Annotated in this window: 425 protein-coding genes, 4 tRNA genes, 3 pseudogenes and 1 riboswitch (1 of these 433 cut by a window edge); of the genes and pseudogenes, 162 read left to right on the top strand and 270 right to left on the bottom strand. The window is 71.4% G+C overall.

The window, feature by feature from the left end; genetic code table 11:
- Together ACQEUX_RS31475 and upp are read right to left on the bottom strand one after the other, a co-directional pair.
- On the bottom strand, positions 1–586 hold the 5' portion of the coding sequence (locus tag ACQEUX_RS31475; protein ID WP_433056230.1) for a GOLPH3/VPS74 family protein. 92 nt of this gene lie to the left of the window's left edge; 586 of the gene's 678 nt are visible here — the first part of the coding sequence; the start codon lies at positions 584–586; the stop codon falls past the left edge of the window.
- A 74-nt stretch (positions 587–660) separates the two neighbouring features.
- Entirely contained in the window at positions 661–1,293 is a 633-nt protein-coding gene (gene upp, locus ACQEUX_RS31470; RefSeq protein ID WP_433056228.1) for a uracil phosphoribosyltransferase, read from the bottom strand.
- Between the two features lie 135 nt (positions 1,294–1,428).
- Between upp and deoC the strand changes: the two genes are divergently transcribed.
- The 10 genes from deoC to ACQEUX_RS31420 all read left to right on the top strand — a co-directional run bounded on the left by deoC (position 1,429) and on the right by ACQEUX_RS31420 (position 13,069).
- Positions 1,429–2,457 carry a deoxyribose-phosphate aldolase gene (gene deoC / locus ACQEUX_RS31465; protein WP_433056226.1) on the top strand — a complete coding sequence of 343 codons (1,029 nt, stop codon included), beginning with the start codon at positions 1,429–1,431 and terminating at the stop codon, positions 2,455–2,457.
- Positions 2,458–2,463: 6 nt separating this feature from the next.
- The gene (locus tag ACQEUX_RS31460) at positions 2,464–3,921 is read left to right on the top strand and encodes an aldehyde dehydrogenase family protein (RefSeq protein WP_433056224.1); all 1,458 of its coding nucleotides are present in this window, start codon (positions 2,464–2,466) and stop codon (positions 3,919–3,921) included.
- A complete protein-coding gene (locus tag ACQEUX_RS31455) occupies positions 3,914–4,738 on the top strand; it encodes an aldehyde dehydrogenase family protein (protein WP_433056222.1) in 825 nt (274 codons plus the stop codon). The genes ACQEUX_RS31460 and ACQEUX_RS31455 overlap by 8 nt, the downstream gene beginning before the upstream one ends.
- Positions 4,739–4,977: 239 nt before the next feature.
- Positions 4,978–5,448, top strand: a complete 471-nt coding sequence (locus ACQEUX_RS31450) for a BlaI/MecI/CopY family transcriptional regulator (protein ID WP_433056220.1) — start codon at positions 4,978–4,980, stop codon at positions 5,446–5,448.
- A gap of 11 nt (positions 5,449–5,459) precedes the next feature.
- Positions 5,460–6,365, top strand: a complete 906-nt coding sequence (locus tag ACQEUX_RS31445) for a M56 family metallopeptidase (protein ID WP_433056218.1) — start codon at positions 5,460–5,462, stop codon at positions 6,363–6,365.
- Positions 6,366–6,581: 216 nt separating this feature from the next.
- Positions 6,582–7,832 (top strand): cytochrome ubiquinol oxidase subunit I, encoded by a 1,251-nt coding sequence (locus ACQEUX_RS31440; RefSeq protein WP_433056216.1) that lies wholly within the window; start codon positions 6,582–6,584, stop codon positions 7,830–7,832.
- An 11-nt stretch (positions 7,833–7,843) separates the two neighbouring features.
- Positions 7,844–8,851, top strand: a complete 1,008-nt coding sequence (locus ACQEUX_RS31435) for a cytochrome d ubiquinol oxidase subunit II (protein WP_433056214.1) — start codon at positions 7,844–7,846, stop codon at positions 8,849–8,851.
- Positions 8,848–10,524, top strand: coding sequence for a thiol reductant ABC exporter subunit CydD (gene cydD / locus ACQEUX_RS31430; protein WP_433056212.1), 1,677 nt, complete (start codon positions 8,848–8,850; stop codon positions 10,522–10,524). Before ACQEUX_RS31435 ends, cydD begins: the two co-directional genes overlap by 4 nt.
- The gene (gene cydC / locus ACQEUX_RS31425) at positions 10,521–12,326 is read left to right on the top strand and encodes a thiol reductant ABC exporter subunit CydC (RefSeq protein WP_433056210.1); all 1,806 of its coding nucleotides are present in this window, start codon (positions 10,521–10,523) and stop codon (positions 12,324–12,326) included. The genes cydD and cydC overlap by 4 nt, the downstream gene beginning before the upstream one ends.
- Positions 12,327–12,394: 68 nt before the next feature.
- Positions 12,395–13,069, top strand: a complete 675-nt coding sequence (locus ACQEUX_RS31420) for a permease prefix domain 1-containing protein (RefSeq protein WP_433056208.1) — start codon at positions 12,395–12,397, stop codon at positions 13,067–13,069.
- Between the two features lie 21 nt (positions 13,070–13,090).
- Here the strand turns inward: ACQEUX_RS31420 and ACQEUX_RS31415 are convergent, their stop codons facing one another.
- The gene (locus tag ACQEUX_RS31415) at positions 13,091–13,432 is read right to left on the bottom strand and encodes a PadR family transcriptional regulator (protein ID WP_433056206.1); all 342 of its coding nucleotides are present in this window, start codon (positions 13,430–13,432) and stop codon (positions 13,091–13,093) included.
- Positions 13,433–13,592: 160 nt separating this feature from the next.
- Here ACQEUX_RS31415 and ACQEUX_RS31410 point away from each other — a divergent pair, with 160 nt between their 5' ends.
- Positions 13,593–14,555, top strand: a complete 963-nt coding sequence (locus ACQEUX_RS31410) for a DNA primase (protein ID WP_433056204.1) — start codon at positions 13,593–13,595, stop codon at positions 14,553–14,555.
- A gap of 39 nt (positions 14,556–14,594) precedes the next feature.
- A complete protein-coding gene (locus ACQEUX_RS31405) occupies positions 14,595–17,012 on the top strand; it encodes a transposase (protein ID WP_433057275.1) in 2,418 nt (805 codons plus the stop codon).
- A gap of 230 nt (positions 17,013–17,242) precedes the next feature.
- On the opposite strand, the gene ACQEUX_RS31400 is transcribed toward ACQEUX_RS31405, so the two are convergent.
- From ACQEUX_RS31400 to ACQEUX_RS31385, 4 genes are all read right to left on the bottom strand, one after another.
- Positions 17,243–17,836, bottom strand: coding sequence for a GTP-binding protein (locus ACQEUX_RS31400; RefSeq protein WP_007455465.1), 594 nt, complete (start codon positions 17,834–17,836; stop codon positions 17,243–17,245).
- A gap of 1 nt (position 17,837) precedes the next feature.
- Positions 17,838–18,215 (bottom strand): DUF742 domain-containing protein, encoded by a 378-nt coding sequence (locus ACQEUX_RS31395; RefSeq protein WP_030329021.1) that lies wholly within the window; start codon positions 18,213–18,215, stop codon positions 17,838–17,840.
- Between the two features lie 98 nt (positions 18,216–18,313).
- A complete protein-coding gene (locus ACQEUX_RS31390; protein ID WP_030329023.1) occupies positions 18,314–18,718 on the bottom strand; it encodes a roadblock/LC7 domain-containing protein in 405 nt (134 codons plus the stop codon).
- Positions 18,715–22,302, bottom strand: a complete 3,588-nt coding sequence (locus ACQEUX_RS31385) for a nitrate- and nitrite sensing domain-containing protein (protein WP_433056201.1) — start codon at positions 22,300–22,302, stop codon at positions 18,715–18,717. Before ACQEUX_RS31385 ends, ACQEUX_RS31390 begins: the two co-directional genes overlap by 4 nt.
- A gap of 502 nt (positions 22,303–22,804) precedes the next feature.
- Here ACQEUX_RS31385 and ACQEUX_RS31380 point away from each other — a divergent pair.
- Positions 22,805–23,098, top strand: coding sequence for a hypothetical protein (locus ACQEUX_RS31380; protein WP_433056200.1), 294 nt, complete (start codon positions 22,805–22,807; stop codon positions 23,096–23,098).
- A gap of 11 nt (positions 23,099–23,109) precedes the next feature.
- Here ACQEUX_RS31380 and ACQEUX_RS31375 read toward each other — a convergent pair whose 3' ends face one another.
- From ACQEUX_RS31375 to ACQEUX_RS31365, 3 genes are all read right to left on the bottom strand, one after another.
- Positions 23,110–24,168: an IS110 family transposase gene (locus ACQEUX_RS31375; RefSeq protein ID WP_433046162.1), complete on the bottom strand. Its 1,059-nt coding sequence runs from the start codon at positions 24,166–24,168 to the stop codon at positions 23,110–23,112.
- Positions 24,169–24,419: 251 nt separating this feature from the next.
- The gene (locus tag ACQEUX_RS31370) at positions 24,420–25,493 is read right to left on the bottom strand and encodes an adenosine deaminase (RefSeq protein WP_433056198.1); all 1,074 of its coding nucleotides are present in this window, start codon (positions 25,491–25,493) and stop codon (positions 24,420–24,422) included.
- Positions 25,494–25,545: 52 nt separating this feature from the next.
- Positions 25,546–25,962 (bottom strand): PPOX class F420-dependent oxidoreductase, encoded by a 417-nt coding sequence (locus ACQEUX_RS31365; RefSeq protein WP_433056196.1) that lies wholly within the window; start codon positions 25,960–25,962, stop codon positions 25,546–25,548.
- 58 nt (positions 25,963–26,020) lie between these two features.
- Here ACQEUX_RS31365 and ACQEUX_RS31360 point away from each other — a divergent pair, with 58 nt between their 5' ends.
- Together ACQEUX_RS31360 and ACQEUX_RS31355 are read left to right on the top strand one after the other, a co-directional pair.
- A complete protein-coding gene (locus tag ACQEUX_RS31360; protein ID WP_433056194.1) occupies positions 26,021–26,509 on the top strand; it encodes a MarR family winged helix-turn-helix transcriptional regulator in 489 nt (162 codons plus the stop codon).
- 1 nt (position 26,510) lies between these two features.
- On the top strand, positions 26,511–27,395 hold the full coding sequence (locus ACQEUX_RS31355; RefSeq protein WP_433056191.1) for a putative RNA methyltransferase: 885 nt from the start codon (positions 26,511–26,513) through the stop codon (positions 27,393–27,395).
- Between the two features lie 2 nt (positions 27,396–27,397).
- On the opposite strand, the gene ACQEUX_RS31350 is transcribed toward ACQEUX_RS31355, so the two are convergent.
- The 9 genes from ACQEUX_RS31350 to ACQEUX_RS31310 all read right to left on the bottom strand — a co-directional run bounded on the left by ACQEUX_RS31350 (position 27,398) and on the right by ACQEUX_RS31310 (position 37,737).
- Positions 27,398–28,078, bottom strand: coding sequence for a DUF4272 domain-containing protein (locus tag ACQEUX_RS31350; protein WP_433056189.1), 681 nt, complete (start codon positions 28,076–28,078; stop codon positions 27,398–27,400).
- Positions 28,079–28,188: 110 nt separating this feature from the next.
- Entirely contained in the window at positions 28,189–29,472 is a 1,284-nt protein-coding gene (locus ACQEUX_RS31345) for a thymidine phosphorylase (protein ID WP_433056188.1), read from the bottom strand.
- Positions 29,473–29,618: 146 nt separating this feature from the next.
- On the bottom strand, positions 29,619–30,323 hold the full coding sequence (locus ACQEUX_RS31340; RefSeq protein WP_433056186.1) for a cytidine deaminase: 705 nt from the start codon (positions 30,321–30,323) through the stop codon (positions 29,619–29,621).
- 173 nt (positions 30,324–30,496) lie between these two features.
- Positions 30,497–31,777, bottom strand: coding sequence for an ABC transporter permease (locus tag ACQEUX_RS31335; protein ID WP_433056184.1), 1,281 nt, complete (start codon positions 31,775–31,777; stop codon positions 30,497–30,499).
- 3 nt (positions 31,778–31,780) lie between these two features.
- Complete coding sequence (locus ACQEUX_RS31330) at positions 31,781–33,148, bottom strand: ABC transporter permease (RefSeq protein WP_433056182.1); 1,368 nt, start codon at positions 33,146–33,148, stop codon at positions 31,781–31,783.
- Complete coding sequence (locus ACQEUX_RS31325) at positions 33,145–34,692, bottom strand: ABC transporter ATP-binding protein (RefSeq protein WP_433057273.1); 1,548 nt, start codon at positions 34,690–34,692, stop codon at positions 33,145–33,147. Before ACQEUX_RS31325 ends, ACQEUX_RS31330 begins: the two co-directional genes overlap by 4 nt.
- Positions 34,693–34,941: 249 nt before the next feature.
- Complete coding sequence (locus ACQEUX_RS31320; protein ID WP_433057271.1) at positions 34,942–36,009, bottom strand: BMP family lipoprotein; 1,068 nt, start codon at positions 36,007–36,009, stop codon at positions 34,942–34,944.
- 276 nt (positions 36,010–36,285) lie between these two features.
- Positions 36,286–36,627, bottom strand: coding sequence for a hypothetical protein (locus ACQEUX_RS31315; protein ID WP_433056180.1), 342 nt, complete (start codon positions 36,625–36,627; stop codon positions 36,286–36,288).
- 102 nt (positions 36,628–36,729) lie between these two features.
- Entirely contained in the window at positions 36,730–37,737 is a 1,008-nt protein-coding gene (locus tag ACQEUX_RS31310) for a hypothetical protein (RefSeq protein WP_433056178.1), read from the bottom strand.
- Between the two features lie 96 nt (positions 37,738–37,833).
- Between ACQEUX_RS31310 and ACQEUX_RS31305 the strand changes: the two genes are divergently transcribed.
- Complete coding sequence (locus tag ACQEUX_RS31305) at positions 37,834–38,439, top strand: TetR/AcrR family transcriptional regulator (RefSeq protein ID WP_433056176.1); 606 nt, start codon at positions 37,834–37,836, stop codon at positions 38,437–38,439.
- A gap of 49 nt (positions 38,440–38,488) precedes the next feature.
- Here the strand turns inward: ACQEUX_RS31305 and ACQEUX_RS31300 are convergent, their stop codons facing one another.
- The 4 genes from ACQEUX_RS31300 to ACQEUX_RS31285 are packed head-to-tail and all read right to left on the bottom strand — an operon-like array spanning position 38,489 to position 44,101.
- Positions 38,489–40,294 carry an alpha-amylase family glycosyl hydrolase gene (locus ACQEUX_RS31300; protein WP_433056174.1) on the bottom strand — a complete coding sequence of 602 codons (1,806 nt, stop codon included), beginning with the start codon at positions 40,292–40,294 and terminating at the stop codon, positions 38,489–38,491.
- A 38-nt stretch (positions 40,295–40,332) separates the two neighbouring features.
- Entirely contained in the window at positions 40,333–41,220 is an 888-nt protein-coding gene (locus ACQEUX_RS31295) for a sugar ABC transporter permease (protein ID WP_433056172.1), read from the bottom strand.
- A complete protein-coding gene (locus ACQEUX_RS31290) occupies positions 41,217–42,854 on the bottom strand; it encodes an ABC transporter permease subunit (protein WP_433056170.1) in 1,638 nt (545 codons plus the stop codon). Before ACQEUX_RS31290 ends, ACQEUX_RS31295 begins: the two co-directional genes overlap by 4 nt.
- Entirely contained in the window at positions 42,854–44,101 is a 1,248-nt protein-coding gene (locus tag ACQEUX_RS31285) for a sugar ABC transporter substrate-binding protein (protein WP_433056168.1), read from the bottom strand. Before ACQEUX_RS31285 ends, ACQEUX_RS31290 begins: the two co-directional genes overlap by 1 nt.
- 199 nt (positions 44,102–44,300) lie before the next feature.
- Here ACQEUX_RS31285 and ACQEUX_RS31280 point away from each other — a divergent pair, with 199 nt between their 5' ends.
- The 3 genes from ACQEUX_RS31280 (at position 44,301) to ACQEUX_RS31270 (ending at position 47,612) form a co-directional block, all read left to right on the top strand.
- Positions 44,301–45,347: a LacI family DNA-binding transcriptional regulator gene (locus ACQEUX_RS31280; protein WP_433056166.1), complete on the top strand. Its 1,047-nt coding sequence runs from the start codon at positions 44,301–44,303 to the stop codon at positions 45,345–45,347.
- A 73-nt stretch (positions 45,348–45,420) separates the two neighbouring features.
- A complete protein-coding gene (locus ACQEUX_RS31275; RefSeq protein WP_433056164.1) occupies positions 45,421–47,058 on the top strand; it encodes a glycoside hydrolase family 13 protein in 1,638 nt (545 codons plus the stop codon).
- 194 nt (positions 47,059–47,252) lie between these two features.
- Positions 47,253–47,612: a VOC family protein gene (locus ACQEUX_RS31270; RefSeq protein ID WP_433056162.1), complete on the top strand. Its 360-nt coding sequence runs from the start codon at positions 47,253–47,255 to the stop codon at positions 47,610–47,612.
- A gap of 47 nt (positions 47,613–47,659) precedes the next feature.
- Here the strand turns inward: ACQEUX_RS31270 and ACQEUX_RS31265 are convergent, their stop codons facing one another.
- The 6 genes and pseudogenes from ACQEUX_RS31265 to ACQEUX_RS31240 all read right to left on the bottom strand — a co-directional run.
- Entirely contained in the window at positions 47,660–48,097 is a 438-nt protein-coding gene (locus ACQEUX_RS31265) for a hypothetical protein (RefSeq protein ID WP_433056160.1), read from the bottom strand.
- Positions 48,098–48,178: 81 nt separating this feature from the next.
- On the bottom strand, positions 48,179–48,565 hold the full coding sequence (locus ACQEUX_RS31260; RefSeq protein WP_433056158.1) for a GntR family transcriptional regulator: 387 nt from the start codon (positions 48,563–48,565) through the stop codon (positions 48,179–48,181).
- Positions 48,565–49,488: a YihY/virulence factor BrkB family protein gene (locus ACQEUX_RS31255; protein WP_433056156.1), complete on the bottom strand. Its 924-nt coding sequence runs from the start codon at positions 49,486–49,488 to the stop codon at positions 48,565–48,567. Before ACQEUX_RS31255 ends, ACQEUX_RS31260 begins: the two co-directional genes overlap by 1 nt.
- A gap of 79 nt (positions 49,489–49,567) precedes the next feature.
- Positions 49,568–50,137, bottom strand: coding sequence for a 2'-5' RNA ligase family protein (locus ACQEUX_RS31250; RefSeq protein ID WP_433056154.1), 570 nt, complete (start codon positions 50,135–50,137; stop codon positions 49,568–49,570).
- A 25-nt stretch (positions 50,138–50,162) separates the two neighbouring features.
- Positions 50,163–51,188: a tryptophan--tRNA ligase gene (gene trpS / locus ACQEUX_RS31245; RefSeq protein ID WP_433056152.1), complete on the bottom strand. Its 1,026-nt coding sequence runs from the start codon at positions 51,186–51,188 to the stop codon at positions 50,163–50,165.
- A gap of 186 nt (positions 51,189–51,374) precedes the next feature.
- A pseudogene (locus ACQEUX_RS31240) lies at positions 51,375–52,394 on the bottom strand (hemolysin family protein); the annotation flags it as partial.
- 195 nt (positions 52,395–52,589) lie between these two features.
- On the opposite strand from ACQEUX_RS31240, the gene galE reads away from it, so the two are divergent.
- On the top strand, positions 52,590–53,573 hold the full coding sequence (gene galE / locus ACQEUX_RS31235) for a UDP-glucose 4-epimerase GalE (protein WP_433056150.1): 984 nt from the start codon (positions 52,590–52,592) through the stop codon (positions 53,571–53,573).
- A gap of 232 nt (positions 53,574–53,805) precedes the next feature.
- Positions 53,806–54,975, top strand: a complete 1,170-nt coding sequence (galK, locus tag ACQEUX_RS31230) for a galactokinase (protein ID WP_433056147.1) — start codon at positions 53,806–53,808, stop codon at positions 54,973–54,975.
- Positions 54,976–55,088: 113 nt separating this feature from the next.
- On the opposite strand, the gene ACQEUX_RS31225 is transcribed toward galK, so the two are convergent.
- The 9 genes from ACQEUX_RS31225 to ACQEUX_RS31185 form a co-directional block, all read right to left on the bottom strand.
- Entirely contained in the window at positions 55,089–56,384 is a 1,296-nt protein-coding gene (locus ACQEUX_RS31225) for a sulfate adenylyltransferase subunit 1 (protein ID WP_433056144.1), read from the bottom strand.
- Positions 56,384–57,295 (bottom strand): sulfate adenylyltransferase subunit CysD, encoded by a 912-nt coding sequence (gene cysD / locus ACQEUX_RS31220; RefSeq protein WP_433056141.1) that lies wholly within the window; start codon positions 57,293–57,295, stop codon positions 56,384–56,386. Before cysD ends, ACQEUX_RS31225 begins: the two co-directional genes overlap by 1 nt.
- Positions 57,296–57,370: 75 nt before the next feature.
- Entirely contained in the window at positions 57,371–58,201 is an 831-nt protein-coding gene (locus tag ACQEUX_RS31215; protein ID WP_433056138.1) for an inositol monophosphatase family protein, read from the bottom strand.
- A 137-nt stretch (positions 58,202–58,338) separates the two neighbouring features.
- Entirely contained in the window at positions 58,339–58,929 is a 591-nt protein-coding gene (gene pth / locus ACQEUX_RS31210) for an aminoacyl-tRNA hydrolase (protein ID WP_433056135.1), read from the bottom strand.
- Positions 58,930–59,023: 94 nt separating this feature from the next.
- Complete coding sequence (locus ACQEUX_RS31205; RefSeq protein ID WP_433056132.1) at positions 59,024–59,713, bottom strand: 50S ribosomal protein L25/general stress protein Ctc; 690 nt, start codon at positions 59,711–59,713, stop codon at positions 59,024–59,026.
- Between the two features lie 344 nt (positions 59,714–60,057).
- Complete coding sequence (locus ACQEUX_RS31200) at positions 60,058–61,038, bottom strand: ribose-phosphate diphosphokinase (RefSeq protein ID WP_433056129.1); 981 nt, start codon at positions 61,036–61,038, stop codon at positions 60,058–60,060.
- A gap of 57 nt (positions 61,039–61,095) precedes the next feature.
- Positions 61,096–62,631: a bifunctional UDP-N-acetylglucosamine diphosphorylase/glucosamine-1-phosphate N-acetyltransferase GlmU gene (gene glmU / locus ACQEUX_RS31195; protein ID WP_433057269.1), complete on the bottom strand. Its 1,536-nt coding sequence runs from the start codon at positions 62,629–62,631 to the stop codon at positions 61,096–61,098.
- Between the two features lie 107 nt (positions 62,632–62,738).
- Positions 62,739–62,810: transfer RNA gene (locus ACQEUX_RS31190), tRNA-Gln, on the bottom strand.
- Between the two features lie 157 nt (positions 62,811–62,967).
- On the bottom strand, positions 62,968–63,726 hold the full coding sequence (locus ACQEUX_RS31185) for an SDR family NAD(P)-dependent oxidoreductase (protein ID WP_433056126.1): 759 nt from the start codon (positions 63,724–63,726) through the stop codon (positions 62,968–62,970).
- A gap of 514 nt (positions 63,727–64,240) precedes the next feature.
- Here ACQEUX_RS31185 and ACQEUX_RS31180 point away from each other — a divergent pair.
- Positions 64,241–65,206 carry an acyl-CoA desaturase gene (locus ACQEUX_RS31180; RefSeq protein WP_433056123.1) on the top strand — a complete coding sequence of 322 codons (966 nt, stop codon included), beginning with the start codon at positions 64,241–64,243 and terminating at the stop codon, positions 65,204–65,206.
- A 224-nt stretch (positions 65,207–65,430) separates the two neighbouring features.
- Complete coding sequence (locus tag ACQEUX_RS31175) at positions 65,431–66,129, top strand: TetR/AcrR family transcriptional regulator (RefSeq protein WP_433057267.1); 699 nt, start codon at positions 65,431–65,433, stop codon at positions 66,127–66,129.
- Positions 66,130–66,135: 6 nt separating this feature from the next.
- Here the strand turns inward: ACQEUX_RS31175 and ACQEUX_RS31170 are convergent, their stop codons facing one another.
- The 7 genes from ACQEUX_RS31170 to ACQEUX_RS31140 form a co-directional block, all read right to left on the bottom strand.
- Positions 66,136–66,612: a DUF4383 domain-containing protein gene (locus ACQEUX_RS31170; protein ID WP_433056120.1), complete on the bottom strand. Its 477-nt coding sequence runs from the start codon at positions 66,610–66,612 to the stop codon at positions 66,136–66,138.
- A 204-nt stretch (positions 66,613–66,816) separates the two neighbouring features.
- Complete coding sequence (locus ACQEUX_RS31165; RefSeq protein ID WP_433056117.1) at positions 66,817–67,272, bottom strand: DUF4383 domain-containing protein; 456 nt, start codon at positions 67,270–67,272, stop codon at positions 66,817–66,819.
- A 101-nt stretch (positions 67,273–67,373) separates the two neighbouring features.
- Entirely contained in the window at positions 67,374–69,179 is a 1,806-nt protein-coding gene (locus tag ACQEUX_RS31160) for an ABC-F family ATP-binding cassette domain-containing protein (RefSeq protein ID WP_433056114.1), read from the bottom strand.
- Between the two features lie 192 nt (positions 69,180–69,371).
- Positions 69,372–70,322, bottom strand: coding sequence for a 4-(cytidine 5'-diphospho)-2-C-methyl-D-erythritol kinase (locus ACQEUX_RS31155; protein WP_433056111.1), 951 nt, complete (start codon positions 70,320–70,322; stop codon positions 69,372–69,374).
- Positions 70,319–70,486: a hypothetical protein gene (locus tag ACQEUX_RS31150; RefSeq protein ID WP_433056108.1), complete on the bottom strand. Its 168-nt coding sequence runs from the start codon at positions 70,484–70,486 to the stop codon at positions 70,319–70,321. Before ACQEUX_RS31150 ends, ACQEUX_RS31155 begins: the two co-directional genes overlap by 4 nt.
- A gap of 9 nt (positions 70,487–70,495) precedes the next feature.
- The gene (gene rsmA, locus ACQEUX_RS31145) at positions 70,496–71,365 is read right to left on the bottom strand and encodes a 16S rRNA (adenine(1518)-N(6)/adenine(1519)-N(6))-dimethyltransferase RsmA (RefSeq protein ID WP_433056105.1); all 870 of its coding nucleotides are present in this window, start codon (positions 71,363–71,365) and stop codon (positions 70,496–70,498) included.
- A 46-nt stretch (positions 71,366–71,411) separates the two neighbouring features.
- Entirely contained in the window at positions 71,412–72,311 is a 900-nt protein-coding gene (locus ACQEUX_RS31140) for a TatD family hydrolase (RefSeq protein WP_433057265.1), read from the bottom strand.
- Positions 72,312–72,544: 233 nt separating this feature from the next.
- Here ACQEUX_RS31140 and ACQEUX_RS31135 point away from each other — a divergent pair, with 233 nt between their 5' ends.
- On the top strand, positions 72,545–73,792 hold the full coding sequence (locus tag ACQEUX_RS31135; RefSeq protein ID WP_433056102.1) for a hypothetical protein: 1,248 nt from the start codon (positions 72,545–72,547) through the stop codon (positions 73,790–73,792).
- 43 nt (positions 73,793–73,835) lie between these two features.
- On the opposite strand, the gene metG is transcribed toward ACQEUX_RS31135, so the two are convergent.
- A complete protein-coding gene (metG, locus tag ACQEUX_RS31130) occupies positions 73,836–75,638 on the bottom strand; it encodes a methionine--tRNA ligase (protein WP_433056099.1) in 1,803 nt (600 codons plus the stop codon).
- 158 nt (positions 75,639–75,796) lie between these two features.
- Between metG and ACQEUX_RS31125 the strand changes: the two genes are divergently transcribed.
- On the top strand, positions 75,797–76,966 hold the full coding sequence (locus tag ACQEUX_RS31125) for a hypothetical protein (protein ID WP_433056096.1): 1,170 nt from the start codon (positions 75,797–75,799) through the stop codon (positions 76,964–76,966).
- 26 nt (positions 76,967–76,992) lie between these two features.
- Here ACQEUX_RS31125 and rsmI read toward each other — a convergent pair whose 3' ends face one another.
- Positions 76,993–77,832: a 16S rRNA (cytidine(1402)-2'-O)-methyltransferase gene (gene rsmI / locus ACQEUX_RS31120; RefSeq protein WP_433057263.1), complete on the bottom strand. Its 840-nt coding sequence runs from the start codon at positions 77,830–77,832 to the stop codon at positions 76,993–76,995.
- A 141-nt stretch (positions 77,833–77,973) separates the two neighbouring features.
- Here rsmI and ACQEUX_RS31115 point away from each other — a divergent pair, with 141 nt between their 5' ends.
- The 3 genes from ACQEUX_RS31115 (at position 77,974) to ACQEUX_RS31105 (ending at position 82,063) form a co-directional block, all read left to right on the top strand.
- On the top strand, positions 77,974–79,635 hold the full coding sequence (locus tag ACQEUX_RS31115) for a dolichyl-phosphate-mannose--protein mannosyltransferase (protein ID WP_433056093.1): 1,662 nt from the start codon (positions 77,974–77,976) through the stop codon (positions 79,633–79,635).
- Positions 79,636–80,000: 365 nt separating this feature from the next.
- Positions 80,001–81,284 (top strand): VWA domain-containing protein, encoded by a 1,284-nt coding sequence (locus ACQEUX_RS31110; RefSeq protein WP_433056090.1) that lies wholly within the window; start codon positions 80,001–80,003, stop codon positions 81,282–81,284.
- Complete coding sequence (locus tag ACQEUX_RS31105; RefSeq protein WP_433056087.1) at positions 81,284–82,063, top strand: peptidase; 780 nt, start codon at positions 81,284–81,286, stop codon at positions 82,061–82,063. The genes ACQEUX_RS31110 and ACQEUX_RS31105 overlap by 1 nt, the downstream gene beginning before the upstream one ends.
- A gap of 52 nt (positions 82,064–82,115) precedes the next feature.
- On the opposite strand, the gene ACQEUX_RS31100 is transcribed toward ACQEUX_RS31105, so the two are convergent.
- On the bottom strand, positions 82,116–82,385 hold the full coding sequence (locus ACQEUX_RS31100) for a hypothetical protein (protein ID WP_433056084.1): 270 nt from the start codon (positions 82,383–82,385) through the stop codon (positions 82,116–82,118).
- Positions 82,386–82,586: 201 nt separating this feature from the next.
- Between ACQEUX_RS31100 and ACQEUX_RS31095 the strand changes: the two genes are divergently transcribed.
- Complete coding sequence (locus tag ACQEUX_RS31095) at positions 82,587–83,243, top strand: 4'-phosphopantetheinyl transferase family protein (RefSeq protein ID WP_433056081.1); 657 nt, start codon at positions 82,587–82,589, stop codon at positions 83,241–83,243.
- 202 nt (positions 83,244–83,445) lie between these two features.
- Entirely contained in the window at positions 83,446–84,264 is an 819-nt protein-coding gene (locus ACQEUX_RS31090; protein WP_433056078.1) for a hypothetical protein, read from the top strand.
- Between the two features lie 64 nt (positions 84,265–84,328).
- Here the strand turns inward: ACQEUX_RS31090 and ACQEUX_RS31085 are convergent, their stop codons facing one another.
- Both ACQEUX_RS31085 and ACQEUX_RS31080 read right to left on the bottom strand, forming a co-directional pair.
- On the bottom strand, positions 84,329–85,342 hold the full coding sequence (locus tag ACQEUX_RS31085) for a hypothetical protein (protein WP_433056075.1): 1,014 nt from the start codon (positions 85,340–85,342) through the stop codon (positions 84,329–84,331).
- 109 nt (positions 85,343–85,451) lie between these two features.
- Positions 85,452–86,537: a Gfo/Idh/MocA family protein gene (locus ACQEUX_RS31080; protein ID WP_433056072.1), complete on the bottom strand. Its 1,086-nt coding sequence runs from the start codon at positions 86,535–86,537 to the stop codon at positions 85,452–85,454.
- Between the two features lie 75 nt (positions 86,538–86,612).
- Here ACQEUX_RS31080 and ACQEUX_RS31075 point away from each other — a divergent pair, with 75 nt between their 5' ends.
- The 3 genes from ACQEUX_RS31075 to ACQEUX_RS31065 all read left to right on the top strand — a co-directional run bounded on the left by ACQEUX_RS31075 (position 86,613) and on the right by ACQEUX_RS31065 (position 89,239).
- Positions 86,613–87,359, top strand: coding sequence for a hypothetical protein (locus tag ACQEUX_RS31075; protein WP_433056069.1), 747 nt, complete (start codon positions 86,613–86,615; stop codon positions 87,357–87,359).
- 107 nt (positions 87,360–87,466) lie between these two features.
- Entirely contained in the window at positions 87,467–88,279 is an 813-nt protein-coding gene (locus ACQEUX_RS31070; RefSeq protein WP_433056066.1) for a hypothetical protein, read from the top strand.
- Between the two features lie 327 nt (positions 88,280–88,606).
- Complete coding sequence (locus ACQEUX_RS31065) at positions 88,607–89,239, top strand: hypothetical protein (RefSeq protein WP_433056063.1); 633 nt, start codon at positions 88,607–88,609, stop codon at positions 89,237–89,239.
- A 174-nt stretch (positions 89,240–89,413) separates the two neighbouring features.
- Here the strand turns inward: ACQEUX_RS31065 and ACQEUX_RS31060 are convergent.
- From ACQEUX_RS31060 to ACQEUX_RS31035, 6 genes are all read right to left on the bottom strand, one after another.
- A tRNA-Ala gene (locus tag ACQEUX_RS31060) sits at positions 89,414–89,487 on the bottom strand.
- A 289-nt stretch (positions 89,488–89,776) separates the two neighbouring features.
- Complete coding sequence (sepX, locus tag ACQEUX_RS31055) at positions 89,777–90,559, bottom strand: divisome protein SepX/GlpR (RefSeq protein ID WP_433056060.1); 783 nt, start codon at positions 90,557–90,559, stop codon at positions 89,777–89,779.
- A gap of 177 nt (positions 90,560–90,736) precedes the next feature.
- Positions 90,737–91,387, bottom strand: coding sequence for a GNAT family N-acetyltransferase (locus tag ACQEUX_RS31050; RefSeq protein ID WP_433056057.1), 651 nt, complete (start codon positions 91,385–91,387; stop codon positions 90,737–90,739).
- Positions 91,388–91,505: 118 nt separating this feature from the next.
- Positions 91,506–92,819: a molybdopterin molybdotransferase MoeA gene (locus tag ACQEUX_RS31045; RefSeq protein WP_279515071.1), complete on the bottom strand. Its 1,314-nt coding sequence runs from the start codon at positions 92,817–92,819 to the stop codon at positions 91,506–91,508.
- The gene (locus ACQEUX_RS31040) at positions 92,816–93,778 is read right to left on the bottom strand and encodes a UTP--glucose-1-phosphate uridylyltransferase (protein WP_433056054.1); all 963 of its coding nucleotides are present in this window, start codon (positions 93,776–93,778) and stop codon (positions 92,816–92,818) included. The genes ACQEUX_RS31045 and ACQEUX_RS31040 overlap by 4 nt, the downstream gene beginning before the upstream one ends.
- 9 nt (positions 93,779–93,787) lie before the next feature.
- A complete protein-coding gene (locus ACQEUX_RS31035) occupies positions 93,788–96,118 on the bottom strand; it encodes a diguanylate cyclase (RefSeq protein ID WP_433056051.1) in 2,331 nt (776 codons plus the stop codon).
- Between the two features lie 85 nt (positions 96,119–96,203).
- On the opposite strand from ACQEUX_RS31035, the gene ACQEUX_RS31030 reads away from it, so the two are divergent.
- Together ACQEUX_RS31030 and ACQEUX_RS31025 are read left to right on the top strand one after the other, a co-directional pair.
- Entirely contained in the window at positions 96,204–96,881 is a 678-nt protein-coding gene (locus ACQEUX_RS31030) for a 5-formyltetrahydrofolate cyclo-ligase (RefSeq protein WP_433056047.1), read from the top strand.
- Positions 96,878–97,084: pseudogene (locus ACQEUX_RS31025) on the top strand (FmdB family zinc ribbon protein); the annotation flags it as partial. The gene ACQEUX_RS31030 and the pseudogene ACQEUX_RS31025, both read left to right, overlap by 4 nt.
- Positions 97,085–97,098: 14 nt before the next feature.
- Here the strand turns inward: ACQEUX_RS31025 and ACQEUX_RS31020 are convergent.
- Positions 97,099–97,455, bottom strand: a complete 357-nt coding sequence (locus ACQEUX_RS31020) for a hypothetical protein (RefSeq protein WP_433057329.1) — start codon at positions 97,453–97,455, stop codon at positions 97,099–97,101.
- Between the two features lie 161 nt (positions 97,456–97,616).
- On the opposite strand from ACQEUX_RS31020, the gene ACQEUX_RS31015 reads away from it, so the two are divergent.
- Positions 97,617–98,228, top strand: a complete 612-nt coding sequence (locus ACQEUX_RS31015; RefSeq protein ID WP_433056044.1) for a flagellar biosynthesis protein FlgA — start codon at positions 97,617–97,619, stop codon at positions 98,226–98,228.
- Between the two features lie 118 nt (positions 98,229–98,346).
- On the opposite strand, the gene ACQEUX_RS31010 is transcribed toward ACQEUX_RS31015, so the two are convergent.
- Positions 98,347–98,529 (bottom strand): hypothetical protein, encoded by a 183-nt coding sequence (locus ACQEUX_RS31010; RefSeq protein ID WP_433056041.1) that lies wholly within the window; start codon positions 98,527–98,529, stop codon positions 98,347–98,349.
- A gap of 104 nt (positions 98,530–98,633) precedes the next feature.
- On the opposite strand from ACQEUX_RS31010, the gene ACQEUX_RS31005 reads away from it, so the two are divergent.
- Complete coding sequence (locus ACQEUX_RS31005) at positions 98,634–98,966, top strand: hypothetical protein (RefSeq protein ID WP_433056038.1); 333 nt, start codon at positions 98,634–98,636, stop codon at positions 98,964–98,966.
- Positions 98,967–98,986: 20 nt separating this feature from the next.
- Here the strand turns inward: ACQEUX_RS31005 and ACQEUX_RS31000 are convergent, their stop codons facing one another.
- The gene (locus ACQEUX_RS31000; protein ID WP_433057261.1) at positions 98,987–99,469 is read right to left on the bottom strand and encodes a DUF2231 domain-containing protein; all 483 of its coding nucleotides are present in this window, start codon (positions 99,467–99,469) and stop codon (positions 98,987–98,989) included.
- A 204-nt stretch (positions 99,470–99,673) separates the two neighbouring features.
- Between ACQEUX_RS31000 and ACQEUX_RS30995 the strand changes: the two genes are divergently transcribed.
- Together ACQEUX_RS30995 and ACQEUX_RS30990 are read left to right on the top strand one after the other, a co-directional pair.
- Positions 99,674–100,102 (top strand): Fur family transcriptional regulator, encoded by a 429-nt coding sequence (locus tag ACQEUX_RS30995; RefSeq protein ID WP_433056035.1) that lies wholly within the window; start codon positions 99,674–99,676, stop codon positions 100,100–100,102.
- Between the two features lie 49 nt (positions 100,103–100,151).
- The gene (locus ACQEUX_RS30990; protein ID WP_433056032.1) at positions 100,152–101,015 is read left to right on the top strand and encodes an oxygenase MpaB family protein; all 864 of its coding nucleotides are present in this window, start codon (positions 100,152–100,154) and stop codon (positions 101,013–101,015) included.
- A 22-nt stretch (positions 101,016–101,037) separates the two neighbouring features.
- Here ACQEUX_RS30990 and ACQEUX_RS30985 read toward each other — a convergent pair whose 3' ends face one another.
- The 11 genes from ACQEUX_RS30985 to ACQEUX_RS30935 form a co-directional block, all read right to left on the bottom strand.
- Complete coding sequence (locus tag ACQEUX_RS30985; protein WP_433057259.1) at positions 101,038–101,865, bottom strand: RecB family exonuclease; 828 nt, start codon at positions 101,863–101,865, stop codon at positions 101,038–101,040.
- A gap of 137 nt (positions 101,866–102,002) precedes the next feature.
- Positions 102,003–102,617, bottom strand: coding sequence for a MarC family protein (locus ACQEUX_RS30980; RefSeq protein WP_433056029.1), 615 nt, complete (start codon positions 102,615–102,617; stop codon positions 102,003–102,005).
- Between the two features lie 40 nt (positions 102,618–102,657).
- Entirely contained in the window at positions 102,658–103,530 is an 873-nt protein-coding gene (locus tag ACQEUX_RS30975; protein ID WP_433056026.1) for a PHP domain-containing protein, read from the bottom strand.
- A 62-nt stretch (positions 103,531–103,592) separates the two neighbouring features.
- Complete coding sequence (locus tag ACQEUX_RS30970; RefSeq protein ID WP_433056023.1) at positions 103,593–104,855, bottom strand: hypothetical protein; 1,263 nt, start codon at positions 104,853–104,855, stop codon at positions 103,593–103,595.
- Positions 104,852–105,601: a SigE family RNA polymerase sigma factor gene (locus ACQEUX_RS30965; RefSeq protein WP_433056020.1), complete on the bottom strand. Its 750-nt coding sequence runs from the start codon at positions 105,599–105,601 to the stop codon at positions 104,852–104,854. Before ACQEUX_RS30965 ends, ACQEUX_RS30970 begins: the two co-directional genes overlap by 4 nt.
- Before the next feature lie 103 nt (positions 105,602–105,704).
- Positions 105,705–106,580 (bottom strand): PH domain-containing protein, encoded by an 876-nt coding sequence (locus tag ACQEUX_RS30960; protein ID WP_433056017.1) that lies wholly within the window; start codon positions 106,578–106,580, stop codon positions 105,705–105,707.
- A gap of 6 nt (positions 106,581–106,586) precedes the next feature.
- Positions 106,587–106,745 (bottom strand): hypothetical protein, encoded by a 159-nt coding sequence (locus ACQEUX_RS30955; RefSeq protein ID WP_007455302.1) that lies wholly within the window; start codon positions 106,743–106,745, stop codon positions 106,587–106,589.
- A gap of 116 nt (positions 106,746–106,861) precedes the next feature.
- Entirely contained in the window at positions 106,862–107,539 is a 678-nt protein-coding gene (locus ACQEUX_RS30950) for a DUF6758 family protein (RefSeq protein ID WP_433056013.1), read from the bottom strand.
- Positions 107,540–107,619: 80 nt separating this feature from the next.
- Positions 107,620–108,243 (bottom strand): TrmH family RNA methyltransferase, encoded by a 624-nt coding sequence (locus ACQEUX_RS30945; RefSeq protein ID WP_433056010.1) that lies wholly within the window; start codon positions 108,241–108,243, stop codon positions 107,620–107,622.
- Between the two features lie 52 nt (positions 108,244–108,295).
- Positions 108,296–108,832, bottom strand: a complete 537-nt coding sequence (locus ACQEUX_RS30940) for a hypothetical protein (protein WP_433056007.1) — start codon at positions 108,830–108,832, stop codon at positions 108,296–108,298.
- Between the two features lie 92 nt (positions 108,833–108,924).
- Complete coding sequence (locus ACQEUX_RS30935; RefSeq protein WP_433056004.1) at positions 108,925–109,440, bottom strand: MaoC family dehydratase; 516 nt, start codon at positions 109,438–109,440, stop codon at positions 108,925–108,927.
- 548 nt (positions 109,441–109,988) lie between these two features.
- Here ACQEUX_RS30935 and trxA point away from each other — a divergent pair.
- The 3 genes from trxA to ACQEUX_RS30920 all read left to right on the top strand — a co-directional run bounded on the left by trxA (position 109,989) and on the right by ACQEUX_RS30920 (position 111,899).
- Complete coding sequence (gene trxA / locus ACQEUX_RS30930) at positions 109,989–110,351, top strand: thioredoxin (RefSeq protein WP_030329190.1); 363 nt, start codon at positions 109,989–109,991, stop codon at positions 110,349–110,351.
- Between the two features lie 154 nt (positions 110,352–110,505).
- On the top strand, positions 110,506–110,946 hold the full coding sequence (locus ACQEUX_RS30925; protein WP_433056000.1) for a hypothetical protein: 441 nt from the start codon (positions 110,506–110,508) through the stop codon (positions 110,944–110,946).
- On the top strand, positions 110,943–111,899 hold the full coding sequence (locus ACQEUX_RS30920) for an MFS transporter permease (protein WP_433055997.1): 957 nt from the start codon (positions 110,943–110,945) through the stop codon (positions 111,897–111,899). The genes ACQEUX_RS30925 and ACQEUX_RS30920 overlap by 4 nt, the downstream gene beginning before the upstream one ends.
- On the opposite strand, the gene ACQEUX_RS30915 is transcribed toward ACQEUX_RS30920, so the two are convergent.
- Positions 111,863–112,282 carry a thiol-disulfide oxidoreductase DCC family protein gene (locus ACQEUX_RS30915; protein ID WP_433055994.1) on the bottom strand — a complete coding sequence of 140 codons (420 nt, stop codon included), beginning with the start codon at positions 112,280–112,282 and terminating at the stop codon, positions 111,863–111,865. The genes ACQEUX_RS30920 and ACQEUX_RS30915 overlap by 37 nt on opposite strands.
- A gap of 93 nt (positions 112,283–112,375) precedes the next feature.
- Here ACQEUX_RS30915 and ACQEUX_RS30910 point away from each other — a divergent pair, with 93 nt between their 5' ends.
- Entirely contained in the window at positions 112,376–113,422 is a 1,047-nt protein-coding gene (locus ACQEUX_RS30910; RefSeq protein WP_433055991.1) for an Rv2578c family radical SAM protein, read from the top strand.
- Positions 113,423–113,447: 25 nt separating this feature from the next.
- Positions 113,448–113,855 (top strand): CoA-binding protein, encoded by a 408-nt coding sequence (locus tag ACQEUX_RS30905; protein ID WP_433055988.1) that lies wholly within the window; start codon positions 113,448–113,450, stop codon positions 113,853–113,855.
- 119 nt (positions 113,856–113,974) lie between these two features.
- Here the strand turns inward: ACQEUX_RS30905 and ACQEUX_RS30900 are convergent, their stop codons facing one another.
- Positions 113,975–115,171: an acyl-CoA dehydrogenase family protein gene (locus ACQEUX_RS30900; protein ID WP_433055985.1), complete on the bottom strand. Its 1,197-nt coding sequence runs from the start codon at positions 115,169–115,171 to the stop codon at positions 113,975–113,977.
- 177 nt (positions 115,172–115,348) lie between these two features.
- Between ACQEUX_RS30900 and ACQEUX_RS30895 the strand changes: the two genes are divergently transcribed.
- Complete coding sequence (locus ACQEUX_RS30895; protein WP_433055982.1) at positions 115,349–115,888, top strand: DUF4190 domain-containing protein; 540 nt, start codon at positions 115,349–115,351, stop codon at positions 115,886–115,888.
- A 37-nt stretch (positions 115,889–115,925) separates the two neighbouring features.
- Here the strand turns inward: ACQEUX_RS30895 and ACQEUX_RS30890 are convergent, their stop codons facing one another.
- Positions 115,926–116,762 carry an SDR family NAD(P)-dependent oxidoreductase gene (locus tag ACQEUX_RS30890; protein WP_433057257.1) on the bottom strand — a complete coding sequence of 279 codons (837 nt, stop codon included), beginning with the start codon at positions 116,760–116,762 and terminating at the stop codon, positions 115,926–115,928.
- 185 nt (positions 116,763–116,947) lie between these two features.
- On the opposite strand from ACQEUX_RS30890, the gene ACQEUX_RS30885 reads away from it, so the two are divergent.
- On the top strand, positions 116,948–117,487 hold the full coding sequence (locus tag ACQEUX_RS30885; RefSeq protein ID WP_433055979.1) for a DUF4190 domain-containing protein: 540 nt from the start codon (positions 116,948–116,950) through the stop codon (positions 117,485–117,487).
- A gap of 45 nt (positions 117,488–117,532) precedes the next feature.
- Here ACQEUX_RS30885 and ACQEUX_RS30880 read toward each other — a convergent pair whose 3' ends face one another.
- Positions 117,533–118,486, bottom strand: coding sequence for an HpcH/HpaI aldolase/citrate lyase family protein (locus tag ACQEUX_RS30880; RefSeq protein WP_433055976.1), 954 nt, complete (start codon positions 118,484–118,486; stop codon positions 117,533–117,535).
- 128 nt (positions 118,487–118,614) lie between these two features.
- Between ACQEUX_RS30880 and ACQEUX_RS30875 the strand changes: the two genes are divergently transcribed.
- Entirely contained in the window at positions 118,615–119,439 is an 825-nt protein-coding gene (locus tag ACQEUX_RS30875) for an SDR family NAD(P)-dependent oxidoreductase (protein ID WP_433057255.1), read from the top strand.
- Positions 119,440–119,449: 10 nt separating this feature from the next.
- Positions 119,450–119,725 (top strand): hypothetical protein, encoded by a 276-nt coding sequence (locus ACQEUX_RS30870; protein WP_433055973.1) that lies wholly within the window; start codon positions 119,450–119,452, stop codon positions 119,723–119,725.
- Here ACQEUX_RS30870 and ACQEUX_RS30865 read toward each other — a convergent pair.
- From ACQEUX_RS30865 to ACQEUX_RS30855, 3 genes are all read right to left on the bottom strand, one after another.
- Positions 119,722–121,122, bottom strand: coding sequence for a hypothetical protein (locus ACQEUX_RS30865; RefSeq protein WP_433055970.1), 1,401 nt, complete (start codon positions 121,120–121,122; stop codon positions 119,722–119,724). The two genes, ACQEUX_RS30870 and ACQEUX_RS30865, sit on opposite strands and share 4 nt — an antisense overlap.
- On the bottom strand, positions 121,119–121,643 hold the full coding sequence (locus tag ACQEUX_RS30860; protein ID WP_433055967.1) for a SigE family RNA polymerase sigma factor: 525 nt from the start codon (positions 121,641–121,643) through the stop codon (positions 121,119–121,121). The genes ACQEUX_RS30865 and ACQEUX_RS30860 overlap by 4 nt, the downstream gene beginning before the upstream one ends.
- A gap of 94 nt (positions 121,644–121,737) precedes the next feature.
- Positions 121,738–122,682: a DMT family transporter gene (locus ACQEUX_RS30855; protein WP_433055964.1), complete on the bottom strand. Its 945-nt coding sequence runs from the start codon at positions 122,680–122,682 to the stop codon at positions 121,738–121,740.
- A 104-nt stretch (positions 122,683–122,786) separates the two neighbouring features.
- Here ACQEUX_RS30855 and ACQEUX_RS30850 point away from each other — a divergent pair, with 104 nt between their 5' ends.
- On the top strand, positions 122,787–123,506 hold the full coding sequence (locus ACQEUX_RS30850; protein WP_433055961.1) for an HAD family hydrolase: 720 nt from the start codon (positions 122,787–122,789) through the stop codon (positions 123,504–123,506).
- A 16-nt stretch (positions 123,507–123,522) separates the two neighbouring features.
- Here ACQEUX_RS30850 and ACQEUX_RS30845 read toward each other — a convergent pair whose 3' ends face one another.
- Entirely contained in the window at positions 123,523–124,053 is a 531-nt protein-coding gene (locus ACQEUX_RS30845; protein ID WP_433055958.1) for a hypothetical protein, read from the bottom strand.
- 16 nt (positions 124,054–124,069) lie between these two features.
- Positions 124,070–124,939, bottom strand: a complete 870-nt coding sequence (locus tag ACQEUX_RS30840) for a PhzF family phenazine biosynthesis protein (RefSeq protein WP_433055955.1) — start codon at positions 124,937–124,939, stop codon at positions 124,070–124,072.
- A 33-nt stretch (positions 124,940–124,972) separates the two neighbouring features.
- On the opposite strand from ACQEUX_RS30840, the gene ACQEUX_RS30835 reads away from it, so the two are divergent.
- The 3 genes from ACQEUX_RS30835 to ACQEUX_RS30825 all read left to right on the top strand — a co-directional run bounded on the left by ACQEUX_RS30835 (position 124,973) and on the right by ACQEUX_RS30825 (position 128,126).
- Positions 124,973–126,259: a magnesium transporter MgtE N-terminal domain-containing protein gene (locus ACQEUX_RS30835; RefSeq protein WP_433055952.1), complete on the top strand. Its 1,287-nt coding sequence runs from the start codon at positions 124,973–124,975 to the stop codon at positions 126,257–126,259.
- Positions 126,252–126,902 (top strand): DUF1003 domain-containing protein, encoded by a 651-nt coding sequence (locus tag ACQEUX_RS30830; protein ID WP_433055949.1) that lies wholly within the window; start codon positions 126,252–126,254, stop codon positions 126,900–126,902. The genes ACQEUX_RS30835 and ACQEUX_RS30830 overlap by 8 nt, the downstream gene beginning before the upstream one ends.
- A gap of 75 nt (positions 126,903–126,977) precedes the next feature.
- Positions 126,978–128,126, top strand: coding sequence for an Mrp/NBP35 family ATP-binding protein (locus tag ACQEUX_RS30825; RefSeq protein ID WP_433055946.1), 1,149 nt, complete (start codon positions 126,978–126,980; stop codon positions 128,124–128,126).
- A gap of 241 nt (positions 128,127–128,367) precedes the next feature.
- On the opposite strand, the gene ACQEUX_RS30820 is transcribed toward ACQEUX_RS30825, so the two are convergent.
- Positions 128,368–128,790, bottom strand: coding sequence for a preprotein translocase subunit TatB (locus ACQEUX_RS30820; protein ID WP_433055943.1), 423 nt, complete (start codon positions 128,788–128,790; stop codon positions 128,368–128,370).
- Between the two features lie 76 nt (positions 128,791–128,866).
- On the bottom strand, positions 128,867–130,339 hold the full coding sequence (locus ACQEUX_RS30815; protein WP_433055940.1) for a trypsin-like peptidase domain-containing protein: 1,473 nt from the start codon (positions 130,337–130,339) through the stop codon (positions 128,867–128,869).
- A gap of 314 nt (positions 130,340–130,653) precedes the next feature.
- Here ACQEUX_RS30815 and ACQEUX_RS30810 point away from each other — a divergent pair, with 314 nt between their 5' ends.
- Positions 130,654–131,223 carry an O-methyltransferase gene (locus tag ACQEUX_RS30810; RefSeq protein ID WP_433057253.1) on the top strand — a complete coding sequence of 190 codons (570 nt, stop codon included), beginning with the start codon at positions 130,654–130,656 and terminating at the stop codon, positions 131,221–131,223.
- Positions 131,224–131,230: 7 nt separating this feature from the next.
- On the opposite strand, the gene ACQEUX_RS30805 is transcribed toward ACQEUX_RS30810, so the two are convergent.
- The gene (locus ACQEUX_RS30805; protein ID WP_433055937.1) at positions 131,231–132,706 is read right to left on the bottom strand and encodes a leucyl aminopeptidase family protein; all 1,476 of its coding nucleotides are present in this window, start codon (positions 132,704–132,706) and stop codon (positions 131,231–131,233) included.
- Between the two features lie 147 nt (positions 132,707–132,853).
- A complete protein-coding gene (locus tag ACQEUX_RS30800; RefSeq protein ID WP_007455245.1) occupies positions 132,854–133,021 on the bottom strand; it encodes a DUF3117 domain-containing protein in 168 nt (55 codons plus the stop codon).
- Positions 133,022–133,211: 190 nt separating this feature from the next.
- Here ACQEUX_RS30800 and ACQEUX_RS30795 point away from each other — a divergent pair, with 190 nt between their 5' ends.
- Both ACQEUX_RS30795 and ACQEUX_RS30790 read left to right on the top strand, forming a co-directional pair.
- Positions 133,212–134,030, top strand: coding sequence for a PaaX family transcriptional regulator (locus ACQEUX_RS30795; protein ID WP_433055934.1), 819 nt, complete (start codon positions 133,212–133,214; stop codon positions 134,028–134,030).
- Positions 134,031–134,034: 4 nt separating this feature from the next.
- Entirely contained in the window at positions 134,035–134,826 is a 792-nt protein-coding gene (locus ACQEUX_RS30790; protein ID WP_433055931.1) for an enoyl-CoA hydratase-related protein, read from the top strand.
- Between the two features lie 9 nt (positions 134,827–134,835).
- Here ACQEUX_RS30790 and ACQEUX_RS30785 read toward each other — a convergent pair whose 3' ends face one another.
- Together ACQEUX_RS30785 and ACQEUX_RS30780 are read right to left on the bottom strand one after the other, a co-directional pair.
- Positions 134,836–135,459, bottom strand: a complete 624-nt coding sequence (locus ACQEUX_RS30785; protein ID WP_433055928.1) for a hypothetical protein — start codon at positions 135,457–135,459, stop codon at positions 134,836–134,838.
- A gap of 13 nt (positions 135,460–135,472) precedes the next feature.
- The gene (locus ACQEUX_RS30780; RefSeq protein WP_433055925.1) at positions 135,473–136,054 is read right to left on the bottom strand and encodes a DNA-3-methyladenine glycosylase I; all 582 of its coding nucleotides are present in this window, start codon (positions 136,052–136,054) and stop codon (positions 135,473–135,475) included.
- Positions 136,055–136,191: 137 nt separating this feature from the next.
- On the opposite strand from ACQEUX_RS30780, the gene ACQEUX_RS30775 reads away from it, so the two are divergent.
- On the top strand, positions 136,192–137,085 hold the full coding sequence (locus ACQEUX_RS30775) for a sterol desaturase family protein (RefSeq protein WP_433055923.1): 894 nt from the start codon (positions 136,192–136,194) through the stop codon (positions 137,083–137,085).
- Here the strand turns inward: ACQEUX_RS30775 and ACQEUX_RS30770 are convergent.
- Both ACQEUX_RS30770 and ACQEUX_RS30765 read right to left on the bottom strand, forming a co-directional pair.
- A complete protein-coding gene (locus ACQEUX_RS30770) occupies positions 137,030–137,527 on the bottom strand; it encodes an SRPBCC family protein (RefSeq protein ID WP_433055920.1) in 498 nt (165 codons plus the stop codon). The genes ACQEUX_RS30775 and ACQEUX_RS30770 overlap by 56 nt on opposite strands.
- Complete coding sequence (locus tag ACQEUX_RS30765; protein ID WP_433055917.1) at positions 137,524–138,156, bottom strand: DivIVA domain-containing protein; 633 nt, start codon at positions 138,154–138,156, stop codon at positions 137,524–137,526. Before ACQEUX_RS30765 ends, ACQEUX_RS30770 begins: the two co-directional genes overlap by 4 nt.
- Before the next feature lie 154 nt (positions 138,157–138,310).
- Here ACQEUX_RS30765 and folP point away from each other — a divergent pair, with 154 nt between their 5' ends.
- Together folP and ACQEUX_RS30755 are read left to right on the top strand one after the other, a co-directional pair.
- The gene (folP, locus tag ACQEUX_RS30760) at positions 138,311–139,180 is read left to right on the top strand and encodes a dihydropteroate synthase (RefSeq protein ID WP_433055914.1); all 870 of its coding nucleotides are present in this window, start codon (positions 138,311–138,313) and stop codon (positions 139,178–139,180) included.
- Between the two features lie 251 nt (positions 139,181–139,431).
- Positions 139,432–140,490 carry an IS110 family transposase gene (locus ACQEUX_RS30755; protein ID WP_433046162.1) on the top strand — a complete coding sequence of 353 codons (1,059 nt, stop codon included), beginning with the start codon at positions 139,432–139,434 and terminating at the stop codon, positions 140,488–140,490.
- Between the two features lie 73 nt (positions 140,491–140,563).
- Here ACQEUX_RS30755 and ndhC read toward each other — a convergent pair whose 3' ends face one another.
- A complete protein-coding gene (gene ndhC, locus ACQEUX_RS30750; RefSeq protein ID WP_433055911.1) occupies positions 140,564–140,941 on the bottom strand; it encodes an NADH-quinone oxidoreductase subunit A in 378 nt (125 codons plus the stop codon).
- A gap of 129 nt (positions 140,942–141,070) precedes the next feature.
- Between ndhC and ACQEUX_RS30745 the strand changes: the two genes are divergently transcribed.
- From ACQEUX_RS30745 to ACQEUX_RS30735, 3 genes are all read left to right on the top strand, one after another.
- Positions 141,071–142,525, top strand: a complete 1,455-nt coding sequence (locus ACQEUX_RS30745) for a hypothetical protein (RefSeq protein WP_433055909.1) — start codon at positions 141,071–141,073, stop codon at positions 142,523–142,525.
- A 372-nt stretch (positions 142,526–142,897) separates the two neighbouring features.
- Complete coding sequence (locus ACQEUX_RS30740) at positions 142,898–144,745, top strand: 2-oxoacid:acceptor oxidoreductase subunit alpha (protein ID WP_433055906.1); 1,848 nt, start codon at positions 142,898–142,900, stop codon at positions 144,743–144,745.
- Positions 144,738–145,772 (top strand): 2-oxoacid:ferredoxin oxidoreductase subunit beta, encoded by a 1,035-nt coding sequence (locus ACQEUX_RS30735; protein ID WP_433055903.1) that lies wholly within the window; start codon positions 144,738–144,740, stop codon positions 145,770–145,772. Before ACQEUX_RS30740 ends, ACQEUX_RS30735 begins: the two co-directional genes overlap by 8 nt.
- 69 nt (positions 145,773–145,841) lie before the next feature.
- Here ACQEUX_RS30735 and ACQEUX_RS30730 read toward each other — a convergent pair whose 3' ends face one another.
- Entirely contained in the window at positions 145,842–146,486 is a 645-nt protein-coding gene (locus ACQEUX_RS30730) for an FMN-dependent NADH-azoreductase (protein ID WP_433055900.1), read from the bottom strand.
- Positions 146,487–146,568: 82 nt separating this feature from the next.
- Here ACQEUX_RS30730 and ACQEUX_RS30725 point away from each other — a divergent pair, with 82 nt between their 5' ends.
- Complete coding sequence (locus tag ACQEUX_RS30725; protein ID WP_433055897.1) at positions 146,569–147,048, top strand: MarR family winged helix-turn-helix transcriptional regulator; 480 nt, start codon at positions 146,569–146,571, stop codon at positions 147,046–147,048.
- A gap of 36 nt (positions 147,049–147,084) precedes the next feature.
- On the opposite strand, the gene ACQEUX_RS30720 is transcribed toward ACQEUX_RS30725, so the two are convergent.
- Positions 147,085–148,098, bottom strand: coding sequence for a potassium channel family protein (locus ACQEUX_RS30720; protein WP_433055894.1), 1,014 nt, complete (start codon positions 148,096–148,098; stop codon positions 147,085–147,087).
- A gap of 264 nt (positions 148,099–148,362) precedes the next feature.
- On the opposite strand from ACQEUX_RS30720, the gene ACQEUX_RS30715 reads away from it, so the two are divergent.
- The 3 genes from ACQEUX_RS30715 (at position 148,363) to ACQEUX_RS30705 (ending at position 150,879) form a co-directional block, all read left to right on the top strand.
- Positions 148,363–148,848: a helix-turn-helix domain-containing protein gene (locus ACQEUX_RS30715; protein ID WP_433055891.1), complete on the top strand. Its 486-nt coding sequence runs from the start codon at positions 148,363–148,365 to the stop codon at positions 148,846–148,848.
- A 137-nt stretch (positions 148,849–148,985) separates the two neighbouring features.
- Positions 148,986–149,585 (top strand): ClpP family protease, encoded by a 600-nt coding sequence (locus tag ACQEUX_RS30710; protein WP_433055888.1) that lies wholly within the window; start codon positions 148,986–148,988, stop codon positions 149,583–149,585.
- 223 nt (positions 149,586–149,808) lie between these two features.
- On the top strand, positions 149,809–150,879 hold the full coding sequence (locus ACQEUX_RS30705) for a hypothetical protein (protein WP_433055885.1): 1,071 nt from the start codon (positions 149,809–149,811) through the stop codon (positions 150,877–150,879).
- 140 nt (positions 150,880–151,019) lie between these two features.
- Here ACQEUX_RS30705 and ACQEUX_RS30700 read toward each other — a convergent pair.
- The 6 genes from ACQEUX_RS30700 to ACQEUX_RS30675 all read right to left on the bottom strand — a co-directional run bounded on the left by ACQEUX_RS30700 (position 151,020) and on the right by ACQEUX_RS30675 (position 154,501).
- Positions 151,020–151,092 (bottom strand) — tRNA-Arg (locus tag ACQEUX_RS30700).
- A gap of 243 nt (positions 151,093–151,335) precedes the next feature.
- Entirely contained in the window at positions 151,336–151,746 is a 411-nt protein-coding gene (locus tag ACQEUX_RS30695) for an ester cyclase (RefSeq protein ID WP_433055882.1), read from the bottom strand.
- 87 nt (positions 151,747–151,833) lie between these two features.
- Positions 151,834–152,676 (bottom strand): oxidoreductase, encoded by an 843-nt coding sequence (locus ACQEUX_RS30690; protein WP_433055879.1) that lies wholly within the window; start codon positions 152,674–152,676, stop codon positions 151,834–151,836.
- A gap of 244 nt (positions 152,677–152,920) precedes the next feature.
- A complete protein-coding gene (locus ACQEUX_RS30685) occupies positions 152,921–153,595 on the bottom strand; it encodes a DUF6766 family protein (RefSeq protein ID WP_433055876.1) in 675 nt (224 codons plus the stop codon).
- An 83-nt stretch (positions 153,596–153,678) separates the two neighbouring features.
- On the bottom strand, positions 153,679–154,083 hold the full coding sequence (locus ACQEUX_RS30680; protein ID WP_433055873.1) for a hypothetical protein: 405 nt from the start codon (positions 154,081–154,083) through the stop codon (positions 153,679–153,681).
- A gap of 43 nt (positions 154,084–154,126) precedes the next feature.
- A complete protein-coding gene (locus tag ACQEUX_RS30675) occupies positions 154,127–154,501 on the bottom strand; it encodes an STAS domain-containing protein (protein ID WP_433055870.1) in 375 nt (124 codons plus the stop codon).
- A gap of 391 nt (positions 154,502–154,892) precedes the next feature.
- On the opposite strand from ACQEUX_RS30675, the gene ACQEUX_RS30670 reads away from it, so the two are divergent.
- On the top strand, positions 154,893–155,609 hold the full coding sequence (locus tag ACQEUX_RS30670; RefSeq protein WP_433055867.1) for a GAF and ANTAR domain-containing protein: 717 nt from the start codon (positions 154,893–154,895) through the stop codon (positions 155,607–155,609).
- A 67-nt stretch (positions 155,610–155,676) separates the two neighbouring features.
- Here the strand turns inward: ACQEUX_RS30670 and ACQEUX_RS30665 are convergent, their stop codons facing one another.
- The 7 genes from ACQEUX_RS30665 to ACQEUX_RS30635 all read right to left on the bottom strand — a co-directional run bounded on the left by ACQEUX_RS30665 (position 155,677) and on the right by ACQEUX_RS30635 (position 164,808).
- The gene (locus ACQEUX_RS30665) at positions 155,677–156,951 is read right to left on the bottom strand and encodes a cellulose binding domain-containing protein (RefSeq protein WP_433055864.1); all 1,275 of its coding nucleotides are present in this window, start codon (positions 156,949–156,951) and stop codon (positions 155,677–155,679) included.
- Positions 156,952–157,244: 293 nt separating this feature from the next.
- Entirely contained in the window at positions 157,245–158,387 is a 1,143-nt protein-coding gene (locus ACQEUX_RS30660; RefSeq protein ID WP_433055861.1) for an alanine racemase, read from the bottom strand.
- A complete protein-coding gene (locus tag ACQEUX_RS30655) occupies positions 158,384–159,982 on the bottom strand; it encodes an IucA/IucC family protein (RefSeq protein ID WP_433055858.1) in 1,599 nt (532 codons plus the stop codon). The genes ACQEUX_RS30660 and ACQEUX_RS30655 overlap by 4 nt, the downstream gene beginning before the upstream one ends.
- On the bottom strand, positions 159,979–161,604 hold the full coding sequence (locus ACQEUX_RS30650; protein ID WP_433055855.1) for an IucA/IucC family protein: 1,626 nt from the start codon (positions 161,602–161,604) through the stop codon (positions 159,979–159,981). Before ACQEUX_RS30650 ends, ACQEUX_RS30655 begins: the two co-directional genes overlap by 4 nt.
- Positions 161,601–162,770, bottom strand: a complete 1,170-nt coding sequence (locus ACQEUX_RS30645) for an ATP-grasp domain-containing protein (protein ID WP_433055852.1) — start codon at positions 162,768–162,770, stop codon at positions 161,601–161,603. The genes ACQEUX_RS30650 and ACQEUX_RS30645 overlap by 4 nt, the downstream gene beginning before the upstream one ends.
- A gap of 71 nt (positions 162,771–162,841) precedes the next feature.
- The gene (locus tag ACQEUX_RS30640) at positions 162,842–164,101 is read right to left on the bottom strand and encodes an MFS transporter (protein WP_433055849.1); all 1,260 of its coding nucleotides are present in this window, start codon (positions 164,099–164,101) and stop codon (positions 162,842–162,844) included.
- The gene (locus ACQEUX_RS30635) at positions 164,098–164,808 is read right to left on the bottom strand and encodes a siderophore-interacting protein (protein WP_433055846.1); all 711 of its coding nucleotides are present in this window, start codon (positions 164,806–164,808) and stop codon (positions 164,098–164,100) included. Before ACQEUX_RS30635 ends, ACQEUX_RS30640 begins: the two co-directional genes overlap by 4 nt.
- A gap of 80 nt (positions 164,809–164,888) precedes the next feature.
- Here ACQEUX_RS30635 and ACQEUX_RS30630 point away from each other — a divergent pair, with 80 nt between their 5' ends.
- A complete protein-coding gene (locus ACQEUX_RS30630; protein WP_433055843.1) occupies positions 164,889–165,449 on the top strand; it encodes a GNAT family N-acetyltransferase in 561 nt (186 codons plus the stop codon).
- Here the strand turns inward: ACQEUX_RS30630 and ACQEUX_RS30625 are convergent.
- Positions 165,406–166,101 (bottom strand): DUF305 domain-containing protein, encoded by a 696-nt coding sequence (locus ACQEUX_RS30625; RefSeq protein WP_433055840.1) that lies wholly within the window; start codon positions 166,099–166,101, stop codon positions 165,406–165,408. The genes ACQEUX_RS30630 and ACQEUX_RS30625 overlap by 44 nt on opposite strands.
- Before the next feature lie 14 nt (positions 166,102–166,115).
- Positions 166,116–168,005, bottom strand: coding sequence for a sigma-70 family RNA polymerase sigma factor (locus ACQEUX_RS30620; RefSeq protein WP_433055837.1), 1,890 nt, complete (start codon positions 168,003–168,005; stop codon positions 166,116–166,118).
- A gap of 315 nt (positions 168,006–168,320) precedes the next feature.
- On the opposite strand from ACQEUX_RS30620, the gene ACQEUX_RS30615 reads away from it, so the two are divergent.
- Together ACQEUX_RS30615 and ACQEUX_RS30610 are read left to right on the top strand one after the other, a co-directional pair.
- A complete protein-coding gene (locus tag ACQEUX_RS30615; RefSeq protein WP_433055834.1) occupies positions 168,321–168,506 on the top strand; it encodes a hypothetical protein in 186 nt (61 codons plus the stop codon).
- A gap of 243 nt (positions 168,507–168,749) precedes the next feature.
- Positions 168,750–169,553, top strand: a complete 804-nt coding sequence (locus ACQEUX_RS30610; RefSeq protein ID WP_433055831.1) for an RNA polymerase sigma factor SigF — start codon at positions 168,750–168,752, stop codon at positions 169,551–169,553.
- 17 nt (positions 169,554–169,570) lie between these two features.
- Here ACQEUX_RS30610 and ACQEUX_RS30605 read toward each other — a convergent pair whose 3' ends face one another.
- The 8 genes from ACQEUX_RS30605 to ACQEUX_RS30570 all read right to left on the bottom strand — a co-directional run bounded on the left by ACQEUX_RS30605 (position 169,571) and on the right by ACQEUX_RS30570 (position 177,403).
- A complete protein-coding gene (locus ACQEUX_RS30605; RefSeq protein WP_433055828.1) occupies positions 169,571–170,785 on the bottom strand; it encodes a PP2C family protein-serine/threonine phosphatase in 1,215 nt (404 codons plus the stop codon).
- A 63-nt stretch (positions 170,786–170,848) separates the two neighbouring features.
- Positions 170,849–172,381 carry a glycoside hydrolase family 130 protein gene (locus tag ACQEUX_RS30600; protein WP_433055825.1) on the bottom strand — a complete coding sequence of 511 codons (1,533 nt, stop codon included), beginning with the start codon at positions 172,379–172,381 and terminating at the stop codon, positions 170,849–170,851.
- Positions 172,378–173,430 (bottom strand): glycosyltransferase, encoded by a 1,053-nt coding sequence (locus ACQEUX_RS30595; RefSeq protein ID WP_433055822.1) that lies wholly within the window; start codon positions 173,428–173,430, stop codon positions 172,378–172,380. Before ACQEUX_RS30595 ends, ACQEUX_RS30600 begins: the two co-directional genes overlap by 4 nt.
- On the bottom strand, positions 173,427–174,563 hold the full coding sequence (locus ACQEUX_RS30590; RefSeq protein ID WP_433055819.1) for a glycosyltransferase: 1,137 nt from the start codon (positions 174,561–174,563) through the stop codon (positions 173,427–173,429). The genes ACQEUX_RS30595 and ACQEUX_RS30590 overlap by 4 nt, the downstream gene beginning before the upstream one ends.
- Positions 174,564–174,679: 116 nt before the next feature.
- Positions 174,680–175,684, bottom strand: a complete 1,005-nt coding sequence (locus ACQEUX_RS30585) for a glycosyltransferase family 4 protein (protein WP_433055816.1) — start codon at positions 175,682–175,684, stop codon at positions 174,680–174,682.
- Positions 175,681–175,854: a hypothetical protein gene (locus ACQEUX_RS30580; RefSeq protein WP_167517360.1), complete on the bottom strand. Its 174-nt coding sequence runs from the start codon at positions 175,852–175,854 to the stop codon at positions 175,681–175,683. The genes ACQEUX_RS30585 and ACQEUX_RS30580 overlap by 4 nt, the downstream gene beginning before the upstream one ends.
- Positions 175,855–176,252: 398 nt before the next feature.
- Positions 176,253–176,585 carry a nuclear transport factor 2 family protein gene (locus tag ACQEUX_RS30575; protein ID WP_433055811.1) on the bottom strand — a complete coding sequence of 111 codons (333 nt, stop codon included), beginning with the start codon at positions 176,583–176,585 and terminating at the stop codon, positions 176,253–176,255.
- 38 nt (positions 176,586–176,623) lie between these two features.
- Positions 176,624–177,403 (bottom strand): SDR family oxidoreductase, encoded by a 780-nt coding sequence (locus tag ACQEUX_RS30570; RefSeq protein WP_433055809.1) that lies wholly within the window; start codon positions 177,401–177,403, stop codon positions 176,624–176,626.
- A gap of 115 nt (positions 177,404–177,518) precedes the next feature.
- Here ACQEUX_RS30570 and ACQEUX_RS30565 point away from each other — a divergent pair, with 115 nt between their 5' ends.
- Positions 177,519–178,028 (top strand): winged helix-turn-helix transcriptional regulator, encoded by a 510-nt coding sequence (locus ACQEUX_RS30565; RefSeq protein WP_433055806.1) that lies wholly within the window; start codon positions 177,519–177,521, stop codon positions 178,026–178,028.
- A 13-nt stretch (positions 178,029–178,041) separates the two neighbouring features.
- Here the strand turns inward: ACQEUX_RS30565 and ACQEUX_RS30560 are convergent, their stop codons facing one another.
- Positions 178,042–178,923 carry a helix-turn-helix domain-containing protein gene (locus ACQEUX_RS30560; protein WP_433055803.1) on the bottom strand — a complete coding sequence of 294 codons (882 nt, stop codon included), beginning with the start codon at positions 178,921–178,923 and terminating at the stop codon, positions 178,042–178,044.
- A gap of 164 nt (positions 178,924–179,087) precedes the next feature.
- On the opposite strand from ACQEUX_RS30560, the gene ACQEUX_RS30555 reads away from it, so the two are divergent.
- Positions 179,088–179,954, top strand: a complete 867-nt coding sequence (locus tag ACQEUX_RS30555; protein WP_433055800.1) for an oxidoreductase — start codon at positions 179,088–179,090, stop codon at positions 179,952–179,954.
- Between the two features lie 8 nt (positions 179,955–179,962).
- On the opposite strand, the gene ACQEUX_RS30550 is transcribed toward ACQEUX_RS30555, so the two are convergent.
- Positions 179,963–181,510, bottom strand: coding sequence for an MFS transporter (locus ACQEUX_RS30550; RefSeq protein WP_433055797.1), 1,548 nt, complete (start codon positions 181,508–181,510; stop codon positions 179,963–179,965).
- Positions 181,511–181,615: 105 nt separating this feature from the next.
- Here ACQEUX_RS30550 and ACQEUX_RS30545 point away from each other — a divergent pair, with 105 nt between their 5' ends.
- From ACQEUX_RS30545 to ACQEUX_RS30530, 4 genes are all read left to right on the top strand, one after another.
- On the top strand, positions 181,616–182,095 hold the full coding sequence (locus ACQEUX_RS30545) for a winged helix-turn-helix transcriptional regulator (RefSeq protein ID WP_433055794.1): 480 nt from the start codon (positions 181,616–181,618) through the stop codon (positions 182,093–182,095).
- Positions 182,096–182,265: 170 nt separating this feature from the next.
- The gene (locus ACQEUX_RS30540; protein ID WP_433055791.1) at positions 182,266–183,369 is read left to right on the top strand and encodes a DUF222 domain-containing protein; all 1,104 of its coding nucleotides are present in this window, start codon (positions 182,266–182,268) and stop codon (positions 183,367–183,369) included.
- 210 nt (positions 183,370–183,579) lie between these two features.
- Positions 183,580–186,594 (top strand): S8 family serine peptidase, encoded by a 3,015-nt coding sequence (locus ACQEUX_RS30535; protein ID WP_433055788.1) that lies wholly within the window; start codon positions 183,580–183,582, stop codon positions 186,592–186,594.
- 98 nt (positions 186,595–186,692) lie between these two features.
- On the top strand, positions 186,693–189,119 hold the full coding sequence (locus ACQEUX_RS30530) for an ATP-binding protein (protein ID WP_433055785.1): 2,427 nt from the start codon (positions 186,693–186,695) through the stop codon (positions 189,117–189,119).
- Between the two features lie 50 nt (positions 189,120–189,169).
- Here ACQEUX_RS30530 and ACQEUX_RS30525 read toward each other — a convergent pair whose 3' ends face one another.
- From ACQEUX_RS30525 to ACQEUX_RS30505, 5 genes are read right to left on the bottom strand one after another with little or no spacing between them, the layout of a single operon-like run.
- A complete protein-coding gene (locus ACQEUX_RS30525; RefSeq protein ID WP_433055782.1) occupies positions 189,170–191,374 on the bottom strand; it encodes a glycoside hydrolase family 27 protein in 2,205 nt (734 codons plus the stop codon).
- Between the two features lie 47 nt (positions 191,375–191,421).
- Positions 191,422–193,509, bottom strand: a complete 2,088-nt coding sequence (locus ACQEUX_RS30520) for an alpha-galactosidase (protein ID WP_433055779.1) — start codon at positions 193,507–193,509, stop codon at positions 191,422–191,424.
- The gene (locus ACQEUX_RS30515; RefSeq protein ID WP_433055776.1) at positions 193,506–194,327 is read right to left on the bottom strand and encodes a carbohydrate ABC transporter permease; all 822 of its coding nucleotides are present in this window, start codon (positions 194,325–194,327) and stop codon (positions 193,506–193,508) included. The genes ACQEUX_RS30520 and ACQEUX_RS30515 overlap by 4 nt, the downstream gene beginning before the upstream one ends.
- Positions 194,327–195,247 (bottom strand): carbohydrate ABC transporter permease, encoded by a 921-nt coding sequence (locus ACQEUX_RS30510; RefSeq protein WP_433055773.1) that lies wholly within the window; start codon positions 195,245–195,247, stop codon positions 194,327–194,329. Before ACQEUX_RS30510 ends, ACQEUX_RS30515 begins: the two co-directional genes overlap by 1 nt.
- A gap of 1 nt (position 195,248) precedes the next feature.
- Positions 195,249–196,544 (bottom strand): ABC transporter substrate-binding protein, encoded by a 1,296-nt coding sequence (locus tag ACQEUX_RS30505; RefSeq protein WP_433055770.1) that lies wholly within the window; start codon positions 196,542–196,544, stop codon positions 195,249–195,251.
- A 159-nt stretch (positions 196,545–196,703) separates the two neighbouring features.
- Here ACQEUX_RS30505 and ACQEUX_RS30500 point away from each other — a divergent pair, with 159 nt between their 5' ends.
- From ACQEUX_RS30500 to ACQEUX_RS30460, 9 genes are all read left to right on the top strand, one after another.
- Positions 196,704–197,450 (top strand): SDR family NAD(P)-dependent oxidoreductase, encoded by a 747-nt coding sequence (locus tag ACQEUX_RS30500; RefSeq protein WP_433055767.1) that lies wholly within the window; start codon positions 196,704–196,706, stop codon positions 197,448–197,450.
- 35 nt (positions 197,451–197,485) lie between these two features.
- Positions 197,486–198,196, top strand: a complete 711-nt coding sequence (locus tag ACQEUX_RS30495) for a FadR/GntR family transcriptional regulator (RefSeq protein ID WP_433055764.1) — start codon at positions 197,486–197,488, stop codon at positions 198,194–198,196.
- Positions 198,193–199,338: a galactonate dehydratase gene (gene dgoD / locus ACQEUX_RS30490; RefSeq protein WP_433055761.1), complete on the top strand. Its 1,146-nt coding sequence runs from the start codon at positions 198,193–198,195 to the stop codon at positions 199,336–199,338. Before ACQEUX_RS30495 ends, dgoD begins: the two co-directional genes overlap by 4 nt.
- Complete coding sequence (locus tag ACQEUX_RS30485; RefSeq protein WP_433055758.1) at positions 199,332–200,171, top strand: hypothetical protein; 840 nt, start codon at positions 199,332–199,334, stop codon at positions 200,169–200,171. The genes dgoD and ACQEUX_RS30485 overlap by 7 nt, the downstream gene beginning before the upstream one ends.
- An 11-nt stretch (positions 200,172–200,182) precedes the next feature.
- Positions 200,183–200,803, top strand: coding sequence for a bifunctional 4-hydroxy-2-oxoglutarate aldolase/2-dehydro-3-deoxy-phosphogluconate aldolase (locus ACQEUX_RS30480; RefSeq protein WP_433055755.1), 621 nt, complete (start codon positions 200,183–200,185; stop codon positions 200,801–200,803).
- Positions 200,800–201,741 (top strand): sugar kinase, encoded by a 942-nt coding sequence (locus ACQEUX_RS30475; RefSeq protein WP_433055752.1) that lies wholly within the window; start codon positions 200,800–200,802, stop codon positions 201,739–201,741. The genes ACQEUX_RS30480 and ACQEUX_RS30475 overlap by 4 nt, the downstream gene beginning before the upstream one ends.
- A 48-nt stretch (positions 201,742–201,789) precedes the next feature.
- A complete protein-coding gene (locus ACQEUX_RS30470; RefSeq protein ID WP_433055749.1) occupies positions 201,790–202,674 on the top strand; it encodes an SMP-30/gluconolactonase/LRE family protein in 885 nt (294 codons plus the stop codon).
- A 101-nt stretch (positions 202,675–202,775) separates the two neighbouring features.
- Positions 202,776–203,879, top strand: a complete 1,104-nt coding sequence (locus tag ACQEUX_RS30465; protein WP_433055746.1) for an L-dopachrome tautomerase-related protein — start codon at positions 202,776–202,778, stop codon at positions 203,877–203,879.
- Positions 203,880–203,920: 41 nt separating this feature from the next.
- Positions 203,921–204,448, top strand: coding sequence for a DUF421 domain-containing protein (locus ACQEUX_RS30460; protein ID WP_433055743.1), 528 nt, complete (start codon positions 203,921–203,923; stop codon positions 204,446–204,448).
- A 34-nt stretch (positions 204,449–204,482) separates the two neighbouring features.
- On the opposite strand, the gene ACQEUX_RS30455 is transcribed toward ACQEUX_RS30460, so the two are convergent.
- On the bottom strand, positions 204,483–205,238 hold the full coding sequence (locus ACQEUX_RS30455) for a dienelactone hydrolase family protein (protein WP_433055740.1): 756 nt from the start codon (positions 205,236–205,238) through the stop codon (positions 204,483–204,485).
- Positions 205,239–205,390: 152 nt separating this feature from the next.
- Here ACQEUX_RS30455 and ACQEUX_RS30450 point away from each other — a divergent pair, with 152 nt between their 5' ends.
- The 4 genes from ACQEUX_RS30450 to ACQEUX_RS30435 all read left to right on the top strand — a co-directional run bounded on the left by ACQEUX_RS30450 (position 205,391) and on the right by ACQEUX_RS30435 (position 207,846).
- Positions 205,391–206,353, top strand: a complete 963-nt coding sequence (locus tag ACQEUX_RS30450; protein WP_433055737.1) for an SDR family oxidoreductase — start codon at positions 205,391–205,393, stop codon at positions 206,351–206,353.
- Between the two features lie 103 nt (positions 206,354–206,456).
- Positions 206,457–206,867 (top strand): hypothetical protein, encoded by a 411-nt coding sequence (locus ACQEUX_RS30445; RefSeq protein ID WP_433055734.1) that lies wholly within the window; start codon positions 206,457–206,459, stop codon positions 206,865–206,867.
- Positions 206,864–207,367 (top strand): universal stress protein, encoded by a 504-nt coding sequence (locus tag ACQEUX_RS30440; RefSeq protein ID WP_433055731.1) that lies wholly within the window; start codon positions 206,864–206,866, stop codon positions 207,365–207,367. Before ACQEUX_RS30445 ends, ACQEUX_RS30440 begins: the two co-directional genes overlap by 4 nt.
- The gene (locus ACQEUX_RS30435; protein WP_433055728.1) at positions 207,364–207,846 is read left to right on the top strand and encodes an SAV_915 family protein; all 483 of its coding nucleotides are present in this window, start codon (positions 207,364–207,366) and stop codon (positions 207,844–207,846) included. Before ACQEUX_RS30440 ends, ACQEUX_RS30435 begins: the two co-directional genes overlap by 4 nt.
- Here ACQEUX_RS30435 and ACQEUX_RS30430 read toward each other — a convergent pair.
- From ACQEUX_RS30430 to ACQEUX_RS30395, 8 genes are all read right to left on the bottom strand, one after another.
- Entirely contained in the window at positions 207,747–209,747 is a 2,001-nt protein-coding gene (locus ACQEUX_RS30430) for an FAD-dependent oxidoreductase (RefSeq protein WP_433055725.1), read from the bottom strand. The genes ACQEUX_RS30435 and ACQEUX_RS30430 overlap by 100 nt on opposite strands.
- Positions 209,748–209,847: 100 nt before the next feature.
- Complete coding sequence (locus tag ACQEUX_RS30425; RefSeq protein WP_433055722.1) at positions 209,848–210,528, bottom strand: response regulator; 681 nt, start codon at positions 210,526–210,528, stop codon at positions 209,848–209,850.
- A complete protein-coding gene (locus ACQEUX_RS30420) occupies positions 210,525–213,077 on the bottom strand; it encodes a DUF4118 domain-containing protein (protein WP_433055719.1) in 2,553 nt (850 codons plus the stop codon). Before ACQEUX_RS30420 ends, ACQEUX_RS30425 begins: the two co-directional genes overlap by 4 nt.
- Positions 213,078–213,149: 72 nt before the next feature.
- Entirely contained in the window at positions 213,150–214,031 is an 882-nt protein-coding gene (locus tag ACQEUX_RS30415; protein ID WP_433055716.1) for a potassium-transporting ATPase subunit C, read from the bottom strand.
- The gene (gene kdpB, locus ACQEUX_RS30410) at positions 214,031–216,226 is read right to left on the bottom strand and encodes a potassium-transporting ATPase subunit KdpB (protein ID WP_433055713.1); all 2,196 of its coding nucleotides are present in this window, start codon (positions 216,224–216,226) and stop codon (positions 214,031–214,033) included. The genes ACQEUX_RS30415 and kdpB overlap by 1 nt, the downstream gene beginning before the upstream one ends.
- A 20-nt stretch (positions 216,227–216,246) precedes the next feature.
- The gene (gene kdpA / locus ACQEUX_RS30405) at positions 216,247–217,902 is read right to left on the bottom strand and encodes a potassium-transporting ATPase subunit KdpA (protein WP_433055710.1); all 1,656 of its coding nucleotides are present in this window, start codon (positions 217,900–217,902) and stop codon (positions 216,247–216,249) included.
- Positions 217,902–217,991: a K(+)-transporting ATPase subunit F gene (kdpF, locus tag ACQEUX_RS30400; protein WP_036390805.1), complete on the bottom strand. Its 90-nt coding sequence runs from the start codon at positions 217,989–217,991 to the stop codon at positions 217,902–217,904. Before kdpF ends, kdpA begins: the two co-directional genes overlap by 1 nt.
- A gap of 328 nt (positions 217,992–218,319) precedes the next feature.
- Entirely contained in the window at positions 218,320–219,360 is a 1,041-nt protein-coding gene (locus tag ACQEUX_RS30395) for a TRM11 family SAM-dependent methyltransferase (RefSeq protein WP_433055706.1), read from the bottom strand.
- A gap of 72 nt (positions 219,361–219,432) precedes the next feature.
- Between ACQEUX_RS30395 and ACQEUX_RS30390 the strand changes: the two genes are divergently transcribed.
- Positions 219,433–220,242, top strand: coding sequence for a zf-HC2 domain-containing protein (locus ACQEUX_RS30390; protein ID WP_433055703.1), 810 nt, complete (start codon positions 219,433–219,435; stop codon positions 220,240–220,242).
- A 22-nt stretch (positions 220,243–220,264) separates the two neighbouring features.
- On the opposite strand, the gene ACQEUX_RS30385 is transcribed toward ACQEUX_RS30390, so the two are convergent.
- The 5 genes from ACQEUX_RS30385 to ACQEUX_RS30365 form a co-directional block, all read right to left on the bottom strand.
- The gene (locus ACQEUX_RS30385; RefSeq protein WP_433055700.1) at positions 220,265–220,645 is read right to left on the bottom strand and encodes a hypothetical protein; all 381 of its coding nucleotides are present in this window, start codon (positions 220,643–220,645) and stop codon (positions 220,265–220,267) included.
- Positions 220,646–220,703: 58 nt separating this feature from the next.
- Positions 220,704–221,339 carry a CGNR zinc finger domain-containing protein gene (locus ACQEUX_RS30380; RefSeq protein ID WP_433055697.1) on the bottom strand — a complete coding sequence of 212 codons (636 nt, stop codon included), beginning with the start codon at positions 221,337–221,339 and terminating at the stop codon, positions 220,704–220,706.
- A gap of 7 nt (positions 221,340–221,346) precedes the next feature.
- Positions 221,347–222,195: an MBL fold metallo-hydrolase gene (locus ACQEUX_RS30375; protein ID WP_433055694.1), complete on the bottom strand. Its 849-nt coding sequence runs from the start codon at positions 222,193–222,195 to the stop codon at positions 221,347–221,349.
- Positions 222,196–222,280: 85 nt separating this feature from the next.
- The gene (locus ACQEUX_RS30370; RefSeq protein ID WP_433055691.1) at positions 222,281–222,967 is read right to left on the bottom strand and encodes a TetR/AcrR family transcriptional regulator; all 687 of its coding nucleotides are present in this window, start codon (positions 222,965–222,967) and stop codon (positions 222,281–222,283) included.
- 204 nt (positions 222,968–223,171) lie between these two features.
- Positions 223,172–223,471 carry a hypothetical protein gene (locus ACQEUX_RS30365; RefSeq protein WP_433055688.1) on the bottom strand — a complete coding sequence of 100 codons (300 nt, stop codon included), beginning with the start codon at positions 223,469–223,471 and terminating at the stop codon, positions 223,172–223,174.
- Between the two features lie 184 nt (positions 223,472–223,655).
- Here ACQEUX_RS30365 and ACQEUX_RS30360 point away from each other — a divergent pair, with 184 nt between their 5' ends.
- Together ACQEUX_RS30360 and ACQEUX_RS30355 are read left to right on the top strand one after the other, a co-directional pair.
- On the top strand, positions 223,656–224,822 hold the full coding sequence (locus ACQEUX_RS30360) for an acyl-CoA dehydrogenase family protein (RefSeq protein WP_433055685.1): 1,167 nt from the start codon (positions 223,656–223,658) through the stop codon (positions 224,820–224,822).
- Positions 224,823–224,897: 75 nt separating this feature from the next.
- The gene (locus tag ACQEUX_RS30355) at positions 224,898–226,049 is read left to right on the top strand and encodes a CaiB/BaiF CoA transferase family protein (RefSeq protein WP_433055682.1); all 1,152 of its coding nucleotides are present in this window, start codon (positions 224,898–224,900) and stop codon (positions 226,047–226,049) included.
- Positions 226,050–226,070: 21 nt separating this feature from the next.
- Here ACQEUX_RS30355 and ACQEUX_RS30350 read toward each other — a convergent pair whose 3' ends face one another.
- The gene (locus tag ACQEUX_RS30350; protein ID WP_433055679.1) at positions 226,071–226,886 is read right to left on the bottom strand and encodes a cytochrome c oxidase assembly protein; all 816 of its coding nucleotides are present in this window, start codon (positions 226,884–226,886) and stop codon (positions 226,071–226,073) included.
- Positions 226,887–226,924: 38 nt separating this feature from the next.
- A complete protein-coding gene (locus ACQEUX_RS30345) occupies positions 226,925–227,416 on the bottom strand; it encodes a DUF2243 domain-containing protein (RefSeq protein ID WP_433055676.1) in 492 nt (163 codons plus the stop codon).
- A gap of 194 nt (positions 227,417–227,610) precedes the next feature.
- Between ACQEUX_RS30345 and ACQEUX_RS30340 the strand changes: the two genes are divergently transcribed.
- From ACQEUX_RS30340 to ACQEUX_RS30325, 4 genes are all read left to right on the top strand, one after another.
- Positions 227,611–228,861 (top strand): DUF2786 domain-containing protein, encoded by a 1,251-nt coding sequence (locus tag ACQEUX_RS30340; protein ID WP_433055673.1) that lies wholly within the window; start codon positions 227,611–227,613, stop codon positions 228,859–228,861.
- Between the two features lie 149 nt (positions 228,862–229,010).
- A complete protein-coding gene (locus tag ACQEUX_RS30335) occupies positions 229,011–229,367 on the top strand; it encodes a YciI family protein (RefSeq protein ID WP_433057251.1) in 357 nt (118 codons plus the stop codon).
- Positions 229,364–230,611 carry an RNA polymerase sigma factor gene (locus ACQEUX_RS30330; protein ID WP_433055670.1) on the top strand — a complete coding sequence of 416 codons (1,248 nt, stop codon included), beginning with the start codon at positions 229,364–229,366 and terminating at the stop codon, positions 230,609–230,611. The genes ACQEUX_RS30335 and ACQEUX_RS30330 overlap by 4 nt, the downstream gene beginning before the upstream one ends.
- An 87-nt stretch (positions 230,612–230,698) precedes the next feature.
- Complete coding sequence (locus ACQEUX_RS30325) at positions 230,699–231,334, top strand: class I SAM-dependent methyltransferase (protein ID WP_433055667.1); 636 nt, start codon at positions 230,699–230,701, stop codon at positions 231,332–231,334.
- Positions 231,335–231,416: 82 nt separating this feature from the next.
- Here ACQEUX_RS30325 and ACQEUX_RS30320 read toward each other — a convergent pair whose 3' ends face one another.
- The 7 genes from ACQEUX_RS30320 to ACQEUX_RS30290 all read right to left on the bottom strand — a co-directional run bounded on the left by ACQEUX_RS30320 (position 231,417) and on the right by ACQEUX_RS30290 (position 237,512).
- On the bottom strand, positions 231,417–232,880 hold the full coding sequence (locus ACQEUX_RS30320; protein WP_433055664.1) for an alpha/beta hydrolase: 1,464 nt from the start codon (positions 232,878–232,880) through the stop codon (positions 231,417–231,419).
- 123 nt (positions 232,881–233,003) lie between these two features.
- Positions 233,004–233,273, bottom strand: coding sequence for a hypothetical protein (locus ACQEUX_RS30315; protein WP_433055661.1), 270 nt, complete (start codon positions 233,271–233,273; stop codon positions 233,004–233,006).
- Positions 233,270–233,617: an ArsR/SmtB family transcription factor gene (locus ACQEUX_RS30310; RefSeq protein WP_433055658.1), complete on the bottom strand. Its 348-nt coding sequence runs from the start codon at positions 233,615–233,617 to the stop codon at positions 233,270–233,272. Before ACQEUX_RS30310 ends, ACQEUX_RS30315 begins: the two co-directional genes overlap by 4 nt.
- 163 nt (positions 233,618–233,780) lie before the next feature.
- Positions 233,781–233,954 carry a CsbD family protein gene (locus ACQEUX_RS30305; protein ID WP_393102214.1) on the bottom strand — a complete coding sequence of 58 codons (174 nt, stop codon included), beginning with the start codon at positions 233,952–233,954 and terminating at the stop codon, positions 233,781–233,783.
- Positions 233,955–234,028: 74 nt separating this feature from the next.
- Positions 234,029–236,290: a heavy metal translocating P-type ATPase gene (locus ACQEUX_RS30300; protein ID WP_433055654.1), complete on the bottom strand. Its 2,262-nt coding sequence runs from the start codon at positions 236,288–236,290 to the stop codon at positions 234,029–234,031.
- 12 nt (positions 236,291–236,302) lie between these two features.
- Positions 236,303–237,289, bottom strand: coding sequence for a hypothetical protein (locus tag ACQEUX_RS30295; protein ID WP_433055651.1), 987 nt, complete (start codon positions 237,287–237,289; stop codon positions 236,303–236,305).
- Positions 237,290–237,302: 13 nt separating this feature from the next.
- Positions 237,303–237,512 (bottom strand): heavy-metal-associated domain-containing protein, encoded by a 210-nt coding sequence (locus ACQEUX_RS30290; protein WP_433055648.1) that lies wholly within the window; start codon positions 237,510–237,512, stop codon positions 237,303–237,305.
- Between the two features lie 154 nt (positions 237,513–237,666).
- On the opposite strand from ACQEUX_RS30290, the gene ACQEUX_RS30285 reads away from it, so the two are divergent.
- Positions 237,667–237,963 (top strand): metal-sensitive transcriptional regulator, encoded by a 297-nt coding sequence (locus ACQEUX_RS30285; protein ID WP_433055645.1) that lies wholly within the window; start codon positions 237,667–237,669, stop codon positions 237,961–237,963.
- 6 nt (positions 237,964–237,969) lie between these two features.
- On the opposite strand, the gene ACQEUX_RS30280 is transcribed toward ACQEUX_RS30285, so the two are convergent.
- The gene (locus ACQEUX_RS30280; RefSeq protein ID WP_433057249.1) at positions 237,970–239,994 is read right to left on the bottom strand and encodes a heavy metal translocating P-type ATPase; all 2,025 of its coding nucleotides are present in this window, start codon (positions 239,992–239,994) and stop codon (positions 237,970–237,972) included.
- Between the two features lie 353 nt (positions 239,995–240,347).
- Here ACQEUX_RS30280 and ACQEUX_RS30275 point away from each other — a divergent pair, with 353 nt between their 5' ends.
- Together ACQEUX_RS30275 and ACQEUX_RS30270 are read left to right on the top strand one after the other, a co-directional pair.
- Entirely contained in the window at positions 240,348–241,718 is a 1,371-nt protein-coding gene (locus ACQEUX_RS30275) for a YibE/F family protein (protein WP_433055642.1), read from the top strand.
- Between the two features lie 166 nt (positions 241,719–241,884).
- Positions 241,885–242,015: riboswitch (cyclic di-AMP (ydaO/yuaA leader) on the top strand.
- 4 nt (positions 242,016–242,019) lie between these two features.
- Positions 242,020–243,039, top strand: a complete 1,020-nt coding sequence (locus ACQEUX_RS30270) for a coiled-coil domain-containing protein (RefSeq protein ID WP_433055639.1) — start codon at positions 242,020–242,022, stop codon at positions 243,037–243,039.
- Positions 243,040–243,096: 57 nt separating this feature from the next.
- Here ACQEUX_RS30270 and ACQEUX_RS30265 read toward each other — a convergent pair whose 3' ends face one another.
- Positions 243,097–243,804: a carbonic anhydrase gene (locus ACQEUX_RS30265; RefSeq protein WP_433055636.1), complete on the bottom strand. Its 708-nt coding sequence runs from the start codon at positions 243,802–243,804 to the stop codon at positions 243,097–243,099.
- Between the two features lie 226 nt (positions 243,805–244,030).
- Between ACQEUX_RS30265 and ACQEUX_RS30260 the strand changes: the two genes are divergently transcribed.
- Entirely contained in the window at positions 244,031–244,369 is a 339-nt protein-coding gene (locus tag ACQEUX_RS30260; RefSeq protein WP_433055633.1) for a helix-turn-helix transcriptional regulator, read from the top strand.
- A gap of 50 nt (positions 244,370–244,419) precedes the next feature.
- A complete protein-coding gene (mycP, locus tag ACQEUX_RS30255; RefSeq protein WP_433055630.1) occupies positions 244,420–245,661 on the top strand; it encodes a type VII secretion-associated serine protease mycosin in 1,242 nt (413 codons plus the stop codon).
- Between the two features lie 98 nt (positions 245,662–245,759).
- On the opposite strand, the gene ACQEUX_RS30250 is transcribed toward mycP (ACQEUX_RS30255), so the two are convergent.
- The 3 genes from ACQEUX_RS30250 to eccCa all read right to left on the bottom strand — a co-directional run bounded on the left by ACQEUX_RS30250 (position 245,760) and on the right by eccCa (position 250,563).
- Positions 245,760–246,059 carry a WXG100 family type VII secretion target gene (locus ACQEUX_RS30250; RefSeq protein ID WP_433055627.1) on the bottom strand — a complete coding sequence of 100 codons (300 nt, stop codon included), beginning with the start codon at positions 246,057–246,059 and terminating at the stop codon, positions 245,760–245,762.
- A gap of 25 nt (positions 246,060–246,084) precedes the next feature.
- Complete coding sequence (locus tag ACQEUX_RS30245; protein ID WP_110564615.1) at positions 246,085–246,393, bottom strand: WXG100 family type VII secretion target; 309 nt, start codon at positions 246,391–246,393, stop codon at positions 246,085–246,087.
- Positions 246,394–246,597: 204 nt separating this feature from the next.
- The gene (eccCa, locus tag ACQEUX_RS30240; protein WP_433055624.1) at positions 246,598–250,563 is read right to left on the bottom strand and encodes a type VII secretion protein EccCa; all 3,966 of its coding nucleotides are present in this window, start codon (positions 250,561–250,563) and stop codon (positions 246,598–246,600) included.
- Between the two features lie 166 nt (positions 250,564–250,729).
- On the opposite strand from eccCa, the gene eccD reads away from it, so the two are divergent.
- Positions 250,730–252,127 carry a type VII secretion integral membrane protein EccD gene (gene eccD, locus ACQEUX_RS30235; protein ID WP_433055621.1) on the top strand — a complete coding sequence of 466 codons (1,398 nt, stop codon included), beginning with the start codon at positions 250,730–250,732 and terminating at the stop codon, positions 252,125–252,127.
- Between the two features lie 18 nt (positions 252,128–252,145).
- On the opposite strand, the gene ACQEUX_RS30230 is transcribed toward eccD, so the two are convergent.
- Positions 252,146–253,333 carry a type VII secretion protein EccE gene (locus ACQEUX_RS30230; protein WP_433055618.1) on the bottom strand — a complete coding sequence of 396 codons (1,188 nt, stop codon included), beginning with the start codon at positions 253,331–253,333 and terminating at the stop codon, positions 252,146–252,148.
- A 161-nt stretch (positions 253,334–253,494) separates the two neighbouring features.
- Here ACQEUX_RS30230 and eccB point away from each other — a divergent pair, with 161 nt between their 5' ends.
- From eccB to ACQEUX_RS30190, 8 genes are all read left to right on the top strand, one after another.
- Positions 253,495–255,123: a type VII secretion protein EccB gene (gene eccB, locus ACQEUX_RS30225; protein WP_433055615.1), complete on the top strand. Its 1,629-nt coding sequence runs from the start codon at positions 253,495–253,497 to the stop codon at positions 255,121–255,123.
- An 88-nt stretch (positions 255,124–255,211) separates the two neighbouring features.
- Complete coding sequence (locus tag ACQEUX_RS30220) at positions 255,212–255,580, top strand: hypothetical protein (RefSeq protein ID WP_433055612.1); 369 nt, start codon at positions 255,212–255,214, stop codon at positions 255,578–255,580.
- Complete coding sequence (locus tag ACQEUX_RS30215) at positions 255,573–256,862, top strand: WXG100 family type VII secretion target (RefSeq protein WP_433055609.1); 1,290 nt, start codon at positions 255,573–255,575, stop codon at positions 256,860–256,862. The genes ACQEUX_RS30220 and ACQEUX_RS30215 overlap by 8 nt, the downstream gene beginning before the upstream one ends.
- A 239-nt stretch (positions 256,863–257,101) precedes the next feature.
- The gene (locus ACQEUX_RS30210) at positions 257,102–257,422 is read left to right on the top strand and encodes a hypothetical protein (protein WP_433055606.1); all 321 of its coding nucleotides are present in this window, start codon (positions 257,102–257,104) and stop codon (positions 257,420–257,422) included.
- 158 nt (positions 257,423–257,580) lie between these two features.
- Positions 257,581–258,378 (top strand): hypothetical protein, encoded by a 798-nt coding sequence (locus ACQEUX_RS30205; protein WP_433055602.1) that lies wholly within the window; start codon positions 257,581–257,583, stop codon positions 258,376–258,378.
- A gap of 33 nt (positions 258,379–258,411) precedes the next feature.
- Positions 258,412–258,753, top strand: a complete 342-nt coding sequence (locus ACQEUX_RS30200) for a hypothetical protein (protein ID WP_433055599.1) — start codon at positions 258,412–258,414, stop codon at positions 258,751–258,753.
- A 32-nt stretch (positions 258,754–258,785) separates the two neighbouring features.
- Positions 258,786–259,193 (top strand): pyridoxamine 5'-phosphate oxidase family protein, encoded by a 408-nt coding sequence (locus ACQEUX_RS30195; RefSeq protein ID WP_433055596.1) that lies wholly within the window; start codon positions 258,786–258,788, stop codon positions 259,191–259,193.
- Between the two features lie 322 nt (positions 259,194–259,515).
- Positions 259,516–260,160 (top strand): C39 family peptidase, encoded by a 645-nt coding sequence (locus ACQEUX_RS30190; RefSeq protein WP_433055593.1) that lies wholly within the window; start codon positions 259,516–259,518, stop codon positions 260,158–260,160.
- A gap of 10 nt (positions 260,161–260,170) precedes the next feature.
- Here ACQEUX_RS30190 and ACQEUX_RS30185 read toward each other — a convergent pair whose 3' ends face one another.
- Together ACQEUX_RS30185 and ACQEUX_RS30180 are read right to left on the bottom strand one after the other, a co-directional pair.
- Positions 260,171–261,493 carry an FUSC family protein gene (locus ACQEUX_RS30185; RefSeq protein ID WP_433055590.1) on the bottom strand — a complete coding sequence of 441 codons (1,323 nt, stop codon included), beginning with the start codon at positions 261,491–261,493 and terminating at the stop codon, positions 260,171–260,173.
- 340 nt (positions 261,494–261,833) lie between these two features.
- A complete protein-coding gene (locus ACQEUX_RS30180; RefSeq protein ID WP_393394344.1) occupies positions 261,834–262,004 on the bottom strand; it encodes an antitoxin in 171 nt (56 codons plus the stop codon).
- Positions 262,005–262,162: 158 nt separating this feature from the next.
- Here ACQEUX_RS30180 and ACQEUX_RS30175 point away from each other — a divergent pair, with 158 nt between their 5' ends.
- Positions 262,163–263,266 carry an AI-2E family transporter gene (locus ACQEUX_RS30175; RefSeq protein ID WP_433055587.1) on the top strand — a complete coding sequence of 368 codons (1,104 nt, stop codon included), beginning with the start codon at positions 262,163–262,165 and terminating at the stop codon, positions 263,264–263,266.
- Here the strand turns inward: ACQEUX_RS30175 and ACQEUX_RS30170 are convergent, their stop codons facing one another.
- Positions 263,267–263,920 carry a dienelactone hydrolase family protein gene (locus ACQEUX_RS30170; protein WP_433055584.1) on the bottom strand — a complete coding sequence of 218 codons (654 nt, stop codon included), beginning with the start codon at positions 263,918–263,920 and terminating at the stop codon, positions 263,267–263,269.
- Between the two features lie 168 nt (positions 263,921–264,088).
- Between ACQEUX_RS30170 and ACQEUX_RS30165 the strand changes: the two genes are divergently transcribed.
- Positions 264,089–264,268, top strand: a complete 180-nt coding sequence (locus tag ACQEUX_RS30165) for a hypothetical protein (RefSeq protein WP_433055581.1) — start codon at positions 264,089–264,091, stop codon at positions 264,266–264,268.
- Positions 264,269–264,315: 47 nt separating this feature from the next.
- Here the strand turns inward: ACQEUX_RS30165 and ACQEUX_RS30160 are convergent, their stop codons facing one another.
- From ACQEUX_RS30160 to ACQEUX_RS30115, 10 genes are all read right to left on the bottom strand, one after another.
- Positions 264,316–266,688 carry a glycoside hydrolase family 65 protein gene (locus ACQEUX_RS30160; RefSeq protein ID WP_433055578.1) on the bottom strand — a complete coding sequence of 791 codons (2,373 nt, stop codon included), beginning with the start codon at positions 266,686–266,688 and terminating at the stop codon, positions 264,316–264,318.
- On the bottom strand, positions 266,685–267,482 hold the full coding sequence (locus tag ACQEUX_RS30155) for a beta-phosphoglucomutase family hydrolase (RefSeq protein ID WP_433055575.1): 798 nt from the start codon (positions 267,480–267,482) through the stop codon (positions 266,685–266,687). Before ACQEUX_RS30155 ends, ACQEUX_RS30160 begins: the two co-directional genes overlap by 4 nt.
- 59 nt (positions 267,483–267,541) lie before the next feature.
- Positions 267,542–268,006: a DUF4442 domain-containing protein gene (locus ACQEUX_RS30150; protein ID WP_433055572.1), complete on the bottom strand. Its 465-nt coding sequence runs from the start codon at positions 268,004–268,006 to the stop codon at positions 267,542–267,544.
- A 64-nt stretch (positions 268,007–268,070) separates the two neighbouring features.
- A complete protein-coding gene (locus ACQEUX_RS30145) occupies positions 268,071–269,057 on the bottom strand; it encodes a hypothetical protein (protein ID WP_433055569.1) in 987 nt (328 codons plus the stop codon).
- Positions 269,058–269,150: 93 nt separating this feature from the next.
- Positions 269,151–270,449 carry an ABC transporter ATP-binding protein gene (locus ACQEUX_RS30140; protein ID WP_433055566.1) on the bottom strand — a complete coding sequence of 433 codons (1,299 nt, stop codon included), beginning with the start codon at positions 270,447–270,449 and terminating at the stop codon, positions 269,151–269,153.
- Positions 270,450–270,583: 134 nt separating this feature from the next.
- Positions 270,584–272,794, bottom strand: a complete 2,211-nt coding sequence (locus ACQEUX_RS30135; RefSeq protein ID WP_433055563.1) for a bifunctional glycosyltransferase/CDP-glycerol:glycerophosphate glycerophosphotransferase — start codon at positions 272,792–272,794, stop codon at positions 270,584–270,586.
- A gap of 15 nt (positions 272,795–272,809) precedes the next feature.
- Positions 272,810–274,870 carry a DUF5941 domain-containing protein gene (locus ACQEUX_RS30130; RefSeq protein WP_433055560.1) on the bottom strand — a complete coding sequence of 687 codons (2,061 nt, stop codon included), beginning with the start codon at positions 274,868–274,870 and terminating at the stop codon, positions 272,810–272,812.
- On the bottom strand, positions 274,867–275,613 hold the full coding sequence (locus tag ACQEUX_RS30125) for an ABC transporter ATP-binding protein (protein WP_433055557.1): 747 nt from the start codon (positions 275,611–275,613) through the stop codon (positions 274,867–274,869). The genes ACQEUX_RS30130 and ACQEUX_RS30125 overlap by 4 nt, the downstream gene beginning before the upstream one ends.
- Before the next feature lies 1 nt (position 275,614).
- Complete coding sequence (locus tag ACQEUX_RS30120) at positions 275,615–276,442, bottom strand: ABC transporter permease (RefSeq protein WP_433055554.1); 828 nt, start codon at positions 276,440–276,442, stop codon at positions 275,615–275,617.
- A gap of 71 nt (positions 276,443–276,513) precedes the next feature.
- Positions 276,514–277,884 carry an L-serine ammonia-lyase gene (locus ACQEUX_RS30115; protein WP_433055551.1) on the bottom strand — a complete coding sequence of 457 codons (1,371 nt, stop codon included), beginning with the start codon at positions 277,882–277,884 and terminating at the stop codon, positions 276,514–276,516.
- A 346-nt stretch (positions 277,885–278,230) separates the two neighbouring features.
- Between ACQEUX_RS30115 and ACQEUX_RS30110 the strand changes: the two genes are divergently transcribed.
- A complete protein-coding gene (locus tag ACQEUX_RS30110) occupies positions 278,231–278,440 on the top strand; it encodes a PspC domain-containing protein (protein WP_433055548.1) in 210 nt (69 codons plus the stop codon).
- A gap of 246 nt (positions 278,441–278,686) precedes the next feature.
- Here the strand turns inward: ACQEUX_RS30110 and ACQEUX_RS30105 are convergent, their stop codons facing one another.
- From ACQEUX_RS30105 to pdxH, 7 genes are all read right to left on the bottom strand, one after another.
- Positions 278,687–279,475, bottom strand: a complete 789-nt coding sequence (locus ACQEUX_RS30105) for a DUF4230 domain-containing protein (protein WP_433055545.1) — start codon at positions 279,473–279,475, stop codon at positions 278,687–278,689.
- 99 nt (positions 279,476–279,574) lie between these two features.
- Positions 279,575–280,738, bottom strand: a complete 1,164-nt coding sequence (locus tag ACQEUX_RS30100) for an acyl-CoA dehydrogenase family protein (protein ID WP_433055542.1) — start codon at positions 280,736–280,738, stop codon at positions 279,575–279,577.
- Positions 280,739–280,782: 44 nt separating this feature from the next.
- Complete coding sequence (locus ACQEUX_RS30095) at positions 280,783–281,088, bottom strand: type II toxin-antitoxin system VapB family antitoxin (RefSeq protein ID WP_433055540.1); 306 nt, start codon at positions 281,086–281,088, stop codon at positions 280,783–280,785.
- A gap of 187 nt (positions 281,089–281,275) precedes the next feature.
- On the bottom strand, positions 281,276–281,878 hold the full coding sequence (locus tag ACQEUX_RS30090) for a nitroreductase family protein (RefSeq protein WP_433055537.1): 603 nt from the start codon (positions 281,876–281,878) through the stop codon (positions 281,276–281,278).
- Positions 281,878–282,807, bottom strand: a complete 930-nt coding sequence (locus ACQEUX_RS30085) for an aldose 1-epimerase family protein (protein WP_433055534.1) — start codon at positions 282,805–282,807, stop codon at positions 281,878–281,880. The genes ACQEUX_RS30090 and ACQEUX_RS30085 overlap by 1 nt, the downstream gene beginning before the upstream one ends.
- 18 nt (positions 282,808–282,825) lie before the next feature.
- Positions 282,826–284,124: an MFS transporter gene (locus ACQEUX_RS30080; protein WP_433055531.1), complete on the bottom strand. Its 1,299-nt coding sequence runs from the start codon at positions 284,122–284,124 to the stop codon at positions 282,826–282,828.
- Entirely contained in the window at positions 284,121–284,750 is a 630-nt protein-coding gene (gene pdxH / locus ACQEUX_RS30075; RefSeq protein ID WP_433057247.1) for a pyridoxamine 5'-phosphate oxidase, read from the bottom strand. Before pdxH ends, ACQEUX_RS30080 begins: the two co-directional genes overlap by 4 nt.
- Before the next feature lie 279 nt (positions 284,751–285,029).
- On the opposite strand from pdxH, the gene ACQEUX_RS30070 reads away from it, so the two are divergent.
- The 3 genes from ACQEUX_RS30070 (at position 285,030) to sepH (ending at position 288,722) form a co-directional block, all read left to right on the top strand.
- On the top strand, positions 285,030–286,136 hold the full coding sequence (locus tag ACQEUX_RS30070; protein WP_354816413.1) for a citrate synthase 2: 1,107 nt from the start codon (positions 285,030–285,032) through the stop codon (positions 286,134–286,136).
- Positions 286,137–286,332: 196 nt separating this feature from the next.
- Positions 286,333–287,460 (top strand): phosphoserine transaminase, encoded by a 1,128-nt coding sequence (gene serC / locus ACQEUX_RS30065; RefSeq protein WP_433055527.1) that lies wholly within the window; start codon positions 286,333–286,335, stop codon positions 287,458–287,460.
- 185 nt (positions 287,461–287,645) lie between these two features.
- Positions 287,646–288,722: a septation protein SepH gene (gene sepH / locus ACQEUX_RS30060; RefSeq protein WP_433055524.1), complete on the top strand. Its 1,077-nt coding sequence runs from the start codon at positions 287,646–287,648 to the stop codon at positions 288,720–288,722.
- Positions 288,723–288,778: 56 nt separating this feature from the next.
- Here the strand turns inward: sepH and ACQEUX_RS30055 are convergent, their stop codons facing one another.
- Positions 288,779–289,618 carry an alpha/beta fold hydrolase gene (locus tag ACQEUX_RS30055; RefSeq protein ID WP_433055521.1) on the bottom strand — a complete coding sequence of 280 codons (840 nt, stop codon included), beginning with the start codon at positions 289,616–289,618 and terminating at the stop codon, positions 288,779–288,781.
- A gap of 15 nt (positions 289,619–289,633) precedes the next feature.
- A complete protein-coding gene (locus tag ACQEUX_RS30050; RefSeq protein WP_433055518.1) occupies positions 289,634–290,299 on the bottom strand; it encodes a DUF4097 family beta strand repeat-containing protein in 666 nt (221 codons plus the stop codon).
- A gap of 237 nt (positions 290,300–290,536) precedes the next feature.
- Between ACQEUX_RS30050 and ACQEUX_RS30045 the strand changes: the two genes are divergently transcribed.
- Positions 290,537–291,289 (top strand): helix-turn-helix domain-containing protein, encoded by a 753-nt coding sequence (locus ACQEUX_RS30045; RefSeq protein WP_433055515.1) that lies wholly within the window; start codon positions 290,537–290,539, stop codon positions 291,287–291,289.
- Between the two features lie 35 nt (positions 291,290–291,324).
- On the opposite strand, the gene thpR is transcribed toward ACQEUX_RS30045, so the two are convergent.
- The 5 genes from thpR to ACQEUX_RS30020 form a co-directional block, all read right to left on the bottom strand.
- Positions 291,325–291,906 (bottom strand): RNA 2',3'-cyclic phosphodiesterase, encoded by a 582-nt coding sequence (thpR, locus tag ACQEUX_RS30040; protein ID WP_433055512.1) that lies wholly within the window; start codon positions 291,904–291,906, stop codon positions 291,325–291,327.
- Positions 291,907–291,918: 12 nt separating this feature from the next.
- The gene (locus ACQEUX_RS30035) at positions 291,919–292,428 is read right to left on the bottom strand and encodes a hypothetical protein (protein ID WP_433055509.1); all 510 of its coding nucleotides are present in this window, start codon (positions 292,426–292,428) and stop codon (positions 291,919–291,921) included.
- Positions 292,429–292,527: 99 nt separating this feature from the next.
- Positions 292,528–293,811, bottom strand: a complete 1,284-nt coding sequence (locus tag ACQEUX_RS30030; protein WP_433055506.1) for an MFS transporter — start codon at positions 293,809–293,811, stop codon at positions 292,528–292,530.
- Between the two features lie 71 nt (positions 293,812–293,882).
- On the bottom strand, positions 293,883–294,332 hold the full coding sequence (locus ACQEUX_RS30025) for a MarR family winged helix-turn-helix transcriptional regulator (RefSeq protein WP_433055503.1): 450 nt from the start codon (positions 294,330–294,332) through the stop codon (positions 293,883–293,885).
- Positions 294,333–294,447: 115 nt separating this feature from the next.
- Positions 294,448–295,926, bottom strand: a complete 1,479-nt coding sequence (locus ACQEUX_RS30020) for an NCS2 family permease (protein WP_433057245.1) — start codon at positions 295,924–295,926, stop codon at positions 294,448–294,450.
- 88 nt (positions 295,927–296,014) lie between these two features.
- Here ACQEUX_RS30020 and ACQEUX_RS30015 point away from each other — a divergent pair, with 88 nt between their 5' ends.
- Positions 296,015–296,260 carry a DUF2530 domain-containing protein gene (locus ACQEUX_RS30015; RefSeq protein WP_433055500.1) on the top strand — a complete coding sequence of 82 codons (246 nt, stop codon included), beginning with the start codon at positions 296,015–296,017 and terminating at the stop codon, positions 296,258–296,260.
- A 24-nt stretch (positions 296,261–296,284) separates the two neighbouring features.
- On the opposite strand, the gene ACQEUX_RS30010 is transcribed toward ACQEUX_RS30015, so the two are convergent.
- Entirely contained in the window at positions 296,285–297,214 is a 930-nt protein-coding gene (locus ACQEUX_RS30010; RefSeq protein ID WP_433055497.1) for a DUF3027 domain-containing protein, read from the bottom strand.
- Between ACQEUX_RS30010 and ACQEUX_RS30005 the strand changes: the two genes are divergently transcribed.
- Together ACQEUX_RS30005 and ACQEUX_RS30000 are read left to right on the top strand one after the other, a co-directional pair.
- Positions 297,213–298,814: an MFS transporter gene (locus tag ACQEUX_RS30005; protein WP_433055494.1), complete on the top strand. Its 1,602-nt coding sequence runs from the start codon at positions 297,213–297,215 to the stop codon at positions 298,812–298,814. The two genes, ACQEUX_RS30010 and ACQEUX_RS30005, sit on opposite strands and share 2 nt — an antisense overlap.
- Positions 298,811–299,461, top strand: a complete 651-nt coding sequence (locus tag ACQEUX_RS30000; protein WP_433055491.1) for a futalosine hydrolase — start codon at positions 298,811–298,813, stop codon at positions 299,459–299,461. The genes ACQEUX_RS30005 and ACQEUX_RS30000 overlap by 4 nt, the downstream gene beginning before the upstream one ends.
- Here ACQEUX_RS30000 and ACQEUX_RS29995 read toward each other — a convergent pair whose 3' ends face one another.
- Together ACQEUX_RS29995 and ACQEUX_RS29990 are read right to left on the bottom strand one after the other, a co-directional pair.
- Positions 299,462–299,725 (bottom strand): GNAT family N-acetyltransferase, encoded by a 264-nt coding sequence (locus ACQEUX_RS29995; RefSeq protein ID WP_433055488.1) that lies wholly within the window; start codon positions 299,723–299,725, stop codon positions 299,462–299,464. It abuts the gene before it with no gap.
- 22 nt (positions 299,726–299,747) lie between these two features.
- Positions 299,748–300,290, bottom strand: a complete 543-nt coding sequence (locus ACQEUX_RS29990; protein ID WP_433057243.1) for a helix-turn-helix transcriptional regulator — start codon at positions 300,288–300,290, stop codon at positions 299,748–299,750.
- A gap of 426 nt (positions 300,291–300,716) precedes the next feature.
- On the opposite strand from ACQEUX_RS29990, the gene ACQEUX_RS29985 reads away from it, so the two are divergent.
- On the top strand, positions 300,717–301,565 hold the full coding sequence (locus ACQEUX_RS29985) for a 1,4-dihydroxy-6-naphthoate synthase (protein ID WP_433055485.1): 849 nt from the start codon (positions 300,717–300,719) through the stop codon (positions 301,563–301,565).
- On the opposite strand, the gene ACQEUX_RS29980 is transcribed toward ACQEUX_RS29985, so the two are convergent.
- Positions 301,526–301,912: a cold-shock protein gene (locus ACQEUX_RS29980; RefSeq protein WP_088986676.1), complete on the bottom strand. Its 387-nt coding sequence runs from the start codon at positions 301,910–301,912 to the stop codon at positions 301,526–301,528. The two genes, ACQEUX_RS29985 and ACQEUX_RS29980, sit on opposite strands and share 40 nt — an antisense overlap.
- Before the next feature lie 27 nt (positions 301,913–301,939).
- Positions 301,940–302,563, bottom strand: a complete 624-nt coding sequence (locus ACQEUX_RS29975; RefSeq protein WP_433055481.1) for an HAD family hydrolase — start codon at positions 302,561–302,563, stop codon at positions 301,940–301,942.
- An 84-nt stretch (positions 302,564–302,647) separates the two neighbouring features.
- Between ACQEUX_RS29975 and ACQEUX_RS29970 the strand changes: the two genes are divergently transcribed.
- The gene (locus ACQEUX_RS29970) at positions 302,648–305,134 is read left to right on the top strand and encodes a helicase-associated domain-containing protein (RefSeq protein WP_433055479.1); all 2,487 of its coding nucleotides are present in this window, start codon (positions 302,648–302,650) and stop codon (positions 305,132–305,134) included.
- A gap of 28 nt (positions 305,135–305,162) precedes the next feature.
- Here the strand turns inward: ACQEUX_RS29970 and ACQEUX_RS29965 are convergent, their stop codons facing one another.
- Both ACQEUX_RS29965 and ACQEUX_RS29960 read right to left on the bottom strand, forming a co-directional pair.
- Complete coding sequence (locus ACQEUX_RS29965; protein ID WP_433055476.1) at positions 305,163–305,399, bottom strand: hypothetical protein; 237 nt, start codon at positions 305,397–305,399, stop codon at positions 305,163–305,165.
- 97 nt (positions 305,400–305,496) lie between these two features.
- Positions 305,497–306,375 (bottom strand): L,D-transpeptidase family protein, encoded by an 879-nt coding sequence (locus tag ACQEUX_RS29960; protein WP_433055473.1) that lies wholly within the window; start codon positions 306,373–306,375, stop codon positions 305,497–305,499.
- A 173-nt stretch (positions 306,376–306,548) separates the two neighbouring features.
- Between ACQEUX_RS29960 and ACQEUX_RS29955 the strand changes: the two genes are divergently transcribed.
- Entirely contained in the window at positions 306,549–308,228 is a 1,680-nt protein-coding gene (locus tag ACQEUX_RS29955; protein WP_433055470.1) for a DNA repair helicase XPB, read from the top strand.
- A gap of 259 nt (positions 308,229–308,487) precedes the next feature.
- Positions 308,488–309,096, top strand: a complete 609-nt coding sequence (locus ACQEUX_RS29950; RefSeq protein WP_433055467.1) for a hypothetical protein — start codon at positions 308,488–308,490, stop codon at positions 309,094–309,096.
- A gap of 59 nt (positions 309,097–309,155) precedes the next feature.
- On the opposite strand, the gene ACQEUX_RS29945 is transcribed toward ACQEUX_RS29950, so the two are convergent.
- Positions 309,156–309,362: a GntR family transcriptional regulator gene (locus tag ACQEUX_RS29945; protein WP_433057241.1), complete on the bottom strand. Its 207-nt coding sequence runs from the start codon at positions 309,360–309,362 to the stop codon at positions 309,156–309,158.
- Between the two features lie 1,030 nt (positions 309,363–310,392).
- Between ACQEUX_RS29945 and ACQEUX_RS29940 the strand changes: the two genes are divergently transcribed.
- Complete coding sequence (locus tag ACQEUX_RS29940; protein ID WP_433055464.1) at positions 310,393–314,484, top strand: hypothetical protein; 4,092 nt, start codon at positions 310,393–310,395, stop codon at positions 314,482–314,484.
- A 109-nt stretch (positions 314,485–314,593) separates the two neighbouring features.
- On the opposite strand, the gene ACQEUX_RS29935 is transcribed toward ACQEUX_RS29940, so the two are convergent.
- The 5 genes from ACQEUX_RS29935 to ACQEUX_RS29915 all read right to left on the bottom strand — a co-directional run bounded on the left by ACQEUX_RS29935 (position 314,594) and on the right by ACQEUX_RS29915 (position 323,484).
- Entirely contained in the window at positions 314,594–315,277 is a 684-nt protein-coding gene (locus ACQEUX_RS29935) for a hypothetical protein (RefSeq protein ID WP_433055461.1), read from the bottom strand.
- Positions 315,278–315,598: 321 nt separating this feature from the next.
- Positions 315,599–320,584 (bottom strand): carbohydrate-binding protein, encoded by a 4,986-nt coding sequence (locus ACQEUX_RS29930; protein WP_433055458.1) that lies wholly within the window; start codon positions 320,582–320,584, stop codon positions 315,599–315,601.
- 114 nt (positions 320,585–320,698) lie between these two features.
- On the bottom strand, positions 320,699–321,418 hold the full coding sequence (locus ACQEUX_RS29925) for a hypothetical protein (RefSeq protein WP_433055455.1): 720 nt from the start codon (positions 321,416–321,418) through the stop codon (positions 320,699–320,701).
- A gap of 200 nt (positions 321,419–321,618) precedes the next feature.
- Positions 321,619–322,572, bottom strand: coding sequence for a zinc metalloprotease (locus tag ACQEUX_RS29920; protein ID WP_433055452.1), 954 nt, complete (start codon positions 322,570–322,572; stop codon positions 321,619–321,621).
- A 159-nt stretch (positions 322,573–322,731) separates the two neighbouring features.
- A complete protein-coding gene (locus ACQEUX_RS29915; protein ID WP_433055450.1) occupies positions 322,732–323,484 on the bottom strand; it encodes a TIGR03089 family protein in 753 nt (250 codons plus the stop codon).
- A 187-nt stretch (positions 323,485–323,671) separates the two neighbouring features.
- Here ACQEUX_RS29915 and ACQEUX_RS29910 point away from each other — a divergent pair, with 187 nt between their 5' ends.
- A complete protein-coding gene (locus ACQEUX_RS29910; RefSeq protein WP_433055447.1) occupies positions 323,672–325,972 on the top strand; it encodes an esterase-like activity of phytase family protein in 2,301 nt (766 codons plus the stop codon).
- A gap of 96 nt (positions 325,973–326,068) precedes the next feature.
- Here ACQEUX_RS29910 and ACQEUX_RS29905 read toward each other — a convergent pair whose 3' ends face one another.
- The 4 genes from ACQEUX_RS29905 to ligD (ACQEUX_RS29890) are packed head-to-tail and all read right to left on the bottom strand — an operon-like array spanning position 326,069 to position 329,384.
- A complete protein-coding gene (locus ACQEUX_RS29905) occupies positions 326,069–326,953 on the bottom strand; it encodes a hypothetical protein (protein WP_433055444.1) in 885 nt (294 codons plus the stop codon).
- A 6-nt stretch (positions 326,954–326,959) separates the two neighbouring features.
- Positions 326,960–327,478 carry a SigE family RNA polymerase sigma factor gene (locus ACQEUX_RS29900; RefSeq protein WP_433055441.1) on the bottom strand — a complete coding sequence of 173 codons (519 nt, stop codon included), beginning with the start codon at positions 327,476–327,478 and terminating at the stop codon, positions 326,960–326,962.
- Positions 327,479–327,538: 60 nt separating this feature from the next.
- Positions 327,539–328,453 carry a non-homologous end-joining DNA ligase gene (ligD, locus tag ACQEUX_RS29895; RefSeq protein ID WP_433055438.1) on the bottom strand — a complete coding sequence of 305 codons (915 nt, stop codon included), beginning with the start codon at positions 328,451–328,453 and terminating at the stop codon, positions 327,539–327,541.
- Positions 328,443–329,384, bottom strand: a complete 942-nt coding sequence (gene ligD / locus ACQEUX_RS29890) for a non-homologous end-joining DNA ligase (RefSeq protein WP_433055435.1) — start codon at positions 329,382–329,384, stop codon at positions 328,443–328,445. The genes ligD (ACQEUX_RS29895) and ligD (ACQEUX_RS29890) overlap by 11 nt, the downstream gene beginning before the upstream one ends.
- Positions 329,385–329,469: 85 nt before the next feature.
- Here ligD (ACQEUX_RS29890) and ACQEUX_RS29885 point away from each other — a divergent pair, with 85 nt between their 5' ends.
- The 6 genes from ACQEUX_RS29885 to ACQEUX_RS29860 all read left to right on the top strand — a co-directional run bounded on the left by ACQEUX_RS29885 (position 329,470) and on the right by ACQEUX_RS29860 (position 334,823).
- The gene (locus ACQEUX_RS29885) at positions 329,470–330,486 is read left to right on the top strand and encodes a Ku protein (protein WP_433055431.1); all 1,017 of its coding nucleotides are present in this window, start codon (positions 329,470–329,472) and stop codon (positions 330,484–330,486) included.
- A gap of 73 nt (positions 330,487–330,559) precedes the next feature.
- The gene (locus ACQEUX_RS29880) at positions 330,560–331,198 is read left to right on the top strand and encodes a DUF4241 domain-containing protein (RefSeq protein WP_433055428.1); all 639 of its coding nucleotides are present in this window, start codon (positions 330,560–330,562) and stop codon (positions 331,196–331,198) included.
- A 112-nt stretch (positions 331,199–331,310) separates the two neighbouring features.
- Positions 331,311–332,033: an FKBP-type peptidyl-prolyl cis-trans isomerase gene (locus ACQEUX_RS29875; RefSeq protein WP_433055425.1), complete on the top strand. Its 723-nt coding sequence runs from the start codon at positions 331,311–331,313 to the stop codon at positions 332,031–332,033.
- 189 nt (positions 332,034–332,222) lie between these two features.
- Entirely contained in the window at positions 332,223–333,050 is an 828-nt protein-coding gene (locus ACQEUX_RS29870) for an SCO6745 family protein (RefSeq protein WP_433057239.1), read from the top strand.
- 32 nt (positions 333,051–333,082) lie between these two features.
- A complete protein-coding gene (locus ACQEUX_RS29865) occupies positions 333,083–333,736 on the top strand; it encodes an HAD family hydrolase (RefSeq protein ID WP_433055422.1) in 654 nt (217 codons plus the stop codon).
- A 76-nt stretch (positions 333,737–333,812) separates the two neighbouring features.
- Positions 333,813–334,823, top strand: a complete 1,011-nt coding sequence (locus ACQEUX_RS29860) for an NADPH:quinone reductase (protein WP_433055419.1) — start codon at positions 333,813–333,815, stop codon at positions 334,821–334,823.
- A 188-nt stretch (positions 334,824–335,011) separates the two neighbouring features.
- Here the strand turns inward: ACQEUX_RS29860 and ACQEUX_RS29855 are convergent, their stop codons facing one another.
- On the bottom strand, positions 335,012–336,646 hold the full coding sequence (locus ACQEUX_RS29855; RefSeq protein ID WP_433057237.1) for a fatty acid--CoA ligase: 1,635 nt from the start codon (positions 336,644–336,646) through the stop codon (positions 335,012–335,014).
- Between the two features lie 71 nt (positions 336,647–336,717).
- Between ACQEUX_RS29855 and ACQEUX_RS29850 the strand changes: the two genes are divergently transcribed.
- Positions 336,718–337,209 (top strand): NUDIX domain-containing protein, encoded by a 492-nt coding sequence (locus ACQEUX_RS29850; RefSeq protein WP_433055416.1) that lies wholly within the window; start codon positions 336,718–336,720, stop codon positions 337,207–337,209.
- Positions 337,210–337,244: 35 nt separating this feature from the next.
- Here the strand turns inward: ACQEUX_RS29850 and ACQEUX_RS29845 are convergent, their stop codons facing one another.
- On the bottom strand, positions 337,245–338,279 hold the full coding sequence (locus ACQEUX_RS29845; RefSeq protein ID WP_433055413.1) for an aldo/keto reductase: 1,035 nt from the start codon (positions 338,277–338,279) through the stop codon (positions 337,245–337,247).
- Between the two features lie 129 nt (positions 338,280–338,408).
- Here ACQEUX_RS29845 and ACQEUX_RS29840 point away from each other — a divergent pair, with 129 nt between their 5' ends.
- Entirely contained in the window at positions 338,409–339,041 is a 633-nt protein-coding gene (locus ACQEUX_RS29840; protein ID WP_433055410.1) for a TetR/AcrR family transcriptional regulator, read from the top strand.
- A gap of 310 nt (positions 339,042–339,351) precedes the next feature.
- Here the strand turns inward: ACQEUX_RS29840 and ACQEUX_RS29835 are convergent, their stop codons facing one another.
- Both ACQEUX_RS29835 and ACQEUX_RS29830 read right to left on the bottom strand, forming a co-directional pair.
- Entirely contained in the window at positions 339,352–341,028 is a 1,677-nt protein-coding gene (locus ACQEUX_RS29835) for an MDR family MFS transporter (protein WP_433055407.1), read from the bottom strand.
- Between the two features lie 180 nt (positions 341,029–341,208).
- Positions 341,209–341,748, bottom strand: a complete 540-nt coding sequence (locus ACQEUX_RS29830) for a type 1 glutamine amidotransferase domain-containing protein (protein WP_433055404.1) — start codon at positions 341,746–341,748, stop codon at positions 341,209–341,211.
- A gap of 167 nt (positions 341,749–341,915) precedes the next feature.
- Between ACQEUX_RS29830 and rfaE2 the strand changes: the two genes are divergently transcribed.
- A complete protein-coding gene (gene rfaE2 / locus ACQEUX_RS29825; RefSeq protein ID WP_433055401.1) occupies positions 341,916–343,775 on the top strand; it encodes a D-glycero-beta-D-manno-heptose 1-phosphate adenylyltransferase in 1,860 nt (619 codons plus the stop codon).
- A complete protein-coding gene (locus tag ACQEUX_RS29820) occupies positions 343,772–344,650 on the top strand; it encodes a glycosyltransferase (protein ID WP_433055398.1) in 879 nt (292 codons plus the stop codon). The genes rfaE2 and ACQEUX_RS29820 overlap by 4 nt, the downstream gene beginning before the upstream one ends.
- A 6-nt stretch (positions 344,651–344,656) precedes the next feature.
- Here the strand turns inward: ACQEUX_RS29820 and ACQEUX_RS29815 are convergent, their stop codons facing one another.
- From ACQEUX_RS29815 to ACQEUX_RS29805, 3 genes are read right to left on the bottom strand one after another with little or no spacing between them, the layout of a single operon-like run.
- A complete protein-coding gene (locus ACQEUX_RS29815) occupies positions 344,657–345,766 on the bottom strand; it encodes a glycosyltransferase family 9 protein (RefSeq protein WP_433055395.1) in 1,110 nt (369 codons plus the stop codon).
- Positions 345,767–345,772: 6 nt separating this feature from the next.
- Positions 345,773–346,327, bottom strand: a complete 555-nt coding sequence (locus ACQEUX_RS29810) for an Hsp20/alpha crystallin family protein (RefSeq protein WP_433055392.1) — start codon at positions 346,325–346,327, stop codon at positions 345,773–345,775.
- Positions 346,327–346,830: a DUF2231 domain-containing protein gene (locus ACQEUX_RS29805; RefSeq protein WP_433055389.1), complete on the bottom strand. Its 504-nt coding sequence runs from the start codon at positions 346,828–346,830 to the stop codon at positions 346,327–346,329. Before ACQEUX_RS29805 ends, ACQEUX_RS29810 begins: the two co-directional genes overlap by 1 nt.
- A 165-nt stretch (positions 346,831–346,995) precedes the next feature.
- Between ACQEUX_RS29805 and ACQEUX_RS29800 the strand changes: the two genes are divergently transcribed.
- A complete protein-coding gene (locus tag ACQEUX_RS29800) occupies positions 346,996–347,613 on the top strand; it encodes a pyridoxamine 5'-phosphate oxidase family protein (RefSeq protein WP_433055386.1) in 618 nt (205 codons plus the stop codon).
- A gap of 34 nt (positions 347,614–347,647) precedes the next feature.
- Here the strand turns inward: ACQEUX_RS29800 and ACQEUX_RS29795 are convergent, their stop codons facing one another.
- The 4 genes from ACQEUX_RS29795 to ACQEUX_RS29780 form a co-directional block, all read right to left on the bottom strand.
- Positions 347,648–349,870 carry a TIR domain-containing protein gene (locus ACQEUX_RS29795; protein ID WP_433055383.1) on the bottom strand — a complete coding sequence of 741 codons (2,223 nt, stop codon included), beginning with the start codon at positions 349,868–349,870 and terminating at the stop codon, positions 347,648–347,650.
- A complete protein-coding gene (locus ACQEUX_RS29790) occupies positions 349,857–350,450 on the bottom strand; it encodes an HD domain-containing protein (RefSeq protein ID WP_433055380.1) in 594 nt (197 codons plus the stop codon). The genes ACQEUX_RS29795 and ACQEUX_RS29790 overlap by 14 nt, the downstream gene beginning before the upstream one ends.
- 52 nt (positions 350,451–350,502) lie before the next feature.
- On the bottom strand, positions 350,503–352,158 hold the full coding sequence (locus ACQEUX_RS29785; protein WP_433055377.1) for a B12-binding domain-containing radical SAM protein: 1,656 nt from the start codon (positions 352,156–352,158) through the stop codon (positions 350,503–350,505).
- Between the two features lie 627 nt (positions 352,159–352,785).
- Positions 352,786–352,859 (bottom strand) — tRNA-Thr (locus ACQEUX_RS29780).
- A 114-nt stretch (positions 352,860–352,973) separates the two neighbouring features.
- Between ACQEUX_RS29780 and ACQEUX_RS29775 the strand changes: the two genes are divergently transcribed.
- On the top strand, positions 352,974–354,758 hold the full coding sequence (locus ACQEUX_RS29775) for a metallophosphoesterase family protein (RefSeq protein WP_433055374.1): 1,785 nt from the start codon (positions 352,974–352,976) through the stop codon (positions 354,756–354,758).
- 177 nt (positions 354,759–354,935) lie between these two features.
- Positions 354,936–355,748 carry a lysostaphin resistance A-like protein gene (locus ACQEUX_RS29770; protein ID WP_433055371.1) on the top strand — a complete coding sequence of 271 codons (813 nt, stop codon included), beginning with the start codon at positions 354,936–354,938 and terminating at the stop codon, positions 355,746–355,748.
- 53 nt (positions 355,749–355,801) lie between these two features.
- Here ACQEUX_RS29770 and ACQEUX_RS29765 read toward each other — a convergent pair whose 3' ends face one another.
- The 6 genes from ACQEUX_RS29765 to tmk all read right to left on the bottom strand — a co-directional run bounded on the left by ACQEUX_RS29765 (position 355,802) and on the right by tmk (position 361,774).
- Positions 355,802–356,641 carry a PSP1 domain-containing protein gene (locus tag ACQEUX_RS29765; protein ID WP_433055368.1) on the bottom strand — a complete coding sequence of 280 codons (840 nt, stop codon included), beginning with the start codon at positions 356,639–356,641 and terminating at the stop codon, positions 355,802–355,804.
- A 331-nt stretch (positions 356,642–356,972) separates the two neighbouring features.
- Positions 356,973–357,653: a hypothetical protein gene (locus ACQEUX_RS29760; protein ID WP_433055365.1), complete on the bottom strand. Its 681-nt coding sequence runs from the start codon at positions 357,651–357,653 to the stop codon at positions 356,973–356,975.
- Positions 357,653–357,958: a hypothetical protein gene (locus tag ACQEUX_RS29755; protein ID WP_433055362.1), complete on the bottom strand. Its 306-nt coding sequence runs from the start codon at positions 357,956–357,958 to the stop codon at positions 357,653–357,655. The genes ACQEUX_RS29760 and ACQEUX_RS29755 overlap by 1 nt, the downstream gene beginning before the upstream one ends.
- Before the next feature lies 1 nt (position 357,959).
- Positions 357,960–358,289, bottom strand: a complete 330-nt coding sequence (locus ACQEUX_RS29750; protein WP_363782862.1) for a YbaB/EbfC family nucleoid-associated protein — start codon at positions 358,287–358,289, stop codon at positions 357,960–357,962.
- 144 nt (positions 358,290–358,433) lie between these two features.
- Positions 358,434–359,711, bottom strand: coding sequence for a DNA polymerase III subunit delta' (locus tag ACQEUX_RS29745; RefSeq protein WP_433055358.1), 1,278 nt, complete (start codon positions 359,709–359,711; stop codon positions 358,434–358,436).
- On the bottom strand, positions 359,711–361,774 hold the full coding sequence (gene tmk / locus ACQEUX_RS29740) for a dTMP kinase (RefSeq protein WP_433057235.1): 2,064 nt from the start codon (positions 361,772–361,774) through the stop codon (positions 359,711–359,713). The genes ACQEUX_RS29745 and tmk overlap by 1 nt, the downstream gene beginning before the upstream one ends.
- Positions 361,775–362,118: 344 nt before the next feature.
- Between tmk and ACQEUX_RS29735 the strand changes: the two genes are divergently transcribed.
- Positions 362,119–363,327, top strand: coding sequence for an amino acid deaminase/aldolase (locus ACQEUX_RS29735; RefSeq protein ID WP_433055355.1), 1,209 nt, complete (start codon positions 362,119–362,121; stop codon positions 363,325–363,327).
- A gap of 20 nt (positions 363,328–363,347) precedes the next feature.
- Here the strand turns inward: ACQEUX_RS29735 and ACQEUX_RS29730 are convergent, their stop codons facing one another.
- On the bottom strand, positions 363,348–363,953 hold the full coding sequence (locus tag ACQEUX_RS29730) for a TetR family transcriptional regulator (protein ID WP_433057233.1): 606 nt from the start codon (positions 363,951–363,953) through the stop codon (positions 363,348–363,350).
- A gap of 226 nt (positions 363,954–364,179) precedes the next feature.
- On the opposite strand from ACQEUX_RS29730, the gene ACQEUX_RS29725 reads away from it, so the two are divergent.
- The gene (locus tag ACQEUX_RS29725; protein ID WP_433055352.1) at positions 364,180–365,496 is read left to right on the top strand and encodes a D-arabinono-1,4-lactone oxidase; all 1,317 of its coding nucleotides are present in this window, start codon (positions 364,180–364,182) and stop codon (positions 365,494–365,496) included.
- On the opposite strand, the gene ACQEUX_RS29720 is transcribed toward ACQEUX_RS29725, so the two are convergent.
- The 10 genes from ACQEUX_RS29720 to ACQEUX_RS29675 form a co-directional block, all read right to left on the bottom strand.
- Positions 365,459–366,616, bottom strand: coding sequence for a GDSL-type esterase/lipase family protein (locus tag ACQEUX_RS29720; RefSeq protein WP_433055349.1), 1,158 nt, complete (start codon positions 366,614–366,616; stop codon positions 365,459–365,461). The two genes, ACQEUX_RS29725 and ACQEUX_RS29720, sit on opposite strands and share 38 nt — an antisense overlap.
- A 16-nt stretch (positions 366,617–366,632) precedes the next feature.
- The gene (locus ACQEUX_RS29715; RefSeq protein WP_433057231.1) at positions 366,633–367,613 is read right to left on the bottom strand and encodes an NADPH:quinone reductase; all 981 of its coding nucleotides are present in this window, start codon (positions 367,611–367,613) and stop codon (positions 366,633–366,635) included.
- Positions 367,613–367,912 carry an antibiotic biosynthesis monooxygenase gene (locus tag ACQEUX_RS29710; RefSeq protein ID WP_433055346.1) on the bottom strand — a complete coding sequence of 100 codons (300 nt, stop codon included), beginning with the start codon at positions 367,910–367,912 and terminating at the stop codon, positions 367,613–367,615. The genes ACQEUX_RS29715 and ACQEUX_RS29710 overlap by 1 nt, the downstream gene beginning before the upstream one ends.
- Positions 367,909–368,541, bottom strand: a complete 633-nt coding sequence (locus ACQEUX_RS29705) for a TetR/AcrR family transcriptional regulator (RefSeq protein ID WP_433055343.1) — start codon at positions 368,539–368,541, stop codon at positions 367,909–367,911. Before ACQEUX_RS29705 ends, ACQEUX_RS29710 begins: the two co-directional genes overlap by 4 nt.
- Positions 368,542–368,710: 169 nt before the next feature.
- Positions 368,711–371,539, bottom strand: a complete 2,829-nt coding sequence (gene topA, locus ACQEUX_RS29700; RefSeq protein ID WP_433055340.1) for a type I DNA topoisomerase — start codon at positions 371,537–371,539, stop codon at positions 368,711–368,713.
- Positions 371,540–371,975: 436 nt separating this feature from the next.
- The gene (locus tag ACQEUX_RS29695; protein ID WP_433055337.1) at positions 371,976–372,725 is read right to left on the bottom strand and encodes a hypothetical protein; all 750 of its coding nucleotides are present in this window, start codon (positions 372,723–372,725) and stop codon (positions 371,976–371,978) included.
- Positions 372,716–373,258 (bottom strand): hypothetical protein, encoded by a 543-nt coding sequence (locus ACQEUX_RS29690; protein ID WP_433055334.1) that lies wholly within the window; start codon positions 373,256–373,258, stop codon positions 372,716–372,718. Before ACQEUX_RS29690 ends, ACQEUX_RS29695 begins: the two co-directional genes overlap by 10 nt.
- 102 nt (positions 373,259–373,360) lie before the next feature.
- On the bottom strand, positions 373,361–375,721 hold the full coding sequence (locus tag ACQEUX_RS29685) for a sodium-translocating pyrophosphatase (protein WP_433055331.1): 2,361 nt from the start codon (positions 375,719–375,721) through the stop codon (positions 373,361–373,363).
- 312 nt (positions 375,722–376,033) lie between these two features.
- Positions 376,034–376,471, bottom strand: coding sequence for an ATP-binding protein (locus tag ACQEUX_RS29680; RefSeq protein WP_030334228.1), 438 nt, complete (start codon positions 376,469–376,471; stop codon positions 376,034–376,036).
- The gene (locus ACQEUX_RS29675) at positions 376,468–376,824 is read right to left on the bottom strand and encodes an STAS domain-containing protein (protein ID WP_347663550.1); all 357 of its coding nucleotides are present in this window, start codon (positions 376,822–376,824) and stop codon (positions 376,468–376,470) included. Before ACQEUX_RS29675 ends, ACQEUX_RS29680 begins: the two co-directional genes overlap by 4 nt.
- Positions 376,825–377,012: 188 nt before the next feature.
- On the opposite strand from ACQEUX_RS29675, the gene ACQEUX_RS29670 reads away from it, so the two are divergent.
- The 3 genes from ACQEUX_RS29670 to ACQEUX_RS29660 all read left to right on the top strand — a co-directional run bounded on the left by ACQEUX_RS29670 (position 377,013) and on the right by ACQEUX_RS29660 (position 380,347).
- Positions 377,013–379,394 (top strand): DEAD/DEAH box helicase, encoded by a 2,382-nt coding sequence (locus tag ACQEUX_RS29670; RefSeq protein ID WP_433057229.1) that lies wholly within the window; start codon positions 377,013–377,015, stop codon positions 379,392–379,394.
- Between the two features lie 102 nt (positions 379,395–379,496).
- The gene (locus ACQEUX_RS29665; protein WP_433055327.1) at positions 379,497–379,700 is read left to right on the top strand and encodes a hypothetical protein; all 204 of its coding nucleotides are present in this window, start codon (positions 379,497–379,499) and stop codon (positions 379,698–379,700) included.
- 68 nt (positions 379,701–379,768) lie between these two features.
- Positions 379,769–380,347 (top strand): hypothetical protein, encoded by a 579-nt coding sequence (locus ACQEUX_RS29660; RefSeq protein ID WP_433055324.1) that lies wholly within the window; start codon positions 379,769–379,771, stop codon positions 380,345–380,347.
- 226 nt (positions 380,348–380,573) lie between these two features.
- On the opposite strand, the gene ACQEUX_RS29655 is transcribed toward ACQEUX_RS29660, so the two are convergent.
- The 9 genes from ACQEUX_RS29655 to ACQEUX_RS29615 all read right to left on the bottom strand — a co-directional run bounded on the left by ACQEUX_RS29655 (position 380,574) and on the right by ACQEUX_RS29615 (position 387,634).
- The gene (locus ACQEUX_RS29655; protein ID WP_433055322.1) at positions 380,574–380,993 is read right to left on the bottom strand and encodes an Rv3654c family TadE-like protein; all 420 of its coding nucleotides are present in this window, start codon (positions 380,991–380,993) and stop codon (positions 380,574–380,576) included.
- Entirely contained in the window at positions 380,993–381,388 is a 396-nt protein-coding gene (locus tag ACQEUX_RS29650; protein WP_433057227.1) for a TadE family type IV pilus minor pilin, read from the bottom strand. Before ACQEUX_RS29650 ends, ACQEUX_RS29655 begins: the two co-directional genes overlap by 1 nt.
- A gap of 47 nt (positions 381,389–381,435) precedes the next feature.
- Entirely contained in the window at positions 381,436–381,603 is a 168-nt protein-coding gene (locus ACQEUX_RS29645; RefSeq protein ID WP_081883916.1) for a DUF4244 domain-containing protein, read from the bottom strand.
- A 22-nt stretch (positions 381,604–381,625) separates the two neighbouring features.
- Positions 381,626–382,231 carry a type II secretion system F family protein gene (locus ACQEUX_RS29640; protein ID WP_433055320.1) on the bottom strand — a complete coding sequence of 202 codons (606 nt, stop codon included), beginning with the start codon at positions 382,229–382,231 and terminating at the stop codon, positions 381,626–381,628.
- Positions 382,231–383,571: a hypothetical protein gene (locus tag ACQEUX_RS29635; RefSeq protein ID WP_433055318.1), complete on the bottom strand. Its 1,341-nt coding sequence runs from the start codon at positions 383,569–383,571 to the stop codon at positions 382,231–382,233. The genes ACQEUX_RS29640 and ACQEUX_RS29635 overlap by 1 nt, the downstream gene beginning before the upstream one ends.
- Positions 383,544–384,755, bottom strand: coding sequence for a TadA family conjugal transfer-associated ATPase (locus tag ACQEUX_RS29630; protein WP_433055316.1), 1,212 nt, complete (start codon positions 384,753–384,755; stop codon positions 383,544–383,546). The genes ACQEUX_RS29635 and ACQEUX_RS29630 overlap by 28 nt, the downstream gene beginning before the upstream one ends.
- Positions 384,752–385,855, bottom strand: coding sequence for a septum site-determining protein Ssd (ssd, locus tag ACQEUX_RS29625; RefSeq protein WP_433055314.1), 1,104 nt, complete (start codon positions 385,853–385,855; stop codon positions 384,752–384,754). Before ssd ends, ACQEUX_RS29630 begins: the two co-directional genes overlap by 4 nt.
- Before the next feature lie 217 nt (positions 385,856–386,072).
- A complete protein-coding gene (locus ACQEUX_RS29620; RefSeq protein ID WP_433055312.1) occupies positions 386,073–387,083 on the bottom strand; it encodes a CU044_5270 family protein in 1,011 nt (336 codons plus the stop codon).
- Complete coding sequence (locus tag ACQEUX_RS29615) at positions 387,083–387,634, bottom strand: RNA polymerase sigma factor (protein ID WP_433055310.1); 552 nt, start codon at positions 387,632–387,634, stop codon at positions 387,083–387,085. The genes ACQEUX_RS29620 and ACQEUX_RS29615 overlap by 1 nt, the downstream gene beginning before the upstream one ends.
- A 442-nt stretch (positions 387,635–388,076) precedes the next feature.
- Between ACQEUX_RS29615 and ACQEUX_RS29610 the strand changes: the two genes are divergently transcribed.
- Positions 388,077–389,375, top strand: coding sequence for an MFS transporter (locus ACQEUX_RS29610; protein ID WP_433055308.1), 1,299 nt, complete (start codon positions 388,077–388,079; stop codon positions 389,373–389,375).
- Positions 389,376–389,779: 404 nt separating this feature from the next.
- Complete coding sequence (locus ACQEUX_RS29605; RefSeq protein ID WP_433055306.1) at positions 389,780–390,583, top strand: HAD family hydrolase; 804 nt, start codon at positions 389,780–389,782, stop codon at positions 390,581–390,583.
- An 11-nt stretch (positions 390,584–390,594) separates the two neighbouring features.
- Here ACQEUX_RS29605 and ACQEUX_RS29600 read toward each other — a convergent pair whose 3' ends face one another.
- Positions 390,595–391,341: an oxidoreductase gene (locus tag ACQEUX_RS29600; RefSeq protein ID WP_433055304.1), complete on the bottom strand. Its 747-nt coding sequence runs from the start codon at positions 391,339–391,341 to the stop codon at positions 390,595–390,597.
- Between the two features lie 301 nt (positions 391,342–391,642).
- Between ACQEUX_RS29600 and acs the strand changes: the two genes are divergently transcribed.
- From acs to ACQEUX_RS29570, 6 genes are all read left to right on the top strand, one after another.
- Positions 391,643–393,607: an acetate--CoA ligase gene (gene acs, locus ACQEUX_RS29595; RefSeq protein ID WP_433055302.1), complete on the top strand. Its 1,965-nt coding sequence runs from the start codon at positions 391,643–391,645 to the stop codon at positions 393,605–393,607.
- 257 nt (positions 393,608–393,864) lie between these two features.
- Positions 393,865–396,660 carry an immune inhibitor A domain-containing protein gene (locus ACQEUX_RS29590; RefSeq protein ID WP_433055300.1) on the top strand — a complete coding sequence of 932 codons (2,796 nt, stop codon included), beginning with the start codon at positions 393,865–393,867 and terminating at the stop codon, positions 396,658–396,660.
- Positions 396,661–397,031: 371 nt separating this feature from the next.
- Positions 397,032–399,338, top strand: coding sequence for an immune inhibitor A domain-containing protein (locus ACQEUX_RS29585; protein WP_433055298.1), 2,307 nt, complete (start codon positions 397,032–397,034; stop codon positions 399,336–399,338).
- A 321-nt stretch (positions 399,339–399,659) separates the two neighbouring features.
- Positions 399,660–402,053 carry an immune inhibitor A domain-containing protein gene (locus ACQEUX_RS29580; protein ID WP_433057225.1) on the top strand — a complete coding sequence of 798 codons (2,394 nt, stop codon included), beginning with the start codon at positions 399,660–399,662 and terminating at the stop codon, positions 402,051–402,053.
- 131 nt (positions 402,054–402,184) lie between these two features.
- On the top strand, positions 402,185–402,673 hold the full coding sequence (locus ACQEUX_RS29575; RefSeq protein WP_433055296.1) for a hypothetical protein: 489 nt from the start codon (positions 402,185–402,187) through the stop codon (positions 402,671–402,673).
- A gap of 75 nt (positions 402,674–402,748) precedes the next feature.
- Positions 402,749–403,681: an alpha/beta fold hydrolase gene (locus tag ACQEUX_RS29570; protein ID WP_433055294.1), complete on the top strand. Its 933-nt coding sequence runs from the start codon at positions 402,749–402,751 to the stop codon at positions 403,679–403,681.
- 4 nt (positions 403,682–403,685) lie between these two features.
- Here ACQEUX_RS29570 and ACQEUX_RS29565 read toward each other — a convergent pair whose 3' ends face one another.
- Positions 403,686–404,051, bottom strand: coding sequence for a hypothetical protein (locus ACQEUX_RS29565; protein ID WP_433055292.1), 366 nt, complete (start codon positions 404,049–404,051; stop codon positions 403,686–403,688).
- Complete coding sequence (locus tag ACQEUX_RS29560; protein WP_433055290.1) at positions 404,048–406,801, bottom strand: SseB family protein; 2,754 nt, start codon at positions 406,799–406,801, stop codon at positions 404,048–404,050. Before ACQEUX_RS29560 ends, ACQEUX_RS29565 begins: the two co-directional genes overlap by 4 nt.
- A gap of 152 nt (positions 406,802–406,953) precedes the next feature.
- On the opposite strand from ACQEUX_RS29560, the gene mycP (ACQEUX_RS29555) reads away from it, so the two are divergent.
- Positions 406,954–408,177, top strand: coding sequence for a type VII secretion-associated serine protease mycosin (gene mycP, locus ACQEUX_RS29555; RefSeq protein ID WP_433055288.1), 1,224 nt, complete (start codon positions 406,954–406,956; stop codon positions 408,175–408,177).
- A gap of 85 nt (positions 408,178–408,262) precedes the next feature.
- On the opposite strand, the gene ACQEUX_RS29550 is transcribed toward mycP (ACQEUX_RS29555), so the two are convergent.
- Together ACQEUX_RS29550 and ACQEUX_RS29545 are read right to left on the bottom strand one after the other, a co-directional pair.
- Positions 408,263–408,556, bottom strand: coding sequence for a WXG100 family type VII secretion target (locus ACQEUX_RS29550; RefSeq protein ID WP_433055286.1), 294 nt, complete (start codon positions 408,554–408,556; stop codon positions 408,263–408,265).
- A gap of 22 nt (positions 408,557–408,578) precedes the next feature.
- On the bottom strand, positions 408,579–408,899 hold the full coding sequence (locus tag ACQEUX_RS29545) for a WXG100 family type VII secretion target (protein WP_238645909.1): 321 nt from the start codon (positions 408,897–408,899) through the stop codon (positions 408,579–408,581).
- A gap of 291 nt (positions 408,900–409,190) precedes the next feature.
- Here ACQEUX_RS29545 and eccE point away from each other — a divergent pair, with 291 nt between their 5' ends.
- The 4 genes from eccE to rarD all read left to right on the top strand — a co-directional run bounded on the left by eccE (position 409,191) and on the right by rarD (position 413,211).
- On the top strand, positions 409,191–411,119 hold the full coding sequence (gene eccE, locus ACQEUX_RS29540) for a type VII secretion protein EccE (protein WP_433055284.1): 1,929 nt from the start codon (positions 409,191–409,193) through the stop codon (positions 411,117–411,119).
- A gap of 61 nt (positions 411,120–411,180) precedes the next feature.
- Positions 411,181–411,567, top strand: a complete 387-nt coding sequence (locus tag ACQEUX_RS29535; protein ID WP_433055282.1) for a phage holin family protein — start codon at positions 411,181–411,183, stop codon at positions 411,565–411,567.
- Positions 411,568–411,688: 121 nt separating this feature from the next.
- A complete protein-coding gene (locus ACQEUX_RS29530) occupies positions 411,689–412,186 on the top strand; it encodes a GNAT family N-acetyltransferase (RefSeq protein WP_433055280.1) in 498 nt (165 codons plus the stop codon).
- Positions 412,183–413,211 (top strand): EamA family transporter RarD, encoded by a 1,029-nt coding sequence (rarD, locus tag ACQEUX_RS29525; protein ID WP_433055278.1) that lies wholly within the window; start codon positions 412,183–412,185, stop codon positions 413,209–413,211. Before ACQEUX_RS29530 ends, rarD begins: the two co-directional genes overlap by 4 nt.
- On the opposite strand, the gene ACQEUX_RS29520 is transcribed toward rarD, so the two are convergent.
- On the bottom strand, positions 413,196–413,915 hold the full coding sequence (locus ACQEUX_RS29520) for an anti-sigma factor family protein (protein WP_433055276.1): 720 nt from the start codon (positions 413,913–413,915) through the stop codon (positions 413,196–413,198). The genes rarD and ACQEUX_RS29520 overlap by 16 nt on opposite strands.
- Entirely contained in the window at positions 413,912–414,427 is a 516-nt protein-coding gene (locus ACQEUX_RS29515; RefSeq protein ID WP_433057223.1) for a sigma-70 family RNA polymerase sigma factor, read from the bottom strand. Before ACQEUX_RS29515 ends, ACQEUX_RS29520 begins: the two co-directional genes overlap by 4 nt.
- Positions 414,428–414,666: 239 nt before the next feature.
- On the opposite strand from ACQEUX_RS29515, the gene ACQEUX_RS29510 reads away from it, so the two are divergent.
- Positions 414,667–416,793 (top strand): PhoX family protein, encoded by a 2,127-nt coding sequence (locus ACQEUX_RS29510; protein WP_433055274.1) that lies wholly within the window; start codon positions 414,667–414,669, stop codon positions 416,791–416,793.
- A 112-nt stretch (positions 416,794–416,905) separates the two neighbouring features.
- Here the strand turns inward: ACQEUX_RS29510 and ACQEUX_RS29505 are convergent, their stop codons facing one another.
- Positions 416,906–417,688 carry an IclR family transcriptional regulator gene (locus ACQEUX_RS29505; protein WP_433055272.1) on the bottom strand — a complete coding sequence of 261 codons (783 nt, stop codon included), beginning with the start codon at positions 417,686–417,688 and terminating at the stop codon, positions 416,906–416,908.
- Positions 417,689–417,842: 154 nt separating this feature from the next.
- Between ACQEUX_RS29505 and ACQEUX_RS29500 the strand changes: the two genes are divergently transcribed.
- Entirely contained in the window at positions 417,843–419,072 is a 1,230-nt protein-coding gene (locus ACQEUX_RS29500; protein ID WP_433055269.1) for an MFS transporter, read from the top strand.
- Here ACQEUX_RS29500 and ACQEUX_RS29495 read toward each other — a convergent pair.
- The 25 genes and pseudogenes from ACQEUX_RS29495 to paaA form a co-directional block, all read right to left on the bottom strand.
- Positions 419,048–420,133 (bottom strand): polyprenyl synthetase family protein, encoded by a 1,086-nt coding sequence (locus ACQEUX_RS29495; RefSeq protein WP_433055266.1) that lies wholly within the window; start codon positions 420,131–420,133, stop codon positions 419,048–419,050. The two genes, ACQEUX_RS29500 and ACQEUX_RS29495, sit on opposite strands and share 25 nt — an antisense overlap.
- A gap of 90 nt (positions 420,134–420,223) precedes the next feature.
- Positions 420,224–421,777, bottom strand: a complete 1,554-nt coding sequence (gene nuoN, locus ACQEUX_RS29490) for an NADH-quinone oxidoreductase subunit NuoN (RefSeq protein ID WP_433055263.1) — start codon at positions 421,775–421,777, stop codon at positions 420,224–420,226.
- Positions 421,774–423,309: an NADH-quinone oxidoreductase subunit M gene (locus ACQEUX_RS29485; protein ID WP_433055260.1), complete on the bottom strand. Its 1,536-nt coding sequence runs from the start codon at positions 423,307–423,309 to the stop codon at positions 421,774–421,776. The genes nuoN and ACQEUX_RS29485 overlap by 4 nt, the downstream gene beginning before the upstream one ends.
- A gap of 64 nt (positions 423,310–423,373) precedes the next feature.
- Complete coding sequence (nuoL, locus tag ACQEUX_RS29480) at positions 423,374–425,302, bottom strand: NADH-quinone oxidoreductase subunit L (protein ID WP_433055257.1); 1,929 nt, start codon at positions 425,300–425,302, stop codon at positions 423,374–423,376.
- A gap of 11 nt (positions 425,303–425,313) precedes the next feature.
- Positions 425,314–425,613, bottom strand: coding sequence for an NADH-quinone oxidoreductase subunit NuoK (nuoK, locus tag ACQEUX_RS29475; protein WP_030486270.1), 300 nt, complete (start codon positions 425,611–425,613; stop codon positions 425,314–425,316).
- A gap of 57 nt (positions 425,614–425,670) precedes the next feature.
- Positions 425,671–426,441 carry an NADH-quinone oxidoreductase subunit J gene (locus tag ACQEUX_RS29470; protein WP_433055254.1) on the bottom strand — a complete coding sequence of 257 codons (771 nt, stop codon included), beginning with the start codon at positions 426,439–426,441 and terminating at the stop codon, positions 425,671–425,673.
- The gene (gene nuoI, locus ACQEUX_RS29465; RefSeq protein WP_203121624.1) at positions 426,438–427,079 is read right to left on the bottom strand and encodes an NADH-quinone oxidoreductase subunit NuoI; all 642 of its coding nucleotides are present in this window, start codon (positions 427,077–427,079) and stop codon (positions 426,438–426,440) included. The genes ACQEUX_RS29470 and nuoI overlap by 4 nt, the downstream gene beginning before the upstream one ends.
- 1 nt (position 427,080) lies before the next feature.
- The gene (nuoH, locus tag ACQEUX_RS29460; protein WP_433055250.1) at positions 427,081–428,433 is read right to left on the bottom strand and encodes an NADH-quinone oxidoreductase subunit NuoH; all 1,353 of its coding nucleotides are present in this window, start codon (positions 428,431–428,433) and stop codon (positions 427,081–427,083) included.
- A complete protein-coding gene (locus ACQEUX_RS29455) occupies positions 428,430–430,937 on the bottom strand; it encodes an NADH-quinone oxidoreductase subunit G (protein WP_433055247.1) in 2,508 nt (835 codons plus the stop codon). Before ACQEUX_RS29455 ends, nuoH begins: the two co-directional genes overlap by 4 nt.
- On the bottom strand, positions 430,937–432,253 hold the full coding sequence (gene nuoF, locus ACQEUX_RS29450; RefSeq protein ID WP_433055244.1) for an NADH-quinone oxidoreductase subunit NuoF: 1,317 nt from the start codon (positions 432,251–432,253) through the stop codon (positions 430,937–430,939). Before nuoF ends, ACQEUX_RS29455 begins: the two co-directional genes overlap by 1 nt.
- Positions 432,250–433,428, bottom strand: coding sequence for an NADH-quinone oxidoreductase subunit NuoE (gene nuoE / locus ACQEUX_RS29445; RefSeq protein ID WP_433055241.1), 1,179 nt, complete (start codon positions 433,426–433,428; stop codon positions 432,250–432,252). Before nuoE ends, nuoF begins: the two co-directional genes overlap by 4 nt.
- A gap of 52 nt (positions 433,429–433,480) precedes the next feature.
- Positions 433,481–434,806 (bottom strand): NADH-quinone oxidoreductase subunit D, encoded by a 1,326-nt coding sequence (locus tag ACQEUX_RS29440; RefSeq protein WP_433055238.1) that lies wholly within the window; start codon positions 434,804–434,806, stop codon positions 433,481–433,483.
- On the bottom strand, positions 434,803–435,540 hold the full coding sequence (locus tag ACQEUX_RS29435; RefSeq protein ID WP_433055235.1) for an NADH-quinone oxidoreductase subunit C: 738 nt from the start codon (positions 435,538–435,540) through the stop codon (positions 434,803–434,805). The genes ACQEUX_RS29440 and ACQEUX_RS29435 overlap by 4 nt, the downstream gene beginning before the upstream one ends.
- Positions 435,537–436,214: a NuoB/complex I 20 kDa subunit family protein gene (locus ACQEUX_RS29430; protein WP_433055232.1), complete on the bottom strand. Its 678-nt coding sequence runs from the start codon at positions 436,212–436,214 to the stop codon at positions 435,537–435,539. The genes ACQEUX_RS29435 and ACQEUX_RS29430 overlap by 4 nt, the downstream gene beginning before the upstream one ends.
- Positions 436,215–436,228: 14 nt before the next feature.
- Complete coding sequence (locus ACQEUX_RS29425) at positions 436,229–436,594, bottom strand: NADH-quinone oxidoreductase subunit A (protein WP_007454588.1); 366 nt, start codon at positions 436,592–436,594, stop codon at positions 436,229–436,231.
- Positions 436,595–436,729: 135 nt separating this feature from the next.
- On the bottom strand, positions 436,730–438,007 hold the full coding sequence (locus ACQEUX_RS29420) for a geranylgeranyl reductase family protein (protein WP_433055227.1): 1,278 nt from the start codon (positions 438,005–438,007) through the stop codon (positions 436,730–436,732).
- A 139-nt stretch (positions 438,008–438,146) separates the two neighbouring features.
- Entirely contained in the window at positions 438,147–438,371 is a 225-nt protein-coding gene (locus ACQEUX_RS29415; protein ID WP_354992696.1) for a hypothetical protein, read from the bottom strand.
- Positions 438,372–438,460: 89 nt separating this feature from the next.
- The gene (locus tag ACQEUX_RS29410) at positions 438,461–439,171 is read right to left on the bottom strand and encodes a demethylmenaquinone methyltransferase (RefSeq protein ID WP_433055224.1); all 711 of its coding nucleotides are present in this window, start codon (positions 439,169–439,171) and stop codon (positions 438,461–438,463) included.
- Between the two features lie 795 nt (positions 439,172–439,966).
- Positions 439,967–441,034, bottom strand: a pseudogene (locus tag ACQEUX_RS29405) (cell wall anchor protein); the annotation flags it as partial.
- 425 nt (positions 441,035–441,459) lie between these two features.
- On the bottom strand, positions 441,460–442,650 hold the full coding sequence (mqnC, locus tag ACQEUX_RS29400) for a cyclic dehypoxanthinyl futalosine synthase (protein WP_433055221.1): 1,191 nt from the start codon (positions 442,648–442,650) through the stop codon (positions 441,460–441,462).
- A 121-nt stretch (positions 442,651–442,771) separates the two neighbouring features.
- Complete coding sequence (gene paaE / locus ACQEUX_RS29395; protein WP_433055217.1) at positions 442,772–443,908, bottom strand: 1,2-phenylacetyl-CoA epoxidase subunit PaaE; 1,137 nt, start codon at positions 443,906–443,908, stop codon at positions 442,772–442,774.
- A complete protein-coding gene (gene paaD / locus ACQEUX_RS29390) occupies positions 443,905–444,381 on the bottom strand; it encodes a 1,2-phenylacetyl-CoA epoxidase subunit PaaD (protein WP_433055214.1) in 477 nt (158 codons plus the stop codon). The genes paaE and paaD overlap by 4 nt, the downstream gene beginning before the upstream one ends.
- On the bottom strand, positions 444,375–445,100 hold the full coding sequence (paaC, locus tag ACQEUX_RS29385; protein WP_433055211.1) for a 1,2-phenylacetyl-CoA epoxidase subunit PaaC: 726 nt from the start codon (positions 445,098–445,100) through the stop codon (positions 444,375–444,377). Before paaC ends, paaD begins: the two co-directional genes overlap by 7 nt.
- Positions 445,097–445,384 (bottom strand): 1,2-phenylacetyl-CoA epoxidase subunit PaaB, encoded by a 288-nt coding sequence (gene paaB, locus ACQEUX_RS29380; RefSeq protein WP_354816097.1) that lies wholly within the window; start codon positions 445,382–445,384, stop codon positions 445,097–445,099. The genes paaC and paaB overlap by 4 nt, the downstream gene beginning before the upstream one ends.
- On the bottom strand, positions 445,381–446,460 hold the full coding sequence (gene paaA, locus ACQEUX_RS29375) for a 1,2-phenylacetyl-CoA epoxidase subunit PaaA (RefSeq protein WP_433055207.1): 1,080 nt from the start codon (positions 446,458–446,460) through the stop codon (positions 445,381–445,383). Before paaA ends, paaB begins: the two co-directional genes overlap by 4 nt.
- A gap of 372 nt (positions 446,461–446,832) precedes the next feature.
- Between paaA and ACQEUX_RS29370 the strand changes: the two genes are divergently transcribed.
- Together ACQEUX_RS29370 and ACQEUX_RS29365 are read left to right on the top strand one after the other, a co-directional pair.
- On the top strand, positions 446,833–447,822 hold the full coding sequence (locus tag ACQEUX_RS29370) for a hypothetical protein (RefSeq protein WP_433055204.1): 990 nt from the start codon (positions 446,833–446,835) through the stop codon (positions 447,820–447,822).
- Positions 447,822–448,784, top strand: a complete 963-nt coding sequence (locus ACQEUX_RS29365) for a hypothetical protein (protein ID WP_433055201.1) — start codon at positions 447,822–447,824, stop codon at positions 448,782–448,784. The genes ACQEUX_RS29370 and ACQEUX_RS29365 overlap by 1 nt, the downstream gene beginning before the upstream one ends.
- A 61-nt stretch (positions 448,785–448,845) precedes the next feature.
- Here the strand turns inward: ACQEUX_RS29365 and ACQEUX_RS29360 are convergent, their stop codons facing one another.
- From ACQEUX_RS29360 to ACQEUX_RS29350, 3 genes are read right to left on the bottom strand one after another with little or no spacing between them, the layout of a single operon-like run.
- Positions 448,846–449,697: a menaquinone biosynthetic enzyme MqnA/MqnD family protein gene (locus ACQEUX_RS29360; RefSeq protein WP_433055198.1), complete on the bottom strand. Its 852-nt coding sequence runs from the start codon at positions 449,695–449,697 to the stop codon at positions 448,846–448,848.
- Positions 449,649–450,560 carry an MFS transporter gene (locus tag ACQEUX_RS29355; protein ID WP_433055195.1) on the bottom strand — a complete coding sequence of 304 codons (912 nt, stop codon included), beginning with the start codon at positions 450,558–450,560 and terminating at the stop codon, positions 449,649–449,651. Before ACQEUX_RS29355 ends, ACQEUX_RS29360 begins: the two co-directional genes overlap by 49 nt.
- A 3-nt stretch (positions 450,561–450,563) precedes the next feature.
- A complete protein-coding gene (locus tag ACQEUX_RS29350; RefSeq protein ID WP_433055192.1) occupies positions 450,564–450,896 on the bottom strand; it encodes a hypothetical protein in 333 nt (110 codons plus the stop codon).
- Between ACQEUX_RS29350 and ACQEUX_RS29345 the strand changes: the two genes are divergently transcribed.
- Both ACQEUX_RS29345 and ACQEUX_RS29340 read left to right on the top strand, forming a co-directional pair.
- Entirely contained in the window at positions 450,815–451,858 is a 1,044-nt protein-coding gene (locus tag ACQEUX_RS29345) for a DUF222 domain-containing protein (protein ID WP_433057221.1), read from the top strand. The genes ACQEUX_RS29350 and ACQEUX_RS29345 overlap by 82 nt on opposite strands.
- 536 nt (positions 451,859–452,394) lie before the next feature.
- On the top strand, positions 452,395–454,671 hold the full coding sequence (locus ACQEUX_RS29340) for a HelD family protein (protein WP_433055189.1): 2,277 nt from the start codon (positions 452,395–452,397) through the stop codon (positions 454,669–454,671).
- A 3-nt stretch (positions 454,672–454,674) separates the two neighbouring features.
- Here ACQEUX_RS29340 and ACQEUX_RS29335 read toward each other — a convergent pair whose 3' ends face one another.
- From ACQEUX_RS29335 to ACQEUX_RS29320, 4 genes are read right to left on the bottom strand one after another with little or no spacing between them, the layout of a single operon-like run.
- Entirely contained in the window at positions 454,675–455,289 is a 615-nt protein-coding gene (locus ACQEUX_RS29335; RefSeq protein ID WP_433055186.1) for a hypothetical protein, read from the bottom strand.
- A gap of 4 nt (positions 455,290–455,293) precedes the next feature.
- The gene (locus tag ACQEUX_RS29330) at positions 455,294–455,632 is read right to left on the bottom strand and encodes a YbaB/EbfC family nucleoid-associated protein (protein ID WP_433055183.1); all 339 of its coding nucleotides are present in this window, start codon (positions 455,630–455,632) and stop codon (positions 455,294–455,296) included.
- 11 nt (positions 455,633–455,643) lie between these two features.
- Positions 455,644–456,570 (bottom strand): WXG100 family type VII secretion target, encoded by a 927-nt coding sequence (locus ACQEUX_RS29325; RefSeq protein WP_433055180.1) that lies wholly within the window; start codon positions 456,568–456,570, stop codon positions 455,644–455,646.
- Entirely contained in the window at positions 456,567–456,962 is a 396-nt protein-coding gene (locus ACQEUX_RS29320) for a WXG100 family type VII secretion target (RefSeq protein ID WP_433055177.1), read from the bottom strand. The genes ACQEUX_RS29325 and ACQEUX_RS29320 overlap by 4 nt, the downstream gene beginning before the upstream one ends.
- Between the last annotated feature and the right edge of the window lie 53 nt (positions 456,963–457,015).

Here is a 457,015-nt window from a genome sequence, read left to right as displayed (position 1 = left end):
TCACCTCGCCGGAGAAGCCCGCGCCGGTGGCGATCTCCTCCAGCCTGCGGCGCGCGTCGGCGGCGGTATCACCGCTCACTCCGAGCGCGGACTCCATCCGCAGCACCACGACCAGGGTGGCCAGCGCGGCGGTCCGCTCGTCGGGGGCCGCTGCGCCGGTCAGGGCCTCGGCCAGCCGCTGCCGGGTGTCCGCCTCGATGGAGGTGTCCACCACCGGGTAACGGTGCACGTGGATGAAGCCCAGCTCGGTCTCGTCGATGTCGCGGACCACGCCCTGGCTGCACAGGTCACCGAGGATCCGGTCGCGCAGGCCGTGCCGCAGGCGCTGCACCCAGGAGGCCGGGGTGTGCGGGGTGTCGGCCGCGATCCGGCCGAGCACCTCGTCGGCGACCGGCTCGCCGGTAGGCGTCGGGTCGACCACCGTCAGGGACCCGTCGGCGTACGCGATCCGGCCGGCCAGGGCCAGCTCGACCAGCACCGCGGCGGCCATGCCGAGGTCCAGGCTGATCCGCGGCATGGTCGCCTTGCCGGTCGTGTCGTCGTAGGCGAGGAGCAGCAACTCCTCGGCGAGCGCAACACCAGTCATGGCCGGAAACGGTAGCGGGTCCGCGCACCACCGCGCACGGACCCGCCGGACCCGGCACCGACCGGGTAACGCCCTCAGAACCGGGGCATGCCACCGAACTGGCGGTCACCGGCGTCGCCGAGCCCGGGAACGATGAACATGCGCTCGTTGAGCCCCTCGTCGATCGAGGCCGTGACCAGGCGCAACGGCAGGCCGGAGCGTTCCAGCCGCTCGATGCCGACGGGCGCGGCGAGCACGCAGAGGACGGTGATGTCGGTGCAGCCGCGGTCGGCCAGCAGCCGGCAGCAGTGCTCCAGCGAGCCGCCGGTGGCCAGCATCGGGTCCAGCACCAGCACCGGCAGGCCGGCCAGGTCGCGGGGCAGCGACTCCATGTACGCGCGCGGCTCGTAGGTCACCTCGTCGCGGGCCAGGCCCACGAAGCCCATCGAGGACTCGGGCAGCAGGCCGAGCGCGGCGTCCGCCATGCCGAGGCCGGCCCGCAGCACCGGCACCAGCAGCGGCGGATTGGCCAGCCGGGTGCCCTCGGTGCCGGTGACCGGCGTCTGCACCGGGTACCGCTCGACGGGGAAGGAGCGCGCCGCCTCGTACACCAGCATGGTGGTCAGTTCGTGCAACGCGGCCCGGAACGTCGAGGAATCGGTGCGCGCGTCCCGCATGGCGGTCAGTCGGGACTGGGCCAGCGGGTGGTCAATGACGTGTACGTCCACGATCGCTCAACCTACCGGTCTGTACGGCGCGGCGGTGCGGGTGCGGTCGGACCAGCGACGCCGCTCACGTCGACGTGACCGACCAGCCCATCGTGAGCAAGATCACTCGACCCTTCGGTGCGTAGACTTCGGGGCATGACGGCGACAACGACGTCGGCCCGGTCGGAGCTCTCCGAGCTGGGACGATCCGAGACCGCTCTGCGGACCTTCCTGCACGGCCTGCCCGGCGTGGACCAGGTCGGCGCGGAGCAGCGGGCGGCACAGCTCGGCACCCGCTCCATCAAGACCACTGCCAAGGCCCAGGCGATCGACCTGGCGATCCGGATGGTCGACCTGACCACCCTGGAGGGGGCCGACACCCCGGGCAAGGTGCGCGCGCTGGCCGCGAAGGCGCTGCGCCCGGACCCGGCCGACCCGTCCTGCCCGCACGTCGGCGCGGTCTGCGTCTACCCGGCGATGGTCCCGTACGTCGCCGAGGTGCTGCGGGGAAGCGGTGCCGGGTCCGGGCGGCCATCCGGCGAACCGGGACATGCGGGCGGCGCCGTGCCGGCCGGACCTGGCATTGTCCACCTGGCCAGCGTGGCGACGGCGTTCCCGTCGGGTCAGGCCCCCTTGGAGATCAAGCTCGCCGACACCCGGGCCGCCGTCGCGGCCGGCGCCGACGAGATCGACATGGTGATCAACCGGGGTGCGTTCCTGGCCGGGCGGTACAAGGAGGTCTACGACGAGATCGTGGCCACCAAGGACGCCTGCGGGGACGCACACCTCAAGGTGATCCTGGAGACCGGCGAGCTGGCCACCTACGACAACGTGCGGCGGGCCTCCTGGCTGGCCATGCTGGCCGGGGGCGACTTCATCAAGACCTCGACCGGCAAGGTCCCGGTCGCGGCGACGCTGCCGGTGACCCTGGTGATGCTGGAGGCGGTCCGTGACTTCCGGGCCGCGACCGGGCGGCAGGTCGGCGTGAAGCCGGCCGGTGGCATCAAGACCACCAAGGACGCGATCAAGTACCTGGTGATGGTCAACGAGACCGTCGGCACGGACTGGCTCGACCCGGACTGGTTCCGCTTCGGCGCGTCCAGCCTGCTCAACGACCTGCTGATGCAGCGCACCAAGCTGACGACCGGCACCTACTCCGGTCCCGACTACTTCACCCTGGACTGATAGCCGATGTTCGAATACGCCCCCGCCCCCGAGTCCCGCTCGGTGGTGGACCTCAAGCCCTCGTACGGGCTGTTCATCGACGGCGCGTTCGTCGATCCGACCGACGGCGGCAGCTTCAAGTCGATCAACCCTGCCTCCGAGGAGGTGCTGGCCGAGATCGCCGAGGCCGGCACGCAGGACGTGGAGCGCGCGGTACGCGCAGCCCGGAAGGCGTACGACAAGGTCTGGGGTCCGATGCCGGGCCGGGACCGGGCGAAGTACCTGTACCGGATCGCGCGGCTCATCCAGGAGCGTTCCCGCGAGCTGGCCGTCCTGGAATCACTGGACAACGGCAAGCCGATCAAGGAGTCCCGCGACGTCGACCTGCCGCTGGTCGCCGCGCACTTCTTCTACTACGCCGGCTGGGCCGACAAGCTGGAGTACGCGGGGTTCGGCCGGAGGCCGACGAGCCAGCACGGCGGTGCGAACCCGCAACCCCTTGGGGTTGCTGCGCAGGTCATCCCGTGGAACTTCCCGCTGCTCATGCTGGCCTGGAAGATCGCCCCGGCCCTCGCGGCCGGCAACACGGTGGTGCTGAAGCCCGCCGAGACCACCCCGCTGACCGCGCTGCTGTTCGCCGAGATCTGCCAGCAGGCCGAGCTGCCGGCCGGCGTGGTCAACATCGTCACCGGCGCCGGTGACACCGGCCGTGCGCTGGTCGAGCACACCGGCGTGGACAAGGTCGCGTTCACCGGCTCCACCGAGGTCGGCCGCGCCATCGCCCGTTCCGTCGCCGGCACCCGGAAGAAGCTCACCCTTGAGCTGGGCGGCAAGGCCGCCAACATCGTCTTCGACGACGCGCCCATCGACCAGGCCGTCGAGGGGATCGTCAACGGCATCTTCTTCAACCAGGGGCACGTCTGCTGCGCCGGCTCCCGCCTGCTGGTCCAGGAGAACGTGGCCGACCGGGTGTTGGAGTCGCTGAAGCGGCGGATGGCCCAACTCCGGCTCGGTGACCCTCTGGACAAGAACACCGACATCGGCGCGATCAACTCGGCCGCCCAGTTGGAGCGGATCCGCGAGCTGTCCGACGCCGGCTCGGCCGAGGGCGCCGAGCGTTGGTCGCCCCCGTGCGAGCTGCCCGACCGCGGTTTCTGGTTCGCGCCGACCATCTTCACCGGCGTCACCCAGGCCCACCGGATCGCCCGCGAGGAGATCTTCGGACCGGTGCTGTCGGTGCTCACCTTCCGCACCCCGGCTGAGGCCGTCGAGAAGGCCAACAACACGCCGTACGGGCTGTCGGCGGGGATCTGGACCGACAAGGGTTCCCGGATCCTGTGGATGGCCGACCGGCTGCGCGCCGGGGTCGTCTGGGCCAACACGTTCAACAAGTTCGACCCCACCTCGCCGTTCGGCGGATACAAGGAGTCGGGCTACGGTCGCGAGGGCGGCCGGCACGGGCTGGAGGGGTACCTCAATGTCTGAGCGGGTCGCGGTACGCAAGACGTACAAGCTCTTCATCGGCGGGAAGTTCCCGCGCAGCGAGTCGGGACGGTCGTATCTCGTGCAGTCCTCGAATGTGTCACTGGCCTCCCGCAAGGACGCCCGGGACGCGGTGGTCGCCGCCCGCGCAGCCGTCAAGGGCTGGGCCGGCGCGACCGCGTACAACCGGGGTCAGATCCTCTACCGGGCCGCCGAGATGCTGGAGGGCCGCCGCGACCAGTTCGTCGCCCTGGGCGTACCCGGCGACGAGGTGGACGCCGCGGTGGACCGCTGGGTCTGGTACGCCGGCTGGGCCGACAAGCTCGCCCAGGTGTACGGCGGTGCCAACCCGGTCGCCGGCCCGTACTTCAACATCTCCGCGCCGGAGCCGACCGGCGTGGTCGCGGTGGTCGCCCCGGAGCGCCCGGCGCTGCTCGGCCTGGTCAGCGTGATCGCCCCGGCGATCGTCACCGGCAACACGGTGGTGGTGGCGGCCTCCCCGACCGAGCCTCTGGCGGCGGTGACGCTGGCCGAGGTGCTGGCCACCTCCGACCTGCCCGGTGGGGTGGTCAACATCCTCACCGGCGCGATCACCGAGACGGCGCCGACGTTGGCGGCGCACATGGACGTCAACGCGATCGACCTCAGCGGGGTGACCGACGCCGGCCTGGCGGCCGACCTGGAGGTGAAGGCGGCGGAGAACCTGAAGCGGGTGCTCCGGCCGGCCTCGGCCGACCACGACTGGTTTGCCGACCCCGGCGTGACCCGGATGACGACCCTGCTGGAGACGAAGACGGTCTGGCATCCCAAGGGGGTGTGATGCTGTCCGCGGCCTTGGGGTTTTCCGGGGAGCCCCGCCCGCTCCGGGCGGTCAGGCTTGACCCCTGCGCGGGCGGGGCTCCCCGGAAAACCTGACGTGGGCCGGGTTCGCTCTGGTGTTCGATCTTGCTGGCCGGTGCCCCTTGATGGGTCACCGGCCAGCGGTGCCTCATGATCGTTGGCGGTCGGGCCGAGTGGTCTCCGGGACGGGGGATCTACTACCGGGGGTAGGATTCGAGGGTGACTCGGTTAGGCGATCTTGAGCGTGCGGTGATGGACGTGTTGTGGGACGTGGTCCCCGGCACGTCGGACGGTGTGACTGTGCGCGAGGTGGCCGACGCGCTCGATGGCCGCGAGCTGGCGTACACCACGGTGATGACCGTGCTGGACCGGCTCGCCGGCAAGAGCATGGTGCAGCGCGAGCGGGAGGGCCGCGCCTGGCGGTACCGGCCGGCCGCCAGCCGCGAGGCGCACATCGCCCAGCTCATGCTCGATGCCCTCGACCTGGGAGGCAGCCGGGACGCCGCACTCGTGCGGTTCGCCCGGTCGGTGACCGGCACCGAGGCCGACGTGCTCCGGGCCGCCCTGGGGAGCGAGGCCGGCCTGACCGGGCCGGCTTCCACCGGCGGCGACACGGACGGGGCAGAGCTGACCGACCGGGTGGACGGGCCGACGGGTCGGCGACCTGCCGGCGAGGCAGCGGAGCGGTAGGGCGCCGCGCCATGGCCTACGCCGTGCACTTCGCCGCCACCATGCTGGCCTGCTATCTGACCGCTCAGGTGCTGGCTCGCTCCACCTGGACGTGGCGCAGCCCTCGGGTGGCGATCATCTGCTGGCAGGCCGTGGGGTTGGCGCTGGGCCTCTCCGCGATGGGCCTGCCGATGGCACTCGGGTTGAGCGCGTACGACCTGCCCACCGGGAGCGCACTGCTCGCCCTGGCCAACGACCTCGGCCACGGCGCCCTGCCGGTCGGGGTGGGCACGTTCCACCTGGCTGGCGTCGGGGTGGGCTTCGGCATCGGCGCGGTGCTGGTCACCACGACCGTGCGCAGCATCCACGGCACCGTCCGCGCGCAGCGCCGACACCGGGACCTGCTCTCCCTGGTCGCCCGGGACGACCCGGCCGCGCCCGGCGCCCTGGTGCTGGATCATCCGAGCGCCGCCGCGTACTGCCTTCCGGGGGTGAAGCCGCAGGTGGTGGTGAGCGCCGGCACGCTCAGCCTGCTGGATCGGGCCGAGCTGGCGGCGGTGCTCAGCCACGAGCGCGCCCACGCCCACGAGCGTCACGACCTGGTGTTGCTGCCGTTCACCGCGCTGTGCCGCGCGTTGCCGTGGTTCGGCTGGGTTCGCGACGCCCACGAGCGGGTCGCCCTGCTGGTCGAGATGCGCGCCGACGACAAGGCCCGTGAGCTGCACGCCGAGGCGCCACTGGCCGGAGCGCTGCGCCGGTTCGCCGCCGCCGGTCACCGGATCACCCCGGCCGGCGCGCTGGGCGTGGGCGACCGGGACCTTGACGTACGGGTGCAGCGCCTGATGGTCAGCGACCGCCCGCCTCGGGTGCTCGGTGCCACCGCACTGGCGATCGCGACCACGCTGGTCGCCCTCCCGATCACCCTCTTCCTGAGCTGACGGCACCGCTCCACCCGCGCGGTACGCGCCCACGCGTCCGACTCCACGATGGGCCCACCAGGCCACTGCATCCAGGATCGAGTACGACCCTTCCGACCCACACCTACTACGTTGTGTCGTAGACTTCTTTACGACACAACGTAGTAGTCGGACGTGTAGCCAAGCTACGTGTAGGGTGACTACGACAAGGGAGCCGACAAGTACGGAGAGCCGGCCATGGACACCCTGCTCCTCGCCCGCCTGCAGTTCGCCACCACCACCTCGATCCACTTTCTGTTCGTGGTCGTCACGCTCGGGCTGGTGACCCTGCTGGTCGGGATGCAGACCGCCTGGGTGCTCACCGGCAACCCGAAGTGGGAGCGGCTCACCCGCTACTGGGGCCAGCTCTACGTGATCAATTACGTCCTCGGCATCGCCACCGGCATCGTGATGGAGTTCCAGTTCGGGCTGAACTGGAGTGGCCTGTCGCGATACGTCGGCAACGTGTTCGGCGCGCCGCTGGCCATCGAGACGCTGGTGGCGTTCTTCCTGGAGTCCACGTTCGTCGGGATGTGGATCTTCGGCTGGCACCGGCTCCGGCCGGGCGTCCACCTCGCGCTGCTCTGGGGTGTGGCGCTCACCGCGTACGCCTCGGCGTTCTGGATCATGGTGGCCAACTCCTGGCTACAGCATCCGGTCGGGTACGAGGTACGCGACGGAATCGCCCACCTCACCGACTTCGGCGCGCTGCTCACCAATCCCAGCCTCGGCATGGCGCTCGGGCACGTGGTCTCGGCCGCGCTGCTGGTCGGCGGGATGCTGATGGCGGCGGTCAGCGCCTGGCACCTGATCCGGCGTACCCCCGACTTCGCGCTCTTCCGCACCTCGCTGCGGATCGGCGTGGTCACCTCGGCGCTGGCGATCACCCTGGTGCAGGGCTTCGGCTTCGCCCAGTTCGGCCCGGTCGGCGCGGTGCAGCCGACCAAGTTCGGCCAGGGGCCGGATTCGCAGGCACTGATCGCCGAGTGGACGGCCCGGTTCGGGCCGGGCGACTACACCCCGCCCGTGCTGGCCAACGTCGGGTTGGGGTTCATGATCCTGATCGGCCTCACCCTCGGCTTCGTCTGGTTCCTGCTTCCCCTGCTCTTCCGGGACTGGATCATCCGGCTGCGCTTCCCGCTCTGGCTGATCCTGCTCGCCCTGCCGCTGCCGTTCATCGCGGTGATCCTCGGCTGGATCGCCCGAGAGGTCGGCCGCCAGCCCTGGGTGGCGTACGGGCTGCTCCCCACCGAGCAGGCGGTCTCCCCGGTCGGCGCGCCGGTGATGCTCGCCTCGCTGATCGGCTTCAGCCTGCTACTGGGCACCCTCGCCGTCACCAACTGGGTGCTGCTCGCCCGGCACGCGGCACGTGGCGCGGCCGACCCGGCACTCGGCCGTCCGCCGACAACGCCAAGCGAGCCGGCCCAGCCCGAGCCCGCCCTCAACTGAGGAGAAAGACAGTGGACCTCGCCTGGTACGCCCTGCTCGGCCTCTTCTTCGCCGGCTACCTGGTGCTCGCCGGTTACGACTACGGCACCGGGCTGCTGCTCGCCCGGGGCGGCGGCCCGACCGAGCGACGGGAGGCACTCACCGCGCTCGGCCCGTTCTTCCTCGGCAACGAGGTCTGGCTGGTGGCCGCCATGGGCATTCTCTTCGGCGCGTTCCCGGTGCTGGAGGGCGAACTGCTCTCCGGCTGCTATCCGGCCGTCGCCGGCGCCCTGGTCGGGGTCATCCTGGTCACCGTCGGGGTGCAACTGCGCAGCCGGCGCACCGACGAGCGGATCCGCGCGCGGTGGGACCGCGTCGTGGTGATCGGCAGCGCCCTCGCCGCACTGGGCTGGGGTGCGCTGCTCGCCGCACTGCTGCAGGGCGTGCCCCGCCAGGCCGACGGGCACGTCGCGGGGGTGTCGCACCTCGCCACCCCGTTCGCGGCCGCCGCCGGGCTGGCCATGGTCGCCCTGGTCGCGGTGCACGGCGCGACCTTCCTCACCCTGCGACTGTCGGCCGACGCCGCCGCCGTGGTCGGCCGCACGGCCCGCCGACTGGTGCCGGTGGCGCTCACCGCGGTCGCCCTGGCCACCGTCGTGGGCCTGCTCTCCGCCCGGGTGCGCGACGCCGTCCAGCGGCCGGCGGTGGCCGTACTCCTGCCGGTGCTCCTCGCGGCGGCGCTGCTGGCGGCCCGAGCGGCGCTGGCGCGGCGGCGGCCGGGGTGGGCTCTGGTCGCCACCGGCGCGGCCCTGGCGCTGCCGGTGCTGCTGGTCGGCACGGCCCTCTGGCCCTACGTGCTGGTGTCCACGACCGACCCGGGCGCTTCACTGACGGTGGCCGACGCCGCCGCCAGCGCACCGACGCTGCGGCTGCTCGGCTGGGTGGCGCTGCCGCTACTTCCGGCCCTACTAGGCTTCCAGGCGATGTGTTGGTGGGTTTTCCGAGGACGGACCGACGGCAGGGCACCGGTGTACTGGTGAGCCGCCGTCCGTTCGATCCACGTCTGCTGCGCCGGGTCCCCGAGGCCCGGCGCGATCTTGCCGTGCTCGCGCTTCTGGGCGTGCTCGCCGCCGGGTTGATCGTGGCGCAGGCCACCACGCTCGCGGCGGTGCTGGCCGCCGCCGTCGACGGTCGGCTGGATCGACGGGCGCTCGCCGGCTTCGTGGTCGCGGTCGCTGCCCGCTCGGCGCTGGTCTGGGCGCAGGGCACGGTCTCCGCGCGGGTCGCCGCCACGGTCAAGGCCACACTGCGGGCCGACCTGCTCGGCGCGGTGGGCCGGCACGGGCCGGGCTGGGTTGCCGGGCAGCGGGCCGGCCAGCTCGCCACCCTGGCCGGGCGCGGGCTGGACGCGCTGGACGCGTACTTCACCGGGTACCTGCCGCAGCTGGTGCTCAGTGTGACGGTGCCCCTGGCGGTGCTGGCCCGGGTCGTCTTCGCCGACTGGAGTTCGGCGTTGATCATCGCGCTGACCCTGCCGCTCATCCCGGTCTTCGGCGCGCTGCTCGGCTGGCAGGCGCAGGCCGCCACCGAGCGGCAGTGGCGACGGCTCTCGCTGCTCGGCGGGCACTTCCTGGACATGGTCGCCGGGCTGCCCACGCTGCGCGCGTTCGGGCGAGCCCGGGCACAGACCGACGTGGTGCGCCGGATGGCCGACGGACACCGCGTCGCCACCATGAAGACGTTGCGGATCGCGTTCCTCTCCGCGCTGGTGCTGGAACTGGTCGCCACCCTCTCGGTGGCGCTGGTCGCGGTGCCGGTCGGCATCCGGTTGCTCGGCGGCGGGCTGGCCCTGCAGACCGCGCTGCTGGTACTGCTGCTCACCCCCGAGGCGTACCTGCCGTTGCGGGCCGCCGGCAGCCGCTTCCACGCCAGCATGGAGGGGCTCGCCGCGCTGGACGAGGCACTGACCATCTCGGCCGTGCCCGTCGCACCCCGGGTCGCCGAGGGCGCCGCCGCCCCGGCCGCGCGGAGCGAGATCCGGTTCGAGGGGGTGACCGTGGCGTACGAGCGGACCACCGCTCTGCGCGACGTGACCCTGACCATCCGGCCCGGCGAACGGATCGCCATCATCGGGCCCAGCGGCGCCGGCAAGAGCACACTGCTCGGCCTGCTGCTCGGCTTCGTGACGCCGACCAGCGGCCGGATCACCGTGGACGGGGTCGACCTCGCCACCGCCGACCCGGACGCCTGGCGCCGGCAGCTCGCCTGGGTGCCACAGCGGGCGCACCTCTTCGCCGCCTCGCTGGCCGACAACATCCGGCTCGGCGCACCGGACACCCCGCCCGACGCGCTCGCCGCCGCGGTGCACGACGCCGCCCTGGACGACGTGGTGGCCGGCCTGCCGGACGGCCTGGACACCCTGCTCGGCGAACGCGGGCACGGGTTGTCCAGCGGCCAGCGGCAGCGGGTGGCACTGGCCCGGGCATTTCTGCGGGCCGCGCCGCTGGTGCTGCTCGACGAACCCACCGCCCGACTGGACAGTGCGGCGGAGGCGGTGGTGCTCGACGCCACCCGCCGGCTGATCGCCGGGCGGACCGCGCTGCTGGTCGCGCACCGGCCGGCGCTGCTGGCCGACGCCGACCGGATCCTGCGGATCGAGGACGGCCGGCTCACCGAGCTGACGCCCGAGCCGACCGGAAAGGTGGCCCGATGAGCACGGCACGCGGGCCGGGCCCGGTGGACGCGGCGCCGGTCGGCGACGCCGCACCGGCCGGGCGGGTCGCCGCCGAGCGGTCGGTGCTGCGGCTGGCCCGGCCGTACCTGGGCCGCCTGGTCGGTGCCGGGGTGCTCGCCGCCGCCACCGAGTTCGCCGGTCTCGCCCTGATGGCCACCGCCACCTGGCTGCTGATGAGCGCCGCCGGCCGGCCTCCGCTGGACCGGCTCACCGTGGCGATCGTCGCGGTCCGGGCGCTGGCTATCAGCCGGGGCGTGTTCCGCTACACCGAACGGCTCGCCGGGCACGACGCGGTGCTCCGCATGATCACCGACGTGCGGGCCCGGGTCTTCGCCACCCTCGCGGCCCGCCGCAGCCCCGCGCACCGCTCGGGCGACGTGCTGAGCCGGCTGGTCTCCGACGTCGAGGCGGTTCAGGACCTGCTGCTGCGGGTGCTGGTCCCGGGCTCGGCGGCGGCCCTGGTCGGTGTGCTGGCGGTCGCCGTGGCGGCGCTGATCTCACCGCCGGCCGCCGGTGCGCTCGCTGTCGGTCTGCTGGTCGCCGGGGTGGCGCTGCCCGCACTGGCCACCGCGGTCACTCGCCGCAGCGCGGCCGAGGTGGCCCCGCTGCGCGGCGCACTGGCGACCGACGCGATCGACCTCACCCACGGCGCCGCCGACCTGGCCGCGTTCGGGGCGACCGACGTCGCGCTACGCGCCGCCGAGCAGCGGGCCCGCCGGCTGGCCCGACTGGAACGTCGGCTGGCCGCCACCGGGTTCGCGGTGGACGCGGCCGGAGTCCTGACCGCCGGGTTGACCGCTGCGGCGGTGGTGCTGGCCGCACTGGCCGCCGACGTGTCGGGGGTGCTGGTGGGCGTCCTGGCCGTCGGCGCACTGGCCGCCGTCGAGGTGACACTGGCGCTGGTCACGGCAGCCCGGCAGTGGACACAACTGCGACCCGGCCTGGCCCGGGTGGCAGCCCTGCTCGATGCCGACACGCCGACTCCCCCGCCCACGGACACGGTGCCGGACCTGGTCGGCCCACACGAACTGCGCTTCGTCGACGTCACCGTGCGGTACCGCACCGGCGCGGCCCCCGCCCTGGACGGCGTCAGCCTGGACCTGCCGGCCGGGCGGAGGATCGCCGTGGTCGGCCCGAGCGGCGCCGGCAAGAGCACCCTGGCCGCCGTGCTGACCGGCACCGTCCGGCCCGTGTCCGGTCGGGTCACCCTGGACGGTCAGGACCTGTCGGCGTACGCCGAGGAGGCGCTGCCCGGTGCGGTCGGCGGGCTGCTGGCCGAGGCGTACGTCTTCCACGCCACCGTGCGGGAGAACCTGCTGCTCGGGCGCGCCGGGGCAGGCGAGGAGGAGCTGACCGAGGCCACCGCCGCCGCGGGCCTGCTGGAGTGGGTACGCGCCCAGCCGGCGGGCTGGGACACGCTGGTCGGCGAGGAGGGCGGACAACTCTCCGGCGGCCAGCGACAGCGGCTCGCGCTCGCCCGGGCCCTGCTCGCCGCGCCGCCGGTGCTGGTGCTCGACGAGCCCACCGAAGGGCTGGACCCGACCGCCGCGGACGCGGTGCTCGCGTCCGCGCTCGCCGCCACCCCGGCCGGGCACTCGGTGCTGCTGATCAGCCACCGGCTCAGCGGGCTGGCCGAGCTGGACGAGATCGTCGTCCTCGACGGCGGCCGGGTGATCCAGCGCGGTCGGCACGCCGAGCTGGTCGCCGCCCCGGGCTGGTACCGCGACCAGTGGCTGCTGCAGGCGGCGGCCGAACGCGGTTACCTGGCGCTCGCCCCCTGACCGGGACTCCGGGACGGGCCAGGGTTCTCCCGGACGTCGACAGGCTTGACTCGTGGCAGGGTGGTGCCATGCCACGCTGCGAGGACGTGTTGGTCGACGAGCACCTGCGGGAGTTGGCCGCCCGGTTGCACGGGCCGGCGCGACTCAAGTCCGACCTGCTGACCGAAGCCCGGCACGGGCTGCTGGACGCCGTCGAGGCGTACCGCGAGAGCGGTGTGCCACCCACCGAGGCGCAGCGCCGGGCGGTGGTCGAATTCGGCTCACCGGCGGAGCTGCTCCCGTCCTGGCAGGCCGAGCTGGCGACCGGCGCCCTGCGCGGCCTCTCCCTGCGGATGCTGGTCATCGCCGCGGTGGGGGTGGTCGCCGGCGACCTGACCTGGCAGGGGGCGAGCTGGAGCGACGGCTCCCGCCCGCCGGGCCTCTACCTGCTGCTCTCCACCTCGGTCGAATGGATCTGGTGGGGTTCGCTGCTGCTCGCGGTGGCCGGTCTGCTGGTGGTCGAGGCGAGCGTCCGTTCGCCATGGCCGGGCCTGGCCGTGGCGCAACGCGCGGTGGGCACCGGCCTGAGCGGCATGCTGGTCCTCGGCATGCTGACCGGTTGCGCCCTCTTCACCTGGTCGTTCAATCTCTGGGAGGCCGCGCTGCGCTGGCCGCCGATGATCATCGGCGCGGTGCTGGCGGGCGGCGCCTACTTCTCGCTGACCCGCGCGGCGCGCGGCTGGCTGCTGGCCACCGCCCGCTGACCCGCTCCGCCCGTTGGAGGATCAGGCCGGGGTGACCGGTGGGCTGCCGGGGTCGAGGAACCGGCCGACGGTCAGCTGGAACTCGCGCCAACCGGCACGCTCCCCGGCCAGCGCTGCCCGACCGGAATCGGTGAGCTGGTACGTCCGCCGTTCCCGCCCGTTGACCGTGCTCCAGGTGCTCGCCACGTGCCCGGCGCGTTCCAGGCGACGCAACGCCGGATAGATGGTGCCGGTGGGCAGGTCGAGGCTGCCGTCGCTACGCGCGCGCAGCGCCTCGATGATGGCGTAGCCGTGCAGCGCGCCCTGTTCGAGCACCGCGAGCAGCAGGGCGTCGAGATGGCCGTGCAGCGCCTGGGCCTTCATAAGTAGCTACGCTACTTGTCAAAGGGCCGGCTCGCCACCGACGGCCACCAGCAGGTCGGACCCGTGCGCCAACCGGCCAGCGGGGTGCGGGCATCGGTCGCCCAGGGCCGCCGACTAGGGTATGTGCCCAGAGTCACTCGCCGGTCAGAGACCCCGGCGGGTGGGCAACCCGAAGCACACGGAGGTCAGCGTGGCCCGCCAGTCGCCCCAACGGCCCGACGCCGACGAGCCCGAGCTCGACGACACCACCGGCGCGGCCGAGCCAGATGAGGCCGAGGAGACCGACCGCGCGTCGGGTCCGGTCGACCGTTCGCTCTGGGACGAGCTGCGCATCGACCCGGTGGAGATCGCCCTGCCCGCCGGCACCGGCTTCACGCTGCGGGCGTACCGGCCGGCCAGCTCGCTGACCCCGACCGACGTGACCGAGCGCGACCAGGACGACCCGTTCCTCGCCCGCCGTCAGGCGGTCGAGGAGGAGGACGACGAGACGGTCGTCATCCTCGACGAGGAGCTGGCCGAGGAGTTCGCCGACAGCGACGAGGACGCGTCGACGCGCCGTCGCCGCGACGCCACCGCCGACGCGGACGACGAGGCCGACGACGAGGCCGACGAGGACGTCACGGACGAGGCCGACGACGAGGAGGTGCCGGTCTTCCTCAGCAACCGGGGCAAGCTGCTGCTGTTCAAGACTCCCGAGTCGTTGGTCACTTTCATCCGATCCGGTGCGCCCAACGATCTGTCCCAACTGGACAGCTGGAATGAATTGTCCGAACGGGTGGAGCCGGCTGATATCGCCCCACTCGACGAGGACACCTACGAGCTCGACCTGGTCGTGGAGAACCTGCGCGGCGGGCACGACACCTGGGATTCGACCCTGCTGATCGAGGCTGGCGAGATCGCTCGTGACCTCTCGTACGCATTGCGGCTGCCTGCGGTATTGGACATGCTCTCCGCCGGCTCCAGCCTCGACGACCTGGACGAGGCGCTGCGTGCCACCGCCAACGGCGGGATCGGCGCGTTCATGGGTCGGCGGCGGCTGAAGAAGATCGGAGCGCAGACCGCGAGTTTGGGTTGGCGCACCATTGTCGGCAAGATCTCTGCGGTGGTGGACTGGCGCGACTGACCCGTACCGGGGAGCATCAGTTGCTGGCAGAGGAAAGACCTGTCCCGGGAGGAGGACGACGCCGTGGCGCTCGTGCGCGTTTACTGCGGTCTGGCCTCGGCGGATCCAGCTGACCGACCGGCCTCCGCCGGCTCGACGCTGACGTCCGCTGTGGTCGACGACGCAGGCCGTCTGCTGCATGTCTGCGAGATCAGCGACGACGCCGCTGGCTACGCCCAGCTCGTCGCGCTGCTCGTGGAGCGGTCGGGCGGGCCGAGCGGTGCGGCCATCGCCGCCGACAGCGACGACCACACGGTCACATCGCTGCTGAGCGCGGCGGGTCGACCCCTGGCGATCGCCGACGACGACTCGGTGGACGACTTCGCCGAGCGGTTCGCCGATGACGACTCGCTGGAGGAGATGCAGTCACCCCCGGTCGAACGACGGGCTGTCGGCCTGGCCCGCGCGTTGCAGGCGGGTGCGCTCTCCGCGGTCACCCTGCCGGCACCCCGGGACCTCGCCGGTTACAAGCAGGTGCTCGCCGCGCACGCCGCCCTGGCCAGCGGTCGGCACTCCGCCGCCGTGGCGCTGCGCGAGGTTCTGCGTGAGCTCTACCCGGCGGCCCTGCGCGCCTACCCGGACCCGGCCGAGCCGGTCTCTCTGGCGGTGCTGGACGCGCTGCCCGAGCCGGGCATGCTCGGCGGCACCGTCGCCCGGGGCCGCGAGGTGTCGGTCGCGGCCGATGCCATCGCCGCGCACCTCGCCGCCGACGGCGTCGCCGACGCCGAGGAGATCAACGAAGCGGTCACCGCCCTACGGGTCGCCATCTCCGAGACGCCGCGTCGCGCCGCGGTGAACCGTGCGCTCACGTCCGCGGTGGCCGAGACGGTCCGTCAGGCCGTCGCCTCCGTACGGGCCTGCGACGCGGGGTGTGAGGCGCTGGTCAGCGCGCTCAGCTCACGGGTCAGCACGCCTGCCCAGGCACCCGGCCGCCGTGCCGCTGCCCGCCGTGGTGAGTCCGTCGGCGAGTTGACCGGTCTGGCCGGCACCAGCGCCGGGTTGCGGTCGGTCCGGCCCACCCCGGCCGCCACCGACCTGTCATCCGCCCTCGGGCGGCGCAGCCGCCCTGAGCCGACTCCCGGTAACCCGCCGCTGGCGTCGCCCCGCCCGCTCGGGCCGCCACCGGTCGCCCCGGCTCCCATCACGCCGCCGCCGGTCGCACCCGCGCCGATGACCCCGGCAGCGATGGCTGGTCCGCCAGCGTCCACGGTGCCCGGGCGCACCGAGCCGGCCCCCAGCCGAATCGACGGTCCGACCAACCGGCCGGTCTCCTCGCCGCCGCCCCCGCCACCCGGGATCACCCCGATCGCACCGGCCCAGCGCGGCACGGTGCCTCCGGCCGAGGCCGGTGAGCCGTTCCGGCCGACGCTGACCACCGCCGCGATCAACAGCGCGCGGGCCGAGCGGCAGCGCACGGTCATCCCGCCCCGCCCCAAGACCAACGGCGAGCCCCGGCCGAGCCACCTGCAACGCCCGGTCGACGAGCCGCCCACGGGCGGGTTCAGCGCCACCGATCTCAGCATCCCGGTGCCGACCCCCCGCCCCGGCAGCCAGGAGTCGGCACCGCCCGGCTCCCGAGCCAACTGGCCGCTGGTCAACAACCCGGAGGACCCGGCCGACAGCTCGGCGAACAACCCGGTCGCCTACTCCTACGGCGGCAGCCGTGGCATCGACGCCCCGACCGATCCGGGTCGGGCCGACGGCCGCGTCACCCCGCCCTGGCTGGCGGACGACCTGCCGCAGGAACCCCCCATGCTGCGGCTGGTGGAGCCGCCGCCACTGGCTGACCGGGCGCTGCGAGAGGGGCTCAACCCGCCCACGGACCCGCACCTGGAGACGCCGCCGCTGCGGTTGGTCGACCGGGAGCAGGCCGCCCGCAGTGGCCGCCCGGCCGCTCGCATCGACCGCGCGGCCGAGCACCGGCCGCCGCCACCCGTCGAGCACCGGCCGCCTCCGGTCGAGCACCGCCCACCACCGGTCGCCGACGAGGGCGACGGCGACCTGCTGATCTTCGCGCAGGCCAAGTCGGCCTGGTTCGTCGGGCAGCCCGAGGAGTCCGACCTGGACTGGTCGACCACGGCCGACACCGGCTGGCAGGCCGCCGAGCAGGCCGCGCGCCCCGCGGTAGGTGCCGAGACCAACGCCGGGCTGCCGAAGCGCGTGCCACAGGCCAACCTGGTCCCTGGCTCACCGTTGCGTGAGGAGCGTCCATTGCGCATAGTGCGCGATGCGGCAAGCCTCGCGGAGAACACCACCGGCTACTTCCGCGGCTGGCGTCGAGGACAGGAGATCGGCGGTTTCGCGGTGGGTGGTCGACCCGGTCGCGAGGCAGCCGGTGGCTGGGACTTCAGCCGCGACCACGGGGACCGCGACGACGACCGGGAGTACGAGTACCGCTCCGCCGGCTACCAGTCCTGACCGTCACCCTCTTCCATACGCTTCGCGCCCCCAGTCAGCTGACTGGGGGCGCGAACGCGTGTGCACGAAGACGCGAGACGCCGCCTCACAAGGATCATGGAAGGAGTAGGGCCCCTGCGGGGGCCGACAGCTTCCACGACCTCAGAAAGGCGGCGTGGTGACAAACCGACGTCGGAACGACGAGCCCGCCCGGTGGCGGCCGAAGCCACCACCGGGCGTGGAGCGCCCGATCAGGCCGGGGCGACGGCGCGCGTACGGCGCATGGTGAGCACGTACTCGACCAGCGAGATCAGCACGTGCTTCGTCGACTCCCGGTTACGGGCGTCGCAGGCCACCACCGGCACGTCGCTCGAGATCGCCAAGGCGTCCCGGACGTCCTGCGGGTCGTGGTACTGCATCCCGTCGAAGCAGTTGATCGCCACCAGGTACGGCAGGCGTCGGTGCTCGAAGAAATCGATCGCCGCGAAGCAGTCGGCCAGCCGGCGAGTGTCCACCAGCACGACCGCACCGATGGCACCCCGAACCAGTTCGTCCCACATGAACCAGAAACGGGTCTGACCCGGCGTACCGAACAGGTACAGGATCAGGTCACGGTCGATCGAGATCCGGCCGAAGTCCATGGCCACCGTGGTCGTCGTCTTACCCGGCACCTGCCGGGTGTCGTCGACGCCCACGCCGGCGGAGGTCATGATGGCCTCGGTGGTCAGCGGCGTGATCTCCGAGACCGAGCCGACCAGCGTCGTCTTACCGACGCCGAATCCACCGGCGATAACGATCTTCGCCGACGTCACGCGCCCGCTCGGGTTCGGCGGGCGGTGCGACATGTCAGAGCCTGCGAAGTCCACTCAGCACCCTCTCCAGCAGTTCAGTGCCCACCGCGTCGTCGGAGTCGTCCAAAATGGTCGGCTCGTGGACCGCGACCAGGCCGTCCGTCGCCATGTCGGCGATGAGCACCCGGGCCACACCGAGCGGGAGCTGCATCCGCGCCGCGATCTCCGCGAGCGATTGCACGCGTCCGTCACACAGCGCGGCGATGTACTGGTGTTCGCGGCCCTGGCCGCCGTTGCCATTGGCAGCGGCCCGGCCGCGCACCGTCGTCTCGACGAGCGCCTCCAGCGCGATGTCGAGCCGGGGACGGGTACGACCACGGGTCACGGCGTATGGACGGACCAACGCTCCGGTCGGTTCGTCACGATCGGCCATCTCGCCGCTCACCTCCTTCGTACCCGCTACCGGCTCCCACCGGTGAAGCCCGTCGTTGTCGTCGTTGCAGTTGTGCCGACCTCACGATCGGCGCGGCGTCAGCCCAGCATGCCCGCAGCCGCACGCGGCTGCGGGGTCAGCGCGTCGCCCACCCGGTCGACCAGCAGCGCCATCTCGTAGCCGACCTGGCCGACATCCGAGCTGCGGGCTGCCAGCACGGCGAAGGACGAGCCGTCCGAGATGGACATCAGGAACAGGAAGCCATTGTCCATCTCCACGACGGTCTGCAACACCGCGCCGCCCTCGAAGCAGCGAGCTGCCCCCTGGGTCAGGCTGACCAGACCCGACGAGATCGCGGCGAGCTGGTCTGCCCGGTCCCGCGGTAGATCCCGTGACGACGCGAGAAGCAGGCCGTCCGCCGAGACGGCGACCGCATGCGCGACACCGGGCACCCGGTCGGCGAAGTTGGCCAGCAGCCAACCAAGATCCTGCGTAGTTGTCATCCTTCTTGCTCCTTCTGCCCGCTCCCGGCCACCGGGCCTGAGCCAGACTGCGAGGATTGCCCTCCCGGAGTTGCCTCCGGGCTGGTCGGGTTGTCCGAGGTGCTACGCCCTCGCTGCACGCCCCGGTGGTAGGCGGAGAGCAGGCCACGGACCGCCTCCGGGGAACGCCGCTGGACCGAGGTGGTGGGCTTTTCTACCGCACCCGGCACCAGCTGCGCCATCGGCTTGCGCTTCGGCAGACCGGTCGTGGTGGTCTCGCTGACCGGCACCGCGCCAGCCGCCGCCGAAGCAGCACGCCAGCCGTCGTCGGCAGCGGTCTGCCAGCCGTTGGTCTGCGGTTGGGGCCGGCGGTTCGGCAGGCTCTCCGCGAGGCCGGGGCGAGCGCCCTCGTTCGCTGTGGAGCCGTTGTCCCGCGGCGCTCCTCCGGCCGTCGGAGTGTCTGCCATCGGTTTGTTACCTGTCGTCCCGGGTGGTGTCTTGTGGACTGCCCGACCGGTGGCCTCGACCGTGGCGAACTGCTGGGTCGCGGTGTCGCCGTTCGTTGCCGGCTGGGCACCGGCCGCGCCCTCCTCCGAACCCGGGCGGCGGGTGCGGAACCACGCCGACTCGAGCTCCCGGAAGATCGGCAGCTCCATCGTCTCGTCCGCGTACCGCTGGCGGTTCTGCGCCTGCGGCTGCTGCGGCGCCGGCCGACTCTGCGGGGCCGGGGCCGGGGCGGGAGCTGGCGGCTGGGCTACGGCGGCCGGCTGCTCGCCGGGTCGCGGCACCCGCGGCAGCTCCGTCGTCATGTCCAGAGCGGCGGCGAGCCGCTCCGGCACCGGCGGGGTCGCCGCTTCCCGGTCGCCACCCGGCACCGGCGGCCAGGCCGGGGGTGCGGGGGCGCTGGGGGCCTGCGCGGGCGGGGCCGATCGGGGGGCGAACCCACTGAACGACTGGCCGGAGGCGGGCGGCGCCGAGTACGGCTGCCCCGAATATGGCTGCCCGGACGCGGGCGAGGCCGACACCGGCGACGCGGACACCGGCGGACCGGCGTACGGCTGCCCGGAGGCCGGGGCGGCGGACACCGGCGAACCGCCGTACGGCGCACCCGAGTAGGGATGCCCGGAGTACGGCTGGCCGGAGGCGGGCGAGGCGGAGACCGGCGCGCCGGAGTAGGGCTGCGCGGAGACCGGCGGCGCAGAATACGGAGGCGCCTCCGGGCTGCTCGGCAACTGCCGGGGAATGGACGGCTGCTGGCCGGCACTCGTGGTGTCGTCCCCGGCGCGGCGCTGCGGCAGCGGGTCGATCGGCTGGCCGTTGGCCGGCCGCGGGGTGAACCCGTCGCCGCCGTTGACGCCGTTCGTCCCGGCCGCGCCGGTCAGGTCGGACCAGGCCGGCATCGAACGGTACCCACCGTTGTTGGCGGGGGTGCCGGCACCGTTGCGCGACGCGGGTTCGAACGGGCGACCGCCGAGGGTGACCTGGTTGCCGGACTCACTCGGGCGAGGACCGTTGCCCAGCGCGGGCAGCGCGCCGAAGGTCGGGGCGGGCCCGCCGTGCTGGGGGCCACCGGCCGCGGGCAGGGCCGGGGGCTGCTGCACCCGGCCGGAGAGCGCCCGGGGCACCAGCACCGAGGTGGGCAGGGTCACGTCGGCGACCGTGCCACGGTCGGCACCGGGGCGCAGCTCGACCCGGACACCGTGCCGGGACGCCAGCCGGGCGACCACGACCAGGCCCATCATCCGGGACACGGCCACGTCAACCTGCGGCGGCGTCGCGAGCCGCTCGTTGAGGTCGTGTAGCTGTTCGGCGCTGATGCCGATGCCGCGGTCCTCGACGTAGAGCGAGGAGCGGTCACCGACCCGGCGGGCCTCGACCATCACCTGCGAGTCGGGCGGGGAGAACGCGGTGGCGTTGTCGAACAGCTCGGCGACGAGGTGCACCAGGTCGTTGACCGCGTGCGCGGCGACCTCGATGTCGCGGTCGATGACACCGAACTCGATCCGGGTGTAGTGCTCGACCTCGGACTGCGCGGCGCGCAGCACGTCGATGAGCGCGGCCGGCTCACGCTGTACGCGGGTGGAGTCGGCACCGGCGAGCACCAGCAGGTTTTCGTCGTTGCGGCGCATCCGGGTGGCCAGGTGGTCGAGCTGGAACAGCTCGGCCAGCCGGTCCGGGTCCTCCTCGCCGCGCTCCAGCCGGTCGAGGTGCCCGATGAGGCGGTCGACCAGGATCTGCGAACGGCGGGCCAGGTTGACGAACATGGTCGCGACGGAGGCGCGCAGTGCCGCCTGCTCGGCGGCCGTACGGACGGCTTCCAGGTGGACGGCGTTGAACGCCTCGGTCACCTGGCCGAACTCGTCCTTGCTGCGGACCGGCAGCGGCTCGGCGATCTGGTTGGCCAGCTGCACCGGGGAGAGCTGCCCGACGACCTGCGGGTCACGCAGCCGTGCCACGGCCTGAGGCAGACCGTACTGGGCGACGGAGAGTGCGCCCTGCCGCAGCTCACGGAGTGAGCGGGCCATCGAGCGGGCGACCAGGTACGCGAAGAGGATGGCCAGCAGCAGCATGCTGAGCAGCAGGCCGGTCTCCAGGAACACCTGACGCTGAACGTCCGAGCGGAGGTTGTCGGCCTCGGCGACCACTTCGCGATCGAGCTTGGTCTCGACGGTGCGGATCAGCTTGGCGTTGGCCGTCATGGCCGACTCCCACTGGTCCGGGCCGAACGGCGCGTTACGCATGTCGCCGGTGGTGTTGCCGTCGATCCAGCCGGTGTAGTTCTGTGCCTCTCGACGGTCACCGCCCGCAACCGTCTGGTCGTGGAACTTCGCGTCGTCCGGGGTGGCGACCGCCTTGAAGCTCTGCAACGCCTGCTGCTGGCCGGTGCCACTGGCGATGTAGTCGGTGCGCAGCGCCGGAGTCAGGCGCTTGCCGCCCTTGACGCCCAGCGCGCGGTGCACGACGACACGGCGTACGGCGAGGAACTCCTTCTCCCGGGCGACCGCCGCGGCGGCGCGCATCCGGTCGCTCAGGTCGTTGTCACCGGCGAGCTGCGTGGCCGAGTCGCGGATGGCGAGCAGGTCACTGATCAGGCCCTCGTACGCCTGGACGGTCTCGGTGAGCGCGAGCTTGCCGTTGAACACCTGGCTGCGGATGCCCGGCAGGTCCTTCAGGTTCTGGTCGATGCCGTCGAGCAGACCTTCCAGGCTGCTCGGCAGGTCCTCGATCTCGGCCCGCTGCTGCCGGTAGGGGCCCGTCTCCTGGTCCACCCGGGAGTTCACCCGGTTGTAGGCCTCCTGGTACTGAGCCGTCGGCTGCGTCCCGTCCGCACCCAGCAGCAGCACGGCGGCGGTCCGCTCGTCCTGCAGTGTGTCGACCAGGTTGCCCGAATAGCTCGACAGGTTGGCCAGGTCGCCGGCTCGGTTGGCATTGTTGAGCGTCTCCACGTGGTCGACAAGACCACTGGTGCCCACCACAACCGTGGCGATGGTCGGCACGATCATGATGAGACCGAGCTTGGACCAGATCGGCATGTCCCGGAGCCGGCTGGCCGGCCGGCGCAGCCGCGACAGGAAGGAGCCCGCCGTCTTTGGCCGTTTGCTCACGTCACCGCCCTCGCGATTACAGCTTCAACGCGTTGCCCCGGGCAACGCCCAGCGACCGACCCGGCGGGTCGGACCCCCGAGATTCCATCACGCCCGTCGACAAGAAGAAAGCCCAGGTTGTCACCTACCGAAGGTGTGATGAGATGTTGATGCGATTTGATAGCAGTCCGTCTGGCCGGAGTAACTGAAGGTAATGGAACATCCGCACCGCGTTGTCCTGCTCGCGGGCCCCTCTGGGTCCGGAAAGTCGTACATAGCGCAGCAAACCGGGTTGCCGGTGCTCTGCTTGGACGACTTCTACAAAGACGGTGATGACCCTACGTTGCCACGACGAAACGGCCAGGTGGATTGGGAGTCGCCACTGTCCTGGGATGCCTCGACGGCAGTGGAAACGATTGCCCGAGTGGCTCGCGAGGGTCGGGCCGATGTGCCGGTTTATGCGATCGGCGCGGATCGACGGGTAGCCACCCGGCCATTTGATCTCGCCGGATCGCCACTTTTCGTGGCCGAAGGGATTTTCGCCGCCGAGATCGTCGAGGAGTGTCGCCGCCGCGGACTGCTCGCCGGGGCGTACGCGCTGCGTCGGCCTCGCGGGGCGACCTTCCTGCGCCGGTTGGCCCGCGACCTGGCCGAGCAGCGCAAGGCTCCCCGGGTGCTGGTCCGGCGCGGCGTGGCGCTCCTCCGAGCCGAACCCGCGGTGCTGCGTCGGCAGACCGGCCTGGGCGCGGAGGCGGCCCGCGCCCGGGAGGTGCTGCGCCAGGTGGCCGGCCTGCTCGCCGGCCACCCGCACTCCTGAGGAGGACGCTCCTATGCCGGGTCAAGTGTTTGGGGTGGGGTTTCGAGGCGTCGGTAGATTTCGCGGGCGACGTAGCGTTTGAGGCAGCGTTTGATCTCTCGGTCGGTTTTGCCTTGGGCGCGGCGCCGTTCGGCGTAGGCGCGGGTGTCCTGGTCGCGTTGTAGGCGGGTCAGGACGATGGTGTGCAGGGCGCGGTTGAGTTGGCGGTCGCCTGAGCGGTTGAGCCGGTAGCGGATGGTCTTTCCTGATGATGCGGGGATCGGGGCGGCGCCGGCGAGCATGGCGAACGCGGCGTCGTTTCGGCAGCGTCCGGGGTGGGACCAGGCGGTGAGCACGGTGGCGGCAACGATCGGTCCGACTCCGGTGAGGTCGAGTAGGTCGGGTCGCCAGGAGCGGACGATCGTGCGGATCGCCCTTTCGTGTTCGGCGGCTTCGGCTTCGAGGAAGCGGACGCGGCGGGCGAGGTCGCGCAGCACGGTCAGGCAGGTGAACACGTCGATATCCGCGCTGCTGGAGGGGCGTAGTCGGGTGGCGGTGGTGAGCATGGCCCGGGTGCTCTGGCCGCGGAAGCGGGCCCGCACCACCTCGGGAGCGGTGATCACCAACGCGTGCAGCTGCCGCTGAGCGTCAGCACTGGCTTCCACGGCCGCTCGGCGGGCGGTCAGCCGCACCTGCAGTGCTGCTCGTTGCGCGCCGGTCTTGGGCTGCGCCAGCCGCGTGCGGGCCAGGGCGTCGCGGGCGGCGCGTTCGGCGTCGATCGGGTCAGACTTCGCCCCGGCCCGGCGGGCCGGTCGCAGCGGCCGGTCCAGTTCGACGAGCAGCTCACCGGCATCGGCCAGGTGTCGGGCGAGGCCGGCGCCGTAGCCGCCGGAGCCCTCGAGGGCCCAGGCCCGCAGCCCTGAATGCTGTCCGGCCAGGGCCACCAGCTGCGCGTAGCCGTCTGCGTCGGTGTTGACCGTGATCCGCGCCAAGACCCCGCCGGTGCGGGTATCGAGCAGCGCAGCAGTGTGGGTGTCTTTGTGCGTGTCGACGCCGATGACGACCTCGACCAGATCTGCCAGCATGGACATGCGTTCTCTCCTCACCGTGGGGACGCAAAGGTCCGGTCCGGTGCGGAGATGGCAGGACTGTGATGAGACACGCCAGCCGCTAACTGGCGGTCAAGCTCCTGATCAGGCCAAACGTCTCCCGCCGGGCCGGCGCCGGCAGCAGCGGACGGACAAGTCCAGCCAAAGGCACAAAGCCAGTCAGGCCAAGAGTCACGCCCACCACTGCCAGCTATCAGCTCACCACTGCTGAACCGACCCCGCCATGCTCACAGTCAGGCCAGCAGCTTGGCGTACGCTGGCTTGATCACCTCATCGATGATCCGCAGCCGCTCGTCGAACGGGATGAAGGCGCTCTTCATCGCGTTGATGGTGAACCACTGCAACTCCTTCCAGCCGTAGCCGAACGTCTCCGCCAACAGCCACATCTCCCGCGACATCGAGGTGCCGCTCATCAGCCGGTTGTCGGTGTTGACGGTGACCCGGAACCGCAGGTCCCGCAGCAGGCCGATCGGGTGGTCCGCGATCGAGGCCACCGCACCGGTCTGCACGTTCGACGAGGGGCACAGCTCCAGGGGGATTCGCTTGTCCCGGACGTACGCGGCCAACCGGCCGAGTGCGCCGTCGGGGGCGATGTCGTCGACGATCCGCACCCCGTGGCCGAGCCGGTCCGCCCCGCACCACTGGATCGCCTGCCAGATCGACGGCAGACCGAACGCCTCACCGGCGTGGATGGTGAAGTGGAAGTTTTCCCGTTGCAGGTACTCGAAGGCGTCCAGGTGCCGGGTGGGCGGGAAACCCGCCTCGGCGCCGGCGATGTCGAACCCGACCACCCCGGCGTCGCGGTGCCGCACGGCCAGTTCGGCGATCTCCTGCGAGCGGGCCGCGTGCCGCATCGCGGTGAGCAGGGTGCCCACCCGGATGGTCAGCCCCGCCTCGACGGCCTGGGCGGTGCCCTCGGCGAAACCGGCCAGCACCGCCTCGACCACCTCGTCCAGGCTCAGGTCCCGCTCCAGGTGCTGCTCCGGGGCGAAGCGCACCTCGGCGTAGACCACCCCGTCGGCCGCCAGGTCCAGTGCGCACTCGCGAGCCACCCGGCGCAACGCCGGCGCGGTCTGCATGACCGCCACGGTGTGCGCGAACGTCTCAAGGTAACGCTCCAGCGAACCGGAGTCGGCCGCGTCCGCGAACCAGCGTCCCAGCGCCTCCGGATCGGTGGTGGGCAGCTCGTGACCCACCTCCGCGGCCAGGTCCACGATCGTCGCCGGCCGCAGCCCCCCGTCGAGGTGGTCGTGCAGCAGCGCCTTCGGAACCTTGACGATGTCCTCGTACCGGATAGTTGCGACCATGCTCAGACCCTAGTCAGCGACCCTGGCGGACCGGGACGGGACCGGCCGGGTGTCACGGCCGCCAGCCGTAGACCCGGTCCACGGCGAGGCGGATCACGAGTCGCCCGTCGGCGACCATGGCGGCCCGGTAGTCCGCCCAGTCCGGGTGCTCGCCGCGAATCCTCCGGTAGACCTCGACCAGCTCGTCGACCGTCGCGTCGGCGATGGCGGCGGCCGGCTGGGTGAGGGTCACCGTCCCCTCGGCAACCGCGTACGCGCCACCGTCCGGGGTGGTCACGTGGAAGCTGGCCCGGGGATCGCGGCGCAGGTTGCGCACCTTCGCCCGGTCACCGGTGGTGGAGCAGCGAATCAGCGCCGGCTCGGCCAGGTAGTCGAGGTTGGACAGCTGGGGTCGGCCGTCCCGGCGCAGGGTGACCAGCACCCCACGCCCCCGCTCACCGAACAGCTCCCACAGATGATTAGTTGACATGTCATCGACCGTAGGGGGTCGTTCGATGACATGTCAACAAAATGGCTAGACTGGGAGCATGGGCGCGCCACGGTGGCTGGACGAACGGGAGGACCGCGCGTGGCGTGGTTACCGCCGAATGCGTCGGCTGCTCGACCTGGAGCTGGCCCGGGAGCTGACCCAGGACGCCGACCTCTCCGAGGCCGACTACGACGTGCTCTCCGACCTCTCCGAGACACCGCAGGGGCGGCTGCGTCTGCGGGAGCTGGCAGACCGGATGCTCTGGTCGCGCAGCCGGCTCTCCCACCACCTGACCCGGATGCAGCAGCGCGGCCTGGTGACCCGCGAGGAGTGCGCCGACGACGCCCGGGGCTCGATCGTGGTGCTCACCCCGGCCGGCCGGCAGGCCATCGAGTCCGCCGCCCCCGGCCACGTGGCCGCCGTCCGCCGGCACCTGATCGATCTGCTCACCCCGGCGGAGATCGACGCGCTCGGCGCGCTCACGCACCGGGTGGTTGACCACCTCAGCGGGCGGGCACCCCGCCCACGGCACGATCCGGCGGCCTGACGTGGACCCCCGCATCCTCGACCGGCTGCGCTGCCCGGTCTGTGGCGAGCCGCTGGCCGAGGCGACCGCCGGCACGGCCAGGGCGCTGCGCTGCCCGCGCCGGCACAGCTTCGACATCGCCCGGCAGGGGTACGTCAACCTGCTCGCCGGCCGCGCCCCGCACGTTGGCGACAGCGCCGAGATGGTCGCGGCCCGGGCGGACTTCCTCGCCGCCGGGCACTACGACGTCATCTCGGCCGCCCTCGCCGCTGCCGCGACCCGGGCCGTACAGCAGCTCGGCGCGGCCGGACCGGAGGCGGCGGCGCTCGAGGCGTACCCCCTGGTGGTGGATGCCGGCGCCGGCACCGGCCGGTACCTCGGCGCGGTGCTGGCGGCGCTGCCGGACGCGGTCGGTCTGGCCCTGGACGTCTCCAAGCCGGCGCTGCGCCGCGCCGCGCGGGCGCATCCCCGGGCCGCCGCGGCGCTCGCCGACACCTGGCAGCGACTGCCGCTCGCGGACGCCTCGACCGCCGTGCTGCTGAACGTCTTCGCCCCGCGCAACGGCCCGGAGTTCCACCGGGTGCTCGATCCGGCCGGCACGCTGCTGGTGGTCACGCCCGACGCCGACCACCTCGCCGAGGTGGTGGACGCCCTCGACCTGCTGCGGGTCGACCCGGACAAGGCCGACCGGGTGAGCGGCAGCCTCAGCGGGCACTTCACTCCGGTCAGCTCAGCCGTACACCGGGTGGAGCTGACCCTGACCCGGCCGGAGGTCGCCACCCTGGTCGGGATGGGCCCGAGCGCCTGGCACACCGACCCGGGCGCGCTCACCGCCCGACTGGCGGCGCTGCCCGAGCCCGTCCGGGTGACCGTGGCGATCCGAATGGACGCGTACCGACCCCGCTGAGCTCAGGTCGAGAGGTCGACCTCTTCCCAGCCGGGCGGCTCGTCGTGGTACGGCCCGCGCAGGATCACCGCCCACTCCAGCGCCCAGCGCCGCTGACCGATCGCGTTCGCGTCGATCAGCCCCGGCGCCCGCCGGCCGCCGCGTTCGGTCTCCAGGTACGCCCAGTCCAGGCAGTAGTGCAGGTCGAGCAGCGCGGCCGCGTCGGCCGGATGCTGCGGCGCGGTGAGGATCCGAGACTGCCAGCGCGGGAACGTCTCCCCCTCGGCGATGTGCGGCAGCCGCTCGACCAGCCGCTCGTCGACGGCCAGGGTCGGGTCGAGCTGCTTGCTCAGTCCGAGCACCCAGGCCAGCGCGAAGAGCGCGTCGTGGTGCAGCACGAACGAGCGGTGATCGCCCTTCCCGCCCATCACGAACTGCCACTCCGGCGGGGTGACCATCTCGACCAGGTGCGAGCCGAGCAGCCAGCTCATCGCCGCCTGCGGGGGCATCCCGAAGCAGCGAGCCAGGATCAGGTGCAGCACGGCAATCCGCGCCTCGATCTCCGCGGTGGGGCGCAGCTCGATCTGGTCGCCCGGCTCCCAGACGAGGGGAAACTGCGCCGGCGGCAACGGCAGGCCGAGCCGGGACAGCTCGTCCAGGCTCGCCTCGCGCACCTCACGTGGGTCGGGGGCAGCAACGGTCACGGCGGATCTTCCTGTCTGCTCGCGCCGGCTCAAGGCCGGTTGTCCCCCTTGGCCTGCGAGAATAGCGCTCCCAGGTGACCGGCACCACGCCACCCCGGCCCCCCGCTGGATCAGCCGATGCGCTCGATGACCAGCGGTGCCGCCGCCGGGGCGGTCGGTGCGATCCGCACCGCGCGGGCGGCCTCGGCCAGCGCCGCCGGGAGCCGCGTCGCATCCTCGGCCCGCAGCTCGTAGAGGGGGTCACCGGCCCGCACCGCGTCGCCCGGCCGCTTGTGCAGCACCACACCGGCCGGCACGCTGACCGGGTCCTCCTTGCGGGCCCGACCCGCGCCGAGACGCCACGCCGCAACTCCCATGGCGTACGCGTCGATGGCCGCGACGTGCCCGTCCCGCTCAGCACGGACCACCTCGACCTCGGCGGCCTCCGGCATCGGCGCGTCCGGATCACCGCCCTGTGCACGGATCATCGCCCGCCAGGAGTCCATCGCCCGGCCGTCACGCAGCGCCGCCGCCGGATCGGCGTCGGGCAGGCCTGCGGCGTCGAGCATCTCCCGGGCCAGGGCCAGCGTCAGCTCCACCACGTCGGCGGGCCCGCCGCCGGCCAGCACCTCGATCGACTCGGTCACCTCGACCGCGTTGCCGATCGCCAGGCCGAGCGGGGTGGACATGTCGGTGAGCAGGGCGACCGTCCGCACGCCGTGCGCACCGCCCAGCTCGACCATGGTGCGAGCCAGCTCGCGCGCCTGGTCGACGGACTTCATGAAGGCACCCGAGCCGACCTTGACGTCGAGGACGAGCGCGCCGGTGCCCTCGGCGATCTTCTTGCTCATGATCGAGCTGGCGATCAGCGGGATGGCCTCGACGGTGCCGGTCACGTCGCGCAGCGCGTACAGCTTGCGGTCGGCGGGGGCGAGCCCGGCACCGGCCGCGCAGATCACCGCGCCGACCTCGTCCAGTTGGGCGATGAACTCGTCGTTGCTCACCGTGGCCCGCCAGCCCGGGATCGACTCCAACTTGTCCAGCGTGCCGCCGGTGTGCCCGAGACCCCGGCCGCTCAGCTGCGGTACGGCCGCGCCGCACGCGGCCACCAGCGGGGTGAGCGGCAGAGTGATCTTGTCGCCGACGCCGCCGGTGGAGTGCTTGTCCACGGTCGGCCGGCGTACCGCCGAGAGGTCCAGCCGCTCACCGCTGGCGATCATCGCGGCGGTCCACCGGGCGATCTCCGGGCCGGTCATGCCGTTGAGCAGGATCGCCATCGCCAGCGCGGACATCTGCTCGTCGGCGACGACCCCCCGGGTGTACGCGTCGACCACCCAGTCGATCTGCGCGTCCGACAGCACCCCGCCATCCCGCTTGACCCGAATAACGTCAACAGCAGCAAAACCACTACTCATCAGAAGATCTTTCCTAGTCGAATGGCAGAACCGAACCGCGGCCGGTGACCACGACGGGGCCGGGGCCGACCGGGGCCGGCGGAGGGATCAAGCCTGACCGCCCGGAGCCGGGCACGGTCGGCCCCGGCCCCCAACCGCAACCACAATCAAGCCCAACGCACCGGGATCTCCGCAGGCGGCTCACCCTCACCGGCCCAGAAGATGGTGCCGGTCGCGTCCACCACCACGACCCGGGGCGACCGCGCCAAGCCCCAGGTGATCGCCTCCGCCGGGTCGTCCCAGCTCGGGGCCTCCTCCAGCACCCCGGTCTCGGCACCGGCATCGTCCCCGGCCGACCGTTCCCAGTACGCCGTCCAGACCTGCTGACCGGCGGACATGTCCGGGTGCACGAAGACGGTGCCGCGCCCGCGCCAGGCGGCCAGCCGCTCCGGGACCACCGGCACCGGCGTCTCCCCGGTGACCGCCTCCAGGTCCTCCACGCCGAAGGCGTGTGGCAGCAGCTCGGCCATCCGCAGCGGGCGGGTCTTGGTCTCGATCAGGCACTCCGGCCCGCCGTTCTCCCAGAGCAGCTGCCGACAGCGGCCACACGGCATCAGCGGTTCGCCGGTGGCGTCGACGCAGGAGAGCGCGACGATTCGACCGCCGCCGGTGGCATGCAGGCTGGAGACCACCCCGCACTCGGCGCAGAGGGTCACCCCGTACGCGGCGTTCTCCACGTTGCAGCCGACCACCACCCGGCCGTCGTCGACCAGCGCGGCCGCGCCGACCGGGAACGTCGAGTACGGCGCGTACGCGTGCCGCATCGCGTCGGTGGCGGCGGCGCGCAGCCGCGCCCAGTCAATGTCGGTCATGCCATCATTCTGCCGAAGTGACCCAGGTCAGAAGCGGGCAGGGCTTCGGGAAGCTCGGCCGCGCCACCGCATCCGGGTGCGGTGATCAGGTGCTGAGAAGTAGGTCGGAGATGGTCCTGGCACCTACTTTCTCAACACCTGATCGAGGTGAGAGCGGTGGTGGGCGACGTCGGTCAGCCCTTGATGTACGGCTTGCCGTCGGCGGCGGGTGCCCGAACCCGGCCGACCAGCCCGGCGACCGCCAGGATCGTCGCCAGGTAGGGCAGCATGGCCAGGAACTGGCTGGGGATGACGCTGTTGATCGCGCCCAGATAGGTGGCGAGCTGGTCGGCGAAGCCGAAGAAGAGCGCGGCGAGCAGCGCGCCGGTCGGGTTCCACCGGCCGAAGATCAGCGCGGCCAGCGCGATGAAGCCCTTGCCGCCGATCATGTTCTTGGTGAACGAGTAGAGCGCCAGCGTGTAGGACGCCCCGCCGATGCCGGCGACCACGCCGGCCAGCAGTACGTTGCGGTAGCGCACCCGCAGCACCTTGACACCGAGCGTGTCGGCGGCGGTCGGGTGCTCACCGACCGAACGGGTACGCAGCCCCCACCGGGTGCGGAACAGCCCGATGTGGATCACCAGCACCAGGAGCAGCCCGAGGTAGAGGAAGATGTTGCCGCGGAACAGCGCCGGCCCGAGCACCGGAATGTCCCTCAGCAACGGGATCTCCCAGTTGCTGAAGCGGGGGGCGCTGTTGTACTTCGCCGCGTCGGTCTGCATCAGCCGCTCGTAGAGGAAGCCGGTGACACCGACCGCCAGCAGGTTCAGCACGATGCCCATGACGACCTGGTCGACCAGGTAGCGGATGGCGAAGACGGCCAGCAGCAGCGAGATGAACGCGCCACCGATGGCGGCGGCGACCAGGCCGACCCAGACGCTCCCGGAGATGCTCCCGAACAGCGCACCGCTGAACGCACCCATCAGCAGTTGGCCCTCGATGGCCACGTTGACCACGCCGGACCGCTCGCAGAGCACCCCGGCGAGCGCGCCGAAGATCAGCGGTAGGGCCAGGATGAACGTGCCCCGGATGATGTTGACCAGCGGCATGAAGTTCTGCCCGGTCGGCGCGGCGGAGACCTGCCAGCAGAGGAACGAGAGCACGAAGCCGACGAGCCCGACGCCGAGCACGGGAAGGAACCACCGCTTCGGCACCCCGGCGAGCAGCGCCGCGCCGGCGGCGATCGCGATGATCCCGAACAGGATCGCCCCGATCGTGCCGTTGATCTCCAAGGCGGCACCGGCCGCGTCGTCGCTGAGCGTGAACCGGGCCTGCTGATCGGTGGCGAGCGCGCCGAAGAGCACCGCCGACAGCAGGCCGAGCCCCAGCAGCGTGAGGCCGACCTTGCGGCTACGGGTCCAGAAGCCCTCGTCGACCGGGGCGACCGCGATGTCGGGGACAGCCATGGTGGACATGAGTTACCAGCCCTTCGCCAGGCTCGTCTGCAACCGGGCGGCGCGCGCGGCCCGGAGCTGGAAGATCGCCTTCACCAGGGCCGGCGCGGCGATGAAGATGACGATCAGCGCCTGGAGCACGGTCACCAGCTCCAGCGAGATCCCGGAGTACGACTGCATCCGGTTGCCACCGGCCTGCAACGCCCCGAACAGCAGCGCGGCGAGTAGCACGCCCCAGGGCTTCACCCGCCCGAGCAACGCCACCAGGATGCCGTCGAAGCCGATCTGCGCGACCACCAGCGGGGTCAACGCGCTGGCGGTGGAGCCGAGCACCATGTTCGAGCCGCCGAGGCCCGCCAGGATGCCGGCGAAAACCATGATCAGGATGTACGTCCGCGTGACGCTGATGCCGGCGGTCCGGGCGGCGTCCGGGTTGGCGCCGACCGCGCGCAGCTCGAAGCCGAGCGTCGAGCGGTTCAGCAGCCAGGCGACCGCCCAGGTGGCCAGCACGGCGAGCAGGATGCCGGCGTGCACCCGCAGGTTGTCGCCGAGCAGTCGGGGCAGCTGGGCCGAGCTGTCCACCGCCTTGCTGATCGCGTCGGTACGGGCCGGGTCCTGCACACCGTTCTGCACGATCAACCAGGTGAGGAAGTACGTGGCGACGTAGTTGAGCATGATCGTGTTGATCACCTCGTGCGCGCCGGCGCGGGCCTTGAGGATGCCCGGGATGAAACCCCAGATCGCGCCACCCAGGGCGCCGGCCAGCACCGCCACCAGCAGGTGCAGACCGGGCGGCAGCGGCAGCAGGAAGCCGGCCAGCGCCGCAATGATCACGCCGATGGTGGCCTGGCCCTGCGCGCCGATGTTGAACAGGCCGCCCCGGAAGGCCAGCGCCACCGACAGGCCGGTGAAGACCAGCGGCGCCGTGTAGGTGAGCGTCTCGGAGATCGGCGCGAGCACGGCCTGCCAGCTGTTGGTGCCGTTCAACCAGCCGGCGAACGCCTCCGGGTCGAAGACCGAGCCCTTGAACAGGTTCGCGTACGCCTCGCTGACCAGCGTCCAGCTGGCGCTGAACGCGTCGGACGGACGCGCGGTGATGTACGAGTAGGTGGAGAGCACCGCCGGATCAGAAATGATCATCAGCACCGCGCCGACCACGATCGCCAGCACCAGCGACAGCAGGGTCACCGTGAAGGTGTTGGCCGCCCAGAGGTTGTCCAGGAACAACCGGCCCAGGCTCGGCTTCGGCTCCGGCTCCGGCTCGGGCGTCGACGGGCCGGGCTTGGTCGCCTTCTCCGCCTGCTCGGTGTTGCCGAGCGCGTTCTGCGCGGCCTGCGCCTCGCTCGCCGGTTCCTTGTCCGGCGAACCGGACTGCGGGGTGGGGTCGCTCATGCCTCGTCCTCGTTCACGGAGCCCGCGTCGCTCGCCGGGCTCCCGTCGGTAGCCGCGCCGTCGGTCGGCACGGCATCCGTACCGCGCTCGTGGGCCGCGTCCGGGCTGATACCGGCCATCAGCAGGCCGATCTCCTCACGGGGGGTGTCCGGGCCGACGATGCCGATGATCCGACCGCGGTACATCACCGCGATCCGGTCGGCCAGCCCGATCACCTCGTCGAGTTCGCTGGAGACCACCATGACGGCGGTGCCGATGTCCCGCTCGCGAATGATCCGGCTGTGGATGAACTCGATCGACCCGACGTCGACGCCACGGGTCGGTTGGGCGGCGATGAAGAGCTTCAGCGGCCGGGACAGCTCCCGGGCCACGATCACCTTCTGCTGGTTACCGCCGGAGAGGGTGCCCACGGCCGCTTCGGCCGATGAGGTGCGGACGTCGAACTGCTCGATCCGCTCCTTCGCCGAGGCTGCGATCGCGTCCGGCTTGAGCGCGAGCCCGGAACCGAACGGCGGCCGGTCGTAGATGTCCAGCACCAGGTTCTCGGCGACGCTGAACTCCTTGACCAGGCCGTCCACGCTGCGGTCCTCGGGCACATAGCCGACGCCCGCGCGGAGCACCTTCTTCGGCGTCCAGCCGTCGATCCGGTCGCCGACCAAACTGACCGTGCCGGCGAGCACCGGCCGCAGGCCCATGATCGCCTCGATCAGCTCGGTCTGACCGTTGCCCTGTACGCCCGCCACGCCGAGCACCTCGCCCGCGCGCACCGTCAGGTCCACACCGTCGACCGCGCGGATCTGCCGGTCGTCGTCGACGACCAGCCCGCTCACCTCCAGCACCGGGTCACCCGGCGTGGCCGGGGACTTGTCCACAGTGAGCCGGACGTTACGGCCGACCATCAGCGCGGCCAGCTCGTCCCGGCTGGCCTCCGGCGAGGCGGTGCCGACGGTCTTTCCACGCCGGATCACCGTGATCCGGTCGGCGATGGCCTTGACCTCGCCAAGTTTGTGGGTGATGAAGACGATCGACTTGCCGGCCGCCTTGAGCGACCGCATGACCGTCAGCAGTTCCTCGGTCTCCTGAGGGGTGAGCACGGCGGTCGGCTCGTCCAGGATGAGCAGGTCGACGTCGCGGGTGAGCGCCTTGACGATCTCGACGCGCTGCTGGATGCCGACCGGCAGGTCCTCGATCACCGCGTCCGGGTCGACCCGCAGGTTGTAGCGCTCGGACACCTCGGTGACCTCGCGCCGGGCGCGCCGCCGGTCCAGGAAACCGGCGATGCCGCCTCTGACCTGCTCGGCGCCGAGCATGATGTTTTCGGCGACGGTGAAGACCGGCACCAGCATGAAGTGCTGGTGCACCATGCCGATCCCAGCCCCGATCGCGTCGGACGGGCCCTTCAACTTCAACGGCTTGCCGTCGACCAGGATCTCGCCCTCGTCGGGCTGGTAGAGCCCGTAGAGCACGTTCATCAGGGTCGACTTGCCCGCGCCGTTCTCGCCGAGCAGGGCGTGAATCTCTCCAGGCTCCACCGTCAGGTCGATGTGGTCGTTGGCGACCAGATCACCGAACCGTTTGGTGATGCCGCGCAGTTCGAGTCTCAGCGCAACCTCCTGGAGTGCGAGCGATGGTGCAGCGTAGCTGCCGTCAGACCGGACCGGACCGGCCGCCGTGGTGCGCGACCGGCCGCTCCGACCCGGCGGGTCACCCGCAGGGCCAGAGCGGCCGGATCGGTCGTACCTGTTCCCTGCCGCCCCCCTGGTGATGATCTCACCGGAGGGGCCGGCCGGTCGTCACTTGGTCGGCTGAGCCTTGGAGGTGACGGTGATGGTGCCCGCGGCGATGTCCGCCTTGATCTTGTCGACCTCGGCCTTCAGCTCGGCCGGAACCTTGCTGTCGAAGTCGTGGTACGGGGCGATCGAGACGCCGGTGTTGGCCAGGGTGCCGACGAAGCCCGGCTTGGCCGGCAGCTTGTCGCCGGCGGCGGCCTTGAGCACGGCCTCCTTGACGGCCTCCGGGATGTTCTTGACCACGGTGGTGATGATCGCCGAGCAGTCCGGGGTGCTCTCGCAGCCGTCGACGTCCACCCAGATGGTGCTGTACTTGCCGCCCGAGGCCTTCGCGGCGGCGGTGGTGCCGAGGCCGGAGCCGCCGGCGACCGGCATGATGATGTCCGCGCCCTGGGCGACCAGCGCGTCGGAGACCTTCTTGCCCTCGTCCTGCTTGGCGAAGTCGTTGGTGAAGGAGCCCTTCTGGGTCTCCTTGTTCCAACCCAGCGCCTGGACGTTCTTGCCCTTGGTGGTGTTGTAGTACGCCACGCCGTCGACGAAGCCGTCCATGAAGATGGTCACCGGCGGGATCGGCAGACCACCGTAGGTGCCCACCTTGCCGGTCTTGCTCATCCCGGCGGCCAGGTAACCAGCCTGGAACGCGGCCTGCGCGGTGTCGAACTGCATCGGGTAGACGTTGGCGTCACCCGGGTTCGCGTCGACGATGCCGAACTCCTGGTTCGGGTTGGCCTTGGCGATCTTCGAGGTGGCGTTGGCCATCAGGCCACCGACCGCGAGGATGAAGTTGCACTTCTGGTTGACGTACTGCGTCAGGTTCGGCTCGTAGTCGGCCTCGGCCTTCGACGCGACGAACTTGATGTCGATGTTGTCGTTGGCGGCCTTGGCCTCCTGCAGACCCTTCCAGGCCGAGGTGTTGAACGACTTGTCGTCGATGCCGCCGACGTCGGTCACCATGCAGGCGCTGAACTTGCTGGCGCCACCGCCGGCGTTGTTGTCATCCTTGGGGGCCTCGCCACACGCGGCGGCGGTGAGCGCGAGCCCACCCACCGCGAAGATCGAGGCGATCCGCATCCCACGCACCGAGCGCAAGACGTCTCCTTCCCATTGCACACCGCGCCTAGTGCGGTGGCAGCCCATCAGCCGACCTGCGGTGTGCCGCCGGCTGTCCCACGTTACGGACGGGAGCGTACGCCCGCGCCCACCCACCGGCCGACAATCGTGCACGACTGTTGAGCGCCTGTTACCCGGGTGTAACCCTTGCGTGGGGCAAGTCACTCTTCGTGCTGGTAAGCAAGCGCCGAGGCGTCCGCAACGTCCGTTTTTCGGGGGCGGCTCCCTCTCCGGACGTTACCGCCAAAAGACCGCGACCGCCGCGTTGACCAGGGTCAGACCGACGATCGCGAGGAAATGACCACGGTTTACCACGTCCCGCTTCCGGGAGAAGAAGACCATTACGAAGATCAGCACCGCGATGACGAGCTTGGTAACAAGCTTCGCCGGCGCCGGCTCGTCCCCGTCGCGCAGCGGCGCGCTGAGCCCGATACCGGTCAGCAACTGGATCACGGCGCCCCAGAGCATGGCCGCGTTGATCCGCAGCCGGCCACTGACGTACTGGGCGATCGAACCGCCCAGCAGCAACGCGAACCCGATGAGATGGACGTAGAGAAGGATCAGCCTCAGTGCTTCCACGGGACACATCCTCCCCTATCAACGACACTTTGTAGTAGGGGGGCGGCCGGCGCGGCGCGCCCCGGCCCGACGAGTTAGGCACCCGGCCTGCGGACGGAGCGATCAGGCCGCGGCCACCGCGGAGCGCTCGGCCGCCGGACCGCCGGCCACCGGCGCCGATCCGGCCCGCCGGGCGAACAGCACCAGGAGCAGCCCCGCCACGGCGTATCCGGCGAGGATCGCCACCGCCTGCCCGGCATCGGCGCCACCGAAGAAGGCGGCGGAGCGCAGCGCGGTGCCGCCCGCGCCGACCGGCAGCCACTGCCCGATCTCGCCCCAGGGCTGCGGCAGCAGCTCGGGAGCGGCGGAGACGGCCGAGAGCGGGTTGCCGACCAGGAACACCAGCAGTGCGCCGAGCCCGATCCCCAGCCGGCCGAGCACCGCACCCAGCCCGGCGACGGTGGCCGCGGCGGCGAGCGCGAAGAGGCCGATCACGCTCCCCTCGGCGAGCCGGCCCCCGTCGATCACGCCAAGCCAGTCGTGCAGCACGACGACGCCCGCCACCCCGGCGAGCACGGCGTAGGCCGCCAACCCGGCCAGCCGGGCGGTCCGCCCGCGCACGAGGAGGGTCAGCAGCGCACCGGCCAGCAGGCTGGTCATCGCGAACGGCAGGAAGCCGGCGGCGAATCCGGCGCCCCGGGGGTCGTCCGGATCGGCGGGGACCACCGACACCACCGGCACCGGCCGGCCGGCGGAGACCTGCCCGGCCGCTTCAGCGAGCAGTGCGGCGACCGTCGGGCTGGCGGCCGGCGCGGTATGCAGGGCCACGCCGTCCGGGCCGGCGACGAAGGCCGCGTAGACCTCGCGGTCGCGCAGCGCCCGGTCGGCCGCTTCGGCGTCCGGCAGGGTGGTCACCGCGAACGCGCCGGGCCGGGCCGCGGTGAGCCGGCCGGCCAGGTCCCCGGCCACCGGTGCCGGCCCGGCAACGGCGATCGGCAGGTCGCGGGGGGCGAGGTTGGCCGCCGGAGCGGCGAAGAGTGGTACGAGCAGCGCCTGCACCGCCACCGCCAGGACGGCGACCAGGAGGGCGAGCTGCAACGGCGAGCGGCTGCGGGTGGGCGACGGGGACATGGCAATCTCCTAAAACGAACGCTCGTTCTCTGATAGAAGAGTGCGCCGTGAGCCGTCGATGCGTCAAGAACGAATGTTCGCTTTACACTGTGCGACGTGCCACGGGTCTCCGAAGAACACCGCACCGCCCGCCGCCGGCAGATCGTCGAGGCCGCCCGCCGGTGCTTCCTGCGGGAGGGCTTCCACCGCACCTCGATGCAGGACGTGATCGCCGAGGCCGATCTCTCGGTGGGCGCGGTCTACCGCTACTTCCCGAGCAAGACCGACCTGATCAACGCGATCGCCGAGCAGGCGATCGGCGGTGCGGGTCAGGTGCTCACCGAGCTGACCCGGCAGGACCCGCCGCTGCCGCTGCTGGCGGTGCTCGACCGGGTGCTGGCGTACATCGAGACCCAGCTCGACGAGGATGGTGCGCTGCGCATCGCGATCCAGGTCTGGGGCGAGTCGCAGCGCGACCCGGCACTGGCCGCCTTCGTCGCCGAGACGTACACGGGCTTCCGCGAGCACTTCACGGCCCTGGTCCGGCGGGCCCAGCGGTCCGGCGAACTCCCCGCCGACGCCGACCCGGCGGCCACCGGAGCGGCGCTGTTCGGCCTGGTCCCGGGCTGGTTCATCCAGCGCCTGCTGACCGGCGTCCCGGACCGCGCGACCTACCTGACCGGGGTGGCGGCCCTGCTCGGCGCGACCCCGCGATCGTCCTGAACCCCGGCGGCGAACCGTCGCACCGACCAGCAGGAGCGCGAGCCCGAACTCAGCCCAGCCGCCAGACCTGGAAGGTGGGGCCGTCGCCGGGCAGCGTCACCGCACCGTCCGGGCCGGGCCGCAGCGCGGGCGCGCCGCCGTACAGGTTCTCGCCGACCCCGAGCCCGGTGAGCCGGACCGGTTCGGCGGTCGACCGCCGGGCCAGCACCAGCACCGCACCCATCGGCGATTCCCGCAGGAAGATCAGAGTGTCCGGATCGTGATGCAGCCAGCGCAGGCCACCGTGGCGTAGTGCGGGCTCGGCACGACGCAACGCGAGCAGCGACCGGTACGCGGCGAAGGTGCCCGCGTCCCAGCTCCGCGGCCGGTGCCACGGCATCGGGGTACGCGAGGACTCGCCGTTGGTGCCGGTCAGGCCCAGCTCGTCCCCCGCGAAAATCATCGGGGTGCCGGGCATCGTGGCGAGCAGGCCAGCGGCCACCTCCTGCCGGGCCGCGTCGCCGACCACCGTCCGAATCCGGGCCGAGTCGTGTGAGCCGAGCAGTTGCCAGGAGTGCGCGTACGAGCGCCAGGAGATCAGCGACCGGTAGGCGTCCATGGTGGCCAGCACCGTGCGGGCGTCCCGCCGGGGCACACCGCCCGGGGTGCCGAGGAAGTTCGGTACCGGCTGGTCGCCGTGCCGCAGCCAGGACCAGACCGGGTCGGTGAAGCCGACGTAGTTCATCGTGCCGTGCCAGCCGTCGCGGTCCAGGTCGCCGGTGTGGTCGTGGCCGTGCTCGGCCATCAGCAGCCCGTCCGGCCGGTCCCGCACGAGCACGGTGCGCAGCAGTGCCGCCACCTCGTGGGTGTACGCGTCGACACCCCGCCGACCGGTCATGTTCGCGACGTCGACCCGCCACCCGTCCAACGCGTACGGCGGTCGCAGCCAGCGGCGCAGCGCCGCGTCGTCGGCGCTCGCGAATCGGCGGCGTAGCTCGGCGCTACCCCAGTTCAGCTTCGGCAGGGACGTGACACCGTTCCAGGACTCGTAGTCCCCGGTGGTCTCGTCGAAGTAGTACAGCCCCCGCTCGGGCGCGTGCACGTCCGAGGACGCGACGGTGAACCAGTCGTGCGCGTCGCCGGTGTGGTTGCTGGTGATGTCGCCGATCAGCCGCCAACCCCGGGCGCGTACCGCGTCCGCGAGTCGGGCCAGCGCGGCGTCCCCGCCGAGCAGCGGATCGACCCGGTCGAAGCTGGCCGCGTCGTAGCGGTGGTTGGATCGGGCCGGGAAGATCGGGGTCAGGTAGACCGTGTTCACCCCGAGCCGGTCCAGGTGGTCCAGCCGCTCGGCGATGCCGTCCAGGTCGCCGCCGTAGAACTGGTGCGGCGTCTCCGGGCCGCGCCCGACGACCGGGGTGTCCCAGTCGCACGGGATCGCCCAGTCCGGCAACGGCCGGGTGTCGGCCGCCGCCGAGCGGGCGAACCGGTCCGGGAAGATCTGGTAGATCAGCGCGTCCCGCGCCCAGGCCGGCGGCGGGGCATGGGTGACCAGCCTGAAGTCGCCGTGGTCGGGCACGTCGTGGTCGGCTGGTCCGGCGGCGTTCAGCCACCGGGGTCCGCCGCGGCCGGAGAGCAGGAAGCGGTAGTTGCTCACCGGGTTGCGGACCTCGACCTCGGCCCGCCACCAGACCTCGTCGCCGTCGACACGGTCCACGGTGGCTTCCCCGAAACGGGGCTCACCGTCACCGGTGGTGCGTACGTGCACCTGGCTCACATCGGCACCGGCCGGCACCCGGACGAAGACGTCGACGATCTCCCCCAGCGTGGGCTCCTGTTGGGGAACGTAGAGCGGGGATCCGTCGTGGTGGGGTTGCACGGCAGGTCTTCCTCTCGGACGTACTCGTCAGGGTCTGGCTACCCCTTCACCGCTCCGGCGGTCAGCCCGGAGACGATGTAGCGCTGGAGGAACTGGAAGACCAGCACGGTGGGGATCGCGGTGAGCAGGGTGCCGGCCGCGAAGAGGCCGAAGTTGTTGTTGCGCTCGTTGCCCTGCAACATGCCGTACATCCCGACCGCCAGGGTCTTGGAGTCGGTGCTGGTGAGGAACACGTTGGCCATCAGGAACTCGTTGATGGTGCCGATGAAGGCCAGCAGCCCGGCCACCGCCAGGATCGGCGCCACCAGTGGCAGCATGATCTGGAAGAAGATCTGGGCGTGCGACGCGCCGTCCATGGTCGCCGACTCGTCCAACTCCCGAGGCAGGGTGTCGAAGAAGCCCTTCATCAGCCAGGTGTTCACGCCGAGCGCGCCACCCAGGTAGAGCAGCAGCAGACCCCAGGGGGTGTTGAAGCCGATCGACGGCCACAGGTCGGTGATCGTGCCGAAGATCAGGTAGATCGCCACGATCGCCAGGAACTGCGGGAACATCTGGATCAGGAGCAGCGACAGCAGCCCCACCCGGCGGCCGCGGAACCGCATCCGGGAGAAGGCGTACGCGGCGAGCGCGGAGAGGAACACCGACGCGAACGCCGCCACCCCGGCGATCAGCAACGAGTTGAGGAACCACCGCCCGAACGCGGTCCGCTCGAACAGCCCACCGAAGTTGCCGAGCGATATCCCGCCGGTCGGCACCAGATCGGTGGTGGAGAGCGTGCCGAGCGGGTTGAGCGCGGCGGAGAGCACGAACACGATCGGGAACAGGCTGAACAGCACGGCGAGCACGGCGACCAGGTGCCGCCAGCCGACCTGGGCGAACCAGCGGCCACGTCGCCGGGCCGCCAGGTTGTGGTTGACCGTTGTCACGCGTAGACCTCCTCCTGCTTGCGGGTCCGCCGGAAGCTGACCGCGGAGACCACCGCGACGATGGCGAAGATGAACAGCGAGATCGCGGCGGCGAAGCCGAACTGCGCGCCCTGCCCGCCGAAGGCGAGCCGATAGGTGTACGTGATCAGCAGGTCCGTGGCGCCGTTTGTCGGGTTGTCGGCCGGGAAGGGCGCACCCTCGGTGGTCAGGTAGATCGCGTTGAAGTTGTTGAAGTTGAACGCGAACGACGAGATCAGCAGCGGGGAGAGCGCGACGAGCAGCAGCGGCAGGGTGACCGCGCGGAAGGACTGCCAGGCCGAGGCCCCGTCGACCGAGGTGGCCTCGGTCAGCTCGCGCGGGATGGCCTGCAACGCGCCGGTGGCCACCAGGAACATGTACGGGTACCCGAGCCAGAGCTGCACCAGGATGACCGCGAAGCGCGCCGTCCACGCCTGACCGAACCAGTCCACATCCAGGCCGAACAGACTGTTGACCAGGCCGAAGTCGGCGTTGAACATGTCCCGCCAGGCCAGCAGCATCGCGAACGACGGCATGGCGTACGGCAGGACCAGCAACACCCGGTAGACGTTGGTGCCGCGCATCCGGGGCGAGTGCAGCACGAGCGCGATCAGCATGCCGAGCAGGAACGTCCCGCCGGTGGAGCCGATGGCGAAGGCGAAGTTCCAGATCAGGGTGCCGAGGAACGGGCCGGAGATGTTCTCGTCGGTGAGCACCCGGGTGAAGTTGTTCAGCCCGACGTTGACCTTCCAGCCCTGGGCGAGACGCTCGCCGTCGGCGGCGACGAAGGCGCCCACCTCGGCGTCGGCGGCCCAGGTCTGCCCGGTCTCGGTGTCCCGGACGCAGTCGCAGGCAGCGTCGTACGCCCGCACCGCCTTGCCCTCGTACGCGCGGGACAGGCCACTGGAGCGCAGCGCGCCACCGGCGGTGGGGACCACCAGGTCGGTGATCTCCTTGCTGCGGGCGCTGGCCTGGCCGAAGTTCAGCACGGTGTAGCCGTCGGCGGCGGTGACCTTGCCGCCCGTGGCGACCGTGACGTCGGCGGCGTCGAGTTGCCGCAGGCCCCCGGTGTCGCCGACGGAGACCGTGCCGGTGCCCGGGTCGGTGACCAGGAAGACCAGCGGGCCGGTGGCCGGGTCGCCGGTGGTGGCGATCGACAGGGCGTACTCGGCGGAGCCGGGCACCTGGGTGACGGACGAGGACTGGATCGCGACGATGGCGTCGTCCTTGCTGCCCCGGTGCCCGTCCCCGAAGTTGGTGAAGGCGGTGCTCGCGGTGTAGAGCACCGGGAAGACCTGGAAGGCGATCAGGAACAGGGTGCCCGGGACCAGGTACTTGGCCGGGATGTGCCGGCGGGTGAGATACAGGTAGAACAGCCCGGCGGTGGACGCCGCCAGCATGGCCAGGCCGGCCCACATCTCGGCGGCGATGAGCGGGAAGGCCGCCCAGACCGCCAGACCGGCGGTCAGGCCGAGCAGGAGCACCTTGCCGGCGAGGCCGGTCACGGTGATCGGGGCGTGATCCCGGCTGGCACGGGAGCGCGGGGGTGGGGAGCCGGCGGGCTCCCGGCCCGGAGTCCGCGTGGCGGACCCCGGGCCGGACAGCGGCGTACTCATTACTTGATCTGGCTGGCGATGGTCTTGCCCGCCGCGGTGATGGTGCTGGTCGGGTCGGCCCCACCGACGACGGCGGCCTCGGCCTTGCCGAACGGGTCCCAGATCGCGGCCATCGCCGGGATGGCCGGGAGCACCTGCCCGTTCTTGCCGGCCTCCTGGAACTTGGCCAGGTCAGGGTCACTGCCCTTGACCTGGTCGAGGGCGGCGGTCAGCGCCGGCGGCCGGGACTCGGCGTTGTAGAGCGCGACGGCCAACTCGGGGGTCGTGGTGTAGTTGGCCACGAACTCCTGGGCCAACGCCTTGTTCTTGGCCTTGGCGGCGACGTAGAACGCCTGCACACCCACGAACGGCTGGGCCTCCTTGCCACCGGCGAAGCCGGGGATGGCGGAGATGTCGTACTTGATGTTGGCCTTCTTCACGTCGGCCACCGCCCACGGCCCGGAGACCAGGTACGCGCACTTCTTGCCGGTGAAGGTGGCGATCGAGTTGGTGTCCGAGATGGAGCGCTTGAGCACGCCCTCGCCCTTCTCGCCCAACGCGCCGATCTTCTTGAAGGCCTCGATCGACTCGGGCTTGCCCACGCCCAGGTCCTTCGGGTCGTAGTCGCCGTTCGCGCCGGTGCCGAAGAGGTAGCCGCCGGCCGAGGTGTACAGCGGGTAGACGTGGTACGCGTCGCCGTTCTGGCCGACCTGGAGGCAGAGCGTCTCGGTGGTCTTCTTGGCCGCCTTGAGCTTCTTCCCGGTGGCGACCAGGTCCTCGACGGTCGTCGGGGCGTTGGGCGCCAGCTCGGTGTTGCGGATCAGCGCCAGGTTCTCCTGCGCGTACGGCACACCGTAGAGCTGGCCGTTGAACGTGACCGCCTTGATGGCGGTCTCGTTGAACGCGCTCTTCTGCTCGGCGGCGAGCTGCACGGGGTCGATGGCGCCGTTCTGCACCAGGTTGCCGATCCAGTCGTGCGCGCCGACCACCACGTCCGGGCCGCTGCCCTGCTGGGAGGCGCTGACGAAGTTGGTCTGCAGGTCCTTGCTGACGGCCTGGACCTCGACGGTGACCCCGTTCTCCTGGCCGAACTTGTCGGCGAACGGCTTGAGGGCGGCGGTGCGCTTGTCGTCCGCCCAGATCACGAGCTTGCCACCGGCCGCCTTGGGGGATGAGTTCGCGGCCGGCTCGTCGCTGTCGCCGCCACAGCCGGAGGCGGCGAGCGCCAGCGCGAAGAGGGCGACCACACCCGCGGTACGGATGCGCATCGGTACTCCTGTCGTCATGGCGGGTCCGCCGGGGGAAGGGCGGCCCGCCAGTGGGAACCTCTGGAAGTTCTTGCCATCCGGCGCATCGATGCTGCGCCGCTGCTCTCGCATGTTGCGGGGACGTTAGCAAGAGGTTGCAAGTAATGGAAGGGCTTGCAGAGCACCCCGCAAGAACTTGCCGGTGGGCTAAAGTGCCGCCATGCGCGCTCGACTGTCCGACATCGCCCAGCAGGCCGAAGTCAGCGAGGCCACGGTGTCGCGGGTGCTCAACGACCGCCCCGGCGTGGCCCCGGAGACCCGGCAGGCCGTCCTCACCGCCCTCGACGTGCTCGGCTACGAACGCCCCGCCCGGCTGCGCAAGCGCAGCGCCGGCCTGGTCGGCCTGGTGGTGCCGGAGCTGGACAACCCGATCTTCCCCGCCTTCGCCCAGGTCATCGAGTCGACACTGGCGCAGAGCGGATTCACGCCGGTGCTCTGCACCCAGACCGCTGGCGGCGTGACCGAGGACGAGTACGTGGAGATGCTGCTGGATCGGCAGGTTTCCGGGATCGTCTTCGTCTCCGGGCTGCACGCCGACACCGCCGCCAACCACGACCGCTACCGGGCGCTGCTGGCCCGGCCGCTGCCGGTCGTGATGATCAACGGGTACGTGCCCAACATCGGCGCACCCTTCGTCTCCTGCGACGACCGGGAGGCGGCCGAGCTGGCCGTCGCCCATCTGGTGGCGCTCGGGCACCGACGGATCGGGCTGATCACGGGCCCGGACCGGTTCGTCCCGGTGCAGCGCAAGGTGGCCGGCTGGCGCTCGGCGATGACCCGACTGGCCGGCGTCGCCGAAGCCGATCTGGGACCACTGGCCGAGCTGTCGTTGTTCGGTGTGGAGGGTGGTGAGGCAGCCGCCGGTCGGCTGCTGGACCGCGGCGTCACCGGGGTGGTCTGCGGCTCCGACCTGATGGCGCTCGGCGCGGTCCGGGCGGCCCGCCAACGCGGCCTCGCGGTGCCCGACGACCTCTCCGTGGTCGGCTACGACGACTCACCGCTGATGGCCTTCACCGACCCGCCGCTGACCACCATGCGGCAGCCGGTCATCGCAATGGCGGTGGCCGCCGTCCGGGCCCTGGTGGACGAGATCAACGGGCACGGCGCCCCGCACTCGGAGTACCTGTTCCGCCCGGAACTGGTGGTGCGCGGCTCCACCGCGGTCGTTCCGAGCACCGCCCGACTCTCTTACGCAAGATCTGCTTGACTCTTGCAACGGCGGGCCGGCATATTGCTCTGACAACCGAGCCCAAGCGCAAGGAAAACGGGGACCGCCACCGATGACCGCCAGCACCGCCACCCCGCCCCGCAGCACCGACGACGACTGGTGGCGCTCCGCAGTCGTCTACCAGGTCTACGTCCGCAGCTTCGCCGACAGCGACGGCGACGGCACCGGTGACCTCCAGGGCATCCGGCAGCGCCTGCCGTACCTGCACGACCTCGGGGTGGACGCGCTCTGGCTGACCCCCTTCTACGCCTCCCCGATGGTCGACGGCGGTTACGACGTCGCCGACTACCGGGACGTCGACCCGATGTTCGGCACCCTCGCCGACTTCGACGCGATGATCACCGACGCGCACGCCCTCGGCCTGCGGATCATCGTCGACCTGGTCCCCAACCACACCTCCAGCGCACACCGCTGGTTCACCGCCGCCCTCGCCGCCTGCCCCGGCTCGCCGGAGCGGGCACGCTACCTCTTCGCCGACGGCCGGGGCGTGCACGGCGAGCTGCCCCCGAACGACTGGGAGAGCATCTTCGGCGGCCCCGCCTGGACGCGGATCGCCGACGGCCAGTGGTACCTGCACCTGTTCGACCCGGCCCAGCCGGACCTGAACTGGCGGCACCCCGAGGTCCGCGCCGAGTTCGAGGATGTGCTGCGGTTCTGGCTGGACCGGGGCGTGGACGGATTCCGCGTCGACGTGGCGCACGGCATGATCAAGGCCGAGGGATTGCCGGACGTCGGCTTCAACACGATGACCACCGGCCAGCGCCAGGTCGAACTGCTCGGCAAGGGCCGGCTGCCCTACTTCGACCAGGACGAGGTGCACGAGATCTACCGCGCCTGGCGGCCCATCCTGGACAGCTACCCGGGCGGCCGGATGGCGGTCGCCGAGGCGTGGGCCGAGACCCCGCAACGCCTGGCCCGCTACATCGGCCCGGACGAGCTGCACCAGGCGTTCAGCTTCGACTTCCTCGACGCCACCTGGTCCGCTGACTCGTTCCGCAAGGTGATCGACACGGCCTTGGCCGAGGCGGCCGTGGTCGGCGCCCCCACCACCTGGGTGCTGTCCAACCACGACAAGCAGCGGCACGTCACCCGCTACGGCGACGGCGCTGAGGGGCTGCGCCGGGCCCGCGCCGCGAGCCTGCTGATGCTCGCCCTGCCCGGCTGTGCCTACCTCTACCAGGGTGAGGAGCTGGGCCTGCCCGAGGTCCTCGACCTCCCCGACGAGCTGCGCCAGGACCCCGCGTTCCTGCGGACCGGCGAGAGCCGCGACGGCTGCCGGGTGCCCATCCCGTGGAGCGGCGAGGTGGCCCCGTACGGCTTCGGGCCGACCGGCAGCGAGGTGAGCTGGCTGCCCGCCCCGGCGACCTGGCGGGCCCTGTCCGTCACCGCGCAGACCGGCGTGCGCGGCTCGACGCTGGAGTTGTACCGGGCCGCGCTGCGGATCCGCCACGAGCACCCGGCGCTGGCCGGTGACGCCGACGGGGTCACCTGGCTGGAGGCTGGACCGGGCGTGCTGGCTTTCTCCCGCACCGCCGGCGAAACCGTGCTGACCTGCGTGGTCAACCTCAGCGGTGCGCCGGTCCTGATCAACGGGTACGGCCAGCCGGTCGTCGCCAGCGACACGCTCACCGGGCAGGGCTCGGGCCACCTGCTGCCCGTTGACGCGGCCGCCTGGTTGGAACGGCGCTGAGCGGGTAACCCGTTCTCGACCTGGTCGTCCGTTGTGCTCCGCGCCGACGGGCGACTGGGCTACCGGCCCCTTGTGGTGGGGGGTGAGGTGGCGCCGGCGCCACGCGGGGCCCGCTCCGCGCGGCGCCGGTGTCCGTCTGCGCCGAGGTGTGCTCCGTGGCCGCCGTGGGTACCGCAGGCCTCATGGTGGTACGGATGGCACAGTGCACGATCGACGTCGAAAACGTGAACCTCATGGCCGCGTTCTGGTCGGCGGCCCTCGGCTACGAGACCGAGCAGGGCGACGACGGCAGCGCCAAGCTCTGGCCCCCGGGCCAGCCTTCCGCAACGGCGCCCACCGTCTGGTTGCAGGGCTCCGGCACGACCAAGCGGAGCAAGAACCGGCTGCACCTCGACCTGGTCGCCGACGGTGACCCACAGGCCGAGGTACGGCGGCTGATCGGGCTCGGCGCGCGGCACGTGGACGTCGGGCAGAGCGGGACCGAGCAGTTCACGGTGCTCGCCGATCCCGAGGGAAACGAGTTCTGCGTGCTGGACAGCGCACCGACCCGCTGACCAAGTCCGCACCGGTGGGCGCGCGGTGTCCCCCGCCCGAAGGCCGCTCACTTCGCGGTGAGCAGCGCCGCGATCCGGGTGAAGCCCGCGCGCACCTCGGCCTCGTCCGGGGGCTCGACGGGCTCACCGTGACCCGCCTCGTCCGCGGCGGCGTCCAACTCCTCGTCGATCACGTCCTCGAAGTCGCCGTACAGATCGGCGCTCTCGACCTGCCGGGCCTCGTCCTCGGCGGCGACCTGCGCGGCGGCGATCTCGCTGCGGATCTCGTCGGCGGACAGCGCCGGCAGCAGTGGCTCCACCACGGCCATCAGCTGCTCGTCGGCCACCACCGCCTCGGCCAGTGCCAACGCGTGCGGCCGCTCGTACGGCCCGCAGACCACCGGCTCCCACTCGTCGAGGTCACCGAGCGGACCGAAGGTGATGATCCACGGCAGGCCGAGGAGCGGCGAGTCAGCCGGCAGGTCCAGTGTCATGAGTGCGCCCACCGGCTCATCATGGGCCGCGAACGCGAGCGCCGGACGCGGTTCAGCGCAGTACCGCCCGTCCGGCGGCCGATCCGCCGCCGGTCAGCCGGGGCGGACGGCGTCCAGTGCGGCGCGGACCAGGGCGAGCGCGGTGGCCTGCGGTACGCCGAGCCGAGCCGCCTCGGCCGCGTAACCGGCCGCCGCCTGGTGCAGCCGGTCGACGGCGTCGTCCCGACCGGGGGCGACGAAGGTGCCGTTGCGCCCCCGGGTCTCCAGCAACCCGGCACCCTCCAACTCCCGGTATGCCCGGGCCACCGTATTGGCGGCCAGCCGCAGGTCCGCAGCGAGCTGCCGAACGGTGGGCAGCCGGCTGCCGACGGGCAGGCGGCCGTCGCCGATCAGCTCGGCGAGCTGCCCGCGCACCTGCTCGTACGGGGGCACCGACGAGTCCGGGTCGACCGAGATCAGCACCTGCACACCTTCCGTCATCAGCCCGCACCGCCCGGCGTACCGGGATCGCTGCCCTCGTCGACAGCCGCCGGCGGGGTGGGCTCCGCCAGGTCCACCACCCGCCCGTTCGTGCTGGTCGCGAGAAGCGCCGCGCCGAACAGCACCAACTGGTTGAGCAGGTAGAGGTAGAGCAGCAGACCGACGGCGCCGGCCACCACGGTGTACGCGGGATTGCGCTCGGTACGCACCACGTAGTACCGCCCGACCGTGTTCAACAGTGTGATGCCGACCGCCACCAGCAGCACCACCGGACGCAGCCGGGACCGGGTCATCCGCAGCCGGGGCACCGCGAGCAGCAACGCGGTGGCGAGCACCGCGTTGACCAGCACGCTGAGCACCGCGCTGATCGTGGTCAGACCGACCGACCCGGTGCTACGCAGCAGGAAACGCAGCAGCGACTCCAACGCGTCCACTGCCGCGACCGAGACGCCGAGCAGCACGAAGACACCGATCATCACGCCCAGGTCGACCAGCCGGCGCACCACCAGGTTGCCCGGCTGCTGGTTGAGCGCGTACATCAACCGCTGCGAGGAGCGGATGGCTTCCACCCACCCGCTCCCGGTGAAGACCAGGATGACCAGGCCGACCACACCAACGGTGTTACTGGAGTTGGCGATCTGCTGCGCGTCCAGGAACGGCAGGTTCTCCTTGAGGAATTCGGCTGCCGCCGCGCTGACCTCGTCGTTGTCCTCGAGGATCGCGCCGAAGATGGAGTACGCGACCAGGGCGAGGGCGAACACGGCGAAGAAGCCGTAATAGGCGATCGCCGCGGCCAGCCGCCCGGCCAGCACCTCGGCGTACAGGGCGCCGGCCCGCCACACGTGATCGAAGAGCCCTGACCGGTGGCGCGCGGCGCTCACCCAGCGGTCGATGCCCGCTTCGATCCGGCCGATCACGTTCACGCGATCATCCTCGCCGATATCCCACCGCTGTGGTGGCAACCGGCTTCCGATGCTCGCCGGCGGGCGCGTCGCCAGCGGCTCAGTCGCCGAGGCGGAAGTCCCGACGAGGCTGCCACCGGGCCTGCCCGCTGTGCGAGAAGAGGGTGAACGCGCCGACCTCGAACATCGCAGAGAAGTCGGCCAGATCCTCGTACACCTTGTCCAGGGCCTCGGGTGCCACGTCCTGTGCCACGGTGACGTGCGGATGGTACGGAAAGCGAGCCTCGCGGTGCAGGCCCGGCATCGCGGTGATGGCTGCGGCCAGCAGCTCGCACTCGCTGATCCCGGCGGCCACCGCGACGAACACCACCTGGGTGACCGGGCGGAACGTGCCGGTGCCCCGCAGGTGCAGAGCGAACGGCAGGTGCGCGGCGGCGACGGCGGCCAGGTGCCGCTCGACGGCGGGCAGGTTGGCCGTCCGGATCTCGGTGGGCCCGAGCAACGTCACGTGCGCCGGCACCGCGAGCGGGTCACCGGCCTCGACCCGCCGCCGGGTGAGCTGGGCGCCCCACGGCTCGGGGATGTCCACCGCGATGCCGATCTGGATCGTGTCGCCGGTCGGCGGCACCCCGCCACTGCGATCCACGCTTCGCGCCGCCCCTCCGGCCACCGACCCGTCCCCCTGCCCCGCGGCGCTACTCGCCGCGCACCGGCGGGAAGAACCCGACCCGCTCGTACGCGGACCGCAGGGTCGCCGCGGCGACCGCGCGGGCCTTCTCCGCGCCCGCGGCGAGCAGCTTGTCCAGCTGCGCCGGATCGTCGAGGTAGGTGCGGGTGCGCTCCTGGATCGGGCGGACGAAGTCCGCCACGACCTCGCCCAGCTCCTTCTTCAGGTCGCCGTAGCCGCGGCCCGCGTACGCGGCCACCAGCTCGTCGATGCCGCGACCACTGAGCGCCGAGTGGATGGTCAGCAGGTTGGACACACCCGGCTTGGTCTCAGCGTCGAAGACGATCTCCCGACCGGTGTCGGTCACCGCCGACCGGATCTTCTTCGCGGACCGGGCCGGATCTTCCAGCAGGTCGATGATGCCGGCTGGCGAGGACGACGACTTGGACATCTTCGCGGTCGGGTCCTGCAGGTCGGTGATCTTCGCGGTGTCCTTGACGATGTGCGGCGCGGGCACCGTGAACGTCGGGCCGAACAGCGAGTTGAACCGCTGGGCCAGATCCCGGGAGAGCTCCAGGTGCTGGCGCTGGTCCTCACCGACCGGCACCGCGTTGGCCTGGTAGAGCAGGATGTCGGCGGCCTGCAGGATGGGGTAGGTGAACAGCCCGACGCTGGCTCGCTCGTTGCCCTGCTTCTGCGACTTGTCCTTGAACTGGGTCATCCGGCTGGCCTCGCCGAAGCCGGTGATGCAGCCCAGCACCCAGGCCAACTGCGGGTGCTCGGGCACCTGCGACTGCACGAACAGGGTGCTGCGTTCCGGGTCGAGCCCGACCGCGAAGAGCTGGGCGGCGGCCACCCGGGTCCGCTGGCGCAGCAGCGCCGGGTCGTGCCCAGCGGTGATGGCGTGCAGGTCCACCACGCAGTAGAACGCGTCGTGGGTGTCCTGCAGTGCCACCCAGTGCCGCACCGCGCCCAGATAGTTGCCGAGGTGGAACGAGTCGGCCGTCGGCTGGATGCCGGAGAAGACGCGGGGGCGGGCGGGAACGTCGGACATGGCGATAATTCTGTCAGCAAGCAACCGGGTCCGTCATGACGGGCCGGCGGGTCGGCTGCGGCCTGCCGGTGTCGGGGTGCTGACCTCGCGTGGTTCGCCGGCGCCGACCCGGCGCGTCGGCCCGGCCGCGACCCGATGGTGCGGCCCGGCCACGGCCTCCCGCGCCGGACCGGCGCCGATCTCCCGGGCCGGCACGGCGTTGGGTTCGTGCCGCTGCTCGGCGTTGGGCTCGTGCCGCTGCTCGGGCGCCCGCACGGCGGAGACCGCGAGCCGGGCCACCCGGCGGCCGTCCAATGCCAGCACCCGCAACAGCCAGCCGCCGCCCGGCAGGTCACCCGTCTCGGGCGCACCGACGTCGGCCGGTTCACCGGGCACCGGCACCTCGTCACCAGCAACCGGGAGCCGGCCCAGCGCGGCCATCACGAACCCGCCGACCGTCTCGTACGGCCCGGCGGGTAGTGCCAACCCGGTCCGTTCGGCGAAGTCAGCCAGGTTGAGGCGGCCGTCCACCACGGCGGGTAGGCCGGCGTGCACCGGGTCCGGAGTGGCGTCGTACTCGTCGTGGATCTCGCCGACCAACTCCTCGATCAGGTCCTCCAGGGTGACGATCCCGGCGGTGCCGCCGTACTCGTCGACCACCACCGCCAGGTGCTGGCCCTCCCGGCGCATCTCGGTGAGCGCGGGGAGCACCCGTTTGCTGCCCGGGAGACGCTTCACCTCCCGGGCCAGCTCGCCGACGGTGACGCACGGGTCGGCGTCCGGGCGCAGCAGCACGTCGCGTAGGTGCACGAAACCGACGACGTCGTCGTGGGTGCCGTCGGTGACCGGGTAGCGGGTGTGCGTTTCGGCGCGGACCAGCCGGGCGGCCTCAGCGATGGTCAGCCGTGCCGGGAGGAAGACCACCTCGGTACGCGGCATCATCACCTCGCGGATCAGGCTGGCGCCGGCCACCAGGACCTCGTCGATGATCCGCCGTTCATCCGGGTCGAGCACCGTGTTCGCCGCGACCAGGTCCCGCAGGTCGGCCTCGGAGATGCGCTCCCGACCGGCTGCCGGGCCGGTCCCGAGCAGATCGGTGACGAGTCGGGTGGCACCATCTGCGGCGCGGACCAGCACCCGGGCAACGGCCCGGGCGAGCGGGCCGGGGTCGCGGCGGGGTCGCACCCGCACGCGTCGCCGGAGCCCACTACGGGCCGCTTCCCGCATGACAGAGATGGTAGACACCCCACGCCCACCGCACCGGGGATCACACGGAGCGGACCCTGCATGTTCGGCTCTGTTTAATCGTGAAAGATTATGATGGAATGGGGATGACGGTGGCGTCGGCGCGGGTGCCGACCGCCGCCTTAGGGTGATCACCGAAGGGCCACGTCCCGGGCGGGCCAGGCAGGAGGCAACGACGTGAAACTGCTCGTCACCGGGGGCGCCGGGTTCATCGGCAGCGTAGTGACCCGGATGCTGCTCGACGCGGGGCACCAGGTGGTCGTCCTGGACGACCTGCGCACCGGCCACCGCGAGGCGCTCGCCCCGGACGCGACCCACGTCGAGGCGTCCATCCACGACGCCGCCCGCATCATCACCCCGGACGCCGGCTTCGACGCGGTGCTGCACTTCGCCGCCCTGATCGCCGCCGGCGAGTCGATGGTCAAGCCGGAGCTGTACTGGCAGAACAACACCATCGGCACGCTCGCCCTGATCGACGCGGTCCGGGCCGCCGGGGTGCCCCGAATGGTCTTCTCCTCCACCGCCGCCGTCTACGGCAACCCCACCGAACTGCCCATCACGGAGACCGCGGTCAAGGCGCCCACCAACACGTACGGCGCGACCAAGCTCGCCGTCGACATGGCGCTCACCTCCGAGGCGATCGCGCACGGGCTGGCCGCCGTGTCGCTGCGCTACTTCAACGTGGCGGGCGCCCACCTCGACGGCGACGTCGCACTCGGCGAACGGCACGACCCGGAGACGCACCTGATCCCGATCGCGCTGGAGGTTGCCGCCGGCCGACGGGAGAAGCTCCAGCTCTTCGGCGACGACTACCCCACCGTGGACGGCACCTGCGTCCGCGACTACATCCACGTCGCCGATCTGGCTCGGGCGCACCTGCTGGCACTGGACGTGGCGACCAGCGGCCAGCACCGGATCTACAACCTGGGCAACGGCAACGGCTTCACCAACCGCCAGGTCGTCGACGTGGTCCGCGAGGTCACCGGGCACCAGCTGCCGGTCGAGGTGGCTCCGCGCCGTGACGGCGACCCGGCCGAGTTGGTCGCCTCGTCCGCGCTGGCCCGCGACGAGCTGGGCTGGGTGCCGCAGAAGCCGACCCTGCACGACATGGTCGGCGACGCCTGGGCCTTCTACCGCACGCACATCCTGGAGCAAGGGTGAGCGCGAGGAGTGAGCCGGGCTTGCGAGCCCCGCAGTCGCGAACGGATGCGGCACGGTGAGCGCGAGGAGTGAGCCGGGCTTGCGAGCCCCGCAGTCGCGAACGGATGCGGCACGGTGAGCGCGAGGAGTGAGCCGGGTTTGCGAGCCCCGCAGTCGCGAACGGATGCGGCACGGTGAGCGCGGGGAGTGAGCCGGGTTTGCGAGCCCCGCAGTCGCGAACGGAGGAGACACCGTGACCCACCCCACCGGTGACGTCGCCGAGCGGGCCGCCGCTGGCTTCAGCGCGCAGTTCGGCGGCCAGGCCGCCGGCCGCTGGGCGGCTCCCGGCCGGGTCAACCTGATCGGCGAGCACACCGACTACAACGACGGGTTCGTGCTGCCCTTCGCGCTGCCGCTGCGCACCGTCGTCGCGGCCGACCGGCAGGACGGGGAGCACTGGACGGTCTGGTCCGAGCTATCCGGCGAGACGATCACCTTCGGCGCGGACGACGTCGCCGAGCCGGGTCGGGTCACCGGCTGGGGCGCGTACGTCGCCGGGGTGGTCTGGGCGTTACGTGAGGCCGGCCATCCGGTGCCGGGCGCCCGGCTGGCGATCGCCTCCGATGTGCCGCTGGGCTCCGGGCTCTCCTCCTCCGCCGCGCTGGAGGCAGCCGTGCTGGCCGCCCTGCTCGACCTCGGTGGTCTGGAGCTGCCCGCCGAGCGGCAGCCTGGGCTGGCGCAGCGAGCGGAGAACGTCTACGTGGGCGCGCCGACCGGGATCATGGACCAGTCCGCGGTGATCCGCTGCCGCGCCGGCCACGCCCTCTTCCTGGACTGCCGCGACGAGTCGGTCGAGCAGATCCCGTTCGACCTGGACGCCGCAGGGCTGGCTGTGCTGGTCATCGACAGCCGGGCGCCGCACCGGCACGCCGACGGTGAGTACGCTGCCCGCCGTCGATCCTGTGAGGCGGCCGCGGAGGCGCTGGGCGTCGTCGCCCTGCGCGACGTGGGCGTCGACCAGCTCGACGCCGCACTGGCCCGGCTCGACGACGAGGAGACCCGGCGACGGGTCCGGCACGTGGTCACCGAGGACCAGCGCGTACTGGACACGGTGGCGCTGCTGCGCGCCACCCGGGTCCGCGACATCGGCCCCCTGCTCACCGCCTCGCACGTCTCGATGCGCGACGACTTCGAGATCACCGTGCCGGAGATCGACACCGCGGTCGAGGCGGCGTTGGCGGCCGGTGCGCTGGGTGCCCGGATGACCGGCGGCGGCTTCGGCGGCTGCGTCCTCGCCCTGGTCGAGGCCGACCGCGCCGACGCGGTCGCCGCCGCCGTCGCGGCCGCGTACGCCGAGCACGACTTCGCCGCCCCCGGCACCGTGACAGTCCTCCCAGCCCCCGGCGCCACCCGCCTGAACTGACCCCACCCCCACCGGGTTGATCAAGAGGTTTGCGTCAGAATCCAGGCTCGGACTGACGCAAACCTCTTGATCACCGGTCGAGGCGGAGTGGGGTGGGGTGGGACGGGTTCTGGTTAGGCGGCTTCGACGATCATGGCGGCGCCCACCGTGCGGTTGGTGGTCTCGTCGATGATGACGAAGCCTCCGGTGGTGCGGTTGCGGCGGTACTCGTCGGCCAGCAGCGGCACCGTGGTGCGCAGCCGCACCCGGCCGATCTCGTTGAGCCGCAGCTCGTCCGCCGACTCGTCACGGTGCAGTGAGTTGATGTCCAACCGGTAGTGCAGCCCGCGCACGATCGCCCGCGCCGACCGGGTGGTGTGCTTGATCGCGTACCGGCCGCCGACCCGCAGAGGGGCCGTCTCGTCCATCCAGCACACCATCGCCTCGATGTCCTGGGCCACCGCCGGTGCGTTGTTCGGCCGGCAGATCAAGTCGCCCCGTGAAATGTCGATCTCGTCGGCCAGTCGTACCGTCACCGACATGGGCGGGAACGCCTCCGTGACCGGCCCGTCGGCGGTCTCCACGGCGGCGATCCGGCTGGTGAAGCCGGAGGGCAGCACCATCACCTCGTCACCCGGCTTGAGGATGCCGGAGGCGACCTGACCGGCGTAACCGCGGTAGTCGGTGATCGTGGTGGACTGCGGACGGATCACGTACTGCACCGGGAACCGGACGTCGACCAGGTTGCGGTCGCTCGCGATGTGCACCCGCTCCAGGTGGTGCAGCAGCGACGGGCCCTCGTACCAGGGCATGTTCTCGGATCGGGCGACGATGTTGTCGCCGCGCAACGCGGAGATCGGCACCACGGTCAGGTCCGGTACGTCGAGCTTCGCGGCGAACGCGGTGAACTCGTCGGCGATCCGCTCGTAGACGTCCTGCGACCAGTCCACCAGGTCCATCTTGTTGACACAGAGGACCAGGTGCGGCACCCGCAACAGGGAGCACAGGAACGCGTGCCGGCGGGACTGCTCGACCAGGCCCTTGCGCGCATCCACCAGGATCAGCGCCAGGTCGGCGGTGGACGCCCCGGTGACCATGTTGCGCGTGTACTGGATGTGCCCGGGGGTGTCGGCGATGATGAACTTGCGCCGGGGGGTGGCGAAGTAGCGGTACGCCACGTCGATGGTGATGCCCTGCTCCCGCTCGGCACGCAGACCGTCGGTGAGCAACGCCAGGTTGGTGTATTCGTCACCGCGGGCCGCGCTGACCGCTTCCACCGCGGCCAACTGGTCGGTGAAGAGCGACTTGGTGTCGTAGAGCAGCCGACCGATCAGGGTCGACTTCCCGTCGTCCACGCTGCCGGCGGTGGCGAACCGCAGCAGGTCCATCGCCCGGGCGTCAGCGGCCGGAGCCACGATCTCGGTGCTCATCAGAAGTAGCCCTCCCGCTTGCGGTCCTCCATGGCGGCCTCGCTGACCCGGTCGTCACCACGGGTCGCGCCACGCTCGGTGATCCGGGTGGCAGCCACCTCCTCGATGACCTTCTCCACGGTGTCCGCGTCGGAACGGACCGCGGCGGTGCAGGAGGCGTCGCCCACGGTGCGATAGCGCACCTGTGCCTTGAACCGCTCCTCGCCCGCCCGCGGGCGGAAGAACTCGTTGACGGCGTAGAACATGCCGTCCCGCTCGATCACCTCGCGCTCGTGCGCGTAGTAGATCGAGGGCAGGGGGATGCGTTCCCGGGCGATGTAGTGCCAGACGTCCAGCTCGGTCCAGTTGGACAGCGGGAAGACCCGGATCGACTCGCCCGGGTGATGCCGGCCGTTGTAGAGCGACCACAGCTCCGGACGCTGGTTCTTCGGATCCCATTGGCCGAACTCGTCGCGGAAGCTGAACACCCGCTCCTTCGCCCGAGCCTTCTCCTCGTCCCGGCGGGCGCCACCGAACAGGGCGTCGAAGCGGTGCTTCTCCACCGCGTCCAGCAGCACCGGCGTCTGGATCCGGTTGCGCGTCCCGTCACCGGGCTCCCGGACCATGCCGCTCGCCAGGGCCGCCGGCACGCTCGCCACCACGAGCTGCAACCCCAACTCGGCGACCCGCTGGTCGCGGTATTCCAGGACCTCGGGGAAATTGTGCCCGGTGTCGACGTGCATGACGGGGAAGGGGATGTTGGCCGGGGCGAACGCCTTCTGCGCCAGCCGCAGCATGACGATCGAATCCTTGCCGCCGGAGAAGAGCATCACCGGTCGTTCCATCTCGGCGACCACCTCGCGCATCACGAAGATGCTCTCCGCCTCCAGGGCGTCCAGGTGGGAGAACCGGTAGGCCGCGGGGGTGGTCATGACACCGGCTCGATTCGCTCGCTCATCCGATTTCCAGACCTTTCCCGTCGGGCATGTCAAGAAAGTGCGCTCAGGCTACCCGGAATGTCTCTGCAGCGCTGCAAGCAACCGAGTGGCGAGATCCTTGCGACAGACCAGCAGGTCGGGCAGCCGCGGATCCGCCTCGTTGTATTTCAGCGCAGAACCGTCGATCCGGGAAGCGTGCAGTCCGGTGGCCGTCGCCACAGCGACCGGGGCCGCCGAGTCCCACTCGTACTGCCCACCGGCGTGAATGTAGGCGTCCACCTCGCCGGTGACCACGGCAGCGATCTTCGCCCCGGCCGAGCCCATCGGCACCAGGTGCGCCCCGACGTCCTCGGCCAGGTCGGTGAGGAAGACGGGCGGCCGGCTCCGGCTCGCCGCCAGGCGGATCTTCCGCTCGCCGGCCGTCGCCGCCTCCACCGTCATCGGTGGATAAGCCGGCGGGTAGTCCGTGCCCAGCACCCGGTGCTGCGCCGGCAGCCCGACCGCCCCGGCGGCCAGCCCGTGCGGGCTCGGCGCGTCACGCGCCCAGAGCGCCACATGCACCGCCCAGTCCGAGCGGCCCTCCTCGGAGAACTCCCGGGTGCCGTCCAACGGGTCGATGATCCACACCCGGTCCGCGGTCAACCGGGACACCGCTCCGGTGTTCACCTCCGCCGCCCAGGCCAGCCGGGACCCCTCGTCCTCCTCGGAGAGCACCGCGTCGCCCGGCCGCCACTTCGCCAACTCCGTGCGGATCAGGTCGTGCGACACCTTGTCCCCGGCCGACTTCAGCGCGCCGGTGTCCGCGAAACCCATCTCCGTGCGCAGGTCGAGCAGCGCCTGCCCGGCCCGGGACGCCAACCATCGGGCGAACGCGCCATCGATCATCGGAGGATTGCTCATCTGCCCGCTCCCGTCGCCTCGCCGCGCGACCCGTGCCCGCACGGAGCGATTGGCCGCGACCCGCGTCGCCGGTCGTGGCACGTCGAAAGGCGCAGACTACCGGCCGACCCTTTCCGATGCGGTACGCCCCGCCCGGCTCAGCCCCCGTGGTAGAGGTTCTGCGTCGGCTCCACGCCCTTGACGATCACCGACTCCACCACGTCGGCGGCCCGGTCCACCAGGAAATCCAGCTCCTTGCGCTCCGCCGCGCCGAAATCCGACAGCACATAATCCGCCGGGTCCTGCCGGCCCGGCGGTCGGCCGACGCCGAACCGCACCCGGGCGTAGTCCTTCGTGCCCAACGACTTCGACATCGAGCGCAAGCCGTTGTGCCCGCCCTCGCCGCCGCCGAACTTGACCCGCACCTGACCGAACCCGATGTCCAACTCGTCGTGGACCGCGATCACCTGCGTCGCCGGCACCTTGTAGAACTGCGCCAGCGCCGCCACCGGCCCACCGGAGAGGTTCATGTACGTCAGTGGCTTCACCAGCACCAGCTTCGGCCCACCGAACCCCAGTCGAGCCTCGGTGACCTCGGCCACCGCCCGCTTGTGCCGGCCGAACCGCGCGCTCATCCGCCCGGCCAGCAGATCGGCCACCATGAACCCGACGTTGTGCCGGTTGCCGGCGTACTCCCGACCTGGGTTGCCCAGGCCGACCACCAGCCACGGCCCCGCCTCGTCCGTCACGACCCGCCCCTCCCGACGTCCGTCCCACCGACTCCCGATACGCCGACAGGCGCCCCCGAACCCTCGGGGGCGCCTGTCGCACAGTACGAACCGATCAGGCCTCGGTGCGCGCCTCGGTGGTCTCGTCGCCCTCGGGGGCGTCCGCGCCCTCGGAACCCTCGGTGGTCTCGCCGACCTCGGCCTCGGCCTCGTCGGTGGCGGCCTCGACCTCGGGCAGGGTCGCCTCGAGCTGCTCGGCGGTGGGGGCGGCGGTCACCGACGCGACGGTCAGCTCCGAGTCGGCGGCGAGCTCGACGCCGGCCGGCAGCTTGACGTCGCCGGCGGTCACCTGGGTGCCCGCCTCCAGGCCCTCGATCGACGCCTCCAGGTGGTCCGGCACCTTGGTGGCGTCGGCGGTCACCGAGAGGGTGTCGTGGTCGTGCACGATCAGGGTGTCCTTCGCGGCCTCGCCGACCAGCTGCACCGGGACCTCGACGGTGACCTTCTCGCCCCGACGGACCAGGATCAGGTCGACGTGCTCGAAGCTGTCCTTGATCGGGTCGCGCTGAATCGCCTTCGGCAGCGCGAGCACCTGGGTGCCGTCGGTGATGTCGATCGCGAAGAGCTGGTTGGCACCGCCCTTGCGGATCGCCGCGGCGAACTCCCGCGACGGCAGCGCGATGTGCTTGGGCTTCTCGCCGTGGCCGTACAGCACGGCGGGCACCTTGCCGGCCCGGCGGGTACGGCGGGCACCACCCTTGCCGAACTCGGTGCGGGGCTCGGCGCTGATCTTTACCTCGGACACGGGGAAACTCCTGATGCTTTTCGCTGCGGCGGCTTGTCGTCTGGCGGTGCTGGGGCGAGGGGCTCGCTGGGGCTCATGCGTCATGAACGACTGCCCGGAGCACCGCGTCGATGACGGTGCCTCCGTGCGGCGCTTTTCAGCGGCCCGCCGGGCACCCTCGCCGTGGCAACCGCACTAGTCTACCCGAGCTGTTTCCAGGGTTTCCGGCAGTCCCCGATCACGGCTCCAGACCGGCGCGTCGGTGGTGCTCCCACCAGCACGCCGGCCCCGTTTCCACCAGTTTGACAGCCCCGCCCCCACCGGCGCGCCGAGTGGCGGAAACGGGGCTCATCGCCACGCGAGGCTCAGCTCAGGCCACCGAAGAGGGTGGTCACCGAACCGTCGTCGAAGACCTCCCGGATCGCCCGCGCCAGCAGCGGGGCGATCGACAGCACGGTCAGCTTGTCCAACTGCTTCTCCGGTGGCAGCGGCAGCGTGTTGGTCACCACGATCTCGCTGATCGAGCTGTTCTTCAGCCGCTCGGTGGCCGGGTCGGACAGCAGCGCGTGGGTGGATGCGACCACGATCTCCGCCGCCCCCGACTCCTTGAGGATGGCGGCGGCCTTGGCGATCGTGCCACCGGTGTCGATCATGTCGTCGACGATCAGACAGACCCGGCCCTCCACCTCGCCGACCACCCGGTTCGCCACGACCTGGTTCGGCTTCATCGGGTCACGGGTCTTGTGGATGAACGCGAGCGGGCAGCCGCCCAGCCGGTCGGTCCACCGCTCGGCCACCCGTACCCGGCCCGAGTCCGGTGCCACCACGGTCATCGGTCGGCCGGCGTACTTGTGCTCCACGTACTCCGCCAGGATGTCCATCGCGAAGAGGTGGTCCACCGGGCCGTCGAAGAAGCCCTGGATCTGCGCGGTGTGCAGGTCGACGGTGAGGATGCGGTTCGCGCCGGCGGTCTTCAACAGGTCCGCCACCAGGCGGGCCGAGATCGGCTCCCGACCCCGGTGCTTCTTGTCCTGCCGCGCGTACGGGTAGAACGGCAGCACCACGGTGATCCGCTTGGCCGACCCCCGCTTCAGCGCGTCCACCATGATCAGGGTCTCCATGACCCAGGTGTTCACCCCGTGCGTGACGGACTGCACCACGAAGGCGTCCGAACCACGCACCGAGTCCTTGAAACGTACGAAGAGCTCGCCGTTGGCGAACTCGTACGCGTCGGCCGGGGTCGGCGCCACGCCGAGCACCTCACCGATCTCCTTGGCCAGCTCCGGAAAGCCACGTCCGGAAAAGAGCATCAGGCTTTTGCGGTTTTCGGCGACGATGCTGCCCATGGGCCCGTCTGCTCCCGTTTTGTCGGCGGTACGCGACCCGGTGGTGGTGGGTCGGGACTATTCGGTTGCAGTATCTCCCGTGCCGGATGCGCCGCCCACCGTCTCGGCCACCCCGTGCATTGCCTCACTGTCGCTTGCGGCGCCGGCCACCTCCGACGCACCCTTCGCGTCGCCGGCTCGCTGCGCGGCCTCCGCCGCGGCCGTGCCGGCACGCCGCTTCACCACCCAGCCCTCGATGTTGCGCTGGCGCGCCCGGGCGACACCCATCGCGCCCGCCGGCACGTCGTCCACGATCACCGAACCGGCCGCCGTGTACGCGCCGTCGCCCACCTCGACCGGCGCCACGAACATGTTGTCCGCGCCGGTCCGCGCGTGGCTGCCGATCACCGTGCGGTGCTTGTTGACTCCGTCGTAGTTGACGAAGACCGAGGCGGCCCCGATGTTGGTCTGCTCGCCGATCGTCGCGTCGCCGACGTACGTCAGGTGCGGCACCTTCGAGCCGGCGCCGATCTGCGAGTTCTTCACCTCGACGAACGTGCCGACCTTCGCCTTGTCGGCCAGCCGCGCCGCCGGCCGCAGGTACGCGTACGGCCCGACGCTGGCGCCCTCGCCGATCTCGGCGCCGACCGCGTGACTGCGGACCACCGACGCACCGGGGCCGACCACGGTGTCGACGAGTGTCACGTCCGGCCCGATCAACGCGCCGGAGCCGACCACCGTGCCGCCGCGCAGCTGGGTGTTCTGGTCGACGACCGCGTCCCGGTCGAGTGCGACGGTCACGTCGATCCAGGTGGTCGCCGGGTCGAGCAGGCTGACGCCGGTACGCATCCACGCCTCGTTGACCCGGTCGCGCAGCAGACGGCGTAGCGAAGCCAACTCCACCCGGTCGTTGCAGCCCAACGTCTCCACGTGGTCGACGGCCACGTGCACCGCGACCGGCTCGCCGGCCGAGCGGAGCAGCCCGAAGACGTCGGTCAGGTACTCCTCGCCCTGATCGTTGTCGGTGGAGAGCTTGCCCAGCGCCGCGCGCAGCCGCACCGCGTCGAACGCGTAGATGCCGGCGTTGATCTCGCGAATCGCGCGCTGGGTCGCGTCGGCGTCGCGCTCCTCGACGATCTGCTCAAGCCGACCGTCGGCGTCCCGGACGATCCGCCCCAGGCCGGTCGGGTCGGGCACCTCGGCGGCCAGCACCGTGGCCGCCGCGGCGGCCTCCTCGTGTGCGGTCACCAGCGCGCCCACCGTCTCGGGCCGCAGCAGGGGTACGTCTCCGTTGATCACCACGACCGTGCCGGCACCGTCGGCTACGGATTCCAACGCGATCCGTACGGCGTGCCCGGTGCCGAGTTGCTCGGCCTGGAGCACAGGCGTGGCGTCCGGGGCGACCTCGGCCAGGTGTGCTCGGACCTGGTCAGCACCGTGCCCCACCACGACGACGGTGCGGTCCGCGGCCAGCGGCGCGGCGGCGCTCAGCACGTGACCGAGCAGCGTCCGACCGAGCAGGGGGTGCAGCACCTTGGGCAGTGTCGACTTCATCCGCTTGCCCTCACCGGCGGCGAGTACGACGACGGTACGAAGGTGAGGCTGGGGCACGATGTGGCTCCCGTCGGGACGGCGGACACTCTCGCGGCCATGCTAACCGCGGGGCCCGGCACGTTCCCCTGTTACCCCCACTGGAACCTAAAACGGACGTAGATGGGCAGCTCGGCCGCCAGGGTTCGAACCTGAAATACGGGTACCAAAGACCCGGGTGTTGCCAATTACACCACGGCCGATCAGCGACGCGAGCACGTCGCATCAGGGATGGGGCATCCCGCCGGTACACCTTAGCGCCCCAGTCGCCGGACGCCACCGCTCATTCCGCCCCGACGGCCGGACGGCCCGCCCGGGGCGGGCCGTCCGGCCGCGGCCCGGAGGTCGTGAACCGGCCGTCTAGAGGTTGTACCCGCCGGCGACCTCGATGTTCTGGGCGGTGATCCAGCGGCCCTCCTCGCCGAGCAGCGTGGCGATCACCATGCCGATGTCGTCCGGCTCGCCCACGCGACCGAGGGCGGTCTTCGCGGCGAGCAGCGGGATCACCTCGGGGAACCGCTCGAAGGCGTTGTCGGCGAGCCGGGTCCGGGTGGAGCCCGGGGCGACGGAGTTGACCCGGATGCCGCGGTTGCTGAACTCCTTGGCCATGTACCGGGTCAGCACGATGAGGCCGCCCTTCATCGAGGCGTATGCGGAGTAGCCGGGCTCCAGCCCGGAGGCCATCGCCGAGTTGCTCGTGGTGTTGACGATCGCGCCGCCGTCGGCCAGCAGCGGCAGCAAGGCCTGGGTCAGGAAGAACGGTCCCTTGAGCAGGACCCGCATGACGGTGTCGAACAGCTCCTCCGAGGTGTCCTCGAACATCGCCATCCGCGCGAGCCCGGCGTTGTTGACCAGGGAGTCGAAGGTGTCCCGCTGCCAGGTGCCCCGCAGCGCCGCGACGACCGACTCACGGAAAGCCGGGAAGGTCTCGCTGCGGCCGACGTCCAGCGGCAGCGCGACAGCCGTGCCACCCTCCTCTTCGATGGCCGCCACGGTTTCCAGCGCTCCGGGCTGGTTGTTGCCGTAGGTCAGGATCACCCCGGACCCGCGCTTGGCGAGCTGGATGGCTGCACTCTGCCCGATGCCCGAGCTGGCACCGGTGACGATTGCGACCCGCATGATTGCCCTACCTGTTCATTTGTGGAGCAGCCGGTTGCTCCGGGGAATTTGACTGACCCCAGAAAACCATTCTGAGCAGTGGAACTGATAGGCAGATGCTCGCTATCTCTTGCCTGATCCTCTCATTGCCGGGACGCAGTCCGGATGCTCAATCGAGGTGTGCACCGCTGCGAACCACACGCCCCGCCCGCCCGGACGGCATCACCCCCGTCGAGGGCCTGCTGATCTCGACGGTCGAGCCGGCCCAGTTCAGCCGGGAGTACCGCCGGCAGTTCGGCGTACCGCCGAGCTTCGATGCCACCCGACTGCCCAGCGCGATCCGCCCGCGCCGCATCGACCCTGCCGTGACGGGCCGAGCGGGCCACCGACCGCAGCCGAAATAAGGGCTCTGACCTGCGCCTCAGCAGGACGCTGCAGGGGCGTTCGGAAACTTCCCCGTGCGATCTACGGTGCCGTAAGTTACGGTGACGTAGGCGTAGCTTCGTGATCGCTCCCGTCCCCTCTGCGAGGTGCCATGTCCACCGCTCTGCTCGAACCCAACACCGCCGGACCCGGCCCCAAACCACTCACCGACGGCAGCCAGTCCCCGGGAATCCTGGCCGCCCTCTGGGCTTTCGTGGTGATTCCCTTCGTCGCCCTGCTGGTCGCCGTGCCGGTGGCCTGGGGTGGCTGGCTGGGCTGGACGGACGTGATCATCGGCCTGGTCTGGTACGTCGTCTCCGGGCTCGGCATCACAGTCGGCTTCCACCGCTACTTCACGCACGGCTCGTTCAAGGCCAAGCGGTGGCTGCGGGTGACGCTGGCGGTCGCGGGTTCGCTGGCGGTGCAGGGCGAGATCATCCAGTGGGTCGCCGACCACCGGCGGCACCACGCATTCTCCGACCTGGAGGGCGACCCGCACTCCCCGTGGCGCTTCGGCACCAGCTTCTGGGCCCTGACCCGGGGCCTGTTCCACGCGCACGTGGGCTGGCTGTTCCGTCGCGAACTGTCCAATCGCGAGCGTTTCGCGCCGGACCTCATCGCCGACCGGGACATCAGTCGGGTCGACCGGCTCTTCCCCGCGCTGGTGGCCATCTCGCTGCTCGGCCCCGCGCTGATCGGCGGCCTGGTGACCTGGTCGTGGCAGGGCGCGCTGACCGCGTTCTTCTGGGCCGGGCTGGTCCGGATCGGCCTGCTGCACCACGTGACCTGGGCGATCAACTCGGTCTGCCACGTCTACGGCGAGCGTCCGTTCGCGATGCGCCAGGGCGACCGGGCGTCGAACTTCTGGCCGCTGGCGATCCTGTCGTTCGGCGAGAGCTGGCACAACCTGCACCACGCCGACCCGACCAGCGCCCGACACGGCGTGCTGCGTGGTCAGGTGGACATCTCGGCCCGGGTGATCTGGCTGTTCGAGAAGGTCGGCGCGGCGACGCAGGTGCGCTGGCCGAAGCCGGAGCGCCTCGCCGCCAAGCTGGTGAAGCCGGTCGCACCCCGGTAAAACCGGGCGGTGCACCGGGATGCCGCCTGGCAGGATGGCTGGGTGACCGAGCGACGCGGGGGGACCGGACAGCTCGGTGGCCGGACAGCCGGGCCCGATCCGGGCTCGGTCGGACGGCGCGGCAGGGCGGTCGGACCGCCCGTCAGTGAGGCGACGACGTGAACGGGCACAGCGGAGGCACCATCCCACGGCAGGGCGTCACCGAGCGCCAGCGAGGCGGCGACATGCCCGAGGTCAACAACGCGGCCGAGGGCCGGCGGGCAACCGCGGCACCGAAGCCGGCCCCGGCACCCAAACCCAAACCCGCCTCGCGGGTCCGGATGTCGGCGGCCCAGCGACGAGAGCAGTTGATCGCGACCGGTCGGCAGCTCTTCGCCGAGCGCGGCTTCGATGCCACCTCGATCGAGGAGGTGGCAGCGCGCGCCAAGGTCTCCAAGCCGGTGGTGTATGAGCACTTCGGCGGCAAGGAGGGGCTCTACGCGGTGGTGGTGGACCGGGAGGTCCGGGCCCTGCTGGACCGGATCACCACGGCGTTGACCGCCGGGCATCCACGGGAGCTGCTGGAGCAGGCGGCGATGGCCCTTCTGGGCTATATCGAGGAGGAGACCAGCGGGTTCCGGGTGCTGGTCCGCGAGTCGCCGCTGATGTCCGCGACGGGCACCTTCAGCAGCGTGATGAACGACGTGGCGCACCAGGTCGAGCACATCCTGGGCGCCGAGTTCAAGAGCCGCGGGTACGACCCGAAGCTCGCCGAGCTCTACTCGCAGGCGCTGGTGGGCATGGTGGCGTTGACCGGCAGTTGGTGGCTGGAGGTGCGCAAGCCGCGCAAGGAGACGGTGGCGGCGCACCTCGTCAACCTGGCCTGGAACGGGTTGTCGCACCTGGAGGCGAAGCCGACGTTGATCACCGCCCGGCGTCGCTGACCCCGATCAGCGGCGGTGCACGTCGGCCACCGGGTGCTTGCGGTGCTCCAGCTCCGCCTCTGCGTGCTCCGGAGGGCCGACCTTGTCGTAGAGGCCGGTGCCGAGCAGGACCAGGCCGAACAGCATCGACACAACCACTGTCGACATCGAGAAGTTGAGGAAGTTCGCCTCGGTCTGCAGCACGGACATCATCAGGATGCTGGTAACCAGGAACACCACGCCGGCGGTGAGGTTCATGTAGTGGCCGAGGTTGGTGCGCCGGGACGCCCCGATGATCAGGACGATTCCGAAGATCACCGAGGCGAGCGAGAAGGCCAGGTTCGTCCGCAGCCCGAGGGCCCAGTGGCTGCCCCGGTCAAAGAGCGGGTCGCCGATCGTCTCGGCGACACCCCAGACGCCGAAGACCAGGATGTAGACGCCGATCAGACCGGAGAGGACCCGGTACAGCGGTCGTGCCGGATGGTTCACCGGAAAATGCGGCATACCCCAGACCCCCTGAATCGACCGTTTCAGGAGGATTGTCACCCAAGGCAGAGCCAACTGTCCGAAGAACCACAAAGCTGAAGCGGTCCGCCGAAGGCCGGACCCGGTCAGGTTTTCGCCGGAGCCCGAGCTGCGCAGGGATCAAGCCTGACCGCCCGGAGCAGCTCGGCTCCGGCGAAAACCACCGCCGCAACCAAGGAAAGCTCAGAGCACGAGGCGAGCCTTCTGGAAGGCCTCCGCCTCCTCCTTCGACCCGACCTTGCCGTACATGCCGACCATGAGCAGCACCAGGGCGACCGTCATCACCACGATCACGGTGGCGATGCTGAAGTTGAAGAAGTTGGCGTCGGTCCGGATGAACGCGAGACCGGCCAGGCTGATCACCATCAGGGCGTACGCCAGCCACTGGTTGATCGCCACGTCGATGTTGCGCCCGAGCGCGGTGCCGGCCAGCACGACGAGCCCGAGCAGCACGCTGAGCAGCGAGAAGCCGAGGTTGGTGCCCTGACCGAGGACCCGGGTGTCGTCCTGGGCGAGGATCTCGCTGCCGGTGCTCGTGATGATGCCGAGCACGCCGAAGACGACCAGGTACAGACCGGTCAGCCCGCCGATCGCCCGGTAGATCGGCCGCGCGGGGTGGTTGACGGGGGTGTGAGCCATGTCTGTGTCTCCAACGCCGTGGGGTGAGGTGTCGCCGACGATTGTCTCGCATGTGGCGCTGTGACGCCGCACACGGTCCCCGGACGGCGCGCCTGGCCCGGTCAGCTCTCCGGCAGATCCTCGGCGAGGGTCATCCAGCTCTCCTCGATCCGCTCCCGCTCGGCGCGCAGATCCTTGAGCTGGGTGTCCAACTCGGCGACCCGGGCGTAGTCGGTGGCGTCCGCCGCGAGCTGACCGAGCAGCGTGGCCTCGCGCTGGTCGAGCTTGCCGAGCTGGCGTTCCAGCCGGGTCAGCTCCTTGCGGGCCTGCCGGACCTCGGCGGCGGACATGCCGCTCCCGCTCGGGCCGGTGGGCACGGCGGTCGGGTTGGCTCCGACCCGGGTGGTGCCGGCCCGCTCCGCGGTCCGGGCGAGGTACTCGTCGACACCGCCCGGAAGGTGCACCAGCCGACCGTCGCCGAACATCCCGTACGCCGTGTCGGTGACCCGCTCGATCAGGTAACGGTCGTGACTCGCCACGATGATCGTGCCGGGCCACGAGTCGAGCAGGTCCTCCAGCGCGGCGAGGGTGTCGGTGTCCAGGTCGTTGGTGGGCTCGTCGAAGAGCAGCACGTTGGGCTCGCCGGCGAGCAACCGCAGCATCTGCAACCGGCGGCGTTCCCCACCGGAGAGGTCACTGACCGGGGTCCAGAGCCGGCGGTCGTCGAAGCCGAACACCTCGGCGAGCTGCGCGGCCGAGACCTCCCGGTCGCCGAGCTGCACCCGACGGGCGACCTCCTCGACGGCTTCGAGCACCCGCAGGTGCCCGGGCAGCTCGGCGAGCTCCTGTGAGAGGAACGCGGGCCGCACGGTGGAGCCGGTGCCGAGCCGGCCACCATCGGGGCGGGTGATGCCGGCGAGCATCCGCAGCAGCGTGGTCTTACCGGCGCCGTTGGCACCGAGGATGGCGATCCGGTCGCCCGGGCCGACCAGCCAGGTGACGTCGCGCAGGATCTCCTTGGGCCCGGCGTGCAGCTCGACGTTCTCCAGGTCGTACACCTGCTTGCCGAGGCGGGAGGTGGCCATGCGCTGCAGGGACATGGTGTCGCGCGCCGGCGGCACGTCGGCGATCAACGCGTTCGCGGCGTCGATGCGGAACTGGGGCTTGGAGGTCCGGGCCGGCGGGCCACGGCGCAGCCAGGCGATCTCCTTGCGGAGCAGGTTCTGCCGGCGGGCCTCGGTGGCGGCGGCGACGCGCTCGCGCTCGGCGCGAGCCAGGGTCCAGGCGGCGAAGCCACCCTCGTAGGCGCGGACGGTCTGGTCGGCGACCTCCCAGGTCGTGGTGCAGACCGCGTCCAGGAACCACCGGTCGTGCGTGACCACGACCAGGGCACCCTTGCGGCCGACCAGGTGGCGGGCCAGCCAGTCGACACCGCCGACGTCGAGGTGGTTGGTGGGCTCGTCGAGGATGAGCAGGTCGGAGTCGCGGACGAGCAACGCGGCGAGTGCCACTCGACGCCGTTCGCCACCGGACATCGGGCCGACCGGCTGGTCGAGGCCGAGGTGCGGCATGCCGAGGCCGTCGAGGATGGCGCGCACCCCGGCGTCGCCGGCCCACTCGTGCTCCGCGCCCATGCCCTCGGCGAGCCAGGCGGTGCCGAGCACGACGTCCCGGACGGTGGCGTCGGGGGCGAGCGTGAGCTGCTGCGGCAGCCAGAGCACGCGCAGGTCCCGACGGTGGGTCACCCGGCCGTCGTCGGGGTCCTCCTGCTTGGTGAGCAGCCGCAGCAGGGTGGACTTGCCGGCGCCGTTGAGGCCGACCACGCCGATCCGGTCGGCGTCGTCCAGGCCGAGCGAGACGTCCGTGAGCAGCCGCCCCGCGGCGCCATACCCCTTGGACACCCGGTCCAGATTGACGATGTTCGCCACGTTCCACCCTTCATGATCAAGGCGTCCCGGTGCCGGCGGGCACCTGGACGCCTGCCCCAAGGGTACGCGGACGGCCCGGACACCCGCTGAGGCACCGGCGGAGGCCGGGTCATCTCCAGGTCGGCGCGGTGGGGATGTCCGCAGCGGCGGGGCACGCCCCCGTCGCCGACGTGGGATGGATCTCGAATACCGTCAGCCGACGCGGGCGCCGGCGACCGGGCCGTGTGCGACCCGCGCCTCCCGGCACACGCCGGCGGTGCTCAGATCGGTGGCGATCCGCTCGGCGTGGGCCGCGTCAGCGGCGAGAAAGACGCAGGTCGGGCCGGAGCCGGAGACGATGCCGGCGAGCGCACCGGCGGCCTCGCCGGCCTTGAGGGTGTCGGCCAGCGCCGGGCGCATGGCCAGCGCGGCGTCCTGAAGATCGTTGCCGAGGGTACGGGCGAGCACCCGGGGGTCGCGCTGGCGAAGCGCGCCGAGCAGCGCGTCGGTGCTGCCCAGCCGGGCACCAGCGGTGCCGGCGTCGCGGAGCCGATCCAACTCGCGGTAGGCGGCCGGGGTGGAGAGGCCGCTGTCAGCGATCGCCACCACCCAGTGCCAGGAGGTGGGGCGGGCCAGCACGGGGCTGACCGCCTCGCCCCGACCGGTGCCCAGCGCGGTGCCTCCATAGATCAGGAACGGCACGTCGGAGCCGAGGTCGGCGGCGATCCCGGCCAACTCGTCACGGGACAGCCCGGTCCCCCAGAGCGCGTCGCAGGCCACCAGCGCGGCGGCCGCGTCGGCGCTGCCGCCGGCCAACCCACCGGCAAGCGGGATCTGCTTGCGCAGGTGCAGTCGGGCGTGCGGCAGCACACCCGCGTACCCGGCGAGGGCGTGCGCCGCGCGGATCACCAGGTTGGAGTCGTCCAACGCCAGCTCGCCGGTGCCCTCGCCCTCCATCGTCAGGGCGAGGGTGTCGCCCCGGCGGGCCGTCAACTCGTCATAGATCGAGATGGCGTGATAGACGGTGTTCAGCTCGTGGTAGCCGTCACGGCGCAGCGGGCCCACCCCCAGGTGCAGGTTGACCTTCGCGGGCACCCGGACCTTCACCGGCCCGATGGCCCCGCGCCGCTCGTCCTCGTCGTCCGGTCGCCAGGCCTCGGTCACGGGGTGGTGCCCCGTACGCGCAGACGAATGTCGAACGGCTTGGCCACGATCAGCTCCTCAGCGAAGTCGGCGGCCAGCTCGTACCGGCCGTCGACCAGGTCGTACGCGTACACGTGCAACGGACTCTGCGCGATCCGCCGGTGGTGCGGAATCTCGGCGGGCACGACGTCAGCCTACTTCGCGGCCGGCGTACCGACCGGAGCCGACGCGGCGATGGCCGCGAACTGCTCGACGGTGAGCGACTCCCCCCGGGCGCCGGGGTCGACGCCGGCCGCGGTGAGCGCGGCGGCGGCCCGGTCCGCGCCACCGGCCCAACCGGCCAGCGCGGCGCGCAGGGTCTTACGTCGCTGCGCGAACGCCGCGTCGACCACGGCGAAGACCCGTTCCCGGGACACGTCGGTGCGGGGTGGCTCGTGGCAGGTGAAGGCGACGAGGCCGGAGTCGACGTTCGGCACCGGCCAGAACACGTTCGGAGGCACCCGGCCGGCGCCCCGGGCCTGGGCGTACCAGGCGAGCTTGACCGACGGAATGCCGTACACCTTGGAGCCGGGACCGGCGACCAGCCGGTCGGCGACCTCCTTCTGCACCATCACCAGGCCGTGCCGCAGGGTGGGCAACACGGCGAGCAGGTGCAGCACCACGGGCACGGCCACGTTGTAGGGCAGGTTCGCCACCAGCGCGGTCGGCGGCGGGTCGGCCAGCTCGGCCGCGTCGACGCGCAACGCGTCGGCGCGGTGCACGGTGAGCCGACCGGCGTCCGCCCCGGCGTGCCGCGCGACGGTCTCCGGCAGCGCCCCGGCGAGCACCGGGTCGATCTCCACGGCGTGCACGTGCCCGGCGACCGGCAGCAGCCCCAGGGTGAGCGAGCCGAGCCCGGGGCCGACCTCCAGGGCCACGTCGTCGGGGGTCAGGCCGGCGGCGGTGACGATCCGGCGCACGGTGTTCGGGTCGTGCACGAAGTTCTGGCCCAGCTTCTTGGTGGGCGCGACGCCCAGCCGGGCGGCGAGTTCCCGGATCTCCGCCGGGCCGAGGAGACCGGTCATGGCTGGCAGCGTAGCGGCGGTGTCAGGGCCGACCGTCGGGCCGGGCTCACCACGGGCCGAAGACCCGGTCGCCGGTGGCGGAGATGGCCGCGCACAACTCGTCGAGGTCGGTGCCGGTGGTCGCGGCGAGCGAGCGGACGGTGAGCGGAATCAGGTATGACGCGTTCGGCCGGCCCCGGTGCGGCGTCGGGGTGAGGTACGGGGCGTCGGTCTCCACCAGGATCTGATCCACCGGGGTCAGCGCGGCGGCCTCGCGCAGGGCGTTGGCGCTGCCGAAGGTGACCGTGCCGGCGAAGCTGAGCAGGTAGCCGCGGCGGACACACTCGCGGGCGAAGTCGGCGTCACCGGAGAAACAGTGCAGCACCACCGTGCTCGGAGCGCCCTCGTCGTCGAGGATCCGCAGCACGTCGGCGTGCGCGTCCCGGTCGTGGATGACCAGCGCCTTGCCGTACCGCTTGGCGATGGCGATGTGCGCCCGGAAACTCTCCTCCTGCGCGGCCCGCCCCTCGTCCCCGGTACGGAAGAAGTCCATTCCAGTCTCGCCGACCCCCCGGACCCGGTCGCGGGCGGCGAGTGACTCGATCTCCCGCAGCGCCTCGTCGAGGTCGGTCAACCGAGGCGCCTCGTTCGGGTGCAGCGCCACGGTGGCCAGCACGGCGGGGTGCCGGTCGGCGGTGTCCGCGCCCCACCGCGAGGAGGCGACGTCCACCCCCACCTGGACCAGCCGATCCACGCCGACCTTGGTGGCCAACGCGATCGCCACGGCAACCGGGTCGTCGGCCGACCCGCCGCCGGGCACACCGGCCTCGCTGACCGTGATGTCCAGGTGCGTGTGGCTGTCCAGCACCGGCCGGGGCAACGGCTCAGGGGCGGGGGGAAACTCTCCGGCCCGCCGGGCGGCACGCTCTCGGCGGGATTCAGTGGGCTCGCTCATCAGCGACAGCATCACACACCAGGCCTGTCCATCCGCCCGCCACCCGACGTTCACCTCAACTACGCCGCGCAACTCTACCGTCGCCCTCGAGCGAGCGCGGCGAGCGAACCGGTAGCACAGCAGCGTGGCGCGAAGCGACAGCACGGAGCGAAGCGGAGTGCTGGCAATGAGCGGACTGAATGCGCCACCGGGCCGACGCGACAGCGTGACGGCCCGCATCTCACCGAACAGAGGGAGGTGACGGCATGAGCGTCACCCCCCAGGTCGGCGGCGCCGCCGGCGAACGTGCCGGGCTGCACGTGGCGTTCGGAGGCGGTGTGTACCCGGCCGAGGAGGTCGCCCGAGGCGCCGCGTACGAACTGTTCAGCGCCGACGAGGTGGCCGGCTTCGAGTGGGCGCCCCGACCGGGCAGCGCCCTGCCGTGGCGGCGATTCGTGCACGTCACCGAGGTGACCGCGGTGCACGGGGCGACGGAACCGGCCGACGAGCCGGAGACGCCGCTGATGATGCCGGCGCACCGCGAGCGGGGTTGGGCGTACCTGCACCAGCTCAGCCAGCAGCCGGCCGCGGCGGGCGACCCGATGCTGGCCGCCGCGCGCGCGTCGGCGGTGGTCCGGCGGGGCACCCGCATGGTGAAGGTGCTCTCCGCCCAGCAGCTCGCCGGGTACGTGCGGGGCTGGCTGCCGCACGGCTTCTGCTACCGGGAGCACGACGTGGCGCATCTGCGTACGCCGGCGGCGACGAGGGTGCTGCGCACCGACGGCGAGGTCGGCCGGGACGGCCCGGATGTGGCGTACGCGCTGCGCTGGCGGGCGTCCGACCCGGGTGACTACGACGTTCCGGTGGGTGAGGCGCACCGCGGCCTGACCGCGCTGGCATCCCGCGACCGGCTCGGCCCGCCGGTGCTGGGCACCGGCTTCCTGCCCAGCAACGGTCAGCTCATCCCGGAGTTCATCACCCGGGACTTCGCCGACCTGCCGATGCCGGCGAACGCCGCCCTGATCGCCTACCCGGCGGAGGGGGCGGAGGTGGTGCTCTACACCTACCAGGCCGAGCAGCGCGGGTGGCTGCGGATGGTGGGCCCGCAGTGGCGGCACCTGCTGGCCGGGGTGCCAGGTCTCTCCCCCGACCAGGAGTACGTGCCGAACGGGGACGCGCCGCGCTCCACCCAACTCGTCGGCGTACACGGCGACAACGAGTACGAGGCGCTGGCCGACCTGCCGGGCGGGTTCCGGGTGCTGGCGATGACCCGCGCGGCCCGGTACCCGGTGGATGCGGTGGCCCGCCGGCTCCGGTTCGCCCAGTGGCGGGGCGTGCCGTGCCTGGTGCTGCGGGAGGAGGCCGGTTGGCTGCGGATGCGACTGCGCTACCCGAACCCGGACGCGGTGGTCGCCACCGGCGCGCAGTGCCACGAACGGGGGGTCTACGAGGCGTGGGCTCCGGGCGCCGAGGTGACCGACGACCAGGTGATGGACACCCGGTACGCGATGTGACGACGCGCGGCGGTGGGGCGCCCCACCGCCGCGCGTCGTGTGCTCAGTCGGCCAGCCGGGCCAGTTCCTCGTCGACGATCGACGGGTCGAGCTTGCGGAACACCGGCTTCGGCGTCGCCAGCGGTCGGCCCGCCTCCAGCGGCACCGACTCCCAGCGCGTGCCGACCGTGTAGTCCCCGGTGAGCACCGGGTACGCCGGACCACCGTCGAGGTCGTCGACCTGCTCGATGACCGGCATGGGCGCGTGCACGCCGGTGCCGCCGAGCAACTCGTGCACCTGCTGCGCGGAGTGCGGCAGGAACGGGGTGAGCAGCGTGTTGGCGTCGCTGATCACCTGGAGGGCGACGTGCAGGATGGTGCCCATCCGGGGCTTGTCCGCCTCGTCCTTGAGCTTCCACGGCGCCTGCTCGGAGAGGTACTTGTTGGCCTCGGCGACCACCTTCATGGCCTCACCGATCGCCTGCTTCTGCCGGTGCCGGCCGATCAGGTCGCCGACGACTGCGAAGCCGGCCCGGGAGGTAGCGAGCAGCGCCTCGTCGGCCTCGGTGAGGCCGGCCGGGTCGACCGGCGGGATCGCCCCGAAGTTCTTCGCGGCCATCGAGATGCACCGGTTGATCAGGTTGCCCCAGCCGGCGACCAGTTCGTCGTTGTTGCGGCGGAGGAACTCGGCCCAGGTGAAGTCGGTGTCGTTGCTCTCCGGGCCGGCGGCGGCGATGAAGTACCGCAGCGCGTCGGCGTCGTAGCGCTCCAGGAAGTCGCGGACGTAGATGACCACCTTGCGGGACGAGGAGAACTTGCGCCCCTCCATGGTCAGGTACTCGCTGGAGACCACCTCGGTGGGCAGGTTGAGCCGACCCAGCTCGCCCGGCTCACCGTCACGGGAGCCCTCGCCGGAGTACCCGGAGAGCAGCGCCGGCCAGATCACCGAGTGGAAGACGATGTTGTCCTTACCCATGAAGTAGTAGGACCGGGCGTCCTTACCTTCACCGTCGGTGGACCACCACTTGCGCCACGCCTCCGGGTCGCCGGTGCGCCGGGCCCACTCGATCGAGGCGGACAGGTAGCCGATCACCGCGTCGAACCAGACGTAGATCCGCTTGTCCGGCCGGTCGCGCCAGCCGTCCAGCGGGATCGGCACGCCCCACTCCAGGTCGCGGGTGATCGCCCGGGGCTGGAGGTCGTCGAGCAGGTTGCGGGAGAACCGCAGCACGTTGGGCCGCCACCCCTCCCGGGTGTCCAGCCATTGCCGCAGCACCTCGGCCAGGGCGGGCAGGTCCAGGAAGAAGTGCTCGGTCTCGACGAACTTCGGGGTTTCCCCGTTGATCCGCGACTTCGGGTCGATCAGGTCGATCGGGTCGAGCTGGTTGCCGCAGTTGTCGCACTGGTCGCCGCGGGCGCTGTCGTACCCGCAGATCGGGCAGGTGCCCTCGATGTAGCGGTCGGGCAGGGTGCGCCCGGTGGACGGGGAGATGGCACCCATGGTGGTCTTCGGCACGATGTAGCCGTTGCGGTACATCCCCTCGAACAGTTCCTGCACCACGGAGTAGTGGTTGCGGGTGGTGGTGCGGGTGAACAGGTCGTAGGAGAGGCCCAGGCCGTGCAGGTCCTCGACGATCACCCTGTTGTACCGGTCGGCCAGCTCGCGCGGGGTCACCCCGTCGGCGTCGGCCTGCACCTGGATCGGGGTGCCGTGCTCGTCGGTGCCGGAGACCATGAGCACGTCGTGGCCGGCCATCCGCATGTACCGGGCGAAGACGTCGGAGGGAACGCCGAAACCGGAGACGTGGCCGATATGGCGGGGGCCGTTGGCGTATGGCCAGGCCACTGCCGCGAGAACGTGACTCATGAGCAGCAAGCCTAGTGACCCGTCCGGTGCGCCCGCGAACCAATGGGGGGTGCCGGGCCGACGGACCGGGCCAACCACCCCGCCCATTGGTCCGATTTGTCGCCGACACGCGGCTCAGCTGCCCGTTCCGCCTCCCGGGCGGGTGTGCAATGAACGTCGTGACTGGCAGACGAGCGGCACGGGAGCACGAGAACCGTCCCACCGGGCCGACGGTCGGCGACGAGACCGAGCCCGCGTCCGCCGCGCCCCGGAGTGCCGGGGTCGCGCCCCAGCCCCGACTGGTGCCCGGCGCCGAACCGGGCTCCACGCCGCGACCGAGCAAACCACGACCGAGCCCCACCCCACGACCGAGCCCCGCTCCCGCCGATCCGGACGAGCAGCAGCCCTCGCCGCCGGGGCGGGCGGCCACGCCGAGGCGGAACGCCTCAGCGGATCTCGCCGCCACCCCGGCCCGACCCGCGCCGACCGCGCCGGCGCCCACCCCGGCCCGTCCGACCCCGGCGGCACCCGTACCCAGCCCGGCCCGCCCCGGCTCACCGGGCCCGACGGCCGACTCGGCACCCGCCGCCGCGAAGCCCGGCGCGGAGGCCGTCGAGGTGGAGCCGACGACCGGGGCACCGGTGGACGCGGTGCCGCGTCGAGTGCCGGTCCGGCAGCAGGGTCGCCGGCACCGGGGCCGCCAGCCCGACGGCGACACGCCGGATGACGACGGTGCCTTCTGGGCACCGATCGAGCAGGTGCACTGGGACGGCACCCCGGTCCGGGAGGACCCGGCGCCGGAGCGGGACCGGGGCTCCCGCCCGGCGTGGCGCCGGGCGCCGAGTCGTACGGCCCGACCGCCGGATCCGCTGCCCGGGCTCGCCGCTCTGGTGACGCTGAGCCTGGTCGCGGCCTTCTTCGCCTGGGTCAGCGCAGGCCCGTTCTGGCTCGCGGTCGGGCACGCCCGCGACGGCACGGTGGTGATCGACGACTGCACCGGCGGCGGGCTCACCCAACGGTGCCGGGGGATCTTCACGACGGAGGACGGGCGGTTCGTGGCGCACGGTGTACGGGTCGGCGGCGTGCCCGCCGGAGGGGACGCGCCCGGTACGGCGCTACCGGCGCGGATGACCGGCCCGGACGCCGACAGCGCGTACGCCGACACCGGCGTGGGCCGGCACCTGCGCTGGCTGCCCGGTCTGCTGGTGGTGCTGGGCTGCACCGCCGGCATCGTCCGGTGGACCGGGTCGGCCCGGGTGCCCGGCCGGCGGCACCGCCGGTGGGCGGTGGCCGCCGCCATCGCCGGCCCGGCGCTGATCACCGTCGGCTTCCTGGTCGCCGCCTGGTGAACCCGCCGCCTGGTGCACCCGACCGGTCAGCTGTGCACGATCGTGTAGACGTCCCGGCGGCGCAGCGCGTACTCGGTGGCGACGTCGGTGATGGCGTCCCGCCGGGACCGGCCGGCGGCCTCCCGCTCGGCGACCGCCGCCCGCAGGGTGTCGTCGTCGGGCCGCTCGGGGGTGGTCACCGGCGCCCCGGCCACCACCAGGGTGATCTCTCCGCGCGGGTCCCCGTCGGCGGCCCACCGGGCCAGCTCGCCGAGGGGACGGCGGAGCACCTCCTCGTAGGTCTTGGTGAGCTCGCGGCAGAGCGCGGCCGGCCGGTCCGCGCCGAACGTGTCGGCCAGGTCGGTGAGCGCCGCGGCGATCCGGTGCGGGGCCTCGAAGAAGACCAGGGTGCGCTCCTCGGTGGCGAGCGCGCGCAGCCGGGATCGGCGGGCGCCGGGGGTGCGCGGCAGGAAGCCCTCGAAGCAGAACCGGTCGCAGGGCAGCCCGGAGACCGCCAGTGCGGTGGTGACCGCGCTCGGGCCGGGGGCGACGGTGACCGGCGCCCCGGCATCCAGCGCGGCCCGGACCAGCCGGTAGCCGGGATCGGAGACGCTCGGCATCCCCCCGTCGGTGACCAGCGCCACCACGTACCCGCCGAGGATGACCTCGACCAGCTCGGGGGTGCGCCGCTCCTCGTTCCCCTCGAAGTAGGAGACGATTCGACCGCCGACAGTGATGTCGAGGTCGCGGGCCAGCCGGGTGAGCCGTCGAGTGTCCTCGGCCGCCACCACGTCGGCACCGGCCAGCACCTCCCGGAATCGGGCCGAGGCGTCGGCGGGGTTGCCGAGCGGGGCACCGAGCAGGATCAGGCGCCCAGCTTCGGACATTTCACCCACGAAATCGTCTCCTTCATCGACGGTGAGTACCGGTATCAGGGACGACGGGCGCCACCGGACACCTTGGCAGCCTACGATCGCCGGGTGACGAGTGCGTCGACAGCGCAGAGCCCGAGCGCCGACCCTGCGAAAATGGTCGAGGTGACGGGCGATCCCAGCCCCAACCAGGAGCCGACCGCACCGCGCGCCGGTGGCGGCGGGGTGTCTGCCGTGGTTCGGCGACGGTTCGCCACCGTCGACACCCAACTGGACCGGTTCTCCTGGCTGGCCACCGCCGTGGTGGTGGCCATCGCGGCGATTCTGCGCTTCGTCGGGCTGTCCAGCCCGAAGGGCAAGATCTTCGACGAGACGTACTACGCCAAGGACGCCTACGGGCTCATCGCCCGCGGCGTCGAGTGGAACTACAAGGACAACGTCCCGTCGTACGTGGTGCACCCACCGCTGGGCAAGTGGCTGATCGGCCTCGGCGAGTGGGCCTTCGGTTATCAGGACGCGGAGTCGAAGGTCTCCGTCCCGGGGCACCTGATCACGACCGCGCCGGAGTTCGGCTGGCGGTTCTCGGCGGCCGTGATCGGCACGCTGTCGGTGCTGCTGCTGGTCCGCATCGGTCGGCGAATGTTCCGCTCGACGGTGCTCGGCTGCGCGGCTGGCCTGCTGCTCGCCCTGGACGGCTTCCACCTGGTGCTGTCCCGCGCGGCGCTGCTCGACATCTTCCTGCTCTTCTTCGTGCTGGCCGCGTTCGGCGCGTTGGTGCTCGACCGGGACGCCCGCCGCCGTCGCTGGGCCCGGGCGTTGGACGACGGGCTCGACCCGAGCCAGCCGGGCCGCGCCGGCCGGCCGCCGACCGGTTGGCGCACCTGGCCGTGGTGGCGGTTGGCGGCCGGGGTGCTGATCGGCTGCGCCTGCGCGGTGAAGTGGAGCGCGCTGTACTTCGTCCCGGCCTTCGCGCTGCTGGTGCTCCTGTGGGAGGTCGGCGTCCGCCGCTCGGCGGGGGTCCGCCGGCCCTGGCGGGACACCCTGCTCGACGAGCTGCCCTGGCTGGTGCTCGCCGGCGTGCTCATGGTGGGCACCTATCTCGCCACCTGGTCGGGCTGGTTGCTCAGCGACGACGGCTACTACCGGCTGGCGTCGTCCTACCCGAGCGCCCCGCTCAGTGATCGGCCGGTGATCGGCCCGCTGATCAACCTCTTCGAGTACCACCGAGCGGCGTACGGCTTCCACGCCCAGCTCGACGACGCGCACAAATACCAGTCGTGGCCGTGGCAGTGGTTGCTGCTCGGCCGCCCGGTGGCGTTCCACTGGTCCGGCGACGGGGTCTGCGGCGCGCCGAGCTGCGCTTCCGAGATCCTGCTGCTCGGCACCCCCCTGCTCTGGTGGTCGTTCCTGCCCGCACTGGTGGCACTGGCGTGGCTGGGCGTGGCCCGTCGGGACTGGCGGGCCGGCGCGATCCTGCTGACTGTGGCGGCCGGGCTGCTGCCCTGGTTCGCCATCGCCCTTGAGGGCCGGACGATGTTCTCGTTCTACGCCGCGCCGGCACTGCCGTTCCTGGTCCTGGCCGTGGTGTACGTGCTGGGCGCGTTGATCGCCCCCGCCGGGGGTGACGTGGGTGAGGTGGCGCCGCTGCTGCCCGGCGAACCGGGTTACGAACGCCGGCTGGTGGGCAGCGTCGCGGCCGGGGCGTACGTGCTGCTGGTGGGGCTCTGCTTCGCGTACTTCTATCCGATCTTCGTCGGCCGGGTCATGCCGTACTCGGACTGGCTGTCCCGGATGTGGCTCGACGGTCGGTGGATATAAGCACCGACAGGCGACGCGCCGCACAGCGCGACGGAAACGGGCCCGCACGCTTCGGCGTGCGGGCCCGTTTGACAAAGACGCGCGCCCCGATCGCCTGCCACGGGGGAAGCGGGCGATTGGGGCGCGCAAGAAGAGCTTAACCACCGCGCACCACCGGCACAACGGGTGGACTTGGGTCAGATTTCCGACGGATAGAGGCCGGGCCGACCCCTCCCCTCCGGCAGTTGACCGAGGGTGACCCGGCGTGGACCCAGAGCGCGGAAACCGCCGGTCAGGGGCGGTCGTCGACCTGGCCGGAGATGCCAGAAACAGAACGCCGGCCACCCAAACGATCATCCAAAGTGGATCTCACTACACTGCGGGCCGTGATCAACTTCAAACGATCGACGGCTATCCTCTTTGGACTGCTGGCGACCACCGCGCTGGCCGGGCCCGTCCCGGCGCAGGCCGACGAGGAGCCGGTGCCCGAGCCGCCCCGGGTCGAGTTGGTGCTCGACGTCAGCGGCTCGATGCGTGCCGCCGACATCGACGGACGCAGCCGGATCGCGGTCGCACAGCAGGCCTTCAACGAGGTGGTGGACGCACTTCCGGAAGAAACCCAGCTCGGCATCCGGGTGCTCGGCGCGACCTACCGTGGCAAGGACAAGAAGGTCGGCTGCCAGGACACGCAGCAGATCGTGCCGGTCGGACCGGTGGACCGTTCCGCGGCCAAGGCCGCTGTGGCGACGCTGCGGCCGACCGGCTTCACACCGGTCGGCCTCGCACTGCGCTCCGCCGCACAGGACCTCGGCACCGGGGCCACCACCCGACGGATCGTGCTGATCACCGACGGCGAGGACACCTGCGCTCCGCCGGACCCGTGCGAGGTGGCCCGGGAACTGGCCGCCCAGGGCACCAGCCTGGTCGTCGACACCCTCGGTCTCGCCCCCGACGAGAAGGTCCGCCGGCAACTGCTCTGCATCGCCAGCGCGACCGGCGGCACCTACACCGCCGCGCAGAGCGCCGAGGAGCTGACCGACCGGATCAAACAGCTCGTCGAGCGGGCCGGCGACACGCACACCAGGGCCCCGACCGTGGTCGGCGGCGCGAGCGCCTGCGACTCGGCGCCGCTGCTCGCCCCCGGTGTCTACGCCGACCGGGAGGCGTTCTCCGAGCACCGCTACTACCGGGTGCCGGTACGCCCCGGGCAGGAGCTGCGGGCCTCGGTGAGCATGGCGCTGGACCGACCCGTGAACCGGGACTACGGGGTCCTGCTGCGGGCCACCGCGGCGGACGGGCGGGAACTGGTCCGGGGCGCGGACGCCGGCAGCGGCCGGGCCGATGTGCTCTCCGCCGGGCTGCGCTGGTCGGCCACGGCCGACGATGAGGATGCCGCGAAGGACGAGGAGAGCTCCGCACCGGTCGTCGAACCCACCACCGTCTGCCTGGTGGTGAGCAACTCGTTCGCCGCACGCCCCGGCACCGCGGCCACCCCGGGCATGCCGGTGGAGTTGACCATCGACGTGGTCGCCGCCGCGCCCGCACCGAACGGACCGGACCTCGGCCGGGGCTGGGTGCTGCTCACCCTGCTCACCGTTGCCGGACTGATCACCGGCCTGCTCGCCGGCCTGCTCACCCGCTGGTGGGTCGCCACCTGGAGGGAGAACTGATGCGTACCGCACTCTTCCGGCCGCTGGCGGCGCTGCTCGCCGCAGGCGGGGCCGCGTTGCTTCCCGCCGCGGCCGTCGCCGCCCCGACCCCGTCCCCGGGTGCCACGCCGGTGAACCGGGCCGGCACGTCGTTCCTCAGCGCCACCCCGATCACCGCCGGGCAACCGGTCCGGGTGGACGCCTCGATCGGCGACCACCTCTACTGGTCGTTCCCGGCGGCGGCCGGTCAGGTGCACGAGATCGGTGCCACCGTCACCTTCCCCAAGGGCCGCAGCGGCGCCTCCACCTGGACGGTCGACGTCTTCGACGGGTTGCGCCGCCGCCAGGCGTGCACCGCGGGGGCGCAGACCCCGACCGTGGACGCGAAGGCGTCGAGCGTGGCGCTGGGCTGCACGCTGCGCGAGGTGCGGCCGTGGGCGGAGCCCTGGTCGGCCGATCCACTGCCCGGCACGTACGTCATCCGGCTCTCCGTGATCGACCTGCCGGAGCCGGACCTGGGAGCGCCGATCGACGTGGACCTGCTGGTCGGCACCATCGCCGACCGGGGCGCCTCGGCCGACGACGGCGAGTTGGCCGCACCACTGGTGCCGAACACGAAGGCGGGCACGGTGCTCAACGCCGTACCCCCGGTGGACGCGGAGGCCGACGAGGGCGACTCGCCCTCGGACTGGCTGCCGGACCTCGGCTCGCGCTGGGTCTGGACCGGCATCGGCGGCGTGCTCGCCGCGGTGGCGGGCGTGGCTGGCTTCGCGCTGACCCGGCGCCCACGGCGTCGCTGAGCTCCGCCCGGCCCCGCCGGTGGCCCCGCCCGGCGGCGGGGCCACCGGCGGTTCAGCGAGGCCGGGAGCCGCGCGGCAACCAGCCGATGAACCGGTCCTGGAGCGACATCACCGGGGCGGTACGCAGATCCTCGGTGGCGGCGGCGAGACAGGAGCCCAGGTAGACGCTGAGCATCGCCCGGTCATCCCCGTACTCCGCCAGCAGCCGGCTGCGCTTCGTCGCGCACGGCCACTCGTCGCCGCAGGAGCTGCAACTCCAGCAGGGGGTTTTCGGGGCGTGATCGTCAGCCCGCACCCCCGGCCGTTCCGCACCATCGGTCATCGCACGTCCTTCCAGATGTCCACGGGACTGGCAGAGCTGCCCTGCCGGACAGCATGTGATGGTGGTCCCCCCGGAGCCATCAGGGATGGCGCTACGCGTCCCTCCGGTGTTACATCTTTGCGGTACCTTCTCCGGTCGTGGGAGTCGGAAAGTTGACGCTTGACCGGATGCTCCGTCCCTACCGACCGGTAGGCCACGGCGATGCGTGACCTGCTGCCGGCGACAGTCGCGGTGGCCGTCGCCGGGCCGGACGACTGGACCGGCGAGTTGCTCCCCGCTGAGCAGGCATGCCTCGGCGAGCGGGCCGTGCAGACCCGTCGGCGGGACTTCACCGCTGGTCGGGCCTGCGCCCGCAGGGCTTTGACCGATCTCGGTCTGCCACCGACCGCCGTGCCCAGCGCCGCCGACCGTGCACCCGTCTGGCCGGCCGGGGTGGTCGGCACCATCACCCACACCACCGGCTACTGCGCCGCCGCGGCGGCGTACACCACCGACATCCGGTCCGTCGGGATTGACGCCGAGCAGCACCGCGAGGTCAGCCCGGGCGTACGCAGACTCGTGCTGCTGCCCGAGGAGGAGGCCACCTGCGCGCGGTTGCCCAGCGGCACCTTCTGGCCGGTCGTGCTGTTCAGTGCCAAGGAGACCGTCTACAAGGTCTGGTACCCGGTCGTCCGGAGCTGGTTGGACTTTCAGGACGCCCGCCTCGAACTTGATCCGGACGCTGGCACGTTCACGGCCCGGATCGCGCCGGCCCGGGTGGACGCGGCGGCGGTCGACGACCCACCGACATCGATTAGCGGCCAATTCGTGATCGCCGACGGGCTGGTCCGCACCGCCGCCGTCCTCTCGCTGCGCTGACCTCGCCCTGATCACTCGGAGTAGCGGTTAGACCACAGTCCACAGTGGCTCCGATTGCCCGGTCGCATACCGTCCACGCTGGACTTATGGGTGCACCAGCACCGATGGTGGGATGGAATCCGGCGCGGCGACCGGGTGTTCCGCCACCCACGGTAGCGTCGGTGATTCCCGAACCGCACGTACCGAGGCGTCAAGGAGTACGGTGACCCACCCCCATCCCCCCGTCGGGCCGCAAGATCCCCAGCAGTCGACCCCGGAGCCGCCGACCCATCCGTTCACGGCGACACCGCAGCCGCCTTTCTCGGGTGCCGCGTATCCGGCGGCCGGCGGTGGATACGCGGGCGCTGGCAGCGGATACCCGGTGGCGGGTGGGCCGGGCTATCAGCTCATCGCACCGCCACCGGTGCAGGCGAACGGCTCCAGCAAGGCCCCCGTGGTCGTCGCGGTCACCACGGCCGTACTCACCCTGCTGTTGTGCGCGGGCGGCATCGTGGCGGTCGTCATCGGCACCAACCGGGCCTCGACCACGGTGACCGAGGCACTGCCCACCCCCGAGACGACCCGGGACGTCGGGCAGCCGCTGGCCACCGCACCCTCGTCGACGCCACCGCCGGCCAAGGGCGAAACCCGCAACATGTCCCCCGGAGACACCCTGGTCATTGACGGCGACAGTGGCACCGTCGAGATCACCGTGACGAAGTTCAGCAGCGCCACCAAACCCTGCCGCTCCACCGGCCTCAAGCCCGACGAGGGCATGTACGTGATCGCCGACGTGACGGTGGCCGTCACCAAGGGCAAGGCCGCGGCGAACCCGCTCTTCTTCCAGTGGGTCGCCGCCGACGGCACCGAGACCAACGCGATCGCCGGGGCGTTCTCCGGCTGCGGCAAGCCGATGCCGTCCGACAACGGCCTCACCGCCGGTAGCAGGCGCACCGGCAGCGTCGTCTTCGACGTGCACGACACCAAGGGAGTGCTCGTGTACCAGCACGGGTTCGAGACCGCCGGCTCGTGGAAGCCGTAGCGCGGTGACGTGACGTGGGGCCGGCCCCGACGGGTCGGCCCCACGTGGTTGGAGAATCGGTGGGTCAGCAGCCCGTCCAGCGCACCGGGGTCACCCGGTCACCGTTGCGGAACCCGACGATGGTGCCCGTGTCGGCGATGGACTGGGCACCGATGCCCACCCGGTCGCCACCGCCGGGCAGGACCCGGGAGGTGGACCCGCGCGAGACCCGGTCACCGCCCACCACGACGCCCTTGACGTTGACGTCCGTCAGTCCGGGCAACTCCTGGTCGAGCGTCGTGTACGAGCCGTTCCGGAGGTCCCAGCGCACCTTGGTCGGGCTGGTGCCGCCCAGCCAGACCTGGCCGATCGCCCAGCGGCCCGCCGCTGCGGCGACCGTGGTGGACCCGCCGCCGGGGACCGTGAGCGCGTCGATCCGGCCGTTCGGCCGGCGGACCCAGCCGCTCCAGTCGCCAAAGGGCCCGGCGTAACCGACGATGGTGCCGTTCGCCGTGATCCCCGTCGGCTGGGCGTTGACCGGGGCGTCGAGCACCTCGACCGTGTCCGGACGGGCGGCCGGCCAGCGCAGCCCGACCCACTCCCCGGCCACGATGTCCGAGCCGTAGCCGACGATGTCGCCGGCGTCGTTGATGGCGGTGACGAAGATGCCGGTGGACGGCAGCACCGGCAACTGCTCGAGCTTGCCGTTGCGGTACCTCCACGGCTGGCCGATGCCAGTGCCCGCCGCCGAGCCGTTGCCGATCACGACGCCATCGGCGTTGATGTCGACGGGGTCGCTCATGCCCGGTGCCTCGACCTCGGTGACCTGCTGCCCGTCCCAGAACAGCAGCAGGTACTGGTTGTCGACCTCACCGACCCGCAGGGCGGTGCCGGCGACGAAGCGGCCCGTCGGGTCGACAGCGCTCGCGTCGGCACGGTAGGTGTCGGCCGGGTACGGCAAAGTGTTGATCGTGCAGGCGCGGACGCCCGCGCCCCCGGGCGCGGCGGTCGCCGGTCCGGAGACAGCGACGCCGAGAGAGGTGCCCAGCAGACCGGCCGCAGCGCCTGCCAGCATCCTGCGTCGAGTGCTTCGAGTCATCTTTGCTCCCCGTGTGGGCCCGGATGTTCCCGGGCGTCAGTTGATAACTGGTTCCACTGATGAGCAGGCTTCAGGGTTGCGATGTGTCGGAGGGACGACAGAAGCGGGACTACCTCGCCCAGGGCTGGGTAGTGGTGACGACGGGCTGGCCGGTGCGTACCGATTCTTCGATGGCGAGGCTGATCAGGTGGTCCTGGCAGGCTTCGGCGAGGGAATACGGCCCGGGACCCTCCTCCCGCGCCCACGCCCCGGCACGGGCGACGATGTCGGCGACCGCGATGTCGTCGTCGGAGAGCCCGCTGCCGACGAACGGATTGCGATAGACCACGTCGCCGTCGAAGCTGATGTGCTTCAGGTCGAGCCCTTCCAGGTTCAGATCCAGGCCGGTCTGGCGCCGCACCAGGGCGGACTCCACCGGTGTGGTCGGGTCGACCAGGCGAACGACCTGGTCGTCCACCAACTCGCCGAGCGAACCCCGCACCACCAACCGGCGGGTACGCAACGGATTCCACCACTGGTTGTCAGTGAAGTCGTACAGCCCCATCCGACCGCCGAAGTCGATGGTCGCCAGGGTGGTGGAGAGTTGCTGCGGGGTGTCGTCGCCGCTCCAACCGGCGGGCGACAGCGGGTTGGCCAACGGCGCGACGAAGGCGCGCGCACTGACCTCGGCGGTCTCGTGACCGACCCCGAGCAGGCCACGAATCAGCGAGACCGCGTGGTAGAGGTGGGTCGAGGAGATCTGCACGGAGGTCGGCTCGCCGAGCACCCCGGCACGGACCAGCGACAGCCGGGCCGCGTGCCCGGGCATCAGCAGATACTGCTCAGCGACCTGCACCAGGCCGCTGCCCCCGACGTCGGCCCAGAGCGAGCGCAGCCCCGCCAGGTCGGGGGCGGGCGGCGTCTCGGCGAGCACCGGTACGCCGGCCGCGACCAACTCCCGGGTCGCGCCGGGGGTCACCGGCCAGGGCACCGACACGATGACGAAGTCCGGTCGCTCGTGGGCGAGCAGTTCGGCCGTCGTGCGGAAGGTCCGCACGCCCCACTCGGCCGCCACCTCGGCACCACGCGATTCGGTACGCGTGACCACCCCGGTCGCCCGCAGCCGCTCCGGCAGGAGCCGAGCCAGGCGGAGGAAGAACTCACCCCGCCAGCCACTGCCGACGAGGCCGAACCGGGTCTGGGTCGCCGTTGTCATCTGGGCTCCTCACGTCGAGATCCGGATGCTAGCCGCTCTGGAGGCGCGGGCACCGCCTTCGCTACGGTTGCGCTGATGACCACCGACCCCCTGCGCGCAGTGCCCGCTACGGCGACCATCGAGCTGGCCGGGCGGCGGCCGGCACTGGACTACTACCTGATCCGGCCTCGACAACGGGACCGTGACCCGTCCGCTGACGCCGACGGGATCGTCGTCGAGGAGTTCACCCGCGACCACGACTTCTCCACCACGGGCCTGGACAGCGCGGGCTGGACGCCGGATGCCGGCTGGTGGAGTTCCGCCTCGCTGAGCCGCGAGCTGCGCACCGACCCGGAGTTGCGGGCAAGGGTGACGCCCACCTCTCGCCGCGAGGCAGAGGGCGTCTATCGCGCTTGGACAGGTGGGCAACTGCCGGACGAAGCCGCACTGCGGACGTACTTCCTTGACCACCAACCGATCGCGAGCGCCCCGCCGCTGCGGCTCGGTCCCGCACAACCGCCGGCCGGCTTCCAGGAACAGCGCGTGTACCGCGTCCTCTTCGCCAAGGATCTCAGCACCGAGCAGGTGACGAACCTCCGGGCGATCTGGCAGACGCCGGTCGGCGGCACCAGCGCGGCAGCCGCGAGCGGTCATCTCGAGAAGCACGGCGACCAGCTCACCTGGGAACTACGCCACGTCGGCCACACCCTCGCCTGGTGTCTCGACGTGACCGCGCTGCTGCGGACCGACGTCACCGAGGCGGTGGGCTCGACCCTGTCCGAGCTGACGAACGTCATGCGACAGCACGGCCTGATACCCGTGACGACCGAACGCTTCTCCTAGCTTTCGCACCGCGCGGAACAACGTCTGGTGTGCCCCGTCGAGGGACGCCGGAAGCACCGGCTGCTCAGTACGATCCGGTTCCAGGCAATCCATGGGGGTAGGCAGCTGTGCAGACCGACGACCGGCACGTCACGGACATCGGCAGCGAGAGTCACGTCGGTCGTTACCGTCGGGTCGGTGCCGCAACGCTGGGCGTACTGATCGCCCTCGCGCTCGTCGGCGGCATCTTCCTCAGCCGCCGCGTGCCCGACCAAGCCACGACGCAGCTCGCGGCCACCACCACGGCACCGCCTGCGGTGCCGGCAATCGAGTGGAACACCGCGATGGTTGCCCGTGACGACACCACCATCACCGTCTACGCCAGCCCGGGCGACAGGCCATGCAAGGAACTCGCGCAGCCGCAGGCAACGATCACCGAGCAGACCGACACCTCGGTGGTCATCGCGGTGAGCGGTCGCATCGTCGACCTCTCGGACTGCACGGCGACCACCGGCCTCCGGGTGCCCCTCGTCGTGTCACTGCAGCAGCCCCTCGGCAGTCGAGTGCTCCGCGACGCCGCCAGCGCACTGCCACCGCCGACCTTCTCCGAACGTGATCTGCCGGACCTGACGTCGGACAAGCGGTGGAGCCCGCATTCGACTCACTGCGATGAGGGTTGGTGTCAGGGCTACAACGGTCCGAACGGTTCCGTGCTGCACGTGGCTGGGGACCGCCGGGTCGGAGGGGAGCGCCCCTCCGCCGTCGGCACCGTCTCCATCGGCTCGCGCAATGGCACCATCACCGGCAGCGCAGCAACCACCTGGGCGGTGCGGTGGGAGGTCGAGGACGTGACGTACACGCTAAGGCTGAGCCCCACCGAGGGCGAGACTTTCAGCCTCAGGCAGTTTCGCGCGGAACTTGCCAGGCTCACGTGGCACTGACCACCCGCCGGCTCGGTCGCATACCTTGGAAGGTCGGGAAAGGCCGGGCGCCCGGAGCACTCGCCCGAGCCGTTGGCTCGTCGGTGGTCACCCGCTCGATGCGGTGCGGGGCAGCGGGGAGCTTCAACTTCGTGGCAGGCTGCGGCGGTGATCATTAGCTCGCGGAAGGTTGCGGGCATCACCGCAGCGGTGCTCGTCGCGATGTTGTGTGGTGCCTGCGGAGCAGGTCGCCGAGACGCCGTAGCCGAACCTCAACGACAGGCGACACCGTCCGCGTCGGCGGCACCGCAGCATGAAGACCGAGCCTCGACACCGGATGGATCCGTCGTGCTGCCATGGGTGGCAGCGATCGTCGCTCGCGACGACACCTCGATCACCGTGGCCACCGGCACAGACAGCGCAGTCTGCGGAGAGCCCACGCGTCGCCCCGAGGCGACGATCACCCATCAGGACGACACCCAGGTGGTCATTTCGGTGACCACGAGCATCGTGCGAGCAGAAGAAGAGTTATGCGCCAGGACCCGTGACGGCGCGCCCGCTTTCGTGTCGCTGCAAGAACCCCTCGGTGACAGGGTTCTCCGCGACGCCGCCACCACCCGGCCGCATCCGACCTACTACGAGCGAGATGTGCCGGACCTCCTTGCAGACAAGCGGTGGGATCCTTCCGGAGGGCACCTGAGTCCCGACGAACGCTGGTTTCAGAGCTTCCGCGACCCTGGCGGCACAATGCTGCTCCTCAACGCGCAACCCACAACCAAGGCGCACCAGTCGGCCACTATCGCCACGGTCCCGATCCACTCACGGCAAGGCATCATCACCAGCGACGGCGCAGCAAGCTCTTGGACGGTCTGGTGGGAGGTCGAACAGGTCACATACTCCCTGTCGCTCATACCCCCCGAGAGCCACCGCTTCACCCTGAAACAGTTCAAGCAACAACTCGCCGGGTTTACGTGGAGTTGATCGTGCCACGCTGACAGCACCACTCCCACTGTCTGCCGTCGTGCTGCGGCGGCCTCCGGAGCCCCGCTGTCCGCGCCAGCCGCCGGTGTTCTGCGCGGTCGGAGTCGAGCGCCAGCGGCGCTACGGATTCGAAAAGGCCGTCTCCCACTACGGGAAACGGCCTTTGACCTGGGGTGGAGCTGAGGGGATTTGAACCCCTGACCCCCTCGATGCGAACGAGGTGCGCTACCAGTCTGCGCCACAGCCCCCCGCCGGCGAACCGGCTTCGGTCCCACCCGGCTAACACCGGGCGGGCCGGCAGCAAGGCTAACAGGTCGTCGGCCCCCACCGCGAATCCGCCCCCGGCGCGGCGCTGGCCCCCAACCGGAGATCCACTCGACTTACTGGAAATCGGGGCATCCGGGACGCCTCGACACCCCGCCTTCCGCAAAACCGAGTCGATCATCGCCGCGCGCGATCAGGGCCGCCGTCGATCAACGCCGGGCGCGCGATCAGGGCCGCGCTCGATCAAGGCTGCGCTGCGGCGTCAGGGGGCGGTCAGGCGCCTCGGCCGGCCTCGTACGGGCGGCCTCGCAGCCCGCCCGACCGCCGGTACGAGACCGACCCACCGTTGACCGCCGCCGGCAGGTCCCCCGGTCGGTCCAGGCCCATGGCAGCTCGGCGTACCCCCTCGCGCTGGGCGGCCAGGCGACGCTGCGCCTCCCGCCGGGCCGCGGCCCGGCGAGCCTGTTCCCGGCGAACCTCGGCCTGACGGGCGGCCAGCCAGGCGGCCTCCCGCGCCCGGGCGCGGCGGCGACGACGCCCGGCGACTGCCCGGCCACGCAGGTGAACGACGTACACGGCCAGGAGCAGGAAGGTGACCGAGAAGCCGATCCAGAAGCCGGGGCTGACGAACAGCACGCCGATCAGCTCGACGACGTTGAGCAGCAGCAGCGCGGCGAGCACCCGGCGACGCCGGTACACGGCGGGGGTGTGCTGCCGGCGGGGCGGCGGGCGGCGGCGGGACCGCTTCGGCGCGGGCGGCACGGCGCGCAGCCGACCGGAGCGGCGGGTGGCCGGGGGCGCGGAGACCGGCGCGGTCAGCGCTCCGGTAGCCGCATCCTCGCTGAGAGTGACGATCAGTGAACGCGGAGGGCGGACGGGCCGCCGTCCCGGCACAGTGCGGCGCCGACGGCGGCGCTGGAGCACCCGCGCCGTCGACTGCGCCCGCTCCGCCACCAGCCGCTCGGTGGCGTCATACCGGCGAACCAGCGCCGGGGCCAGGGCGAGCAGGCCGGCGGCGGCGAGGACGGCGAGGAGCACCGAGGTCGGCACCCTCACCCCTCCCGTCACCGAATTCGAAGCAACCGTCACCCGACCGCAGGATCTTCCACCGATCGCGCCTGGGTGCGTGGATCGTCCGGACGGGGAGCGCTTGCCGTAGCTTGCAGTTACTTGAGGTTACGGCGCGCCGACCGGGATGCCACCGCGCCGCGCCGATCCCGTCCGTGGGACGGCTCACCGGGCGTTGGCGCGTACCCGGTGCCAACGGGCCAGCAGGCCACCCTCGGCGGCGACCTCCTCGCTCGTCATCGCATATCCGATGTGGTCACGCCAGGCGCCGTCGATGTGCATGTAGCGCACGTGGTACGACTCCTCGCGGAAGCCCAGCTTCTCCACCACCCGCCGGGACGGCCGGTTCTCCGGACGGATGTTGACCTCCACCCGGTGCAGCCCGCCCGGGCCGAACGCGTGGTCCACGGCGAGCGCGAGCGCCGTCGGGATGACCCCCCGACCGGCGACGCGGGCGTCCACCCAGTAGCCGACGTAGCCGGAACAGAGCGCCCGCCGCACGATGCTGCCCACGTTGATGTGCCCGACCAACCGATCCCGGTCGGCCTCGCGTAGGCAGACCGCGAACGGCATGCCCTCACCCTCCCGGGCCGAGCGCCGCTGGTCGCGGTGCACCCAGCGGAACGCGGCCGGCGAGTTCAGCTCGTCCCAACCGCCGGGCACCGACGACTCCCAGGGTGCCAGCCAGGCTCGGTTGGCCCGCCGTACCTCCGACCACGCCGCGGCGTCGGAGCGCCGGTAGGGCCGGAGCAACACCGGGCCGTCCGCCAGCTCCACCGGCCAGCCCGGTGCCCGCGCGGGTCCGAAGAGACTCACCCGGACAGTCTCCCGCGCGGGACCGTGTCGCGCGCAAGTGGACCCGGCACTCTCACCACGATGAACCGGGGACCGCGCGACGCCTGGGCGGCCCGCCGGCGGACCGACCGGAGCACCGTCACCTCCGGCGGTCGAGCAGCAGGACGTCCACGGTGGATCCGGCGGCGGCGGTGGTCACCCGCTCACCGAGCACCAGCAGGCCGTTGGCCTCGGCCAACCCGGAAAGGGTGAACGGCCCACCGCTGAGTGGCTGGACCGTGTACCCGCCGCCGCGCCGCTCGGCGACGTGTGCCGGCCGGAACTCGCGCAGCCCCGCCGGGGACGACACGGTCTCCAGCAGGTGCGCCCGCACACTGGGTCGGAACACCGGCTCGGCGCCGGCCAGCAGTTGGATGGCGGGGCGGGCCAGCACCTCGAAACCGATCAACGCGGCGCCCGGGTCGCCGGGCAGGCAGACCACCGGCACCTCCTCGGCGCCGACCGTGCCGAACCCGAGCGCGGTGCCGGGATAGAGCGCCACGTCGGTGAACGTGACCGGCCCGGCGCGACCGCCCTCGCGGCGGGACAGGATCCGGCGCACCATGTCGCCGGGGCCGGTGCCGGTGCCCCCGGTGGTGATGATCAGGTCGGCCCGCAGGGTCTGGTCCTCCAGCAGCCCGCGCAGCCCCTCCGGGTCGTCGTCGCAGATACCCACCCGGTACGCCAGTGCGCCCACCTCGGCCGCGGCGGCGGTCAGCGCGTGCGAGTTCGCGTCCACCACCTGCCCGGGCTGGCTGCCCCGGCCCACGTCGACGAGTTCGTCACCGGTGGCCACGATGACCACCCGTGGGCTGGGACGGACCACCACGTGCCCGATGCCGGTGGCGGCGAACACCGCGACCAGCGCCGGGGAGACGTACGTGCCGGCCCGGGCGAGCAGGGTGCCGGCCGGCAACTCCTCGCCGGCGCGGCGTACCCCGTACCCCCGTTTGGGGGTGCGGAAGATCTCCACCGCGGCCATGCCCTGGTCGGTCCACTCCACCGGGACCACCACGTCGGCGGCGACCGGCAGCGGCGCCCCGGCGGCCACCGAGAAGCATGAACCGGGGGTGAGCCGGACCGGCCGCCAGCTCGCCGCGCCGAGATCGCCGACCACGTTGAGCCGGATGGTCCGACCGCCGCGCGTGCCGGAGGGGGCCGGGACATAGCTCGGGCCCCGGCCCCCTCCCGAGATGTCCTCCCAGCGGGCGGCGTAGCCGTCCACGGCCGCCTGGTCGAAGGCCGGGAAGGCGTGCGGCGCGACGACGTCCTCGGCGAGGACGTTGCCGTGCGCCTGGGTGAGGTCGAGGTCGAGTGGTGGCAGCGCGCGCAACCTGCGCAGCACGCTGCCCAGGTAGTCGGCGAGCGGCGTCAACTCGTTCGCGGCCGCCTCGGCGTCGGCCGTCGCGGTCATGTACCAGATCCGCCCGCCGCGTCGGCCTTGACGAAGTCGGCCAGCCAGGACCGGAACTCGGTGCCCAGGTCGTCGCGCTCGGCGGCGATCTGCACCACCGTCTGGAGGTAGCCCAGCGGCATGCCGGTGTCGTATCGGGTGCCCCGGTAGACGATCGCGTGCACCGGGGTGCCCTCGGTGCGCAGCAGCTCCATCGCGTCGGTCAACTGGATCTCGCCGCCGCTGCCCGGCTTGGTCCGCCGGATCGCGTCGAAGATCTTGCCGGGCAGCACGTAGCGGCCGAGCACCGCGAGGTTGCTCGGGGCGTCCTCCGGCTGCGGCTTCTCCACCATTCCGGTGACCTTGACGACCTCACCGATGTCGCTCAGCTCCGACTCGGCGGGCTCGACGGAGGCGATGCCGTACCGCTTCGTCTCGGCCGGATCGACCTCGAAGAAGGCGAGCACCACGCCACCGGTGCGGGCCTGGAGCTCCAGCATCGCCGGCAGCAGCGGCTCCGACGGCTTGACGAACTCGTCGCCGAGCAGCACCGCGAACGGCTGGTCGCCGACGTGCGATTCGGCGTACCCGACGGCGTGGCCGAGCCCGAGCTGCTCCGGCTGGCGCACGGTGTAGATCTCGGCCAGCTCGCTGGGCCGGCGCACGGCGGCCAGCCGCTCGGCGTCGCCCTTCTCCTCCAGCCTGGCCTCCAGGTCGGGGCGACGGTCGAAGTGGTCCACCATCGAGGTCTTACCCCGACCGGTAATCAGCAACACGTCACCGATGCCGGCCTGGGTGGCCTCCTCGACGATGTACTGCAGAACCGGCCGGTCCACCACTGGCAGCAGCTCCTTGGGCACCGCCTTGGTGGCCGGCAGGAACCGGGTGGCCAGTCCGGCCGCCGGGATGACGGCCTTGACCGCCAGGGGACGGTCAGTTGCGGCGACCGTCGATGAGGGGTTCGCTGAGTGCTCCGACATGCCGCGAGACTATCGGCCGCGGCTCTGCCGCGGCGGGTGTGGCCCAGAAGACGCGCCGCCACTCGACCCCGGCCGCGCGGCGTCCGGGCCGGCCCACGCCCCGCCCGTCGCGCTGGCCGGCGGGTCGTCGGCCGACTCGGGCCGGGCGGGCGCCGGGCCTGCCGGCAATGATTCCGGTACGCCCACAGTCGGCTCCGACCGGGCGGGCCCGCCCGGCTCCCGGCTGACCTGCACCGGCCGGCCGGCGCGGGGCAGCCCGTCGGGTGGGCTCACGGCACCCGCGAGCACCGGTATCTCCCGCGTCGGCACGTCCGGGCGCACCTCGGCCACCCGGTACGTGTCGCGGCCGGCCGCCTTGGCCGCGTAGAGCGCGTCATCGGCGGCCTCCAGCACCTCCCGCCCGGTGCTGCCGTTGTCCGGGTAGACGGCGATGCCCACCGACACGGTCACCACGACCGGCCCGGCGTACGCCTCGACGGCGATCGGCGTTTCGCGGACCGCCGCGCCGAGTCGCTCGGCCACGATCGCCGCACCCCGCGCGTCGGTCTCCGGCAGCAGCAGCACGAACTCCTCACCACCCTGCCGGAAAGCCAGGTCGACCTCACGGATCTCGCCGCGCACCCGCCGGGCGAACTCGGCCAGCACGGTGTCCCCCGCGGCGTGCCCGTACGTGTCGTTGACGTCCTTGAAGCGGTCGAGGTCCAGAGCGAGGATGCTGAGCATCCGTCCGAAGCGGCTGGCCCGTTCCACCTCCCGCCGGATCGACTCGCGCAGGTAACGGTAGTTCCACAGGCCGGTGAGCGGGTCGGTGAGGGACAGCCGCTGCGCCTCCTCGTGCACCCGGACGTTGTCCACCGCCACCGCCGCGTGGCCGGCGAAGGTGCGCAGGGTGACCAGGTCGTCGTCGTCGAACTCGTCCGCGCCGAGCCGGTCGTAGAGGGCCAGTACGCCGAGCGCCGCCGCCACGCCGGCCTCGTCGGGCGGCCCGGAGGACCCGCTGAGGGTGGTCGCGGCGCCACCGCCCGGGGCGGCGAACGGGACCGCGACGTACGTGCGGCAACGCGGCTCACCCGACGGGGCGTCGGTCGGCTCCGCCCTTCCCCGCTGCGGTTCCCCGGTTGCGGCGACGGCGCCGACCACGCCCACGCCCACCGGCACCCGAAGCGTCTGCGGCCCGTCCGCGTCCGCCTCCGGCCAGCGCCCGTCCAACCCCTCGGTGCACTGCGCGACGAGCATTCCGCCGGTCTCCACCAGGAGCACCGCCCCGGCGCGCGCGCCGGTGGCCCCGATGGCGCTGTGCAGGATCACCCGCAGGATGCGTTGCAGGTCGTGCGTGCTGGCCAGGGTGTCACCGAGCACTGCGAGGTGCCCGCGGAGCTGGTCCCGGTTGCTGGTCAACGCCGCGACGTAGGACCCGGTCTCCCGGGTCATCCGGTTGAACGCGGCGGCCAGTCGGCCCAGCTCGTCCCCGCTGCGTACCGGCACTCGGGCGGTCAGGTCGCCGTGGGCCACCCGGTCGACCGCGCCGGCCAACTCCATCAGCGGCCGGGTGGTCACCCGGGCCAGCCGCCAGGCGGCCAGCACGGCGAGCAGCCCGGCCAGCACCACCACCCCGATCAGCGTGGCGTGCAGCCCGGGTGGCCGCTCGCTGGGCACGGAGAGCACCAACGGCAGCGGCTGCCCGTCGGACGGCCCGATCCGCCGCACGTACCGGCCCTCGCTGGTCTCGGTGACCCGCTCGCCGTGGACGGCGCTGGCGGCGGCCAGCACCGCGTCGCGTACCTCGCGGGACTCGGTGGTGTGGGTGACCCGCGCGGCGCTCGCCTCGCTGTCGAGCAGGGTGACCGCCACCCCGGTCACGGCCGCGAGCCGGGCCACGAAGGCCGGGTCGACCAGTTGGGCGGCGCTCACCGTGCCGCGCAGGGTGCCGGCGCGGTCGTGCAGGTCGACCTGGGCGGTCAACGCGCGGACCGGGCCGGTCGCCCCCGTGGTCGGGCCGGAGCAGTCCCGCCACGGGGTCGACGGCGCGCCGGGCGACACGTAGGTGACCTCGCCGCTCACGTCGGTGATCAGCACCGCGGCGGCCAGGCCCCGGCCGATGAGTTGGGCGGCGGCGACGGCCGGGTCGGTGGTGAGGGCCACCGCGTCGGCGGTGGCGCGCAGCTGCTGACAGAGTGCGTCGACCGAGGTACGCACGGTGGACGCCGCCACGGCCAGGCGCTCGGTGGAGCGGCTGCGGTCGACGGCGGCGATGGTGGAGGCGACGAAGAGCGCGCCGAGCAGGACCGGCCCGAGCACCACCACGAGGAAGGCTGCCGTCAACCGCCCGCGTAGCGTCACTCGGTCCCCCCGGAAGTTCCGCCTCCGTTGCTTGCGATGCTGACACAGAGCGACCGTGGGAGAGGCGTTGCGTCAGGAGTGTTGCGTGCCGGAATTTTCTGATGAAGCGGAAGTGACCCGAATGGCGAAGCGGGACGCCCGCGTCGAGCTGCTCGCCCGCCGTCGGGCGCTGACCGGCCCCGCCCGGGCCGCCGCCGCCGGGCGCGTGCAGGCCGAGCTGGTCGCGCTGGTACGCCGCCTGCGCCCGCACCGGATGACGGCGTACGTGCCGGTCGGCTCCGAACCGGGCGGAGCTGACCTGCCGGAGGTGCTGCGGGCGGCGTTGCCGGCTGACGCCGAGTTACTGCTGCCGGTGCTCCTTCCCGACCTGGATCTGGACTGGGCGGCCTATACCGGGCCGGACGCTTTGGTCGCCGCGGGTCGGGGTATCCGAGAGCCCGTCGGTGCCCGTCTCGGGGTGGCCGCCGTGGCGGACGCGGAGCTGGTGGTCGTACCTGCTCTCGCGGTCGACCGTCACGGTCGGCGGCTCGGACGCGGCGGCGGCTCGTACGACCGTGCGCTCGCCCGGGTACCCGAGGCGACGCTGACGGTGGTGCCCCTGCATGACGGCGAGTTGGTCGAGGCGCTGCCGGCGGAGCCGCACGACCGCCTTGTGCGCGCGGTCGTCACCCCCACCGGTGGGGTGCGTACGCTTGACGACGGCCCGGGTACGGCGCACGGTGTCGCGCCCCACACGTCCGCTGGACGAACCCGGGGCGAATGACGCACCATTGGCACTCGAATACGTCGAGTGCCAACTGGCCGAGTCCAGATCCGGAGGAGAACGTGCCCACGTACCAGTACGCCTGCACCACGTGCGGTCACCAGCTCGAGGCGGTGCAGTCCTTCTCTGACGAGCCGCTGACCGAGTGCCCGGCGTGTCAGGGGCGGCTGCGCAAGGTCTTCAACTCGGTCGGCATCGTCTTCAAGGGCTCGGGCTTCTACCGCACCGACTCTCGGGCGTCCGGGTCCGAGACGACGGCCGGTGGCACGGCCAGCAAGCCTGCGAAGTCCGAGTCGTCCTCGTCCTCTGGTGAGGGCTCCGGGTCGTCGTCGAGCTCCTCGAACGGTTCGTCCTCGTCGTCGGGTTCGTCCTCGTCGGGTTCGTCGTCGTCCGGTTCCTCGTCGTCGGGCGGGTCGACCGGCGGCAAGGCCCCGGCGGCAAGCTCCGCGTCCTGACCCGTCGGCCCCCATCCCGCTGGTCCCGCCCACCCTGGGCTTGATCCACTCGGGTTCACGGATGTCGGCCTGTCCCGGCTGGCCTGACAGCCCGCCTCCCTTGACCACGAGTCGATCAAGGTCGGTGCCATAGCAGGTCGGGCCCGACCGATGGACGTTGTCCACAGGCCGGCCGGTTGTCCACAGGCACCGGCCGACGTCCGCCCGACCAGGCTGAAACGGCCTAACCTGCCGCCACGGGTGTCGCTTCGGCACCCGGGGACGGGAGGCGGCAGAGACGATGGGTGATCCAGACTCCGCGCGGTCGTTGCGTCCGCTGCGCCGGCCCACCCTGCCCGGCGGGCGCACACTGCTCCGGGCCGGTCTGGTCGCCGCGTTGCTCGGCCTGGCCGCCGCCGTTCTGCACACCCCGACCGGCTGTCCCCCGACCACCGTGCCCTCCGAGGCGCCGGCAGGAGCAGACGGCGGCGCCCGGCGAGTCGACCAGGCCGTGCCGCCCGACACCGCCGGGGCAGGCTCCACCGACCGAAGCGGAACGGCCGGGCCACCGCCGACCGAGGCGACCGACGGAGTCGGCGCGACCTCCTCGGGCGGACAGACCAGGCCGCTGCCCCTGCCCAGCGGGGCGGTCGGGGTGCCGATCCGGCTCGCGGAGCCGGCCGCTCTCGCGGTGGTCCACCCGGGCAGCCGGGTCGACCTGCTCGCGGCTCCGCCCGGCGGCACGGGCCCCGAGGCGACGCTGCTCGCACCCCGAGCACTGGTGCTGGACGTGCTGAACGCCGGCGCCACCGACGGGTCCGCGGCGCTCTATCTGGCGCTCCACCCCGACCAGGCGCAACGCGCGGTGGGGGTGCCCGAGGGCAGCCGGTTCGCCATCGTCGTCCGCGGCTGAGCGCGAGCCCCCGTCGGGTTCATCCGACGGCGAGCCGGCCCGGCCGTCGGGCCAACACCGCGCCGAACCGGCGGGGGCCGTCAGACCCACATCGCGCCAGCCGGCCGGGCCGTCGGGGTCAGTCCCAGTGCGGAGGGCGTTCGGCGAGCAGCCAGTCGTCGTTGCCGCCTGTCCGCTCACCCCAGCCACGGTCGGTGTCGTCGGAGGTCTGCTCGGGCAGCACCACGAAGTCTTCGCTGAGGTCGACGGTGCGGTCATCGTCGCCGCGCGCGCCCTGCGTGCCGGGGTCCTCGGTGCTCACGAGCGGCAAGACTAGCGCAGCCGACGGCAGCGGACCGCTCGCCGACGGTGGCGCGCCGGCCAGAAACGACCGCTCCGCCGACCCGATTGGTAGCGTCGGACGGCGTGACGACCCCCAGCGGTGGCAACACCCCGGACGACTACTGGCGACGGCCCGCCACCGGTGACGACGTGGTGGCGGACCAACCCCCCGCCGCGCCCACGACCACACCCGCGAGCGGGTACGCCGGTCCGCCGCCGAGCGTGCCGCCACCGACCGGCTGGCGTCCACCCGTACACCTGCGGCCGGCACCGCCCCGACGGCTGCCGCCGCAGGACATGGCCGACCTGGACGCGGCCGAGCAGCGCTCGCAGCGGGTCACCTACGGCTTCGGCGCGGCGGCCGGTGTGGTGCTGGTGGTCCTGGTCTGCCTGCTCTGCTCCCGGATCATCTTCTGAGCCCCCGCCACCCCCTCCGGTCAGAGGGTCGTGCCCCAGACGGCCTCGGCGCCGCTGTGGCCGGTCAGGTAGACGTAGATCAGGGCGGCGATGGCCAGCGCCACGACCGCCACCGACAGCACCGGGGTGACCAGCGCCGGCAGCCGCGGCACCCGGGGGTGCCCACTGGTCGCCACCAACAGCAGGATGGCCACGATCCCGAGCGGCAGCACGATGCGGAACAGGATGTCGCCGTAGCGGGAGTGCTCGAAGATCTGGTCGAGGATCTGGCCCTGGAAGCCCCGAGCGACCAGCGCGTCAGTGAACGCCTCACCCGACTCGACAGCCACGAAGGCGGTCACCGGCGCGGCCACGGCGAAGATGCCCAGGGCCCAGTCCAGCCGGTGCCGCCACCGCGGCAGCCCCACGTACGCGATGCCCAGCACCGCGAGCAGCGGTACGAACACGACAACCGCGTGGACCACCAGGACGTGTGCCGGTAGACCCAGGATCTCCTCGAACATCGAACCCTCCAGGTGGATCATGGTCAGGGGATGGCCAGCCTACGGTCCGCGGGTCGTCCCCCAGGCTCTCGACCGGACACACGCGCGCCACCTCGATCGGGTTCACCGCCGTGGGCCGGCGCCTCCGATCGTCCTGGCTGTGTCGGTGGCCACCTGGGCCGGGCGACGGTTGTCGATGCTGGTCCCGCGTGCTGTCATTGGCGGATGTCCGGTGCGGAGGAGCTGCTGCGATCGAAGGGCCTGCGTGTCACGCGGCCCCGACTCGCGGTGCTCGACGTGCTGGCCGGCGGCGGCCACCTGGAGGTCGACGAGATCACCCGGCGGGTCCGCGAACGCCTCGACTCGGTCTCCACCCAGGCGGTCTACGACGTGCTGGGTGCGCTGTCCCGGGCCGGGCTGTCCCGCCGGATCGAGCCGGCCGGCAGTCCCGCCCGCTACGAGGCGCGTGTGGGAGACAACCACCACCACGTGGTCTGCCGGGGCTGCGGCGAGATCGCCGACATCGACTGCGCGGTGGGCAGCGCCCCCTGCCTGGAGCCGAACGTCGCGCACGGGTTCGAGGTGGACGAGGCGGAAGTGACCTTCTGGGGCCTCTGCCCGGGCTGCCGGGCCCGCCGCTCCACCGACGTCTGACGGCGGAACGCGGCCGACAGGGTCGGCCCGAGCGTGGCACCCTTGGGCGGTGGACTCCGATGACCTCGGCCTCTTCGGTCCGGGTTCGGTCACGTGGAAGGTGCACGAGGAGCCGATCCTGATCGTCGCCGGCCTGCGCTCGCTCTACCTCCAGGCGTTGCACCCGCGGGCGATGGCCGGGGTCGCGCAGAACAGCAACTACCGCACCGACGCCTGGGGCCGCCTGGTCCGCACCGCCACCTACGTGGCGACCACCGTCTACGGGACCACCGCCGAGGCGGAGGCGGCCGGGGCGCGGCTGCGCCGGCTGCACGCCCGCCTACGGGCCACCGACCCGGCCACCGGCGCGGAGTTCCGGATCGACGAACCGGAACTGCTGCGCTGGGTGCACGTCACCGAGGTCGAGTCGTTCCTCAGCACGGCCCGGCGTGCCGGGTTGCCACTCACCGACGGCGAGGTGGACGGCTACTACACCGAGCAGCGCCGCTCTGCCGCTCTGGTCGGCCTGGACCCGGCCACCGTCCCGGGCACCGCGGCTGAGATCGCGGAGTACTACCGCGCCGTACGGCCGCAGCTGCGGATGACCCGGGAAGCCGCCGAGACAGCGCTCTTCCTCACCGCCCCGCCACTGCCGTGGAAACTCAGCCTGCCGGCCCGGTTGGGGCTCACCCTCGGCCCACCGCGCTGGGCGTACCTGGGGATCGCCGGCACCGCGCTCGCACTGCTGCCGGCTTGGGCGCACCGGCTGTACGGCGGGCTCGGACTGCCCACCACCGCCGTGTCGGCGGACCTGACCGTGCGCGCCCTGCGACTCGCGTTGGCCGCGGTGCCCCGCCGCTACGTCGAGGGACCGTTGATACAGGCCGCCAAGGAGCGGGCCGCGCGGCGCGCCGCGACAACGCCGGCCGGCTGACCTGATCGGCACCGCCCGGGGGTCAACCCTCGGTGGCCCGGTCCACGGCAGCCCACGGCTCCTTGCCCGGTGCCTGCGCGCCGGTCGGGCAGTGCCGCCGGAAGTCGCACCAGCCACAGCGTGGGCCGGGTGCCACCGGGAACGCCTCGTCCGCGTCGGCGCCGTCCGCGACCGCCCGCTCGGCGGCCATGATGTCGCGGGCTGTCTCCTCCGCGCGGGTCAACTGCCGGGCCAGCGACTCGACGGTGTGGTCGTGACCGGCGACCGTGCCGGTCGGCAGGTGGTGCAGCTCCACCCGACGGCACGGCCGGCGGAACACCCGCTCGGCCGCGTACGCGTAGAGGGCCAACGCCTGCGAACCCCGGGCGTCATCCGTGTCCAGCCCGGTGCGGCCGGTCTTGTAGTCGACGATGACCAACTCTGGCCCCTCCGGCCCGGGCCGCGAGTCGATGCGGTCGGCCCGGCCGTTGAACGCCAGCACGCCGGTCTTGACCGCCACCACCCGCTCCACGCCGAGCGGGTCGGCGTCCGGCTCCAGCGTCTCGACGTACGCCTCCAGCCAACCCAGCGCGCGTCGGTAGGCGGCCCGCTCCTGCTCGTCGTCGCGGTAGCCCTCGCGGACCCAGGTGCCCTTGAGCAGGGTGGCCAACGCCTCGGGCCGGCGCCGCTCGGCGGGCAGCGCATACCAGTTCTTCAGGGCGGTGTGCACGCTGGCGCCGAGCGAGTTGTGCGCCCACGGCGGGCCCTTGGGCGGGGCCGGCCGGTCGACGTAGGAGTAGCGGTAGCGGCGTGGGCAGTCCGCGTACGCGCCGAGCTTGCTCGGTGTGCAGACGAACAGCCGCTCCGGCATGCCCTCGAAGCCGAGTTGCTCGGCGCCGCCGGGGCGTTGCTGTGGAGCCCGGCCGCTGGCGGCGGGCCGGCCCGCTGAGGAGGATCGTCGCACGCCTGCGATCCTGCCATCCACCCCCGACACCGTGGGCGTGCCGGTCAGGTCATGTTCACGTACTGCGTGACGAAGGCGGCCACCGCATCGGCGATAAGCTGCACAGCGATCGCGGCCAGCAGCAGGCCGGCGATCCGGGTCAGCACCTCGATCCCGCCCGGCCGGAGGATCTTCACGATGCCACCGGAGAAGCGGAGGACGATCCAGACCGCGAGCATCACGGCGAGGATCGCCAGGGCGATGGCGGTGTAGTCGGCCAGCCCGTCGGCCCGCTGGACGAAGAGCATGGTCGCCACGATGGCGCCCGGGCCGGCCAGCAGCGGCGTGCCCAGCGGCACCAGCGCGATGTTCGAGGTGGCGTCCTGGCTCGGGCCGTCGGTCTTACCGGTGAGCAGCTCCAGGGCGACGAGCACGAGCAGCAGCCCGCCGGCCGCCTGCAACGCCGGCAGGTCCACGTGCAGGTAGTCCAGCAGGGTCTGCCCCGCCACCGCGAAGATCACGATCACGCCCAGCGCCAGCGTGACGGCCTGCCAGGCCGCTCGGTGGCGGTCGCGGGCGGGCAGCTGGCCGGTCAGGGCCAGGAAGATCGGCATCATGCCCGGCGGGTCAGTGATCACCAGCAGGGTCACGAAAACCTCGCCGAACAGCTTCAGATCCACGTGATCAACCTAGCCGCGCCGCCATCTGTCGAAACGGGGATCAGCCGGAAGCGACCTCGGTCACTCCCTCGGCGACGATCCGCTCGTACGCCTCGACGCTGGTGCTGAACTCTCCGAGCTGGACGGTCTTGTGGGTGCCGTGGAAATCCGAGGAGCCGGTGACCAGCAGGCCCAGCTCGGCGGCGAGCGCCCGCACGTGCGCCTGCTCGGCCGGGCTGTGGTCCTCGTGGTCGGCCTCCAGCCCGGCCAGCCCGGCGGCGGCCAGCTCGGCGATCAGTTCGTCGGGCACCACCCGGCCGCGCCGGGTGGCCCGGGGGTGGGCGAAGACCGGAACGCCGCCGGCCGACCGGACCAGCCGGATCGCCCGAAACACGTCGATGTCCTCCTTGGGCAGCCGGTACCGCTCGCCCAGCCAGTCCGAGCCGAACGCCTCCCGGGTGGTGCCGACGAGGCCGGCCCGGATCAGCGCCTGCGCGATGTGCGGACGGCCCACCGTGCCACCACCCGCACCGGCCAGGATGTCCGGCCAGCTCACGTCGATGCCGTCGGCCCGCAGCAGCGCGACGATCCGCTCGCCGCGCTCCTCCCGGGCGGCCCGTACCCGGGCCAGCTCGGCCACCAGCTCCGGGTGGTCCGGGTCGAACAGGTACGCCAGCAGGTGCAGCGGCACCGCCGGCCGCACGCCGGACCAGCGACAGGACAGCTCCGCGCCCCGGATCAGGCGTAGCCCCGGCGGCAGCGCACCCACGGCCTCAGCCCAGCCCGCGGTGGTGTCGTGGTCGGTGATCGCCAGCACGTCCAGCCCGGCTGTGGAAGCCGCGCGGACCAACTCGGCCGGGCTCAGCGTGCCGTCGCTGGCCGTCGAGTGGGTGTGCAGGTCGATCCGCGGGGCGGAGCCGGTACGCGAGGTCACCGTCCGACGCTACCGAGGGCCGGTTGAGCCCGGCTCGCCGAGGTCGACCAGACCGTGTGGGGTCAGAAGTGGGTCACCAGGACTGGCCGGTCCCCGGCTGGCACGCCGGCCACCGGCGCGGGGCTGGCGGGCTTTCCTGCCCGCACCCGGCCGACGTCGACCCGGACCAGCTCGCCGCTGCCGTCGAGGTACGAGGCGTGGGACTCGGTGCTCCAGACGATCGCGCCGGTCATCGACGGACCGGCCGGCACGGCTGTCGTGGTCGGCCCGAGTCGCTGCAGGTCGACCAGCAGGGCGCCGCTGGCCTTGCCGACCGATCCGTTCACCAGCAGCCACCGCCCGTCAGTGGAGATTCCGCCGACGCCGTCCTGGCTCAGCTCCGGACCACAGCCGGTGCGTACCGGATTCAGGTGACGCGTCGGGTCGAGCACGGCCAGACAGGTACTGCCCGGGTCGGTTGCGGGGATCTGACCGACGAGCCGTCCGTCGGGCAGCGCCCCATAGACGTTGAGGGTCTTCCGGGCGACGGCTTCGGTCAACTGCCCGGCACCGGGCCGCCACAGGGCGTGGCCGGCGTCGGCCGGGTCGAGGCGAACCAGCACGTTGTCGCCGACGAACCGGACGGGTTCCGCGTCTGCGGGCGCCGGGGTACGCGCCGCCCCGATGAGTTGGGTGCCGACCACTCCCGCCACCAGCAGGTCGCCGCCGTCGCGCCAGGCGACCTGGCGGCCGTCGGGTGCCAGGGCGATCGAGCCCGCCCCGGCCAGCAGCACCTGCACCAGCCCGTCGTTCTGCACCGCCCAGAGGGAGCGCCCGGCGGTGGTCGGCGTGCTGACCACCAGCCAACCGCCGCCACCGGGCAGGAGTTGGGCGCGTTCGGCCGGCCCGACGTCGGGCAGGACCAGCCGCTGTCCGTCGGCGCTGACCAGGGTCTCGCTCGGGTGCAGGGGCGCGGGCGTTCCGGGCGAGGGGGTGGCGCCGGGAACGCTGGCCGTCGGGATCGGGCGGTTGGACGGGTCCGGGTCACCGATCACCACGATGGGTGCCCCGTCCCGGCCGGTCTCGGCACCGAGCTGGGCCATGCCGGCGCTGAGCAGAACGGTCGTGACCGCCGCGAGGGCGAGGCCGGCCGCGGTGCGCCGACGCCGGATCCGATTCGCGCGGCGGATGGCCTGGCCGGCCGGGTCGACGCCCAGCGGGCGGGCAACGGCGACCTGGCGCGAGAGAGTCTCCCGCACCGCCCCTTCCAGCTCGTCAGGTCGCACCTGGTAGGAACGCCGCGGGCCGCCCGTCGGGTTGTCAGGCCGGCCCGGGAATCCACTCACTGCTGCTCCCCGGAGCCCGTGCCGACGGGCACGGCCGCCGGGGCGGTGGGCAGCACAATCTGCGGGCCGATCGGGTGCGGCGCGGCGGGGCGGGGCGCGGGTCGACCGGTGGCCTGCCGGGCTCGGGACGTCGCGGCGGCGCCGGAGGCCGGGGCGCCCTCGTTTCTGGCGCGGACGGTCGCGGCAGGCCGACCAGCGGCACCAGCTGCGGAAGGCTGATCGGCGATGCCGGCTGCGGCGGCAAGGTCCGGTGCGTCGGCACCCATCCGCCTGCGCAGCGTGGCGAGCGCTCGGGATGCCTGGCTCTTCACCGTGCCCGGTGAAATATCCAGCATCGCGGCGGTCTGCGCCTCGGACATGTCCTCGTAGTAACGCAGCACCAACACCGCCCGCTGGCGGTTGGGCAGCTCCCGGAGATGCCGCCAGAGCAGGTCACGGTCGAGTTGCTGCTCGATCTCGTCGACACCGGCCCGCTCAGGCAGCACCTCGGTGGGTCGCTCACCGTGCCAACGTCGCCGCCACCAACTCGTCGAGGTGTTGACCATCACACGTCGGGCGTACGGCTCGACCGCCTCGATCCCACCGAGCCGCTTCCACGCGAGATAGGTCTTGGTCAGCGCCGTCTGGAGCAGGTCCTCGGCCGTGGCCCAGTCCCCGGTGAGCAGATAGGCGGTGCGTAGCAGCGCGGCGGAGCGTGCCGCGACGAACTCGCGGAACTGCTCCTCCAACGAGTCTCTGCTCGCCACCGCCCACCTCCACACCCCAGCCGTCCTGGCAGAGTGCCACGTCAGAGGCGGCCTGGTCCATGACGAAAGGTGCGCACTTGCTCCGATGTTCGGTCGAAAACCTTCACGCCCCGTCGTCGGCCTTGGCCTCGTCGGCCTCCTTGCCGAGCCGGGCCTCGACCGCCTGCGGCTCGTACATCTCTTCGACCACGCGCAGGTAGAGCTCGTTCGGGTTGGGCAAATTCTTGATTTCGCGGAGCGCCTGCTCCTGGCCGGCGGACTCCAGCACGAAGGTGCCGTAGTTGAGGGCTCGGCCGGTCGGCGTCTGCTCGTACTTCATGTCGGTGACCCGGACCAGCGGCATCATGGCGACCCGTCGGGTGATGATGCCGTTGACCACCATGACCCGCTTGTTCGTCAGGATGAAACGGTCATACCACCAGTCGGCGACCTTCCAGGCCACCCAGCCCATCACGGCGAACCAGAGCAGCACGGCGATGGTGGTCAGCGCGCCCACGTTCTGCCCGGCGAGAAAGCCGGAGAGGTAGCCGAGCACGAAGGTCGCCGCGATGCCGATCAACAGCGGGGTGGTGAGGTGGATCCAGTGCCGCTTCCACTCGCCCCGGTAGCGCTCGGTGGGGAAGAGGTAGCGGGCGACCAACGAGCTGGGCTCGTCCTCCAGTGGCAGCACCCGCCGAGGAGCCGAGCCGGTCGCGTCGGCGCGCAACCCGGCCAGCTCGTCCTCGGAGATCTGCGGCGGCTGGTAGCCGGCCTCTGGGTCACGGATCCACGCCCGACCGGAACGACCCTGGCCGGCATAGCCGGGCCCGTCGCCATAGCCGACGTCGTCCGAAAGGGACGGACCATCGGACAGGCCGGGCCCGGCCCCGTAGCCCGGGCCGTCATCAGGCCCGATCCGCGGGATCGGCTCGGTGTCACGCTCACGGCGTTCCCGGTCGGGGTCGTCCGGGTCGAAGGGTGGACCGGAGGGGCTGCCCATCGGTGGCTAGGCGACGAGGCTGGTGAAGAAGTCGCCGAACCCTTGGGCGATGTCCATGATCCCGCCGCCGAGCGACTTGAACACGTCCGCCGCAGAGTTTGGCCGGTAGGCGACGAAGAAGATCAAGAATGCGATTCCGGCCCAGGTGAGGACCTTCTTGACCATGGCGGGCCATCCTCTCGCGCGGCGCCGGGTCCCATTACCGCAGCGGCACCCAGAGTATCAGTGTGGTGTCGTACAGTGAATATCTGCGTCCGTTCTCCGTCAATCCGGAAGGGTTGTCAAGCCCTCCCGGGTAGGTACGGGGACGGTGCGCCGTACACGAGCTCGGGCGGAGTCCACTCGGTCAGGTCGTGTAACACGACGTCTTCCGCGAGCAGGTGACCCGCACTCGCCGGCCAGGCTATCGCATGGAGCCACATTCCCCGAGCCTCGCCTGCGTACGCGCTTCGATCCGTCGGAGAATTCACCAACCACAGTGGAGTAGGGTGCCCGCCGACCCTGATCCTGGCCTGCCCGACGTGGTCGGGGTGACCCGGCCCCGGATCGGTCAGCGCGTCGGCCAACTCCGGCCCCGGATCCGGGCCGGCCAGTCCGGCGAGTCTGGTGCCCAGGCCGACGCCCGGCTCCTCGGCCACGAACACCAGGTCCGCCGGACCACCGCCCAGTGGCGCCGGGCCCGCACAGGCCACCGCGGTCGCCCGCACTCCGGTCCGGTCGTCCCCGGCGTACGCCACGCCGGTGAGCGTCCAGCCGGACGGCAGCGGCCACGGGCACCACAACGGCGTCCCCGGCGGATCCGCGGTCGCGGTGATCCGCTCCACCACGCTCGCCATGATCTCCGCTCCGATGTGCTCGGGCACGTGCAGTGGCGGCACCGGGCCACAGCGCAGGCACCTCGAGTCGGTGTGCATCAGATCCGGCGCCCGTACCGGGCCCCCGCATCTCGGACAACTCACCGCGACACTCACATCCCCACCGTCACCCCGGACCGCCGGCACGTCAAGCCGGAACGTCCGATTCGGCACCTGGGTGTGGGTCAGTCCGGGGGCGCGCCGGCGTGGGCCCGGATCCAGGCGTGCATCGCGATGCCGCTGGCCACGCCCGCGTTGATCGATCTCGTCGAGCCGTACTGGGCGATGGAGTAGAGCTGGTCGCACGCGGCGCGGGCCGGCTCGGAGAGCCCAGGCCCCTCCTGCCCGAACAGCAGCACGCAGTCGCGGGGCAGGGCGCCGTTCTCCAACGGACGCGACCCGGGCAGATTGTCGATGCCGAACACCGGCAGCCGCCGCTCGGCCGCCCAGGCGACGAACTCCTCGATCGTCTCGTGGTGTCGCACGTGCTGGTAGCGATCGGTCACCATCGCGCCGCGCCGGTTCCACCGTCGCCGCCCGACGATGTGCACCTCGGCGGCGTTGAAAGCGTTGGCGTTGCGGACCACCGTGCCGATGTTGAAGTCGTGCTGCCAGTTCTCGATCGCGACGTGGAAGCCGTGCCGGTGCTGGTCCAGGTCGGCGACGATCGCCTCGTGCCGCCAGTAGCGGTAACGGTCGACGACGTTGCGCCGGTCGCCCTCCGCCAGCAACTGCGGGTCGTAACGCGGGTCGTCCGGTGGGTCCCCCGGCCAGGGGCCCACGCCCACCTCAAGCTGGTCGTCGGTCACGGTCATCAGAGGGTACGGACCGCCCCGGTGCTCGCCGCGACGGCCTGCCGAATCAGCCCAGCCCGAGCGCGGCACCGAGTCGGTCCAGGAAACGCCGGTCCGCAGGGCTGGCCGGGTGGTCCATCCGGCGTTCGCCGGGGCTGGGCACCGCGCGGCAGACCCGAGCCGCGACCGACTGCACCCACTGGCGGTACGCGGCCGAGTCGGCGGGGTCGGCGCGCCGCCGCAGGACCCGGCTCGCCGCCCGGCAGGCGGCCAGCAGATCCACCAGGTCGGTGAGCCGCTCGGCGGGCTGCGGGGTGCCGTCGTGACGGGCGTAGATCGCGGCGACCACCGCGCGGACCAGGTCGCTGTCGGAGGCCCGGCCGGCGGCCACGGCGTCCAGGCCGGCGAGCCCCGCCGTGACACCCCGTTCGGTACGGCCGGGACCGGGAGCGGCGGCGGCCACGAGGACCCGACCGGGCAGGCTGGTGAGCAGGTCCCACTCGGCGGCGGAGTAGACAGCGGTGGTCAAGGGTGCGGCTCGGCGGCCGGCAGAGGGCGGCTCTCCGGCGACGGAGTGGCTCATCGGAACCTCCGGCGCCAGCATATGCCCCGAGAACGGGAACAGGGCCCGTCCCCAGCAGAACCCGCTGTGGGGAGAGAGCCCTGAGGCCGGTGGTGGTCGCCCCGCTCCGATGCTCAGCGCGGCTCGGGGAAGCTGGGTCGTTCCGGATCCACTCCGTCGGGTACGGCGCCGGCCGCGTACTCCCGCTTGGGGACCATGACCTTGCGCCGGAAGACGCAGACCATGGTGCCGTCCTGGTTGTAGCCGCGGGTCTCCACCGACACCACGCCCCGGTCGGGTTTGGAACCGGACTCGCGCTTGTCCAGCACCGTCGTCTCGCCGTAGATGGTGTCGCCGTGGAAGGTCGGAGCGACGTGCCGCAGCGACTCGACCTCCAGGTTGGCGATCGCCTTCCCACTCACATCGGGCACCGACATGCCCAGCAGCAGGGAGTAGATGTAGTTGCCGACCACGACGTTGCGCTTGAACTGGCTGGCCGTCTCGGCGTAGTGCGCGTCCATGTGCAGCGGGTGGTGGTTCATGGTGAGCAGGCAGAAGAGGTGGTCGTCGTACTCGGTGACGGTCTTGCCCGGCCAGTGCCGGTAGACCGCGCCGACCTCGAACTCCTCGTAGTAGCGGCCGAACTGCATCCTGGTCCCCTTCGACGGACGGCGATGGAGTTCGGAACAGCATGCCTTACCGGTGGTTAAGGTGACCGGCCGGGCGCGACGGCGGCGGAAATGTCACACCGGTCACTCGCACGGGGGGAGACGCAATGAGCGGCGGGGCCCTCCCCGGCACCCGCCGCCCACGCTCTGATGCCGAGAATTCTGCCCTACGGCAGCGTAGGTTCGACAGAGATCGACGTCACATTTATCTTTTTGTAACACTACTCTCGGTGACTGAGCAGAGGTTGATCAGCGATCTCTGCAGGCCGGATACCTCCTTGTCAAGGGGCAAGTTACCGATTCGTAGTGCCCAATCGGGTGGATCTCCTTGGAACCGCTCCCATCACCGCTGGTCACGCAAGTGCGTCATGCACTTGCGTTCCGCAGGTCGGTACGAACAGATGTGGGTCGATGACCCTCAACACCCTCGGGCAGCCCCGAGCACGTTTCGTGCCGCACCGCCCGGGAATTGGATACGGTCAGCCCTGGTTCTACGGGACGTAGATAAACCGCGGTGATCGGAGAGTGCAATGGCAACCGTTGAGCTGACCTCGGCGAACTTCGACGAGGTGACCGGCAACGACGGCATCGTCCTGGTCGACTTCTGGGCCGACTGGTGTGGTCCGTGCAAGCGGTTCGCTCCGGTCTACGAGCGCTCCTCGGAAAAGCACCAGAACATCGTCTTCGGCAAGGTCGACACTGAGGCTCAGCAGGAGCTGGGCGCCAAGTTCGACATCCGGTCGATCCCCACGATCATGGCGATCCGTGACGGCGTCATCGTCTTCGCCCAGCCCGGCGCCCTTCCCGAGTCCGCGCTGGAGAACCTGATCGAGCAGGTCGAGGCGCTGGACATGGACGACGTCCGCAAGCAGCTGGCCGAGCACAACCACTGAGTCGTCCTCAGGACGGCACGCGAGGCCGGGCCCGGCGCGGGCCCGGCCTTCGTCGTACCCCGGGAAGCGCACGCATGATCACCTGCCTGGCCAGGCGGAACTGACCGTCGGTGGGACCCGACGCGGCCGGTACATCCCGTATCGTCACGACCCGATGGAGAACCTGACCACCCGCGGCCGCGTGACCCGGCTGGGCGCGACCGCACTCGGTCTCGTCCTGCTGCTGATCGGCACCCTCTGGGGCAGCGACGACGACTTCCCGTTCGGCCCGTTCCGGATGTACTCCACCTCCAATCCGCCGAACGCACCCGCCCCCGACACGCGTGTCGAGGGGGTGAACACCGTCGGGGCCGTGATCGACCTCGACCAGGACGCGACCGGCATCCGCCGCGCCGAGATCGAGGGTCAGCAGGCCCGGTACGCCGCCGACCCGACGCTGCTCACCGAGGTCGCCGACGCGTACGCCGAACGCCACCCGGACGCCGCCGCGCTGGTCGAGGTTCGCATCGTCATCCGCTGGCACGGCATCCGCGCCGGCCGACCGACCGGCCAACACACCGATGAGACCGTGGTCCGCTGGCAGGCACCCCGATGAGCCGCTGGTTGACCGAGGCCGTGCCGCGGGGCCGGGTGGCCGCGTTCCGCACCGTGATCTACCTCTTCGTCGCCGCCGACCTGGTGATCTTCACCCCCTGGGTACGCACCCGGGTCAGCGTGCCCGGCGACCTGTACCAGCCGCTGCTGATCGGCCGTCTGCTCCCACTGCCGACGCCGACTCCGGCGCTCGTGGCGGTGATCTTCTGGGCGCTGCTGGCACTCGCCCTCCTCGCCGCCACCGGGCGGGCACCCCGGCTGCTCGGCTGGGCGGTCTGCGCGCTGTACCTGGAGTGGATGATCATCGCGATGAGCTACGGGAAGGTCGATCACGACCGGTTCGGGCTGCTCATCGCGCTGGCCGTGCTGCCCACCGCCGGTCGGGCCCGCCACGGCGACGCCACACGCACCGAGGCCGGTGGCTGGGCGCTGCGAGTCACCCAGATCGCGGTGATCTGCACGTACTTCCTCGCCGCCTGGGCCAAGCTGCGTTTCGGCGGCCTGGACTGGCTGACCGGCTCGGTCCTGGCCCGCGCGATCATCCGGCGCGGCACCGACCTGGCGGACGTGATCGCCCAGGTGCCGTACCTGCTCATCGTCGCCCAGTTCGGCATCGTGGCCTTCGAGCTGCTGAGCCCGGTGGTCTTCCTCCTGCCGGCCCGCTGGCGACTCGCCATGGTCGGCTTCTTCTACTCGTTCCACGCGGTCACCATCGCGACCATCACGATCTCGTTCGCGCCGCACCTGGCCGCGATGACCAGCTTCCTACCGCTGGAGCGGGTCCGCCCGCTGGTCTGGGCCCGCCGGCTCGCCGGCCGCCGAACCTCCGGGCCAGCGACGGACGCGCCGGAACCGGACCCGGTGCCGCTCGACCAGGCCCCGGTGGGAGCCGGTGCAGAACGGGCACCGCTCGGCGATCAGGCCCCGGTGGTCGGCCGGCCGGCCGGCCCGTAGAGCCGCTCCCGGGCCTCCTGGGGCAGCGAGCAGGCCGCCGTGCCACCGGGAAGCCGGTGCCGGTTGCGCGCCACCCAGCGGTACACCGGCCAGGCCACGGCGCGCGCTGGCGGAAACCGCAGGCCGGCCCCGGCAACCCGCCAGAGCGGGCCGCTCGCGGCGAGCAGCTTCGCGATGGCGTCCGGCCCGGCGGCGCGTGAGCCGTCCGCTCCGACCCACTGCACGGCCTCCTCGCACTCGGCAGCCGTGAGGCCGAGAGCGTCCAGGTCGGCGAACTGCCAGGGCACCACCCGCGCGGCGGTGGGGACGCGACGTTCGATGAACTCCGCGCAGCTCGTGCAGAACGCGCAGTCCCCGTCGTAGACGAAGGTCGACCTCTCCATGGTGTCCATCCTCCACTCCGCGACCATCCGAACGACCACCGGTGTACGGCGGGTCACTTGCGCCGTGCTCGTACACGTGTTCGAATAGTGCCCATGCGCTGGGACAACCTCACCGCTCCCCCGGTTGAGGGAGACCCCGAGCGGGCAGCGCCAGCGACGCCACCCCTGCCGCTGGCGCTGCCCGGCGCCGTCGTCCGCACCTTCGACACCCCCGAGTTCGCCGGGATGACCTTCTACGAGGTGCAGGCCAAGTCCATCCTCAACCGGGTTCCCGGTCAGTCCCGCGTCCCCTTCGAGTGGACGATCAACCCGTACCGAGGCTGCTCTCATGCATGCGTTTACTGCTTCGCGAGAAATACTCACACCTATCTCGATCTCGACGCCGGCGCGGACTTCGACCGGAAGGTGATCGTCAAGGTCAACGCCGGTGAGCTGGTCCGACGGGAGTTGGCCGCGCCCAGATGGCGGGGCGCACACGTGGCGATGGGCACCAACGTGGACTGCTACCAGCGCGCCGAGGGCCGCTACCGGCTGATGCCGCAGATCATCCGCGCCCTGCGAGACTTCGCCAACCCGTTCTCGATTCTCACCAAGGGCACACTGATCCTGCGGGACCTGCCGCTACTGCGCGAGGCAGCCGAGGTGACCAGGGTCGGCATCTCCTTCTCGGTGGGGTTCGTCGACGAGCAACTCTGGCGTGCCGTCGAGCCGGGAACGCCGCACCCACGCCGTCGACTGGACGCGGTCCGGGCACTCACCGACGCCGGCTTCTCCGTCGGGGTGCTGATGGCCCCGATCCTGCCCGGCCTGAGCGACGACGACGAGTCGATCGACGCCACGGTGGCGGCCATCGCCGCAGCCGGCGCGACCAGCGTGACCGCCCTGCCCCTGCACCTGCGTTCCGGCGCTCGGGAGTGGTATGCGCACTGGCTCACCCGCGAGCACCCGCACCTCGTGCCCCGCTACCGTGAGCTGTACCGGGCCGGCGCGTACGCCCCGCAGGCGTACCAGCGGGAGTTGACCGCGCGGGTGCGGATCGCCGCTCGCCGACACGGCCTGCACCGGGCCGAGGTGGGCGACAATCGCAGCCTGCCCGAACCACCTCCGTCGTCGGCAGCCGAGCAGCTGACCCTTCTCTAGCCGGGTCCGGGGCTACAGTCGGCTGGTGCGTACCGCTCAGCAGATCCTCGCCGACTCCGCCGTGATCGCCGTCGTGGGCGCGTCCCGCGACCCGTTGAAGGCCGCGCACCGCGTGCCGTTGCAGATGCAGCGGTACGGCTGGCGGATCATCCCGGTCAACCCGACCGTCGACGAGCTCTTCGGGGAACGGGCGTACAAGACGCTGGCCGAGATTCCGCACCCCGTCGACCTGGTGGACGTGTTCCGGCCGGCCGCTGACGCCGTGCAGGTCGCCCGCGACGCGGCGGCGATCGGCGCCCCGGCGGTCTGGCTGCAGCTGGGCATCGTCTCGGCCGAAGCGCGGCGGATCGCGGAGGAAGCCGGCATGGACTACGTCGAAGACCGCTGTCTCATCATCGAACGCGCCGCCGCCGACCTGACCCGCCTCCCCTAACCACTCCCACCCCCGCACGCCCCCGCCCCCGCGATCTTGCACTTTCGGTCGCCGCTTTGACCCTTATGTTCGGGTATGCCGGAACAGCAAGTGCAAGATCGCGGGGGTGGAGGCGGAGGTTAGAGCTTGTACTCCTTGAGGAGGCCTCGGGAGATGATGGTCTTCTGGATCTCCGAGGTGCCCTCGCCGATCAGGAGGAACGGGGCCTCCCGCATCAGCCGCTCGATCTCGTACTCCTTGGAGTAGCCGTAGCCGCCGTGGATGCGGAACGCCTCCTGGACGACCTCGGCGCAGTATTCCGAGGCGAGCAGCTTGGCCATCCCGGCCTCGACGTCGTTGCGCTGGCCGGCGTCCTTGAGCCGGGCGGCGTTGACCATGAGGGCGTGGGCCGCCTCGATCTTCGTGCCCATCTCGGCGAGCTTGAAGGCGATCGCCTGGTGCTTGGCGAGCGGCTGGCCGAAGGTCTTGCGCTGCTGGGCGTAGCTGACCGCCAACTCGAAGGCTCGGATGGAGATGCCGCAGGCGCGGGCTGCCACGTTGACCCGGCCCACCTCGATGCCGTCCATCATCTGGTAGAAGCCTCGGCCCACCTCGTCGGCGCCACCGAGGATCGCCGAGTCGGGCACGGTCACCCCGTCGAGCACCATCTCGGTGGTCTCGACACCCTTGTAGCCCATCTTGTCGATCTTGCCCGGGATGGTGAGGCCGGGAGCGGTCTCACCGAAGCCCGGCTCCTTCTCGAGCAGGAAGGTGCTCATGTTGCCGTACACCGACTCGGCACCGGTGTCGGTCTTGACCAGGGTGGCCACCACCGAGGAGTACGCCCCGTTGGTCAGCCACATCTTCTGCCCGTTGAGCACGTAGCGGTCGCCGTCCCGGACGGCCCGGGACTTGATCGCTGAGACGTCGGAGCCGGTCTCCGGCTCGGACATGGAGAACGCGCCGCGTACCTCGCCGGTGGCCATCTTCGGCAGCAGCCGGGCCTTCTGCTCGGCCGAGCCGTGTTGGGAGATCAGGTACGCCACGATGAAGTGGGTGTTGACGATGCCGGAGATCGACATCCAGCCCCGGGACAACTGCTCCACCACCAGCGCGTAGGTGAGCAGCGACTCGCCGAGCCCGCCGTACTCCTCGTCGATGGTGAGACCGAACAGCCCCATCTCGCGCATGCCGTCGAGGATGTCGGTGGGGTACTCGTCGGCGTGCTCCAGCCGCTGGGCGTGCGGGATGATCTCCTTGTCGGCGAAATCCCGAACGGTCTCCAGGATCGACCGTTGCACATCGGTCAGGCCGGGCGTCTGGGCGAGTCGGGCCATCTCAGCCTCCGGGGATCCGCGCACTACTCATGGGTAACTGAACGCTGGGTCAGTATCGGCCTCCGAGGTCGAGGAGGCCAAGGTGACCAGTCCACACAACCGCTGTGAAAAGGTTCACCGCTGCGGGTAGCGTCCGGCAAGAGGGACTTTTCCGGCACCGGCAGGAGGAGCACAGCCGTGAGCTACCCGCCGCCGTCGGGACCACCCGGGGACGAGCCGCCACCGTCACCCTACGAACCACCCCGGGACCAGTCGCCGTACGCGCCGCCGCCCGCCGGCCAGTCGCCCTACGCCCAGCAGCCGGATCAGCCACCGTTCGAGCTACCGGCGGAACGCTCACCGTACGGGCCACCGGCGGACGAACCGTCGCCGTACGAGCAGCAGGGGCCGCACCAGTCGGCACACTGGAGCCAGCAGCCCCCGTACCCCCCGCAGGGCCCCTACGGTCAGTACGGCCCACCGCCCTCCGGCCCGGGTCGGGGTACCAACGTGCTGGCGATCCTGTCGCTGGTGTTCGCCTTCGTGTTCCCGCCGGCCGGTGCCGTCCTCGGCCACCTGGCCAAGCGGCAGATCCGTACCAGCGGCGAGGACGGCGACCAGCTCGCCACCTGGGGGCTGATCCTCGGCTACGTCTTCACCGGGCTCACCGTGCTGGCCTGCTGCGGTTGGCTGGCCCTGGTCGCCCTCGCCGACACCGGCGACAGCGGGGGCTACTGACCAGCGCCCCGACGGCCCGATCCGGACCGCGGCGCGGTCAGCGGAACCGGGCCTCGCGGACGCTGTTGCCGCCGTCCACCACCAGCATCTGACCGGTGATGTACGAGGCGGCCGGGGAACAGAGGAAACTGATCGCCGCGGCGACCTCGTCCGGAGTGCCCGGTCGACCCACCGGAGTGCCCAGCCCCTGCTTGATCTCGGCCATCGTGGACGCCGCGGTGTAGATGGTGCCGGGCGCCACCGCGTTGACGGTCACCCCGTCGGCGATCATCTCCATGGCCAGCGCCCGGGTCAGCCCGACCACCCCGGCCTTGGCCGCGGCGTAGGCGGCCTCGGTGGGCAGGGCGTTGACCGGCCCAGCCGTGGCCGCCAGGTTGACGATCCGACCCCAGCCCCGCTCGGCCATCCCACCGATGAACGCCCGACTGCACAGGAACGCGGTGGACAGGTTACGGTCGATCTCGCCGCGCCACTCGTCGTAGGTCAACTGCGCGACCGGCCGCAGCACCCCCTGGCTGGCCCGGCTGGCCAGCCCTGCGTTGTTGACCAACACCTCGACGTCGCCCAACTGCTCGGCGACCGCGTCGGCCAGCGCCCCGACCTCCGACTCGTCGGTCAGGTCGGCGACGAAGCCGGTCACCCCCAGCTCGCTGGCCCGCTCGTGGATGCGCCGGGTGGTGGAGACGATGGCCACCCGGGCGCCCAGGTCGCTGAGCCGCCGGGCGGTGGCGTACCCGATGCCGTCCGGGCTGCCCGCCCCGGTCACCAGGGCGACCCGCCCGTCGAGCCGCATGGTCACCGGGTCGGCGAGCGCGACCGGCTCGTCCGGACCAGGACTGCCGGCCGGCGTTGCCGCACGGGCACGGCGGGCCACGCCCGGACGGCTGACGTCCCGTCTGGGTCGGCTGCCGGAGCGGTCCGCGGCGCGCGCGTCGAATGCCATGCCAGGATCCTGCCCGTTACAACCGGCCCGAGCAACGCGGCACCCGGGAGCGGGGGCAACGGTTTTGGTCACCCCTGGCTACCCTGACGGCGCACCCGACCTGACGGAGAGATCGCATGACCAATCCCCCGCCCTCCGGCGGCTGGCACGACCCGGCGTGGTCGGGACAGCAGTACGACGACCCCACCCTCCCGGTGAGCAGCCAACCGGTACCCGCCCAGCCGACCGCGGTGAACCCGTACGCGCCGACCGATCCGTACGCGGGCGGCGCGCCGCAGATACCGGCCCAGCCCGGCCCGTACCCGGCCCAGCCCGGTTACCCGCCGCCGTCCGGCTACCCGGGTTACGGGTACCCTCCCGCACCGAAGCAGAACGGCCTGGCCATCGCCGCGATGGTCGTCTCGATCATCGGCGCCCTCGGCCTCTGCGGCTACGGCCTCGGTGGCTACATCGGTGCGATCGGCGCAATCCTCGGCCACGTGTCCCGCAAGCAGATCAGGGAGCGCGGCGAGGGCGGCGAGGGCTTCGCCACCGCCGGCATCATCGTCGGCTGGGTCGCCACCGCGCTGGCCGTGCTGGCCACCATCGCCATCGTGATCTTCGTTGTCTGGCTGGCGAACCAGGAACCGTCCAGCTACGAGAGCGGCACCTACTGAGGTCGGCGAGCCGCCCCCGGTGCGACGCGGGGGCGGCTCGGCCGGTCACTCCGGTGGGGTGAACTGCGAGGTACGGCTCATCCCGGCGGCCCGGCCCTTGGCGGCGATCACGAGCGCCATCTTGCGGGACGCCTCGTCGATCATCTCGTCGCCGAGCATCACGGCGCCGAGCCGGCCGCCAGCCTCCGAGGTGTAGTGCTCGTACGCGTCGAGGATCAGCTCGGCGTGGTCGTAGTCGGCCTGCGCCGGCTGGTAGACCTCGTTGGCGGCGTCGATCTGACCCGGGTGCAGCACCCACTTGCCGTCGAAGCCCAGCGCGGCCGAGCGCTTGGCCACCTCGCGGAACGCGTCGACGTCCCGGATCTGCAGGAAGGGGCCGTCGATGGCCTGCTTGTCGTGCATCCGGGCGGCCATCAGGATCCGCATCAGGATGTAGTGGTACGGGTCGCCCGGGTAGTCCGGGATCAACGCGCCGACCACCAACGACCTCATGTTGATCGACGCCATGAAGTCGGCCGGGCCGAAGATGATGGTCTCCACGCGCGGCGAGGCGGCGGCGATCGCGTCCACGTTGACCAGGCCGGCGGCGTTCTCGATCTGCGCCTCGATGCCGATCCGGCCGACCTCCAGGCCGAGCGTCTTCTCGATCTGGGTGAGCAGCAGGTCCAGCCAGTGCACCTGCTCGGCGGTCTGCACCTTCGGCAGCATGACGCAGTCCAGGTTGGCGCCGGCACCCTCGACGACCTCGATGACGTCCCGGTAGGTCCACGGGGTGGTCAGGTCGTTGACCCGGACGACCCGGGTCTTGCCGGCCCAGTCACCCTCGTTGAGCGCGGCCACGATGTTCTTGCGCGCGTCCGGCTTGGCCAGTGGCGCGACGGCGTCCTCCAGATCGAGGAAGACCTGGTCGGCCGGAAGCCCCTGGGCCTTGCCGAGCATCTTCACGCTGGAACCCGGCACGGCGAGGCAGGACCTGCGGGGGCGACCGACTGCGGCCATGGATGCGCTCCTTCCAGCGGCCGGCGGGCATGCCGACGCCACCTGACGACAGATCCGAGAACTTAACGATCCCAAAGGGCCTTGTGACGCCACGGTAACCTCGCGCCATGACCGGGGTGAATGGACCTGTGGAAGATCTCACTGGGCGTCGACTGGTGGTGGTGACCGGGGCCAGCTCCGGCATCGGGTTGGCGGCGGCGGTGCACCTGGCCTGTCGTGGCGACCGGGTGGTGCTGGTCGGGCGGGACCCGGCCCGCCTGCAGGCTGCCGCCGAACGGGTACGGGAGAACTCCGGCGAGCGCCCGGAGCTGTTCCGGGCCGACTTCGCGGTGCTCGACGACGTACGCCGGCTCGCCGAGCGACTACGCGACGCGTACGACCGGATCGATGTGCTGGCCAACAACGCCGGCGCGATCGCTTTGCAACCACTCACCACCGTCGACGGCTTCGAGATGTCGATCCAGGCCAACCACCTGGCCCCGTTCCTGCTGACCAACCTGCTCGCCGACCGGGTGGGCCGGATCGTGGTGACCGCGTCCGGTGCGCACCGCTTCGGCGCTCTCGACCCGGACGACCTGAACGCGCCGCTGCGCGGCTACCGGCCGATGGGCGCGTACGGCACCAGCAAGCAGGCGAACATCCTGTTCACCGCCGAGGCCGCCCGGCGCTGGCCGGGCACTCCCGCGTACAGCTTCCACCCCGGCATGGTGCGCACCCGGTTCGCCAACGACAGCAGACTGGTCGCGTTCGGCATGCGGATCCTGCCGTTCCGCAGCCCGGAGAAGGGTGCCGAGACGCTGGTGTGGCTGGCCAACCAGGACCGCTCCCGGCTGGTCGACGGTGGCTACTACGCCGACCGTCGACTGCGTCGGCCGTACCGGAAGGCGGCCGACCCGCAACTCGCCGCCCGGCTCTGGGCGGCGAGCGCCAAGGCCGTCGGCCTGGACAACTAGCGCGGCCGGCGTGCTGACACTTGTCGCGATCGTCGAGTTCACCGTCGGGGCCGAAGCCGCCGGGCAGCGTTACGAGGACGAGGTGCTGGCGCTGCTCGGGCGGCACGACGGCCACCTGGAACGGCGGTTGCGCGGCACCGACGGGCAGACCGAGGTGCACGTGATCCGGTTCGAGGAGCGGGCCGGCTACGAGTCGTTCCTCGCCGACCCGGACCGGGCGACCCTGCGCACCGCCCTCGGCGAATCCGCGCCGACCACCCGGGTGATCGAGGTCGACGAGGGCTAGGCGGGCGGCCGTCCGGTCCGGACGCGTCGCCGCGGACGCCGATCGCGCCACCGCCGCAGCAGTGCCAGCACGGGCAGGGCGGCCAGGATCGCCACCACGAACCCCACGGCGAGCAGCCAGAACGGCGGCGGGCCGTAGTCCGGGCGGCCGGATTCGCGTACCACGCCGTCGATCGCGAGGTCGGCGGCGACCGACAGGTCGGTGATGCCCTCCGGCGTACGGAAGAGCACGTCCGGCGCGGCTGCACCCCGACGCAGCACCACAAGCTCCACCGCCTCGGTGCCAAGCTCCTGATAGGGCCCCCAGGCGATGTCGTGGTCGTCCGGCCGGTCGACCGCCATCGGACCTGGCACGCCGACCAGCGCGACCGCCTCGTCGGCCGACCGCCAGTCGAGCAGTTGGACGAACGTGCGGGAGGGCACCGACGGGAAGGCCGCACCGGCCAGCGGCGTGTTGTCGACGGCGGACCGCAGCGCGAGTGTCCAGGTGCGCGGGTAGGACGGCACCGGGCAGTCGGTGCAGGTGGACCGGCCCAGGACGGCCACCGACCGCCCGTCCGGCAGCCAGGACCCGGCCCCGGCGAGCCGCCCACCGGCCAACGGCAGCTTCCGGTACGGCTCGGCGATGCCGCCGGCGCCCGCGTCGGCGACCCGGGTGAGCCAGACCTCGTCGCGGACCTGGAGGGCCAGCTCGCCCCCGTCCGGCGAGAGCGCCGCCGTGCGTCCCGGCGGAATCCAGGCGGTGCCGACCCGCACCCGCAGCACGTCCGCGCCGCGTTTCCGGTCGTAGACCCCGACGTACGGGGTGGTGTAGGTGTTCGGCGGGGTGAACGCGGCTTCGTCATCGGCGTAGGCGAGCCGCTCACCATCCGGCGCGAAGGCGAGCGGGTAGCCGTCCGTGCGATCCGGGGTGAACCTCCCGGATGTCAGGTCGAGCAGTGCCGCGCCGACCCAGGCGTACCGGCCGTCCGGGGAGAGCAACGCGTCGAAGCCCGGAACGAAGGGACCGGCGTCCAGCACCCGATACCGGTCGGCGTCGGCGGCCACCAGGCCCATCCGGGTCTCGAACCAGTCGGTGCGCACGGCCGGACCGCCGAAGAACATCGCCGCCGCGCCAGGGGCCGAGTCCCGTACCGAGGCGGTACGCAGCGGCGGGTCGACGAGTCGGGTGGGCAGGCCAGGGGCGTCGTGACGCGGGCCGGCGGGCGCCGGCAGTGCCACCGGGTGCAGCGCGTACCCGGTGCCGAGGAGCAGGACCAGGACGGCGAGCGCGCCGGCGACGGCGGCCCGGCGACGGCGGTGGCGGGTGCGCGCCGCGTCGAAGAGCCCGTCCGGTACGCGCGCGGGCGGCACGTCGTCGGCGAGACGGCGCAGCGCCTCGGAGAGCTGGCCGGTCATCGGGTCACCTCCTGCGTCCCCTGGCCGACGAGTTCGGCCAGCTCGGGAGCGAGGACACGCAGCCAGCCGAGGGCGTGCCGGGTCTGGCTCTTCACGGTGCCGACCCGACAGCCGAGCAGCGCGGCCGTTTCTGTCTCGGTGCGGTCCTCGTAGTAGCGCAGCACGAGGACCGCCCGCTGCCGCACGGTCAGTCGGGCCAACGCGGCCGACAGCACCAGCCGCAGGTCGGTGTCGTCGCCCAGGCCGGGTCGTTCCGGCAGCACCCCGCCCAGCCGCTCCGGAGGGCGGGCCCGCCGCCACCGCCACCAACTGGCCGCCTGGGTGCAGAGCACCCGACGCAGATAGGCGTGTGGGTCCTCCAGCCGCTCCCAGCGCACCGCGACCCGAGCCAGCGCCACCTGGACCAGGTCCTCGGCGTGGTGCCGATCGCCGGTCAGCAGGTACGCGAATCGGGTCAGCCCGGCGGTCTCGGCCCGGACGAAGTCGGCGAAACCCTCGCGGGTGCGGTCCTCGGTCGTCAACGAATCGCCTCCTCACCCGGACAGACGCCGGACGGACTCGCCGGGGAGGGAACCAGCGCCCATATTCCTCGTGTCGTCCCAGAGTTTCGTGCGATCAGTCGTCCAGCGGGGCCGGGTCGGTCGGCAGTGCGGTGGGTGCGGCCCGACGGCCGCCGAGCACCACCACGGTCACCCCGACCAGCAGCAGCGCCATCCCGAGCAGCGCGTACGGGCGGGGCAGCTGACCCAGCCAGGCCCAACCGAGCAGGGCAGCGCCGGGCGCCTCCAGCAGGATCAGCACGCTCACCGTGGTCGCCGGGATCTTCCGCAGCGCGTAGTTGAACATCGAGTGCCCGAGCAGCTGGGCGCCGGCCACCAGGGCCAGGATGGCCAGCCAGGTACGCCCGTCGAACCCGGTCAGTCGCACGCCGCCAACCAGGCACATGACCAGCAGGATCAGCGCGCAGATCCCGTAGCAGATGGTGGTGTAGGTGGTGGTGCTGATGCTGGTCCGGGCCCGCTCACCGAAGGCGGTGTAGACGGCGGCGAACATGCCGCCGGTCAGCGCCAGCACGTCGCCGAGGACGGCCCTGCCGGAGACGCCCACGTCCGCCCCGGTGGCGATCACCGCGCCGCCGACCGCCACCGCGATGCCGATCCACACGACCTGGGGCAGCGGACGCCCCTGGGCGCGGGCGATCAGCCCCTGCCAGACCGGCTGGGTGGCAACCAGGGCGGTGGACGTGGCGACCGAGGTGAGCTGGGCACTTGGCACCCAGGTCGCGAAGTGCCCGGCCAGCGCGATCCCGGACAGGACGCAGAACAACCCCTCCCGCCGGCCCACACCCACCGTCAGCCGGCGGAACTCGGCGCGACGCCGGGCCAGCGAGAACGGGCTCAGCACGGCCACCGCGAGCAGGTTGCGCCAGAACGCGATGGCCAGCGCGGGTGCGGCGGCGTACGCGATCAGCGGCGCGGACGACGACACGGCGACCACGGCGAGACCGACCGCGCCGGTGGTCAGCGGATCGGGAGACGGACGGTGTGAAGGTGAGGGCACGGGACGTAATCCTCACACGTATCACGAAGAGCACGGAACGTCAGCACTCCGTTACGATCACGCGGGTCCGCGCCAGCGACCCTCGACCGCCCGGAGAGGCGCCCATGCCCAGCTACCAGGCGGTGCTGTTCGATTTCTTCGGCACCCTGACCCGTTCGGTGCAGCGCGGTGTCGCGCACGTCGGCACCGCCGAGTTGCTCGGGTGCCACGCCGACACGTTGACCGAGGTGCTGGACCGCACCTACTACGAGCGGGCCACCGGCCGGCTCGGCAACGCGGAGGCGACCCTTCGCTGGGTGTGTGCCCAGGCCGGCGTACACCCCAGCGACCATGCGGTGCGGGCGGCGGTGGCCTCCCGGCACCGGGCGGTCCGCGCGGACATCTGGCTGCGCCCGGACGCCGTGCCGGTGCTGGCGGCGCTGCGTGAGCGCGGCCTGCGTACCGGCCTGATCAGCGACTGTACGCACGAACTCCCGGCCTTCCTGCCACAACTCGCGGTCGCCCCGCTCCTCGACGTGCGGGTCTTCTCGGTGCAGGTCGGACGGTGCAAGCCGGACCCGGCGCTCTACCTGACCGCCTGCCAGCGACTCGGGCTCGCGCCGGGCGACTGCCTGTACGTCGGTGACGGCGGCAGCCAGGAGTTGACCGGCGCCGAACGGGCGGGGATGACCGCCGTCCGGCTCGCCGCGCCGGATCTGGACACGCACATGGTGTTCAACGCCGACCTGCACTGGCGTGGCCCCACACTCGGCACCCTGGGCGAGGTGCTCGCCCTCGTCGACAGCGACGCCGAGGTGGCGGGCGTCGGCGGTCGGGCGGGCTGACGAGCGGGCGGCCCGATCAGCGGCGACGGACCCGGTGCAGACGGAACGGCTTGCGGGTGGCCCGGACCGCCGGAGTGGCCCGGGGCGGCTCGGCCTGCGCGTCGGCCGGCAGGTCGGCGCCGGCCAGCGGCATGCCGGCCGGGGCGAGCCGGTTCACCGCGCACCCGTCGGCAGCCCACCGGGCCACCAGATCGGCGGTCGGGCCGGGCGCGTTGAGGCGCTTCGCCGCCACCAGCGGCGCGGTGGCGTCCCACGCCTCGGTGCCCGGCCGCACCCGGGTTACCCGGGCCGGCCAGGTGACGATCCGGCCGCCGTGGTCGCCGCGCAGGGTCACCTGGGCCTCGGTCGCGTCGGCCAGACCCGGTGCGGCCTGCTCGCCGGGCCCGCTGACCACCAGGAGCGCGCCCTCGAGCGGGGCGCACCACAGCGCGAGTGCCGGCCCGCCGGAAACGCTGACCCAGGCCACGGCGGCCTTCTTCATCGCCTCGTCGACCAGCGGCGTGCCCCCGGGGGCGTCCTCGTCCGTCACACCCGCATTCTCCCGCATCGGCGCCTCCACGCGGTCAGCCCACGAACGGCGGCACGATGATCTCGCCCCGAGCCACCGGCACCACCTGACCGGCGACGGTCGCGCCGACCGCCACACCGTTCGCCGCGGTGACCGTGCAGGCCAGCGCGGACGGGCGGTTCATCTCCACACCCTGGCGGACCGCGTAACGGGACAGCCCCTCGCCGGGCAGCAGACCGGTCGCCACCAGCCACACACCGAGGCCGAGCGCCGCCGAACCGGTCGCCGGGTCTTCCGGGACGCCGATCCCCGGCACGAAGACCCGGGCGTGCGCGGTTTGCGTGGCGGCGTCCCAGGAGAAGACGCTGACGTGCGAAACCCCATACCGCTGCGCCGCCGCCGGGTCCACCCGGGCGCGGGCCATCGACTCCGGCCGCACCGGCAGGTACGGGAACTCCAGCCCACAGCCGGCGACGCGCGGGGCGGGCCCGATGTGGTCGTCCGCGACCAGCCCGGCGATCTCCAGCAACGGCTCCGGGTCCAACTCCGGCCCGAGGGTCGGCATGCCACCGGTCAACGTCGCCCCGGACGCGGTCACCTCGATCGGCAGCACTCCGGCCACGCACTCCTGGGTGACCTGCCCCACACCGAACATCCCGCGCCGGCTCGCGGTGACCGCCGCGCCGACACTCGGGTGCCCGGCGAACGGCAACTCCTCGACCGGGGTGAAGATCCTGGCCCGGTAGGTGGCGCCGACCTGGGTCGGGGGCAGCACGAACACCGTCTCGGAGAGATTGAACTCCAGCGCGAGTGCCTGCATCTGCTCGGTAGCGAGCGCCTCCGCTCCGAACACCACGGCCAGCGGGTTGCCGGCGAAGGGGCGGTCGGTGAAGACGTCCACGATCTCGTAGGCCAAGGTCGACATGTTGATAAACACTAGGCGCTTAGGCTGGTGCCCGTGAGCACGCCGACCCGGGTCTACATCGCCCGCCTCGCCGGAGTCGCCGTCTTCGACCCGAACGGCGATCAGGTGGGCCGGGTTCGTGACGCCGTGGCACGGCTACGGGCGACCAAGCGTCCGCCGGAGGTGGTCGGCCTGGTCGCCGAGATGCCGATGCGTCGTCGGATCTTCCTGTCGATCAACCGGATCACCTCCATCGACGCGGACGCCGTCGTGCTCGGCTCCGGCACCCTCAACCTGCGCCGGTTCGAGAAGCGCCCCAACGAACTGCTGGTGCTCCAGGAACTGCTGGACCGGCGGGTGCAACTCGACCCGGGCGGCCAGCCCGGCGCGGTCGTGGACGTCGCGATGGAGTGCAGCCGGGGTGGTGAGTGGTCGCTGACCCGTGTCGCCGTACGCGAGCAGACCGGTCGGCTCAGCCGCCGCGGCCATCTGCACCAGGTCGAGTGGGACCGGGTGCGCGGGCTCAGCGGCATCGCCGACAACCGGGGTACGGCGAACCTGCTCGCCGTCCTGGAGGACATGCGCCCGGCTGACCTGGCCAACGCCCTGCAGGATCTGCCCGACGCCCGCCGCAACGAGGTCGCGGCCGCGCTGAACGACGAGCGGTTGGCCGACGTGCTCAGCGAGTTGCCGGAGCACGACCAGGTGGAGATCCTCGCCGCCCTCGACCGGGAGCGGGCCGCCGACGTCCTGGAGGAGATGGACCCGGACGACGCCGCGGACCTGCTCAACGAGCTGCCCCCACCGGAGCAGGACGTGCTGCTGGACCTGATGGAGCCGGACGAGGCCGACCCGGTGCGTCAGCTCCTCAAGTACACGCCCGGCACGGCCGGCAGTGTGATGACCTCGGAGCCGGTCATCCTGCCGCCGGACGCCACCGTCGCCGAGGCGCTGGCCCGCATCCGGGAGCCACAGCTGTCGCCCGCCGTCGCCGCGCAGGTCTTCGTGACCCGGGCACCGCAGAACACCCCGACCGGCCGCTATCTGGGCATGGTGCACTTCCAGGCACTGCTGCGCGAGCCTCCGGCCGACCTGCTGGGCAAGGTGGTGGTCAACGACATAGACCCGCTGCGCCCGACCACCCCGCTGCCGGAGATCACCCGCCGGATGGCCACCTACGACCTGGTCGCCATGCCGGTGATCGACCGGAACAACCGGCTGGTCGGCGCCGTGACGGTGGACGACGTGCTGGACCACTCGCTACCCCGCGACTGGCGGGACCGCGATGCCCTGATCGCCCCGGGCGCCACCGACGCGGTGCTGGATGGCGCGGATGACTGAACAGCGGCGGGCGGAACGGCTCGACCAGCCACGCGAGCCCCGGGGCATCAAGCTGCCCCGGTTCGACGCGGAGGCGTTCGGCCGGTGGTCGGAGGGCATCGCCCGGGGCATGGGCACCGCGAACTTCATCGTCGTCATGACGGTGGTGATCACGATCTGGTTCGTCTGGAACACGTTGGCCCCGGCGGACCTGCGCTTCGACCCGTACACCTTCACGTTCCTGACTCTGGTGCTGTCGTTGCAGGCCAGCTACGCGGCGCCGCTGATCCTGCTGGCGCAGAACAGGCAGGCCGACCGGGACCGGGTGGCCCTGGAGGAGGACCGGCGGCGAGCCACCGCGCAGAAGGCGGACACCGAGTACCTGGCCCGGGAGATCGCGGCACTGCGGATCGCGTTGGGTGAGGTGGCCACCCGCGACTTCCTCCGCTCCGAACTTGCCCGGCTGGCCGAGGAACTGGACGAGGCGGGGCAGCGCCGGCAGCGGCTGGAGCGCCGCCAGCAGGAGAAGGACAGCCGGCAGGAGAGGCGTGGTCAGCGGCCGACCGACGGTGTCGGCCTGGACGAACCACGCGACGACCTGGACGGCGACTTCGCCCGGGACACCCGTCCGGACGGCACCGGCCCGCGCCGGTCAGAGGGCTGACCAACGGTCATCGATTGGCTCACACCGCCCCGGGCAGCAGCGGCAGCGGATGCCCCGCGACGTAGCATTGTGGGCATGTCAGCACCCGTGAGCACCGTCGAGGACGCGATCCAGGCCGCCCTGGCCACGGTCAACGACCCGGAGATCCGCCGGCCCATCACCGAGCTGGGCATGGTCCGCTCCGCCACGATCGGTGCCAGCGGTGTCGTACGGGTCGAGCTGCTGCTCACCGTGGCCGGCTGCCCGCTCAAGGACAAGCTGCGGACGGACATCACCGCCGCGGTCGCCGCGGTGCCCGGCGTCACCGGCGTGGAGATCGACTTCGGTGTGATGACCCCCGAGCAGCGGCAGTCGTTGCAGTCGCAGCTGCGCGGTGGGGGCGCCACCGCGGAGCCCGTCATCCCGTTCGCCCAGCCCGGCTCACGCACCCGGGTGTACGCGGTGGCCAGCGGCAAGGGTGGCGTCGGCAAGTCCAGCGTGACGGTCAACCTGGCTGCGGCGCTCGCCGCCCGCGGGCTCTCCGTCGGCGTGGTCGACGCGGACATCTACGGCCACTCGGTGCCCCGGATGCTCGGCGCGGACGGCCGGCCCACCCGCGTCGAGGACATGATCATGCCGCCGCAGTCGCACGGCGTGAAGGTGATCTCGATCGGCATGTTCACCTCCGGCAACGCGGCGGTGGTGTGGCGCGGCCCGATGCTGCACCGGGCGTTGCAGCAGTTCCTGGCCGACGTCTACTGGGGCGACCTGGACGTGCTCCTGCTCGACCTGCCCCCGGGCACAGGTGACGTGGCCATCTCGCTGGCCCAGCTGCTCCCCAACTCGGAGATCCTGATCGTCACCACCCCGCAGACCGCCGCCGCCGAGGTGGCCGAGCGGGCCGGTGCGATCGCCCTGCAGACCCACCAGCGGGTGGTCGGCGTCATCGAGAACATGTCCTGGCTGGAGCTGCCGGACGGCTCCCGGATGGAGATCTTCGGTGCCGGGGGCGGGGCCGCCGTCGCCGAGTCGCTGAGCCGGACCATCGGCGCTCAGGTGCCGCTGCTCGGTCAGATCCCACTCGACACCCGGGTCCGCGAGGCCGGTGACGCCGGCAACCCGGTCGTGCTGGCCGAGCCGGAGTCCCCGGCCGCGCAGGCGCTCGGCACGATCGCCGACCGGCTCGCGCTGCGCCGTGAGTCGCTGCTCGGCAAACCGCTCGGCCTCAAGCCCGCCGGCCGCTGACCGCTGACCGCTGTGGCCGCTGGCGGCCGCTGGCGGCCGCTGGCCGGCATGATCAACTCGGCTTTCAGGATATCGGGGTATCTCGGACCGACTGACCGGCCGACTTCCTGAAATCCGAGTCGATCACGGCCCGATCGAGGCCGGGCGGGTGCAGGCCAGACGGGCGCGGGCCGGGCGGGCGGGTCAGGCGGGCGGGTCAGGCGCGGGCCGCGCGGGTGCGGGTTGGTCGGGTGCGGGTTGGTCAGGTGGCGTCGTCGTAGCTGGCCCGGGGGGCCGGCGCCGTGGGGGTGCCGGTGGCCGTGCCGGACCGGGTCCCGTTCGACCGCAGGTCGGCGGCGCTGGCCACGTCCTTCAGGTCGTTGTGCACGCCACCGACGTCCGCACGCAGGTCGTCGTAGACGCCCTGCAACGGCTTACGGATCGCCGCCTCGTCCTCCTCGCTGAGGAGGTGCTTGCGGATGAACGCCTTCGGGTGCAGATCCTCCAGCTGGATGTCGGTCCCCAGCTCGCGACTCAGGTCGCCGGTGGCGTTACGGGCCATGTTGCGCAGGTTGCGCACCAACCGCAGGCCGTCGGTGATGACTGCGGGCAGCCGGTCACCGAAGATCAGCAGCGCCAGGAGCAGCAGCGCCCCGATCTCCCACCAGTTCAGGTTTTCGAACATCCCGCTGGCCTCCTCTCGGCGTCAGCAGCAAGACTACGCACGCCGGACGGCGTTCGGGCAAGGGGTGAGCCGCTGTTCACTTTGCGTCTGCGGCGAGAGTTACCGAGGTGTTCTGCCGGGTGGAGCCCCGCCGAAACTCGACGGTCACCACCGAGCCCGGCGCGAACTTGCGGACCAACGCGGTCAGGTCCGTCGGCTCGGTCATCGGCCGACCGTTGATCTTGAGGATCACGTCGCCGACCTTCAGCCCGGCACCGTCCGCCGGGCCGGAGGGCTCCACCTCGGCCAGCCGCAAGCCGCCCCCGGCGGCCCCGTTCGGGCCCTCGGCCCGGGCGCCGATCACCGTACGCCGGGCCTTGCCGGTGCCGATGATGTCCTGGGTCACCCGCTTGGCCTGGTTGATCGGGATCGCGAAGGCGAGCCCGATGTTGCCCGCCTCCTGCCCCTCGGCGACCAGCGACTTGATGGTGGAGTTCACTCCGACCACCCGCCCGGCGCCGTCGACCAACGGACCGCCCGAGTTGCCGTGGTTGACCGCGGCGTCGGTCTGGATGGCCGCGTAGTAGCGCACCGGGCCGCCGGGTTCGCCGGCCTGCATCGTCCGGTCCAGAGCACTCACGATGCCGGCGGTGACCGTGTTGGCCAGCGACAGCGGCGAGCCGATGGCGAGCACCGGGTCGCCGACCGCCAGCGCGTCGGAGTCACCGAACTCCACCGGTCGCAGCCCGGGGCGGCTCACCTTGATCACCGCGATGTCCGACTCCGGGTCCTGACCGACGATGGTCGCCGGCGCGGTAGTGCCGTCGTTGAAGACCACCGAGGCCTTGCCGCTGCCTCCGGCCACCACGTGGTCGTTGGTGATCACGTGGCCGTCGGCGGTGGCGATGAAGCCGGAGCCCTCACTGGTCCCGCCGAGGCTGCTGACCCGTACGGTGACCACGCTGGGCAGGACACGTTCGGCGACCCCGGCCAGTGACTCCGGCTTGCGCTGGGCGAGCGCTGGCACTTCCGCCGGCGCACCGCCGAGCACCGTCCCACCAGCCCCGCCGCGTACCGCGAACGCGTAACCCAATGCGCCGCCGAGGGTGCCGGCCAGCAGCGCGGTGATCACGGGGATGAGCAGCAGGTGACGCAACGTCGGCCGGCCCGGCGCGTCCGGATCGGTGACCGGCTCCGGCTCGGTGCCGGCCGCCACCACCCCGGGCACCACCACCGCACTCGGCGCCGCCGGGTCCCGCCATGGATCGGCGAGCGCGTCCGACCACCAGGGCGACGCGCCGGCCGAGCCGGGCCCACCCGCGGTCGATACCGGCCAGCCCGCCGATGCCCCGGCGGTCGGCACACCCGCCACGGGCGCCGCCGATGCCCCGGCGGTCGGCGCACCAGCCACGGGCGGGTGCCCGGACGTCGGTGCGTCGCCTGGCGGCACAGTGGGCGTGCTGCCAGCCCCCGGCATGGTCGGCGACCCCGCCGGCGGAGCCCCTGCTCCGGGCGGTCGCGCCGGAGCCGGAGTCTCACCGCCCCGGCGCCAGTCCCAGCCGTCGGTCACGTCGGTGCCTCCCAGTCCGTCCCCGGATCCCGTGCCGCGTCGCCCGGCCACAGGCCGGTCTGGTCGCGGCTGACGGGATACCGCCTCCAGGATTGCACGGATGCACGCGGTGGAGTCAGCGGTTGTCCCGGTGATCGCAACAGGCGGAGGCGCGGCTGCGCGCCGCGACGGTCGCCTCTACGCTCACAGTGCCAACCCGCCCCCGCACCACGCACCGCCCCCGGAGGTGCCTCATCGCCACGGTCGCCGGTTCCGGCAGTTCGACGGCCCAGGCTCAGCAGTTCGCCGAGTCGTACGTCACCGAGGATCTCGTCCTGCGCACCGCCCGCAGCCTGGCCCGGGAGGTCGGCCTCGACGCGGTCACCCCCGGCGCGGGGGCGGCACTGCGGCTGCTGGCCGCCGCCGGCAACGCCCGAGCGGTGGTGGAGATCGGCACCGGCACCGGGGTGAGCGGGGTCTGGTTGCTGCGCGGCATGCGCGCCGACGGTGTGCTCACCACCATCGACGTGGAGGTGGAGCACCAGCGGATCGCGCGGCGGATCTTCGCCGAGGCGGGCTTCGCGGCCGGCCGTACGCGGATCATCACCGGTCGTGCTCTCGACGTGCTGCCCCGGCTCGCCGACGGTGCGTACGACCTGGTCTTCGTGGACGCGGAGGCCACCGGCTTCCATGCCTGCGTCGAAGCGGCGCTGCGGCTGCTGCGCCCGGGGGGCGTGCTCGCGCTCAACGGCGTGCTGGCCAACGGCCGGATCGGTGACCCGGCCGCCCGGGACGCGGAGACGGTGACGGTCCGCGAGACGATCAAGGCGGTCCGGGAGTCGGAGCACTGGATCCCCGCGCTGCTGCCGGTCGGGCACGGGGTGCTCGCCGCGGTGAAGTGCTGACCGTCGCTCAGTCGACGCTGGCCAGCCAACGCAGCAGCGAGCGCACACCCCAGCCCGTCGCGCCGCGGCTGACCTCGGCCTGGTCGCCGTCGGCCCAGGATGGGGCCGACATGTCCAGGTGCAGCCAGCGGTCCCGTAGTTCGCCGGTGAACTCGCGCAGGTAGAGCGCGGCGGTCACCGAGCCGGCACCCTGTGCCGGTGCGCTGTAGAGGTCGGCGATCTCGCTGCCCAGGTACTCGACGTAGTCGGTGTGCAGCGGCATCCGCCAGGCCGACTCGCCGGCCGCCTCGGCCGCTGCCAGCACGTCGGCGGCCAGCTGGTCGTTCTCGCTGTACAGGGCGGCGGTGCGCTTGCCCAGCGCCACGGCGTTGGCACCGGTGAGGGTGGCCAGGTCGAGCAGCAGGTCCGGTTTGAGCTGCTGCTCCGCGTACGCCAGCGCGTCGGCGAGGACCAGTCGCCCCTCGGCGTCGGAGTTGGTCGTCTCGCTGGTCGTCCCGCCGTAGTGCCGGACGATGTCGCCGGGGCGGAACGCCGAGCCGCTGACCATGTTCTCGGCGAGCGGGGCCAGCGTGGTGACCCGGACCGGCAGTCGCAGCGCGGCGGCGCCCAGGGTGGCGGCGACCACCGCGGCCGCGCCGGCCATGTCCTTTCGCATCAGCTTCATCGCCGGCACCGGCTTGATCGAGATGCCACCCGTGTCGAAGGTGATGCCCTTGCCGACCAGCACCACATGCGTGCGCGCGTCGGCTGGATGCCAGTCCAACTCGATCAGCCGGGGGCCGCTGGCCGAGCCGCCGCCCACGGCGAGGATCCCGCCGAAGCCCTCGGCGGCCAGCTCGGCCGGGCCACGGACCCGCAGTCGCAGGCCCGGCAGGTCGGTCGCGGCGGAGGCCACCTGGTCGGCGAACCACTGCGGGTTCTTCACCGAGGAGGGGGTGTTGGTCAGGTCACGGGCGAGATGGGTCATCGCCGCGGTGGTCCGGGCCGCCGCGACGGTCGTCTCGTACGCGGTGGGGTCGGTGTGCAGCAGGTCGACGCCGCTGAGCGCGGGAGGATCGCCAGCCTGGGTCAGCCGGAACCGGTACGGGGCGAGCAGCAGCCCCTCGGTCAACCCACGGATCGCGGCGGGAGTCACCTCGACCGGCAGCACGATGGTGATATGCGTCTCATCGGCAGCTGAGCGGGCCAGGGCCGCGCCAGCCGTCCGCCAGGCCGCCTCGCCGCCGTCGCCGATGCCGAGCAGCAGCAGCCGAGCGGGGGTACGCCCGGGGCGCACCTGGGTGTGGACCTCGCCGGCTCGGCCGGTCAGTCGGGCCGCCGGCACCAGTGCGGCGGCCTCGTCGGCCGTGCTGTCCGGGGGCGTCACGGCGGTCGGCATCGGCTCGGCCGGAGCGTCGCCCTCCGCTGCCGGATCGGCGGGACGGACAGGCAGGACGAGGACGTCGAGCCGGTCGGGCTCGGCGATCAGACGGATGGCGAGCACGCGGAACCGTACCTCCAGGGAAGTCTCGCGGAGCGGGATCTGCCCCGCCTGCCCGCACGGATGAAGACCCTGAGCCACCGGGGATCCCGGTGGCTCAGGGTCCGAAGAACGTTCCGGGCGGTGTAGACCGCCCGGACCACTCCTTACTCAGCCGGCCGCTGCCTTCAACGCGTCACCGAGCGCGTTGGCCTCGTCGGGAGTCATCTCGACGACGAGCCGGCCACCGCCCTCCAGCGGGACCCGCATGACGATGCCCCGACCCTCCTTGGTGACTTCCAGCGGACCGTCGCCCGTCCGCGGCTTCATCGCCGCCATGTTGTCTCCCCTCAGACCTACACCAGGGTCGGTGGGTTGCCCCACAGCCACTTCGTCACGACCACCCGCAACGGTCGCGGGGGTGTCGACCAACGATTTTCCCTGATGAACACCGCCGGACCCAAACCGGAGCAGCATTGATGTAACAGCATCTAGCTTATCTTGAGAAGGCCTGTCACAATGTGCGGTCATGCAGGCACGGTCGGCACTCTTCGACCTGTACGGCGACCACCTCCGTCCGAGGGGTGGCCGGGCACCGGTCGCCGCCCTGGTCAAGCTACTGGCGCCGCTGGGAATCGCACCGCCGGCTGTTCGCACCGCCGTCTCCCGGATGGTGCGTCAGGGCTGGCTCGAGCCACTCCGGTTGGCGTCCGGACCGGGTTATTCGATCACACCGAAAGCCGCCCGGCGACTCGACGAGGCAGCGGCCCGGATCTACCGGACCGGCCGGGTCACCTGGGACGGCCGGTTCGATCTGCTGGTGTTGGAGGCCCCGGGTTCCCGACGGGACCGGCAGCGGCTCGCCGCCAACCTCAGCTTCCTCGGCTACGGCACGCTCGACGAGCAGACGTGGGTGGCCACCCGCCCCGCCGAGGACGTCGACCTGCTGCTCGCCGAGACCGGCATCCGGTTCGAGCGGTTCACCGCCTCGCACTTCGCCGGCACACCCGGCGCGATGGGCGTGGTCCGGCGAGCGTGGAACCTGACCGAGATCGGCCGCGCCTACGAGCGATTCGTCGCCGAGCAGCGCCCACTGCTCGCGGCGGTCACCGTCCGCAGCAGCGACGAGGAGGCGTACGCGACCCGGTTCCGGCTCGTGCACGCGTGGCGTACCTTCCTGTTCCGGGACCCGCAGCTGCCCCCGGCACTGCTGCCCGAGCGCTGGCCCGGCACCGCCGCGGCCAGTTTCTTCGACCGGCACGCGACTCGCCTGCGTCCGGCCGCCGACCGGTACGTCGAACAGTGCCTCGACGCCGGCAACCGCATCGTCCGACAGAAGGGTCGTTAGACACGTGACCGAGCCGCTGCTGGTCGACCGGACCGACGCCGTCGTCACCCTCACGCTCAACCGGCCGAACGCGATGAACGCGCTCGACGTGCCGCTCAAGGAAGCGCTGCGGGACGCCCTGGCGCAGCTGGAGACGGACCGGTCCTGCCGGGCGGTCGTGCTGGCCGGAGCCGGTGGGTCGTTCAGCGCCGGGCAGGACCTGCGCGAGCACGTGTCCACCCTGGAAAACTCCGCCAGTGACCCGCTGGCCACCGTGCGGGCGCACTACAACCCGATCGCCGCCCGGCTCGCCAACCTGCCCAAGCCGGTGATCGCCGCGGTCCGCGGGATGGCTGCCGGGGCGGGCGCCTCACTGGCGTTCCTCGCCGACATCCGCATCGGGGGCCCGACCACCAGTTTCCTGATGGCCTTCGCCAAGGTCGGCCTCGCCGCCGACACCGGCGCCTCCTGGACGCTGCCCCGGCTGGTCGGCCACGCCAAGGCGGTGGAGCTGCTGATGCTGGCCGAGCCGGTTCGCGCCGAGGAGGCCTGCCGGCTGGGGCTGCTCAACCGGTTGATGGACGACGACGAGCAGGTGGTGCCGGCCGCCCAGGAACTGGCCGCCCGCCTCGCCGCAGGCCCCACCGTCGCGTACGGGGCGATCAAACGGCAGCTCTCCATCGCGGACGCCGGCACCCTCGCCGACGCCCTCGCGGCCGAGGCGCAGGCCCAGTCGATCTGCGGCGCCACCGCCGACCACCGGGCGGCCACGCTCGCCTTCGTCGGCAAGCAGAAGCCGGTCTTCGAGGGACGCTGAACGCCGCGCCTAGTCGTCCTCTTCCGGGTCCTGGTTGGCCTCCGCGCCCAGCACGAACGCCTGCATGGCCAGCTCGTCGCCGGACGGCGAGACGAAGGCGGGCAGCTCACGTGGGCCCAACTCCTGCACGTACGACCAGAACAGCCGCACCGCCTCGGCCGGCGTGCCAGCCTCGATCGGCAGGTCGAGGCTGACCAGCCAGGTGCGCCGCGTCGGGGGCGGACCGAGCTGGTCGGCCAGCGCCCGGAAGGCCGCCGGCTCCAGCGCGGTGACCGGCCCGTCGAGCGTCAGCAGGTCGGCCGGCACCGGCTCGTCGAAGGCCCGCCGGGTGTACGCGACGACGAGCGTCCCCGGCTCGACCGGGGACTGCGGGTCGTCCGGGTCTTCCCGGTGGCGCTGAGCCGGCGCGGTGACCCGGCCGAGCGCCACCAGCCGCGGCGGCCCGTCGGCCAGAACCGCCACCCGGTCACCCGGCACCGGCCGGGCGACGTCGGTCAGACCGGTCAGCTCCAACGTGTCGTGGTGCACGAGCCGCTCGGCGTCGTACCGCTCGGCTGGCAGCAGCACGGCCCAGGTTCCCACCCCGTCGGCACGGCCGGTTCCACCGGCCCGGTACGCGGTCTCGGTCGTCATGTCTGCCATCCCATCATGTCGCCGGTGGGAGCGTGACGTGACAGCCGACGATGTGATCGTCGACCATGCCGGTGGCCTGCATCAGCGCGTACGCGGTCGTCGGACCCACGAACCGGAAGCCACGCTTCTTGAGCGCCTTGGCCATCGCCGTCGACTCCGCGGTGATCGGCGCGAGCTCGGCGAACGAGGCGGGGCGGGCCGGCCGGGGCTCCGGTGCGAAGGACCAGAGCAGCGCGGACAACCCTTCCGGCAGCTCCAGTGCGGCGCGGGCGTTGGCGACCGCCGCCTCGATCTTGGCCCGGTTACGGACGATGCCGGCGTCGGCGAGCAGCCGGGTCACGTCGGCATCGTCGTAGCCGGCGACGGTCGCGATGTGGAACTCGTCGAAGGCCAGCCGAAACGCCGGGCGTTTGCGCAGGATGGTCAGCCAGGAAAGCCCCGACTGGAACGCCTCCAGCGTCATCCGCTCGTAGAGCGCGTCGTCGCCGTGCAACGGCCTCCCCCACTCGGTGTCGTGGTAGACGGCGTAGTCGGGGGTGCTCGACCCCCAGGCGCAGCGAGCCAGCCCGTCGGCACCGATCACCAGGTCAGTCACCTCGTACACGCTAGGGCATCGGACCGACACCCCATTGCCACCGGCCGCCCAGCTGCCTATGGTGCTTGTTACCGACCGGTAGGCCGGAGTCGCCCAACGGTGCTCCCCGGCCGGTGACGGCGAGCGGAGGCCGCGCGATGAAGGAGTTCCCGGACGTCATCGCCTGGTCGATCCCGGCCTTCCTGCTGCTCATCGCGCTGGAGCGGATCTCCTACCTGCTGCACCGCGACGACGACGAGGTCGGCTACGGCGGCGCGGACACCGCGACCAGCCTGGCGATGGGGCTGGGCAGCGTCTTCACCGACCTGCTCTGGAAGGTGCCGATCGCCGCCGCGTACGCGTTGCTCTACGCGCTCACCCCGCTGCGGGTGGCCGAGGTTTGGTGGAGCTGGCCGCTGATCCTGCTCGCCCAGGACTTCTTCTACTACTGGTCGCACCGCGGTCACCACGTGATCCGGATCCTCTGGGCCTCGCACGTGGTGCACCACTCGTCGCAGCGGTTCAACCTCTCCACCGCTCTGCGCCAGCCGTGGACCGGCCTGACCAGTTGGGTCTTCTACATCCCGCTGATCCTGGCCGGCGTCCACCCGGCGGTGGTCGCGTTCTGCGGCTCGGTCAACCTGCTCTACCAGTTCTGGATCCACACCGAACGAATCGACCAGATGCCGCGCTGGTACGAGGCGATGTTCAACACCCCGTCGCACCACCGGGTGCACCACGCCTCGCAGGGCGGCTACCTGGATCGCAACTTCGGCGGCATCCTGATCGTCTGGGACCGGCTGTTCGGCTCGTTCGCGCCGGAGCGGGAGCGCTGCGTGTACGGCCTGACGAAGAACATCGGCAGCTACAACCCGGTCCGGGTGGCCTTCCACGAGTACGCCTCGATCGCCCGGGACCTCCGCGCCGCGGCAAGCTGGCGGCACCGCGTCGGGCATCTCTTCCGGTCGCCGGGCTGGCACCCGACACCGGGCGTGGTCAGGGCAGCCGGCCCTGCTCGACCAGACGGGCGAACCTCTTCAGCGCCTGGGTGAGGCCGAGCTTGGAGCCGGGCCAGAGCACCGGCCACGCCAGTCGACCGACCCGGCCGCCCGGTAGGTGGAACCACTCGTGCCAGACGACCTGGGTACGAGCACGGCCCAGCTGGGTGCAGCGCAGCACGCCCGGGCCGCGCAGCAACTGGCCGTAGTGCACCACACCGATCTCGTACGGCTCGTCGACGCGGACCACCCGCATCTCGTCGCGCAGCGTCGCCCGGCCGAGCGCCGTCACCGCCTCGATCCGGCTGCCCTCGCGCCCGTCGCCGTCGACCACCCGCACGCGGGTGAACGGAATCCAGTCGGACTGACGGTCCCAGGCGAGCAACGCCGCGAAGACCCGCTCCGCCGGGGCGTCGACGATCACCGTTGCGGTCACCTCACCGGCGCCGGGTTGGGCTGCCTCCCGAAGATCGTCAGCGCCCTCCGGGCCGGTCACGCCAACTCCGACCGCACCACCGCGCCGTGTTGCCCCGTGCCGTCGGCGGATGCGCCGTCGGTCTGCTCGCGATCGGTCTGCTCACGATCGGTCGGCTCACCGTCGACCGGCGCGACCGCTGGTGCCACGCCGTCGGAATCCGCCGGGGACGAGGTGGCGGCGGGCAGCGCGCCCGCACCAGCCGAGCCGACCGGAGCCGCGCCGGAGCCGGCGTCCCCGTCCAGCGGAACATCCGCGCCCGGCTCGGCCACGTCCGCGTTCGTCCCCTTGCCGGCGGACTGCTCACGGGCCTGACGCAGCACGTCCGCGTCGTCGACGCGTCCTTCACGCAACGCGATGACCTCCGACTCCAGTACGCCGATCAGCTCCGACTTGTAGCCGATGTCGTAGGCGGCGCGGCGCATCGCCTGATCGACCTGGGCCATCCGGTACCCGCGCAACCCGGTGTCGAAACGGACCGCCGACACATCCGATTCGTGCAACGGCCGGGTGCCGGGCAACGCCACGGCCTGCGAATCGGGCTCGGCGGGCACCAGGCCGGGATCACGGCCGGTGACCAGCACCGTCACACCGAATATCACCGCCGCGACGGTCAACGCCACGACCAGGAGGAGCAGAAGCTGACCCATGCACTGATCGTGGCATGGCAGCCGGCCGGGAGCGACCCCGCCACCCGTCCCGATCACGATCGGTGCCGACGCCCGCCCGGAGTTGCGGCCGGGCGACCGACTAGCGTCGGGATCGGCCGACGCGGCGGCGACGGCGGACTCTCAGGAGGCGGGCATGGCCGGGGCGCTTCGGCTGGGTGGGCGCACGTTCGCCCCCGGTGAGCTGGTGGTGATGGCGATCATCAACCGCACACCGGACTCGTTCTTCGACCGGGGGGCCACCTACGCCGCCGACAGCGCTCTGCGCGCGGTGGAACGCGCGGTGGACGAGGGCGCGGCCATCATCGACATCGGCGGGGTCAAGGCCGGCCCCGGCGTGAACGTGGACGTCGCCGAGGAGATCCGGCGCACGGTGGACACCATCGCCGCCGTCCGGACCGCGTTCCCGGAGGTGGTGATCTCCATCGACACCTGGCGTGCCGAGGTGGCGACCGAGGCCGTGGCAGCCGGCGCCGACCTTCTCAACGACACGTGGTCGGGCGCCGACCCGGCGCTGGCCCAGGTGGCCGCGCAGACCGGCGCGGGCCTGGTCTGCTCGCACGCCGGCGGCCTGACACCGCGGACCAGGCCGCACCGGGCCGCCTTCGACGACGTGGTCGCCGACGTGGTCGCGACGGTGACCGGGCTCGCCGAGCGCGCGGTGGCGGCAGGGGTACGCCCCGACGGTGTCCTCATCGACCCGGCACACGACTTCGGCAAGAACACCCGGCACTCCCTGGAGATCACCCGCCGCCTGGGCGAGCTGACCGGAACCGGCTGGCCGGTGCTGGTGGCGCTCTCCAACAAGGACTTCATCGGTGAGACGTTGGACCTGCCGGTGGCCGAACGGCTGGAGGGGACGCTCGCCGCGACGGCGGTGTCGGCCTGGTTGGGCGCCCGGGTGTTCCGGGCCCACCAGGTCGGCCCGACCCGCCGGGTACTGGACATGGTGGCCTCGATCCGAGGCGACCGTCCGCCGACGGCGACCCGCCGGGGTCTGGCCTGACTGTGAGCATGGCGGGGTCGGTTCAGCAGTGGTGAGCTGATAGCTGGCAGTGGTGGGCGTGACTCTTGGCCTGACTGGCTTTGTGCCTTTGGCTGGACTTGTCCGTCCGCTGCTGCCGGCGCCGGCCCGGCGGGAGACGTTTGGCCTGATCAGGAGCTTGACCGCCAGTTAGCGGCTGGCGTGTCTCATCACAGTCCTGCCATCTCCGCACCGGACCGGACCTTTGCGTCCCCACGGTGAGGAGAGAACGCATGTCCATGCTGGCAGATCTGGTCGAGGTCGTCATCGGCGTCGACACGCACAAAGACACCCACACTGCTGCGCTGCTCGATACCCGCACCGGCGGGGTCTTGGCGCGGATCACGGTCAACACCGACGCAGACGGCTACGCGCAGCTGGTGGCCCTGGCCGGACAGCATTCAGGGCTGCGGGCCTGGGCCCTCGAGGGCTCCGGCGGCTACGGCGCCGGCCTCGCCCGACACCTGGCCGATGCCGGTGAGCTGCTCGTCGAACTGGACCGGCCGCTGCGACCGGCCCGCCGGGCCGGGGCGAAGTCTGACCCGATCGACGCCGAACGCGCCGCCCGCGACGCCCTGGCCCGCACGCGGCTGGCGCAGCCCAAGACCGGCGCGCAACGAGCAGCACTGCAGGTGCGGCTGACCGCCCGCCGAGCGGCCGTGGAAGCCAGTGCTGACGCTCAGCGGCAGCTGCACGCGTTGGTGATCACCGCTCCCGAGGTGGTGCGGGCCCGCTTCCGCGGCCAGAGCACCCGGGCCATGCTCACCACCGCCACCCGACTACGCCCCTCCAGCAGCGCGGATATCGACGTGTTCACCTGCCTGACCGTGCTGCGCGACCTCGCCCGCCGCGTCCGCTTCCTCGAAGCCGAAGCCGCCGAACACGAAAGGGCGATCCGCACGATCGTCCGCTCCTGGCGACCCGACCTACTCGACCTCACCGGAGTCGGACCGATCGTTGCCGCCACCGTGCTCACCGCCTGGTCCCACCCCGGACGCTGCCGAAACGACGCCGCGTTCGCCATGCTCGCCGGCGCCGCCCCGATCCCCGCATCATCAGGAAAGACCATCCGCTACCGGCTCAACCGCTCAGGCGACCGCCAACTCAACCGCGCCCTGCACACCATCGTCCTGACCCGCCTACAACGCGACCAGGACACCCGCGCCTACGCCGAACGGCGCCGCGCCCAAGGCAAAACCGACCGAGAGATCAAACGCTGCCTCAAACGCTACGTCGCCCGCGAAATCTACCGACGCCTCGAAACCCCACCCCAAACACTTGACCCGGCATAGGAGCGTCCGGTCGTCGCCGTAACCGACCGCGAACGGCCGGGCGGGCCGGCACGATCGCCGGAGGTCGCGACGCTCAGGTCCAGCGGAGGATGTTCCTACGCCAGGCATAGAGGATGCCGAGCGCGAGCACCGCCACGAACACCGCCATCTCCACCACCGTCACCAGACCGAAGCCCGGCCGGTCGAAGACCACCGCCCAGGGGAAGAGAAACACCGCCTCGACCGCGAACAGCACGTAGAGGTACGCGTAGACGTAGTAGCGGATCTGCATCTGTGCCCAGTCCGCGCCGACCGGGTCGAGCCCGCACTCGTAGCTGGCCCGCTTGCCCGGCGGATCGGCCGGACGCATGGGACGTAACACCCGGTTCGCCGCAAACGCCGTAACGAAGAACAGGACGCTGGCGAGCAGTAAGAGCCCGAGCGTCGCGTACGAGCCCAGGTATCCGGTCACAGTCCGGAGCCTACCGTCCGCCAGGAAGAGCCGTCCCAAACACGTTACGGATTTGTTTCCAGATGGGACTAGTGCACCGGGGCAATTGTTACCGAATATTGGACACCCACCCATGTCACCGGAGGACAGATGGCCCGCGTGAAGGCGTCGCCCGGTAACCGGGCGGAGGGGCGGCGTCCCACGCCCCTGCTGGCGACCGCGCTCGCGCTCGGTCTGCTCGCGGCGCTCGCCGCGGCCCCGGCGTGGGCCAGCGCGACAGCGCCGGAGGCGGACCCGGTCGTGACGCTGACCGACCCGGTCAGCGACCCCGAGGCAGACCCCGAGACCACCCCGGCGGAGGAACCCACCCCCACCGAGGACCCGAGTGATCCGGGGCCGACGGACCCGGCGCCGGAGACCACCGCGCCACCGCCGGTGACGACGCCGCCGGTGCCGGTGACCACGGCCCCGGACGTGCCGCCGACCATCACCGCGCCCGCACCGGGCGGCACGACCCGACCGCCCACGCCGGCGCCCCCGGTGCTCACGGTTCCCCCGGTTCCGCCGACGCCGCCGGTTCCGCCGGTACGCCCGCCCGCTCCGGGTTCGGCGGCACCGCCGCCGGCGCACCCCCTGGGCGTGCAGGTCACCACCCAGGACGTTACCCTCACCGAGGCGTACTGGAACCAGGCCAGCACGGCCACGACATTGCAGGTCACGGTGAGCAACACCGGCACGACGGCGCAACGGATCCGGCTCTCCTACACGCTGCCCGCCGGCCTGACCGACGCCGGGACGAAGGGCTGCGCCGCCGCCGGTGGCGGCACCTACCGCTGTGGGGCCTGGACGGCCGCGGCCGGCGTCCGGTTCAGCACTCTGCTGCGGCTGCGGGTGGACGGCGCCGCGTGGAAGCAGATGCCCCTCGGCGGCTCCGTCCAGGTCACCGCGAACGCGCCGGGAGTGCCCGGGCAGGCGATCGACGACCAGGGCTTCGCGGTGCTCTTCCCGCCCGGTCCGCCAGCGCCCGGGATCGCCCTAGCCGCAGACGAGGTGGCCTTCGACATCAGCGGCGCGGCCAGCACCCTCACGCTTCGGCTGGGCAACACCGGCGCGGTGGACGCCGCAGGCCGGGTCGAGGTGGTCCTGCCGGCCGGGGTGACCGTGCCGGCCCCACCGCTCGGCTGCGTGGCGGTCGACCCGACCCGGACCCGCTGTGACGCGGGCCTGGTGGCGGCGGGCGAGACCGCCGAGTTTCGGCTGCCGGTGGAGGCGACTCCGCAGGCCCAGCGGGAAGCGCCATTGTCCGGCGCCGTCATCGGCCACCTCGACCCGCGCAGCGGCCCGACCCGGCAGGTGCAGATGAGCTTCCGGATCACCGCGGCGGCCGCGCTGGCCACGCCGGTGGTCTCACCGCCCGCGCCGACCGGCTCCCAGGGCGTACTCCCGGCCGGCGCCGCCGAGGACGAGGGCGGGATGACCTCGGTGCGGCGCACCGCGGTCATCCTGATCGCGGTCTCCGCGCTGCTGGTGGTGCTGGCTCTCACGCTGGCCACCACCTCGCTGCGCCGCCGACTCACCGGCCCCGCACCCAGCCCCGCCGACTGATCGACGGGCGACCACGACCGAGCCCGGCCGGGGTCGTCGGAGCGGCCCGGTGGTGATCTGAATTACGGCGGGCGGGGCGTAAGGCCGCAAACCTGGGCATTTCTCGGGTCAGTTGGGTCCCAGTCGGCGGACCTCCGGGGATAGTTAGGGCTCCCTTAGACGTAGGCTCTCAGGTGAGGAACGACAGCGGCCGGACCAGCCTGGAGCGGTGCGGTGAAACGTCGCGTCAAGGAGGTCCTGTGACCGGGCAAGGCGAGGTCACCATCATGTTCAGCCGCCCGCGCGATCGCGCGCAGCGAAGCGAGGTGCAGGCGTGAGCGCGAGGAGTGAGCCGGTGTTGCGAGCCCCGCAGTCGCGAACGAAGGTGGCACAGTGACCAAGCAGATCCGTCAACTTGACCGGGTGGTCATCCGGTTCGCCGGTGACTCCGGCGACGGCATGCAGTTGACCGGTGACCGGTTCACCTCGGAGACGGCGCAGTTGGGTAATGACATTTCCACGTTGCCGAATTTCCCCGCTGAGATTCGGGCTCCTGCTGGGACTTTGCCGGGTGTGTCGAGTTTCCAGGTGCATTTCGCCGATTACGACATCCTCACCCCGGGTGACGCGCCGAATGTGTTGGTGGCGATGAACCCGGCGGCGTTGAAGGCGAACCTGGCTGATCTGCCGCGTGGTGCGGACATCATCGTGAACACTGATGAGTTCACCAGGCGCAACCTGGCGAAGGTCGGTTACCAGTCCAACCCGCTGGATGATGACTCGCTGGCCGGGTATGTGGTGCATCCGGTGGCGTTGACGTCGATGACGGTGGGTGCGCTCGCCGCGTTCGAGGTGTCGAAGAAGGACGCTGAGCGGTCGAAGAACATGTTCGCCCTGGGTCTGTTGTCGTGGATGTATTCGCGGCCGTTCGAGTCGACGTTGCGGTTTTTGGAGCGGAAGTTCGCGGCTCGTCCGGAGTTGGTCGCGGCGAACGTGGCCGCGTTCCGGGCCGGGTGGAACTTCGGTGAGACGACCGAGGACTTCGCGGTGCGTTATGAGGTGAAGCCGGCGAAGATGACGCCGGGCACCTACCGCAACATCACCGGTAACGCGGCGTTGTCGTTGGGGTTGGTCGCCGCGGGGGTTCGTTCCGGGTTGCCGGTGTTCCTCGGCGCGTACCCGATCACGCCGGCGTCGGACATCCTGCACGAGTTGAGTAAGCACAAGCGTTTCGGTGTGCTCACGGTGCAGGCCGAGGATGAGATCGCCGCCGTCGGCGCCGCCCTGGGCGCCTCGTACGGCGGATCGTTGGGGGTGACGACCACCAGCGGTCCGGGTGTGGCCCTCAAGAGTGAGACGATCTCGTTGGCGGTGGCGTTGGAGTTGCCGCTGGTGATCGTGGACGTGCAGCGTGCCGGTCCGTCGACGGGTATGCCGACGAAGACGGAGCAGGCCGATCTCAACATGGCGCTCTACGGTCGCCACGGTGAGGCGCCGGTCGCGGTGATCGCCCCCCGCTCGCCGTCGGACTGTTTCTTCGCGGCGTTGGAGGCGGCCCGGATCGCGTTGACCTACCGCACCCCGGTGATCCTGTTGTCCGACAACTACGTCGCCAACGGCTCCGAGCCGTGGCTGCTGCCGGACGTGGAGTCGCTGCCCGATCTGCGGGTCGAGTTCGCCACCGCACCCAACGGGGAGGACGGCACCACGTTCCTGCCCTACCTGCGGGACCCGCAGACCCTGGCCCGACCGTGGGCGATCCCCGGCACCGCCGGCCTGGAGCACCGCATCGGTGGGTTGGAGAAGGCCGACAAAACCGGCGACATCTCCTACGACCCGGCCAACCACGACTTCATGGTCCGCACCCGCGCGGCCCGGATCGAGACGATCCCGGTGCCGGACATCGAGGTGGAGGACCCCGACGGCGACGCCCGGGTGCTGGTGCTGGGTTGGGGCTCGACGTACGGGCCGATCGGCGCGGCGTGCCGCGGGCTACGCCAGCGGGGCCTGTCCGTCGCCCAGGCGCACCTGCGGCACCTGGCCCCGATGCCAGCCAACCTCGGCGAGGTGCTGCGCTCCTACGACAAGGTCGTCATCCCGGAGATGAACCTGGGCCAACTCGCCCACGTCATCCGGGCCCGCTACCTCGTCGACGCGATCAGCTACAACCAGGTCCGCGGCCTCCCGTTCACGGCCACCGAGCTGGAGACGACGCTGGAAGAGGTCCTGAAGAATGTCTGAGCCCGTCACCCTCAAGCTCACCGCGAAGGACTTCAAGTCCGACCAAGAGGTCCGCTGGTGCCCCGGCTGCGGTGACTACGCGATCCTGGCAGCCATCCAACAGTTCATGCCGGAGCTGAACATCCCCCGCGAACGCACCGTCTTCGTCTCCGGGATCGGCTGCTCGTCGCGTTTCCCGTACTACATGAACACCTACGGAATGCACTCGATCCACGGCCGCGCCCCAGCGATCGCGACCGGCCTGTCAGTGTCCCGCCCCGACCTGTCAGTCTGGGTCGTCACCGGCGACGGCGACGCCCTCTCCATCGGCGGCAACCACCTCATCCACGCCCTACGCCGCAACGTCAACCTCAAGATCCTGCTGTTCAACAACCGGATCTACGGCCTGACCAAAGGCCAGTACTCGCCCACCTCCGAAGTCGGCAAAATCACCAAGTCGACCCCGGCCGGCTCGGCCGACGCCCCGTTCAACCCACTCTCACTCGCCCTCGGCGCCGAAGCCAGCTTCGTCGGCCGCACCATCGACTCCGACCGCAAACACCTCCAGTCAGTGCTACGAGCCGCCGCCGAACACGAAGGCTCAGCGTTCGTCGAGATCTACCAAAACTGCAACATCTTCAACGACGGCGCATTCGACCAACTCAAAGACCCCACCACCCGCGACGACTACCTCATCCGCCTGGAACACGGACAACCGATCACCTTCGGCGCCGACGGGCAGTTCTGCGTCGTACACCCCCCGGGCGGCTTCGGCCTGGAAGTCCGCGACACCAACTCGGTCCGCCCCGACGAGATCGTCGTACACGACGCCACGGTAACCGACCCGGCATACGCCTTCGCACTGTCCCGACTACCCGGCCTCGACCTGCGCAACACCCCCATCGGAGTGTTCCGCTCAGTCGACCGCCCGTCCTACGACAGCGTCGTACAGAGCCAACTCACGGCCGCCAAAGCCACCGTCACCGAAACCCCCGAACAGCAACTCGCCGGCCTACTGAACAGCGGCGACACCTGGACCATCCTCTGATCCGTCGTACCTGACGAGAGCGGCCGTCCCTGAAACGGGGGCGGCCGCTCTCGTCGTACCGGCAACGCCTCAGCGCTGGGCCGAGGCCGGCAGCCAGAGGCTGTCGATCTCCTTCTCGGCCGCCGCGAGGCTCGCCTCGTGCAGCGGGATCAGCTCCGCCATCGCCGGCACCGAGGTGGAGAGGGTCAGTTCGGTGCTGATGAAGCGCGGCTCCATGCCGGTGAGCGACAAGCCGTGCGGGAGCCACGGCTCAGCGTGGTCCCAGCCGTTGCGCGGGGTGCCCTCGCCGTAGCCGCCACCCCGGGTGGCCACCACCACGAACTCGCGGTCGCCGAGCAGGCCCTGCTGGGTCGTCGGGTCGTACGCGAGGCCGGGCACGATCAGGTGGTCGACCCACGCCTTGACGCTGCTGGGCGCGCCGTAGTTGTAGAGCGGCAGCCCGAGCAGCACCACGTCGGCCTGCTTCACCTCGTCGACCAGCCGCTCGCTGAGCTCCCAGGATTCGCGCTGCGCCGGGGTGTGCTGGTCCGGTGGCGTCATCCGAGCCAGGCCGCCCTCCGAGTCCAGGTGCGGCAGCGGATTCGCGCCCAGGTCCCGGTAGGTGACCGTGCCGTCCGGATGGGCCGCACGCCACGTGGAGACCGCGCGGGCGGTGAGCCGCCGGCTGACCGACCACTCGCCCCGAATGCTTGAGTCGATATGCAGCAGATGCATTATTCCCCCTCCAATGATCGTCTGTGCAGCACAAACTATTTATAGCAGGCCGATGTTCCTCTGGCTCGGTAGACTGAGTCACATGTCCGCGCCGCCGCTTGACCCTTCGGAGCACCGCTCGGGCGCACTCCTGGACCACCTGGCCCGGCGGATGCGACTGAGGTCGGAGTCGGTGCTGGCGCCGCTGGGCCTACGCCCCCGGCATCTGGTCGCGCTCACGGTGCTGCGCGCCGGCGGCGGCACCGGTCAACAGGCGCTCGCCACCATCCTGGAAATGGACAGCACCAACATCGTCGGGCTGCTCAACGACCTGGAAGCGAAGCAGCTGATCGAGCGTCGACGCTCACCAGAAGACCGCCGCCGGCACGTCGTCGAACTGACCGAAGACGGGGCAAAACGCCTCAGCGAGGCCGAGTGTGCCCTCGCCAGCGCTGAGGACGAGGTGCTGGGGGCACTGGATCCGACCGAGCGGGAGACGCTCTACGAGCTGCTCCGGCGGGCCTCCACCGCGACGTCGGTCAACTGCACCGAGGCGATCTGCGCCGCCGACGACGCCTGCTGACGCTGCACCTCTGACGCCGCCGCAGCGGCAGGACGGTCAGGCGGTCGTGGCCGACTGGGGGCGGTCGTCGCGCACGTGCACCAGCATGTCGCCGGTCTCGATCACCGCGCCGGCCCGGTCGGCCAGGGTGACCACCTTGCCCCGCCGCACCAGGGCGATCACCAACGAGTCGAGCTCACGCGGCGAGCGACCCACCTCGTCCCGCTCCGCCGAGCGCATCGCCAGCGCCATGCCCTGGCCGGGAGTGAGCAGATCCTCCACCACGTCGATCAGCGGCGGCGCCGAGGTGGACAGGCCGAGCAGCCGGCCCGCGGTGGCCGAGGAAACGATCACGTGGTGCGCGCCGCTCTGCTTGAGCAGCGGAGCGTTCTCCGCCTCCCGCGCCGCCGCGATGATCCGGACCTGTCCGGCGGTGAGCTGCCGTACGGTCAGCGCGACCAGCACCGACGCATCGTCGCTGTCGGTCGCGATGATCACGGCCTTCGCGTTGCGGACGTGCGCCTCGTTCAGCACCGACGAGCGGGTCGCCGAGCCCTCGATCGCCACCAGCCCGGCGGAGGTGGCCTGCCGCAGAGCGGCGGCGCTGCGCTCCACCACCACGATCCGCGACCGGTCCAGACCGTTCTCCATCAGCGCGGAGACCGCGCTGCGCCCCTTGGTGCCGTAGCCGCAGATGATGACGTGGTCCTTCACGCTTCTCCTCCACCGCGACAGGCGACGGCCGGTCCGGTACTGCTCGGTCAGAACTTCCAGGGTGGTGCCGACCAGGATGATCAGGAAGATCACTCGGGCCGGGGTGATGAAGAGGACGTTGACCAGCCGGGCCGACGGCGTGGCCGGCGTGATGTCGCCGTAGCCGGTGGTGGAGAGCGAAACGACCGCGTAGTAGAAGCAGTCGAGCAGGGTGAGGCCGTCCTCGTTGACGTCGCGGTAGCCGTCCCGACCCAGGTAGACCGCGGCGACCACGGCGAAGACCAGGCCCAGGGCGGCCGCGAGCCGTAGGCTCAGCGCGCTCAGCGGGCCCCGGCGCTGCGCGGGAAAATGGATCACCGTCGAACCTGCTCCGCCACTGTCGCCTGCACGCCCACAACATAGCGGGTACGCCGTTCACCGCACGTCCGGGTTGGGCAGGGGACAACCGAGGCCGACGACGAATACACCGAGTACGTCCGATCCCGGATGGTCCAGTGGCGACGGACCGCCTACCTCGCCCGCGCCGATTCGGCGGTGCGGCCCGCACGGGTCGGTCCGGACGGCCGGTGACGTGCATGATGGGGTTGTCCTCCCGACGACGACCGCGAGAGTGAGGCCGGCATGTCGTTGCTGCGACGAGTGATCGGCGGGGTGTTGCGCCGCCTGCGGCAGAGCCAGGGCCGCACGCTACGTGAGGTGGCCGCGTCCGCCGGGGTTTCCGTGCCCTACCTGTCCGAGGTCGAGCGGGGCCGCAAGGAGGCTTCCTCAGAGGTGCTCGCGGCGATCTGCCGGGCGCTCGGCATCCGCCTCTCCGACCTGTTGGAGGAGGCTCGCGATGACCTGCGCAGGGTCGAACCCCGCATTCCGACCGCACCACGTGCCGCGCTGACCCGGTTGGAACGCGCCTCGGTCGTCCGACAGGAGGCAGGCCGGCACACCCTGCGCACCAGCGGCCCGATCCTGCACCGGGCGCCCGGGGCGAGCGGGCCGACCCTCTGCGTCGGGGCGAAGGCCTCCGCCGGAGGCTCGCGCCCCGGTCCGCGTACCGCCGCGCTGCGGGGTTGTGTGTGGGCCCGGGCGGGGGCGCGGCGGCTGACCGCCGCGTAGGCCGCGCGGTTCTGCCGTTGGCGGATCTGCCGGCGGCAGAATCACTGGGCCAGCCACCGCCGTCGCGCGCACGCTGAAGAGGCCGGTCCACCGGGCGGTTCCCCCCCGCCCGCCGGCACCGCGGAGGGTGGCGGCACATGATCGGGTACGGCGTGCGGATGCTGGACGGCGGGCAGCCGTCCTTTGGTGATCACGTGTTCGAGCGGCTGCTGCGAGAGCGCATCGTCTTCCTCGGCACCGAGGTGACGGAGGAGTCGGCCAACCAGATCTGCGCGCAGATCCTGCTGCTCGCGGCCGAGGACGCCGACCGGGACATCTACCTCTACATCAACTCACCGGGCGGTTCGGTGAGCGCGGGCATGGCGGTCTACGACACGATGCGCTACGTCCGCAACGACGTGGCCACGCTGGCGCTCGGGTTCGCCGGTTCGATGGGGCAGTTCCTGCTCTGCGCGGGCGCGGCCGGCAAGCGGTACGCGCTGCCGCATTCGCGGATCATGATGCACCAGCCGTCCGGCGGGATGGGCGGCACCGCCTCCGACATCACCATCCAGGCCGAGAACATGCTGCACGTAAAGCGGACGATGCAGGAGTTGATCGCCCAGCACAGTGGACGGACGCTGGACGAGATCCAGCGCGACTGGGACCGGGACCGCTGGTTCACCGCCGAGCAGGCCCGGGAGTACGGCCTCATCGACCAGGTGCTCACCCGAGCCGAACAGCTACCGGCGGTCTGATTCCCGTGGTTGCCACACTCCGGCCTGCATCGGCTTGGCACTCGCCGCGGCAACCGCGGTACCTCAGGTCACGGCCGCGCTTGAGGCAGACAGCCACAAGGAGGGCATATGTTCGCCGCTTACGTCACGGTCACCATTCTCGCCTCGGACTTCACCGGCATCGCCGCCGATCGAGCTGACATGAGCACGGTTCGGGTCTGCGCCTATTTGCGATGATCAGTTGATGGACAGGGAGGTCACCAGCACCAGCCACCACCGATCGGCACATCTGGACTGGCGCGGCCGGCTAGCCAGCACGCTTCTGGGAACCACCGGCGGCGGACTGGTGATCAACATTCTCAGCAATGACTACCGGTGGCGTGTCGTGGCAGCCAGCCTTGGGCTCGGCGCGATCGTGGCGGTTGCTGCCTGGCTACGCCGCCGGCCCGGAACGCCGATCAGCCGCTGGGGCATCGGGACAATGCTGTTGGCTGCGCTCGTCGCGACGGTGCTGGCTGCCGTTGGGCCAACGTCCGTGGTCCCCTGGGCCACCGGTGCCTCCAGCGCCCTGACCTTCGGTGCCGCCCTCGTTCCGGCAGGCCGAGAGAGTGCAGGACTTCTGCTCAGTGCCAGCACAACCATCGCCCTGGGAACGGTCCTCAGTGTCATCGGGGTTACCGCGTTGGCAACCAGGAACATCATTCCCGGGAACTTCAGCCTCGGGGTCGGAGCCGCCTTGATCGCATTCGGCATGTCCATGCTGACCGGTGGGCACGGTTACACGTCCATCGTCGGCCTCGGAGCGGCTATCGCCGCCTTCGGCCTCGGCTTGTCAACCGCCGGCGCTGTGCTGATCGGTATCATCTGCGTCGCCGTTGGAGCGATGATCGGGGCCGCGGGATACGCCGGACTAGCTGACCGCCGTCATTGGTTCGGAGTCATTGGCTTGGGTCTTGCGGCTGCCACGGCAACCGGAGGCGTCGTGGTCCTGGCGAGCGTCAGCACGCTCGTCGGAATCGCGCTCCTCATCGCCTCCCTGGCGTGCGCCACCGAGAGCTTGTCCATCATGATCAGAAGTCCCGATCTCTTCGCGGTGGCGGCCATCGCCCTCGGAGCAGCATTGTGTGTCACCGGTTTCGGGATGTTTTTGATCAACCAGCGCGCCTTGCTGATCGGGGTTGCCATGGCCGGCGCTGGCGTATCGGTCGGCTACACCGGCGTGAACGTGCTCTGGCAGGGCACGACGAGCAAACGACTGGGCGCGTGGTGGGCCCGAATGAACATTCCCGCAGCCGGGGGGCACGACGGAAGCTGACGGCGTGCAGCCGGTAACACCGAGACCCACTGCTGTGCTTCGTGCAGCGTCACATCGTGCGGCGTCCGCAGATAAGGCGTCAGTCGATCGATCGGAATGCGTATCCCCAGGCCAGACCATCTGTTCGATGATCTTCGAGGTGCCCCCGGCAGGATTCGAACCTGCGACACACGGTTTAGGAAACCGATGCTCTATCCCCTGAGCTACGGGGGCGCGAGGGCCCAGTCTAGCGACCTGAGCGTTCACCTGGGGTGGCAGGGAGTGGCCCACGTTCACCCAGGTCACCCGCGCCTCCTTTCTCCCAGCCCAGGACCACACCCGGAGCACACGGACCCGGTTGGCGACCGGCGGCCGGCCACGGTGACCCGTGCGAGCTGGTCCGGCGGTCGAGCCCGCCACCACCACGACCGATGGCCGGCCAGTCACCCCGACTGGCCGACCATCGCATCTGGTGGATCAGACCGGTACGGCCTCGATCTGCTGGAGCAGGTCGAGCATGTTGAACGCCTCCCAGCGTTCGGCGATCCGGCCGCCGACAAACCGGTCGAAGGTCATGATCGGTACGGAGAAGGTCCGGCCGGTGCCGGCTATCCCGTTGAAGTCACCGATGTGCGTGCCGGTGAACGTCCAGCGGCACGCGACCAGATCTTCCGACGCGACGATGTCGTCGACGATGATCCGCGCGTCGAACGTCTGCCAGAGCCCGGTCACGAACAGCTTGACCCCTTCGGCACCAGCCGGCAGCCCTGGCGGAAGATGATGGTCGACCACATCGGACCTGACAAGCGCGTCGTACGCTCCCGGGTCGCGATCGTTGAACGCGGCGACGAATCGGTACACGATATCGGTGTTGGTGGGCTCGCCCATCAGTTTCTCCTTGCGTTTCGGCGGGGGCACGGAGCCATTGCGGCTTTGGTCTCCGGGTGCGCGGGGGCTGTTTCTCCGCCCGCGTTCTCAGGCCACCTGGACATCGTCGTGGTCAGTTTTTTCGGCGAGCCCACGCCATTCGGCGAGATCCTGCCGCATGCTTGCGATCTTGGCCTCGATGTTCTGGATTGCGTCCCGCCCCAGCGGCAGCCGCACCGGGGCCCGCCCCGACTCGACCACGTCGGCGATCGCACTGGCGGCCTTGGCCGGGTCGCCGGGCTGGACGAACCGCGCGGTCAGCTGCCGCATCTCCTCCACCGGCCCGGTGGCGTAGGCGTCCAGCGGCTTCGCCGTGTAGCGCAGGCTCCGGTCGGAGATGAAGTCGGTACGGAAGTAGCCGAGTTCCACGGCCGTGACCTTCACCCCGAACGGGGCGAGTTCGGCGTGCAGCGCGTCGGTGAGGCCCTCCACCGCGAACTTCGTCGAGCCGTACACCCCGTAGCCCTGGAGGCCGATGACGCCGAGCAGGGAACTGATGTTCACGATGTGCCCGGCACCCTGGCGACGCATCTCGGGTGCGACCGCTCGCACGACCGCGAGCAGACCGAAGACGTTGATGTCGTACTGCTGGCGGACCTCGGCGTCGCTCGACTCCTCCACCGCGCCGAGCAGGCCCGACCCGGCATTGTTGACGAGTACGTCGATCCGGCCGAACCGGTCGATGGCCGCCCGTACGGCGTCGAGGGCCTGACGCTCGTCGGTGACGTCCAGCGCCACGGCGAGGAGGTCGTCACCCGCATCCGGGAAGGCGGCGGTCACCGCCTCCGGCTTACGCGCCGTCGCGACCACCTGATGCCCCCGGCTCAGCGCCTCCCGGGTGACGTACGCACCGAAACCTCGGGACGCGCCCGTGACGAACCAGACACTCATCGCTCTCTCCCCTCCCTGGCGGACGCGCCGACCAATCCACAGCGGACGGAGGTCCGACGGAGGATGCGGGCGCGTTCGTAAGCGTCGACTACCTTTTGGCGCTTACAGTTGTAGCAGGTTGCCGCCACCGCCGTAAAGGTCTTTATGAGCTAGGCCATTTCAATCAGGGGGCCCACACACGACGCCAGAACAAGGGCGGGCACCACCGCTGGAGAGGCGCGGATGCCGCCCGGCGTACGCCGGCTCAGCCCTCCACGCCGGTGGCGGCGTGCGCGGCCCCGACCGGCTTGGACTGCGATGACCCCCGCTGCCGCAGATAGATCGACAGGACCACCATCGACGTGACGGCCAGTAGTTCCGACTGCCAGTTCTGCAGGGTGCGGTTCCAGAAGTCCGGTTGGAGCAGGTACCGGTCCCAGGAGACCGGATCCTGGAGGTTGCCGAGTTGCTCCTCGTTGTACGCGGCGACCCCGCTGATGGACTGGGCCAGCCACGACAGCAGGAAGATCACGCCCATGACGAGGCCCAGCGAGTGGGAGAACAGGGCGCCCCGCAGGCCGCCGACACGCGCCCACACTGGGGACGTGTCGGTGGCGTGGGCACCGACCATCTGGTCCTCATCCGATTCGCGGCCGGCCTTGTGGAGTTCCTTGGACTCCGGTGAGCCCTTCTGCAGCAGCCAGACCGTCAGGAAGATGTAGAGAAAGAACTGCAGGTACTCCGACTGCCAGTTCTCGGTGACGTCGACGGCGAAGCTCGCCGAGGTGACATACCGGCCGAGCGACACGGGCGACAGGCCCTCGCTGAGTTGCCGCTGATTGAAGTCGGCGTGCCCGGCGAACGCCTGACCGACCAGCGTCACGACGAACAACAGACCGAAGGCGAGACCGAGGGAGTTCTCGCGCAGGAATCGCCTCACCGGTGCAGCACCCCCAGCGCGATGAAGTAGACAAGGCCGGCGGCGACCACGAGCAGCAGCAGAACGAACTGGAGCCGCATGGCTCAGCCTCCCTGCAGCACGCAGTCGTAGGGCTTGTCACCTCGGGCGGTGCAGCCGGCGGCGACCACGCGCCAGCCGCCGGGGAAGACGGCGAGGAAGACGGTGTCGCCGCTGAGCCGCACCTGCGCCCGCTGGCCGTACACGTCAGTGCCGACCACCGCGCCCGGTTCGGGCAGGCCCTCGGCCAGGACTGCCTCCGCGCACGGCTTGTCGGCGGACTGTTCCAGCTCAGCGGCGGTGTCGGGTGCCAGCAGAGCGCAGGCGGCAGTTCCGTCCTTCGCGCCGGTGGCGCTCAACATCCGCACGGCAGCGGCAGCCGCCGAGTCACCGCGGTCGGTCGCCGAACCGCACCCTGCCACGGTCACCACGGCGAGGGCTGTGCCTACCGCCGCACCTGCAAACCTCATGGAGCGCACTTCCCCCGCTCGGCGCTTCCCAATCGGAATCGAGTCACCGACTCGCATCGGTTTCCGATATGACCAGGTTCATCCGGACTCCGGCAACCGCGAGCAGGTAGGTGACGCACGGGGCGGCATCGCCCAGGATCAGGTCGACCCCGGCGCAGGTGGCGGCGCGCCGCGTTCGCAGCAGGGCGCTGATGCCGTGGGCACTGAAGAAGGTCACTCGCGAGAGGTCGAGCACGAGCCGTACCGGATGCTGAGCGATCAGGTGTTCCGCCAGCTCACTGATGAGGTGCGCGGTACTCATGTCGACCTCGCCACGAACGGTGACCAGTGACGCCGATCCTTGGGTGGCCAGGCCCAGCGTCATGATCGGTTCGGCGAGCTGCGCGCGGTGGCGGGTGGACCCAGCGAGGATGGACATGACATGCCTCCCGACGGTGCATCGGTGAGTCGGACCCTCCCGCGGCGTCTGAGCGCGGTCGGCGGACCTGGGCGCATGTCTTGACCCGCCGACCACCCTACCCACCATGTCCGCCGTTGGCACGACCCGCGGTGCCGCCGCGCCCCAGGCGCTGGTCGTTGCCGAGTGACGTCCGCCGGAGCAGCTGCCAGGCGACCGGGGGTACATTGACGGGTCTGTAGCTCACGTCCGCCCATCGGACGTGGCGAACCGGCGTCAAGACACTGGCGTGGGTCCCGGCTCCGCCCCACAGCGGGCCCGTACAGCAGCCCCTGAGATGCGGGCTGCCATCCCCGCGCCCTCCTTGATGTCTCGTCGTCGGGCTGGGTGCCGGCCGTGAGGACCTGGTGCCGTGACCCACTCACCGACGGACCCCGCTGACGCCTTCGCCGAACTCGGCCGTATCAAGCTCGGCGAGGTCGGTCTCGATGACGTACTGCAGCGCGTCGCTGAACTCGCCAAGCGGGTACTCCCCGTGCCGGTGGAGGTCTCGGTGACACTCGTGCGCGGCGGGACCGCCCACACTGCGGTGTTCACCAACGAGTTGGCCCAGGACATGGACGAGCGGCAGTACGCGCAGGGGTCCGGCCCCTGCCTGGAGGCCGCGACCGCGGGTGAGGTTCTCGCCGTGCCCGATCTCGCCACCGAGGACCGGTGGCCCGCCTGGGCCGAACGCGGCCGCACGGCGGGGGTGGGAAGTTCGGTGTCGATCGGGCTGCCGATGCAGGAGGCGGTCGTCGGAGCGCTCAACGTCTACGCGGGCACACCGCATGCCTTCGACGACGACACGGTGGCGGTGCTGGAGACCTTCGCCGCGTACGCCGCGGTCGCCCTGGCCAACGCGCAGCTCTACGACAGCACCGCCACCCTTGCCCGCCAGATGCAGGAGGCGATGGCCAACCGTGCGGTCATCGAGCAGGCCAAGGGCATCGTGATGGCCGAACGTCGCTGCAGCCCGGCTGAGGCTTTCGCGATCCTGTCAAAGGTCTCGCAGGACTCCAACCGCAAGGTCCGCGACGTGGCCCAGGCCCTCGTCGACCGGGCCGCCAAAGGTCCGTCGACGTCCTGATCCCGCGTCGGCAACCGTCACCCGCGGGCCCGGAGCCAGTTGACTCCGGGCCCTGTCACTGCCCCGATCAGGGACTGGTGCAGCTGATGTTGCCGGGTGGGGTGGCGCCGTCGCCGGTCGCGGTGAACCCGAACGTGGTCGAGGCGTTCGCGCCCACTGTGCCGTTGTACGCGGCGTTCCTGACGGTGACGCTGCCGGTGGTGCCCGTGTTGGTTCCGTTCCAGAGGCTGCTGATGGCCTGGCCACTTGCCAGGGTCAGACCCACGGTCCAGCCGTTCAGTGTCGTGGCGGTGCTGTTGGCCACGGTCACCTCACCCTGGAAGCCGCCGGGCCAACTGTTGACCGCCCGATAGGTGGCGGCGCAGGTGCCCGGTTCGCCGGTCGGCGGCGGAGTCGTGGGTGGCGGCGTGGTCGGCGGCGGGGTCGTGGGCGGCGTGGTCGACGAGAACTGACTGAAGAAGCTCCAGATCTCACCCGAGGTCCACGTCCGGGAGTCGTTGGGGCTGCCGGACCCGTCGACCGGGCTGGGGGTGTGGTCACCATCAAAGGCCGCCCACTGCACCGGGTAACCGGCTCGGCATCCGGCGTAGGCGGTGGTGATGTGGGTGAGGCTGCCCCGGCTCGGCTCGCGCGGGCTCTGCGCGGTGCAGCCGTTGTTCCTGACGAACGTGTCGCGCAGTTGCCGGCCCTGGGAGATGTTCAGCACGCTGTCGTAGGTGCCGTGGATACCGAAGTAGGCCACGGGTTGCGTGCCGCCGTTACATCCGCTGAGGTTGGCGCCGGACAGGACGGTGACCGCGCGGACGACGTCGGGCCGGGCACAGGCCACCGCGTAGCTCATGGCCCCGCCGTAGCTCCAGCCCAGGGCGAAGCGCTGGCTCGTGTCGACACAGAGGTCGTTCTCGATCTGCCGGGAGATGTCGTCGAAGAGGGTCAGGTCCCGGCCGTTGGTGTTGGCCCAGCCGGCGTTGAGGCCCTGCGGCGCGACGAAGATCGTGCTGTTGTTCGACAGGGGCTGCAGCCCGTAGTAGCCGGCCGAGGTGACGTTGTTGGCCGAGCCGTTCAACCAGTGGAAGCCGAAGATCAGTCGGTAGGGGTGGTTCCTGTCGTACCCGTCCGGGATCCGCAGGTTGTAGGTACGGCTCTGTCCGCTGCTCTGAATCGTGCGCGTTCCGCTGGTCAACGTGGGAGCCTTGCCGCAGCCGGCGGTCGCCGCGAGGGTGCCGTTCGTCGCCGCCACCGCCGCTCCACGGAAGCCGCCGCCCAGTGTGCCGCCGGCCGTGGCCGCGAGGAGAATCGCCGCGGCCGCGATGGATGTGAATAGGTGCCTACGTTTCGCCATTACGTGACTCCTTGCGATCGGGCGTCAGGTGCCGGTGGTGGTGCGATGCCGGTCGCCCACGGTCCACCTGAGCCCAGGAACCGGGTCGCGCCGAGGGCTGCCTGCGGCAGGGCTTCGGAAGATGGGCATGTGGCCGGAGCGAGGTCGTACGGCGACCGACTGGGGTCGCCTGGCATCGACGGTGTGGCCCGGACTGGTCACCCATCGGTGACCGGGAGCGTGCCCTTCGCTCCCGGGGAAAACATAGCATGTTATCGATAACATGCGGCCTGTCCGCCGCCACCGGGCCGGGGTCAGGACGGCAGCGGTCGGGCCGCCCATTCGGCGGCCACCGCGCCCGGGTCACCGGTCTGGAACAGCGGCGGCTCGTGCAGCAGGAAGTCGCGGTGGCTGATGTTCCAGGCGTACGCGCCGGCCATGGCGAACGCCAGCACGTCACCCACACCGATCGGGCCCGCGGTGGTCGACCGGGACAGCACGTCCTTCGGAGTGCAGAGCTGTCCGACCACGGTGACCGGCCCCCCGTCGGTGCGTGGGCCGCCGCCGCGTCGTCGGTGCACACCGAACGGCTGCGCGTGTCCCTTCGCCGCCGGTGTACGCAGGTGGTGGGTGCCGCCAGCAACCACCACGAACCACTCACCGTAGGAGCGCTTCACGTCGATGACCTCCGTGAGGTACGCCCCGCAGTAGGCGGTGACCGAGCGACCCGGCTCGATGCGCAGCCGCACTCCCGGGTACGCGTCGAGGACGTCGGCCAGCGCTCGCCCGTAGCCGGCCCAGTCGAATCGTGCCGCCGGGTCGGTGTAGTCGACGGCCATTCCTCCGCCGACGTCGACCTCGGCGGCACCGACCTCGGTGACGGCCCAGCGGACCACCTCGGCGGCGACCGCGCCGGCGAGTGGGGCGTCCAGCCCGCTGGCCAGGTGAGCGTGGATTCCGCGTACCTCGATGCCGGCGGGTGGGTGGCGGGCACACTCGACCGCGTCGGCCGGGTCCATGCCGAACGGGCTGGGGCCGCCCCCCATGACCAGGCTCGCGCCCGGAGCGTCGACCGGCAGGTTCACGCGCAGCAGCACCCGGGCGGTCCGGCCCGTGGCGGTGGCCAGCGCGCCGAGCCGCCGAAGCTCGGCGGGCGATTCGACGTGGATGCGGCGTACCCCGGCGGCGAGGGCGGCGGCCAGGTCCGCGTCGGTCTTGCCGGGCCCGGCGTACGCGGCCGGCGCCCGCGGCGGCAGCACCTCGGCCAGTCTCCGCAGCTCGCCACGGCTGGCGGCCTCGAAACCGTCGACGACCGGGGCGAGGGTACGCAGCACGCCGGGATCCGGGTTGGCCTTGACCGCGTAGAGCAACTCGACCCGCCCGGGCAGTACGTCCCTGATGGACCAGGCGTGCACGGCCAACGCGTCGAGGTCGTGGACGTAGACGGGTCGGGTCACCGTGGCCCGCCCATCGGGTTCGGCACCGGAACGAACGGTGCGGCCCGGTCCGCGTCCCGCCGCCACCGGACCAGCAGGTTCGCCTTGGCCACCAACGGCTCATCGCTCAGCAACGCACGCAGCTCGGGCGGGTCGTCGAGGTCGGCTGCCACCGCCTCGACGACGGCACGCAGCTCCTGCCACAGCCGCCGTTCGAGCCCCGGTCGCGCGTCGGCGAGAGCCCCACAGATGCCACCGAGATGATTGACGAACAGGCAGTAGACGATCCGGCGGCGGGCGGACCGCGGACCGTAGCGGACCTGCGTCGGGACACCGTCCGGCCAGGTGGCCCACCGATCCGCGTCCAACTTCACCCCCTCCAGGTCCCGCAGCAGCATCCGTACCGGGCGGCGGTCGCGGTCGAGGACGACGACCACGTTCTGCAGGTGCGCCTCGTGCACGACACCGTGGTTGAGCCAACAGCCCAGCACCGCCGGCACCAGCAGCTCGACGTACGCACGCCACCAGGCCAACGGGTCCGGTGTCGTCAGGGGCGCGGCGGCCAACGCCGCCGCCAGGATCGGGGTGTCCCCGGGTCGCAGGTGCGGGCGCAGGCCGGTGCGCAGGATCGTCCCGTACGCCTCGTCCGCGCCGGGGACGTCGACCGTGCGGTAGGCGGGCTCGGCGAGCAGCCCGACCCCGGCGGGCATCGGCACCCGAGCCAGCAGGTCGGTCAGGGCCACCGCGCCGGCGAGTTCGTACCGGGCGTTCTTGCGGAGACAGTTGGTGATCCGTACGTGCAGGCTGGTCTTGACGAACAGGTCCGCCTCGGGGGCGTAGAGGGTGCGGACGCTCGCCGTCGGCCGTACCTGGACACCGGCCTCGCCCAGGTCGCGCAGCCGTGGGTGCGTCGGCGGGACCAGCGACAGCTGCCAGGGATGCACCGGCAGGACACGGTGCCCTCGCGGGGGCCGTGGCGGGCCGAGGGCGGCCACCAGCGGATCGAACGGTCCGGCGCCGACGACCAGGTCATCCGGTACGGCGAGCCAGTGCAGCCGGAACGACGTGCGCAGCTCCGGCGCGTACGCCCGCCAGCTGTCCGGGTCACCGCTGCGCCACTTCGGGGTGGGGTGGTGCGGGTGGCCGAAGACCAGTGACTGCTCGGAGTCGACGTACGCGTCGATGGCGGGCTCGCCGGTGGGGGTCGGATCCTGGGCCGGCCGGTCGGCCAGCAGCCGGGCCACGGTGTCCCGGCTGGCCCGGACCTGCCCGACGAACTCGTCGTTCACCAGGCCGGTACGAGTGGCGAGTTCCGCCGCGACCAGGCTGGCCAGCCGGTCCGCGTCCAGGTCCTCCCACCGTCCGCCGTCGGTCATCCGCTGTACCGGGCCGGCGTAGCGGTGCGCGCCGAGCGGTGAGTCCCGCGTGACGGCGCAGCGCAGTGTGACGTCGAGGTGCCGCAGCAGCAGGCGTGCGGTGCCGTCGACCACGGTTGAGACGCCGTCCGGCAGGGCGAGCTCGCGCATCAGGCAGCCGAATACGGTGTGGGCGGCGGCCAGGTCGGCGAGCTGGCCGGTGTCGGTGGCCGGCCGGGAGCACACCTGGGCGCTCGTCATCGTGTCTCCCGGAGGTAGTTCGGGCCGGTACGCAGGTAGTACTTGTTGATGTCGGCACAGCCCAGCCGCTGCTTGGGCAGCAGCGTGCCGGCGGTGAGCATCGCCTTGATGGGTAGGTGGGCGGCCCGCAGGACCCGCTCGGTGAAGGTGCGCATCGCCGGTCCGTCGCCCCAACGGTCGCGGGCGGCGGCGAGCCGGGGCGCCAGCGCCTCGGCGGGTGACGGCACGGGCAGCCCACGGGCGGCCAGGGCGACCAGCGGGGCAGCGGCGGCCAGGTGCAGGGTGATGGTGATGAACACGTCGGCCAGCTCCTGCGGATCGCGCGCCCACATCCGGTCGTCGTCCAACGCGAGTCCGGTCGGGCCGCCGTGCCGCGCGTCGAGTCGGGCGCCGTCGTTGTCCTTGTAGAGCAGGCCGACCGTCCCGCCGGGGTGCACCAGCAGGTGAATGTTCTGCGGGTGCGCCTCGAGGGCGATCCCGTGGCGTAGCCAGAGGAAGACGTGCCAGTCGAGCAGCAGGTCCAGGTAGGAGCTCAACAGCACCAGGGGACCCTCGGGGCTGATCCGTTCGAGGACCGTGCCGGCGACCGGATCGGCCGCGGCGAGGGCCGCGACCGGCACCACGTGGACGCCGACCAGATCGCGCGGGAATCGGCGCAGCAGGAAGCCGCGCCGCTCGTCGCCGTCGACGTCCGCCCAGGTGCTCTCGTCGGCGTGCCGGATCCGGCCGGCGAAGGCGGGTTCCGCGTTGGCGATCCGGTCGAGCAGCCCGGCGACGGCCGCCCCATCGGCGAGCGAGCCCGGGTTGAGCGTGCGCCGGTTGCGGGCGCCGAGGCTCGCGGTCGGCAGTGGCAGCTTGAGGTGCAGGTACGGGTCGTGGTCGAGCGCCACCGTGCGCATGGAGAGGGTGGGCCGCACGGAGATCACCGGCAGGTCCGTCACCGGTAGCGCGTCGCGTGCCGCGGTGATCGGGTGCACCGGCAGCAGCAGCTGATCCGGTCGCTGTGCGCGCGGCCACCAGGACGGGAGTGCGCCCGTGAGCCGGACGTCCTCGGCCGCGGCGGCGTACCACCGCAGCGCGAGGCGCGGGGCGTGCTCCGGGGCGTACCGGAGCAGTTCGTCGTCGCTGAGGCCGTGCCGGCACCGGTCGGTGGGGTAGACCGGATGGCCGTGATGGGCGGCGAGCACGTCGTCTAGGAGGGCCGCCGGCATACCGGTCGGGGTGACAGCGCGTTCGGCGGCCACCTCGGCGAGCACCCGTGGTCGGTTCCGGGCCGCGAGCCGCCGGGCCCGGAGGTCGGCGTGGCACTCGGCGGTGAAGTCCCGCCAGCCGGCCTCCGCCTCGGCGTCGCCGCGCGGGGTGAGCAACGTCAACAGCCCTTCCACAGTCTCGGTACGGTGGATGTCGCCGTTGTCGACCACCAGCACCATCGGCGCTGCGCTGCGCAGGCCCTGCTGGAAGCCGTCCACGCGAACCGGGATCCGCAGCAGGCCGGCAGAATGCGGCACCTGCCACCAGCCCGGCCCGCCCGGTCGACCGCTGCTGAGCAGACCGAGGTGGTCCTCGCGCAGAAGAGCGTCGAGCACCCGGGCGAACACCTCCCGCTCGCAGTCGTCGCTCACTCGACGATGGTCCACTGGAGGTCACTGCGGAACGCGGCCAGCGCCTCCCGGACGGTGCCCTGGTCGGGGCCGATCGCGTGCAGCACGGCGAGGTAGTCGCGGTTCGTCCCGGTGTGGTCGGCGCTGCGGCCCACCTCGCGCAGCGGTCGGCAGCCCAGCCGGACATCGCCGTGGACGGTGTCCAGCCGGCCGGGTGCGGCGGCGAGCCGGCCGGGCCGGTCCGCGCAGACGTACTCGACCTGGGCGTACCGGTCGACGGTGGTGGGCAGGTCGAGGGCGACCAGAGGCTCACCGAGGTGCAGCCGGATGACGTACTCGAACAGCGGCACGCCGAGCATCTCGGCGAGGATCAGGTCCATCCGGTCGCCGATGAGGCGGTAGTTCACCTCAATCAGTCGGACCCGGCCGTCGGAGATGACGTACTCGGTGTGGCAGGCGCCGAAGCCGACCCCGAGCGCTTCGAGGCGCGCCCGCAACTGTGTGCTCGCATGGTCCGCCGGGGGCGACCAGTCGAGGCTCTCCTCGGTGAAGGTCGGTGGCGGGCCGAGCCTGGTGCGCCACCCGCCGAGGGAGGCCACCGCCGCGCCGTCGCCGAGGGTTTCGAAGGTTCGCAACTCCCCGGCGAGGTACTCCTCGACCACCAGGGCCACGTCCGGCCGCCGGGCACGGATCTCGGTGACCCGGGCGACCAGGTCGCGGTGGTCGGCCACCAGGTACGCGTCCTCACTGGCCACCCCCTCGCGGGGCTTGACCACCGCCGGGAAGATCCCGCCCGGCACCTCTGGCACGGCACCGGGGTCGATGGTGACGGTGCGTACCAGATCGAGCCCCGCAGCCGCGATCGCCCGGCGTGCCGCGGCCTTGTCCTTGCAGACACGGGCGGCGTCGGGATCCTTGCCGGGCAGGCCGAGCTCTCGTGCGGCGATCGCGGTGGCCTCCTGGAGATGGTCGCTATTGGACAGTAGCGCCACCGGTCGGGTCGATGCCGTCGCCGCGACCACGGCGGCCGCCTCCCGGACCGCACACCGCGCCACCGGCACGTCGACCGACCATTCCTCGGGTCGGTCGGTCAGCACGGTGACCGGCAACCCGAGCGCCGCCGCCGCCGGGAGGAAGCCTTCCAGGACGGCGTCGGTGGGGTTGAGCGCGGTGATGTACAGCCGCATACCGCCTCCGTCGACTACGACGATTGTCGGGGATCAGGGCCCTGTCCGTGCCGATGGCCGATTGGCCGTGGTCACGCCAGGGCCTTCACGCCGTCCGTCGAGGGGTGCTCCGCCGGCGGGCCGCCGACGGGACCGGGCGTGCGGGGGAACCGCCGCTGGTGCGCGACGCCGAGGGCCACCCCGGCGGCCACCAGCACGATCGCGGCGACCGCGACCCCCGGGTAGCCGACCCGGTCGGCGGCCGCGAGACCGATGGACGCGGCCACGAACGAGCAGACCAGACCGAACGACGACAGGACGGTGAAGTCGGTGCCGCCGGTGTCGGGTCGCGAGTAGTCCATGTTGACCGTGTAGAGCACGACGTTGGCGATGGTGTAGGCCACCATGAAACAGCAGAGCGCGGCAACCGTCCCGCCGAGGGGCGCGCTGCCGTTCATCAGCGGCAGCAGCAGCACGGTCGACACCGCGAGGGCCACGCCGCCGACCACGAGCACGCCGCTGCGTCCGAACCGCCCGATCCCGAGCCCCGCGACCAGACCTGCCACGATGGCCGGCGCGCTGGTCACCACCCCCGTCACGACGCCGATCCGACCCAACGACCACCCGGCGTCGACCAGGGCCGGCGTCACCAGGGCGTACGCCATCCCGGCGCCGACGTAGACCAGCGGCACCACACCGAACGTCCACCACCGGCAGCCGGCCTGGCCGAACACCGACAGCAGCGCCCAGTAGGCAGTGCCGACCCGCGCGACCCGATCGGTCCGGGGAGGCTCCCGGAACCGCCACACCACCAGCAGGCCGACCGCCGTCATCGCGGCCAACAGGCTGATCGCCGGCACCCAGCCGAACTGGTCGTAGACCAGGACGCAGGCGCCGCCGCCGAGCAGATTGCCGAGGTAGCTCGCGGCGACCTGGATGCCGTTGCCGGTCCCCCGGGCCGACTCGGCGAGCATCCGGACGGCGACCGCGTCCACGGCGATGTCCTGCGTGGCGGAGAAGAGAACGTACGCGGCACAGATCGCGATGATCGGCCCGAGCGCGTCCGCCGGGCTGGAGAACGGCAGCAGCGCCAGCAGGGCGAGCACCAGGGCGCTCTGGAGCACGAGCAGCCAGGATCGGTAGTGGCCGCGGTGCCGCGAGCCGTACCGGTCGAGGATCGGCGCCCAGAGGAACTTGACGGGCCAGATCAGGCCGACGATCTGCAGCAGCGCCAGAGTGTCCAGAGAGGTCCCACCGTCACGCAGGATGGCGGTCAACCCGACGGTGATGAAACCGACGCCGAGGTACTGGGTGACGTACAGCGCGGTCAGGGTGCCGAGTCGGCCCTTCATGCGGCTTTCCAGTAGCCGAGCGAGGTCACCCGGTCCTTGTCCACGCCCAGCGTCCGCCGGATGTGTCGGGTGATGCCACGGGTGGTGGCCGCCTCGCAGGCCACCCAGTAGTGACCCGCGCCGTTGGTCGACAGGGCGGCGCAGACCGTGTCGACGAGGTGTTGCCCGGCGTCGCGCCGAGGCACCCAGGTGACGTCGTGGTGCGCGCGGGCGCGCGGCAGGAGAGCCTTCTCGCCCTCGTGGGCGTACTCCAGCCAGACCGTAGCCGGGATGTCGGCACCGGCGTCGAGCAGGCTGTTGACCGCAGGCAGGGACGCCGCGTCGCCGACGAGGTAGAGGTGCCCGGGCGCGGGGTCGGGCAGCTGGAACGCGCTGCCCTGGACGGTCGCGCCGATGGTGTCGCCGACCCGGGCGGTGGTGGCCCAGCGGGCGGCGCAGCCGTCGTGAATGGCGAATTCGAGGGTGAACCGGCCGGTGGCCGGGTCAGGGTCCACCAGCGTGTACGCGCGCTGGTGCGCCCGGCCGTCGTTGTCGAACCACAGCCGGATCCACATCGTGGGGTGCACCCCGCACGCCTCCAGCAGGCCACCTCCGTCCAGGAGGAGCCGCTGGTAGTGCCCGTCGATCGACTCGGTGCCCAACACGGTCAACCGAAAGTCCCGGCCTCCCATGGCCTTCAGGACCAGGGCCTCCCAGTTCCTTTTCACGCACCCCTCCAGGTAAGGTCATCCTTGGTTAGGTGAGGGTAACCTAAGTCTCGGCACGGATAAACAGAGGACAGCACCCGATGACGTACCAGGAGAAGATCGCCGGTCTCGGTGAGTTGTCGTTGGTGACCGTGCGCCCGGACCGGGACGCCGTACTCCTGCACGGCTGGGTGACCCGTCCCCGTAACTCCTTCTGGGGCATGGGCTCGCACACCCTGGAACAGGTACGCGAGATCTACACCTTCGTCGACAGCCTGCCGACGCACCACGCGTACCTGATCATGATTGACGCTGAGCCGGTCGGTCTGTTCCAGAGCTACCAGCCCGAGGCGGACCCGGTCGGCGAGCGCTACCCGGTGCAGCCCGGCGACGTCGGGATGCACCTGCTGCTCAACCCCGACCGGCGCCTCGCCCGCGGCCTCACCAACGCCGTCGGCCCCGCTCTCGCCCGCTTTCTGTTCAGTGACCCGACCGCCCAGCGGATCGTCGTCGAGCCGGACGTCCGCAACCACCTTGCGCTGCGCCGGCTGGAGATCGAGGGCTTCACCTTCGACTCGGAGATCGATATGCCGGACAAGCGCGCACAGCTCGCCTTCCTTACCCGCGCCCGGTTCGAGTCGGGCCACCCGACGTCGGCCTGACCCCCGATCCGAGACGGTCCAGAGCGCTCAGCTCGGCGGTCCGGGCCTGCTGGATCCGGCCGGCGAGCGCCTTCAGCTCCGGGCTGCCCCCGGCGGTCTGCTCGCCCCGGCACAGCACCACGGTCTGCGTGAGGTGCGCCCGGATCAGCGCACTCGCCCGGAACGGCAATTCGGCGTCCGGCGCGGCGCGCAGCTCGGCGAGACTGTCGTCGGTGACCATGCCGGGCATCTGATGTCCCTCGTGGATGTTCTGCTCCGCGACGTTGCCTGCGGCCAGCAGCCCGCGCAGGTCCCGCAACTCGGCCTGGTGAGCCACCCGGATTCCGCCGAGAAGGGACCGCAGTGCCGGATTCACGCCCGTTGGCCGGGTGTCGAGGTGGTCGATCAGTGCGACCGCGCCCTCGTTCATCGGGATCAACAGGTGGATGAAGGCGTCGTCGGTGCTGTTGAGCACCACGGGCGCGGCCGGCAGCGCGGTGGCGGACGGGGGGACGACAGTCGACGGGTTTACGGCGGTCTGGTCGGCGCCGCCCCATGTCTGGGTGAGACCGACGGTCAGCACCGTCGCGGCCAGAGTCGCCACGACTCCGGCGATCCGCCAGGCGCGGACACCGGACGAGAGGGGCTCGGTCGTGACCTGGTGTTCGTCCATCCGTCCGCCTCCGCTCAACGGGCGGCTTGGAATGCGCGACCGACCAGAGTCGGCTCGCTGCCATCGCTGAACAACCCGGACCGGTCCTTGTCGGTGGCGGGCAGGCCGAACCAGGCGTAGCGCTGCACATAGGAGAGTTGGCCGAGCATGGCGGTTGCCGCGGTGAGGAAGGCCGCCTGCTGCTCCTGGCTGGGGAACTGTTGACGACCACCGTCGAAGCGGATCAGTGCGAACTCGGTCAGCCAGATCGGCTTCCGGTACCGCTGGTGGACAGCCTGCAGATACTGCCGGAGTTGGTTGACCGCGGTCGCACTCGTGAAGTCGGCGCCGAACCAGTGCAGGGCGATGAAGTCCACCCGGTGGCCTCGGGCCTGAGCGCCGGTCATGAACCTGTCCAGCCAACCCTGCGGGTCTGGAGCGCCCCATGCCACCGCTGGGCTGCCCAGCCTGCTTCCTGTCGCCATCAGTTGCGGCCACAGGTCGAGCGCCTGCTCGACGGTCATGTTCGCCTGCTCAGGCAGGTCCGGCTCGTTGAAGGTGAGCAGGTACGGCCCGGCGGCCTTGGCCCGGGCCAACTCGGCGGCGGTGACGTTCTCCGCGCTGCGGATCATGGGAACGAACGTCACGCCCCGTGGAGTGCTGATCCCCGGGTGCTGGGTGCCCCAGGTGTAGTACCAGCCGGCCCTGGAGTTCGCCAACGCCTGACTGGCCCCGGCGAAGTTCCACACCCCGACCCCCTTGCGCGCGGAGCTGACCGCAGGCGCGACCGGGGCCCTCGACGAGGGCCGGACGCTCGGCGACGCCGCGCCGCTCGGGGAGGCGACGGCGCTGGGCGGCGGGGGCGGCGGCGCAGCCCAGGAGGGTGCGGCCGGATCCTCCGGCAGGATCACCACCGCCATGGTGATGGCGAGGACGGCGGCGGCCACTCCGGCGGCGAGGGATGGCACGAGGCCGCGGGGCCGGTTCACCGCGAGGTCGATGACGCTCGGGCCGTTGCCCGCATCGGTGGGCACACCGCCGGGTGGGGTTGGCCCGGCGGTGTGCCCGGCCGTCGGGCCCGGGGGGTGATACCCGACGGCCTGTGAGGCGGCCGGGGGCACGGCCGCGCTCGGGAAATGGGCACTGAGACCGGCCGGCAACGGCAACAACGGCAGGCCGGCGAGGAGCCGGTCGATCGGCAGGAGGGTGGAGCCGAGGCGCCCACAGAACGCGCAGTCGCGGACGTGCCGGGCCAGTCGCTTGCGCCACAGCGGGCTGGGAGTGCCGTCCCACTCGGCGGTCACATCGCTCAGGTCCGGGCAACCGGGGCGGGCGCGGAGCGCGCGTACGACGGCCCGGGCGCCCTGGATCTGCTCCTTCATCCGGTGGATCCGCACCGCGACGTGCCCGGGCGACAGCCCGAGCGCGTCCGCGACCTCAGTCCGGGTGAGTTCGCCGGTCTCCTCCAGCCACCACAGCGAGAGCAACTCCTGGTCGTCCGGGTCGAGCCAGCGGGTCGCCTCGGCGACCTCGCGTCGTTGGTCGGTGAGGCCGAGTCGGAGGATGGTCATCCCCGCGAAGTCCGAGGCGGGGTCGGCCACGTTGTGGATCGCGTCGAGCCCGGCGTCTCGGTTGAGCGCGACGCGTCGGCGCTGCTCCCAGTCGCGCACCTGACGGATGGTGATCGCCACCAGCCAGGACCGGTAGGCCGCCGGGTCGTTGAGCGCGGGTAGGTACCGGATCACCCGTACCAACGTCTCCTGGACCACGTCGTCGACGTCGGCGTGGCCGCGGAGCGCACGCCCGACGATGTTGTAGACCAGCGGGAGCGAGGCCGCGACGACGTCATCGAGAGCGCGCTGGTCGCCCTGTCGGGCCGCGACGACCAACCCGGCATCGGGTAGCGCCCGACCGGCTGACGACATGGGTGTCACTCCTTGCGCGCTCATCCGCGGTGCCAGCGCTGTGTGCGCTGACCGTCCTCAGGATCGGAGACTGGGACCAGCGGAGTGGATTACAGAATTCTCGGCCCGCCGGTGGGTCGGATGGCACCCGGGGCCGCCGGAGGGGCATGAGGGGCGACGACGCCGGGTATGGTGCGGGGTGTCGGTGTCGCCGGGCGCTCGCCCGTGAACGAGACACCTGATCGGGCGCCAGTGTGAGCGCCGCAATGTCTCCAGGTCGCGCGGCGAGAGTTGCCGGGGCCGAGACGCATTTTTCCCGGAAGACAGGAACCCTGCATGACATCGAACGACAACGCTCGACCGGCCCTGTTTCTCGCCACGTCGAACGCCGACGCGCTCGACGGGTCAGCTGTGACCTTCGACAGCAGCGAGGAGGCCATGCGACGTCTGCGCCATCCGTTCGGGGTGCAGCCTGCCGAGCAGGCCTCGACCGTCGGCGACGACCCGGATCAGCGCGGCTGATCGGCTTACTCTCGCCGCCCGCAGGCACCAATCGTCAGCGCGGGGTCATACTTTCGGCTAGTAGTTGGCCGGTCGTTCGGGTAGTGTCCAGGTTGTCACGTGAACGACATGGCGCGGTGGTGGGGCCCGTGCTCGTGGCCTCACGACAGCGCACTCGGCCCGTTCGTGCGCCCCGGCGGCAGCCGGTTCGGAGATCTTCCGATCGATTCCCACTCGGCGGGCACGTGCGGGAAGGACGATCCCATGGCCATCACCGTCGGAACGGCGACCAGCACCCGCGTCGGTCAGGAGAGCAGCGACCAGAGCCCGGACGACCTCCTGGCCGCCATGGCGGCGACCCCCGCGGAGGACCCCAACCGCCCGGCGCTGCGGGACCGCGTCATCGAGGCATGGCTACCACTCGCCCGGCATCTGGCGCGCCGCTACGCCGGGCGCGGCACGTCCGACGACGACCTGACCCAGACCGCCTCGATCGGGCTCATCAAGGCCGTCGACCACTTCGACCCCGGCCGGGGTGTCGACTTCACCGGGTACGCCATCCCCACCATCATCGGCGAGATCAAACGGTACTTCCGGGACCGCACCTGGGCCGTACGCGTGCCCCGCCGCCTCCAGGAACTACACCTGTTGATCAGCGCGGCGAACAGCACCCTGACCCAGACCCTCGGTCGCTCGCCGACCGTGGCCGACATCGCGTCCCACCTCGACCTGTCCGAGGAGACCGTCCTGGACGGGTTGGAGGGTGCACGCGCCTACCGGGCGACGTCGCTGTCGACCCCGGTCGGGGGCGATGGCGGCCGGGAACTCGGGGACACTCTCGGCGGCGACGACAACGAATTCGACCTCGTCGAGATCCGCGTCGCCCTCGGCCCGGCCCTCGCGACGCTGCCGGAGCGTGAGCGCCAGATCCTGAGCCTGCGCTTCCACGGCAACCTGACCCAGACCCAGATCGCCGACCGGATCGGCGTCTCGCAGATGCACGTTTCCCGCCTGATCACCCGATCGTTGGCCACGCTGCGTCATCACCTCTCCGACCGGAGCGCGTGACGTCCGACCGAGTGCGGTCAGGGTCGGGGCGCGGCGAGGTCGCGGAGGTGCCCGAGCGGCAGGTGCGGCGGCTGCCACTCCACGAAGAGCGCCGTCGCGTCGTCCTCAAGCTTGTCGTCCTGGTAGCCGACGACCGCGCGCACCAGGCGACGCATCGTCTCCGGGCTGGGCAACCCGTCGTTGAGTGCGCGATTGACGAAGTCGACGAGCCGGTCCAGCCCGAAGTGCTCCCCCTCCGCGCTCCGCGCGTCGGTGATGCCGTCGGTGTAGCCGAGGATGCGGTCGCCCGGGTGCAGATCCTCCACGTGCACCCGCGGACGGCGGGGGGACAGGTGGCCCAGACCGAGCGGCAACGCGGTCGGCCCCGGGAACTCCCGAATGGCCTTACCGTCGCGCAGCAACATCGCACCGGGATGACCCGCGTTGATCATGCTCAGTCGGCCGGTCCGGCGGTTCAACTCGATGAGCAGCCCGGTCGCGAAGAAGTTCGGGTGCTCGGAACGCACCCACCGGTCGATGCTGGTGGCGGTGTCGACCAGGTCGAGGCCGCACCGGCGGGCGTTGCGGTACGCGCTGATCACCAGCGAGGCCAGGGCGCTCGCCTTCATGCCGTGCCCACAGGTGTCGAACAGCCCGACGCTGAGCACGTCGCCGTTCAGCGCGTAGTCGAAGATGTCGCCACCGACGTCGTAACACGGTTCGAGGATGGCGGTGATCAGCAGGTCGTCGGTGGCGAAGGTCAGCGGCGGGAGCAGGCCCCACACGATCTCGGCCGCGACCTGCATTGGGCGACGGCGCCGCATCCGCTCGACCACATCGCCGTAGAGCCGCCGGTTGACCAGGATCTGGGCGATCGTGACCGCCACCTCCCAGGCCGGCCCGTCCATGGTCTCGTCGGCTGCGGCCGGCGAGACGATTTCCAGCACGCCCATCCGTTCGCACCCGAGCAGCAGGGGCACCCAGACCCGATCCGGGCTGTCGGCCGCGCGCTGGATGTCGAGACTGGTGAAGGCCCGGCCGGCGAGGGTCGTGTCGACCGACAGCTCGTCCCGGACGAGACCCGCGCCGAGCAGTGGCACGAGGAGGGACTGCGTGTAGTCGGCCAGGTAGATCACGATCTCGCTGGCGTTGATGGCGGGAGCCGCACGGACGACCAGCTGGGACAACTCGTCCGGCCCACCACGGGGCGCGTTGAGCTGCAGCCAACGCACCATCTCACCGACGTCGACCAAGCTCCACCTCCCCGTGTCTCCCCTCCCCCGCCGCAGGAGCGCGGCGGTGGCCCCGCCACAGCGCTATCTTGCCCTGCCGCCGTCAACATGCGGCGGCCACGTTGCCCTTCGGCCATCCCGGTTCCTGGTCGGGGACTCCACCATTGCCGCGAGGAGGGCGGGCACCGGCACGCTGGCGAAACCCACTCGGGCATCGCTCGCCCCGTACGGCAACCACAGCTCACCATCGTGGACGAGTGCCCCGCAGGAGTAGACGACGTTGGGTACGTACCCGTCCCGGTCATTCTCGTCGGGTGACAGGAGCACACCAGGCAGGTGCGCGACGACCCGCTCCGGTCTCTGCAGGTCGAGCAGGAGCGCGCCGATCGCGTACCGGCGCATCGGCCCGACACCGTGGGTGAGTACGAGCCAGCCAGCGTCGGTCTCGATGGGAGATCCGCAGTTGCCGACCTGGATCAACTCCCAACTGTCGCGCGGGGCGTGCAGCGGGGTTGGTGCCTGCCAGCGGTTCTCGCCGTCCAGGATGGTCAGGCCGATCGTCTCGCCGTCGGCGCGGCACAGCGCCAGGTGCCGGCCGCCGACGGTACGGGGAAACAGCGCGATCCCCTTGTTAGCGGCGCCCGGGCCGCGCATCGGGGTCATCTCGAAGCGGCGCAGGTCGGTGCTGACCAGCGCGCGGGTGGCGATACTCCGGCCGTCGTAGGCGGTGTAGGTGGCCCGGTACACCGGCCCGGAGTCATCCACGAACCGGACGAACCGCGCATCCTCCATGCCGTTGCCCTCGCTCGGGGTGGCCGGCCAGAGCACCCGTTGGTGCAAAGCGGTGTCGGCGGGAAACGCCGTGGCATAGCTGCCCGCGTTGGTGCGACGCAGTTGTTCGAGAGTGCCCAACCCGGTGCTGCGGGAGAGCAGATCCGGCGGCAGGTTGCCGAGCACCCGCTCGAAGGTGGCCTCGTCGTACCGCTCGGGCAGAGCGTCGAGCACGGTGGCGGTTACCTCGTTGTCGCAGTCCTCCTCGGCGAGGCCGGCCACGAGCAGGTCCCGGCGGTGCCGTACGCCCATTCGCTGCCCAACGGTCAGCGGACCGGATCGGTCGGCGACAGTGAGCTGTCGCCCGGGTCCGAGGACCGCAGTGGCGAACCCGATGGACGATAGGTGGCCCTCGCCGATCTGGCGCAGGCTGACCGCGACGCGCAACTGGCCGGCGCCCAGATCGGTCTGGTCCGGGTGGGCCACCAGGGATGGGTTGCAGAGGGCGGCGGCCTCGACGGCGTACTCATGGCTGAAGTAGGCGCCGACCAACAGCCGACTGGTGGGCGAGAGGTCCCGGGCGCGGGCGGCACGGTGCCGGACGAGGTCGTAATGGTGGTGGAACGTGCCGGCCAGGTCGCGGTGCCGGGCGGCGAAGCGGTCGAAGGTGTCCCGCAACAGCCGGCCGGTTTCCTCGTCGTCGAGGTGCGCGACCCGGTCGATGAGCGCCCGCGCGCGGGTGCGTACCACCGCGGCGTCCTCACCTGGGACGAAGAGCTTGACGATGACCCGGCGTGGATCCGGGGTGAGGGTGGCCTCCTGCCGGACGGCCGCAACCCCGGTCACGACCACCGCCGGGCGTGCTGCAGGGTGGCGATGAGCGCGAGGGTGGATTCGGCGCCCTGATTGAGGTTGGGTCCGTGCGCGGTCAGCCCGTCGTAGCCGCCACCGGTCGCCGTATCCCACATCGGCGTGCCGAGGTCGTTCTCGCCGAGGAACCACCCGACCGCCTGTCGCACCCCGTCGTCCCAGTCCGGGTCTCCGGTGACCGTGGCCGCTGTGGCGCAGGCGTCGGCGAACGCGGCGACCTCGATCGGCTGCTGGTCGTGGTGCAGTCGTACGGCGCCGCGCCGCCACCCCCCGGCGGGTACGACCGACAGTCGTCCCTCGCGGAGCTGGACGTCACGCAGCCAGGTCAACATCCGCAGACCGTCGTCGAGGGGTGGACCACCCTCGCGCAGCTGGCTGGCGGCGATGACCACCTCGGCGAGAGCCGCGTTGGCGTAGGTCAGCTCCTGCCGCGGCCACGGCCACCGCGGGTCGGACCCGGCTGGGCCGACCGTGCTGGCCGCGTCCGCGAGCAGGGACGCCGCGGCGACGTGGCCCGGGTGACGACGGAGCACCTCGACCGCACCCAGGCCGGCGAAGGCCATCGCATGCGGGGCCCGGGTGCGCTGGGTGGCACCCCGGCTGAACGCCACCAGCGCCTCCTCCCGTAACCAGGGCGCGGGGCTGCGGGCGACGGTCGTGCCCAGGCCCCACAGGGCCCGGCCCCACCAGTCGCCGAGCCCTGGTTCGTCGGCCCAGCGTCGGTCGTGGCCGAGTCGGTTGTGGAAGGCGCCGCCGGGGTCCTGCGCGTGGGTCAGGAACGCGAGGTAGCACTCCGCGAGCCGGAGCAACTCCTCGCTCGGCGCCGGCTCGCGGCTGATGACGACCAGGCCGCGGGCCACGTCGTCGGTGCAGTAGCCGTGCTCGCGGCGGACGATGGCGTGCCGGGCATGCTCGAAGAGACCAGTGTCGTCGCTCAACCGGGCCAGGTGCGCGAAGCTCGGGGCGGGCGCCGTCACCCAGTGCTTACGCGTCGGTGTCCGAGGGCGGCCGGTGGTCGCGGTCATGCCAACGCCGCGCTGACGGCGGGCGAGCGGGCGTCGATGAGCTGCTCGGCGAGGGTGCCGTAGCGGGCTGCCACCGCCGGCCAGCGCAGGTGCGCGGCCAGCGGCCGGACCCGGCCGGCCAGCCGCGCGGCCAAGCCCGGTTCGGTCAGGATCCGCCGGATCGCCGCGGCCAGCGCCGCCGGATTCTGGTGGGGTACGACCAGACCCGGCCCACCGGTCAGCAGCTCGACAGCATGCGGGAACGCCGTCGCCACGACGGGCACCCCGCCGGCCACCGCTTCGATGAGTACGCCGGAGGTGACCTGCTCGCGGGAGTCGTAGGGCAGGACGACCACGTCGGCGGAGCGGATCAACCGACCCAGTGCCTCCTGGTCGTGGTAGACGTCCTGGTAGTCGACGGCGTGCGCGATGCCCAACTGGGCACCGAGCTGGTGCAGCCCCGCCCGGTACGTCTCACCGTGGTGCTCGATCACCTTCGGGTGGGTCCGGCCCGCCACCGTGTAGGTGGGTGTCGGTTCCAGATCCTGCAACCGCGCGAGGGCCCGCAGCGACCACTCGACGCCCTTGCCGGGGCCGAGCAGCCCCCAGGTCAGCAGGTGCGGGCGGGTACGCCGGTCGACGGGTACACCGGCTAGCTCGGCGGCGCCGTGCGGGATGACCGTCACCTTGCCCGCTGTCACGGCGTACCCGACGAGCAGTCGGTCGCGGGCGGTGTCGGTCATCGTGACGACTGCCCCGGCAGTGGCCACGATCTGCTCCAACAGGGACTTCTGCCGGGCGGAGGGCTGCCGGAGCACGGTGTGCAGGACCACGATGCTCGGCACGGTGAGCCGCCGCAGCAACGGCAGGACGTCCTCGCCGTCGTTGCCGGGGTAGATGCCGTACTCGTGCTGGACGATGGCCACATCGAAGGCGTTCAGGGCGGTCGCCGCGTCCCGCCAGCCGGCCGGGGTACGCGCCGACCACGTGTGCACGACCCCGGGCACGGGCCGCTGGTCGTCGCCGTGGTCGGTGACCCGAACGATGCCGCCGCGCGTGCCATCGGCGGTCAACTGGGCGGCGAGGGCGGAGTTGAACGTGGCCAGCCCACACCGGGTCGGTGGGTGGGTGCTGAGAAATCCGTAGCTGGGCATGGACGTCGGGCCTTCCGGTTGTCGGCCGCTGCCTGAACAAAAGGCGAGCCTCACGCGGTCACGGCGCACGCCGGTCAGCGTGTGTGACCGGCGGAGCGGGGTTCGGGGCGGTTCAGTCAGTTGCGAACGAGCTGGTCGTAGACGGCGAGATAGTCGGTGACCATCCGGTCCGCGCTGAAGCGCTGCCGAGCCCGCGCCCGGCACTCGGCCCGATCGAGGCTGACGACCCGGGTGACCGCGTCGACGGCCTCGTCGACGGTGTGGACAAGGAAGCCCGTCACCCCGTCGTCGACGACCTCCGGCATGGACCCCCGCCTGTACGCGACGACCGGAGTGCCACAGACCATCGACTCCACCACCGACAGTCCGAATGGCTCGTCGAAGGCGATCGGATGCAGTAGTGCGGTGCTGTCGCCCAGCACCTCCGCCCGCCGCCGCGGACCCACCGACCCGAGGAAGACGACCTGGTCGCCGTCGATGTGCGGGGCCACCTGTTCGGCGAAGTACCGCTCGTCCTGCACGATGCCGCAGATGGTCAGGGGTCGGCCGGCGCGACGGGCGATCTCGATCGCGGTGTGGGTGCCCTTGTCGGGGTGGATCCGGCCGAAGGCGGCCAGCCCGGGGCCAGCGTCGCTGGTGAACGGCAGCCCGCTGAGATCGACGCCGTGGTGCACCGTGGCGACGTAGTCGAGCTCCGGTGCCCGGTCAGCGTCGGAGATCGACACGTACGACGAGCGGGCGCGGCCGTACGCGGGCAGGATCCCCGCGCCGGAGAAGCCGTGCACGGTGGTGAGCAGTGGAGCACGACAGTGCTCGGCGAAGGCCAGCGGCAGCCAGTCCAGGTGGCTGTGCACCAGATCGAACTGCGCCGAGCGGGCCATCGCGTGGGAGACGTGCATCGCCTCCCACACCCGCCCGTCCATGTCCGGGTCGTCCGCGTACCCGCGGGGACACACGCCGTCGAGTTGGGCGGAGGTGACGGAATCCAGCGTGGCGAACAGCGTCACGTCGACGCCGCGGCTGGCCAGCCCCTCGGCGAGCAGGCCGGTCACCTGCTCCCAGGGGCCGTAGTGGTGCGGGGGCGTTCGCCAGGCGACCGGTCCGAGCAGCGCAACCCTCACGGAGAGGGCGCGTCGGCGAGGTCAGCCGGGTCGAGGTGCAGGGTGGCGAGCAGCCCGGAGTGCTTCGCCGGGTCCACGCGCTCCGGCAGCTCGCGCTCGACCCAGTCGGCCCTGGCCTGCTGGCCCCGGTCGCGAAGTGCGCTGACGATCCTGTGCCTGGCGATCCTCATCTAGTGCTCCCCTGGGTTAAGGCGTTCAGAATGATCATTCGCACGGACAGTGGTGTGCGCGCGCAGGTCGGATCCGGACCACCACCCGTCCCGGCTGCGATGACCGGCGAATCCGACAGTCGGGGCGTGGTCGGGGCGTGGTCGGCGATCAACCAACACGACCAGCACGTCGCGGCGATGGGGGATGACGATCGGTAACGCCCCTGATGGGCTGGTGGCGACGGCGTCTGGCGGCCACCGGGATCCCGGGCGACATGTTCACCGTACGCTCTCGCGCGGTGCGGCCGCACGCGCACCGGCGGCCGGGCCTGTCGGAAACGTGCTGCACAGCGGCGTGGGTCGCGGAGGCGTACGCTGACAGCACCGCCCCACCCATCGCGCACCCCCGGACAAGTCCGTCAGGGTGCGATGCGCAGCACCCGGATCGCACTGTCGTCGTAGCCACTGAAGCGGAACCGGAGCCCGGCGAACGGGCTGCCCGGGAAGTCGCCGGTGATCGTCGCGGTCACGACGGTGCCGGCGGGAGTCTCCTCCACGTCGGTGAGCTCGTACGACACCCGCGGCACCTCGCGGCGCCACTCGCGGATGGCCGCGATGCCGCGATACTCGGTCGACTCGTCCTCGACGACGGCGTCCTCGGCGAAGAGGGCGAAGTAGTCCTCGGAGTCCGGCTGGCCGGCGAGTTCGAAGTACCGGCGGATGATGGTCGGCGTGACCTGGTTGGGAGTCATGGTTCGATGTCCCTTCTGGATGCTGTCGCCCGGCCCGGTCAGACCGTCGGAATGGTGCCGCCGTCGATGACGTGTTCGGCGCCGACGATCGCGGAGGCACGGTCGGAGACGAGAAAGGCCACCAGGTCGGCCACCTCGGCCGGCTGAGCCGGACGACCCAGCGGGATCCCGCCCAGGGAGTCCATCAACTGCCCGAGGGCCGTGTCCCGGTCGACGCCGTTCCCGGCGGCGAGACGGTCGACGAGCGCGTCGGCGGCGGTGGTCTGGATGAAGCCGGGTGCGACGCTGTTGACCCGGATGCCGTACGGCGCGAGCTCGTTGGCCAGGCCCTTGCTGTACGCGGTCAGAGCGGCCTTGGCGGCCGCGTACCCCAGGGTGGCCTCGTACATCGGCTTGCGGCGCTGGATCGACGAGAAGTGCACGATCACACCGGCGCGCTTCTCGATCATGGATGGAACGAGGCGTCGATCGAGGCGTACCGCGCCCAGGAGGTTGAGGTTCAACTCCTCCATCCAGGCCTCCTCGGTGAGCGCGGCGAAACCACCGGCCGGGGCCCGCGACCCCCCGACGACGTGCACGACGATGTCCGCGCCGCCCTCGCCGAGCAGACGCTCGGCCGCCGCCTCCGCGCCGTTCACGGTCGACGTGTCGGCCGCGATGAACCGGTCCGGAAACTCGAACCCCTCGGGCTCGCCGCGGGCGCTGACCCAGACGTCCGCACCGACCTCGCGCAGCCGGGCGGCGATCGCCGCACCGGCACCCTTCGTTCCGCCGGTAACCAGGGCACGTCGGCCGTGCAGTGAGTCCCGCTCGGACATCTGTTACTCCTGTCTGCCCAGCATGGGGCGGACGTCGTCACGACGTCGTATAGTTACTTCTGAAACAGCACCTACTGACTTCGACACTAGCACCAACTCGGGAGAGGGCACGTCTGTGGCCGGGAAGATCCGCTTGGAGGACCGCGAATGCCCACTGTCCAGCGCACTGGGCCACGTGGGCGAGTGGTGGACGCTCCTGATCCTGCATGACGCTTTCGACGGCTATACCCGGTTCGAACAGTTCCAGGCCAACCTGGGCGTCTCGTCCAGCATCCTGACCAGCCGGCTGAAGACGCTCACCGGTCAGGGGCTGCTCGAACGACGCCGCTACCAGACCAGGCCCGACCGCTACGAGTACGTCCTCACCGACCTCGGCCGCAGCCTGCGCCCCGTCGTCGTCGCCCTCGCCGCATGGGGCAACTCACGCCTCGACCCCAGCGAGCGCAGCATGATCCTGGTCGACCGGACCACCGGCGTGGAGGCCGACCCGGTGATCGTGGACCGCAACACCGGGCGCCCGCTCGACGACGCCGACTTCGTCTTCGCCGCCGGCCCGGCCGCCAGCGAGACCATGCGCAAGCGCTACGAGCACATCCCCACCCAGGCGACCCCGCGCCAGCCCTGACGGGGCCGCCCGCTCACTCCGAGGGGTAGAGGCGGGCCGGATCGCCCGGCCGGAGGCTGTCCGGGATGTCGTCCTGGGTGCTGGCGGCAATCGAGCCGAGCAGAGCCAGTAAACGCGCGGACTCCGTACCGGGCTCGGCGTGGTAGATCACCAGAAGCTGCCCGTCGGCGCCGGCCACGGCGAGCTTGTCGCAGTACAGGTCGAGGTCACCCACCTCGGGATGGCGCAACCGGCTGATGACGCCCTCGCGCCGACGCACCTCGTGGCGCGCCCACAACCGTCGAAAGCAGTCATCCTTGATCGACAACTCGCCCACCAGCGCCGCGAGCCGGGGATCGTCGGCCGCCCCACCCGAGTCGGCACGCATCTGCCCCACCACGCTCGCGGTCGCCTGCCTCCAGTCGCGGTGGAAGTCCCGCTCGGCCGGGTCGAGGAAGGCCGCCCGGAGCCGATTGACGCCGGGCGCGAGGTTCGGCGACAGCGCCCGTGCCATCCGGTTCGAGGCCAGAACGTCGAGGTAGCGGCTCTGCACGAACGCCGGCATGGGAAGCCCCCGCACCAGGTGCAGGACGCTGGCCGGCACCCGTTCGGTGGCCGGGCGGGCCGCGCGGCGGGACCGGGCGCGGGTCAGACCGATCATGTACGCGGTCGCCTCCGGGTCCAGCCGCAGCACCCCGGCCAGGGCATCGAGGACCTGCACCGAGGGGTGCCGTTCGCGACCCTGCTCCAACCGCAGGTAGTAGTCGGCGCTGATACCGGCCAACATCGCCACCTCCTCGCGCCGCAGGCCCGGCACCCGGCGCAGGCCCACGCCCGGGCTGAGCCCGACATCCTCGGGCCGGACCTGCTCCCGGCGGTTGCGCAGGAAGTCGCCGAGCTGGTTGGTCGCGTCCATGCCCTCGACGGTAGGCCGCTTCGCCGACCGGTGACTGGTCGTGTCACTACCAGGAACATCTCGCCCTGCCGGGAGGCCGGGCGGCGACGCACAGTCGTCGGTGCGCGACGGACCCGGCTTCCCGGACAGTCGCATGACCCTCCTGAGAACGGATAGAGGACGACATGAGCGAGAACCTTCCCGGCGGTGCCCTGACCCCGGCCGACGGCCTCACACTGAGCCGGATGGGCTACGGGGCGATGCAGTTGGCCGGCCCGGGCGTCTTCGGCCCGCCCCGCGACCGGGAACAGGCGCTCGCCGTGCTCCGCGAGGCCGTCGACCTCGGTGTCCGGCACATCGACACCAGCGACTTCTACGGCCCGGTGGTGGTCAACGAGCTGATCCGTGCGGCGCTGCACCCGTACCCCGCGGATCTGCACCTGGTGACCAAGGTCGGCGCGCGTCGCGGCGCCGACGGCTCCTGGATCCCGTCCCTGGAGCCGGCCGACCTCAAGGCCCAGGTGCGGGAGAACCTCCAGCATCTCGGCCTGGACGTCCTCGACGTGGTCAACCTGCGGGTGGGCGCGACGGAGAGCAGCATCGACGCACCCCTCGGGGAGCAGTTCGCCGCCCTGGCGGAGCTGCGGCAGGAGGGCCTGATCCGGCACCTCGGGCTCAGCGGCGTCACGCTCAACCAGCTCACCGAGGCCCAGGCCATCGCCCCGGTGGTCACGGTGCAGAACCTCTACAACCTCGCCAACCGGCAGGACGACGCCCTGGTCGACCGGTGCGCGACCGAGAACATCGCGTTCGCCGCGTTCTTCCCGCTCGGCGGGTTCACTCCGCTGCAGTCCGACACGCTCAACGACGTCGCCGCCCGGGTTGGCGCCTCGCCGCAGCAGGTCGCCCTCGCCTGGTTGCTCCAGCGGTCTCCCACCACCGTGCTGATCCCCGGCACGTCGAGCATGGCGCACCTGCGGGAGAACGTCGCCGCGGCCGACCTGAAGCTGCCGGCCGACGTGATCGAGGAGCTCGACACCATCGGCGGGTGATCGGCGTCCTAGTGCTGGTGCGGCCGGTTGCGGACGAGCGTGAGCGCGAGCACGGCGGTGACCAGGAAGACGACGCCATTGACCCGCAGGCCGGCCTGAACTCCAGCGGTCAGTGCCTCGGCGAGCGCCGCCCGTACCGGATCGGGCAGCGGCTGGTCACCGGTGGCACCGGTGGCCACCGCCGCCCGCACAGCGTCCCGCATGGGTTCGCCGACCTGGTGGGCGGCGAGCCGGTCGGGCAGGTCGGTCACCATCGTGGTGGTGAGGAGCGTGCCCAGCAGGGACGAGCCGAGCACCGAGCCGACCTGGCGGGCGGCGTTGACCGCGCCGGAGGCCATGCCGGCCTGAGCGGGCGCGACGCTGGCCAACGCCGCGGCGGTCGCCGGGGCCACCACCAGTGCGCCCGCGGCACCGAACAGCGCGAACAGCGGCCAGCGGTGACCGAACGAAGCGGTCGGCCCCTGGGCTGCCAGAGCGAAACTCGCCACCGCACCGAGGACCAGGCCGAGGGTGAGCGGGGCTTTGAAGCCGGTACGACGGATCACCCGCCCGGCGCCGAAGGCGACGAGCACGTAGGTGCCGAAGAGCACCAACATCCGCCAGCCGGTGTCCAGCGGGCTGAGTGCCTGGGCACGTTCGTGGAAGAGGACCAGCAGAATCGCCACGCCGGTGAAGCCGAACAGCGACACCGCGGCGACGACCATGACGGCGCTGAACGACGCCGACCGGAACAGCCGTACGTCGAGCATCGGCGCCGTGGCCCGCAGCTCGACCAGCACGAACCCGACCAGTGCGAGAGCCGAGACGACCCAGGCCGCCGTCATCACCGGGCTGGTGTAGCCGTCCCGGCCGCCCTGGATCATCGCGTAGACGGCGGCGGCGATGGCGATGGTGCCGAGCAACAGGCCGGGTACGTCGAGTCGGGCTGCGCTGGGCCGGGACTCGGTCACCCCGATGGCGGCGATGACGAGGGTGGCCACGCCCAGCACGACCGTCGACAGGTAGACGCTGTGCCACTGGTAGTGCCGCAGCAGCGTGCCGGCGATGAGCGGGCCCACGGCGAGCCCGATGCCCGAGGCCGCCGACCAGGCGGTGATGACCTCGGTGCGGCGGTGCGGATCGGTGAAGGTCGCGCCGAGGATCGCCAGGCTGTTCGGCAGGATCAGGGCCCCGCCGAGGCCCGCGACCAGCTGCCCGGCGATCACCCACCCCACGGTCGGGGCACTGGCCACGACGACGCCACCAACGATCATCGCGCTGACGCCGGCACCGAACATGCGCTTGCGCCCGTACCTGTTGCCCAGGGTGGCGGCGGACAGCACCACGCTCGCCACCACCAGCGTGTAGGCGCTGGGGATCCAGATCAGGGTGGTCGGGTCGACTCGTAGGTCCCGCTGGATGGTGGTCAGGGCGGAGACCGTCGCGGTGATCTGCAGGAACGTGATCATCGCGCCCAGACACATGGCGATCAGGGTCACCGGGCGGGAGCCGCGAACGGATGCGCGGGCCCTGGCGGCCGAGCCCGGTGCGGTCGGTTCGGTGGTGCTGGTGGTCACTGGACGTCCTTAGGGCTGGTCGGGCTGACTTGCGTTGAATGAAGCCAGCAGCGACCCAGTGAAGCACCTGACTAGCCTTGACGCAAGTCAGGTAAGCTTGGCGACATGGAAGACCTACGGGAGGACCGCGACTCCTGGTCGACGGCGAACTGCTCGGTCGCACGGGCGATGGACATCGTGGGCAGCCGGTCGACGATTCTGATCATGCGCGAGGCCCTGCTCGGCACGCGCCGCTTCGACGACTTCGTCCGCCGGGTCGGCGTCGGCGAGCCCGCCATGGCTGCCCGACTCAAGGAGATGGTCGCCGCCGGCCTCCTCGAACGAATCCCCTACCGGGAGCCGGGGCAACGCACCCGCCACGAGTACCAACTCACCCGCAAGGGTCGCGAACTGCTGCCCGTCATCACCGCGCTGCGCAACTGGGGCGACACCTGGGCCGCCGACGACGCCGGGCCGTCCGTCACCGCCACCCACCACAACTGTGGCGAGCCGGTTCGTGCGGTGCTCCGCTGCGCCGCCGGCCACGACATCGAGGACGGCGGCATCGACATCGCCGCCGGGCCCGGCCTGGTCCGACGCGACTGACGCCTGAAGCTGCCAACCCCGTCAATAGATCATGATGACTGGAAGAGTCGCACACCTGTTCTAGCCTCGGGCAATGGTTGAGGAGCTGGCCCAGGGAGACGACGCGGTCGCTGCCTGCGTTGACGCCGCCGCCTGGGCCCTCCCGGAGCACGACCTGATCGCGGCGCTCGATGCCGCGCACCGCCTGGAGCAACGCCTCGCCGCAGTCAAGTTGGCCCTGGTCCGCGAACTCGACGGCCGCGGCACGGCCCGCGCGCAGGGCGCCTCCTCTACTGCGGTCTGGCTGCGCGAACGACTCCACCTCACCATCCCCGCCGCCCGCCGCCAACCCCGGAATTCGTCAAGCCCTGGCCGACGGGCACACCACCCTCGACCAGGCCCGGGTCATCGCCGACACCGTCACCACCGTGCACACGGCCGCCGGGCCCGAAGCCGCCGACAAGGCCGTCACCGTGCTCACCGACTGGGCCAGCCAGTTCGACCCCACCCTGCTCCGCAAACTGGGCACACGGATCCTCGGCCACGTGGCCCCCGACATAGCCGACGCCGCCGCCCAGGCCGCGATGGCGGCCGAGGCCCGTGACACCACCCGCGACCGCCACCTCACCCTCTCCGAGCAGACCGACGGCCGACTCCGACTCAGCGGCACCCTCGACGCCGAAACCGCCGGCCTGCTCCGCGCCGCCATCGACCCCCTCACCGCACCCACCGGGCCCGACGACACACGCACCCCCGGGCAACGCCGGCACGACGCCCTCGCCGACGTGTGCCGCCTGGCGCTGCGCACCGGCGGGCTGCCCGAGCACGGCGGCGAACACGCCCAGATCGTCGTCACCACCGGCTATGACGAGTTGACACGGCAGTTGAGCAGCGGGGCCCTCGACACCGGCCTGCGGCTCACCCCGGAAACCGTCCGGCGACTCGCCTGCGACGCCACCATCCTCCCCGCCGTGCTCGGCGGCGCAGGTCAGGTCCTCGACGTCGGCCGGCAACGCCGACTCGTCACCGGCCCGCTACGCCGAGCCCTGGTGCTGCGCGACCGCGGCTGCGCCTTCCCAAGCTGCGACCGACCACCCCGCTGGTGCGACGCCCACCACATCCAGCACTGGGCCGACGGCGGTGCCACCAACCTTGCCAACGCCGTGCTGCTCTGCGGCCACCATCACCGACACATCCACCACGGCGAGTGGACGGTGCAGCTGGCGCGGACCAGTGCCGGCGGACCACGGTGTGCACCGCGCAGGCCCGGTCGAGCGACGCACCCGGCGGCCTGAAATGACGCGCAAAGTACCCGTTGTGTTACGAGCTTGTTTCCAGGATGACATCCAGGTTACGAGTGCTTCTCGATGATCGATACCGCTCCTAGGTTTCGGCCACCGTCATCAGCCGTGGCGGCCGGCACCGAACGTGGAGGCAACGACGTGCCACAACCGAACGCACATCGGACCGGACGGGCCAGGCGCGGGGTCAGCATGCTGGCCGCCGTGGCACTGACCGCCGCCGGCCTGACCAGCCTGCCAGGCAGCGCGTCCGCCGCGCCGGCCAGCAGCGGACCGACCGCCCGCTACCTCGTCCAGCTCGATGAGGAGCCGCTGGCCACCTACACCGGCGGTGTCCCCGGGATCCCGGCGACCAAGCCGACCGACGGCGCCAAGCTGAACCGCACGTCGGGCAACGCGCAGGCGTACCGGGATCACCTGCGCCAGAAGCGCACGTCCGTGCTGGACCGCGTCGGCGTGCCCGCCGACCGCACCCGCGTCACCATGGAGACCGCGTTCAACGGCTTCGCCGCCGACCTGACCGGGCCGCAGGCCGCCCGGCTGCGCGCCACGCACGGCGTGCGGGCGGTGTACGAGAGCCAGAAGGTGCACGCGACCACCTCGCACACTCCGGAGTACCTGGGCCTGACCGGCAAGGGCGGGGTGTGGCAGAACGAGTTCGGCGGAGACTCCCGCGCGGGTGAGGGTGTCATCGTCGGAGTCATCGACAGCGGCTACTGGCCGGAGAGCGCGAGCTTCGCGCCGCTGCCCAGCCCCCGGCCGGACCAGGCCATCATCGACGCCAAGTGGAAGGGCACCTGCGACGTCGGCGTCGAGGCACCGGTCACCTGCAACAACAAGGTGATCGGAGCCCGCTGGTACAACGACAGCGGGATCGCCGACGCGTTCCCGGACGACTACTCCTCGCCCCGTGACCGCAACGGCCACGGCACCCACACGGCCAGCACCGCGGCCGGCAACCACGGCGTACCGGCGACGTCGGGGACCCAGGACCTGGGCATGATCTCCGGCATGGCGCCGGCGGCCCGGTTGGCGATCTACAAGGCGCTCTACGACAACGGCGCGGGTGGAGCGACCGGTACCGACATCGACATCGTGCACGCCATCGACGACGCGGTCGCCGACGGCGTCGACGTGATCAACTACTCGATCGGGGACGACACCGAGCGGTTCGGGGCGGTCGACGCGACCTTCTTCAACGCCGCAGCCGCCGGAGTCTTCGTCGCTGCCGCCGCCGGTAACTCCGGCCCGTTCGCCAACACCGTCGACAACTCGACGCCGTGGCTGACCACGGTGGCCGCGAGCACCACCGACCGGCAGAACACCCGGACGCTCACCCTCGGCAACGGCACCACCATCGCCGGTGTGGGCATGGGCGAGACCGGCGTCGGGCCGGCCCGACTGGTCTTCGCGAAGGACAGCGCGCTCGACCCGAACGGTGCGTACGGTGCCGGTCTCTGCGCCGACGACACGTTGGATCCGGCCAAGGTCAAGGGCGCGATCGTGCTCTGCGTGCGCGGCGAGATCCCCCGTACCGACAAGAGCATCGAGGTGGCCCGGGCCGGCGGCATCGGCATGGTCCTGTACAACGAGGAGCTGAACTCCCTCAACGCCGACGTGCAGACCGTGCCGACCGTGCACATCAACGAGGTCGACCTGGCCACGGTCACCGCGTACGTCGCACAGGGCAACGCCACGGCGACCATCTCGCCGAGCAAGCTGGAGACCGTCGAGGCGCCCGCGGTCGCCGCGTTCTCCTCGGCCGGCCCGTCTAACCTGAACGCCGGCGAGCTGCTCAAGCCGGACATCAGCGCGCCGGGCCAGGACATCGTCGCGGCCTTCTCCCCGTCCATCGGCGGGAACAAGTTCGCTCTGGAGTCGGGCACCTCGATGGCGGCGCCGCACATCGCCGGCATCGCCGCCCTGCTGCTGGCCAAGCACCCCGACTGGTCGCCGGCGGCGGTCCGCTCGGCGCTGATGACCAGCGCGGTGGACAAGACCGACAAGGGCAACCCGATCAAGATCGGCACGTACGACGCCACGCCGCTGAACTACGGCGCCGGCCAGGTGAAGCCGGGCAGCGCCTTCGACCCGGGGCTGGTGTACGACTCCAACCAGCAGGACTGGATCCAGTACCTGTGCGGCGTTTCCGCCGACCGGGGCAGCGACTTCGGGCTCGCCGACCTGGAGGGTTGCGACACGATCGGCGCGATCGACACGGCCCAGCTCAACTACCCGTCGATCTCGCTGGGACGGATGGTGGGCACGCAGACGGTCACCCGTACCGTCACCAACGTCAGCGACAAGACCAGCACCTACACGTCGTCGGTGCAGACCCCGCCGGGCTACAGGGTCAAGGTCACCCCGGCCAAGATGCAGATCCGTCCCGGCAAGACCGCGCGCTTCACCGTGGAGGTCACCAACACCGGCGGTCCGTTCGACACCTGGGCCGACGGCGCGCTGACCTGGCGCGACCAGTTCACGCACGAGGTGCGCAGCCCGCTGGTCGTGCACAACTCCGGGCTGGTCGCCCCCGACGCCATCACCGGCAAGGGCACCTCCGGCAGCGTCCGGATCGCCGCCGAGGTCGGCTACAAGGGTCAGCTGATCTCCCAGCTCTCCGGCCTGACCTCGGGCACCAGCAACGTGGTCACCCTGCAGGGCGACGGGCCGAGCTGGGACTGGAGCACGTCGAACAACCTGCCGGTGCCGCTGCCCGCCTCCATCAGCAGGACCACGCTCCACGTGCCGGCCGGCACCCGCAACCCACTCGTGCAGGTGACGTCGGAGCGGCCCACCTGCTCCCACATCGACTGGGACGACGAGGAGGGGGTGATGGAGTGCACCGAGTTCAGCCTCAACGTCTACGACAAGGACGGGAAGTTCGTCACGGCCACGGTCAGCGGTCGGGACGGCGCCAAGGTGAATCTGCCGGACGGCGCAGGTGACTACATCGTCGTCGTCGAGCAGGAGTTCACCGAGAACATCGCGGACGGCGCCAACGCGTACACCGTCACCAGTTACCTGCCGGGCGCGCCGGGTACGTCCACCGGCCGGTTCACCATCGACCCGAAGCAGCGCAGCGTGCAGCCGGGCGCGACGGCGAACCTGACCCTGCGCTGGTCCGGCCTCGCCCCCGGACAGCGCTACATCGGGGTGCTGGAGTTCCGCAACGGTGACGGCTCGCTGAAGACCGTGCCGGTCACCGTCGAGTCCTGACGATGCCAACAGGCCGGTGGCCCGGTGTGTGACCCAGGTCACCGCCGATCCGCCGGCCGACCGTCCGTTCGGGCAGGGGTGATCTGCTCGGCCCCACGGTGATCGACGGCGGCGAGGACAAGACGCGGGGCGGCGGGGGCCTATCTCCCGTCCGCCCCGAACGTCTGCGCGGACCAGTCGAGTTCGTCGGACGGGCGGCGGAACTGGCCCAGCTACGCCGGCTCGTCGAAGCCCCGCCCTGCCTGATCCTGCTGGAGGGCGAGCCCGGGATCGGTAAGAGCCGGCTGGTGGCCGAACTGCTCGCCGAACTTTCCGGGCGCCACCTCGTCGGCGAGTGCGACGACGTGCCGGAGCCCTTCCCGCTCGGCGTACTGCTGGACGCGATCCGGGGCAGCGCGGACCGACTCGACGCGCTCAGCCCGGTCGCTGGCGCCCTCGCGCCGCTACTGCCCGAACTCGCCGACGTACTGCCCGACGCGCCACCCCCGCTGACCGACCCGGCGGCCGAGCGGCACCGCCTGCTCCGGGCCGTCGCGGCGGTGCTGACCGCACTGAGCCCCGCCACGCTGCTGCTCGAGGATCTGCACTGGGCCGACCCGGCGACCTGCGAGTTCCTCGCCTACCTGAGCACCCATCCGGTGGACGGGCTGGCGGTGGTGCTGACCGCCCGCACCGCGGCACCGGGAGGCAGTACGCCGATCCACGACGCGTTGGCGCGCACTCCACCATGGAGCGTCACCCGTGTCCCGCTCAGCCCGCTGGACGCCGACGACGTCCGCCGGCTGGCCGCCCGGACCCTGCGGCTCGATGATCCGCCGCAGCAACTGACCGCCACCCTGCTCGACCGGACCGCCGGCATCCCGTTCGTGGTCGAGGAGGTTCTGCGGACGCTCGCCGAGCGGGGCGGTGACCCGTTGGCGGACGACAGCGTGCCGTTCGTCCTGCGGGACGTGCTGCTCTGGCGGCTGCGCCCGCTCGACGAGGCCACCCGGGAGGTGCTTGGTGCCGCCGCCGTGCTGGGGCTGGCACCGGACCAGCGCATCCTCGCCTCGGTGCTCAGCCTGGACCGGATGGCGGTCGGCGCCGCGTTGGCCGCGGCGCACCGGGCGGGACTGCTGCACGACGCCGGCGACGGCCTGCGGTTCCGCCACGACCTGGCCCGGCAGGTGGTGTACGACCTGGTGCCCCGGGAGAACCGGGAGTGGCTGCACCTGCGTGTCGCGCGAGTCCTGGAGCAGGAGCTGCCGAGGCCGGTTGCCCAACTCGCGCACCACTATCGCCGGGCCGGCAGCGGTGCCGACTTCGTCCGCAACGCCGAGGCCGCCGCCGACCTGGCCACCGAACGCGGCGATGACGCGACCGCCGCCAGCTTCCTGCTCCAGACGATGGGCATCGCCGAGCTACCCCGACCGGTACGGGTCCGGCTCGCCGCAAAGCTTGGCCGGTCCGCCATCGACGGGCTCAGCCAGGCGGAGGCGATCCCGGTGCTGGAACGGCTGCTCGCCGACCGGCGGCTGCCGCCCGGCGCCCGAGGTGAGCTGGGTCTGGTACTCGGGCGGATGCTGCGCCAGCAGGGCGAGGCACTGCGCGGGTACACCGAGATCGAGCGTGCCGTGCCGTACCTGCGCGCACCGCGCCGCAAGGCCCCGGCGCTCGCGGTGCTGGCGGCCCCCGACACCGTCGTCGGCCGGCACGTCGACGACCACCTCGCCCGCTGCGCGGAGGCGGAGAGCGCCGCGACGGCCAGCGGGGACCCGGCGGCGCACCTGGCGGTCCGCATCGCCCGAGCCTCCCTGCTACTGGAACTGGGCGACCCGGCGGCCTGGGCGATCATCGCGGAGCTGCGGGCGTCCGCCGAGTTGGCCGACCGGCCCCGCGAGCATGCCCGGGCCTGCCTGAACTGGGCGCAGGGCGCGTTGCACGCCGGGCACCCGGAGCAGGCCGAAGCGCTCCTGGCGGCCGGCCGGGCGTTTGTCGACGAGACCGGGTACGAGCGACTGACGTGCCTGGTGGAGGTGACCGAGCTGTCGCTGGACCGGGCCGCCGGGCGGCTGGACGGGCTCGCCGAACGGCTCACCCGGCTGGTCGCCTCCGCCGAGCGGATGCCGGTCATCCTGCTGGACGCGCGGGTCGAACTGGCCACCGTGCTGGCCCGTACCGCCGGAAGCGGAGACGAGGTCGAGTACGCCGAACGGGCGCTGCGGGAGGTGGTGGCCGACGCCCGACGGGTTGGCGCGATCTGGCCGCTGGTGCAGGCACTCTCGGCACTGGCCCGGCTCGCCCTGGCCGAGCGGCCGGACGAGGCCGTCCGGCACGCGACGGACGCGCTGGCACTGGTACGCGGCAAGGGCATTCTGGCGTGGGCCGTCGAGGCGGTGCTGGTGCTGGCGGAGGCGGCGGCCGCGGCGGGTGAACCGGCGCGGGCAGCGGAAGCGGTCGCCGAGTTGGAGGCCGGGATCGCGGGCCGGGACGCGCCGCTGGCCCTGGCTGCCCAGCGCCGATGGCGGGAACTCGTCAGGGCCTGAGCACGGCTGCCTGGGTGGCGGGCCGCCAGTCGACGGCCCGCCACCATGGATCAGAGGACGATCTGGTGCACCCGGTCGTCCACGCCGCGTACCGCCAGCCAGGCGCTGCCGTTGGCACCCGCGGCGGCCCCCGGCGCGCCTCGGAACGCGTCGGTGGTGAACTCACCGCGTCGGAACCAGCCGCCCCACGCGCCATCGGTCAGGTTGCGCTGCCAGAGCCGGTTGTCGGCGGCCAGCGAGAACAGGTAGACCCGGCCGGCCGTGGCGAGCAGCGTCGGGCTGCCGCTGGTGGTGCCGCCCAGGTTGGTCCAAGCCGACCAGGTGGTGCCGGTGCGGCTGCTCCACCACACCTCGTCGGTGCGACTGCGGACCGCCACGTGCAGCACGCCCGCGTCGTCGACGACAGCGCTCGGCCGGCCGTAGAACGGCCGGTTCTCCGGAGCCCCGACGCTGGTCCAGCCGGTGCTCGGCGTACGCGACCAAAGCTTGCCGTCGGCACCACGGGCGACCAGCGTCCACTGGGTCGGGCTGGTCCAGGCCACCGTGGGACCGTCGGTCAACGTGCCGCCGAGGCTGCGCCACGGTCCCCACTTCCCGGCGGTGTAGCTACGCTGCCAGGCCGCGTTGTCGGTGCCGCGTACGAAGACGTCGAGCCGCCCGTCTGCCGAGCCGTACGCCGCCGGCTGACCGAGGATCCGACCGTCGACCGGACCGCCGAGCGAGGTCCAGCGGTTCCCCCACGTCGCGCCGGAGCGGGTGTTGACCGCCAACGCTCCCTCCGCGTCGCGGACGAAGGCGGTGGCGTGCGTGTCGTCCACCCGGACCAGCGCCGGGCTGGCGCTGGCGGTGCCGCCGAGGTCGGCACCGGCGACCTGGTCGGTGCCGGTCAGACCCAGCATGGCCACGCCGTGCGCCGGCACCTCGACGGTGTAGGAGCCGGTGAACGGCTGGACGCCCGGGGTGGCGGGTTGCGCGTCCACGGTGGAACGGGACCAGAGGTCACGGACGCGGACCGACCCACCGAGCGAGACGTCGGCGAAGTTCACCGTGATCTCCTGGGCGGTGTCGTGCCGGTTGAGCAGCGCGACCGCCCGCTTGCCGGAACCAGCGAGCACCTTGCTCCAGACCTGCGCGTCGACACCGGTGTCGGTGACCTTGACGCCCTGTCGGACCAGCGGGTCCTGGTCCACCGCGACGATCTCCGGGTTGGTCAACACCGAGATCATCTCCTTCGGCAGGCCACGCGGGTCGGAGCCGATCACCAGCGGCGCAGCCATGATGGCCCACATGCCGAGCTGCGTCTTGGACTCGTCCAGGCTCAGCTCGTACCCGCCGTCGGGCAGGGGACGCATCGGCAGCAGGTAGTCCGGGTCGTTGTAGTGCCCCGGGCCGGTGGCCGCCGGGTGGTACGCGTTGACGTCCATGTTGCGCAGCACCCACGGGTACGCCCACTGCGGCGTCGGGTCGGTGAGCCCCACGTCGGTGTAGGTCCGCCAGGAGTCGGCGACGGTGGGCGCGTACGTGTAGCTCCAGGTGGAGAGCTGCTCGGGGGTGTACGGGCCACCACCCCAGTCGGAGCTGACCGGGTTGCAGATGTTGAGCAGCATCGGTCGGGGCGACTGGCGTACCGCCTCGGCGAGCTCACGGAAGGTGGTCTCCGGGTCGAGTCCGGCGGCCCGGCCACAGAGCCAGTCGGCCTTGAGCGCGTCGAAGCCCCATCCGGCGAACTGGGCGATGTCGGCCTGGTAGTGGCCGTTGCTGCCGAGCCCGCACTGCCCTGGCAGGTACGGACCGGCGTCGGTGTAGATGCCGGCCTTCATCCCCTTGCTGTGGATGTACGCGGCCAGCGCGGCCATCCCGCCCGGGAAGCGGGCGGGGTCGGCGACCAGCCTGCCGGCCTCGTCGCGCGGGGTGGGCGCGGCCCAGTTGCCGTCGATCCAGACGTAGGTGTAGCCGGCATCCCGGAGGCCACTGTGGACCATGAAGTCGGTGACCGACCGGACCTCAGCCTCGGTGGGATCGCCACCGAGGCCGAAGTAGGTGTTCCAGCCCTGGTAGGGCGTCGGGGCGAGCCCGCTGTTGAAGAAGGCGGGCGCGCCCTGGTCCTCCGCGCCGGTGGCGACCGGAACGTGGCCGGGGCCGTGGCCGACCTGCGGTGGACCGGCGTGCGGTGGGCCGGCCATGGCCGGCATGGGGCTGGCCAAGCCCAGGCCGAGAACGGCCAGGGCTGCGGTCAGCGGTCGGATCAGGCGCATGGAGGTACTCCTGTCCCTCGGGGGTGGGGTGTGGTGGTGCTCCGGCCTCAGTCGCGGGTCAGCACGATGAGGTCGGCGTCGTGGGTCGGGCTCCACTGCACGGGCAGGCCGACCGCGCTGAGGTGGCTGCCGGAGTAGTGCCGCTCACCGTCGCCGTAGCGGGCCGCCGGGTCGAGGCCGCGCAGTGGCAACCGGACCGGGCGGGACGGGAGCAGGCCGGCACCGTCGAGTCGGCCGGTGTGCCAGGCCAGTACGACCACCCGACTCGCGTCCGGGGCGGTGTACTGGACCGCGCAACGGGCCTGGTCGGGGCCGCCGATGAGGTGCACCTCGCCGTGCGTGACGACGTCCCGGATCTCCTTGTAGCGGGCGATCCAGCCGGCCGCCTCGGCCCGCTCGGCGGGGGTCCAGGCCCGGATGTCCGCTCCGATGCCGAGCACACCGGCCATCGCGAGGACGAACCGGAACGCCAGCGTTCGCGGCCGGGGGTCGAACATGCCGGGCGCGTCGGTGACCCAGGAGCTGAGCAGGTGCGGGGCGTTGGCGTGCAGGAAGCCGTACTGGATGGCCAGCCGGTCCAGCGGACCGGTGTTGTCGCTGGGCCAGAAGACGTCGGCCCGGGCGGCCATCGCCAGGTCGGTTCGCGCGCCCCCGCCGGCACAGGCCTCGATCAGCACGCCGGGGTGGTCCCGACGCAGCCGCTCGTAGATCCGGTGCAGGTTGGCCACGTGCGCGCCGTCCAGATCGATCGGGCCGACCCCACCCGGGCGCCCCGGCTCGGTACGCGGCCGGTTGAAGTCCCACTTCAGGTAGTCGATGTCGTACCGGCGTAGCAGACCGTCCACGGTGGAGTGAACGAACTCGGCCACCTCCGGTCGGCCCAGGTCCAGCAGGTACTGGTTGCGGACCGGGGTGAGCGGTCGACCGTCGACGGAGTAGACCCACTCCGGGTGCTCGGCGTAGAGGGTCGACTTCGGGTTGACGCACTCCGGCTCGACCCAGAGCCCGAAGTTCAGCCCCAGTGCGCGGACGTCGGCGATGAACGCGTCGAACCCGGCCGGGAACTTCGCCGGGTCGGGCGTCCAGTCACCCAGTCCCGCGGTGTCGTCGTTACGGCCGACGAACCAGCCGTCGTCCACGACGAACGTCTCCACACCCAGCTCGGCGGCGACCTTGGCGAGCGCCAACTGGCTCTGCGCCTCGACCGCGAAGTAGGTGGCCTCCCACGAGTTGTAGAGCACCGGGCGCGGGGTGAGTCGTTCACCGGCGAGCAGCCGCTGGTGGGTGTGCCAGACCCGGGCGAGCCCGTCCAGGCCGTCCGGGCTGTACGCGCCGGTGACCTCGGGCAGGGTCAGCCGCTCACCGGGGGCCAGTTCCAGCGGGCCGTCGACCAGTTGACGGCCGGCGCGGACCCGGGTCAGGCCGCCGGTGTCCCGTTCGGCGCTGATCTCCCACGAACCGGTCCAGGCCAGCGCCACCGCCCAGGCCGGGCCGGTCGGCTCGGCGGTGTCCCGTACGGCCAGCCAGGGCACGTGCAGGTGCCCTGGTACGCCCTGGGAGCTGCCGATGGTGAACGCGCCGTGGCCCAGCTCGACGTGGGCGAGTTGGAACTCCTGCGCCCACTGCCCCCACTGGTGGCTGAGCAGCGCGCCGTGCGGAGTCGGTACGGAGAACCCGCCCGAGCCGGCTCGGACCACCCGCAGCGGGCCGGTGCCGTCGTTGGTCAGCTCCACCCACCGCTGCACCACGTCGGTGCCGGCGGGCACCCGGTAGTGCACGGTGGCGCGCAGACCGGTCACCGGGTCGGCGAAGTCGACCGCCAGCTCCCGCTGATCGGCGTCGACCCGCGCGTCGGTGTGGACGAAGCCCACCCGGCGCTGCCCGTTGGCGGTCTCGATCACCAGGTCGGCACCGGTGAACGGCCGGTCCGCGTCGGTGGCGTACTCGATGGGGGCGGCGTCCCCGGTGGTGAGGAACGGCACCGGGCCGTCGTAGGCGACCGGCGACGGGCCGTCGGAGACGCCGTGCGGTCCCCACGCGACCAGTTCCAGCCAGCGGCCGTGCGCGGGCACCGTCACGGTGTACTCGGTGTGCGCGCCGCGCAGCGTCCAGCGCTGCGGAGTCGCGGCGGTCACTTGACCGCTCCGAGCGCCAGACCGGAGACGAAGTGCCGCTGGAAGCGCAGGAAGACCGCGACCGTGGGGACGGCCGCGATGACCGTACCGGCGGCGATGACGTTCCAGGACGAGACGAACTGTCCCTGGAGTGCGAGCAGAGCCGGGGTGACCGGCATGTTGTCGTCGGTACGTAGCACGGTGATCGCCCAGAGTAGGTCGTTGAAAATCCACGTGAAGGAGAGCGCGCCGAGAGCGGCCAGCGCGGGCCGGGTCAGCGGCAGCATCACCCTGGTGAAGATCTGCGCGGTGCCGGCGCCGTCGATCGTCGCCGCCTCCTGGATCTCGCCCGGCAGGTCCCGCATGAAGCCGTGCAGGACGAAGGTGTAGAAGCCGAGCCCGAAGCCGACCTGCACCGCGATCAGCGCCCAGAGCGTGTCGTACAGGCCGGTCAGCTCGCTGAACTTGGCCACCGGGATGAGCAGGATCTGCGGTGGCAGCAGGTTGCCGGCGAGCATCAGCAGCAGGATGGTCCGCCGGCCGGGGATCCGGAAGCGGCTCAGGGCGAACGCGGCCATCGCGGCCAGCCCCAGGCTCAACGCCACCGACGGAACGGTGACCAGCATGCTGTTGATCAGCGCGCGCAGCTCGCCGCCGTCGGTCCAGGCCTGCCGGTAGGTGTCCAGGGTGAACGACTGGGGCAGGCTGCCCACGCCGTGCGCGGCGATGTCGTCGAACGATCGGGTGGACATCACCACGACCCAGATCACCGGGCCCAGCCACAGCAGCGAGAGCAGGATCATGCCGGTGTGGAAGGCCCCGGTACGGAGCTTGTTCATCACGCTTCCTCCCGGAACGCGCGAACCAGGTAGCCGAGGATGACGGCCAGCGCGAGCACGAAGATCACGACGGCGATCGCGGAGGCGTAGCCCAGCCGCAGGCTCTGGAACGCGGTCGAGTACATGTAGGTGCTGAGCAGCTCCGACGAGTGGTACGGCCCGCCCTTGGTCAGCGACCAGACGATGTCGAACGAGCGCAGCGAGTCGATCACGATGACCGACAGCACGACGGCGTTGACCCCCTTGAGCTGGGGGATGGTGACATGCCGCAGCCGCTGCCAGGAGTTGGCGCCGTCCATCCGGGCCGCCTCGTGCAGCGCCGGGTCGATCGCCTTGAGCCCGGCCAGGAACAGCACCATGACATAACCGATCTGCCGCCACAGCGCGGGCAGGATGACCGCGTACAGCGCGGTCTCCGGATCGGCGAGCCAGGGCCGGATCAGGCTCTCCAGGCCGACGGCCCGCAGCAGCGTGTCGGCGATGCCGTCGGGCTGGTAGAAGACCCGCCAGACCAGCGCGGTCACCACCAGCGAGAAGACCACCGGGGTGAACAGCGCGGCCCGGTAGAAGCCGACCCCGCGTCGTTCCTTCTGCAGGACCAGCGCCATGCCGAAGCCGCCCAGCACGGAGAGGCCGCCGAAGAGCACCAGCCAGATGACCGTGTTGAGCAGCGCGCCCCGGAAGGTGGCGTCACTCGCCAGCTCGACGTAGTTGTCGGTGCCGACGAAGGTCGGCGGTGACATTCCGTCCCAGCGGGTGAGGGAGAACCAGAAGCCCTGGAGCGCCGGCCAGAACACCCAGACGCTCTCGACCGCGAACGGAACGAGGACGAACGCCACCAGCAGCGGCGACAGTCGAGCCGACCGTCGCCGCCGCCGCTGGGTGGGGGTGACCGAAGTCGTGGAGATTGTTGCGGTCACGTCAGCCCTTGAAGACCTTCTCGGCGCTGGCCTGCCACTCCCGCAGGATCGCGTCGATCTGGTCCGGCTTGTCGATGAACTTGGTCAGCGCGGTGTCCGCGGTCGGCTGGAGTGCGTCACTGGAGTCGCGGTTGAAGAACTGGGTCAGCTCCTTGGCCTCGTCGAGCATCGCCTTGCCCTTGGCGACCAGCGGCGAGTCGGACGCCTTGGCCTTGGGGTTGGCCGGCAGCACGATGCCGGAGCTGGCCTTGACGTACGCCTCCTGCGCCTCGACACCGGCCAGGTAGCTGAGCAGGGCCTTCGTGCCGGTCGGGTTGGCGCTCTTCGCGCTGGCGAAGAAGCCGTCCGTCGGGGCCTCCTCGGCCAGTGGTACCGCCGGGTCGATGATCGGGAACCGGAAGAAGTCCAGGTCGCCGAGAGCGTCCTTGGGTGCCGCGTCGGCGAAGAACGTGCCGATCAGGAACATGCCGGTCTTCCCGGCCAGCAGCGCGGTGGTCGCCTCCTGGAACGGGTACGCCTTGCCCTTGGGGTCGAAGTAGGGCAGGGCCTCGCGCCAGCGGGTGAAGACCGCCTTGACCTTGGGGTCGTCGAAGCGCTGCTTGCCGGCGAGCAGCTCGCGGTGGAACGGCGCGCCGTTGATCCGGATGTTGAGGTAGTCGAACCAGGCCGAGGCAACCCACGGGGTGTCGCCGAGACCGATGCCGATCGGCGGGACGCCCTTGCTCTTCAGCGTCTCGCAGAGAGCCAGGAACTCGGTCCAGGTCTTCGGCTCCTGCACGCCCCACTTGGCGAAGTTGGACTTGCGGTAGAAGAAGCCCCACCAGTAGTTGTTCATCGGCACGAAGATCTGCTTGCCGCTGGCGTCGGTGGAGAGGGTGCGCAGCGACTGCGGGTAGTCGCCCAGGGACTTCCAGACGTCGGAGACGTCCAGCAGCAGGTTCTTGCTGGCGTAGTCGTTGGCGACCGAGCCCGCGTACCAGGTGTAGAGATCCGGCGGGTTGGCCGAGGTCAGGTACGTCGGTAGCTGGGTCCGGAAGGTCTCCGAGGCGATCGTGTTGAGGCTCGCCGTGCCCTTGCCCTGCGCGTTGAAGTTCGCGATGAGCTTCTCCATCGCCGCCTTGGCCTGCGGCGAGGAGAGGTTTGACTGGATGGTGACCGCGCCCGAGCCGTTGCTCGTGGTCGGTCCGCTGGCGGAGCTGGCGCACGCGCTGAGGAACGAACTGGCGCCGAGCGCGCCCAGGCCGGCGAGCCCGAGGTGGCCAAGGAATCGCCGGCGACCGGGGTCGAAGTCGCTCACGAGGTATCCCTTCCTCTACGACACGTAGCGTCACCGCGCGATGTGTCGTCCATGTGAATGCTTGTGACGAGAAGGTTGCATCGACCCTCGCCGGCTGTCAAGATATCTTCGTAATTAATGATTAGACGAGACCGAGGCGAGGGTCAGGTGGATCAGCCTATGCGCCGGCTTGAGGGCAAGAACGCGCTGGTCACTGGCGCGATGGGCGGGATCGGCGCCGCAACCGCCCGCCGGCTCGCCGCCGAGGGGGCCGCAGTCGCGCTGCTCGACGTGGCCGACCCGACCCCGCTGGCCGAGGAGCTGACAGCCCGTGGCGGCCGAGCACTGTCCGTAATGGGTGATGTCAGCGAAGAGGCCGACTGGACGGCCGCCATCGCCGCCGTACGGGCGAGCTTCGGCCCGGTCGACATCCTCGTCAGCACCGCGTACGCCGTGCAGGTCGCACCGGCGCACGAGACCAGCCGACAGTCCTGGGACCACCAACTCGGCGTCAGCCTCACCGGCTCCTTCCTCGGCGTCCGCGCCTGCCTGGACGACCTGCGGGCCCGCGCGGGCGCGGTGGTGCTGATCTCCTCGGTGCACGCGCTGGTGGGGTTGCCCGGCCGGCCCGCGTACGCCGCGGCCAAGGGTGGCCTGGTCGCGCTCGGCCGCCAGCTCGCCGTCGAGTACGGCCCGCAGGTGCGCGTCAACACCGTGCTACCCGGGCCCATCCTCACCGGAGCCTGGGCCGAGGTGTCCGAAGAGGACCGGCAACGCAGCGTCGCGGAGACTGTGGCGAAGCGGTTCGGCACCCCGGACGAGGTGGCCTCGACGGTCGCCTTCCTCGCCTCACCGGACGCCGCCTACATCACCGGCGCGAGCCTCGTGGTGGACGGTGGATGGACAGCGGTGAAAGCCTCGGCCTGAGAGATCGATACCGACCAGCGAAAAGGCCAGGAGCATTGGCACAGTACGCACGCCGCGGCGTCCATGGGCAGACCGTCGAAGCGATCGCCCGTCGCATCCTCACCGGTGAGATAGCCGCCGGCGCGACCCTGAACATCGTCGCGTTGCAGGAGGAGTTCGACGTCAGCCTGACGGCGCTACGCGAGGCGCTGAAGGTCCTCTCGGCCAAGGGCATCGTCGACGCCCGACAGAAGCGCGGCACCTTCGTCCGGCCCCGGGCGGACTGGAACCTGCTCGACGGTGACGTGATCCGTTGGCAGTTCGCGGAGGGGACCGACCAGCGGCTGCTCGACCAACTGCACGAGGTGCGCGCCATCATCGAGCCAGCCGCCGCGCGGCTGGCCGCCACACGTGCGACCGAGGACGACGTAGCCGCCCTCGACCGGGCTCTGACCGGGATGGCCGAGGCCGACGGTGATCCCACCGCCGCGATCGCCGCCGACCTCGCCTTCCACCGCGCGCTGCTCGCCGCCACACACAACGAGCTGCTGGAGCGGATGGAGGTGGTGATGGAGACCGGGCTCGCCGAGCGGGACCGGCTGGTGCACGGCGGCGCCGCACACGACGACCCGGTGCCCAGCCACCGTGCCGTCGTCGACGCGCTGCGCCAGCGGGACGAGACGGCGGCCGAGACCGCCATGCGTGAGTTGCTGGACAAGGCCGTCCGCGACGTCGAGAAGGCACGGGGACAGAGGGGCAGTCAGTGAAGATCGAGCGGATCGAGACCTTCCTTGTCGCGCCACGGTGGTTGTTCTGCCGGGTGGAGACCGACGACGGGTTGGTCGGGTGGGGTGAACCGGTCGTGGAGGGGCGCGCCGAAGTGGTGCGCAGCGCGGTCGAGGTGCTCTCCGAGTACCTGATCGGTGCGGATCCACTCCGGATCGAGCAGCACTGGCAGGTGCTCACCAAGGGTGGCTTCTACCGGGGCGGCCCCATCCTCTCCAGCGCGGTCGCCGGGCTGGACCAGGCACTCTGGGACATCGCCGGGCAGGCGTACGGGGCTCCCGTACACGCGCTGCTCGGCGGGCCCGTGCGGGACCGGGTACGCATCTACTCCTGGATCGGCGGGGACGAGCCCGCCGAGGTGGCCGACGCCGCCGCCGCGCAGGTCGCCGCCGGTCTCACCGGCGTCAAGATGAACGCCTGCGGGCGACTCTCCCCCATCCCCACCTCCGCCGAGGTGGACGGGGTCCTCAGCCGGGTCGCCGCCGCCCGGGAGGTGCTCGGCCCCGACCGGGACATCGCGCTGGACTTCCACGGCCGGGCCGGGCTGGCGGCGGTCCGCCGGATCCTGCCCGAGCTGGCCCCCCTGCGCCCGTTCTTCGTGGAGGAGCCGGTCCTCCCCGACCAGGCCCACCACCTGCGCGACATCGTCGCCAGCACGCCGATCCCGGTGGCCACCGGCGAGCGGCTCTACGGCCGCTCCGAGTTCCTCGCCCCGTTGCAGGCCGGGGTCGCCGTGGTCCAGCCGGACCTGTCGCACGCCGGTGGGATCTCCGAGGTCCGCCGGATCGCCGCGCTGGCCGAGACGTACGGCGCGCTGCTCGCCCCGCACTGCCCGCTCGGCCCGATCTCCCTGGCGGCCAGCCTCCAGGTGGCCTTCGCGACGCCGAACTTCCTGATCCAGGAGCAGAGCATCGGCATCCACTACCACGTCGGCTCGGAGCTGCTGGACTACGTGGTCGACCCGGAGCCGTTCCGGTTCGTGGACGGGCACATCGCCCGCTTCGACCGGCCCGGGTTGGGGATCACGGTCGACGAGGCGGCGGTCCGGAAGGCCGCACGTACCCCCCATGCCTGGCGGAACCCGGTCTGGCAGCACGCCGACGGGTCGTTCGCGGAATGGTGACCGGCGCGAAGCCGGTGCCGCTGCGCGTGGCGTACGACGCGGCGCACGGCGGCCGGTGGACCAGCCTGCACGGCGGTGGCCGGGAGTGGCTCTGGCGCGGCCCGGGGCACGGCCGGAACGAGGTACGCCCCGACGACGCGTTCGTCGACGCCGGCGGGCTGGAGGAGTGCCTGCCCACCGTGCGCGGTCGACCCGACCACGGCGAGGTGTGGTCGCGCCCCTGGCGGACAGCCGGCCCCGGCACCGTGGTCATCGAGCGGCCGACGTTCACCCTGACCCGCCGGATCACCGACGCCGACGGCGTGGTGGTAGCCGACTACCGACTGGCCGCCGACCCTGGTCACCGGTTCGTCTGGGCCGCGCACGCCCTGCTCGACGTCTCCCCCGCCGCGCGCCTCGACGCACCCACCGGCACGCCGACCCGGCTGCACCCGGAGGCCGCCGCGCTCCTGCCGCCGGGCACCTGGCCCACCGGCAGCCCCTGGCTGACCGGGCCGTGGCCGGCCCCGGCCGGGCTGACGCTGGGCTCCCTCGGCCCGGACGACGGGACCGCGCTCGGCGCGGTGCTGCTCGACTGTCCCCGGGTCCAGGTGATCGACGGCGTCGACCGGCTGACCCTGGAGCTGGAGTGCGCCGACCAGCCCCGAGCCACCGCGCTCTGGCGCAACCTGGGCGGTTGGCCGGCTGACACGCCGTACCGCAGCATCGGCGTCGAACCGATGCTCGGCACCGCCTTCGACCTGGCCGACGCCGGCCCCGCCGACGCGGCGGTCGTCCCGCCCGCCGGTGAGGTCATCTGGCAACTCACCATCTCCGCCCACCGCATCCACTGAGGACACCCGCGATGAACCTGCTCGACGAGCTGCGTACCCACCGGTTGTTGGCCATCGTGCGCGGCCCGGACCCGGCCGCCGCGTTGACCGCCGTGCTCACCCTGGCCGAGAGCGGCGTCGCGCTGGTCGAGGTCTCGCTGACCAGCGCCGACGCGCTCGGCGTCATCCGCCGCGCCCGGGCCGCCCTCGGGCCCGACTTCGGCCTGGGCGCGGGCACCGTGCTCAGCGCCGAGGATGCCCGGGCGGCGGCCGACGCCGGGGCCGGGTTCCTGGTCACCCCGGCGGTCGCGCCCAGCCTCGCCGAGGCCGCCCGGCTCGGGCTGCCGGTGCTCGCCGGAGCGCTCACCCCCACCGAGGTGGTCCAGTCCACCAATGGCGGGGCCGCCGCCATCAAGCTCTTCCCGGCCTCCCTCGGTGGGCCCGACTACCTCGGCGCGCTGCGCGACCCGTTCCCCGGCACCGCGTTCGTGCCGGTCGGTGGGGTCGACGCGGACGGCGCGCGGCGCTACCTCGACCGGGGAGCGGTCGCGGTCGGCGTCGGCTCCCCGCTGCTCGGTGACGCCGTCCGCGGCGGCGACCCGGCGGCGCTGCGCGATCGCGCCGCCGCCTTCCGCGCGGCGGTGGAGCAGTGATCGACCTGCTCACGCTCGGCGAGACGATGGCGGCCTTCCGCAGCACCGGCCCGCTGCGGCTGGGCGGCACCGCCGGGATCTCCGTCGCCGGGTCCGAGTCGACGGTGGCGATCGGGCTGGCCCGGCTCGGCCACCGGGCGGCCTGGGTCGGCGTCACCGGCGCCGACGAGCCCGGCGAGCTGGTCCGCCGTACGCTGCGCGCCGAGAGCGTCGACCTGACCTGGTCCCGGGTCGAGTCGACGGCCCCCACCGGGCTGATCCTCTTCGAGAGCCGGGTCGCCGACATCAACCGGGTCACCTACCACCGCGCCGGGTCGGCCGGCTCCCGGCTGCGCCCGGCCGACGTGACCCGCGCCTTCGACGCGCCCGGGCCACCGCCCCGGCTGCTGCACGTCACCGGCATCACCTGTGCGCTGGGTGCCGAGCCGTACCAGGCGGTGGTGGAGGCCGTGCGGCGCGCCCGTGCGGCGGGCAGCACCGTCTGCCTGGACGTCAACCACCGGCAGCGGCTCTGGTCGGTCGCCGAAGCCGGCGTCGCGCTACGACCGCTGCTGCCCTCGATCGACCTGGTGGTCGCCTCCGACGACGAGTTGGCCGTGTTGACCGACGCGACCGACCCGGTCCCGGCGCTACTCTCGGCCGGCGTGACCGAGGTCGTCGTCAAGCACGGTGCCGGCGGTGCGACCAGCCACAGCGCGACCGGCACGGTGCACCGTCCAGCCCGGACGGTGCCGGTGGTGGACACCGTCGGCGCCGGTGACGCCTTCGTGGCCGGCCTGCTCTCCGGCTGGCTCGACAGCCTCGACGCGCCGGAGAGGCTCGACCGGGCGGTCACCACCGGTGCGTTCGCGGTCGCCACCCGGGGCGACTGGGAGGGCCTGCCCGACCGGGCGGAGCTGGCGCTGCTCGATCACGGCCCCGGCGGTACCGTCCGCTGACCGGCGCGGCGGCCGACTGCCGCCGCCGGAGATCGTTGGAGGAACACGATGGAGCTGACCGAGCCGACCGTCTGGAGCACCGACCGGTTGGAGCTGGGCGAAGGACTGCGCTGGGTCGACGACCGACTGGTCCTGGTCGACCTGCTGGCCGGACGGCTGCTGGAGACCGACGGCGACGCGCCCGGCCCGCTGCGGGAACTGCGCCGCCTCGACGTTCCGCTCGGCGCGGTCGCCCCGGTGGCCGACCGGCCCGGCGACTGGCTGGCCGCGGCCGGGACGGGCGTCACCCTGCTGCCCGCCACCGCCGACCCCCGACCGATCGCCGACCTGGTCGCCGACGAGCCCGAGCCCACCCGCATGAACGACGCGGTCGCCGACCCGCACGGTCGATTCTGGGCCGGCAGCATGACGTACGCCGGGGTGCCCGGCGGAGGCGCGCTGTACCAGCTGACCCCGGGCGCAGCGCCGGTGCCGGCGGTGACCGGGCTGACCATCCCGAACGGGCCGGCGTTCGACGCCGCCGGCACCACCATGTACCTGGCCGACTCGCCGCGCGGCGAGGTCGACCGGTTCACCGTCGACCCGGGCACCGGGGCCCTGCACGGGCGGGAACCGTTCCTGCGGTTGTCCCCCGCCGACGGCAGCCCGGACGGGATGACGGTCGACGCGGCAGGCCACCTCTGGGTCGCGCTGTGGGGCGGCTCCGCGGTACGCCGCTACCGGCCGGACGGCACCCTCGACCGGGAGATCCGGCTACCGGCGGAGCAACCGGCGGGCATCTGCCTGGGCGGCCCCGACCTGCGCCGACTCTTCATCGGCACCGCCCGGTTGGGGCTGGCCGCGGCGGGCCCGGTGGACGGCGCGCTGCTCGCGGTGGACGTCCCGGTCCCCGGTCTGCCCACCGCGACCGCCGCCGCGCCCATCGTGGGCTGACACCGGAGGCATATCGGACGCCGGGGCGGGAATAGCGCACTGGAGCGTGCGACGGGCTGACCGGCAGGGGGCGGGGCGATGGGATCCGTGGGGTGGGCGTCATGAACGGGCCGGTCGGCGACGAGCCGGTCGGCGAGCTGGAGCTGGTGCACACCTTCACCGGCCCGATGCCGACCGGGGTGAGCGTCTCGCACCGGGGCCGGATCTTCGTCAACTTCCCGAAGTGGGGCGACGAGGTGCCGGCCACCGTCGTCGAACTGCGCGACGGCCGGGAGGCGCCCTACCCCGACCAGCCGTGGAACGACCCGTCCGGCGACGACGACGCGGGCGCGTTCGTGTCGGTACAGAGCATCGTGGTCGACCCGGCCGACCGGCTCTGGGTGCTGGACACCGGCAGCCCGATGTTCCAGCCCACCAAGCCGGGTGGCCCGAAACTGGTCCGGGTCGACCTGGACACCGACCGGGTCGCACAGGTGATCACCTTTCCGGCGGACGTGGCGCTGCCGACGACGTACCTCAACGACGTCCGCTTCGACCTACGACGGGGCGAGTCGGGGGTCGCGTACATCACCGACTCGGCGGCCTCGGGGCCGAACGGCATCATCGTGGTGGACCTGGCCAGTGGGGCCTCCTGGCGGCGGCTGCACGACCACCCGTCCACGAAGGCGGAGCCGCTGGCGACGTTCCGCCCGGTGGTCGAGGGCCGGCCGTTCCTCGAACGCCCGGCGGACGGGCCACCGAAGCCGGTGACCATGGGCGCCGACGGCATCGCCATCTCGGCCGACGGCACCCGGCTGCACTACTGCCCGCTGGCGTCCCGGCGCTGGTACAGCGTGTCCACCGAGGCGCTGGCCGACCCGGGCGTCACCCAGGAGGCGGTCGCGGCGACCGTGATCGACGAGGGCGACAAGGGCACCGCCTCGGACGGGTTGGAGAGCGACGACGCCGGGCGGTTCTACCTCACCTCGTACGAGCACAACGCGGTGTTGCGCCGGCTGCCGGACGGCGCGTACGAGACCCTGGTCCACGACCCGCGGCTGCTCTGGCCGGACACCATGTCGGTGGCCACCGACGGGCACCTCTACGTCACCGCCAACCAACTGCACCGGCAGCCGCAGTACCAGCGGGGCCAGGACCTGCGGCGCCGGCCGTACGCGCTGTTCCGCACCCGGATCGACGCCGGCCCGGTGCTGCTGCGCCGCTGAACCGGTAGGCATGGCTGGTCGGGCGGTGGGTAGCCCGTCGGGTGGCCGACTGGGCAGACGTGTTCGTCCCGGACACTCCGCTGCTGGAGATCGTGGTCCGGGGCAGCGTCATGTACCTCGCGCTGTTCACCCTCCTGCGGGTCATCCTCAAACGGGAGAGCGGCACCACCGGCGTCACCGACCTGCTGGTGATCGTGCTGCTCGCCGACGCCGCGCAGAACGGACTGTCGGGCGGCTACACCTCGGTCACCGACGGGGTGCTGCTGGTCGGTGTGATCATCGGGTGGTCGTACCTGCTGAACGCGATCGCCTATCGCTGGCAGGGCGCCGCCCGTCTGATCCGACCCGGGTCGCTGGTGCTGGTACGGGACGGGCGGATCCTGCGCCACAACATGCGCCGTGAGCTGATCACGAACGAGGAGCTGCACACCCTGCTGCGGGAGCAGGGCGTCGTCGACCTCTCCCAGGTTCGCGAGGTGCGGATGGAGGCCGACGGCCGGTTCAGTGTCACCACCCGTTCGCCCGGCCGGCCCAGAAATAACCGTAACGCGCCGGGCGGCCTCGGCTGAGGACCGGCCCGGGGCGCGGGTCGAGTGCCGTGGTTCAGTTGGTCGGCAGGGTGCGGTCCAGCAGGTCGAACAGGGCTGCCCAGTGCCGTTCGGTGGCCTGCTCGTCGTAGACCGGGGTGTCGGCCATCGTGTAGCCGTGGTGCGCGCCCGCGTACACCTCGGAGCGGTAGCGCACGCCGGCGGCGTCGAGCGCCTTCTCCAAGGTGGTGATCTGCTCGGGCGTCATCGACTGGTCGGCGTCGGCGTGCCCGAAATACACCTCGCCGGTGATCGAGGCGACGCCCAGGTGTGGGCTGTCCGGCGCGTCGGTGACGATGCGCCCGCCGTGGAAGCTGGCGGCGGCGGCGATCCGGTCCGGGTGCGCCTCGATGGCCCGCAGCGCGTTCATGCCGCCCATGCAGTAGCCGGTGACCGCGACGGGGCCCGGCCGGACGTCGTCGCGGGCCGCCAGGAAGTCGAGGTACGAGCCGGTGTCCCGGCTGATCACGTCGGGGGTCAACACGCCGACCAGCGGCATGATCTTCTCGAAGAGCGCGTCGCGCTGGTCGGCCTCACCGAGTCGGGACAGGTCGAACAGCGGTGCCCGCCCGGCCCGGTAGAACAGGTGGGGCGTCAGCACCAGGTAGCCCCGGGCGGCGATCCGCTCCGCCATCTCCACCAGGCGCGGGCGCGGCCCGATGGCGTCCATGAAGAACAGCACCGCCGGGAACGGGCCGTCCCCGTCCGGTCGGGTGAGGGACGCGTCCGCCACTCCGTCACCTGTCGGGATGTCCACCGTCGTCGTCAGCACCGTGCCTCCTCGTACGCCGATCTTGGCCTGTTCGGAACGTTACTCGCCAGGCCGGCGAGTCCGGCACAGGTCCGTCAGCCAGGGACTGTCGATCCCTGGACAAGGCCACCCTGGGCGGTGGCCGGAGCCTGACCCAGTGTTGGTAGCGACCAATGAAGGACACCGTTGACCTGGGGGTTGTCGTGCTCGACCTGACCGTTCCGGAGCTGACCGGAAAGCTCGCCGTGGTGACCGGCGGCAGCGACGGGCTGGGCCTCGGCCTGGCCACCCGGCTGGCGCGCGCCGGTGCCGAGGTGGTGCTGCCGGTCCGCAACCCGGCCAAGGGCACCGCCGCGCTGGAGACCGTCCGGGCCGCCGCGCCGGGTGCCGTCGTGTCGACCCGGCCGCTGGACCTCGCCTCGCTGGGGTCGGTGGCCGCGCTGGCCGACACGCTGCTCGGCGAGGGCCGACCGATCCACCTTCTGATCAACAACGCGGGCGTGATGACCCCTCCCACCCGACATGCCACCGCGGAGGGCTTCGAGCTCCAGTTCGGCACCAACCACCTCGGCCACTTCGCGTTGACCGGACGGCTGCTGCCGCTGCTCCGGGCGGGGCAGGCGCGCGTCACCACGATGTCGAGCAGCGCCGCCCGCTCCGGCCGGCTGGACTGGGACGACCTCCAGAGCAACCGCAGGTACGCGTCGATCCGCGCCTACAACGCCTCGAAGCTGGCCACCCTGCACTTCGGGCTGGAACTCGACCGGCGCAGTCGGGCCGGCGACTGGGGCATCGTGAGCAACGTCGCCCACCCGGGCACCACCATGACCAACCTGTACGCGTCCGGCCCCAATCTGGGCCGCAGCCGCCCCTCGCTGCACCACTCGATCATGGGTCGGCTGGCCCGCTGGGGGATCCTGGTGCATTCGGTGGATGCTGGGCTGCTTCCTGCCCTGTACGCGGCCACCAGCCCACAGGCGCAGGGCGGCCGGTTCTACGGCCCGGACGGTGTGGGCCAGTTCACCGGCGCACCAACCGAGTTGACCGTCTACCGCTCGGCGCGCAGCACCGACGACGCCGCCCGGCTCTGGGCCGCCTCGGAGCGGCTGGTGGGCGTCGAGTACCCCGGCAACTGATCGGGGCGCCCCGCCGTGAACGCGGCGTCAAGAAATGGCGGCGGCCCGTCGAAACCGCGTATCGACGGGTGCTCCGCCGTCGCCCGGTGGTGACGATGGGTCCATGAGTCCTTGGCGGATGACGCGCTGGGAACGCGGCGACCTACCACCCAGCACCGATACGGACAGCAGCCCCGGCGAGCCCGCGACCAGGGCAGACGAGCCGGAGCGGCGGCACGAGGCGCTGGTCAGCGTCCGGCTCGGCCCGTCCGCGCCCGGCAGTCACCTGGTGGAGTACCTGCGGCACGAGCCGTGCGCCGTCGCCGCGTGGTGGATCGCCGCCGACGTCGACGCCGTGGTGCGGCTCTCCGCCGACAGCGTGACCGTGCTGCACCGCGCCGTGGCCGACCTGCGTCGCCGCGCCGGGGTGGAGGTGGCGGTCGCCAACTACATCCTCCGTGCGCTCGACCTGACCACACCGGCGGACCCCCGTACCGCGAAGGACACCACGGCCTGGGTGGTGTCCGCCGCATGAACCGCCCCGCAGTCGCCCGACGGATCGTGGTCGGCGTCGACCGGTCGTTCGCCGGGATGCAGGCGCTGCGCCGCGCGCTGCAGCTGGCCCGCCGCGACGGTGCGCAACTGGACGCCGTACGCGCGTGGGTCTTCGCACCGACGTGGCGGCCCGGCACGCTGACCTGGCGCTGGCAGGACGAGTGCGACCGGGCTGCCCTGGTCTACCTGCGTGGCGTCTTCGACGCGGCGCTGGGTGGCATGCCCCGGGACGTGGCCGTGCGGTTGGTGGCGACACAGGGGTACGCCGGGCAGGTGCTGGTCGACCACGCGCACCGGGAGTCCGACCTGCTCGTCATCGGCAGCCCCGAACGCGGCCGGTTCGGCCGGTCGCGCGGCCACGTCACCCGGTACTGCGTGACGCGGTCTGCTGTGCCGGTCATCGCGGTGCCCGCGCCGTCCTGGGCGCGGGCCGCGACGATCCGCCGCTTCGCCCGCGACCTCGAACGATTCAGCCGATGACCGCCGCTTGCGCGGCACAGCCGATCACCGCCGCTTGCGCGGCACAACCGATGACCGCCGCTTCCGCGGCACGAGTGGAAAGGACCAACCCGACCATGGACGAGGCCCCGATAATGTACGTCGTTCCGGTGCGGGATCTGCCGGGACGGCTGGTGCGGACGGTGCGAATTGGCCGTTCGCCGCAGGGGCAACGGGTGGGCATCGCCTTCACCCGCGCTGAGCTGCTGGTCGCCGCCATGGGCGCGGAGCAGCCGTGGGAGGAGCTCTGCGAGTCGGCGCTGCGCGGCATGCTGCGCCCGCTGGGCATCGACGTGATCCAGGTTGATCCGCTGCTGGTGGCGCCGCCGCTCGATCGGGCCGACTCGGCATCCGCCATCGGTCAGGCGCGGACGAAGCGCACCGCGTCGGCGATCACGTGGCCGTCGGTGTCCTCGGTACGGATCAACACGCTCCCGTCGCTGCCCGCCGTGAAGGGGTAGGTGCCCAGCGGCACCCACTGGCCGCCGGACTGTCGCTGGTTGACCGTCCGAGTGACCAACCCCCCGGAGTACGCGATGTCCACCGGCACGTTGGTCGCCCGGTTCGGGTCGGCGGTCCAGCGCATCTGCACGGTCCACGACCCGGAGGCGGGCAGCGTCGGGCGGAACCGTAGCCGGTTGACGCCCTTGGCGGTGTTGCCGTCGTGCTCGTAGTCCGGGCCGTAGTAGCCGCCGATGCTGGTGCTGCGCAGCCACGTGCCGGCGCGGGTGATCCCGCTGGACGCCGCGTTGTCCAGGACCACCTCACCGGTGGAGCCCCACTCCAGCACCGCGCCGTCCTGGCGCAGCCGGGCCTGGAGGGCTGGCACGGAGACCGCCTGCACGGCGATGTTCCCGGCGAGCGCCAGCGACGCCGCGGTGGCTGCGGCCTGCCCGAGGATCATGAACACCGGTTCCATCCGGATCGAGCCGTAGGCGATGTGGCTCGCCGAGAGGCAGACCGGCACCAGCAAATTGGCACACTGGGTCTGGTGCGGCACGATCGCGCGGTAGCTCACCGGGTACGGCGCCGGCACGCTGACCTGCACGTCCCCCTCGTTGCGCACCCTGCCGTCGACCACGACCCGCTGACAGTTGTGCGAGTCCATCGTGTAGCTGGCCAGGCCCACCGAGTCGGTGGCACGGACCCGGCCCCGGCAGTCGTGCTCGGTCATCACGTACCCGGAGACCATCCGGCGGGCCTCGCGGATGTAGAGCAGCGGCGGCCAGCCGCCGGTGCTGGTGAACTCGTCGACCGGCAGCCCCCAGCGGGCGGTCGAGTCGCGGACCGACGCCGGCAGCCGAGGGTCGTTGGCCAGGAACCACATCAGCCCCTGCTGGTAGCTGCGGTGCTCGGCGACGATGCTCTCCCGCGCGGCCCAACTCGCCGTCGGGTACGCGTAGTTGACGCCGATGTTGTCGGTCGAGACGGCACCGTTGTTGTTGGAGTCGGTCTTCCCACCGCCGATCGAGTGGGTGGTGAAGTAGGGCCCCGCGTAGCCCGCCTGGATGTGCCGCAGCAGCAGCTCGTACCGGATCGGGTCGTAGCCGGACGGCCGGCCGAACGGGATCCGGTTGGCCGCCTGGGTCAGGCACATCCGGAAGCAGTACGCCTGGATCCGGTCGTCGCCGCTGCCCTGCGGGGCGAGCGGGGTGGCGGAGATGCCCGGCAGCAGGCCGCTGGCGGGCGAGCCGGCCGTCACGTACGGGTCGACCGGGTAGGCGAACTGGTGGGTGTTGCGCGACTGCACCCCGTTGATCGTCTCGCCGTAGGTGTCGTTGGACTCCCGCCCGACGGTGAACCCCACCCCGGCCATGGCCAGCAGGTCGCCCTCGTAGGTCGCGTCGACGAACACGCCGCCCCGGTAGATCGACCCGTCCTCGGTACGCAGCTCGGTGATCCGGTCACCGGCACGGCCGACGCCGGCCAGCCGGGCGCCGACGATCACCGGTACGCCCGCCTCGGCCAGCATCTCGGCGAAGACGTCGGCGGCGACGTGTGGTTCGAAGGTCATCCGCAGCGGCGAGGTCGGCGTCAGGGTTCCGCCGTGGTATTTCACGTACACCCGGCGGTAGAACTCGGCGGCCAGCCCGCCGATGGATGCCTGGACGCCGGTGTCGGTGGCACCGAGGCCGGCGGTGCTCAGCCCACCGACGTGGCTCGTCGGCTCCACCACCACGGCGGTGCGGCCGAGCCGGCGCATGGTGATCGCGGCGGCCAGCCCGCCGGAGGTGGCGCCGTAGACGACCAGGTCGGCGGTGGTGACGGCGGCTCGGGCGGGGTCGGCCCGGAACGGGTCGGTGAGACCGGCCAGGACGAGGCCGGCGGTCAGCAGCCGACGACGGGACAGGGGCAGGGACACGGGGGACTCCCGAGGGGTAACCGGTGGGGGACGGTTACAGAAGCACGCCGCTGCCGCTGCGAACGAAATTCTTCAATCTCTGCCGGCGCGTGTCAACCGGTCAGGGGCGGTAGCGGTAACCCATGCCCGGCTCGGTGATGAGATGCCGAGGCCGGGCCGGGTCGTCCTCCAGCTTGCGCCGCAGCTGGGCCAGGTACTGCCGCAGGTAGTTGGTCTCGTTCTGGTATTCCGGCCCCCACACGTCCTGCAGGAGCTGGCGCTGGCTGACCAGCTTGCCGGGGTGACGCAGCAGCTTCTCCAGCACACTCCACTGGGTGGGGGTCAGCTTGACCTCGGTCCCGTCGTCCCGCAGCACGCTGTGGTCGGCCAGATCGACGGTGTGCTGACCGATCCGCAGTGCCGGCACCGCCTCGCTGGGCGCGCCGAGGCGGCGGGTCACCGCGCGGATGCGGGCCAGCAACTCCTCCACCCCGAACGGCTTGGTGACGTAGTCGTCCGCACCGGCATCCAGCGCGGCGACCTTGTCCTCGCTACCGGCCCGGCCGGAGAGCACGATGATCGGCACGGCCGTCCACCCGCGCAGGCCCCGGATCACCTCCACCCCGTCGATGTCGGGCAGGCCGAGATCCAGCACCACCAGGTCGGGCGGGTGGCTGGCGGCGGCCTTCAACGCGGCGGCACCGGTGCCCGCGACGTCCACGTCGTAGCGGCGGGCGCGCAGGTTGATCCGCAGGGCACGCAGGATCTGCGGTTCGTCGTCGACGACCAGGATGCGTGTCATTCCTGCGGCCCCTCCGAGCTGGTCTGCACGGCGGCCGGCAGCCGCAGCACCATGGTGAGCCCACCGCCGGGCGTGGTCTCGGGGGTGATGCTGCCACCCATCGCCTCGGCCAACCCCCGGGACAGGGCAAGGCCGAGACCGACACCGGTCTGGTTGTCCCGGTCGCCGAGGCGTTGGAACGGCAGGAAGACGTGCTCCCACTGGTCCTCGGGGATGCCCGGCCCTCGGTCGATCACCCGCAGCTCGACCTGACCGGCGTGCGCGCTGGCGGTGATCATGGGGGGCTGGTCGGGCGGGCTGAAGCGCAGTGCGTTGGCGACGATGTTGACCAGCACGCGTTCCAGCAGGCCCGGGTCGGCGGTGGCGGCCGGCAGGTCGGCCGGGATGTCCGTGCCGACGGTCGCGGCCACCGGGCCAAGTTCGTCCAACGCCAGGGGTACGGCGTCCTCCAGGCCGATCGCGGTCGCCGTGATGCCGAGGACACCGGCCTGGAGCCGGCTCATGTCCAGGAGGTTGGCGACCAGCCGGGCGAGGCGGTCCAACGACTCCTCGGCGGTCTCCAGCAACTCCTCGCGGTCCTGCTCGTCGAACTCGATGTCGTGGCTGCGCAGGCTGGTCACGGCTGCCTTCGCCGACGCCAGCGGCGTACGCAGGTCGTGGCTGACCGCCGCGAGCAGCGCGGTGCGCATCCGGTCCGCCGCGGCGAGGGGCCGGGCGGTGGCGGCCTCCTCGGCGAGCCGTTCCTGGCGCAGTGCGACGGCGGCCTGGGCGGCGAACGCCTCGACGATCCGCCGGTCGGCAGCCTCCAATCGTCGACCGCAGAGCACGACGGTGATCCGGTCGTCGACCGGTACCGTCGTCTCACCGCCTTCCGGGGTGCAGGGCGGGTTCTCGCCGACGCTGGCCACAACGCCCCAGGCGTGCTCCTCGCGGGCCCGCTCCGGGCGCCCACCGGCCTCCTCGGCCAGTTCCAGCACGCTCACCGCGCGCAGCCCGAAGGTCTCCCGGAGCTGTTCCAGCAGTGCGGGCAGCGGGCGTTCGCCGCGCAGCACGCCACCGGCGACGGCGGCGAGGGTCTGCGCGTCGGCGGCGGCGCGGGCGGCCTCTCGGGTACGCCGGGCGGCCACGTCGACGATCCAGCTCACCGCCAGCGCCACACCGACGAAGACGGCCAGGGCGAGCAGGTTGTCCGCCTCGGCGATGGTCAACGTGCGGTACGGCGGGGTGAAGAACCAGTTGAGCAGCAGCGAACCGCCGAGCGCGGCGACCAGGGCCGGCCACACCCCGCCGACCAGAGCGACCCCGATGACCCCGGCGAGGAACAGCAGGATGTCGTTGGTCAGCGTCAGGTCGGGCAGCGTCTTCAACAGCAGGGTGAGCAGCGGCATACCCAGCGCCGCCAGGCCGAAGCCGAGCAGCCGCCGGCGTCGGGACAGCGCCGCCGGCACGGCCGCCGCCCGACGGCCCTTGCCGGCCTGCTTGTGAGTGACCAGGTGCACGTCGATGGAGCCGGAGAGCGCGGTGGTGGTCACCCCGACACCACGGGAGAAGAACTGCGCGAAGCGGCCCCGCCGGCTGGCGCCGAGGACCAACTGGGTGGCGTTCACGCCCTGGGCGAAGTCCAGCAGTGCGGCCGGCACATCGGTGCCGAGCACCTGGTGGTACGTGCCACCCAGGCTCTCCACCAGCACCCGCTGGCGGGCCAGTTGGGCCGGGTCGGCGCCGGCCAGGCCGTCGCTGCGGGCCACGTGCACGGCGAGCAGGTCGGCACCCTTGCTGCGGGCCGCGACCCGCGCCGCGCGGCGGATCAGCGTCTCGCCCTCCGGTCCGCCGGTCAGCGCCACCACGACGCGCTCCCGGGCCTCCCAGGTGGCGGCGATGCCCTGCTGGCTGCGGTAGCGGTCGAGCTGCTCGTCGACCTTGTCGGCCAGCCAGAGCAGCGCCAGCTCGCGCAGCGCGGTGAGGTTGCCGACCCGGAAGTAGTTGCCCAGCGCGGCATCGATCTTGTCCGGGCGGTAGATGTTGCCGTGTGCCATCCGCCGGCGCAGCGCCTCGGGGGTCATGTCGACCAGCTCGACCTGTTCGGCGGCGCGGACGATCTCGTCCGGCACGGTCTCCCGCTGGGTGGTTCCGGTGATCTGCGCGACGACGTCGTTGACCGACTCCAGGTGCTGCACGTTGACCGTGGACAGCACGTCGATTCCCGCGTCGAGCAACTCCTGGACGTCCTGCCAGCGCTTCTCGTGCCGGGAACCGGGCACGTTGCTGTGCGCCAGTTCGTCGACCACCGCGATCTCCGGCCGGCGGGCCAGTACCGCGTCCAGGTCCATCTCGGTGAACTCGACGCCGCGGTAGTCCATCGTGCGGCGGGGCACCTGCTCCAGGTCGCCGAGCATCGCGGCGGTGTGCTGGCGGCCGTGGGTCTCCACGAAGCCGATCACCACGTCGGTGCCGCGCGCGGCACGCCGCTGGGCCTCCTCCAACATGGCGTACGTCTTACCGACGCCGGGAGCGGCCCCGAGATAGATGCGCAGTTCTCCGCGTGGCACGGGAACCATCCTCCCTGGTCAGATCGGCGGGCGGGGCCGCGCCCGGTTGGCACGGCCCCGCCCGAGGTGCGCTCAGCGTGCGGCGAACTGCTTGTCGAGGGCGATGTTGAGTTCCAACACGTTGACCCCGGGCTCGCCCATGAAGCCGAGCGCCCGCCCGGTGGTGTGCTCCTTGACCAGCTTGCGAACCACCTCCGGGTCCGCGCCGCGCTCCCGCGCGACCCGGTTCACCTGCAACTCGGCGTACGCCGGGCTGATCTGCGGGTCGAGGCCGCTGGCGCTGGCGGTCACCGCGTCGGCGGGAACCGCCGGGTCGGCGGGCGCGTTGCCGCGGATCGGGGTGACCACCCCGCCGGCGGCCACGTAGTCCTCGCCGGGCTGGGCCAGCTCCACCGCGACGCCCTCGTACGAGGCGACGAACGGGGTGGCCGGGGCGGCCTGGTTGACGCTGACCACCCGGGTGACCGGGCCGGTCAGACCGTCGGCGCGGAAGACCGCGAGCACGGCACCCACCCCGTCGTCGGTGCAGAAGGGGCGCCGGCCGTCGACGCCGTTGAGCTCGCCGACCTCCTTGCTGCGCCCGCACACCTGGGTGAGCAGACTCTCGCTGGACTCCTCCGGGTCGGTGGCGATGGTGTCGACGACGCTCTCCGGGCCCAGGTTGCTGGCCGAGGTGGAGGTCGGGTCGTAGCCGTCGCCGGCGGCGGAGGGGCGGGACTGGAAGTAACGGGCGACGGGGTTGCCGTCCGCGTCGGTGAAGGACTGACCGATCAGCGCGCTGCCGACCGTCGTCCCGCCCGACACGATCAACGAGCCGTCGGCCTTGTGGTTGAGGCCGGGCAGCTGACCAACCGCCACCAGGGCCAATGGGTAGACCAGGCCGAGCAGCACCGTGAAGACGAGCACGGCGCGCAGAGCGGCGAGGTGTTGGGCGATCCAGGTGGGTAGGCGCATCACGAAATCCCCGGGATGAACTGGATGAGCAGGTCGATGATCTTGATCCCGATGAACGGCACGATGATGCCGCCCAGTCCGTACACCAGCAGGTTGCGGCTGAGCAGCTTCGACGCGGCGGCCGGCCGGTACCGCACGCCGCGCAGGGCGAGCGGGATCAGCGCGATGATCACCAGGGCGTTGAAGATGACCGCGGACAGGATCGCCGACTCCGGGCTGGACAGCCGCATGATGTTCAGCGCGTCCAGGCTCGGGTAGAGGCCGGCGAACATGGCCGGGATGATCGCGAAGTACTTCGCGATGTCGTTGGCGATGCTGAACGTGGTCAGCGCGCCACGGGTGATCAGCAACTGCTTGCCGATCTCCACGATCTCGATCAGCTTGGTCGGGTCGGAGTCGAGGTCGACCATGTTGCCGGCCTCCTTGGCGGCCGACGTGCCGGTGTTCATCGCGACCCCGACGTCGGCCTGAGCGAGCGCCGGCGCGTCGTTGGTGCCGTCACCGGTCATCGCGACCAGCCGGCCACCCTCCTGCTCGCGCTTGATCAGCGCGAGCTTGTCCTCCGGCGTCGCCTCGGCCAGGAAGTCGTCCACCCCGGCCTCGTCGGCGATCGCCTTCGCGGTACGCGGGTTGTCACCGGTGATCATCACGGTCCGGATGCCCATCCGGCGCATCTCGTCGAACCGCTCGCGCATACCGGACTTGACGACGTCCTTGAGGTGGATGACGCCCAGTGCGCGGGCGGGCTCACCGTCGACGTGCTCGGCGACGACCAGCGGGGTGCCGCCAGTGCCGCTGATGCCGTCCACGATCTCGCCGACCTGCTCGGTCGGGTGCCCGCCGTTCTCCCGTACCCACTTCATCACCGCGGCGGCGGCGCCCTTGCGGACCCGGCGGGCCGTGCCGACCGCGCCGCCGTCCACGCTGGCGTCCGGGGTCAGGTCGACGCCGCTCATCCGGGTCTGCGCGGTGAAGGGTACGAAGGTGGCGTGCGGCATCACGCCGGGCTCGCGCTCGCGCAGCCCGAACTCGTTCTTCGCCAGCACCACCACCGAGCGCCCCTCGGGGGTCTCGTCGGCGAGGCTGGACAGTTGTGCGGCGTCGGCCAGGGTCGCTGCCGTGACCCCCTCGACCGGTACGAACTCGGCGGCCTGCCGGTTGCCCAGCGTGATGGTGCCGGTCTTGTCCAGCAGGAGGGTGTTGACGTCGCCGGCCGCCTCGACGGCCCGACCGCTCATGGCCAGGACGTTGCGCTGCACGAGCCGGTCCATGCCGGCGATGCCGATGGCGGAGAGCAGCGCGCCGATGGTGGTGGGGATCAGGCAGACCAGCAGCGAGATCAGCACCACCCCGGTGACACCGGAGTCGGTGATCGCGCCGCTGTCCGGCGCGGCCGCCTGGTACGCCTTGGAGAAGATGGCGAGCGGCTGGAGGGTGACCACGGCCAGCAGGAAGATGACCGTGAGCGCGGCGAGCAGGATGTTCAGCGCGATCTCGTTCGGTGTCTTCTGCCGGTTGGCGCCCTCGACCAGGGCGATCATCCGGTCGATGAAGCTCTCCCCCGGCTTCTGGGTGATCTTCACGATGATCTGGTCGGAGAGCACCTTGGTGCCGCCGGTGACCGCGCTGCGGTCACCACCGGATTCCCGGATGACCGGGGCCGACTCGCCGGTAATGGCCGACTCGTCGACGCTGGCGATGCCCTCGACGATGTCGCCGTCGCCGGGGATGATGCCGCCCGCCTCGACCAGCACGATGTCGCCCTGGCGCAGCTCCGGCGCGGGCACCGCCTCGTCGGAGTAGGTGTTGGCCCGCGCACCGGGCTTCCAGTCGACCAACCGGGTGGCGATGGTGTCCTTCTTCGCCTGCCGCAGCGTCGCGGCCTGGGCCTTGCCCCGGCCCTCGGCGACCGCCTCGGCCAGGTTGGCGAAGAGCACGGTCAGCCAGAGCCAGATGGTGATCGCCCAGGCGAACACCGACGGGTCGGTCACCGCCAGGACGGTGGTGAAGGCCGCGCCGACCTCCACGATCAGCATCACCGGGTTACGCCAGAGCGTGGTCGGGTTGAGTTTGCGCAGCGCGTCCGGCAGGGACCGGATCAGCTGCTGGGGGTCGAGCAGGCCCCCACCGACCCGGTTGCCCTGGGTGGCCGGGGTGCCGGGGAGTTGCTCTGTTGGGGCGGACGTGACGGACATGTCCTCGTTCCTCATGATGGTCAGAGCCCCTCTGCCAGCGGGCCGAGCGCGAGCGCGGGCAGGAAGGTCAGCGCGACGAGGACCACGGTGACGCCGACGACCATGCCGATGAACAGCGGTCGGTGGGTCGGCAGGGTGCCCTCGGACGCGGGGGTGGGTGCCTGGCGGGCCAGCGAGCCGGCCAACGCGAGCACAAAGATGATCGGCAGGAAACGGCCGAACAGCATGCACAACCCGAGCGCGGTGTCCCACCAGGTGGTGTTGACCGTGATGCCGCCGAAGGCGGAGCCGTTGTTGTTGCTGGCCGAGGTGAACGCGTAGAGCACCTCGGAGAGGCCGTGCGGGCCGACGTTGAGCGCCGTGGAGTTGTTGCCGGTGGCGAACGCTGCCGCCGTGCCGACGAGCACCAGGATCGGCGTGATCAGGAAGTAGAGCGAGGCGAACTTGATCTCCCGCGAGCCGATCTTCTTGCCCAGGTACTCCGGGGTGCGGCCCACCATCAGGCCAGCCACGAAGACCGTGATCACCGCGAGGATGAGCAGGCCGTACAGACCGGAACCGGTGCCGCCGGGCGCGACCTCGCCGAGCATCATGTTGACCATGGTCATCATGCCGCCGAGCGAGGTGAACGAGTCGTGGAACGAGTTCACCGAACCGGTCGAGGTCAACGTGGTGGCGGCGGCGAAGGTGGCCGAGTTCGACACGTCGAACCGCACCTCCTTGCCCTCCATCGCCGCGCCGACCGCCTGCGGCACCGTGCCGTGGCCGGCCAACTCGAAGACGTTGGTGATGACCACACTGGCGAACGCGAGAATGCCCATCACCGCCGCGATGGCGTAGCCCTGCCGGTTCTGCCCGACCATCCGGCCGAAGACCCGGGGCAGGCTGAACGGGATCAGCAGGAGAAGGAAGATCTCCAGCCAGTTCGTCCAGGTGGTGGGGTTCTCGAACGGGTGCGCGCTGTTGACGTTGTAGAAGCCGCCACCGTTGGTGCCCAGCTCCTTGATCACTTCCTGGCTGGCGACCGGACCACCGGTGATGGTCTGGGTGCCGCCGGTCAGCGTGGTCACGTCCGTGCCGGCGGACAGGTTCTGCACCACCCCGCCGATCATCAGCGCGATGGCGCCGAGCACCGCGATCGGCAGCAGGATCCGCAGCGTGATCCGGGTCAGGTCGACCCAGAAGTTGCCGAGCTGCCCGGTGCGGCTGCGGGCGAAGCCGCGCACCAGCGCGACCGCCACCGCGATGCCGACCGCCGCCGAGACGAAGTTCTGCACGCCCAGGCCGGCCATCTGCACCAGGTGGCCCATCGTCGACTCACCCGAGTACGACTGCCAGTTGGTGTTCGACACGAACGACACGGCGGTGTTCCACGCGCCGTGCGGCACCACCGGGTCGAAGCCCAGCGACAGCCACAGGTGGTTCTGCACCCGCTGGAACAGGTACAGGAACAGGATCGAGACCGCGGAGAACGCGAGCACGCTGCGGGCGTACACGCCCCAGGTCTGCTCGGCGGCCGGGTTGACCCCGACCAGGCGGAAGATTCCCCGTTCGACCCGCGACTGCTTGGTTCCGGAGACCGCCCGGAACATGTAGTCACCGAACGGCTTGTAGGCGGCGACGAGGGCCGCCACCAGCGTCAGCACGAAGATGACGCCCGCTGTTGTCATGGTCATCAGAAGCGCTCCGGAAACAACAGGGCGAACACCAGGAACGCGCCCAGGACGATCGCGAGCACCAGACCGACGGCATTGACCGCGTTCACAGCTTCTCCACCGCCCGGACCACCAGGGCGAGCACTGCGAACAGCGCCACCGTCAGGATCACGAACACCACGTCAGACACGCTGACTCCTCATACCGGAAAGGTTCGTCGCGACCGCCTTCCGGTCGCGCCGGGCAATCAAAGCCCCACCACCCGCCGGACGGCAGGGGTCATAACGCGACCATGACGGCGGCTGACCTTTTCTTGACGTGGTTTTCACACCTGCCGCCCGAACAGGTGAAATACGGCACAGAACGCACAGAGAACCGCCCCCGGAGAGGCCGGCGGAATGGCGGCGACGTTCTGCCGGACGGCCGGCAGCGGATCGATCAGGCCGGGCGGCGGGCCACCAGCACGTCCCGCATGATCGACTGATCCACCCGGTGCCGCAGCGCGCGGTAGGGCTCGGTGTCGACCACGGTCAGGCCGGCGTCGGCCAACGCCGCCGCCGCGTCGTCGCGGCTGGCGACGTGGGTGTTCCAGGAGATACCGAGCGCTCCGCCGGGACGCAACAGCCGCGCCCAGACCGGCGCGGCGTCCGCGAGCAACGCCAGCGGATCGCGGGTCAGCCCGTGCTCGGCCGTACGGCTGCCGTGCTGTACGCCGTACGGCGCGTCCGCGACGACCAGGTCGACGGTCTCGGGGCGGAAGAACTCCGCCGAGCGGGTGGTGTCGGCGTTGACCACGTCCAGCAGCTGTGTCTGGCCGGCCTTGTGCTCCTCGCGGGTCGGCGCCAGCTCGATCCGGACCCGCCGGCCGACCACCTTGCGCTCCCGCCGCACCGGCCCCGACTCCAGCACCCGGTGCTTGACCCGCTTCTGCTTCAGCCAGGTGCTGATGAACGCCCGGTACGCCTCGACGTCCTTCTGGTCGCGCTCCACCCCGGCGGCGTCGAAGCCGTACATCAGCGCCTGGTTGAGCGTGGTGCCCCGTCCGCAGAGCGGGTCGAGCACCCGGAACCGCCGACTGGTCAGCTCACCGGCCCAGTCCGAGGCGAGCAGGGTGACGTTGAGCAGCAGCTTGGTGAACTGCTCGTTGGTCTTGCCCGGGTACTTCTGGATGGTGAGCAGGTCGTCGTCGTACCGGTCCAGCCGGCTCCACTCGATCGGCCGCAGCAGCTCACCGACGATCTCGAACAGCGCGTACCCGGCGGAGAGATTGCCCAGGACCGTCAGGTCCCGCTCGGTCAGCCCGTCGCCGGTGAAGGTGACGTAGGACGCCCCTCCGACGACTTCGGTGCCCAGCTCGCCGATCCGGCCGTCGAGCGCCGAGCGGCCGAAGATCTCCAGCTCGGCCCGGGTGAGGTCGACGGCGGAGCGGGCGTACACCCGGTTGGTGGCAGGCAGGATCAGCAGACCGTAGCGCGTCATGATCCGGCGAGTATTCCACAACAGGCCACCGTCTCCGGGAACCGGAGCGGCCGCCGGAGCGACTACCGGTACATGGGGTGTGAGCAGTGGCGGGAGGTCCTGTCCGCGCAGTTGGACGGGGAGGAGACTGCCGCCGAACTGACGGCGGTGCAGGGGCACCTCGACGGGTGCGCCGAATGCCGGGCCTGGTTCACGGCGGCGGCCGCCGTGACCCGCCGGGTTCGTACCCGGTTGGTCACCGAGGTGCCCGACCGGACCGAGGCGATCCTGGCCGCCACCATTGCGGGCCCGGCCCGCCGGTCGTGGTGGCGGCGCATGGCCGGGCGTGGCCCGCTGGTCGCCGGGCTGCGGGCGGCGCTCGGGCTGCTCGGCGCGGTGCAACTGGTGCTCGGCCTGGCCCAGGTGGGCCGGGGCGCGGCCGCCGACCACCTGCACCCCACCGGCCAGCACCTGTGGCACGAGTCGGCCGCGTGGAACGTGGCCGTGGGTGCCGGCTTCCTCTTCGTGGCGGTGCGCCGCAGCCCGCCCGCCGGGCTGCTACCGATGCTCAGCGCATTCGTCGGCACGTTGCTGCTGCTCTCGGTCAACGACCTGGTTACCGGGTCGGTGGGCGGCGAACGGCTGGTCAGCCACGGCTTCCTGGTGGTCGGCTACCTGATCACTGTGCTGCTGTCCCGGCCCGGCCTGCGCCCCGGTGGACCCGCGCCGCAGCGGCAGTCGACACCGTCACGGTGGCGATTCCGGGCCGACGAGGTGGACCGGCCACTGCGGGTGGTCCGCTCCGAGGCGTATCCGGCGCAGGCCGCCGACCGCCACGCCGCCCCGGCGGCTCAGGGCGGGCATGCCACGCGTACCGATCAGGCCGGACGCCGCGCCGCCTGATCGCCGGCGGCCCGGCGGACGCTCAGGTCGTCCCGCTGCGGACAAAATCCTCCGGATCACGCAGGTACCGGTCGAGGTCCGGGTCCTCGTGGAGCTCCGTGAAGTCGTCCTGGATCCGCCAGGAGGGCCCGAGTTCCGCCCGGAGGCGACCGAGAGCCTTCCGGACCGCTTCGTTGAACCGGCGGCACTGCGGTTCCCGCCAGGGGCCCGGGTCAGGGGGGTATTCCCAGTTCACGTGGGTGTCGTACTGCGCCACCAATTCGACCAACTCGGCTTGGAGGTCGGGGCTGATCGGCAGCTCCTTCAGATCCACCGCGTATCCCCAGATGGCCTGGTCTTCGGGGCCGACCGTCCATAGGACCGTGCCCGATCCTGCGTCGAAGAAGAACCTTGCGCTGGCCATCCACCGTTCCTGACGTGTCGTGTCGGCCGATTCGAGTCGTCGGTCTGGCACGGATAGCTCAATCCGTCTGCCGCCTGCGCGCACGGTGGGCGCGCAGGTTGGTCGGGTGACCGCAGACGCGTACGGAGTGCCAAACTCCGCTGTTGTTGCGCGAACGATCGTAGAACGCCACCCCGCAGCGGGGGTTGCGGCAGGTCTTGATCCGGCGCCCGACGTCGGCGAGTTGCGCCTCGAACAGCGCCGCGAGGACGAGCGAGATCAGCAGATCGGCCCCGGACCCGGTGGGATCCAGGTGGACGGATCCGTTCCGGTCGAGCCGGAGCGCGGCACCCGCGGTACGCAGCGCGGTCGGGGTCCGGTCCTCGGCGGCGGGGTGCCCGGATTCCAGCGTGCCGTGGATCCGGGCATGGATCTCTTCCCGTAGATCGTCGCGAAGGCCCCGCAGCGCGTGGATCCCCGCGGAGTCGAGCGCGATCTCGGGTACCGGCCGCCCGGTGGTCATCGACCACCGGGCAGCGGCATCGCGTGCCCACGCCGTGGCGCTGGTCAGATCGTCAAGAAGGTCCGGCTGCCGTGGCACGCCGGCCGAGATCGTGTTGAGCAGATCCTGGACGAGCCCGAGGCCGCCCGGAGCATGGTCGATCTCGTACCTCGCGGTGGCCATCCACGGCGCGGGGTCGGATACCACGGACATGATCAGGTCACTTCCCGAGCAGGGCGAGCGCCCCGTACCAGACCGGCCCCGGGTTCACCCAGTCTGGGTAGAGCCGCATCATCTCGTCGAAGAACTCGCGGGCGGTCGGCTTCTCGGCCAGCAGCCGCTCCACGTTCAACAGGTACTTCCGGGTCTGGTCGATGCTCGCCGGGTCGTCGGGGCGGTCCCGATTCTTGTGGCCGGCGACAACCGCGCGGGGCGCGAGTGCTTCGACGCGGTCGAGGGCTTTGAGCCACTCCCGCAGGCCCCCGTTGACGGTCTCCACGATGTACTGGTGAACGCCGTTGTAGACGACGTCACCGGCCACTACGAGGCCGATCGATGGCACGTGCAGGACGGTGGTCTGGTCAGTGTCGGTGTGCCCGGTCTCGACCGCCTGGATGAGATTGCCCTCAAGCAGGAATCCGTCGGTCGGCACGGGCACCGCGACGACCGGCGTTTCCGGAATCAGGCCAGGGAAAACCCGGTCGAACAACTCGCTCCGCCCGACGGTGGCCTGCTGGTGCATGACCTCGATGGTGCCGGGCGTCGCGTAGGTGACGGCACCGGGGAAGCGCTTGACCAGTTCGCCGGCGCCGAACCAGTGGTCGCCGTGCCCGTGGGTGGCGTAGATGTACGTCAGCCGCTTGCCCGACTGTGCGATCCAGTCACCCACCTTCGAGATCTGCTCGTGAGTGAACGGCGGGTCCACGAGGAGCGCCTCCTCGGCCCCGAAGATCAGCGTGGACGCTGTGGGATTCCAGTTGATCCGCGATCCGTCCGGCATGCGCTGTTCGCCCGCTCGAACCGGACCATCAGAGACGAAAACCTCGTAGGACAGGGCAGATGTGGCCACGTCTCCTCCTCGGTGACGAGATGAACCGCGTGTCACGGGTACTCGTCGTTCCCCCCGGCCGCTGAAATAACCATAATGCTTATGCCTATTTCAAAGGCTCCGTCGCCCCCATGGCCTGGGTCACACACGGAGGCGCTGGCGGGGTCGGACCATTGCCGGTGATGACCTGCGGGATGACCTGCTCGACGATGGTCAACAGCGTGGTGGTGAGCAGCAGATGCACCTGGGCGCGGGTCAACGCGTCGCGCTGGAGCCACTCCCGGGCGGTCGACGTGGCCAGCCCGCCGTACGCCCGGACCATTCCGCGCAACTCCTCGCGGTGCTCCGCCTCGCCGGCCAGCCCGACGGCGACCAGCATGCGGTCCGCGGCGACCTCCTCGGCCTCGGCGAGCACCCGCTCGACGTCGACGTCGCCGCCCATCCCCCGCGCGGTGACGGCGGCCAGCCACGAGGTGCTGTGCCGGGACACCACGTCGAGGAACCAGGTGACGCTGGCGTCGACCCGGCTCCGCAGGTCACCCTTGGGCAACCGCTCCAGGGCGACCTCCGGGATGGTCACCATGACCCGGACGACCTCCAGGTAGAGGTCCTTCTTGGCACCGAAGTAGTGGTTGACCAGGCCCCGAGCGACTCCCGCCTCCCGCGCGACGTCGGTGGTCGACACCTCCGCGTACGGGCGTTCGCCGAACAGCCGGACCGCACAGGCCAGGATCTGCCCGCGCCGGGCGTCCGGCTCCAGGCGGCGGCGGCGAGGAGCCGTCTCGACACTCATCTGCCCGACCCTATCGGCAGTTCACGGGCCAACCGCTTGATCAACTCGGTTTCCCTTGACATCGGGGTATCCGGCGCCGGGGAAGGCCCCACTTCCAGGAAACGGAGTCGATCAACGCTGGGCCTCGGCATGCGGCGCGGCCGAGCAGCACCCTCGCCCGTCCAGTGGGGCTTATTGAAGACAGGCGGGGGCTGTGCCTCCAGGTCACCGAGAGTCTGGTGCCATCCGCACGAACCTCACGTCCCCGAACTCGAACTCCGCCTGAGCGACAGCCTCCATCTCCGTTGGATGAAACGTGTCCGTCAAGACCACCCAGTCACTCGTGCAGTAGAAGAGGTAGGCATCCGGGCCGTCGTCGTAGCTGGCGATCGCGAGGCGTACGACCAGCTCTGCGAAATCGCGGATGGAGTGGCGCGTCGCACGGGTCGGCAGCTGTCCCGGCTTCAGGTTGGCGAACATGGTGACCCGGGCACCGTCGAGCAGGGCCGGAGGTCTGGCACTCATGGCACGATCCTCGCCCATCAGCACGACCCAGATCGGCCATCATCGACTCAGATTTCTTGAACTCGGGGTGTCCCGCGCTGGGGATAGCGCGACTTCCAGGAATCAGAGTCCGACCCGACAACCCGCACCCGACGGCGATCGAGACTTATTGACATGCCGCCAACAGCGCGCGAGGGTGATGCACATGCCGACGCTCCCGCCCGACGGTCGCCCCTCTCCCTGGCGAGAGCCGGAGCACGACGACCTGGCCGACCTTGCCCGCACCTTCTTCACCAAGGAGGTGTTGCCGCACGCCGACCGCCTGCTGGCGCAGGGCCATCCGGACCGCGAGCACTACCGGCGCGCCGGTGAGCTGGGGCTGCTCGGCCTGTCCGTCCCGGAGGAGTACGGCGGCGGGGGCGGCGGTTTCACCCACGAGGCGGTGCTGCTGCATGAGCAGGCGTACAGCGGGGAGAGCAGCCTCGGGTTGGCCGTCCACAGTGGCATCGTCACCGGTTACCTGGTGGCGTACGGCAGCGAGGAGCAGAAGCGGCGCTGGCTGCCCGGCCTGTGCAGCGGTGAACTGGTCGGCGCGATCGCGATGACCGAGCCGGACGGCGGCTCCGATCTTCAGGCGATGCGTACCCGGGCCGTCCGCGATGGCGACGACTACCTGGTCACCGGCGCGAAGACGTTCATCACCAACGGCGGCCTGGCCGACCTGATCATCGTGGCCGTGAAGACCGACCCCGAGCAGCGGGCGGCCGGCGTCTCGCTGCTCGTCTGCGAGGTCGGCGGCGACCCGGAGGGCTTCCGCCGGGGCCGGCTGCTGTCCAAGATCGGGTTGCACGCCAACGACACCGCCGAGCTGTTCTTCGACGAGTTCCGGGTGCCGGTGGCCAACCTGCTCGGCGGCGCCGAGGGGCTGGGCTTCATCCAGCTCATGCAGCAACTTCCGCAGGAACGACTGGTGATCGGCGTCGGCGCGGTCGCGGCGATGGAACGCGCGGTCGAGCTGACCGTCGCGTACGCCAAGGAGCGCACCGCCTTCGGCAAGACGCTGATGGGCCACCAGAACACCCGGATGGTGCTCGCCGAGTGCGCCACCCGCACCCGCGTCAGCCGGGTCTTCCTGGACGACTGCATCGTCCGGCACACGCGCGGCGACCTGGACGTGGCGACGGCCGCGATGGCGAAGTCGTGGCTCACCGACGGGCAGTGCGAGGTCATCGACCGGTGCCTGCAACTGTTCGGCGGCTACGGCTACACGACGGAGTACCCGATCGCCCGGATGTACGCCGACGCCCGCGTCCAGAAGATCTACGGTGGCACCAACGAGATCATGAAGGAGTTGATCGCCCGTGCCCTCTGAGGCGTACGTGGTCCGTGGCCCACGAGGCCGGGACACCGGCGCGCGGGACGGCGCCAAGCGGATCTTGAGCGTCGCGTGACGGCGTCCGGCGAGCCGGCCGGGTCGGCGCGCGGTGGGCCCCTCGCCGGAGTGCGGGTGGTCGAACTCGCGAGCCTCGCCCCGGCACCGTTCGGCTGCATGGTGCTCGCGGACCTCGGCGCGGACGTGGTGCGGGTCGACCGCCCGGGTAGACCGGGTGCGGGGCGACTGGCCGCGCCGACCGGCGGGCCGTTGCAGCGGGGCCGGCGAGTCACCGCGCTGGACCTGAAGTCCCCGGCCGGGATGGTGGACCTGCTGCGCCTGGTCGAGCGGGCGGACGTACTGGTCGAGGCGTACCGGCCGGGGGTGGCCGAGCGGCTCGGCTTCGGGCCGGAGGTCTGCCGGGCCCGCAACCCCCGGCTGGTGTACGCGCGGATGACCGGCTGGGGTCAGGACGGCCCGCTGGCGGCCCGGGCCGGGCATGACATCGACTACATCGCGGTCGCCGGGGCGTTGGAGCCGCTGGGCCGCGCCGGCGAGCGCCCGTACGCGCCGATGAACCTGCTCGGCGACTTCGGCGGGGGCGGCATGCTGCTCGCCGTCGGCGTGCTGGCGGCACTGCTGGAGCGGGAACGCTCCGGCATCGGCCAGGTGGTCGACGCGGCGATGGTGGACGGCTCGGCGCTGCTCACCTCATTCCTGCACGGGCTGCTCAATTCCGGCGCGTGGTCCGCGCCGCGCGGGCGCAACATGTTCGACGGCGGGGCGCCGTTCTACGACACGTACCGGACCGCCGACGGCGGATTCATGGCCGTCGGCGCGATGGAACCGGCCTTCTACGCCGTACTGCTCACCGGCCTCGACCTCGCCGACGACCCGGACCTGCCCGACCAGTACGACCCGAGCGGCTGGGACGAGCTGCGCCACCGGTTCACCGAGCGGTTCGCCGAACGGACCCGGGACGAGTGGACGGCGGTCTTCGCCGACCTGGACGCCTGCGTCGCGCCGGTGCTCGCCCCCGGCGAGGCGCACCAGCACCCGCACAACGCCGCCCGGGACACCTTCGTCGAGGTGGGCGGCGAGATCCAGCCGGCTCCGGCGCCCCGCTTCGACCGAACACCCGCGGCCAAGCCCGCCCCGGCGCCGCACCCGGAGCGGGACGTCCTGCCGGTCGAGGAAATCCTCAGCGTTTGGCCACAACGCACCTGACCCACCCCACCCCCGCGTTGATCAAGAGGTTTGCGTCAAGGGACCGTCCCCGGGTGACGCAAACTTCTTGATCAACTGCGAAGGGCGGGAGGGGCGGGGGCGGGATCGGCGGTGGTACCAGGTGGCGAAGAGGGCGATGGCCAGTAGCAGCTCCGCGATGTCACCGCCGTAGTACATGAGTTGGGCGGCGGAGCGGAACGCCGCCGGGTCGGGGTCGGTGAGGCCGGGCGGGAGGGTTCCGGCCTGCGCGTAGAGGTACTTGGCGAGCGCGGAGTGCCCGGCCGCCGCGCCGAGCAGCGCGCCGACCCGTACCGCCAGCCCGGGGCGTCGGGGCGCGGGGTCCGGTCCAGCCAGCGACCAGGCGACCAGGTACCCGGCGGCCACGTAGTGCACGTGCAGAGCGTGGTGCAGGGCGGGTTGGCGTTCCGCCGCCGCGTACAGCGGGGTGAGCAGCACCAGCGCCAACCCACCGGTGCTGAGCAGCGCGGCGGTGACCGGGTGGGAGAGCAGGTGCAGCGGGCGGGCGCGCAGCAGCCGGCCCGCCGCCCGGCGTACCGGCGGTGTGGCGACCCGCAGCAGCAGGGTGACCGGGGCGCCGAGCACCAGCCCGAGCGGGGCCAGCATGCCGAGCAGCAGGTGCTGCGCCATGTGCCCGCGCGGGTCGTCGGGGAGCTGACCCAGCGGCCCGACGGCGACCGCCAGCAGGGCGCAGCCGACCAGCCAGGCAGCCGTGCGCCGGTGGTCCCAACCCCGCGGATCGCGTACGGCGGCCAGCAGATAGCCGCCCGCCAGCACGACAACCGGGAGCAGCGGGAACCAGCCCGGCCCCTCCGCCACATGCCCGCCATGCGCGAGCGCAGGTTGCGCGACCACCGTCACCGGGCGCCGCCGCCCGCCCGGCGGGACCGGGCCGACCACACCACGGCCACACCGGCCAGCAGCAGCACCGCGCCGGCGACGTTCCACACCACGTCGTACGGCACCAGGTGGACGCCGTAACGGATCTGGTGCAGTCGGAGCACCTTGTGGTCGACCAGCCCGTCGAAGAGCTGGAACCCTCCGGCGCCGAGCAGGAAGCCACCCCAGGCCAGCCGGGTCGAGAGGGTGCGCCGCCGGCGCAGGTCGGCGAACCAGAAGAACCCGCCGACCAGGGCGATCACCTCGGCGGCGTGCAGCAGCCCGTCCGAGAGCAGCGCCACCGACGGGGTGGACCGATCGTAGAAGTGGTGCCAGGCCAGTAACTGGTGGAAGACGATCTCATCCACCGCCGCCATGATCGCCACGCCGATCAGGACGCCGACGAGCGTGGAGGAACGGCCGTCCGGGACGTCGACCGTGCGTGTTCTCGGCAGGCTCGAATTGGCCACCACACACCTCGCGTCCACGTCGGGTCAGGGCCGAACTACCCCGAACTGGACGATCCATGCCCGCCGAAGCCACCACGGGACGTCCCGGCTTGCGGCGACATCCCCGTTTCGCGACTCCCGCCCGACTAGCGGCATGATCATGGAGCCTGAAGGCAGCGGAGCTCAAGAAGGCAGCGGAACCCGAGGAGGTGCCTGTGCCGGACGCGGACGAACTCGTCGCCAACGCGCTCGCGGCGGTGCGCGGCACCGACGTACGGCAGGCCGAACGGCAGCTGGACCAACTGATGGTCGGCACCGGCACGGCGGACGGCACCGAAGCGGTCGACGCGGCGCTGCTGCGCCGCCTGGTACGCGGCCTGGGGCGGCTCTGGCCACGCGGCTGGCAGCCGGTCGACGTGGACCGGATCACCGCCCGGCGGCTCGACGCCCGCTCGGCCCGGTTGGTCCGCGATGCCATGGCCGCCCAGCGGCGCGACCAGGCCGAGCCGGTCCCGGCCTGGTGGGACGAGCAGCTGCACGAGTTGGCGGGCACCGCGGGGGATGACGACCGTAGCGTGCTGGCCGGCTGGGCCACCCGGGAAGGGCTCGACCGGGCCGACACGCTCCGCGCCGCCGTCGACGTACTCGCGCTGGTGGAGAGCCTGCCGCCGATCGCGGTGCTGCGCCCGCCACCCGGGTCGAGCGGCGCGGCGACCGCCCGACCGACCGGTACGGCCCGCAGCGGGTCGCCGATGCTGAACCGGGTACGGGCGCTGCTGGCCAAGGCCGAGTCGACGACCTTCCCGGCCGAGGCGGAGGCCCTGACCGGCAAGGCGCAGGAGCTGATCGCCCGGCACAGCATCGACGAGGCGCTGCTGGCCGCCGGATCGGCGAGCGGCGACCTGCCCGGCGGGGTACGCCTGAGCACCGACGCCCCGTACGCGGGCGCGAAGGCGCTGCTGGTGCAGGAGGTGGCGGCGGCGAACCGGTGCGAGGCGGTCTGGTCCGACGACCTGGGTTTCGCCACGGTGCTGGGCTGGCCGGCGGATCTGGTGGCGGTGGAGCTGCTCTACACCTCGCTGCTGGTCCAGGCGACCGCCGCGATGCTGCGGGGGCGGGCCGAGCGCCGACCGGGGGCCGGACGGCGGACGAAGGTGTGGGACGAGTCCTTCCTCAACGCGTTCGCGCTGCGGATCGGCGAACGGCTGCGTACGGCCACCGACGCGGCGGACCAGGCGGCGGCCGAGACGGCCGGGCCGGAACGGCTGCTGCCGGTGCTCGCGGCGCGTGGCGAGGCCGTCCGGGAGCGGTTGGACACGCTCTTCCCCGGCGTCACCCGACACCGACTCAGCGTCCGGGACGCCGAGGGATGGTCGTCCGGTACGTCGGCGGCCGACCGGGCATCCCTGGATGTCGGCGGCGGCGGGAAACCTCGACAGGTGCCCGGCCGACCCGACTCACGCTGATCCGTCCGGCGTGGGAGCGCCGCCGACGGAACTTTCTGCGATGTTCTTCGGGACGCGGGTAGGGAAACGGGGCGGCTGCTCCGACCCTCCGCTGAGCCGCGCCCCGACCGGGGTGCGACCAAGGCCCGAGGAGCATCGCCGTGAAGTACATGCTGCTGATCTGGAACCGACCCGGCTTCAACGAGGAGCTGACCGAGCAGGACCGCACCGCCCTCTTCGGCGAGGTCGACAAGATCATGGAGGAGCTGACCGAGACCGGCGAGCTGGTCGGCGGTCAGGCGCTGGCCAACCCGTCGCAGACGTTGACGGTCCGGCTCGTGAACGGCAACACCGAGGTCGTCGACGGGCCGTTCATGGAGAGCAAGGAGCAGTTCGCCGGCTACCTGACCGTCGAGTGCGACACCCCGCAGCGGGCCGCGGAGATCGCCGCCCGCTGGCCGGACGTGCGGCACGGCGGCGCGATGGAGGTCCGCCCGATCATGGACGAGGCCGGGACGGAGATGTGACCGACGACCGGACGGTCGAGGATCTGCTGCGCACGCTCGCGCCGCAGGTCCTCGGCCTGCTGGTCCGTCGGCACGGCCAGTTCGACCGGTGTGAGGACGCGGTCCAGGAGGCACTGCTCGCCGCCGCGACGCAGTGGCCCGGGCAGGGCGTACCGGACAACCCCCGCGCCTGGTTGCTCACCGTGGCCACCCGCCGGCTCACCGACGAGTGGCGCAGCGAGAGCGCTCGCCGGGACCGCGAGGTGGCGGTGGCGCTGCGCGAGCCGGGGTACGCCGGGGTGGCACCGGCAGCCGACACGGAACCGGCCGTCCCGGACGCCGACGACACGCTCACGCTGCTGTTCCTCTGCTGCCACCCGGCGCTGACCCCCTCGGCGCAGGTGACGCTCACGCTGCGTGCGGTCGGCGGTCTCAGCACCGCCCAGATCGCCCGGGCGCACCTGGTGCCGGAGGCGACGATGAGCCAACGGATCCGCCGGGCCAAGCAGCGGATCGAGGCCGCTGGAGCCCGGTTCACCATGCCGGGGCCGGGTGAGCGGGACGAGCGACTGCGAACGGTGCGCCGCGTGCTCTACCTGATCTTCAACGAGGGGTACACCGCGTCGAGCGGGCCGGACCTGCACCGGGCCGAGCTGACCGGCGAGGCGATCCGGCTGGCCCGCATCCTGCACGGGTTGCTGCCCGACGACGGCGAGGTGGCCGGGCTGCTGGCGCTGATGCTGCTCACCGACTCGCACCGGGCGGCTCGGCTCGGCCCGGACGGGGAGCTGGTCCCGCTGGCCGAGCAGGACCGCACACGGTGGGACGCAGCCGCCATCGCGGAGGGAATCGCCCTGATCACCGAGGCGCTGACCTGGTCGCCGCCCGGCCCGTACCAGCTCCAGGCGGCGATCGCCGCGGTGCACGCCGAGGCGCCGACGGCAGCGCAGACGGACTGGCGGCAGATCGTCGCCCTCTACCGGCTGCTGGCCCGAATCGCGCCGAACCCGATGGTCACCCTCAACCAGTCGGTGGCGGTGGCCATGGTGGACGGCCCACGCGCCGGGCTCGCCCTGCTCACACCCTTGGACGCCGACGAGCGCACCGCCGGGCACCACCGGCTTGCCGCCGTCCGGGCCCACCTGCTGGAGCTGGCCGGTGAGGTCGAGGCGGCCCGGGCGGCGTACCTGGCGGCGGCGCGGGGCACCACGAGCCTGCCCGAGCAGCGGTACCTGGAGCTGAGGGCGGCTCGGCTCACGGGGTAACGCCGATCTTGCCATTCTGGCAACAAAGTTTGCGTACTGCTGCCGTCTCGGCCACAGTCGCCGGTGACGCGCGAAGGAGCAGGTCAGATGGCCGAGCAGCACGAGTTCGACAAGGACTACTGGGAACGGCACTGGCATCAGGCGCACGGGAACAGAGCGGGGGCCGGAAGCCCACCGCACCCGTATCTGGCCCACGAGACGAGCGGCCTGGCACCGGGGACGGCACTGGATGCCGGGTGCGGCACCGGCGCCGAGGCGGTCTGGCTCGCCTCCCACGGCTGGCAGGTCACCGCGGTCGACATCGCCTCCGAAGCCCTCGCCCGCGCCGCCGACCGCGCCACGAGCAGCCAGGTGTCCGAGCGCGTGCGGTGGGTGGAAGCGGACCTGACGGTCTGGGACCCCGGTGCGCGGTTCGACCTGGTCACGACGCACTACGCGCACCCCGCGATGCCGCAGTTGGCCTTCTACGACCGCATCGCCGCTTGGGTGGAACCCGGCGGCACCCTGCTGATCGTCGGGCATCTGCACGCCCCGGGAGCGACCGGGCACGGTCACCACCCGCCCACCGAGGCATCGGTCACCCTCCCGGACATCACCGCCGGCCTGGACAGCGCCAGCTGGGAGATCACCACCGCGACGGAGCACCAGCGCACGGTGACCGGCCCCGAGGGCCAGGAAAACACGCTGCACGACGTGGTCGTCCGCGCCGCCCGACGCCCCTGATCGACGTCCGAGCCGCACTGGTCGCCTCGATGGCCCACGCCGCCGGCCACCGGGGGAGTCCCCGACGGCCGGCGGCATACGGTCACCCGCCGGGTTGGACGGCCGGGCAGGTGGTGCCCCGGGCGGGCACCACCTGATCGATCAGGTAGGAGTCGAGGGCTCGCCCCACGCACGGGCTGGTGGTGTAGCTGCCGTGCCCCCACCCCTGGTACGTGAGCAGCGCGCCGTGCCGACCCAACTGTCGCGCCACGTTGGTGGCCCAGTTGTACCCGCTCGCCGGGTCGTGCACGGTCGCGGCAAGCAGTAGCGGCACCTCGGTGCGGACCCGCAACCGGTGCTGCGGGTTGGCGACCGGCGTCGGGGTGCCCAGGCAGGTGGCGAGGGCGAACAGGACCGGCGGGTAGCGCAGGTCCGGCGCGAGCCGGGCCATCCGACGTAGGTGTCCGGCGTACTCCTGGTAGTCACGGACGGGCAGGCTCCAGTCCTGGCAGAAGACCGCGAACGGGTACGGGGCCACGGCGTCGCCGGTCGACGTGACGTCGGCCGGAGGTGCCGTGGTCGGCGAGGCGGAGGCGTCCATCCTGGTGATCCAGTCGGCCAGCTCCGGCCACCACCGGGTCTCGTAGAGCTTCTTGTGGGCGAGCCGGCTCAGCTCGAACGGGGCGAGCGCGGCCCCGGCCCGGTCCGGGTCGGTCAGCGTGCCGCGCTCGGCCCGGGCGTGCAGCCCGGCCCAGATCGCGCGGGCGTCCCGACCGTGCAGCGCGCAGTCGGCGGGCCGGGCACACCAGTCCAGGAACTCGTCGAACGCGCCCTCGGCGGTGACGGCCTGGGTGTCGAGGAAGGCGCGAGTGCCGAGGCTGTGATCCATCGGGGCCTCCAGCACCACGGCCCGCACCCGTTCGGGATACAGCTCCGCGTACCGCTCCCCGAGCAGGGTGCCGTACGAGCTGCCGTGGAAGGTCAGCCGTTGCTCGCCGAGCGCGGCGCGGACCGCGTCGAGGTCGCGGGCGGCGCTGGTCGTGTCCACCTGGTCGTAGATCGGGCCGGTACGGGCCCGGCAGTCAGCACGTAGCAGAGCGTTGTCGGCCAGGGTGGCGTCGAACTGCGCCTGGTCGGCGATCACCTGCGGCTGCCGGGCGAGCAGTTCCCTCGAACAGATCACCGGGTTGCTGCGCCCGGTGCCGCGCGGGTCGAAGCTGACGATGTCGAACCGGCGGCGCAGATCGGCGCTGAACCGGGAACTGCCGGTCAGCACCCGGGCGACCCCGCTGTCGCCTGGCCCACCGGGGCCGAACACCAGCGAACCCGTCCGGACTCCCGGGTCGGTGGCGACCCGGCGTGCCAGCGCCAGGTCGAAGCGTTCCCCCCGGGGTCGGTTCCAGTCGACCGGGAGCGAAAGGGTGCCGCACTCGGCGGTGGCGTCCTCGGCGCAGGGGTGCCAGTCGATGGTGGGGCGGGCGGCGGCCGGGCTCGGCGGGGTCAGTCCGGCGGCTGTGAGGGCCAGGGCGACCGCCCAGCCGACGGCGGATTTGCGTACGCGCAGCATGAGGTGCTGTCCTCTCCGGGAAGGAGCGTTGCCGGTGAACCTCGCCTGTTGGGCGAGGTGATGCTGCTTCCACCCGGGCCGTCGAGTAGCCGCTCGGCGGCCCGGGGCCTTTTCGTCGAGAGGTCAGTCGACCTCGCGCAGGACGCGTTCGAGGGTCGTCATCCGCGTTTCCATTCCGCCCAGCCGACCGTCCATCGCCGCGAGCAGTCGGGCGTTCTCCTCCTGGGCCTGGGTGGCCGTCTCGGCGAGCCGGCGGTAGTCGTCCGCGCGGGCCGATTCGAGCCGGGCCCGCCGGGTCTTGGCCAGCTGGACGACGGTCACCGTGAACACGCTGATCAGCAGGGCGAAGATGCCGATCGCGCCGACCACCTCGGTCCAGTCGTGTTCGCTCATCGCGCCGCTCCTGGTTGCTCGGCCGAGTCGGGCACGGTCAGCGTCTCGACCGCCGCCGCGATGATCTCGGGGGTGAGTGTGAGCACGAACGGCTCCACCTCGTAGTAGTTCATGGCCTTCCCGTCCTCCGACAACTCCAGGCGGGCGGTGACCAGCCCGGCCGCCGCCAACTTCCGTAGGTGGACCTGCAGCAGCGCTCGGCTGATGCCCAGTTGCCGGGCCAGCCCGCTGACGTACGCACGCTCGCGGGCCAGCGCGGCGACGACCCGCAGCCGGTGCGGGTTGGCCAGGGTGGCCAGCACCCGGACCAGGTCGTCGCCGCTCGGCGCTGGAGCGCTGCTCATAACCAGCCCTTGCACATGCCAATAGAAGTTAGCAGGTATCGCCACGCGGAGGCGGTCCCCGGCGACGGAATCAGGGGGTTCTCAGGGTTACCGGCACAGCCCCACAGACAGCACGCCGGGCCGGTGATCGATCACCGGCCCGGCGTGCGGGTTACGTCGTACGTCAGCTCTTGAAGGCGTCCTTGATCTTCTCGCCCGCCTGCTTGAGCTTGGCTCCGGCCTGGTCATTGCGACCCTCGGCCTCGAGCCGCTCGTTGTCGGTGGCCCGCCCGGCGCCTTCCTTCAGCTTGCCGGCCGCGTCCTCGGTGGCGTTGTTGATCTTGTCGTCGAAACCCATTGCCAACCTCCATCGCAAGCGTCGCCTACGACCTCAGCAGTACCCCGGCCACCTCGGGTCCAACCGTCTCCGCGTCAGAGCCCCTCATCGGAGGCGGCCGGACGGAACCGGCGTAGCCGCAGACTGTTGGCCACCACGAAGACCGAGGACAGCGCCATCGTGGCGCCAGCGATCATCGGGTTGAGCAGCCCGACGGCGGCCAACGGCAGGGCCGCCACGTTGTAGCCGAACGCCCAGAACAGGTTGCCGCGAATGATGCCGAGCGTGCGGCGCGACAACCGGATGGCGTCCACCGCCGCATCCAGGTCGCCCCGGACGAGGGTGAGGTCGGACGCCTCGATCGCCACGTCGGTGCCGGTGCCCATGGCCAGCCCGAGGTCGGCCTGGGCCAACGCCGGGGCGTCGTTGACCCCGTCGCCGACCATCGCCACCGAACGCCCCTCGGCCTGGAGGCGCCTGACCACGTCGACCTTCCCCGCCGGCAGCACCTCGGCGATCACCTCGTCGACGCCCACCTCGGCCGCGACCGCGCGGGCCACGGTCGTGTTGTCGCCGGTCAGCAGGACCGGGGTGAGCCCCAGCGCGCGCAGCCGGGCCACCGCCGCCCGGCTGGTCGGCCGGACCACGTCGGCGACCGCGAGCACGCCTCGGGCCTGCCCGTCCCAGCCGGCGACGATCGCCGTACGGCCGGCGGCCTCGGCGTCGCTCACGGCCCACTCGATCTCCGGGGGTACGTCGATCCCGCGCTCGCGCAGCAGCCCCGGCCGGCCGACCAGCACGAGCCGCCCGTCGACCGTGGCGGTCACGCCGAGCCCCTCGAGGTTACGGAAGCCGGTCACCGGGGGCAGCGCGCCGGCCTCGGCGGCACCCGCGGCGACCGCGCGGGCGATCGGGTGCTCGGAGGCGGCCTCCACCGCACCGGCGAGCCGGAGCAGCTCGGCACGGTCCTCACCACTCGCCGGCACCACGTCCACCAGGGTCATCCGGCCGGTCGTCACGGTGCCGGTCTTGTCGAGCACCACGGTGTCCACCCGCCGGGTCGACTCCAGCACCTCCGGCCCCTTGATCAGCACACCGAGCTGAGCACCCCGGCCGGTGCCGACCAGCAGCGCCGTCGGAGTGGCCAGGCCGAGCGCGCACGGGCAAGCGATGATCAGTACGGCCACGGCGGCGGTGAACGCGGCGGTCGGGCCGGCCCCGGTGCCGAGCCACCAGCCGAGCGTGCCGACGGCCAGCGTGATGACGATCGGTACGAAGACACCCGAGATCCGGTCCGCCAGCCGCTGCACGGCCGCCTTGCCGCTCTGCGCCTGCTCGACCAGGTCGGCCATCCGGGCGAGCTGGGTGTCCGCGCCGACCCGGGTCGCGGTGACGACCAGCCGCCCGCCCGCGTTGATGGTGGCGCCGACCACGCCGTCGCCCGGGCCGACCTCGACCGGCACCGACTCACCGGTGAGCATGCTGGCGTCGACGGCGGAGGTGCCCTCGTCGACCACCCCGTCGGTGGCGATCTTCTCTCCGGGGCGGACCACGAACCGGTCACCGACGGCGAGCTGATCCACCGGGATCAGGGTCTCCACCCCGTCGCGCAGCACCGCCACCTCCTTGGCGCCGAGTTCGAGCAGGGCGCGCAGGGCGGCACCGGCGGTCCGCTTGGATCGGGCCTCGAAGTAGCGACCGGCCAGGATGAACACGGTCACCCCGGCGGCCGCCTCCAGGTAGATGTTGCCGGCACCGTCGGTGCGGGTGATGTCGAAGCGGAACGGGTGCGTCATCCCGGGCATTCCGGCGTCACCGAGGAAGAGCGCCCAGAGCGACCAGCCGAAGGCCGCCAGGGTGCCGAGCGAGACCAAGGTGTCCATGGTTGCCGCGCCGTGCCGCAGGTTGGTCCAGGCCGCCCGGTGGAACGGCAGCCCACCCCAGACCACCACCGGGGCGGCCAGGGTCAGTGACAGCCACTGCCAGTAGTCGAACTGCCAGGCCGGGACCATGGCCAGCAGGACCACCGGCACGCTGAGTACCACCGAGACCCAGAGTCGGGTACGCGGGCCCTCCAGCGGGTCCACCGACTGCCCGCCGGCCACGTCGGTGGGTGGGGCCGGCAGTGCGGCCGTGTAGCCGGTCTTCTGGACGGTCTCGATCAGGTCGTCCGGCGTGACGTCGTCGGTGTACCGGACGGTCGCCTTCTCGGTGGCGTAGTTGACGGTGGCGCTCACCCCGTCCATCCGGTTGAGCTTCTTCTCGATCCGGGCGGCGCAGGCGGCGCAGGTCATCCCGCCGATCGCCAACTCGATCCGGTTCGGCGCCTCAGGCAACGGTCTGCTGGTGGTGGTCATCGTCTGGTCCCGTCAGTTGTGCCCGTGCCCGGGGGTGCCGTGGTCGGCGCCGCCGGTCGGTGCGGGTCCGCTCGGGGCTCCCCCGGTCGGCGGGGCGTCGGTCGGCGGGGTGCCGGCGGGTGGGGTGCCGGCCGGTGGAGTGCCGGTGACGACGGTGAACTCGGCGGTGCGCACCGTCCCGCCGTGCCGGAAGTCGAGATAGAGCCGGTAGCTGCCCGCCGAGGGCACCTCGGCGAGGAAGGTGACGGCCGGGCCGGGTTGCGTCCGCCCGTCGCCGGGCGTCCCGTCCGGGTGCACATGCAGGTACGCCAGGTCGCCCCGGCGCAGCGCGACCAGGTGCCCGTACGCGCCCAGGTAGGGCTCGAGGTCGGTGACCGGCTGCCCGTTGCGGCTGATGGTCAGGGTGAGCGCTGACGTGCGACCGGGCTGCGGCGAGCCGGTCAGGGTGACCGTGTAGCCGTCGACGGTGGTGCTGGTCGCCGGGGCGGGTAGCGGCCGTTCGGTCAGCGCACCGGGGACGGTCACGTCCACGCCGAGGGTCAGCGCCTCACCCCCGGTCGGGGTGAAGTCGGCGAACGCCCGCCACTGACCGGGGCCGGCCAGCGGGGTGTCGACCCGCCAGGTGCCGTCCGGGGCCAGGTCGGGGTGCACGTGACGGAAGCCGGAGAGATCCCGCCGGGCGACGATCAGGTGCATCTGCTTGTCGTGCGCCACGTCGTACCGGGTCACCGGTCGGCCGTCCGGCCCGGTGATCCGGAAGGCGAACTCGTCGGCCGGGGCGTCGACCGGTTCGAGGGTGTAGCCGCGGTCGGAGACGAGCAGGCCGCCGGGGAGCCGGTCGGCCGCCTCGTCGTGCTTCCCCGTTTCGTCGTGCTCGGCACCGCTGTCGTGCCGGCTTTCGACGACCGGGGCGTCGACCAGCTGGCCGACCCCGTACGTCGCGCCGAAGACCGCCGCCAGACCGACAGCGAACCCGGCCAGTCTCGTCACGGTGCGCATGCCGGCCCTCCGATCACGCGTCGACGAGGTCGTAGCCGGCCTCGTCGACGGCGGCTCGGACGACCCCCGTGTCCAGCGGCTGGTCGCTGCTGACCGTGACCTGGCCGGACGCGAGGTCGACCTGGACATCCTGGACACCGGGGATGGCGCCAACCTCGGCACTCACCGCGCTGACGCAGTGCCCACAGGTCATGCCCTGCACCTGGTACGTCGTGGTAACCATCGCACTGTCTCCCTTCGCCGCCTCCGCAGCCCATACCCCCAGGGGGTAAGCTGGAGGCAGACCTCTGCCTGCGTACGTTACCGGTACCCGGTGGGGGTATCCGGTCAGGAGAGGACCGTACCATACCCCTGGGGGGTACGCTATCCTGGTCGGCATGACCGCACCCACCCCGATCCGGGGCTACACCGCCAGCAAGGACCAGCTGCTCGCGCGGCTCCGCCGCGTCGAGGGGCAGGTCCGCGGCATCGAGAAGATGGTCGAGGACGATCGCTACTGCATCGACGTGCTCACCCAGATCTCCGCGATCCAGGCCGCACTCGACAAGGTGGCGCTGGGGCTGCTGGACGGGCACGCCCGGCACTGCATGCACGAGGGGGCGGCCGAGGGCCGGGCCGACGAGATGGCCACCGAGATGATGGCGGCGGTCGGCCGGCTGATGAAGCGCGGCTGACCGCCCTCAGTCCGACGCCGGGCCGAGACGGACCCAGCGCAGCAACTGCGCGTTGAGCGCCACCACGATGGTGGACGCGGACATCAGCACCGCGGCCAGCGCCGGGCTCAACGCCACGCCGGCCCAGGCCAGCACCCCCGCCGCCAGCGGCAGCGCCACCACGTTGTAGCCCGCCGCCCAGGCCAGGTTCTGCCGCATCTTCCGGTACGACGCCCGGGACAGCCGGACCACGGCACCCACCCCGCGCGGGTCCGACGACGCCAGCACCACCCCGGCGGACTCGATCGCCACGTCGGTGCCCGCGCCGATCGCGATGCCCACGTCCGCCCGAGCCAACGCCGGTGCGTCGTTCACCCCGTCACCGACCATCGCCACGGTCAACCCTCGCCGCTGGAGGTCGGCCACCCGGTCGTCCTTCTCCGCCGGAAGCACCTCGGCGAAGACCTCGTCGACGCCGGGCCGGAAGCCGAGTTCGGCCGCGACCGCGTCGGCCACCGACCGGGCGTCGCCGGTGATCATGGCGATGCTCCGGACGCCCTCGGCACGCAGCTCGTCGATGGCCCGCCGGGCCTCCGGACGCACCTCGTCGGTCAACGCGAACGCGCCGAGCACGGTCTCCGGCAGCCGCACCAGATGCAGCACCGCGGCACCCCGCGCCGACCACGGCCCGGTCGCCGCCTCCAGCTCCGCCGGGAGCGTCAGGCCCAGCCCTCGCAGCAGCGCCGGCCCGCCCACCGCGTACTCCGTACCGTCGATGGTGGCCTGCACCCCGCGGCCCGGCAGCGACCGGAACCCGGCGGCCGGGGCCGGACCGGCGGGCCCGGCCGCCGCCACGATCGCCCGGGCCAACGGATGCTCACTCTCCGACTCGACGCCCGCCGCGATCCGCAGGACCTCGTCCCGCTCGGCACCCGCCGCCGACACCACGTCGGTGACCACGTGCTCACCCCGGGTGAGGGTGCCGGTCTTGTCGAAGAGCACCGCGCCGACGGTCCGCATCCGCTCCAACGCCAACCGGTCCTTGAGAAGGATCCCGGACCGCGCGGCCAGCGCGGTGGAGAGCGCGACGACCAGCGGGATGGCGAGACCCAGCGCGTGCGGGCAGGCGATCACCAGTACGGTGACCGCGCGAACGACCGCCTCGTCGGGCTGGCCGAGCGCCGTCCAGACCAGCACGGTCAGCACGGCGGTGCCGGTGGCCAGGTAGAACAGCGCGGCGGCGAACCGGTCGGCCAGCAGTTGGGCCCGCCCGCCGGAGCCCTGGGCCTGCGCGACCATCCGCTGGATGCCGGCGAGCGCGGTCTGCTCACCCACCGCCTCGACACGGACCCGGATCGCGGAGTCGGTGGCGACGGTGCCGGCCACCACCCGGTCGCCCGTTGAACGGGCGACCGGCCGCGACTCGCCAGTGATCATCGACTCGTCCAGCTCGGCGCTGCCGTCGACGATGCCGCCGTCCGCCGGCACCCGGCTCCCCGGCCGGACCAGCACCACGTCACCGACCCGCAGGTCGGTCAGCGGAACCGCCTCGACCCGCCCGTCCGCAGCCACCCGCTCGGCCTCGTCCGGTAGCAGTGCGGCCAGCGCCGCGAGAGCGCCCCGGGCCTGCCCGATGGCCTTCATCTCCTGCCAGTGCCCGAGCAGCATGATGGTGACCAGCGCGGCCAACTCCCACCAGAAATCCAGATCGAAGGCGCCCACGCTGGTGGCCAGTGACGCGGTGTAGGCGACGGTGATCGCCATCGCGACCAGCAGCATCATGCCGGGCGCCCGGTCCCGCACCTCCCGGACCGCGCCGACCAGGAACGGCCAACCGCCCCACCAGAACACGATCGAGCCGAGCAGCGGGCCCACCCAGGACCGGCCGGGGACGTCCTCGCGCAGGCCCAACTGATCCCACACCAGGTGACTGGTCAGGACCACCGGGATGGTGAGCGCCAGGCAGACCCAGAAGCGACGACGGAACATGGCCGGATCGTGCCCGGCGTGCTTGTCGTGCCCGCCGTGCTTGCCGTGCCCGGCGTGCCGCATCGCGGGGGCGTCGTGCTGCTGGCGGTCCGACGGAGTGGGCATGACTCCAACATGACGGGTCGGGGGCCGCCCCGCGAGCGGTTCGACCACCCGACACTCCGTCACGACCTGCATCCGCGGGTCGGCCTGGCTAGCATCTCCCACGATGGCCCTCCGCATGCCGCTGCACAGCCGGGCCACGTCGCCACCGCGACGTGGCGCCGCCTCCGGCCGACCGGGCCGGGCGCTGACCGTCCGTGATCGAGCGGTCGTCAGCCAGCGATCCGCCGCGCCTCTGGTCGGGTTTCCACGGCCACGGTGAACCGACCCGACCACTGACACGTATCCCGCACCGGATCGTTGGGAGTCTCGCCTTGGGTTCCGACCACACCCACCCCGCTCCGTCCGCCCCGCCCCGGGTACGACGGATCCTCGTCGTGACGGTGGTGCCCCTCTTCATCGCCACCGTGCTCGCCGCCGTGCTGCTCTGGCCGCGCGGCGGGTCACCGCAGACCGACGGCGGAGCGGACGTGCCGCGCTACCCCGGCACGGTGACCCGGGTGGTGACCGAGCCGTGCCCGCCGGTCCCGGCGAGCCCCGAGGGCACGCCGGAGGTCGGTGCCGGGCCGTGCGGCACCGTCGACGTCCGGGTGGACGAGGGGCCGGCCGCCGGCCAGCAGGTGCAGACACCGGTTCCCGACGGGCCCGGCGCACCCCGGGTCGAGGTCGGCGACGAGGTCATCCTGGTCGAGCTGACCGACCCGACCGATCCCACCATCAGCAACTGGAACATCGCCGAGCACCAGCGCGGCACCCCGATGGTGTGGCTGGCGGTGGTCTTCGCCGCCGCGATCATCGCGTTCGGCCGGTGGCGAGGCCTGGCCGCGCTCGCCGGGCTGGCCGCCAGCTTCGCCATCCTGCTCACCTTCGTGCTGCCAGGCATCGGCGCCGGCAGGTCACCCCTGCTGGTGGCGGTGGTCGGCGCCGCCCTGATCATGTTCGTGGTGCTCTACCTGACGCACGGGGTCACCGCGCAGACCTCGGTCGCGGTGCTCGGCACCCTGGGCAGCCTGGTACTGACCGGCGTGCTCGCCACCATCGCCACGGCCGCGACCCACCTCACCGGCTTCGGCAGCGAGGACGCGACGACGCTGTCGATGTTCCAGGGTGACGTGGACCTGCACGGCCTGCTGCTCGCGGGGATCATCATCGGCTCGCTCGGGGTGCTCGACGACGTGACGGTCACCCAGGCGGCCACCGTCACCGAGCTGGCGAACGCGAACCCGGGGCTGACCCGGCTGCAGCTGTACCGTGCGGCCACGCGGGTCGGCCGCGCGCACATCGCCTCCACTGTCAACACCATCGTGCTGGCGTACGCGGGGGCGTCGCTACCCCTGCTGCTCCTGCTCACCGCCGACTCGCGGCCGATCGGGCAGATCCTCACCAGCGAGTTCCTCGCGCAGGAAATCGTCCGCAGCGCGGTCGCCACGCTCGGTCTGATCGCCGCCGTGCCGCTGACCACCGGGCTGGCCGCGGTGGTGACCGCCGCCGGGCGCACCGATGCCACACCGTCCGCCGGCGCTCCCGCCCCGCGACCGGAACCGGACCGGTCGGAGGCGTTGGCCGCACTCATCTCACCGCGAACGGGTCGCCCCGACGAGCCGGATCAGACGCGGACCCCACCCCCATCCACGGCCACCGACCGGTGGCCGCAGTCGAACAGGAGCACGGATACGACATGGTGACACTCCTCAGCGTGACCAGATCGGGCATCCACCCTGAGAACCACGTCACTGGTCACTCAACGCTATGGCGAAATGACACTTTTGGTCGGCATCCAGGCGTAGCTCACTCGGTCGACTCTCGGGTAACCTCGCTGCCGGTTACCGATGAAGGCGCGAAGCGGCGCCTGCGGTGCCGCCGCCCAATCGCCAACCGGCGAGCCGGGGACCCAGGTACGTGGGGTGAATCCGCGTCAGCGGTAGGGGCCACTTCCGCCCCGAACCCGTCAGCTAACCCGGTCGGCGGTCGACGGAAGGGAACATTGTGACGGCACCCCTACGCCGCTGGTTGACACCCGTGGTGGCCGTGATCGCCGCACTGACCGTGCTCGCCGGACCCCTCCCGGCCCACGCCGCCCCGACGACCCCCACACCGTCGGGGCACGAGGAGGACGGCGAGCCCAAGCTGCTCAACGACGTCATCGAGCAGGCCAACCGCGACTACTCCGCCGCCAAGTCCAAGCTGGACAAATCCAAGAAGCGGCAGCTGGAGCTGGCAGCGGAGGTCGACCGGGCCAAGGCTGACCTGGACGCGCTGGCGCCACAGGTCGGGCAGATCGCCGCCCAGTCGTACCGGACCGGCCGGATCGGTGCGATCGCGATGCTGCTGGAGAGCGACGCTCCCGACTCGTTCGTCCAGCGCGCCGCGGCGCTCGACGAGATGAACATGGTCAACGAGAAGAAGCTCTCTGAGGTCAACGCGGTGAAGGCTCGCGCCGAGCAGGCCAAGCTGGCCCTCGACACGGAGGTCCGTGAGCAGCAGAAGCAGACCGCCCTGATGGCGAAGCGGAAGAGCGAGGCGGACAAGGCGCTGTCCCTGGTCGGCGGGAAGGGCTTCACCGGTGGCCTGGTGGACGCCACATCGCCCGTCGCCCGGATCGGCCCGGGTCGCACCGCCGACGGTGACTGGAAGCCTCAGTCGTGCAGCGAGAACGACCCCACCACGTCCGGTTGCGTCACGCCTCGCACGCTGCACGCGTACAAGGAGGTCAAGCGGGCCGGTTTCAACCGGTTCGTCGGCTGCTACCGCTCCGGTGGGCCGTGGGAGCACCCGAAGGGCCGCGCCTGCGACTGGTCGCTGCAGAAGAGCGGCTTCTCCCCGTGGCACAACGAGGACACCCGGACGTACGGCAACAACGTCGCCGCGTTCCTCATCCGTAACGCCGACCGACTCGGCATCTACTACGTGATCTGGAACCGGCAGATCTGGTTCCCCGCGACCGGCTGGAGTTCGTACAGCGGGCCGTCGAACCACACCGACCACGTCCACATGTCGCTGCTCTGACCCGCACGATCCCCCGTCGAGGGCCGTTCCGCGTCGCGCGGGGCGGCCCTCGACGCGTCAGGCGGCGGGCGCGGCCGGCACGTCGAGCGTCGCGAAGCCGGCCGGCACGGCGGCCACCGGGCGCACCACTCCGGCGGCGAGCTGATACGACACACCCACCACCGCGCAGCGCCCCTGCGCCACCTCGTCGGCCAGCACGGGCGACTGCCCCAGCAGCGTCTCGACGGTCTGCGCGATGTGGATGTCGACGATGCCGCCGATGTCGTCCACGCCCTCGGCCTCGGCCCGGCGCAGGCTGGGCAGCACGGCGTCGACCACCGACCGCAGGTGGCCACCGGGTGCGGTGCCGGTCGCCACGGCCTCCCGGGCCGCCTGCACCGCGCCGCACGAGTCGTGGCCGAGCACCACCACCAGCGGGGTGCCGAGCACGGTCACCGCGTACTCCACGCTGCCGAGCACCTCCGGGCCGGCGGTGTGTCCGGCCGTACGGACGACGAACAGGTCACCCAACCCCCGGTCGAAGATGATCTCCGCGGCCAGGCGGGAGTCGGAGCAGCCGACGATCACCGCGAACGGGTGCTGCCCGTCGGCCACGGCGGCTCGGTGCTCCGCGTCCTGATTGGGGTGCCGTGGGGCGCCACTGACGAAACGTTGGTTGCCGGCGACCAGCTCGGCGTACGCCCGGGTCGGCTCGCTGGGCGCGGACGCCCGGTCGGTGGTCCGCTGCGGACCCGGCTGCCTGCCGAACATCCCGGGTTGGCTCATCCCCGCACCTCGTCTTCACGCATCTGACCTGGTCAACCGGCTCTTCAGCCGGGCCGGCGGCGGGCGCTGGCTCGGCCTCCACCGTCACACGCACCCTAAGACGCGTCAAGGTATGCGTGATATAGATTTCATACGTTGACCCCGGGTCGACCCTGGGCGACGGCCCGAGTGCAGGGCGGACGAGACTGCCGTGAGGCAGGCGGACATCCGGAGATAGGGTCCAACGATGGCGAGCACGGCGGCGGGCGACACCGGTGGCGGGCGGAACTGGACGTTCCTCACCAACCACGGGCACGTCCTGCTGGCCATCGCCCGCGACCCCACGGCCCGGCTGCGCGACGTCGCGGCCGAGGTCGGCGTGACCGAACGGGCCGCGCAGGCGATCGTCGCCGACCTGGAGGCGGGCGGCTACCTGCACCGCACCCGCGTCGGACGGCGCAACGAATACACGCTCAACCCGGCCGGCCGGTTCCGACACCCCGCCGAGGCCGACCGCCAGGTCGGTGACCTACTCGCGCTGTTCGCCGAGACACCGACCGCGGAGGCGACGACCCCCGGGGCCTGACCGTCGTCGCCGGGCCGCTGCCCGACGGGACACAGCGGTAATCTCTGCGGGTGCGCGATTGCCCGCCATTGAGCGCGACCCGACCGTCCCGCCGTACCGGACGTGCCATCCGGAGCGTCCTCAGTGGAACGCTGGCGGCCCTGCTCGGCTCCGGCCTGGTGGCGCCCTCCCCGGCGGCAGCGGCGCCGCCAAACTGCGGCCCAGCCGGCGAGGAGGGCCTGGCGGAGACGCCGTGGGCGCTGCGCCGGCTGGAACCCTCCTCGGCGTGGCCGCTGTCCCGAGGCGCCGGGGTGACGGTGGCCGTGATCGACTCCGGCGTCTCCGCCACCCATCCGCTACTCAAGGGCCAGGTGCTCGAGGGCCGCGACTTCAACGACCTGCCGGCCAACCAGGGCCAGTGCGACATGGTCGGGCACGGCACGATGATCGCCGGCATCATCGCTGGCCGGGAGGGCACGGGCGTCCCGTTCAGCGGGATCGCTCCGGCGGCCCGCATCCTGCCGATCAGGGTCCTGCCAGACCTCAAGGACACCAACGACCCGCTGCTTCCCGTGCAGATCGCCGCAGCGATCGACTGGGCGGTCGCGCAGGGCGCCGACGTGATCAACCTGTCCCTGACGACCATCCCCCGCCCCGAGCTGACGGCGGCCGTCGAGCGCGCGCTCGCCAAGCGGGTGGTGCTGGTCGCCGCCGCTGGCAACCGCACGGAGGATTCCCAGAACAGGCCGGGGTACCCGGCCGCGTACCCCGGGGTCATCGCTGTCGGTGGCGTGGACGAACAGGGCGGTCACGTCGGCACCTCGATCAGCGGCGACTACGTCGACATCGCCGCACCGGGGTTGAACATCATCGGGCCGGCACCCCAGGGGGCCGGATACCGCGCCGAGCCGAACGGCGGCACCAGCTACGCCGCCGCGTACGTCTCGGGAGCCGCCGCGCTGGTCCGGGCCGCCTACCCGAGTCTCAGCCCGCAGCAGGTCGCCGAACGGCTGGAACGCACTGCGGACAACCCACCGGCCGGTCACAACGCCGACATCGGTTACGGGGTGGTCAACCCGTACCGGGCGGTGTCGAGCCTGCTGGGCACCCGGACGAACCCGCCCGCCACCGCGCTCCCAGCCCCGGCCGTGCGCGACGACCCGTTGAGCGGGCAACGCACCGCCGCGATCTGGGCGGCGGCGATCGGCGGGCTGCTCACCGTGCTGCTGCTGATCGCGCGACCCATCGTGACCCGGGGTCGCCAGCGCGGCTGGCGCCCTGGCCGGCGCACCGACGCACCGGCTGCCGGCTGACCGTCGCTGCGGTGACGCCTAACACAATGCGGCTCCGGCCCGGGTGAACCGGACCGGAGCCGCATCGGCGAATGCCTCAGCCTGCTCGGCGGTGCTGGTCAGCCGCGGCGGCCGCCGCCGCCATCCCACACCTTGGAGTTGCTCATCTCGGTGGAGACGTAGTTCTCGCGGGCGATGCCGACGGCGCCGCCGATCTCGTTCAGGATCCGGTTGATGTCCCGGACCGCCGTGTCCCACTTCGCCTGGTGCTGCTCGTAGGCAACCCGGTCCTCGCCGTCCCACTGCAGCTTGGACAGCATCGACCGTAGCGTGTCGAGCTTCTCGTCGATGGTCTTCGAGATGGCCTGCATCTGCTGGTTGCTGCTCTCGAGGACCGCATAGTCAACTTTGATCGTCACGTTTTCCTCCTCTGCTGGCTACGGATCACGGGTTGAGAGCAGAGTGGAACTTGTCCAGCATCTGCTGCTGCTCTTCGTCGTTGACCTGGTGCGTCGTACCCGACTGATCGAGCAGGTCGGCGATGTTGTCCATCGCCGTCAGCAGTTTGACGGTGTCCTCGTTCCAGCGCGTCATCAGCGACTGGAAGCCCGTGGACGCCTGACCCTTCCACGCCATGGCCAGGTCGTCGACCACGTTCCACAGCTTCTTCAGCTCGCCGTCGACCTCGCTGCGCGTGGACCGCACGTCACTCGCGGCGGTATGCAGAGTCGCAGCTTCGACCTCGAACGCCATGCTTCACACCCTTCCGTCATGTTGTGGTGGCGGCTTTGCCGCACCCCTCCCCCGCGGCAAGGCACCAACACCCCACCGACGGACACTCCAGTGAAGACCGTAGCGGAACCTGTCCAGCCCTCGCAGCCCTGACCGGTGACGTTCGATGGATGGCGGTGAATCGGGCCGACATGGCTCACACCTCCCACCGAACTACCGACCCGCTCAGGACGGCTCGGACCAGGCGGTCTGGATCAGCTGCTGGCCGTCGCGGCGGCGGACGAGGGTGCCCCGGCCGGGCGGTTGCGGGCTCGGTCGCAACGTGCCGAAGACCGCGCCCTCCTCCCGGTTGCCGGACATCAGCAGGCCCGGCGAGTCCAACTCGCGCAGCCGCTGCAGCACCGGCTCGTAGAGCGCCCGCGACACCCCGCCGACCCGACGCGTGATGATCAGATGCAGGCCGATGTCGCGTGCCTGCGGCAACAACTCCTGCAGGGCGCTGAGCGGGTTGCTGCCACCGGAGGCCACCAGGTCGTAGTCATCCACCAGGATGTACAGGTCCGGGCCCTTCCACCAGCTGCGATCACGAAGCTGGGCGGTGGTCACGTCCGGACCGGGCAACCGGTTGGACAGCGCGCTGCGGATCGAGCCGAGCCCCTGGGCGAACGCCTGGTTGGACGGGGCGTAGTCGAGCAGGTGATCGCCCTCCACCGCCCCCAGCAGGCCACGCCGGTAGTCGGCGATCACCAGCCGGGCCTGAGCGGGCGTGTACCGCTCGGTGATGCCCCGGGCGATCAACCGCAGCAGGTTGGTCTTGCCACACTCGGCGTCGCCGAACACCGTCAGGTGCGGCTCGTTGGCCAGGTCGAGGTAGACCGGCGCGAGCGCCGACTCGTTGACACCGATCGGCAGACCGGGCACCGACCGGTCGATGATCCGGGCCAGCTCGGCCACCGGCAGCCGGCGCGGCAGCAGCCGCACCTTCGGCGCCGGGCGGCCCGGCCAGTTCGCCGCCACGTGCCCGGCCAGGGAGAGCGACGCCTCGCTCAGATCCTCGATGTCCCGACGGCCGTCGATCCGCGAGATCGCGGTGAGGAAGTGCAGCTTGTCCCGGGTCAGACCGCGACCGGGCGACTTCTCCGGCACGTTCATCGCCGCCCGGCGGTCGATCTCGGACTCGGACGCGTCGCCGAGGCGCAGCTCCAGCTTGGTGCCGAGCAGATCCCGCATGTTGATCCGGATCTCCGCCCAGCGCACCGCGGTGAGCACCACGTGCACACCGAAGCCCAGGCCCCGGTTGGCCAACGTGGTGATCGTCTGCTCCAGCTCCTCGTAATCCTGGCGCAGCGTGTTCCAGCCGTCCACCACCAGGAACACGTCGCCGAACGGGTCGTCGGCGAACTCGCCGGCGGCCCGCCGACGACGGTAACTGGCAACCGAGTCGATGCCGTGCTGGGCGAACCGCGCCTCCCGGTCATCCAGGACGGCGACGACCTCGGCCACCGTACGGCGCACCGCCTCGACGTCCCGCCGACCGGCCACCCCGGCCATGTGCGGCAACCGCTCCAGGCTGCGCAGCGCGCCACCGCCGAAGTCCAGGCAGAAGAACTGCACCTCACGTGGCGTGTGGGTGAGCGCCAACGAGGCGAGCAGCGTACGCAGCATCGTGCTCTTGCCACTCAGCGAGCGGCCGACGATGACCACGTTGCCGCCGGCCCCGGCCAACTCGACCATCATCGGGTCGCGGCGCTGCTCGTAAGGACGGTCCACCACACCGACCGGCACGGTGAGCCGCCCGCGGCCCGGCCAGGACGCGGTGCACAGCCCGTACGTCGGGTCGACCGCCAGCGGGCCGAGCAACTCACCCAGACCCGGCGGGTCGGCCAGCGGCGGCAGCCACACCTGGTGCGCCGGACGGCCCCGGCCCTTGAGCTGGTCGATCAGCACGTCGAGCATCGCCACGGCCTTGCCGTCGGCCGGCTGCTCCGGCTCCGGAGCGGTGTCCACCGGCATCTGCGGAAGCTGCGCCGGAATGAAGTCGAGGCCGTACGGCACGATCCGACGCTGCACCAACGCCTGCGAGGCGGAGGCCTGCTGCCCCGGCGCCCGGTACGCCCCTGACACGTACGCGGCCCGGAACCGCAGCATCGTGCTGGTGTCGGTCTTCAGATAGCCGTGGCCCGGCGCGTTCGGCAGCTCGTACGCGTCCGGCACACCGAGCACAATCCGGCTCTCCACTGCGGAGAAGGTGCGCAGACCGATTCGGTACGACAGGTGGGTGTCCAGGCCGCGCAGCTTGCCCTCTTCGAGCCGCTGGCTGGCCAGCAGCAGGTGCACGCCGAGCGACCGGCCCAACCGGCCGATCATCACGAACAGGTCGATGAAGTCGGGCTTGGCGGCGAGCAACTCGCTGAACTCGTCACAGATGATCAAAAGGCTGGGCATCGGGGCCAGCGGCTCGCCGGCCGCGCGGGCCTTCTCGTACTCGAAGCGGGAGACGTAGTTGCCGGCCGCGCGCAGCAGCTCCTGCCGCCGCACCATCTCGCCGGCGAGCGCGTCGCGCATCCGGTCGACCAGCGGCAGCTCGTCGGCCAGGTTGGTGATCACCGCGCTGGTGTGGGGCAGCGCCTCCAGCGACGCGAACGTCGCGCCGCCCTTGAAGTCCACCAGGACGAAGTTGAGTTCCTCCGACGAGTGGGTCACCGCCAACGCGGCCACCACCGTACGGAGCAGCTCGCTCTTGCCGGACCCGGTCGCACCGATCACCAGACCGTGCGGGCCCATACCCTCGTGCGCCGACTCCTTGAAGTCGAGCTCGACCACGTTGCCGTCCGGGCCGACGCCGAGCGGGATGCGCAGCCGGTCCCGGTGACCACGCGGACGCCAGGTGTTCTGGACGTCCACCGTCGCGGCGTCACCGACGCCGAGCAGGTCCGGCAGTTCCATGCTGCGGGCCAGCGGCTCGTCGTTGCTGGTCTGCTGCTGGGAGAGCCGGTAGGGGGCGATCTGCCGGGCCAGCCCTTCGGCGGCCTCGGCGCTGAGCTGGTCGGGCCGACCCAGCGGCGACGACGAACTGCCCCGGACCAGGTCGAGCGAGCTTCCATCACCCACGTCGAGGCAGAGCAGCCAGCGGCCGGCGTCGCGCGGCACCGTCCCGGAGAGGTCGATCACGGTGGCGCCGAGCAGCCCCGGGCCCACCAGCTGGCAGGTCGGTGAGATCTCGCCACCGTCGATCACCACGACCAGGTGCGGGGCGGTCGTCAGCGGCTTGGCCTCCGGGGCGAACCGAGGCCGCCCGGCCAGCTCACTGGCGAGCGACGCCTCGGCCTCGGCCAGACTGGCGAAGACCAGGCGGCGTGCACCGGCGGCGTCCGTACGGCCACTGTGGTGCGCGTGTGGCAGCCACTTCACCCAGCCCCAGGACGACTGCCGGTCGGGCGCGGCGACCACCGCGATCACCAGGTCGTCCGGGGCGTGGAAGGTGGCCAGCTGCCCGAGCGCCGCCCGGGTCAGGTCGAGCACCGGCTCGCGGTCGCCGCGGAGCACCACCCGGCTGAACGCGCGCACCGACAGCGCGGTCGGCAACTCGGGCACGGTCGAGTGGGCGCGGACGAACCGCCGCAGCGCGATGGCGCTCATCGGCTCCAGGTCCTCCACCGGCTTCGTCTCCGGTGGAACGATCTCCACCGCGAGCCGCTGCGGGCCGAGCGCGATCCTGGTCTCGCCGAAGTCGTCCTCGGTGATCCGTCGCTCCCAGAGCCGCCGGGACGCGGCGATCGACCAGAGCGCGTCGGGCTCCGGGTGCCGCCAGGCCATCGCCGCCCGCTGCTGCTCCGCGGCACGCCGGGTGCGCTTGCGCATCTGGGCCAGGTAGCGCATGTAGTCGCGGCGGTCGGCGTTCAGCTCGGCCTTGTCCTTGCCGCCGTTGTTGGCCAGCGAGCCGATCGCCATGCCCAGCATCGAGACGCCGAACAGGCCACCGGCGACGTACGTCATCATGCCGCCGCCCTTGCCGGCGTAGAGGAACGCCATCGCGCCGACCCCGCAGAACATCGGCAGGATCATGAGCAACTGCCCCATCCCGCGGGGCGTCGGCTCGGGTAGCTCCGGAGGGGACTCCAGCAGCACCTCACCGCGCGGTAGGGCCGGTCCCGGCTGACGCGGGAGCCGGCGGAACACGACCGTGCTCACGGCTGTCTCCTCCCCAGAAGCGGCCCTGATGACATGCCGCCGCGGACCGGAGCCCGCGGGTGGGCACTGTACGTGCCCGCCATCGTAGGTAATCTGCCGTGGGCGCGGTGGACCCGCACCGAAGCATCGCGGCTAGCCGATCACAGACGCACACCTGGAGGCCACTGTGGCGACGAAGACGGCGACCGGTGGTCTGAGCCGGATCACCATCGTGGCTCCCCGTACCCGGATGGATCTGGCGCTGCCGTCGGATGTGCCGATGGCCGACCTGCTCCCCACCCTGTTGCGCTACGCCGGCGAGGACATGGCCGACGAGGGTGCGCGGCACGGCGGCTGGGCTCTGTCCCGGTTGGGTGGTGCGCCCCTGGATGGTGGGCGTACCGCTGCGCAGCTCGGCGTCCGTGACGGTGAGGTGCTCTACTTCAACCCCCGGTCCGAGGCCGCACCGGAGATCGTCTTCGACGACGTGGTGGATGCGGTCGCCACCGCGACCAACCAACGCCCTGGTGCCTGGCAGGTCGGCGCGACCCGGTCCTTCGCGGTGGCCTTCGCCGCCGTGGCACTCGGCGCCGGGGCGCTTGCCGCGCTCTTCTCCGGCCCGCCGCACCTGCCCGGCGCGGTGGCCGCGCTGCTGGTCGCGGTGGCGCTGTTGGTGGCCGCGGCGGTGCTGTCCAGAGCCTCCGGTGACAGCCGCACCGGCGCGGTGCTGGCCATGGTCGGCCTGGCGCACGCCGGCACCGGCGGCCTACTGCTGCTGGCCGGCGATCGGCCGCTGACCGAGCTGGCCAGCCCGCACGTCCTGCTCGCGGCGACCGCAACGGTGGTCGCCGGTGCGGTGGCCGTGCTGGCGGTCGGCGACCGGTACCCCCTCTTCTTCGCCGCGATCGGGGTGGGGGCCGCGACCGGCCTGGGTGCGCTGCTCTGCCTGGTGGTCGGCCTCGACGCGCCGGCCTCCGCCGCGGTGGTGGCGGCGATCGCGTTCGGCGTGGTGCCGGCGCTGCCGATGGCGGCCTACCGGCTGGCCCGGCTGCCGGTGCCGTCGATCCCGACCGGCCCGGATGACCTGAAGACCGACAGCGAGTCGGTGGACGGCCGGCAGGTGCTCCAGCAGAGCGAACGTGCCGACGAGTTCCTGACCGGTCTGCTGTGGACCGTGTCGCTGCTGGTGCTGGGCGCGCAACTGGTGCTGGCCCTGGACGGGCGCCTGTCGGCGGTGTTGCTGTGCCTGGTGCTGGCCCTGCTGTCGCTGCTGCGGGCCCGACCGCTCCTGGGCCGCGCCCAGCGCACCCCGGTGCTGCTGGCCGGGTCCGTGGGGCTGGGCCTGGCCGCCGCGACGACCTTCGCCGGTGGATCACTGCCGGTCCGGCTCGGCCTGATCCTGGGCGGGCTGGTGCTGGCCGCCGTGGTCAGCCTGATCTACGGTCTGACCGTCGCCGGCAAGCGCATCTCACCGGTCTGGGGCCGGTTGCTCGACATCGCCGAGATCCTGCTGATCATCTCGCTTGTCCCGCTCGCCTTCTGGGTCTGCGGTCTCTACGGCTGGATCGTCAACCTCCGGCCCTGACCGCCCGAGCCCCGGCCGTCAGCGCGTCTGCGGGCGGCCGGAGACGCCCAGCGCCGACGCGACCGGCGCGGTGGCGTAGACGCCCGGGCCATGCTGACCGTCCATGGGCCGGGTGGACGTGCCCGCCCGATGCGCCACCTCACGGACCACCTTGACCAGCGCCTCGACGTGGTTGTCCATCGCTGCGACCCGCAGCAGCGGGGCCGCCACCCGACCGTCCGCCGATACCGTCGCGGCCACCGTGTGCGACGGCGCCGAGGTCGCGGTGATCGCGTCCACGAGTGGGCCGAGCGGTGCGTCCGAGCGACCCCGCAGGGCCATGCAGCGGTGCGTCCAACCGCCGCCGCGCAGCCCTTGCCAGGTCTCGGCGGGCGCCTCCGGCACCAGGTCCAACCCGGCGGCCGAGACGATGGCCGCGCGCAGTTCGTCGCGGCCCAACGGCCGGTGGGCCAGGCCCGCGGAGGTCAGCGCCTTGCCCAGCCGACCGATCCCGGCAGCCACCGTCCGGTGCACGCCGGGAAGTCCGCCACCCCGGCTCACCGCCTCCACCCGGGCGTCGCGGACCGTGATCCGCAGTGCCACCCAGACGGTCCGATGCGCCGCCGGCGGCGCACCGGGTGCCGGATACCAGACCAGGGTGTGTGCGACCACCTGGGCCCGGGAGACCGGCGCGCTGAAATCCGCCAGCACCTGTAGCGCACGGTCCACCGTGGACGCCTCCACCGAACCGACGGCCGCGCCCGTGGCGGACTGCAACGCGACCGCGGCGAACCAGCCCTGGTCGTCCTGCCCGATGCCGAGCCGCGTGCCCCGATCGGTCAACTCGATGACGCTCAGCTCGGGGGCGAGCGCGGCCAGGCGCGGGTCGGTCGCCGTGCCGCCGTCCAGTGCCGCCGACGCGCGTTCGGCGCGTCGCCGCAGCCGCCGGCGCAGCAGCACGTCCTCGAACCACCAGCGGCCACCTCGGCGGGCGAAGGCCGTCAGGACGATCAGCAGCGCCACGGCGCCCACCACGGCGAGCAGCCAGCTGGGGCCGGCCGTCGCGGCCCAGACGCCGACCACGCACAGCTCCAGCACGACGAGTTGCCCGACCAGCACAGGGCCGATCCGGCCACGGCCCGGCCGTTCGATCGGCAGCGTCGACCGAGTTGTCACGTCGGACGGGCCGGTGGCCGCCGGGGCGGGTCGCGCCTGAACCTGCGTCATCGCTGACTGTCCCTCCTGCACGGTACGGCTCTGCGCCGGGTCGGTCCGGTGCCGGCCACGGGCGGTGGTCCCGAGGAACCGCCGCCGGCCCCTTATCGTAGGGAAGCCCGCGACGGCACCCCGACCTGATCGTCGCGGATCCACCCCGCCGGAGGTAAGTCATGCGGACCCGCCGCGATCAGGTGCAGGCGTACCGCTTCGTCACCCGCCGGATCGTCTCCGCGTTGCTGTCGGGCGATCCGGAGACCACCAACCTGCCGATGCGACGCCTCGGCATGGCGGTCTTCGGCAGTGTCATCGCCGCCGCCGTGGTGCTCGGCGGGGTTGGTGCCTACGGCCAGTTGACCGGAAACACCGCGCCGCTGCAAGACCAGACGCTGGTCATCGAACGGGAGACCGGCGCGACGTACGTGTTCATGAACGGGCAACTGCTTCCGACGCTCAACTACACCTCGGCCCGTCTGATCCTGAACGATCCGAATGCGCAGGTGCGGACGATGTCCCAGGCGTCGCTGCGGGACCGGCCACGTGGGCACACCCTCGGCATCGTCGGCGCACCGGACGCCCTGCCGGACCGCAAGTCGCTGACCGGGCTGCCCTGGTCGGTCTGCGACGTGCCCGACCCGGTCGACAGGCAGCGGTCCAGCACCCGAGTGGTAATCGACCGGGCGCTGCCCGGCGGAACGCCGCTGGGCGACCGCGCGGCGCTGGTCGTCGTGGACAACCAGCGGTACCTGCTCACCAACAACGCCCGACTCCAGGTGCTCGGCGGCGACCAGACGATCACGGCGCTGAAGATGGCCGGCACCACACAGCTACGGGTCGGGCAGCAACTGCTCAACGCCGTACCGGCCGGGCCACCGCTGCGCAAGCCGTCGCTGCCCGGCGAGGGCGAGCGCAGCAGGCAGAGCGTGGGCAACCGACCGGCCACCGTCGGTCAGGTGTTCCGGGCCGCCGGGCGGCACTACGTACTGACCCGGGAAGGTCTCGTCTCAATTACTGAGATCACGGCTCTGCTGATGGTCAGCGGTGGCGGTCAGATCACCGACATCACGCCGGATCAGGCCGGTGATCTCTACGTCGAGCGTCGGGTGGAGGAGGAGGGGCTGCCGACGACGTTGCCCGCCCTCTATCCGACCAGGTCCGGTCAGACGGCGCTCTGCGCGACGTACCGGGCGGGCAGCGCGGGCGGCCCGCCGACCACCACCCTGGAGGTCTTCGACCGGGCGCCGGCTGAGCTGACCGCGAGCGATCCTGGCCCGCTGCCGGTGCGACAGACCAGACGGGACGCCGTACGCACCGCCGAGGCGGTGCTGCTGCCCGGTGGCAAGGGCGTCATCGCGCAGGCCTCGCCCGGTGCCGGGACCAGCGGATCCGGTGCCGCCGGCTCGACGATCTACCTGATCAGCCCGCAGGGCATCCGGTACCCGCTCGGTTCGGCGGCGACGCTGGACGTGCTGGGCTACGGCGGAATCACCCCGCTGGCGGTGCCCGGCTCGTTGCTCTCGCTGATCCCGACCGGGCCCACCCTGGCCCTCGAGGACGCGTTGGCCGTCTTCTCGCCAGACGGGCCGGCGCCGGCCGCACGGACGTCCGCCGCACCGTCGACCGGCGCACCCCCGTCCAGCTCACCGCCGTCTTCCGCGCCCACGTCCGCCGCACCGCCGTCCACCCCGCCGTCCACCCCACCGAGGTCAGGGTCGACGCCGTCCGCTCCGGCCAGCGGCGCCCCTTCGTCCGGCGGAGCGGGCGGCGGCACGCCCATCGGATCGACCGAGGCCGACCACTGAGCAGCTTTGACGGGTCGCACCGAGTCGCGGCGGTGGACTAACCTGAATGTCGCTGACGGTTGTCAACCAGAACGACGGGGATGTTGCCATGACCGGGCGTACGGAAGTCGACCTGCTGTCCCTAGAGGACTTCCACAAGCACCTGGCCTCGCGGCTGAGCCAGGTCGATACGGTGCTGCGCAAGCTCAACACCGAGATGCAGTGCCGCCCTCCGGCGTTGGGCGCGTTCTTCGACGCCACTGACAAGGCGCAGCGCTACAGCGAGGTCCACCAGTCCTATGTCGTCCAGGCTCAACGGATCCGACAGGCGGTGCTGGCGGCACAGCAGGCGACCGACACGATCCTCACCAACTACCGCACCGCCGAGGCACGGAACGCGGCCAACGCCAGCGATGTCACCGCCGCGCTGAGCGGGGTCGATCGGGCGCTGCAGCCGAAGGAGGACGGGCGTGTCTGAGTACACCCAGCGCTACCAGGGCCGCAGTCACAAGGAGCTGTACGACGGCGTGATGGCCGGCAAGCCGGAGCAGGTCGAGGGCGTGGCCGCCCAGTGGGCTGAGCTGAAGGGAATCCTGGACGGTCTCGGCCGTGAGCTGAGCGGCGACCTTGAGAAGCTCGGCAACACCTGGACGGGCTCGGCAGGGCTGGAGTTTCACCGGCGGCTCAGCCTGATCGTCGCGCACGCCGACGCGTTGGGCGAGGGGATGGCCGGCATCAAGCAGGGGTTGACCATGATGGCCGACCATCTGCGTACCGCCCACAAGCAGGCGGAGAGCCCGGAAGAGACCGATGACAACGACCAGTTGATCAGCGGCGCGATCAAGGGGGCCGCCACCTTCGGTCTGACGGGCGCGGTGGTCGGCGGCTTGATGGGTCACCAGCAGGACAAGGAAGAGCAGGAGAAGGCCCACCAGCGGATGGTGACCGTGGTGGCCGAGTTGGCCAGCGGTTACGAGCTCTCCGCCTACGACCGGGTGGTCGATCCGCCCCTGCCCGACCCGGACACCCCGGACAGCGTCAGCAAGGATTCGACGACCCCGCAGAGTGTCTCGGCCATCGCCAAGGTGAGCGCTGGGCCCACCACCACCGATGGCACCACGCGTAGCGGCGACGCGACCATCGCGACACCCGACCGCGTTGGCCCGCCGCCGGTCACCGGGGACAACTTGATCCCTGGGCACGGTCCCGCGACCGGTGGCACGCCGGCCGTCGCCATCGGCCCGGTCGGTGCTGACGCCTCCGGCGCCACCGGCACCAGTCTCGCTGGCGCGGACCCGCTGATCGGCGGCGCGCTGCTCACTGGTGGCACCGCCGGGCTGGCCGGCCTGGCCGGGCCGACCACGGCGACCGCCGGTGGCGGCACCGGCCCGGGCCTCCTCTACGGGACGCAGGGCGGGGCACCGGCCGGCGGGGTGCTGCGCACCGCCGCGCTCGCCGGTTCGAGCAGCACGCCCACCCCCTCGGCCCGTCCGACCGGTGGGGCGGCCCCGGCTGACAGTCGCTCCGCCAGTGGGATCGGGCGCAGCGTGGACGGCCAGCGCGGCGGGAGCGGCGGCAACGCCCGATCGGGCTCCGGCCGCGGGGCGGGCGGCGGCACCGGTCGGCCCGGGGTGCTCGGTGGGCAGGGTCGACCTCAGGACGACGACTCCGATGAGCGGCTGACCTGGTTGACCGAGGACGAGATGGTGTGGCGGGACGGCGGGGACGCCGCGCCTCCGGTGCTCCGCACTGGCGACTGATTGATCCACGCCGTCGGGCGTCACCACCGGCGGTGCCACACGAACGACGCGCGGTGCCCCCGACCGGACCGATCCGGCCGGGGGCACTGCCTTTCCGGGTGTCGATCGGCGGCGTCCACTGTGCGCATGGTGGTGGCGGTCACGCCGGACCGGGCCGTCGCCGAGCTGCGGCACGCCGGGTCGGGCGATAGGTTGGTCGAGTGTCGTCCGCAGCGCCCCTCCGCCCAGTCCGATGGGCTGTGCTGCGGTCACTGCGGGACCTGACCCGGCTGGCGCTCACCGCGCTGGTGCTCGCGGTCGGCCTCGGCGGCGCCCTCGCCGCGACCCCACCGCCCGTCCCGACGCAGCTGCGGCCCAGCGCCGTGAGCAGCCGGGTGGCGGCTGTGCACCCCGACGCCGGCCCGGCCATCGAGCGGGCGGCTCAGCCCACTACCGCCCGACCGGTTGACACGGTCGACACCGCCGCGGTGGCCGCTCCGGCCGCTGTGCACCCGGAGCACACTCCGGCCGTCGATCCCGGCCGTGGCACTCCTGCGCGACGCGGCCCTCCTCTCCACTGATCCAGGCTCGGCGACTTCCGGGGCCCGGTCCCGGTTCATCCGTCGCACCGCCCCCAGTCGGCGCCGACGAGATGACCCCGCCACCCGGCGGGCCGTGCCACCGCCGGGCTCCTCTCTGCCACCCGTCGATACCCGCCTTCGACCGCGAGGTGCTGATCATGCAATCCATCTTCTCCACCGTTCTGCCCGACCTGTCCCGGGCCGCCGTCATCTGGCTGAGCCTGCTCGGGGTGGTCGGGGTCGCCTTCTCCGCCCTCCTGCTGCGACCCGGCCGGCTCCGCATCGACCCCGGTGCCCGGATCCGCCGGGCGGCCATGCCGAGCCACCTCGAACAGGCACAGCAGGAGCGGGAGCAGAGCCGCTACGCGCAGGAGGTCGCGGTGGCGGCCGAGCGAGCCACCGCCACCGCTCAGCGCCGCCGGTCGGAGTGGGTGGCCGCGCAGGAGACGGTCGAGGCCGCGTGGCAGGCGTACGAGGCGGCAGAGGCGGCCGTACGGCGTCTTGCCGCCGCAGCCACGATGCCGCTGCCGCACACCGCCCGGACTCCGGCCGAGTACGTGGACCGCGAGCGCTACCTGCACCGTGCCGCGTTGGACGCCTACTGGCGGCGGGAGCTGTCGGTGGAACAGCTCAGCGACGTCTTCGCACACCGCGACGGCTGGGACCCGCGGCTGCACCCGGTCGAGCAGGAGTTGGTGTTGCAGCGGGCGATCCGGGAGAACCTGGCGGCCAAGCACGCCGCCGCCCGCGAGCAGGAGCAGGTTGCCTGGCGGGCGGCCGAGTTGGCCGTGGCGGCGGCCCGCAGTCTGCGCGAGGAGGCCCACGCTGCCACCGGACACCGGGTCGCGGAGTCGGCGTCCGTACTGCCGCTCAGCGAGGTCGCCCGGCCGGCGGTGGAGCAGACCCGGGAAAACACGGTGATCGCCCGCGGTAGGGCGACGGTGCCCGCGTTCTGATCCGTACGGCGTCGGGTGGGTTAGCGTGACGGCATGTCCCGACAGGCGTGGGTCCTCGTGGTGATCGCTGGCATCCTGGCGATCGCCACACTGGTGGGTGCCGTGGTGCTGGCGGTGCGGGTGGTGCGCACGCGGCGCCTGCTGACCGGGCTCGGCGCGGGCGGCAAGGTCGCCTTCTACGGGGCGCTGATCTACACGATCTTTCCGGTCGACGTGCTCCCGGACCCGATCTACCTGGATGACATGGGCGTCCTGGCCGCCGCGCTGATCTACCTCACCCGGCTGGTGCACCAGCGCCGGGCGGCCGGTCGCCAACTGCCCGGCCAGCCGGACGCCCCGCCGGACCCGGACCGGGTACGCCGCCGCGTGCCATGATCGAGGTCGGTTTCGGCGGACAGGGGACGGGCATGGCGGGCGATCATCGGTTGGATGTGCGCGATGAGCGCGTTGCCGCATTCTGCGCGGAACGACACCTCGCGACGCTGACCACGCTGCGCCCCGACGGCACCCCGCACGTCGTTCCGGTCGGTGTCACCCTCGACCCGGCCGCCGGACTGGCCCGGGTCATCACCTCCGGCGCCTCCCGCAAGGCCCGCCAGGTGGCCGCCGCCGGCCCGGCGGGCGCGGCGGTGGCCGTGTGCCACGTGGATGGCCGCCGGTGGCTGACCATCGAGGGCCGTGCCGTGGTCCGGTCGGACCGAACCGCCGTTGCGGAGGCGGAGCGCCGCTACGCCGAGCGGTATCGCGCGCCACGCCCGAATCCGGAGCGGGTGGTCATCGAGATCACCGTGACCCGGCTGCTGGGGAGCCTCTGAGCTGACAGCGGTGTCCGATCTGACCGGTTCGTAACCGGACGGCCGATTGCGGTCCGACCCGGCGGCCCACCCCTGACCGACACGGCGCTCGACCGCGTGTGGTTCTCGGAATCCCACCTCGCCGCCCGCTGTTGCACCCGAGCGCGACGCCGCACCTACAGCAGGTGACGGAATGCGTGCCGGAGCAGGGCCGTTACATCCCCGGTACGCCCACGGCGGCAACCGCCGCTGGTCGTCGCCCCGTGATGAGCCGAGCGCCATTCCCGGTGCTGCCGCCCTCCGCCGGTCGGAGGCGGCCAACCCCCCGAACGGAGACTCGACCATGAACCCGATCATCCAGAAGAGCGGCCTGTCCGTCGTCGGCCTGCTGGTCGCCGGCGGTTGCGCCCTCGGCCCGGCGGTAGCCGCCCAGGCCGCCCCGATGCCGGCTGCACCGACGTCGTCGAGCCAGACCGACCGGTCCGCCGAACGGATCCTCGGCATCGACTACCAGGCCCAGCCGAACTTCTTCTACTGCGGTCCGGCCGCGACCCGGATCGCGTTGTCCGCCCAGGGCAAGGCACTCTCCCAGGACGAGGTGGCCAAGCTGCTCGGCACGACCGAGGCGGGCACGCCCTCGGCCCTGGACACCACGCGGGTGCTCAACGAGCTGACCGGCGGCAAGTACCGGACCATCGAGATCAGCGACTCGGTGGCTCGGCCCGATCAGGTCGAGCAGCTGCGCCGGGACGTGCTGGCCGCGGTGGACGCCGGTCGACCGGTGGTGGCCAACATCAAGGGCACGACCGTGGACACCGACGGCAACCCGCACTCGTACGAGGGCGGCCACTACGTGACCCTGGTCGGCTACCGCGACGGTGGCGACTCCATCCGGGTCGCCGACCCGGCCGACCCGGCGTTGGGCGAGTACTGGGTGAGCCTGCCGAAGGTCGCGAACTGGATCGCCGAGCGCGGTTACTCCGCCTGAGCCTGATGGTTCACCGGGCCGGTCTCCCTTCCGGGGAGGCCGGCCCGTTTGCCATGCGCATCCGGGCGGCGAGGTGCGCGCGTCGACGAGCCCGGACGGCCCGCGTCGGCCGGGCGCGGTGCAGCTGCCGCCGGACCATCGGGTGGACGGCCGCCTCGCCGGCCCCGGCCGCCCGGCGCACGATCCGGTTGGCGTCGTCGGGGTCGCAGCCCGCTGCCCGGAGAAGGTCACTCGCCGCGGTACGCAGACCGGTGATGAGCGACTCGCCGAACGACTCGACCCCGCTCGCCGCGGCCCGCCCGGCCAACTGGGCGCACTGTTCGACCAGCTGACGGGTGCGCTCGGGGTCGTCACCGACTCGGCACTCCGTACGCATCTCCGCCACCCCGTGACCCAACCGGCCCATCGCGTCCGGCAACTCCCGCGGGATCGGTTCGTCGTACTGCAGTGCGGTCGTCGACCACCGGGCCATGGCGCGGGTGTCCAGCAGCAACCGCTCCAGGTGACCCGCGCTGCGGGCGTACCGGTGGTACTGCTCTCGGCGGTGCCAGCGGACCGGAGCGATCGTCACCACCTCCTCCGCCCCGCTCAGCGCGTCGTGCAACCGGCTCACGTCGCCGTCGGTGGCACGGAGCCGTTCCAGGACACGCATCGTCCGATCGCCGTCGCGCTCCCGCATCGCCTGCGCCAGCTCGGCGAGTTGCTCGCAGATGATCTCGAAGATCGGCGCCGCGGCCCGATCCAGCACTCGCATCGGATTGACCGGCAACAGCAGGGCGACCACCACCAGGCCGACCGCCCCGCCGACGAGCGCGTCGAAGATGCGGGGCACCTCCAGGCCGCGTTCCATCGGGGCCAGCGTGGCGATCAGCACCGCCGTACCGCCGGCCTGACCGACCAGCGGCCCGCCCTTCCCGGCCACCAGCAACGCGGCGGCGATGGCCAGCGCCACCACCACGCCGGTCTGCCACGGGCCCGAGCCGAGAACGAACCGCAGTGTGTCCCCGATGACGATGCCCAGGCCCACGCCGCCCAACAGCTCGAAGGTGCGTCGGGCCCGCTGCCCGATGGCGGTGGCGATCGTACCGACGGCGGCCGCTGGCGCGAAGACGTGCGCTCCGGGGCCGAGCAGGTTCTGGGCGAGCAGGGCGGCGATCGCCGCGGCCAGCCCGGCCTGGATGGAGATCACCAGGGTGACCTCCCACTGCCGGGCGCGAATCCGGCCGGCCTGCCCGCTGCGGCGCCGTACCCGTCGAACCGCCCGGCCGCTCCGCTCGGTGGCCTCGTCGAGCCGCGACTGGTCGCGGTCGTCCGGTGGGCGGGCGTCGGTCATGGCGGCGGTTACCCCGGCGACGGCGGGGCAATCGTGCCGGTACGACCCACCGGCACCACTGACACCCCCGGCACCGGCCGACCCATCGGCGGTCGTAGGTTTGCGCAGCCCCGTGGGGGTACCAGGGCCACACACCTCCCACCGATCATGAAAGAGCTGGGAGTCCGTCGACCCGTCCGACCCTCGCTTCGACGAGTTGGTCGCTCATCTGACCAGCACCGTCCGAGACCACGTGCGGGAGGAGGAGAACGCGAGAAACAGCTGCACTGACGGTGCCGCGTCCGGACAGGGGACTCCCGGGCCGCCGACGACCTCGGCGGCCCGGGAGGCGTCCGGTGCGTCAGCGGACCTGGTCGCCCTCACCGGTGCGCGCCTGCGCCTGATCGACGCCCTTGTCGATCTGGTCGTCGTACTTGCCGCCGGTGCGCTTGTCGGCCATGTCGCCAGCCTTCTCCATACCCTGATCGACCTGCTTGTCATGCTTGTCGGCGAAGTCCTTGGCCTTGTCCATGAAGTCACCCACGGCACTCCTCCTCCAGTCCGGTCGCTCGCCGTTCGCGTTCCCTCGGCCCGACGGTGCAAACGCCGACGACCCGGGTGCGGAGTTGATACAGGTGTCGGCGCACGACCGGCTGGGTACCGACCTCGCCGAGATCGAGGAGGACCGACATGGCGGCAGAGGAACCCGGAGCGACGAGCGGCGACCCCGGGCCGCGCCAGAGTTGGGCCGCGCTGCCCTGGCTGGTCCGGACCGCGGTGTTGTGGAGTGCCTGCCTGGTGGTGATCGTCGCCGGGCTCTATCTGCTGGGCCGGATCGCCGTCCTGCTGGCGCCGCTGGCCATCGCGCTGGCCGCCACCATCTTCCTCACCGCGCTGCTCGACCCGGTGCTTCTCCTGCTGCGCCGGCTGCGACTGCCTGGGGCGTTGGCCGCACTGTGCACCGTGCTGCTGCTGCTCGGCATCCTGGTCGGCGTCGGCGCCCTGGTGTGGAATCTGACCGCCAGCCAGTTCGACCAGCTCAGCCAGGAGCTGACACAGGGGGTTGAGCGCAGCCGGGACTTCGTGACGTCCACGCTGCCGGTCACCGACGCACAGCTTGACCGGCTGGTCGACCAGGCCCGGCAGGGGCTGAGCGGCACCTCGCCGGACCCGGTGGCGGGTGCCCGGACCGCCACCGAGGTGTTCGGCTCCGCGCTGCTCGCCCTGGTGCTGCTCTTCTTCCTCCTGAAGGACGGCCGGTCGATGTGGCACTGGGTGCTGTCGCGGGTGTCCGGCCCGAACCAACCCGTGCTGGCCGAGGCAGGCCGGGCCGGTTGGCAGACGTTGGGTGCGTACAGCCGGGGCACCATGGTGATCGCCGCGATCGACGCGATCGGCATCGGTCTCGCTCTGGTGGTTCTGCGGGTGCCGCTCGCCCTACCGCTGGCGCTGATCACCTTTCTCGGCGGTTTCGTGCCGATCATCGGGGCGACGGTGGCCGGCGCGGTGGCGGTGCTGGTGGCACTGGCCGCGAACGGCCCCACCACCGCACTGCTCACCCTCGCCGCGGTGATCGCCGTGCAGCAGATCGAGGGCAACCTGCTGGAGCCGCTGATCATGAAGCGGCAGGTCCGACTGCACCCGGCGGTGATCCTGGTAGCGGTCACCGCGGGGACGCTGATCGCGGGCATCGCTGGCGCCTTCGTCAGCGTCCCGATCACCGCCGTCCTCTGGCGCGTCATCGACACCGTCCAACAGCGTCGCTCCACGTCAACCCTCATGCCGGCAGACTGATCATCGGCTGAGGTGGGTGGTGAACCAGGTACCCGCGTGGTCGGCGACCTGTTCAAGGGTGCCGGGCTCCTCGAAGAGATGAGTGGCGCCGGGGACGATCCGCAGCTCGCCGACCTCCCCCAACTCGGCCAGCGCCCGCTCGTTGAGCGTGATCACTTCCTCGTCCAGGCCGCCGACCAGCAGCAGCGTCGGGGTACGCACCTGGGCCAGCGCGTCTCCGGCGAGGTCCGGCCGACCGCCCCGGCTGACCACGGCGCCCACCCGATTGGCGCGGGACGACGCCGCGACCAGGGCGGCGGCGGCACCCGTGCTGGCCCCGAACAGACCGATCGGTACGTCACCGGCGGGCCGCTCGACCGCCAACCAGTCGACGATCCCGGCCAGCCGGCTGGCCAGTAGCCCGATGTCGAACCGCAGTTCGGCGGTGCGTGCGTCCACCTCGTCCTCGGTCGGAGTGAGCAGGTCCACGAGCACCGTGCCGAGCCCTCGACCGTTGAGCGTACGAGCCACCGCCACGTTGCGCGGGCTGTGCCGGGAGCTGCCGCTGCCGTGCGCGAAGAGCACCACGCCGACCGGCTGAGCGGGCAGCATCAGGTCGGCGGGGAGTTGAGCGTCCCCGACCGGGATGGTCACCGTGCTGCTCTGCTCGTCCATGCCCCACCTCCGTGTGCTCGGCTGCGACCCGGGTACCCCGCCCGCCGCACCGCACGCACCGAGCGGCATCGCTGACGGTCGCGTTTGTCGGGAGGGCCGTCGGGTACGCGACGAGCGACCGCAGACCGTGTCGGCGCAACCGCGCCCCGACGGATCGCGAGGATCGTCATGGCCAAGCAGCAGATTTCCCGGCAGCAGGAGTTGACCGAGCGGACCCGGCGTGAACAGGATGCCGAACGCAACCAGGACTTCGGGGACCAGGCCGCGTCGGCCCGGCTGCCCGACGATCCGAAGGCGATGGCGCCCCGGGACGCGATCGGGCGCCCGTCGACCGGCGAGCCGGTCTGACATCCACGCGGGGGGCGGTCGGGGCGGGAGCACTCCCGCCCCGACCGTCACTGTTCGCGCTCGGGCAACCGCAGCAGCGGTGACCTGCCTGGTGGCTGCTCGGGCGGAGGGCCGGACGGCTCGGCCGGCGGCACCGGCACCGTCACCGGCTCGTCGCAGGTCACCCGCAGCACCTGGTCATGGTGGCGCAGTTCCACCACATCGTCCGGGCCGCCGTGGCGGAGCGAGTATGTCGTCTGGTGCGGTCGGACATCCACCCGCAGCGCCAGGCCTCGCCACTGGAGGGAGAACTCCAGGCGGCTGAGTCGGCTGGAGAGCCGGGGCGCGAAGGACAGCTTGCCGTCGTGGTCCCGCAGACCGCCGAGTCCACCGACCAGGGCGAGCCACGCGCCGGCCAACGACGCCATGTGTACGCCGTCCCGGGTGTTCTCGTTGAGGTCGTGCAGGTCCATCAGCGCGGCCTCGCGCAGGTAGGTGTGCGCCAGCTCCGGGTGGCCCACCTCGGCGGCGAGCACCGCCTGGGTGCAGGCCGACAACGACGAGTCGCGTACGGTTCGGCGCTCGTAGTAGAGGAAGTTGCGTACCTTCTGCTCGGGTGTGAACGCGTCCCCCCGCCAGTGCATGGCGAGAACGAGGTCGGCCTGCTTGACCACCTGCTTGCGGTACAGCTCGAAGTACGGGTAGTGCAGCAGCAGTGGATATTTTTCCGCCGGTGTGTGCGTGAAGTCCCATTCCTCGAGGCGGGTGAACCCCTCCACCTGCTGGTGGACGTTGAGCTCCTCGTCGTACGGTACGTGCATGGAGGCGGCGGCGTCCCGCCAACTCGCGGCCTCCTCGTCGGTGACCCCGAGGTGGAACGCCTCGTCCTGGTAGCGCATCACCACGTCGGCGGCGGCCTGCAGGTTCCGCTGCGCCATCAGGTTGGTGTAGATGTTGTCGTTCTTCACGGCGGTGTACTCGTCCGGGCCGGTGACACCGTCGATGTGGAACTGCCCGTGCCGGTCGTGGTGGCCGATCGAGCGCCACAGCCGGGCGGTCTCCACCAGCAACTCCAGCCCGATCTGCCGCTCCAGCTCGGTGTCTCCGGTGACCAACACGTAGCGGCGCATGGCGTCGGCGACGTCGGCGGCGATATGGAAGGCCGCCGTGCCGGCCGGCCAGTATCCGGAGGACTCCGGGCCCTCGATGGTCCGCCAGGGGAAGGCGGCACCCTTGAGGTTGAGCGTCTCGGCACGCTCCCTCGCCGAGTCGAGCGTGCTGTGCCGCCACTGCAGCGCGCTGCGCACGGCGCTCGGCTGGGTGTACGTGAGCACCGGCAGGACGAACATCTCGGTGTCCCAGAATGCGTGCCCGTCGTAACCGGGGCCGGTCAGACCCTTCGCCGAGATCGGCCGCTGCTCGGCCCGGGCACCGGCCTGGAGCACGTGGAAGAGACCGAACCGGACCGCCTGCTGCACCTCCGGGTCGCCCTCGACCAGCACGTCGGCCGCGTCCCAGAACGCGTCGAGGTAGTTGCGCTGCTCCCGGTGGAGCCCGTCCCAGCCGTCGAGCCGGGCGCCAGCCAGCGCCGCGCCCACCTGGTCGCGCAGCGCGGGCAGCGACCGCCGGCTCGACCAGCTGTACGTCAGATACTTGATCACCCGCAGCTTCTGGCCGGGTTCGAGCACGCAGGCGATCGTGGTGCGCACCCAGTCCTGGTATCCCTCGGACTCGATGGTGGTGCGGTCCGGGCCGTGCACCTCGTGCTCCATCGCCGCGGCGACCCGCAGCCCGGAGACCTTGGTGCGGTGGATCAACTGCCCGCCGTCCGGGGTGGTCAGCTCCTCCTCGGCCTGCAACGGCGACTCCAGCACCGCCGCGACCCGCGGATCATTACTCTGCGCGGGCAGCGACTCGTTGGCCACCAACTCGGACTGCACGATCAGCCGCAGGGGGCCGTCGACGGCCTCCACCTCGTAGCTGATGGCGGCGACCGACCGCTGGGTGAACGAGACCAGGCGGGTGCTGCGGACCTTGACCTCCCGGCCGGCGGGCGAGCGCCAGTGCAGCTCCCGGTGCAGGGTCCCGGCCCGCAGGTCGAGGATCCGCTCGTGGGCCAGCAGCTCCCCGTAGCGCACGTCGAGCGGTTCGTCGTCGACGAGCAGGCGGATCAGTTTGCCGTTGGTGACGTTGACGATGGTCTGGCCGGACTCGGGAAAACCGTAGCCGGCCTCCGCGTAGGGCAGTGGGCGCAGCTCGTAGAACGAGTTGAGGTACGTGCCGGGCAGGCCGTGCGGCTCACCCTCGTCGAGGTTGCCCCGTAGCCCCACGTGCCCGTTGGAGAGCGCGAAGACCGACTCCGACTGGGCCAGCACGTCCATGTCCAGCCGGGTCTCCCGGATGTGCCACGGCTCGACCGGATAGGCCCGCTCCCTGATCACGCGGAACCCCGTTCGCCGGTCGGGTGGGCGGCAGCGTCGCGCGCCGGCGGATCGGCCGCGTCGAGCAAATCGGCGAGATCCTTGACGACGGTGTCGGCGCCGTGCGCGAGCAACTCGTCGGCCTGCCCGACGCGGTCGACGCCGACCACGTAACCGAAGCCACCGGCACGGCCGGCGGCCACCCCGGAGAGCGCGTCCTCGAAGACGGCGGCTTGCGTCGGGTCGACGCCGAGCAGCCTGGCCCCGGCGAGGAAGGTGTCCGGGTGCGGCTTGCCGCGCAGCCCCTGAGCCCGCGCGACCAGCCCGTCCACTCGGGCCTGAAGGAGTGACTCCAGCGCGGCCGCGGCGACCACCTCGCCCCCGTTGGCGCTCGCGGTCACCACGGCTCGGCGCAGCCCGGCGGCGGTGGCCGCCTTCAGGTAGCGCACCGAGCCCGGGTAGACGTCGACGCCGGATGCGCGCAGCCGCTGCAGCAGCAGGACGTTCTTGCGGTTGCCCACGCCGTTGACGGTGTCGGCGTCCGGCGGGTCGTCCGGGCTGCCCTCGGGCAGCACGATTCCGCGCGAGGCGAGGAACGATCGGACCCCGTCAGCGCGGGGCCGGCCGTCGACGTAGCGGTTGTAGTCCGGGCCGGGATCGAACGGTTGGAACGGTTCGCCGGAGGCTGTCGCGCGCTGCCGGAGAAACTCGTCGAACGTCTGCGTCCAAGCGGCGTTGTGCACTCGGGCGGTCTGCGTCAGCACACCGTCCAGATCGAAGAGACAGGCGGTCACATGAGCAGGTAGGCCCAGCACGGTACGAATCTATCCACCCCGCTGGGCCGACAAACACGTTTCCGCCCGCCCCGGCGTGTTCAGTTCGGTCGCAGCGTCCAAACGACGGTCATCGCCGAGGTGGGCGTGCCGTCCTCGGTCGCGATCTCCACCTCGACGGGGAATTCCGGCCGCCGGCCGGACTCCAGCTCCTCGATCACCTCGAGAGCCGGTCGGCCGAGCCGTGCGGTGGCCAGCACCGGGCCCATGGCGAGCTTGCGGTAGGCGATCTCGGCCCGGACGGCGAGCGGCACGGCCCGGTCGAGCAGCTGCCCGAAGGCAGCCAGCACGACCGCGCCGGAGGCCGTCTCGCCGAGGGTGAACATGGCGCCGGCGTGTGGCCCGCCGACGTGGTTGTGGGTGGCCGGCGAGTCGGGCAGCCGGACGACCGCCCGCACCCCGCCCTCGGCCTCGGGTGCCACCTCGACGAATTCGAAGCCGAGCGTACGGGCGAACGGCACCGCTTCCAGCATGCCGGCCGCCACCTGGCGGGAGTCGATGGTCATGGCCTGACGTTACTAGCCGGTAACCAGCCGGGCAACCAGGCGATTCGCCGGTTCCGGCCGAGCCTCAGAGGTTGGCGATGGTCCGCAGGATCGCTGCGTAGAAGTTGCCGTCGATGCTGCGGAAGAAGGAGAAATCCTGGCCCGGGTCACCGAAGAACGGGCGCAGTGTCCAGGCCAACTGGGTGCCGACGAAACCGAAGAGCAGGATCCAGATGTAGAGCAGGGTCATGCTGGCCGGCCGCTGACTCGGCTCGCCGCGCCGGACCGGCGGATTGGCCCACGGGCGGTGTGGCGCCGGGTAGCCGGGCGGCAGCATGCCGGGCGGGAACGCGGTCCCGGCCGGCTGCCCGCTCCACTGGGCCGGGACCTGCGCCGGAGTCTGCGCGGCGACCGCGGCGCCGTTCGAGGTCGACTCGGCCACCGCCGCTCCGGCTGGCACGGCGACCGGCACGGCTCCCTGGTCCGCGCCCGGCGCGGCAACCGGCACCGAACCGGCCGGCACGGCAACCGGCGCGGGCTGGGCCGGGGCCGGGATGTCGGCGGCCGCCGGGGCGGTGCCGTGGTCGTTGAGCACCTGCATCCCGCCGGTCAGGAAGCGGAGCCCGACCAGCGCCGACATGGTCAGGATCGCCACGTTGAGCAGCTTGAAGAACTGGTAGTCGTCGGCGGTGATCAGGAAGAAGAGACTGATCGGCGCGAACGCCACCGCGAGCATCGAGGTGACCGTGATCGCCACCATCACCAGCGCCAAGGACTGGCGCACCGAGAGCCGGGCACCGAAGACCAGATTGAACAGGTAGAGCGTCGGCAGGCAGATCGCCAGCGTGACCAGGAACAGCAGCGGCAGCTTGAGCGCCGAGGTCAACGCCATCAGCGGGCTGTGGAAGAAACCCAGCACCGCCCCGTAACAGGCCAGTGCGACCGCGGAGCTGGCCAGCATCCGCCCGGTCAGTACGTTGAGGTCACGCTCGGCCACGATCTGCTGCCAGATGCCCTCGCGATCCCGCAGGATGCGCTCGATGACGAGTGGGCTGGGACGGTCACCCGACACGGGTGCACCCCTCTCAGTGGTCTTTCACGATGGATGGGTGCGCAGACGGTAGGGCACCGGGTGGCAGGTCCGCCACCCCGCTCCGGTGGGTCGTCAACGCCAACCCACGTCGATCCGGGCGCCGCGCTCGTCGAAGAAGTGCAGCGCGTCCATCCGGACCGAGACGGCGAGCGGGTGGCCAGCGGTGACCGCCGGGTACGGTGCCAGCCGCACCGCCAGCTCCGCCGGGCGGCGATGGTGTCGGCCCGGGTCCGGGAGCACGCTGGTCCGGGTGCTACCAACCGGTGCGTCCTGCGCCTCCACCGGCTTGCCGGTGAGTCGCTGCATCACCGACCCGAACCGACGCAGGCCGCGCTGGCCCACCGGTGGCGGGTCCAGCGGCGCACCCATCTCGTCGACCACGATCGCGGTCGCGCCGATGTCGAGGAACGCCAGCGACTCGTGCCCGTGGTGCTCCAGGTAGCGGATCCGCCCGCGCAGCACGTCGCCAGGGGTGTCCGGGGAGACGGGGGTGAGCGCCTCGGCCCGCATGCCGACCACGATCCGCTCACCGTGGTAGTGCGCCACCGCCCGGCTGCGGATGTCGTTCCAGGGCAGGTAGAGCGACTGGTCACCGAGATTGAGCGTGACGTACCGGTCGAGGTGGACGTAGACCGACGCCTCCAGCAGGTTCATCCGCGGGCTGCCCAGGAAGGCTGCCACGTAGAGCGTCGCCGGCCGACCGTACACCTGGGTGGGTGTGCCCACGTCCTGGAGCACGCCGCGGCGCATGATGGCCACCCGGTCGGCCATGGTGAGCGCCTCGGCCTGGTCGTGGGTGACGTAGACGGTGGTGACGCCCAGCTCGCGGGTCAGGCCCGAGATCTCCGCGCGCAGCTCGGCGCGGAGGCCGCTGTCCAGATTGGACAGCGGCTCGTCCATGAGGAACAGGCCGGGCCGGCGGACGATCGCCCGGCCCATCGCCACCCGCTGCCGCTGCCCACCGGAGAGCTGACCAGGCTTGCGCGCCAGCACGTCGCCGATGCCCAACGCGCTGGCCACGTCGCTGACCCGCTCGCCGCGTGGCGCCGGCTCCACCCCGGCCAGCCGCAGCGGAAAGGCGATGTTGTCGCCGACGGTCATGTGCGGGTAGAGCGCGAAGTCCTGGAAGACCATGGCAATCTTGCGGTCGCGTGGGGGCAGGTCGTTCGCCATCTCCCCGTCGAGCATGACCGCGCCATGGGTGGGATCCTCCAACCCGGCGATCATCCGCAGCACGGTGGACTTGCCGCAGCCGGACGGCCCGAGCAGCACCATGAACTCGCCATCGTTGACGTCAAGGTTGATGCTGTCGACGGCGAGCGTGCCGTCCCTGAAGATCTTGGACACATCCTTGAGCGTGACGGTGCTCACCGTCGCCTCCCCAGCTCGTCGGCCGAACCCCACAAGACTGTGACCAGGATCATTGGATCAGCACATCGGGTAAACGTCTTATGTTCGGCACATGACGCTGCTATTACACGACAGAAGGGCGACGCACGACGTGATCAGCAGCGCGACGACCGCTCGCCCGGCTCCCCCAGGAACACCTGGCGCACCACCCGCTCGGCCGCACGCCCGTCGTCCAGTGTGGAGAACCGGCCCCGGAAACGCTCGCGGGCCTTGGTCGCCGTGTCCGACCGCACCGCGTCGGTACGGAACACGTCAAGCAGATCGGCGAAGGTGGTCGCCACCGCGCCCGGCGGCTCGGCCGTGACGTCGAAGTAGACCCCCCGGGCCAGCCGGTACGCCTCCCAGTCCGGGGCGTAGAGCACGATCGGCCGGTCCAGCACCGCATAGTCGAACATCGCCGACGAGTAGTCGGTGACCAGGACGTCGGCCACCAGGTAGAGATCCTCCACCCGCTGGTGACCGCTGACATCGCGAACCCGCTCCCAGTCCAGCGGGCGGCCGGGCCGGCGGTCACGGTCGTGGAAGTAGTGGCTGCGCATCAGCAGCCGGCCCGACTCACCCAGCGCCCGCACGAACCGGTCCGGGTCGAACGGCGGCCGGTAGCCGGGCAGGTGCTCGCGGTGCGTCGGGGCGTACAGCACGACCTGCTCGTCGGGACCGACGCCGAACTCCGCGCGAAGCCGGCGCACCTCGTCCGGGCCGGCTGTGACCAGGCGGTCGTTCCGCGGGTAGCCCACCTCCAGGGTCGTGTACGTGGCTGGGTACGCCCGGTCCCACATCTGGGTGGAGAAGCTGTTCGCGCTGACGCTGTAGTCCCAGCGGTCCACCCGGCGCAGCAGCCCGGCGAAGTCCATCCGCCCGGCCCCGATCGGGTAGCGCTGCTGGTCCAGCCCCATCACCTTGACCGGTGTGCCGTGGTGGGTCTGCAGGTGCACCTGTTCCGGCCGCTTGCGGACGAAGTCCGGAAAGTTGACGTTGTTGATCAGCCACCGGGCGCGGGCGAGAACCCGGTAGTACGCCGGGGTGCCGGCGACCACGTACTCCACCCCGTCCGGCACGGTCTCCACCCGGTCCCGGCGCACGATCCACACCCCACGCACGCCCGGCGCCAACCGGCGGGCGACCTCGTAGATCGCCGCCGGGTTGCAGGAGTACCCCCGGTACCAGTAGGCGGCGTACACCGCGAGCGTCGGATCGATCGGCCGGCGCAACTCCGCCCGGTAGTACTCGCGCAGCAGGCCGTCGCGGGTCAGCCGGGCACCACGTCGAGCGACCGGACCGACCCGCCGCCGGGCGGTGCGGGCCTGCCGGCGGGCAACGTCGCGAGCCCGGCTGGCGGTCCGCAACGCGCTGAACGTACGCCAACGGCCAGAAGCGACGAGCCGGTGTTTGATTCCCTCCACCCCGTCCGGCACCGGGTAGCCGCCGGGCGGCAGCCAGCGTTCGTAGTCGGCGGTGATCTGCGCGAAGAACGCCGGTCGCAGCTCCGGGGCGATCCGCTGGCCGTTGCCGAGCACGGTCAGGTAGTGCCAGATCATCCGCTCGAAGACCGCCGACCGCAGACCATCGGTCGTCGGCGCCCACGAATCCATCAGGTGGAAGACCCGGTGCCACTGTGGGAAGACCTCGAAATGCCGGTCACCCCGGGTCCGGGTGATCGCGCCGGCGCGGCGTTGCCGGTAGTTGACGCAGACCTGATCCAGTACGCCGATCCGCTGCGCCGCCATCAGCACCGGGTAGCTGAACGAGACGTCCTCGTACCAGCCGGGCGCGAAGCGCAGCCCCAGGTCGACCAGGAACTCCCGGCGGACCAACCGGTTCCACGCCGTGTGCAGCAGGTGCATCGCCTCCGGCCGGTCCCGCAGCCGGAAGGTGCCCGCGCCCGGCGACTCCGGGAACACCTCGGCCATCGCGCTGCGGGTGACGGTGTCGTTCCAGTGCGCCCGGACGTGGTCGACCAGCAGCACGTCGGGGCTGGTGGCCCGCAGCCGCTCGGCGACCTCCGGCAGGCAATCCGGCACCAGCCAGTCGTCACCGTCGAGGAACCACACGTACTCACCGACGGCCCGGTCCAGCCCGATGTTGCGGGCTGGACCGAGGCCGACGTTCTCCGGCAGCCGGACCGAGCGGACCCGCTGGTCGCGGGCCGCGTACTCGTCGATGATGTCGCCGCTGGCGTCCGGCGAGCAGTCGTCGACGGCGATCACCTCGATGTCGGTCACCGGCTGACCGAGGATGGAGTCCAGGCATTCGCGCAGGTATCCCTGCACCCGGAAGGCCGGCACCACGAAACTGATCAGGGTCATCCGGCCGTCCCTCCGTCAGCGCGGCGCGGCACCTCCAGCGCCCGCCGGCGCGACCGACGCCCGCGCGCTACGGGCCGGTCGGACGAACCAGGCCAGGACGACGCTCACCACGAAAACCACGAGAAGGTACGCACCGAGTGTAGCCAGCCCGATACCCGCGATGCTGGCAATCGCCGCGAGGGCGAGCAGCACCGAGCGCCCCTCCCAGCCCAGGGTGGCCGCGTGCAGAGGTGGTGCCGCCTGCCGTTTCTCCAGCCGGGCGGTCAGGTCGTAGTGGTGCACGGTGAGCACGAAGACGTACCCGAAGATCAGCCAACCCGGCGCCTCACCGACCACCCCGACCGCGATGGCGAACAGGTACTCGGCGGCCCGCAACGCCGCGGGCACCAGCCAGTCCAGCGGACCGTTGTGCGCCGCCCCGGCCCCCAGACCGCCGACCAGCAACACCAGCAGCGCCACCGGTACCGCCCAGCGCGGCCCCTCCGGCGCGTCACCCAGCAGCGCGGCGACCAGCAGCACCGCCGGGCCGAGCGCGGCGATGACCGCCAGGGTGAGCGGCCCCATCGGGCGGAGCACCGGCAGCCAGCGGGCCAACGGCCCGTCGTCGCGGTGCAGGGTGGCATCGACCGTGTCCAGCACCGGCACCCACATCCAGCGGGCCCGCAGCGTCCGCAGAGCCCCGGTGTACGCGAACGCCAGCACACCCCAGACCAGCACCGCGATCAGGCTGACCAGCGGGTTGAACAGCGCCACGGTCACCGCGATCAGCGCCCACCGCTCACCGATCGGGAAGACGACGGTCCGCTTCAGCCAGTACGACACCGAACCGGTGTCCGCCTGCACCCGGGTCGACGCCGCGTTGAGCCGGTCACCGATCCCGCCACTGGCACCCGTCGCCGTGCGCGGTCGACGGGCCGCCTCGTCGTGCAGCACCCCGTACCAGGTGTCGGTCATGTGCCGGACGGTCTGCAACGTCATCGCGGCGATCGCGAGCGCCCAACCGTTGCCCAGCCCGGCGTGGCTCACCCCGAAGCCCAGACCGGCGTAGACCAGGTACTCCTTGGCCCGGTCCGCCATCGTGTCCAGCCAGCCACCCCAGGCGCTGAAGTGCCGGGTGTAGCGCGCCAACTGGCCATCCACGCAGTCCAGCACGAAGCCGAGATAGAGCAGCACCGCACCGCTGACCAGCGCGGGTCGCCCGCCGACCCCGAACAGCACCGCCGCGGCCAGCGCGAAGAGCACCGAGATCACCGTCACCCCGGTCGGCGTGAGCCGAAGCCGGGCCGCCAGCCGCACCACGTACGGCGACCAGGTGCTGACGAGGTAGGTGGAGAAGAAGTCGTCCTTCTCCTTCACCGACAGCCGCAACTCGGCCCGGTCCTCGTCGACCGCGGTCACCGCCGCCTCGGCGGCGGTCAGCCCGGCCGCGTCCTCGGCCCGGTGCGCGACGAGCAGGCGTACCCGCTGGGCGAAGATCAGGGTGCCGAGCGCCGCGAGACCCGCGAAGAGCCGGTCCACGGCGGACCCGGGGCCACCGGCCGCGACCGACCCGCCGGGCCCACCCTCGACGGCCGGTGCCAGCGGTGCCACGTCGCCGACCGGGCCGACGGGAGTCGCGATGGGCAGCAAGCCGGACGCGGCGGCCCGGGCGGCGGCGGCGAGGGTGGGCAGGTCGTCCACGCCGACCCGCAGCGCCCCGCCGAACACGCCGGTGGCGTCCCCGTCGAGAGCGTCCACCGAGCCGGCGTCGACCACCTGGCCCCGCTCCTCCCGCACGGCGGTCCGCCCGGGCACCGGCGGGTCGCCGAGCACCAACGCCACCGTGGGCCCGACCGGGCTGGTGGCGAGATGCCGCAGTACGGCGGTGTGCGCGACCAGGTCGGTGCCGGTGATCAGCACGGGAGTGGAGGCGTTGTCGACCAGCGCGCTCAGCTCGTCGAGGTTGGCGGCGAAGCGCACCTCGTCCGCACCGGCCCGACGCAACTGGTCGGCCAGCCGGTCGGCCAGTGGCTCGCCGGTCGCGGTGGTCAGGCCCGCCGCGGGCGTCCCGGCGGCGAGCACGATCGCGAGCGTCACCGTGCGACCGCGGCGTGGTACGCGTCCAGCGCCTCGGCGATCGTGCCGTCGAGCGTCAACCGGCCCGCGTCGAGGTACAACCCCCGACGGCAGAACCGGGTCAGGTCCTTTTCGTTGTGTGACACCAGCACCAGCGTGCGCCCCTCCCCGAGCAGACGATCAATCGTCGCGTAACACTTCTTGCGGAACTCCGCGTCTCCGACCGCGGTCACCTCGTCCATCAGCAGGATCGGATGCGGCAGGTGCGAGATGATCGCGAAGCCGAGCCGCACCTTCATTCCCGACGAGTAGTGCCGCACCGACGTGTCGATGGCCCGCTCCACCTGCTCACCGGCGAACTCGACGATCTCGTCGAAGTGCCGCTTCAGGTAGCTCGCCGACAGCCCGTGCAACCCACCGACCAGGTGCAGGTTCTCCCGCCCGGTCAGGTCGTTGGAGAAGCCGGCGGACAACTCCAGCAGCGGGGCCACCGCTCCGTGCACCCGGATGCTGCCCTCGTCCGGGATGAGCACCCCGGCGATCAACCGCAGCAGCGTGCTCTTGCCGGTGCCGTTGCGGCCGATCACCCCGACGGTCTCGCCCGGCTCGACGGTGAACGACACGTCGCGTAGCGGCCAGAACTGGCCAGGCAGGGCACCGCGTCCGCCCCGGTGGATGAACAACTCCCGCAGCCGCAGTTGCCGGCGACGGTTACGGACGAACCGGATGCCCAGACCGTCGGCCTCGATGATCGGCGGGGCCACGTCAGAGCTCCTTGAGCACGGCGGGTTCCAACCGGCGGAACGACCACCAGCCGGCGGCCAGCACCAGCAGGCTGCCCACGACCGTCGTGGCGAGCAGCCGGGCGTCCGGGAACTCGTCCGGGTACCAGATCGCGTGATGCAGCTGGAAGATCCCGACCAGCGGATTCAGCTCGTAGACCACCTTCAGCCACCCGGGCAGGCCGGACTCCCGGACCAGACTGAGCGGATAGATGATCGGCGTGGCGTAGAAGAGCACCCGGATGATCAGCCGCATGAACCGCTCCACGTCGCGCATCAGCACGTTCCACGCGGACAGCAGCAGGGCGAGCCCGGTCAACAGGACGGCCTGGACAGCCACCGCGAGCGGCAGCGAGAGCAGCGACCAACCGGGGTGGATCCGGCCGTGCACCGCGTAGATCACCGCGATGGCGATCAGGATCGGCAGGCCGGCCGCGTACTCGGCGAAGCGGCCGGTGACCCGGCCGATCGGGAAGACCTGACGCGGCACGTTCATCGTGGTGATCAACCGGGACTGGCCGGTCAGCGCGTTCGTCGCCTCGCTCAGCGCCGAACTGGTCCACATCCAGGCGAAGATCCCGGTGATCAGGAACAGCGGGTACGACCCGGCCGCCTCGCCGAGATGCCGACCAGTGTCCCGGGAGTAGAGCACCCCGAACACGAACCAGTAGATGGCGCCCATGCCGAGCGGCTCGATCAACGACCAGAAGTAGCCCAGCACCGACTGCTGGTACTTGACCGCCAGGTCCCGCCTGACCAGGATGCGCAGCGAGTTGCGGTGCGACCACAACGCCGCGACGCCAGAGGTCACCGCAGCCTCCCGCCTCCTGAAACGGACGACAGGTTAGCAGTCGGTGAACGAATGCCCCGAATCGGCCGGACTCAGCACTCGATCACGTTGACGGCCAGACCGCCCCGCGCCGTCTCCTTGTACTTGACCTTCATGTCGGCGCCCGTCTCCCGCATGGTCTTGATGACCTTGTCCAACGACACCTTGTGCACACCGTCGCCGCGCAACGCCAGCCGGGCGGCCGTGATCGCCTTGATGCTAGCCACCGCGTTCCGCTCGATGCAGGGGATCTGCACCAGGCCACCCACCGGGTCACAGGTCAGCCCGAGGTTGTGCTCCATCCCGATCTCGGCCGCGTTCTCCACCTGCTCCGGGGTGCCGCCGAGCGCCTCGGCCAGCCCCGCTGCCGCCATCGAGCAGGCCGAGCCGACCTCACCCTGGCAGCCGACCTCCGCGCCGGAGATCGACGCGTTCTCCTTGAACAGCACGCCGATCGCGCCGGCCGTCAGCAGGAACCGCACCACACCGTCGTCGGAGGCACCCGGCACGAACCGGGTGTAGTAGTGCAGCACCGCCGGGATGATCCCCGCCGCGCCGTTGGTCGGCGCGGTCACGACGCGGCCGCCGGCGGCGTTCTCCTCGTTCACCGCGAGGGCGAACAGCGTCACCCAGTCCATCGCGTGCAGCGGATCGGTCGTCCCGGTGTCCGCCTCCAGGCTGCGCCGCAGCTCCGCCGCACGCCGCCGGACCTTCAACCCACCCGGGAGTACGCCGTCCCGCTCGCAGCCGCGCTCCACGCACTCCCGCATCACCCGCCAGATCTCCAGCAGGCCGGCCCGGATGTCCGCCTCGCTGCGCCAGGAACGTTCGTTGGCCAGCATCACCTCGCTGATCGACAGGCCGGTGCGGGTGGTCACCTCCAACAGCTGCGCGCCGGTCAGGAAGGGGTACCGCACGACGGTGCTGTCCGGCTTGATCCGGTCCGCGCCAGCCGCGGCCTCGTCCACCACGAAACCGCCGCCGACGGAGTAGTAGGTGCGGCTGCGCAGCTCGACCCCGGCCCCGTCGTACGCCACGAAGGTCATCCCGTTCGGGTGGTACGGCAGCGACCGGCGGCGGTGCAGCGTCAGGTCCCGATCCGGGTCGAAGTCGATCTCGTGCGCGTCCAGGATGCTGATCCGCCGCTCGGCCCGGATCCGCTCGACCCGGGGACCGACGGTGTCCGTGTCGACCGTCTCCGGCGACTCGCCGGCCAACCCGAGCAGCACCGCCCGGTCGCTGCCGTGGCCGTGCCCGGTGGCACCCAGCGAGCCGAACAGCTCGGCCTGCACCCGCGCGGTGTCGGTGAGCAGACCGTCGGCCTTGAGCCCGCCGACGAACGTGCGCGCGGCCCGCATCGGCCCCACCGTGTGCGAGCTGGACGGCCCGATACCGACGCTGAAGAGGTCGAAAACACTGATCATGGCTACGCTTCCTCGCCGTCGTCCCGGCGTACGGAACCCGGCCGGGTCGTGGCCACCGGTCTGGCGGCCCCGCTCGTGACCGCCCGGGGGTGTGGGTGTCGGCCACCCGGGGTGTGGGTAGCCGATCAGCCAGCCTACCCGCCCAGCTCAGCGCCCACCCGGTCGCCGGGACGTGGCCATCTGACGGCCCTCTGCCCGCCGGGGAGGGCTTCAGCCGGGGTGGCCCGGGTAAAGCACCTACGGGTCCACGGGTCGCGGCTCCTCCTCGGGACCGAGGGCGAGCTGGTCATCCCTGTCTACCGTGGATTGCAGACGCGGCGCACCGCCGCAGAGTGGGAGTACGACGATGAGTCGCAAACTGGTCCGACCCCGCCAGGGGCGCATGATCGCCGGTGTCTGCGCCGGCCTCGGTCAGCGGTTCGGCATGTCCGCCGGAATGGTCCGGCTGCTGTTCCTGCTGTCACTGCTGCTGCCCGGCACCCAGGTGATCGTCTACCTGATCCTTTGGTTCCTCATGCCGAACGAGGACAGCTACCTGGCCTCCACTCACCGCTGACGCTCGGCCCCCCCGCCCCGCTGGACACCGCGCGCGTCGAGGCCGCGCCGCGCCAGGGATGCCTTGATCAACACGAGATCCCGGAAGTCGTGGTATCCGACTTTTGAGACAGCCCGACATCACCAAACCCGTGTTGATCACTCCCTGAGGCCGGCCGGATCCGCGCCGAGCCGACGACGGCACTGACGGAAGCGCCCGCTCCGACGGCAGTCGGGGCGGGCGCTTCGGCGTACGGGGTGAGGTGGGTCAGGGAGCCGTGTAGGTGACCGTGATCTGCTGGTAGCCGAGGGAGCGCAGCAGCCCCTCCAGCATCTTGCGGGTGTTCTCCTCGGCGCGGGCGGAGAGCCCGCTGTCCCGGGCGGCGGCGGTGATCCGGTCCTCGGCGAGCTGGTAGACCTGCTGCTGCCGGTTGGGGTCGTTGCCGACCAGGTCACCGAGCCGGTTGAGCAGGCCGCGCTCCTCCGCGAAGACGTAGCTCTTCTCCATGTCGAGGTTGGTCTCGCCGAGCTGCGGCGCGGGCAGCTTGATCTCGACGGACTTGCCGTCGGCGGACTGGACGACGGCACCCTCACCGATCTTGGTGAAGTCCACGTACGCCTCGACACTGCCGGCCCCGACGAACAGGGTGCGCTCGTTGAGCAGGAAATCCGGAACGTTGCGCCGGTCGTTCTGGGTGTCGACCACGACCTGGAAGTTGCCCTCCGCGGCCACGTAGCGGCTGAGGTCCTGGATCGACTTCAGCAGCGGCGGCTGGCTGCGGTCGGTCTGTTCCTTGGCGAACGGGTTGCGGAACTCCGGCAGGATGCCGGTCGCCTGCACGCCGAGCAGCACGACCACGGCCAGCGCGGCGGCGCCGAGCAGCAGGAGCAGACCTCGGGCGGCCCCACCGCCCGTCGGGCCGTCGGAGCCGCCGTAGCCGCCCGGTGTGTCCGTGGTCGGCTCAGGTGTCGCGGCCGACCGCTCCTTGAGGGCGTCGCCGGTCGGGTAACCCGGGAACTCCCTCGTGGGCTCGTTGGTGCCAGCGTCGCGGGCCATCACGCTCACCGTCCTTGTCAGACACGTCGTCTGTCAATGACGGTACGGCCCCGGTACGACAGCCGCGCGCTGAGCGCCCGGAAAGCGTAAACGTGCAGGTCAGGCGAACGCGGAGAGCCCGGTGAGCCGCTGCCCGACGACGAGCTGGTGGATTTCGGAGGTGCCCTCGTACGTCAGCACGCTCTCCAGGTTGTTGGCGTGCCGCATCACCGGGTATTCACCGGAGACGCCGTTGGCACCGAGGATGGTGCGGCACTGCCGGGCGATGGCCAGGGCCTCCCGCACGTTGTTCAGCTTGCCCACGCTGACCTGCTCAGGCCGCAGCCGGTGGGCGTCGGCGAGCCGGCCCAGGTGCAGCGCGAGCAGTTGGCCCTTCACCAGCTCGACGGCCATGTCGGCGAACTTCGCCTGGGTGAGCTGGAAGCCGGCCAGCGGGCGGCCGAACTGGGTGCGGGTGGTGGCGTACGCCAATGTGGTTTCGAGGCAGTCGCGGGCGGCGCCGATCGCGCCCCAGACGATGCCGTACCTGGCCTCGGTGAGGCAGCTCAGCGGCGCCTTGAGCCCGATCGCCTCGGGCAGTTGGGCGTCGGCCGAAAGCCGGACGTCGTCGAGCACGATCTCGCCGGTCACCGACGCGCGCAACGACATCTTGCGGCGGATCTCCCGGGCTGTGGCACCGGGCGTGTCCATGGGGACGAGAAATCCCCGTACGCCCTCGTCGGTGCGCGCCCAGACCACCGCGACGTCCGCGATCGGCGCATTGGTGATCCACATCTTGCCGCCGGTGAGCACCCAGTCGTCGCCGTCGCGGCGGGCTCGGGTGGCCATCGAGGCGGGGTCGGAGCCGTGGTCCGGTTCGGTCAGGCCGAAGCAGCCGATCGCCTCACCGGTGGCCATCGACGGCAGCCAGCGTTGCTTCTGCTCCTCGCTGCCGTAGCGCCAGATGGCGTACATGGCGAGCGAGCCCTGCACCGAGACCAGCGAGCGGACGCCGGAGTCGCCGGCCTCCAGCTCCTGGCAGGCCAGGCCGTACGCGACCGCGGAGGCGCCGGCACAGCCGTAGCCGGTCAGGTGCATACCGAGCAGGCCGAGCTTCCCGAACTCGCGGGCCAGCTCCCGGGCGGGCACCCGGCCGTCCTCGTACCAGTCGGCGACGTGTGGACGCACCCGGTCGTCGACGAGCTGACGGACGACGTCGCGGATCTGCCGCTCCTCCTCGCTGAGCGACGGGTCCAGGTCGAGCAGATCGAGCGGAGCGGTCATGGACGCCACCCTAACGAAGACTCAGGCCGGTGGGCGCGGTCGCGTCACTCGATCGGCTCGGAGAGCAGCAGCACCCGCGCGTGGATCTGGTTGCGCTGCTGCAGGGCGGCACGCAACGCCCGGTGCAGCCCGTCCTCCAGGTAGAGCCCGCCGTTCCACTGCACCACGTGCGGGAAGAGATCACCGTAGAAGGTGGAATCCTCGGCGAGGAGCTTGTCGAGCGCCAGCTCACGCTTGGTGGTGATCAACTGGTCCAGGCGCAGTGGCCGCGGAGGAATCTCCGCCCACTGCTTGAGCGTCAGATTGTGCTCCGGATAGGGACGCCCGTCCCGGACCGCTCTGAAGATCACGACGGCACGCTCCCCTCCCCGTGGCCGGGCCGACCGACGGCGCCGAGCCGGGCCGCGGCGGGCACCGCGCGGCGCGGCACCGATGACCGTGCCAGCCTAGCCGCCCAGCGCACGTCGCGTTCTGCTCCCTGATGTCAGTTTCGCTACCGTCCGTCCGGTCCTCAACCGGACGAACGGGACGCAGCACTCAGCTCCACCTGCCGCGCCGCACGACCTCGTCCAGAGGACGACGCCCACGGCGCAGCGACGGTGACCTATGGTCGGCTGCTCGGTAACCGATTGTGACGGCTCCGATGGGTTGGTACTCCAGCGGCACGCCGAACGCGTCCCGATAGGTGGCCAACCGCTGCGGCGGAATGCCGAAGAAGCACGCCCCCAACCCCTCGTCCACGGCGGTGAGCAGCATCAGCAGCGCGGCGAAGCCGGCGTCCACGTGCCAGTACGGCACCGGCCAGCGGTCGGCGGACCGGTCCGTCCAGCCCTTGTCCGGCTCCGCGTACCGCTCGAGGTAGGCCGACTCGTTGGCGTGCGGCACCACGATCAGCGGCGCCCGGCGCATCCCCGCGAGCCAACGCTCCCGCCCACCGCCATCCGGCGTGGTGGCGGCCCAGAACCGCTCCCGGTCGGCCTCCTCCTCCAACACCAGGAAGCCCCAGCCCTGAGCGAACCCGGCCGACGGAGCGCGGACCGCGTGGTCGAGCAGCCGGTCGACCACGTCGGGCGGGACCGGCCGGTCCGGGTCGTAGTTGCGCACCATCCGCCGACGCCGGACGACCTCGACGAACTCCATCAGGCTCCGGGGCGGATGCCCCAGGCACCCCGCCAGGTCGTGCCGGGCTTGAGCGTGAGCAGATCCCTACCCGAGCGGAACGCGTCCGGCGGGCAGGTCATCGGCTCGATCGCCACCGAGCGGCGGTGCCGAACGCCCGTGAGGGCGTCGCCGCTGAACACCTGCCACCAACCGAACTCCGCGTCCGCCCAGATGCTCACCCCCGCCGAACCGTCCGGCGCGGCCAGGCTCACCGAGGAGCCGCCGTCGGCGTCGCGGATCACGTCGCCGAAGCAGAGGTCCAACTGGGCCGTGCCGATCCGGCGCGGGCTGGTCCAGTCGTACTCGGTGCCGGCCACCGGGGTCACTCCCACCGGCAGCAGGCGACCGTCCACCAACACCCGGGTACGCGTCGGCAGGCGCATGACCAGGTCGTCGACCGCGACGCCCGGCAGTTGCAGGTACGGGTGCACGGAGAAGCCGAACGGCGCCACCTCGCCGCCGATGTTGGTCACCTCGTGCTCGGCGCGCAGCCCGTCCGCGCCGACGCTCCACCGGCTGAGCAGCCGCAGCGGCCACGGGTAGCCGGGCTGCGGCGGCAGGTCGTAACCGACCGTCACCGCGTCCTCCGACTGCTCCAACAGGCGCCACGGCACCCAGTTGACCAGCCCGTGGATGGCCACGTGCCGCTCCGGCTCGGTCAGCGGGAGCTGGTGCGTCCGCTCCCCGAACGGGTAGCGGCCATCGCGGATCCGGTTCGGCCACGGTGCCAGCACCTGCCCGGCGCAGCCGGGGCAGACCTCGTCGGTCTGGTACCCGTCGACCAGGTCGACGCCATCGTGCCGGTACGTCCGCAGCCCACCGCCCACCTCCACGATGACGGCCTCGTGGCCGGCGGCGGAGATGGTCCACTGGGCGCCGGAAAACGGGCGCTGATCGGGGCTTTCCATGCCGGCGACCCTAACCGGTCACGTCCGGTCGCCGCTCGACGCCGTCGCGGCCCGGTAGCGCAGCAGCGCCGGGAACGCGACCGCGAGCACCACCACGAGCACCGCCGAGGCCAGTCCGCCGGCCACCCAGGCCACCCCGCCACCGAACCCGGCGGCCATGGTGCCGGCCCGCAGGTCACCCAGGCGGGGGCCGCCGGCCACCACGACCGTGTTGACGCCCTGGAGCCGGCCCCGCATCCGGTCCGGCGCGTACACCAGCAGCATGGACTGGCGCAGCACCGCGCTGACCAGGTCCGCGGCACCGGCCACGGCAAGCAGCAGGACCATCAGCCAGAGCTGGTGGGCCAGTCCGGCCGCGGCGATGGCGAGGCCCCAGCCGACCACCGCGACCACCAGGCCGAGGCCCTGCCGGCGGAGTCGACCGATCCAGCCGGAGGTGAGCCCGCCGATCATCGAGCCGATCGCGATCGCGGCGTAGAGCAGGCCGACCGCGCCACCGCCGCCGAACCGCTCATGGGCGATCTCCGGGAAGAGCGCCCGCGGCATGGCCAGGATCATCGCGATCAGGTCCACCCCGAAGGACAGCAGCAGCACCGGCGTGGTGGCCAGGTAGCGGAACCCGTCGATCACGCTGGCCAGGCCGGCACGGCGGGGCTCACCGTCGGCGGTCGGCTCGGGGGGCAGCGCGGGTAGGCGCAGCGCGGCCCAGAGCATCGCGGTGAACAGCACCGCGTCCACCCCGTACGCGATCGGCAGCACCACCGCGGTGTCCGGCGAGGCGGCGAGGATCAGGCCGGCGGCGAGCGGCCCGGCCACCGAGGCGGCGGTGAATGTCGTGTAGTTCAGGGTGCTGGCGGCCGGCACCAGGTCCTCCGGAACCAGCCGGGGCAACATGGCACTGCGAGCCGGCGAGCTGATCGCGAACGCCACCGACTGCAACGCCATCAGCGCCAACAGCAGCACCGGGCTTCCCACGTCCAGCAGAGCCTGGACCAGCAGCCCGAGGGTGGACGCCCAGAGCAGCACCGACCCGCCGAGCAGCACCACACGGCGGTCGCGGGCGTCGGCCACCGCGCCGCCCCAGAGCCCGAAGATCAGCAACGGTACGAAGGCAGCCACGCCCAACAGGCCGACCCAGAACGAGTCCCGGGTCAGGGCGTACATCTCCACCGGTACCGCGACGGCGGTGAACTGGAAGCCGAACATCGCCACGGTGTTGCCGAGCCAGAGCCGTCGGTAGGCCGGCACCCGCAGCGGACGTACGTCGATCGCCCAGCGGCGCGCTCCGCGCGGCCGAGCCTCCTGCACACCCGTCACGGCGCCAACCGCTCGACGGTCCAGCCACCCTCGTCGAGCTGGCGGAAGCGGAGCCGGTCGTGCAACCGGCCGGCCCGGCCCTGCCAGAACTCCACCGACTCGGGCTGCACCCGCAACCCGCCCCAGTGCGGCGGGGTCGGGATCACGGTCTCATCGGCGAACCGCTCGGCTGCGGCCTGGTAGCGCTCCTCCAGCTCCGCTCGGCCGGGCACCACCTGCGACTGCGGGCTGGCCCACGCGCCCAGTTGGGAGCCGCGCGGCCGGCTGGCGAAGTACGCCTCGCTCGTCGCGCGGTCGACGTGCGCGACCCGTCCGGCGACCACCACCTGACGCTGCATGGGAAACCACGGGAAGACCAGGCTCGCGTACGGGTTGGCGGACGTCTCGACGCCCTTGCGCGACAGGTGGTTGGTGAAGAAGACGAAGCCGTCCGGGTCGTACCCCTTCAGAAGCACCGTCCGGCCGCTCGGCCGCCCGGCGGAGTCGGCGGTGCCCACCACCATCGCGTTCGGTTCGGGTAGCCCGAAGGCCACCGCGTCGGCGAACCAGCGGTCGAACTGGGTGTGCCAGTCGCCGGCCAGGTCAGCCTCGGTCAGGCCCCGGTCCGCGGCGTACTCGTTACGCATCGCAGCCGGGGCGGGTGTGTCACCCGTCACGTCCCCACTCCTTCTCGGCGACCTCGCCAACGCCCTCCCGCGCTGGCCAGCCCGCACCGCCCAGTCTCACCGAGCCGGGCGGAGAATGCGCGTCCGGGGATGTCGCGTGCAGCACAGTCGCAGCGGGTCGCGTATCCCCTACTCAGCAGGCAAGATGTTCCGAACACATCCCTGAGGGTCGCCTAAGGCGCTCGGCCGACCGGGCCGGATGAGCCGACCGGGCGCACCGACCAGATCCAGGAGAGCGACATGGCCGATTTCAAACCCGGGCTGGAGGGCGTCGTCGCCTTCGAGACCGAGATCGCCGAACCTGACCGTGAGGGCGGCGCGCTGCGCTATCGCGGCGTCGACATCGAGGATCTGATCGGCCAGGTGTCGTTCGGCAACGTGTGGGCCCTGCTGGTCGACGGCCGGTTCGGGCCGGGCCTGCCGCCGGCGGAGCCGTTCCCGGTGCCGGTGCACTCCGGTGACATCCGCGTCGACGTGCAGTCCGCGGTCGCCATGCTGGCCCCGTACTGGGGGCTCAGCCAACTGCTGGACATCTCCGACGAGCAGGCCCGCGAGGATCTTGCCCGGGTCTCGGTGACCGCGCTCTCCTTCGTCGCCCAGTCCGCCCGGGGCCTCGGCCTGCCGGCGGTGCCGCAGAAGGAGATCGACAAGGCGCAGACCATCGTCGAGCGGTTCATGAAGCGCTGGCGCGGCGAGCCTGACCCGCGGCACGTCAAGGCCGTCGACGCGTACTTCATCTCGGCCGCCGAGCACGGCCTGAACGCCTCCACCTTCACCGCTCGCATCGTCGCCTCCACCGGGGCGGACGCGGCCGCCTGCATCTCCTCCGGCATCGGCGCCCTCTCCGGCCCGCTGCACGGCGGCGCCCCGTCCCGGGTGCTCAGCATGCTGGAGGCGGTCGAGCGCAGCGGCGACGCGGAGGGCTACGTCAAGGGCGTGCTCGATCGCGGCGAGCGGCTGATGGGCTTCGGCCACCGCGTCTACCGGGCCGAGGACCCGCGCGCCCGAGTGCTCCGGCGTACGGCCAAGGAGCTGGGCGCGCCGCGCTTCGAGATCGCCGAGGCGCTGGAGAAGGCCGCCCTCGCCGAGTTGCAGGCCCGCCGCCCGGACCGGGTGCTGGCCACCAACGTCGAGTTCTGGTCGGCCGTGGTGCTGGACTTCGCCGAGGTGCCGGCGCACATGTTCACCTCGATGTTCACCTGCGCCCGGATGGGCGGCTGGAGCGCGCACATCCTGGAGCAGAAGCGACTGCAGCGGCTGGTGCGCCCGTCCGCCCGCTACGTCGGTCCGGAGACCCGCAAGCCGTCCGACGTCGAGGGCTGGGCCGCCATCCCCCACGGCGTCTGAGCTGTGAGGAACGGGCCCCTTCTCGACGCCTGGCGTAGCGGAGGGGCCCTTCCTCGACCACGGTCGGGTCGGGTGTGGCGAAGGCCTCAGAGCTGCCCTCGGGGGCTCGGCTTCCGCCGATCGGTCCGGGTGCGAGGATGAGGGTCGGCAGTGTCGCCGGGCCCGCCCTCGCCCTTGCGGAAGGATCTTGAAGACCGTGGCTGACGCACCGACCATCCGGATTCCCGATGACATCAAGCCCGCCGACGGACGCTTCGGCTGCGGCCCGTCCAAGGTCCGCCCGGCGGCGGTGTCCGCACTTGCCGAGGTCGCCACGAGCTACCTGGGCACCTCGCACCGGCAGAAGACGGTCCGCGACCAGGTGGCGCGGCTGCGCTCCGGCATCGCCGAGTTCTTCTCGCTGCCCGAGGGCTACGAGGTCGTGATCGGCAACGGCGGCACCACCGCGTTCTGGGAGGTCGCCACCTTCGGCCTGATTCGCGATCGGGCCCAGTTCGCCAGCTTCGGCGAGTTCGGCGCCAAGTTCGCCAAGTCGGTCAAGGACGCCCCGTTCCTGGGTGAGCCGACCGTCCGCAAGGCCGACGCGGGCAGCGCGCCCAGCCTGGTCGCCGAGTCCGGCGTGGACGCGTACGCGACGCCGCAGAACGAGACCTCGACCGGTGTCGCCGTCCCGATCAGCCGGGTGGCCGGGGCGGACGAGGGCGCGCTGCTGCTGGTCGACGCGACCTCCGGCGCGGGTGGCCTGGAGGTCAACGTCGGCGAGACCGACGTCTACTACTTCGCCCCGCAGAAGTGCTTCGGCTCCGACGGCGGTCTCTGGCTGGCCCTGATGTCGCCGGCCGCGCTGGACCGCGCCGCCGAGATCAAGGCGTCCGGGCGCTACATCCCCGCCTTCCTCGACCTGGTCACCGCGATCGACAACTCGCGGCTGGAGCAGACCTACAACACCCCGGCGCTGGCCACCATCTTCCTGGCGGCGGAGCAGACCGACTGGATGAACGCGCAGGGTGGCCTGGCCTGGGCGGCCAAGCGCACCGCCGAGAGCGCCGCGACGGTGTACGGCTGGGCGGAGCGGTCCACGGTGGCCACCCCGTTCGTCAGCGACCCGACGCTGCGCTCCAACGTGGTCGCCACCATCGACTTCGCCGACGGGGTGGACGCCACGGCGATCGCCAAGGCGCTGCGCGCCAACGGCATCGTGGACACGGAGCCGTACCGCAAGCTCGGTCGCAACCAGCTGCGGGTGGCGCTGTTCCCGGCCGTCGAGCCGGCCGATGTCGAGGCGCTGACCGCGTCCATCGACTACGTGGTCGAGCGACTCTGAGGTTCGTCACGGTCGGTGTTCGTCGGGGCCCCGGTGGACACCGACCGTGATCATTGCCGCAGCTCAGTCACGACATGCGGGGTGTCGCTTCCCCCACCCCGAGGCAGATGCGCGTACGGTGGACCGAGACGCCTGGGTGGCCGACTCGTGGCGTGCGGCCAGCGAAGCGGGACGGAGGCAACGCTATGCGCCCAGTACGCTTCGTCGCCCTCTCCGAGGACGGCCATGCCCTGGTTCTCGCCGACGAGGTGGGGCGGCTGCTCGCCCTGCCGATCGACGACCGGATCTCTGGTGCGCTGCACGCCGAGCCCGGTGCACCGCCGCTCGCGGCGGCGCCGACCGCAGCCGACCCGGTTCCCTCACTGTCCCCTCGGGACATCCAAGCCCGCATCCGCTCCGGTGAGTCCGCCGAGGATGTCGCCCGGATCGCCGGGGTGCCGGTCGACCGGGTGCTGCGCTATGCGGGCCCGGTGCTGCAGGAGCGGGCGATGCTCGCCCAGCACGCCCGCCGCACCCGCCTCAAGGGGGCAGAGAAGCCCACACCGCTCGCCGAGGTGGTCAACGGTCGGCTGAGCCAGCACGGCATCGACACCGAGAAGATCTCCTGGGACGCGTACCGGCGGGACGACGGCACCTGGCGGATCGTCGCCACCTGGCCGTCGGGCAAGGCCACCGCGCAGGCCATCTGGGATCTCGACAAGACCCGGCAGGCGGTCACCCCGCACGACGACATGGCGCAGTACCTGTGCGCCGAGCGTCCCACGCCGATCCTCGGTCAGGAGCCGGCACCGGAGCGGGGCGGGCACGCCCTGCCCGGTCCGTCGCGCGGCGAGCCGAGCCGTGGTGGGCACGGGTTGCCGGCGGCGTCCGAGCACCCACGCCCCGGCCGGGATCCGATCCGGGCCGGCCGGGACGCGCTGCTCGCCTCACTGGACCGCCCGCTCGGCGCCTCGTCGGGTCGTGGCCTCGAGCCGCGTACCCCGGCTGCTCTTGCCGGGTCGGACGCGCCCCGCCAGCGGCCGGTCGGCGGGGGTGCCGCCGCGCTGCTCGGTGGCGGCCAGGGGTCGGCCTTCGACGACGACTCGGACGCGCCCAAGGAGGTGCCGGCCGTGCCGTCGCTGGCGGTGCTGCGGCCCCGCCGGACGGGCGCCGCAGCGGCCGCCGGCGAGTCCACCGATGCCAACGGCAAGCCGCGCAAGCGGTTGCCGAGCTGGGACGACGTGCTCTTCGGCAGTGGCCCCGCCGCGCGTGAGTCCTCCTGACGCTTCGCGTTGACGGGTGGCGGTTCGCCACCCGTCGGCGCGAGGCATTCGGGACTTCACCGACGGCTGGTCGTGTCGTCGGCGCCCTCGCGGTCAAGGACGGCGACCTCGCGTACGGCCTCGGCGATCGCGGGGAAATCCTTCTTGAGGATCGCACCGTGGTTGCTCGCGACCTTCGCGGCGATCTGGATGTGCGGGTTGCGGGCGGTCACCGCGTCGAGGCTGGTACGAATCCGCTCCTGCTCGTCACCGCGACTCCCCAGTGACGTCCCGGAGGCGACCACGTACCGCACCGGCACGGTGATGCTGTCCAGCACCGGGCCCAACTCGCGCTCACGGGAGAGTTTGCCCAGCTCGATGTTGCTGTCCGCCATCTGTTCGGCATTCATCCGGGGGGTCAGGCCCGTCGGACGCAGCAGCGGCATGAACAGGTTCATCCGTCGGAACAGCTTGCGGATCCGCTGCTCCATGGCCTCGTCGAGCCAGTCGTGCGGGAACGCGCCGTCGACCAGGACCGCGCCCAACGCACGCTCCGGGTTCCGGCTGGCCCAGTGCGCCCCGACGACCGCACCGTAGGACCAGCCCACCAGCACCGCCCGGTCCACAGCCCGGGCCGCGAGGACGGCATCGACATCCCGGACAGCGGCCTGGAAGGAGTAGTCCGCCGAGCGCTGTGACTGCCTGCCGCGAGCCCGCTCGTCGTACGTGATGTGCCGCCACTCCGGTCCCAGTTCGGCGATGACCCGACGCCAGTACCCCTGGGTGGCGAACTGGCCGTTGAGGTAGACGACGGGGATGCCGGGACCACCGGTGTCGGTGACGGCCAGGGCGGTGTCGTCGACCGGCACCAGGCCGTTCCACGTCGAACTGGTCGGGGACATGCTGTTCTTCGTCATCTCGATCCGTCCTGTTCAGAGGCTGCAGGCGCTGATGTCGCCCTGGAGGGTGGTGGCGCGGATGTCGAGTGCGGTGGTGCCATCGTTCTTGAGGGCGTTGCTGACCCGGCCGTGGCCGGTGCCGGCATCCAGGGCGGCCGATACGCCGGCGGCAGCGGCGACCGAGATGTTGCCGGACTGGGTACGGAGCACGACCGTGCCGTGCACGGCCTCCGCGATCCGGATGTCGCCCCGCGCGGTGCTGATCTCCGCAGGGCCGTTGAGTCGGCCGACCTCGACGTCGCCGTCGATCGCGGTGAGACGGACGCTCGCGGCCTCGTCGATCTTGATCTGGCGGTACGCGCCCTCGAAGGCGACATCGCCGAGACGCCCGACGCCACGGAGTTCGGCGCTGGCGGTCTTGGCGTCGATACGGGAGTCGGCGGGCAGTTGGACGGTGATCTCCAGGGACCCGGACGGGCCGAAGAGCGGGTTGCCGGGGGTCGCGGCCGTGATCCGCAGGATGCCGTCGGCGTAGGCGACGGTGGTCTGCTCGGCGGCCTTGGCGTCGCGGCTCTTGGACGGGTCGGTGGGCCGGACCTCGACGGTGGTGTCGGCGCGGTCCGCGGCGATGAACTGGATGCGGCCGGCGGGGATGTCCAGGACGGCGGAGATCGGGGCGGGGGTGTCGAACGTCTGCATCATGCTCTCCCGTGTTCGTTCAGTGTTTCTGACAACGGAAACGCTACGTTGCTTTCCAAATTCAGGCAACGTCCTTGTTGCTATGCACAGGAGTTTTCCCAGGTGGTCCGCTATAGTTTGTTGCAATGACCTGCCAGGCAATGCAACGGATCCGGTTCCGTTCATTGCAATGGGCGAGAAGTGAACGCTATAGTGCGGGGGTCAGCGAAGCCGCGCAGGATCACCAGGGAGATCGCGATGCCGGGTGGCAGACTCAGCCAGCAGGAACGTCAACAGATCGGGCTGGGGCTGGCCGACGACCTCCCCTACGCCGAGATCGCCCGACGCCTCGATCGTCCTACCTCGACCATCACGCGCGAGGTGATGCGCAACGGCGGCCCCACCGCCTACCGCGCCGACCTGGCCCACCGCGCCACCGAACGCCGCGCCCACCGGCGCAGGCCCACCCCAACCCGCGGGGCAGCCGTCCCCCAAGAGCACGGACGCGATGCCGAGGCCGTGGCCGAGTACGAGGAGACGTTCACCACCGTCCTCATGGCCTCGGGCCTGAACAAGATGGCTTCCCGGGTGCTGACCTGCCTGTTCACCACCGACGCGGGCAGCCTCACCGCGTCCCAACTCGCCCAGCGCCTCCAGGTCAGCCCGGCTTCCATCTCCAAGGCGATCGCCTTCCTGGAGAGCCAGAGCCTCGTCCGCCGGGAACGCGACGATCGCCGCCGCGACCGCTACGTCGTCGACGACGAACTCTTCTACCAGGCGACGATCGCGACCGCCCGAGCCAACGATCAGCTCGTCGAGACCGCACGCCAAGGCGTCGCCATCCTCGGTGCCCACACCCCTGCCGCCGCCCGACTGGAGAGCATCGCCCGCTTCCTCGACTTCATCAGCGAGTGCATCGTCCGCGCCGCCGAGCAGGCCCGCGAAGTCCTTCACACCCAACGCGCGACGCCTCCGAGCGGCCCGACCCAGCCAGGTCCCGACCACGGATAGCCAGCCGTCTCGATCGTCAGGCCGACGCCGCCGAGTCAGAGCGGCCAGGCGGCGAGCCGGTCGTGGCGCGGTCGTCCGGAGCCGAGGTGGCTACCCATCAGCAGCAGCTCGGTCGCCGGCCACTCCGGGCCCTGGTAGTCGTCCAGGACCGCCCGGTCGGCCTCGATGTCAGCCAGGTCCATCCGGTCGCCGGGCCGGGCTACGGTCAGGTGCGGGCGGAAGGGCTTCTCGTCGTACGGCAGTCGGGCCTGGCGCAGCCGGTCCCGGATGAGCCGGGCCAGCTCGTGCAGTGCCTCGACATCGCCCCGAAGGTCCACCCAGAGCACCGTGAGCCGGCCCTGGCCGAACCGGCCACCGCCGCCGAGGCTCAGCCGGGGCGAGGCGTACCGGCCCTCGCGGAACCCGTCGGCGGCCAACCCGAGCGCGCTCTCCACGTCGACCAGCCGGGCCGCCTCGACGTCGCCGAGGAAGGCCAGGGTGACGTGCAGATGGGCCAGGTCGGCGAGCCGGACGTCGCTGCCGGTGGCGGCCGCCGCGCCGACCCGCAACCGCGCGACCTGCGCGGCGAGGTGACTGACCGACTCGGAACACGGGTAGACCGCGACGAAGAGCCGCAACCGTCGCGCCTCTCAGCGGTGCCGTTGCCGGTGCCCGGCCCGGGCCGCCGGCAGGGCCAGCCCGGCGGCGTGCAGCACACCCTCCACCCGCACCCGCTCGATCTCCTGGTCGACACCCTCCAGTTCGGCGAGGTGTTCGATGATGCCCAGGGCACGGCAGGCCAGTCGGAGCCTCTCGTCGTACGCCTGGAGCAGCGCGCCGTGCCAGACCATCGACCGGCCGGTGCCGCCGAGCCGCTGACCGCCGAGGCGGCGCAGATCGGCGGCGAGTTGCTCCAGCGACCGACGATCGGGGCGGTCGAAATCACTGAGGTCGATGTCCCGGGTCAGCGCGTCGGCCTCGATGGCCCGGTCGAGACGGGCGATCGTGCGTTTCTCCCGCCGGCGCTCACGCCACTCCGACCAGCCGCAGACCACCCGGTCGAGGACCTCGTCGTAGCAGAAGAGCAGGGCGAATGCCGCCGGAAGACTGGCCACGGCGAGGAACGCCAGGGCCAGCATCAGCGCGCGTCCGACTCCCACGTATCGACGCTAAGCCCTGCCGTGCCACCCCGCCAGCGATTTGGCCGCATCCGCGCGATCCGCTCAACGGGACGGGGCCCGGCTCGCCTTCGGTAAACCTCAGCAGTCGGTCGAGGTGACGTAGAAGCGGGGCATCGGTAGCACCCGGAAACGCAGCCGGGCACCGGAACGGCGCAACTGCCAGGTGAGGGCGGTCAGCGCGGCGGCCAACGAGATCAGCCCACCCATCCAGATGCTGGCACCGGCACCGAAATGCTCCGCGACCCAGCCGATCAACGGCGCGCCGACGGGGTTGGTTCCCAGGAAGACCAGCACCCACAGGGCCATCACCCGTCCCCGGAACGCCGCGTCCACGCCCAACTGGACCCGCTGGTTGGCGGCCTGGGCGAAGAAGACCATGAAGAAGCCGGTCGGCACCAGCAGTGTCACGACCAGCCAGTATGCCGAGGCGAGACCGACGAGGGTGCCGAAGCTGGCGCAGGCGATCGCCGCGCCCAGCACCAACCAGACCGACGGACGGCTACGCCGGCCCGTGCCGCTGAGCGCGCCGCCGAGTGCGCCGACGGCCAGCGCGGTGCTGAACAGACCGAAGGAGGCCGCACCGGTGTGGAAGACCGTCTTCGCCAGCGCGGCCAGGGTGAGCTGGAAGTTGAACAGCGACATGCCGATCACCGACATGACCGCCATCGGCAGCAGCAGGTCGGGACGGCGCCACACGTACCGCAACCCGTCGACCACGCGTGCGGACGCCCGCTCGTCGCGCGGCAGGAGTGCGTCACGGTGCAGTTCGGCCGTACGCATCCGGACCACGTTGACCAGGGGCGCGATGGAGCTGAGGGCGGTGAAGAGGAAGACCGGGCCCACGTCGAAGGCGGCGATGGCCAGGCCGGCGACGGCCGGGCCGACGATCCGGGCGGAGTTGAACACGGCGGCGTTCAGCGACAGCGCGTTGGGCAGCAGGGGCGTGCCGACGAGTTCGGAGACGAACGCCTGACGGACCGGGGTCTCCACGGCGTTGGCCGTGCCGAGCAGCGCGGCGAAGGCGAAGACGTGCCAGAGCTGCACCAGGTCGGTGAGGACCAGCAGCGACATGCCGAGCGCGAGCACACTCCACAGGGAGTTCGCCGCGAAGAGCAGCACCCGCTTGTCGTACCGGTCGGCCAGCCGGCCGGAGAAGAGGGTGAGCAGGAGCACCGGGGTGAACTGGCAGGCGGTGACCACGCCGAGCGCGGTGGCCGAGTTGTCGGAGAGCTCGAGGACGAGCCAGTCCTGGGCGATGAACATCATCCAGACGCCGATCAACTTGATCAGCTGCCCGGATGCGAAAAGGCGGTAGTTGCGGACCTGTAGGGACTGGAACATCGTGCTCAGCTTGGCCTGCACTCTTGGTGCGCCTCCTCGGACGTACGCGTCATCGACAGGTGACGGCACGGACCCGGTGGCGCGGGCGCGGCTCAGGCGCGAGCGAGCTGCTGAAGAATCTCGGCGGCCCTCTGCAGGGTCTCCCGTTCGTCCTCGTCGAGCGCGGCCAGCCGGTGAGCCAGCCACTCGTCGCGGGCCCGCTCGAACTGGTCGAGCACGGCCTGCCCTCCTTCGGTCGCCGCGAGGATGACCTGCCGGCCGTCGGTCGGGTGGGGTGTCCGCCGCACGAGGCCGCGGTCCTCCAACTTCCCGACGATCTTGGTCATCGTCGGTGGCTGCACCCGCTCCACGTCGGCCAGTTCCCGGGGCGTCAGCGCGCCCGCCAGCCGCAGGCTGGTGAGCGCGGAGACCTGGGTGACCGTGAGGTCGCCGACCGGTCGGGCCTGGCGGACCCGCCGGTTGAGTCGGGTGATCGCATCACGCAACTGGGGAGCCAGTTGCGCCGGTGGCACGCGTTCCGCCGTCACCGTCCGCTCCATCACATTAGTTAGCTTAACTAATGAGCCTGGCTAACGACATCCGTTATGACCAGGCTCACGAGGACGTTTGTGCTGTTCCGGGCGGGAAATCACGTTCGATTCCCCGCCCGGACGTAGGTCAGAGCACCAGGGACTCGATCGGCCCGCGCAGGAAGTACAGCACGAACAGTGCCGCCACCCCGTACAGCAGCGGGTGGACTTCCCGGGCCTTACCCCGGGCCAGCTTCACCACCACGAAGGTGATCAGGCCAGCGCCGATCCCGTTGGAGATCGAGTAGGTGAACGGCATCAGCACGATCGTGAGGAACGCCGGGATGGCGATCTCGTAGTCGGACCAGTCGATCGTCCGCACCGCGGTCATCATCAGGAAACCGACCACCACCAGGGCCGTCGACGCCGCCTCGAACGGCACGATCACCACCAGCGGCGCCAGGAACATCGCCACCAGGAAGAGCGCGCCGGTGACCAGGTTGGCCACCCCGGTCCGGGCACCCTCCGCGACACCGGCGGCGCTCTCGATGTACGACGTGTTGCTGGAGGTGCTGGCCGCACCGCCGGCCGCCGCGGCGATCGAGTCGACCAGCAGGATCTCCTTGGCCCGCGGCGGGGTGCCCTGCTCATCGAGCAGGCCGCCCTCCTGGCCCACCGCCACCATCGTGCCCATGGTGTCGAAGAAGTCCGTGATCAGCAGCGTGAAGACGAACATCAGCACGACCAGCCACCCGGCCCGGCCCCATGAGTCGAGCACGTTGAACTTGCCGAGCAGCGACAGGTCCGGCAGGTCCACCACCGTCTTCGGCAGCTCCGGCACGTTCAGCGACCAACCCTTCGGGTTGGGCTGACCGTTGACGAAGGACGGGCCGATGTTGCCGATCGCCTCCACGATCACCGCCAGCACGGTCGAGACCAGGATGCCGATCAGGATCGCGCCCCGCACCCGGCGGACCACCAGCACCAGGGTGATCAGCAGGCCCACCACGAAGACCAGCATCGGCCAGCTCACCAGCTTGCCGCCGATGCCCAGCCCGACCGGGACGGTGGTGTTCGCGGCGTCCGGAATGCGCCGCACGAAGCCGGCGTCCACCAGGCCGATGATGGTCAGGAACAGACCGATCCCGACCCCGATCGCGGTCTTCATCTGGGTCGGTACCGAGCGGAACACCGCGGTCCGCAGACCGGTCAGCACCAGCACCGCGATGATCACACCCTCAATCACCACCAGGCCCATCGCGTCGGCCCAGGTCATCTCGGGGGCGATCTCGTACGCCACCAGCGCGTTGACGCCCAGACCGGCGGCGAGCGCCAGCGGGAACCGGCCGACCACACCCATCAGGATGGTCATCAGGCCGGCGACCAGCGCGGTCGCGGCGGCCAGCGCCGGGATCGGGAGCGTCTTGCCGTCACCGTCGACGGCACCACCCAGGATCAGCGGGTTGAGCACCACGATGTACGCCATCGTGAAGAATGTCGCCAGGCCACCGCGTACCTCGCGGCTCAGCGTCGAGCCACGGGCGGAGATCTCGAAGAACCGGTCGAAGCCGTTACGCGGGTGCGCGGGGTCGGGTGGTGTGCCGTTCTCGGGCGGCTCTACTGCCATCAGGTCCTCGCAGGTGATCTTCCGGTTGTCGCGCGCATCGTCCCAGATCACGGATGGGCAGGGGAAGTAGGTCGCGTACGCTTGCCGAATGCCGAACGAGCAGCCACCGCGGCCCGCACCACTGGACCCGCCGATGGTGCCGTTCGCCCTCGCCGGATTGATCGCGTGGGCGGCGGTCGGATTGGTCCTGTTGATCTTCTTCCGGGGCTGGCTGACCGAGCACGGTCACCAGAACTGGCTCTGGACCTGCCTCGCCGGTTTCCTGTGGGGCTTCCCGGGTCTCGCCGTGATGATGCGGCACGACGCCAACCGACGCCGCCGCCGCGCGGGCTGACCCCGCTGCGGCCGGCGCGACCGGTCAGGAGTGCCCGTACGGCTCCGCCGGCTCGGCGGCCTCCACCGAGCCCGGGGCGCGGCTGACCGACATGGCCTCCACCGCGCTGTCGTCGTACACCGTGGGCAGTTCGTCGACCGCGGTCTCGGCGGCCTCGATCAGCGTCTCGGAGTGGGCGCCGCAACCGTGGTCGGCGCTCACCACCCGACCGTCATCGGGGGCGTAGAAGTTGCCGCACGCCCCGAAGGCCTGCCGCATCGCACCGGCCAGCGGCAGGTAGAAACCGCAGGTGCCGCAACGGGCGGCGGCCGGCGCGGCGGCCGAGATGGGTGCGGCGGGGCCGTGATCGCCGTCGTACCAACGCTGCGCTGTCTCGGCGCGGCCCTCCCGGGAGAGCACCCGGGCCCGCCCGAGGCCCAACTCCCATGCCGTCTCCTCGACCGCCGGGTCGTCGGAGAGCAGGTAGCCGGGGACCAACCGATCGTCATCCGGCGAGGTCGGCAGCAGATCGCCCGGGCCGAGGTCGCCCGGCTTGAGCCGCTCCTGCCAGGGCAGCCAGCCGGGCGCGAGCAGGGCGTCCGGGCCGGGCAGCAGCACCGTCTCGCAGATGGTCACCGTCTTGCTGCGCGGCACCCGGGTGACGGTGACCGCCCAGCGCCAGCCGCGATAGCCGGCGAGGCGGCATTCGAAGTAGTGGGTGACCAGCCGATCACCCTCGGCCACGACCTGCAGGTGGTCGCCGACATCGTCGGCGTCCACCTCGGTGATGCCAGCGCGGGCCACCTCGACGGCGGCGGCGCAGACCTGGTCGAGACGGGCGGCACGGGTGGAGGCGGGCCTGGTCACCCCACCATTGTTCCCCATGCGCCTCGCAGGGGTGACAGGGACTCCCGGGGAACCTTTCCCCGCAGTGGTGCGGCGTACCTGGATCGAATGGGCAAGGATGGTGCACATGCCGTCGTACTCCCGCTCCGGGCGATCCGTCCTCGGGCGGACCGTCGGCACCGGCATCCGCGCCATTCGCCTGCTGCTGCGCGGCTCGATGGGCAGTGGCCGCTGGGTGACCCGCCGGGCCGGTCGGGCCCGGGCGCGGGGTGCCGGCGGCGAGGTCGGCATGGTTCGCCTGTTCGACCTGCACGCGCTCTCCTGCGCCGGGGACACGCTGATCGCCATCGGCCTGGCCGGGACGATCTTCTTCAACGTGCCGCTGGGCGAGGCCCGCAGCAAGGTCGCGCTCTACCTACTGGTGACCATGGTGCCGTTCGCGATGCTCGCCCCCGTGGTGGGCCCGCTGCTGGACCACTTCCGGCACGGCCGGCGCTACGCCCTGGCCGCCACGATGCTCGGCCGGGCGTTCCTGGCCTGGTTGATCTCCGACTACATCCACGGCTTCGGGCTCTATCCGGCCGCGTTCGGGGTGCTCGCGCTGTCCCGGGCGTACGGCGTGGCCCGGTCCGCGGCGGTGCCCCGGTTGTTGCCGGAAAGGCTCGGCCTCTCCCAGGTGGGTGCCCGGGCCAGCGTCTACGGCACGGTCGCGGGCGCCTTGGTGGCGCCGATCGGGTTGGCCGCGTTCTGGTTCGGGCCGCAGTGGCCGCTGCGCGTCGCGTCGGTGATCTTCCTGGTCGGCATGGTGATCTCCCTGCGGTTGCCACCGAAGGCCGACTCGGAGCCACCGGAGCGGGTTCCCCGGCCACTGCGCGCGCTGGGCCGCCGCCGTGGCGACCGGCCGCTGGGTCGGGGTCGACCGGCTGGCCGACTGGTTATCGCCACCCTGGTCGGTGCCGCGACGCTGCGCGCGTTGTACGGCTTCCTGTTGCTCTTCCTCGCCTTCGCGATCAAGAAGGGCGACCTGACCACGGTGCTGTTCGGCCGGGACCTGGGCGCCGAGTGGGCGCTGGGGGTGGTCGGCGGCGCGCTCGCGGTCGGTAGTTTCCTGGCCACCGCCATCGGCACCCGACTTCGCATCCACCGACCGACCGCCATCCAGTCCAGCAGCATGATCATCGTGGCTGGGGTGGCGGTGCTCGCCGTCATCCAGTTCTCGCTGGTGATGGTCGCCCTGCTCTGCCTGGTCGCCGCGCTGGTCAGCGGGATAGCGAAGCTGGCCGTGGACGCCTCGATCCAGGAGCGCATTCCGGAGCGGCTGCGGGCCAGTTCCTTCGCCCACTCCGAGACGGTGCTGATGCTCGCCTTCGTCGCTGGCGGCGGGCTCGGGCTGGTGCCCTTCAACGGTCGCATGGGCATCGCGGTCGCCGCCGGGGTCGGCGTCCTGGCCGCGATCCGGGGCGTGCTGGCCGCCGCCCGGCTGCGCGGCGAGAAGCTGGCTGGCCGGCCGCTCGGCGACGACGAGCTGACCGAGGACGAGCCGGCGGACGAGCCCGCGGACCCGGCGCCCACCTCGCCAGCGCCGGCCCAGGCCAGCTCGCCGCAGTACGACGACCCGGGGCTCGCCCCGCCGGGCTACCACATCTACCGCCCGTCCTCAGCGGTCGGCGGCCCGGGTGGCGGAGCCGACGACGAGACCCGCCGAGAGTCTCCTGGCTCACTCTCGTGACCGGTCTACTGGTGGTGACGGCGGTGCCAGCCGAGGCGGACGCGGTGCGCGACGGGCTGACCGACCCCACCGTGACCGTCACCCCGGTCGGCGTGGGCCCGGCTGTCGCCGGTGCCGCCACCGCCCGGCTGTTGGCTCTGGCCGAGGCCGCCGGACGCCCGTACCGTGCGGTGGTCAGCGCCGGCGTGGCCGGCGGCTTCGCAGGCCGGGCCGCCGTCGGCGACACCGTGCTCGGCACCGCGAGCATCGCCGCCGACCTGGGCGCGGAGTCACCGGACGGTTTCATCCCCGTCGACGAGCTGGGCATGCCGCCCGCGCTGCTCGGTGGCGGCAGCCTGGTGCCGGCCGACCCGGGCCTGCTGGCGGCGCTGCGGGCCGCCCTGCCGGCGGCCACGATCGGCCCGGTGCTCACGGTCAGCACGGTCACCGGCACCGTCGCCAGCACCGAGGAGCTGCGCCGCCGGCATCCGGAGGCGGTCGCCGAGGCCATGGAGGGGTACGGGGTGGCCGTCGCCGCCGCGCAGGCCGGGGTGCCCTTCGCCGAGCTACGCACCATCTCCAACCCGATCGGCCCGCGCGACCGCGACGCCTGGCGGCTGCGCGAAGCCCTCACCGCGCTGACCGCGGCGGCCCCGGCGCTGCACTGACTACGACCGGGGAGGACGGACTTCGAGCGTCAGCGCCGACGGCCGACTCGCCTGTAGCTCGAACCCGCAGGCGAGCAGGAACTCGACCTTGCCGAACTCTGCGACAGCGTGGGTGGTCCTTATGCCCGCTGCTGCCATCTCCCTGGTCAGCAGCCCGATCAGCTGACGCCCGATGCCCAGGTTGCGCAGGCCTGGAGCAACGACCACGCCCTCCAACACCAGCTCACGCCGGTCGCCCCAGTCCTCGCCGAGGAGGAGGTCCACGCTCCGCTCATAGGCTCTCAACTCACCGACCGGCCCGGCCCCGGGCACCTCGGCGAGAAAACGCCAGGGCGTCGCCGGCGGACGCGCGCCGAAACCGCACCTGGGCTCGCGTCCGGTTCCGCCACCGCCGCTCGTCTCGCCGCGCTCGGTCCAGGTCGTAGGTCAACTCCGGGACACGCACCGGCCATAACCGCTCCGGAAGGGTGTACGAGTGGGCCCACCAGGCACCCGGCCAGTCCTTGAGGGTCAGGACTCGACGGACGTCAAGGTGCGCCGGGTAACGGCGACCAGCCTCGTCCCGTGGCTCATCCTGTGCCTCGTCGTCGGGCGCGGCGAGCGCGCTCGGCGACCTAACCGCTGCCGCGCAGCAGTGCACGCCGGGCAGCCTGAGGGCGAGTTCACCACCGACCGCACGGACCAGCCGCTCCACCGTCCGGAACGCCGGCCCGGCACCCCGCCCCGCCTCAATGCGAGCCAACGTGCTCTTCGGGATGCCAGACCGCTCGGCCAGCTGCCGCTGGCTCAGATCGGCACGTCGACGAAGATCCCGCAGGGTCGCCCCCACGTCGATTTCACCCTCATCGGTAGCCACCCGTCCATGGTTTTCCGCTCAGCCCCGGTCGTCAACAGCACCCCTTCGGGCTGTGGACAACCCTGTGGATAGCGTCGCCGTCACTGTGCATACCCCTCGGTCAGCGCCTGTAGAGCTGCCCCGAAAATGGGGCAAGCCGACGGACGGCTAGGGCAGCCCGAGGTTCAACGACCGCCACCGCCGGTACCGGAGCGTCGGCACCGCACCGCCGGCACCGTGCCCCACGGATGGGGCAGCTCTACAGGGATCGACAGTGACGCCATACCCTCGCTGGCTGGTACCCGACGTTGCCTTGCGCAGCGACAGCGGCTGGCGGGTGGACGGCGGCGAGCACCTGGCAGGTCACAAGCGTGGGACCGCGCCGGAGGAGCGTTCGGGGGCGGGGCTAACGTGAGGGGCGTGGCGCTCTCCCTGGCGATCTCGCCCTGCCCCAACGACACGTTCGTCTTCCACGCCCTGGTGCACGGCCGGGTGCCCGGCGCACCACCTGTCGAGGTGACGTACGCCGACGTGGACGTCACCAACACGGCGGCCGAGCGGGGCGCGTTCGACCTGGTGAAGGTGAGCTTCGCGGCGCTGCCCTGGCTGCTCGACGACTACCACCTGCTGCCCTGCGGTGGTGCGCTCGGTCGCGGGTGCGGGCCGCTGGTGCTCACCCGGGGCGACCGCGAGGGCGGGCCGGACCGCACCGACCTGACCGGGGCCACGGTGGCGGTGCCGGGCGACCGGACCACCGCGTACCTGCTGTTCCGGCTCTGGTCGGCCGGGCGGCCACCGGCCCGGATCGAGGTGGTCCCCTTCCACGAGATCATGCCGGGCGTCGCGGCCGGCCGCTACGACGCTGGGCTGGTCATCCACGAGGCCCGGTTCACCTACCACCGGCACGGCCTGAGCGCCCTGGTCGACCTCGGCGAGTGGTGGGAGGCCGACACCGGCCTGCCCATCCCCCTGGGAGCGATCCTGGCTCGCCGTGGCGCAGTGGACCCGGAGGCCGCGACCGGCTGGGTCCGCGAGTCCGTCCGGCAGGCGTGGGCGGACCCGGCGGCCAGTCGGGAGTACGTGCTGGCGCACGCCCAGGAGATGGAACTCGACGTGGTGGACCGGCACATCGGCCTCTACGTCAACGAGTTCACCGCGGATCTGGGCGAGGCCGGTTTCGCCGCGGTGGCGGCACTGCTCGACCGGGCCGCCACCGCCGGGCTGGTGCCTCAGACCTCCAGCTCGCGGGCGACCGCGTGGACCAGCTGAGCGATCTTCTGGGCGGTCTTCTTGTCCGGGTACCGGCCACGGCGCAGGTCCGGCTGGACCTTCGCCTCCAGCACCTTGATCATGTCTTCGACCAGGCCGTGCAGCTCCTCGGCCGGCCGACGGCGCAACTCCGCCATCGACGGCGGCGCGTCGAGCAGCTTGACGCCCATGGCCTGCGCGCCTCGGCGGCTGTCCACCACGCTGAAGTCGACCCGCTGGCCACCCTTGAGGTCGGTGACACCCGCCGGCAGCGCCCCCTTGGGCAGGAACACGTCCCCGCCCTCGTCACTGGTGACGAAGCCGTATCCCTTGGCCGTGTCGTACCACTTCACTCGACCCGTAGGCACCTGAAAACCCCTGCTTCACTTGAGCCGCTACTGCTCCAAGGCTAGCTGGATCATGCCGTCGAGCGCCGCTGGGAATTCGGTCAGCTCGCCCAGCACCACTTCCGCCCCGGCCGCGCGCAGCTCATCGGGGGAGCACGGGCCCGTCGCGACGCCGATGCCGGGCACCCCAGCTGCCCCCGCAGCCACCATGTCCGCGACATGGTCACCGACGTAGTGGGTGGCGTCGTGCTCCCGCAGGGCGGTCGCCTTCTGCTCGGCGAACAGGTCACCGGCCAACTCGTCGACCGTGAGACCGAGGTGGTCCAGGTGCAGCCGGGCCAACCGACCGATCTTGGACGTGACGACCAGCACACGGCCACCCCGCGCACGGATCGCGTCGGTGGCCTCCCGCGCGCCGGGCAGCAGGAGCGTCGGGGTGATCGCGTACGCCGGGTACAGCTCGCGGAACACATGCACGGCCTGCTCGACCTGCTCCGGCGGGAACCAGTGCGCGATCTCGGTACGCAGCGGCGGCCCGAGCCGGGACACCGCCAGCTCGGCATCGATCGGCACGCCGGTCCTCGCGGTCAGCGCCCGATACGCCGCGGCGATGCCGGGGCGGGAGTCCACCAGGGTCATGTCGAGGTCGAATCCGACGGTCAGTGCAGACATGTCGAGAAACGTACCCGGCGACTCCGGACCGGCCGGACGTCCGAGGGGCGCGACAGCCCCGTGCCGGGCTAGCGTGGAAAGACGATGACCACCTCACTCGCCGACCACCTGCGGTCGCTGCCCGATGAGTCACTGGCCGCGCTCCTCCAGCTGCGGCCCGACCTCGTCGTGCCCGTGCCAGCCGACGTCTCCGCCCTGGCCATCCGTGCCCAGTCCCGGGTCTCGGTGGCCCGCGCGCTGGACGGGCTGGACCAGTTCACCCTCCAGATCCTCGACGCCGCCCGCCTCACCCGGAATCCGGACGACGGCACCACGGCCACCGACACCGTGCTCGCCATGGCGACCGCCGGGCCGCACCCACCGGCTCCGACGGCCATCCGAGCCGCCGTGGGCCGGCTGCGCGCGCTCTTTCTGCTGTACGGCCCGGAGCACGCACTGGAGGTGGTGCCCGCCGTCGACGAAGTCGCCCCGTACCCCGCTGGGCTCGGCCGACCGGCCGCGGAGCTGGACCCGCGCACGGCCGCGCTCTGTGCGGACCCGGCGAAGCTACGACGGACTCTGCTCGCCGCACCACCCTCCGCCCGGGCGATCCTGGACCGGTTGGCGGCCGGCCCGCCGGTGGGCAGCGTGCCACCGGGGGCGTTACAGGCACCACCGGTCGGCGCGGAGGACCCGGTGCTCTCGGACCCGACCAACGGCGGCGCTCCGACCGGTTCCCCGGTGCGTTGGCTCGTCGACAACCGGCTGCTGGTCCCCGTGACGACTGGATCGTCGACGACCAGCGGCACGGTGGAGCTGCCCCGCGAGGTCGGTCTGCTGCTGCGCCGCGACAGTGGTCCGCTCGGGCCGCTGCGTACCAGCCCCCCTCCCGTGGCCGCCGCGCCGCGCGAGCCGAAGGCCGTCGACTCGGCCGGTGCCGGGCAGACCATGGAGGTGGTCCGGCACACCGAAGGGCTGCTGGAGCAACTCTCCGAGGAGCCCGCGCCGGTGCTGCGCTCGGGCGGCATCGGCGTGCGGGACCTGCGCCGGTTGGCGCGTACCGCCGGGCTGGACGAATCGACCACCGCGCTGTTGCTGGAGGTGGCGTACGCGGCGGGGCTCGCCGGTGAGCTGGAGATGCCTGGCGCGACCACCAGCCGGTACGGGGCGGATCAGCAGGTGCTGCCGACCGGCGGGTACGAGGTGTGGCGGGCCACTTCGCTGGCCCAGCGTTGGGAGCAGTTGGCCCGAGCCTGGCTGACCATGACCCGGCAGGTGGGGCTGGTCGGCCGCCGTGACGACCGGGACCGGCCGATCACCGCGCTCTCCGCCGAGGCCGAGCGGGCCAGCGTGCCGGCCACCCGGCGGGCGGTGCTCGGCGTGCTCGCCGACCTGGTCCCGGCGACCGCGCCCACCCCGGAGGAAGTGCAGGACCTGCTGGACTGGCGGGCGCCGCGACGCAGCCGGGGCCGCGACGCAGCCCACCGGGAGGTGCTGGCCGAGGCCGCGCAGCTCGGCGTCACCGGCCTGGGGGCGCTCACGTCGTACGGTCGGCTGCTCCTGGGTGACCTGACGTCGACCGACGAGCGGGGCGGCGACGACCCGCTGGGCGTGCACGCGGACGTCGAGAGCGGAGACCCGTCCAGCGCCGCCCGGGCACTGGACGCACTGCTGCCCGCCCCGGTCGACCACTTCCTGGTGCAGGCCGACCTGACCGTGGTGGTGCCCGGCCCACCCGAGCCGGCGCTCGCCGTCGAGTTGGAGGCGATGACCGAACTCGAGTCGGCCGGCGGGGCCAGCGTGCACCGGGTCACGACGGCGAGCGTGCGGCGCGCCCTGGATTCCGGCTACTCGGCCGGGGACCTGCACGACGTGTTCCGGCGGCGGTCGCGTACCCCGGTGCCGCAGGGGCTCACCTACCTGGTGGACGACGTGGCCCGTAAACACGGCGGGCTACGGGTCGGTCTGGCCGGGGCGTACCTGCGCAGCGACGACGAGACGCTGATCAGCGAGGTGCTGGCCGACCGGCGGCTGGAGTCGTTGGCACTGCGCCGGCTCGCGCCGACGGTGCTGTGTACGCAGTACCAGGTCGGCCGTCTGCTGGGCGCGCTGCGCGACGCCGGGTACGCCCCGGTGCAGGAGGACGGGTTCGGCAGCACCGTGCTGACCCGACCGCGGATCCGGCGGGCACCGGCCCGGGTGTCGGTGACCACCCGGACACTCGATCCGCTGACCGCCCCGAAGCTGCCCATGCCCCGGCTGCTCGGGGTGGTGGAGCACATCCGGCGGGGTGAGGCGGCGGCACGCGCCGCCCGACGGGCACCGGCGGTGGTACGCGGCGGCGCGGCGGGGCTGGGCGGCGGCCCGGTGCCAGCGCACACGCACAGCGAGGCCCTGGCGGTGCTCCAGCAGGCGGTCCGCGACAAGGCGCTGGTCTGGGTCGGTTACGTCGACGCGCACGGGGCGACCGCGTCCCGACTGGTCAAGCCGGTCTCGATCGGCGCCGGTTACCTCCGTGCCGAGGACGAACGGACCGAGATGCTGCACACGTTCGCGCTGCACCGGATCACCGCGGCGGTGGTGGCGGACTAACCCCAGGCGCCGCCGCGGGCGCTGTCGGTCAGCGGCGGCTACGGCGTACGGTGCCGACCACCGAGATGATCAGCAGCAGTGCGAAGCCGGCCCCGGCGGATTCCCCGACCGAGTCGACGAAACCCTGCCGCAGCACCAGCCAGCCGAAGAGGAACCACCCGATGAGGAGCGTCGCCGCGACGACGTACGCGATCACCGTCGCGCGGGACACCTCGTCGGGTGGTGCTTGCTCGTGCTCCGCGATCACGTCACGGTCGACCGTCATACCCAGCCTCCCCGCCCGGTCCGGCCCTGGACTCCCAGGGTGACACTCGAAAGACCGGTCGGACAGGGGGTGACACCCCCGATTCGGCGCGTGTCGGTCAGGTGCCGGGACGCCGGCCGATCAGCACCACCCGGGTGCCGACCTTGCCCAGTTCCCACATCCGGACGGCGTCGGCGTGCAGCAGGTTGACGCACCCGTGCGAGCCGATCGACTTGTCGTGCAGGTAGGTGGTGGTCTCGTGGAAGCCCATGCCCTGGGTGAAGTGCTGCCAGTACGGCAGCCACACCTCGTACGGGTCGGACCACTCCTTCGGGTTGCGGAAGTTGACGGTGAACGTGCCGGCCGGGGTGCGGTAGCCGGACATTCCGGTGCGGGTCACCGTCGGCTCCATGATCACCTTGCCGCCCCGGATCGCCCAGACGGTCTGCCGGGTCAGGTCGACGCAGAACGTGGTGCCCGTGCCGACCCCGCAGCGGGTCGGGTCGGTGGTGGCGAGGCGCTGGGCCACGTCGTACGTGGTCGGTCCGGCGCGACCCTCGACGGGGCGAATGCCGTACCTCTTCTGGAACTTCTTGATCGCGGCGCAGTCGGCGGCGGACTGCCGACCGTCCACGGTCACCGCCCCGAACCCGCCTAACCGGGCCAGGTACGTCTCCACCTCGCGCTGGTGCTGGCCCTGCGGGCAGCCGGCGGCGGTCGGCGTACCGGTGCCGGGGGTCGGCGTGGGCGCCTTGCGGGTCGGCTTCGGCGTGGGCGTCCGGGAGGGTGTCGGGGTGGGGACGGCGGGCGTGGGCCGGCCGCGCTGGTCCGGACCGGGCGTTTCGCTCGCCCCCGTTGCCTGCTCCGCCGCACCGACTGGGGCGGCTCCCCCGCCACCACTCCCGTCGGACTGCGGATCAAACGCGCACGCACCGGCGCCGACCAGCACGACCACCACCAGGGCGACCAGCCGGGGAATTATCCGGACACGCTGCATGGCACCTCCCCCTGAGAGTCGTCCCTTTACTAGACGTTCGTCAGTGCCGTCACGGTTGCGGCCGGTGAGCATCTTTCTTCCGACATCTCACGACGTGCAACACTGGATGGTCGGCCAGCGGCGGGTATGCGACCCGTTCCGGCCGGACGGCCAACCGAGGAGAGGACGCTGGCGTGAGCGGTGGACCACTGATCGTGCAGTCGGACAAGACCCTGCTGCTGGAGATCGACCACCCCGACGCGCAGGCCTGCCGGATGGCGATCGCGCCCTTCGCCGAGCTGGAGCGCTCACCGGAGCACGTGCACACCTACCGGTTGACGCCGCTGGGCCTGTGGAACGCACGGGCCGCGGGGCACGACGCCGAGGGCGTGGTCGACTCGCTGATCAAGTACTCCCGCTATCCGGTGCCGCACGCCCTGCTGGTGGACGTGGCCGAGACGATGGACCGGTACGGCCGGCTCCAGCTCGCCAACGACCCGGCGTACGGGTTGGTGCTACGCGCGCTGGACCGGCTGGTGTTGATCGAGGTGGCCAAGAGCAAGAAGCTCGCCGGAATGCTCGGCGACAAGATCGACGACGACACCATCCGGGTGCACCCGTCCGAGCGCGGCCGACTCAAGCAGGCCCTGCTCAAACTGGGCTGGCCGGCGGAGGACCTGGCCGGCTACGTCGACGGTGAGGCACACCCGATCGAGCTGGCCGAGGCCGGCAAGGACGGCCGCAAGCCGTGGACGCTGCGGTCGTACCAGCGGGAGGCTGTCGAGGCGTTCTGGGCCGGCGGGTCGGGTGTGGTGGTGCTGCCCTGCGGGGCCGGCAAGACCCTGGTCGGGGCGGCGGCGATGGCCGAGGCGAAGGCGACCACGCTGATCCTCGTCACCAACACCGTCGCCGGCCGGCAGTGGAAGCGGGAGCTGATCGCCCGCACGTCGCTGACCGAGGAGGAGATCGGGGAATACTCCGGCGAGCGCAAGGAGATCCGCCCGGTCACCATCGCCACGTACCAGGTGCTCACCTCGCGGCGCGGCGGCGCCTTCACTCACCTGGACCTGTTCGGCGCCCGCGACTGGGGCCTGGTCGTCTACGACGAGGTGCACCTGCTGCCCGCGCCGATCTTCCGGTTCACCGCGGACCTCCAGGCCCGCCGCCGGCTGGGCCTCACGGCGACTCTGGTACGCGAGGACGGCCGCGAGGGGGACGTGTTCAGCCTGATCGGCCCCAAGCGGTACGACGCGCCCTGGAAGGACATCGAGTCGCAGGGCTGGATCGCCCCGGCCGAGTGCACCGAGGTTCGGGTGACCCTCACCGACGCGGAGCGGATGTCGTACGCGACGGCGGAGGCCGAGGAGCGCTACCGGATGGCGGCGACCGCCCGCACGAAGTTGCCGGTGGTGAAGGCGCTGGTCGACCGGCATCCGGACGACCAGGTGCTGGTGATCGGCGCGTACATCGACCAGCTGCACCAGCTCGGCGAGTATCTTGACGCGCCGATCATCCAGGGCTCGACCACCAACAAGGAGCGGGAGCGGCTGTTCGACGCGTTCCGCACCGGTGAGATCCGCACGCTGGTGATCTCGAAGGTCGGCAACTTCTCCATCGACCTGCCCGAGGCGGCGGTGGCGATCCAGGTGTCGGGGACGTTCGGGTCACGCCAGGAGGAGGCGCAGCGGTTGGGGCGGGTGCTCCGGCCAAAGGCCGACGGCCGGCAGGCGCATTTCTACACGGTGGTCTCCCGGGACACGATCGACACGGAGTACGCCGCGCACCGGCAGCGCTTCCTGGCCGAGCAGGGGTACGCGTACACGATCGTCGACGCGGACGACGTCCTCGGCCCGAAGCTCCCGACGGTCGACTGACCCGCGCGACCTTGATCGACCCAGTTTTCAGGAAGCCACGGTGTCCGAGGCGCTTTGATACCCCGACTTCCTGTAACCCGAGTCGATCAGCGCCCTGGGCGCGGGCGCGGCCCGGGGACGTGGTGTCTCTCGCGCTCGCTATCGAGCTGATGTCGTAAACGAATCGGCCGGATCCGGGGGGTACAGCCGGTCGTTGTCATCGCATGGTTCACTGTCGCGCATGTCGTGGCGGAGGGCTCGGTCGTCCCTGGCGGTCATCGTGACAGCCACCGTGGCGGTGGCAGGAATGGCCGCCTGGCGGTGGACGCACAACCACCCGCCGTACGGTCCGGCAGCCCTGGCCGTCACCTCCTCGCTCAGCCTCGTCAGCTACGCGGAGGCGCAGGCGGCTCTCGGCGAGAAGACCCGTCCGCCGCTGGTCTCCGACGAACGTGACCAGCTGGTGCTGGGCCGGGTCACCTGGCAGCCGCCTCCCGAGCCACTCGATGGCGGCTACTTCGCGGTATTCCTCATCGACAAGCGCAGCAACCGCAAGCCGGGCGACTTCGTCGTCTCCGATCCGCAGGAGGACGTCAGCGTCGGTAGCGCCGGCGTCGATAACAGGATCGCCGAACGCTATGCCTGGTTGCGAGGTGCGGGCGACGTCAAGGTTGGGGACAGCGAGTGGCGGAGCAACGGCAACAGACTTGGTGTGTTCGACGAGAAGGTTTCGCCGCTGACATTCGTCGCGCGTTTCCCGTACGTGGATGAGCCTGGTCGGAAGCCGACGGTAGCCACCGCTCCGGTTGGGATGTCCGACCTGCTGTTGGCTCTGGTCTCCATGGGGCCGGACGGACAGGTCTACTGGGCGCAGCGACTCCAGGGCTGAGTGATCCAGGCAACGGAGAAGACCTGAACCGGATCATGACGCAAGGCCGACGAGCCGGGTCAGCGCCGGGTGGACTTGGACTCCGCGACGAAGACGCCTCGACCCGGACGACCGACGAGCACGTCCTGTTGCCGCAGCTTCGCCACTGCACGACTGATTGTGGACTGTGAGACGTCGTACTCGTCTGCCAGCGCGCGCCCGGACGGGAGCTGCGATCCAGGGGGATAGGTCCCGTCCTTGATCTTCTTCAGGAGATCGTCGAGCAGCTCGGCATCGTGGGTGGGATAGGCACGTAGAGCCCTTGCAGTCGGTTGGCTCGCCCAGTATTGATCAGCCGCTTCGACGCACGCAACGTATGTAGCGCGAGTGGCGTAGGTGGGTAGCTGACTCGAAGACATGCTTGGCATAGGTGACTCAGTGTCGATACCGTCGCTCTCGGTGACGCGGTGCTGCTGCGGTCGGTTGGCGCCTCTCGCGCTGGTCTCACATCGCCGCCAAGATCCGACACGTCGAGACTCCACCCGCCGCGCTCCCCGGCGCGGGCCTGCTGTTCGCCCTGTAACCGGAGTCCACCCCAAACCCGACCCCGCCCGCGTTGATCAAGAGGTTTGCGTCATCGATCGGCCTGATGATGACGCAAACTTCTTGATCAACGCAGTCGAGAAGCGGGCGATGGGTCACGGCGTGGGGTGGGCAGCGGTCGGGGAGGGTGACCTCGCCGGGGCGGTGGACGTCTTGGTCCACCGGCAGGGTGGGGTTGCCCTCCGAGCCGTTGAGCTGCGGCTTGGGCTGGCTGCCGTCCTGGCGGGGTTGTCCGGCCCAGGGCATCTTGAACACCGCGTGGGACGGGCCCCATCGGAGCCTGTCCAATTGATGTCGCGAAGCGCATGATGTGGGGGTGACTGCGCGGCGGGTAGCAATCCTGGTGACGTGTCTCGTGGTAGGAGCGCTCGGAGCGACCTTCGCGTTCAGCCAGTGGGACCAAGCAGATCAAATCGCTACCGTAGCGTCGGCTCTAGCCGCGGTAGCGGCGCTAGGCGTGGCGGTGTGGGCGGCGTTGCCGGGCAATAGCCCAGGCCACCGTGCCGGCAACACCGGCAGTGCCACGGCAGGTGGGCCGGGCAGCCGAGCGAACAGCGGGGTGACGGGCTCGTCCACGATCGCAGGACCAGCGGTTGCGGATCGCACCGGTGACGCTCGGGCTAGTAACGGCGGCAGCGCCAACAGCGGTGTGAACCTCCACCCTTGACATCGAGGCCCGGCACGGCGAAAGGGCTCGCGGTGAGCTTGAGACGATTGCCCGAGGCAGTAGCCCGCGATACCGGCAACGCGATAGCTGACAGCGGCGGATTCGCCAACACCGGCGTCATCAAGGGGCCAGTCACCATCGACTCGCGGCCTGTCGCCCGGTCGGCCTACCGCCAGCAGGTGCAACGCATCGCCCCGTCCGTTCTGCTGAACCGGGAACAGGAACTGGCCGAGCTCACGGCGTTTTGCACGCTGCCTGATGCCGCCGGCTATCGGTGGTGGCGTGCGGACGCGTGGGCCGGCAAGTCGGCATTGATGTCGTGGTTCGTCCTGCACCCGCCGCACGGGGTACGGCTCATCTCGTTCTTCATAACGGCCCGATGGGCTGGACAAAGTGACCGCGTTGCCTTCACCGACGTGGTCATCGAGCAACTTGCCGAACTGCTTGGCGAGCCGATGCCGGCCCACTACACGGACGCGACTCGCGACCAGAACTTTCTCGATCTACTCGACCGCGCTGCCGAGACCTGCCAGACACGAGGTGAGCGACTGATCTTGCTCATCGACGGCTTGGATGAGGATCGTGGCGTGACTGTCGGGTCGGACGCGCACAGCATCGCCGCATTACTGCCGGCCACGCCGCCGGCCGGTATGCGCATCATCATTTCCGGGCGCCCGAACCCCCCGATCCCCACCGACGTGCCAGATGGTCATCCGTTACGCGATCCCCAGATTGTTCGACCACTGATCAGGTCACGACAGGCGGAGGTGAACAGGGCAGACATGCTGCGGGAGTTGGCGAGGCTGCTGGCGGGCGCTCCAGGCGAGCAGGACCTGCTAGGTCTTCTCACAGCCGCTGTGGGCGGCCTCAGCGCCAACGACCTTGCTGACTTGACCGGCTGGCCGGCCTGGCAGGTTGAGGGCCACCTCAGTACCGTGGCCGGTCGTTCGTTCACTCAACGCCAGAGCCGCTGGCAGCCCAACACGAGACCCGACTTGTACGTGCTCGGTCACGAAGAACTGCAGAATGCCGCGGTTGAGCGCCTTGGCCAGGCGCGCCTGCAGGGCTACCGGCGGCGTCTACACGTCTGGGCCGACACCTATCGGGAGCAACGATGGCCGGCCGGCACCCCCGAATATCTGCTGCGTGGCTACTACCGGATGCTGCTTGCCACCGGCGACGTATCGAGGATGATCGCCTGTGCCGTGGACCCTCACCGACACGATCGGATGCTCGACATCACCGGGGGCGACACCGCTGCTCTCGCTGAAATCACCACCACTCAGGACGTCATTCTCGCCCAGCCCGATCCTGACCTACTGGACATGGCTCGCCTTGCCATTCATCGAGACAACCTCGCGGGACGCAACGCCACCATTCCAACCGGGCTACCCGCGGTCTGGGCATCCCTCGGCCAGCCTGTTCGGGCCGAGGCATTGGCACGCTCCATCGACCAACCCGGTCGGCGGGCGTTGGCGTTGGCTGATCTCGCGACGACGGTCGCCAGAGATGGCGACGTCGAGCGGGCTGGCGTGCTGGCCGACCGCGCTGAGGCGCTGATTCACTCGGTCGCTGATCCACACCGGCGGGTGCAGGTATGGATCGCCCTGGCCGGGGCAGTTGCGCAGGCAGGCGACGCTGAGCGGGTTGGCGGGCTGGCTGACCGCGTCGAGGAGTTGGTTCGCGCGGCCGACCGCCCCGACTGGCAGGCGTGGGCGCTGGCTGGCCTAGTCGTGGCGGTGGCCGCAGCAGGCGACACCGCGCGGGCTGGCGGGCTGGCAGACCGCGTCGAGGAACTGGTTCGCTCGATTGACGGTGCGGAGAGGCGTGCGCGGGCGTTGGCCGGACTGGCGGCGGCGGTGGCCGCAGCAGGCGACAGTCATCGCTCCTACACCCTGGCCTGCTCGATCGGTCAACCTGAGCCGAGGGCGCGCGCATTGATCGCCGCGATGAGGGCGCTGGCCGCAACGGGCGACGACGAGCGGGCTGGTGCGTTGGCTGATCAGGCCGAGGATCTGATTCGCTCGCTTCCTGACCCACACCAGCGGGCGCAGGTCTGGATCGTCCTCGCCGGGGCAGTCGCCCAGGCAGGCGACGCCAAGCGGGCTGGGGCGCTGGTCGAGGGTGCTGAAAACCTGATTCATTCGATGGACCCGACTGACCGAGCGCAGGCGTTGATTGGCATGGTCGCGGCAGCCGGCCGAGTTTACGACTCCGAGCGGACGACTGTGCTGGCCGACCGGGCCGAGAAGGCAGTCAACTCGATGGTTCGCCCGGACAGAAAAGCGTGGGCGCTCAGTGAGTTGGCGAGGGCTGTCGCGGAGGCCGGCGACGCGGACCGGGCCGGTGCGCTGGCTAACCACGCCGAGGAACTGGCTCGTTCGGTCAGCGACCCGGACCGGCGGGGGCGGACGCTGGCCGCTCTGGCCCCGGCGCTGGCAGCGGCCGGCGACTTCGATCGGGCAGAGACACTGGTGCGTTCGATAAGCGGTGGAAGGCTGGAAGCAGAAGCCTGGGCATCCCTGGTGCGAGTGATGGCTGCGGCAGGCGAAATCGAGCGGGCCGAAGGGCTGGTGCGTTCGATCAGCGGCCGTGACCGCCAGGAGCGGGCGCTATGTGCGCTCGCGCCGGCGGTGGCCGCAGCGGGCGAGATTGAGCGGGCAGAGATGTTGGTCCGTTCGATCACGAACCGCGACCGACAGGAGCAGGCGCTATCTGCGCTGGTGCCAGCGATGGCCGCAGCGGGCGAGATTGAGCAGGCGGAGAACCTGGCCCGTTCGATCACCAACCGAAGTCGCAGGGAGTGGACCTTAGGTGCGCTTGTGTCGGCGATGGCCGCAGCGGGCGAGATTGAGCGGGCAGAGATGTTGGCCCGCTCAATTGGTCGCCGTCAGGAGCGGGCCAAAGCGATGACCGCGATAGCGGAAACGGCGGCAGGCATGGCGGAGACCGCGGCCGCCGACGGCAACACGAAACGGGCGGAGGCGATCGTCCGCTCGATCAGGAGCCCCGACCGGCAGGCGTCAGTGGTGACCGCTCTTGCCCGACGGATCGCTGCGGCTGGCCAGATCGAACAGGCAGAAGCGTTGGTGCGGTCCGTTCAGCGTCCCAAGCAGCAGGCAGAGGCGCTCAGCGCGCTGGCGGAGGCGGTGGCTGCACAGGGCGACGCGGAGCGAGCGGAAGCGTTGGTCTCCTCGATTGACCGCAGCGACTGGCAGGTGCCGGCGTTGGCGGCTCTGGTAACGACGGTCGCCAACGCTGGTGATACCGAGAAGGCGGGCGCTCTGGCCGACCGGGCGGAAGAGCTGGCTCGGTCGATCAACCATCTGGACCGGCGTGCCCGGGTGATGGGCGTGCTGGTTGCGGCGGTTGCTGCGACCGGTGACATCGATCGGGCCACCAGGCTTGCCCAATTGATCGACAATCCGGAGAGTCGGGCGAGAGCCTTGACAGCAGTCATGATCTCGACGGCCGGGGCAGGGTGCAGTGAGCCGGTCTGGGCGCTTGCTCACCGGGCCGAGGAGTTGGTCCACCTCATCGAACGTCTGGACAGCCGGGCGCGGGCGTTGGTACGGCTGGCAGTTGCAATGGCGGTGGTCGGCGATGCTGAGCGGGCCAGTGCGCTGGCTGACCAAGCCGAGGAAATGGTTCGTTCAATCAGCAACCGGAACCAGCGTGCACAGATTTCTCTCACGCTTGCGGAGATGGCTGTGGCAGGCGGCAAGATCGAGTGGGCCCAGAAGCTGGTCCGTTCGATTGGCCGCCCGGATCAGCAGGCGTCCACGTTGGCCGCGCTGGCAAGGACGGCGATGGAAGCCGGGAACGTCGAGTCGGCCAAGGTGTTGGCCCAGTCGATACGCAATCAGGAGCGGCAGGCGTCGGTGCTGACCAGGCTCGCCAGAACAACAATGGCCAGCGGCGACAACGTGGGTGCCGAGAAATTGGCCCGCTCGATCGGAAATTCGGAGCGACAGGCAGCGGCGCTGGCCACGTTGGCAGAAATGGACGCTGCCCATGGACCGATGCTCATCGCGTGGGCGTTCCGTCTGGGCAGCTGGACGGCTCCGTTGAGGGCTCTGGTTCAAGTCCAGCCAGCTGCACTAACGGAGGTCGCTGACGAATTCCTGGACCTCGCCTGAAAGGCCAGAGCCGTGTCGTTGAGCCCAAGTCACCAGAAGGAACGGATGAGGCGGCAACGGCAGCAGCCGTAGAGGATCTTGCCACCGCCCGGGCGTGCGGCGGGACGCGCTACGACGTGGGGGGTGGGCAGCGGTCGGGGAGGGTGACCTCGCCGGGGCGGTGGTCGAAGGTGTCCAGGGTGAACCACTCGTCCAGCTCCGGGTCGAAGAGGTTCTGCAGGCCGAACTGCAACACCTGCCACCACCGGCTCGGGTCGTGCTGGTCGACGTAGATGTCGCCGAGCGCGATCGGGAACCGGAAGAACTCCCCCGGCACGGTGGAGCCTCCGACGACCCCGACCCGCCAATGGTCGACGTGCCGGTCGTTGGCACCCTGCAGGATCTCCGGCCCCACGTAGCGGGCGGTCTTCAGCCTGTCGTTGAAGATCTGGCGGTTGAAGAATCCCGGGATCTTGCTGCACGCGCGTGGCGGGAACAGCGGGATGTTCGGCCACCTGTAGGTGAGCGTGTAGAGCGTGTTCTCGTAGATCAGGTTCGTGAACCAGATCGGATGCTCCGGGCCGCCGGCGGTCATCTGGCTGTTGCCGTCCCGGCCCTGCCAGCTGAACGGCACGTCGATGCCGAGGTCACGCACGATGTACCGGCCGGCGCCCTGAAAGTCGGCGGGGAGCAGCGGTGGGCGCGGCTCGCGCGGGTCGGGGTCGGTAGGGCCGTCGGCCTGGGCCGCGCGAGGCAGCGGCGCCGCCGCCGGACCCGGTGCGACCACACCGAGGGCGAACAGAGCGCCGGCCACCGCCGCAACCACAGTCCGACGTGTACGCCGCAACCCCATCTGCCCTCCGCCGGTGTCGGAAAAGCGGCCGGTGCCCGACCGCGCGTGTCTTCGGCGAAGCGTAGGAGCAGGAAAAACGTGAGAGCGGGCGGAACGAATGGCCTCCACCGGACGGGTGACGCACCCGCGCGGCCCTGATCGACTCCGTTTGCTGAAAGTCGCGGTATCCGAGGCATGTTGATACCCCGACTTCCTGAAAACCGAGTCGATCAAGGCGCGGGGTCGGAGTGCGCACCGGCCCGGGACCAGCAGCGGTCCCGGGCCGGCGTATCGCGAACCTCTTTACTTGATCAGCTTCCAGGGGCCGTTCGTGTCGCCTGGCTCCTGGCCGCGTGTCCACCACTTCGCCTCGTAGACGTGGCCCTTGAAGGACACCCTGTCGCCGGCGTTGTAGACCCGCGTGGACGTCCAGCCGGCCGGGCTGTTGTCCGGCGGGGTCGGGGCGATCTCCTCCCAGGAGCCGTTGCGGTCACCCGGCTTCTGGTTGCGGGTGTACCACTGGGCACGCCACTTCTTGCCGTCGTAGATGGCGAAGTCGCCCGAGTTGAAGATCCGCGACGGGGTCCAGATCGCGGTGCCGTCCTCGGTCATGGCGATTTCCTGCCATGCGCCGTTGGCGTCGGCACCCGGCTTCTGGTTCTTCGTGTACCAGGAGGCCCGGAAGACCCGGCCCTGGTAGGTCACCCGGTCGCCGTCGTTGTAGACCGTCGACGAACTCCACTCCGCCGGCAGGTTCACCGTCAGGGTGGCGGTGGCCTGCACGGCGGTGAGGTGGTCGCTGCCCGGGTACGAGGCGGCCAGCGTGTGCTGGCCGCCGGCGAGGCCCACCGGGAGGGTGAACGTCGCCGCGCCGTTGGTCAGCGTGGCCGAGCCGCGAACGGTCGTACCCTCGCGCAACTCCACCGCGCCGGTGACCGGCGTACTGCCGGCCGCGACCCGCACGGTCACCGTCGCCGCGGTGCCCCAGTTGGTCGGGGCGGCGGTGACGGTCATCGTCGGGACCTGCTTGGCGGTACGGAACACGGCCGGCTGGGCCACCGCCTCGCCCCCGTCGGCGCTCTTCGCGGACACGATCCAGCCGTACGAGGTGCCCGGCAGGAGCTTGTCCCAGGTCGCGGTGGCGACACCGTTCGAGGTCACCTCGTCGGTGCCGACGGTGCCGGACGGCACGTACGCGGCGAGCGAGTCGGTGGCGAACGACGTCTTGCGGGTGGTGAGGTCCACCGGCAGCGTCAGGTTGTCCTCCGAGCCGTTGTACCGCGGCTTGGTCTGGCTGCCGTCCTGGCGGATGTCGTACTCGGTCGCCCCGAAGTTCTTCAGGAACGGCGAGTAGGTGTCGATGTGCATCTCGGCGCGGTCCACGTCGAACTGCAGCAGGCGCAGGAAGCTCGCGCCGAACTGCAACCGGTCGGTGGCCTTGTGGTCCGGGATGCCGTCGCCGTTGACGTCGATGGTGCCGTCCGCGGCGACCTGGTTCGGCCAGAGCTCCCCGGCGGTGACCGTGTAGAACTGGTAGTCCGCCAGCAGCTCGACGACGTCGTGGCTGACGGTGACGCCGATCTTCGACTTCAGGTTGGTGCCGACGCCATGCTCGTGGCCGGCGAGGACCAGGAAGACGTTCGGGTTCGTCTCGACGACCTGCTTGAAGAGCGGCGAGCCGTCGGGAGCGGAGAAGTCCGCCCCGCGTCCGTCGGGGTTGGCCGAGGGCTTCAGGTAGTCGTGGGAGAGCAGGATCCCGTTGCGGTCCCGGTACCGCTTGAAGATCGAGTCAGCCCACTTCGCCTCGGCCGGCGTCACGCCGTACGACAGGCCGACCGCGACGAAGTCCAGGCCACCGGCGGAGAAGAGCAGGTAGTTGTTCTGGTTGTCCTTGCCCGGCGTGACGGAGCCGTCGGCGTTGGTGGCCTCGTCCCACGCGTGGTATTCGGTGCCCTTCGGCCAGGACTTCGCCGTCCCGTAGTACCGATCGGCACTGAAGGTCCTGCTGAACCGGGACGTGGGGCCCGTCTCGGCACCGAGTTGGTCGTCGTGGTTGCCCGCGATGACCTGGTTGACGACGCCGTTGTCGTCGAGGATCTTCTGGAAGCCCGAGGCGGTGGCGAGTTCCCTCTCCACCTGCTCGTGCAGACCGGGCCGCTTCAGCGAGCCGTCCGGGTTGGTGGCCAGCGGATCGTAGTAGTCGTTCTCGATGACGTCGCCGGTGTGCGCGGCGTAGGCGATCTTGCGGCTGTCCGCGTTGTCGGCGATCCACTGCATCTGGTCGCGGTACGCCGCCGACCAGATCGCCTGCTCCTCGGCCGTCTCGACGTCCGAGGGCTCGGCCTTGCCGTCGAAGTCGTCGTACGTACCGCCGGCCGCACCTTCGGTGATGTACTGGGTGTCGGTGAAGTGTGCCAGCGAGAAGTCGTACGAGTTGGGGTCTTCGAAGCGATCCTTGTCGATCTGCGCTGACTCGTCGTGCGGGGACAGGTCGTCGGCGAACGGGTCCTCGCCGGTGACCAGCACGTGGACGACGCCGCCGTCCTGGTAGCCAGCCTCCACCGGCGCGGTCAGGACCGTCTCGTGCCCGGCCTGCCCACGCGCGGAGGTCAGGACGACCCACTTGTCGGTGGCCGGGTTCCACGCCCGCAGCGCCACGATCCGCGCCGGGTCGATGGTGCCCGACCAGCGCAGCGTCGGCTCCTGCCTGGTCGCCCCCAGCGGCAGGTCGTACCGCTGGAAGACCACCCCCCGGCTGGACGGGGTGTCGATCGTCGTGCCGTCGAGCGGACGCAGCGAGGTGACGTCCACGCTCCTGTCGTGCTGGACGTCGAGCGTGGTCGGCACGTCGGCTGCCTCGCCCTGGTAGCCGTTGGTCGGCAGGACCACGTCCGCCTTGGTGAAGGTGGCGGTCAGCCCGACACCCTGCGCGCCGGGGATCCGGGCGGACAGCTCCGCCGAGAGCGGGTCGGTGTCCTTGACGGTCGCGTTCAGCTCGGTCGGGACATCCGGGATGCTCGCGCTGGTGAAGCGCACCTCACGGGTGGCGGTGTTGCCGAGCGCGTCGGTGGCCGTCATCGCGATGGTGTGCTCCCCGGCCGGCAGGCCGTGGCCGATCTGGTCGCCCTGCTTGACGGCGGCGCCGTCCAGCGTGATGGCCGGCGTACCGGCCACCCCGGTGGCGTCCTTGATCTTGATGTTGAGCGCGACCGTCGAGGTCAGCCGCTGCCCGGCCGCCGGGACACTGCTGTCGATCTCCGGGGCGGTGTTGTCGGTGGTGAAACGCCGCGTCGAGGTCTTGTCCCCGACGACCGCCCTGATGGTGTGGGCGCCGTCCGCGATCGTCGTCGTGTCGACGTCCGCGCGCTTGCCCAGCGCCGGCAGCACCGCGCCGTCCGGCGCGGTGACGTCGAACAGGACCATCGTGGTCAGCGCACCGTTGAAGCTGCTGCCACAGGTGCCGTCACCGATGTACGTGGTCACCTGCGAGCCTGGCGGGTAGCTCCCCGAGCCGATGGTGACCGTCGTCTGCGCGATCGACCGGGTCAGCTGGACCGCCTTCGCGCCGGTGGGCAGCAGCTGGAAGTCCCGCAGCGTGAAGTCGTCGTAGTTGTCGCAGCCGCCCGGCTTGGCGCTGCCGTGGTCGTTGCCCGCGACGAACTCCACGGCGTTGACGCCCGGCACCAGCCACTCGTTCGGGAAGGTGAGGTCGGCGACCTCCTTCTCCCACATCCCGATCTCCAGCGGGATGCCGTTGATCAGCACCGTGTTGTCGTAGCCGTTGTCGCTGCCGTTGCCACCGACGAACACCTTCAGGTGCGCGTCACCGCCGCTGCCGAGGGTGTCGACCGTACGCGTCGTCGGCGCGCCGTCGATGGTGAAGTGGAACTCGGCGTCCTTGTTGGCCGCACAGGTGCCGTCGCCCAGCGCCAGCGAGGCGGCGGTCGTCTCCGCCTTCGTCACGGTCGTGCCGCTGGTGGTGACGATGTACGTGGTGCCGGCCGTCACCGTGCCCGTCGTGCTCAGCGTGAGGCTCGTCGCCTCCCGGGTGAGCTTGAAGTCGTCGTGGTTGGCGCAGGTCGCACCGCTCACGGTGCCGTTGTAGTCGCCGGTCCTGATCTCGACGACGTTGTCACCCAGGTGCAGGAACCGGGTCGGGAACGCCAGCTTGACGGCCTCCGCGCCGGTGGCGCCGTAGTCACCGCCGAGGTCGAACCGGTGACCGTTGACCAGCGCGTAGTTGTGGTAGCGCGCCTCGACCGAGTTGCCGGCCTCGACGGTGAGGCCGAGGGTGGCGGTGCCGGCGGCCAGCGTCTCCGCGTTCTCGGCGGGTTTGTCGTCGATGGCCAGCGACTCGACGTGGTCCTTTCCACCGCTGGGCAGCGCGGCGATGACCGGCCGGGTTCCACGTACGCGGGCGCCGTCACCGGGGGTGACCACTGCCGCGCCGGCCGGGGCGTTGTTGACGTCGACCGTCACGGTCGTCTTCGCGCCCGACTGGGTTGTCGCGCTGACGGTGTGCGTACCGTTGGCGAGCTTGGTGGTGTCGAGGTCGGTGCGCAGGCCGGACGTGCTGCCCGGCTCCCCGGAGATGACGAAGGTCAGGTCCTGCTTCAGCAGCTTCGCCGAGCTGCCACAGGTGCCGTCACCGAAGCTGTAGCTGAACAGGTTCTGCTCGCCGTCGGCCACCACGCCGAGCAGGCTGAGGCTGATGCTGCTCAACGCGTAGTCGTCGTAGTTGGGGCAGCGGCCTCCCTCACCGTTCGGCAGTTCCTCGTAGCCGACGGCGGTCTTGGTGGTCGAGTCGACCCAGTTGGCTCCCGCCTGGACGGTGACGGTGTTCGCCCCCGGACGCAGCCAGTCGCCGGGGAAGTCGAGGGTGCCGACCTGCCCGCCCGGGATGTTCGGAAGGTAGACCCGGTCCGCCTCGGCGGTGTGACCGTTGACGGTGATGTAGTTGCGGTAGCGGGCCTCGGTGCCGTTGCCACCCATCTCGAAGGCGAAGTGGGCGGTGCCGGCGGTCCGGTCAGCGTCGATCTTGTCGCCGTCGACCGCGAGCGTGGTGACGGAGTCGTTCTCCGTGACCGGCTCGACGACGACGGGGACCGCGCCCTCGATGTTCTGCCCGCCGCTCAGGTTGATCAGGGGTGCGTTGCCGCTGGTCGGGGCCGTCTCCGCCCCTGCCAGCGTGGGGCTGAAGGCCGTCGCCGGTCCGGCGATGAGGACGAGCGCGAGCGCGGACAGGAGCCCGCGTGTTCGCTTTCTACGCGCACGTGGTTCGTGCGTCATGGCGAGGATTCTCCTTTGACTCGTGCGAAGAACCGCAACGACTGCGGTCACGCCGATGCCGAACACCGTGATGCCGACTGCGGCGGGCAGGGGGGCCACCACGGGTGGCTTGTCTCAGGACGTCGGTCGGGCGGGTGCGGCCCGCCGGCGACGTGCCTGGCGCCTCAGCAGCACCACGACCGCGACGAGCAGCACGCCGCCGATGACCGTGGCGATCCGCGGGGCGATGCTGCTGCCGACGCCCGCGTCGCTCACCTCCGGCACGTCGCCGAGCACCCAGTCGTGCGCGTACCGACCGGGGCCGTACACCTGGCGCTCGCCGCCCGGGCCGGTTGCGACCGTCTGGTACGCGGGGTCGAGGTCGGCCAGCATCCGGATCTCGATGCGAGCCTTGCCGACCGGCCCCGGGCAGGTGTAGTCGACGTTCACACCGGATTCGACGAGGTCGACCGGCGCTTCGACGGCGCCGGCGCACGAGCGTCCACCGTCGCTGACGGTCATCTGCCTGAGCAGGTAGCTCGCGAACTGCTCGGACGAGCCGAGGACGGTGGCGTCCGACGCCTGGAAGGAGATCGCGCCGTCGAGCATGACGCGCTCCTGCGGCAGCAGGCCGAGTTGGACGCCGAGCAGGGTCAGTTCGTCGACGCCGCCGACCTTCCACCGGACGTGCAGCACCTCACGGTGGTCCGGGTCCGCGGCGATGGTCACGGTCTGCGGGTAGCCGTACGGATGGGCTCCGGCGGGGACGGCCAGGGCGACCAGGGTCAGGGTGAACGCCACCGCCGTGAGGAGGCCCGCCACGACGCGGCGGGGCCACCGTGCGGTTGAGGGCATGCCAGCGCTCCGGTCTACAGGTGCTGTGGCACGCCGGTGGGCGCGGCCGATCAGAGACCTTGCCGGTTCTGCGCGAACTCGCCAGGCAGACCTGATGAGAAGCGGACGCTGTGGGGGTGAACAGTTAGTTGATCAACTACATGCGAGAAGGGGCCGACGAGTCGCCACATTGCGACCCGCCGGCCCCGACTCGTGCCGAGCTACCCGGCGCGGAACGCCACCCAGGCGTCGCTCATCCGGTCCGCCTGCCCAGCGGTGAACATGTTCATGCAGGAGTCCTGCGTGTAGTCCATGAAGTTGTGGATCGGGTCCAGCCCTGGTGCGCTGCAGGTGTCCGCGCCCACCGGGCAGTCGAACTGTGGCGCCGCCTCGCGCGGGGTGTCCGCGACGAAGTCGCCGGACGCGGAGCAGCCGTGCGCGAAGGTGTGCTCCAGCATCAGCCAGTGCCCGACCTCGTGCGTCAGCGTGTCACCGAGGGCGTACTTGCCGGCCGTGCCACCCGGCATCGACTCGTCGAGCATCACCACGCCGTCGATGAAGTCGCGACCGTTGTTGTAGCCCTTCGGGAAGTACGCCCAGCCGAGGAGCCCACCGCCGATGTTGGCCGCGTACACGTTCAGGGTGCGGGAGTCGCCGGTGTACAGCGCCTTCTTCATGTCCCGCTCGTTCTTGCCCGGCACGACCGTGTACCAGTCGGCGTTCACCGTCCACGTCGTGTCGACGAGCGAGAACCGGAACGGCGTGTCGGAGGCGTTCGCCGCCGTGCGGCCCGCGAACGAGTCGTTGAGCACCGTCATCTGCGCCGCGATGAGGGTGTTCCACCTGGTCGTCTCGGCCGCGGTGAGCGGGTGGTCGGAGACCATGTGGAAGACCGTCGGCACGGTGACGCTGCCGTTGGCCAGGCGCGGCACATCCTTGATCACGCCGTAGGCGTTGGCCTCGTTCTTGGCGTACAGCTCCGGCTCCTGCGCGGTGGCGCCCTCGGCGACCCGGGCGGCGCCATGCGCGTCGGCGCCGGGCTCACACGCCACGACGCCCGGGGAGGCGGTCGCCGGCGCGGCCAGGCCCACCGCGCCGTACGCGCCCCCGGACGCCAGGAGCGTCGCCGCGGACGCGGTGAGGACGGCCAGTCGGAAGGTCGGTCTCCTGTGCATCGGTGCACCTTTCAGTGAGGGAAGCGGCGCGGGTCGATGACATCGTCGTCCGGGTATGAGAACACGCCGACGGCATCGACAAAAGACCCTCTGAGCAGGGCAGATGTCGATGTAACAGAACAGGGTCGCGGAACGCTGTTGGAGCCGGTCCGGCGAAGATCAGAGGACCCGGGTCACCTGCTCGGCGGCGGCGACCGCGTCCCGCCGCGCCGGGTCGAGGTTGGCGCTGATGACCACGGACGCGCCAGCGGAGAGCGGCGCGAGCAACCACTTGAGCGGCTGCTCGTGCTCGGCGGCGTCGACCAGCAGACGGTCACCGGCGCGCAGGTCCAGCGTCTCGGCGATGCCCTTGGCGATCGCACCCCACTGGCCGTAGGTGGTGCCGTCCGCGCTGGCCGGGTCCGACGGGTGGATGGCGGTGTGGTCGGGCGTGACGTCGGGGTGGCGGAGCACCTCGGCCGACCAGTCCAACCAGCCCAACGGCACGTCGGTCAACCGGCCCGGGCCGGTGCCGACGAGGTAGCGGTGTGGGGCGTCGGGCACGTCCTCCAGCCAGTCGTCCTGCCGCTCCGGCGTCACGAAGACCGCGTCGAACGGGCGGTCGCCGCCCGGTTCCAGGACCGGCAGGCCCGCGGTGGCGCGGGGCCGGAACGACACCGCCAGGCCGCAGGCCCAGGCGCCCAGCAACACCGCGGCGGTACGCCAGTGCGGCGGCAGCAGCACCGCTACGCGGCTGCCCGGGCCAAGCCCGCAGCCGTCCCGCAGCAGACTCGCGCTGCGCGCCGCCCAGGAACCAACCTGGTGTGCGGTCAGGTCGACGCGCTCGCCGGTCGCCTCGTCGCGGTAGCTGAGCAGTGGGCGCTCGGCGCCGGCGGGCGGAACCGACAGGTCGGTCGTGGCGGTTGGCTGCATCTCCACGCTCCCCAAGTGCGACGTCGCCCCACCCTACTCAACGACCTTGGTCACTCTGACCCTGGTCGGTGGCGCCTGGTGGCGGCTGCGCCGCACTTCGCCGGCTGTTCACGTCCGCGCAAGCTGATGCTCCCTCTCGGGTGCCAGCCTCCGTCCGGGTACCAGCAGACGGAGGAACTCCTTGTCAGTGAGAAGAGCATTCACCGCGCTCACCGCAGCCGGTGTCGCCGCCGCCAGCCTGACCGGGGCCACCCCCGTGTCGGCCGGCGCGCACCACCACCCAGCCAGGTCGCTCGCCTTCGACCGGGTCGCCACGTACCCGGTGTTCCAGAACCGTCCGGCCGGTGCGGACCCGGCGACCGCCACGGTCGCCGAGATCTCGGCGGTCAGCGAGGACGGCCGAACCCTGATCCACACCGACGCGCTGGCCCGGCGCATCGGGTTCCTGGACATCTCCCGTGCCGACCGGCCGCGCGGCCTCGGCACGCTCTCCCTGGCGCAGCTCGGCAACGCCGAGGACGAGCCCACCTCGGTCGCCGTGGTCGGCCGGTACGTGCTGGTCGTGGTGAACACCAGTGGCAGCTACACCGCGCCGTCCGGTCGACTCGACGTGATCGAGCTGGCCAGTCGCCAGCGGGTGGCCAGCTTCGACCTCGGCGGCCAGCCCGACTCGATCGCGATCAGCAAGGACAAGCGGTACGCGGCGATCGCCATCGAGAACGAGCGCGACGAGGAGGCCACCCCGCCCGGCGGCGAGGAGGGCGACCTGCCGCAGGCACCGGCTGGTTTCGTGCAGATCGTCGATCTCGCCGGTAGGTCCCCGGCTGGCTGGCGGCTGCGGCCGGTCGCGCTGACCAGCGCCGACGGGAGCGCGCTGCCCGCGCTGGTCCAGGCCGGCCTCGCCGCGCCGACGGACCCGGAACCGGAGTACGTCTCGATCAACAGCCGCAACGAGCTGGCGGTGACCCTCCAGGAGAACAACGGCGTCGCCCTCGTCGACCTGCCCACCGGTCGGATCACCCGGGTGTTCAGCGCCGGCACCGCCACGATCAGCGGGATCGACACCAAGAAGGACGGTGTCATCGACCTGACCGGCAGCATCACCGACGTACCGCGCGAGCCGGACGCGGTTGCCTGGGTCGACGACCGTTACCTCGCCACGGCCAACGAGGGTGACTGGCACGGCGGCACCCGCGGCTGGTCCATCGTCGACAGCCGCAGCGGGCGGGTCGCCTGGGACGCCGGCAACACCTTCGAGCGCCTCGCCGTCACGTACGGGCTGCACAACGAGGACCGGGCCGGCAAGAAGGGCACCGAGCCGGAGGGTGTGGCCGTCGCCGAGTACGACGGTGTGCGGTACGCGTTCGTCGGCTCGGAGCGGAGCAACTTCGTCGCCGTCTACGACCTCAGCCGCCCGACCACCCCGGTGTTCAAGCAGGTGCTGCCGACCACGAACGGCCCGGAAGGGCTGCTGCCCATCCCGTCGCGGGGTCTGCTCGCCGTCTCCAGCGAGGAGGACGACGCCTCGGTCAACGTCCGGGCCTCGGTGTCGCTCTTCCATCTCGGCAAGGGCACCCCGGCGTTCCCGAGCATCGTCTCCGCCTCGGACAGGTCGGGTACGCCGATCGGCTGGGGCGCCCTCGGCGCATTGAGCGCCGCACCGGGCGAGCGGGACCAGCTCTACAGCGTGACCGACGCCGCGTACAGCCAGACCCGCATCCTCACGATCGACGCGAAGCGGACGCCGGCCGTGATCACCGGTGCGCTGCCGGTGAAGGACGCAACCGGCGCGCCGGTCGGGTACGACGCGGAGGGCATCTTCGCCCGTCCGCAGGGCGGCTTCTGGCTCGCCGTCGAGGGGGCCAAGGGCGCGGAGAACAAGCTGGTCCGGCTCGACCCGGCCGGGGTGACGCGGCAGACCGTCGCACTGCCCGCCGAGATCGCCGCCGGGCTGGGCAAGCAGGGCCTGGAGGGCGTCACGGCGACCACCGACCGGCAGGGCCGGGAGATCGTCTGGGTGGCCGTGCAGCGGGAGCTGAGCACCGACCCGGCCGGCATCGTCCGGCTCGGCCGGTACGACGTGGCGGCGGGCTCCTGGAGCTGGTTCGGCTACCAGCTGGGCAGCACCAGCGTGCCGGGCGACTGGATGGGCCTCTCCGAGATCACCGTGGTCGGCGACCGGCTGGCGATCATCGAGCGGGACAAGTTGAACGGCCCGGCCGCCGCAGTCAAGCGCGTCTACACGGTGCCGCTGCCGGGTGCGGCGGCGACCGGCCCGCTGACGGTGCTGCCGAAGACGCTCGCCGTCGACGTACTGCCGGCGCTGCGCGCCAGCAACGGGTGGACCCAGGAGAAGCTGGAGGGTCTGACCGTGGCCGGCAACGGCGAGGTGTACGCGATCACCGACAACGACGCGGTGCAGGACGCCACCGGTGAGACGGTCCTCCTGCGCCTCGGCTCCAGCCGGCAGGTGTTCGGGCGCCGCTGATCCGGTAGCTGCCCGGCGCCCACCTCGTTGAAGGGCGGGCGTCGGGACCGGGCCTGGGCCCGGCGTCCACCAGGGTGGACGCCGGGCCTCGTGGGTCTACTCCTTGATCATCACAACGTCGGTCGGGCGCTTGACCGTCACGTCGGTGCCGTAGTCGAACAGTTCGAGCGTCGAGTTGACCGTCCCGGTGTCGAGCCGGCCCTTCGCCGTCGACTGCCAGGTGACGGTGAGCGCCACCGTCGCGATCCGGCCGTCCCGGTCCAGCCTGACGTCGCCGGCCGTGCTGCTCGACCCGTCCCTGCCCGTCGTGGTGTAGGTGAAGTGCAGGGTGCCGTCCGGGTTCTCGGTGATGGTCGCGTTCGCGCGCTTCAGCGCCGCGAAGAGGGCAGCCGGGTCGGGCTGGGCGGCACCCAGGACCCCGTTCCCGTCGTCGTAGAGGGAGAGCCGGTCGTACCTCCCCGGGTACTGCCCGTAGCGGCCGTACGTCTCACCCGGGCCCTTGTCGGCCGGCAGCTTGCCCAGCGGTCGTTCCCCGCCCTCGTACCGGGTGCCGTTGATCAGCAACTCGGTCATGACCGAGTCGTCCTGCGGCACACGGACGTACCCGGTGGCGGTCCTCGGGTCGAACGCGCCCTCGTACGTCAGCCCCTGCGGGCCGGAATTGGTGAGCCGCATCCGGTAACTGATGTTCTCGCTGGCGGCGGCGGCCGACACCAGCCGCATCGCTGGCGTGACCGACTCCGGCCGCGCAGCCCCGGCGGTGACCGAGGGAGGGCCCGACGGGGAGTTCGTCGTCACGGTCACGGCAGTGCCGACGCCCAGCGCCAGCAGTGCGCACGTCGTACCGACCACCGCGGTGGTCCGGCGTCGGCGGGCCCGCCGACCGCGCTCGATCAGCGCCCCCGTCGGGGGGACGGAGTCCGTCTCGCCGTCGACGATGTCATGCAGCCGCTGGGACAGCGCTTCGTCGATGTTGTTCATGACTGGTCACCTGCTTACCGAGTAGAAGGAATCCTGAAGGAGGTGTCGAAGCTTGGCCAGCGCCCGGGCGTTCTGGCTCTTGACGGTGCCCAGCGAGCAACCCAGCACCTGGGCGACCTCACGCTCGCTCAGGTCCTCGTAGTGGCGGAGCACCACCACCGCGCGTTGCTTCGCCGGTAGCGACATCAGCGCCCCGCGCAGGACGACGGCGTCGGGGCCGACTCCGCTGGCCGGGGTGACCCCGTCGGGGACGTCCGCGAAGAGGCTCTCGCGGCGACGCCGCCGCCAGCCGGACGTGTGGTTGTTGACCAGGGCCCGGCGCAGGTAGGCGTGCGGGTCGCCGAGCCGCGACAGCCGCCGCCACCGCTCGTACACCTTGACCAGGCTGTCCTGGAGCAGTTCCTCGGCCCGCCACCGATCGCCGCTGAGCAGCATGGCCAGCCGAATATGTCGCTGCCACGCCACCTCGACGAACGCGACGTAGGACCGGTCCGCCGCGGACAGTGGTTTCTGTTGGTCGGTCACGCCCCTAACACGTGGCGACGGCACAGAAGGTTGTCGGGGCTCGCGGATGTTCTCGGCAGGTCAGCGTGCGGGCACTTCCGGGCCACCGTCGAGCAGTGGGGCGAGCAGGTCGTCGTACTCCTCGACCCGGCCCAGCACCTCGGCGGCCGTGAACTGGCGGACGGCCGGCTTCCGACCACGGGCGCCGGCCTCGACCTCGTCCCAGGTCAACGGCGTCGAGACGGACGGCACCGACTGGGCCCGCAGCGAGTACGGTGCCACCGTGGTCTTCGCCGCGTTGTTCTGACTCCAGTCGATGAAGACCTTCCCCGGGCGCAGGTTCTTCGCCATCTTCGACACGATCAGCTTCGGGTGCGCCTTCTCCAACTCCTGTGCGATGCGCTTGGCGTAGTCGGAGACGACCTCGGACGACTGGGAGCCGGCAATCGGGCAGCAGAGCTGCATGCCCTTCTTGCCGGACGTCTTCGGGTACGACTCGATCCCGTCGAGAGCGAGCCGGTCACGCATCAGCACCGCCACCGGGCAGCACTCGGCGAGCCCGGCCGGCGGCCCCGGGTCCAGGTCGACCACCATCATGTCCGGGTGCTCGCCGACCTTCCACTGCGGCGTGTGCAGCTCCAGCGCCGCCAGGTTGGCCAGCCAGACCAGGGTGGGCAGGTCGTCGGCGACCACGTAGTCGATCGTCTCCCGACCCTTGGTCGACCCGGGCGCGGGCAGGTTCTCCACCCGCACCCAGTCCGGGGTCGCGGCCGGCGTGTTCTTCTCGAAGAACGACTTGTCGTCCACCCCGTTGGGGAAGCGGATCCGGGTGACCGGTCGGTCCCGCAGGTGCGGCAGCAGCACCGGAGAGATCCGGGTGTAGTAGTCGATCACCTCACCCTTGGTGAAGCCGGCCGCCGGATAGAGCACCTTGTCCAGGTTGGACAGCTCCAGCGGGCGACCCTCGACGTCCACCCGCAGCCGCTCACCCGGCATCGTCGACCTCCTCCGGCGGCTTGTCCGGGCGCAACCGCAGCACCCGGGGGAAGCGCAGCCGGCCGTCGGGAGTGCGCTGGCCGTACTTCACCTCCACCACCACGGTGGGTGTTACCCAGATGGCGCCTCGGGCATCCTCGCGCGGCACGCCCGGTGCGAACGGTGACACGCCGGAGCGCAGCGGTTCCAGCTCGGCGAGGAGTTGCCGTTCGATGGCGGCGCCGATCCCTCCGCCGACCCGACCCCGGTAGATCAACCGGCCGTCCGGGCCGGGCACCCCGACCAGCAGCCCGCCGATCCGACGCGCGCCCGGCCGCCAGCCGCCGATGACGAAGTCGCCGGTCACCTCAAGCTTCACCTTGATCCAGTCCGGCGAGCGCACCCCCGGGCGGTAGACGGCCGCGATCCGCTTGGCCATCACACCCTCCAGGCCGTGCTCGCCGGCCGCCTCGTAGGTGGCCGGACCGTCGGCGAACACCGGCGGCACCGCCCACCGGGCACCGCCGAGCGCGAGCGCGTCCAGGGCCTCCCGACGGCGCTCGTACGGCCAGCCGGTCAGGTCGTCGCCGTTCAACCGGAGCAGGTCGAAGATCATGTACGTCACCGGCATGACCGCGGCCAACCGGGCCGCCTTGACCCGGTCGCGCACGTGCATCCGCTCGGCCAGCGCCGTGAACGACGGCTGCCCGCTCTCGCCGAGCAGCACCACCTCGCCGTCGAGCAGCGCGTCGTCGACCTGCTCGGGCAGGGTGGCCAGTTCCGGGTACGCGGCGGTGATCTCCACGCCGGAGCGGGCGTACAGGTGCTGACCACCACCGGAGATGTCGGCGAGCGCACGGACCCCGTCCCACTTGAACTCGTACGCCCAGCCGTCACCCGCCGGGAGCGGCCCGGTCATCGCGAGCATCGGCTTGAGCGGCGCGCCGGGCACGACCCGACTGTAGTAGCAGGCCGAACACCTCGCGTCCGGTTCTTCGGGATGCGAGCATGGTCGATACCGGAGAAGGGAGCGCAGGATGCGTGCCATCTGGAAGGGAGCCGTGTCGTTCGGGCTCGTCTCGATCGGGGTGAAGCTCTACTCCGCGACCGAGGAGAAGGACATTCGGTTCCACCAGGTGCACCGCGAGGACGGCGGCCGGATCCGCTACAAGCGCACCTGCTCGGTCTGCGGCGAGGAGGTCACCTACGACGACATCGCCAAGGGCTACGACATCGGCGGTGGCGAGATGGTGATCCTCACCGACGAGGACTTCGCCGACCTGCCACTGACCAGCTCACGCGCGATCGACGTGCTGGAGTTCGTGCCGGCCGAGCAGGTCGACCCGATCCTCTACAACAAGGCGTACTTCCTGGAGCCGGAGGGCGCGGCGACCAAACCGTACGTGCTGCTGCGCGACGCGCTGATCGACTCGGAGCGGGTGGCCATCGTCAAGGTGGCACTGCGCCAGCGGGAACAGCTCGCCACGCTGCGGGTCCGCGAGGGTGTGCTGCTGCTCAACACCATGCTCTGGCCGGACGAGATCCGTACCGCGGATTTTGGTTTCCTCGACGAGGACCTGAAGGTTCGCCCGCCGGAGCTGGCGATGGCCAGTTCCCTGATCGACTCGATGACCGGTGAGTTCGAGCCGGACGTCTTCACCGACGACTACCGGGCGGCGTTGCAGGAGGTCATCGACGCCAAGGTGGAGGGTCGGGAGGTCGTCCAGCCGGAGGAGGTCGAGGAGGCCCCGGCCGCCGCGGTGGATCTGATGGCCGCGCTGAAGGCCTCGGTGGAGCGCGCCAAGGCGGCCCGCGGCGAGCAACCCGCCCGTGGCGGTGGCGGTGAGCCGACACCCATCTCGTCGGCCCGCTCGGCGAAGAAGGCGGCCGAGAAGAAGGCGGCCAAGGCGCCGGCGAAGAAGACCGCGGCGAAGAAGACGGCCGAGAAGAAGGCCGAGCCAGCGAAGAAGACCGCCGCGAAGAAGACCGCCGCGAAGAAGACCCCGGCGAAGAAGGCGGCCGCGCGCAAGACCGCACCCCGCAAGACCGCCTGACCGTACGGCAGCGAAGGCGGTGTCCGCCGGGCCGGGTACGCTCCGCCGGCCGCTGGCCACCGGAGGAGCCCTCATGCCGTACACCCCTGACCTGGACCGGTTGCTGACGCCCGGCGCCCGTTTCACCGACGAGCACGGCGCGTACCTGATCGAGGCCCACCCCGTGGGCGACATCGTGCTGCCGACCGGCCGGGTGGTCGGATGTGACCCGCTGGTCTGCCCGGAGGCCGAGCCGTTCACGGTGACTGTGCCGCCCGGGCGGCATCCCGCCCGCGCCTGGGTGGCGGTGGTGCTGCGGGAGGACGCCGAGGTGGACCGGCGGGTGGCCGCGCTGGAACTGGTGGTCGCCGACGAGCCGACCATCCGTTGGGAACCGGCCGTCGCGGGCGACCAGGACGTCGCCTCTCTCGGCGCGGACGACTACTTCGGGTACGGAGTCGACGCCGGCGCCGGCACCCTCGCCGACCCGACGGCGCTCGCCGCCCTGGAGAGCTGGGACGAAGACCGTGTCGAGGAGGTCTTCATCCCGGCGGAGCTGCCCTCGTCGCCGGTCCCGGGGCTGATCACCGCTGTCCTGGACGAGGCCAGCGGCGCCAACGTCGTCACCGTGGCCACCGGTTGGGGGGACGGCTGCTACGGCACCTGGATCGGCCGTGCCGCCGACGGCCGGGTCACCTCGTTCGTGACGGACTTCATGGTCGTCCCGGAATAACCGCCCGGAAAAGCCGCCGAACTGCCGCGCTGGGCGATCCGACGCGTCCGCGGCGGGCACGGCGGGCGTCGGTGCGGGTACCGTGTGCGTCGGCTTTCCCCCCGGCACCGGTGTGCCGGCCACACCTTCGCAGCAGGGAGTCGACGACGTGAGCGAGCGGACGCAGCAGAACCGGTCGGCAGGCCAGGACCAGAGCCCGGCGACCAAGTCGGGGCGCCGACTGGCCGCCCAGCTGGCGGCGAAGAAGGCCGCCGACGCGAAGCGACGTCGCCAGGCGTGGGCGGGCGGCCTCGCCGGCGTCGCGGTGATGGCGCTGCTGATCGGCGGTTTCGTGTGGATCGACCGGAACCGGAGCGACGACAAGCCCGCCAACCAGGCCGGCGCGACCCCGTCCGCCTCCGCCCCGGCCCCCGACGCCGCTGGCGCGCCCCCCGCGCCGCAGCTGCCCGCGGGCGCCGACCCGGCGCTGGGCAGCAAGCCGACGGTGGCGCCGGGCACGGGTGAGCTCAAGAAGCTCGCGGTCACCCCGCTGATCAAGGGGACGGGCCCGGCCGTGCAGAAGGGTCAGACCATCACCACCAACTACGTGGGGGTGTTCTACAAGGACGGCAAGGAGTTCGACTCCTCCTGGACGGCCGGGCAGCCCGCCTCCTTCCCGATCGGCGTGGGCCAGGTCATCCCCGGCTGGGACCAGGGCCTGGTCGGCGTGACCGTGGGCAGCCGGGTGCAGCTCGACATCCCGGGCGAGCTGGCGTACGGCAACGACGAGGCGAACGCCGGTGGGCGCCCGACCGGCCCGCTGCGCTTCGTGGTGGACGTGCTCGCCGCCCAGTGACCTGTCCGGATGGCCCCGCTTGTCGCCCGGTCGCGATGGACTTGTTCACATGGGGCTTCCGGCCCGTCACCCAGCGGCAGTAGGTTCGGCGTCACCCCGGGCGGTTCGCCGCCCGGGGTGAGCATCCGGGACCGGGACGCGGAGGTGCATGTGACGGCGCTGGACGAGCCCGGGCGAACCGCCCGGTTGATGTGGACACACTTCGAGCCGGTGCACGCCGTCACCTACCTCCACCCTCGGGCTCGGGCCGCGTACGAGGCGGTCGGGCTGCGCGGCTACTGGCGGGGTTACTTCGCCGGCCGGGCCGCCCCGCTGGGCGCCACCGAGGCGGCCCCGGTGATCGCCGCGTTCTTCACCTTCGCGCCGCCCATGGTGACCCGGGCGCTGCCAGCGGTGTGGCGGTTGGCCACCCCGCAGGAGGCGCTACGCGCCCGCCTGACCGGCGCGGTGCAGGCCCTCGCCGAGCTGACGTACGAGCTGCCGCAGACGCACCTGGCGGAGGCCGCCGAACTGCTGGAACGGGCCGCCTCGGCGGTGCAGACAGCCGGCCGGGTGCTCGCCGCGGTCAACGCGGCGCTGCCGGTCGGGGAGTACCCGCTGGCTCGGCTCTGGCAGGCCGCCACCACGCTGCGGGAGCACCGGGGCGACGGGCACGTGGCGGCGCTGGTGGCCGCCGGGCTGGACCCGGTGGAGACGCTGGCCTGGCGGGTCGCGATGGACGGCTCGCCGCCGCAGTACCTGCTGGGCCGGGGCTGGTCCGAGGAGCAGTGGCACGCCGCCCGCGAGCGGCTGGCGCGGCGGGGCTGGCTGACCGGGGACGGCACGGCCACCGACCACGGCCGGGCCGAGTTCCAGGCCGTCGAGGACGCCACCGACCGGGCCGCCGCGCACCCGTGGCAGACACTCGGCCGGGCCGACACGGATCGGCTTCGGGTGCTGCTGGAGCCGATCGCCAGTTCCTGCCACTCGTTGGTCCCGGCCGGCAGCCCGGTCGGGCTGCCCGCGCTGCCCGGCTGACCGGGCGCCCACCAATCGGGCAGGATGGGCCCGTGGCGGATGCGGTGGTCTTCGACCTGGACGGCGTGATCGTGGATTCCGAGCCGGTGTGGGAGGAGGTCCGTCGGGCGTACGTGGCGGCGCACGGCGGAACGTGGCAGCCGGACACGCAGCGTCGGCTGATGGGCATGAGCACCGGCGAGTGGGCCCACTACCTCAGCGGCGAGCTGGGCGTGGCCCGCACCGCCGAGCAGGTCGCCGGCGAGGTGGTCGAGGAGATGACCCGACGCTACCGGGACCACGTACCGCTCATCGACGGTGCCGACGAGGTCGTGCGCCGGCTGGCCGGGCGGTGGCCGCTGGGGTTGGCCAGTTCCTCGCCGACCCGGCTGATCGCGGCGGCGCTGGCCGCCACCGGCCTGACCGACGCGTTCGGCGCGACCCTCTCCACCGAGCAGACCGAGCGGGGCAAGCCGGCGCCGGACGTGTACCTGAGCGTCGCGCAGCGCCTCGGCATCGACCCGGCCCGCTGCGTGGCGGTGGAGGACTCGTCAAACGGGGTGCGCTCGGCCGCCGCGGCGGGGATGCGGGTGGTGGCGGTGCCGCACGGTTCCTACCCTCTCGACCCGGATGCGGCCCGGCTGGCCGTGGTGACGCTGGGCGCGATCGGTGAGCTGACCCCGGAGTTGGTAAACGAGCTGGATTGACGAGGGCTGGGCGGGGTACCGCAGCCGCCGGTGCCCGGCGCAGCTGCCGCGCACCGGACGGGTGAGGAGACCACGGATGAAAGCCATCGTGTACGAACGCACCGGCGATCCTTCGGTGCTGGAGTTGGTCGACCGGCCGGTGCCGGAGCCGGGTGCGGGCGAGGTCCTGGTGCGGTTGGCGGTCGCGGGGGTGAACCCGACGGACTGGAAGTCCCGCCGCACCTCCCCGCCGGACGGGTGGCAGATCCCGGGGCAGGACGGCGCGGGGGTGGTGGAGGCCGTCGGCACGGGGGTCGACCGTGAGCTGATCGGTGAGCGCGTCTGGGTCTGGGAGGCGGCCTGGCAGCGGCCGTGGGGCACCGCCGCCGAGTACACGCTGGTGCCGGTCCGGCAGGCGGTACGCCTCGGCGACGCCTCGTTCGAGCTGGGGGCCGCCCTGGGCATCCCGTTCCTCACCGCGCACCGTTGTCTGACCGCTGGCGAGTTCATGCCGGACACGCTCCGCGCCGGTGCGCTGGCGGACCACACCGTGCTGGTGCAGGGCGGGGCGGGCGCGGTCGGCAACGCCGCGGTCCAGCTCGCCCGCTGGGCCGACGCCACGGTGATCGCGACGGTGAGCAGCGCGGAGAAAGCGCAGCTCGCGGCGGCGGCCGGTGCCTCCTTTGTGATCAACTATCGGGAGCAGGACGTGGTCGAGGAGGTCCGCAAGATCGCCCCCGACGGGGTCCACACGATCGTCGAGGTCTCCCCCGCCCGCAACGCCTCGATCGACGCGCAGGTGCTGCGGCACGGCGGCGCGGTCTGCATGTACGCCGACGACGGCGGGGCCGAGGTGAGCATCCCGATCCGGGCGATGATGGCGCCGAACGCCCGGTGGCAGTTCGTGCTGGTCTACACGGAGCCCAAGGCGGCCAAGACGCAGGGCGTGAAGGATGTGGCGGCGGCGGCCAACCAGGGTGGTGTCCGGGTCGGCGCGGATGCCGGCCTGCCGCTGCACCACTACGCCCTGGCCGAGGCGGCTGCGGCGCACCAGGCGGTGGAGGACTCGGCGGTGGGCAAGGTTCTCATCACCACCAGCGACGCCTGATCGGGTCGCTGGCCACCTGATTTCCCCGTCACCAGGACAGAGGCGAACAAATTTCGCAACAATGACGGTGCGGGTCACCCCGCGTGAAACGGGCGGCCCCGGCGCGGTGCGAACGCCGGGGCCGCCTCTGGGGAGGGACCTTCACAGGAGAACCCCTGCCCTGACAGGCGACAGTGCCTGGGAAAACGTTACGGGGCTGTCAGCTCTCGGACAGTCAGCTCGCCCCCGGCGTACCGCGAACGGACGACCTTCTTGTCGAACTTGCCCACGCTGGTCTTCGGCACCGTGTCGATGAACGCCCAGCGCTCGGGCAACTGCCAGCGGGCCACCGATCCGGCCAGGAAGTCCCGTAGTTCCTCGGCGGTCACCGAGGCGCCCTCCCGGACCACCACGGTTGCCAGCGGCCGCTCGTCCCACCGCTCGTCCGGCACTCCCACCACACACGCCTCCAGCACCGCCGGGTGGGCCATCAGCGCGTTCTCCAGCTCCACCGACGAGATCCACTCGCCCCCGGACTTGATGACGTCCTTGGCACGGTCGGTCAGCGCGATGTATCCGTCCGGCGAGAGGGTGCCGACGTCGCCGGTGCGCAGCCAGCCGTCCCGGAACTTCTCCTCGTCCGGGGCGTCGTCACCGACGTACCGGGCGGTCACCCACGGCCCACGGACCTCCAACTCGCCCACGGCCTTGCCGTCGGCGGGCAACGGCGCACCCGACGGGCCGACGATCCGCGCCTGCACGCCCGCCGGCACCCGGCCCTGGGTGTAGCGGTAGCGCCACGCCTGCTCGCCGGTCGCACCGGCGGGCGGACGGGACACCGATCCCAGCGGCGACATCTCGGTCATCCCCCAGGCGTGGATGACGTCGATCCCGTGCCGCTCGTCGAACGCGTGCATCAACGCCGGCGGGCAGGCCGAGCCGCCGACGATCACCTCGGTGAGCGAGGAGGTGTCCACGTCGTGGGTGTCCAGGTAAGCCAGCAGATCGGTCCAGATGGTCGGCACCGCGCCGGCCAGGGTGGGCCGCTCGGCGGCGATCATCTCGGCGATCGGCGCGGCCTGGAGGAACCGGTCCGGCATGATCAGCGACGCGCCGGAGAGAAACGCCGCGTACGGCAGACCCCACGACATGGCGTGGAACATCGGCACGATGGCCAACTCCCGGTCGGTTGGCCCGAGACCGAAACCCTCCGGCATGCAGACCTGCAACGAGTGCAGGTAGATCGACCGGTGCGAGTAGGCCACGCCCTTCGGGTTACCGGTGGTGCCCGAGGTGTAGCAGAGCGCCGCGGCGTCGCGCTCGTCCACCTCGGGCCAGTCGTACGTGTCGGGCCGGCCGGCGATCAGCGCGTCCCAGTGGTGCACGGTGATCCGGTCGCCGGCCGCGGCCACCAGCGGCCCCGGGTCGCCGCCACCGACCACCACCACGTGCCGCACCGTGGTCAGCTCGCCGATCACCCGGGCCAGCGGCGGGATGAGCGTGCTGTCGACCAGCACCACCCGGTCCTCGGCGTGGTTGGCGATGTAGACGACCTGGTCGGGAAAGAGCCGGATGTTGAGCGTGTGCAGCACGGCACCCATGCTCGGCACCGCGAAGTAGGCCACCAGGTGCTCGTTGTTGTTCCACATGAAGGTGGCGACCCGCTCGTCGCCGGTCACCCCGCACTCGTCGCGCAGCGCGTGTGCCAACCGGGCGGCGGCGCGGCCCACCTCGGCGTACGTCATCCGGCGGGGTTCGGCACCGGTCCAGGTGACCACCTCGGCGCTGCCGTGCACGGTGGCGCCGTGGTCAAGGATCCGGGAGACCTGCAGAGGGGCGTCCATCATCGTGCTACGCATGGGTAACAAGCTAGTGTCGGCGGTCACGCGTTGGGAACCCCCGTAAATTGTCGCAGGTGAGCATCTCCTGGGCCGACTCGTACGTCGGGCAGTTACGCGCACTCGCCGGGGACCGGACGCTGATGTTCGTCGGTGCCCGCGCCGTGGTCAGCGACAACGCCGGCCGCATCCTGCTGATCCAACGCTCGGACAACGGCCAGTGGGCCATGCCGGCCGGGGCGATGGAGCTGGGCGAGTCGATCGCCGACTGCGCGGTGCGCGAGGTCCGCGAGGAGACCGGGCTGCGCGCGCTGCGGGTCTGCGCGTTCGCCCTCTACACCGGCCCGGACCGGACCAGCACCAACATGTACGGGCACACGTACCAGGTCTTCACCACCGCGTTCAAGGTGGAGGAGTGGGACGGGCAGCTCGCGCGGGTCACCGACGAGACCACCGACGCCGGCTTCTTCCCCCGGGACAGGTTCCCCACCCCGCTCTCCACCTCGGTCACCGAAACCCTGGCCGACCTGGACGTCTTCGAGCAGACCAACCGGCTCATCCTCAAGTAGGGCGGCCCCGGAGTCACCGACCCCGGGGCCGTGCCTCACTGCGGCAGGCGGAGACCAGCGAAGTACCCCTCCTGGATCCAGTTCGGGTACGCGACCGGCAGCTTGGTCACCTCGTCCAGTTCGGTGAGATCCTGCGCGGTCAGGGTGAGGTCCGAGGCGGCGATGTTGTCCACCAACTGCTCGTGCTTGCGCGCGCCGACGATCACGCTGGTCACGGCCGGTCGGGACAGCAGCCAGGCGACCGCCACCCGGGCCGGGCTGACCTCGTGCCGCTCGGCGACGCCCTTGAGCACGTCGACCACTCCGAAGGCGCTCTCCGGATCGAACGGTGTGAAGCTGGCGTAGCCAGGCTGGGCGCTGCGCGCGCCACTGTCGGCGACGGCGCCGTCCCGGCTGACCTTGCCGGAGAGGAAGCCACCGGCGAGAGGGCTCCACACGGTCAGCCCGACACCCTCGTCGAGCGCCATCGGCACCACGTCGCGCTCCACGTCCCGGCCCAGCAGGGAGTAGTACTCCTGCACGGAGACGAAGCCGGCCAACTTCTCCCGGGCGGAGATGCCCAGCGCCTTGGACATCTGCCAGGCGGCGAAGTTGGCGGCGCCGATGTAGCGGACCTTGCCCTGCCGGACCGCGTCGTCGAGCGCGCGCAGCATCTCCTCCATCGGGGTGATCTGGTCGAAGTTGTGGATCTGGTACAGGTCGATGTGATCGGTGCCCAGCCGGCGCAGACTGTCCTCCAGGTTCTGCATGATGTGCAGCCGGGAGGTTCCGACGTCGTTCGGGCCGGGCCCCGTCCGGGAGTGCACCTTGGTGGCCAGCACCACGTCGCGACGCCGCTTGCCGAGCGCCTGGCCGAGCAGTTCCTCGCTCTCGCCGTCGCTGTAGCCGTCCGCGGTGTCGATGAAATTGACCCCCGCGTCCAGCGCCGTGTCCACCATCCGCTGCACGTCGGGCAGCGCCAGCCCGCCGAGGGTGCCCCAGAGCGGGTGCCCGCTGCCACCGAAGGTCATCGCGCCGAGCGAGATCTCCGAGACGTACACCCCGGTGGTGCCCAGCAGTCGGTACTTCACGTGTGTTGCTCCTCAGGGTGCGGGGGTCGGAGGCCGAGGTCAGGAACTCCCCGGTCACAATGTCGGACACTATGTCCGGCAACGAGACTACGTCGCCGACCCGCCGCCCGGCCACCTAGGATTCCGGCTATGCCCTCGATCACCCGCCGCCGCCCGCGCAACCCCGACGGGCGAGCCGCCGTCGAAGCGCGGGTGCTGGCGGCGACCGAGCGGCTCCTACAGGAGGGAATCCGCTTCACCGACCTCGGCGTACAGCGGATCGCGGCCGAGGCCGGCGTGGCGCGCTCGACCTTCTACACCCACTTCCGGGACAAGAGCGAGCTACTCATGCGCCTCGCCGGCACCATGCGGGAGAGCTCCTTCGACCGGACCGGCGACTGGGATCCGGGCGCACCCGGCGACCCGCTCACGAGCTTGACCGAGGTTTTCGCCGACGTGATCCGGATATACCGGACGTACGCCCCGGTGCTGGCAGCCATCACCGAGGTCGCCGCGTACGACGAGGTGGTCCGGGAGTACTGGGCGGCGGGGCTGGAGCAGTTCGTGGCGCGCACCGTGGACCTGCTCCGCGTCGAGCAGCGGGCCGGGCGCACCCCCGCCAACCTGGACGTGACGACCGCCAGCCGGCTGATCGTGCTCGGCGGCGACCGCTTCCTGGCCGACCACGTCAGCACGACCTCGGCCGACCCCGACACCGACGCGGCGGCCGCCCGGGAGTTGGCCGCGATGTGGTGGTACGGCGCCTACCGCCGCCCCTCCTGACCCTCAGCCCAGCCTGGTCGACTCCAGATCGACTCCGGATCACGGAAGTCGGGGCATCCCCGGTACCCGGACACCCCGACTTCGTTGACCCCGAGTCGATCACGCCGGCCAACGCCCTTGTACTCGGCGACCGTCGCGGCAGGGACGACGGCCGGGCCGTCGGGCGTGGGCATCTGACCGACACCGTGACGCGACCCGAGTGGGACCAGGATCATGGGGTCGAGCATCGGCTGGTAGGTGGCCGAGGCGCCTCCTGGCCGGATGACACCGACCGCCCCGGAACGGTCCGGGGCGGTCGACGTCGACGCGGTCAGATCATCGTCTGGGACTTGGCCTCCATGTCGGCGGCCGCCTCGTCCTTGGATTCGCGGGTCAGCGGCTTGCCACCCGGGGACGGCGCCTTCCCGCCCAGCGGGTCGGCACCGCCGGTGGCACCCTGCGGGCCCGCTCCCCGCAGGGCGTTGTTCGGCAACGCGACGGTGACCAGCACCGCCAGGATGGCGACCAGGCCGGCGGTCAGGAAGACCAGGTGCAGCGACTCGACGAACGCCGCCTGGATGGCGGCCCGGACCGCACCGGGCAGCGCCATGATGGTCGCCGGGTCGTTGATCGAGATGTTCGTGCCGCCGCTGGCCGCGACCGCGGCCTGCTGCTCAGGCGGAAGCTGGGCGATCGCACCGGGTAGCCGGTCGGCCAACTGCGAGTTGAGCCGCGACGAGAGCAGCGTGCCGAGGATCGCCACCCCGAACGAACCACCCAGCGACCGGAAGAACGTCGCCGAGGACGTGCCGGCGCCCAGATCCCGGACGGAGACCGCGTTCTGCACCGCGAGGACCAGCGACTGCATGCACAGACCCAGGCCGACGCCGATCACCACCATGAAGCCGAACGCGACCCAGAGCGACGTGCCCACGTGCAGTTGGGTGAAGAGCAGCATGCCCACCACCAGGGTCACCGACCCGGCCACCGGGAACCACTTGTACCGGCCGATCCGGCTCATCGCCCGGCCGGTGAGGATCGAGGTGACGATGATGCCGGCCATCATCGGCAGCATCAGCAGACCGCTTCGGGTCGGCGAGGCGCCCTTGACGATCTGCAGGTACAGCGGGATGAAGATGATCGACCCGAACATCACCAGACCGAGCACGAAGCCGGCCGAGTTGGCGAGCGCGAACGTGGCGCTGCGGAACAGCCGCAGCGGCAGGATGGGCTCGGCGACCCGGGCCTCCTGCAGCACGAACAGCACGGCGAGCACCGCACCCGCGACGATGAGCCCAATGATCACGCCGGAGCCCCAGGGGTACTCGGTACCACCCCAGCTCAGCGCGAGCAGCAGGGAACTCACCCCGGCGACCAGCAGGCCGGCACCGAGCCAGTCGATCGCGTGGTCCCTGCGTTCGAACGGGATCAGCCGCATCACGTGGTAGCAGACCACGATGGCCAGAATCGCCAGTGGCACGTTGATATAGAAGATCCACCGCCAGTCGGTCTCCGCGAAGTAACCACCGACCAGCGGCCCGGCCACCGACGCGATCCCGAAGACCGCGCCGAACAGACCCTGGTAGCGACCACGCTCCCGGGGCGACACCACGTCCGAGATGATGGTGAACGCGAGCGTCAGCAGACCACCGGCTCCGATGCCCTGGATGCCCCGGGTGACGATCAGCTGGGTCATGTTCTGTGACAGCCCGGCCAGCAACGACCCGACCAGGAACGTGCCGATCGAGAAGAGGAAGACCGGTCTGCGCCCGTACAGGTCGGCCATCTTGCCGTACAGCGGTGTCGACGCGGTCGAGGCGAGCAGGTACGCGGTGACCACCCACGAGTAGTGGTTGATCCCGCCCAACTCGCCGACGATGGTCGGCAGGGCCGTACCGACGATGGTCTGGTCGAGTGCGGCCAACAGCATGCCGGTCATCAGGCCGACCATGAGCAGCCGGATCTGCTGACGGTTAAGCACCGGTGCGGCGGAGGCTTCGGTGGTCATGTGCCCTTCTATCCCGACAGCCGCAGAACATGCGCCGAACCGGAGAAAAACCAAGCCGCCTCCCGAGTCCACCCCAGCTCTGGTGATCAAGAGGTTTGCGTCATATCCGTGTCCTGTTCTGACGCAAACCTCTTGATCAACGGGACAGGGGGGGGTGGGGTGGGGGACAGGGGGGGTGGGTTAGGAACTGAAGGTTTGGGTGATTTTCTGGCAGAAGGCCGGGAGGTCATCCGGTTTGCGGCTGCTGGTCAGGTTGCCGTCGGTGACGCATTCCTCGTCGACCCAGGTGGCGCCGGCGTTGGTCAGGTCGGTACGCAGGCTGGGCCAGGAGGTGATCCGCCGCCCCCGCACCACGTCCGCCTCGATCAGCGTCCACGGGCCGTGACAGATCACCCCGACGGGCTTGCCCGCGTCGAAGAACGCCTTCACGAACCGCACCGCGTCCGGGTCGCTACGCAGAAAGTCCGGGTTCGCCACCCCTCCGGGCAGCACCAACGCGTCGTAGCCGGCGGCGTCCGCCTTGTCCGCGGTCACGTCCACGTCGTACGTCTTCGACTTGTCCAGGTGGTTGAAGGCCTGGATGGAACCGGGCTTGAGCGAGACCAGCTCGACCGTCGCGCCGGCGTTCTCGACCGCCTCGCGCGGCTGGACGTACTCGACCTCCTCGACGCCGTCGGCGGCCAGGAAGGCGATCCGCTTGCCCTGCAGTGTCGCTGCCATCTCGGTACATCTCCTCTCCGGGGATACCTCAATTCCCTTCCCGGCCCGGAACGCTCGAAACGGCCCGACCGAGCAGGAAGGGCACCTTGTTGACAAGCCGCAGGTCAGGCGCCGGGGACGGCCCCTGCGCAGGTTTGGCCCGGAGGGCGCTGGGGACCCGGGGAGGCATGGCAGGAGCAGCAGCGGAACAGCGTCGGCTCGCCACCGTCGTGGAGAGCTGGCTCGGACGCCCCGTCCTGATCGTCGGTGACGCCATGTTGGACGAATGGCGGTTCGCCGACTCCGACCGGCTCTGCCGGGAGGCACCCGCCCCGGTCCTCACCCTGCGCCGAAGGATCTCCGCCGCCGGTGGGGCCGCGAACACGGCGGTCAACGTCGCCACCCTCGGCGGCCGGGCCGTGCTGGTGGCACCGGTCGGCGCCGATGTGGCCGGCGACGAACTACACGACTGTCTGGACCGCGCCGGCGTCTGGGACCGTACGGTCAACCAGCCCGGACGGCCCACCCCGGTGAAGCGGCGGATGCTGGCCGGCAACCAGATCCTGCTGCGCGAGGACTCCGGCGACCCGGACGACGCACTCGACCCGGAGGGCGTGAGCCGACTGCTCACCGCCCTGGACTGCGCCACCGAAGAGCTGCGCGCCGCCGCCGGTGGCGAGGCGCCGACCCTGGTGGTCTGCGACTACGGCCTGGGCGCGCTGGCTGCGCCAGTCCGCGCGTGGCTGGTCGAGCAGCGCGAGCGGTACGCCACGGTCGCGTTGGACGCCCATGACCTGGCCGACTGGCGGGGCCTCGCGCCGACCGTGGTGACCCCCAGCTTCGCCGAGGCGACCCGACTGCTGGCCCGAGCCGGTGGCACGACCCGATCGACGACCGGGATCGAACTGCACCTGGAACACCCCGACGGAGACCCGGCCGACGGGCCGTCCGAACTGACCGTGGGCGCGGCCCCGGGCGGGGTACGCGCCAACGACATCGCCGCCGAGCCGACCCTGGAGCCGTCGCCGGCCGACCGCCAAGGGCCGGTCGGTGAACCCACCCCGGGTGAGGGCCGGGTGGCCCTCACCGGCGACGGGCTCAGCGTCACCGGCACCGGCGTCACCGTGAACACCCAGGCCGGGGAGGGCGTCGACCGGGCCGTCCTGGCCGAGTCCCGCCTGGCCGAGCTGCGCGCGCACACCGGTGCCGACGTGGTCGCGGTGACCCTGGACACCGAGGGCGCGGTGGTCGGTGGCGCCGACGGGGAGCCACGACGCAGCCACAGCACTCCGGTCCCGGCGAGCCACGCCGTGGGTGCCGGCGACGCGTACCTGGCGGCGATGACGTTGGCCCTGGCCGCCGACGCGCCACTGCCCACCGCCGCCCAGCTCGCCCAGTTGGCGGCCACCATCACCGTCTCCGACACCGGCACCTGTGTGTGCCGGCGGGAGGACCTGCTCGCCGCACTGAACCAGCCGAGCGACACCACGAACCACCCCTCGCTGGTCGGCACCGACGAGCTGGACGCGATCGTCGCCGAATACCGCGAGGCGGGACGGTCGGTGGTGTTCACCAACGGCTGCTTCGACGTGCTGCACCGGGGGCACGTGCGCTACCTGGAGCAGGCCCGCGCGCTGGGTGACCTGCTCATCGTGGCGGTCAACTCGGACGGCAGCGTACGGCGGCTGAAAGGCCCGGACCGGCCGGTCAACCCGGTCGAGGACCGGGGCGCCCTGCTCGCCGCACTCGCCTGCGTGGACCACGTGGTGATCTTCGAGGAGGACTCACCCGCCGCGCTGATCGAGGCGGTCCGACCGGACATCTACGTCAAGGGCGGGGACTACCCGCCGGAGCTGGTGCCGGAGGCGCCGCTGGTACGCCGGCTGGGCGGCCAGGTGCGCACCCTGGGGTACGTGCCGGACCGGTCCACCTCGGCGATCATCGAACGGATCCGGTCACACAGCCAGGACCGGGAACCCGACCCGTCGGCGTACGCCAAGGATCGGAAGCCCGACCCGTCGCTGAGCACCCGCACCCAGGCGTCGTGAACCGCCCCCTCGAACTGGGCGCCCCGGAGGCGTTCCGCGACGACCGGCTGGTCGACGTGCTGATTCCGACCCGGAACCGGCCCGCCGAGCTGGCGGTCACCCTGGGCGGGTTGGCGGCGCAGGACGGGGTGCCCGGCTTCGGGGTCGTCGTCAGCGACCAGTCCGACGGGGAACCGGCGTACGCGCATCCCGCCGCGGCCACCATGGTCCGGGCGTTGCGCCACCGGGGTCACCCGGTGCTGCTGACCCGCCGGCTGCCCCGACGAGGGTTGGCCGAACACCGGGCATACCTGCTCGCCGCCTCGGCCGCCCGGTACGTCCTGAGCCTCGACGACGACATCTGGCTGGAACCGGGGGCGCTGCACCGGATGGTCACCGCAATCGGCGAGCTGGGCTGCGGGTTCGTCGGCAACGGCGTACACGGGCTCTCGTACACCGACGACGTGCGGCCAGAATCGCACGGGCACTACGAGGAGTGGATCGGCCCACCCACACCGGAGCGGATCCGACCCGACACACCCGAGTGGAACCGCGCCGCCATCCACTCGGCGGCCAACCTGCTGCACATCACCGAACACCTGGCGCTGCCACCGGGCGCGTGGCGGGCGTACAAGGTCTCCTGGATCGGCGGGTGCGTGCTCTACGACCGGGCCAAGCTCGTCGACGCCGGTGGCTTCGACTTCTGGCGGCGGGTGCAGGAGAAGCACCAGGGCGAGGACGTGGCCGCCCAGCTCGCGGTGCTGGCCCGGTACGGCGGGGCGGGCATCCTGCCCAGCGGCGCGTACCACCTGGAGTCTCCCACCACCGTCACCGACCGGGACGTCGAGGCCTGGGAGGTCGTCCTGGCCGACGAGGACACCCCGCAGCCGGCCTGAGCACCGTCACCGTGCGGTGAGCAGATCGCGGGCGGCTTCCAGCACCTCGATCACCGGAACGTCGGCGACGAACGAATCCCGGTGCGGGCACTCGCCGTCGCCGGGCCGGTGCGGATAGATGCCCGGCGTGCAGTCCACCCCACAGACCGTGCAGTGCACCGTCCAGGAGCTGATCGGCCGGTGCCGGCCGCGCAGCGGATTCGCGGTGGTGATCAGGTTGCCGACCCAGAAGATGCCCACCGTGGGCGTGCCCACCGCGGCGGCCAGGTGCAGCGGACCGGTGTCATTGGAGACGACCAGCGCGCAGCCGGCGTAGCAACCCACCAGCCCACCGAGGCTGAGCGTGCCCACCTGCGGCCGGACCGGCACCCCCGCCGCGGCGACCACCCGGTCCACCACCTCCTGCTCGGAGGGTGTGCCGGTGACCAGCACCTCGTACCCGTCCCCGTGCAGCTCACGGGCCACCTCGGCGAAGCGTTCGGCGGGCCAGCGACGGCGGGTGTCAGTGGCACCCGGATGCAGCGCGACCCGGGGTCGGCCCGCCGGGCCGAGCACCCGCACCGCCTCGGCCCGGTCGGCGTCGGTCACCGCCAGCGTCGGCACGATGGTGGTCGCCGGCGCGCCCACCAGTGCCGCCACCTCCAGGTAGCGGATCACCTCGTGCTGGTAGTAGATGTAGCGGAGCCACCGGTCCAGCGGCGGTGCGTCGTCGGCGCGCAGGCCGACGGTCACCCGGGCGCCGAGACGACTGATCAGCGGGTTGGAGTTGGCGCCGCCACCGTGGATCTGCACGGCCAGGTCGAAGCCCGCACTGGTGGCAGCCGCCAGAAAGCCGTCCATCGACGAATCCGGCTCACCCGGTTCCGGCGTGCGGATACCGGGCGCCGGGGGCACCACCAGCACCCGGTCCACCGGCCCGGGCCGGTCGCGCCAGAGCTTCGCGTGCCACGGCGCGCCGAGCAGCACGATCTCCGCCGAGGGGTACGCGGCCCGCAACGCGTCCAGCGCCGGCAGGGCGAACACGAAGTCGCCGAGCGCGTTGGCGCGCAGCACGGCGATCCGCTGCACGTCGGGGACACGCTCGGCCGTCGGGCCGAGCAGGGACGGGGTGACCACGCAGCCCTACGGGCGGTCGATCTCGCCGACGGTGTCCGGGCGGTGCAGCTCCCGGTCCGCGGCGGGATCGGCCGGCATCGGCGTACCAGTGGAGAGACCACCGGAGCGCGGCCCGGTGCGACCGACGGTGATGGTGCGCGGCGCGGGCCGGGTCGCCCGGGGCAACCGGACCCGGAGCAGGCCATGGTCCATCACCGCGTCGATGGCCTCCGGATCGACCCGCGACGGCAGGTTGACGCGGTACTCGAAGCCGCGGGTCTCGAAGCCGCCGGGAATGCCCTGGTCGGCGTTGACCTCCGCCTCGGATCGGGCCCGCACGGACAACTCGCGGTCGTCCAGTTCGACCGCCACTTCCTCCGGTGCCACCCCGGGCAGCCGGACGACGACCTCCCAGCCGTCCGCGGTCTCGGTCAACTCGACGTCGGAGGCCCCGGCCCGGCCACCGACCAGTCGACTCAGCTCGGCGCGCAGCGACTGCAACTCCCCCATCGGGTCCCAGCCCTGCTGCCGGCCGCTCCGCCATCCCCGGCCGAAGCCGCCGAACTGCTGCTGCTCGCTCATCACACCTCTCCGATCCGCTGACCGGCCGCTGGCGGCCGTAGTGAGCTGGGCGCGTCCAGGCCGGCGTCGCGGTCGACGCCCACGCCGAGCCGGTCGACCAGCTCACCGCCGAGCCAGGCGCTGACGCCGAGGATCGCCAGCGCGACCACCTCGATGGCGACCAGAGCGCCACCGGCGGCCCGGGAGTCCGCGTTGAGCCGGACCGCCCACACGGCGGCGAAGAGCAGGATCACCGCGAGGTTGGCAGCCGCGTGCAGCAGACCGATCCGCTTGGCGCGGGTGCCGGTCGGGATCGCCAACAGGTCGAACGAGCCGGCCGCCGCGGCGAGCAGGCCACCGATCAGACCGACAGTGATGTTCCAGTACGCGACCTCGCCGAGGAAGTCGGGACCGCCGACGGTGTCCACCACGTCGAACAGCACCGCCGTGGCCAGCAGCGCGACCGGGAACATGACCAGCATCGGATGGACTGGGTGACCCAGCACCTTGAGTCGGCTCTCCATCTCCCGGCCTCCACTGGTCGGCGTCCTACGGAACGATCTCGTGCGGCGGGTGCGCGGGTCAGCCGTACCCCCGGCAACCGGGCACAAACCTCGCGCTGGTCACGGCGGCCTAGGCTGACGAACGGTGGTGCCCGCCACCGGGTCAACGGCTGAGGGAGGATCAACGTGACGGTGGAGATCACCTCGCACGAGGAGTTGCGCGAACTGCTCGGGGTGCCGAACGCGCGGGCCGCCAACAAGGAGCGCATCCGCCTGCATGAACGCGACCGGGAATGGCTCGGCGCCTCGCCGTTCTGCCTGATGGCGACGGCCGGCGCGGACGGAAGCTGCGACGTCTCGCCCAAGGGCGACCCGGCCGGGTTCGCCCTGGTGCTGGACGACACGACCATCGCGCTGCCCGAGCGGCCGGGCAACAAGCGGGCCGACGGCTACCGCAACATCCTCGACAACCCGCACGTCGGTCTTCTCTTCATGATCCCGGGGCGGACCGACACGCTGCGGATCAATGGACGTGCCCGGCTGGTGAGCGACGCGCCCTGGTTCGACGACATGGTGGTCAAGGGGCACCGGCCGGTGCTCGCCGTGGTGGTGGAGATCGAGCAGATCTTCTACCACTGCGCGAAGGCGTTCCTGCGGTCCGCGCTGTGGCAGCCGGAGACCTGGCAGCCCGACGCACTGCCGTCCCGAGCACGCCTGATCAAGGAGGTCGAGGCACCGGTGGAGAGCCTCGAAGACCTGGAACGGCACTACGGCCCGGAGTACGCAAAGAAGATCTACGTCTGAGCGGGCTTGTTGGCTTCGTCGGACGTCCCATGGATCAGACGCCGCGCGCCCGGACTATCTCAGCGATGAGCCGGACCTCGAGGGCGATGGCCACCTCCCGCGCCGACCTGCCCGCCGCGGTGACATCGACGCCTTGAACGATCGCGGCCTCGGCACTCGACAGCGTGTCATCGGGCCGTGATTCCAGGAAGGACCGCAGGGTCTTGAGGTCCCACCAACGCAGTCGCCTGTCCCGTGGCGTATGGCCGGCGAGCCGTCGCAGGATGGCGCTGCGTGTCTTGCTCCATCCTTGGCCGCTGTCGACGAACGTGTGCAGATCACCGTGCACATCACCGAAGTACACCATCTGCACCGAACGATTGAGGTTGGCCTCCGCGGGATCGTCGAGCAGTGCCATGTACTCGGTCTCGGCATCGTCGTCGCCATGCAGGATCGCGCCGAGCGCAGCGGAACGACGGAGCAGCGGGGAAGTCTCGGTGGTGAACGCCCGCACGAGCATACGAGGCGCCTCGTCGACCGGGAGTCGACCGACGTAATAGATTATCTGCTCTCGCAGCCGTTGACTCCGGTCCGTGTCGCGGCTGGCGTCATCGCTTTCCAGCTCGTCGTACCGAGCCGCGAGATTCTGCTGAATCACCGATACACGCAATGCACCCAGATCCGCCAGACCGCTTCTCACGTAGCTGTTGACGTCATCGCCGACGGTGACGGCCAACGCGCTGTCAATGGCAGGGCCGCCGGCGATGAACCCATCCAGGATGGACTGCGCGATCAGGAACTCTCCGATGGTCTCGTGTCGGAATCCCCGAAGGATCTCGGCGTCGTCGCCCCGACCCGGATCGATATCGAGAAGTTCGGTGAAGGCGGTGTCCGTTCGCAGTTCCGTCCACACCTCGAAACCGAGGCTCTCCTCCGGGCGCGCCCGCTCCCCACGGTTGGTGTAGAACCAGCGAGCCAGAGCGGTGTGCGATCTCCGCACCAGCGAGGAATCGATACCTCCAGTCCCTCGGTGCCGCTCCCGGGTCAACCACTCCCCGTAGAACATGGTGTAGAGGGCGTAGGGCTCGGTAAGACGGACGATGTCGATGGCCGCGCCGGACGCGAGGAGGTAGAGCAAGAGGGTGAGACGCATGGGGTTGGAGGACATCTGCGCGGCACCCGGAACGTTGTCGATGATGCTCTCGGCTCTGACCGAAACTGACGGATCGCTGATCCGCTGCGAGTATTTGCTCGCGAAGTCGAGAACGTCCTCCCTGGTCCACGACTTGACCTCCAACACCTCCCGCGGCACGCCCAGGCTTCGCTTCAGGATGTCGCTCTGGCGGTCGAAGAAGTCGGTCCGTGCGGCGAAGAATATCGTCGCGCCTGCGGCCGCGAGCTTGCCCAGATCGCTACTCACGGCCTCGACCAACCCTTCCCCAGCCTCGTCGAGCCCGTCGACCAGCAGGGCCAACCGCGACGTCCGCCGTGACCGGGTGGCCAGTTCGCTGGCGCGCGCCGGCAGGTCACGTGCGTGTACGAAGACGCGTTGGGACGGAAGGTCGCCACCCCCGGAGAGCATCAGCGAACGCAGAGCCGTCGTCTTGCCGGCACCGGCGACCCCAACGACGGCGAAGCACGCCGCCTCGGTGTTCGCCGACGTGAGCCAGTTCGACAGACGGTCGTCGCTGCCTGGATGACGGAGCGGAGAAACGCTTGGGTCGATGATCATTTCGGGCCACACAAAGTCGAAGCTAGGGCTTCCGAGGCCGAGCCACGGGAGAATCGGGGCCGCAAGAACGTCTCGCCTTTCCACCGCGGACTGATTCCGCTCTTCCGCCTCGGCGGCAGACCAGCGGATGGCCGCAATGAGGTCAGGCATGATCTCGTCAAGGTCTCGACCCTCCCGAACGTCCAGGTACTTGATTCGGCTGAGCAGCGAGGGCATGGCGGTCGTCTTGAGGAGCAGTGGCAGGAGAAGCCGGTGGTTGGCGGCCGGATCACGCCAGACGACGACGTCGGACTCCAGCCGGGTCCACTCAGAAGCGAGCCACGCTGGAGTGATGACAGCGACCAGGCAGCCGGAGCGGTCCAGAGCCTGCGAGATCGCGCCTGGGATCGACTCACCGACAGTGATGGCCGTTGGTGCGAAGAACACCCGGAGGCGCCTGCGGCGGAACTTGCTGCGACGGAGAGCATCGTACAACCGATGGGCGAAATCACGGTCAGCATCGCTGTAGCTGAGGAAGACGTCGTATCGGGTATCAGTTCTCGCCACGGCCACCGCTCGTCGATTGCCGGCTGTAACCAAGCTCCCAGTAGGGCTTGTTACCGAGGTAATCGCCCAGACGGCGCTTGATCACCTCAGCAACCGCCGCAGCCGGGGCGATGCCGAGAGGATCGTACTTGTCGACGTCGCGTCGATACTCGCTCATATCGCCGCGATTTTCCTTCGCGTAGTACATCGCGGCGGCGATGATCTGCAACTCCTCTGCGGCCTCGACCAGCCTTGCCTCCAACGTCTCCAGCGCGTGCATCTCCTCGAGAAGCGGAAGGATAGCCTCGGCGACACCGCCGAGAACGTCCTTCGCGGCGCGCCGCTCAGCTTCCCGCTTGAAGTTCTTCACGTACGGAGAGGAACGCCGCGGTAGATCGGTGAGCCGGACCTCGCCGGTCTCGTGGAACAACGCCATCGCGAGGACCTTGCCCATGTCGACGGGCTCGTCGATGTGCTGGGCGAGCATGTAGGCGATCACGGCGGTCTCAAAACAGTGATCGGACACAGACTCCGGATCTGGGACGCCGGCCATGACCCAACCAATCCGCGGCAGTCTTGTCAGCGTATGCATCTCTGCCATGCTCTCAAGCATCCGTTCCGGGTCCATCTCATACCTTTCTCAATTTTGCGGCTCATGCAGTTAGCAGGGTGTCGACGTTTCGAGCAGCCACCAGGGCACGCCCTATGACCGGGTGGGCGTCCGGACCGTCGCGATGCGCCAATGCGCGGACGACGGCATCAGCGAGGTGCCGGGCCGTAGCCTCGATATCGAGATCGAAGGCCGCACGGAAATCGTTTCCCGCCCTACCGTGGCGGATCGCCGCCAAGATTGCGTCACAGGTCTGGTCCCTGAAGAGATTGGTGGCGGTTCTCAGCTCCTGCACCGACTCCCCCAGGGCGCCGGCCGTGCCGAAGCGCGACAGACTCTTTGAGGGGTAGTACAGGGGATGTAGCCGGCGATTCCACAACTGCACGGAGTCGTAGAGCCGCTGCACCTCTCGATCCGCGAAGCGGTAGGAGTGCATGAGCGTGTCCGGATCGAACGCCGGGTCATGGAGAACCACACCCTGTGCTCGCTCGTACTTCTCCAACAGAGTGAGATAGTGCGAGGAGGTTTGTAACCGCAGTTCACTGCTGATCCCGGAGGCCACCGACGCGAGATTGTGCTGGCGCATGAACTGCAGGCTGTCCTCGATCTCATCGAGCGTGCAGAGCGGATCGAACAGGATGACCCCGATCTCGACCCGGACGCCGAGAGACCGCAGGAGTTCGGCGGCCGCGACAGCCTCGGACCGCGTGTGCCCCTTGGCGTACCGCTTTAACTGCGCCGGGGAACACGACTCGATACCGAGGAAGACCTTCTGCAGCCCGGCACCCGCCAACGCCTCGACCAGCGCCCTCCGCCTCGCGGCCGCATCCGCCGTGTCCCGCCGCGAGAAGACCGAATGGATGGTCGCGCTGGCATCGAAGCGGAACGTCGGGAGTGGCATGGCCAGAAGTTGGTAGACGAAATCCTCGGTCTGGTCCAGATCACCACCCAGAAAGTCCTCGTCTGCGATGGTGACGTCCCGGATGCCGCGCACAGCCAACTCGTTGAGGTCCTGGGCAACCGCCTCCGCGGACTTCCGCCTGAACTCGAATCCACGCCCCTGAACGTCGGTCAGGCCTCGGAGGCAGAAGGTACACGAGGCCCAGGAGCAGCCGCGGCTGGTCTCGACGAAGATCTCGCCCCCCAGTTCCGCGATCCGGTCCAGATGCAGACGGCTCGGGGGCGGAACGGCTCTCAGGTCGACCAGCCGTCGTGGTGTGGCGATATCGACGCCATGCACTCGATCTCTGTACCGCAGGCCGGCCACGCCCGACCAGTCCGAGAGACCATGCATCCAAGCCCGCACCAACTCCGGGAGCGCCTCGTCCGCCTCCCCGAGGATCACCACTGCCTCAGCAGCGACCTCGTCGATGAGCCGATCGCTCAGGTAGGTAGCGAGCGGGCCACCAACGACGATGAGCGCATCGGGACGTCGTACTGCGGCCCGCAGGAGCGCATAGTGCTTCTGCAGAAATGAGAACGTCCCGTATTGCAGACCGATCGCGAGAACGTCGGGTTGAATCTCGCTGATAGCTTGCGCGAGTCGGCTCGCATTTTCCTCGCCCCACTCGACCATGTCCACAAGCGTGACCTGCAGCTCCGCTTCAGCGAAGGCCCCGCGCAGGGACCCCGCGATCGCGGACAGCCCGTGGCTTTCCCCGATTGCTGGATACCGCTCGGAGTACAGCGAAACAGCCATCAGTCGAACTGGGCGTGCAGTTGACCCCTGCTCTTCGAAGCTGCGAGACACGGCCCTCCCGCCCCGGTCGCTCGTGTGGGGCCGACGGTACCGGGCAGCGTGTTGCTTGTCAGCCTCCCCCGCACCCCTTGTGCGACTGATGTCGACGATGGGTGAGCGACTGAGCAGGTGACGCCTCATTCAGGACACCAGCAGAGGCAGCAGGATAGATCTTGCTCAATGCTGCGAACCGCCGGGGCTGTCACCGAAATGGCAGCCTGAACCACGCTTCGCGGCAACCGGCGTTGCTCCACAGCCGAAACATCCGCAGGACGGCATTGCGTCTACCGATGCGACCGGTCAAGCAGCCGCTGGATGGTGTCACGCAACAACCACCAAGGTCAGGTGTCGTCATCTGCTGGGACGGATCTGTCATGCACAGATGGGACTGCGCAACGCGGTGGCAGCGTCCCGTCACGGGACCTGCTCGACACGCGCGTCCCAGCAGACGCTTACATGATCGAGGTACCCGGCCGCAGTAGCCAGGCCCCGACGGTCGGCGCTACCGGCTGGTACACCCTGGCGCGGCATCTGGATCAACCTTGGGAAACGGCGAAGCCCAGGTCAATGACCTGGGCTTCTGTGCCGAGCCGCCTGACGGAATCGAACCGTCGACCTACGCATTACGAGTGCGTCGCTCTAGCCGACTGAGCTAAGGCGGCAACGATCAGCAAGTGTACGGCACCCCACGGCCCCCGGCCGAACGGGATACCCCCTCCCCACGTGGTCCCGCCAACCGGACATCGGCCGTCATCTGGACGTTTACCGGACAGCGCATGATCGGGAGCGGGACTACGCTGCGGCGGGTGAGCGACGAACGCGACGACCCCGACCGCCAGGACGAGGCGCACAGCCGTCCTGACCGTGCGCCGGCCAGCGAACGCGCCACCCATCGACCGCGCAGCACCGACCCGCTGGAGTTGGGCTTCACGCCGCGCAAGCCGGTGCCGTGGCTGGCCCCGTTTCTGCTGATCAGCACCGGCATCCGAACGCTGTTGGCGGTGCTCTTCGGCGCGTACCTGGACAAGCGCGAGTTGCAGAACGCGTTCGGCGACGACGTCTTCCGCCAGGTCGGGCCGGACGGCGGTCTGTGGCTCGACTACGTGGCCGACCTGGGTGACGGCTTCAACGCCACGTACTCGGTCGCGTACCTGCTGGCGCAGCCGGAGCTGACGGTGGACGGGCATCGGTTGCCCCGGGCGCAGACCCTGGTGATGGGCGGCGACCAGGTGTACCCGTCGGCGGCCTACGCCTCATATGAGGACCGGTGCAAGGGCCCCTACCAGGCCGCGCTGCCGGTGGCACCGCCCGAGAAGCCCACGCTCTTCGCGGTGCCGGGCAACCATGACTGGTACGACGGCCTGACCGCGTTCCTGCGGTTGTTCGTCCGCTCCCGGGACCGTAACTTCGCCGGGTGGGGCACCGGGCAGTCACGGTCGTACTTCGCGGTGGAGCTGCCGGCCGGCTGGTGGCTGCTCGGGGTGGATGACCAGTCCGGCTCGTACCTGGACGACCCGCAACTGGCGTACTTCGACGAGGTGGCCCGGCGGCTCGGCCCCGAGTCAAAGCTGATTATCGCGGCGCCGGCGCCGACCTGGGTCAAGGCTGCCGACAACCCGACGGCGTACGACTCGATCGACTACTTCATCCGTACGATCATCGATCCGACCGGGGCGCAGGTGCGACTGCTGCTCTCCGGCGACCTGCACCACTACGCCCGTTACGCCGGGGCGGACCGGCAGCTCATCACGTGCGGTGGGGGCGGCGCGTACCTCTACCCCACGCACAAACTGCCGGAGCGCATCGAGGTCCCGCCGCGGGACACGCTGGCCCGACGGGCCAGCTCTACCCGGCCGTACGATCTGGTGGCCCGCTATCCGGACGCGGCCCGCTCCCGTCGTTACGGCTGGGGTATCTTCCTCCGGCTGCCGTTCCGCAATCCCGGCTTCACGACACTGCTCGGCACCCTGCACACCCTGCTGATGCTGGCCATGGCGGGTGCGACGGCGAACTGGGCCGACAGCACCGACCAGCGGCTGTTCACCGTTCCGCTGGTGATGATGGTGCTCGTGACGGTGTTGGCGGCGGCCCTGTTCGCCAAGCCGCCCAGCGCGAGCGGCAAGCGGCATGCGCGGCGCTGGCTTCTCGGTGTCGGCCACGGCATGGCACATGTGGCCCTGGCTGCGGCCGGCACCTGGGCGTGGTTGGCGCTGCCGTTCTACGACTGGCCGTGGCCGCTGCCAGCGGTCGCCGCGGCGGTGCTCTACGGCCCGGTGATCGGCTTCGTCGCCAGCCAGTTGGTGGCGGCGTATCTGTTGGTGGCGGGCTCGTTCGGGGTGAACGTCAACGAGCTCTTCGCCGGCCAGGGCATCGAGGACTCCAAGGTGTTCCTGCGGCTGCGCATCGACCCGGACGGAACGCTGACCATCTACCCGGTCGCGGTCGACCGGGTCTCCCGCGACTGGCAGGTCAGCCCCGACCAGTCCCCCACGGCAAGCTGGCTGACCCCAAAGACCCCCCTAACTCCCCGCCTGGCCGAACCCCCCACGGTCCTGCACTGACACCACACCCCACCCAACAGCCCAGTTGATCAAGAAGTTTGCGTCACTCCAGGCCGGATTTCTGACGCAAACCTCTTGATCAACTCTGAGACAGCATCACGACATCCGTCATGCCCGTTCGTGCCGTGTCAGGGCCGTGACAGGCCTGTGGCAGGGGGTGGAGCGAATCTTTGCGGCATGGAGAACACGCTGACCCGCACCGCTGCCACAAAGGCCACCCGCCCGAACCGCCTGGTCGAACTGCTCCTCGCCGACCGTCACTCGCTTCCGCTGTCGATCGCGCTGCACCTGGTGCCCGGTGCCCTGATCGTCGCCGCCTACCTGTTCCTCGCCGAGCCGTTCGTCAAAGCGATCAACTATCCGATCTTCCTCGCCTGGGCGATCGCCCTGGTCATCGTGCTCACACCGCTCCTGTTCGGCCTGTTGTGGTTGGGCCGCAAACGCACCGGCCGCTACACACTGCGCACGGTGACGTACTACTGGGACAGGCCCATCGGGCGGGGAAAAATCATCGCCACCATCGCCGGCCTCATCGTGTGGATGACGGTAGTGTCACTCGCGCTCGTTCCGCTGGACAACCTCGTCTTCGACAACTTCTTCACCTGGATCCCCTTCGAAGGCGCGGGCGGCAGCGCCACCACCTACATCGATGGGTACTCACACTCGCAGCTGGTCGTCACGATGCTGATCTGCCTGCCGCTGACCGGCTTCACCCTCCCCCTCATCGAGGAGTACTACTTCCGCGGATTCCTGCTGCCCCGCATCTCCCACCTGCGCTGGGGAGCACCCGTGCTCAACACGGTCCTGTTCTCGGTCTACCACTTCTGGGCGCCATGGACCGTCCTGTCGAAGATGATCTTCCTGTTCCCGGCAGTCTGGCTCGTCTGGCGCAAGCGCGACATCCGGATCTCGATCGGTATGCACCCCGGCACCTGCCTGCTCATGGCCACGATCGGCACCATTGCCATCATCCTGGGCGTCACGCCGTAACACCTACACGACCGAGAACCACGGGGACCTTCATGTCACGGGTCCACTTCTGATCACACGGCATCCCGGTCTTCATACGCCTTGCGGCTTCCGCACACGTCGGCGCGGGAGCACATGGAACGCGAGCCGTCGGCGTCCAGGCGGACGGTCACCGCGTCTCTCGGGACGCTGTGACCGACCACCCGGCCCTCCCCTTCCGGCGTGGTGACGCGAGCGCCGGTCGCCGGGGCGGACTCCTGGAACCTGGCGTACAGAGGATGCTCGTACTTCAGGCAGCACATCAACCGGCCGCACGCGCCGGAGATACGCAGCGGGTTCAGCGGCAGGTCCTGGTCCTTCGCCATCCGGATGGTCACCGGCTCGAAGTCGGTGAGGAACGTCGCGCAGCACAGGTCCCGACCGCAGGAGCCGATGCCGCCCTGCACCCGCGCCGAGTCGCGTGCGGAGAGCTGGCGCAGCTCCACCCGACAGTGCAGGGTGGCACCCAGGTCGCGGACCAGGGAACGGAAGTCCACCCGGTGCGGGGCGGTGAAGTACACGGTGCTGCGCTCACCGCCACCCTCGGGGGCGCCGAGCACATGGTCGACCGCCACCACCTTCATCGGCAGGCCGTGCGAACGGATCAGCCGTTTCGCGGCCACCTTGGCCTCGGCCTTACGCCGACGCAGCACCTCGTCCCGGCGTAGGTCGTCGTCGCCGGCCAGCCCCACCAGGCGGGGAAAGCCGTCGGTCTCGTCGGTCACCCACTGCGCGGCCCACACGCACTCCGCCACCTCGGGCCCGTCGTCGGTGGGCACCAGCACCTTGTCGCCCACCTGCGGACGCAGCTCACCCGGGTCGAGGTAGTAGAGGCGCCCATACCGGTTGAAGCTGACCGCGCAGAGCATGCCCATCCCCCCACCCTACGACGGTTCGTGGCAGAGCGACGCGTCGGCCTGTCGTCGGACGACTACACCCCGATGCCATTCATAACCGTCGACTTGACCTATTGCGGGGCGGCCCGGTTGTGCCGTTACCCCTCGCCCGGACGGTTGAATCCGGGCCCGGGCGGGAGACAAGACGCGCCACGGCGGCGTTGAGTGGAGGCAGACCTGCGGGGGGTGCAGGGGGAAGACCACGGCGTCGCCGTGGGCGCCGGCTCAGGTCAGGCGCCCGCGAGCGACGCCGTGGCCTGTCCGGGGATCGGCGACGGCGACCGAAGACCGCGACGGACGCCCAGAGCGGCTACCAGCCGACCCGGGTGGGCTGGTCGTAGCGGGGCCGAGCGTCCAGCGGCGGCCGCCAGGCAGACTCGGCCAGGCTCGGCGCCCACTGGCGCAACAGCGTCTCCGCACCGTCGTACGCGACGCAGAGCACCGCCAGCACCCGCGCGGCGATCTCAGCCGCGTCGGCCGCACCGGGTCCGACCGGCCCAAGGCGCGTCGACACACCCGCGGCGGTGGCGGCGACCACGGCAACCGCCTCGGCTGAGCGGAGCACGTCGGCCAACGTCCGGGCCAGGGCGAGGCGGCTGCCCTCCACCCAGTCGGCGAGCGCGTCAGCGTACCCGGCGGTGGATTCCAGTCGCCCGACCAGGCTGTCCGGCCCCTCGTCGAGGTGCCGGAGCAACGCCGCCCGCTGTTGCCCGTACGCCGTTGCGGCCGAGCCGGACCAGAGCACCGCGTCGGTGAGCGTGGCGGAAACGTCGTCGTACCCCCGGACCAGCCGGCGCACCGCGTGCCCGGCACCGACGAGCGGCGCGGGATGGAGGTCGAGGAAACTGCGGACCGCGTCGCCCGGCAGCACCTGCATCCGGCGCAGCAGCGGCCAGACGCGGTGCCCTTCCGGGACGCCGGCGGCGAGCAGAGTGTCCACCCGGCGCAGCAGGTCGAGGCCGGGCTCGGCGAGCCGGTCCAGCGCGTCCATCACGGCTCCCCGGCGAGCCGGCTGCGGGCCGCCCGGTCGACCTCGGCATAGCGGTCGGCGGCCTCGCGCACAGCCGAGGCGGCGGCGGCCAGCCGACCGGCGGCGGCGCGCGCCTCCCGGGCCCGATCGTCGGTGGCGGTGGTCCACTGCCGGTGCAGGGCGCGACCGATCTCGCCGGGGCGGCCCGCGGCGTCGGCGCCGAAGGCGGCCTGGGCCGGGTCGCTGGCGGTGACGGTGTGCGAAACGGCGGTGAGCGTGGCGCTCGCTTCGTCCAGCCGGGCGGAGAGCGCGCGCAGTGTGTCCATCTCAGGCCCCCGCGAGCGGTCGGTAGGCGGCGAACGTCTCGTTGTGCAGCTTCTCCCGGGCCCACTCGGCGGCGTCGGCCGCGGCGGTGACCGCGGCCTGCACGGAGCCGGCCACATCCCGCGGGTTGCGGGTGTGCAGCGGCCCGAGGAACCGGACGTCGGTGATCCGCCCACCGGCGGTGACCACCACCTCGACCAGACCGTCCGGCGACCGGACGGTCACCTCGACGGTCGACACCGCCTGGTCGAACTCGGCCTGGAGCGACTCGATCCGGCGGTAGCGCCGCACCGCCTCCTCGATCCAGGCTTCGTCGATCTCCCCCCGCGGCATCGGCCGACTCCTCCCGGGTGGTCCCTCACTCAGCGTGCCGTCACCGTCACCACGGCACACCGGACCGTACCGCACAGCAATTGTGCGTGTCGATGCCTGTGGATGACGGGTCCGGCGAGTGGGACCAGGGCCGGGGAGGGCGGCTCAGCCCTTCCAGAGGGCGAGCATCATCGCCTCGACCGCGATACGCGGCTTGACGTTCGCCTCGATCGCCGCCCGGCAGGCGAGCACGGCCTCCAGCCGGCGCAGCGCCCCCTCGGCGTCCCACTTCTGGGCACCCGCGCCGGCCAGTGCGGCGGTGTCGGTGTGCACCGGGGCGACGGGCGCGCCCAGCGCCATGGTGAGCGAGTCCCGGTAGAAGCCCGCCAGGTCGACCAGCGCGCGGTCCAGCGCGTCCCGCTGGGCTCGGGTGGCCCGGGACTTCTGCCGCTTCTCCAGCTCCTTGAGCTGCCCGGCGGCACCCCGTATCGCGCCGGCCGCGCCCCGGCCGGTGCCGCCCGCGCCGAGCGCGGTCTCCAGTGCCGCCCGCTCGGCCGTGTCGGCCTCGGTGACCGACGCCTCGGCCTCCGCCTCGGCCGCCTCGATCAGCGCGGACGCCGCGTCGAAGGCCGCGCCGACACCGGTCAACCGGCGTGGCACCGCGAGCACCGCCTCGCGCCGCTTACGGGCCTCCGGGTCGCGGGCCAGCCGGCGGGCCCGACCCACGTGCCCCTGCGCGGCAGCCGCCGCCCACTGGGCCACGTCGGGCGCGATGCCGTCGCGACGAACCAGCACCTCGGCCACCGCGGCGGCCGGCGGCTGCCGCAGGGGTACGACCCGACAGCGTGACCGGATGGTCACCGAGATGTCGTCCGGGTGGGTGGACGGGGCGCAGAGCAGGAAGACCGTACGCGGCGGTGGTTCCTCGATCGCCTTGAGCAGCGCGTTGCCGGCGGCCTCGGTGAGCCGGTCGGCGTCCTCGATGACCACCACCTGCCAGCGACCGCCGGACGGGGTGCTGGCCGCCCGGAGCACCAGCGCGCGCATCTCGCTGACGCCGATGGAGAGCCCTTCGGGCACCACCAGTCGGACGTCGGCGTGGGTGCCGCCCATCGTGGTGCGGCAGCCGGGGCACTCACCGCAGCCGGTGCCGTGCACGCACTGCAGGGCGGCGGCGAACGCCCGCGCGGCGACCGAGCGGCCGGAGCCGGGCGGCCCGGTGAAGATCCAGGCGTGCGTCATCCCGGCGGACGGATCCACCCCGCCGGGCGCGGCATCGCCGGCCGGCGCGGACTCGGCGTCGCCGGCCGGGCCGGCGGCGATCAGCGCGGGCGCCCGGTCGGCCGCACCCGCGCGCAGCACGGCGGACGCAGCGGCGGCGGCCCGGCGCAGCTCGGCCACCGCCTCGTCCTGACCGACCAGGTCGGCGAAGACGTCCGGCATCAGGTCTTGTGCTCCATCGTCACCAGCTCCGCGTCGGATAACTCGGGCTGCACCGACGTGTCCGGGCCCTGCGCCGGCCGGGGGTGCACGATGCCGCCCGGCTTGCCGAGCATCTCCTCGACCCGGCGGACCACCTGCCGGGTGATCTCCTCGACCGGTCGGGACGCGTCGAGCACCAGGTAGCGCTTCGGGTCGGCGGCGGCGAGGTCGAGGAAGGCGTACCGGACGCGCTCGTGGAAGGCGATCGACTCGGCCTCCAGCCGGTCGGCGCCCTCGTTGCGCGAGGCCACCCGGGACAGGCCGGTGTGCGGCTCGACGTCGAGCAGCACCACGAGGTCGGGCTTGAGCCCGCCGGTGGCCCACGAGGAGAGCCAGGACACCTCGTCGACCGGGAGTGTCCGTCCGGCGCCCTGGTACGCCAGGGACGAGTCGACGTACCGGTCGCTGATCACCACGCCGCCGCGGACCAGCGCGGGCCGGACGACGGTGGCCACGTGGTGTGCCCGGTCGGCGGCGTAGAGCAGCGCCTCGGCGCGGGGTGACGGCGCGTCGTCGCCGGAGGTGTCCAGCACGAGCGACCGGATCCGCCGACCGACGCCGGTCGCCCCCGGCTCGCGGGTGACCACGACGTCGCGGCCGTGACCACGCAGCCGCTCGGCAAGCGCGGTGAGCTGGGTGGACTTGCCCGCACCCTCGCCACCCTCGAAGACCACGAAGAGCCCGGCGGAGACGAACGGCTCGGCCGGCATCAGCGGACGGCCCCGGATGGATCCCCAGAGGTCGGCGAGGACCGGCACGCCCTTCTTGTCGTCCATCTGGCCGAAGGCGCTGATCCCGGCGAAGATGCCGGCGGCACCGGCGGCGAGCAGCAGCAGTCGGGTGGAGGAGACGGAGATGCCGAGGTCGGCGATGGCCAGCTTGCGGGAGCCACCGACGCCGACCAACACGCTGCTCAGCCCGATGGCCAGGATCAGCACCAGCCGGGTGCCGATCTGCACCACCGCGAAGACCCGGCCGCGCACCTCGTCGGCCACCTCGCCGCCCAGCAGCGTGGTGCCGGCCAGGAAGGCCATCCCGGCACCGGCGCCGACCAGCACCGCGCCGACGATCGCCATGGACAGGTGGATGGCGAAGGCGAGGGTCATCACCGCGGCGCTGGCCAGCACGATGCTCATGCCGAACCAGCGGCGCCGGGACATCTCCTTGACGATCATCGGGCCGAGCCCGATGCCGAGCGCCAGACCGACGAAGATAGCGCCGAAGAGCAGCGAGAACGCGGCGTCGCCAGCGCCCAGCGAGTTGGCGAAGAACTTGGCCGTGCCGACCACGATGCCGCCACCGGCGAACGCGCCGAAGATGCCCAGCACCAGGCCACGGACGAGCGGGGTCTCGCCGATGTACTTCCAGCCCTCGGAGAACTGCCGGAACATGCTCTGCTCGGCACGCTCGGCCTCACCGCGTTGCGCCTCGCTGATCTCCTTGATCCCGAATGCCACCACCAGTGCGGTGGCGAGCCGGGAGAAGGAGTTGATCCAGAGCGCAAGCTGGGCCGGCTCGGCCCAGGAGGGTAGGTCGCCGCCGACGGCACCACGGACGCCACGGTCGAGCACGGCAAGGCCGACGGCGGCGGCGACCGGGGTGAGGCCGTACGTGGTGATCAGGGTGAGCTGGTTGGCCGCCTCCAGCCGGGCCCGCGGGATCAGGTTGGGGACCGCGGCCTCCTTGGCCGGGATCCAGAGCAGGGTGAGCGACTCGATCAGGAATGTGGCGATGAGCGCCCAGCCGACCACCAGGCCGCCTGCGGCGCCGGAGAGGGCGTAGAGCGGAATGGAGGCGAAGAGCACGAAGCGCAGCAGGTCACAGATGACCATCGTCCAGCGCCGGTCGAACCGGTCGGCGAAGACGCCGGCCACCGGGCCGAGCACCAGCGCGGGCAGCAGCCGGATCGCGGTGACCCCGCCGAACGCGGCGCCCTGGGCGGTGCTGCCCTGCACCTGCGAGGCGGCGAAGAGAGCGGTGGCCAGCAGGCCGAGCCAGTCACCGAAGGAGGCCGCGCCGAGCACGATCCAGAGCCGCCGGAACGGCCGGATGCGCAGCACGGACCGGATGGCGGCATAACCGGACGGGTCCACCTGGCCACCATTGGACGGGTTGGCGGCGTTGCCCGACTGGTCGCTCGATCGCGACACGCCGGGCGACTCGCCGCTGTTCTGGCTTTCGATGGCCGTACCTCCACGTGCCGGCCCATCGCTGGGCACCCCCGGTGGAACACTCTAGACCCGGTGGGGGGCCGCCCCACCGGCGACATTCTCCTGCTCGCTGAGCCTAGGCCGCCGGAGGCGCCGGCCGCAGCCCGGACGTACGCGAGGGTATTTCGCATTCACCGTCGGACAGTTAGCGTGCACACGTGGCCATCGAAAGCGACAAACTTCGCGAGCGTCTGGATCGAGCGACCGCCCACCTCGACCCGCCGTACGCGGTGGTCGACCTCACCGCCTTCGACGCGAACTCGGCCGCACTGGCCGACCGTGCCGCCGGAAAACCGGTCCGGTTGGCCAGCAAGTCGGTCCGCAGCCGCGAGTTGATCAGCCGCGCCCTCGCCCGGCCCGGCTGGCGGGGCATCATGGCGTTCACCCTGCCCGAGGCGATCTGGCTGGTCCGGGCCGGCGTGAGTGACGACGTGCTGGTCGCGTACCCGAGCGTGGACCGCGCGGCCCTCGCCGAACTGGCCGCCGACCCGGCGCTGGCCGCCACGATCACCCTGATGATCGATGGCACCGGGCAGCTCGACGTGATCGACGACGTCCGGCCCCCCGGGCAGCGCGCCGAGCTGCGACTCTGCCTGGATCTGGACGCCTCCTGGCGACCGTTGCGCGGGCGGGTGCACGTCGGCGTCCGCCGGTCACCGGTGCACAGCGCACGGGCAGCCGGCACGCTCGCCGCGACCGTCGCCGGCCGGGCCGGCTTCCGGCTGGTCGGGCTCATGTCGTACGAGGCGCAGATCGCCGGCCTGGGCGACGCGCCGCCGGGGCAGACGCTGCTGGCGGGCGCGATCAGGCTGGCCCAGCGCGGGTCGTACCGCGAGTTGCTGGCCCGCCGGGGCGCGGCGGTGGCCGCGGTACGCGAGCACGCCGACCTGGAGTTCGTCAACGGCGGCGGCACCGGCAGCGTGGCCGCGACCAGCGCCGATCCCGCGGTAACCGAGATCACCGCGGGATCGGGCCTGTACGGACCGACGCTGTTCGACGCCTACCGTGCCTGGCGCCCCACCCCGGCGGCGTTCTTCGCCTGCGCGGTGGTCCGCCGGCCGACACCGGAGCTGGCGACCGTGCTCGGCGGCGGCTGGATCGCCTCCGGCCCGGCCGCCGGCAGTCGACTGCCCCGGCCGTGGCTACCGGCCGGGCTGAAGCTCGTCGGCACCGAGGGTGCCGGCGAGGTCCAGACCCCGCTGTCCGGCGCGGCGGCGGCCACCCTGCGCGTCGGCGACCGGGTGTGGTTCCGGCACGCCAAGGCCGGTGAGCTGTGTGAGCGGGTCAACGAGCTGCACCTGGTCGAGGGGGACGCGGTCGTGGCGACCGTGCCCACCTACCGGGGTGAGGGGCAGGCCTTCCTCTGAGCCCACCGCCCCACGCCGACTCAGGCGGGCTGGGCCGCCTCGGCCTGCTGCCCGACGGTGGACCGGCCGCTGTCCGGGCCGTCGACCTGGCGGTGCAGGTACTCCCGGATCAGTGCCTTCGCCTCGAGCAGCACGCGCTCGTCGCCGTCGGACTTCCGCCGGAACGCGAGCTTGATCAACGCGTCCGCCGCCTCGACCGCGATCTCCAGGACGAAGCGGAGCTGCGGCACGTCGGTGAGCCCGAAACGTTCCGTGAGCACCCGGGCCAACTGGTCGGCGATCACGCCGTTGTTGTCCCGCTGCTCGTCGAGCAGGTGCAGGTCGACCACGTCGCCGAAGTGCAGGGTGCGGAAGCCGGGGACGGTGCGGTGCATCGTGATGTACTCGTCGATCCCCGCGTCGACGCCGTCCCACCAGTGGGTCATCTCGTCGGAGGCGAACCGCTCGTCGAGGCGCTGAAGGTAGGACTCCATCGTGCGCAGGGTCAACGCCTGCACGATCGCCCGCTTGTCCGGAAAGAACTGGTAGACCGACCCGATCGCCACTTCGGCGCGCTCGGCGAGCAGGGTGGTGGTCAGCCCCTCGTACCCCACCTCGTCGACGAGTTCGGCGCAGGCATCCAACATGCGCTGTACCCGCGCGACACTTCGACCCTGCACCGGTACGCGGCGCAGCGGCCCGGTCGTGGCGGCTGGTGTGGACACTCGGCGCCACCCCCCTTCGACGGATGAACATATCTCCACGTCACGAGTCCGTGACTACCGGTACAACGAGCGGACCGCATTTGCGGTATTTACCAGCCAGAACGTTCCTGATAAGAAGTCAGTTCATATTCATGAATGAGGAGCGCGCATGGTCGGCACCGCACCGCTCACCGCCCCCTGGTCGAACTGGGCCGGCAACCAGCGTGGCAGCGCCACCGCGATCCTGCGCCCCGGCTCGCCGACCGATGTCGCGGAAGCCGTCCGAACGACCGCAGCCGCCGGCGGTCGGATCCGCGTGACCGGCAGCGGCCACTCCTTCACCGCCGTCGCGCTCGCCGACGACCACCGGATGGACCTGTCCGAGCTGACCACGGTGGTCAGCGTCGACATCGCCCGTCGGCTCGTCACCGTACCGGCGGGGATGACCCTGCACGCGCTCAACGGCCTGCTCGCCCGGAACGGCCTCGCCCTGCCCAACCTCGGTGACATCGACGCGCAGACCGTGGCCGGGGCGATCTCCACGGGCACCCACGGCACCGGCGCCGGGTGGGGTTGCCTCTCCACCTTCGTCGAGGCGATCACCCTGGTCACCGGCACCGGCGAGGTGCTGCGCTGTTCCGCCGACGAGCATCCCGACGTCTTCGCCGCCGCCCGGGTGTCACTCGGCGCGCTCGGCGTACTGGTCGAGGTGACCCTGCGCTGCGTGGACGCCTTCGTGCTGCACGCCCACGAACGCCCGGCCGAACTGACCGACGTGCTCGACGACCTACCCACGCTGATCGGCGGGCACGACCACGTCGAGTTCTACTGGTTCCCCTACACCGACCGGGTCCAGGTCAAGACCAACGACCGGGTACCCGCCAACGACCGGCCACTGCCCCGCTGGCGCGGCTGGCTGGACGACGACTTCCTGTCGAACACCGTCTTCGCCGGTGCCTGCCGACTCGGCCGTGCCGTGCCCGCGCTCGCCCCGAGGATCAGCGCGGTCTCCGCCCGCGCCCTGACCGAACGCCGGTACACCGGCCGCTCCGACCGGGTCTTTTGCACCCCGCGCCGGGTCCGCTTCGTGGAGATGGAGTACGGCCTGCCCCGCGAGGCGCTGCCCGAGGCGCTCGCCGCGCTCCAGCGGATCGTCGACGGGCTGCCGTTCAAGGTGCTCTTCCCGGTGGAGGTGCGATTCACCGCCGCCGACGACATCTGGCTCTCGCACGGTTACGGCCGGGACAACGCCTACATCGCCGTGCACCAGTACGTCGGCATGCCGTACGAGCCGTACTTCCGGGCCTTCGAGGAGGTGGCCGCCGGGCTGGGGGGTCGCCCACACTGGGGCAAGCTGCACTACCGCGACGCCGCCTCGCTGGCCACGGCGTACCCCCGCTTCGCCGACTTCCAGGCCGTCCGCGACCGGCTCGACCCCGACCGCGTCTTCACCAACCCGCACCTGAATCACGTCCTCGGGGTCTGACGACCTCCGTCGGCACGCCCTGGAGCAGGAGGTCGTCCAGGTCGACCGCGTCGGCCATGGCCTCGGCACCCCTGTCGTTCAGGTGCATACCGTCGCCGCTGTCCAGCGCGGGATGGATGTGGTCGGGGGCAGCCGGGTCCGCGACGGCGCGGGCCACGTCGAAGACGGCGTCGAAGGCGTCCGTCGTACGGATCCAGTCGTTCACCTCGCGTCGGGTGGCGAGACCCGCCGGGGTGCTGATCTCCGGGCCGGCGCCCGCGAAGGGGCCGATGGTCGCGGCGACGATCCGCAGACCGGCACCGTGGGCGCGGTCGGCCAGCGCGCGGAAGCCCTCGACGAGGGCGTCGGCGGTGACGGCCGGCTCGCCCAACATGGCCGGCAGACCGAGGTCGTTGATACCGAAGTGGACCAGGACGTGGGTCGCGGCGGGGATGGAGAGTACGTCGCTGTCGAAGCGGGCCAGCCCGTGTTCGCCGACGCCGTCGCGCAGCAGACGGTTGCCGGCGATGCCCTGGTTGACCACCCACCCGCGCTTCAACCGCCGGTTGAGAAGGTCGACGGATCGACGGTTCGCGCCGATCGTGGTGCCGACCCCTTCGAACCAGGAGTCGCCGAAGGCCACCCCGACGGCGGTGTCCGGGGCGGCGAGCACGTCCACACCCGCGATGAAGAACCGGGCCTCGACCTCCTCCCCTCTCGGCAGGACGGGCGAGGCGACCCGGTTGCCACCGGCTATCCGCGCGACCTCCACCGGCTTGTGGGAGTAGGTGGCCAGGTCGGTCCGCTCCGGGAAGTAGAGGCTCACGACAAGATCGGCGCCGGGCGCGACGGGAATGCTGACCGGGTCGGTGACGGTCTCTTCGCCCGCCGGCACGACGCCGCGCTCGGCACCGCCGAAGGTGAGGGCCGCCTGCCGATCGCCGACGGCGACAGTGGCGGCCCCGATGGTCAACGGACTGCGGCCGTAGCGGTTCGTCAGGCGTACACGCAGGGCGTCCCCGCCGCCGGCCAGGTGCAGCACCTGACGAACGGTCTGGTCGGCGAAGCGCCGGGGTTGACCGAACTGGAGCTGCTCGTACGGACTGATCACCGCGGTACGGAAACCGGCTGTCCAGATCATGGTCGTTTCAGGCCCTTCAGATGTCCAGGACGATCCGGCCGCTGGCCGAGCTGTGTTCGGCCAGCTCGTGCGCCTGTGCGATCTCCGCCAACGGAAGGCGGGCGGCGATGGGGTAACGCAGATCGCCGGCGACCAGCGCGGAGGTCAGTTCACCCGCGGCGGCCTCGTTCGCTGCCTCCGGGAAGTCGTCGTTGCTGAGGAACCGGACGGTGATGTTCTTGAAGCCGAGTGGCCAGTACGGGATGGTTGGCTCGGCCGCGCCGGTCGCGTAGGTGGCGATCACCCCGCCGTTGCGGAGCACCTCCAGGTTGGTCGCCATGTTCGCGTCGAACGCCAACTCGGCGACCCGATCGATCGGCTCTGCACCCGTGTAGTCGAGGATTCGGGTGGCCATGTCTCCACCGGCGGTGTCGAGCGCGTGGTGCGCGCCCGCGGCCAGCGCGTGTTCGACCTGCTCCGGGCTGCGTACTGTCGCGATCACGATCGCATCGCCCCGACGGGCCACCGCGAGCGCGGCCCGCCCGACCGCGCCGAGGGCTCCGGTGACTAGGACCCGCTGGCCGGTCACCGGCCCGTCGCCGAAGATCGCCCGGTGGGCGGTGATGCCCGGGATGCCCAGCCCGGCCGCCTGCTCGTACGGCACCCCGGCGGGCAGCGGCACGGCGTGCCGAGCGGGCACCACCGTGTATTCGGCGGCGGTCCCGAAGGGGCGGTACGACTGGGCGAGATAGACCCATACCCGTTCGCCGATCCGCGACGGATCAACGCCCAGCCCGACCGCATCGATCACTCCGGCGCCGTCTCCGTGCGGGACGACCCGGGGGAACGTCATCGTGGACCCCCACCAGCCCTGCCGTTTACCCAGGTCACCCACGTGGATTCCGGAGACCGACACCCGGACCCTCACCTCGCCCTCGCCTGGCCACGGGTCGGGTAGCTCGCCGACCTCGAGCACCTCGCGCGCCGGACCCTGCCGGTCGTACCACGCGGCACGCATCACGCACCCACCACGTCGGTCGTCGTGCCCTCCTCGGTGCTGACCACCGACTCGATCAGCGAGAAGAACGCCTGGATGCCGGGCCGGTTCGCGCCCCGGCGACGGGACTCCGCGTAGTCCTCGGACGAGCCCCAGAAGACGACGTCCAGCCACTCGTCGGCCGGCAACCGGATCAGTCGCGCGCCGAGGAAGCCGGCACGATCGGCCTGGAAGTCGCTCAGCATCGCCGGTCGCGCGGCGAGCAGAGCGTCAGCGCGCTCGGCGGGAACGCGGAAGCGGGTGATCTCGACGGTGGTCATCGTTCCTCGATCCGTTCGGGTGTTGGTGCGGAGTCGTCGACGCCCAGCATCAGCCGGAGCTGGGTCAGTAGGACATCGCGGAAGTCCGCGGCTGCCGGCGCGGGGTCCTGCTGGACGCGAAAGATGATCAGACCGGCCAGCGCCGCGAGCAGGAGATCCGTCACCGCGTCGGCGTCGTGGGTCAGCGTGAACGCACCCCGGGCGGCGCCTTCCCGCACGGCAGCCAGGAAGGGCGCCCGGTACCGCTCCCGCACGTCGGCGCTGTAGTCGCGGAGTTCGTCGTCGCGCATCGCGGAGCGCCAGAACTCGACCAGGACCTGCCGGGTGCTCTCCGAGTTGTGCAGGCTCCGGTCCACCAGCGCGACAAGTCGTCGCCACGGATCGGCCTCGGCGGCGGACACCGCTCGCAGGGCCTCCACCTCCCGGTCGGTGAACACCTGCATGGCCTCGATGATCATGTCTTCGCGGGAGCCGAAGTACGTCTGCAGGGTGCTGATCGCGACCCCGCCGGCCGCCGACACATCAGCGAAGCGGGTGTTCTCGTATCCCCGGGTGGCCAGCACGCCGGCCACGGCGTCGAGAACGGCGTCCCGCTTCTCGCCGCCCGCGCGCCTCTTCCTCATCGGCATGGCCATACGGTACGACGGTACCGACAAAAATCGCGAAGGTTGAACCTCTCATGTGACCCGAAACATCAAAAAATAGATCTTGGACAGTTTCCGTTCGGGCGGAACGGAAACTGCCCAAGATCTGGAGCGTCGGAACAGCGCCACCCGACGGGTCAGACGGCGCGGAGGGCTACTCCGTGCTGGTGGCGGCCTTGCGCGGGGCGGCCTTCTTCGCCGGAGCCTTCTTCGCCGCCGTCGCCTTGGCAGTGGTGGCCTTCTTCGCGGCAGTGGACTTGCTGGCGGCGGCCGTCTTCTTGGTGGCCGTGGCCTTCTTCGCGGGCGCCTTCTTCGCCGCCGCCTTCTTCCGCGGCGCCGGACCCTTGGCCCGCTTCTCGGCCAGCATCTCGGACGCCTCCGCGAGGCTCAACTCCTCCGGCGTCTGCCCGCGCCGCAGCGATGCGTTGAACTCGCCATCGGTCACGTACGGGCCGAACCGGCCGTCCTTGATCACCAACGGCTTCTCGGTCAGCGGGTCGACGCCCATCTCGCGCAGCGGCGGCGCCGCGGCCCGCCGTCCACGGGCCTTCGGGGCGGCCAGCAGCGCCAGTGCCTCGTCCAAGCCGACCGTGAACATCTGATCTTCGGATTCGAGTGAACGGAACTCCTCGCCCCGCTTGACGTACGGGCCGTAGCGGCCGTTGTTGGCGAAGACCTCGACGCCGTCCGGCGCGACACCGATCAGCCGGGGAAGGCTGAGCAGCTTCAGCGCCTCCTCCAGGGTCAGCGAGTCCGGTGTCTGCGTCCGCAGCAGCGACGACTTGCGCTCGCCGCTGGACACGTACGGACCGAACCGGCCGGACTTGAGCACGATCGGCTCGCCGGTGGCGGGGTCGTCGCCGAGCTTGCGCTCGCCGCTGCCGCCCAGGAACAACTCGTGCACCTTCTCCGGGGTCAGCTCGTCCGGGGCCAGGCCCTCGGGGATCGGCGCCCGGTCACCCTGGGCACCGCCCTCCTCGCCCTCGGCCGGCGTCGGCTGCTCGCCGCCGGGCAGCTCCCGTTGCAGGTACGGCCCGTACCGGCCGACCCGCACGACGACCTCGCGGCCGTCGTCGTCGGTGAAGAGCGGGATGGAGTTGACGCTGCGGGCGTCGATGTCGCTGAGGTTCTCGGTGACCAGCTTCTTGAGCCCGCCGGAGCGGGCGATGTCCTGGTCGCCGGCACCGTTGGAGCTGCCGAAGTAGAACGCCGTGAGGAAGTCGACCGCGGCGTGGTCACCGCCGGCGATCTCGTCCAGCTCGTTCTCCATGCTGGCGGTGAAGTCGTAGTCGATCAGGCGCGGGTAGTGCCGCTCCATCAGCCCGATCACCGCGAACGCCAGGAAGGTGGGGATCATCGCCTGGCCGCGCTTGGTGACGTACCCCCGGTCCTGGATCGTCTGCATGATCGACGCGTAGGTGGACGGGCGGCCGATGCCCAGCTCTTCCAGTGCCTTGACCAGCGACGCTTCGGTGTAGCGCGACGGCGGCTGGGTGTGGTGCCCCTGGGCGGCAAGCTCGTCGGCGGTCAGCGGCTGGTCCTTGACCAGGGTGGGCAGCCGGCGCTCGGCGTCCTCCGCCTCGGCGTTCTCGTCGTCACTGGACTCGACGTACGCGCGCAGGAAGCCCGGGTCGGTGATGGTCTTGCCGGTGGCGCCGAAATCGGCTTCCTCCTGGGAGGTGGAGACCGCGCGGATGCGCACCGAGACACTGGAGCCGACCGCGTCGGTCATCTGCGAGGCGATGGTGCGCCGCCAGATCAGCTCGTAGAGCTTGAACTCCTCGGCGGACAACTCCTTGGCCACCTCGCCCGGGGTGCGGAAGTTGTCCCCCGCCGGGCGGATCGCCTCGTGCGCCTCCTGCGCGTTCTTCACCTTGCCGGTGTAGCGGCGCGGCTCCGGCGGCACACTGCGCTCGCCGTACAGCTCGACGATCTGCCGGCGGGCCGCCGAGATGGCGGTCTCCGACAGGTTCACCGAGTCGGTACGCATATAGGTGATGTAGCCGTTCTCGTACAGGCGCTGCGCGGTGCGCATCGTCTGCTGCGAGGACAGGCGCAGCTTGCGGGCCGCCTCCTGCTGGAGCGTGGAGGTGATGAACGGCGCGTACGGGCGGCGACGGTACGGCTTCTCCTCGACCCGGGTGACCGTGAACGGCCGCCCGTCGAGCCGGGCCGCGAGCCCGCGGGCTCCGCTCTCGTCGAGGTGGACGACGCCCGCACCGGCCCGGACCCGACCCGTGGTCGGCTCGAAGTCCTTACCGGTGGCGATCCGGTCGCCGTTCAACGCGATCAGGGTGGCGTTGAACGTGCGCGGCCCCTCGCCGGCGTTGGCCACCGCGAGGGTGGCCAGGATGTCCCAGTACTCGGCGGTGCGGAAGGCCATCCGCTGCCGCTCCCGCTCGACCACGATGCGGGTCGCCACCGACTGCACCCGGCCGGCCGAGAGCCTCGGCATGACCTTCTTCCACAGCACCGGGGAGACCTCGTAGCCGTAGAGCCGGTCGAGGATCCGCCGGGCCTCCTGGGCGTCGACCAGGTCGCGGTCGATCTCCCGGGGGTTGGCCACCGCCGCCTGGATCGCCGGCTTGGTGATCTCGTGGAAGACCATCCGCTTGACCGGGACCTTGGGCTTGAGCGTCTCGACCAGGTGCCAGGCGATCGCCTCGCCCTCGCGGTCCTCATCCGTCGCCAGGAAGATCTCGTCGACCTCCTTGGCCAGCTTCACCAGCTTGCTGATCTGCTGCTTGCGGTCGGCGGAGACGACGTAGAGCGCGTGGAAGCCGTTGTCGACGTCCACCCCGAGACGCGCCCAGGGCTCCTTCTTGTATTTGGCCGGCACATCGGCGGCGTTGCGCGGCAGGTCGCGGACGTGACCGAAGCTGGCCTCCACGACGTACCCCGGGCCGAGGTAGCCCGAGATCGTCTTGGCCTTCGCCGGTGACTCGACGATGACCAGACGGGTGGTTCCAGCGTTGCTCGGCACGTCTCTCCCCGACCTCACTCCTGCTCGTGGCCTGCCGGCGCCCGGACAGCGACCGCTTTCGACCCCGCCGTCGCACCGGCGGTTCGGATGTCCAACGTAACGCGCCGCCCGCGTTTCGGGTTTCGCGGGCCGTAAACCGCTACGGCACGGCGGCCAACGTCCGCCCCGCCGCGCTCGGCACTGCCGGACGGCGCCACCGTACACCGTGGGTAGGGCTCGAAGCGGGTCACTGTGACGATGGCGGACCTACGGCCGAGGTGCGACCCGCCCGTTTTCCGCCCGGATCGAACCCCCGGGCTGTCCGGCACCGGACAGCCCTGCCCCCGTCGATCATGGAGCCGTGGTGTCCGTTTTCACCCCGGGCGCGAAGTACGTCCCCTAACACAACTCCATGATCGGCCGAGGCGGGGCGGGGCGGGCGGGGTTGGAGATGGGGTTAGGGGTGGGGTGGCCAGGCGGTGGTTGGTGCTGCGGTGGGTGGACCGCCGACCAGCTCGGCGAGCCGGGCCAGTCGGCGGCGGCCGGTGATCCGGTACGCCGGGCCGCCGTCGTCCGGGCCGAGCAGCGTGCCAGCGAGTCCGGCCGCGGCGAGCGCCGCGCCGACCGGTTCCCAGCACTCCTGGTCGTTCTCACCGAGCCGCAACAGGAACCCGCCGGGTTGCTCCGGCGCCCCGGCGGCGGCGAGCCACAGCCGCAGCCGCCGGCCGGTCAGGTGAAAGGTGGCCGGCGGGCGTTTCGCCGGGCCGTGCAGCCAGGCCGCCGCGAGCGGCTTCAAGACCCGGGTGTACGACGTACGGACGGCGTGTCGCTCGCCCTCGGTCGGCTCCCAGCTCGCCGCCAACCCGCGCGACGCCAGTTCCGCGACGAGCACGTGCACCCGCCACGCGGCGTCCACCTGCACCGAAAGACGGGCGGTACCGCCCATCCGCACCACCTCACCCGGCCCGGCGAGCAGCCCGGCCAGGTCGGCGACCGTCGGTTCGGCCGCTTCCGCGCCGAAGAAGACAAGTTGCCGGCCCGCGTCCTCGGTCGGGGACGGCTCGGACGGCGGCGCACCCGAACCGGGGCGGGTCGCCGGGCTGCGCCGCCGTGAGGGCTCGACTGCCGGCGCGGCGGGCTCGGGTGCCGGGAACAGCGCCGGCAGCGGCTGGGCCGCTCCGGTGTCACGGCGCCCGCTCAGCGACACTCCGGCACCTCGTCGAAGGCCTGTTTCAACTCCTCGGAGTTGAGCTTGCTGGTGTCCAACGCACTGGCGTCGTACTCCTTGTTGAGGGTCTCCACCGCGGCCCGTACGCCGTCGTAGAACACGGTGGGCTCACCGGTGCCCAGCCCGTCGATGGTGTCCCGGGCGCGGCCGTAGGCGTCCCGCATCTTTCCCAGTGAGCTGCGGAACCCGGCGGAGATGGCGGCACCGTTGTCGGTCTCCGGTACGCCGGCCTGCTCGACCTTGCGGCGCGCGGTCTCGCTGGCCTGCTCGGCCCCACCGAAGAGCCGCACCAGGTTCTCCTTGGCCTGCGCCGGTGTGGTCTGCGCGGTCATCTGCTCGTCCGTACTGCTGGTCAACTTGCTGATCTCGGAGCGCCACGGGGTGAGCGCGCCGCAGACCGAGGCCGCCCAGGCCCGTGGGCTGGGACCCCCGCCGCAGCCGGCGAGTACGACGGCGATCGTGGCCAGGACCACCGTGAACTTTCCGGCGGCAGACGCCCGGCACGTACGCATGCGTTGCAGCGTACGACCTTTGGCCAGGTGTGGCATCGGCCCGGACGGCCGGGTCCCCGGTCGACGCGGTACGTCGGCCGGGGACCCGGTGCCGGTGGTGGGTCAGGCGTTGACCGTTTCCGGCCGGTGGTCGGTGCTGCCGGCGCCGGTGTTGCCATCGGCGTCGGAGTCGGACATCGCGATGCCCTTGCGCTTGCTGAACACCACCGACGCCACGATGATCAGCGTCGCGACCAGCGCGATGCCGACCCGCAGGCCGACGTTGCGGTCGTCGCCGACGCTGTACGCCACCACAGCGGGCGCGATCAGCAGCGAAACCAGGTTCATCACCTTGATCAGCGGGTTGATCGCCGGGCCGGCGGTGTCCTTGAACGGGTCACCGACGGTGTCGCCGATGACCGTGGCGGCGTGCGACTCGGAGCCCTTGCCGCCGTACGCGCCGTCCTCGACCAGCTTCTTGGCGTTGTCCCAGGCCCCACCGGAGTTGGACAGGAACACCGCCATCAGGGTGCCGGCCCCGATCGCACCGGCCAGGTACGCCGCGAGCGCGCCGGGCCCGAGGCCGAAGCCGACCGCGATCGGCGCCAGGATGGCGAGCAGGCCGGGGGTCATCAGCTCGCGCTGCGCGTCCCGGGTGCAGATGTCGACGACCTTGCCGTACTCCGGGCGCTGGGTGCCGTCCATGATGCCGGGCAGCTCGCGGAACTGCCGGCGGACCTCCATCACCACGGCACCGGCCGAGCGGGACACCGCGTTGATGGCCAGCCCGGAGAAGAGGAAGACCACCGCCGCACCGATGATCAGGCCGACCAGGTTGCGCGGGTTCGCCACGTTCAGCGAGTTGAGAATCTCGGTGCCGACATCCTGCACACCCGCGCTGGCGTACGCCGTGCTGAGCGTGTCGGTGTACGAACCGAACAGCGCGGTCGCGGCGAGCACCGCCGTGGCGATCGCGATGCCCTTGGTGATCGCCTTGGTGGTGTTGCCGACCGCGTCCAGCTCGGTCAGCGTGCGAGCGCCGTGCTCGTCGATGTCGCCGGACATCTCGGCGATGCCCTGGGCGTTGTCGGAGATCGGCCCGAAGGTGTCCATCGCGACGATCACGCCGACCGTGGTGAGCAGGCCGGTGCCGGCCAGCGCCACCGCGAACAGCGACAGCGTGATGGAGCTGCCGCCGAGGAGGAAGGCGCCGAAGACGCCGGCGCCGATCAGCAGCGCCGAGTAGACCGCCGACTCCAGGCCGATGCTGATGCCGGCCAGGATCACGGTCGCCGCACCGGTCTGCGAGCTCTTGCCGATGTCCTGCACCGGCCGCCGGTTGGTCTCGGTGAAGTAGCCGGTCAGCGCCTGGATCGCGGCGGCCAGCACGATGCCGATCACCACAGCGCCGATGGCCACGACCCGTGGGTCACGGTCGGTGAAGCCGAGGCCGCCGTCCAGCTCGGCGAAGGTCGCCGGCAGGTACGCGTAGGCGGCGATCGCCACCAGCACCGCGGAGAGCACCGCCGAGAGGTAGAACGCCCGGTTGATCGCGGTCAGGCCATTGCGGTCGGACGCGCGCAGCCGGGTGATGAAGACGCCGACGATAGCGATCAGCACGCCGATGGTGGAGATGATCAGCGGGAAGACCAGGCCCTCCTGGCCAAACGCGGCGCGGCCGAGGATCAGCGCGGCGACCAGCGTCACCGCGTACGACTCGAACAGGTCGGCGGCCATGCCGGCGCAGTCACCGACGTTGTCGCCCACGTTGTCGGCGATGGTGGCGGCGTTGCGCGGGTCGTCCTCGGGGATGCCCTGCTCGACCTTGCCGACCAGGTCGGCGCCGACGTCGGCGGCCTTGGTGAAGATGCCGCCGCCGACCCGCATGAACATCGCGAGCAGTGCGGCGCCGAAGCCGAAGCCCTCCAGCACGGTGGGCGCGTCACCCCGGTAGACGAGGACGACCAGCGCCGCGCCGAAGAGGCCGAGGCCGACGGTGAAGAAGCCGACGACGCCGCCGGTCCGGAAAGCGATCTTCATGGCCGCCTCGCGGCCGCCTACCCGCTCCCTCGCGGCGGCGGCCACACGCAGGTTGGCTCGGGTGGCCAGCCACATGCCAGCGCCACCGATGAACGCGCTGAACAGGGCGCCCACCACGAAGAAGAGTGAGCGGCCGATCTTCACCGCGAGCTCACTGCCATCGGTGTCGTGCACCGGAAGCAGGAAGAGCAGCACGACGGCGACGACGACGAAGATCGCCAGGGTGCGGAATTGGCGAAGCAGGTAGGCCGAGGCGCCCTCCTGGACCGCCCCCGAGATCTCCTGCATTTTCTCGGTGCCCTTACCAGCGGCCAGCACCGTTTTTGTCAGGGCGGCAGCGAAACCGAGCGCCACCAACGCGACAACCGCGGCGATGACGACGTAGGTGACATTGCTTCCGGTAAGGGAAAGCCCGCCGCCGTCGGCGGCCAAGGTCTCGGACATCTGTGTCCTCCTGTTACCGAACAATCGCGCCGGTGAGTGGAGACGCACTGACCGACGCCTGGATGCGGACTCGCAAGCGCGCGCCAACCCACCAGCGGACCAGCGATGAACACCCATACCCGCTGGCTGCGGGATGGGTCACTTGCTGACAACCCGGGTACTGTAGCCCTCCACAGTGTTGGAGGTCACACCCAGGTGGCACCGTGTCGCGATGATCTTCGTCGCTGTGTTATGAAACGAAATCTGATATAGGGCCCCATCCATGCAACAAGGCCGCATCCCAGTGGGATGCGGCCTTGGAACCGGATTGGGTCAGCGGCCGACCGGCCACACCATCCGCACCTCGGTGCCGATGCCCTCGTCGACCGGGCGCACCTGCAGGTCCTCGACGAAGCCGGCGAGCAGCGCGAAGCCGACACCGGTGGTCAGCGCCTCGTCGGTGAGCGACTCGTTGGCCAGCTCGTCCGGTGGCAGCGCGGTCAGACCGATGCCGGCCTCGATCGGCGCCCGGTCCACCACCCGCACCGCGTACGAGCCGCCGTCGGACATCTCCACCAACACCGGGTCGGCCAGGCCGTACTGGCGATGCAGGGCCACCGCCCGGGTGCACGCCTCGCCGATGGCCAGGCGCACCTCGTCCAGCAGGTCCTCCCGGACCCCGGCGCGCCGGGCGACGGCCACGCCGACCAGCCGGGCCGTGCGCACGTGCACCGGGGCGGGCGAGAACGAGAGCTTGACTGTCGCCATCACGCGCCGGCGCCAGCCGGGTCGGCGCTGACCGCCGCGTCGACCGTCGGGTGCAACGGGAACACCTGGTCCAGTGCGGTGATCCGGAAGATCTTGAGCAGTGGCTCCTTGTCGCAGACCAGGGCGAACGACCCACCGGCCGAGCGGAGCCGCTTGAGCGCGCCCACCAGCACGCCCAGCCCGGTGGAGTCGAGGAAGTCCACCCGACCGAGGTCGACCACCACGTGACGAGCGCCACCGTCGATCAGTTCGAGGAGTCGTTCGCGGAGCCGGGGCGCGGTGTAGACGTCCACCTCACCGCCGACCTCGAGCACCGTGTGCTCGCCCACGGTGCGGGTCGCCAGCGACAGCTCCATCGGTCCTCCTCGCCAGAGCCGTAAACTCTCGTGGGCATCTAACCATTACCGCCGGTGCGGCCTGCGGACGCCAGCGGAGGCTTCCCCTTACCCCAAGGCCTGACTTTTCATCTCCGAACACCAGTGCGAGAGTGCAGGGCGTGACCTCCAACGACTTCAGCTCGGCGCGTCTCGCGCCGCGCCACGACCTGGAGTCGTCGTCCGCCGCCACCGTATCCGCTGGTCCCGGCCCCGGGCCATCGCCGGCCGACCTGCTGCGCCGGCTGCGCGCCCGGGGCGCCGCCGACCCGGTCACCCACGTCGAGCGGGTGCCGGCACGCGCCGGGGTGCCCGCGCCGTGGCCGTCGTGGGCGCAGGCAGAGCTGCGCGCGTCGTTCACCCAGCGTGGCGTGGTCGCGCCCTGGCAGCACCAGGCCGAGGCGGCCAACCTGGCGTACGAGGGCGAGCACGTGGTGGTCGCCACCGGCACCGCGTCCGGCAAGTCCCTGGCGTACCAGCTCCCGGCGCTGGCCACCCTGCTCGCCGATCCCCGGGCCACCGTGCTCTACCTGGCACCGACCAAGGCACTCGCCGCCGACCAGCTGCGGGCCGTCGCCGCGCTGGAGCTGGAGGGGGTACGCCCAGCCTGCTACGACGGGGACACTCCGCGCGCCGAACGGGAGTGGATCCGCCGGCACTCGAGGTTCGTGCTGACCAACCCGGACATGCTGCACCACGGCATCCTGCCCGGGCACGCCCAGTGGTCCGGCTTCCTGCGCCGACTCGCGTACGTGGTGATCGACGAGTGCCACACCTACCGGGGTGTGTTCGGCTCGCACGTGGCACACGTACTGCGTCGACTGCGCCGGCAATGCGCCCGGTTCGGGGCCACCCCGGTGTTCGTGCTCGCCTCGGCGACCTCCGGTGACCCGGCGACCGCGGCCGGGCGACTGACCGGGCTGCCGGTGACGGCGGTCACCGAGGACGCCTCACCACGAGGCGGGGTGACCTTCGCACTCTGGGAGCCGCCACTGCTGCCACCGGACTCCTCGGCGTCCCCGTCGGTGCCCGCGCAGGCGACGGGTGGGCACGACGGCGCGACGGACCTCGTCCAGGTCCGCCGGTCGGCGCTGCGGGAGACCGCTGACCTGCTCGCCGACACGGTCGCCGAGGGAGTACGCACACTCGCGTTCGTCCGCTCCCGCAAGGGTGCCGAGGTCGTGGCGGCCAGTGCCCGCCGGTCGCTCGACGACGCGGTGCCGGGGCTCGGCGACCGGGTGGCCGCCTACCGGGGCGGCTACCTGCGCGAGGAACGGCGCGAGCTGGAACGGGCGCTGCTGCACGGCGACCTGCTCGGCCTGGCCTCCACCAACGCGCTGGAGCTGGGCGTGGACCTGGTCGGGCTGGACGCGGTGCTGATCTGCGGCTACCCGGGCACCCGGGCGTCGCTGTGGCAACAGGCGGGCCGCGCCGGGCGCGCCGGGCAGGAGGCCCTCGCCGTGCTGGTGGCCCGCGACGACCCACTGGACACCTACCTGGTGCACCACCCGGAGGCGATCTTCGGTGCGCCGGTGGAGGCTACGGTGCTCGACCCGGCCAACCCGTACGTGCTGGCACCGCAACTCGCCTGCGCCGCGGTCGAGGCGCCACTCACCCCGGCCGACCTGGTGCTCTTCGGCGACGGGGCGAAGGAGGCGGTCGACGAACTGGTGGCGGCCGGGGCGCTGCGGCAGCGGCCCACCGGCTGGTACTGGCGGCACCGGGAACGGCCTGAGGTGGACCTGCGCGGCGAGGGCGGCGCCCCGGTCGCCGTGGTGGAGTCGTCGACCGGCCGGCTGCTCGGCACGGTCGACGGCGGCTCCTCGCACTTCCTGCTCCACCCCGGCGCGGTCTACCTGCACCAGGGCGTCTCGTACGTGGTCGACGAGCTCGACCTCGCCGACGGTTGCGCGCTGGTGCACACCGAGGAGCCGGACTGGTCCACCCACGCCCGCGACGTCACCGACCTCTCCGTGGTGTCGGTGCGCTCCTACGTGGATGCCGGGCCGGTCGGCATGTTCCTCGGCGAGGTGGACGTGACCAGTCAGGTGGTGTCGTACCAGCGGCGCAGGATCGCCACCGGCGAGGTGATCGACACCCGGCCACTCGACCTGCCCACCCGGGAGCTGCGCACGGTGGCGGTCTGGTTCACCCTGTCGCCGCAGTCGTTGGCTCTCGCCGGGGTCCAGTCGGCCGACGTGCCAGGTGCGCTGCACGCCGCCGAACACGCCGCGATCGGCCTGCTGCCGCTGATCGCCACCTGCGACCGGTGGGACATCGGTGGGCTCTCCACCGCGGTACACCCGGACACCGAGGCACCGACCGTCTTCGTCTACGACGGCCATCCGGGTGGCGCCGGGTTCGCCGAGCGCGCGTACGGGACGGCCTCGGCCTGGCTGCGGGCCACCCGGGACGCGATCGCGGAGTGCGGCTGCGAGACCGGCTGCCCGTCCTGCGTGCAGTCGCCGAAGTGCGGCAACGGCAACAACCCGCTCTCCAAGCCGGACGCGATCCGGGTGCTCGACGTGGTGCTGGCGAACCTGCCCGAGTGAGCGCCTTGCATGAATCGCCGTGGCGCGGGGCACAATGATGTGGGAGCGCTTCCATCGATGATGCCCATATTGCTGATCGCCCCCCGCGCCCGAGGAGGAGCCGTGGCCGACACCATCGCCGAGACCGTCGACCTGCTCTACACGATCGACCAGGAACAACTCACCCTCGACCAGCAGATCGCGCTCGGGTCGGCGCTGGCCGCCCTGGCCCAGGCGGAACGGCTGGAGCAGATCAACGAACGGCTCCGCGGCATCCACCAGGTCCTCAACGGGTGGGCGCTGCGCGCCACGGTCGACGGCCGTTGACCTCGGGCACCGGCAGCAGATGTCGGGCTGTGCGAGACTCCGGCGGACCAACCCCCAGAGGAGTTCACATGCAGCTCGACAATCTGCAGAACCAGCACCAGTTCCACGTCCGTCAGCGACTGCGCATGATGGTCAACCAGTACGAGGTCCGGGCGGTCTCCCCGGACGGCACCGAGGGCGAGCTGCTGGCGTTCGCGCAGCAGAAGCGGCTCGCCTTCAAGGAGCAGGTGACGATCTACGCGGACGAGTCCAAGCAGCAGCCCCTGCTCGGCTTCAAGGCCCGCCAGCGCATCGACCTCGGCGCCACGTACGACGTCACCGACGCGGCCGGCAACCCGATCGGCCTGTTCCGCAAGGACTTCGCCCAGTCGCTGCTCCGGTCCACCTGGCACGTCGAGCAGGGCGGTCTGCCGCAGGTGACGGGCCAGGAGCGCAGCATGCCGGTGGCACTGCTGCGCCGGTTCGTCGACTCGCTGTCCTGGCTGCCGTACCACTTCGACTTCACCGCCGGCGGCCAGCCGGTCTTCACCGTGGTCAAGAAGTGGGGCCTGCGCGACAAGTACGTCGTCGAGGTGCAGAACCCGCAGATCGACCGCCGTCTGGTCATCGCGATGGCCGTCGCCCTCGACGCGCTCCAGGCCCGCTGACACATCCAGGCCCGGCCACCCTTTCCCACCGGGACAAGCGGCGATCTGGGTCGGCACGGACCCCCGCATCTGCCCACCACACAGGTCGTCGAGGTCGAGGCGTAACCGTGGCGCCTCCGGCTGATGGGTGACCGATGTGCCGCGACACGAGCGCGCCGCCCGCCGCGGATCCGTGGCGGGCGGCGCGGTTGGCGGGCGGAGTGACCTGGCCGGCTCGGCTGCCCGCTCAGCCACGCAACGGGCCAGCACGGGCCGTCGACACGGCGGTCCGGGTCAGGCCGGGAATTGGCGTGAACGCCACCTCGACGGTCACCAGCACGTCCAGCCCGTCGAGGCGACAGCCGACCATCCGGCCACCGTTGCGGCCGACGATGTCCGCAGCGGACGCGCACGCCGTCGTGTCGCCGCCGAGCGCTCGGGCGGCCCCGGCCAGCGCGCCGAGATCGGCCGCCACCAGCGCCCGCTGATCCGCCATCCCGGCTGCTGCGACAGCGGCGCCGAACGTCCCGAACAGCACCAGGACCAGCCCTATCGCCAGCAGCAGGACGGTCGCACCCCCTCGCTGGGCGTCCGACCGGTCATCATCGAGTCGCTCGGCAGTCGGCCGGTGGCGGCAGCGCTGTGACCCACCATCAGGTCGTCGCATCACCAACTCCCCTCGCCAGCGCCCGGTTCCACGGCTGCGACGGCGGTGGCGACCACGGTGATCCGCGGTAGCCGACCGCCCAGCGTGCGCACGGGAGCGCGTATCGTCGCCCGCACCCGATCGCCATCGGCCGACACCGACACCTCCGCCCCGGGCGGCGCCACGCGCCCGCCAACCGCGCCGCCATCCGCACCGCGGGCGGCGGCCAGTGCCGCCTCGCGGGCCGCGTGCAGGCAGGCCGCCTTGGCACTGACGGCGTTGACCGCGCTCAGGCCGGCCAGCAGGAGCAGGAGCAGCGCCGGCAGACCGGCCGCCAGTTCGGCGGTGAACGATCCTCGATCCCCGCCGACGGCTGGTTCGACAGTGCGGAATCTCCGCCCATTGTCAGCCGCCAGCCCACGAGTGCCAGACCTCCGATCGCGGCCGGTCTGCCGGCGCCCGATCACTTCAGCGCCCGGTCGATGACGGCGGTCAGCGCCGACTGGACGTTGCCCGAGGTCAACACCTTCAACAAGATCCCGGCGAAGGCGACGGCGGCGAGCGTGCCGACGGCGTACTCGGCCGTGTTCATTCCGGCGTCCCCGCGCAGGCGGGCGATCAGTTTGCGCATGGCTGTTTCCTTTCTCGATGGGTCAGAGCACGTCGCCGAGAACGGCGACAATCACCGGCACCAGGCCGGCGAGAATGAACGCCGGCAGGAAGCAGAGCCCCAACGGCAGGACGATGAGCACGCCCGCCCGGCGGGCCGACGCCTCGGCAGCGGTGGCCCGATCGGCGCGCAGATCGTCGGCGAGCCGGGCCAGCGCACCGGCCAGGGCGGCACCGCTGTTGGCCGAGCGCATCGCCGCTGCGGTCAGCCGCTCCGCGCCGGGCACCCCATCCAGCACGGACCATGCCTCCGCCGGCCCTCCGCCGAGCAGCAGGATGCGCCCGGCCCGGGCCAGCCGACCGGCAAGCGGTCCGTCCAGCGCGTCGGCGACGGCCAACACCGAGCGGTCAACCGGGGCGCCCGCGCGCATCGCCGCGGCCAGCAGGTCGGCGGCGAGCGGGAGGTCGGCCACCTCCTGAAGCCGCCGCTTGCGCATGCCCGGCGACTCGATCCGCCGCAGCAGGAGATCCAGCAGGAACGCGGTCGGGACCGCACCGAGCAGCCCGAGCCAGCCCTCGACGACCACGGCCACAGCGAGCCCGCCCAGGGCTGCGGCGAGCCGGATCGCGTCCGGCCGGTGCCGGGGCATCAACCGGCCCGCCCCGGTGTCGCGCCCAATCGTTCGGCCCACAGGAGACCGACGACCTGCAGGGCGACCGCGAGAACCGCGCAGACTCCACCGACCGTGCTGTGCAGGAGCACCGCCACGGGGTCGACGCCGATTCCGTACCCGAGCCCGATCCCGCCGATCGGCAGCGCCGCCAGCAACCAGCCCGTGGCCCGCGCACCGGCAGCCTGTGCCGCCGCGGCGGCCAGGCCACGGTCGGTCGCCCGAGCGTCCGCCTCGATCCGCTCGACGAGTTCCGCCAGTGGCGCGCCGGTCCGGTCGGCCAGCCGCACCGCGGCGGAGGTCAGCTGACGCAGACGGTCCGAGTCGTCCCAGCCGCCGGCGACGGCGACCTCGAGCGCGTGCGGGACAGACAGACCCGCCCGAAGGTCCGCAGCGAGGCCGCAGAGCTGGTCCAAACCACGTCGTCGGATTCGCTCGGCGCGACGGTTCGTCCGCCAGCGCAGCACGGCGCGCACGGCCAGCATGCCGTAGCCGGCCACCGCGACCGCAGCCACCGGTCCGCCGACCACAGCACCGACGCCGCCTCCCACTAGGCCGACCAGCGGCAGCAGACGTGCCGTCGACCGCGTGGCACGGACCGACGTAACCGCGCTCGACGGACCGGCCGTCATGTCGGCGAGGCCGACGGACCGATACTCACGGCGGTCGACGTCCTCCCCACGCCCCTCGGCCGTGGCCGAGCCGAACAGTTCGCCCCGGCGGGCATCCTCACCGTCTCCGCGCCCAACGGCCGCCACCGCGCCTGAAGCCTCGCCCCGACAGCCCGCCTCCACGGCTCCGCTGTCGCGTTCGATCGCGGCCACTGTTGTGCCGCCCCCACGTCCCGTGTCGGGGGTCGTGGCCGCCGGCCGGGCGGTGCCGGCCGGGCGCCGAGGATCCCGACGGGTCGGCGGACGTGTCGGGCCTGCCGGCCCCATCGGCCCGGCCGGCCCTCGCGTCGCCCCGGGCCAGCTCGGGCTGCCGGTGACGTCCCGGCTGGGCCAGCCGAGCGCCGTCTGTCTTCCGCTGGTAGCCGCGGCCGTTGCCGGCTGGTAAGGGACGCCGCCCGGACGACCCAGGGTCGGCGAGTCGCCCGAGGCGTCGACCGGCGCCTCCGGCGTACGGCCGAGTTCCCGGATCCAATCCATCAGCGCGTCATCCGGGTCGGCACCGCCGCTCCCACGTCCCGTCACCAGCACGCGACGTCGGCGGGCCCGGATGCTGTGCACGGGCCACACCACCAGTGCGGCGGCGACCAGGAGCAGCGCCGCCACCAGCACCGTCCCGCCGTTCATGCCGGGCCCGCCGATCCCGGCCACGGCTCGCTGAGGATCGGTGGCACCGCCACGCCACGCTCTCGCAGGAGCGCCCCGAGCGCGCGGGCGGCCAGACCGAGCCCGCTGCCGCGTACCCAGGCAGGCACCACGGTCACCAACCGTTCGGGCCCCTCTGGCAACAGCAGGCAGACCGACTCCAGCACCCGTCCCCGATCGCCACGTCGCACCTGGAACAGCACCTGCAACGCGGCGGCCACCTGGGCGTGCAGCGCGGCGCGGGGTAGCCCACCCAGCATGCCCAGCGCCTCCAGCCGGGCCGGCACGTCGGACGGGGTGTTGGCGTGCAGAGTGCCAGCGCCCCCGTCGTGGCCGGTGTTGAGCGCGGCCAGCAGGTCGACCACCTCACCGCCCCGGCACTCACCGACCACCAGCCGATCCGGGCGCATCCGCAACGCCTGCCGGACCAGGTCGCCGAGGCTGACCACGCCCGTCCCCTCCACATTGGCGGTACGCGCCTGGAGCCCCACCACGTGCGGATGACCCGGACGCAGCTCGGCGGCGTCCTCCACCAGCACGATCCGCTCGGTGGCCGGCACCAATCCCAGCAGTGTGTTGAGCAGAGTCGTCTTGCCAGACCCCGTGCCGCCCGTGACCAGATACGCCAAGCGGGCCGCGACGACGGCGGCGAGCACCGGTGCCACCGGTCGCGGCACGGTCCCCTGGTGCACCAGCTCGTCGAGAGTGAACGGCCGGTGTCGGAAGGTCCGCAGGGACAGGTACGGGCCCTCGGTCGCCACCGGCGGCAGCACGGCGTGCAGCCGGGTGCCGTCGGGCAGCCGGGCGTCCGCGTACGGGGAACCGTCGTCGAGCCGCCGCCCGGCGCTGGCGATGAGTCGCTGCGCCAACCGGCGGACGTCCTCCACCGAGCCCACCGGGACCGCCACCTGGTGCAGCCCTGCCCCCCGGTCGACCCACACCCGGGTGCCGTTGACAAGGACGTCGGTCACCTCCGGGTCAGCCAGCAGCGGTGCCAGCGGCCCGGCCCCGACGAGGTCGTCGTGGACCCGGTCGGCGATCCGCAGCACGGCGGTGTCACCGAGCACCGCGGCGGTGGGCTCAGCCCGTACTGCTGAGACGATCGCCGCCGGGGTGACCGGGGTGGTGGCCGCGGCGATGCGCTGCCGCACCCGGGCGGCCAGGGTGCCGTCCTCCGGCCGGCCCGTCATGCCGCACCCGCGGCTGGTACGCCGGTGAGCTCGGTGACGATCCGCTGGCAGAGGGCGGCCAGCGGACCCCTGCCCGCGGCCGCCGGCGCCTCGCCTCGCTCCAGCCCTCGACAGAGCCCCGGCTCGGGGCGCAGCGTGCCGGCCAGAGGAAGCCCGAGCGCCCGTGCCACCTCGGTCGCGCGCAGCCGGCCCGGGGCGGGCCCGCGCACCACCACCGAGAGCGCGGCGCAGTGCGGGACGGCGGCGGCCACCACCCGCGCGGCCGCCGCCGTGGCTCGCAGCTCGGCCGGGACGACGACGAACGCCTGATCGGCCGCCTGCAACGCCATCACGGCGGCGTCGTCCAGTTGCCGAGGCAGGTCGATCACCACGAAGTCCCGCCCACGACGTGCCGCGTCGAGGGTCGCCGCCATCGCCGCCGCGGGCAGCACCAGCAGGTCGCCGCGGTCCCAGGAGAGCACCACCAGGTCACCGCGGCTGGGTAGGGCCCGGACCAGCGCCGGGGCGTCGACCCTCCCGTCCGCACCGGTGAGCGAGGGCCAGCGCAGCCCTTCCAGTTGCTCCCAGCCCAGCACGAGGTCGAGCCCACCGCCGAGCGGGTCGGCGTCGACCAGCAGGGTGCGCAGCCGGGCCCGGGCGGCGGTCACGGCAAGCCCGCCGGCGAGCACGCTCGCCCCGGCACCGCCCCGCCCGCCGAGCAGCGCGACGATCCGGGCGCCGGAGCCGTCCCGACGGTCCGGGCTCTGTTCGGCGAGCCGGTCCACCAGCCACGGTTCCGCGGCGGGCAACGCGGCGACGTGCTCGGCGCCGATCAGCTCGGCGATCTGCCAGCCGGGGTCGATCTGGCCGGCCCGGCCGACCAACACCAGCCGGGGCCGGTGCGGTAGCCGTGCGCGCAGACACGACTGCGCCTGGTCGGCGCCGAGCAGCACCAGCGGTGCGGGAACCCAGCGGGTACGGGCGGCCGCCGGGTCGGCGGCGAGCTCCACCTCGGTCCCGCCGGCGGCGGCGAGTCGAAGCAGGTCGTCGAGCAGATCGCCGTCCCCGGTGACGACCAGGGGGAGTTGTCGGATCGGCGGAACGGAGGTACGGGGTGCCATCGCGGCCTCCAGCGGGTCGGGCTCCGGTGTGCCGCCGACCCTGCTCGGAATTCGCCCCGCGAACCGTCCCGACCGCCCCGCCTGTGGACAACTCGGCGGGCTGTGGACAACGCCCGACGAGACAGTTGATCTGCTACGCGCAGCGCATGTGCGACCGATGCTCCGACTGGAATGAATCGTAGCGGGGCCGCTCCCGAGGGAGCGGCCCCGCTACCGGTCAGCCCAGCCGGTCGGTCCAGGCGGTATCGAGGATCACCTTGTACGAGCTGATCCGCACGGGTGCGAGCGTCAGCCGCTCGTGGGCGAGCAACTCCCCCGTCAGTGGGTCGAAGATCAGCAGAGACTGCGCGTCGTGCTCGCGGTCGTCGAAGGTGACCGCGACGCCCTTCCGTCCAGCGCGGTCGGTCACCTGCCCTCGCCAGCGGAAGCCGGGAACGTCGGCGAGGACGCGCAGGATCTCCGCGCGGGTCTGCCGCGGCACGACGTACCGCCCGTACACCGTGCTGACCTCCTTGCTCACCGCACCGGCGCCGTACGCGGTCTTCAGCAGTTCGCGTAGTTGCACCCGATCAGCCTGCGGTGGCGTGAGTTCCCTGGGCGGCAGCGGAACGGTGGCGGGTGCGGGCGTGCCAGCCACCGCAGGGCCCTTCCCGAGATTGCGTTGCCAGTAGTCCCGGGACTCCTGGTCGGGATACTGCGGTTCCAGTTGGACGGTGATCCGGTTGCCGGTCCCGTCGGCGGCCTGCCAGACCTTGGTCTCGTCGGCGAAGGCGACATGAAAGCGGCCGTCGGCGGAGGTCATCACCGGGTCGCCCCACAGCTTCGTGTGGTGATACATGTAGCGCCCGGCCCGGTTGTCGTACTTCGCGTCGGCGAGCTTGCCGGCCAGGGCGCGCAACTGCGGACCAGCCGGCGGCGCGTCCGCGTCGAACTGGTACGCGACCGGCACGAGCACTGATCCGGGCACGGCACCCGGCACGTCCCCGGTGTCCGGGCCGACCCCGTCGAACGGCTGGAGGACCGCCACGGCGCCGGCCGCGACCGCCAACGTTCCGGCCGTCAGAACCAGCCGGCGCGTCGGGCGTACGCGGCGACGACCGACGACCGGCTCGGCAGGTCCGGCACGGTCGATCAGGTCGCGCGCCGAGACCGAAGATGGCGGCACGGCGGTGTCCCGGGCCGGGTCGACCGGGCCGAGGAGGGTACGGGTTCGCTCTGCTCCGAACATCACAGGTCCTCTCGAATACTCGCCAACACCGGACGCCGGGGCCGGGCGGGCTGGTCTGACATCGCTTCGGTGAGGCGTCGGCGGGCACGGTGCAGACGTACTGCCACGGTCGCGCGCGTACAGCCGAGTACCTGGGCCGCCTCGGAGACCGTCAGCTCCTCCCAACCAATCAGCCGGAGGATCTCCTGATCGAGGTCGTTGAGGGTCGCCAGGGCCGCCCGGACGTCAGCGACCCCCACGGTGACGTCAGCGCCGGACGGGTGCGCCACCTGCGCCAGGTCGGCGTCGGTGATCGGCAGGAAATCGGGGGCGCCACGCCGCGACCGCCAGTGGTTCGCCAACAGGCGCCGGGCCACCCCGTACAGCCAGGGCAGGCTGCGGTCCGGCACCTCGCCGCGCCGACGCCAGGCGACGACGAAGACCTCCTGGGCGAGCTCCGCCGACGCCTCCGCGTCGGCCAGCCGACGCAGCCCATACCTGACGATGTACGCGTACTCGGCCGCGTAGAGCCTGGTGAACCAGGCTTCGTCGCGTTTCTCCGGTGGACCCACCCGAACCCCCATTGCCTCGGCGACTCTCACCCTGGCTTGTGTCGCGACCGGCCCGACGATTACCGCGGTATTCCTCCCCGGCGAGCTACTCAGTAGCCGGGGGCTGTGCGAAGCGGGCAGCAAGTCCCTCGTCGGTTGCCCGGGCTCAGTGCCAAGGCGTCGAGGACGGAATGACTGTGGCCCCGCACCGAAGCACCGCGTCAGGGAGGCGGGTGCGCAGCCGCCGTGGGGCTACTCGGCCGACACGATCGCACCTGTGGTCACCGGTTGGATGGGACACCGTCCGTCTGCGATGCGATCTCGGCGTCGACGGAGCTTTACCAGTACAAGAAAACTAGCAGGCACAAGGTCTGACCGGTATCGGGCAAATGCTCGATATTGTGCGCTAGGACAGATGGCTAGATTGGCCCGGCTGCCGCCAAGAGAGAGGCTCACCGGGTCTGTGACGAGTGCACAAAATGAAACCGCTATTCAGCGTTCCAACAATGTCCCTGCGGGGGGTCCGCAAGAGCGGCACTCCTGGCTGGTTGGTCGCGGGCTCATTCCAGAGTCGCCTCCACAGCGGATTCTCGCGCTGGCGACGTTCGTGAACATGATCGGCAGCGGCGTCTTCATGGTCAGCGCCGCGCTGTTCTTCACCCGCGTGCTCGGGCTCCCGGTGGCGCAGGTCGGCCTGGGAATGGGCATCGCCGCCGGGGTCGGCATGTTCGCCGGGGTGCCGGTCGGGCATCTCGCCGATCGGCGGGGGCCACGTGAGGTCTATCTGCTGATGCTTGTCATTCAGGGCATCGCAATGGCCGCGCTGGTGTTCGTGCATTCCTTCTGGCTCATCCTGGTGGCGCTCTGCGTGGGCGAACTCGCCCGCTCCGCGGGGGGCGCAGCACGTGGACCTTTGGTCCGCGGTGTCGGTGGTGCCGACCTGACCAGGTACCGGGCGTACCTGCGTTCAGTCGCCAACCTCGCCGGAAGCTGCGCGGCCGTGGCCGCCGGTTTCGCCGTGCAGCTCGACACACGTCCGGCCTATCTGATCCTGGTACTGGGAAACGCCCTCAGCTTCGCGGCGAGCGCCGCCATCATCGCGACGCTGCCGTCGCTGCCGCCCGTGCCCGCGCCGCCCAAGGCCAGCCGGTGGGCGGTGCTGAAGGATCGCGGGTACGTCGCCGTCACCGCGCTCGACGCTGTCATGTCCGTACACCATCAGGTGCTGCTCTTCGCCCTGCCGCTGTGGATCGTGGGCCACACCAGTGCCCCCCGATGGCTCATCGGCATGGCCGCGCTCATCAACACCGCCGTGGTGGTGCTACTCCAGGTCAGGGCCAGCCGAGGGGTCGACGACACCGTCACCGCCGGCAGGGCCATGCGCCGTTCGGGCCTGGCGTTCCTCGTCGGCATGGCCGCGATCGCCGCAACCGCGGGGCTCCCCGGGTGGGCCGCCGTCATCGTCATCGTCGTCAGCATCTTCATCCACACCGTGGGTGAACTGTGGCATACCGCCGGATCGCTGGAACTGCGGTTCAGCCTCGCGCCCGCACACGCGCAGGGGCAGTACATGGGGCTTTTCGGGGTCGGCACCGGATTGGCGAATGTGGTGGCCCCATCCGTTCTGGCGCTGCTCTGCATCAGCTGGGGAGCCCCCGGTTGGTTACTGCTCGGCGGGGTGTTCGTCGTGGTGGGGCTGGTCACGCCCATCGTGGTTCGGTGGGCAGAGCGGACGCGGTCGCCGATGGAGCAGCCCGCATAGGCGTCTCGCCCCCCTCGGTCCTCGGCCACCACCTACTCGACGTCGACCGTGACCTGCTGCGACGCGCCTCCGCCGGGAAAGGGACGACCCCCGTCGGGGGGAGACGGGGGTCGTCGAAGGTTCGGCTCCGGGGGGGTCGAGCCGAACCACTCAGCGGTCACGGGGGGTGCAACCGCTGAGGGTCTTGTCTGTTTCCACGATGTGAAAGCTCGTCGTACGGACAAGTCTGCCTGAGCGGGCCCGTCACGTCGAGTGGTGCCGACTCCACTCACCGCGAAAATCTCCTCGCGGAGTGTGAGCGTGATCACGCGGAGCGGAGATGGTGGTGCCAGCCCGCAGGTCTGAGGGGTGGCCTGACCCCGGGCACCCGCCGACGATAGACCATCCGGCTAGACTTTCGCGCCGTGGGCCGAAGTGCCGCTTTCTTCGATCTGGACAAGACCGTCATCGCCAAGTCGAGCGCCCTGGCGTTCGGTCGGCCGTTCTACCGGGACGGGCTGATCACCCGGCGTGACGTGGTCAAGTCGGCGTACGCGCAGCTGATGTTCCGGCTGGGCGGCACCGACGAGCAGACCATGGCCCGAACACGGGACTACCTGGCCGCACTCTGCAAGGGCTGGCAGGTGGAGCAGGTCCGCCAGATCGTCGCGGAGACACTGCACGAGCTGATCAACCCCTATGTGTACGCCGAAGCCGCCGCCCTGATCGAGGAGCACCAGACGGCCGGGCGGGACGTGGTGCTGGTCTCGGCGTCGGGCGAGGAGATGGTCCGGCCGATCGGCGAGCTGCTCGGGGTCACCGACGTGATCGCCACCCGGATGACGGTGCGGGACGGCCGGTACAGCGGCGAGGTCGAGTTCTACGCGGCCGGTCCGAGCAAGGTTGAGGCGGTCAACGAGCTGGCTGCCGCGCGGGGGTACGACCTTGCCGACTCGTACGCCTACTCCGACTCGTACAGCGATCGCCCCTTGCTGGAGTGCGTGGGCCACCCGAGCGTGGTCAACCCGGACCGGCAGCTGCGCAAGCTGGCCTCGGAGAACGCGTGGCCGGTGCTGGAGTTCCGGCACCCGATCCCGCTGGGCCGCCGCCTCCGGGAGCGGCCCGCCGTCCCGGTGGCCGCAGCGGCCCTGGGAGTCGGGGTGGGCGTAGCGATCGGCATCGCCTGGTACGGCCGGCACCGCCGCACCCGCGCCGCCACCAGCGCCTGACCTGCGACCGCTCAGGCGGCGGCGAGGATCTCGTCGCCGATGGCGGTGAGCTGGTCGGCGCCGACCTCGACGGCTGCCATGTAGTGGCGTAGCCAGGATCGCAGCCCGTCCGGGGTGCCGGTGGCGAACGCACCGGCCGAGCCGACGTACTCGGGCTCCCGCTCGCGGTGCCCGACGTCGACGCCGAGCAGGCCACGGGGGTCGAGGCCGCTGGAGAGCAGCACCAGCCGGGCGGCCCCCCGGGCCACCACGCCGGATGGCCCGGCGAACGGGCGCAGGTTCAGCAACTCTCCGTGTACGACGGCGGCGAGCACCAGCGGGGATACCTTCGTGCCGCCGGCGACCAGCCCAGCCAACCCGTCCAGCCGGGTGGCCACCACTGGGTCGGCCACCGGGCGGCCCAGCTCGGCTTCCGACACCATGTCGCGGGCGGCGAGTACGTGCAGCTTGGCAAGAGCCTGCCGGGGGGCCTTCGGCCAGAGCTCACTCAACCCGGGAAGCGCCCCGGCGACCCGCAGTGCCCCCTGGAGCACGGGGTCGGTGACGGTGCCGGCCCGGACCTCCTCGCGTTCGTGGATGGCCCCTTCGAGGGCGGCGCTGGCCACCGCGGAGCGCAGGCTGACCTCGGCCGCGACCTGGCCGCCGTTCCGGCGTAGCGCACGGTGCCCAAGCGCCTGGTCGAAGCGCTCGCGGGCCTGCTCGACGGTGGCGGCGATGTCGGCGAGCGCGAGCAGGGGTGCGAGCGGGTCGGTGGTCACCCCGCCACGCTAGCGACCCGACCCGACGCCCCGGGCCGAACCCCGGCCGCTACGCGACCTGAGCCATCCGCCCTCGGCGGGCACGACCCGTCGCGCCGTCCACGACAACCACGCCGGACCCGCCGCACCTGCCCGATCCGGCTCGCCCGGGCCGCCACGGCCGTCGGGCGCGCGGCGGGGGCCGCTCGGCGCGACGGAGCGGGCGGCCGTCGCCGGTCGAGGGCCGCGCGACTACCCTCGTGCCCAACGAGACGCAGGTCACCGCAAGAACCAGATCACCCCGAGGACGAGGAGTCACGGCATGAGCGAGGCCTTGGCCAATCTGCTGAACGAGACGCGCCAGTTCCCCCCGCCGGCCGAGCTCGCCGCGCACGCCAACGTCACCATCGACGCGTACGCCGAGGCTGAGGCCGATCGGCTCGCCTTCTGGGCCAAGCAGGCCGATCGGCTGGCCTGGTCGAAGAAGTGGGACGAGGTACTCGACTGGTCGAACCCGCCGTTCGCGAAGTGGTTCGTGGGCGGGCAGCTCAACGTCGCCTACAACTGCCTGGACCGGCACGTCGAGGCGGGTCGCGGTGACAAGGTGGCGATCCACTGGGAGGGCGAGCCGGGCGACACCCGCACCCTCACGTACGCCGACCTACACGAGCTGACCTGCCGGGCGGCGAACGCTCTCACCGATCTCGGGGTGACCGCCGGTGACCGGGTGGCTATCTACCTGCCGATGGTCCCGGAGGCGGCGGTGGCCATGCTGGCGTGCGCCCGGGTCGGTGCCGCGCACAGCGTGGTCTTCGGCGGCTTCTCCGCCGACTCGCTCAGCAACCGGATCCAGGACGCCAGCGCCAAGGTGGTGATCACCGCGGACGGTGGTTACCGGCGGGGCAAGCCGTCAGCGCTGAAGCCCACCGTTGACGAGGCGGTGGCGAGCTGCCCGTCGGTGGAGCACGTGCTGGTGGTCCGCCGCACCGGTGAGGAGGTGGCGTGGTCGGAGAAGGACCACTGGTGGCACGAGACGGTGGAAACCGCCTCGGCCGAGCACACCGCGCAGCCGTTCGACGCCGAGCACCCGCTGTTCATCCTCTACACCAGCGGCACCACGGCTCGCCCGAAGGGCATCCTGCACACCACCGGCGGCTACCTCACCCAGGCGTCGTACACGACGCACGCGGTCTTCGACCTGAAGCCGGAGACGGACGTCTACTGGTGCACCGCCGACATCGGCTGGGTGACCGGCCACTCCTACATCGTGTACGGCCCGCTCTCCAACGGCGCCACGCAGGTCATGTACGAGGGCACCCCGGACACCCCGCACAAGGGCCGGTTCTGGGAGATCATCGACCGGTACGGCGTGAGCATCCTCTACACCGCCCCCACCCTGATCCGGACGATGATGAAGTGGGGCGACGACATCCCGGCGGGCTTCGACCTGTCCTCGCTGCGCCTACTGGGCAGTGTCGGTGAGCCGATCAACCCCGAGGCGTGGATCTGGTACCGGCAGCACATCGGCCGGGGTGAGCTGCCCGTCGTGGACACCTGGTGGCAGACGGAGACGGGCGCCATCATGATCTCCCCGTTGCCGGGGGTGACCGCGGCCAAGCCCGGTTCGGCGATGACGCCGCTGCCGGGCATCGTGGCCGACGTGGTGGACGACCAGGGTCAGTCGGTGCCCAACGGCGGTGGCGGCTACCTGGTGTTGCGGGAACCGTGGCCGTCGATGCTGCGCACCATCTGGGGTGACGACAACCGGTTCATCGAGACGTACTGGTCGCGGTTCGAGGGCATGTACTTCGCCGGGGACGGAGCGAAGAAGGACGACGACGGGCACATCTGGCTGCTCGGCCGGGTGGACGACGTGATGCTGGTGTCCGGGCACAACATCTCGACGACCGAGGTGGAGTCGGCGTTGGTGTCGCACCCGTCGGTGGCCGAGGCCGCGGTCGTCGGTGCGACCGACCCGACCACCGGTCAGGCGATCGTCGCGTTCGCCATTCCGCGTGGCAGCACGGACATCGCCGGTGAGGCGGGTGAGCAGCTCATCGCCGACCTGCGCAACCACGTGTCGAAGACGCTCGGCCCGATCGCCAAGCCGCGCCAGATCATGCTGGTGCCGGAGTTGCCGAAGACCCGCTCCGGCAAGATCATGCGTCGGCTGCTGCGGGACGTGGCGGAGAACCGGTCGCTGGGCGATGTGACGACGTTGCAGGACTCGTCGGTGATGGACCTGATCTCCTCGGGGATGAGCGGCGCGAAGTCCGACGAGGACTGACGGTAGGCGTACCCCAGCGGTGGGTGGCGGTCCGGACGGGCCGTCACCCACCGCTGTCTTTTGTGGAGGTACGGCGGCAGCGCTCCCACCTGGCTCCGCGATATCGATGAGCCGAACCGGTCGAGCGGATAACGCATCGATCACGAAGCCGCCACTCGGATTGTTTCTCATCTAGTTTCACGCTCGTCGGGCGGTCTCGACGCGCTTCAGCGCGCCTCGGAACCGGCCGACGTCCTCTGCCCGAGAAACGGAGTGGCATGAACAGAAACTCCCATCCGGGGTCGCGCCGACGACTACTCGTCGCGCTACCCGTCATCGCCCTCGCGGCCACGTCACTGACCGTGACTGGCAGCGCGGCCGCCCAGTCGTCGTCGGGCACTCCCCGGGCCGTGATCGAGGCTGACGAGCACTACATCAACTACGCCGAGCCCGAGGTGCAGCCGGACACCGCCGGCCGCGAGGTCAAGGGCAAGGGGGGCGTCTACGCCCCGGCCGTGGACTCCGCGCGCGCGTTCGACCAGAAGCACGCTCGGGGCAACCCGGTGGCGGCCCGCCAGCTGGCCACGCTCGAAGCCAAGTCGATCAAGACTGGCAAGAACCCCCGGCAGATCAAGCAGTCGCCGACCACGCAGACGGCGAAGCTGCTGACGCTGCTGGTGGAGTTCAACACCCAGGCGAACGACGACTTCACCGGCGTGATGGTGCCCAAGACGGTCTTCGAGGACCGGACGTGCGTCCCCGGCACCGTCCAGAACGGCCCGAAGCACAACAACATCCCGAACCCGGCGACCCTGCCACACGAGGACAACAACTCGATGTGGGTGCCGGACTTCTCGCCGTCGCACTACGACAAGATGCTCTACAGCAAGAAGGGCATCACCGAGCGGGTCCGCACGGACCTGCGCGGCCCGGACGGCAAGAAGGGTGTCGACCTGTCTGGTCGCACCATGCACAACATGTACCTGGAGATGTCCAAGAACGCGTACACGGTGGACGGGCAGGCCAGCCCGTGGATCACCGTGCCGCACTCGGAGGGCTGGTACGCGGCCAACCGCTGCTTCCAGGACGAGACCGGCGCCTGGGTCCCCGGCCGTGAGCAGTCGATGAACGGTCACCCGGACAACCCGGCCGGCGCGGGCCGCCTGGCGACGGACGCGATCGACGCGCTCGCCGCGAAGGACCCGAGCTTCCCCTGGGCCGACTACGACATCGAGGACCAGGCTGACCGGGACGGAGACGGCAACGTCTTCGAGCCGGACGGTGTGATCGACCACCTCGTGCTGGTGCACGCCGGTCAGGGCAAGTCGCGCGGCGGAGGCGCCGAGGGCGTGTACGCCGTGTGGGCGCACTCCTCCACGGTCGCCGGTGGCTACAGCATCCCGGGCACCAACCTCAAGGTGTCGAACTACATCGTGCAGCCGGAGGACGCCGGTGTCGGCGTCTTCGCCCACGAGTTCGGTCACGACCTGGGCCTGCCCGACCTCTACGACACGTCCGGCAACGCCGACTCCGACGTGGACTTCTGGGACCTGATGGCCTCGGGCTCGCACTCTGGTGAGATCTTCCAGGCGCTGCCCACGCACATGGGCATCTGGGACAAGTGGGTGCTCGGCTGGGCCGACCCGCTGACCATCCGCCCCGGGTCGAACCCCCGCGAGGTGAAGCTCGGCCAGACGTCGCGTACCCCGATCGACGCCGAGGACGGCATCAAGATCGACCTGCCGGACAAGGTGACCACGCTCGCCACGCCGCACAGCGGCACGAAGATGTGGCACAGCAACAACGACCAGGAGTGGGCCGACGTCAAGCTGAGCCGCTCGGTCGACGTGCCGGCGGCAGCGGACTCGAAGTTCTGGATGTGGAACAACTACATCATCGAGGAGGACTGGGACTACGGCTTCGTCGAGCTCTCGACCGACGGCGGCACGACCTGGACCGAGCAGAAGGTGTACGACGAGGCGGGCACCGTGGTCACCACCCCGGACGGCTACGCCGACCCGAACGGCCGGATGAACGACTTCGGCGGCAAGAAGTACGGCCTGACCGGTGACACCCACGGCTGGCGGCACGACTACGTCGACCTGTCCGCGTACGCCGGAACGACGGTGCAGGTGCGGCTGCGCCTCGCCACCGACGAGGCGTTCGAGGAGCGCAACTGGTTCGTCGACGACTTCTCGGTCACCGGCGGCGGCGCCACCACCTGGAGTGACGACGTCGAGGGCGGCGCCAACGGCTGGACGGCCACCGGCGGCACCTTCGTCGACACCACCGGCGAGGGCTGGAAGGTCTCCAGCGGCACCGAGACCCACGCGCACTACTACCTGGCGGAGTGGCGCAACTTCGACGGCTTCGACGAGGGCCTGAAGTACGCCTACGACACGATCTACTCGCACGACGCCTGGAAGGTCGACCGGTTCTCGTACAACGCTCCGGGCATGCTGGTCTGGTACCGGGACACCGCGCTCGGCGACGTCAACCACGTCACCGGGCAGATGACCGCGCTGCCCAGCTACGGCGCGAAGGGCGGGCTGCTCATCGTCGACTCGCACTTCGACCCGTACCGCCGCACGGGCGAGGCGGCCGTGAAGGACCCGTCGGTGACGGACAACCTGCCCAGCCGCCCGCAGTCGGCGAACGCGGCCTTCTCGTTGCAGCGGACGTACCCCTTCACGGAGTGCCTGGAGGCGGCCGACGAGCCGTACAGCGCGTACTGCACCACGTTCAAGGCGCAGGCGCCGGTGAAGGCGTTCACCGACGCCAAGGGCTGGTACCCGGGCATCGAGATGCGCGACGGTGCTGCCTACGCCCGGGACAACGACGCCTCGGTGGTGCTGCCCTCGCGGGGCAACGCGCCGTACACCACCCGGGTCACCCACCCGGACGGCAGCCCGGCGCCGGAGTTCTACGGCGTGACCCTGGGCGGCGGGGCGATCGTGCTGGGCACCGGTAACCCCGGCGACCAGGGCGTGAACTACGGCGTCTCGCTCACCATCAGGAAGGCGGCACGGGACAACTCGTCCGCCACGATCTTCGTCACCTCGGCGAGGAACTGAACCAACAGGTCCCTCGTCCGACAGAACAGCGGGCGGCCCGCTCGGAGCACACGCTCCGGGCGGGCCGTTCCGCGTTCGGGGCCCAACGCGCGCGCGTGACGTTTTTGCCCGCTCGGGCGCTCCACTTCTGGGACTTCATAATCCCGACCGAAAATAGATGATCTTAATCGAACCGCAATGTAAATAGTCGCCTGAGGCTACGACTATTTGGTCGTATTTGTCATCTCAAAGCTCACCAAAAATACCTCGGCCGCGCTTGATCGACTCGTGACAACCGCCGGAACCCTCTGCAAAGGTGAGTGGCGCATCTCATGACAGTGATCGCTTCGGTGACCCCTGGCATGTAACACAGGCCACAAAGGAGGAGACCTTTGAGGAGACGAGTCACAGCCGGTCTGGCCACCGCCACGGCCGCGCTGCTGGCGGCGGGAGTCATGGCGACGCCGGCCTCCGGCGCCCCGGCGGCAGGCCCAACCCCCGGTTCCGACAAGGCGAAGCAGGGCAGGGACAACCTCCCGGATCCGATGGCGGATCAGCGGCGGGAGGTCCGGAAGCAGGCCATCGCCGACCTGCTCGCCGGCAAGGCCAAGCTTCAGACGCGCAACGGCTCGAAGGTCATCCAGGTCAAGGACGACCTGTTCGTCGAGTACCAGCAGCCGCCGAAGACCGACCCCATCTTCACGATGCTGGTCAACTTCGGCACGCAGACCGACCCCCGCACCGGCGGCGCCCCCGGACCCGTGGTCAACCAGATCCCGGAGCCGGACCGCAACTGGGACGGTAGCGCCACCGACGACAACAGCACCCTGTGGCGGCCCGACTTCCATCGGGAGCACTACCAGGAGATGTTCTACGGCGACGGCGAGTCGATGCGGGACTTCTACCTGAAGCAGTCCGGCGGCCGGTACACCGTCAGCGGCGACGTCAGCGACTGGGTGACCGTGCCGTTCAACGAGGCGCGGTACGGCAGCAACGCCATCCCGGAGAGTGACGGCTCCTGGAACTTCGTCAAGGACAGCGCCACCTCCTGGTACGACTCGCAGGTCGAGGCGGGCAAGACCCCGGAGCAGATCAAGCAGTACCTGGCCCAGTTCGACATCTGGGACCGGTACGACTTCGACGGCGACGGGGACTTCAACGAGCCCGACAGCTACATCGACCACTTCCAGGCGGTGCACGCCGGCGAGGGTGAGGAGGCCGGCGGCGGCGCCGAGGGCGAGGACGCCATCTGGTCGCACCGCTGGGCGGCGTTCCCCAACCTGGCCGGCACCGCCGGCCCGGCCGGCAACAAGGCCGGCGGTGTGCAGATCGGTGACACGGGGATGTGGATCCGCGACTACACCACCGAGCCGGAGAACGGCGGGTTGGGCGTCTTCGCCCACGAGTACGGCCACGACCTGGGCCTGCCGGACCTCTACGACACCGTGGGCGGCGACAACGGCGTCGGCTTCTGGAGCCTGATGGCCTCCGGCTCGTGGCTGAGCCACGGCACCGACGACATCGGTTCGACTCCCGGCTACATGGACCCGTGGTCGAAGCTCTTCCTCGGCTGGCTCAACCACTCCACCGTCGAGCACGGCAAGGGCACCACCCAGGTGACCCTCGGCCCGGCCGGCGACAGTGACGGGCCGAAGGCTCAGGCGGTGGTCGTCAACCTGCCGGCACAGACCCAGACCACCAGCTACAACACGCCGTACGGCGGGTCGAACGAGTGGTGGGGCGGCAGCGCCGACGACCTGAACACCACGCTGACCCGTCAGCTGGACCTGACCGGTACGACCACCGCGTCGATCACCGCGAAGACCTGGTACGACATCGAGGAGGACTACGACTACCTCTACGCAGAGGTGTCGACCGACGGTGGCGCGAGCTGGACGGCGCTCACCAACTCGCTGGTGGACGCCGGCGAGACCGGGGTGGACGGTTCCACCAGCGGCAGCTGGGTTGACCTGAACTACGACCTGTCGGCGTACGCCGGGCAGACGGTGCAGTTCCGCTACCGCTACCAGACCGACGGCGGGGTGCACCTCGCCGGCGCGTTCCTGGACGACGTCTCGCTGGTCAAGGGCGGTGCCACCGCCTGGACGGACGACGCGGAGACCCTGGCTGCGGAATGGACCGCCAAGGGCTTCACCCGGATGGGGGGCGCGGTGACCGCCACGTACCCCCGCTTCTACATCGCGGAGAACCGCAGTTACGTCGGCTACGACGACACCCTGCGGACCGGTGGGTACAACTACGGCTTCGCCAACACCCGGCCGAACTGGGTGGAGCGGTTCGCGAACCAGCCCGGCATGCTGGTCTGGTACGTGAACTACGCCTACGGCGACAACAACACCTCGGAGCACCCGGGCTTCGGCCTGAACCTCCCGGTGGACGTCCGTCCGGGAGCGATCACGGTCAAGGGCCAGGGCACGATCACGAACCGTCGCAACGGGTTCGACGGCACCTTCAGCCGGTACGCCAAGCCCGCGCAGACCTTCCACCTCAACGGGGTGGCGGTCAACCTGCCGACGCTGAAGGCCAACCCGGTCTTCGACGACAGCGCGGTGAACCGCTACTGGACGCCGGGCAACGAGCAGAACTCGGTCAAGGTGGCGGGCAGCGGCACCCGGATCGAGATCGTCACGCAGGGCACGCAGCCCACCGATGAGATGGTTGTGCGGATCCAAAACTGATTACTCGGTGCGCGGTGGGGCCGGTGGCGGATACGCCGCCGGGCCCACTGTCGTATGTGCGATCACAATGATCGAACCGTGTCGTTGTATACGCTCGCGTCCGGCCCCCGCTGGTCAGCGTGGCTGATGAACCGCGGGTGTGTGACGGTGAAAAGCATTCCCAACAAAATCTTGCAACAAATCGACGCGTGCGTCTTCCCACCTGTCCCGGCAGTGTCTATGTTCACCATTGGTCCCACTAGTGGGATCGATCTCCCACCGGCCCGTACCCCCGTTGGGCCGGTTCCCTCACACCGGAGGTACCACGTGCGCAAAGTCGCAGTGGGTCTGCTCGGGCTCTCACTGACGGCGACAGGCCTGGCGTTCGGACCGTCCGCCAGTGCCGCGCCGCAGCCGAAGTTGCCGACGGCCGCTCCGTCGGTCGGCGAGCCCGCCCATGTGGACCATGACCTGCCGAACCCGCTGGAGGACAAGCGGCGCGCTCTGCGCCAGGAGGGCCTGAGCGAGGTCCTCACCGGCAAGTCCAAGGCACAGAAGATCAACGGCAGCACGGTCGTCAAGGTCGGCAAGACCCAGGCCGAAGGGGCCACCGCCCGCGCGGCCAAGGCCGGCGCGGTCCAGACCGAGGATCAGTACGTCGAGCTCTCCCGGGAGCGGACCGACAAGATCTTCGTGATCCTGGCCGAGTTCGGTAACGAGCGGCACCCCAGTTACCCGGATCAGGACACTGACCCGGACACCGCTGGCCCGACCCGGTTCGATGGCCCGCTCCACAACGAGATCCCGGCTCCCAACCGCGCGGTGGACAACTCGACCGTCTGGCAGTCGGACTTCAACGCGGACCACTACCGGCAGCTCTACTTCGGCACCAACCCGGGTGACGAGTCGCTGAAGCAGTACTACGAGGCCCAGTCCTCGGGTCGCTACAGCGTCGAGGGTGAGGTCACCGACTGGGTCAAGGTCCGGTACAACGAAGCCCGTTACGGTCGTTCCGGCGGCTACCCCTGCGCCGACAATGTCTGCACCAACACCTGGGCCCTCGTTCGGGACGCCGCCAACCAGTGGGTCGCCGACCAGAAGGCCTCGGGTCGCACCGACGCCCAGATCGCCGCCGACGTCAAGTCGATGGACGAGTGGGACCGGTACGACTTCGACTCCGACGGCAACTTCAACGAGTCGGACGGCTACATCGACCACTTCCAGATCGTCCACTCGGGCGGCGACGAGGCCGACGGTGACCCGTACCAGGGTGAGGACGCCATCTGGAGCCACCGTTGGTACGCCTTCGCGTCCGACCAGGGTTCGACCGGCCCGGTCAACTTCCCGGCCGGCGGCACCCAGATCGGCAACACCGGCATCTGGATCGGTGACTACACGATCCAGCCGGAAAACGGCGGCCGTAGCGTCTTCTACCACGAGTACGGCCACGACCTCGGCCTGCCGGACGACTACAACGTGCAGAACGGTGGCGACAACAACAACGAGCACTGGACCCTGATGGCCCAGAGCCGGCTCGGTGCCAAGAACGACGCCGGCATCGGCGACCGTGGTGGCGACCTCGGCGCCTGGAACAAGCTCCAGCTCGGCTGGCTCGACTACGAGGTGGTCGTTGCCGGACAGAAGCGCACCATGACGCTCGGCCCGCAGGAGTACAACTCGCCGGAGGCCCAGGGCGTCGTGGTTGTTCTTCCGCCCCGGGAGTACACCTTCGAGAACGGCGCGCCGTCCGAGGGCAGCAAGCAGTTCTTCTCCGGCAATGAGGACGACCTCAACAGCTCGATGACCCGAACCCTGGACCTCACCGGGAAGTCGACAGCGTCGCTGTCGATGAAGGGCCGCTACAGCATCGAGGCCGGCTTCGACTACATGTTCTTCGAGGCGTCCCTCGACGGGGGCCAGACCTGGTCGCCGCTGCCGGGCACCGTCAACGGCCAGCCGATTCCGGAGATCTCTCCCGGACGTCCGGCGCTCGACGGCACCAGCAACGGCGAGTGGGTCGACATCAACATCCCGCTGGACGTGGCGGCGGGCAAGGTCGCGCAGTTCCGGCTGCGTTACCAGACCGACGGCGGTGTGTCCGAAGGCGGCTTCTACGGTGACGCCATCACCGTGACCGCGGACGGCCAGACCGTGCTCTCCGACGGCGCCGAAACCGACGCGGCCGGCTGGGCTCTCGCCGGTGGCTTCGAGATCGTCGCGGCCACCTACACCCGCGAGTTCGACAACTACTACATCGCGGGCACCCGGTCCTACACGTCGTACGACAAGTACCTGAAGACCGGCCCGTACTTCTTCGGCTACGCGAACACCCGCCCGGACTACGTGGACCACTACGCGTACCAGGAGGGTCTGCTGATCTCCTACTGGAACCTGCGGTGGGCGGACAACGACACGTTCGAGCACCCGGGTGAGGGTCGGAACATGATCATCGACGCGCACCCCCGGCCGATCTACAACCTGACCGGCGCTCCGTGGCGGGCCCGCGTCCAGGTCTACGACGCGCCGTTCAGCCTGAAGAAGGCCGACTCGTTCACGCTGCACCTCAACAGCCAGCCGCAGTACATCCGCGGCCAGGCGGCGCAGCCACTGTTCGACGACACCGCCCAGTACTGGTACCCGGAGCTGCCGAACCACGGTGTCAAGCTCCCGGCCACCGGCACCAAGATCAAGGTGCTGGAGCAGGACGGCATCAACACCAAGATCCGCATCTCCTGACCATCGGATCACGCGACACCCGCACCACAGCGATGCCCGGGCAGGTCACCTGCCCGGGCATCGCCCTTTCCCGAGGCAACCCGATGCGGCCCGTGCGGAACCCCGGCTCGCCCCGTCGCGTCCGATCGCTCGTGCACCCGCGAACCCGCACCGTCCTGACCAGCGCCGGCCTCGCCCTCACCCTGGCGCTGGCCGGCTGCGCCGACACCAGCAACGGAGACACCGTGTCCGCCGAGCAGGACCCGTCCACCACTCCGGCCGACGAGGCATCGCCGTCCGCCACCCCACCCACCGCCACCCCGGCGGCCTCCTCCCCCGACGGCCGGCCGGCACGGTCTCGGACCCCGCTGCCGACCATAGGCCCGCCCACCGGGCCACCCCGCGACCCGACAGACCTGCGGAAGAAGAACCTGCTGGCCGGCCGGATCAACAGGGGCGGCGACGGCCCCTGCTACGGGCTGATCACCGACGACGGCCGGCAGTACGCGCTACACGGGCCTGGCATGGGGAACTTCGGAGTCGGCACGGTCGTTCGGGTCACCGTCGGTCCGGCCGACCCGGCAATCGACTGCGGTCCGGGCACCGCGGCCAGCATCGTCAAGATAAGCACTGTCGGCTGAACCACCACCGCCAGTCCGGGGCGCCCGGGGGTCGGCGAAACGGCGACTCGGCACGGGGGTCCTAGGCTGTCAGCCATGACTGACCAGCGCGGCGGAGCCGTCGACGAGTCCCGCGTCCTCACCGAGGGGCCGTGGACGCACCGCTTCGTCGGCGCCAACGGCACCCGTTTCCACGTGGTCGAGGCCGGCACCGGGCCGATGGTGCTCTTCCTGCACGGCTTTCCGGAGCACTGGTGGGCGTGGCACCAGATGGTGCCGGCGGTCGCCGACGCCGGCTTCCGGGCGGTCGCCGTGGACCTGCGCGGTTACGGTGCCAGCGACAAACCACCCCGGGGGTACGACGGCTACACCCTCGCCGCCGACATCGCCGGGTTGATCCGCGCGCTCGGTGAACGGTCGGCGACGATCGTCGGCAGCGGTGTCGGCGGCATGGTGGGCTGGACGGTGGCCTCGTTCCACCCGACCCTGGTCCGCCGGCTCGTCGTGCTGGGGGCACCGCACCCGTTGCGGCTGCGCGCCGCCATCTTCGCCGACCCGCGCGGGCAGTTCGCCGCCTCCACCCCGGCGCTGAAGTTCCAGCTCCCCCGCTACGAGCACGTGCTGACCCGGGACGGCGCGGCGGCGGTCGCCGAGATTCTGCACCGCTGGGGCGGACCACGCTGGGTGGCCGGGCCGGACTTCGCGGCGTACGCCGAGCGGTGCCGGGAGGCGATGTGCATCCCGCAGGCCGCGTTCTGCGCGCTGGAGGGATACCGCTGGGCGTTCCGCTCGCTGCTGCGGCTGCACGGCTACCGGTTCGTCCGCCTGATGCAGAAGCCGCTGTCCACCCCGACCCTGCAACTGCACGGCGCTCTGGACGTCGCCTCCCTGCCGCGAACCGCCCTGGGCTCCGGCCGCTACGTCGTCGCCCCGTACGAGTGGCGGCTGCTCGACGGGGTGGGGCACTTCCCCCACCTGGAGGTGCCGGAGCTGGTGCTCGGCGAAATCCTGCGTTGGGCCAAGACCTGATCGGTCAGACCCGCTGCTCCCGCAGGTCGCTGACCTCGGCGGCCGGTGCCCAACCCTGGTAGACGCCGAAGTCGAAGACCTCCAGTCGCATCGCCTCAGCCACCGGCCAGCGGCCGCCGGTGTATTCGACCCGCAGCCAGGCTTCGTGCTCGCCGAGCACGATGAACGGCTGCCCCTTCCAGGTGCAGGTGGTCCGCACGTACGCCAGATCCTCGATGTCGCTCGCCGGCAGCACCCGGACGTACCGGCCCGGGCGGACCTCCTCGAAACCCTCGCCCGGCTCGGGCTGGTAGAGGCGAATGTCGTCGCCGTCCGGGCTGGCCTGGTATTCCCGGCCCTGCCAGCGGGCCACGTAACCGTCGCGCATCACGCCTCACCGACCCGTCGCCAGACCACCGCGTCGGTGTCGAGCTCCGCGACCACCCGCTCGGTGCCGTCCGCGCCGATCCGCCAGAGCTGCGTGCCGTGCGGGAGGCGCGCGCTGTCCACCTTGAACTCGGCCACCACGTCGCTGCTCTCGCCCGGAGCGAAGCCGTTGCCCCGGAATGGTGGACGCTCGATGACCCAGCCCTCCATGGCCCGCATCGCCGGCTCGTTCTGACCGCCGTACGGGATCCGGTAGAGGCTCGGCCGGTGCGCCGGCCAGCGCAGCACGTAGATCTCCTCGGCGTTCCGGGCGAACGGCGAACCGGGGTAGCTGAGGCCGAGTGCGTCGTACACCTGAGTCGGCGTGGTCAGGTGGGCCAGCTCGTTGGCCCGGTGCACGAAGCCGGAGACCCGGTCGTACCCCCGATCCAGGTAGTACGCGAGCTGACTGGGCGCGATCGCCTTCTGCATGACCGTCGGTCGGGTCGGGTCGACGGCCGCCGGGGCGTACCGGGGGCGGGCGGCGGGCTCCGCCACGGCCGGCGCTTCCTCCGCGTCCACCTCCAGGTCGTCACCGAGCCCTACCTCGGCGGCCCAGTTGGCCAACGCGACGATCTGCTCCCCCGGCAACTTGGCGCCGACCGGGGTGCCCGGGTTGACGGCGAACGACCAGTCCTCGTCCGGCCAGCGCCGGATCAGTTGGGCGAACTTCACCCGGACCGTGTCGACGTCGCCGTCGGCGTGGTCGGCCAGACGCTCCGGCGACGTGTAGACCACCACGTACGTCTCGCCGTCGAGTTGCGCCGTACGCCAGACGAAGCCCGGATCCCCGGGGCGGCTCCCCCGCACCGACTCGGGTGCCGCCGGCAGCAGCACCCGGGCCAGCAGCAGGGTGGACAGGAAGGTGTCCGTACTGCCCGCACCGGCGGCGCCGAGCAGGTCCTCCTCGACCGTGTTGGCCGGCTCGAACTCGACCGGCGCCGGCTCGGCGGGCGGCGGGCGCTGTCCTACGCCGTCGGCGATCGTGTCCGCGCCGGGGCCGGGCCGTAGCGGCTCGGTGCCGCTCTCGGCCGCCGTCGACAGGCGCGGGGCGGACGGGCTCGGACCGGATGGGCTCGGATCGGGCTGACTGGGGCTGAACGACGGTGGGCCGGACGGGCCCGGACTGAAGGACGACGGACCGAACAGGCCCGGGCCGGAGGGCGCCGAGCCGAACGGTGGCGGGGCTGCCTCGGCGGGGCCGGGCCGCCGGGCCGCGTCGACCGGGCCGTTGGTGTCGACCGGGTCGGTGAGGTCACGGGACTCGATGATGGTGCCCTCGATGACGATGGGCGTGAAGCCACGGCGCGGTGCCGGCGGGCCGGAGACCGGTTCCGCGACGGTCGTGGACAGTTCCTCGACCGGCCCGAACCGGCTCGGCCGGTCGAGCGGGATCGCCTGGGTCTCGTCCGCCGGAGGGCTGGGCCGTTCCGGCGCCCTCGCTGGCGGAGGTTCGCCGGTCATCCGGAAGGCGCGGGTGGGTTCCTCCGCGACCGGATTGGGCCGGCGTGGTGGCAGTGGCTGGGTGGCGTCCTCGCCGGATGCCGGTGCCCGGCCCCCTCGGGACACGCCGAAGTCGCCCGCCGGCTGCCGCAGCGGCCGGGTGGCGTCCGGATCCGTCATCGGGAAGGCCCGTGTCGCGTCGCCGGGCGCGTCGGCGGGGCGGCGACGCGGGAAGGGCTGGCTGCCTCGCCCGAATCGGGTCGGCGGGGTCGCGCGGTCGCCGGGACGGCCAGCGCCCAAGGTCGCGTCGGACACCCGGTCCCGACCGGACGTGGGTTCGAAGAAGGAGCGCCGGGCGGCCTCGGGACCGCCGTTGCCGTTGCCGGCGGCCGGGCCGTCGACGTCGTCCGGCCGATTCGCTGCCGGCCAGGGCGCGCCCGGGGCCGGTTGATCGGCTGGAAAGACCCGAGGACGGTCGGGGGGGGTGGACGGGGCGAACCGGGACGGCCGGCCCGTGCGGGGCAGGGCCCCGGTGCCCGACGCGCCGGATCGGGGCGGGTCGGACGGGCGCCGCTGGCCGGCGGCGGGCATGTCCTCCTCCGCCGATCGACGCGACGGCTCAGCGGGGCCGGGCATCCTGGACGCCGTGCCCGGCGCCGACGGTGCGCTCACCCGGGGCACCGCACCCCGCGCGGGCCGCCGGGGCGGGAGCGGGGCGGGCGGGACCGGGGCGGGCGGGACCGGATCGGGCACGGCCGACGCCGCACCCGCTGCGGGAGGCGATCCGGCGGCTGGCGCGGAGTCCCGGCCGGGCGCGGCGGTCCGGGTGCGGGCGAGGGTCTCCGCCCGTTCCAGGCGGGCGCGGGCGCCCATGGCGCGGCCCGGCAGTCGCACGTCGCCCCGGGAGAGCTGGGAGACGAACCAGGCCGGCAGGTAGCCCTCGACCGGTAGACCCGGGTTGACGGCGAGCCACCACTCCTGGTTGGGCCAGCCGACCGCGAGGTCGGCGAAGGGGATGCGTCGGTTGCTGCCGGGGTGCTCGCCCAGGCAGGCCCGCAGTGCGGCGGCGGAGGTGAAGGCCAGCACGTGTGTCCGGCCGCCCGTGGTCCAGGTGCCCCAGCCGGCTGGTGGCTGGCCGGGCTGGGCCGGCGCGGAGACCGGCAACAACAGATCGGTGCGGGACAGGAGCCGGAAGTAGAGCTCCTGGTCGTTGGCGCGCAGCGCGTCGCGCATCGCCACCTCGGCCTCCGTGGCCGGCTCCCATTCGGTCACGGCCACCTCCCCTTCCGAGAACAGGCCACAGGTATCGCGTACAACCTACAAGGTGGTACCAAGATCACAATGGCTGGCCGGCAGCGGCCTGCCGGGGCGCGGGCGAGGCGATAACATCCCGTCCCGGAGCCGACACGATACGGAGGCTGTCGATGTCCCGGTCGATCACGCGCCCGGTCCTCGCAGGTCTGGCTGCCAGCCTGCTGACCGTACCGGCTCTCCCGACCGTCGCCGTCGCCGCCGGGCTCCGGGCGGCACCGGCCTGCGCGACCCCGCTGGCCCCGGCCCGGCCGGTCCCGGCCGTGCCCTGGCCACAGCAACGGTACGACCCCGCCCGGCTCGCGCCGCTGGCCACTGGCGCCGGGGTGACCGTCGCGGTGGTCGACTCCGGGGTGGACCGGGCGCACCCACAGTTGGCCGGTCGCGTGCTGGCCGGCACCGACCTGCTCGACGTCGGCGGGGACGGCAGCCGGGACTGCGCCGGGCACGGCACCGGCGTGGCGAGCATCATCGCGGCGGCCCCCAACCCCGGAGTCGCCTTCCGCGGCCTGGCGCCGGGCGCCCGGATCCTGCCCGTGCGAGTGAGTGAGCAACAGGTGGTGCAGGGGCGGGAGTCGGGACGCACGGTCAGCGCCGACGACTTCGCCCGGGCCATCCGCTGGGCCGTCGACCACGATGCCGACGTGGTGAACCTGTCCGTGGTGCTGTACGCGGACGACCCGGAAGTCCGCTCGGCCGTGCGGTACGCGGTCGACCGGGACGTGGTGCTGGTGGCCGCCGCCGGCAACCTGCACGAGAGCGGGAACCCCCGCCCGTTCCCCGCCGGCTACGACGGGGTGCTCGGTGTGGGGGCGATCGGGGCGGATGGTGGACGGGCGACCTTCTCGCAGACCGGTTCGTATGTCGATCTGGTCGCGCCGGGCAGCGAGGTGCTGACCGCCGCACCCGGTGCCGGCCACCTCCGGGTCGAGGGCACCAGCTACGCGGCGCCGTTCGTGGCCGCCACCGCCGCGTTGCTGCGCGAGTACTGGCCCGACCTGACCGCCACCCAGGTGGCGGAGCGGATCATCGCCACCGCCGATCCGGCTCCCGGTGCGGGCAACGGTGGCGGGTACGGCGCCGGCGTGCTGAACCCGTACCGGGCGGTCACCGAGACCAGCGGCGGCCGTGCGGCCGACTCGCGGCCGGTCGCCGCGCTCGCCGACGACCGGGCCGACCCGGCGCTGCTCGCCCGCCAGGCCCGCCGGGCGACCGCCCGAAACCGGGCCCTGCTGATCGGTGCGGTGGTCAGCACGACGGCTGCCACCGTGGCACTGCTCGCCCTGGTGTTGCCCCGTGGTGCCCGCCGACGCTGGCGCCCGGCCGACCAGGCCTGACTCCGCCAGCCCACCGTCCTGACCTCTGGCCCGCAGAGGTCGGGGCGCCGACCCGGCCACGGTCAGCGCTCCCGACCCACCGCGGTCACTGGAACAGCCCGGTGTTCTTCTTCTCGGTGTCCAGGTAGTCGGCGGCGGAGTCGTTCACCGCCAACCTGATGTCTCGCAGCATCGCCTGGAGGTCCTGCGAGGCGGACCTCCATCGCGCCTGCCGCTGCTCGTAGGCCTGTCGGGCCTCGCCCGTCCAGCTCGCCACCAGCGGGGCCGCATCCCGTTCGAGTTGGCCGAGCTGCGAGTCGAGTGTGTTCAGCGCCTTCTGGATGTCCGCGCCGGCCTGCTGAAGCGCGGCGAAGTTGACGACCAGCACACCGTGGTCCATCGGATTCCCCTCCCGAACGGGATCAGAGCGGCAGCTGGATGCCGCCGCGGTTGGTGCCGGCCACCCGGCTGGCCACCTCGTCGTCGGAGACGTCGTACTGCCGGCCGGCGGTGCGGATCGCACCGGCGGTCTCCCGCAGCGCCCGGTGCAGCGCCGCCTGGTCCTGTGACCACTGCTGCTTGACCTGCTCGAACGATCGGCCACCAGCGCCACGCCAGGCCTGCTGCAACACCTCCAGCTCGGCCAGCAGGCCGGTCAGCATGGACTGCAACGACTGGTCCACCTGCTCGAACTTCGCGGCGGTCTGCTGCATCACCGCGGCTTCTGCCTGGGTCTGGGACACCCGGACGTCACCTCGTCTCTCTGATCGCACCTGGCCGTCGGCGCGCCCGCCCTGGGGACGCGTCGTTCGCTTGGCCCGGTCGTCGAGCACTGAGACGCGGGTCAGCGATGAGCTTCGTGGCTGACGGTAGCGGCCTCGTAGCGGTTCTGCTACCCCGCGCACTTCCCCTGTGGACAACCACGACAGCCATCGGTCGCTTACGATGTGCCGCAGCCACGTCGCGGCGCGTGACGGGCCGTCGTCGGGCGGTCGGCCGCTCTGACACGGTCCCCCACTGGTCGAGGAGGCACGGTGCCGGCGATCACCACGGGAGGGCCGCACCCGGCGACCCCGGTCGGGTCCGGGCCCAGCTCCGCGCCGGGAGCGACCGGGCCGCACCGATCGAGTGGGCCACTGGGGTCGAGTGGTTCTGCCGACCGCGGCCTGGGCTCAGCCGAGGGCACATCTCGTCGCCGGTCACCCGTCGAACGCTGGGCCTCGTTCAGTCGGCGCGCGGGCGCAGGAGTGCGGGCCGGTCAACTGGTGACCGCGCAGATCGCGGCGGCGCTCGTCCTCACCACTCTCGGCCGGGGCGCACCGGTCACCGCGGCGGCCGTACTGGTGGCCGTGCTCCTGGTGGCTGCCGCCTGGGTACGGGTCCGGGGCCGGTGGCTCTTCGAGTGGCTGGGCACCGCCGTCGGGCACCTGACCCGCCGTCGGACGCTGGCCGGGCCGGCCGGAGCGGCCGAACTGCTCGACCTCGTCGCTCCGGGCACCGTCGTCCGGTCGACGGAGCTGACCGGCGGGCCGGCGGCGGTACTGGAGGACACCGGTGGCCTGGTGGCGCTCCTGGAACTCGGCGACCCAGGCGACCTGCTCGGCGACGCGTCCCGGGCGATCCCCGCGCCATCGGCGTTGCTACCCCCGGCCGGGCCGGACGTACCACCGCTGCGGGTCCAGCTGCTGCTCGCGGGAACACCGGCGCCGGTGCCCGCCGCAGGCGGCACGGTCGGCACCTCGTACCGGCAGCTCACCGATGGGCGGCTCGCCGGGCGGGAGCGGGCGGTGGTGGCGGTCCGGGTGTTGCGGGTGGACGGCTGGTCCGAGGAAGACCTGCGCCGCGTGCTCGCCGGCACGGTACGCCGGCTCGTCCGCCGGCTCGGGCCGCTGACCGCGCGGCCGCTCGGCGCGCCCGCGGCCCTGCGCGTCCTCGGCGAGCTGGCCCACCACGACGGTCATCCGGTACGGGAGTCCTGGCCGGCGCTCCGCTCCGGCAGCCTGGTCCAGGCCACCTTCCGCCTGATCCGTTGGCCACACGCGGGTGGACAGCGGCTGGTGCCCCGACTGCTCGCGCTGCCGGCGACCGCGACGACGGTGTCGATCTCCGCGGGTCCGTCGCCGGTCACCGGCGCCGTCGGAGTGCCGACCGAGCTGACCGTACGCGTGGCCGCCTGGACGGCGACCGAGCTGGCGGCGGCCACCGAGGCGCTGGACCGCCTGGTGACGGGCCTGGGCGGAAAGCTGCGGCGGCTCGACGGCGCACACCTGAGCGGCTTGGCCGCCACACTGCCGTTGGCGCTGACCGCACCCCGGGCGCAGCTCCGCCCCGCGGTGGACGACGGGGAGCTGACCCTCGGCGACGCGGGAATGATGGTCGGCACGAACCGGCGCGGCGGAGCGGTCACCGTCCGGCTGTTCCGGCCGGAGAGCACCCGGGTGCTGCTGGTCGGCGGGGTGCGCGCCGCCCAGTTGGTGGCCCTGCGCGCCTTGGCACTCGGTGCCCTGGTGGTGGTGCAGACCGCCCGGCCGCGTGCCTGGGAGCCGTTCGTCCGGGGGGTGGGCGCGCCGGGTGGAACGATCCCGTTGATCCCACCCGGTCGACCGGTCGCCGACGGGGTGGGCACCGCGCTGCGTCCGCTACTGCTGGTCGTCGACGCCGGGCCGGTGTCGGCCGAGGCCGAGCCGGGCCCGGCGTGGCGGGCCACCCTGGTGGTACGGGACGAGCTGACTCCAGCGGACGTCGACGTGTTGAGCCGGTCCGATCTGGCGGTGCTGCAGCCGCTGAGCGCCGCCGAGGCCGGGTTGGCCGGCGCCGCGCTGGGGCTGGGCGGCTCGGCCGAGTGGCTGACCCGGATCCGGGACGACATGGTGGCCGTGGTCAACCGGCGGGCGCTGCGCTGGGCACTGCTCTCCCCGACGCCGATCGAGTCGCAACTGATCGGGCGGCCGGGGCGCGGCTGATCCGCCATGACGGTCGTCTGCCGGGTTACGTGGGTGCGCCGTCCGTGGCACGATCCCCGCCATGGGTTTTCTGAAAGGTCTGCTGATTCGGCTGGCCAGCACAGCGCTGGCTTTCTGGCTGGCCACACTCCTTATCCCGGGCATCTCTCTGGAGTCGAACTCCGCCGTCGAGACGGTGACCACGCTGCTGCTGGTGGCGGTGATCTTCGGCGTGGTCAACGCGGTTCTCCAGCCGATCATCAAGACCGTCGGCTGTGGCTTCTACCTGCTAACCCTGGGGCTCATCGCGCTGGTGGTGAACGGGCTGCTGTTCCTGCTCACCAGCTGGATCGCCGACCAGGCCGGGCTGCCGTTCTCGGTGGACGGTTTCTGGCCGGCAGCCGTGCTCGGTGCCCTCTTCGTGAGCATCGTGACCTGGATCCTCGGCGCCGTCCTCGACCGGGACTGACCGGCCACCATCGACCCGGCCCGCTTCGGGCTCCGACCACGGCCGGGGCCCGGGCGGGCCGATGACCAGAGTTCGGGAATTGGCCGACGTGGCCGCCCTTCTCGGCGGTTAGCGTCGAAGGGTGTTCACGCTAACCCGCACCGACGGTCACCTGCTCAGCACCGACCCCGCCCGACTCGATCTGGACCTGGTGCACCACTGGCTGTCCACCGACGCGTACTGGGCGGTGGGACGGGACCGGGAGACGACCGCGCGAGCGTTCGCCGGCTCACTGCCGTTCGGTGTCTACCGGCCTGAGGACGGCCGCCAGGTGGCGGTGGCCCGGGCTGTCACCGACGGTGCCACCTTCGCCTGGCTCTGCGACGTGTACGTCGACCGCGCCGCCCGGGGTCGCGGGTTGGGCGGGTGGCTGGCGAGCGCGGTCCGCGACCACCTGGCCGAGCTGGGCGTACGCCGGATCCTGCTGGCCACCAACGACGCCCACCAGGTGTACGCGAGGGTGGGCTTCACGCCGCTGGACGTCCCGCAGCGGTGGATGCAGCTCGACCGCCGCCCTCCGGTGACCCCGCTCACCGGAAAGGAACAAAGCGGCGGTACGCCCCTTACGGTGGAGGCGTGACGCCACTCCGTCTCGGATACCTCTACGGCCTCGGCGCGTACCTGCTCTGGGGTTTCTTTCCGCTCTACCTCAAGCTGCTGCGACCGGCTGGCCCGCTGGAGATCCTGGCCCACCGGATCGTCTGGTCGGTGGCCTTCGTGGCCCTGCTGCTGGCCGCGCTGCGCAACGTCGGCTTCCTGCGGGCGCTGCTGCGTCGCCCCTGGGCGATGGCCGGGATCGTCGCCGCCGCAGCACTGATCGCGGTCAACTGGGGGACCTACATCTACGGGGTCAACTCCGACCGGGTGGTGGAGACAGCGCTCGGCTACTTCATCAACCCGCTGGTCGTGGTGCTGCTCGGGGTGACGGTGCTGCGGGAGCGGCTACGCCCGGCGCAGTGGGCGGCGTTGGGCATCGGCGCGTCGGCGGTCGCGGTGCTCACGGTGGACTACGGCCGGCTGCCCTGGCTGGCGTTGACCCTGGCGTTCAGCTTCGCCGGCTACGGCCTGATCAAGAAGCGGCTCGGGCTACCGGCGGCGGAGGGTCTCTTCGTCGAGTCGGCGGTGCTGGCGCTGCCGGCGCTGGGTTACCTCGCCTGGCTGACGAGCAGAGCCGAATCGACCTTCGGGAACGTCTCGGCGGGGCACACCGCGCTGCTGGTGCTGGCCGGCGCGGCCACGGCGATCCCGCTGCTCCTGTTCGCCGGATCGGCCAACCGGCTGCCGCTGAGCAGCCTCGGCATGATCCAGTATCTGGCGCCGATCCTTCAGCTCGGCTGCGGTGTACTGATCTTCCACGAGCCGATGCCTCCGGCCCGCCTCGCCGGCTTCGCGCTGGTCTGGCTCGCCCTCGTCGTCTTCACCGCCGACGCCGTCCGCACCTCCCGCCGCACCCGCCAAACCCGGGAATCCACCCACCCCCCCACCCCCACCCCACGCGATCTTGCAGTTGCGGTCGTCGATATGCCGTCAATGCCCTCTTACGGAGGGCAGAAAGTGCAAGATCGCGGGGAAGAGGGAGGGGCGGGCCGTCAGGGGACGGCGTAGGTGAGCAGGGGTGTGCCGTCGGCTCGTTGGAGCTCGACGCTGACCAACTCCGCGTCGGTGAACCGGGTGGCACCGGTGAACTCGAGGGCGTCGCCGGGCGCGGCGAGCCAGGAGCCGATCTGCTCGCTGGCCCCGTTCGGGCCGCGCGCCACCAGCCGGAACGGGTACGCCTTGCCATAGCTCGTCCGCGCGTCGTACCCGCAGCGCATGGTCACCTCGGTGCCCCACTCGGTGCCGGTCAGCCCGATGTCGGCGTGCACCGGCCCGGCGGCGGCCACCGGCCGCATAGCGACCATCGACATCTGCGGGGCAGGGGTGGTGCCCTGCGCCCCGGGAGGGGGCGGCGGGCTGGTGGGCCGGGGCAGCGCCACTGCGGTGCCCACACCGACCATCAGGGCCAGCCCGGCGGCTGCCAGCGTGGTCAGCGCGTACCGTCGGCGCTCCGCGGAGCGTTCCCGACGCCGGCGGCGTCGGGCCTCATCGAGGAGGGCGGGCACCCGGGGCGGGGCCGGCGGCGGCAGGATCTGCTCCAACCCCGCCGGGTCGAGGCGCCCGAGCAACCCGGGCAGGACAGCGATCTCGGCGACCGCCTCCCGGCAGGAGGCGCAGCCGGCGAGGTGCCGCTCGTAGGCCGCCCGCTCGGCGGGAGCCAGGGCGCCCAGCACGTACGCGCCATCGTCGTACGCGAACTCGCACCGGGTCATCCCGTCACCCCCATCTCAGCCAGGACCAACCGTAGAGACCGCAGCGCGTAGTGGGTGCGGGATTTCACGGTCCCTGGCGGTACGCCCAGGCGGGACGCCGCCTCGGCCACCGACCGTCCCTGGTAGAAGCACTCGACCAGCACTTCCCGGTGGGTCGGGCTGAGCCGGTTCAGTGCCTCGGCGACGGTCCACGCCTCCACCGCCCGCTCGGCCTCGTCGACCGCCTCCGGCGGCTCGGGCAGATCGTCGGTGAACACCTCGCCGACCCGGGTGGACCGTCGCCGCCAGGCGTCGATGGCCAGGTTCCGGGCGGTGGTGAACAGCCAGGACCGCACCGAACCGCGCCGCGGGTCGAGTGACTCCGGGTGCCGCCAGGCCCGCAGCAACGTCTCCTGCACCAGGTCCTCGGCCCGCTGCCGGTCACCGTTGACCAACCGCAGTGCATGGGCGTACAGCGCCTCCGCGTGCTCGTCGTGCAGCGCGCGGAGCAGTTGAGCGTCATGGTCGCTGATGGCGGTCTCCTCGCTTCCGGCGCGCGTCCGGCGGTGCGTCCGCTCGGGAATACGTGCGGTCACGCCGTTCGGTTCAGCCCGAGGTCAGACCGGTTGCGCGCCGGTCGCCACCCGCAAAGGTGTTCATGCCCGGTTCACATCGTGGCCGACGAGCGCTCACCACGTCCTCCTAGCGTCCGGCTGGTACGCCCACCGATGACCTCTCCGGCTTGCCACCCACTTCCCAGGAGGCTTCCCCCATGAGCGACCGTCCCCGGCTGCTCCCCCTGTTGACCGGCACCCGCCATGGCACCCGTGACGCCATGACCTGTCTGTACCGCTGCGGAAACGCCTGTGACCACCCGGTCCCGAACACCTCCGACAACGCGTACTTCGGAGACGTCGTCAACGCGGAGGTCTCGCGGCGTGGCGTGGTCCGGGCCGGCGCGGTCGGCGCGCTGGTCCTCGGCTTCGGTGGCGCGGCTGCCGGTGCGCTCGCCGGTGCGGCCCCCGCCGTGGCGGCTCCCACCACCCCGGACGTCCCGGAGGCCTTCGGCTTCGGCCGCCCCAGCACCGGCGTCGGCAACGGTGCCCTGACCTTCAAGCCGATCCCGCCGAACAAGTTGGACACCCTGATCGTGCCGAACGGCTACGACCACGCCGTGGTGATCAAGTGGGGTGACCCGGTGGTGCCGGGCGCGCCGGCGTTCAACCTGCACCACCAGACCGCCGCCGCGCAGTCCAAGCAGTTCGGCTACAACAACGACTTCGTGGGTGTGCTGCCGCTGGACAAGCAGGGCAAGCGGGCGCTGCTCGTGGTCAACCACGAGTACACCAACGAGGACCTGATGTTCCCGGGCTTCCCCGGCCTGGACGGGCTCTCCGTGGAGCAGCTGCGCACCGCCATGGCCGCGCACGGCATGTCCGTGGTGGAGCTGGAGCGGGTCGCGGGCACCGGGCAGTGGAAGCCGGTCGACAAGGGCGCCCGGCCGTACAACCGGCGGGTCACCGCGCACAGCACCAAGTTCGACCTGACCGGTCCGGCCGCTGGCTCGGCGTGGCTGAAGACCGCCGCCGACCCGAAGGGCCGTACGGTCGTCGGCACGCTGAACAACTGCGCCGGCGGCGTGACCCCGTGGGGCACGGTCCTCTCCGGTGAGGAGAACTTCAACCAGTACTTCGTCGGCGCCGACGCCGCCCCGGCCGAGCTGAAGCCGAAGCTGGACCGCTACGGCATCAGCACCGCCAGCCGCTACCCCAGCGGCAGCCGCAAGTGGGAGCGCGCCGACGAGCGTTTCGACCTGGCCAAGCACCCCAACGAGGCGCACCGGTTCGGTTGGATCGTCGAGATCGACCCGTTCGACCCGGAGAGCCGCCCGCGCAAGCACACCGCGATGGGCCGGTTCAAGCACGAGGGCGCGAACGTGATCGTGGCCAAGGACGGCCGCGTGGTCGCCTACATGGGCGACGACGAGCGGTTCGACTACCTCTACAAGTTCGTCTCGGACAAGAAGTTCATGAAGGGCAACTCCTGGGCTGCCCGCAAGAACAACCTGACCCTGCTGGAGTCCGGCACGCTCTACGTGGCGAAGCTCGACCAGACCAGCGCCGCCGAGATCGACGGCTCGGGCAAGCTCCCCACCGACGGCGCGTTCAACGGCCGGGGTCGCTGGATCAAGCTGGTCAGCGGCAACCGGTCGTTCGTCGACGGGATGACCGCCGCGGACGTGCTCACCTTCACCCGGCTCGCCGGTGACAAGGTCGGCGCGACCAAGATGGACCGCCCCGAGGACGTCGAGCCGAACCTGCTCACCGGCAAGGTGTACGTGGCGCTGACCAACAACACCGACCGCGGCAAGGCCGGCAAGGCGGCAGCCGACGAGGCCAACCCTCGCAACGAGAACAAGCACGGGCAGATCCTGGAGCTGGTCGAGGACCGCAACGACAACGTCTCGGAGACCTTCGCCTGGTCGCTGCCGATCGTCTGCGGCGACCCGACCGACCCGTCGACCTACTTCGCCGGGTACGACAAGACCAAGGTCTCCCCGATCTCCTGCCCGGACAACGTCGCCTTCGACGCCACCGGCAACCTCTGGATTTCCACCGACGGCAACCAGCTGGGCAGCAACGACGGCCTGTTCGCCACCGCCGTGGAAGGCCCGGAGAAGGGTCACCTCAAGCAGTTCCTGACCGTGCCGCTCGGCGCCGAGACCTGCGGCCCGTTTATCACCGACGACAACCGCTCGGTCTTCGTCGCGGTCCAGCACCCGGGTGAGATCACCGGCGCCTCGGTGGAGACGCCGAAGTCCACGTGGCCGGACGGCGACTACGCCAAGCCGGGCGTGGTGGTCACCTGGCGTCTGGACGGCGGCCCGGTGGGCAGCTGACGTTGCCCCTGCGGCCGGTGGGTCGCTGACGTTGCTCAGGCGGTCCGGCGCTGGACCGCCACGAGAGGCCCTCTCCCAGCCCGGGAGAGGGCCTCTCGGCCTGGGGCGTGTGTCAGCTGTCGGCGGCGATGCCGTCGGCGACGCTGCGGGCCACGGTGAGCAGCTTGGCCCGTACCACCCGGGCGGAGGTCATCATCTCGCTGGCCGGCAACGCGCAGGCCAGCACGACACGGCGTTCCATGTCCTTGTCCGGCGTGACGAGCACCGCCGCGCAGGCCACGCCCTGGCGGAACTGGCCCATCTCCAACTGCATCCCACGGCGGTCGCCCGCGGCCAGGTCGGCCTCGAACGTCTCGGTGGTGGTCAGCGTGGCGGTGGTGAACGGGCGCATGCCGTACTCCCGCAGGTAGCGGTAGCGCTGGTCGGGGGTGAGGGTAGCGAGCAGCGACTTGCCGAGGGCGGTCGCGTGCGCCCCCTCGTCGAAGCCGGGAACCAGATCTTCCAGGTAGGGCGAGCGGTGCCCCTCGGCGACCGCTGTGAGGGCCACCTGGCCGCCGACGAAGCGACCGAGGTAGTGGCTGTAGCCGGTGTCCACAGCGGCCCGCCGCAGCGTCTCACCGACCGCTGGCGGGCCTCGGAACGCCGTCACCAGCTCCCGGTATCGGTCGGCCACCTCCAACCCCACGATGTACGTGCCGTCCTCGCGACGGATCACGTAGCCCTCGTAGGCGAGCGTGCGAACCAGGTGGTAGGTGGTGGCCACGGTCAGCTCACACCGCCGGGCGATCTGCTTGACGGTCAGGCCTTTCGGGGCGCGACCGACCGACTCCAGCACCCGCAGCGCTCGGGACACGCTGCGGATCAGGTCCGAAGGTTCTGCCAAGGGGTCGCGCACAACCACCTCCGCCGCCGGGGACTTACACCATATGAAAAACAGGCCCGGTGCGAAATGCCTGTTCGGGTCGAGGATGCCAGATCACCATCCACAGCTTGTGCCCCGCCGGTCACCGGGAGTGGTCTGAGCGGGACTCGCGTAGGTTTGCCGAACGATGACCGAGACCAGCCCCACCCCCGATCCGACCATCGCCCGACCCCACCCCATCAGGGCGAGTGCCGGCGCAGTCGTCACGACCGTGGCGTGCGTACTGCCCGTCTTCCTGCTCGGTGGGCTCGCCGTGCAGATGGGCGAGGACCTCGACTTCTCACCGGCCGGCCTGGGTCTGGCCGTGGCCGTCTACTTCGGGGCCAGCGCGCTGGCCTCGATGCCCTCCGGCCGCCTGGTCGAGCGGTACGGACCGGCCCTGGTGGCCCGCTGCGGCATCGTGCTGGCGGCCGGGTCGATGCTGGCCGTGGCCGCCCTGGCCCGGTCGTACCCGGTGCTGGTCGGGTTGCTGGCGCTCAGCGCCGCCGCGAACGCGCTCGGCCAGTTGGCCAGTAACGCCGCGCTGGCCCAGCATGTGCCGGCCCGACGGCAGGGGCTGTCGTTCGGCGTCAAGCAGGCCGCCATCCCGGTCTCCACCCTGCTGGCCGGGGTGGCGGTGCCCACCATCGCGCTCACCGTCGGCTGGCGCTGGGCGTTCGTGGCCGCTGCGGTGGCCGCGCTGACGACGCTGCCCGCCGTACCCCGGCAGGTGCCCGGCCGGGCGCGACGGGCCGGTGGCACGCGCGCCGGCCGGGCGACGGCGGCGCTGGTGGTGATCGGCGCGGCGGCGACGTTGGCCGCGGCCGCGGCCAACGCCTTGGGGACCTTCCTGGTGGACTCCGCCGCGGGCCGGGGCCTGTCGCCGGGCCTCGCCGGTCTCACCCTGACCCTGGGCAGCGCGGTCTGCGTGGCGGCCCGGGTGGGCGCCGGCTGGTTGGCCGATCGCCGCGACACGGGTCACGTCGCCGTCATCGCCGCGATGCTGGTCGTCGGCGCGGCCGGGCTGGGTCTGCTCGCGTTGACCGGCTCGGTGCCGCTGGTGGCCGGCGTGGTGCTCGGCTTCGGCCTGGGCTGGGCCTGGCCCGGCCTGATGACCTTCGCGGTGGTCCGGCTGCACCCGCAGTCACCGGCCGCCGCCACCTCGATCACACAGACCGGGGTGTACGCGGGCGGTTGTCTCGGCCCGCTGAGCCTCGGCCCACTCGCCGCCCGTCTCGGCTACCCGGCGATGTGGACCACTGCGGCGGTGGCCATGCTGCTCGCCGCCGCCCTCATGCTCGTCGGCAGCCGTCTGTTGGCCCGCGCCGCCGCCGGGACGGGCCGGGGCGTGGATCAGCTGGTGCGGTCGGCGATGTAGTCGCAGAGCGATTCGAGAGCGTGGCGGGACGGGCCCTGCGGAAGCGGGGCCAGTCGTGCGCGCGCGTCCTCGGCGTAACTGCGCACGGTCTCACGGGCCCGCTTGAGCGCCGGGCTCTCCCGGAGCAGCCCCAACGCCTCGGCGTGCAGCGCGTCGTCGGTCAGCGGGCCGGTCGCCAGGATCTCCCGCAGACGCACCGAGGACGCGTCGGAGTCGTCCGCCTCCCGGGCGTAGAGCACCGGCAGCGTCGGGACGCCCTCGCGCAGGTCCGTGCCGGGGGTCTTGCCCGACTGCACCGACTCCGAGGCGATGTCCAGCAGGTCGTCGGTGAGCTGGAAGGCGACGCCGATCGTCTCGCCGTACCCGGCGAGGGCCTCGACCTGCTCGGCGGGGGCGCCACCGAACATGCCGCCGAACCGGACCGACGTGGCGATCAGCGAGCCGGTCTTCTCGGCGATCACGTGCAGGTAGTGGTCCACCGGGTCGTCGTCGGCGCGCGGCCCGACGGTCTCCGCGATCTGGCCGTGCACCAACCGGGCGAAGGTGCGCGCCTGCAACCGGACCGCCTCGGTGCCCAGATCGGCGGCGATGTCCGCCGCGCGGGCGAAGAGATAGTCGCCGACCAGGATGGCGACCGAGTTGGTCCAGCGGGAGTTCGCGCTCGGCGCACCTCGGCGGACGGCGGCCTCGTCCATCACGTCGTCGTGGTAGAGGGTGGCCAGATGAGTGAGCTCCATCACCACGGCGGCCGGGATCACCTTGGCGGCGGTGGGGTCACCGAACTGGGCGCCGAGCGCCACCAGCAGCGGCCGGAAGCGCTTCCCGCCGGCCTCGACGAGGTGCCGGGCAGCCTCGGTGACGAACGGGTCGGCGCTGACCACACTGGCTCGCAACTCAACCTCGACGGTGTCCAGCAGACCCAGCACGGACGCCTCGACGCGGGGATCGGCGAGGTTGAGGCCGAGCGTGCCGAACTGACTTGTGCTCGCCCGACCCCGACGACCGCCGGAGCCGGAGGCACCTGAACGCTCGCCAGCCGGATTCACCACGCTATCAACCATGCCACACCCGTTCGACCTGCTCCGGGCCGGGGATACGCACCAGGGGCCGGCACGTGAACACGCGCCGACCCCCAGTGATCGAACCTTCCGTCATCGAACGAATTCGGCAGCTCCGGTGGCCAGGTCGAGCAGCGGCGCCGGGGCGATGCCCAGCACCAGAGTGGCCAGCACACCGATCATCAGCGCGGCGGAGGTGAGCCCACCGGGCACGGTGACGGTCGGGGTGGACTCGCCCGGCTCGGAGAGCCACATCATCACCACGACCCGCAGGTACGGGAATGCCAGCACCATGCTGGTCAGCACACCGGCGATCACCAGCCAGGCCTGACCGCCCTCCAGCGCCGGGCCGAAGATGGCGAACTTGCTGGTGAAGCCGCTGGTCAGCGGGATACCGGCGAAGGCCAGCAGGATGAAGGTGAACAGTGCCGCGAAGAACGGCGAACGCCGGCCCAGCCCGGCCCAGCGGGACAGGTGGGTGGCCTCCCCGTCGGCGTCGCGTACCAGGGTCACCACCGCGAACGCGGCCAGCACCGAGAAGCCGTACGCGACCAGGTAGAACATCGTGCCGGAGAGCCCGTCGCGGCTCGGCGCCAGCACACCGACCAGCAGGTAGCCGGCGTTGGCGATCGAGGAGTACGCGAGCAGCCGCTTGATGTCGGTCTGGGTGACCGCGAGCACCGCACCAACCAACATGGTCAGCACCGCGACCGCGCCGAGCACCGGAGTGAAGTCCCAGTTGGCGTCGGCGAACGCGACGTGGAAGACGCGCAGCAGGGCACCGAACGCGGCGACCTTGGTGCAGGCCGCCATGAAGCCGGTGACCGGGGTCGGCGCACCCTGGTAGACGTCCGGGGTCCAGACGTGGAACGGCGCCGCCGCGGCCTTGAACAGCAGGCCGATGGAGAGCAGCGCCATGCCGGCGAAGAGCAGCACCCGGCTGGCCGGAGACTCGCTCACCGCCGCGTCGATGGTGGCGAAGTCGACGCCGGCCGGGCGGCCCGGGATACCGGCGGTGAAGCCGTAGATCAGGGCCACGCCGAACAGGAAGAAGGCGGAGGCGTACGCGCCGAGCAGGAAGTACTTCATCGCCGCTTCCTGGCTCAGCAGTCGCCGGCGACGGGCCAGCGCGCAGAGCAGGTAGAGCGGCAGGGAGAAGACCTCCAGGGCGATGAACATGGTCAGCAGGTCGTTCGCCGCCACGAAGATCAGCATGCCGCCGATCGCGAACGTGGCGAGTGGGTAGACCTCGGTCAGGCCGTTGCGCCCCTCGGCCTGTCGCCGGTCGTCGGCCGACTCGGCGGTCACCGCGGCCTGGGCGACGAACGCCCCGCCCCGCTCGACCGAGCGGTCACCGATCAGCAGCAGCGCCATCGCGGCCAGCACCAGGATCGCGCCCTGGAGGAAGAGCGTCGGCCCGTCCACCGCGAGCGCCTGACCGGCGGTGATGATCCGGTCGTCGGCGTTGAGCACCACCATGGTCAGCGCCGCGAGGACCGCGAGCAGGGCCAGCGTCAACTGCACCACGTGCCGCCAGCGCCGGGGCACGAGGGCCTCGACCAGCACGCCGAGCAACGCGGTGCCCAGCATGATCAGGATCGGAGAGATCGCCGAGTAGTTGATCGACGGCAGGTTCAACTCGGTCACTTTGCCGCCTCCTGGACGGTGCCGCCCACGGACGGGGCCGGGTCGGTTCTGCCGATGTCGTCCATGGTCGCCTGGACGGCCGGGTTGATCACGTCAGTGACCGGCTTGGGGAAGAAGCCGAGCAGCACGATCAGCGCGATCAGTGGGGCCACCACGACCTTCTCGCGCAGGTTCAGGTCCCGGCGCATGCCGTCGACCTCGGTCAGCGCCGGGTTGAGCGTGCCCTGGGTGGTGCGCTGCACCATCCACAGGACGTACGCGGCGGCCAGGATGATGCCGAGCGTGGCGATGATCGCGACCGGCTTGTTCACCGTGAACGTGCCGATCAGCACCAGGAACTCGGAGATGAACGGCGCCGTACCGGGCAGCGCGAGCGAGGCGAGACCGGCGAAGAAGAGCACCCCGGCGAGCACCGGGACCAGCTTGCCGGCACCACCGAAGTCGCTGATCAACGCCGAGCCGCGCCGGGCGATCAGCATGCCCACCACCAGGAAGAGCAGGCCGGTGGCCAGTCCGTGGTTGAGCATGTAGAGCACCGCCCCGGTGCCGGCCTGGGTGGTGAAGGCGAAGATGCCCACCCCGATGAAACCGAAGTGCGCGATCGAGGTGTACGACACCAGCCGCTTGAGGTCGTTCTGGCCGACCGCCAACAGCGCGGCGTAGACGATGCCGATCACGCCCAGCGCCAGCGCCCACGGCGCGAACCACTTCGACGCCTCGGGGAACAGCGGCAGGCAGTAGCGCAGGATGCCGAACGTCCCGACCTTGTCCAGCACGCCGACCAGCAGCGCCGCGGCGCCCGCCGGGGCCGCGCCACCGGCGTCGGGCAGCCAGGTGTGGAACGGGAAGAACGGCGCCTTGATGGCGAACGCGAGGAAGAAGCCGAGGAACAGCCACCGCTCGGTGCCGGTGCTGATGTCGACCTGCGACAACGCCTGCCAGTCGAAGGTCTTCCCGCCGACCACCCACAGGCCGATCACCGCGGCCAGCATGAACAGACCGCCGACGAGTGAGTAGAGGAAAAACTTCACCGCCGCGTACTGCCGCTGGTGGCCGCCGTAGCTGCCGATGAGGAAGTACATCGGGACCAGCATGACCTCGAAGAACACGTAGAACAGGAAGACGTCGGCGGCGGCGAAGACGCCGATCATCGTGCACTCGAGGACCAGCAGCAGCGCGAAGTAGACCGGCACCGACCGCTTCGACGACTCCGCGTCGTGCCACGAGGCCAGGATCACCAGTGGCACCAGCACCGCGATCAGCATCAGCATCACCAGCGCGATGCCGTCGGCGGCGAAGGTGAAGCTGACGCCCCAGTTCGGGATCCACGAGTACGACTCGCGGAACTGGAACCGGTCGCCGCCGGCGTTGAAGCTGACCCACATCACCACCGAGAGCACCAGCACCAGCAGCGACCAGGCGAACGCCACCTGCTTGGCCAGTTCCGGCCGGTGGCGCGGCAGGAAGGCCACCACCAGGGCGCCCACCAGCGGCGCCACGGTGAGCACCGAGAGGAACGGGAAGTTGGACATTATGCGGCCTTACCTCCGTCGTCACTGCGTGGTCCGCCGGCGGGGGCGGCCGGAAAGAGGTCGATCACGCCAACCACCCCGCCTGCACCGCCAGGAACGCCGCCATCACCAGCAGCGCACCGGCCAGGATCGAGGTCGCGTACGAGCGGACGAAGCCGGTTTGCATCCGCCGGAGCCGACCCGAGCCACCACCGACCGCGGCGGCGAGCCCGTTGACCAGCCCGTCGATGCCCCGGTTGTCGAGGTAGACCAGCGCCCGGGTGAGGAAGATGCCCGGCTTCTCGAAGACCGCCTCGTTGACCGTGTCGGTGTAGAGGTTGCGCCGGGCGGCGGTGACCAGCACCCCGGCCGGCTGCGGCGCGGTGGCCGTACCCGCCCGGAACAGGAACCAGGCCAGCCCGGCACCGAGCACGGTGACCAGCAGCGAGAGGATCGTGATCACCGTGTGGGAGAGCACCCCGTGTGCCTCACCGGCGGCCTCCTCGCCGAGCACCGGAGTCAACCAGGAGGCGACGCCGTCGTTCCGGACCATCAGCCCGCCGGCCAGCACAGAACCGGCCGCCAGCAGGATCAGCGGGATGGTCATCAGCTTCGGCGACTCGTGCGGATGCTCGATGTCCTCGGTCCACCGCTTCGGGCCGTGGAAGGTGAGCACGAACAGCCGGGTCATGTAGAACGCGGTCAGCCCGGCGCCGAGCAGCGCCGCCCCGCCGAAGAGCCAGGCGGTCCAGTCCTCCCGCTCGAAGGCGCTCGCGATGATCGGCTCCTTGGAGAAGTAGCCGGAGAGCGGCGGGATGCCAATGATGGCCAGCCAGCCCATCATGAAGGTCAGCCAGGTGATCTTCATGTGCTTGGACAGCCCGCCGAAGCGGCGGATGTCGACCTGGTCCTTCATCCCGTGCATGACCGAGCCGGCGCCCAGGAACATGTTGGCCTTGAAGAAGCCGTGGGCCAGCAGGTGGATGATGGCCAGCGCGTACGCCCCACCGCCCAGGCCGACGCCGACGAACATGTAACCGATCTGACTCACCGTCGACCAGGCGAGCACCCGCTTGATGTCGTCCTTGGCCGCGCCGATGATGCAGCCCATCAGCAGGGTGAGCGCGCCGACGCTGACCACCACGAGCTGGAGCGTCGAGTTCGCCGAGAAGATCGGGTTGGAGCGGGCGATCAGGTAGACGCCCGCGGTGACCATGGTGGCCGCGTGGATGAGCGCCGACACCGGAGTGGGACCCTCCATGGCGTCCGGCAACCACGCCTGCAACGGGAACTGACCGGACTTACCGGCCGCGCCGAGCAGCAGCAACAGACCGAGGATCAGCACGGTGGTGCCGGTCAGTGCGCCGACACCGTTGAACACCTCGTCGTACTGGGTGGTGCCCAGCGTGGCGAACATGATGAAGATGCCGATGGCAAGGCCGGCGTCGCCGACCCGGTTCATCAGGAAGGCCTTCTTGCCTGCGGTGGCCGCGCTCGGCCGCTCGGTCCAGAAGCTGATCAGCAGGTACGACGCCAGACCGACGCCCTCCCAGCCGAAGTACAACATCACGTAGTTGTTGCCGAGCACCAGCAGCAGCATGGCCGCGACGAACAGGTTGAAGTACGCGAAGAACCGGCGGCGGCCCGCGTCGTGGGCCATGTACTCCACCGCGTACAGGTGGATCAGGAAGCCCACCCCGGTGATCAGCAGCACGAAGACGGCGGCCAGCGGGTCGAACAGCAGGCCGAAGTCGACGCGCAGATCACCGACCGCGATGAAGTCCCAGAGGCTCAGCTCGACCGACTTGTTCTCCAAGCCACGAAGCTGGAAGAAGAAGGACAGGCCGAGCACGAACGCGGCACCGATGGCCGCGACGCCCAACCAGTGCCCCCAGCGGTCGGCCCGCCGGCCGAGCAGCAGCAGGACGGCCGCGCTGAGCAGCGGGATCGCCACCAGCAGCCAGACGCTGCCGAGCAAGCCCGTGGCCTCCGCGTAGTGCACAGTCTCTTCCACGTGCTCGCCCCTTAGTACTTGAGCAGGTTGGCGTCGTCGACACTCGCCGAGCGTCGCGTCCGGAAGATGGACATGATGATCGCGAGACCGACCACGACCTCGGCCGCCGCCACCACCATCACGAAGAACGCCATGATCTGACCGTTGAGGTCACCGTTGATCCGGCTGAAGGTGACCAACGTCAGGTTGGCCGCGTTGAGCATCAGCTCCACGCACATGAACAGCACGATCGCGTTGCGCCGGACGAGCACCCCGGCGGCGCCGATGGTGAACAGCACCGCGGCCAACACCAGGTAGTAGTCAGGCGTCATGGCTGGACTCGCTTTCGTTCGCGACTGCGGGGCTCCGCTTCGCTGCACTCCTCGCGCTCACCGGTCCGTACCTTTCAGCGTGGTCTCCTGCGCGGTCAACTCCCGCACCGGCAGGATGTCCGGCGTGCTCCGCTCGGAGAGCCGGCCGTCCGGCAGCCGTGCCGGGGTCGCCACCGAGGAGGAGGTCGCGAAGACACCGGGGCCCGGCTTGGGGCCGGGGTAGTTGCCCGGCGCGAAGCGGGCCCGCATGGTCGACGGCTGGTCGACCTTGTCCTGCTTACGCCGCTCGATGTGCGCGAGCACCATGGCACCGACCGCCGCGGTGATCAGCAGCGCCGAGGTCAGCTCGAACGCGAAGACGTACTTGGTGAAGAGCAGTCGGGCGATGCCCTGCACGTTGCCCTCCGCGTTGGCCTGCTCCAGGCCGACCGCGGTGGTCCCCTCCAGCGCCCGGTAGAGCGCGCCGCCAACCAGGCCGGCGAAGCCGAGGCCGAGCACGATCGCGGCGACCCGCTGCCCGCGCAGCGTCTCGATCAGCGAGTCCGTGGAGTCCCGACCGACAAGCATCAGCACGAAGAGGAAGAGCATCATGATCGCGCCGGTGTAGACGATGATCTGCACCATGCCGATGAACGGCCCGGCCTGGAGCACGTAGAACACGCCCAGACAGAGCATGGTCAGCACCAGCCAGAGCGCCGAGTGCACCGCGTTGCGGGCCGCCACCATCCCGATCGCGCCGATGAGCGCGAGCGGCCCGAGGATCCAGAAGGTGACCTCCTCGCCACCGGACACCCCACCCGCCGCGGCCAGCACCGTAGACGTGGTCATGCTCCCTCTCCCTTGCCGGCCGCGACCCGCTGGGCGGCCTGCTCGGCGCCCGGGAACGTCACGCCGGGGTGCTCCTCGACCTGGTAGCGGCCGGGGCCCATCGGGGACGTCTCCGCACCGGCGGAGGTGCCCGGGTTGTCGAGCGCGCCGACGTAGTAGTCCTTCTCGCTGTCGCCCAGCCGCATCGGGTGCGGCGGCTGCTCCATGCCCTCGAGCAACGGCGCGAGCAGCTGCTCCTTGGTGAAGATCAGGTCCTGCCGGTTGTCCCGGGCCAGCTCGTACTCGTTGCTCATGGTGAGCGACCGGGTCGGGCAGGCCTCGATGCACAGCCCACAGAAGATGCACCGGGCGTAGTTGATCTGGTAGATGCTGGCGTACCGCTCACCCGGCGAGAAGCGCTGCTCGTCGGTGTTGTCGCCACCCTCGACGTAGATCGCGTCCGCCGGGCAGGCCCAGGCGCACAGCTCACAGCCGATGCACTTCTCCAGGCCGTCCGGGTGCCGGTTCAGGATGTGCCGCCCGTGGTAGCGCGGCGCCGACACCGGCGGCTTGAACGGGTAGTCGGTGGTGACGACCTTCCTGAACATGTGCGAGAAGGTGACACCGAATCCCTTGAACGTTCCGGTGATCGCGCCCACGTCACACCTCCCTGGAGTCCGAGCCGGCAACGATGTTGGCCGGCTCCCGCTCGGCGACCACGCGCGTGATACGCGGGCTCGGTGGTACCTGAAGATCCATCGGTGGCAGCGGGAAGCTCCCGTACGGCCGGCTGTCCACCTGTTCCTGCGGCGTCGGCTTCGGCTGCGGCCGGCGGCTGGGCCAGAACAGCGTGGCGATGAGCAGGAGGCCGGCCGGGATACCCACGGCGATCACCTTGCCCCGCGTGTCCCAGTCCTCGATGGACCGCAGGCCCGACAGGACCAGGATCCAGACCAGGTTGATCGGCAGCAGCACCTTCCAGCCGAGGCGCATGAACTGGTCGTAGCGCAGCCGGGGGAGCGTGCCGCGCAGCCACACGAAGACGAAGACCAGCGCGATCACCTTGCCGAAGAACCAGAGCATCGGCCACCAACCGGAGTTGGCGCCCTCCCAGATCGTGATCGGCCACGGTGCCCGCCAACCGCCGAGGAACAGCGTGGTGGTGACCGCGGACATGGTCACCATGGCGACGTACTCGCTGAGCATGAAGAGCGCGAACTTCAGCGAGCTGTATTCCGTCATGAAGCCCGCGACCAGCTCGGACTCGGCCTCGGGCAGGTCGAACGGCGCCCGGTTGGTCTCACCCACGGTGGCGATGAAGAAGATGACGAAGCTCGGCAGCAGCAGGATCGCGTACCAGCCCGGCGCCGGGACCTCGGTGCCGAAGATGGTCAGCCGCGTGGCGTCGCCCTGAGCGGCGACGATCCCACTGGTACTCATCGTGCCGGCGGTCATGAAGACCGCCACGATGCTCAGCCCCATGGCGACCTCGTAGGAGATCATCTGGGCACTCGACCGCAGACCGCCGAGGAGCGGGTACGTCGAGCCGGAGGCCCAGCCGCCCAGGACGATGCCGTAGACGCCCATCGAGGAGCAGGCCAGCAACAGCAGCACCGCCACCGGCACGTCGGTGACCTGCAACGGCGTGTGGTGGCCGAAGATGCTCACCATCGGGCCGAACGGCACCACCGACAGCGCGGTGACCGCACAGATCACCGAGATGGTCGGGGCGAAGAAGTAGACGACCTTGTCGGCCGCCTTCGGCAGGATGTCCTCCTTGAAGGCCATCTTCAGGCCGTCGGCGAGGGTCTGCAGCAGGCCGAACGGGCCGACCTGGTTGGGGCCGGGCCGCACCTGCATGTAACCGACCACGCGCCGTTCGAACCAGACACCGAGCAGCGTGGCCAGCAGGCCGAAGGCGAACGCGAAGACGATCTTGCCGAGAACCAGCCACCACGGATCCCGGCCGAAGTCGGCCAGCGTCGGATCCTGGGCCAGGATTGACGAAGTCACTGGTTACCCCCGGAGTTGAGGAGCGGACCCGGAAGCCCGGTCTCGTCGGCCGCCACGCGTCCGGCCGGGATGGCCGTAGTCGAAGCGGGGACGGAGATCCGGACGACCGCGCCGGACGTCGCCCCGAGGCTGCGCCGCACGGTCGAGCCGGGTGAGTTGGTCGGCAGCCAGACCACGCCGTCCGGCATCTCGGTGAGTTCCGCCGGCAGGGTCAGTGCCCCCCGGTCGGTGCCGACCGTGACCGCGTCGCCGTCGGCGACGCCGAGCGCCTCGGCGGTGCCCTTACCCAGCCGGACCACCGGCGGGCGGGCGGTGCCGGCGAGGTTCTCGTCGCCTTCGGTGAGCGTGCCGAGGTCCACCAGTTGGTGCCAGGTGGCCAGCACGGCCTCCCCGGCGCCCGCGTGCGGCACCCGGCCCGGCGCCACCGACGGTGCGGCCGGCCGAGACATCCGCGTCGCCGGCAGCGTGCCCAGCTCGCGACGCACGCTCGGCACGTCCGCGGTGCCGAGCCGCACGTCGAGCAGTGCGGCCAGCGCGTCGAGCACCCGGCCGTCGGTCATCGCGGCGGTGTTCAGCACCGCCTCGAACGGGCGAAGTCGGCCTTCCCAGTCCAGGAAGCTACCGGCCTTCTCGGCCACCGGGGCGACCGGAAGCACCACGTCCGCCCGCCGGGTCACCGCGCTGGCGCGCAGCTCCAGGCTGACCAGGAACGGCACCGCGTCCAGGGCGGTCTCGGCCAGGCGCGGGTCGGCCAGGTCGGCCGGGTCGACACCGCCGACGACCAACGCGCCGAGCTGTCCGTTGGCCGCGGCGGCGAGGATGCCGTCGGTGTCCCGACCGGCCTGGCTCGGGATCACCCCGGCCGGGATGTCCCACGCCTCACCCAGCTCGGCCCGAGCCGCCGGCTCGGTGACCAGCCGGCCACCGGGGAGCAGGTTGGGCAGGCAGCCCGCGTCGACCGCGCCGCGGTCACCCGCGCGCCGGGGCACCCAGGCCAGCTTCGCGCCGGTACGTCGAGCGACGTCCGCCGCTGCGGAGAGCCCACCCGGTACGGTGGCCAACCGCTCGCCGACGATCAGGATCGCGCCCGGTGCGCTCAGCGCCTCGGCGACCGTGGCGTGCTCGGCGAGCACGCTGGCCTCCTCGCCCGGCACCACCCGGGCCAGCTTGGCACCGAGCTTCTCCAGGCCGCGGGTGGCGAACGGCGCCAGCGCGTACACCGTCAGGGTCTTCTTCAGGTACGCCTTGCGCAGCCGCAGGAAGAGGATGGGGCACTCCTCCTCCGGCTCCAGGCCGACCAGCACCACCGCCGGCGCGTTCTCCACGTCGGTGTAGGTGACGTCGGTGACCCCGGCGACCGAGCTGGCCAGGAAGTCGGCCTCCTCGCGGGAGACCGGCCGGGCCCGGAAGTCGATGTCGTTGGTGTTCAACGCGACCCGCGCGAACTTCGCGTACGCGTACGCGTCCTCGACGGTCAGCCGACCGCCGGTGAGCACCGCCGTGCCCTGCCCGCTCTCCCGAGCCGCGTGCAGCCCCTCGGCGGCCACGGTGAGCGCCTCGCTCCAGGACGCCTCGCGCAGCTCACCGGTGTGCTTGTCGCGGACCAGCGGGTTGGTCAGCCGGTCGGCGGCCCGGGTGTACTGGAAGCCCCAGCGGCCCTTGTCGCAGTTCCACTCCTCGTTCACCGCCGGCTCGTCGCCGGCCAGCCGGCGCAGCACCTTGCCGCGCCGCCAGTCGGTGCGCTGCCCGCAGCCGGCCGAGCAGTGCTCGCAGACACTCGGGCTGGAGACCAGGTCGAACGGGCGGGCCCGGAAGCGGTACTGGGCACCGGTCAGCGCACCCACCGGGCAGATCTGCACGGTGTTGCCGGAGAAGTAGGAGTTGAACGGGACGTCCCCGGCGTCGCCCTTTTCGCCGTACGCGTCGTCCCGGTAGATGTTGATCTCCTCGGCGGACGACCGGCCCATCAGGTCGATGAACTTGTCGCCGGCGATCTCCTCGGAGAACCGGGTGCACCGCTGGCAGAGCACGCAGCGCTCGCGGTCCAGCAGCACCTGGCTGCTGATCGCCATCGGCTTCTCGTACTCCCGCTTGTGCTCGTGGAAGCGCGAGTCGGTGCGGCCGGTGGACATCGCCTGGTTCTGCAGGGGGCACTCGCCGCCCTTGTCACACATCGGGCAGTCCAGCGGGTGGTTGAGCAGCAGCAGCTCCATCACCCCCTCCTGCGCCTTCTTGGCCACCGGGGAGGTGATCTGGGTACGCACGACCATGCCGTCGGCGACGGTCTGGGTGCAGGAGGCGACCGGCTTGCGCTGCCCCTCCACCTCGACCAGGCACTGCCGGCACGCACCGGCCGGCGCCAGTAGCGGGTGGTCGCAGAACCGGGGGATCTCGGTGCCCATCTGCTCGGCGACCCGGATCAGCAGCGTCCCCTTGGGGGCGGTGACCTCGACGCCGTCGATGGTGAGCGTGACGGTCTCGGTCTGCTTGGCTACGTCCGTCATCAGTGAGCTCCAACCAGCTGCTTGTCGGAGAGCTTCGGCGCGGTACGTCCCTCGATGTAGTCGAGGTAGTCCTGCTTGAAGTACTGCAGTGACGAGGTCACCGAGCTGGTCGCGCCGTCACCCAGGCCGCAGAACGACCGGCCGAGGATGTTGTCGCAGGTGTCCAGCAGGGTGTCCAGGTCCTCGTGGGTGCCCTGGCCAGCGAGGATCCGCCGGTAGACCCGGACCATCCAGTAGTTGCCCTCGCGGCACGGGGTGCACTTACCGCACGACTCGTGGTGGTAGAACTCCAGCCACCGGTACGTCGCGTAGACCGGGCAGTCCTGGTCGGAGAAGATCTGGGTGGCCGTGGTGCCCAGGATCGAGCCGGCCGCCGCCACCCCCTCGAAGTCCAGTGGCACGTCCAGGTGCTCGGCGGCGAGCAGCGGGGTGGACGAGCCGCCCGGGGTCCAGAACCGCAGGTTGTGGCCCGGCTGCATCCCACCGGCCAGCTCCAGCAGCTCCCGCAGCGTGACACCCATCGAGCACTCGTACTGACCCGGGTTGACGATCCGGCCGGAGAGCGAGTAGATCATCGGCCCGGAGGACTTCTCGGTGCCCATGGTCTTCCACCAGTCGGCCCCACCGAGCACGATCGGCGGCACGCTGGCGATGGTGCCGACGTTGTTCACCACCGTCGGGCTCGCGTACAGGCCGTGGGTGGCTGGGAACGGCGGGCGCAGCCGGGGCTGCCCCCGGAACCCCTCCAGCGAGTCCAGCAGCGCCGTCTCCTCGCCGCAGATGTACGCCCCGGCGCCGGAGTGCACCACCAGCTCCAGGTCGTAGCCGCTGCGCAGGATGTTCCGGCCGAGGTAGCCCCTGTCGTACGCCTCCTGGACGGCGTTGCGCAGCCGACGCGCGGCGTGCACCGCCTCGCCCCGGATGTAGATGTAGGCGCGGCTGGCCCGGATCGCGTACGACGCGATGATCACGCCCTCGACCAGCGCGTGCGGGTCGTGGGTCATCAGCGGCAGGTCCTTGCAGGTGCCCGGCTCGCCCTCGTCGGCGTTGACCACCAGGTAGTGCGGCTTGCCATCACCCTGCGGGATGAAGCCCCACTTGAGACCGGTGGGGAAGCCGGCGCCACCTCGGCCGCGCAGCCCGGAGTCCTTGATCAGCTGGATCAGGTCGTCCGGGTGGGCCTTGAGCGCCTTGCGCAGGGCGGCGTAGCCGTCCAGTTGCTCGTAGGTGCCGATACGCCAGGCGTCCGGCGACAGCCAGCGCTTGGTCAGCACCGGCGTCAGCTTGGCCACGGTCTCCGGGCGGGGAGTGGTCACTTCTGGGCCCCCGTTTCGTTCGCGTCCGCCGGTCCGGCGCCGTCGGCGTCCGTCCCAGCCTTCGCTTCGGTGAGGTTGCGCTCCTGCGCCCCGGCCTCGTCGCCGGCGGGCTTGCCGTCGCCGGCCGGCGCGTTGGCCGCCACGCCGGCGGCCTCGGCCGACCGCGCGTCGCCAGCCTCGGGCGCGGTGCCGGTGCCGTCCGTCGGGACCTTGGTGCCCGGGGCGTCCGGCACTGCCGTGCCCGCGTCCGGCTGCCGGGTCTCGGCGGTACGCACCTGCGGCGACTTGTCGTCCGGTGCCTTCACGTCCGGTGCGGTGCTGCCGGTCGCCGCGGCGGCGGGAGCCGGCTCGCCGGCACCGGCGTTGCCGGGCGTACCCGTCGGAGCGGAGGCGCCGTCGCCACCCTTCACCGGGGCCGCGGCGGCCTCAGCCGGAGCGGGCTTGGCCGCCTCTGCCTTCGCCTTCGCCTCGGCGGCGGCGCGGTCCGCCTCCGCCTTGCTGCGGATCGGGGTGTTCGGGTCGAAGCCCGGCACCGAGACGCCGTGCTGCTGTGCCAGCCGCAGCCCGCGCAGGGTGGGCTCGCCCGGCCCGCCGTCGGCGACGGCACCCTCGCGCTCGTCGGCGAAACCGGCGAGCTGCACCGCCATCTCCTTGAGCGTGCAGAGCCGGGCACCCCGGGTCGGCATCGGCCGCCCGCCCGCCCGCAGCTCGTCGACAACGCCGACCGCCGTCGACGGGTCCACCCCGTCGAAGAAGTCGTAGTTGACCGTCATCACCGGGCCGTAGTCGCACGCCGCCAGGCACTCGGCGTGCTCCAGCGTGATGGTGCCGTCGGCGGTCGTCTCGTCGTGTCCCACGCCCAGGTGCTCGGACAGGGTGTCGTAGACCTCCTGACCACCGAGCACGTTGCACATCGTGTTGGTGCAGACGCTGACCAGGAAGTCACCGGTCGGCTTGCGCTTGTACATCGTGTAGAAGGTGGCCACCGCGCCGACCTGGGCCTTGTTCAGCCCCAGCACCTCGGCACAGAACGCGACCCCCGCCGGGGAGACGTACCCCTCCTCGGCCTGCACCAGGTGCAGCAGCGGCAGCAACGCCGAGCGGGACCGGTCCGCCGGGTAGCGGGCGATGATCTCGCGCGCCCGCTCCCGGGTCTCATCAGTGAAAACACTCATCAGCGTCGCCTTCCGTTCGCGACTGCGGGGCTCGCAAGCTCACTCCTCGCGCTCACCGGTCACAACCCCCCATGACCGGGTCCAACGAGGCGCCGCCGGCGATCACGTCGGCGATCAGACCGCCCTCGGCCATCGCCGGGAGGGCCTGGAGGTTGACGAAGCTCGGCTCCCGGTAGTGCACCCGGTACGGCCGGGTGCCACCGTCGGAGACCGCGTGTACGCCCAACTCGCCGCGGGGCGCCTCGATGGCGACGTACACCTGGCCCGGCGGAACCCGGAAGCCCTCGGTCACCAGCTTGAAGTGGTGGATCAGCGACTCCATCGACTGACCCATGATCTTCGCGACGTGCTCCAGCGAGTTGCCCATGCCGTCGACGCCGATGGCCAGCTGCGCCGGCCAGGCGATCTTGCGATCGGCAACCATCACCGGGCCCGGACGGAGGCGGTCCAGTGCCTGCTCGACCAGCTTCATCGACTCCCGGATCTCGGCGAGCCGGACCTGGTAGCGACCCCACACGTCACCGTCGGGGTGGGTCGGCACGTCGAACTCGTACGTCTCGTAGCCGCAGTACGGCATGGTCTTGCGCAGGTCCCACGCAAGTCCGGCGGAGCGCAGCACCGGCCCGGTGATGCCGAGCGCCACGCAGCCGGTCACGTCCAGCACCGCGACGTTCTTCGTCCGCTCGGTCCAGATCGGCTGGCCGGAGAGCAGGTCCTCGTACTCCTTGAGCTTCTTCGGCATCATCTTGAGGAACTCGCGGATCTTGACGATCGCCTCGTCCGGCACGTCCTGCGCCACGCCGCCCGGCCGGACGTACGCGTGGTTCATCCGCAGGCCGGTGATGGTCTCGAAGATGTCGAGGATGTACTCCCGCTCGCGGAAGCCGTACAGCATGATCGAGATCGCGCCCAGCTCCATGCCGGTGGTGGCCAGCCAGACCAGGTGCGACGAGATCCGGTTGAGCTCCATCATCAGCACGCGGATGGTGGTGGCCCGCTCGGTGATGTCGTCGGTGATGCCGAGCAGCTTCTCGACCGCGAGGGCGTACGCCGTCTCGTTGAAGATCGGGGCGAGGTAGTCCATCCGGGTCACGAACGTCGAGCCCTGGACCCAGTTGCGGTATTCGAGGTTCTTCTCGATGCCGGTGTGCAGGTAGCCGACGACGGAGCGGGCCTCGCGGACCGTCTCGCCCTCCAGCTCCAGGATCAGCCGCAGCACCCCGTGCGTGGACGGGTGCTGCGGACCCATGTTGACCACGATCCGCTCGTCGTTGATCGGGTCGGTGCCCGAGACGATCGTGTCCCAGTCCCCACCGGTGACGGTGAAGACCCGACCCTCGGTGGTCTCGCGCTCGCTGGCGTAGTTCGACGTCGTCACTGGTACGACCTCCGCGTGTCCGGCGGCTGGATCTCCGCGCCCTTGTACTCGACGGGGACGCCGCCGAGCGGGTAGTCCTTACGCTGCGGGTGGCCCTCCCAGTCGTCCGGCATGAGGATCCGGGTCAGGTTGGGGTGGCCGTCGAAGACGATGCCGAACATGTCGTACGCCTCCCGCTCCTGCCAGTCCGCGGTCGGGTAGACGGCGGTCACGCTGGGCAGGTGCGGTGCCTCGACGGAGACCGCGGCCTCCAGCCGGACCCGCCGCCGGTACGTCATCGAGGTGAGCAGGTAGACCACGTGCAGGCGCCGCTCGTCGGCACCGAGGTAGTCCACACCGGACACCGACGAGCACAGCTCGAACCGCAGCGCCAGGTCGTCCCGCATCACCTGGCAGACCTCGGCGATCCGCTCCGGGCGTACGTGCAGGGTCAGCTCACCCCGGTCGACCACGACCTTCTCGATCGCGTCACCGAAGGCCGGGTACGCCTCCTCCAACGCGTCGCGGACCTCGTCGAAGTAGCCCCCGTACGGCCGGGACGCCTCCTCGATGGGCTGGCGCTGGCGGACCAGGCCGCCGTAGCCGGACACGTCGCCGGTGCCGTGGTTGCCGAACATCCCGCGACCGGCCGGGCTGGCCGGCGGGAACTCGGCGGGGGCACCACTGGTGGCGCCGGCCGGCACCACCGGCAGCGGTACGCCGCCGTCGTTTGGCTTGTCCGTGGGTGACGTCATTTCGGGCCTACCTGCGGGTGGAGGTGGTTCTGAGCGTTCATCCAGTTCTCGATCCGCAGCTGCTCCTCGCGGCCCTCGCGGACCGCGCGGGTCCACTCGGCACGCCGGGCCTTGTCCTTGCGGTAGGAGGACGGCATGGAGCCGTACGGCACGACCGGAACATCCCCGCGCTCCTGGCGGGCCGCCAGCATCTTGCGGCCGTTCGGCCCCAGCGGCTCATACATGATCTTCTCGCGGAGCTTGAGGATCGCGTCGATGAGCATCTCCGGCCGGGGCGGGCAGCCGGGCAGGTACATGTCGACCGGCACCACGTGGTCGACGCCCTGCACGATCGCGTAGTTGTTGAACATGCCACCGCTGCTGGCGCAGACGCCCATCGAGAGCACCCAGCGGGGCTCGGCCATCTGGTCGTAGATCTGGCGCAGCACCGGGGCCATCTTCTGACTCACCCGGCCGGCCACGATCATCAGGTCGGCCTGCCGGGGCGACGCCCGGAAGACCTCCATGCCCCAGCGGCCCATGTCGTAGTGCGGACCACCGGCGGCCATCATCTCGATGGCGCAGCAGGCCAGGCCGAAGGTGGCGCCCCACACGGACGACTTCCGGGACCAGTTGACCAGCTTCTCCACCGAGGTGAGCAGGACGCCGGCGGGAAGCTTCTCCTCGATGCCCATCTGACGTTCCTTCCTCAGTCCCAGTCCAGGCCGCCGCGCCGCCACACGTAGGCGTACGCAACGAAGACCGCGACGATGAACAGGACCATCTCCACGAAGCCGAAGATCGGCAGAGCGTCGAACGAGACCGCCCAGGGGTAGAGGAAGATGATCTCGATGTCGAAGACGATGAAGAGCATCGCCGTCAGGTAGAACTTGATCGGGAACCGCCCGCCGCCGACCGGCTGCGGGCTGGGCTCGATGCCGCACTCGTAAGCCTCGAGTTTGGCCTTGTTGTAGCGACGGGGACCGGCGAAGCGGGCGGCGCCAACGGAAAACAGCGAGAACGCCGCGGCGAGGGCGAACAGCCCGATGATCGGTGCGTAAGGCGAGAGCGACATCGTTTTCTCCTGCTCGTCCTTCCCTGCCCTCGGTGCTTGACGAAAATCACACTATTCACGTCCCTCGCAGTGGCAGTCGGCGGGGGTCGATCTTTGTCAGCATCGGGGCCGTGACCAGCACCGATGCCGTCCTACTTATACGGCCGGCGCGGCCTTCGTCATCGCGTTGATGACCCGGTCCATCGCGTCCCCGCCACGCGGGTCGGTCAGATTGGCCAGCAGCTTGAGCACGAAACGCATCAGCGTCGGATGCGGCATGCCGTGTTTGGTGGCGATCCGCATGATCTCCGGGCGGCCGATCAGTTTCACGAAGATGCCGCCCAACCGGTAGTAGCCGCCGAGCCGGGCCTTCAGCTCGTTCGGGTACGCCATCAGCGCCCGCTCCCGCTCCGGGCCGGCCGGCCGGGCGAGGGCCTGGACCGCGACCTCCGCGGCCAGCTCGCCGGACTCCATCGCGTACGCGATGCCCTCACCGTTGAACGGGTTGACCATGCCGCCGGAGTCGCCGACCAGCAGCACGCCACGGGTGTAGTGCGGCACGCGGTTGAAGCCCATCGGCAGCGCGGCGCCGAGGATCGGGCCGTCGGCGTTGGTCTCGTCGGTCATCCCCCAGTCCTCGGGGGTGTTGGCGAGCCAGTCGGTGAGCAGCCGGCGGTAGTTGGTCTTGCCGAACGCGGAGGACGAGTTGAGCACGCCGAGGCCGACGTTGACCCGGCCGTCACCGAGGCCGAAGATCCAGCCGTACCCGGGCAGCAGGTTGTCGCCGCTGTCCTTGCTGCGCAGCTCCAGCCACGACTCCAGGTAGTTGTCGTCGTGCTTGGCAGGCGAGCGGTAGTAGCGACGGACGGCCACACCGATCGGCCGGTCCTCGCGCTTGGCCAGCCCGAGCGCGAGCGGGAACCGGCCGGAGACCCCGTCCGCCGCGACGACCAGCGGGGCGTGGAAGGTAATGGGCTCCTTGCCCGGACCGACCTCCGCCTCGACGCCGGTGACCCGGCCGTCGCCGTCGAGCACCGGGCCCAGCACGTTGACGTTGGTCCGCAGCTTGGCGCCGGCGGCCACCGCCCGCTGGGCGAGCAGGTCGTCGAAGTCCAGTCTCGTCCGCACCAGACCGTAGTTGGGGAAGCTGGCGAGCTCCGGCCAGTCCAGTTCGAGCCGGACCCCGCCGCCGATGACCCGCAGGCCACGGTTGTGCAGCCAGCCCGCCTCGGGCGAGGTGTCCACACCCATCCGGATGAGCTGGCGCACCGCGCGCGGGGTCAACCCGTCGCCGCAGACCTTCTCCCGTGGGAACTCGGTCTTCTCCAACAACAGCACCCGTACGCCGTGCCGGGCCAGGTGGTACGCAGTCGCTGATCCACCGGGACCGGCGCCCACGACGATGACGTCGGCGTCGTGCTCCACCGCGGTCATCCGCGCCTCCTCCCGCACGCTCGTGAAATGCTTCACAAGCCAGACGGGACGAGTGTATGACCGGCGTCATACCTGCACAGGATCAGGGGTACCTAACTCGCCGATGTGACAGCCCTCGACCGTCCACAGCAGTCAGGTGTCAGGCCGGGCTGGGGGCGTCCAGACCCGCATCGACCCGGATGGTCTCCGGCAGGTGCTCGCGAAGCGCACCACCCGCCGCCCGATCCAGCGCCGCCAACACCTCGGCGACGACCTGCCGGACCTCCGCCGGATCGGCTCCGGCCAACGCGCGCAGTTGCGCGATGAGTTCGGCCGCGTCGTCATCGGTGGCGGCCACCGGGTCCGCCGGGTGTGATCCGGTCATACGGACCAGCCTAAGGGGCAAAGTGGACTAAAAACCTCTATTCACGAAACCTGAATAATGTCCGTGCCCGTCCTCGCGCAGCGCCCGACCTACTCGCGGATCCCCCGGTGCAGGGCCACCACGCCACCGGTCAGGTTGCGCCACGCCACCCGTCCCCACCCGGCCGCGGTGACCCGCCCGGCCAGCGCGGACTGCGCCGGCCAGGCCCGGACCGACTCGGCGAGATAGACGTACGCCTCGGGGTTGCTCGACACCGTGCGGGCCACCACCGGCAACGACCGCATCAGGTACGACAGGTAGACCGTCCGGAAGACCGGGTTGACCGGGGTGCTGAACTCGCAGACCACCAGCCGCCCACCCGGCCGGGTCACCCGGGCCAGCTCACGCAGCGCCGCGTCGGTGTCGTTGACGTTGCGCAGCGCGAAGGAGATGGTCACCGCGTCGAAGCTGGCGTCGGCGAACGGCAGGCGCAGCGCGTCTCCCGCCAGCAGCGGCACCTCGGGCCGGGCCCGCTTGCCGGTGTGCAGCATGCCCAGCGACAGGTCGACCCCGACCGCGTACGCCCCGGACTGGGCCAGCTCGCGCGTCGAGACGCCGGTGCCCGCGCCCACGTCCAGCACCCGCTCGCCCGGCCGCAGCCCGAGCGCCGCCCGGGTGGCCCGGCGCCAGGAGCGGTCCTGACCCAGCGAGATCACCGTGTTGGTCAGGTCGTAACGCTCTGCCACGCCGTCGAACATCGCGGCGACCTCGTGCGGCTGCTTGTCCAGACTGGCGCGCTGGCCCTGCGGGGTACGGCTCACCCCTCCACTCTGCCAGCCGCCCGCCAACCGACACTCGCTGGGTGGGGCGGCACGCGCTCCCGGAACGCGAAAGGGCGGGGTGGTCGCCCACCCCGCCCTCGCGTCGTGCCCACCTCAGAACGCCTCTGCCATGGCGCCTCTGTCAGCGCGCTTGTTGCCAGCGCGCCTGCGTCAGTCGGTCGACGTCTCGTCGCTCGGAGCCACCAGGACGACCTTGCGCCGGCGGGAGAGCACCAGCAGCGCCCCGCCCACGAGCAGGATGATCGCGCCGATGCCGCCGATCAGGCCGACCTGCACACCGGTCACCGGCAGGCCGCCGCCGTCGGAGCCGCCGCCACCGGCAACCGGCGACGTGGTCGTGCCCGGTGTGGTCGTACCGCTCGGGTTCGGCGTGCCACCCGGCGTCGGAGTGACGGTCGTGGTCGGCGTCGGCGTGGCCGTCGCAGTAGGCGTCTCGGTCGGCGTGGGTGTCTCCGTCGGCGTCGGCGTGGCCGTGGGCGTCGCCGTCTCCGTCGGGGTCGGCGTCTCGGTCGGGGTGGCCGTGGGCGTCGGCGTGGCCGTCGGCGTCGGCGTGGCCGTCGGCGTCGGCGTGGCCGTCGGCGTCGGCGTGGCCGTCGGCGTCGGCGTGGCCGTCGGCGTCGGCGTGGCCGTCGGCGTCGGCGTGGCCGTCGGCGTCGGCGTGGCCGTCGGCGTCGGCGTGGCCGTCGGCGTCGGCGTGGCCGTCGGCGTCGGCGTGGCCGTCGGCGTCGGCGTGGCCGTCGGCGTCGGCGTGGCCGTCGGCGTCGGCGTGGCCGTCGGCGTCGGCGTGGCCGTCGGCGTCGGCGTGGCCGTCGGCGTCGGCGTGGCCGTCGGCGTCGGCGTGGCCGTCGGCGTCGGCTGCACGGTCAGGTCGACGAAGACGTCGAAGACCGCCTGGTTGTCACCCTCGTCGACCTCGGTGAAGGTCTTCCGCTGGGCACTGGTCGCCCGCTCGGCCTGCTCCTCGGGCCTACCCGTCGCCGCGTCCAGACCGTGCGCCACCAGCTCGCCGACCCGCAGCACCGGCTCGGTGACGTCCTTGCCGACGGTCACCTTGATGTCCGCCGTGTAGAACTCACCGGGCCGGATCACCGCGCCGCCGTCCTGGCAGAACGCCTGGGCGACGCCGAAGGTCTGCGCGGTGCAGGTGTCCGGCAGGGTGTCGAAGGTGACTCCGGCCGGGAGGGTGAGCACGTAGGAGAGGCCGGTGGCCTTACGGCTGCCGTCGTTGTAGACCGCCCAGTCCAGTGGCACCGTCTCGCCCGGGCGCACCGGCCGGAGATCGGGGTCGTCGCCGCTGACGCCGTTCACCACGACGTTCGCGTTGACGTCCTGCACCCAACTGGTCAGGTCGTAGCCGGGCTCGGTCACGGTGATGTCGTGCTCGACCTTGTTGTCTTCCTTGTTGGGGTCGTCGGTGGCCGCACGGATGGTGACCACCAGCGTGCCGGCCGCGCCCCGACCACCGGTGGAGAAGATCGGGATGCCGAAGTCCTCGCTGGTGCCGGCGGGAACGTCGCCGAGACGGCAGGTGAACTTCTTGCCGTTCACCCGGCAGCCGTCGGGCACCACGACCCGGACCTTGTTCGTCTTCAACTTGCTGGTGTCGACGGTGTAACTGACGCCCTTGGCGTCTTCCTTGCTCCGGCTGTTGTCGACCACGAACTTGAACGGCTTGCTCTTGGCCTCCGTGACTCCCTTGGCCAGGTTGTAACTGAGCGGCACCAGGGCCAGATCGGCCTGCTCGGCGGCCAGTACCGGGGCGGCCACGGCAGCCAGGCCACCAGCCGCGAGCAACGCCACGACGCTGGCGCGAACCAGGGTCGAGCGGTGAAACGCTGTCATCAGTCCCCCGGGGGTAGGGAAGAAAGAATGGTTGCGGAACGAGCGGACGCTATCGAAGCCCGGTCTCCCACGCCAGCACGCGAACCCGCATTTATCCGTCCGGCCCAGGCTGGCCAGACGGTACGGGCGGGATGGTCACCCATCCCGCCCGCACCGCCGTGCGTTATATGAACGACCCTCAACGGGCCGATGGAGGACAGCCCACGACCAGGACCATCAGACCATCCGCCACCAGCACGGTCGCGCTGATTTCGCCGATCCACGTGGCGACGGATACGAGCCGCGACGCTAGCCGCAGAGGATCATCTCCACCACCCCCGCACCCGACAGCCTGACGCTGCGGCGGCGGGGACCACCCGTACCGCCGGTGCGTCCGGGCAGGAGCATGAGCCCCGGTCAGCCGAACGGCTGGACGTCCACCCGCGTCAGTTGACCTCGACCAGTGGCAGGGACCGGCCCGCGCCGCCGCCGGGCAGCGCGATCGAGGAGAAGTGTGAGACCACCCGCTCGTCGGTCGGGTCGTCAGCCGGCGTGTGGTGCACGGCCAGCCGGTTGTAGAGGGTGTCCCGCTGCGCGGGGATCCGGTCCGCCGAACGGATCATGCCGATCAGCTCGTGCAGGTTGGAGCGGTGCCGCGCGCCGGCAGAGGAGATGACGTTCTCCTCCAACATGATCGAGCCGAGGTCGTCCACGCCCATGTGCAGCGCGAGCTGCCCGACGTCCTTGCCGGTGGTCAGCCAGGACGCCTGCAGGTGCGGCACGGTCTCGAAGAAGAGTCGGGCCACCGCGACCAACCGCAGGTACTCCAGCGTGGTCGCCTGGGTGCGGCCCTTGAGGTGGTTGTTCTCCGGCTGGTACGTCCACGGGATGAAGGACCGGAAGCCGCGGGTGCGGTCCTGCACGTCGCGGATCATCCGCAGGTGCTCGATCCGCTCGGCGTGCGTCTCACCGGTGCCCATCATCATGGTGGCGGTCGACTCGATGCCCTGCCGGTGGGCCAGCTCCATGACCTCCAGCCAGCGCTCGCCCGACTCCTTGAGCGGCGCGATGGCCTTACGCGGCCGCTCGGGCAGCATCTCCGCCCCGGCGCCGGCGATCGAGTCCAGGCCGGCGACCTTGATCCGCGCGATGGCCTCGTCCAGGCTCACGCCGGAGACCTTGGCCATGTGCAGGATCTCGCTCGGCCCGATCGAGTGGATGACCAGCTGCGGGTACGCCTGCTTCACCGAGGAGAACAGCTCCTCGTAGTACTCGACCCCGTAGTCCGGGTGGTGCCCGCCCTGGAGCATCACCTGGGTCGCGCCCAGCTCGACCGCCTCGCCGCACCGGCGCAGGATCTCCTCGGTCGGGTGGGTCCACCCTTCCTTGTGCTTGGGAGCACGGTAGAAGGCGCAGAACTTGCACGCCGTCACGCAGACGTTCGTGTAGTTGATGTTGCGGTCGATCAGGTACGTGACGATGTTGTCCGGGTAACGCCGCCGGCGCACCGCGTCCGCCGCCTCGCCCAGCGCGTGGAAGGGCGCCTCGGTGTAGAGCAGCAGGGCCTCCTCGGGCGCGATCCGCCCACCGTCCGCGCCGCGCTGCAGGATGTCGTCGATCTCCCGGCTCACCGTCACGCCCCGAGCCTACGCCGACCACGCGCCCTCTCCCTGAGGGGTGCTCAGGGCTGTGACTCGCTCCGCACACCACGGCTGGTCGCGGGCTGGCCCTGCCGACGGCACCGGCTGATCACGCCGTTCAGGCGTCGTAGTCGACCGTGAGCCTGTCCGTTGTCGGGCTGGACTGACAGGTCAGGACGTAGCCGGCGGCCAGCTCGTCCGGCTCCAGGGCGTAGTTGCGGGCCATCGTGACCGCACCGTCGACGACCTTCGCCTTGCAGGTCGAGCAGACACCACCCTTGCAGGCGTACGGCAGCTCGCCACGCACCTTCAGCGCGGCGTCCAGCACCCGCTCCTCGCGGCCCATCGTGAAGCTCGACGACCGGCCGTCCAGCACGATGGTGACCTCGGCCCCGGCGCCCGCCTGGTCGGCGGGGCGACGCACCGGCTCCGGCGGCGCGTCGACGTGGAACAGCTCGGTGTGCACCGTCGACTCGGGCAGCCCGCGCCCGGTCAGCACGTCCCGGACGTCGACCACCATGCCGTACGGGCCGCAGAGGAACCACTCTTCGATGACGTCGCCCGGCACGATGGTGCCCAGCAACCGGCCCAGCCGCTCGGCGTCGATCCGCCCGGAGAGCAGTGCCGACTCACCCTGCTCCCGGGAAAGCACGTGCACCAGGTGCAGCCGGGTGGGATAGCGGTCCTTCAGATCGGCCAACTCCTCGGCGAACATCACCGTGTTCGCCGTGCGGTTGCCGTACACCAGGGTGAAGGTGCTGGCCGGCTCGACGGCCAGGGCGGTCGCGACCAGCGCGAGCACCGGCGTGATGCCGGAGCCGGCGACGACCGCGCCGTAGTGCCGCGCCCGGTCCGGCGCGAAGGCCGTGGTGAAGGTGCCCAGCGGCGGCAGCACCTCGACCGTGTCGCCACGGCGCAGCGCCCCGCACGCGTACGCCGAGAAGGCGCCGTCGGGGATCTCCCGCACCCCGATCCGCAACCGGCCGTGCCGGGCCAGGTCCTCAGGCGTGGAGCAGATCGAGTACGACCGCCGCACCTCCGTGCCGTCGGCACCAGCGGAGCCGGTGGGCCCGGCTCCGCCGGGGCGACGCACCGTGAGGTGCTGGCCGGCGCGGAACGCGAAGGTCTCCCGCAGCTCCTCCGGTACGGCGAAGGTCACCGCCACGGCATCGTCGGTGAGCCGGTCGACAGCGGCGACGGACAGCGGGTGGAAGACCGGTCGGCGGCGGACCGGGCGGGTGATGGTGACAGTCACAGCGCCTTCAGGTGGTCGAAAGGTTCGGAGCAGGACCGGCAACGCCACAACGCCTTGCACGCGGTGGAGCCGAAACGGCTGACCTGCTCGGTCTCCGGCGAGCCGCACTGCGGACAGCGGACCGCGAGCGTCAACGACACCACGCCGGCGGCGGGCACCGGGGCCGGCGGGGCGATCCCGGCGGCGGCGAGCTTGGCCCGCCCACCCTCGGAGATCCAGTCGGTGCTCCACGGTGGGCTGTAGACGGTGCGGACCTCGGCGTCGGGGTAACCCGCGACCGCGAGCGTGCGGCGGATGTCGGCCCGGATCACGTCCATCGCCGGGCAGCCGGTGTAGGTCGGGGTGATGGTGACGGTGACCCGACCGCTGGTCGAGTCCTCCTCGACCGCCCGCAGGATGCCCAGCTCGTCGATCGTGATCACCCGGATCTCCGGGTCCACCACGCCGGCGACGGCCTCCCGAGCACTCACCACTGTGCTCCGGGGTGGGCACGGTGCAGCACCTGCATCTCGGCGAGCAGGTAGGCCAGGTGCTCGGTGTGCACGCCGGCCCGCCCGCCGGCCGGCGCCCAGCTGCTCTCCGGTCGGGTGAGCGTCGCCTCGGCCAGCACCGGGCCGACGGTCTCGTCGAACGCCGGCCGCAGGGTGGCCGGGTCGACCGGCGCCGCCGGGTCCGCGGCGAACAACTCGTGGGTGTACGGCCACACCTGGTCGACGGCGGCCTGCATCCGACGGTGCGACTCCTCGGTGCCGTCGCCGAGCCGCTTCACCCACAGCGCGCCGTGATCCAGGTGGTACGCCGACTCCTTGCGCGCCTTGGCGCCGATCGCGGCCAGCCGCTCGTCCGCGCAACCGGCCAGCGCCGCGTACAGCGGCAGCTGGTACGCGGCCAGGAAGAACAGCTTCGCCATCGTCACCGCGAAGTCGCCGTTGGGCAGCTCGACCAGGAGCGCGTTGCGGAACTCGCGGTCGTCGCGCAGGTACGCCAACGCGTCCTCGTCGCGGCCGGCGCCCTCCAGCTCACCCGCGTACGACAGCAGCAGGCGGGCCGCGCCGAGCTGGTCGAGGGCGATGTTGGCCAGCGCGATGTCCTCTTCCATCTCCGGGGCGCGCGTCGTCCACTCGGCCAGCCGCTGGGCCGCGATCAACGCGTCGTCGCCGAGGCTGAGGGTGAAATCGAACGGCTTGCTCACAGGTGGGCCACCCCGTCCGGCACCTCGTAGAAGGTGGGGTGGCGGTAGACCTTGTCGGCGGCCGGGTCGAAGAAGGCGTCCTTCTCGTCCGGGCTGGACGCGGTGATCGCCCCGGCCGGCACCACCCAGATCGACACGCCCTCCTGGCGGCGGGTGTAGAGGTCCCGGGCGTTGCGCAGGGCCAACTCGGCGTCGGGGGCGTGCAGGCTGCCGACGTGGGTGTGCGACAACCCCCGCCGGGCCCGCACGAAGACCTCCCACAGAGGCGAGTGTTCGGTGTTCACGCGGCAACCTTCTCCCTGTTCTCCGCCCGCTTCGCGGCGTACGCCGTGGCGGCCTCGCGGACCCATGCGCCATCGGCGTGCGCGGCCCGGCGGTGGGCCATCCGCTCCCGGTTGCACGGCCCGTCGCCGGAAATCACCCGCATCAGCTCGTCGTAGTCCGGCTGGGTGTAGTCGTACGCCTGCCGCTCCTCGTTCCAGCGCAGGTCGTCGTCGGGGATGCGCAGCCCGAGGATCTCGGCCTGCTGCACGCACATGTCGACGAAGCGCTGGCGCAGGTCGTCGTTGGAGAAGCGCTTGATCTTCCAGGCCATCGACTGGGCGGAGTGCGTGGAGTCGCCGTCGGGCGGGCCGAACATGGCCAGCGACGGGTACCACCAGCGGTCCACCGCGTCCTGGGCCATCGCCCGCTGCCCCGGGGTGCCGTGCGCCAGGGTGTGCAGGATCTCGTAACCCTGACGCTGGTGGAACGACTCCTCCTTGCAGACCCGGATCATCGCGCGGGCGTACGGGCCGTACGAGCAGCGGCACAGGGGCACCTGGTTGACGATCGCCGCACCATCCACCAGCCAACCGATCGCGCCCACGTCGGCCCAACTCAGGGTGGGGTAGTTGAAGATCGAGCTGTACTTCTGCCGCCCGTCGAGGAGCAACTGGACCAGCTCGTCGCGGCTGATGCCGAGGGTCTCGGCCGCGGCGTAGAGGTAGAGGCCGTGGCCCGCCTCGTCCTGCACCTTGGCGAGCAGGATCGCCTTGCGCTTGAGCGAGGGCGCCCGGCTGATCCAGTTGCCCTCCGGCTGCATGCCGATGATCTCGGAGTGGGCGTGCTGCGCGATCTGCCGGATCAGCGTCCGGCGGTACGCGTCGGGCATCCAGTCCCGTGGCTCGATCTTCTGCTCGGCGTCGACCACCTCGGCGAAGTACGCCGCCAGGTCCTCGTCCGGCGCGGGTCCACCACGGCGACCGCGCGCCGCGGCCGCGCGAAGCTCGGCCTCGGCAGCCTCGACCTCGCTCAGCAGGCCGCCGCCCGGGGCGTCACCCGACGCGTTGTCGGGGGGCGAGAAGTCGTTGCCATACATGAGGACAAGTGTTACAGCTTGCGACCCAAGAAACCAGAGCGTGTAACAGGAATCCGGGGATCCCATCCGTAACGGAATGAGCGCTTTGCGTTACCCAGGCGACCAGAGTTCGCCAGTGACTTAGACCACGAAACGAAGGTGAATCACCGCAAGAAAGGCATACCGGTCGCATATCCCGCCTTTATCGCAGGTTGCCTAGTGTCGGATCCTGGCGAGTCGCGCAACCGGACGTAGACTTTCCGCCGTCACACCGATCGGCTTCAGACGATTGCCGCCCGACAGAGGTCATCTCCCCCGGCCTTGGCGATCAGCCGATCTGTCCGGACAACAAGCCGGTCCCCCCGGCCCTGACATCTGGAGCTCACCCAACTCATGCGATCTCGCGTGACCATGGTGCTCGCCGTCGTGGCGGTCCTGCTCGGTGGCGTTCTGCTGGTTCCCACCGCGTACGCCCGGCTCTCCGACGGCGACAGCAGCGGAGGCGGCGGCGGTGCCGCATCGACCGTCGCTGCGCCCTCACCCACCCCGCCGCCACCGCCCACGTTGGCGGCCGGCCCGGTGTCGGTGAGCTTCCAGGGCGACTTCTTCTCCTGGGCGCTGATGGATCGGCAGACGGGCAAGATCTCCGGATCGCCGAACATGACCGCTACCAGCTCCACCGAGTCGATGATCAAGGCGTGGATCGTCTCCGACTACCTGCGCCAGCTCGGCGACAAGGAGCCCACCGCGTCGCTGAAGAAGGCCGCCAGCCTCGCCATCCGGGACAGCAACGACAATGCGGCCAACGAGGTCTACGCCGCTGCGGGTGGCTCGTACCGGGTGCCGCCGGGTGGGCAGCCCGGGCCGGTCATCCAGCGTGCGATCAAGATCTGCGGCCTGACCGACACCAAGCGCGGCAACGTACCGAAGTACGAGGGCTGGTGGAGCTTCACCCGGATGTCCCCCCGCGACGCGGTGCGGGTTGGCGACTGCATCGCCGACGGTAAGGCCGCCGGCCCGAAGTGGACCAAATGGGTGCTCAGCGAGATGAGCCAGGTTCGCGGCACCACCGCAGCCAAGGACCAGAAGGCAAGCTCGGGCGGTGGGCGCTGGGGGATCATCGACGGCCTGCCGAAATCGATCACCGCTCAGGGCCCCGTTAGCATCAAGAACGGTTGGACCCCGATCAACTACGACGGCAACTGGCATGTCAACTGCCTCGCCGTCTCGGGTAAATGGAGTCTCGCCGTGATGTTGCGTTACCCGATCAAGAGCGGGCTGGACTATGGCGCGAAGGTCTGCGCCAGCGTGGCCACCCAGTTGGTCACCCCACAGCCGGGCGCCGCTCTCAAGGTGCCGCAGCAACCGCTCGGGAAGCTCTGATGGCCGGCAATCGTCGGGCCGACCGACGCGGCGGCGGTGGCGAGGCGTCCCCGCTTCGGTTGATCGCCATCGCGGTCATCCTGATCGGGCTGGTGCTGGTCTCGCTGCGACTGCTGCCCGGATCGCCGTTCGAGTCGTCCGCCGCTGCCAAGTGGGGTGATTCCGGCACGGCCAGTGACCGGTCCACCGGCGCGGCCACGGACCGCAGCGCCCGTCAGCCTTCCTCGCCGTCACCGAGCCCCAGCCCGTCACTGGAGCCGCTGCCCTTCGTGGCCAAGGATCTCAACCTGGACATTGAGGGCTGGTACTCCTGGAGTGTGCTGGACCGCCGGACCGGGAAGATCATCGGCTCGAAGAACATGGACGAGACCAGCACGACCGCCTCGATGATCAAGTCCTGGATCGTCGCCGACTACCTGCGTCGCGCCGCCGACGCCGGCCAGACGCCGAGCGACGCGAAGCTCGCCGACGCGACACGGATCATCCGGGACAGTGACAACACCCGGGCCGAGCAGTTCTACAACTTGGTCGGCCGGGACGCCTCGATCAAACGGCTGCTCTCCATGTGCAAGCTCACCGACAGCAGCGTCGCCCCCGACAAGGGCTGGTCCCGGACGGCGCTCTCCCCCCGGGACACCGCCCGGCTGGGCAACTGCATCGCCACCGGCACCGCCGCCGGTCCCAAGTGGACCAAGTGGTTGCTCAACGAGATGAAGCTGGTCCGTGGTGCCGGCGACTTCGGCATCCGCAAGGCCTTCCCGGCCGCCGAGCAGAAGCAGATCGCCATCAAGAACGGGTGGATCGACCGGACCAAGGAGCAGGAGATGCACATCAACTGCCTGGCCATCGGTGACACCTGGACGATGGGCGTGATGGTCAAGTACCCGATCGACATGGGCTACGACTACGGCATGAAGAACTGCGAAAAGATCACCGAGGCGCTGCTGCGCCCCGGTGTCTGAGGTACGCCCGGCGTCTGAGCTGCGCCCCGGCCTCTGAGGTGCGCTTGCTGGCGCCGGTCGATCAGCCGGCGAAGAACTCCGGGCCGCCATCCGGCAGTGCCGGCGCCTCGCCGATCGCGGCGGCCCGCCGGGCCCACTCGCGCAGCCCGGCGACCTGCCGGTCGCCGAGGGAGAAGTCCAGGGTCCGGAAGTACGTGGCCAGCGTCGCCGCGTCGAACGTCTCCCACCGGGCCGCCGCCTCGGCAACCTGGTCCAGCTCGGCGAGGCAGAGGTCCCGAGAGCGCAGGAACGCCTCGTGCACCTCCTTGACCAGGCCCGGATGGGCGGCGGCGAAGTCTCGACGAACAGCCCAGACGGCGAAGACCATCGGCAGGCCGGTCCACTCCCGCCACGCCTGCCCGAGGTCGGTGACCGTGAGGCCCCGCTGCGGAGCCTCGTGGAGCGCCCGCAGCGCCACGTCCCCGATCAGGACCCCGGCGTCGGCCTCCAACAGCATCTGGGTCAGGTCCGGCGGGCAGCGGTAGTAGTCGGGCCGAACGTTGTACCGCTCGGCGAGGAGGAGCTGGGCCAGCATCACCCCGGTCCGCGACGTCGAGCCGAGCGCCACCCGGGCACCGTCCAGCTCGGTGAGGGGACGGGTGGACACCACGTTGACCGAGAGCACCGGCCCGTCGCTTCCCACGGCCAGGTCCGGCAGGAGCAGCAGCTCGTCGGCGTGCCGCAGGTATTCCAGGAGCGAGATCGGCCCGATGTCCAGGTCACCGGCGACCAGCGCGGCGTTCAGCTGGTCGGGCGAATCCTTGTGCAGGTCGACGTCGAGCAGTGCACCGGAGCGCATCAGACCCCAGTAGATCGGCAGGCAGTTCAGGAACTGGATGTGCCCGACCCGCGGGCGTGCGATGCGCTCAGCCATGAGCCGACGGTAGCCCCGGCGTCCGGCTCCGGCTCGGCGGGCCGGCCCGAAGTGGCCAACCCCGCATCCGCCCCGGCGCGCCGTTGGCGCTGCGGTCCCTGGGGGTCGTCCAGCGGCGCTCCGTGCGGGTCGTCCAGCGGAGCCCGTCGTACCGCCCTGGCTACGACCGGCACGAAGACCAGCACCACCAGCAACCCGGCCACACCCGCGCCAGCGATCAGTGGCCGGGGCGGAACGGCCGCGAGCAACGCCCCACCGATCAGAAAGCCGGCCATCGAGCCGCCCTGCACCGCCGCGCCGTAGCTGGCGTACGCCCGAGCCCGCATCGCCTCCGGCACCCGGCGCGCGGTGAGCAGGTTGGCGAACACGTTCTCACCGCCGTTCGCCGCGCCGGCCACCAGCCAGAGCGGCACCAGCAGACCCGCCTGCGGCACCATCGCGGAGAGCAGCACCATGAGGCTGCACCCGGCCAACGTGGCCAGCACCCCACGTACCAGCGCACCGTCGTCGTCGAGCCGGTGGGCGAGGCGGGCGGCGAGCCAGCCACCGGGCGGCATGCCGGCCATCCACGCGGCGCTGACCAGGCCGTACGTGGTGGCTGAACCGTTCAGCGTCTCGCGGATGAAGAAGGCGCGGAAGCCGGCGCGGGCGCGGAAGCCGGCGCGGGCGCGGAAGCCGGCGCGGGCGCGGAAGCCGGCGCGGGCGCGGAAGCCGGCGCGGGCGCGGAAGCCGGCGCGGGCGCGGAAGCCGGCGCGGGCCCTGTGGGGGTAGCTCGGTGGGCGAGTCGGGCGCCGGGCGCAGCGAGGGACAAAGCGAGTGGACGTCGGGCGGATCAGGGCGATCGACCAAGCGCGGGGAGCCATTGATCAACATGAACCCAAAGTGTCGTACAGGCGTTCTATTCTGTCTTCATGTTGAGAGCGTTGGCGCAGGCGGGCGGTGCCGTCGACGACTGCGCCGAAGCCGCGCTCTGGGGGCTCTCCGATGACGAGTTGCTGACGTCCCTCGATGCGACGCACGTGTTGGCGCAGCGGCTGGCCACCGTTCAGCTTGCTCTGGTGCGCGAGGTGGACGCCCGCGGCCTGGCGGTCGCCCAGGGCGCCTCGTCCACCGCCGTCTGGCTTCGGGAGCGGCTTCGGCTCACCGGGCGCTCCGCCCGCCAGCTGGTCCAGCTCGCCGCCTCCGTCGATGCCGCCCACCGGCGGTGCGGGACGCGCTGCTCAGCGGTGCCATCACTGTCGAGCAGGGTCGGGTGGTGGCGGAGACCATCGCGGCCCTTCCGGTCGGGGCCGGTCCGGAGGTGGCAGACAAGGCCACCCAACTGCTGGTCGCCTGGGCCGACCGCTTCGACCCGGCCATCCTGAGCCGGCTCGGGGAGCGCGTCCTCACGCACGTCGCGCCCGACCTGGCCGACCAGGCCGAGCTGGCAGCCCTCGAACGGGCCACCGAGCGGGCCGAGGCCCGTCGGCACGTCACCCTCTCCGAGCAGCGCAATGGGCAGGTACGCCTCAGCGGAAGCCTCGACACCGAGACCGCGAGCCTGCTACGTGAGGCGATCGATCCGCTCTGCGCGCCGGCCGGTGAGCACGACGACCGCAGCCCCGGTCAGCGCCGAGCAGACGCACTGGGCGAGGTCTGTCGGCTGGCGTTGCGCACCGGTCAACTGCCCGACAACGGCGGAGACCGGCCGCAACTCGTGGTGACGGTGTCACTGGACGAGCTGGTCAACGGCGTGCGCGCGGGCACTCTGGAGACCGGATCGCACCTCACGCCGGGCGCAGTCCGCCGCCTCGCCTGCGACGCGGGCGTGCTGCCTGCCGTGCTGGCCGGCAACAGCCAGGTCCTGGACGTCGGGCGCCAACGCCGGCTCTTCACCGGCCCACTACGCCGCGCGTTGGTGCTGCGCGACGGTGGCTGCGCCTTCCCCGGCTGCGACCGGCCATCCCGATGGTGCGATGGTCACCACGTCCGACACTGGGCCGACGGTGGAGCGACGGCGCTCGACAACGCGGTGCTGCTCTGCGGCTACCACCACCGGCTCGTCCATCGAGGCGACTGGGCGGTCCGCATCGCGCCGGATGGCCGGCCCGACTTCCTCCCGCCCCGCTGGCTCGACCCGCTGCGCACACCACGACGCAACCTCTACCACCGGCGCTGCTGATACCGACGACCATCACCTCCACCGCCGACATCGGGGCCAGCCGCACTGGTCGGCTCCGACGCTCACCCGCTCTGCCGCGCCCATGCAGATGCTCCGGTCCACCGGCACCACACGTCGGTCACGCAGGTGCGCACAGCCGGGCCGGGTTGGCGGGCTGGCCGGGCGGCGGGCTGGCGGGCGGGCGGCTGGCGGGCTGGCGGGCGGGCTGGCCGACACCCATTTCGTGGGCACACCACCTCGGCCGCCGACCACCTGGCAGCGCCCGCCGTCGCGCCGAACCACCTGGCAGCGCCCGACCTCGCGCCGAACCACTCGACAACCCGCCCGCCTGGGCACCGAACCACCCGCGACACGCCGTCTCTTACGGGTGGTCGCGTGGGTAATTCGGTGGAAGGGACGGGCTTGGGAGCGTAGGGTTGCAGGCCGCTTGACGGCCAAGGTGAGCTGCACCGGAACGGACGTCTCCGCGCCGGGTGGCCGGCCATCCGCCCCCGGACACGCGAGCGCGCAGCAGATGTGAACGATGGGACGTCAGCATGCCCGCACTTGACCTCGACACCCACCTCGACACCCACCTCGACACCGATCTCGCCGCCGAACGCGCACATCTGGCGACCTCCCGGGCAGCGCTGCGCCGGATGCGGGAGCGGGCCGAAGCCCTCTTCGCCACCGGTGACCAGGTGGCGGGCGACGCGTACGCGGCGGAGACGCTCGGTCGCACCCTGGCCCGCCGGGTCGCAGAGCTGGCCGACGACCCGACCACGCCACTCTTCTTCGGCCGCCTCGACTTCGGCGGAACCACGGACCGCGACACCACGGACAGCACCACCACCGGCAGCACCACCACCGGCCGCGACACCACCGACAGCACCACCACCGGCCGCGACACCACCGACAGCACCACCACCGGCCGCGACACCACCGACAGCACCACCACCGGCCGCGACACCACGGGCAGCGACACCACGGGCAGCACCACCACCGACGGCGGCCCGGGCACGGGCGGGAGCGACGCCGGTCATGACGGTCGGCGGTATCACGTGGGACGCCGGCACGTCACCGACGAGCGTGGCGAGCCGTTGGTTCTGGACTGGCGGGCGCCGGTCTCCCGGTCGTTCTACCGGGCCAGTGCGCGGGATCCGCAGGGGGTGGCGGTCCGGCGACGGTTCGGGTTCAGCAACGGGGTGCTGACCAGCTTCGAGGACGAGCGACTGGACCGGGGCGAAGAGCTCGGCACGACCAGCCGGATCCTCACCGCCGAGATCGAGCGACCGCGCGTCGGGCCGATGCGGGACATCGTCGCAACGATCCAGCCGGAGCAGGACGAACTGGTCCGGGCTGACCTTTCCGAGTCGATCTGCGTGCAGGGCGCGCCGGGTACCGGGAAGACGGCCGTCGGCCTGCACCGGGCCGCGTACCTGCTCTACCTGCACCGGGAACGGTTGCGGCGGGCGGGTGTGCTGATCGTCGGGCCGAACAGGGCGTTCCTGTCGTACATCGCGGCGGTGCTGCCGGCGCTCGGCGAGGTCGAGGTCGAGCAGGCCACGGTGGAGGAGTTGATCTCCCGGGTGCCGGTCCGGGCGGTCGAGGCGCCGGCGGTCGCCGCGCTCAAGCACGACGTACGGATGGCGAGCGTGCTGCGCCGCGCGGTGCAGGCACAGATCGGTGCGCCGACCGACTCGATCACTGTCTCGGACGGCTCGTTCCGGTGGCGGATCGGGCTGGAGCCGCTGCACCGGATCGTCGAGGAGACCCGCCGGGAGGGCCTGCCGTACGGCACCGGCCGGGAGCGGGTCCGGGCGCGGGTGGTGAGCCTGCTGCAACGGCAGGCCGAGGCACGGCGGGCGGAGTCGCCCAGCGACGCCTGGCTGCGCCGGATGGGCCGCTGCCGGCCGGTGACCGACTTCGTGGACGCGGTCTGGCCGGCGCTCACCCCGGAAGGGCTGGTGCACGGCCTGCTCTCCGACCCGGACCGGCTCGTGGCGGCGGCGGACGGGTTGCTCAGCGACACCGAGCAGGCGCTGCTGATCTGGGCGAAGCCGGCACGTACGGCGAAGGCGACCCGCTGGACGGCCGCCGACGCGGTACTGATCGACGAGGCGACCGGGCTGCTCGAACGACCCGCCGGGTTCGGGCACGTGGTGGTGGACGAGGCGCAGGATCTCTCCCCGATGCAGTGTCGGGCCATCGCCCGGCGCAGCGAGCACGGCTCGGTCACCCTCCTCGGCGACCTGGCCCAGGGCACCGCGCCGTGGGCGGCGACCGACTGGAAGGAGTCCCTGGCCCACCTGGGCAAGCCGGACGCCGTGGTGGTCCCGTTGACGATCGGTTTCCGGGTGCCCGACGCGGTGGTCGCGTTCGCGAACCGGCTACTGCCGGCGCTCGCGGTGAACGTACCGCCGGCCGAGTCGCTGCGCCGCGACGGCGGCCTGGACGTGCGTACCGTGACCGACCTGATCACGGCGACGGTGGCCGAGGTGCGCGCGGCGCTCGAACACGACGGCTCGGTCGGTGTGATCGCGGCGGACGACGCGGTCGACGGGCTGCGCGCGGCGCTGACCGCCGCCGGTGTCGCGACCGCGACCGCCGACGACGTGGCGACCGCGGAGCGCGTCACCGTGGTGCCCGCGACGCTGGTCAAGGGCCTGGAGTACGACCATGTGGTGGTGGTCGAGCCGGCCGCGATCGTCGCGGCCGAACCGCGCGGGCTGCACCGGCTGTACGTGGTGCTCACCCGGGCGGTGTCCCGGCTCGCGGTGCTGCACCACGAGCCCCTGCCCACGCCACTGCTGGCCGAGCCGAGCGACGGCTGAGGGTCAGCGGTCGCTCAGGGCTGCGGCGATCTCGCGAAGCGGCTTGCCGGACTCGGCGATCGGCACGGTGAAGGCCAACCACGAGCCGTCGGTGAACTCGACCCGCAGCCTCTTCGGGTTGAGCCGGTGCCAACCCACCCGGGCGTCGGCGACCGCGGCTCGCGGCACCGACCAAACGACCCTGGTCTCGGCCGCTGCTCGCTCGTCGTCGGCCCGGCTCGACCACAGCTTGACCGGCCCGGACGCGCAGACGAGGAACCGCTGGTCGGTGACGGCGAGGATGGTGTCCTCGATCGTGGTCGCGGGCGGCACCGGCCGGCGGGAGTACTGCAGGGTGGACGCGGCCGAGCCGGGGGCACCGCGGCCGGCCACCCCGTAGGTGATGCGGTCGACGAGCCGGTCCCCCGCCGCGAAGGAGACCAGCGGTGAGATCAGGTTGAGTAGCACCCCGGAGACAACGCCGCCGGCACCGGGGGATTCCGGTCGTTGCGGGTCGGGTGGTTCGGGCGGGTCGGGCGGCAGGACGCCCTGGGCAATCCCCGTCTTCGCGACGGCGAGCACCTGCTCACCCGGCTCGACGAGTTGGGTGAGCCGGTCGGAGTAGTCGAGGTCCGCCATCGGCTCAGTACCGATCCGGGCGGGGCTCGCCGGTGCCGGGTGCGTCGGCGATCACCTCGCCCACCAGCTCGCGTACCCGGGCGGCGGCTGCCTCCTGGGCGCGCTTGGCCGCGGCGGTGAACTCCTCGGCCAGGGTGTACGAGTCGAAGCGCATCGCCCGGGCGTTGACGTCGGTCGAGACGATCGTCCCGTCCGCCGCGGCGGTGACCCGGACCAGGCCGGAGTCGCTCACGCCCTCGGCGCTGCTGTCTTCCAGCTCGGCCATCTTGCCGGCCAGCTCGCGCTGCCAGCCGTCCAGGTTGCGGGCCAGCGCCTCGATGCGGTCCAGACCGGGAAAGGTCATGTCGGTCCCTATCAGGTCAGGATGGAGTCGAAGATATTCTGCACGCCGTTGGTGTAGGGGCCCAGATCCTCGCGGTACGTGCCGTCCACAAGGTAGTTGCGGTCCTTGGTGCCGTCGGAGACGTCGTGCAGCCCGACCCCGGTGTCCAGGAGGGCCCCACCGAGGCCGGGGATGTTCACCGGGGACACCTGATTGATCAGGAACTTACCCGGGAAGAGGGTCTTGAACTTCTCGATCTGGAACGCCCTGGCCTCGGCCGACCACCCGGACTTGTTCCACGCTCGGTACGCCTTCTTCGCCTTGCGGATCTCCAGAACCGCCCGACGGTACTTCATCAGCAGCTCGGCGACCTTCTGCATCTTGGTGGCCAGCTTCGTCAGAATCTCGGCGAACCGCGCGACGATCTTGACCATCCGCCCGACCGTGGTGGCGAGCCGCGCCAACACCCGGACGACCGTCGCCGCGAGCGAGATGCCGGCGCTGAGCGCCGCCGCCACCGCCGCGATGATCACCTCGGTGAGGAACCAGAGCAGGAACTCGAGGATCAACTCGACCAGCAGATTGAACGCGTCGACCGCCGCGTTGGCCGCGTCGACCAGCACCTCCTTGGTGCCGTCCAACCCGCGGGCCAACTCCTCGATCGCCTCCTCCACCGACTCCATCGAGGCGTGGAAGCTCTCGGCGGCATCGCCCGACCAGGCACCTCGAAGGCGGGCCCGGTGCTGGATCTGCTCACCGGCGATCTCGCGGACCGCCTCGCCGGTGGTCAAACAGAGCTGGGCGGCCTTCATCAGGTCGTCCGGCTCGCCCGCGACCAGTTCGAGGAGCTGTTCGAAGGGCCAGAGCACCGCGTTCGACAGTGGCTTGAACGGGTCGGGGGTGCCCGACACGATCTGCTCGAAGTAGGTCTTGTTGCGCTGCAACGCCTCGGTGCTCATGCCGGCACCTGCCCCGTCGGGCCAGCGGTGCCCGGCGACCAGGGGCCGGGTGCGATGACGTCGGGAGCGGGCGGGCGGCCGGGCACGAACATGTCGGTGTTGGCCACGTCGGTGCCGGTGTAGGCGTCAGCGGTGTCGTCGAGACCCTCGGCGATGTCCGCCATCACCTCGGCGCCCTCGGCCAGCCCCTGCAGACACGCCTCGAACTGCTCGGCGTACGCCGCCGCGAGGCTGAACGACGCCGGCATCACCCCGAACGCGTGCCGGGGCACGTGCCCGTCGCCAAACAAGCGGTGCAGCTCGCGAAAGCGGGCCGCCCGATCGGTGGACGCCTTGGCGAACGCCGTCAGCGCCTCCGGCTGAACCTCCAGCTCTCTACCCGGGCTCGACACGGACCCTCCCCTGTGTCCTGTGCGACGGATCAGCCGCTACGACTCCCACCATA

The organism is Micromonospora sp. CA-259024 (assembly GCF_050936255.1).
Taxonomy (GTDB): domain Bacteria; phylum Actinomycetota; class Actinomycetes; order Mycobacteriales; family Micromonosporaceae; genus Micromonospora.
The sequence above is the reverse complement of the archived record's forward strand: the minus strand, read 5'-3'. Positions and strand labels throughout refer to the sequence as shown.

Excerpts from the sequence above, each read along its gene's own strand:
- deoC (WP_433056226.1), top strand. The coding sequence starts at position 1,429 with ATGACGGCGACAACGACGTCGGCCCGGTCGGAGCTCTCCGAGCTGGGA.
- ACQEUX_RS31460 (WP_433056224.1), top strand. The coding sequence starts at position 2,464 with ATGTTCGAATACGCCCCCGCCCCCGAGTCCCGCTCGGTGGTGGACCTC.
- ACQEUX_RS31455 (WP_433056222.1), top strand. The coding sequence starts at position 3,914 with ATGTCTGAGCGGGTCGCGGTACGCAAGACGTACAAGCTCTTCATCGGC.
- ACQEUX_RS31445 (WP_433056218.1), top strand. The coding sequence starts at position 5,460 with ATGGCCTACGCCGTGCACTTCGCCGCCACCATGCTGGCCTGCTATCTG.
- ACQEUX_RS31440 (WP_433056216.1), top strand. The coding sequence starts at position 6,582 with ATGGACACCCTGCTCCTCGCCCGCCTGCAGTTCGCCACCACCACCTCG.
- cydC (WP_433056210.1), top strand. The coding sequence starts at position 10,521 with ATGAGCACGGCACGCGGGCCGGGCCCGGTGGACGCGGCGCCGGTCGGC.
- ACQEUX_RS31420 (WP_433056208.1), top strand. The coding sequence starts at position 12,395 with ATGCCACGCTGCGAGGACGTGTTGGTCGACGAGCACCTGCGGGAGTTG.
- ACQEUX_RS31415 (WP_433056206.1), bottom strand. The coding sequence starts at position 13,432 with ATGAAGGCCCAGGCGCTGCACGGCCATCTCGACGCCCTGCTGCTCGCG.
- ACQEUX_RS31400 (WP_007455465.1), bottom strand. The coding sequence starts at position 17,836 with ATGTCGCACCGCCCGCCGAACCCGAGCGGGCGCGTGACGTCGGCGAAG.
- ACQEUX_RS31395 (WP_030329021.1), bottom strand. The coding sequence starts at position 18,215 with ATGGCCGATCGTGACGAACCGACCGGAGCGTTGGTCCGTCCATACGCC.
- ACQEUX_RS31390 (WP_030329023.1), bottom strand. The coding sequence starts at position 18,718 with ATGACAACTACGCAGGATCTTGGTTGGCTGCTGGCCAACTTCGCCGAC.
- ACQEUX_RS31375 (WP_433046162.1), bottom strand. The coding sequence starts at position 24,168 with ATGTCCATGCTGGCAGATCTGGTCGAGGTCGTCATCGGCGTCGACACG.
- ACQEUX_RS31370 (WP_433056198.1), bottom strand. The coding sequence starts at position 25,493 with ATGGTCGCAACTATCCGGTACGAGGACATCGTCAAGGTTCCGAAGGCG.
- ACQEUX_RS31365 (WP_433056196.1), bottom strand. The coding sequence starts at position 25,962 with ATGTCAACTAATCATCTGTGGGAGCTGTTCGGTGAGCGGGGGCGTGGG.
- ACQEUX_RS31360 (WP_433056194.1), top strand. The coding sequence starts at position 26,021 with ATGGGCGCGCCACGGTGGCTGGACGAACGGGAGGACCGCGCGTGGCGT.
- ACQEUX_RS31345 (WP_433056188.1), bottom strand. The coding sequence starts at position 29,472 with ATGAGTAGTGGTTTTGCTGCTGTTGACGTTATTCGGGTCAAGCGGGAT.
- ACQEUX_RS31340 (WP_433056186.1), bottom strand. The coding sequence starts at position 30,323 with ATGACCGACATTGACTGGGCGCGGCTGCGCGCCGCCGCCACCGACGCG.
- ACQEUX_RS31335 (WP_433056184.1), bottom strand. The coding sequence starts at position 31,777 with ATGTCCACCATGGCTGTCCCCGACATCGCGGTCGCCCCGGTCGACGAG.
- ACQEUX_RS31330 (WP_433056182.1), bottom strand. The coding sequence starts at position 33,148 with ATGAGCGACCCCACCCCGCAGTCCGGTTCGCCGGACAAGGAACCGGCG.
- ACQEUX_RS31320 (WP_433057271.1), bottom strand. The coding sequence starts at position 36,009 with ATGCGGATCGCCTCGATCTTCGCGGTGGGTGGGCTCGCGCTCACCGCC.
- ACQEUX_RS31310 (WP_433056178.1), bottom strand. The coding sequence starts at position 37,737 with ATGTCCCCGTCGCCCACCCGCAGCCGCTCGCCGTTGCAGCTCGCCCTC.
- ACQEUX_RS31290 (WP_433056170.1), bottom strand. The coding sequence starts at position 42,854 with ATGAGTACGCCGCTGTCCGGCCCGGGGTCCGCCACGCGGACTCCGGGC.
- ACQEUX_RS31285 (WP_433056168.1), bottom strand. The coding sequence starts at position 44,101 with ATGCGCATCCGTACCGCGGGTGTGGTCGCCCTCTTCGCGCTGGCGCTC.
- ACQEUX_RS31280 (WP_433056166.1), top strand. The coding sequence starts at position 44,301 with ATGCGCGCTCGACTGTCCGACATCGCCCAGCAGGCCGAAGTCAGCGAG.
- ACQEUX_RS31275 (WP_433056164.1), top strand. The coding sequence starts at position 45,421 with ATGACCGCCAGCACCGCCACCCCGCCCCGCAGCACCGACGACGACTGG.
- ACQEUX_RS31270 (WP_433056162.1), top strand. The coding sequence starts at position 47,253 with ATGGCACAGTGCACGATCGACGTCGAAAACGTGAACCTCATGGCCGCG.
- ACQEUX_RS31260 (WP_433056158.1), bottom strand. The coding sequence starts at position 48,565 with ATGACGGAAGGTGTGCAGGTGCTGATCTCGGTCGACCCGGACTCGTCG.
- trpS (WP_433056152.1), bottom strand. The coding sequence starts at position 51,188 with ATGTCCGACGTTCCCGCCCGCCCCCGCGTCTTCTCCGGCATCCAGCCG.
- ACQEUX_RS31225 (WP_433056144.1), bottom strand. The coding sequence starts at position 56,384 with ATGAGCACCGAGATCGTGGCTCCGGCCGCTGACGCCCGGGCGATGGAC.
- cysD (WP_433056141.1), bottom strand. The coding sequence starts at position 57,295 with ATGACCACCCCCGCGGCCTACCGGTTCTCCCACCTGGACGCCCTGGAG.
- ACQEUX_RS31215 (WP_433056138.1), bottom strand. The coding sequence starts at position 58,201 with ATGAGCAATCCTCCGATGATCGATGGCGCGTTCGCCCGATGGTTGGCG.
- ACQEUX_RS31200 (WP_433056129.1), bottom strand. The coding sequence starts at position 61,038 with ATGGGCAGCATCGTCGCCGAAAACCGCAAAAGCCTGATGCTCTTTTCC.
- ACQEUX_RS31185 (WP_433056126.1), bottom strand. The coding sequence starts at position 63,726 with ATGCGGGTCGCAATCGTCACCGGTGCCAGCTCGGGCATCGGGCAGAGT.
- ACQEUX_RS31180 (WP_433056123.1), top strand. The coding sequence starts at position 64,241 with ATGTCCACCGCTCTGCTCGAACCCAACACCGCCGGACCCGGCCCCAAA.
- ACQEUX_RS31175 (WP_433057267.1), top strand. The coding sequence starts at position 65,431 with ATGCCCGAGGTCAACAACGCGGCCGAGGGCCGGCGGGCAACCGCGGCA.
- ACQEUX_RS31170 (WP_433056120.1), bottom strand. The coding sequence starts at position 66,612 with ATGCCGCATTTTCCGGTGAACCATCCGGCACGACCGCTGTACCGGGTC.
- ACQEUX_RS31165 (WP_433056117.1), bottom strand. The coding sequence starts at position 67,272 with ATGGCTCACACCCCCGTCAACCACCCCGCGCGGCCGATCTACCGGGCG.
- rsmA (WP_433056105.1), bottom strand. The coding sequence starts at position 71,365 with ATGACCGGTCTCCTCGGCCCGGCGGAGATCCGGGAACTCGCCGCCCGG.
- ACQEUX_RS31140 (WP_433057265.1), bottom strand. The coding sequence starts at position 72,311 with ATGCTGTCGCTGATGAGCGAGCCCACTGAATCCCGCCGAGAGCGTGCC.
- ACQEUX_RS31135 (WP_433056102.1), top strand. The coding sequence starts at position 72,545 with ATGAGCGTCACCCCCCAGGTCGGCGGCGCCGCCGGCGAACGTGCCGGG.
- metG (WP_433056099.1), bottom strand. The coding sequence starts at position 75,638 with ATGAGTCACGTTCTCGCGGCAGTGGCCTGGCCATACGCCAACGGCCCC.
- rsmI (WP_433057263.1), bottom strand. The coding sequence starts at position 77,832 with ATGTCCGAAGCTGGGCGCCTGATCCTGCTCGGTGCCCCGCTCGGCAAC.
- ACQEUX_RS31115 (WP_433056093.1), top strand. The coding sequence starts at position 77,974 with ATGGTCGAGGTGACGGGCGATCCCAGCCCCAACCAGGAGCCGACCGCA.
- ACQEUX_RS31105 (WP_433056087.1), top strand. The coding sequence starts at position 81,284 with ATGCGTACCGCACTCTTCCGGCCGCTGGCGGCGCTGCTCGCCGCAGGC.
- ACQEUX_RS31100 (WP_433056084.1), bottom strand. The coding sequence starts at position 82,385 with ATGACCGATGGTGCGGAACGGCCGGGGGTGCGGGCTGACGATCACGCC.
- ACQEUX_RS31095 (WP_433056081.1), top strand. The coding sequence starts at position 82,587 with ATGCGTGACCTGCTGCCGGCGACAGTCGCGGTGGCCGTCGCCGGGCCG.
- ACQEUX_RS31085 (WP_433056075.1), bottom strand. The coding sequence starts at position 85,342 with ATGACTCGAAGCACTCGACGCAGGATGCTGGCAGGCGCTGCGGCCGGT.
- ACQEUX_RS31080 (WP_433056072.1), bottom strand. The coding sequence starts at position 86,537 with ATGACAACGGCGACCCAGACCCGGTTCGGCCTCGTCGGCAGTGGCTGG.
- ACQEUX_RS31075 (WP_433056069.1), top strand. The coding sequence starts at position 86,613 with ATGACCACCGACCCCCTGCGCGCAGTGCCCGCTACGGCGACCATCGAG.
- ACQEUX_RS31045 (WP_279515071.1), bottom strand. The coding sequence starts at position 92,819 with ATGACCGCGACGGCCGACGCCGAGGCGGCCGCGAACGAGTTGACGCCG.
- ACQEUX_RS31040 (WP_433056054.1), bottom strand. The coding sequence starts at position 93,778 with ATGTCGGAGCACTCAGCGAACCCCTCATCGACGGTCGCCGCAACTGAC.
- ACQEUX_RS31015 (WP_433056044.1), top strand. The coding sequence starts at position 97,617 with ATGGGTGATCCAGACTCCGCGCGGTCGTTGCGTCCGCTGCGCCGGCCC.
- ACQEUX_RS31000 (WP_433057261.1), bottom strand. The coding sequence starts at position 99,469 with ATGTTCGAGGAGATCCTGGGTCTACCGGCACACGTCCTGGTGGTCCAC.
- ACQEUX_RS30995 (WP_433056035.1), top strand. The coding sequence starts at position 99,674 with ATGTCCGGTGCGGAGGAGCTGCTGCGATCGAAGGGCCTGCGTGTCACG.
- ACQEUX_RS30985 (WP_433057259.1), bottom strand. The coding sequence starts at position 101,865 with ATGCCGGAGCGGCTGTTCGTCTGCACACCGAGCAAGCTCGGCGCGTAC.
- ACQEUX_RS30960 (WP_433056017.1), bottom strand. The coding sequence starts at position 106,580 with ATGGGCAGCCCCTCCGGTCCACCCTTCGACCCGGACGACCCCGACCGG.
- ACQEUX_RS30955 (WP_007455302.1), bottom strand. The coding sequence starts at position 106,745 with ATGGTCAAGAAGGTCCTCACCTGGGCCGGAATCGCATTCTTGATCTTC.
- ACQEUX_RS30940 (WP_433056007.1), bottom strand. The coding sequence starts at position 108,832 with ATGCTGGCGCCGGAGGTTCCGATGAGCCACTCCGTCGCCGGAGAGCCG.
- ACQEUX_RS30935 (WP_433056004.1), bottom strand. The coding sequence starts at position 109,440 with ATGCAGTTCGGCCGCTACTACGAGGAGTTCGAGGTCGGCGCGGTCTAC.
- trxA (WP_030329190.1), top strand. The coding sequence starts at position 109,989 with ATGGCAACCGTTGAGCTGACCTCGGCGAACTTCGACGAGGTGACCGGC.
- ACQEUX_RS30925 (WP_433056000.1), top strand. The coding sequence starts at position 110,506 with ATGGAGAACCTGACCACCCGCGGCCGCGTGACCCGGCTGGGCGCGACC.
- ACQEUX_RS30920 (WP_433055997.1), top strand. The coding sequence starts at position 110,943 with ATGAGCCGCTGGTTGACCGAGGCCGTGCCGCGGGGCCGGGTGGCCGCG.
- ACQEUX_RS30915 (WP_433055994.1), bottom strand. The coding sequence starts at position 112,282 with ATGGAGAGGTCGACCTTCGTCTACGACGGGGACTGCGCGTTCTGCACG.
- ACQEUX_RS30910 (WP_433055991.1), top strand. The coding sequence starts at position 112,376 with ATGCGCTGGGACAACCTCACCGCTCCCCCGGTTGAGGGAGACCCCGAG.
- ACQEUX_RS30900 (WP_433055985.1), bottom strand. The coding sequence starts at position 115,171 with ATGGCCCGACTCGCCCAGACGCCCGGCCTGACCGATGTGCAACGGTCG.
- ACQEUX_RS30885 (WP_433055979.1), top strand. The coding sequence starts at position 116,948 with ATGACCAATCCCCCGCCCTCCGGCGGCTGGCACGACCCGGCGTGGTCG.
- ACQEUX_RS30880 (WP_433055976.1), bottom strand. The coding sequence starts at position 118,486 with ATGGCCGCAGTCGGTCGCCCCCGCAGGTCCTGCCTCGCCGTGCCGGGT.
- ACQEUX_RS30865 (WP_433055970.1), bottom strand. The coding sequence starts at position 121,122 with ATGACCGGCCAGCTCTCCGAGGCGCTGCGCCGTCTCGCCGACGACGTG.
- ACQEUX_RS30850 (WP_433055961.1), top strand. The coding sequence starts at position 122,787 with ATGCCCAGCTACCAGGCGGTGCTGTTCGATTTCTTCGGCACCCTGACC.
- ACQEUX_RS30845 (WP_433055958.1), bottom strand. The coding sequence starts at position 124,053 with ATGCGGGAGAATGCGGGTGTGACGGACGAGGACGCCCCCGGGGGCACG.
- ACQEUX_RS30840 (WP_433055955.1), bottom strand. The coding sequence starts at position 124,939 with ATGTCGACCTTGGCCTACGAGATCGTGGACGTCTTCACCGACCGCCCC.
- ACQEUX_RS30830 (WP_433055949.1), top strand. The coding sequence starts at position 126,252 with ATGACTGAACAGCGGCGGGCGGAACGGCTCGACCAGCCACGCGAGCCC.
- ACQEUX_RS30825 (WP_433055946.1), top strand. The coding sequence starts at position 126,978 with ATGTCAGCACCCGTGAGCACCGTCGAGGACGCGATCCAGGCCGCCCTG.
- ACQEUX_RS30820 (WP_433055943.1), bottom strand. The coding sequence starts at position 128,790 with ATGTTCGAAAACCTGAACTGGTGGGAGATCGGGGCGCTGCTGCTCCTG.
- ACQEUX_RS30800 (WP_007455245.1), bottom strand. The coding sequence starts at position 133,021 with ATGGCGGCGATGAAGCCGCGGACGGGCGACGGTCCGCTGGAAGTCACC.
- ACQEUX_RS30795 (WP_433055934.1), top strand. The coding sequence starts at position 133,212 with ATGCAGGCACGGTCGGCACTCTTCGACCTGTACGGCGACCACCTCCGT.
- ACQEUX_RS30785 (WP_433055928.1), bottom strand. The coding sequence starts at position 135,459 with ATGACGACCGAGACCGCGTACCGGGCCGGTGGAACCGGCCGTGCCGAC.
- ACQEUX_RS30775 (WP_433055923.1), top strand. The coding sequence starts at position 136,192 with ATGAAGGAGTTCCCGGACGTCATCGCCTGGTCGATCCCGGCCTTCCTG.
- ACQEUX_RS30765 (WP_433055917.1), bottom strand. The coding sequence starts at position 138,156 with ATGGGTCAGCTTCTGCTCCTCCTGGTCGTGGCGTTGACCGTCGCGGCG.
- folP (WP_433055914.1), top strand. The coding sequence starts at position 138,311 with ATGGCCGGGGCGCTTCGGCTGGGTGGGCGCACGTTCGCCCCCGGTGAG.
- ACQEUX_RS30755 (WP_433046162.1), top strand. The coding sequence starts at position 139,432 with ATGTCCATGCTGGCAGATCTGGTCGAGGTCGTCATCGGCGTCGACACG.
- ACQEUX_RS30745 (WP_433055909.1), top strand. The coding sequence starts at position 141,071 with ATGGCCCGCGTGAAGGCGTCGCCCGGTAACCGGGCGGAGGGGCGGCGT.
- ACQEUX_RS30735 (WP_433055903.1), top strand. The coding sequence starts at position 144,738 with ATGTCTGAGCCCGTCACCCTCAAGCTCACCGCGAAGGACTTCAAGTCC.
- ACQEUX_RS30730 (WP_433055900.1), bottom strand. The coding sequence starts at position 146,486 with ATGCATCTGCTGCATATCGACTCAAGCATTCGGGGCGAGTGGTCGGTC.
- ACQEUX_RS30725 (WP_433055897.1), top strand. The coding sequence starts at position 146,569 with ATGTCCGCGCCGCCGCTTGACCCTTCGGAGCACCGCTCGGGCGCACTC.
- ACQEUX_RS30715 (WP_433055891.1), top strand. The coding sequence starts at position 148,363 with ATGTCGTTGCTGCGACGAGTGATCGGCGGGGTGTTGCGCCGCCTGCGG.
- ACQEUX_RS30710 (WP_433055888.1), top strand. The coding sequence starts at position 148,986 with ATGATCGGGTACGGCGTGCGGATGCTGGACGGCGGGCAGCCGTCCTTT.
- ACQEUX_RS30705 (WP_433055885.1), top strand. The coding sequence starts at position 149,809 with ATGGACAGGGAGGTCACCAGCACCAGCCACCACCGATCGGCACATCTG.
- ACQEUX_RS30695 (WP_433055882.1), bottom strand. The coding sequence starts at position 151,746 with ATGGGCGAGCCCACCAACACCGATATCGTGTACCGATTCGTCGCCGCG.
- ACQEUX_RS30690 (WP_433055879.1), bottom strand. The coding sequence starts at position 152,676 with ATGAGTGTCTGGTTCGTCACGGGCGCGTCCCGAGGTTTCGGTGCGTAC.
- ACQEUX_RS30680 (WP_433055873.1), bottom strand. The coding sequence starts at position 154,083 with ATGAGGTTTGCAGGTGCGGCGGTAGGCACAGCCCTCGCCGTGGTGACC.
- ACQEUX_RS30675 (WP_433055870.1), bottom strand. The coding sequence starts at position 154,501 with ATGTCCATCCTCGCTGGGTCCACCCGCCACCGCGCGCAGCTCGCCGAA.
- ACQEUX_RS30665 (WP_433055864.1), bottom strand. The coding sequence starts at position 156,951 with ATGGCGAAACGTAGGCACCTATTCACATCCATCGCGGCCGCGGCGATT.
- ACQEUX_RS30655 (WP_433055858.1), bottom strand. The coding sequence starts at position 159,982 with ATGACGAGCGCCCAGGTGTGCTCCCGGCCGGCCACCGACACCGGCCAG.
- ACQEUX_RS30645 (WP_433055852.1), bottom strand. The coding sequence starts at position 162,770 with ATGCGGCTGTACATCACCGCGCTCAACCCCACCGACGCCGTCCTGGAA.
- ACQEUX_RS30640 (WP_433055849.1), bottom strand. The coding sequence starts at position 164,101 with ATGAAGGGCCGACTCGGCACCCTGACCGCGCTGTACGTCACCCAGTAC.
- ACQEUX_RS30630 (WP_433055843.1), top strand. The coding sequence starts at position 164,889 with ATGACGTACCAGGAGAAGATCGCCGGTCTCGGTGAGTTGTCGTTGGTG.
- ACQEUX_RS30625 (WP_433055840.1), bottom strand. The coding sequence starts at position 166,101 with ATGGACGAACACCAGGTCACGACCGAGCCCCTCTCGTCCGGTGTCCGC.
- ACQEUX_RS30620 (WP_433055837.1), bottom strand. The coding sequence starts at position 168,005 with ATGTCGTCAGCCGGTCGGGCGCTACCCGATGCCGGGTTGGTCGTCGCG.
- ACQEUX_RS30615 (WP_433055834.1), top strand. The coding sequence starts at position 168,321 with ATGACATCGAACGACAACGCTCGACCGGCCCTGTTTCTCGCCACGTCG.
- ACQEUX_RS30610 (WP_433055831.1), top strand. The coding sequence starts at position 168,750 with ATGGCCATCACCGTCGGAACGGCGACCAGCACCCGCGTCGGTCAGGAG.
- ACQEUX_RS30595 (WP_433055822.1), bottom strand. The coding sequence starts at position 173,430 with ATGACCGCGACCACCGGCCGCCCTCGGACACCGACGCGTAAGCACTGG.
- ACQEUX_RS30590 (WP_433055819.1), bottom strand. The coding sequence starts at position 174,563 with ATGCCCAGCTACGGATTTCTCAGCACCCACCCACCGACCCGGTGTGGG.
- ACQEUX_RS30580 (WP_167517360.1), bottom strand. The coding sequence starts at position 175,854 with ATGAGGATCGCCAGGCACAGGATCGTCAGCGCACTTCGCGACCGGGGC.
- ACQEUX_RS30575 (WP_433055811.1), bottom strand. The coding sequence starts at position 176,585 with ATGACTCCCAACCAGGTCACGCCGACCATCATCCGCCGGTACTTCGAA.
- ACQEUX_RS30570 (WP_433055809.1), bottom strand. The coding sequence starts at position 177,403 with ATGTCCGAGCGGGACTCACTGCACGGCCGACGTGCCCTGGTTACCGGC.
- ACQEUX_RS30560 (WP_433055803.1), bottom strand. The coding sequence starts at position 178,923 with ATGGACGCGACCAACCAGCTCGGCGACTTCCTGCGCAACCGCCGGGAG.
- ACQEUX_RS30555 (WP_433055800.1), top strand. The coding sequence starts at position 179,088 with ATGAGCGAGAACCTTCCCGGCGGTGCCCTGACCCCGGCCGACGGCCTC.
- ACQEUX_RS30545 (WP_433055794.1), top strand. The coding sequence starts at position 181,616 with ATGGAAGACCTACGGGAGGACCGCGACTCCTGGTCGACGGCGAACTGC.
- ACQEUX_RS30540 (WP_433055791.1), top strand. The coding sequence starts at position 182,266 with ATGCCGCGCACCGCCTGGAGCAACGCCTCGCCGCAGTCAAGTTGGCCC.
- ACQEUX_RS30525 (WP_433055782.1), bottom strand. The coding sequence starts at position 191,374 with ATGCGCCTGATCCGACCGCTGACCGCAGCCCTGGCCGTTCTCGGCCTG.
- ACQEUX_RS30515 (WP_433055776.1), bottom strand. The coding sequence starts at position 194,327 with ATGAACAAGCTCCGTACCGGGGCCTTCCACACCGGCATGATCCTGCTC.
- ACQEUX_RS30500 (WP_433055767.1), top strand. The coding sequence starts at position 196,704 with ATGCGCCGGCTTGAGGGCAAGAACGCGCTGGTCACTGGCGCGATGGGC.
- ACQEUX_RS30485 (WP_433055758.1), top strand. The coding sequence starts at position 199,332 with ATGGTGACCGGCGCGAAGCCGGTGCCGCTGCGCGTGGCGTACGACGCG.
- ACQEUX_RS30480 (WP_433055755.1), top strand. The coding sequence starts at position 200,183 with ATGAACCTGCTCGACGAGCTGCGTACCCACCGGTTGTTGGCCATCGTG.
- ACQEUX_RS30470 (WP_433055749.1), top strand. The coding sequence starts at position 201,790 with ATGGAGCTGACCGAGCCGACCGTCTGGAGCACCGACCGGTTGGAGCTG.
- ACQEUX_RS30465 (WP_433055746.1), top strand. The coding sequence starts at position 202,776 with ATGAACGGGCCGGTCGGCGACGAGCCGGTCGGCGAGCTGGAGCTGGTG.
- ACQEUX_RS30450 (WP_433055737.1), top strand. The coding sequence starts at position 205,391 with ATGAAGGACACCGTTGACCTGGGGGTTGTCGTGCTCGACCTGACCGTT.
- ACQEUX_RS30445 (WP_433055734.1), top strand. The coding sequence starts at position 206,457 with ATGAGTCCTTGGCGGATGACGCGCTGGGAACGCGGCGACCTACCACCC.
- ACQEUX_RS30440 (WP_433055731.1), top strand. The coding sequence starts at position 206,864 with ATGAACCGCCCCGCAGTCGCCCGACGGATCGTGGTCGGCGTCGACCGG.
- ACQEUX_RS30435 (WP_433055728.1), top strand. The coding sequence starts at position 207,364 with ATGACCGCCGCTTGCGCGGCACAGCCGATCACCGCCGCTTGCGCGGCA.
- ACQEUX_RS30425 (WP_433055722.1), bottom strand. The coding sequence starts at position 210,528 with ATGACACGCATCCTGGTCGTCGACGACGAACCGCAGATCCTGCGTGCC.
- ACQEUX_RS30415 (WP_433055716.1), bottom strand. The coding sequence starts at position 214,031 with ATGCGCCTACCCACCTGGATCGCCCAACACCTCGCCGCTCTGCGCGCC.
- kdpB (WP_433055713.1), bottom strand. The coding sequence starts at position 216,226 with ATGTCCGTCACGTCCGCCCCAACAGAGCAACTCCCCGGCACCCCGGCC.
- kdpA (WP_433055710.1), bottom strand. The coding sequence starts at position 217,902 with ATGACCATGACAACAGCGGGCGTCATCTTCGTGCTGACGCTGGTGGCG.
- ACQEUX_RS30395 (WP_433055706.1), bottom strand. The coding sequence starts at position 219,360 with ATGACGCGCTACGGTCTGCTGATCCTGCCTGCCACCAACCGGGTGTAC.
- ACQEUX_RS30390 (WP_433055703.1), top strand. The coding sequence starts at position 219,433 with ATGGGGTGTGAGCAGTGGCGGGAGGTCCTGTCCGCGCAGTTGGACGGG.
- ACQEUX_RS30385 (WP_433055700.1), bottom strand. The coding sequence starts at position 220,645 with ATGGCCAGCGCAAGGTTCTTCTTCGACGCAGGATCGGGCACGGTCCTA.
- ACQEUX_RS30380 (WP_433055697.1), bottom strand. The coding sequence starts at position 221,339 with ATGTCCGTGGTATCCGACCCCGCGCCGTGGATGGCCACCGCGAGGTAC.
- ACQEUX_RS30370 (WP_433055691.1), bottom strand. The coding sequence starts at position 222,967 with ATGAGTGTCGAGACGGCTCCTCGCCGCCGCCGCCTGGAGCCGGACGCC.
- ACQEUX_RS30365 (WP_433055688.1), bottom strand. The coding sequence starts at position 223,471 with ATGAGTGCCAGACCTCCGGCCCTGCTCGACGGTGCCCGGGTCACCATG.
- ACQEUX_RS30360 (WP_433055685.1), top strand. The coding sequence starts at position 223,656 with ATGCCGACGCTCCCGCCCGACGGTCGCCCCTCTCCCTGGCGAGAGCCG.
- ACQEUX_RS30335 (WP_433057251.1), top strand. The coding sequence starts at position 229,011 with ATGCTGCTGATCTGGAACCGACCCGGCTTCAACGAGGAGCTGACCGAG.
- ACQEUX_RS30325 (WP_433055667.1), top strand. The coding sequence starts at position 230,699 with ATGGCCGAGCAGCACGAGTTCGACAAGGACTACTGGGAACGGCACTGG.
- ACQEUX_RS30320 (WP_433055664.1), bottom strand. The coding sequence starts at position 232,880 with ATGCTGCGCGTACGCAAATCCGCCGTCGGCTGGGCGGTCGCCCTGGCC.
- ACQEUX_RS30315 (WP_433055661.1), bottom strand. The coding sequence starts at position 233,273 with ATGAGCGAACACGACTGGACCGAGGTGGTCGGCGCGATCGGCATCTTC.
- ACQEUX_RS30310 (WP_433055658.1), bottom strand. The coding sequence starts at position 233,617 with ATGAGCAGCGCTCCAGCGCCGAGCGGCGACGACCTGGTCCGGGTGCTG.
- ACQEUX_RS30305 (WP_393102214.1), bottom strand. The coding sequence starts at position 233,954 with ATGGGTTTCGACGACAAGATCAACAACGCCACCGAGGACGCGGCCGGC.
- ACQEUX_RS30300 (WP_433055654.1), bottom strand. The coding sequence starts at position 236,290 with ATGACCACCACCAGCAGACCGTTGCCTGAGGCGCCGAACCGGATCGAG.
- ACQEUX_RS30295 (WP_433055651.1), bottom strand. The coding sequence starts at position 237,289 with ATGCGCACCGTGACGAGACTGGCCGGGTTCGCTGTCGGTCTGGCGGCG.
- ACQEUX_RS30290 (WP_433055648.1), bottom strand. The coding sequence starts at position 237,512 with ATGGTTACCACGACGTACCAGGTGCAGGGCATGACCTGTGGGCACTGC.
- ACQEUX_RS30285 (WP_433055645.1), top strand. The coding sequence starts at position 237,667 with ATGACCGCACCCACCCCGATCCGGGGCTACACCGCCAGCAAGGACCAG.
- ACQEUX_RS30280 (WP_433057249.1), bottom strand. The coding sequence starts at position 239,994 with ATGCGGCACGCCGGGCACGGCAAGCACGGCGGGCACGACAAGCACGCC.
- ACQEUX_RS30265 (WP_433055636.1), bottom strand. The coding sequence starts at position 243,804 with ATGAGCCAACCCGGGATGTTCGGCAGGCAGCCGGGTCCGCAGCGGACC.
- ACQEUX_RS30260 (WP_433055633.1), top strand. The coding sequence starts at position 244,031 with ATGGCGAGCACGGCGGCGGGCGACACCGGTGGCGGGCGGAACTGGACG.
- ACQEUX_RS30245 (WP_110564615.1), bottom strand. The coding sequence starts at position 246,393 with ATGGCGTTCGAGGTCGAAGCTGCGACTCTGCATACCGCCGCGAGTGAC.
- ACQEUX_RS30230 (WP_433055618.1), bottom strand. The coding sequence starts at position 253,333 with ATGACGCAGGTTCAGGCGCGACCCGCCCCGGCGGCCACCGGCCCGTCC.
- eccB (WP_433055615.1), top strand. The coding sequence starts at position 253,495 with ATGCGGACCCGCCGCGATCAGGTGCAGGCGTACCGCTTCGTCACCCGC.
- ACQEUX_RS30220 (WP_433055612.1), top strand. The coding sequence starts at position 255,212 with ATGACCGGGCGTACGGAAGTCGACCTGCTGTCCCTAGAGGACTTCCAC.
- ACQEUX_RS30205 (WP_433055602.1), top strand. The coding sequence starts at position 257,581 with ATGCAATCCATCTTCTCCACCGTTCTGCCCGACCTGTCCCGGGCCGCC.
- ACQEUX_RS30200 (WP_433055599.1), top strand. The coding sequence starts at position 258,412 with ATGTCCCGACAGGCGTGGGTCCTCGTGGTGATCGCTGGCATCCTGGCG.
- ACQEUX_RS30195 (WP_433055596.1), top strand. The coding sequence starts at position 258,786 with ATGGCGGGCGATCATCGGTTGGATGTGCGCGATGAGCGCGTTGCCGCA.
- ACQEUX_RS30190 (WP_433055593.1), top strand. The coding sequence starts at position 259,516 with ATGAACCCGATCATCCAGAAGAGCGGCCTGTCCGTCGTCGGCCTGCTG.
- ACQEUX_RS30185 (WP_433055590.1), bottom strand. The coding sequence starts at position 261,493 with ATGACCGACGCCCGCCCACCGGACGACCGCGACCAGTCGCGGCTCGAC.
- ACQEUX_RS30180 (WP_393394344.1), bottom strand. The coding sequence starts at position 262,004 with ATGGACAAGGCCAAGGACTTCGCCGACAAGCATGACAAGCAGGTCGAT.
- ACQEUX_RS30175 (WP_433055587.1), top strand. The coding sequence starts at position 262,163 with ATGGCGGCAGAGGAACCCGGAGCGACGAGCGGCGACCCCGGGCCGCGC.
- ACQEUX_RS30170 (WP_433055584.1), bottom strand. The coding sequence starts at position 263,920 with ATGGACGAGCAGAGCAGCACGGTGACCATCCCGGTCGGGGACGCTCAA.
- ACQEUX_RS30165 (WP_433055581.1), top strand. The coding sequence starts at position 264,089 with ATGGCCAAGCAGCAGATTTCCCGGCAGCAGGAGTTGACCGAGCGGACC.
- ACQEUX_RS30150 (WP_433055572.1), bottom strand. The coding sequence starts at position 268,006 with ATGACCATCGACTCCCGCCAGGTGGCGGCCGGCATGCTGGAAGCGGTG.
- ACQEUX_RS30135 (WP_433055563.1), bottom strand. The coding sequence starts at position 272,794 with ATGACCCTGATCAGTTTCGTGGTGCCGGCCTTCCGGGTGCAGGGATAC.
- ACQEUX_RS30115 (WP_433055551.1), bottom strand. The coding sequence starts at position 277,884 with ATGATCAGTGTTTTCGACCTCTTCAGCGTCGGTATCGGGCCGTCCAGC.
- ACQEUX_RS30110 (WP_433055548.1), top strand. The coding sequence starts at position 278,231 with ATGAGTCGCAAACTGGTCCGACCCCGCCAGGGGCGCATGATCGCCGGT.
- ACQEUX_RS30105 (WP_433055545.1), bottom strand. The coding sequence starts at position 279,475 with ATGGCCCGCGACGCTGGCACCAACGAGCCCACGAGGGAGTTCCCGGGT.
- ACQEUX_RS30100 (WP_433055542.1), bottom strand. The coding sequence starts at position 280,738 with ATGACCGCTCCGCTCGATCTGCTCGACCTGGACCCGTCGCTCAGCGAG.
- ACQEUX_RS30090 (WP_433055537.1), bottom strand. The coding sequence starts at position 281,878 with ATGGAGTTCGTCGAGGTCGTCCGGCGTCGGCGGATGGTGCGCAACTAC.
- ACQEUX_RS30085 (WP_433055534.1), bottom strand. The coding sequence starts at position 282,807 with ATGGAAAGCCCCGATCAGCGCCCGTTTTCCGGCGCCCAGTGGACCATC.
- pdxH (WP_433057247.1), bottom strand. The coding sequence starts at position 284,750 with ATGCGTAACGAGTACGCCGCGGACCGGGGCCTGACCGAGGCTGACCTG.
- ACQEUX_RS30070 (WP_354816413.1), top strand. The coding sequence starts at position 285,030 with ATGGCCGATTTCAAACCCGGGCTGGAGGGCGTCGTCGCCTTCGAGACC.
- sepH (WP_433055524.1), top strand. The coding sequence starts at position 287,646 with ATGCGCCCAGTACGCTTCGTCGCCCTCTCCGAGGACGGCCATGCCCTG.
- ACQEUX_RS30055 (WP_433055521.1), bottom strand. The coding sequence starts at position 289,618 with ATGACGAAGAACAGCATGTCCCCGACCAGTTCGACGTGGAACGGCCTG.
- ACQEUX_RS30050 (WP_433055518.1), bottom strand. The coding sequence starts at position 290,299 with ATGCAGACGTTCGACACCCCCGCCCCGATCTCCGCCGTCCTGGACATC.
- ACQEUX_RS30045 (WP_433055515.1), top strand. The coding sequence starts at position 290,537 with ATGCCGGGTGGCAGACTCAGCCAGCAGGAACGTCAACAGATCGGGCTG.
- ACQEUX_RS30020 (WP_433057245.1), bottom strand. The coding sequence starts at position 295,926 with ATGGCAGTAGAGCCGCCCGAGAACGGCACACCACCCGACCCCGCGCAC.
- ACQEUX_RS30015 (WP_433055500.1), top strand. The coding sequence starts at position 296,015 with ATGCCGAACGAGCAGCCACCGCGGCCCGCACCACTGGACCCGCCGATG.
- ACQEUX_RS30005 (WP_433055494.1), top strand. The coding sequence starts at position 297,213 with ATGCCGTCGTACTCCCGCTCCGGGCGATCCGTCCTCGGGCGGACCGTC.
- ACQEUX_RS30010 (WP_433055497.1), bottom strand. The coding sequence starts at position 297,214 with ATGTGCACCATCCTTGCCCATTCGATCCAGGTACGCCGCACCACTGCG.
- ACQEUX_RS29975 (WP_433055481.1), bottom strand. The coding sequence starts at position 302,563 with ATGTCTGCACTGACCGTCGGATTCGACCTCGACATGACCCTGGTGGAC.
- ACQEUX_RS29970 (WP_433055479.1), top strand. The coding sequence starts at position 302,648 with ATGACCACCTCACTCGCCGACCACCTGCGGTCGCTGCCCGATGAGTCA.
- ACQEUX_RS29965 (WP_433055476.1), bottom strand. The coding sequence starts at position 305,399 with ATGACGGTCGACCGTGACGTGATCGCGGAGCACGAGCAAGCACCACCC.
- ACQEUX_RS29960 (WP_433055473.1), bottom strand. The coding sequence starts at position 306,375 with ATGCAGCGTGTCCGGATAATTCCCCGGCTGGTCGCCCTGGTGGTGGTC.
- ACQEUX_RS29930 (WP_433055458.1), bottom strand. The coding sequence starts at position 320,584 with ATGACGCACGAACCACGTGCGCGTAGAAAGCGAACACGCGGGCTCCTG.
- ACQEUX_RS29925 (WP_433055455.1), bottom strand. The coding sequence starts at position 321,418 with ATGCCCTCAACCGCACGGTGGCCCCGCCGCGTCGTGGCGGGCCTCCTC.
- ACQEUX_RS29920 (WP_433055452.1), bottom strand. The coding sequence starts at position 322,572 with ATGCACAGGAGACCGACCTTCCGACTGGCCGTCCTCACCGCGTCCGCG.
- ACQEUX_RS29915 (WP_433055450.1), bottom strand. The coding sequence starts at position 323,484 with ATGCAGCCAACCGCCACGACCGACCTGTCGGTTCCGCCCGCCGGCGCC.
- ACQEUX_RS29905 (WP_433055444.1), bottom strand. The coding sequence starts at position 326,953 with ATGAACAACATCGACGAAGCGCTGTCCCAGCGGCTGCATGACATCGTC.
- ligD (WP_433055438.1), bottom strand. The coding sequence starts at position 328,453 with ATGCCGGGTGAGCGGCTGCGGGTGGACGTCGAGGGTCGCCCGCTGGAG.
- ACQEUX_RS29885 (WP_433055431.1), top strand. The coding sequence starts at position 329,470 with ATGCGTGCCATCTGGAAGGGAGCCGTGTCGTTCGGGCTCGTCTCGATC.
- ACQEUX_RS29880 (WP_433055428.1), top strand. The coding sequence starts at position 330,560 with ATGCCGTACACCCCTGACCTGGACCGGTTGCTGACGCCCGGCGCCCGT.
- ACQEUX_RS29870 (WP_433057239.1), top strand. The coding sequence starts at position 332,223 with ATGTGGACACACTTCGAGCCGGTGCACGCCGTCACCTACCTCCACCCT.
- ACQEUX_RS29860 (WP_433055419.1), top strand. The coding sequence starts at position 333,813 with ATGAAAGCCATCGTGTACGAACGCACCGGCGATCCTTCGGTGCTGGAG.
- ACQEUX_RS29855 (WP_433057237.1), bottom strand. The coding sequence starts at position 336,646 with ATGGACGCCCCTCTGCAGGTCTCCCGGATCCTTGACCACGGCGCCACC.
- ACQEUX_RS29840 (WP_433055410.1), top strand. The coding sequence starts at position 338,409 with ATGCCCTCGATCACCCGCCGCCGCCCGCGCAACCCCGACGGGCGAGCC.
- ACQEUX_RS29835 (WP_433055407.1), bottom strand. The coding sequence starts at position 341,028 with ATGACCACCGAAGCCTCCGCCGCACCGGTGCTTAACCGTCAGCAGATC.
- ACQEUX_RS29830 (WP_433055404.1), bottom strand. The coding sequence starts at position 341,748 with ATGGCAGCGACACTGCAGGGCAAGCGGATCGCCTTCCTGGCCGCCGAC.
- rfaE2 (WP_433055401.1), top strand. The coding sequence starts at position 341,916 with ATGGCAGGAGCAGCAGCGGAACAGCGTCGGCTCGCCACCGTCGTGGAG.
- ACQEUX_RS29810 (WP_433055392.1), bottom strand. The coding sequence starts at position 346,327 with ATGAGCGAGCAGCAGCAGTTCGGCGGCTTCGGCCGGGGATGGCGGAGC.
- ACQEUX_RS29805 (WP_433055389.1), bottom strand. The coding sequence starts at position 346,830 with ATGGAGAGCCGACTCAAGGTGCTGGGTCACCCAGTCCATCCGATGCTG.
- ACQEUX_RS29790 (WP_433055380.1), bottom strand. The coding sequence starts at position 350,450 with ATGGCAGAGATGCATACGCTGACAAGACTGCCGCGGATTGGTTGGGTC.
- ACQEUX_RS29785 (WP_433055377.1), bottom strand. The coding sequence starts at position 352,158 with ATGGCTGTTTCGCTGTACTCCGAGCGGTATCCAGCAATCGGGGAAAGC.
- ACQEUX_RS29775 (WP_433055374.1), top strand. The coding sequence starts at position 352,974 with ATGATCGGGAGCGGGACTACGCTGCGGCGGGTGAGCGACGAACGCGAC.
- ACQEUX_RS29770 (WP_433055371.1), top strand. The coding sequence starts at position 354,936 with ATGGAGAACACGCTGACCCGCACCGCTGCCACAAAGGCCACCCGCCCG.
- ACQEUX_RS29765 (WP_433055368.1), bottom strand. The coding sequence starts at position 356,641 with ATGGGCATGCTCTGCGCGGTCAGCTTCAACCGGTATGGGCGCCTCTAC.
- ACQEUX_RS29760 (WP_433055365.1), bottom strand. The coding sequence starts at position 357,653 with ATGGACGCGCTGGACCGGCTCGCCGAGCCCGGCCTCGACCTGCTGCGC.
- ACQEUX_RS29755 (WP_433055362.1), bottom strand. The coding sequence starts at position 357,958 with ATGGACACACTGCGCGCGCTCTCCGCCCGGCTGGACGAAGCGAGCGCC.
- ACQEUX_RS29750 (WP_363782862.1), bottom strand. The coding sequence starts at position 358,289 with ATGCCGCGGGGGGAGATCGACGAAGCCTGGATCGAGGAGGCGGTGCGG.
- ACQEUX_RS29745 (WP_433055358.1), bottom strand. The coding sequence starts at position 359,711 with ATGCCGGACGTCTTCGCCGACCTGGTCGGTCAGGACGAGGCGGTGGCC.
- ACQEUX_RS29730 (WP_433057233.1), bottom strand. The coding sequence starts at position 363,953 with ATGTTGGATGCCTGCGCCGAACTCGTCGACGAGGTGGGGTACGAGGGG.
- ACQEUX_RS29725 (WP_433055352.1), top strand. The coding sequence starts at position 364,180 with ATGGTCGGCACCGCACCGCTCACCGCCCCCTGGTCGAACTGGGCCGGC.
- ACQEUX_RS29720 (WP_433055349.1), bottom strand. The coding sequence starts at position 366,616 with ATGATCTGGACAGCCGGTTTCCGTACCGCGGTGATCAGTCCGTACGAG.
- ACQEUX_RS29715 (WP_433057231.1), bottom strand. The coding sequence starts at position 367,613 with ATGCGTGCCGCGTGGTACGACCGGCAGGGTCCGGCGCGCGAGGTGCTC.
- ACQEUX_RS29710 (WP_433055346.1), bottom strand. The coding sequence starts at position 367,912 with ATGACCACCGTCGAGATCACCCGCTTCCGCGTTCCCGCCGAGCGCGCT.
- ACQEUX_RS29705 (WP_433055343.1), bottom strand. The coding sequence starts at position 368,541 with ATGCCGATGAGGAAGAGGCGCGCGGGCGGCGAGAAGCGGGACGCCGTT.
- ACQEUX_RS29690 (WP_433055334.1), bottom strand. The coding sequence starts at position 373,258 with ATGCGTACGTGCCGGGCGTCTGCCGCCGGAAAGTTCACGGTGGTCCTG.
- ACQEUX_RS29685 (WP_433055331.1), bottom strand. The coding sequence starts at position 375,721 with ATGTCCGAGACCTTGGCCGCCGACGGCGGCGGGCTTTCCCTTACCGGA.
- ACQEUX_RS29675 (WP_347663550.1), bottom strand. The coding sequence starts at position 376,824 with ATGGAGCTGTCGCTGGCGACCCGCACCGTGGGCGAGCACACGGTGCTC.
- ACQEUX_RS29660 (WP_433055324.1), top strand. The coding sequence starts at position 379,769 with ATGCAGCTCGACAATCTGCAGAACCAGCACCAGTTCCACGTCCGTCAG.
- ACQEUX_RS29655 (WP_433055322.1), bottom strand. The coding sequence starts at position 380,993 with ATGCGACGACCTGATGGTGGGTCACAGCGCTGCCGCCACCGGCCGACT.
- ACQEUX_RS29645 (WP_081883916.1), bottom strand. The coding sequence starts at position 381,603 with ATGCGCAAACTGATCGCCCGCCTGCGCGGGGACGCCGGAATGAACACG.
- ACQEUX_RS29640 (WP_433055320.1), bottom strand. The coding sequence starts at position 382,231 with ATGCCCCGGCACCGGCCGGACGCGATCCGGCTCGCCGCAGCCCTGGGC.
- ACQEUX_RS29630 (WP_433055316.1), bottom strand. The coding sequence starts at position 384,755 with ATGACGGGCCGGCCGGAGGACGGCACCCTGGCCGCCCGGGTGCGGCAG.
- ssd (WP_433055314.1), bottom strand. The coding sequence starts at position 385,855 with ATGGCACCCCGTACCTCCGTTCCGCCGATCCGACAACTCCCCCTGGTC.
- ACQEUX_RS29620 (WP_433055312.1), bottom strand. The coding sequence starts at position 387,083 with ATGTTCGGAGCAGAGCGAACCCGTACCCTCCTCGGCCCGGTCGACCCG.
- acs (WP_433055302.1), top strand. The coding sequence starts at position 391,643 with ATGAGCGAGGCCTTGGCCAATCTGCTGAACGAGACGCGCCAGTTCCCC.
- ACQEUX_RS29590 (WP_433055300.1), top strand. The coding sequence starts at position 393,865 with ATGAACAGAAACTCCCATCCGGGGTCGCGCCGACGACTACTCGTCGCG.
- ACQEUX_RS29570 (WP_433055294.1), top strand. The coding sequence starts at position 402,749 with ATGACTGACCAGCGCGGCGGAGCCGTCGACGAGTCCCGCGTCCTCACC.
- mycP (WP_433055288.1), top strand. The coding sequence starts at position 406,954 with ATGTCCCGGTCGATCACGCGCCCGGTCCTCGCAGGTCTGGCTGCCAGC.
- ACQEUX_RS29550 (WP_433055286.1), bottom strand. The coding sequence starts at position 408,556 with ATGGACCACGGTGTGCTGGTCGTCAACTTCGCCGCGCTTCAGCAGGCC.
- ACQEUX_RS29535 (WP_433055282.1), top strand. The coding sequence starts at position 411,181 with ATGGGTTTTCTGAAAGGTCTGCTGATTCGGCTGGCCAGCACAGCGCTG.
- ACQEUX_RS29520 (WP_433055276.1), bottom strand. The coding sequence starts at position 413,915 with ATGACCCGGTGCGAGTTCGCGTACGACGATGGCGCGTACGTGCTGGGC.
- ACQEUX_RS29510 (WP_433055274.1), top strand. The coding sequence starts at position 414,667 with ATGAGCGACCGTCCCCGGCTGCTCCCCCTGTTGACCGGCACCCGCCAT.
- ACQEUX_RS29500 (WP_433055269.1), top strand. The coding sequence starts at position 417,843 with ATGACCGAGACCAGCCCCACCCCCGATCCGACCATCGCCCGACCCCAC.
- ACQEUX_RS29495 (WP_433055266.1), bottom strand. The coding sequence starts at position 420,133 with ATGGTTGATAGCGTGGTGAATCCGGCTGGCGAGCGTTCAGGTGCCTCC.
- ACQEUX_RS29485 (WP_433055260.1), bottom strand. The coding sequence starts at position 423,309 with ATGTCCAACTTCCCGTTCCTCTCGGTGCTCACCGTGGCGCCGCTGGTG.
- nuoK (WP_030486270.1), bottom strand. The coding sequence starts at position 425,613 with ATGACGCCTGACTACTACCTGGTGTTGGCCGCGGTGCTGTTCACCATC.
- ACQEUX_RS29470 (WP_433055254.1), bottom strand. The coding sequence starts at position 426,441 with ATGACCACGTCTACGGTGCTGGCCGCGGCGGGTGGGGTGTCCGGTGGC.
- ACQEUX_RS29455 (WP_433055247.1), bottom strand. The coding sequence starts at position 430,937 with ATGACGGACGTAGCCAAGCAGACCGAGACCGTCACGCTCACCATCGAC.
- nuoE (WP_433055241.1), bottom strand. The coding sequence starts at position 433,428 with ATGAGTGTTTTCACTGATGAGACCCGGGAGCGGGCGCGCGAGATCATC.
- ACQEUX_RS29435 (WP_433055235.1), bottom strand. The coding sequence starts at position 435,540 with ATGACGTCACCCACGGACAAGCCAAACGACGGCGGCGTACCGCTGCCG.
- ACQEUX_RS29430 (WP_433055232.1), bottom strand. The coding sequence starts at position 436,214 with ATGGGCATCGAGGAGAAGCTTCCCGCCGGCGTCCTGCTCACCTCGGTG.
- ACQEUX_RS29425 (WP_007454588.1), bottom strand. The coding sequence starts at position 436,594 with ATGTCGCTCTCGCCTTACGCACCGATCATCGGGCTGTTCGCCCTCGCC.
- ACQEUX_RS29420 (WP_433055227.1), bottom strand. The coding sequence starts at position 438,007 with ATGACCGCGGTGGAGCACGACGCCGACGTCATCGTCGTGGGCGCCGGT.
- ACQEUX_RS29415 (WP_354992696.1), bottom strand. The coding sequence starts at position 438,371 with ATGACCGGATCACACCCGGCGGACCCGGTGGCCGCCACCGATGACGAC.
- paaA (WP_433055207.1), bottom strand. The coding sequence starts at position 446,460 with ATGTATGGCAACGACTTCTCGCCCCCCGACAACGCGTCGGGTGACGCC.
- ACQEUX_RS29370 (WP_433055204.1), top strand. The coding sequence starts at position 446,833 with ATGCGATCTCGCGTGACCATGGTGCTCGCCGTCGTGGCGGTCCTGCTC.
- ACQEUX_RS29365 (WP_433055201.1), top strand. The coding sequence starts at position 447,822 with ATGGCCGGCAATCGTCGGGCCGACCGACGCGGCGGCGGTGGCGAGGCG.
- ACQEUX_RS29360 (WP_433055198.1), bottom strand. The coding sequence starts at position 449,697 with ATGGCTGAGCGCATCGCACGCCCGCGGGTCGGGCACATCCAGTTCCTG.
- ACQEUX_RS29355 (WP_433055195.1), bottom strand. The coding sequence starts at position 450,560 with ATGGCTCCCCGCGCTTGGTCGATCGCCCTGATCCGCCCGACGTCCACT.
- ACQEUX_RS29340 (WP_433055189.1), top strand. The coding sequence starts at position 452,395 with ATGCCCGCACTTGACCTCGACACCCACCTCGACACCCACCTCGACACC.
- ACQEUX_RS29335 (WP_433055186.1), bottom strand. The coding sequence starts at position 455,289 with ATGGCGGACCTCGACTACTCCGACCGGCTCACCCAACTCGTCGAGCCG.
- ACQEUX_RS29330 (WP_433055183.1), bottom strand. The coding sequence starts at position 455,632 with ATGACCTTTCCCGGTCTGGACCGCATCGAGGCGCTGGCCCGCAACCTG.
- ACQEUX_RS29325 (WP_433055180.1), bottom strand. The coding sequence starts at position 456,570 with ATGAGCACCGAGGCGTTGCAGCGCAACAAGACCTACTTCGAGCAGATC.